This is a genomic window from Planococcus sp. SE5232, assembly GCF_050686535.1.
Taxonomy (GTDB): Bacteria; Bacillota; Bacilli; order Bacillales_A; family Planococcaceae; genus Planococcus.
In genome coordinates this window covers 170943-501574 of the sequence record NZ_JBOGCP010000002.1, presented here as the reverse complement: position 1 = coordinate 501574, position 330632 = coordinate 170943, and the positions used below count along the sequence as shown (strand labels likewise).

The 330632-nt window shown below is 47.0% G+C and carries 320 protein-coding genes, 1 tRNA gene, 1 other RNA gene, 2 riboswitches and 6 other annotated features (1 of these 330 only partly in view); of the genes, 283 read left to right on the top strand and 39 right to left on the bottom strand.

Annotation, left to right across the window (positions count from 1 at the left end):
• The 22 genes from citZ to ACRC6Q_RS11190 all read left to right on the top strand — a co-directional run.
• The coding region (citZ, locus tag ACRC6Q_RS11295) for a citrate synthase (RefSeq protein ID WP_431466303.1) at positions 1 to 1089 on the top strand (1089 nt) is incomplete at its 5' end.
• Between the two features lie 92 nt (positions 1090 to 1181).
• On the top strand, positions 1182 to 2450 hold the full coding sequence (gene icd / locus ACRC6Q_RS11290) for an NADP-dependent isocitrate dehydrogenase (RefSeq protein ID WP_223638456.1): 1269 nt from the start codon (positions 1182 to 1184) through the stop codon (positions 2448 to 2450).
• 700 nt (positions 2451 to 3150) lie between these two features.
• Complete coding sequence (mdh, locus tag ACRC6Q_RS11285) at positions 3151 to 4089, top strand: malate dehydrogenase (RefSeq protein WP_298830546.1); 939 nt, start codon at positions 3151 to 3153, stop codon at positions 4087 to 4089.
• Positions 4090 to 4251: 162 nt separating this feature from the next.
• Positions 4252 to 4728 (top strand): MaoC/PaaZ C-terminal domain-containing protein, encoded by a 477-nt coding sequence (locus tag ACRC6Q_RS11280; protein WP_223638450.1) that lies wholly within the window; start codon positions 4252 to 4254, stop codon positions 4726 to 4728.
• A 45-nt stretch (positions 4729 to 4773) separates the two neighbouring features.
• Positions 4774 to 5481 (top strand): response regulator transcription factor, encoded by a 708-nt coding sequence (locus ACRC6Q_RS11275; RefSeq protein ID WP_223638447.1) that lies wholly within the window; start codon positions 4774 to 4776, stop codon positions 5479 to 5481.
• Positions 5478 to 6875 carry a two-component system histidine kinase PnpS gene (gene pnpS / locus ACRC6Q_RS11270; protein WP_223638445.1) on the top strand — a complete coding sequence of 466 codons (1398 nt, stop codon included), beginning with the start codon at positions 5478 to 5480 and terminating at the stop codon, positions 6873 to 6875. Before ACRC6Q_RS11275 ends, pnpS begins: the two co-directional genes overlap by 4 nt.
• A gap of 14 nt (positions 6876 to 6889) precedes the next feature.
• A complete protein-coding gene (locus ACRC6Q_RS11265) occupies positions 6890 to 8107 on the top strand; it encodes a carboxylate--amine ligase (RefSeq protein ID WP_223638442.1) in 1218 nt (405 codons plus the stop codon).
• Between the two features lie 171 nt (positions 8108 to 8278).
• Positions 8279 to 9247 (top strand): FtsH protease activity modulator HflK, encoded by a 969-nt coding sequence (gene hflK, locus ACRC6Q_RS11260; RefSeq protein ID WP_431466549.1) that lies wholly within the window; start codon positions 8279 to 8281, stop codon positions 9245 to 9247.
• Positions 9247 to 10218 (top strand): protease modulator HflC, encoded by a 972-nt coding sequence (hflC, locus tag ACRC6Q_RS11255; protein WP_431466548.1) that lies wholly within the window; start codon positions 9247 to 9249, stop codon positions 10216 to 10218. Before hflK ends, hflC begins: the two co-directional genes overlap by 1 nt.
• Positions 10219 to 10284: 66 nt before the next feature.
• Positions 10285 to 12921, top strand: a complete 2637-nt coding sequence (gene polA / locus ACRC6Q_RS11250; protein WP_431466547.1) for a DNA polymerase I — start codon at positions 10285 to 10287, stop codon at positions 12919 to 12921.
• Positions 12922 to 12936: 15 nt separating this feature from the next.
• Positions 12937 to 13806 (top strand): bifunctional DNA-formamidopyrimidine glycosylase/DNA-(apurinic or apyrimidinic site) lyase, encoded by an 870-nt coding sequence (gene mutM, locus ACRC6Q_RS11245; RefSeq protein ID WP_223638434.1) that lies wholly within the window; start codon positions 12937 to 12939, stop codon positions 13804 to 13806.
• A 9-nt stretch (positions 13807 to 13815) separates the two neighbouring features.
• The gene (gene coaE, locus ACRC6Q_RS11240; protein WP_431466546.1) at positions 13816 to 14421 is read left to right on the top strand and encodes a dephospho-CoA kinase; all 606 of its coding nucleotides are present in this window, start codon (positions 13816 to 13818) and stop codon (positions 14419 to 14421) included.
• Positions 14422 to 14522: 101 nt separating this feature from the next.
• Entirely contained in the window at positions 14523 to 15542 is a 1020-nt protein-coding gene (locus ACRC6Q_RS11235; protein WP_223638432.1) for a glyceraldehyde-3-phosphate dehydrogenase, read from the top strand.
• Positions 15543 to 15858: 316 nt separating this feature from the next.
• On the top strand, positions 15859 to 16242 hold the full coding sequence (gene speD, locus ACRC6Q_RS11230; protein ID WP_191716028.1) for an adenosylmethionine decarboxylase: 384 nt from the start codon (positions 15859 to 15861) through the stop codon (positions 16240 to 16242).
• A 113-nt stretch (positions 16243 to 16355) separates the two neighbouring features.
• On the top strand, positions 16356 to 16832 hold the full coding sequence (gene nrdR, locus ACRC6Q_RS11225) for a transcriptional regulator NrdR (protein ID WP_215098881.1): 477 nt from the start codon (positions 16356 to 16358) through the stop codon (positions 16830 to 16832).
• A 10-nt stretch (positions 16833 to 16842) separates the two neighbouring features.
• Entirely contained in the window at positions 16843 to 18213 is a 1371-nt protein-coding gene (locus ACRC6Q_RS11220) for a replication initiation and membrane attachment family protein (protein WP_223638430.1), read from the top strand.
• Positions 18214 to 19149, top strand: a complete 936-nt coding sequence (gene dnaI / locus ACRC6Q_RS11215) for a primosomal protein DnaI (protein WP_223638428.1) — start codon at positions 18214 to 18216, stop codon at positions 19147 to 19149.
• Positions 19150 to 19700: 551 nt separating this feature from the next.
• A complete protein-coding gene (thrS, locus tag ACRC6Q_RS11210; RefSeq protein WP_431466545.1) occupies positions 19701 to 21629 on the top strand; it encodes a threonine--tRNA ligase in 1929 nt (642 codons plus the stop codon).
• Positions 21630 to 21686: 57 nt separating this feature from the next.
• Positions 21687 to 21827 (top strand) — a sequence feature (ribosomal protein L20 leader region).
• Between the two features lie 83 nt (positions 21828 to 21910).
• Positions 21911 to 22417: a translation initiation factor IF-3 gene (gene infC / locus ACRC6Q_RS11205; protein ID WP_191716076.1), complete on the top strand. Its 507-nt coding sequence runs from the start codon at positions 21911 to 21913 to the stop codon at positions 22415 to 22417.
• A 27-nt stretch (positions 22418 to 22444) separates the two neighbouring features.
• Positions 22445 to 22645 (top strand): 50S ribosomal protein L35, encoded by a 201-nt coding sequence (gene rpmI / locus ACRC6Q_RS11200; protein WP_006831131.1) that lies wholly within the window; start codon positions 22445 to 22447, stop codon positions 22643 to 22645.
• 171 nt (positions 22646 to 22816) lie between these two features.
• Entirely contained in the window at positions 22817 to 23176 is a 360-nt protein-coding gene (rplT, locus tag ACRC6Q_RS11195; RefSeq protein WP_146557605.1) for a 50S ribosomal protein L20, read from the top strand.
• 258 nt (positions 23177 to 23434) lie between these two features.
• On the top strand, positions 23435 to 23713 hold the full coding sequence (locus ACRC6Q_RS11190; RefSeq protein WP_223638422.1) for a DUF1294 domain-containing protein: 279 nt from the start codon (positions 23435 to 23437) through the stop codon (positions 23711 to 23713).
• 9 nt (positions 23714 to 23722) lie between these two features.
• Here ACRC6Q_RS11190 and ACRC6Q_RS11185 read toward each other — a convergent pair whose 3' ends face one another.
• On the bottom strand, positions 23723 to 24109 hold the full coding sequence (locus tag ACRC6Q_RS11185; RefSeq protein ID WP_223638419.1) for a sigma-w pathway protein ysdB: 387 nt from the start codon (positions 24107 to 24109) through the stop codon (positions 23723 to 23725).
• 96 nt (positions 24110 to 24205) lie between these two features.
• Here ACRC6Q_RS11185 and ACRC6Q_RS11180 point away from each other — a divergent pair, with 96 nt between their 5' ends.
• The 15 genes from ACRC6Q_RS11180 to ACRC6Q_RS11110 all read left to right on the top strand — a co-directional run bounded on the left by ACRC6Q_RS11180 (position 24206) and on the right by ACRC6Q_RS11110 (position 37504).
• Positions 24206 to 24691, top strand: a complete 486-nt coding sequence (locus ACRC6Q_RS11180) for a dUTP diphosphatase (protein ID WP_431466544.1) — start codon at positions 24206 to 24208, stop codon at positions 24689 to 24691.
• 76 nt (positions 24692 to 24767) lie between these two features.
• Positions 24768 to 25856, top strand: coding sequence for a M42 family metallopeptidase (locus ACRC6Q_RS11175; protein ID WP_431466543.1), 1089 nt, complete (start codon positions 24768 to 24770; stop codon positions 25854 to 25856).
• Positions 25857 to 26136: 280 nt separating this feature from the next.
• Positions 26137 to 27099 carry a nuclease-related domain-containing protein gene (locus ACRC6Q_RS11170; protein ID WP_431466542.1) on the top strand — a complete coding sequence of 321 codons (963 nt, stop codon included), beginning with the start codon at positions 26137 to 26139 and terminating at the stop codon, positions 27097 to 27099.
• A 264-nt stretch (positions 27100 to 27363) separates the two neighbouring features.
• The gene (locus ACRC6Q_RS11165) at positions 27364 to 27576 is read left to right on the top strand and encodes a helix-turn-helix transcriptional regulator (protein WP_223638410.1); all 213 of its coding nucleotides are present in this window, start codon (positions 27364 to 27366) and stop codon (positions 27574 to 27576) included.
• Positions 27566 to 28066: a hypothetical protein gene (locus ACRC6Q_RS11160; protein ID WP_431466541.1), complete on the top strand. Its 501-nt coding sequence runs from the start codon at positions 27566 to 27568 to the stop codon at positions 28064 to 28066. The genes ACRC6Q_RS11165 and ACRC6Q_RS11160 overlap by 11 nt, the downstream gene beginning before the upstream one ends.
• Positions 28063 to 28512 carry a small multi-drug export protein gene (locus ACRC6Q_RS11155; RefSeq protein ID WP_223638406.1) on the top strand — a complete coding sequence of 150 codons (450 nt, stop codon included), beginning with the start codon at positions 28063 to 28065 and terminating at the stop codon, positions 28510 to 28512. The genes ACRC6Q_RS11160 and ACRC6Q_RS11155 overlap by 4 nt, the downstream gene beginning before the upstream one ends.
• A 170-nt stretch (positions 28513 to 28682) precedes the next feature.
• Positions 28683 to 29450 (top strand): TrmH family RNA methyltransferase, encoded by a 768-nt coding sequence (locus tag ACRC6Q_RS11150; RefSeq protein ID WP_223638404.1) that lies wholly within the window; start codon positions 28683 to 28685, stop codon positions 29448 to 29450.
• A 47-nt stretch (positions 29451 to 29497) separates the two neighbouring features.
• Positions 29498 to 29725: a binding site (T-box leader), on the top strand.
• Positions 29726 to 29764: 39 nt separating this feature from the next.
• Complete coding sequence (pheS, locus tag ACRC6Q_RS11145; protein ID WP_223638402.1) at positions 29765 to 30802, top strand: phenylalanine--tRNA ligase subunit alpha; 1038 nt, start codon at positions 29765 to 29767, stop codon at positions 30800 to 30802.
• A 14-nt stretch (positions 30803 to 30816) separates the two neighbouring features.
• The gene (gene pheT / locus ACRC6Q_RS11140) at positions 30817 to 33216 is read left to right on the top strand and encodes a phenylalanine--tRNA ligase subunit beta (RefSeq protein WP_223638400.1); all 2400 of its coding nucleotides are present in this window, start codon (positions 30817 to 30819) and stop codon (positions 33214 to 33216) included.
• 168 nt (positions 33217 to 33384) lie between these two features.
• A complete protein-coding gene (locus ACRC6Q_RS11135) occupies positions 33385 to 33747 on the top strand; it encodes a type IV pilus modification PilV family protein (RefSeq protein WP_431466540.1) in 363 nt (120 codons plus the stop codon).
• On the top strand, positions 33744 to 34142 hold the full coding sequence (locus tag ACRC6Q_RS11130; RefSeq protein ID WP_431466539.1) for a PilW family protein: 399 nt from the start codon (positions 33744 to 33746) through the stop codon (positions 34140 to 34142). Before ACRC6Q_RS11135 ends, ACRC6Q_RS11130 begins: the two co-directional genes overlap by 4 nt.
• A gap of 11 nt (positions 34143 to 34153) precedes the next feature.
• Positions 34154 to 35302 (top strand): hypothetical protein, encoded by a 1149-nt coding sequence (locus ACRC6Q_RS11125; RefSeq protein ID WP_431466538.1) that lies wholly within the window; start codon positions 34154 to 34156, stop codon positions 35300 to 35302.
• A gap of 341 nt (positions 35303 to 35643) precedes the next feature.
• Complete coding sequence (locus tag ACRC6Q_RS11120) at positions 35644 to 36000, top strand: type IV pilus modification PilV family protein (protein ID WP_223638391.1); 357 nt, start codon at positions 35644 to 35646, stop codon at positions 35998 to 36000.
• Entirely contained in the window at positions 35987 to 36424 is a 438-nt protein-coding gene (locus tag ACRC6Q_RS11115; RefSeq protein WP_223638378.1) for a prepilin-type N-terminal cleavage/methylation domain-containing protein, read from the top strand. Before ACRC6Q_RS11120 ends, ACRC6Q_RS11115 begins: the two co-directional genes overlap by 14 nt.
• Before the next feature lie 9 nt (positions 36425 to 36433).
• Positions 36434 to 37504 (top strand): hypothetical protein, encoded by a 1071-nt coding sequence (locus tag ACRC6Q_RS11110; RefSeq protein WP_431466537.1) that lies wholly within the window; start codon positions 36434 to 36436, stop codon positions 37502 to 37504.
• A 41-nt stretch (positions 37505 to 37545) separates the two neighbouring features.
• On the opposite strand, the gene rnhC is transcribed toward ACRC6Q_RS11110, so the two are convergent.
• Positions 37546 to 38478, bottom strand: coding sequence for a ribonuclease HIII (gene rnhC, locus ACRC6Q_RS11105; RefSeq protein ID WP_431466536.1), 933 nt, complete (start codon positions 38476 to 38478; stop codon positions 37546 to 37548).
• Between the two features lie 82 nt (positions 38479 to 38560).
• Here rnhC and zapA point away from each other — a divergent pair, with 82 nt between their 5' ends.
• From zapA to ACRC6Q_RS10920, 37 genes are all read left to right on the top strand, one after another.
• On the top strand, positions 38561 to 38821 hold the full coding sequence (gene zapA, locus ACRC6Q_RS11100; RefSeq protein WP_065537053.1) for a cell division protein ZapA: 261 nt from the start codon (positions 38561 to 38563) through the stop codon (positions 38819 to 38821).
• 5 nt (positions 38822 to 38826) lie between these two features.
• Positions 38827 to 39363, top strand: coding sequence for a CvpA family protein (locus ACRC6Q_RS11095; protein ID WP_298830481.1), 537 nt, complete (start codon positions 38827 to 38829; stop codon positions 39361 to 39363).
• 56 nt (positions 39364 to 39419) lie between these two features.
• Entirely contained in the window at positions 39420 to 41129 is a 1710-nt protein-coding gene (polX, locus tag ACRC6Q_RS11090) for a DNA polymerase/3'-5' exonuclease PolX (RefSeq protein WP_431466535.1), read from the top strand.
• Positions 41130 to 41661: 532 nt separating this feature from the next.
• Positions 41662 to 44022 carry an endonuclease MutS2 gene (locus tag ACRC6Q_RS11085; RefSeq protein ID WP_431466534.1) on the top strand — a complete coding sequence of 787 codons (2361 nt, stop codon included), beginning with the start codon at positions 41662 to 41664 and terminating at the stop codon, positions 44020 to 44022.
• A gap of 23 nt (positions 44023 to 44045) precedes the next feature.
• Positions 44046 to 44459 (top strand): DUF350 domain-containing protein, encoded by a 414-nt coding sequence (locus ACRC6Q_RS11080; protein WP_223638360.1) that lies wholly within the window; start codon positions 44046 to 44048, stop codon positions 44457 to 44459.
• A 319-nt stretch (positions 44460 to 44778) separates the two neighbouring features.
• Positions 44779 to 46470: an AMP-binding protein gene (locus ACRC6Q_RS11075; protein ID WP_223638357.1), complete on the top strand. Its 1692-nt coding sequence runs from the start codon at positions 44779 to 44781 to the stop codon at positions 46468 to 46470.
• Positions 46471 to 46566: 96 nt separating this feature from the next.
• Positions 46567 to 47151: a TetR/AcrR family transcriptional regulator gene (locus tag ACRC6Q_RS11070; RefSeq protein WP_223638354.1), complete on the top strand. Its 585-nt coding sequence runs from the start codon at positions 46567 to 46569 to the stop codon at positions 47149 to 47151.
• A gap of 17 nt (positions 47152 to 47168) precedes the next feature.
• A complete protein-coding gene (locus tag ACRC6Q_RS11065) occupies positions 47169 to 47942 on the top strand; it encodes an enoyl-CoA hydratase (protein WP_223638351.1) in 774 nt (257 codons plus the stop codon).
• A gap of 20 nt (positions 47943 to 47962) precedes the next feature.
• The gene (locus ACRC6Q_RS11060) at positions 47963 to 48736 is read left to right on the top strand and encodes an electron transfer flavoprotein subunit beta/FixA family protein (protein ID WP_223638348.1); all 774 of its coding nucleotides are present in this window, start codon (positions 47963 to 47965) and stop codon (positions 48734 to 48736) included.
• 463 nt (positions 48737 to 49199) lie between these two features.
• A complete protein-coding gene (locus ACRC6Q_RS11055; RefSeq protein WP_431466533.1) occupies positions 49200 to 50165 on the top strand; it encodes an electron transfer flavoprotein subunit alpha/FixB family protein in 966 nt (321 codons plus the stop codon).
• 156 nt (positions 50166 to 50321) lie between these two features.
• A complete protein-coding gene (trxA, locus tag ACRC6Q_RS11050) occupies positions 50322 to 50636 on the top strand; it encodes a thioredoxin (RefSeq protein ID WP_008431421.1) in 315 nt (104 codons plus the stop codon).
• Between the two features lie 54 nt (positions 50637 to 50690).
• Positions 50691 to 52487 carry an excinuclease ABC subunit UvrC gene (gene uvrC, locus ACRC6Q_RS11045; RefSeq protein WP_223638337.1) on the top strand — a complete coding sequence of 599 codons (1797 nt, stop codon included), beginning with the start codon at positions 50691 to 50693 and terminating at the stop codon, positions 52485 to 52487.
• Between the two features lie 37 nt (positions 52488 to 52524).
• Positions 52525 to 52699, top strand: a riboswitch (Lysine riboswitch).
• Between the two features lie 123 nt (positions 52700 to 52822).
• Positions 52823 to 54049 (top strand): aspartate kinase, encoded by a 1227-nt coding sequence (locus ACRC6Q_RS11040; protein ID WP_431466532.1) that lies wholly within the window; start codon positions 52823 to 52825, stop codon positions 54047 to 54049.
• 410 nt (positions 54050 to 54459) lie between these two features.
• Positions 54460 to 55074, top strand: coding sequence for a succinate dehydrogenase cytochrome b558 subunit (locus tag ACRC6Q_RS11035; RefSeq protein WP_223638332.1), 615 nt, complete (start codon positions 54460 to 54462; stop codon positions 55072 to 55074).
• A 45-nt stretch (positions 55075 to 55119) separates the two neighbouring features.
• Positions 55120 to 56868, top strand: coding sequence for a succinate dehydrogenase flavoprotein subunit (gene sdhA, locus ACRC6Q_RS11030; RefSeq protein WP_223638329.1), 1749 nt, complete (start codon positions 55120 to 55122; stop codon positions 56866 to 56868).
• Between the two features lie 22 nt (positions 56869 to 56890).
• Complete coding sequence (gene sdhB, locus ACRC6Q_RS11025) at positions 56891 to 57661, top strand: succinate dehydrogenase iron-sulfur subunit (RefSeq protein ID WP_223638326.1); 771 nt, start codon at positions 56891 to 56893, stop codon at positions 57659 to 57661.
• A gap of 156 nt (positions 57662 to 57817) precedes the next feature.
• Positions 57818 to 58285 (top strand): acyl-CoA thioesterase, encoded by a 468-nt coding sequence (locus tag ACRC6Q_RS11020; protein ID WP_223638323.1) that lies wholly within the window; start codon positions 57818 to 57820, stop codon positions 58283 to 58285.
• A gap of 74 nt (positions 58286 to 58359) precedes the next feature.
• Positions 58360 to 58812: a MarR family winged helix-turn-helix transcriptional regulator gene (locus ACRC6Q_RS11015; protein ID WP_223638320.1), complete on the top strand. Its 453-nt coding sequence runs from the start codon at positions 58360 to 58362 to the stop codon at positions 58810 to 58812.
• Positions 58813 to 58828: 16 nt separating this feature from the next.
• The gene (gene racE, locus ACRC6Q_RS11010) at positions 58829 to 59632 is read left to right on the top strand and encodes a glutamate racemase (RefSeq protein ID WP_223638520.1); all 804 of its coding nucleotides are present in this window, start codon (positions 58829 to 58831) and stop codon (positions 59630 to 59632) included.
• Between the two features lie 78 nt (positions 59633 to 59710).
• The gene (gene rph / locus ACRC6Q_RS11005) at positions 59711 to 60460 is read left to right on the top strand and encodes a ribonuclease PH (protein WP_431466531.1); all 750 of its coding nucleotides are present in this window, start codon (positions 59711 to 59713) and stop codon (positions 60458 to 60460) included.
• Entirely contained in the window at positions 60457 to 61062 is a 606-nt protein-coding gene (locus ACRC6Q_RS11000) for an XTP/dITP diphosphatase (RefSeq protein ID WP_223638314.1), read from the top strand. The genes rph and ACRC6Q_RS11000 overlap by 4 nt, the downstream gene beginning before the upstream one ends.
• A 144-nt stretch (positions 61063 to 61206) precedes the next feature.
• Positions 61207 to 61280: transfer RNA gene (locus ACRC6Q_RS10995), tRNA-Arg, on the top strand.
• A 245-nt stretch (positions 61281 to 61525) separates the two neighbouring features.
• Positions 61526 to 63532, top strand: a complete 2007-nt coding sequence (locus ACRC6Q_RS10990; RefSeq protein WP_431466530.1) for an acyltransferase family protein — start codon at positions 61526 to 61528, stop codon at positions 63530 to 63532.
• Positions 63533 to 63710: 178 nt separating this feature from the next.
• Positions 63711 to 64010: a TIGR04104 family putative zinc finger protein gene (locus ACRC6Q_RS10985; RefSeq protein WP_223638309.1), complete on the top strand. Its 300-nt coding sequence runs from the start codon at positions 63711 to 63713 to the stop codon at positions 64008 to 64010.
• 86 nt (positions 64011 to 64096) lie between these two features.
• Positions 64097 to 65077, top strand: coding sequence for a tetratricopeptide repeat protein (locus tag ACRC6Q_RS10980; protein WP_223638306.1), 981 nt, complete (start codon positions 64097 to 64099; stop codon positions 65075 to 65077).
• A 102-nt stretch (positions 65078 to 65179) separates the two neighbouring features.
• Complete coding sequence (gene tig / locus ACRC6Q_RS10975) at positions 65180 to 66466, top strand: trigger factor (protein ID WP_223638303.1); 1287 nt, start codon at positions 65180 to 65182, stop codon at positions 66464 to 66466.
• Positions 66467 to 66640: 174 nt separating this feature from the next.
• Positions 66641 to 67912: an ATP-dependent protease ATP-binding subunit ClpX gene (gene clpX, locus ACRC6Q_RS10970; RefSeq protein ID WP_223638300.1), complete on the top strand. Its 1272-nt coding sequence runs from the start codon at positions 66641 to 66643 to the stop codon at positions 67910 to 67912.
• A 621-nt stretch (positions 67913 to 68533) separates the two neighbouring features.
• Positions 68534 to 70861 (top strand): endopeptidase La, encoded by a 2328-nt coding sequence (gene lon / locus ACRC6Q_RS10965; protein WP_223638297.1) that lies wholly within the window; start codon positions 68534 to 68536, stop codon positions 70859 to 70861.
• Positions 70858 to 71439: a ribosome biogenesis GTP-binding protein YihA/YsxC gene (gene yihA / locus ACRC6Q_RS10960; protein WP_223638294.1), complete on the top strand. Its 582-nt coding sequence runs from the start codon at positions 70858 to 70860 to the stop codon at positions 71437 to 71439. The genes lon and yihA overlap by 4 nt, the downstream gene beginning before the upstream one ends.
• A gap of 473 nt (positions 71440 to 71912) precedes the next feature.
• A complete protein-coding gene (gene hemA, locus ACRC6Q_RS10955) occupies positions 71913 to 73286 on the top strand; it encodes a glutamyl-tRNA reductase (RefSeq protein ID WP_223638292.1) in 1374 nt (457 codons plus the stop codon).
• Positions 73287 to 73370: 84 nt separating this feature from the next.
• Positions 73371 to 74201, top strand: a complete 831-nt coding sequence (ccsA, locus tag ACRC6Q_RS10950; RefSeq protein WP_431466529.1) for a cytochrome c biogenesis protein CcsA — start codon at positions 73371 to 73373, stop codon at positions 74199 to 74201.
• A 17-nt stretch (positions 74202 to 74218) separates the two neighbouring features.
• Entirely contained in the window at positions 74219 to 75148 is a 930-nt protein-coding gene (gene hemC, locus ACRC6Q_RS10945; RefSeq protein WP_431466528.1) for a hydroxymethylbilane synthase, read from the top strand.
• Complete coding sequence (locus ACRC6Q_RS10940) at positions 75141 to 75842, top strand: uroporphyrinogen-III synthase (protein ID WP_431466527.1); 702 nt, start codon at positions 75141 to 75143, stop codon at positions 75840 to 75842. Before hemC ends, ACRC6Q_RS10940 begins: the two co-directional genes overlap by 8 nt.
• Complete coding sequence (gene hemB / locus ACRC6Q_RS10935) at positions 75839 to 76822, top strand: porphobilinogen synthase (protein WP_223638280.1); 984 nt, start codon at positions 75839 to 75841, stop codon at positions 76820 to 76822. Before ACRC6Q_RS10940 ends, hemB begins: the two co-directional genes overlap by 4 nt.
• The gene (gene hemL, locus ACRC6Q_RS10930; protein ID WP_431466526.1) at positions 76819 to 78105 is read left to right on the top strand and encodes a glutamate-1-semialdehyde 2,1-aminomutase; all 1287 of its coding nucleotides are present in this window, start codon (positions 76819 to 76821) and stop codon (positions 78103 to 78105) included. The genes hemB and hemL overlap by 4 nt, the downstream gene beginning before the upstream one ends.
• 470 nt (positions 78106 to 78575) lie before the next feature.
• Positions 78576 to 79628: an AbrB family transcriptional regulator gene (locus tag ACRC6Q_RS10925; protein ID WP_431466525.1), complete on the top strand. Its 1053-nt coding sequence runs from the start codon at positions 78576 to 78578 to the stop codon at positions 79626 to 79628.
• A 21-nt stretch (positions 79629 to 79649) separates the two neighbouring features.
• Positions 79650 to 79871, top strand: a binding site (T-box leader).
• A 50-nt stretch (positions 79872 to 79921) separates the two neighbouring features.
• Positions 79922 to 82555 carry a valine--tRNA ligase gene (locus ACRC6Q_RS10920; RefSeq protein ID WP_431466524.1) on the top strand — a complete coding sequence of 878 codons (2634 nt, stop codon included), beginning with the start codon at positions 79922 to 79924 and terminating at the stop codon, positions 82553 to 82555.
• Between the two features lie 370 nt (positions 82556 to 82925).
• Here the strand turns inward: ACRC6Q_RS10920 and ACRC6Q_RS10915 are convergent, their stop codons facing one another.
• Entirely contained in the window at positions 82926 to 83723 is a 798-nt protein-coding gene (locus tag ACRC6Q_RS10915) for an ATP-grasp domain-containing protein (RefSeq protein WP_431466523.1), read from the bottom strand.
• The gene (locus ACRC6Q_RS10910; protein ID WP_431466522.1) at positions 83720 to 84583 is read right to left on the bottom strand and encodes an ATP-grasp domain-containing protein; all 864 of its coding nucleotides are present in this window, start codon (positions 84581 to 84583) and stop codon (positions 83720 to 83722) included. Before ACRC6Q_RS10910 ends, ACRC6Q_RS10915 begins: the two co-directional genes overlap by 4 nt.
• Positions 84584 to 84654: 71 nt before the next feature.
• Here ACRC6Q_RS10910 and ACRC6Q_RS10905 point away from each other — a divergent pair, with 71 nt between their 5' ends.
• The 30 genes from ACRC6Q_RS10905 to pheA all read left to right on the top strand — a co-directional run bounded on the left by ACRC6Q_RS10905 (position 84655) and on the right by pheA (position 112163).
• Complete coding sequence (locus tag ACRC6Q_RS10905) at positions 84655 to 85842, top strand: bifunctional folylpolyglutamate synthase/dihydrofolate synthase (RefSeq protein WP_431466521.1); 1188 nt, start codon at positions 84655 to 84657, stop codon at positions 85840 to 85842.
• A 51-nt stretch (positions 85843 to 85893) separates the two neighbouring features.
• Positions 85894 to 87597, top strand: a complete 1704-nt coding sequence (locus ACRC6Q_RS10900; protein ID WP_431466520.1) for a sensor domain-containing diguanylate cyclase — start codon at positions 85894 to 85896, stop codon at positions 87595 to 87597.
• Between the two features lie 218 nt (positions 87598 to 87815).
• Positions 87816 to 88415 (top strand): type IV pilus modification PilV family protein, encoded by a 600-nt coding sequence (locus tag ACRC6Q_RS10895; RefSeq protein WP_223638260.1) that lies wholly within the window; start codon positions 87816 to 87818, stop codon positions 88413 to 88415.
• A gap of 1 nt (position 88416) precedes the next feature.
• On the top strand, positions 88417 to 88890 hold the full coding sequence (locus ACRC6Q_RS10890; protein WP_431466519.1) for a PilW family protein: 474 nt from the start codon (positions 88417 to 88419) through the stop codon (positions 88888 to 88890).
• A 19-nt stretch (positions 88891 to 88909) separates the two neighbouring features.
• Positions 88910 to 90412: a hypothetical protein gene (locus ACRC6Q_RS10885; RefSeq protein WP_431466518.1), complete on the top strand. Its 1503-nt coding sequence runs from the start codon at positions 88910 to 88912 to the stop codon at positions 90410 to 90412.
• 33 nt (positions 90413 to 90445) lie between these two features.
• Positions 90446 to 90856, top strand: a complete 411-nt coding sequence (locus ACRC6Q_RS10880; protein WP_431466517.1) for a hypothetical protein — start codon at positions 90446 to 90448, stop codon at positions 90854 to 90856.
• On the top strand, positions 90846 to 92441 hold the full coding sequence (locus tag ACRC6Q_RS10875) for a VanW family protein (RefSeq protein WP_431466516.1): 1596 nt from the start codon (positions 90846 to 90848) through the stop codon (positions 92439 to 92441). Before ACRC6Q_RS10880 ends, ACRC6Q_RS10875 begins: the two co-directional genes overlap by 11 nt.
• A 22-nt stretch (positions 92442 to 92463) precedes the next feature.
• The gene (locus ACRC6Q_RS10870; protein WP_223638240.1) at positions 92464 to 94122 is read left to right on the top strand and encodes a GspE/PulE family protein; all 1659 of its coding nucleotides are present in this window, start codon (positions 92464 to 92466) and stop codon (positions 94120 to 94122) included.
• 1 nt (position 94123) lies between these two features.
• Complete coding sequence (locus tag ACRC6Q_RS10865) at positions 94124 to 95167, top strand: type IV pilus twitching motility protein PilT (protein ID WP_431466515.1); 1044 nt, start codon at positions 94124 to 94126, stop codon at positions 95165 to 95167.
• A gap of 1 nt (position 95168) precedes the next feature.
• Entirely contained in the window at positions 95169 to 96380 is a 1212-nt protein-coding gene (locus ACRC6Q_RS10860) for a type II secretion system F family protein (RefSeq protein WP_431466514.1), read from the top strand.
• A 133-nt stretch (positions 96381 to 96513) separates the two neighbouring features.
• A complete protein-coding gene (locus ACRC6Q_RS10855) occupies positions 96514 to 96996 on the top strand; it encodes a prepilin-type N-terminal cleavage/methylation domain-containing protein (protein WP_431466513.1) in 483 nt (160 codons plus the stop codon).
• A 24-nt stretch (positions 96997 to 97020) separates the two neighbouring features.
• Complete coding sequence (gene pilM, locus ACRC6Q_RS10850; RefSeq protein WP_431466512.1) at positions 97021 to 97959, top strand: type IV pilus biogenesis protein PilM; 939 nt, start codon at positions 97021 to 97023, stop codon at positions 97957 to 97959.
• Between the two features lie 6 nt (positions 97960 to 97965).
• A complete protein-coding gene (locus tag ACRC6Q_RS10845) occupies positions 97966 to 98742 on the top strand; it encodes a PilN domain-containing protein (protein ID WP_431466511.1) in 777 nt (258 codons plus the stop codon).
• A complete protein-coding gene (locus ACRC6Q_RS10840) occupies positions 98739 to 99500 on the top strand; it encodes a pilus assembly protein PilO (protein ID WP_431466510.1) in 762 nt (253 codons plus the stop codon). Before ACRC6Q_RS10845 ends, ACRC6Q_RS10840 begins: the two co-directional genes overlap by 4 nt.
• Before the next feature lie 758 nt (positions 99501 to 100258).
• A complete protein-coding gene (locus tag ACRC6Q_RS10835) occupies positions 100259 to 101014 on the top strand; it encodes a prepilin peptidase (protein WP_431466509.1) in 756 nt (251 codons plus the stop codon).
• Between the two features lie 249 nt (positions 101015 to 101263).
• Complete coding sequence (locus tag ACRC6Q_RS10830) at positions 101264 to 101878, top strand: Maf family protein (protein WP_431466508.1); 615 nt, start codon at positions 101264 to 101266, stop codon at positions 101876 to 101878.
• Positions 101872 to 102564 carry a RadC family protein gene (radC, locus tag ACRC6Q_RS10825; RefSeq protein ID WP_298830398.1) on the top strand — a complete coding sequence of 231 codons (693 nt, stop codon included), beginning with the start codon at positions 101872 to 101874 and terminating at the stop codon, positions 102562 to 102564. The genes ACRC6Q_RS10830 and radC overlap by 7 nt, the downstream gene beginning before the upstream one ends.
• Before the next feature lie 94 nt (positions 102565 to 102658).
• Positions 102659 to 103687 (top strand): rod shape-determining protein, encoded by a 1029-nt coding sequence (locus tag ACRC6Q_RS10820; RefSeq protein ID WP_431466507.1) that lies wholly within the window; start codon positions 102659 to 102661, stop codon positions 103685 to 103687.
• A 13-nt stretch (positions 103688 to 103700) separates the two neighbouring features.
• Positions 103701 to 104585: a rod shape-determining protein MreC gene (mreC, locus tag ACRC6Q_RS10815; protein ID WP_223638216.1), complete on the top strand. Its 885-nt coding sequence runs from the start codon at positions 103701 to 103703 to the stop codon at positions 104583 to 104585.
• A complete protein-coding gene (mreD, locus tag ACRC6Q_RS10810; RefSeq protein WP_223638214.1) occupies positions 104582 to 105112 on the top strand; it encodes a rod shape-determining protein MreD in 531 nt (176 codons plus the stop codon). Before mreC ends, mreD begins: the two co-directional genes overlap by 4 nt.
• Entirely contained in the window at positions 105112 to 105801 is a 690-nt protein-coding gene (gene minC, locus ACRC6Q_RS10805; protein ID WP_223638200.1) for a septum site-determining protein MinC, read from the top strand. The genes mreD and minC overlap by 1 nt, the downstream gene beginning before the upstream one ends.
• A 1-nt stretch (position 105802) precedes the next feature.
• Positions 105803 to 106603, top strand: a complete 801-nt coding sequence (minD, locus tag ACRC6Q_RS10800; protein ID WP_223638198.1) for a septum site-determining protein MinD — start codon at positions 105803 to 105805, stop codon at positions 106601 to 106603.
• A 44-nt stretch (positions 106604 to 106647) separates the two neighbouring features.
• The gene (locus ACRC6Q_RS10795) at positions 106648 to 107601 is read left to right on the top strand and encodes a nuclease-related domain-containing protein (protein ID WP_431466506.1); all 954 of its coding nucleotides are present in this window, start codon (positions 106648 to 106650) and stop codon (positions 107599 to 107601) included.
• Positions 107602 to 107821: 220 nt separating this feature from the next.
• Positions 107822 to 107903: a sequence feature (ribosomal protein L21 leader region), on the top strand.
• A gap of 14 nt (positions 107904 to 107917) precedes the next feature.
• On the top strand, positions 107918 to 108226 hold the full coding sequence (gene rplU / locus ACRC6Q_RS10790) for a 50S ribosomal protein L21 (protein ID WP_223638192.1): 309 nt from the start codon (positions 107918 to 107920) through the stop codon (positions 108224 to 108226).
• A 2-nt stretch (positions 108227 to 108228) separates the two neighbouring features.
• Positions 108229 to 108558 (top strand): ribosomal-processing cysteine protease Prp, encoded by a 330-nt coding sequence (locus ACRC6Q_RS10785; protein WP_431466505.1) that lies wholly within the window; start codon positions 108229 to 108231, stop codon positions 108556 to 108558.
• A 13-nt stretch (positions 108559 to 108571) separates the two neighbouring features.
• Complete coding sequence (gene rpmA, locus ACRC6Q_RS10780; RefSeq protein ID WP_006828764.1) at positions 108572 to 108862, top strand: 50S ribosomal protein L27; 291 nt, start codon at positions 108572 to 108574, stop codon at positions 108860 to 108862.
• Positions 108863 to 109008: 146 nt separating this feature from the next.
• Positions 109009 to 109524, top strand: a complete 516-nt coding sequence (locus ACRC6Q_RS10775) for a Spo0B domain-containing protein (protein WP_431466504.1) — start codon at positions 109009 to 109011, stop codon at positions 109522 to 109524.
• A gap of 1 nt (position 109525) precedes the next feature.
• Positions 109526 to 110815: a GTPase ObgE gene (obgE, locus tag ACRC6Q_RS10770; protein ID WP_223638186.1), complete on the top strand. Its 1290-nt coding sequence runs from the start codon at positions 109526 to 109528 to the stop codon at positions 110813 to 110815.
• Between the two features lie 16 nt (positions 110816 to 110831).
• On the top strand, positions 110832 to 111284 hold the full coding sequence (locus ACRC6Q_RS10765) for an ACT domain-containing protein (protein ID WP_263298639.1): 453 nt from the start codon (positions 110832 to 110834) through the stop codon (positions 111282 to 111284).
• Between the two features lie 15 nt (positions 111285 to 111299).
• Complete coding sequence (pheA, locus tag ACRC6Q_RS10760; protein ID WP_431466503.1) at positions 111300 to 112163, top strand: prephenate dehydratase; 864 nt, start codon at positions 111300 to 111302, stop codon at positions 112161 to 112163.
• Between the two features lie 229 nt (positions 112164 to 112392).
• Here the strand turns inward: pheA and ACRC6Q_RS10755 are convergent, their stop codons facing one another.
• Positions 112393 to 112926: a transcription repressor NadR gene (locus ACRC6Q_RS10755; RefSeq protein ID WP_431466502.1), complete on the bottom strand. Its 534-nt coding sequence runs from the start codon at positions 112924 to 112926 to the stop codon at positions 112393 to 112395.
• A 125-nt stretch (positions 112927 to 113051) separates the two neighbouring features.
• Between ACRC6Q_RS10755 and ruvA the strand changes: the two genes are divergently transcribed.
• The 14 genes from ruvA to dtd all read left to right on the top strand — a co-directional run bounded on the left by ruvA (position 113052) and on the right by dtd (position 128674).
• Entirely contained in the window at positions 113052 to 113648 is a 597-nt protein-coding gene (ruvA, locus tag ACRC6Q_RS10750) for a Holliday junction branch migration protein RuvA (protein ID WP_223638177.1), read from the top strand.
• A gap of 18 nt (positions 113649 to 113666) precedes the next feature.
• Positions 113667 to 114665 (top strand): Holliday junction branch migration DNA helicase RuvB, encoded by a 999-nt coding sequence (ruvB, locus tag ACRC6Q_RS10745; protein WP_223638174.1) that lies wholly within the window; start codon positions 113667 to 113669, stop codon positions 114663 to 114665.
• Positions 114662 to 115744: a tRNA preQ1(34) S-adenosylmethionine ribosyltransferase-isomerase QueA gene (queA, locus tag ACRC6Q_RS10740; RefSeq protein ID WP_431466501.1), complete on the top strand. Its 1083-nt coding sequence runs from the start codon at positions 114662 to 114664 to the stop codon at positions 115742 to 115744. The genes ruvB and queA overlap by 4 nt, the downstream gene beginning before the upstream one ends.
• Positions 115741 to 116883, top strand: a complete 1143-nt coding sequence (gene tgt / locus ACRC6Q_RS10735; RefSeq protein WP_223638168.1) for a tRNA guanosine(34) transglycosylase Tgt — start codon at positions 115741 to 115743, stop codon at positions 116881 to 116883. Before queA ends, tgt begins: the two co-directional genes overlap by 4 nt.
• A 42-nt stretch (positions 116884 to 116925) precedes the next feature.
• Complete coding sequence (gene yajC / locus ACRC6Q_RS10730; protein WP_223638151.1) at positions 116926 to 117201, top strand: preprotein translocase subunit YajC; 276 nt, start codon at positions 116926 to 116928, stop codon at positions 117199 to 117201.
• Positions 117202 to 117320: 119 nt separating this feature from the next.
• On the top strand, positions 117321 to 117632 hold the full coding sequence (locus tag ACRC6Q_RS10725; RefSeq protein WP_431466500.1) for a post-transcriptional regulator: 312 nt from the start codon (positions 117321 to 117323) through the stop codon (positions 117630 to 117632).
• A gap of 492 nt (positions 117633 to 118124) precedes the next feature.
• Positions 118125 to 120398 (top strand): protein translocase subunit SecDF, encoded by a 2274-nt coding sequence (secDF, locus tag ACRC6Q_RS10720; protein WP_431466499.1) that lies wholly within the window; start codon positions 118125 to 118127, stop codon positions 120396 to 120398.
• 79 nt (positions 120399 to 120477) lie between these two features.
• Positions 120478 to 120831 carry a LapA family protein gene (locus ACRC6Q_RS10715; RefSeq protein ID WP_223638145.1) on the top strand — a complete coding sequence of 118 codons (354 nt, stop codon included), beginning with the start codon at positions 120478 to 120480 and terminating at the stop codon, positions 120829 to 120831.
• An 83-nt stretch (positions 120832 to 120914) separates the two neighbouring features.
• Positions 120915 to 123257, top strand: a complete 2343-nt coding sequence (gene recJ, locus ACRC6Q_RS10710) for a single-stranded-DNA-specific exonuclease RecJ (protein ID WP_431466498.1) — start codon at positions 120915 to 120917, stop codon at positions 123255 to 123257.
• Positions 123248 to 123760 carry an adenine phosphoribosyltransferase gene (locus ACRC6Q_RS10705; protein ID WP_223638143.1) on the top strand — a complete coding sequence of 171 codons (513 nt, stop codon included), beginning with the start codon at positions 123248 to 123250 and terminating at the stop codon, positions 123758 to 123760. Before recJ ends, ACRC6Q_RS10705 begins: the two co-directional genes overlap by 10 nt.
• A 91-nt stretch (positions 123761 to 123851) precedes the next feature.
• On the top strand, positions 123852 to 125405 hold the full coding sequence (locus ACRC6Q_RS10700; protein WP_431466497.1) for a glycosyl hydrolase family 28-related protein: 1554 nt from the start codon (positions 123852 to 123854) through the stop codon (positions 125403 to 125405).
• Positions 125406 to 125426: 21 nt separating this feature from the next.
• Complete coding sequence (locus ACRC6Q_RS10695) at positions 125427 to 125951, top strand: type 1 glutamine amidotransferase domain-containing protein (RefSeq protein WP_223638141.1); 525 nt, start codon at positions 125427 to 125429, stop codon at positions 125949 to 125951.
• Positions 125952 to 126031: 80 nt separating this feature from the next.
• Positions 126032 to 128224: a RelA/SpoT family protein gene (locus ACRC6Q_RS10690; RefSeq protein WP_223638140.1), complete on the top strand. Its 2193-nt coding sequence runs from the start codon at positions 126032 to 126034 to the stop codon at positions 128222 to 128224.
• Between the two features lie 9 nt (positions 128225 to 128233).
• On the top strand, positions 128234 to 128674 hold the full coding sequence (gene dtd / locus ACRC6Q_RS10685; protein WP_298830359.1) for a D-aminoacyl-tRNA deacylase: 441 nt from the start codon (positions 128234 to 128236) through the stop codon (positions 128672 to 128674).
• A 239-nt stretch (positions 128675 to 128913) separates the two neighbouring features.
• On the opposite strand, the gene ACRC6Q_RS10680 is transcribed toward dtd, so the two are convergent.
• Entirely contained in the window at positions 128914 to 130485 is a 1572-nt protein-coding gene (locus ACRC6Q_RS10680) for an SH3 domain-containing protein (RefSeq protein ID WP_431466496.1), read from the bottom strand.
• Positions 130486 to 130597: 112 nt separating this feature from the next.
• Positions 130598 to 130837: a binding site (T-box leader), on the top strand.
• 55 nt (positions 130838 to 130892) lie between these two features.
• Between ACRC6Q_RS10680 and hisS the strand changes: the two genes are divergently transcribed.
• The 4 genes from hisS (at position 130893) to ACRC6Q_RS10660 (ending at position 135053) form a co-directional block, all read left to right on the top strand.
• Positions 130893 to 132173 (top strand): histidine--tRNA ligase, encoded by a 1281-nt coding sequence (gene hisS / locus ACRC6Q_RS10675; protein WP_431466495.1) that lies wholly within the window; start codon positions 130893 to 130895, stop codon positions 132171 to 132173.
• Positions 132174 to 132175: 2 nt separating this feature from the next.
• The gene (aspS, locus tag ACRC6Q_RS10670; RefSeq protein WP_431466494.1) at positions 132176 to 133960 is read left to right on the top strand and encodes an aspartate--tRNA ligase; all 1785 of its coding nucleotides are present in this window, start codon (positions 132176 to 132178) and stop codon (positions 133958 to 133960) included.
• 44 nt (positions 133961 to 134004) lie between these two features.
• Positions 134005 to 134187, top strand: a non-coding RNA gene (ssrS, locus tag ACRC6Q_RS10665) — 6S RNA.
• A 101-nt stretch (positions 134188 to 134288) separates the two neighbouring features.
• Positions 134289 to 135053, top strand: a complete 765-nt coding sequence (locus tag ACRC6Q_RS10660) for a tRNA threonylcarbamoyladenosine dehydratase (protein WP_223638130.1) — start codon at positions 134289 to 134291, stop codon at positions 135051 to 135053.
• A 547-nt stretch (positions 135054 to 135600) separates the two neighbouring features.
• Here the strand turns inward: ACRC6Q_RS10660 and ACRC6Q_RS10655 are convergent.
• Positions 135601 to 136890, bottom strand: coding sequence for a replication-associated recombination protein A (locus tag ACRC6Q_RS10655; RefSeq protein ID WP_431466493.1), 1290 nt, complete (start codon positions 136888 to 136890; stop codon positions 135601 to 135603).
• Between the two features lie 220 nt (positions 136891 to 137110).
• On the opposite strand from ACRC6Q_RS10655, the gene cymR reads away from it, so the two are divergent.
• The 15 genes from cymR to mtnN all read left to right on the top strand — a co-directional run bounded on the left by cymR (position 137111) and on the right by mtnN (position 152313).
• Positions 137111 to 137527 carry a cysteine metabolism transcriptional regulator CymR gene (gene cymR, locus ACRC6Q_RS10650; protein WP_223638501.1) on the top strand — a complete coding sequence of 139 codons (417 nt, stop codon included), beginning with the start codon at positions 137111 to 137113 and terminating at the stop codon, positions 137525 to 137527.
• A 15-nt stretch (positions 137528 to 137542) separates the two neighbouring features.
• Positions 137543 to 138676 (top strand): cysteine desulfurase family protein, encoded by a 1134-nt coding sequence (locus ACRC6Q_RS10645; RefSeq protein WP_431466492.1) that lies wholly within the window; start codon positions 137543 to 137545, stop codon positions 138674 to 138676.
• Positions 138677 to 138690: 14 nt separating this feature from the next.
• Positions 138691 to 139809 carry a tRNA 2-thiouridine(34) synthase MnmA gene (gene mnmA, locus ACRC6Q_RS10640; RefSeq protein WP_431466491.1) on the top strand — a complete coding sequence of 373 codons (1119 nt, stop codon included), beginning with the start codon at positions 138691 to 138693 and terminating at the stop codon, positions 139807 to 139809.
• Between the two features lie 14 nt (positions 139810 to 139823).
• Complete coding sequence (locus ACRC6Q_RS10635; protein WP_223638119.1) at positions 139824 to 140483, top strand: tetratricopeptide repeat protein; 660 nt, start codon at positions 139824 to 139826, stop codon at positions 140481 to 140483.
• 24 nt (positions 140484 to 140507) lie between these two features.
• Positions 140508 to 142925, top strand: coding sequence for an SF1B family DNA helicase RecD2 (gene recD2, locus ACRC6Q_RS10630; RefSeq protein WP_223638116.1), 2418 nt, complete (start codon positions 140508 to 140510; stop codon positions 142923 to 142925).
• A gap of 306 nt (positions 142926 to 143231) precedes the next feature.
• Positions 143232 to 143441: a binding site (T-box leader), on the top strand.
• Between the two features lie 41 nt (positions 143442 to 143482).
• Positions 143483 to 146107 carry an alanine--tRNA ligase gene (gene alaS / locus ACRC6Q_RS10625; protein WP_431466490.1) on the top strand — a complete coding sequence of 875 codons (2625 nt, stop codon included), beginning with the start codon at positions 143483 to 143485 and terminating at the stop codon, positions 146105 to 146107.
• Positions 146108 to 146196: 89 nt separating this feature from the next.
• Entirely contained in the window at positions 146197 to 146463 is a 267-nt protein-coding gene (locus ACRC6Q_RS10620; protein WP_223638110.1) for an IreB family regulatory phosphoprotein, read from the top strand.
• A gap of 7 nt (positions 146464 to 146470) precedes the next feature.
• Positions 146471 to 146887, top strand: coding sequence for a Holliday junction resolvase RuvX (ruvX, locus tag ACRC6Q_RS10615; RefSeq protein ID WP_146557809.1), 417 nt, complete (start codon positions 146471 to 146473; stop codon positions 146885 to 146887).
• A 13-nt stretch (positions 146888 to 146900) separates the two neighbouring features.
• A complete protein-coding gene (locus ACRC6Q_RS10610; RefSeq protein WP_223638108.1) occupies positions 146901 to 147209 on the top strand; it encodes a DUF1292 domain-containing protein in 309 nt (102 codons plus the stop codon).
• A 125-nt stretch (positions 147210 to 147334) separates the two neighbouring features.
• The gene (gene mltG, locus ACRC6Q_RS10605) at positions 147335 to 148459 is read left to right on the top strand and encodes an endolytic transglycosylase MltG (RefSeq protein WP_223638105.1); all 1125 of its coding nucleotides are present in this window, start codon (positions 147335 to 147337) and stop codon (positions 148457 to 148459) included.
• Between the two features lie 91 nt (positions 148460 to 148550).
• A complete protein-coding gene (locus ACRC6Q_RS10600) occupies positions 148551 to 149156 on the top strand; it encodes an O-methyltransferase (protein ID WP_223638102.1) in 606 nt (201 codons plus the stop codon).
• Between the two features lie 15 nt (positions 149157 to 149171).
• Entirely contained in the window at positions 149172 to 149816 is a 645-nt protein-coding gene (gene udk, locus ACRC6Q_RS10595; RefSeq protein WP_298830550.1) for a uridine kinase, read from the top strand.
• Between the two features lie 80 nt (positions 149817 to 149896).
• Complete coding sequence (gene greA, locus ACRC6Q_RS10590) at positions 149897 to 150373, top strand: transcription elongation factor GreA (RefSeq protein WP_215098774.1); 477 nt, start codon at positions 149897 to 149899, stop codon at positions 150371 to 150373.
• A gap of 132 nt (positions 150374 to 150505) precedes the next feature.
• Positions 150506 to 151246, top strand: a complete 741-nt coding sequence (locus ACRC6Q_RS10585) for a DUF1510 family protein (RefSeq protein ID WP_223638096.1) — start codon at positions 150506 to 150508, stop codon at positions 151244 to 151246.
• Positions 151247 to 151608: 362 nt separating this feature from the next.
• Entirely contained in the window at positions 151609 to 152313 is a 705-nt protein-coding gene (gene mtnN / locus ACRC6Q_RS10580; RefSeq protein WP_223638093.1) for a 5'-methylthioadenosine/S-adenosylhomocysteine nucleosidase, read from the top strand.
• 64 nt (positions 152314 to 152377) lie between these two features.
• Here mtnN and pssA read toward each other — a convergent pair whose 3' ends face one another.
• Positions 152378 to 152917, bottom strand: coding sequence for a CDP-diacylglycerol--serine O-phosphatidyltransferase (pssA, locus tag ACRC6Q_RS10575; RefSeq protein ID WP_223638090.1), 540 nt, complete (start codon positions 152915 to 152917; stop codon positions 152378 to 152380).
• Between the two features lie 95 nt (positions 152918 to 153012).
• Here pssA and ACRC6Q_RS10570 point away from each other — a divergent pair, with 95 nt between their 5' ends.
• From ACRC6Q_RS10570 to ACRC6Q_RS10515, 12 genes are all read left to right on the top strand, one after another.
• On the top strand, positions 153013 to 153786 hold the full coding sequence (locus ACRC6Q_RS10570; protein WP_431466489.1) for a phosphatidylserine decarboxylase: 774 nt from the start codon (positions 153013 to 153015) through the stop codon (positions 153784 to 153786).
• A 38-nt stretch (positions 153787 to 153824) separates the two neighbouring features.
• Complete coding sequence (locus ACRC6Q_RS10565) at positions 153825 to 154346, top strand: YqeG family HAD IIIA-type phosphatase (RefSeq protein WP_223638075.1); 522 nt, start codon at positions 153825 to 153827, stop codon at positions 154344 to 154346.
• Positions 154343 to 155446, top strand: a complete 1104-nt coding sequence (yqeH, locus tag ACRC6Q_RS10560; RefSeq protein WP_223638073.1) for a ribosome biogenesis GTPase YqeH — start codon at positions 154343 to 154345, stop codon at positions 155444 to 155446. The genes ACRC6Q_RS10565 and yqeH overlap by 4 nt, the downstream gene beginning before the upstream one ends.
• Positions 155447 to 155457: 11 nt before the next feature.
• The gene (gene aroE / locus ACRC6Q_RS10555) at positions 155458 to 156285 is read left to right on the top strand and encodes a shikimate dehydrogenase (protein ID WP_431466488.1); all 828 of its coding nucleotides are present in this window, start codon (positions 155458 to 155460) and stop codon (positions 156283 to 156285) included.
• Positions 156272 to 156571 (top strand): ribosome assembly RNA-binding protein YhbY, encoded by a 300-nt coding sequence (gene yhbY / locus ACRC6Q_RS10550; protein ID WP_142827770.1) that lies wholly within the window; start codon positions 156272 to 156274, stop codon positions 156569 to 156571. The genes aroE and yhbY overlap by 14 nt, the downstream gene beginning before the upstream one ends.
• On the top strand, positions 156568 to 157155 hold the full coding sequence (locus ACRC6Q_RS10545; protein ID WP_223638069.1) for a nicotinate-nucleotide adenylyltransferase: 588 nt from the start codon (positions 156568 to 156570) through the stop codon (positions 157153 to 157155). Before yhbY ends, ACRC6Q_RS10545 begins: the two co-directional genes overlap by 4 nt.
• The gene (yqeK, locus tag ACRC6Q_RS10540; protein ID WP_223638066.1) at positions 157124 to 157699 is read left to right on the top strand and encodes a bis(5'-nucleosyl)-tetraphosphatase (symmetrical) YqeK; all 576 of its coding nucleotides are present in this window, start codon (positions 157124 to 157126) and stop codon (positions 157697 to 157699) included. Before ACRC6Q_RS10545 ends, yqeK begins: the two co-directional genes overlap by 32 nt.
• A complete protein-coding gene (gene rsfS, locus ACRC6Q_RS10535) occupies positions 157696 to 158034 on the top strand; it encodes a ribosome silencing factor (RefSeq protein WP_223638063.1) in 339 nt (112 codons plus the stop codon). The genes yqeK and rsfS overlap by 4 nt, the downstream gene beginning before the upstream one ends.
• Entirely contained in the window at positions 158031 to 158753 is a 723-nt protein-coding gene (locus ACRC6Q_RS10530; RefSeq protein ID WP_431466487.1) for a class I SAM-dependent DNA methyltransferase, read from the top strand. The genes rsfS and ACRC6Q_RS10530 overlap by 4 nt, the downstream gene beginning before the upstream one ends.
• Positions 158754 to 158957: 204 nt before the next feature.
• The gene (locus ACRC6Q_RS10525) at positions 158958 to 159515 is read left to right on the top strand and encodes a helix-hairpin-helix domain-containing protein (protein WP_431466486.1); all 558 of its coding nucleotides are present in this window, start codon (positions 158958 to 158960) and stop codon (positions 159513 to 159515) included.
• A gap of 81 nt (positions 159516 to 159596) precedes the next feature.
• A complete protein-coding gene (locus tag ACRC6Q_RS10520; RefSeq protein WP_223638053.1) occupies positions 159597 to 160169 on the top strand; it encodes a ComE operon protein 2 in 573 nt (190 codons plus the stop codon).
• 104 nt (positions 160170 to 160273) lie between these two features.
• Positions 160274 to 162442, top strand: a complete 2169-nt coding sequence (locus ACRC6Q_RS10515) for a DNA internalization-related competence protein ComEC/Rec2 (protein WP_431466485.1) — start codon at positions 160274 to 160276, stop codon at positions 162440 to 162442.
• A 314-nt stretch (positions 162443 to 162756) separates the two neighbouring features.
• Here the strand turns inward: ACRC6Q_RS10515 and ACRC6Q_RS10510 are convergent, their stop codons facing one another.
• A complete protein-coding gene (locus ACRC6Q_RS10510; RefSeq protein WP_008431587.1) occupies positions 162757 to 162891 on the bottom strand; it encodes a YqzM family protein in 135 nt (44 codons plus the stop codon).
• A gap of 157 nt (positions 162892 to 163048) precedes the next feature.
• Between ACRC6Q_RS10510 and holA the strand changes: the two genes are divergently transcribed.
• Positions 163049 to 164077 (top strand): DNA polymerase III subunit delta, encoded by a 1029-nt coding sequence (holA, locus tag ACRC6Q_RS10505; RefSeq protein WP_223638047.1) that lies wholly within the window; start codon positions 163049 to 163051, stop codon positions 164075 to 164077.
• Between the two features lie 51 nt (positions 164078 to 164128).
• Here the strand turns inward: holA and rpsT are convergent, their stop codons facing one another.
• Positions 164129 to 164377 (bottom strand): 30S ribosomal protein S20, encoded by a 249-nt coding sequence (gene rpsT / locus ACRC6Q_RS10500; RefSeq protein ID WP_223638044.1) that lies wholly within the window; start codon positions 164375 to 164377, stop codon positions 164129 to 164131.
• Between the two features lie 216 nt (positions 164378 to 164593).
• Here rpsT and lepA point away from each other — a divergent pair, with 216 nt between their 5' ends.
• The 20 genes from lepA (at position 164594) to recO (ending at position 184976) form a co-directional block, all read left to right on the top strand.
• Complete coding sequence (gene lepA, locus ACRC6Q_RS10495) at positions 164594 to 166423, top strand: translation elongation factor 4 (protein WP_223638042.1); 1830 nt, start codon at positions 164594 to 164596, stop codon at positions 166421 to 166423.
• Positions 166424 to 166482: 59 nt separating this feature from the next.
• Positions 166483 to 167622, top strand: coding sequence for a radical SAM family heme chaperone HemW (gene hemW, locus ACRC6Q_RS10490; protein ID WP_431466484.1), 1140 nt, complete (start codon positions 166483 to 166485; stop codon positions 167620 to 167622).
• Positions 167623 to 167712: 90 nt separating this feature from the next.
• Positions 167713 to 168747, top strand: coding sequence for a heat-inducible transcriptional repressor HrcA (gene hrcA / locus ACRC6Q_RS10485; protein WP_223638037.1), 1035 nt, complete (start codon positions 167713 to 167715; stop codon positions 168745 to 168747).
• Positions 168748 to 168764: 17 nt separating this feature from the next.
• On the top strand, positions 168765 to 169376 hold the full coding sequence (gene grpE / locus ACRC6Q_RS10480; protein ID WP_431466483.1) for a nucleotide exchange factor GrpE: 612 nt from the start codon (positions 168765 to 168767) through the stop codon (positions 169374 to 169376).
• A gap of 21 nt (positions 169377 to 169397) precedes the next feature.
• Positions 169398 to 171224, top strand: a complete 1827-nt coding sequence (gene dnaK / locus ACRC6Q_RS10475) for a molecular chaperone DnaK (RefSeq protein WP_223638035.1) — start codon at positions 169398 to 169400, stop codon at positions 171222 to 171224.
• A 109-nt stretch (positions 171225 to 171333) separates the two neighbouring features.
• A complete protein-coding gene (gene dnaJ, locus ACRC6Q_RS10470; protein WP_223638033.1) occupies positions 171334 to 172452 on the top strand; it encodes a molecular chaperone DnaJ in 1119 nt (372 codons plus the stop codon).
• Positions 172453 to 172581: 129 nt separating this feature from the next.
• Complete coding sequence (prmA, locus tag ACRC6Q_RS10465) at positions 172582 to 173523, top strand: 50S ribosomal protein L11 methyltransferase (RefSeq protein WP_431466482.1); 942 nt, start codon at positions 172582 to 172584, stop codon at positions 173521 to 173523.
• 12 nt (positions 173524 to 173535) lie between these two features.
• Positions 173536 to 174276, top strand: a complete 741-nt coding sequence (locus ACRC6Q_RS10460; RefSeq protein ID WP_431466481.1) for a 16S rRNA (uracil(1498)-N(3))-methyltransferase — start codon at positions 173536 to 173538, stop codon at positions 174274 to 174276.
• Between the two features lie 123 nt (positions 174277 to 174399).
• Complete coding sequence (deoC, locus tag ACRC6Q_RS10455) at positions 174400 to 175068, top strand: deoxyribose-phosphate aldolase (protein ID WP_223638024.1); 669 nt, start codon at positions 174400 to 174402, stop codon at positions 175066 to 175068.
• Between the two features lie 95 nt (positions 175069 to 175163).
• Complete coding sequence (gene rpsU, locus ACRC6Q_RS10450) at positions 175164 to 175337, top strand: 30S ribosomal protein S21 (protein ID WP_006828698.1); 174 nt, start codon at positions 175164 to 175166, stop codon at positions 175335 to 175337.
• Positions 175338 to 175679: 342 nt separating this feature from the next.
• Positions 175680 to 177005, top strand: coding sequence for an NfeD family protein (locus ACRC6Q_RS10445; protein WP_223638022.1), 1326 nt, complete (start codon positions 175680 to 175682; stop codon positions 177003 to 177005).
• Between the two features lie 4 nt (positions 177006 to 177009).
• Complete coding sequence (floA, locus tag ACRC6Q_RS10440; RefSeq protein WP_223638019.1) at positions 177010 to 177996, top strand: flotillin-like protein FloA; 987 nt, start codon at positions 177010 to 177012, stop codon at positions 177994 to 177996.
• Between the two features lie 30 nt (positions 177997 to 178026).
• A complete protein-coding gene (locus ACRC6Q_RS10435; RefSeq protein ID WP_431466480.1) occupies positions 178027 to 178521 on the top strand; it encodes a hypothetical protein in 495 nt (164 codons plus the stop codon).
• Between the two features lie 233 nt (positions 178522 to 178754).
• Positions 178755 to 179714, top strand: a complete 960-nt coding sequence (locus tag ACRC6Q_RS10430) for a PhoH family protein (protein WP_431466479.1) — start codon at positions 178755 to 178757, stop codon at positions 179712 to 179714.
• 178 nt (positions 179715 to 179892) lie between these two features.
• A complete protein-coding gene (locus tag ACRC6Q_RS10425) occupies positions 179893 to 182013 on the top strand; it encodes an HD family phosphohydrolase (protein ID WP_223638010.1) in 2121 nt (706 codons plus the stop codon).
• A 14-nt stretch (positions 182014 to 182027) separates the two neighbouring features.
• On the top strand, positions 182028 to 182510 hold the full coding sequence (ybeY, locus tag ACRC6Q_RS10420) for an rRNA maturation RNase YbeY (protein ID WP_223638007.1): 483 nt from the start codon (positions 182028 to 182030) through the stop codon (positions 182508 to 182510).
• Positions 182497 to 182850: a diacylglycerol kinase family protein gene (locus ACRC6Q_RS10415; protein WP_223637992.1), complete on the top strand. Its 354-nt coding sequence runs from the start codon at positions 182497 to 182499 to the stop codon at positions 182848 to 182850. The genes ybeY and ACRC6Q_RS10415 overlap by 14 nt, the downstream gene beginning before the upstream one ends.
• A gap of 19 nt (positions 182851 to 182869) precedes the next feature.
• Entirely contained in the window at positions 182870 to 183280 is a 411-nt protein-coding gene (locus ACRC6Q_RS10410) for a cytidine deaminase (protein WP_223637990.1), read from the top strand.
• The gene (era, locus tag ACRC6Q_RS10405) at positions 183264 to 184181 is read left to right on the top strand and encodes a GTPase Era (RefSeq protein ID WP_223637988.1); all 918 of its coding nucleotides are present in this window, start codon (positions 183264 to 183266) and stop codon (positions 184179 to 184181) included. The genes ACRC6Q_RS10410 and era overlap by 17 nt, the downstream gene beginning before the upstream one ends.
• A 12-nt stretch (positions 184182 to 184193) precedes the next feature.
• Positions 184194 to 184976 (top strand): DNA repair protein RecO, encoded by a 783-nt coding sequence (recO, locus tag ACRC6Q_RS10400; RefSeq protein ID WP_431466478.1) that lies wholly within the window; start codon positions 184194 to 184196, stop codon positions 184974 to 184976.
• Positions 184977 to 185371: 395 nt separating this feature from the next.
• Here the strand turns inward: recO and ACRC6Q_RS10395 are convergent, their stop codons facing one another.
• Positions 185372 to 186748, bottom strand: a complete 1377-nt coding sequence (locus tag ACRC6Q_RS10395) for a glycine--tRNA ligase (protein WP_223637984.1) — start codon at positions 186746 to 186748, stop codon at positions 185372 to 185374.
• Positions 186749 to 187072: 324 nt separating this feature from the next.
• Between ACRC6Q_RS10395 and ACRC6Q_RS10390 the strand changes: the two genes are divergently transcribed.
• The 10 genes from ACRC6Q_RS10390 (at position 187073) to ACRC6Q_RS10345 (ending at position 198613) form a co-directional block, all read left to right on the top strand.
• The gene (locus ACRC6Q_RS10390; protein ID WP_223637982.1) at positions 187073 to 187711 is read left to right on the top strand and encodes a helix-turn-helix transcriptional regulator; all 639 of its coding nucleotides are present in this window, start codon (positions 187073 to 187075) and stop codon (positions 187709 to 187711) included.
• Positions 187712 to 187721: 10 nt separating this feature from the next.
• A complete protein-coding gene (locus tag ACRC6Q_RS10385) occupies positions 187722 to 188528 on the top strand; it encodes a pyruvate, water dikinase regulatory protein (protein ID WP_223637980.1) in 807 nt (268 codons plus the stop codon).
• 471 nt (positions 188529 to 188999) lie between these two features.
• On the top strand, positions 189000 to 190805 hold the full coding sequence (dnaG, locus tag ACRC6Q_RS10380) for a DNA primase (RefSeq protein WP_431466477.1): 1806 nt from the start codon (positions 189000 to 189002) through the stop codon (positions 190803 to 190805).
• A gap of 33 nt (positions 190806 to 190838) precedes the next feature.
• On the top strand, positions 190839 to 191993 hold the full coding sequence (gene rpoD, locus ACRC6Q_RS10375; RefSeq protein WP_142827801.1) for an RNA polymerase sigma factor RpoD: 1155 nt from the start codon (positions 190839 to 190841) through the stop codon (positions 191991 to 191993).
• A 154-nt stretch (positions 191994 to 192147) separates the two neighbouring features.
• Positions 192148 to 193287 (top strand): acyl-CoA dehydrogenase, encoded by a 1140-nt coding sequence (locus ACRC6Q_RS10370; protein WP_223637974.1) that lies wholly within the window; start codon positions 192148 to 192150, stop codon positions 193285 to 193287.
• 250 nt (positions 193288 to 193537) lie between these two features.
• Positions 193538 to 193927 (top strand): cytochrome c550, encoded by a 390-nt coding sequence (cccA, locus tag ACRC6Q_RS10365; protein ID WP_223637971.1) that lies wholly within the window; start codon positions 193538 to 193540, stop codon positions 193925 to 193927.
• Positions 193928 to 193989: 62 nt separating this feature from the next.
• Positions 193990 to 194703 carry a tRNA (adenine(22)-N(1))-methyltransferase gene (locus tag ACRC6Q_RS10360; RefSeq protein WP_431466476.1) on the top strand — a complete coding sequence of 238 codons (714 nt, stop codon included), beginning with the start codon at positions 193990 to 193992 and terminating at the stop codon, positions 194701 to 194703.
• Positions 194690 to 195802: a Nif3-like dinuclear metal center hexameric protein gene (locus ACRC6Q_RS10355; protein WP_431466475.1), complete on the top strand. Its 1113-nt coding sequence runs from the start codon at positions 194690 to 194692 to the stop codon at positions 195800 to 195802. Before ACRC6Q_RS10360 ends, ACRC6Q_RS10355 begins: the two co-directional genes overlap by 14 nt.
• A 343-nt stretch (positions 195803 to 196145) precedes the next feature.
• Positions 196146 to 197615 (top strand): glycoside hydrolase family 32 protein, encoded by a 1470-nt coding sequence (locus tag ACRC6Q_RS10350; RefSeq protein WP_431466474.1) that lies wholly within the window; start codon positions 196146 to 196148, stop codon positions 197613 to 197615.
• A gap of 32 nt (positions 197616 to 197647) precedes the next feature.
• Positions 197648 to 198613, top strand: a complete 966-nt coding sequence (locus tag ACRC6Q_RS10345; RefSeq protein WP_431466473.1) for a carbohydrate kinase family protein — start codon at positions 197648 to 197650, stop codon at positions 198611 to 198613.
• An 89-nt stretch (positions 198614 to 198702) separates the two neighbouring features.
• On the opposite strand, the gene ACRC6Q_RS10340 is transcribed toward ACRC6Q_RS10345, so the two are convergent.
• Complete coding sequence (locus tag ACRC6Q_RS10340) at positions 198703 to 199683, bottom strand: 4-hydroxy-3-methylbut-2-enyl diphosphate reductase (protein ID WP_223637940.1); 981 nt, start codon at positions 199681 to 199683, stop codon at positions 198703 to 198705.
• Between the two features lie 130 nt (positions 199684 to 199813).
• Here ACRC6Q_RS10340 and ACRC6Q_RS10335 point away from each other — a divergent pair, with 130 nt between their 5' ends.
• From ACRC6Q_RS10335 to ACRC6Q_RS10315, 5 genes are all read left to right on the top strand, one after another.
• Complete coding sequence (locus tag ACRC6Q_RS10335; protein ID WP_223637938.1) at positions 199814 to 201109, top strand: DEAD/DEAH box helicase; 1296 nt, start codon at positions 199814 to 199816, stop codon at positions 201107 to 201109.
• A 12-nt stretch (positions 201110 to 201121) separates the two neighbouring features.
• Positions 201122 to 202015 (top strand): deoxyribonuclease IV, encoded by an 894-nt coding sequence (locus ACRC6Q_RS10330; RefSeq protein WP_223637935.1) that lies wholly within the window; start codon positions 201122 to 201124, stop codon positions 202013 to 202015.
• 193 nt (positions 202016 to 202208) lie between these two features.
• Positions 202209 to 202976: a metal ABC transporter ATP-binding protein gene (locus tag ACRC6Q_RS10325; RefSeq protein WP_431466472.1), complete on the top strand. Its 768-nt coding sequence runs from the start codon at positions 202209 to 202211 to the stop codon at positions 202974 to 202976.
• Positions 202973 to 203827, top strand: coding sequence for a metal ABC transporter permease (locus ACRC6Q_RS10320; RefSeq protein ID WP_223637930.1), 855 nt, complete (start codon positions 202973 to 202975; stop codon positions 203825 to 203827). Before ACRC6Q_RS10325 ends, ACRC6Q_RS10320 begins: the two co-directional genes overlap by 4 nt.
• On the top strand, positions 203824 to 204234 hold the full coding sequence (locus tag ACRC6Q_RS10315; protein WP_223637927.1) for a Fur family transcriptional regulator: 411 nt from the start codon (positions 203824 to 203826) through the stop codon (positions 204232 to 204234). Before ACRC6Q_RS10320 ends, ACRC6Q_RS10315 begins: the two co-directional genes overlap by 4 nt.
• Positions 204235 to 204282: 48 nt before the next feature.
• Here ACRC6Q_RS10315 and ACRC6Q_RS10310 read toward each other — a convergent pair whose 3' ends face one another.
• From ACRC6Q_RS10310 to ACRC6Q_RS10300, 3 genes are all read right to left on the bottom strand, one after another.
• Positions 204283 to 204873, bottom strand: coding sequence for a hypothetical protein (locus tag ACRC6Q_RS10310; protein WP_223637924.1), 591 nt, complete (start codon positions 204871 to 204873; stop codon positions 204283 to 204285).
• Positions 204874 to 204886: 13 nt separating this feature from the next.
• On the bottom strand, positions 204887 to 206014 hold the full coding sequence (gene ispG, locus ACRC6Q_RS10305) for a flavodoxin-dependent (E)-4-hydroxy-3-methylbut-2-enyl-diphosphate synthase (RefSeq protein WP_317851921.1): 1128 nt from the start codon (positions 206012 to 206014) through the stop codon (positions 204887 to 204889).
• A 176-nt stretch (positions 206015 to 206190) separates the two neighbouring features.
• Entirely contained in the window at positions 206191 to 206715 is a 525-nt protein-coding gene (locus ACRC6Q_RS10300) for a DUF1189 family protein (RefSeq protein WP_223637921.1), read from the bottom strand.
• A gap of 167 nt (positions 206716 to 206882) precedes the next feature.
• Between ACRC6Q_RS10300 and ACRC6Q_RS10295 the strand changes: the two genes are divergently transcribed.
• From ACRC6Q_RS10295 to ACRC6Q_RS10235, 13 genes are all read left to right on the top strand, one after another.
• Positions 206883 to 208514 carry a Na/Pi cotransporter family protein gene (locus tag ACRC6Q_RS10295; RefSeq protein WP_223637916.1) on the top strand — a complete coding sequence of 544 codons (1632 nt, stop codon included), beginning with the start codon at positions 206883 to 206885 and terminating at the stop codon, positions 208512 to 208514.
• A 232-nt stretch (positions 208515 to 208746) separates the two neighbouring features.
• Positions 208747 to 209226, top strand: a complete 480-nt coding sequence (locus ACRC6Q_RS10290) for a DUF456 domain-containing protein (protein WP_223637914.1) — start codon at positions 208747 to 208749, stop codon at positions 209224 to 209226.
• Positions 209227 to 209372: 146 nt separating this feature from the next.
• Positions 209373 to 209981, top strand: coding sequence for a superoxide dismutase (locus ACRC6Q_RS10285; RefSeq protein WP_223637910.1), 609 nt, complete (start codon positions 209373 to 209375; stop codon positions 209979 to 209981).
• A gap of 112 nt (positions 209982 to 210093) precedes the next feature.
• The gene (locus ACRC6Q_RS10280; protein WP_431466471.1) at positions 210094 to 212271 is read left to right on the top strand and encodes a peptidoglycan D,D-transpeptidase FtsI family protein; all 2178 of its coding nucleotides are present in this window, start codon (positions 210094 to 210096) and stop codon (positions 212269 to 212271) included.
• Between the two features lie 160 nt (positions 212272 to 212431).
• On the top strand, positions 212432 to 213403 hold the full coding sequence (locus ACRC6Q_RS10275) for a PstS family phosphate ABC transporter substrate-binding protein (protein ID WP_223637904.1): 972 nt from the start codon (positions 212432 to 212434) through the stop codon (positions 213401 to 213403).
• Positions 213404 to 213478: 75 nt separating this feature from the next.
• Entirely contained in the window at positions 213479 to 214405 is a 927-nt protein-coding gene (gene pstC / locus ACRC6Q_RS10270) for a phosphate ABC transporter permease subunit PstC (protein WP_431466470.1), read from the top strand.
• A gap of 1 nt (position 214406) precedes the next feature.
• Positions 214407 to 215285, top strand: coding sequence for a phosphate ABC transporter permease PstA (gene pstA / locus ACRC6Q_RS10265; RefSeq protein ID WP_223637898.1), 879 nt, complete (start codon positions 214407 to 214409; stop codon positions 215283 to 215285).
• A gap of 28 nt (positions 215286 to 215313) precedes the next feature.
• Positions 215314 to 216126 carry a phosphate ABC transporter ATP-binding protein PstB gene (pstB, locus tag ACRC6Q_RS10260; RefSeq protein ID WP_223637895.1) on the top strand — a complete coding sequence of 271 codons (813 nt, stop codon included), beginning with the start codon at positions 215314 to 215316 and terminating at the stop codon, positions 216124 to 216126.
• A gap of 17 nt (positions 216127 to 216143) precedes the next feature.
• Positions 216144 to 216803 (top strand): phosphate signaling complex protein PhoU, encoded by a 660-nt coding sequence (gene phoU / locus ACRC6Q_RS10255; RefSeq protein WP_223637893.1) that lies wholly within the window; start codon positions 216144 to 216146, stop codon positions 216801 to 216803.
• Positions 216804 to 217035: 232 nt separating this feature from the next.
• Complete coding sequence (gene rpmG, locus ACRC6Q_RS10250) at positions 217036 to 217185, top strand: 50S ribosomal protein L33 (RefSeq protein WP_006830468.1); 150 nt, start codon at positions 217036 to 217038, stop codon at positions 217183 to 217185.
• A 64-nt stretch (positions 217186 to 217249) separates the two neighbouring features.
• The gene (locus tag ACRC6Q_RS10245) at positions 217250 to 217825 is read left to right on the top strand and encodes a 5-formyltetrahydrofolate cyclo-ligase (protein WP_223637891.1); all 576 of its coding nucleotides are present in this window, start codon (positions 217250 to 217252) and stop codon (positions 217823 to 217825) included.
• Positions 217822 to 218019, top strand: coding sequence for a YqgQ family protein (locus ACRC6Q_RS10240; protein WP_223637889.1), 198 nt, complete (start codon positions 217822 to 217824; stop codon positions 218017 to 218019). The genes ACRC6Q_RS10245 and ACRC6Q_RS10240 overlap by 4 nt, the downstream gene beginning before the upstream one ends.
• A 141-nt stretch (positions 218020 to 218160) precedes the next feature.
• On the top strand, positions 218161 to 220065 hold the full coding sequence (locus ACRC6Q_RS10235; protein ID WP_223637887.1) for an LTA synthase family protein: 1905 nt from the start codon (positions 218161 to 218163) through the stop codon (positions 220063 to 220065).
• A 79-nt stretch (positions 220066 to 220144) separates the two neighbouring features.
• Here ACRC6Q_RS10235 and ACRC6Q_RS10230 read toward each other — a convergent pair whose 3' ends face one another.
• On the bottom strand, positions 220145 to 220327 hold the full coding sequence (locus ACRC6Q_RS10230) for a DUF2759 domain-containing protein (protein ID WP_223637885.1): 183 nt from the start codon (positions 220325 to 220327) through the stop codon (positions 220145 to 220147).
• Between the two features lie 151 nt (positions 220328 to 220478).
• On the opposite strand from ACRC6Q_RS10230, the gene ACRC6Q_RS10225 reads away from it, so the two are divergent.
• Positions 220479 to 221117 (top strand): MBL fold metallo-hydrolase, encoded by a 639-nt coding sequence (locus ACRC6Q_RS10225; protein WP_223637883.1) that lies wholly within the window; start codon positions 220479 to 220481, stop codon positions 221115 to 221117.
• Between the two features lie 86 nt (positions 221118 to 221203).
• Here ACRC6Q_RS10225 and ACRC6Q_RS10220 read toward each other — a convergent pair whose 3' ends face one another.
• On the bottom strand, positions 221204 to 221446 hold the full coding sequence (locus tag ACRC6Q_RS10220) for a DUF2626 domain-containing protein (protein ID WP_006830462.1): 243 nt from the start codon (positions 221444 to 221446) through the stop codon (positions 221204 to 221206).
• Between the two features lie 315 nt (positions 221447 to 221761).
• Between ACRC6Q_RS10220 and comGA the strand changes: the two genes are divergently transcribed.
• The 10 genes from comGA (at position 221762) to gcvPB (ending at position 230345) form a co-directional block, all read left to right on the top strand.
• Positions 221762 to 222805 (top strand): competence type IV pilus ATPase ComGA, encoded by a 1044-nt coding sequence (comGA, locus tag ACRC6Q_RS10215; protein ID WP_223637881.1) that lies wholly within the window; start codon positions 221762 to 221764, stop codon positions 222803 to 222805.
• On the top strand, positions 222759 to 223802 hold the full coding sequence (gene comGB / locus ACRC6Q_RS10210; protein WP_431466469.1) for a competence type IV pilus assembly protein ComGB: 1044 nt from the start codon (positions 222759 to 222761) through the stop codon (positions 223800 to 223802). Before comGA ends, comGB begins: the two co-directional genes overlap by 47 nt.
• A gap of 11 nt (positions 223803 to 223813) precedes the next feature.
• On the top strand, positions 223814 to 224131 hold the full coding sequence (gene comGC / locus ACRC6Q_RS10205; protein WP_223637875.1) for a competence type IV pilus major pilin ComGC: 318 nt from the start codon (positions 223814 to 223816) through the stop codon (positions 224129 to 224131).
• Positions 224113 to 224556, top strand: coding sequence for a competence type IV pilus minor pilin ComGD (gene comGD, locus ACRC6Q_RS10200; RefSeq protein WP_317851923.1), 444 nt, complete (start codon positions 224113 to 224115; stop codon positions 224554 to 224556). Before comGC ends, comGD begins: the two co-directional genes overlap by 19 nt.
• 40 nt (positions 224557 to 224596) lie before the next feature.
• Positions 224597 to 224845, top strand: a complete 249-nt coding sequence (locus tag ACRC6Q_RS10195) for a hypothetical protein (RefSeq protein WP_223637872.1) — start codon at positions 224597 to 224599, stop codon at positions 224843 to 224845.
• Positions 224833 to 225273 carry a competence type IV pilus minor pilin ComGF gene (comGF, locus tag ACRC6Q_RS10190; RefSeq protein ID WP_223637856.1) on the top strand — a complete coding sequence of 147 codons (441 nt, stop codon included), beginning with the start codon at positions 224833 to 224835 and terminating at the stop codon, positions 225271 to 225273. The genes ACRC6Q_RS10195 and comGF overlap by 13 nt, the downstream gene beginning before the upstream one ends.
• Before the next feature lie 203 nt (positions 225274 to 225476).
• Positions 225477 to 225989 carry a shikimate kinase gene (locus tag ACRC6Q_RS10185; protein ID WP_223637853.1) on the top strand — a complete coding sequence of 171 codons (513 nt, stop codon included), beginning with the start codon at positions 225477 to 225479 and terminating at the stop codon, positions 225987 to 225989.
• 142 nt (positions 225990 to 226131) lie between these two features.
• Positions 226132 to 226223, top strand: a riboswitch (glycine riboswitch).
• 170 nt (positions 226224 to 226393) lie between these two features.
• A complete protein-coding gene (gcvT, locus tag ACRC6Q_RS10180; RefSeq protein WP_223637850.1) occupies positions 226394 to 227494 on the top strand; it encodes a glycine cleavage system aminomethyltransferase GcvT in 1101 nt (366 codons plus the stop codon).
• A 27-nt stretch (positions 227495 to 227521) separates the two neighbouring features.
• The gene (gene gcvPA, locus ACRC6Q_RS10175; protein ID WP_223637833.1) at positions 227522 to 228889 is read left to right on the top strand and encodes an aminomethyl-transferring glycine dehydrogenase subunit GcvPA; all 1368 of its coding nucleotides are present in this window, start codon (positions 227522 to 227524) and stop codon (positions 228887 to 228889) included.
• Positions 228882 to 230345, top strand: coding sequence for an aminomethyl-transferring glycine dehydrogenase subunit GcvPB (gene gcvPB, locus ACRC6Q_RS10170; protein WP_223637831.1), 1464 nt, complete (start codon positions 228882 to 228884; stop codon positions 230343 to 230345). The genes gcvPA and gcvPB overlap by 8 nt, the downstream gene beginning before the upstream one ends.
• A gap of 411 nt (positions 230346 to 230756) precedes the next feature.
• Here gcvPB and ACRC6Q_RS10165 read toward each other — a convergent pair whose 3' ends face one another.
• The gene (locus ACRC6Q_RS10165; protein ID WP_223637828.1) at positions 230757 to 231140 is read right to left on the bottom strand and encodes a rhodanese-like domain-containing protein; all 384 of its coding nucleotides are present in this window, start codon (positions 231138 to 231140) and stop codon (positions 230757 to 230759) included.
• Positions 231141 to 231296: 156 nt separating this feature from the next.
• On the opposite strand from ACRC6Q_RS10165, the gene ACRC6Q_RS10160 reads away from it, so the two are divergent.
• The 21 genes from ACRC6Q_RS10160 to ACRC6Q_RS10060 all read left to right on the top strand — a co-directional run bounded on the left by ACRC6Q_RS10160 (position 231297) and on the right by ACRC6Q_RS10060 (position 251873).
• On the top strand, positions 231297 to 232076 hold the full coding sequence (locus ACRC6Q_RS10160; RefSeq protein WP_263298645.1) for a lipoate--protein ligase family protein: 780 nt from the start codon (positions 231297 to 231299) through the stop codon (positions 232074 to 232076).
• A gap of 187 nt (positions 232077 to 232263) precedes the next feature.
• Complete coding sequence (locus ACRC6Q_RS10155) at positions 232264 to 234822, top strand: vitamin B12-dependent ribonucleotide reductase (protein ID WP_431466468.1); 2559 nt, start codon at positions 232264 to 232266, stop codon at positions 234820 to 234822.
• Between the two features lie 478 nt (positions 234823 to 235300).
• Entirely contained in the window at positions 235301 to 235741 is a 441-nt protein-coding gene (aroQ, locus tag ACRC6Q_RS10150) for a type II 3-dehydroquinate dehydratase (protein ID WP_223637819.1), read from the top strand.
• A complete protein-coding gene (locus ACRC6Q_RS10145; protein ID WP_317851920.1) occupies positions 235738 to 236805 on the top strand; it encodes a M24 family metallopeptidase in 1068 nt (355 codons plus the stop codon). The genes aroQ and ACRC6Q_RS10145 overlap by 4 nt, the downstream gene beginning before the upstream one ends.
• Positions 236806 to 236822: 17 nt before the next feature.
• The gene (efp, locus tag ACRC6Q_RS10140; RefSeq protein ID WP_223637816.1) at positions 236823 to 237383 is read left to right on the top strand and encodes an elongation factor P; all 561 of its coding nucleotides are present in this window, start codon (positions 236823 to 236825) and stop codon (positions 237381 to 237383) included.
• 130 nt (positions 237384 to 237513) lie between these two features.
• Positions 237514 to 238020, top strand: coding sequence for an acetyl-CoA carboxylase biotin carboxyl carrier protein (accB, locus tag ACRC6Q_RS10135; protein WP_223637813.1), 507 nt, complete (start codon positions 237514 to 237516; stop codon positions 238018 to 238020).
• A 26-nt stretch (positions 238021 to 238046) separates the two neighbouring features.
• Positions 238047 to 239396 (top strand): acetyl-CoA carboxylase biotin carboxylase subunit, encoded by a 1350-nt coding sequence (gene accC, locus ACRC6Q_RS10130; RefSeq protein WP_223638480.1) that lies wholly within the window; start codon positions 238047 to 238049, stop codon positions 239394 to 239396.
• A gap of 15 nt (positions 239397 to 239411) precedes the next feature.
• Complete coding sequence (locus ACRC6Q_RS10125) at positions 239412 to 239807, top strand: Asp23/Gls24 family envelope stress response protein (RefSeq protein WP_223637803.1); 396 nt, start codon at positions 239412 to 239414, stop codon at positions 239805 to 239807.
• Positions 239808 to 240013: 206 nt separating this feature from the next.
• Positions 240014 to 240403, top strand: a complete 390-nt coding sequence (gene nusB, locus ACRC6Q_RS10120) for a transcription antitermination factor NusB (protein WP_223637800.1) — start codon at positions 240014 to 240016, stop codon at positions 240401 to 240403.
• 14 nt (positions 240404 to 240417) lie between these two features.
• Positions 240418 to 241284 (top strand): bifunctional methylenetetrahydrofolate dehydrogenase/methenyltetrahydrofolate cyclohydrolase FolD, encoded by an 867-nt coding sequence (folD, locus tag ACRC6Q_RS10115; RefSeq protein ID WP_431466467.1) that lies wholly within the window; start codon positions 240418 to 240420, stop codon positions 241282 to 241284.
• 78 nt (positions 241285 to 241362) lie between these two features.
• Positions 241363 to 242724 carry an exodeoxyribonuclease VII large subunit gene (xseA, locus tag ACRC6Q_RS10110; protein WP_223637794.1) on the top strand — a complete coding sequence of 454 codons (1362 nt, stop codon included), beginning with the start codon at positions 241363 to 241365 and terminating at the stop codon, positions 242722 to 242724.
• On the top strand, positions 242717 to 242953 hold the full coding sequence (gene xseB / locus ACRC6Q_RS10105; RefSeq protein WP_142827851.1) for an exodeoxyribonuclease VII small subunit: 237 nt from the start codon (positions 242717 to 242719) through the stop codon (positions 242951 to 242953). The genes xseA and xseB overlap by 8 nt, the downstream gene beginning before the upstream one ends.
• Entirely contained in the window at positions 242950 to 243831 is an 882-nt protein-coding gene (locus tag ACRC6Q_RS10100; protein WP_431466466.1) for a polyprenyl synthetase family protein, read from the top strand. Before xseB ends, ACRC6Q_RS10100 begins: the two co-directional genes overlap by 4 nt.
• Before the next feature lie 95 nt (positions 243832 to 243926).
• The gene (gene dxs / locus ACRC6Q_RS10095) at positions 243927 to 245831 is read left to right on the top strand and encodes a 1-deoxy-D-xylulose-5-phosphate synthase (RefSeq protein ID WP_223638462.1); all 1905 of its coding nucleotides are present in this window, start codon (positions 243927 to 243929) and stop codon (positions 245829 to 245831) included.
• Positions 245828 to 246649 carry a TlyA family RNA methyltransferase gene (locus ACRC6Q_RS10090; RefSeq protein ID WP_431466465.1) on the top strand — a complete coding sequence of 274 codons (822 nt, stop codon included), beginning with the start codon at positions 245828 to 245830 and terminating at the stop codon, positions 246647 to 246649. Before dxs ends, ACRC6Q_RS10090 begins: the two co-directional genes overlap by 4 nt.
• 96 nt (positions 246650 to 246745) lie before the next feature.
• Positions 246746 to 247195 carry a transcriptional regulator AhrC/ArgR gene (gene ahrC / locus ACRC6Q_RS10085; protein ID WP_142827854.1) on the top strand — a complete coding sequence of 150 codons (450 nt, stop codon included), beginning with the start codon at positions 246746 to 246748 and terminating at the stop codon, positions 247193 to 247195.
• 16 nt (positions 247196 to 247211) lie between these two features.
• Entirely contained in the window at positions 247212 to 248909 is a 1698-nt protein-coding gene (recN, locus tag ACRC6Q_RS10080) for a DNA repair protein RecN (protein WP_223637785.1), read from the top strand.
• A gap of 88 nt (positions 248910 to 248997) precedes the next feature.
• Positions 248998 to 249771 carry a sporulation transcription factor Spo0A gene (spo0A, locus tag ACRC6Q_RS10075; protein ID WP_431466464.1) on the top strand — a complete coding sequence of 258 codons (774 nt, stop codon included), beginning with the start codon at positions 248998 to 249000 and terminating at the stop codon, positions 249769 to 249771.
• Between the two features lie 241 nt (positions 249772 to 250012).
• The gene (locus tag ACRC6Q_RS10070) at positions 250013 to 250144 is read left to right on the top strand and encodes a hypothetical protein (protein ID WP_263298637.1); all 132 of its coding nucleotides are present in this window, start codon (positions 250013 to 250015) and stop codon (positions 250142 to 250144) included.
• A gap of 231 nt (positions 250145 to 250375) precedes the next feature.
• A complete protein-coding gene (locus tag ACRC6Q_RS10065) occupies positions 250376 to 250888 on the top strand; it encodes a DUF6241 domain-containing protein (RefSeq protein WP_431466463.1) in 513 nt (170 codons plus the stop codon).
• A 259-nt stretch (positions 250889 to 251147) separates the two neighbouring features.
• The gene (locus ACRC6Q_RS10060) at positions 251148 to 251873 is read left to right on the top strand and encodes a glycerophosphodiester phosphodiesterase (protein WP_223637764.1); all 726 of its coding nucleotides are present in this window, start codon (positions 251148 to 251150) and stop codon (positions 251871 to 251873) included.
• An 11-nt stretch (positions 251874 to 251884) separates the two neighbouring features.
• Here ACRC6Q_RS10060 and ACRC6Q_RS10055 read toward each other — a convergent pair whose 3' ends face one another.
• On the bottom strand, positions 251885 to 252118 hold the full coding sequence (locus tag ACRC6Q_RS10055) for a DUF2627 domain-containing protein (RefSeq protein WP_223638459.1): 234 nt from the start codon (positions 252116 to 252118) through the stop codon (positions 251885 to 251887).
• 124 nt (positions 252119 to 252242) lie between these two features.
• Here ACRC6Q_RS10055 and ACRC6Q_RS10050 point away from each other — a divergent pair, with 124 nt between their 5' ends.
• From ACRC6Q_RS10050 to ACRC6Q_RS09990, 13 genes are all read left to right on the top strand, one after another.
• Positions 252243 to 254288, top strand: coding sequence for a sigma 54-interacting transcriptional regulator (locus ACRC6Q_RS10050; RefSeq protein ID WP_431466462.1), 2046 nt, complete (start codon positions 252243 to 252245; stop codon positions 254286 to 254288).
• Positions 254289 to 254421: 133 nt separating this feature from the next.
• Positions 254422 to 255354 (top strand): phosphate butyryltransferase, encoded by a 933-nt coding sequence (gene yqiS, locus ACRC6Q_RS10045; protein ID WP_431466461.1) that lies wholly within the window; start codon positions 254422 to 254424, stop codon positions 255352 to 255354.
• A gap of 2 nt (positions 255355 to 255356) precedes the next feature.
• A complete protein-coding gene (locus tag ACRC6Q_RS10040) occupies positions 255357 to 256451 on the top strand; it encodes a Leu/Phe/Val dehydrogenase (protein WP_223637746.1) in 1095 nt (364 codons plus the stop codon).
• Between the two features lie 125 nt (positions 256452 to 256576).
• Positions 256577 to 257659, top strand: coding sequence for a butyrate kinase (gene buk / locus ACRC6Q_RS10035; RefSeq protein WP_223637743.1), 1083 nt, complete (start codon positions 256577 to 256579; stop codon positions 257657 to 257659).
• 74 nt (positions 257660 to 257733) lie between these two features.
• The gene (gene lpdA / locus ACRC6Q_RS10030; RefSeq protein ID WP_431466460.1) at positions 257734 to 259161 is read left to right on the top strand and encodes a dihydrolipoyl dehydrogenase; all 1428 of its coding nucleotides are present in this window, start codon (positions 257734 to 257736) and stop codon (positions 259159 to 259161) included.
• A 14-nt stretch (positions 259162 to 259175) separates the two neighbouring features.
• The gene (locus tag ACRC6Q_RS10025) at positions 259176 to 260180 is read left to right on the top strand and encodes a thiamine pyrophosphate-dependent dehydrogenase E1 component subunit alpha (protein ID WP_223637739.1); all 1005 of its coding nucleotides are present in this window, start codon (positions 259176 to 259178) and stop codon (positions 260178 to 260180) included.
• Entirely contained in the window at positions 260180 to 261163 is a 984-nt protein-coding gene (locus tag ACRC6Q_RS10020) for an alpha-ketoacid dehydrogenase subunit beta (RefSeq protein WP_223637736.1), read from the top strand. Before ACRC6Q_RS10025 ends, ACRC6Q_RS10020 begins: the two co-directional genes overlap by 1 nt.
• A gap of 383 nt (positions 261164 to 261546) precedes the next feature.
• Positions 261547 to 262884, top strand: a complete 1338-nt coding sequence (locus tag ACRC6Q_RS10015; RefSeq protein WP_223637733.1) for a dihydrolipoamide acetyltransferase family protein — start codon at positions 261547 to 261549, stop codon at positions 262882 to 262884.
• Between the two features lie 99 nt (positions 262885 to 262983).
• Positions 262984 to 264678: a methylmalonyl-CoA mutase family protein gene (locus ACRC6Q_RS10010; protein ID WP_431466459.1), complete on the top strand. Its 1695-nt coding sequence runs from the start codon at positions 262984 to 262986 to the stop codon at positions 264676 to 264678.
• A complete protein-coding gene (gene scpA, locus ACRC6Q_RS10005) occupies positions 264679 to 266826 on the top strand; it encodes a methylmalonyl-CoA mutase (protein ID WP_223637726.1) in 2148 nt (715 codons plus the stop codon).
• Positions 266826 to 267893: a methylmalonyl Co-A mutase-associated GTPase MeaB gene (gene meaB, locus ACRC6Q_RS10000; protein ID WP_431466458.1), complete on the top strand. Its 1068-nt coding sequence runs from the start codon at positions 266826 to 266828 to the stop codon at positions 267891 to 267893. Before scpA ends, meaB begins: the two co-directional genes overlap by 1 nt.
• Positions 267894 to 267958: 65 nt before the next feature.
• Positions 267959 to 268399 carry a BrxA/BrxB family bacilliredoxin gene (locus ACRC6Q_RS09995; protein WP_223637719.1) on the top strand — a complete coding sequence of 147 codons (441 nt, stop codon included), beginning with the start codon at positions 267959 to 267961 and terminating at the stop codon, positions 268397 to 268399.
• Between the two features lie 54 nt (positions 268400 to 268453).
• Entirely contained in the window at positions 268454 to 269446 is a 993-nt protein-coding gene (locus ACRC6Q_RS09990) for an aromatic acid exporter family protein (protein ID WP_431466457.1), read from the top strand.
• A gap of 201 nt (positions 269447 to 269647) precedes the next feature.
• On the opposite strand, the gene prli42 is transcribed toward ACRC6Q_RS09990, so the two are convergent.
• The gene (prli42, locus tag ACRC6Q_RS09985) at positions 269648 to 269743 is read right to left on the bottom strand and encodes a stressosome-associated protein Prli42 (RefSeq protein ID WP_223639336.1); all 96 of its coding nucleotides are present in this window, start codon (positions 269741 to 269743) and stop codon (positions 269648 to 269650) included.
• Positions 269744 to 269911: 168 nt separating this feature from the next.
• Here prli42 and mce point away from each other — a divergent pair, with 168 nt between their 5' ends.
• From mce to rnz, 5 genes are all read left to right on the top strand, one after another.
• Positions 269912 to 270310 (top strand): methylmalonyl-CoA epimerase, encoded by a 399-nt coding sequence (mce, locus tag ACRC6Q_RS09980; protein WP_223639333.1) that lies wholly within the window; start codon positions 269912 to 269914, stop codon positions 270308 to 270310.
• Positions 270311 to 270324: 14 nt separating this feature from the next.
• Complete coding sequence (locus ACRC6Q_RS09975) at positions 270325 to 271866, top strand: acyl-CoA carboxylase subunit beta (protein ID WP_223639330.1); 1542 nt, start codon at positions 270325 to 270327, stop codon at positions 271864 to 271866.
• 20 nt (positions 271867 to 271886) lie between these two features.
• Positions 271887 to 273005 carry a M20/M25/M40 family metallo-hydrolase gene (locus ACRC6Q_RS09970; protein ID WP_223639327.1) on the top strand — a complete coding sequence of 373 codons (1119 nt, stop codon included), beginning with the start codon at positions 271887 to 271889 and terminating at the stop codon, positions 273003 to 273005.
• A gap of 90 nt (positions 273006 to 273095) precedes the next feature.
• Complete coding sequence (locus ACRC6Q_RS09965; protein WP_431466456.1) at positions 273096 to 274337, top strand: DNA polymerase IV; 1242 nt, start codon at positions 273096 to 273098, stop codon at positions 274335 to 274337.
• A gap of 7 nt (positions 274338 to 274344) precedes the next feature.
• A complete protein-coding gene (rnz, locus tag ACRC6Q_RS09960; protein ID WP_223639297.1) occupies positions 274345 to 275304 on the top strand; it encodes a ribonuclease Z in 960 nt (319 codons plus the stop codon).
• A 389-nt stretch (positions 275305 to 275693) separates the two neighbouring features.
• Here the strand turns inward: rnz and namA are convergent, their stop codons facing one another.
• Positions 275694 to 276710, bottom strand: coding sequence for an NADPH dehydrogenase NamA (namA, locus tag ACRC6Q_RS09955; protein WP_223639294.1), 1017 nt, complete (start codon positions 276708 to 276710; stop codon positions 275694 to 275696).
• A 45-nt stretch (positions 276711 to 276755) separates the two neighbouring features.
• Positions 276756 to 277559, bottom strand: a complete 804-nt coding sequence (proC, locus tag ACRC6Q_RS09950) for a pyrroline-5-carboxylate reductase (protein ID WP_223639291.1) — start codon at positions 277557 to 277559, stop codon at positions 276756 to 276758.
• A gap of 373 nt (positions 277560 to 277932) precedes the next feature.
• On the opposite strand from proC, the gene ACRC6Q_RS09945 reads away from it, so the two are divergent.
• The 9 genes from ACRC6Q_RS09945 (at position 277933) to ACRC6Q_RS09905 (ending at position 288207) form a co-directional block, all read left to right on the top strand.
• The gene (locus ACRC6Q_RS09945) at positions 277933 to 278880 is read left to right on the top strand and encodes an MBL fold metallo-hydrolase (protein WP_223639288.1); all 948 of its coding nucleotides are present in this window, start codon (positions 277933 to 277935) and stop codon (positions 278878 to 278880) included.
• 199 nt (positions 278881 to 279079) lie between these two features.
• Positions 279080 to 279640, top strand: coding sequence for a DUF3221 domain-containing protein (locus ACRC6Q_RS09940; protein ID WP_223639285.1), 561 nt, complete (start codon positions 279080 to 279082; stop codon positions 279638 to 279640).
• A 133-nt stretch (positions 279641 to 279773) separates the two neighbouring features.
• The gene (locus tag ACRC6Q_RS09935) at positions 279774 to 281009 is read left to right on the top strand and encodes an argininosuccinate synthase (RefSeq protein ID WP_431466555.1); all 1236 of its coding nucleotides are present in this window, start codon (positions 279774 to 279776) and stop codon (positions 281007 to 281009) included.
• Positions 281006 to 282379: an argininosuccinate lyase gene (gene argH / locus ACRC6Q_RS09930; protein WP_223639282.1), complete on the top strand. Its 1374-nt coding sequence runs from the start codon at positions 281006 to 281008 to the stop codon at positions 282377 to 282379. The genes ACRC6Q_RS09935 and argH overlap by 4 nt, the downstream gene beginning before the upstream one ends.
• Before the next feature lie 347 nt (positions 282380 to 282726).
• Positions 282727 to 284481 (top strand): ABC transporter ATP-binding protein, encoded by a 1755-nt coding sequence (locus ACRC6Q_RS09925; RefSeq protein ID WP_431466455.1) that lies wholly within the window; start codon positions 282727 to 282729, stop codon positions 284479 to 284481.
• On the top strand, positions 284481 to 286265 hold the full coding sequence (locus ACRC6Q_RS09920; RefSeq protein ID WP_431466454.1) for an ABC transporter ATP-binding protein: 1785 nt from the start codon (positions 284481 to 284483) through the stop codon (positions 286263 to 286265). The genes ACRC6Q_RS09925 and ACRC6Q_RS09920 overlap by 1 nt, the downstream gene beginning before the upstream one ends.
• A gap of 390 nt (positions 286266 to 286655) precedes the next feature.
• Positions 286656 to 287366, top strand: a complete 711-nt coding sequence (locus ACRC6Q_RS09915) for a cytochrome c biogenesis CcdA family protein (RefSeq protein WP_317851927.1) — start codon at positions 286656 to 286658, stop codon at positions 287364 to 287366.
• Positions 287367 to 287390: 24 nt separating this feature from the next.
• Positions 287391 to 287714 carry a thioredoxin family protein gene (locus ACRC6Q_RS09910; protein ID WP_223639253.1) on the top strand — a complete coding sequence of 108 codons (324 nt, stop codon included), beginning with the start codon at positions 287391 to 287393 and terminating at the stop codon, positions 287712 to 287714.
• Positions 287707 to 288207 carry a CcdC family protein gene (locus ACRC6Q_RS09905; protein WP_431466453.1) on the top strand — a complete coding sequence of 167 codons (501 nt, stop codon included), beginning with the start codon at positions 287707 to 287709 and terminating at the stop codon, positions 288205 to 288207. Before ACRC6Q_RS09910 ends, ACRC6Q_RS09905 begins: the two co-directional genes overlap by 8 nt.
• Before the next feature lie 14 nt (positions 288208 to 288221).
• Here the strand turns inward: ACRC6Q_RS09905 and ACRC6Q_RS09900 are convergent, their stop codons facing one another.
• Positions 288222 to 288656 carry a DUF2621 domain-containing protein gene (locus ACRC6Q_RS09900; protein ID WP_142827912.1) on the bottom strand — a complete coding sequence of 145 codons (435 nt, stop codon included), beginning with the start codon at positions 288654 to 288656 and terminating at the stop codon, positions 288222 to 288224.
• A 119-nt stretch (positions 288657 to 288775) separates the two neighbouring features.
• Here ACRC6Q_RS09900 and ACRC6Q_RS09895 point away from each other — a divergent pair, with 119 nt between their 5' ends.
• The 4 genes from ACRC6Q_RS09895 (at position 288776) to ACRC6Q_RS09880 (ending at position 290076) form a co-directional block, all read left to right on the top strand.
• The gene (locus ACRC6Q_RS09895; protein WP_223639232.1) at positions 288776 to 288994 is read left to right on the top strand and encodes a DUF1659 domain-containing protein; all 219 of its coding nucleotides are present in this window, start codon (positions 288776 to 288778) and stop codon (positions 288992 to 288994) included.
• Between the two features lie 22 nt (positions 288995 to 289016).
• Positions 289017 to 289232 carry a DUF2922 domain-containing protein gene (locus ACRC6Q_RS09890; protein ID WP_431466452.1) on the top strand — a complete coding sequence of 72 codons (216 nt, stop codon included), beginning with the start codon at positions 289017 to 289019 and terminating at the stop codon, positions 289230 to 289232.
• Between the two features lie 56 nt (positions 289233 to 289288).
• Positions 289289 to 289417 (top strand): YvrJ family protein, encoded by a 129-nt coding sequence (locus ACRC6Q_RS09885; protein WP_142827916.1) that lies wholly within the window; start codon positions 289289 to 289291, stop codon positions 289415 to 289417.
• 95 nt (positions 289418 to 289512) lie between these two features.
• Positions 289513 to 290076, top strand: coding sequence for an SCO family protein (locus tag ACRC6Q_RS09880; RefSeq protein WP_431466451.1), 564 nt, complete (start codon positions 289513 to 289515; stop codon positions 290074 to 290076).
• A 560-nt stretch (positions 290077 to 290636) separates the two neighbouring features.
• On the opposite strand, the gene mscL is transcribed toward ACRC6Q_RS09880, so the two are convergent.
• The gene (gene mscL, locus ACRC6Q_RS09875; protein WP_431466554.1) at positions 290637 to 291026 is read right to left on the bottom strand and encodes a large conductance mechanosensitive channel protein MscL; all 390 of its coding nucleotides are present in this window, start codon (positions 291024 to 291026) and stop codon (positions 290637 to 290639) included.
• A gap of 154 nt (positions 291027 to 291180) precedes the next feature.
• Here mscL and ACRC6Q_RS09870 point away from each other — a divergent pair, with 154 nt between their 5' ends.
• Positions 291181 to 291819, top strand: a complete 639-nt coding sequence (locus tag ACRC6Q_RS09870; RefSeq protein WP_223639207.1) for a lytic transglycosylase domain-containing protein — start codon at positions 291181 to 291183, stop codon at positions 291817 to 291819.
• Between the two features lie 38 nt (positions 291820 to 291857).
• Here the strand turns inward: ACRC6Q_RS09870 and ACRC6Q_RS09865 are convergent, their stop codons facing one another.
• The 3 genes from ACRC6Q_RS09865 to ACRC6Q_RS09855 form a co-directional block, all read right to left on the bottom strand.
• Positions 291858 to 292118, bottom strand: coding sequence for a GlsB/YeaQ/YmgE family stress response membrane protein (locus ACRC6Q_RS09865; RefSeq protein WP_298829186.1), 261 nt, complete (start codon positions 292116 to 292118; stop codon positions 291858 to 291860).
• Between the two features lie 92 nt (positions 292119 to 292210).
• A complete protein-coding gene (locus tag ACRC6Q_RS09860) occupies positions 292211 to 292753 on the bottom strand; it encodes a cysteine hydrolase family protein (protein ID WP_223639201.1) in 543 nt (180 codons plus the stop codon).
• A gap of 279 nt (positions 292754 to 293032) precedes the next feature.
• The gene (locus tag ACRC6Q_RS09855) at positions 293033 to 293893 is read right to left on the bottom strand and encodes a tyrosine-type recombinase/integrase (protein WP_223639198.1); all 861 of its coding nucleotides are present in this window, start codon (positions 293891 to 293893) and stop codon (positions 293033 to 293035) included.
• Between the two features lie 224 nt (positions 293894 to 294117).
• Between ACRC6Q_RS09855 and ACRC6Q_RS09850 the strand changes: the two genes are divergently transcribed.
• The 4 genes from ACRC6Q_RS09850 to ACRC6Q_RS09835 all read left to right on the top strand — a co-directional run bounded on the left by ACRC6Q_RS09850 (position 294118) and on the right by ACRC6Q_RS09835 (position 298379).
• The gene (locus tag ACRC6Q_RS09850) at positions 294118 to 294609 is read left to right on the top strand and encodes a DinB family protein (RefSeq protein WP_223639195.1); all 492 of its coding nucleotides are present in this window, start codon (positions 294118 to 294120) and stop codon (positions 294607 to 294609) included.
• A gap of 141 nt (positions 294610 to 294750) precedes the next feature.
• A complete protein-coding gene (gene acnA, locus ACRC6Q_RS09845) occupies positions 294751 to 297465 on the top strand; it encodes an aconitate hydratase AcnA (RefSeq protein WP_223639192.1) in 2715 nt (904 codons plus the stop codon).
• 181 nt (positions 297466 to 297646) lie between these two features.
• Positions 297647 to 298087 (top strand): acyl-CoA thioesterase, encoded by a 441-nt coding sequence (locus ACRC6Q_RS09840; protein WP_431466450.1) that lies wholly within the window; start codon positions 297647 to 297649, stop codon positions 298085 to 298087.
• A complete protein-coding gene (locus ACRC6Q_RS09835; RefSeq protein ID WP_223639189.1) occupies positions 298071 to 298379 on the top strand; it encodes a hypothetical protein in 309 nt (102 codons plus the stop codon). The genes ACRC6Q_RS09840 and ACRC6Q_RS09835 overlap by 17 nt, the downstream gene beginning before the upstream one ends.
• Before the next feature lie 15 nt (positions 298380 to 298394).
• Here ACRC6Q_RS09835 and ACRC6Q_RS09830 read toward each other — a convergent pair whose 3' ends face one another.
• Entirely contained in the window at positions 298395 to 298685 is a 291-nt protein-coding gene (locus ACRC6Q_RS09830) for a HesB/YadR/YfhF family protein (RefSeq protein ID WP_431466449.1), read from the bottom strand.
• Between the two features lie 22 nt (positions 298686 to 298707).
• Positions 298708 to 299298 (bottom strand): glycerol-3-phosphate 1-O-acyltransferase PlsY, encoded by a 591-nt coding sequence (gene plsY / locus ACRC6Q_RS09825; RefSeq protein ID WP_223639390.1) that lies wholly within the window; start codon positions 299296 to 299298, stop codon positions 298708 to 298710.
• 130 nt (positions 299299 to 299428) lie between these two features.
• On the opposite strand from plsY, the gene ACRC6Q_RS09820 reads away from it, so the two are divergent.
• The 6 genes from ACRC6Q_RS09820 (at position 299429) to ACRC6Q_RS09795 (ending at position 309148) form a co-directional block, all read left to right on the top strand.
• Positions 299429 to 299842, top strand: a complete 414-nt coding sequence (locus ACRC6Q_RS09820) for a CoA-binding protein (protein WP_223639183.1) — start codon at positions 299429 to 299431, stop codon at positions 299840 to 299842.
• A gap of 119 nt (positions 299843 to 299961) precedes the next feature.
• Positions 299962 to 301932 carry a DNA topoisomerase IV subunit B gene (gene parE / locus ACRC6Q_RS09815; protein WP_223639179.1) on the top strand — a complete coding sequence of 657 codons (1971 nt, stop codon included), beginning with the start codon at positions 299962 to 299964 and terminating at the stop codon, positions 301930 to 301932.
• Positions 301929 to 304355 carry a DNA topoisomerase IV subunit A gene (gene parC / locus ACRC6Q_RS09810; RefSeq protein ID WP_223639175.1) on the top strand — a complete coding sequence of 809 codons (2427 nt, stop codon included), beginning with the start codon at positions 301929 to 301931 and terminating at the stop codon, positions 304353 to 304355. The genes parE and parC overlap by 4 nt, the downstream gene beginning before the upstream one ends.
• Before the next feature lie 294 nt (positions 304356 to 304649).
• Positions 304650 to 305939, top strand: coding sequence for a threonine ammonia-lyase IlvA (ilvA, locus tag ACRC6Q_RS09805; RefSeq protein WP_431466448.1), 1290 nt, complete (start codon positions 304650 to 304652; stop codon positions 305937 to 305939).
• A 133-nt stretch (positions 305940 to 306072) separates the two neighbouring features.
• Entirely contained in the window at positions 306073 to 306636 is a 564-nt protein-coding gene (locus tag ACRC6Q_RS09800) for a DNA-3-methyladenine glycosylase I (protein ID WP_431466447.1), read from the top strand.
• 580 nt (positions 306637 to 307216) lie between these two features.
• Positions 307217 to 309148: a fructose-1,6-bisphosphatase gene (locus ACRC6Q_RS09795; RefSeq protein ID WP_223639387.1), complete on the top strand. Its 1932-nt coding sequence runs from the start codon at positions 307217 to 307219 to the stop codon at positions 309146 to 309148.
• 89 nt (positions 309149 to 309237) lie between these two features.
• On the opposite strand, the gene ACRC6Q_RS09790 is transcribed toward ACRC6Q_RS09795, so the two are convergent.
• From ACRC6Q_RS09790 to ACRC6Q_RS09780, 3 genes are read right to left on the bottom strand one after another with little or no spacing between them, the layout of a single operon-like run.
• Positions 309238 to 309738, bottom strand: coding sequence for a DMT family transporter (locus ACRC6Q_RS09790; protein ID WP_223639164.1), 501 nt, complete (start codon positions 309736 to 309738; stop codon positions 309238 to 309240).
• A gap of 10 nt (positions 309739 to 309748) precedes the next feature.
• A complete protein-coding gene (locus ACRC6Q_RS09785; RefSeq protein WP_431466446.1) occupies positions 309749 to 310414 on the bottom strand; it encodes a Crp/Fnr family transcriptional regulator in 666 nt (221 codons plus the stop codon).
• Between the two features lie 11 nt (positions 310415 to 310425).
• Entirely contained in the window at positions 310426 to 310851 is a 426-nt protein-coding gene (locus ACRC6Q_RS09780) for a DMT family transporter (RefSeq protein ID WP_223639158.1), read from the bottom strand.
• 468 nt (positions 310852 to 311319) lie between these two features.
• Here ACRC6Q_RS09780 and ACRC6Q_RS09775 point away from each other — a divergent pair, with 468 nt between their 5' ends.
• The gene (locus tag ACRC6Q_RS09775; RefSeq protein ID WP_431466553.1) at positions 311320 to 313374 is read left to right on the top strand and encodes a GAF domain-containing sensor histidine kinase; all 2055 of its coding nucleotides are present in this window, start codon (positions 311320 to 311322) and stop codon (positions 313372 to 313374) included.
• Between the two features lie 125 nt (positions 313375 to 313499).
• Here ACRC6Q_RS09775 and ACRC6Q_RS09770 read toward each other — a convergent pair whose 3' ends face one another.
• From ACRC6Q_RS09770 to ACRC6Q_RS09760, 3 genes are all read right to left on the bottom strand, one after another.
• Positions 313500 to 315197, bottom strand: coding sequence for a cbb3-type cytochrome c oxidase subunit I (locus ACRC6Q_RS09770; protein ID WP_223639140.1), 1698 nt, complete (start codon positions 315195 to 315197; stop codon positions 313500 to 313502).
• 67 nt (positions 315198 to 315264) lie between these two features.
• Positions 315265 to 315732, bottom strand: a complete 468-nt coding sequence (locus ACRC6Q_RS09765) for a cytochrome c oxidase subunit II (RefSeq protein WP_298829148.1) — start codon at positions 315730 to 315732, stop codon at positions 315265 to 315267.
• 41 nt (positions 315733 to 315773) lie between these two features.
• Positions 315774 to 315929, bottom strand: a complete 156-nt coding sequence (locus ACRC6Q_RS09760) for a cytochrome c oxidase subunit 2A (protein WP_223639134.1) — start codon at positions 315927 to 315929, stop codon at positions 315774 to 315776.
• A gap of 808 nt (positions 315930 to 316737) precedes the next feature.
• On the opposite strand from ACRC6Q_RS09760, the gene ACRC6Q_RS09755 reads away from it, so the two are divergent.
• Together ACRC6Q_RS09755 and ACRC6Q_RS09750 are read left to right on the top strand one after the other, a co-directional pair.
• Complete coding sequence (locus ACRC6Q_RS09755) at positions 316738 to 317268, top strand: NUDIX hydrolase (protein ID WP_431466445.1); 531 nt, start codon at positions 316738 to 316740, stop codon at positions 317266 to 317268.
• 21 nt (positions 317269 to 317289) lie between these two features.
• Positions 317290 to 317727, top strand: a complete 438-nt coding sequence (locus ACRC6Q_RS09750; RefSeq protein WP_223639381.1) for an NUDIX hydrolase — start codon at positions 317290 to 317292, stop codon at positions 317725 to 317727.
• An 81-nt stretch (positions 317728 to 317808) separates the two neighbouring features.
• Here the strand turns inward: ACRC6Q_RS09750 and ACRC6Q_RS09745 are convergent, their stop codons facing one another.
• Positions 317809 to 318261, bottom strand: a complete 453-nt coding sequence (locus ACRC6Q_RS09745) for a DUF305 domain-containing protein (protein ID WP_431466444.1) — start codon at positions 318259 to 318261, stop codon at positions 317809 to 317811.
• Between the two features lie 212 nt (positions 318262 to 318473).
• Between ACRC6Q_RS09745 and ACRC6Q_RS09740 the strand changes: the two genes are divergently transcribed.
• The 3 genes from ACRC6Q_RS09740 to ACRC6Q_RS09730 all read left to right on the top strand — a co-directional run bounded on the left by ACRC6Q_RS09740 (position 318474) and on the right by ACRC6Q_RS09730 (position 320989).
• Positions 318474 to 319394 carry an aminoglycoside phosphotransferase family protein gene (locus ACRC6Q_RS09740; protein WP_431466443.1) on the top strand — a complete coding sequence of 307 codons (921 nt, stop codon included), beginning with the start codon at positions 318474 to 318476 and terminating at the stop codon, positions 319392 to 319394.
• 17 nt (positions 319395 to 319411) lie between these two features.
• Positions 319412 to 320293 (top strand): DMT family transporter, encoded by an 882-nt coding sequence (locus tag ACRC6Q_RS09735; protein WP_431466442.1) that lies wholly within the window; start codon positions 319412 to 319414, stop codon positions 320291 to 320293.
• A 138-nt stretch (positions 320294 to 320431) separates the two neighbouring features.
• A complete protein-coding gene (locus ACRC6Q_RS09730; protein ID WP_431466441.1) occupies positions 320432 to 320989 on the top strand; it encodes a GNAT family N-acetyltransferase in 558 nt (185 codons plus the stop codon).
• A gap of 101 nt (positions 320990 to 321090) precedes the next feature.
• Here ACRC6Q_RS09730 and ACRC6Q_RS09725 read toward each other — a convergent pair whose 3' ends face one another.
• Together ACRC6Q_RS09725 and ACRC6Q_RS09720 are read right to left on the bottom strand one after the other, a co-directional pair.
• Positions 321091 to 321993, bottom strand: coding sequence for an S-layer homology domain-containing protein (locus tag ACRC6Q_RS09725; protein ID WP_223639119.1), 903 nt, complete (start codon positions 321991 to 321993; stop codon positions 321091 to 321093).
• 442 nt (positions 321994 to 322435) lie between these two features.
• Positions 322436 to 323476, bottom strand: a complete 1041-nt coding sequence (locus tag ACRC6Q_RS09720; protein ID WP_431466440.1) for a YeiH family protein — start codon at positions 323474 to 323476, stop codon at positions 322436 to 322438.
• Positions 323477 to 323579: 103 nt separating this feature from the next.
• Here ACRC6Q_RS09720 and ACRC6Q_RS09715 point away from each other — a divergent pair, with 103 nt between their 5' ends.
• Together ACRC6Q_RS09715 and ACRC6Q_RS09710 are read left to right on the top strand one after the other, a co-directional pair.
• Positions 323580 to 324485: a LysR substrate-binding domain-containing protein gene (locus ACRC6Q_RS09715; protein ID WP_431466439.1), complete on the top strand. Its 906-nt coding sequence runs from the start codon at positions 323580 to 323582 to the stop codon at positions 324483 to 324485.
• A 195-nt stretch (positions 324486 to 324680) separates the two neighbouring features.
• Complete coding sequence (locus ACRC6Q_RS09710; protein WP_431466438.1) at positions 324681 to 325148, top strand: hypothetical protein; 468 nt, start codon at positions 324681 to 324683, stop codon at positions 325146 to 325148.
• A gap of 105 nt (positions 325149 to 325253) precedes the next feature.
• On the opposite strand, the gene ACRC6Q_RS09705 is transcribed toward ACRC6Q_RS09710, so the two are convergent.
• Positions 325254 to 325772, bottom strand: a complete 519-nt coding sequence (locus ACRC6Q_RS09705) for a cysteine hydrolase family protein (RefSeq protein WP_431466437.1) — start codon at positions 325770 to 325772, stop codon at positions 325254 to 325256.
• Between the two features lie 257 nt (positions 325773 to 326029).
• Here ACRC6Q_RS09705 and ACRC6Q_RS09700 point away from each other — a divergent pair, with 257 nt between their 5' ends.
• The 3 genes from ACRC6Q_RS09700 to ACRC6Q_RS09690 form a co-directional block, all read left to right on the top strand.
• On the top strand, positions 326030 to 327169 hold the full coding sequence (locus tag ACRC6Q_RS09700) for a PstS family phosphate ABC transporter substrate-binding protein (RefSeq protein ID WP_431466436.1): 1140 nt from the start codon (positions 326030 to 326032) through the stop codon (positions 327167 to 327169).
• A 255-nt stretch (positions 327170 to 327424) separates the two neighbouring features.
• Positions 327425 to 330067, top strand: coding sequence for a phosphoenolpyruvate synthase (gene ppsA / locus ACRC6Q_RS09695; RefSeq protein WP_431466435.1), 2643 nt, complete (start codon positions 327425 to 327427; stop codon positions 330065 to 330067).
• Between the two features lie 154 nt (positions 330068 to 330221).
• Positions 330222 to 330632: the 5' portion of an MBL fold metallo-hydrolase gene (locus ACRC6Q_RS09690; protein WP_431466552.1), read on the top strand. Its footprint extends 672 nt past the window's final position; the window shows 411 of its 1083 coding nt (coding positions 1–411); its start codon is at positions 330222 to 330224; the stop codon falls past the right edge of the window.

Genomic DNA, 330632 nt, shown 5'->3' with positions numbered 1-330632 from the left:
GTAGTAGCAACCCAATCCGCCATCAGCTCGATCATTGATGACACACTTACATACGTCGGCTACGATATCGATGACTTGGCCGTTAACGCAAGCTTTGAAGAAGTGATCTACCTGCTTTGGCACCAGCGCCTGCCAAAAGCGGATGAACTGGCGGAACTGAAGCAGCAATTGGCGGACAACATGGCCGTGCCACAAGCTGTGCTGGATCATTTCAAGACATATGACATCAAGAACGTCCACCCGATGGCGGCTCTTCGCACCGCGGTGTCCATGCTCGGCTTGTTCGACGAACAGGCGGAAGTGATGGAACCGGAAGCGAATTACAACAAAGCCATCAAAATCCAGGCGAAGATTTCGACGCTGGTGACGGCCTTCGGCCGCATCCGCAACGGCCAGGAACCGGTCGCACCGAAAACGGACCTGAGCTTCGCAGCCAACTTCCTGTACATGCTGTCCGGCGAATTGCCGGAAGCGATCGAAGAGGAAGCCTTCAACAAAGCCCTTGTGCTCCACGCCGACCACGAATTGAACGCTTCGACGTTCACGGCGCGTGTCGCAGTGGCGACGCTGTCTGACGTCTATTCCGGCGTGACAGCGGCCATCGGCGCATTGAAAGGCCCGCTTCACGGCGGCGCCAACGAACAAGTGATGAAGATGCTCACGGAAATCGGCTCGGTCGACAACGTAGAGAAGGTCATCACCGAAAAATTGGCGAACAAAGAGAAAATCATGGGCTTCGGCCACCGCGTCTACCGCAAGGGCGACCCGCGTGCGAAGCATCTGCGTGAAATGTCCCAGAAACTGACGAAGATCCGCGGCGAAGAAAAATGGTACGACATGTCGGTGAAAATCGACGACATCGTCACAGGCCAGAAAAACCTTCCGCCGAACGTGGATTTCTACTCGGCTTCGGTCTACCACAGCCTGAACATCGAACATGACCTGTTCACGCCGATCTTTGCGGTTTCCCGCACATCCGGCTGGCTGGCGCATATCCTTGAGCAGTACGCAGACAACCGCCTGATCCGCCCGCGCGCGGAATACATCGGGCCTGGCATGCAGACGTATGTGCCGGTTGAAGAAAGATAAGAAGCGTTTTATCATCATGAAGAAAAAAATATAACTCATAGGGCTTGCACTCTGTGCAGCCCTATGACTTTGACCACAGGAGGAAATTAAACATGACTAACGGCGAAAAAATTTCAGTAGAAAACGGTGTCTTGAACGTTCCCAACAATGCAGTAATCCCATATATTATCGGTGACGGAACAGGACCTGACATCTGGTACGCAGCATCACGCGTTTTAGAAGAAGCGGTAACAAAAGCGTTCAACGGCGAAAAATCAATTGTCTGGAAAGAAGTTCTTGCAGGACAAAAAGCATTCGACGAAACTGGTGAATGGCTGCCTGAAGAAACTCTTGACGTGATCCGCGAGTACTTGATCGCAATCAAAGGACCTTTAACGACGCCAATCGGCGGCGGTATCCGTTCATTGAACGTAGCACTTCGCCAGGAACTTGATTTGTATACTTGCCTGCGTCCAGTCCGTTACTTCGAAGGCGTACCTTCACCGGTTAAACGCCCTGAAGATACAGATATGGTTATTTTCCGTGAGAACACTGAAGATATCTATGCTGGCATTGAATATTCTAACGGTTCGGATGAAGTGAAGAAATTGATTTCATTCCTACAAGATGAAATGGGCGTTAAAAACATCCGTTTCCCTGAGTCTTCAGGTATCGGCATCAAACCGATTTCAGAAGAGGGAACAAAACGCTTAGTGCGCGCTGCAATCAACTATGCAATTACTGAAGGCCGTGAGTCATTGACGCTTGTTCATAAAGGGAACATCATGAAGTTCACTGAAGGAGCTTTCAAAAACTGGGGCTACGAAGTAGCAGAGCAGGAATTCGGCGATAAAGTCTTCACATGGAACGAATACGATGCTATCAAAGATGAAAAAGGTACAGACGCTGCGAACAAAGCACAGGAAGAAGCTCTTGCTTCAGGCAAAATCCTTATCAAGGATTCAATCGCTGATATCTTCCTGCAACAGATCCTTACACGTCCAAGCGAGTTCGATGTTGTTGCGACAATGAACTTGAACGGCGATTACATCTCTGATGCTTTGGCTGCTCAAGTAGGCGGAATTGGTATCGCTCCTGGAGCGAACATCAACTACGATACTGGACATGCGATTTTCGAAGCAACTCACGGAACAGCACCTAAATACGCTGGCCTTGATAAAGTAAACCCTTCATCTCTAATCCTTTCAGGCGTCTTGATGCTTGAGCACCTAGGATGGGGAGAAGCTGCTAAAATGATCACAAACTCTATGGAGAAAACAATTGCTTCTAAAGTTGTAACTTATGACTTTGCACGTCTAATGGACGGCGCTACAGAAGTGAAATGCTCTGAGTTTGCTGATGAATTGATCAAAAACCTATAAGAGTTAAAGAAAAGGAGGGGGATTCCCCTCCTTTTTTTGTATCGACTATTTCAAATGGAAATGGGATAGCCAAAAATTAAACGATGGATTAATGGTTTTCGCTAGAGGCCATCTCTTATGGAGCAATGGTGCTCCTTTGGGAATCCGCACTGTTTTGGTCTATTTCCTTTAGGGTAAAGAAAGTAAACATACATCTTTCTAACTGTATAAGTTGAACTAAAGAAGTAACAGTTATAGGCCAATTCGACGGCTAGGGAAGAGAAGAGAACAATGATTCTCTGCAAGCTCTGTCGCAAAGGTGAACCAAATTCTTCAGGCGTATCTTAGTTCACACGATAAGCCGAGAAACACACTCATCTTAGTGCCCCCTCTCGTCCTGAGCCGCACCGGTGCTGAAGAACACTCATAGATATGGAGCAAAACAGCGAAGACTCCTGCGGCTTAGCGATTCGACCGATACACCGCAGGGAGCGCAGCGGACGAGGAGGATTGGGCGGGAGCCCGCTGGAAAGCGGAGCTGTTTTGCGGAGTATCAGCTAATATAAAACATTAGTTCAACTTATAAAACTGTTTTATAGCGCCGTTTGCCTTCAAGCTTGCGCAGGAGCAATTGTCTTTGCTTTATTCCGAAGCGGGCTAAGTGACTATAGAAAGTAGATGCAACACTTCCACTCAACTACTGTTAAAGGAGAGATAGTTCATGACATTCAAACGCAAAAAGATTTCAGTGATCGGTTCAGGTTTTACAGGGGCAACGACGGCATTCCTGTTGGCTCAAAAAGAATTGGGCGATGTTGTTTTGGTGGATATTCCGCCTATGGAAAATCCGGCAAAAGGCAAAGCATTGGATATGGCCGAAGCTGGTCCAGTTCAAGGGTTTGATGCCCGCGTATCGGGTACATCGAATTACGAAGACACCAAAGACTCAGACCTGGTGATCATCACTGCAGGAATTGCGCGTAAGCCGGGCATGAGCCGTGATGATCTGGTCCAAACCAACCAGAAAGTCATGAAAGCTGTTACAGCGGATATTGTGAAGTATTCTCCGGAGACGACTATCATTGTCCTGACGAATCCGGTTGATGCAATGACCTATACGGTTTTCCAAGCATCGGGTTTCCCAAAAGAACGTGTAATCGGACAATCTGGCGTACTTGACTCGGCCCGTTTCCGAACATTTGTCGCAGAAGAATTGAACGTGTCGGTTAAAGACGTCACAGGATTCGTATTGGGTGGTCACGGGGACGATATGGTGCCACTCGTCCGTTATTCCTACGCAGGCGGAATTCCATTGGAGACGATGATCGCCAAAGAGCGCTTGGATGAAATTGTGGAACGCACCAGAAAAGGCGGGGCGGAAATCGTCAACCTTCTTGGAAACGGTTCGGCTTATTACGCACCGGCCGCATCATTGGTTGAAATGGCAGAAGCGATCATCAAAGATCAGCGCCGCATCCTGCCCTCCATCGCCTATTTGGAAGGTGAGTATGGATTGGATGGCATTTACCTGGGTGTACCGACAATTTTGGGAGCAGCCGGGATTGAGAAAATCATTGAAATCGATTTGAATGAAGAAGAAAAAGCATTGTTGAACCAATCAGCGGATTCAGTGAAAGCGGTAATGAAAGTATTGGCATAATCCTTAAAGGCGGACAGGAAATTTTCCTGTCCGTTTTTTTGAGTACAGGCTTACTTTTCCGTTTTTCATTTATGCACACCCTATTCCTGCTACCTTAGGCGCTTGCACTTTCATTGGCTAAATTGATACTATAGAGATATCAAGAAAATGGAGGGATGTTGTTTGTTGCTTGGGAAAAAGCGGAAATTAGGCCGGCGAGTGGAAGACATCAAAATCGGCGAGAAATTGAAACTCACAGAAAAGATTGAGGACAAGGATCTACTTCTTTATCTGGGATTGACAAATGACAGCAATCCGCTGTATATTCAACACGATTTTGCGGCGCAGACCGCTTTCGAAAAGCCGGTGGTGCCGAATATCATGCTGACGGGCATCCTGACTTCTGCGGTCTCCAAATATATACCGGGTCCCGGTTCTTATATTACCGGCCAGCAGCTGAAGTTTTTGAAACCTGTCCATCATTATGCGACAATCGATTTTCTGTTGGAAGTTGTTGAAGTGGATATCAAACACAATGAGATAATTGTCCAAGTTGAAGGAATCGATGAAACTGGCGATATCGCGATACAAGGACAAATTACTGCTAATCCACCGCAAGTAGTGGAACAATTGACGACTCCTGCAACAGGCAATATCTAACGCGGTTTGAAATGGGGGTTTCAAACTGAGTGTGGAGGATGTAAAATGCTGAAGAAAATATTGATAATCGAAGATGAACATTCAATTGCGACCTTACTTTCCTATAACCTTGTTCAGGCGGGTTTTGAAACCATTATCGCCAATGACGGAAAACAGGGATATGAACTGGCCCTAAGCGAAAATCCTTCATTGATTGTTCTGGATCTTATGCTGCCGTCGATGGACGGGGTGGAAGTCTGCAAATCGCTGCGCCAGCAAAAAGTCAATACACCGATTATCATGCTGACGGCTAAAGGCGATGAGTTTGATAAAGTATTGGGCTTGGAACTGGGAGCGGATGATTATATGACCAAACCTTTCAGTCCTAGGGAAGTAGTGGCGCGCATCAAAGCGGTGTTGAGAAGAGCCAGTAACGTTCCGACGCCACAACAGGATTCCTCGGCACCGATTTCTCTCGGGAAGTTGGATGTTTATCCTGATCGATTTGAAGTTTTCCTCAATAAAGAACAATTGGAATTTACACCGAAGGAATTTGAGTTGCTGGTGTATTTAATGGAAAACAAAAATCGGGTATTGACGCGTGATCAGCTGCTGAGTGCTGTGTGGAAATACGATTTTGCGGGAGATACGCGCATCGTCGATGTCCATATCAGCCATTTGCGCGATAAAATAGAGGAAAACAGCCGAAAACCGACATTCATTAAGACGATTCGAGGGCTGGGCTATAAGTTCGAGGAGCCGAAAAGTTCATGAAATCCTTTCGGCATCGTCTGCTCGCCACCCTGCTGGTATGGATCGGAATGATGTTGGCCGGGTTGTTCATCGTCATGCTTCAAGTGCTGCCAATTTATGAAAGCGCCGAAGACAAGACCGATATTTGGATGATCCTATTTTTGACATTTGCAGTTGCTTTATTTTTTTCAGCTATTGTCGGAAGCCGGATCATCGAAGTGAACATTCAGCCGATTGAAAATGCCACTGAAACCGCAATGGAGTTGGTCAAAGGCAATTACCGGGCGCGTGCCTCGGAGTCCAATGCACTGGGCAGTGTCGAATTGAGCCGAACCATCAATGTGCTGGCCCGGAATCTTCAGGAAATCACTGCAATACGGGGCATGGAGCAGGAGCGCCTAAAAACACTGATTGAAAATATGGGCAGTGCATTGATTATGATCGACAAGCAAGGAGCCGTTTCCCTTGTCAATAAACCCTTTCTGGATGAATTTGGTTTATCTACTGAAAATACTTTGGGAAAATTCTACAAAGAAATACATGTCCCTTCTGAACTGGAGGATTTCATCGAAAATGTCTTCATGATGGAAACCCATTCTCGGGCTCAGATAGAATTTTTGTCAGGGCTTAAATTGAAGAACCTGAATGTCTACGGAGCCCCTGTTATTGGAGAGCACGAGCGCTGGCTGGGGATTGTCATCGTCTTTCATGATATTACGGAATTGAAGAGGCTGGAGCAGATCCGCAAAGACTTCGTGGCAAACGTCTCCCATGAACTTCGGACACCCGTAACCTCCATTAAAGGGTTTTCCGAAACCCTGCTGGATGGGGCTTACCAGGATACTGAGACTTTGTTGTCGTTTCTGGAGATTGTCCATTCGGAAAGCAATCGTTTGGAGATGCTCATCAATGATCTGCTCGATTTATCCAATGTAGAACAGAGTGGTTTTGAAGTTAATGCGCAGCCAACCGACATGAAGGCTGCGATAAATCGGGCAGTGGAAATGATTCAGCCGAAGCTCGACGAAAAGTCCATTCAGCTGAACCTGGAAGTGAAACCCGTGACTGTTTTAGGGGATGCAAACCGGTTAATCCAAGTGGTTATGAATCTTTTGATCAATGCAGTTACATATTCAAGCAATCATACCGAAATCACCATCCGGCTTTTCGTCAAAGACGAGCAAGCCGTCATTCAAGTGGAAGACCAAGGAATCGGAATAGAAAGCTCGGAAATCGGCCGGTTATTTGAGCGTTTTTACCGTGTCGACCGAGCCCGCAGCCGAAATTCAGGCGGCACCGGCCTTGGGCTGTCTATTGTTAAACACTTAATCGAGGCGCATCATGGAAAAGTGGAAGTCGACAGCCAAGTTGGGGTCGGCACGACATTTACTATCTATTTGCCTTTGGCTAGTTAATTTAGGAGGAAAGTATGGAAACTAAACACCCATTTTTACCGATTATCGTCGGAACAGACATGAACGCTTATAACATGGCCATTTCGTTTCACGAAGCATATGGCATCAAGCCGATTTTGATCGGTAAAGAACATTTATCATTCACTTCACTTAGCACCATTACCGAAACGATTGACTTGCATCCGGGATTGGCAGACGATTCCCAGTTCGCCGATATCCTGATCGATGTTGCGGATAAGTACAGAGCTCCCGGCAAAACCCTTTTGCTGATTGGAACGAACGATCTTTATGTACGCTTAATTATTGAAAATGCGAAAATTTTGCGCGAGCATTATGTCTTTAATTATATTAATGAAGATTTGATGAATCAGCTGCAGGTCAAAGCGAATTTCTATGAGCTTTGCAAAGCGCATGGCATTGAGACACCGACAACATTCTTCTATGACTGCAATTCGAAAGTCCCATTTGAAGAAGAAATGATGTTCCCGGTCATCATCAAGCCGAGCAATGGCATCGAGTACAGCAGAAACAAGTTTGCGGGCCAACAGAAAGTCTATAAAGTCGAAAGCCCGAAAGAAATGCACGAAGTGATCCAGCAGATCAAAGCAGGCGGGTACCGCGATGAATTGATCATCCAGGATTATATTCCTGGGGATGACACGTATATGTGGGATTCAGTCATCTATGCGAACTCCAAAGGGAAGACGCAGTTGGTGACTTTTGCGCAGGTGGTCTTGCAGGAGCATACAGTTACGGCCATCGGGAATTACACAGCGCTGATTACCCGTTTTGACAAAGACATGATGGTCAAGCTGCAGAATTTTCTGGAAGCCGTCGGTTACAATGGCTTTGCGAACTTCGATTTGAAATACGATGCACGCGATAACAAATTCAAAGTGTTCGAAGTGAATATTCGCCAAGGGCGCTCAAGCTATTACGTAACAGCGCTTGGACATAATATGGCTGAGTATTTTGTCGACGATTTAATTTATCAGACCGATAAACCCGTGACGTATTTGAATGAAGACTTCTTGTTCACTGTCGTACCGAAAGCGGTGCTGCGCAATTTCGTCGACAACAAAGCGGTGCAGAAAGACATTAAGCGTCTGATCAAAAAAGGCCAATATGGCAATCCGCTCTTCTATAAAAAAGATAAGCATTTGAAGCGTAAAGTCTATCTTCTAGCGCGCCAGGTGAATTATTACAAGAAGTATAAGAACAATCAATGGTAAGTTTACAGAAGCTTAACACCAGCTTCACAGTCGGGTGGTAAGGTTTAATAGAACCCCCTTCAACCGCATGATTTGAAAAAGAGTCCCTTCCCCGGGCTCTTTTTCTTTTTTTATGAAACTATTTCCATATCATTCCGTATTAATGGGTAACAAGAAAAAGGGGGACCCATCATGACGACAAAAAAATTGCTGGCAGTGATTGGTTTGTCTATTGCCGGAATTCTTCTGCTGATCGCAGTTTTCACTTCCTGGTATACAGTAGATGAATCGGAACAGGCGGTCATCATTACGTTTGGTGTAGCCAATGAAACCGTCACCGAAGCAGGATTGCATTTCAAGATGCCTTGGCCGATCCAAAAAGCAGAGATCCTGTCAAAAGAAACCTATAGCCTGCAATTCGGCTATAACCAAAACGAAGAAGGTGAGATCGTGGCTTTCGATAAGGAAACCAAGATGATCACAGGAGACGAAAATATCGTCCTGACGGATTTGGTGGTCCAATGGAAAATCACCGATCCAAAAAAATACCTGTTCAATGCGGAAGCGCCTCAGGACATTCTCCATGACGCAACATCTGCCTCGATCCGCTCCATTATCGGCAGCTCGCTGATCGATGATGCACTGACATCCGGTAAAGCGGAAATCGAAGCGGAAACACGCGATCTGCTTGCTTCATTAATTGAGAAATACGATATCGGCATTACAGTTCTGGCGGTCAAACTTCAAGACGTGGAGCTGCCGAACGAAGAAGTACGCGCAGCATTTACCAATGTAACAGATGCCCGTGAAACGATGAACACAAAAATCAATGAAGCGAGAAAATACGAAAACCAGAAACGCAATGAAGCGCTCGGAGAAAAAGCGGCCATCAATTCACGTGCAGAAGGACAGAAAGTCTCACGGATTCAGCAGGCGACTGGAGATGTGGCGCTTTTCGATAAACTGTTCGTGGAGTATGAAAGCAATCCGGAAGTCACCAAACAACGGATCATCATGGAAACTTTGGAGTCGGTCCTGCCGAACGCTAAATTGTACATCATGAACGATGAAGGCGGCACGATGAAATACTTGCCGCTTGATGGACTCCAGACTGCCGTTCCACCTGCGGCTGAGACAGAAGAAGAAGGGAGCGGCAACTGATGGAACCGAACAAACCCCTAACTGAAGTAAAGAAATACAATCCATACGAGAAACCAAAAAAGAAAAAAGAACCGAAAGATCCGATTGATTTCAAGAAATACTGGAAATTGATTGTCGGCCTGGTTGTAGCATTCGCTCTTCTTCTCATCGTCCTGACGAATGTGTATGTCGTAAAGGAAAATGAATACCGGGTCGTGCGCCAGTTTGGAGAAGTCGTGAAAATCCAGGAAGAACCGGGCATCAAGATGAAAGTTCCATTTATCCAAAGTGTCACAACCTTGCCGAACTACCAAATGACGTATGACGTTTCGGAAGCGGAAATCAATACGAAAGACAAAAAGCGCATCATCATCGACAATTACGCGGTGTGGCACGTGGTGAATCCGCTGGATTTGATTTCGAATGCCGGGACAATCGTCAATGCTGAAAGCCGGATGGAAGAATTTATCTATTCGGTGGTGCGAACAGAGCTCGGACAACTGAATTACGATGAAATCATCAACGATGAAAATTCTTCCCGCGGCAGTTTGAACGATAATGTTACAGCGAAAGTCAATGAATTGCTGGAAAAAGACCAATATGGCATCCAAGTGCTGGATGTTCGCATCAAACGGACGGATTTGCCGGAAGAAAACGAGCAATCGGTTTACACGCGGATGATCTCAGAACGTGATTCCACAGCTCAGGATTACTTATCCCAGGGAGATGCGAAAAAACGCGAGATCGAAGCACAGGCTGACCGTGAAGCGCAGGAAGTGATTGCGACTGCACGCAAGGAAGCCGCGCTGATCCAGTCGGAAGGTGAATCGGAAGCTGCTAAAATCTACAACGCATCCTTTTCGAAAGATCCGGAATTCTATGAACTCTACCGTTCACTGGAATCCTATAAGAAAACAATCGGTGATGATACGGTGATTATTCTGCCGTCGGATTCACCATACGCGGATATCCTATCGGGTAATTTCGAATAAGGCTGCGGCCGTCATTTCTCTTCTATTTGCCCGCGTGGTAAAATAAAGGGAATGACGGCTTTTTTTATGGAAAGGGGTAATTTTGTGGCAAAGAAAATACTTTTATTAGATGGGAACAGTTTGGCGTATCGTGCGTTTTTCGCCTTGCCGCTGTTGACCAATGAAAGCGGCATTCACACGAATGCGGTATATGGATTTACGATGATGCTCCAAAGAGTATTGGAGGAAGAAAAGCCAACACATATGATCGTGGCTTTCGACGCGGGGAAAACGACTTTCCGCCACAAGACCTTCAGTGAATACAAAGGCGGACGGCAAAAAACACCGCCTGAGCTGTCGGAACAATTTCCTTATTTGAAGAAATTGATCGACGCTTACCGGATCAAGCGCTACGAATTGGAAAATTACGAGGCGGACGATATCATCGGTACCTTGAGCCTGGAAGCGGAGCGGGAAGGCGACGAAGTGGTGGTCATTTCAGGAGACAAAGATTTGACGCAATTGGCTTCACCTTCCACAACGGTTTACATAACGCGGAAAGGCATCACCGATATCGAGAAGTACACGGTTGAGCATATCAAAGAGAAATACGGCCTTACGCCTAACCAGATTATTGATATGAAGGGCCTGATGGGCGATGCATCCGACAATATTCCCGGTGTCCCGGGTGTGGGCGAAAAAACAGCGCTGAAATTATTGGCGGCACATGGCTCAGTTGAAGGAGTATACGAAGCCATTGATCAGCAAAAAGGCAAGATGAAAGAAAAATTGGTTGCCAATGAAGACCTTGCCTACATCAGTAAACAGCTGGCGACAATCGAACGCAATGCACCGATCGACATCAAAATCGAGGAATTGAGCTATGCAGGACCCGACCAAGACGAACTGGTGAAGGTTTGGAATGAGCTGGCGTTTAAATCTTTATTGGAAAAAATGGAATACACAGCTGAAGAAACCGTCAAAGAAGAGCTGGAATTCGAGGTGCTGACCAGTATTGATCCAGTCATCTTGAAAGATGAGATGGCGGTACATCTGGAGCTTTACGACGAGCATTACCATAGCTGCGACCTGCTTGGTGTTTCGTTGTCCACAGAATCGGAAACCTATGTAATTCCGATGGATGTGGTTGAGCAGTCGAAGGAATTTCGTGCCTGGTTCAAAGACCCGTCGAAGAAAAAATTCATGGCGGATTCCAAAGCAGCGACGGCAGCGTTTCTGCGCTGCGGCATTGAATTGAAAGGCGTCGATTTCGACTTGATGTTGGGTGCTTATATTGTCAACCCATCGTTGACTTACACCGATATGGCGAGCATCGTCCAGGAATATGGCTATGCCGATGTCTCGACTAATGAACAAATTTATGGAAAAGGTGCAAAGAAGAAGGTGCCTGAAGCATCAATCCTCAACGAGCACATTGCCAGAAAAGCGCGCACCATCTGGAAAGTGCGCCCGCTGGTCATGGAAAAACTCGAAGAAAACGAGCAATTCGATTTATACGATAAATTGGAGCTTCCACTTGCGACGGTTTTGGGCCAAATGGAATCACTCGGCGTTATGGTCGACCGCAACCAATTATCTGAAATGGGCAAGGAGTTGTCCCATAAGCTGGAGAAAATTGAGTCGGATATCTACAGTTTGGCCGGACAGCAATTCAACATCAATTCCCCGAAACAATTAGGTGTGGTGCTGTTTGAAAACCTGGGATTGCCGGCATTGAAGAAAACTAAGACAGGCTACTCGACAGCAGCGGATGTCCTGGAAAAACTGGAAGGCCAGCATGAAATCATTTCGCATATTCTGCTGTACCGCCAATTGGGCAAACTGCTGTCTACTTATATAGAAGGTTTGTTGAAAGAGATTCATAAGGACGGCAAAGTCCATACGCGTTTCCAGCAAGCACTGACGACGACCGGCCGACTCAGCTCGACCAATCCGAACTTGCAGAACATCCCTGTGCGCCTTGAAGAAGGCCGTAAAATCCGTAAAGCTTTTGTACCTTCCGAACCGGGCTGGGTGATGGTTGCGGCTGATTATTCCCAGATCGAATTGCGTGTCCTCGCAGATATGTCGGAAGACGAGCGCTTGGTCCAAGCCTTTAAGGATGACCGCGATATCCATACAACAACCGCCAGTGATGTTTTCCATGTCCCTGAAGAAGAAGTGACCGGAGACATGCGGCGCGCAGCAAAAGCCGTCAATTTCGGGATTGTCTATGGCATCAGTGATTATGGCCTGTCCCAAAACCTGAATATCACCCGCAAAGAAGCAGCAGCATTCATTGAACGTTATTTTGCCAGCTTCCCAGGCGTCAAAAGCTATATGACCAACATAGTAGCGGATGCCAAGCGTGACGGGTTTGTCACGACCTTGATGAATCGCCGGCGTTATTTGCCGGACATCACCAGCTCTAATTTCAATTTGCGCAGCTTTGCAGAACGCACTGCGATGAATACGCCGATCCAGGGCAGTGCAGCCGACATCATCAAAAAAGCGATGATCGATATGGATGCCGCGTTGGAGCGTGAAGACATGCAGACGCGTATGCTGCTGCAAGTGCACGATGAATTGATATTCGAAGCGCCGCCGGAAGAACTGGACAAGCTGATGGAATTGGTTCCTCAAGTGATGGAGAATGCAGTGAAGCTGAGCGTTCCATTGAAAGTAGACATCGCGCATGGCGATACTTGGTACGATACTAAATGACAGGAGGGCAACGATATGCCTGAACTTCCGGAAGTGGAAGGTGTCGTTCGGCAGATCCGCCCTGTTTCCATTGGGAAAAAAATAGAGGCAGTCAGCGTTTCAGAGACCATCCGTGTTTCCAAAACGAACGGCAAAGAAGCGATCATCAAACGGATGGAAGCCGATCGTTTCATCGAAAGCTTGGTCGGGGCACAAATCATCCGTGTCGAACGACGGAGCAAGTATATTTATTTTACCTTAAGAAATGAAAACGAATTTTTATTGGTCAACCATTTAGGGATGTCCGGAGCCTGGTTCTATGTCGACCAGCTCCAGTCCATTTCGGAGGATAAATTCCGGCGACATGTCCATGTGGTGCTGACCTTGAGCGATGGAAACCTTCTGGCGTTTTCTGATATCCGCCGTTTTGGGGAAATGAGGGTATTGCAGGAAGAGGGAGATTTTCCGCCTTTGCTGCTGATGGCGCCGGAGCCTTTCGAAGCCGTAGCGCTGGATCATTTCCTGATCATGGCAGAAAGTCCGAAGTATAAGAACAAGGCCATCAAGGAAGTCATCATGGATGGACAGGTCATTTCGGGCTGCGGCAATATTTATGCTACTGAAGCACTTTTCAAGATGAAGATTCATCCGAAGCGTTCAGCCGGCCGCATCAGCAAGAAACGAAAAGTGGCGTTATTTGAAGCGATTGTCGCCATTTTGCTGGAAAGCATTGAAGCGGGGGGCAGTACGATTTCAGATTACCGGAATATCAACGGTGAATCGGGCAGTATGCAAAACCGTTTCGCTATGTACGGAAAAAAACAATGCATGGTTTGCGGTACGATGACGAAGACCTTAAAAATCGGAGGCCGGGCTTCAGTCTATTGCCCAGCATGCCAGAAATGAGGATGGATGATGATCATAGGATTGACAGGCAGTATTGCCAGTGGAAAAAGTACTGTATCAAACATGCTGAAAAATGCAGGTTATCCGATCATTGATGCCGATGTAGTCGCCCGTCTGGTCGTAGAACCGGGCTCCAACACCCTGGCGCAGATTGCCAAGGCGTTCGGCCCCAACGTGATCCAAGCAGACGGGACGATGGACCGGGCAAAAGTAGGGGAAATCATCTTCAACGATCCGGCCAGCCGGAAAATATTGAATGATCTTATCCATCCGGCAATCCGTCAGGAAATGTACCGGCAGCGCCAAGAATTTCTGGCGCAAGGCTACAAGACAATCGTTATGGACATTCCGTTACTGTTCGAAAGTCGCCTGCAGCACCTGGTAGACAAAATTCTGGTTGTCAGCGTGACGGAAGAAAATCAGTTCAGCCGATTAATGGAGCGGAATGGCTTTTCAGAAAAAGAAGCACGGGCACGCATCAGTTCCCAGCTGCCCATGTCCGTAAAAGAAGATGGAGCCGATGCTGTCATCTACAACAACGGAACACTGGATGAAACGAAATGGCAATTAAACAGAATTTTGGAGAATTGGCAGGCACGCCCTGAAAAAGAATAAAAGATCTGTTGTTTTAAGGTTCTCTAAATAGTTAATTGTGTTATACTATATAAGAAATTAAAAACATGAGTATAACTTAATTATAAACGGAGGACTCCTACATGACAGTTTCTATTGCAATTAACGGATTTGGCCGTATTGGCCGTATGGTTTTCAGACAGGCGATAATGATGGATGATGTCACGATTACGGCAGTTAACGCCACTTATCCCGCTGAGACCCTTGCGCATTTAATTAAGTATGACACAAATCACGGCACCTTCGCTGGTGACGTATCTTCAGAGGAAGATGCATTAATTGTTAACGGGAAACGAGTTCAATTGGTAAGTGAACGCGACCCATTGAATCTGCCATGGAAAGAAATGGGTATTGATATCGTCATCGAAGCAACCGGAAAGTTCAACGCTCGTGAAAAAGCTGCTCTTCATTTGGAGGCAGGAGCTAAAAAAGTGATTTTGACGGCTCCCGGGAAAAAAGAGGACATCACGATTGTCATGGGAGTCAACGACGACAAATTGGATATCGATAAGCATGACATCATTTCCAATGCGAGCTGCACGACCAACTGCCTGGCACCGGTCGTCAAAGTGCTTCATGACAAATTCGGTATTGAAAACGGCTTGATGACGACCATCCATTCCTATACGAATGACCAGCAGAACCTGGACAACCCTCACAAAGATCTTCGACGTGCACGTGCATGCGCGCAATCAATCATTCCTACTTCTACGGGTGCCGCGAAAGCGCTGTCACTGGTGATGCCGGAACTGCAGGGGAAACTGCATGGTATGGCGTTGCGGGTGCCAACTCCAAATGTCTCCCTTGTTGACCTGGTTGTCGACTTGGAGACAGATGTGACGATTGAGGAAATCAATCAGGCTTATGAAGAAGCCTCAGAAAATGGGTTGGAAGGAATCTTGAGCTTGACGATGGAGCCATTGGTTTCAGTGGATTTCAACAGCAATCCGAAATCGGCGATTGTTGATGGGTTGTCGACAATGGTCATCGGCAGCCGAAAAGTGAAAGTTCTGGCCTGGTATGACAACGAATGGGGATATTCAGCACGTGTCATCGATTTGACGAAAAAAGTCGCGAAGGCTTTAGTGCTAGTTTCTAAATAAGGCAAATCACCCCGGTACTCCGCTTTCAAATGGAGTACTGGGGTTTTTTATGGAAAATTTACTGAAAAAAATTCAGGATTAATAAGATATTATTATTGCATTTACAATTAATCCGTTTTATACTATGAATCGTAGTTGAAAAACGGCTACCACTTCTGAATTTCCACAATGCATCTCGGAATTAGGAGCGTAAGATTTTTTATTCACATGACTGCTTAAAGGGTTAGGACCTCTTTGGACTAACTTTCCCCCGTGGTAGTCAACTTTGAATATTTTGCGCAAAAACCAAAATGATATCAAAGGGGGAAAACGAACCATGGAAACAATGGGACGTCACGTAATTGCAGAACTTTGGCAGTGTGATTTTGACAAATTAAACGATATGGATTTTATCGAACAAACTTTTGTTGATGCAGCACTCAAATCTGGAGCTGAAGTAAGAGAGGTAGCTTTTCACAAATTCGCACCACAAGGTGTCAGCGGAGTTGTGATCATCTCTGAATCTCACTTAACCATCCACAGCTTCCCGGAACACGGCTACGCCAGTGTAGATGTTTACACTTGCGGTGACCTAGATCCTACAATTGCAGCAAAGTATATCGCAGAAGCGCTAGGGTCAACCTCAAGCGAGCTTGTCGAAATTCCGCGCGGTATGGGTCCAGTCAGTGTTGAGAAATCCAAAGTTTCAGTAACTGTATAATCCATTTAGCAAAAAAAAGTAAGCAGGGGATAAATTCCTCTGCTTTTTCTATTTTCCCAAAGAATTTTTGTTATACTAGATACACTAGATAGAGAATTTAGGGAGATGTCAAAATGAAATGTCCAGCTTGCCAACATAACGGCACACGTGTTGTCGATTCACGGCCAATAGATGAAATGAAGTCAATCAGAAGGCGCAGGGAATGTGAATCATGCGGATATCGCTTCACCACTTTTGAGAAAGTGGAAGAGATGCCGCTGATTGTCGTCAAAAAAGACGGCTCGCGTGAAGAGTTCAGCCGTGAAAAAGTCTTGCGTGGGTTAATTCGCGCATGTGAAAAGCGGCCTGTATCTTTGGAAGTATTGGAAGAAGTGGTCTTTACGATTGAGAAAGACCTCCGCCGGGCGGGCAATCCGGAAGTGAAATCCGAAGAGGTCGGGGAGTTGGTCATGAACCGGCTGGCAGCAATTGACGAGGTGGCTTACGTGCGCTTTGCTTCTGTGTATCGCCAATTCAAAGACATCACTGTTTTTATCGACGAACTGAAGGATTTGCTGAATAAAAGTCCGGAAGACAAGAAAATCGACTAGGCGGTGACTTATGACTGCATTTTATAAAGAACTCCAGCCTGCTGATCCGTATCGCATCCGGTTGCCTTATCCGTTTTCGAATTACGACCGACAGCTGCTGACTTTGCTGTATCAGCCTATGGTCGGCGCAGAAGCCATCGCTTTCTACTTGACGCTTTGGGCTGAAGGGGAAGCATCCAAGGATGAAACCACCCATTATACATTGATGAACACATTGGGAAATCCCATTTCAAAAATCTTCGAAGCAAGAATTCAGCTGGAAGCGATCGGATTGCTGAAAACCTACCGGAAAGACACTGGCGACCGCTGCTTCATTTATGAATTATGTCCGCCGCTCGATCCGAAAACCTTTTTTATGGATCCACTCTTATCGATGTTCCTGTTCAGTAAAATTGGCGAAACGTCTTACCGGCGGGTACGGGACCGTTTTGTGGTGCACAATGAAATTCCTTCTGATTTTAAAGAAGTATCACGGACCTTTACGGATATTTTCCAACCGGTTCATGCGAAAGCGGGTTATCCCGCTGAAAAGCAGGATTTGCAGGGACGGAAAAAAGGCGGCTATGAAGCCGATTCCGATTTTGATTTCGGACTTCTCCGGCAAGGGTTATCGGAGCAGCTTGTTCCGAAAAGAGTACTGACTGCAACCATCAGAGAGTTCATCCCCAAATTGGCTTACCTGTATGGATGGGGGCCGTTGGAAATGCAAAAGGTTATCTTGCTGGCCATTGAAGACGATTATACGTTGACGGTGGAAGGCCTGAAGAAATCGGCATCCGAATATTATAAGCTGACGGTTTCGACCACTGCACCTCAGCTCGTCCAAGTGCATAAAGAAGCGCCGAAGCTGACAGAAGAAACACCGAAAACAAAACAGGACGAATTGCTTGTTTATTTGGAGACAGCACCGCCGATCCAAGTCCTGCGCGATATTGCAGATGGCAGTGAACCGCTGCCTGCAGATGTCCAGCTTGCCAATCAATTGGTCGTCACCCATGGCATGGAGCCGGCTGTCGTCAATGTATTGCTTCAATATGTCCTGCTGCGCACTGATATGAAACTGACCAAGGCCTATGTGGAAAAAATCGCTTCTCATTGGCTGCGGAAGAACGTCACCACTGCTAAAGAAGCGATGGAGCTTGCGCGAGTTGAGCATACGCAGTATATGAAATGGAAGTCGGAAGGTTCGCCCACAACAGTGGCCAAACCGTTTACCGGCAATGGCAACCGAAAACCGGTGCGTGAAGAAAAGCTGCCGGAATGGTTCCATAAAAAAGATGAGGCGCCAGCCGCCAAGGCAGAGCCTAGAAACGAAAGCCTGGAAGTGGAGAAGCAAAAACTTCTTGCGAAACTTGCGCTTAAGAAAGGAAAAGGTGGTTAAATGGAACCGATTCGCGAAACCTTAAAACGTGTGGTCAATGCGCCTGCTTTCTCTGAGCGTTATAGTGAAATGCGCAAAGAAGTGCTGGAACACCCAGGTGTCCAAAAATTCCTGGAAGACCATGCAGAGGAAATTGACACAGCTACCATCGATAAAGGACTGGGGAAGCTATACGAGTATATCGACCAGTCCCATGATTGCAATAAATGCCCGAGCCTGGGCGCTTGCATCAACCATCTAAAAGGCTTTGAACCGAACCTGGTGTTGGAACGGGGAAATATCGGCATCTCCTACACCAAATGCCGCTTGAAAGACGTCAACGACAATAAACGCCATGCTTCTTCTTTGATCCACAGCATGTATATGCCGAAAGAAGTCATGCAGGCGACGCTATCCGGATTTGATTTGGATGATAGCCGCATGGAAGCATTCCGCGCAGTCGGTGATTTCCTGGATCAGGCGACTGGCCCTGACAACCTGCCTGAAAAAGGATTATACCTTTATGGGCAATTCGGCATCGGCAAATCGTATTTACTCAGTGCAGTAGCTAATGAACTGGCGGAGATCAATGTTAAATCCGTACTGGTCTTCGTTCCTGAATTCATGCGTGAAATGAAACAGGCGATCGGTGACCAGACCTTGCAGGAAAAAGTCGACTACGTCAAAAAAGCGGATGTCCTGATGCTTGATGATATCGGAGCAGAAGCGATGTCGAGCTGGACCCGTGATGAAGTTCTGGGGACGATCCTTCATTACCGGATGTCCGAAAAACTGCCGACTTTCATGTCTTCGAATTTCAGCTATTCCGAACTGGAATACCATCTGACCTATTCACAGCGCGGCGAAAAAGAAGATTTGAAAGCTGCGCGCATCATGGAGCGGATCCGTGCGTTGACCACACCGGTTAAGCTCGACGGCCGCAACCGACGAAATTAAGCTCCGGAACTATTGCGTTTTACGGCGTTTCGGTTTATAGTAAAAACAATCGAACCAAGATTTTACATGCCTAGACAAGGACATGAGCGGATTTGTACGACTTTCAGAGAGAGAAGCCCTTGGCTGCAAGCTTCTTAAGTACCGGCAATCCCGCTTACCCCCTTCGAGCAGCAGCTGTGAACAGTCTCCTCAGTAACAGCTGACGGAACCGGCCCGTTAGCCGATGCAGAGCTTCATTCCGAACGGATCTGTCCGTTTTGAATAGAAGAAGGGTGGAACCGCGAGCTAAAGCTTCGTCCCTTTTGGGATGGGGCTTTTTTGTGTGGAGAAAAAAGAAAAGCGGAAGCGGCCGTCAAGGTTCGACAGGCGTAAGACAGACCGGCAATGTGGCGTTCTTTGACACATAGTCGGGTTGGCTTATGACCCGAGAACCTGGCCGCTGGAGCTGGACAATGAAAAGCGGAAGCGGCCGCTTACGAAAAACGGAAATGCCCGGCCAGACCCTGTGGCAGAGGCATTTCCAACAGATCTAATTAAAAGGAGAGATTGGCATGGCAGACATGATTCAACTAAAATTCCCTGATGGGGCAGTAAAAGAGTTTGAACAAGGCACAACTACTGAAGAAATCGCACAATCCATCAGTCCGGGATTGCGCAAAAAAGCATTGGCCGGAAAAGTTGGCGACAATTTGGTCGACTTGCGTGCACCATTGAAGGAAGATGGGGAAATCGCCATCATCACACCTGAATCAGATGAGGCGCTGGAAGTTCTGCGCCACAGCACTGCGCATCTATTGGCACAGGCAATCAAGCGGATGTATCCGGATGCGAAGCTGGGTGTCGGTCCAGTTATCGAAAATGGCTTCTATTATGATATCGATACAGAGACTGCGATCACTTCAGAAGATTTGCCGTTGATTGAAAAAGAAATGAAGAAAATCATCAATGAAAATGTCGAAATCATCCGCCATGACGTGACTCGTGCAGAAGCACAAAAACGATTCGCGGCTATTGAGGATCCGTATAAATTGGAACTTCTTGAAGCGATTCCGGAAGATGACCAAGTGTCCATCTATGAACAGGGTGACTTTTTCGACCTTTGCCGAGGCATTCATGTGCCATCAACAGGCAAATTGAAAGAGTTTAAATTATTGAGCGTTGCTGGTGCCTATTGGAGAGGGAACAGCGACAACAAAATGCTTCAGCGCATCTACGGAACTGCCTTTTTCAAAAAAGAAGATTTGAAAGCTCATCTTGAAATGCTGGAGGAAGCGAAAGAACGCGACCACCGCAAAATCGGGAAAGAACTGGATTTATTCATGAACTCTCAAAAAGTCGGACAAGGTTTGCCGATGTGGCTTCCGAAAGGCGCGACAATCCGCCGCATCATCGAACGTTATATTGTCGATAAAGAAGAGCGTTTGGGCTATGACCACGTCTATACTCCAGTAATGGGCAGTGTGGAATTGTATAAAACAAGCGGACATTGGGATCATTACCAGGACGATATGTTCCCAGTCATGAAAATGGATAATGAGGAATTGGTGCTCCGCCCGATGAACTGCCCGCATCACATGATGATTTTCAAACAAGGCATCCATTCATATCGCCAGATGCCGGTCCGTATTGCGGAACTGGGATTGATGCACCGCTATGAAATGTCGGGTGCTTTGTCCGGATTGCAGCGCGTCCGCGGAATGACATTGAATGATGCTCACATCTTCGTCCGTCCAGACCAGATCAAAGAAGAATTCAAACGCGTCGTCAATCTGGTGGTTGACGTCTACAAGGATTTTGACATCAAAGATTATTCATTCCGTTTGTCTTACCGTGATCCAGCGGATAAAGAAAAATACTTTGACGATGATGCAATGTGGAACCGTGCACAAGCCATGCTGAAGGAAGCGATGGATGAGTTGGAAATCGATTATACAGAAGTTGAAGGCGAAGCCGCGTTCTACGGACCGAAAGTGGATGTTCAAGTGAAGACAGCTCTTGGCAAAGAAGAAACGTTGTCGACTGTCCAGCTTGATTTCCTTCTGCCGGAACGTTTTGATCTGTCGTATATCGGCGAGGACGGCAAACAGCATCGTCCGGTCGTTATCCACCGTGGAGTCGTTTCAACAATGGAGCGTTTTGTTGCATTCCTGATCGAAGAGTACAAAGGAGCATTCCCGACATGGCTTGCACCGGTACAGGTGGAGATGATTCCAGTATCGCTCGATGCACACAGTGCTTATACAAAAGAACTGCAGGAAAAATTGCAGAACCACAAAATTCGCGTGGATATCGACGAGCGTGACGAAAAGCTCGGCTATAAGATCCGTGAAGCACAGATGCAGAAAGTGCCTTATATGCTTGTCATCGGCGATAAAGAACTGGAAGATGGTTCTGTAAATGTCCGTAAATACGGCGAACAGAAATCCGAAAGCATGGCTTTTGATGACTTTGTAAAACTGGTTCAAAGCGAACTTCGCTAGAATGGTTGACAGGTCCTGAGGCACGTGATACTATAAATAAGGTTATAGAATACTTATATGTGCAAGCAGGAGCACCCGCTTCTCACCTGATCGACCGATTGTTGGCAGGTATACACGATTGACTTTTACACGCAGAAAGAAGCGTGTTGTCATATTTGCGGGTGGACCTCTGTGGTCCATCCGCTTTTGTTTTGATCGGAACCCTGTAAACCGGTTCGGCCGGTTCACACATTTAAGCTATTCGCGACACTATCCGGAGGTGGATTACTATTAGCAAAGACATTAATGTAAATGACGGTATTCGTGCACGTGAGTTGCGAGTTATTGATCAAAACGGTGAACAACTTGGCATCAAAACACGTAACGAAGCACTTGAAATTGCAGCTCGTGTCAACTTGGATCTTGTTCTTGTGGCTCCTCAAGCTAAGCCGCCGGTTGCTCGTATCATGGACCATGGTAAATTCAAGTTTGAGCAGCAGAAGAAAGATCGTGAAATCCGTAAAAATCAGAAAGTGATAGTCGTCAAAGAAGTACGCTTAAGCCCTTCAATTGACGATCACGATTTCAACACGAAACTTCGCAACGCGATCAAGTTCCTTGAAAAAGGCGACAAAGTGAAAGCTTCTATTCGTTTTAAAGGCCGTGCGATTACGCACAAAGAAATCGGACAACGTGTACTTGAACGTTTCGCAGAAGCGTGCAAAGAAGTTGCTACGGTTGAACAGCGCCCTAAAATGGATGGCCGCAGCATGTTCTTGATGCTTGCACCAGTCAACGAAAAAGAATAAGAGATCATTGTTTAGGAGGAATTCGAAATGCCGAAAATGAAAAGCCACAGCGGTGCGTCAAAACGTTTCAAAAAAACGGGTACTGGTAAAGTAAGACGCAACAGCTCACATACTAGCCACTTATTTGCAAACAAATCAACTAAGCAAAAGCGTAAACTTCGCAAAGGGAAATTAGTTTCTTCAGGCGACTTGAAGCGCATCAAATCATTAATCTATAACATGAAGTAAAAACGAAAAGCGAAAACGGCCGTTCAGCTCCGGCAGACTTAAGATGAACTTCCGAAGCGGCGTCTTTGCCGCACAGGAAGGGCAGCTTAAGACCGAGGAGTTGGCCCGTTGGAGTCTGGACAAGACCGAACAAAAATCGAATTTTATATATTCAGCAGGAGGTAATGTGATATGCCACGCGTAAAAGGTGGAACAGTGACGCGCCAGCGTCGTAAAAAGGTCATTAAATTAGCAAAAGGTTATTATGGTGCAAAGCACATCCTTTTCAAAGTAGCAAACCAACAGGTAATGAAGTCAGGTAACTATGCTTACCGTGACCGTCGCAACAAAAAACGTGATTTCCGTAAATTATGGATTACACGTATCAACGCAGCAGCTCGCATGAACGACATTTCATACAGCCGTCTTATGCACGGATTGAAAGTTGCGGGCATCGACATCAACCGCAAAATGCTAGCTGAAATCGCTGTATCTGATGCAGCTGCATTCACAGCATTGGTTGACCAAGCGAAGCAAGCAGTAGCTAAGTAATAAAAGCGTAAGCGCCTATCCAGGCCCGACAGGCTTAAGGTGGCCCATCGAAGCGGCGTTCTTTGCCGCATAGATGAGCTGACTTAAGACCCCGAGGGGCTAGGCGCTGAAGCTGGACCGTAATAAGAGCATAAGCGCCTGTCCAAAGCAGCCCATAGACCCTCACACAACTAGAAAGCTGCAATGCTCAGGCGTTTAGCGAAACAATAAAAAAGACTGACGAATCTTCGTCAGTCTTTTCTTATGGAGGAAAACACGATGTTTTTGATTATCTTTGGCTATTTTGCGATTTTAACGGTGATGGCATTTGTAATGATGAAGGTCGACAAACACCAGGCCCAACGCCGCGGCCAGCGGATTCCGGAAAAAAACCTGTGGACTGTGGCGATTTTCGGCGGCGGCATCGGCGCCTATTTGGGCATGATGGTATTTCGGCATAAAACGAAGCATACCAATTTCCGCATCGGCTTTTTAGTGCTGGCGATGCTGGATATTGCCATTCTCATCTGGAGCTACCAGAACTTTTTTACTGGGTAAGCGCTGAAGTCATTCTTCTTGCTTCATTAAACGTTCAATCGGATTTTTCCAATTAATGCGGGCTTCCGGATAGTTCATCAAGATTTCCTTTTCGAGAAATTGGAAATCTTCTTTCGTGAAGCCCTGCAATTTATCGGGGTTTTCCACCCATACAAAAATGGAAACCACTTCGAATGAATTTTCAGTAGTGCCCAAGTATTTTTCGCCTTCGAACAACACGCCGCGAAGCGCGATGAAAAAGTTTTTCTGCACATTTTTCACGTCATCAAGAAAATAATAGGTTCCGGATTCAAGAGCGGCATCCAATTTCCTTTTCGGATCTACGATATAGCGGATCAATCGGTAAAATAAGTAGATGATCAATGCCAGTACAATGAGGCGTATGAGAAAAGCCATTTGAATTACCTCCTAAGTTACATAGTCCTACTAGTTATTATACGAGTGAAAAGTAGTTTGGTTTCAAGATTTATTCTATTAAAAGGAGAGATTTTTATGAAATTGAAGGAATTGTTTACCATGCAGGAAGAACTGGATCGCTTTATTCAATCAAACCAGGAAATCAATGAAGATGTTTTTCGCAAAAAAGGCTTGGCTTTATTAGTGGAATTGGCGGAACTGGCGAATGAAACACGCTGCTTCAAGTTTTGGAGCACGAAAGGCCCTTCCGAGCGATCTGTCATTTTGGAGGAATACGTCGATTCAATCCACTTCCTTTTGTCGCTTGGAATCGAAAAAGATTTGAACACGCTGGAGGTTTGGCCGGACCCAGTGGCAGAAAAAGAGTTGACGGAGCTGTTCCTGCTGACGCAAAAAGCCATACAGGAATTTCTGGAGAATTATTCGATGTCCAACTTCAAGGAAATCTGGAGCTGCTATGGGGGATTGGCGCTGGCGCTGGAATTCACTTATGATGAAGTGCTGGAAGCTTATATCCAAAAGAACAAAACCAATTACGACCGCCAGCATAACGGCTATTGATCGAATGAATGTTTTGATAACTGTTCAGAATTGCACTATAATGGGTAAGCAATGAATTACTTAGGAGGTCGAAATAATGTCTAATTTGGATGAAACACAATTGATGTTAAAAGAATTGACGGATGCGAACGCCATTCCCGGAAATGAGCGCCAATCGCGTGAAGTCATGAAAAAATACATAGCGCCATTTGCCGACTCGATTGAAACAGACAATTTGGGAAGTTTGATTGCGAAAAAAGAAGGGCTGGCGGACGGACCCAAGATCATGGTCGCTGGCCATTTAGATGAAGTCGGATTCATGATTACTCAAATCGATGAAAAAGGCTTTTTGAAATTCCAACCCGTAGGCGGCTGGTGGTCACAGGTGATGCTGGCGCAGCGCGTCACCATCACGACTCGCAACGACAAGGAAATCACGGGTGTAATTGGTTCGAAACCGCCGCATATCCTAACTCCGGAAGCGCGTAAGAAGCCTGTCGAGATCAAAGATATGTTCATTGACATCGGTGCATCGACACGCGAAGAAGCGAAGGAATGGGGAGTCACTCCAGGAGACATGGTCACACCGTATTTCGAATTCACCGTGATGAACAATGAAAAATTGCTGATGGCGAAAGCCTGGGATAACCGCATCGGCTGTGCGATTGCGATTGATGTTCTGAAAGGCCTAAAAGGCGTAGACCATCCAAACGTCGTTTATGGAGTAGGTACGGTTCAGGAAGAAATCGGTCTGCGCGGCGCTAAAACAGCGACTGCTCAAATCCAACCGGATATCGGATTTGCTGTAGACGTCGGCATTGCCGGCGATACACCGGGAATCACCAGCAAGGAATCCAACAGCAAAATGGGCGAGGGCCCGCAATTATTGCTGTTCGACGCCTCAATGGTGTCCCATCGCGGATTGCGCGAGCTGGTTGTGGACACTGCTGAAGAAGCGGGCATCCCGTATCAGTTCGAAACGATTGCGGGCGGCGGAACAGATGCCGGATCCATCCATTTGACGGCAAACGGCGTACCCGCTTTGGCGATCGGCGTAGCGACACGCTATATCCACTCGCACGCAGGTATCCTGCACCGCGACGATTATGAAAATGCAGTGAAGCTGATCATCGAAGTGATCAAAAAGCTTGATAAAGAAACAGTAGCCCGTATTACATTCGAATAAATAAGTGGAACCCCTTCGCGTCGGTGAAGGGGTTTTTTTGTTGGTTGCGGCTGTTCTGCAAACAAACTAGCGTATACCGCAAACAAACACGTGTATTCCGCAAATAAACCCAATATAGCGCAAACAAAAGCTCGAACAGTCGCTTTTCGCTGGCGAAAAGCATCCATTCAAGTGTTTTGTTCTTATGAATTCCGGAAAGGTGATAGAAATCAGGGAAATCTATTAGGGAAAGAAGAATCGCTTAATGCTATACTTCAGGTATTCTGTGAGGAGGTGCTCAATGAACAAGAAAGAAGTCGTTTTGTTGTCGGAAGCGGAGTCGTTGGAAAGGCTGTTATACCGGTTGCCGGAAAACCATCCGCAACGACAATTCATTCAAATTGAACTATATAGGACAGCTGCAGGAAAACGGGGAGAGGACAGGCTCGAGCGCAAATTCATCGAATTCAGTCCGGAAGAAAATCATCGGTTTCTGCGAAATATCTGTTTAACTTTGGGTGAGTGGAAAATCCAGATGGACGGATTGTTGCTGACAGAACGCGGTGCAATCATCGTCGAATCCAAAAACATCAGCGGTCAGCTGTATTTTGATGACAACACGGGTGAATTCTCGCGAGTCGATTTGGATGGTGTACGAACCGTCATGGAAGATCCGACAATCCAATTGAATAAGCATATCCGTTTTTTAAATAAATTCTTCAAGCGGCATAAGATCAATTTTCCGATCGACGGCATCGTTGTTTTCACCTCAAAAAATTGTGAGTTCATGATTAAACCTGCGACGAACTATGTATGCAAAACTTATCAGCTGGTCGATTATTTGTTCAAGATCCTTCACACATTCCCTCAAGAAGCTACGCATCAAAATTTAGCGAAAATCGATATACTCCTTCAAAAATTCCACACTCCTTATAAACGACAACCTTTATGCCAACTATACTTTATTGATGCCGACGAATTGAAGTCAGGAATTCTGTGCAACAGCTGTAAAAAACATACGATGGTGCGCAAACGCAAAGCAGGATGGATATGTGGGCAATGCCGAACGGTGGATTCGCAAGCTCTTCAGCAAGCCGTTCAAGAATATTTTTCGTTGATGCACACTCAATTGAGCAACCACCAGCTCCGGAAATTCTGCAAGCTGGAGTCTCCTTATACGGCTTCCCGACTATTGGCGACTTTCGAACTCGAAACCGCCGGCGCATTGCGGAACCGGACGTATCAATTAAAGAAGGAACAGTAGCTTTTCGCCTCTGGTGAAAAGCTTTTTTATGTGTTCTGCAAACAAACTATCGGATTCCGCAAACAACAGCCGGTATACCGCAAACAAACTGCCGGATTGCGCAAGCAACTCACAACTTAGCGCAAACAACCGCCTTTATTCCGCAAACAAACAAATTTCTCCAGAAACAAGATCCTAAAAATGTACACTATACTTGACCGGATGTTAAGTATAGTGTACATTTTGTACTATATACCGAACATTTCATTGGGAAGGATGAAGCGGATGCTTAAGAACCGCGTAAAGGAGTTACGGGCTCGATACGGTTTCACGCAAAGTGATCTTGGCAAACAGGTGGACGTCACCCGCCAGACGATTGCGTTTATTGAGAAAGGGGAATTTTCCCCGTCGATCACGCTGTCGTTGAAGCTGGCAAAGGCGCTTCAAACAAACGTCAATGAATTATTTTGGCTGGAGGAGGATAGCAATGAAAAATGATTTTCGTATGCAGTATCCGTTGTGGATGATGGGTTTTATTGTGGTGCTGGGGATGTTCGCCTATGGCGTCAGTTCGCCCGCGACAGAAATAGTCAATACAGAAACGGTGCAGAGCCTTTCCATAGAGCTTGGACCCATCGCCGGATTTTTCGCTGTGGGGGCAGCCGCACTTTATATTTTATTGCTGGCAGGTTTCATCTTCCAGCTGACACGCCATAACAGAAAGAATCCGACGCAGAAAGTTTCTGCCTTCTCAATCCGGCCTCCTGAATACCTGGAACAGGACGAGGGAATGACGTATATTACACGAAAAGCATCTCAGAAAGTCTACACGTTCATGTCCTGGAGCCTGCCGATGCTGGCGGTGTTTGCCATATTTTCTCCATTGCCAAACCTGTTTACAGTTTGGGGAATTCTGCTGATTGCCCTAATCCAATACCTAATCTACTATCTGGAAATCCGTAAGCATTTTAAGGAGGAAACCGAATGATTTATGAATATTTGCTGGTCTTTTTGGGAGCCGCGATTCCCTGGTTCGAAATCGCTCTAGTAATTCCACTTGGCATCATCTGGGGCTTGTCGCCGTTTTGGGTGATGATAGTGGCGTTCGTGGGCAATATGCTGACGGTGTTGGCATTGATCATCGGTTTCGACCGCTTCCAGATCTGGTACAACAAACGCCAGGAAGCGAAAGGAAAAGCCAGTACGAAAAAAAGTGAACGCGCGAAACAAATTTGGAATCGGTACGGCTTGCCTGGCCTAGCCATGCTCGGACCTATTCTGATCGGTACCCATATCGCAGCATTCATCGGGATGACGCTGGGGGCAACGAAAAAGAACACAACCGTTTGGCTGACCATCAGCATTGCGGTCTGGACATTGGCGTTCGGCATTTTGACTGCTCTCGGCTTTGATTTCTTCACGAGGGAAATCTAAGCTGTGTCCAGACTCCAGCGCCCAGCCCCTCGAGTCGCTTCAGCCTTTCCAGCAATGGAAAAGGACGCCATTACCGTAAAGGCTTCAAGCGCTTGTCGGGGCTAGATGGGCGCTTCCGCTTTTCTGTATGCTATACTTGAACTACTCTGAAATAAAGGCGTGATCCTGTAATGAAAAGAATTGAATCGAACCAAAACTCACTCGTCAAGCATTGGAAAAAGCTCGGGACGACCCGCAAAGAGCGCGATAAATTTGCGGAATTCCTGGTGGAAGGCTTTCATTTGACGGAAGAGGCATTGAAGAAAAAAGACCTTATCAAGTCGTTGATTGTCCGTGAAGGTGTAGACATTCCAGCGGACTGGGATATTGAAGGCGTTGCGCATTACTCCGTGACAGCTGCTGTGGCGAAGGAAATATCGGAAACCGAGCATACGCAAGGCATTTTCGCGCATTGTGCGCAGCCTGAGTTTACGGAAGACGAACAGAAATCCTGGACCAAGCTCCTGATGATCGATGCTGTCCAGGACCCGGGCAACATCGGCACGATGATCCGCACTGCATCGGCGAGCGGCATCGATGCTGTGATTCTTGGAAAAGGCTGTGCAGATCCATTCAATCCGAAGACCGTCCGTTCGGCGCAAGGATCGCATTTCCAGATTCCCGTCGTCAAAGGGGAATTGATCGATTGGACCGCACAGGCCAAAGCCAACGGCATCAAAATCTTCGGGACGGCGCTGCAAAACTCAACGCCGGTTCACGAAGCGGAAACGCATGAACAGTTCGCGTTGATTGTCGGCAATGAAGGCAGCGGCGTCGATCAAGTATTGCTGCAACAGACAGACCAGAATTTGATGGTGCCGCTTTACGGCAGCGCAGAATCCCTGAATGTTGCAGTTGCTACAGGCATTCTTTTGTACAGCCTGGTGCCGAAAAACTAAGTTTGATAAAAATCGTGAACTTTCGTATAATGAAAGAGTAAATAGAAGTAAAAGCGAAGAACGGGAAAAGTACGTTGCGCCCTTACATCCCAGAGATTCCGCACCTTGACTGGAAGTGTGGATATGTAAACGCCTCAGAAGTTCACCCCGCGAGCTGCCCAACGGGACCAGTAGAGATGCTGTAAAGATGGGCCGGTGAAGAGCCGTTATGTAAATGAGTGATTGCTGTATGGCGATAACTAGGGTGGTACCGCGAATAATGCCTCGTCCCTTTTCTGGGACGGGGCTTTTTACTGTCTAAGGAGGAGAAAAGAATGGAAGCACAATTGCAGGAATTGAAAACACAGGCACTCGAAAAGATCGCCGAAGCTTCAAACGTTAAAGAATTGAATGACGTCCGTGTGGCGTATCTCGGGAAAAAAGGGCCGATTACAGATTTATTGAAAGGCATGGGGAAACTCCCAGCTGAAGAACGTCCGAAAATGGGCGCATTGGTCAATGTGGTTCGCGAAGAAGTGACAACTCAGCTGGAAGGCCGTATGGTCATTCTGGAAGAGGAAGCGATCAACCAGAAGCTGCAAAGCGAAACGATCGACATCACGTTGCCGGGACGTCCTGTCAAAACAGGCAACTCGCATCCGTTGACGCGTGTTGTGGAAGAAATTGAAGACCTGTTCATCTCCATGGGCTATGAAGTTGCAGAAGGCCCGGAAGTGGAAAAAGACTATTACAACTTTGAAGCCTTAAATTTGCCAAAAGGCCATCCCGCACGTGATATGCAGGATTCCTTCTATATAACAGAAGATATTTTACTGCGTACACACACATCACCGGTACAGGCGCGGACGATGGAAGCAAAAGGCGGCGAGCCGATCAAAATTATCTGTCCGGGCAAAGTGTACCGTCGCGACAGCGATGATGCGACGCATTCGCATCAGTTCACGCAAATCGAAGGATTGGTCATCGGGGAAGATATCCGCATGAGCGACCTGAAAGGGACGCTTTCCGTATTCGCCAAGAAAATGTTCGGAGACGACCGTGAAATCCGTCTTCGCCCGAGCTTCTTCCCGTTCACGGAGCCTTCAGTGGAAATGGATATTTCCTGCTTCAAATGCGGCGGCAGCGGCTGCAACGTCTGCAAGAAAACAGGTTGGATCGAAATTCTGGGCGCTGGAATGGTGCATCCGAATGTTCTTGAAATGGCCGGCTATGACTCGAAACGCCTGACTGGCTTCGCTTTCGGCATGGGTCCTGAGCGTATTGCCATGTTGAAATACGGCGTCGAGGATATCCGTCATTTCTATACGAACGATGTCCGCTTTTTATCCCAATTCCAACGTACAGAACTTTAAGGAGGAAATAAACCATGCTCGTATCCATTAACTGGTTAAAAGACTATGTAAATACACAACAATTGCCACCCGCCGAACTGGGTGAAAAAATAACGCGTTCCGGCATCGAAGTGGATGCAGTCATTGACCGTTCGCACGGCATGACAAATATTGTCGTCGGCTATGTCGAGTCTTGCGTCAAACATCCGGAAGCGGATAAACTATCGATCTGCCAAGTCAACGTCGGTGAAGAAATTGCACAGATCATCTGTGGTGCACCGAACATCGCTGCTGGCCAGAAAGTCATCGTGGCACGTCCTGGAGCAACACTTCCCGGCGATATCAAAATCAAAAAAGCGAAGCTTCGTGGAGAAGAATCGCATGGCATGATCTGTTCGTTGCAGGAGCTTGGCATTGAAGGCAAACTGGTGCCGAAAGCTTACGCTGAAGGAATTTACGTGTTGCCGGAAGACGCGGAAACCGGTTCTGACGTCATCACCAATTTCGATTTGGATGACACGGTGCTGGAACTAGGCTTAACGCCGAACCGCGCAGACGCGATGAGCATGCTAGGAGTCGCTTACGAAGTCGGTGCGATCCTTTCTGAAGAAGTGCAACTTCCTGAAATCAGCTACAAAGAAGCATCTGACACAGCAGCATCCATGCTGACATTGAATGTCGATGCACCTGAAGCCAATCCGCTCTACGTAGCGAAAGTGGTCCGCAACATCAAAGTGCAGGAGTCGCCGATGTGGCTACAGCAGCGTTTGATGGCAGCCGGCGTCCGTCCGCATAATAACGTGGTCGACGTCACCAACTATATTTTGATGGAATACGGCCAGCCGCTTCACGCATTCGATTACGATGCATTGGACAGCGGCAATATCACTGTTCGCCACGCTAAAGAAGGCGAAATGATAACGACGTTGGACGATGCTGAACGCAAATTGTCCGGTCATCATCTGGTCATCACCAACGGCGAAAAACCAGTGGCGATTGCCGGTGTCATGGGTGGTGCCAACTCGGAAGTCAGCGATTCGACGACAACTGTTGTCATCGAATCCGCTTATTTCGCATCAGGTTCTGTCCGTCAGACATCGAAAGACCACGGCCTTCGCAGTGATGCAAGCTCGCGTTATGAAAAAGGTGTGGATCCAAACCGCGTCATTCCAGCCGCAGAACGCGCAGCACAATTGCTGTCCGAACTTGCCGGCGGGGAAGTGCTAGCTGGATCAGTGGTATTCGACGAGTTGAATAAAGAAGAGAGAATCGTCAAAGTTTCACCGGATTTCATTAACAGCCGTCTTGGGATGAAAATCGCTTTTGAAGACATGCTGGATATTTTGAACCGCCTGAAATTCAACACAGCCGCAGTAAACGGGCAATTGGTTATTTCTGTGCCGACGCGCCGACAGGACATCCAGATTCCTGAAGATGTCGTGGAAGAAATCGCACGCCTGTATGGCTATGATGAAATTCCTGCAACGTTGCCGGAAGCGGAAACCACGCCGGGCGGATTGACGCCTTACCAGGCAAAACGCCGCATTGCCCGCAATTTGATGGAAGGCGCCGGTTTGCTGCAGGCGACGACGTATTCACTGACTTCCGAGAAGTCGGCGAAGCAATTTGCTTTGGAAGAAACGGAAACGACGCGCCTGTTGATGCCGATGAGCGAAGAGCGCAGCATCCTGCGCCAAAGTTTGCTTCCGCATCTGTTGGAATCTGTCACATACAACACGGCTAGAAGAATGGATTCAGTGGCTTTGTATGAAACCGGTTCGGTCTTCCTGAAAGGCGACGACGAATTATTGAACGAGCAGGAGCATCTGGCGGTTGCCATGACCGGCCTTTGGCTCGACAACAGCTGGCAGGGTGAGAAAAAGCCCGTCGACTTTTTCGTCCTGAAAGGGATCGTCGAAAGTCTTGGCAATAAACTCGGTGTCCAGTTAACATTCGAACGCGGCCAAATGGATGATCTGCATCCAGGCAGAACGGCATTCATCATGCTGGACGGCCAACGCATCGGCGTTATGGGCCAATTGCATCCAACCGAACAAAAAGCGCGCGACTTGAAAACAACGGTTGTCATGGAACTGAACCTGGCAACGCTGTTGAATCTGGAAACAGAAGCATTGGTGTACACGCCAGTGCCGCGCTACCCATCCATGTCACGCGATGTGGCATTGGTCCTTTCCAAAATCGTCGAAGCGGGTACGATTGAAACCGTCATCCGCAACGCAGGCGGCAAGCTATTGAAAGACGTCCGCGTATTCGACTTGTACGAAGGCGATAAAATGGAAGAAGGCAAAAAATCAGTCGCTTTCTCCTTGACCTACTTCGATCCTGAGAAGACCTTGACGGACGAAGAAGTCATCAATGCACATGAAAAAGTAATGGCAGCCTTGACGGAAGTCGGCGCTGAGCTTAGAAGCTAATCTGATTCGATAGTAATGAGTTAAAAGGATGAACCCACAGGGTTCATCCTTTTTTCTTTATTTAGTAAGTAAACTGGTTCATAAAATTTACTTTTTATAGGTCTTTTTAATTTAATAGAGGATAAAATGTGGTAGTATTTAACTATCATAATTAATGGAGGTTCTCTTGTGAAGAGGCTGATGCAAAACGAAAAAGGGTTGACGTTAGTTGAAATATTGGCAGCTTTAGTGATTCTGGGAATTGTGCTTGTCAGTGTGATGAGTTTTTTTACACAATCGGCGAAGTTTACGGCACATAATAATGAGAAATTGACGAATGTACAGATAGCGGAAGAAGTAGTTGCTGAAGTAAGAATTGGTACATACACTAATGACCAGGTTTTCAATCAGAAAAATCATCTAGTTGAAATAAATATTGAAGCTGGGCCAGGAGATTTAAAGTTAGCGGTTATTACAGTAAATTCTCCGGATGATGTTGGGATTGATGAGCCTGAATTTACAACACAGATGTACTTCAAGGTGTCGTCATGAAGAATGAAAAAGGAATCACATTAGTCGAACTGCTTGCTGCCTTAGCTATTCTGGGCATTATTGTCATAGTCATAGCTTCTGTCTTATCAACAGGAACAACAGCTTCAAATAAAACCGCCACAAAACAACAGCTGCAGCAGGAAGCAAATCTGGTTGTTGAAGTTCTTCGAAGCGAATATTTGAAATCAGATAATCAGGTATTTTTTTTAAGTGTGGAAGAGAGCAATGGGGAGCAAATCTTACTATTGGATTCAAGACCTATTTCACAAGGATACAGGTATAGGTTTACGGATACTGAAATAGATCCGAATTTCGATACTAAGTTTGAAATGACAATTTTGGATGCTGATGGCCAATATTACGAAATTGATACAACGTTCAGTAAATTGCGGTGAGGAGAGTAATTATGGATTTCTTAAAGAATCAGAAAGGTTATGCGCTATTGATGGTTATGCTGCTTGTAGTTCTTTTTACAATACTTGGTATGGGGTTACTAACAATGAACATAAATGCATCAAAGCAGTTTAACTTAAAAGAAGAGCAAGTAGAGGCTCGTCATCTTTCTGAAATGGGTATCCTTCATTATCATAACGTGTTGGAGACGGTAGTGAGTGCCAATACCACTGATTTGAAATGTACTAAAATTGAGCCTTTGTTACAAATTGTAAATGCTGATAGTAAAAGTGACTCTAAGTACGAAGTTGCGGAAAATGGGTATTCAGGCAATTCATGTATCGAGCGAGGCGGAACATTGGAAGTGAAAGTACAAAGCAAGAGTGAAGGAGACCTGGATACCGAAAAAATAATTACAGCTACTTACTTTGTTAAAAATAAGGGAACCCATATTCCTGGAAATGGAAGTAGTACCCCTTCATCTCCGATAGTACCTACTAAACCTATAACTAATGCAGATAAACTAACTACTTGGAACAAAAGTTGTGACAAATCAGGTCAAAAGAAATGTAAAGATGCCCATGAAACCATCCAAGAATTTACTGAAGTAACTATGATAGAAATGAAACAAAACAGCTTGCACTTTAAGGATAGCTTGGTAATGGATAATCTTGTTGTGAATGGGGGCAATGGAGCGACCTTGAAAGTGGATAAAAATATGTATGTGTCAAATGAAATCGATGTCCAAAACCACGCATGTATTGCTGTTGGGCAAAATCTCGTGGTTAAGCAGAACATGGAATCCGTAAATAAATTGTCTATGGTCGTTTATAGAGATACCTATTTACCTCAGGTCCTGGGAAGCACCAGTCCAAATAATGAAATGTATGTATTCGGCAATGTGTTCCTGCCAAGCGGCTTTTCATTGCCGCCAAAAATAGGGAAAATGAAAATCTATGTTAAAGGCAACGTATACAAAATAGCTGGAGAAACAATCACTAAAATAGCAAATCCCTTTGGATCTATGTCACAGAATCAAGCTAATATAGCAAATAGGCTGCCGTGTGCTAATCCAGGATTGGAGCAACCTATTACAACACCCACAGTTCCTAGCGCAGCATTTTGGGAACTGGAAGACGATCCTTTGATTGATTATAAATAAAATATCGAGTTTTAATACTTTTTACCTAACCATCTATATATATGCACCTTTTCATTTTTTCTTTATTGGGAAACATCTTGGATTAAAGAAATCAAACTCCTACAAAAATTATCAATTACGTCATCTGTTATAACAGAGATAGGAATTTTAAGAATCAGTAAATTATTTTCGTGAGTAGAATCTAATCGATTCTGCTCTTTTTTAATGGATTCATATATATAATAAAAATATTTGCTTTTAATAGAAAATATATACATTATTATACAAAACCTATGATAATATTAAAATGAAGTAGCCGATAATATTAAAATCAGTAAAAAATCTAAGCGGAGGCTTAAATTATGAAAATAGTTAGTCAAAAAGAAGAAGGATTGACCTTAGTTGAAATTTTGGCGGCTTTGGTGATTTTGGGGATCGTGCTGGTGAGTTTTATGAGTTTTTTCACACAATCAGCGAAGTTTACTACCTTCAATAATGAAAAATTAACTGCAGTTCAAGTTACCGAAGATGTAGTTGCAAGTGTTAGAGAAAATAATCTGGATTATAAAGATCTTTATCCTGAATATAAGATCGATGTAGTGAGATCTGACGGGCCTACTAAAAATTTAAAGCACGCCAAAATCACGGTGAAAGCAGTTGCTGGAACGAGAACAAATGAGCCAGGGTTTACTACGGAAATGTATTATGAGATGGAATAGCCAACGAGGCATTACATTAGTCGAGCTATTGGCAGTTCTAGCGATTATGGGAATTATTGTGGTTGGAATTATATCCGTGTTATCAACGGGAACGAATTCTGCAGATCGGACTTCCTCACGTCAGGAACTTCAACAGGAAGGCAACCTGATTGCAGAACGAATTCGAGGTCACTATTTGGAAAGCCCTTCACTCGTATCGGCAGTGCCTGCCATTAAATGCGGACCCGATCAACAGATTAAAATCACAGTAGCATCTAATAAAGCTCAATTAAAGATGGATGGTGTCATTATTTCAGAAGGCTATGAGTATGAGTTAACTGAAGGAGCGACGTTGTGTCGGGATAAAAGGTCTCCATTGAAGTTAACGATAAAAAAAGCCGATCAGAAGTTTGTCATCCAAACGGCATTCAGTAAATTGAATTAGGGGTGTAAGATGCAACGGTTAACTAATGAAAAAGGCTATGCTTTATTGTTTGTGATGCTCCTTGTTGTGCTTTTTACAATTTTAGGGCTGGGTTTGTTGCTGATGAATGCCAATGCTTCAAAACAATTTTCGTTAAAAGAAGATCAGGTACAGGCTCGTCATTATGCAGAAATGGGCTTGCTTCACTATCAAGCATTGGTTGAAGAAACTGTAGAACTTTATAAGTTTACGGCCACGCAAACAGGAGCAACTACAGCATTAGCCAAAAGTCGTCAAGAGCTTTGCACAAAAATCAAAAATATCGGCAGCATTCAAAAGAGTGGAGATGGAAGTACTTATAAAGTGCCGTTAGCGGGGCTTACTGGATGTTCCACGGGCGATTCCGGAAAGATTACCGTAACCATGAAGAGTACTGGAATAGCAGAAAGTGGCACCACAAAATTAGTGGAGGGAAGTATGGAAGTGACACCTCCTACAATTGTGGTAACTGAGGCGAATCCTGCAACAGGACCCGCTATTCCTGCTAAACCGATTAACACCACTGGTCAGGCACCGATTACTTCCTATCCTCCATCTGGAGATGTGAAAGGGTTTGTGGAAATAGATGGTCCTTTTCCAATTCAAAGAACCTCCTATCATTTTGAATCATTCATTATTAATTCTTTGCCATCTAACAATGCTTTACTTGCCGGAGGAGGAAATAGTGGGGATACTCTAAAGATTGAAAAAGACTTATATATCGGCGGCGGTGTCTATTCGAATAACTTTATTTGTATTTACGTTCAAGGTAACCTGACCATTTTAGGGAATGTTAACTTAGGACCTTATAGCCTAATCCTTGTATACGGGGATGCTTATATTAAAGGGTCCATAACAACTAATCCCAACGCTAAAATTCATGTGATCGGCAACACATATATCGGTGCTTCTAAAACATTGACTACAGCCTATAAAAGCTTTCCAGGGTATACCAAAAGCTGCGAAAGCATCGTCACTTGGCCAGACCCCGTAGAAGTCGCACAAACCGGTAAAGTATACAATTGGTCACTGAACAACAAGCTCAATACGATTTATCATTAAAATAATAACCCCTGGAGAAATTTTCTCCAGGGGTTATTCGTCTATCCACGCCGCTTCCCAGCCAACACCTTCGCCTTCCCTGTATTCGCAAAATGCACCTTCGTCAAGCTCTTCAGATACGCTTCGCCATGCTTCAGCAAAATCTTCGCTGCCGCTTCGTCGACAATTTTTCCAGCACCTTTCGGCAAGGTGACGCCGGCTTCAGCACTCATGCGATCCATTTCTTCGAGAAAAGCCACACGCGCAATGATGGAAGCACAGGCGACTGAAACGTGGAGACCTTCTGCTTTGGTGGAAAACAGGACGTTCTCGCGGATGATTTCGGGTTCTTCTTTGATGTGTTTGTAGTAAATGCCGCGCTCCGCAAATTGGTCGATCAGGATGGCGTCCGGTTTTTCCGGCGCGATCTTGCTCAGTACGTGTTTGAGAGCCTGGTTATGGAGCAATGCTTTTATTTTTCCTTGTGACCAACCTTGGCTCTGTACTTGATTGTATTTGTCGTTTTTCAAAGTCAGCACGCTGTGGGCGAAGGCTTCTCTCAGGTCGGGAGCCACTTGGCGCATCCACGCATCGGTGAGCTGCTTGGAATCTTTGACGCCGATTTCATGGGCAAGCTCTACTTTGTCTGTGGGTACGTAACAGGCGGCCACTGTGATCGGGCCGAAGAAATCGCCGGTGCCGGTTTCGTCGGATCCGAGAACGGATAATTTGGCGAAGCCGTCGGGCAGTTTGTCGCCTTTAGTGGATACGGTCTTTTCCGTCGCCGGCAATGCCGCACCCCATTTTGCTGCTTCCCGTTCGGCGCCATTTCCTTGGAACATGACTTTTCCTGAAGTGTAGACGGTCACGACCGTATCCGGCAGTTTGGCACTGAACCTGGCGTATGGGTTCTTGGTCTGGATGTTGTTTTTCTGGTAATGTGAAATCACTTGGAGAATACTTTCCTCCGGGAGTTTCAGAACTGTATTTGACATGGACGAGTCACCTTTCTTTGATTCACAATCGGCTTGTTTTCATGGTATGATGGTCTATAGAATTCCAAAGGGGGATATTGCATTGTCAGAGCAACATAAAATTCACACGGTCGTTGACATCTATGGCAACACCTATAAAATGGTCGGTACTGAAACTTCAGGACACATGCGTCTCGTTGCGTCGATCGTCGACAGCAAAATGCGCGAGATCAATGCCTTGAATCCATCGCTGGACCAGGCAAAGCTTGCCGTTTTGACTGCATCGAATGCGGTACATGACTATCTTAAACTGAAAGAGCAAGTTGAACAATTAGAAAATGAATTGAAAAAACTGAAGGGTTGACGTGAATGCTTGATATACTTTTAATCATCTTACTGATCGGTGGCATCATCGTGGGCGCCAAAAGAGGATTTGTCGTCCAGCTGATCCATATGGTCGGATTTGTTATTGCCTTGGTCGTGGCTTATAAATATTATAAACCCTTGTCCGAATACTTTGTGCTGTGGATTCCTTACCCAGCGATAAATGAAAATTCCCAGTTTACGCTTGTCGTAGACCAGTTGGACTTGGATCAGACTTTCTATCAATTATTGGCATTCGCTATAATTTTCTTTGTGGTGAAGTTTGCTTTGCAGTTGCTGGCGTCCATGTTCGATTTCCTGAAGTTTTTGCCGGTTCTTGGCTTTTTCAGCAAGATTTTGGGTGCGGTTTTAGGATTTGTTGAAGTTTACATACTGCTCTTTATTTTCATCTATGTGTTCGCACTGCTTCCTGTGGATGTCGTGCAGAACCAGTTGGAGAATTCAGGGATTGCCCAGTCTATGATTGAGCATACGCCTTATTTCTCTGAGAAAGTAAAAGAATGGTGGTATATTTATATGTAGTAGGAACTTCTCTCTTACGAGGGAAGTTTTTTTAATCGAAATGAGGAGGGCTCTTGGTGAATAAGAAGATTATCATCAGAACGCTTGAGAAAATTGCGTTATACATGGAACTTAAAGGGGAAAACCCGTTTAAAGTATCGGCTTTCCGAAAAGCCGCACAGGCGCTTGAACTGGATCAGCGCAGTCTGGACGAAATCGAAGATGTCACCAAGCTGAAAGGCATTGGCAAAGGAACAGGGGACGTCATTCTGGAACTGATCAACGACGGCAAGTCCACGGTGCTGGAAGAACTTCAGGAAGAAGTACCGAAAGGCCTTGTCCCGATGATGAAGCTTCAGGGAATGGGCGGCAAGAAGATTGCCAAACTTTACAAGGAACTGGGCATCGATTCGATGGAAGCCTTAAAGGCCGCTTGTTTGAATGGAGAAATCCAGAAACTACCGGGATTTGGCCCGAAATCCGAAGAGAAGATCCTGAAAGAATTGAATGACTTCGAAACCAAGCCGGACCGCCAGCCAATCTGGAAAACAGAAGAAACGGTGGCGTTCATCGAAGATGTTCTGATTACCATTGCAGAAGTCACCGAGTTTTCTGTTGCCGGAAGTTTCCGCCGCACAAAAGAAACCAGCAAAGATCTGGACTTCATCATCGCGACAGCTGAACCCGCACGCGTAAAAGAGCAATTGCTGGCAGCCTTGCCGGTACAGGAAACGATTGCGTCGGGAGACACGAAAGTTTCAGTGACCGTGGATGTGCTGGAGCCGATTGACGTCGATTTCCGTTTAGTGGCACCTGAAGAATTCGTCACCGCGCTGCATCATTTCACCGGATCGAAGGATCATAACGTGAGAATGCGGCAGCTGGCGAAATCGCAGAACAAGAAAATTTCCGAGTACGGCGTCGAGCAGGAAGATGGTACGGTCACGACATTTACATCCGAACCCGATTTCTTCGCACATTTCGGCCTGCCTTTCATTCCGCCATCGGTGCGTGAAGACGGACGGGAACTTGACCGATTGGAAGAATTGCCTGACCTTGTGACGATTGAAGACATCAAAGGCGATCTGCATATGCATACAACCTGGTCGGATGGAGCCAATTCATTGAAGGAAATGGTTGAAGCTTGCGTAGCGAAATCCTATCAATTTATGGTCATTACCGACCATTCACAGTATTTGAAGGTTGCAAACGGCCTGACGCCGGAACGGTTGACCGAGCAGCATGGACTGATCCGTGAAATTAATGGGCAATACCCGGCAATCGAAGTGCTGTCAGGTACCGAAATGGATATTTTGCCGGATGCCACATTGGATTTTGATGATGACATGTTGAAACAATTGGACTTTGTCATTGCCAGCATCCATTCAAGTTTCCAGCAACCGCAGGAACAGATCATGGATCGCATTTTGACGGCCATGAAAAATCCGCATGTCCACATGATTGCACATCCGACAGGCAGAATCGTCGGACAGCGCGAAGGCTATGATCCGGATGTCGAACAGCTACTGGATTGGGCAAAGGAGTACGGCAAAATTGTTGAATTGAACGCCAGTCCGTACCGCTTGGATCTTGCAGTACCGTATTTGGTCATGGCACAGGAAAAAGGTGTGCCTGTCGCCATCAATACGGATGCCCATGCGATCGAAGGCCTGGAAGTCATGGAAACCGGGGTCAAGCATGCCCAAAAAGCCTGGCTGAAAAAAGACACCATCGTCAATACATGGTCGCTGGAAAAATTCAAAGCATTTTTGAATAAGAAAAAATAAAAATATATAAGTTGGACTAATAATTTAAATAGAATCGTTTCTGTTTTGGATATTCCATAAACCAGCTCCGCTTTCCTACGAGCTTGCACCGAACTAACTCGGGCTAAACGCCCGAGTGGATTTCTTGTATGTCGTTGCACTGCTCCCGCGGGAGTCTCCGCTGGTTTGCTTCATATTCTGTTGATCTGTTAGTGAAGACGATTAGAAGAAAGGGTGCAAGGCGGTGAAGGGCAGAGATGTGCTCCTGCATCGCTGCGCTAGCTTCGTCGCAAAGACTTGGTCTCAGCAGGCTTCGACCAATGCCTTTCCTGCGGAAGAGCTGAGTGATGAGACCCCGCAGGAGCTTGCGACGAGGAGGCTCAGCGCTTCGTCTGCGGAAAGCATCAGCCTTGAGCACTTTCTTCGTTAATTCACTCTTATTAAGTTAAAAAGAAAATTCATAAGTTCAACTTATATCGCTTCGTCTAATTGAAGCAGAGTTATCTTTTGCAATATCATTATCAATTTATCTGAAACGTTAGGAGGTTCTTCAATGATCGCAGAGCGCGCATTAAGAACACTTGAATTTTATAAAATCCGCGATGAAGTGGCACGTTTCTGTACTTCGTCACTCGGAAAAGCCCATGTGGATAAGCTTTTGCCATCCACAGACATCAATGAAGTCAACCGGCTGCTCGAAGAGATGGACGAAGGCGCCCAAGTATTGCGTGTTAAAAACAATGTGCCGATGGGCGGGATCTTCGATATCCGCCTGCATGCACGAAGAGCACAAATCGGCGGAAGCCTAAGCCCAATGGAATTGATGGAAGTTTCATCGACCATCCGAGCGAGCCGCATCCTGCGCCAGTTTTTCGAAACTATTCAGGAAGAAGCGGTGATTCAGATTCCGCATTTTCTGGAGAAGAAAGAATCGATGCCGATTCTGACAGCTCTTGAACACGCCATCAATGTCTGTATTGATGACAATGGTGGGGTCTTGGACAGCGCCAGTTCAGAATTGCGCTCGATCCGCCAGCAATTGCGGACACAGGAAAGCCGTGTGCGTGAGCGTCTGGAAAGTTTGGTGCGCGGAAAAAACGCATCGAAAATGTTGTCGGATTCGATTGTTACGATACGCAATGACCGTTTCGTCATCCCGGTTAAACAGGAATACCGCAACCATTACGGCGGTATCGTGCATGACCAATCTTCTTCAGGGCAGACCTTGTTCATCGAACCGGATGCAGTTGTACAGGCAAACAATGAAGTGCGCCGCCTGAAGATGAAGGAAAAAGAAGAAATCGATCGGATCCTGCTCATGCTTTCAGCGCAAGTGCAGGAAGTTGCCCATGAATTATTCAATTTGGTTGAAGTGCTGGGTGAAATCGATTTGATCCTGGCAAAAGCAAAATACGGTGCAGCCCACAGAGGCACTAAGCCGACGATGAACACAGAAGGCTATATCAACTTGCGGAAAGCCCGCCATCCATTGATTCCGAAAGACGAAGTTGTGCCGAATGACATCGAATTCGGTGGAGATATTACCGCAATCGTCATAACGGGGCCGAATACAGGTGGGAAGACGGTAACCTTGAAGACTGTGGGACTGTCGACATTGATGGCTCAATCCGGACTTCCAGTACCTGCACTCGACGGTTCGGAGTTGGCGGTATTCGATCAGATTTTCGCAGATATCGGAGACGAACAGTCAATTGAGCAAAGCCTTAGTACTTTTTCTTCCCATATGGTCAACATCGTTGACATCCTGACCAAGTTCGATGAGAATTCACTGGTTATCTTCGATGAACTGGGAGCGGGAACGGATCCGCAGGAAGGTGCAGCGCTGGCCATTTCGTTATTGGATGAAGTCCATGGCAGAGGTGCACGCGTCATTGCGACGACGCATTATCCTGAATTGAAGGCATATGGCTTTAACCGGCCGGGCGTGGCGAATGCCAGCGTGGAATTTGATGTGGAGACATTGAGCCCGACCTATCGTCTATTGATCGGTGTTCCTGGCCGAAGCAATGCCTTCGAAATCTCCAAACGCCTCGGTTTGCCGGAGCATATCATCAAACATGCCAAGAGTTTTACGGGAACTGACAGCAAAGCCGTCGATTCGATGATCGCCTCGCTCGAGAAGAGCCGCCGTGAAGCAGAGCAGGACGCCGAGCGGACCAAAGAGGTTCTATCCCAATCGGAACAGCTGAAAAAAGAGCTGGCTCAGCAATTAGTAGAATATGAGCAGCAAAAAGAACGGCTGGAAGAAAAAGCGAAAGAAAAGGCGCGTAAAATTGTCGAAGAAGCCAGAGCAGAAGCAGAAGCTGTCATCTCGGATCTGCGTAAAATGCAGCTGAATCAAAGTTCTTCCGTAAAAGAACATGAACTGATCGACGCGAAGAAACGCCTCGAAAACGCCATGCCGGAAAACCGCATCCTGAAAAAAGCGGCGAAAGACAATGCGGCGAAGCCCTTGAAAGCCAATGACGAAGTCAAAGTGATTTCATTCGGCCAAAAAGGGACCTTGGTCGAGAAAGTTTCCAAAAATGAGTGGATTGTTCAAATCGGCATTTTGAAGATGAAATTGCCTGAATCCGACTTGTCTTATACCAAACCGGAAAAGCAGAAAGAAACGCGGACCATGGCGACATTGAAAGACCGGGACAGCCATGTGAAGATGGAACTCGATTTACGTGGTGAACGCTATGAAGATGCACTTGCACGTGTTGAAAAATACCTTGATGATGCGTTATTATCAAACTATCATCAAGTTTCGATCATTCATGGAAAAGGGACGGGTGCACTGCGCCAAGGCGTCCAGCAGTATTTGAAAAAACATCCACGAGTGAAAAATTATCGTTTTGGTGAAGCAGGTGAAGGCGGCTCGGGTGTGACCGTCGCCGAATTAAAGTAAGTTTCCGCAGAGGAGCATAAGAAATGACAGAGACTGGATTTTGGACACACCCGCTGGTGGAGTCAGCCGGCTATTTCAGTGTGGTGGTATTGTGCTTGATCGTCGCCATGGTGATTTTTGAAATGGTGACAAAATATAATAACTGGGAACAAATCAAAAAAGGGAATCTTGCAGTGGCGATGGCGACAGGCGGAAAGATTTTTGGCGTGACCAATATCTTCCGGTTTTCCATCGAACAGCATAACTCTTTGTTTGAAATGATCGGTTGGGGATTATTCGGTTTTACCTTACTGATTTTCGCCTATATTCTGTTTGAGTTCCTGACACCTAAATTTAAAGTGGATGATGAAATTGAACAGGATAACCGTTCTGTCGGTTTTATCTCAATGACCATCTCTGTCGGTTTGTCGTTTGTCATCGGAGCCAGTATTCAATAGGAGTTGGATGTCATGGAAAACCTTATTAAGATTCTTTTCGTCTTTTGTGCAATCTTTTTGATTGTGGGAGTCATCTTTCTGTTCATTTTCTAATGGACAGAGCCAGCCTTTGAGCTGGCTTTTTTGTTGGAGTAAATTTATATTCTTATCGATCGCCAGGAAATGAAAAGGAAAGTTCTTGAATTTAAGACACATACAATCCATCTTTTAAAATTTATATTCAACTTATAAAAATAAAGTTTGAAAGCGGTATCATTTAACTCTATAATTAAAAATAGGAATATTCGCACGATTCTAAAAAAATTAGGAGGTCTAAAGAATGACTGAAAAGCCTTGGCTTGCACATTATCCACCGGAAGTTCCGCATACGCTCGAATACCCAAGTATGCCTGTACAGGAATATTTAACAAAAGCTTATGAAAAATTTCCACAAAAAGTGGCGATCCATTTTATGGGGAAGGAACTTTCATATGAAGAACTTTATCAATCTTCCATGAAGTTCGCCAACTACCTTCAAAAACTGGGCATCAAGAAAGGCGATAGAGTTTCGATCATGCTGCCGAACTGTCCTCAGGCGGTTATCAGCTTTTACGGAATCCTTTATGCGGGAGGCGTTGTCGTCATGACAAACCCGTTATATACGGAGCGGGAGATCGCCTACCAGATGAAGGATTCAGGTGCAAAAGCTATTATCGGCTTGGACATTTTATTCCCTCGGATTTCGAAGGTATTGAAGGAAACGGATCTGGAAAATGTCATCGTCACGGGCATCAAGGATTACCTGACATTCCCGAAAAATCTGGTCTATCCATTCATTCAGAAAAAACAGTATGGCATGACCGTAAAAGTCGAGCACAGAGGCATTAATCACCTGTTCACTGAAATCATGAAAACTGCTCAACCGACTGTTAAGGAAACTCCATTTGACTTTGAAGAAGACTTGGCTTTGCTGCAATATACAGGAGGCACTACAGGCTCGCCGAAAGGCGTTATGCTGACGCATAAGAACATCATTTCAAATGCGACGATGTGCGACAGCTGGCTGTATAAAACCACAGACGGCGAAGAGACCATCATCGGGATCATCCCGTTATTCCATGTCTATGGTTTAACGACGGTGTTGATCCTATCCGTCATGCAAGGCAATAAGATGGTGCTGTTGCCGAAGTTCGATCCGGAAACGGCCTTGAAGACCATCAACAAACAAAAGCCGACTCTTTTCCCGGGAGCCCCAACTCTATATATCGGATTGATGAACCACCCCGATATCGGCAAATATGACTTGTCTTCAATTGAAGCATGCCTAAGCGGTTCGGCGCCTCTTCCAGCGGAAGTACAGGAAAAGTTCGAAAAGCTGACTGGTGGAAAACTGGTGGAAGGCTATGGATTAACGGAAACGTCTCCGGTTACCCATTCGAATTTGGTATGGGGAGAGCGGACGAAAGGTTCGATCGGCTTACCGTATCCGGATACCGACTGCAAGATTTTCCAGACAGGTACGACGAATCCCGTGCCGAACGGTGAAATCGGTGAAATTGCCATTAAAGGCCCTCAAGTGATGAAAGGCTATTGGAATAAACCCGAAGAAACCGCTGCTACAATTGTAGATGGCTGGTTGCTGACTGGTGACCTTGGCTATATGGATGATGAAGGCCATTTCTTTATCGTCGACCGCAAAAAAGATATGATCATCGCAGGTGGTTTCAATATTTATCCGCGCGAAATCGAAGAAGTGTTGTATGAGCACGAAGCCGTGCAGGAATGTGTAGTTGCCGGTATCCCGGATCCGTATCGCGGTGAAACAGTAAAAGCATACATTGTGTTGAAAGAAGGCTATAATGTAACAGAAGAAGAATTCAATACGTACTGCCGGGAGCATTTAGCTTCATTTAAAGTGCCGCGTATTTATGAGTTCCGCAAAGAACTGCCGAAAACTGCAGTCGGAAAAATCCTGCGCCGTTCGTTGGTGGATGAAGAGATCGCTAAGCAAGACGAAGCAATCACATCGTAATCGGATAAAAACTTGACACTTTAACGAATAATCTATAATATGAAAATATGAATGAATCGCCATTCATATTTTCATATTTTTTTGGGTGGTGACAACTTGGTAAAAAAAGATAAGCCGAAATATAAGCAAATCATTGATGCGGCAGTTATTGTCATCGCTGAAAATGGCTACCATCAGGCGCAGGTCTCGAAAATAGCCAAACAGGCAGGTGTGGCCGACGGAACGATCTATTTGTATTTCAAAAACAAAGAAGACATCCTGATCTCTGTATTTCAGGAAAAGATGGGCGTGTTCGTCAGTAAGCTGGAACAAATCATCTCCCGCGACCTGGATGCATCGACCAAGCTCGGCCTTATGATTGAAAGCCACTTTGAATTATTGGCCAGTGACATCCATCTGGCGATCGTCACACAGCTTGAATTACGGCAGTCAAATTACGAAATTCGTATGAAGATCAATAATGTACTGCGTGAATATTTGAAGTTGATGGACAAGATTCTGGTCAAAGGCATGGAAGATGGCGAATTTGATGCAGCAATGGATATTCGTTTAGCCAGACAGATGGTTTTTGGTACAATGGATGAGACCATCACTACATGGGTCATGAATGATCATAAATATGATTTAGTCGAACTCGCACCACAAGTTCAGCGTTTGCTGCTGAAAGGTATGCAGGCTTAAGGGAAGGGGCTCATTGGATGGAATTTATCAGTTGGAAAAAAGAAGATGGAGTAGCTGTCGCGACGATTAATCGTCCGCCGGCAAATGCACTGTCGCGTTCACTCATTTTGGAAGTCGATGAATTGTTGAACCAAGTGGAGAATGATGAAGAGGTTCGAGTCATCGTCCTGCACGGAGAAGGAAGGTTCTTTTCTGCAGGGGCTGACATCAAGGAGTTTACGCAAGTATCTTCAGGAGAAGAATTTTCAAAATTATCAGCGAGTGGCCAGGAAGTATTTGAACGAGTCGAAACTTTCCATAAGCCAGTCATCGCGGCGATCCATGGAGCGGCTTTAGGTGGCGGCTTGGAATTGGCAATGAGTTGCCACATGCGATTTGTTACTGAAAATGCTAAACTGGGATTACCGGAGCTTCAACTAGGGTTGATTCCCGGTTTTGCTGGAACACAGCGCCTGCCGAGATATGTAGGGGCAGCGAAGGCAGCAGAGATGCTGTTGACGAGCGATCCGATCTCCGGAACGGAAGCTGCTCAATATGGTTTGGCTAACCGTGCTTATGCAGAAGAAGACCTACTTTCGGAAACGCTTTCAATCGCGCGCAAGATTGCGAAGAAAAGTCCAGTTTCTGTGAAGGCGGCTATTCAGATGCTGCAGTACACAAAGCCTGCGTCTTATCATGAAGGTGTAGATGCTGAAGCTGCATCTTTTGGAACTGTTTTTGTTTCGGAGGATGCAAAAGAAGGAATCCAGGCATTTCTGGAAAAACGTGAAGCACAATTTAAAGGGAAATAATACTTGGGAGGTTTACGTTCATGAACATTTATGTATTGGTAAAACGTACGTTTGACACAGAAGAGAAAATTGTCGTTTCAGGTGGACAAATCCAGGAAGACGGCGCGGAATTCATCATCAATCCATACGATGAATACGCAATTGAAGAAGCAATCACAGTCCGTGATGCACACGGCGGCGAAGTGACAGTAGTCACAATCGGCAGCGACGAGGCTGAGAAGCAGCTTCGTACAGCTCTTGCAATGGGCGCTGACAAAGCGGTCTTGATCAACACGGAAGACGATATAGAAGAAATGGACCAGTTTACTTCTGCGTACATACTGGCTGAATATTTAAAAGACAAAGAAGCTGATTTGATTTTAGCGGGTAACGTAGCAATCGACGGCGGATCCGGCCAAGTCGGACCACGTGTTGCTGATTTGCTTGGCATCAACTATGTCACAACGATCACCAGCCTGAGCATTGAAGGCGAAACGGTTACCATCGTCCGCGATATTGAAGGGGATGCGGAAGAATTGGAAACATCATTGCCGCTTCTGGTAACAGCTCAGCAGGGCTTGAACGAGCCGCGTTATCCATCACTTCCAGGAATCATGAAAGCGAAGAAAAAGCCGCTTGAAGAATTGGAACTGGATGATTTGGATATCGAAGAAGACGATGTAGAAGCGAAAACAGAAACAATCGAAATCTACCTGCCACCGAAAAAAGCGGCTGGCCGTATTCTTGAAGGCGACATCTCCAACCAGGTAACAGAACTGGTAGGATTGCTGCGCAACGAAGCGAAGGTTATTTAAAGAAGTTTTAGTTTATTTATTTTTGCATAGGAGTCATAGGAAGAACTCGCTCCAGGCGGACGCTTTCCGCGGGCGGTCCGTGAGCCTCCTCAGGCTAGCGCCTTCCGGGGTCTCACCTGGACGCGCTTTCCCGCAGGAGTCGCCGCCTTCCACTCCTTCTTCTATGATGCTTTATAAATTAGAGCAATAAAAAATTAGATTGTTAAATTACTAGGATATGGAGCAAATCAGTGTAGACTCCCGCGGGATAGCGAAGTACCGAAATCCACTCGGGCCAGCCCGAGTTAGTTCGGTGCAAGCCCGCAGGAAAGCGGAGCTGGTTTGCGGAATATCCGTAATAAAATTTGAATTGAAAAAATATTAGTTCAGTATAAATATTAAGTAAACCTTCATGATTTCTAGGAGTTATCTAACCCGTAAAGGCGGGAACATTTTTCACATCTACTTAGGGGGTAAACGGACTATGGCGAAAAAAGTATTGGTTTTAGGAGAAACGCGCGAAGGCGCTTTGCGTAATGTCTCATTTGAAGCAATTGCAGCAGCTAAGAAAATTTCTGGCGGCGGAGAAGTAGTAGGTGTTCTGATCGGTGATTCGGTTGTAGATTTCGGCGCTGAACTGATTGCATACGGTGCTGACCGCGTCGTAACGGTTGAACATCCGCATTTGAAATCGTATACATCGGACGGCTACGGCCAAGCATTCATGGCAGTCGTTGAACAGGAAAATCCGGAAGGTCTTGTCTTCGGCCATACGGCAGTCGGCAAAGATTTGGCTCCGAAAATCGCTTCCAAATTACAGTCCGGATTGATTTCGGATGTAACGGACATTGAAGGCGAAGGCGATGAGGCCGTATTCATCCGCCCGATCTTCTCTGGTAAAGCATTTGAAAAAGTGAAGCTGAAAGAAGGCATCGTTTTCATCACCGTGCGTTCGAACAACATTGCACCGCTTGAAAGACAGGAACGTTCAGGCGATGTCAGTTCGTTGTCGGTTGATATTACAAACCTTCGCACAATCATCAAAAACGTTGTGCGCAAATCATCTGAAGGCGTCGATCTTTCGGAAGCGAAAGTCATCGTAGCCGGAGGCCGTGGAGTTAAGAGTGCTGATGGATTTGAGCCGTTGCAGGAATTGGCGAATCTTCTTGGCGGCGCTGTTGGGGCATCACGCGGAGCTTGTGACGCGGATTATTGCGATTACTCGCTTCAAATCGGTCAGACAGGCAAAGTGGTTACACCTGACCTGTATATCGCAGCTGGTATTTCTGGCGCAATCCAGCACATGGCCGGTATGTCCAACTCGAAAGTGATCGTGGCGATCAACAAAGATCCGGAAGCGAACATCTTCAAAGTAGCGGATTACGGCATTGTCGGAGACTTGTTCGAAGTCATCCCGATGCTGACAGAAGAATTCAAGAAAGTAATGTAATTTTGAATGGCGGCGGGTCCACTGGGCCAGCCGCCGTTTTCTGTTTAACGCCCTCAGTTGCCGGGTATTGGAAGAGTAGGCAAAAAAATAGCTAGTGTTTTTAGCACATGCTATACTCTGTATATAGTTTGGTTCAATCATAAGGAGGAATTATTCATGGCAATCGTACACGGAACAGATCAGAACTTTTCACAAGAAGTATCAGAAGGACTCGTTTTAGTAGATTTTTGGGCAACTTGGTGCGGACCATGTAAAATGATCGCTCCAGTGCTGGAAGAATTAGACGCTGAAATGAGCGATAAAGTTAAAATCGTAAAAGTTGATGTGGATCAAAACCAGGAAACAGCTGGAAACTACGGCATCATGTCCATTCCGACTTTGTTGTTGATGAAAGACGGAGAAACAGTTGACAAAGTGGTTGGTTTCAGACCGAAAGAAGCTTTAGCTGAATTGGTTGAAAAACACGCATAATTCTTAACCGGGTCCAGCGATGGTGCCCGGTTTTTTAATAGGGTGAGATAAAAGATGGCTAACGAATTGATTCAGCATAAATTGGCAGTATTGCCTGGTCAACCAGGCTGCTATTTGATGAAGGATCGCCAGAATACCGTCATTTATGTCGGTAAGGCGAAAGTTTTGAAAAACCGCGTGCGCTCGTATTTCACGGGCAGCCACGATGCAAAAACACAGCGTTTGGTCAATGAAATCGAGGATTTCGAATATATCGTCACTTCTTCAGATAAAGAAGCGTTGATTCTCGAATTGAATTTGATCAAAAAATATGACCCTAAATACAATATTATGCTGAAGGATGACAAAAGCTATCCGTACTTGAAAATCACGGGAGAGCGCCATCCGAAGCTGATTACAACCAGACAGGTGAAAAAAGACAAAGGAAAATACTTTGGCCCTTACCCGAATGCTTACGCGGCAGCGGAGACGAAAAAGCTGTTGGATCGTCTGTATCCATTGCGGAAATGCCATACCATGCCGGATCGGGTTTGTTTGTACTATCATTTAGGGCAATGTTTGGCTCCTTGCGTCAAGCCTGTCGAAAAGGAAACCTATCAGGAAATGATCGACGGCATCACCAGATTCCTGAACGGCGGATTCCGGGAAGTGAAGCAGCAATTGGTCGAGAAGATGTCCGAAGCTTCAGAGAACCTGGAATTTGAGCGTGCCAAGGAATACCGCGACCAAATTTCCATGATTGAAACCGTGATGGAAAAACAGAAGATGGCGATGAACGATTTCACCAATCGCGACGTCTTTGCCTATGCAGTCGATAAGGGCTGGATGTGCGTACAAGTCTTTTTTGTGCGTCAAGGCAAACTGATTGAACGCGACGTTTCGCTGTTTCCGCTCTATCGGGATCCAGAAGAAGAATTTTTGACGTTTCTGGGCCAATTTTATGAAAAGGCCAACCATGTCAAGCCGAGTGAAATTCTGTTGCCGGAAGCGGATGATCCGGAGATGTTGAAAGAATGGCTTGGAGTCCGGGTACTGGTTCCCCAGCGCGGCAAGAAAAAAGATTTGGTGGCGCTGGCTAAGAAAAATGCCGAAATTGCCATCAAAGAGAAATTCCAGCTGCTCGAGCGCCAGGAAGAACGGACAATCGGTGCCTGCGTAGACCTGGGAGAAGCAATGAACATCGAAACGCCATTACGCATCGAAGCATTCGACAACTCCCACATTCAAGGAGCCGATGCGGTATCTGCGATGATTACGTTCATCGACGGCAAGCCTTCCAAAAAGGATTACCGGAAATACAAAACACGCAATGCTTCCAAGCCCGATGATTATGCAGCAATGCGCGAAGTTATCCGCCGCCGCTATTCACGAGTCCTGAAAGACGGTCTGCCTTTGCCGGATCTGATCGTCATCGATGGAGGAAAAGGCCAGATGGAGTCGGCGCGCGAAATCCTGGAGGACGAACTCGGTTTATCGATACCGATTGCAGGACTGGCGAAAGATGCAAAGCATCAAACTTCCCAATTGCTGTATGGGTCACCTGCTGAAGTTGTGCCGCTCAAGCGGACCAGTGAAGCTTTCTATCTGATGCAGCGGATTCAAGATGAGGTCCACCGTTTTGTCATCACTTTCCACCGTCAGCTGCGCGGCAAGAATTCGATCCAGTCGGCGCTCGACGGTCTTGAAGGAGTCGGACCGAAACGCAAACAACAGCTGCTGAAGCATTTTGGATCTGTCAAGAAACTCAAAGAAGCCTCTGTCGAAGAAATCAAAGAGGCCGGAATGCCGGAAGCTCTGGCGTTGTCCATCAGTCAGCATTTTGGGGAAGACACATTGCCAAGCGAATCTTAACGTGTTATCGTAATAGAATAATTGAATCACTTGGAAAAGTGATGATAGAGGCGCGAACGTCAATAGTAAGCATTCGGAGATTTGCAGAATCTGAGATGAATGGTGAAAGGGGCGGTCGCCGAAGTGTGCGTGTTACTGCTGTTGCGCATGCTGGTTCTGCATTTAAGAAATGCAGAGCTGTCAGAGTCAATCTCTGGAGGGCTATCTCACATGGACGTTTTTCGTACATGATGAAAGAGGTAGTTTGCCGTGGTTGCGGTGAACTGCCTTTTTTTGTGGCCGGCTTTGCTGCCGGTCATAGTGAGGGCCACATACTAAATGTGGGAGTGGATGAAATGGAAACAATCGTCATGAAATTTGGAGGGACGTCTGTCGCAACTCCGGAAAAGATCATCGGAGTGGCTGAACGGGCCATCCGTGAAAAAGAAAAAGGCAAACGGGTTGTCATTGTCGTTTCGGCTATGGGCAAGACGACCGATACGCTGCTCGGGCTGGCCGGGGAAATTTCTTCTGAACCGCCAAAGCGGGAAATGGACATGCTGCTGGCCACTGGTGAGCAGATCACCATTTCGCTCTTGGCGATGGCCTTCAAAAAGCTGGGTCATGAAGCCTTATCTTTTACCGGTTGGCAGGCGGGAATCGAAACAGAATCCGTGCCCCGCAATGCACGCATTGAACAAATCCATACAGAGCGTCTTGAACGTGTATTGGAAAATGGCTATTTTTGTGTGGTGGCCGGTTTTCAAGGAGTCGATAAAATCGGCAATATCACCACGCTCGGCCGAGGTGGATCTGATACGACGGCTGTTGCACTGGCCGCAGCTTTAAAAGCGGAGAAATGCGAAATTTATACAGATGTCAACGGTGTCTATACATCGGATCCGCGGTTTGTCACAGGTGCACGCAAGCTGGAACAGATTTCCTATGACGAAATGCTGGAGCTCGCCAATTTGGGGGCAGGGGTCCTGCATCCACGCGCCGTCGAGTTCGCAAAAAACAATCATGTACCATTATCCGTCAGAGCAAGTTATTCAAATGAGCCTGGCACAATCATACAAGAGGTGATCACTGTGGAGAAAAACTTAATCGTCAGAGGTGTTGCATTTGAACCCGGAATCGCGCGTGTGACCGTCACTTATAAAAAACCATTCAACGGTTCCCTAGCCAATATATTTACAAAACTTGCTGAAAATCAGATTGATGTGGACATCATCGTCCAAAGCATCAGTGATGAATTTCCGCCATCGGTTTCATTTTCCATCTCTCAGGAAAGCCTGGAAGAAACGCGCCGTGTCCTCACAGACGCAAAAGATGAAATCGGCTTCCTGTCGCTGAACGTCGAGGTCGGTTTGTCGAAAGTGTCGATTGTGGGATCGGGAATGGTATCCAATCCGGGCGTAGCTGCACGGATGTTCGATATTTTAAGAAGCCAGGAGATTCCAGTGAAAATGGTCAGCACCTCCGAAATCAAAATTTCAGTAGTGGTGCCGGAATCAGATATGAGAAAATCGGCGAATGCTTTACATGATGCCTATGGTCTGTCTGAAGTCCAGTCTTCTTAATGCACAGCTCTTCAAGTAAAAAGGCAACATCCGCCAAATAATAATAGTAAGTGATAAAATTCACAATTTGTTCAAATTCTCAATAGCAATAGTGCAATAATGCTGTTATCACTACAATACGATGAATTAGGGTCAAAAAGCGATTCTCAATTAGAGAATCGCTTTTTGTCAGAATTCTATTAAAACGGTTACATTCCAAGCTGTTTTATTGCAGATAGGGCGTAATTCATCAATAAAATACTTAGTAACTATCTGTTCAAAAGAGTTTCGGTGCCTTGACGCTCCTAAAGGGGGAGAGTACAATAAATATGTCATATTAATGTATCATGATGGTGTGCGGCTTCAGGTGCTTTCGTAATATATCGTTAGCTTTGAAAGTTGCCAATCAATGTTTTGAGGGGGGTAAAATTTTGGATAACAATCGTGAATTTTTAATGCGCAGGCTGCACTCATTGTTGGGGATCATTCCTATCGGTTTATTCTTAACGCAGCACTTAATCGTCAACCATTTTGCTACACAAGGGGTAGAGGCATTCAATAATGCATCTCACTTCATGGCAAATCTTCCATTCGTTATTTTCCTGGAGATATTTGTCATTTATTTACCGCTCATGTATCACGCATTCTACGGTCTATACATAGCGTTTACTTCGAAGAACAATCCTGGGCATTATAGCTATATGCGCAACATTTTGTTTGTCGCACAACGTTATACAGGGGTCTTCCTGGTAGTCTTCATCGCTTGGCACGTCTTTGAAACAAGATTCCAAGTCGCGATCGGAGCAGCAGCAGAAGCTGATTTCAATATGATGGAAAACATTTTAAGCAATCCATTCATGTTGGCCTTCTACATCGTCGGTGTGTTGGCAGCAGTTTTCCATTTCTCGAACGGAATTTGGTCATTCCTTGTTACATGGGGAATTACACAGTCCGAAGCATCACAGCGAAACGCAACTTATTTCACGCTTCTAGTATTTATTGTATTATCGATCATTGGTATCAGAGCATTGTTTGCATTCGTTTAAGAATGTTTCAATCATTGGTGAACTAAAAGAGGAGTGAATACTAACATGGCGAAGGGCAAAATTTCTATCGTCGGTGGTGGCCTTGCCGGCTTGATGGCAGCAATTAAAGTTGCAGAGGCAGGTTCTCCCGTCGATTTATTTTCAATCGTTCCCGTTAAACGGTCCCACTCAGTATGTGCACAAGGCGGGATCAACGGAGCGGTCAATACAAAAGGTGAAGGGGATTCCCCGGATATTCACTTTGATGATACTGTTTACGGAGGCGACTTCCTTGCGAATCAGCGTCCCGTAAAAGCAATGGCGGATGCAGCACCCGGAATTATCCGCATGTTCGACCGTATGGGCGTAATGTTCAACCGTACACCGGAAGGCCTTTTGGATTTCCGTCGTTTCGGTGGAACGATGTACCATAGAACAGCATTTGCCGGCGCTACAACTGGGCAGCAATTGTTGTATGCATTGGACGAGCAGGTTCGCCGCTATGAAGTGAGCGGACTGATCACTAAATATGAAGGCTGGGAATTCCTTGGTCTTGTTCTTGATGAGCAGGGCGTCGGTAAAGGAATCACGGCTCAAAATATGACGACCATGGAAATTAATTCGTTCCGTGCGGATGCTGTCATCATGGCAACCGGTGGACCGGGAATCATTTTCGGGAAATCGACGAACTCCGTCATCAACACAGGTTCAGCGGCTTCCATCGTCTATCAACAAGGGGCATACTACGCAAACGGCGAATTTATCCAAATTCACCCGACAGCGATTCCGGGAGACGATAAACTGCGCTTAATGTCAGAATCGGCTCGTGGGGAAGGCGGACGTATTTGGACTTACAAAGACGGCAAGCCTTGGTATTTCCTTGAAGAAAAATATCCGGCATACGGAAACCTGGTTCCACGTGATATCGCAACACGTGAAATCTTCGATGTCTGCGTTAACCAGAAGCTCGGCATTAACGGCGAGAACATGGTTTACTTGGATCTTTCACACAAAGATCCAAAAGAGCTGGACATCAAATTAGGTGGAATCATCGAGATCTACGAGAAATTCACAGGTGATGACCCTCGTAAAGTACCGATGAAAATCTTCCCGGCTGTCCATTATTCAATGGGTGGATTATGGGTCGATGACCACCAAATGACAAGCATCCCTGGCGTTTTGGCAGCGGGTGAATGTGATTACTCTCAGCACGGTGGTAACCGTCTGGGCGCGAACTCATTGCTTTCAGCGATTTACGGCGGTATGGTCGCAGGACCGAACGCTCTTGAATATGTTAAAGGCCTTGAAGTATTGGCAGAAGACCTTCCTTCAGCTATTTTCGACAAAGCTGAAGCAGAAGAGCAACGCAAATGGGAAGAAATTCTGGCATTGGACGGCACAGAAAACGCTTACGTTCTTCACAAAGAATTAGGCGAATGGATGACCGACAATGTAACAGTGGTACGCTATAACGATCGTTTGCAGAAGACGGATGAAAAACTCCAGGAACTGCTTGAGCGCTTCAACCATATCAGCATCACCGATACTCAGCTTTGGAGCAACCAAGGCGCAATGTTCACACGTCAATTGCGAAATATGCTACATTTAGCACGAGTGATCACAATCGGGGCACTTAACCGTAACGAAAGCCGTGGCGCTCATTACAAACCCGATTTCCCGGAACGTAATGATGAAGAGTTCTTGAAAACAACGATGGCGAAATTTAATGGCTTTGATGCACCTATCTTCCATTATGAAGAAGTCGACACCTCGTTGATTCCGCCGCGTAAACGTGATTATTCAGCAAAAGCATAATATAGAAGGGAGCTAATTTACCATGGGTGAAGCAGCAAAAACGGTACTATTTGAAATCGAACGCAGAAACTCTACGGATGAAGATTCGTATTGGGAAAAGTTCGAATTGCCATATAAGGCGAATATGAATGTCATTTCGGCATTGATGGAAATTCGCCGTAACCCTGTCAACATGGAAGGGAAGAAAACCACTCCTGTAAACTGGGACATGAACTGTCTGGAAGAGGTTTGTGGCGCATGTTCAATGGTCATCAACGGCAAAGCGCGTCAATCGTGTACTGCTCTCGTCGACCAATTGGAACAGCCGATCCGTCTTCAGCCGATGAAAACATTCCCTGTTGTCCGTGACCTTGTCATTGACCGCAGCCGTATGTTCGACTCGTTGAAGAAAGTTAAAGCATGGGTGCCGATCGATGGTACGCATGACCTTGGAGATGGACCACGTATGCCTGAGCGCAAACGCCAGTGGGCTTACGAACTATCTAAATGTATGACTTGCGGCGTATGTCTTGAAGCATGCCCGAACGTCAACGATAAGTCCGATTTCATCGGAGCTGCACCACTTTCACAGGTTCGTTTGATGAACGCTCATCCGACTGGTTCTATGAACCGCGATGCACGTTTGAACGCGATCATGGGTGAAGGCGGATTAGCAAGCTGCGGTAACTCTCAAAACTGTGTAGAATCTTGTCCTAAAGGAATTCCTTTGACAACTTCAATCGCAGCCTTGAACCGCGACACTACTGTTCAAATGTTCCGCAACTTCTTCGGAAGCGACAGAATGGTTGACTAGTATTTAATGGAAACCCCGCTGCGGCGGGGTTTTTATTTTTGTCTATTGTTAGTGAGTAGGAAGAGCAGTGTAGTAAAGTCTACATAATTTCCTGCCCTTTCCTGAAGTTTTTGATATACTAAGAAAATGAAGAGTTTGAATTAGTGGAGGTTTCCTATGAAAGCGAGTTATATTGAGAATTTTGATCAATGGAGGCGGGAATTTACTTTTTCTGCTCCGGTGCAGGTGCGTTTCTCTGAAACGGACATGTTCGGGCATGTCAACAACACGGTGCCCATCGCTTATTTTGAGTTTGCGCGGATCGAGTTTATGAAAGAGATGGGCATGATGCAACGCTGGCTTGAGGAAGGTAACGAATTGTTTCCGGTCGTAGCCGATATGCAGGTGGATTTTGTCCAGCAAGTATTTTTTGATGAAAAACTGGATGTCCATGTCAAAATTGCGCGCGTCGGCACGTCTTCGGTTGATGTTCATTACTGGACGGTCAATGAAAAAGGGGAAACCTGCTTTACCGGAAGAGGGGCGATTGTCCAGATCTCAAAACAGACCGGCAAAGGGCATCCGTGGACAGAACAGGACATTGAAATGCTCCGGGCAGAGCAATTGGCTGCTGCAAAAAAGTAAGGGAGCTCTTGCTATATCAATAAAAAACCTTCACTATAGAAAGAAGAAGGTTTTTCAAGGAGTGGTAACTGGAAATGAATGATGACAAGCAAGGCTTCAGCCATGAATTAGAACGCATCGCCTTTATGGAAAAGGAACTGCGCTATATTTCTGGAATCATCAAGCAAAAAGGCCGGGAAATTTTGAATTCTTATACAATTACGCCGCCTCAATTCATCGCGCTGCAATGGCTGTTCGAACATGGAGACATGACCATCGGCGACCTGTCGAATAAAATGTATCTGGCGTTTAGCACCACAACCGATCTGGTTGACCGCATGGAGAAAAATGAGCTGGTTGTGCGCATCCGTGAAGAACAGGACCGCCGCGTCGTCCGGATCAAATTACTAAAAGAAGGCGAACGGGTTATCGAAGAAGTTATCCAAAAACGCCAGGAATACCTGCAGACCGTGTTAGCGGACTTTACAAAAGAAGAAGCGGAACAATTTGCAGCTTTACTTGAGAAATTGCATAAAAACATGAAATAGGATAGAGGCGATGACGTTGAATGCGCCAATTGGAGTAATTGATTCAGGAGTCGGTGGACTTACCGTCGCAAAAGAAATTATGAAACTATTGCCGAATGAGCAGATTTACTATATCGGTGATAATGCCAGATGCCCGTATGGACCGCGTCCGCTGTCGGAAGTGCGGACCTATACATGGCAAATGGCCGATGCATTGATGAAAAAGAATATTAAAATGCTGGTCATCGCCTGCAATACCGCAACAGCCGCAGCACTATACTCCCTGCAGAGAAATCTGCCGATCCCCGTGATCGGGGTTATTTTTCCAGGGGCACGGGCTGCGATCAAATCTTCAACGACGAAAAAAATCGCCGTTTTGGGCACACTGGGAACAGTGGAGAGTGGAGCATACGAAAAAGCCATCCTGTCATTGGTTTCTTCATCGCACGTCGTGCAGTTGGCATGCCCGCGCTTTGTCCCTTTGGTCGAGAGTGATGAATATGAAGGCGAGTTCGCTCACCGGATCGTTCAGGATACGCTTGCGACGATTGCCCATGAGGATTTCGATACAGCGATTCTGGGCTGTACGCATTACCCGTTGCTGCAGGGCTTCATCGAAGAAGTCTTAGGCGACACAGTACATGTGCTGTCATCTGCAGAAGAAACGGCAAAGGATGTAGAGCGTTACTTGAGCTATAAAAAACAATTCGCAGAATGGAAGCAGCCGCCGGTGCATCATTTCTATACATCGGGATCAACGCAGATTTTCGGCTCCATCATCCACAAATGGCTGGGGATCGATGAACCGATCATCCATTCGATTCGATTTCCAAAAACCTGAGGGCTCACAGCCCTCAGGTTTTTGTCGTTATCACTGAAATATGGTAAGCTATTTGAGCATATACGAGGAGGAAATTTTATGACACGCATAGATAATAGACAAACGAACGAACTGCGTCCCGTATCAGTGGACGTCGATTATTTGATTCACCCGGAAGGCTCGGTATTGATCACAGTAGGGCAGACGAAAGTCATCTGTACCGCTACCATTGAAGATAAAGTTCCAGGATTCCTTAGAGGGCAGGGCAAGGGCTGGATCACCGCAGAATATTCCATGCTGCCCCGTGCCACCAACAGCCGGAACCGCCGCGAGGCATCTGCCGGTAAAATCGGAGGACGCACAATGGAGATCCAGCGTTTGATCGGCCGCGCATTGCGTGCTGTGGTTGACCTGGAGAAGCTCGGTGAGCGTACTTTATGGATCGACTGCGACGTTATCCAGGCAGACGGCGGAACACGTACAGCATCGATTACAGGTGCATTCATCGCCATGACGATGGCTATCGGCAAATTAGATCTTCCGGCATTCCCGGTAACGGATTTTCTTGCGGCGACAAGTGTCGGTATATCTGCTGAAAACGGACCGATCCTCGACTTGAATTATGTCGAAGATTCAAGTGCGGAAGTGGATATGAACCTGGTCATGACAGGGGCAGGTCATTTTGTGGAATTGCAGGGAACAGGGGAAGAGTCGACTTTCACACGCGCTCAGCTTACTGAATTGCTGGACCTTGGGGAAGCGGGGATCAGCCAATTGATCGACATGCAGCGTGATGCCTTGGGCGATATTGCTGCTCGCGTTGGTGAAAAGGTGCCTGCACAACTATGAAAAGAATAGTAATTGCAACTCAAAACAAAGGCAAAGCCAAGGATTTCGAAACCTTGCTGGCACCTCTGGGTTATGAAGTGCTGACCCTTTTGGACGTGGCAGCGGATATGGATGTGGAGGAAACAGGTGTGACGTTTGAAGAGAACGCCATCCTGAAAGCGGAAGCGGTATCCAAAGCACTCGGCATTCCCGTCATCTCGGATGACAGCGGGCTGGAAATCGATGCCTTGAACGGCGAACCGGGTGTCTATTCAGCGCGCTATGCAGGCGCCGCTAAGAGCGACGATGCAAATATCGATAAAGCACTTGAAAAATTGAGTGGCGTGCCTGACAGCGAACGTACAGCGCGTTTCCGCTGTGTGCTCGCAGTAGCAGCTCCTGGACAAAAAACCGAAACCTTTTCCGGATCTTGTGAAGGGGCGATTCTTCACGAGCGCCGGGGCGACAATGGTTTTGGCTATGATCCGATTTTCTACGTGCCGGATCTGGACAAAGCAATGGCCGAACTCCAGCCTCACGAAAAAGCGGCAATCTCACACCGGGGGAATGCATTGCGCCAATTGAAAGAAAGCATGCCCGACTGGCTGAACGAACAGAAATAAATCAGCTGAAATTAATTTTAATGTTTTTTTAAAATAGCATTGACTTTTCTTTAAATCATTTCTATAATTAAAATTGTCTTTCGTTAGAAAAGCAAAGTCGTCCGCAACAGCAGGCGCCACCGTCTGGACTCTAAGAAAGCTTTGGTCTCAGTAGCTCAGCTGGATAGAGCAACGCCCTTCTAAGGCGTCGGTCGGGGGTTCGAATCCCTCCTGGGACATTATAGGAATGTACATATTACAAAGAGAACCCTCTCCATCGTTCAGTGAACGGCGGGGAGGGTTCTTTTTTCTTTTTACGAATAGAAGTGGATATTCGGGAGCAACTTGCTTCTTCATCCAAATTGGTTGGGAAGAAGTAATTCCGCTTTAAATAAATGCAATTTACAGAAAATAAAGCAGAAAATTATAAATATGATACCATTATATCTATGTGTTTATAAAAGGCAAGGAGTTGCAGAATTACATGGAAACTAAAAGGCGTATCCGACCCGAACTGGAAGGCTTGCGTACAATCGCAGCGATATTAGTGGCAATTTATCATATATGGTTTAATCGGGTATCGGGCGGAGTGGATGTTTTCTTCGTGGTATCAGGCTTTTTAATCACTACATCGTTACTGTCGATGTATCGGAAAAACGGAAAGGTCTTGTACTTTTCCTATATTGTAAAGTTGTTGAAGCGGCTTTTGCCAACGGCTTGGCTGATCGGTATAACGGTTTTAATCGCCAGTCTATACATAATGCCGGCTTTCACAAAACAGCAAAACTTGAATGAGTTTTTAGCTTCTGTATTTTATTTTCAGAACTGGCGGCTTGCGGTCGATTCGGTCGATTATTTGGCACAGAACAATACGGCCTCACCGTATCAGCATTTTTGGGCATTGAGTATTCAATTCCAGTTTTATTTAGTTTGGCTGTTGGTCTTTTTTGTGGCCATCAACTTATTGCGGATTTTCTCAGGTACTCACATAAAACGTATGCTGATCCTGGTGATTTCGGTAATTGCGGTCGTATCCTTCGGCTATTCAGTTTATCTGACCACGGTCAATCAGCCATTCGCTTACTATCATACCTTTACACGGGTATGGGAATTCGGGATTGGCGGCATTTTGGCATTGACGATCCATAGGTTAGTGATTTCCCCACGGCTTGCCTGGATTTTCGGCTGGCTTGGGTTGATTGGACTGATCAGCTGTGCCATTATCCTGCAGGTATCCCAGCTGTTCCCGGGCTACGCGGCGCTATGGCCGGTATTATCCGCTGTCCTGATCATTGTGGCAGGGAATTACTCCACGAACTTCAGCGCTTTCAATTTGCTCAGCTGGAAGCCTTTAGTAAAATTCGGAAGCATCTCCTATGCGTTTTATCTATGGCATTGGCCGCTCCTAATTTTCTATTACGCTTTGTTTGAAGCAGAAACGGTTTCGCTAGCTCACGGCTTGCTGATCATGCTGGTCGCGTCGATTTTTGCTTACCTGACAATTTACGGCTTCGAGTTGCCGATTCGAAAGATCCAGTTGTCCGTTTGGAAGACAGCCAGCATCATCGTCGTTTTTTCCGGCCTTATCTGGATTACAGCCACTATGTACGAAGAGCAGGCTTTGGCGCTGCCGGAAATCAATTCAGAGCTGTTAAGTGAGAGTGCTGACACGCATCCAGGGGCAGTCACATATATGCAGGACGGCCGCTTGACACCTCTTTCAGAATTTGATGAGCCGTACCTTCCGAGCTTAGAGGTAGCGGAAATAGACAGATCAGTGATTTATGAAGAACGCTGCATGGTGGGGAAAGTGACCACTAAGGCGAAGGTTTGTGAATACGGCAGCCTGACGGATTATGATTATACGGTGGCACTTGTCGGCGGATCCCATTCTGCCCACTGGCAGCCGATGCTTGATGAACTAGGGAAAACGCATAATTTGAAAATCGTCACTTACCTGAAGAGCAGCTGCCGCTTTACGGAGGAAGTGGATCCGGATTTCCCTGAATGTGAGGAATGGTTCGCAAACATGAAGGCCGAAATAGCGGAAAATAAACCCGATCTATTGTTTACTGTAGGGAATGTCGGAAGCCAACAGGAAGAATTTGATGAAGTATCTGATGGATTCATTGAAGCTTGGAAGTATTTTGAAGACCAGGACATTCCGTTATTTATTGTGCGGGATACGCCTTGGTATAAACAGCACGTTTTGACGTGCCTTAGTGAAAACGAAAACGAACCGGAAAATTGCAAAGCCAAGCAAGCAGATATCATGCGAGAGGTGAACCCGATATCCGAGGTGGACTATATGCCGGAAAATGCCACAACGATGGATGTGACGGATTATTTCTGTGATGGGGAATACTGTCATTATGTAGTCGGCAATGTCGTCACGCATTTTGACGCCAATCATATGACCGCTACATTTTCCCGGAGTTTTGCCCCCGTGTTCGAAAAGCCGATTCTCGAGGCGCTGAAAAATATAGAATAGTATTTTTTAGCTGAACCAATGACCTGAAGGGGTTTCTTGGTTCAGCTTTTTTTATTTTCGTGTAAAGGTGAGACCAGAGGCACTCGCAGCAGCCAATCCTCTCATCCGACAACGCTGATTCAAGAAACGCTGAAACTAAACGCCACCCGTTACGTACTATAACTAAGGAGGCGTTTCTATGCCAATATGCAAAAGCTGTGGAACCCGGTGGACCCGGAAGCAATCATTCAAAGCCTCGTGGAAAATCAGAGGAGCGATGCGCTGTCCCCATTGCGGAAGCGATCAATACGCTACTGCAAAATCAAGGCAGCGTCTGACTCTCTTGAACTGGATCATTTTATTGCCGTTGCCGTTCGCTGCAATCTTCGACCTTCCCATGGTTTACACAATCGGAATGATTCTTGTGCTGTTTGCTGTGGCAATGGCGCTCATCCCAAAATCCTTGGAGCTGAGCAACGAACATAAACCCATGTGGTGAGCGGAAACATTATCCATGCAATAAGGTTTTTATTTTAGGTCAAAAGGGAATATGTTATGATTATGAGATACAAAAGAGGTGGTAGGATGCGAAAGAAATACAGAGATTTGAAACGCAAGGGGAACGTGATTGTCTTTCCGACGACAGTGAATCGGCTGCTGGCTGAAGGAATGACTTTTCTGAAAGAAGAAAAGTACGAGGACGCGCGGGATAGCCTGTATCAGGTGCTGTCGTATGAACCTGAGCACGCAGCTGCTTTAGGCGGCTACACTTATTGTCTGTATGAACTTGGGGAATTTGAAGAAGCCCTGGAAGTATGCAGGGAGTTATTGAAGGTCGGTCCGATCCATTACCTGGAGACGATGGAGCTATACATAAGTATTTTAATGCAAGTCCGCGAATTTGAAGAAGCGGAAAAGATGATCGAGGTATTAATAGAAGAAAAAGTATTGCCGGAAGAACGGCTTGAGCAGTTCCAGCAATTGCGTGACTTGAACGAGCGCATCGCAGCGAATGCATCATCCGAGAAGGTGGATGCATCCCTTTATGCCATTGATACGTTTCTGGCGCTGCACCCGGCAGAACAGGAGCAGTTGATCCTGGATCTGCCAACGACTTCCTATCAAGCTTTAAAGAAGAGGCTTCTGGCGATCATCGAGCATCCGGAAGCCGATTTGTTGACGAAGACATACATATTATTCATGCTGTTTCAGGAAAAGATTGAAGCGGAAGTTAAGGTTCAGAAATTCCATTACACCGGCACGTTCAACATCAGTGAACTGCCGGATCCTGTCAATAACGTCCGCATCCGAAAAATAACGGCTATTATTGAAGATGCATTGGCGAAAGATCCGACGCGCCTGGAACTGGTGAAGGAATTGTTCGAACGCCATATTTACTTACTGTATCCGTTCATTTGGGATGATTACAGTGAAGCGGAAGTGGCACAGGGCTACATGGATTACACGGAAGGCCTGTTCAGTGGATTGACTTCATTTCATGAAGAAGAAAAGCTGCTGGAGTTGATCCAGCAGGCTGAACTATGGTTTGAAATGCGCAATGGGTAGAAATAGTTGAACCTGTGGACATGTGTGCTATAATATTGAAGTTGTCAAAATTCGTATAAAACGTAAAATGACTTTGTAGAAAATGTTTGGAGGGCTTATAATATGTCAGCAAAATGGGAAAAACAAGAAGGTAACACAGGGATTCTTACAATCGAAGTTCCTGCAGAAGAAGTAAACGCCGGTCTTGATAAAGCGTTTAAGAAAGTCGTTAAAGAAATCAACGTACCAGGATTCCGTAAAGGGAAAATGCCTCGTCAAATGTTCGAAAAACGTTTTGGCGTTGAATCACTTTACCAGGACGCTTTAGACTTCATCCTGCCTGACGCTTATGCGAATGCAGTTGAAGAAGCAGGGATCAACCCAGTTGACCGCCCTGAAATCGACATCGAAACAATCGAAAAAAATCAGCCGCTTGTATTTACAGCGAAAGTGATCGTAAAACCTGAAGTTGAGCTTGGCGAATACAAAGGTCTTGAAGCATCAAAACCTGATACTGATGTATCTGATGAAGATATCGAAAACCAGTTGAAAGAGCAGCAGGAACGTTTGGCTGAGTTGACTGTTAAAGAAGACGAAGCAATCGTTGAAGGCGATACAGCTGTTATCGATTTCGAAGGATTTGTAGATGGAGAAGCATTTGAAGGCGGACAAGGCAGTGACTACTCTCTTGAAATCGGTTCAAACTCATTCATCCCAGGATTCGAAGAACAATTGGTCGGCGTGAAATCTGGAGAAGAAAAAGACGTAGAAGTGACTTTCCCGGAAGAATACCACGCTGCTGAACTTGCAGGTAAAGCTGCAACGTTCAAAGTGAAAGTAAACGAAGTTAAAGGCAAGGAACTTCCAGAATTGAACGACGAGTTGGCTAAAGAAATCGACCCTGAAGTTGAAAGCCTGGAAGCACTTCGCACGAAGATGAAAGATAGCCTGATTGCTGAGAAGAAATCTGCTGCTGACGCAACACTTCGCGACGAATTGGTACAAAAAGCTGCTGAAAACGCAACAATCGACATTCCTCATGCAATGATCCATTCAGAAATGGACCGTATGATGAGCGATTTCGAACAGCGTTTGACTCAACAAGGGATGAACCTTGAATTGTACTTCCAGTTCTCTGGACAAGACGAAGCTGCACTTCGTGAGCAAATGCACGGTGATGCTGAAACACGCGTACGCGTTTCATTGACACTTGAAGCAATTGCTGAAGCTGAAAACATGCAAGTCACTTCAGAAGACATCGACAAAGAGCTTGAAAAAATGGCTGGTCAATTCAACATGGACATTGAACAGATCAAAACAGCTTTAGGTGGAACTGAAATGCTTGAAAATGATATCCGCATGCAGAACACAGTCGAATTCCTAGTGGAAAACGCTAAAATCTCTGAATAACACATAAGCAACATCATAACAAATAAGAAAACAAGGTGCGGAAACGCACCTTGTTTTCCACTACATAGAACATAGATTTTGGACCTACATTGCCGAAGAATTGACGGTGAATCTAATTAGTTGCTACAATTACGATAATCTTGTAAGATAATGGCTTGAATAGGGGTGAATACATTGTTCAAATTCAATGACGAGAAAGAGCATTTAAAATGTTCGTTTTGTGGCAAACCACAAGAGCAGGTTCGTAAACTGGTCGCAGGACCGGGTGTTTATATTTGTGACGAATGTATTGAGCTTTGTACGGAAATCGTAGAAGAAGAGCTTGGTACGGACGAAGAAGTAGAATTTAAAGAAGTGCCTAAGCCAAAAGAAATTCTGGACATTCTGAACGGTTATGTAATCGGTCAGGAAAAAGCCAAAAAATCATTGGCTGTAGCAGTTTATAACCACTACAAACGCGTCAACTCAAACAGCAAGATCGATGATGTTGAGTTGTCGAAATCCAATATCGTCCTAATCGGACCAACAGGAAGCGGTAAAACGTTACTTGCTCAAACTTTGGCCCGTATTCTGAACGTACCGTTTGCCATTGCAGACGCAACTTCATTGACGGAGGCCGGCTATGTCGGTGAAGACGTGGAGAACATCCTTTTGAAGCTGATCCAAGCTGCAGATTATGATGTGGAGCGCGCAGAAAAAGGAATTATCTATATTGATGAAATCGATAAAGTGGCTCGTAAATCCGAGAATCCATCGATTACACGTGATGTTTCCGGTGAAGGCGTACAGCAGGCCCTTCTGAAGATTTTGGAAGGCACTACTGCAAGCGTACCACCTCAGGGCGGACGCAAGCATCCTCATCAGGAATTCATCCAAATCGATACGACGAACGTTTTGTTCATCGTAGGTGGAGCTTTCGATGGAGTGGACCAAATCATTAAGCGCCGTCTCGGCAATAAAATCATCGGTTTTGGTGCAGATCCGAACAAAGAAGAATTGGACGACAAATCATTGCTTAGCCAATTGATTCCGGAAGATCTTCTGAAATTCGGTTTGATTCCAGAGTTCATCGGCCGTTTGCCTGTATTGGCAAGCCTTGAGCAATTGGATGAAAAGGCATTAGTCGAAATTTTGACTGAACCTAAAAATGCATTGATCAAGCAATACCAGAAGATGATGGAGCTTGATGGCGTCAAATTGACTTTCGAACCTGAGGCATTGGTTGAGATTGCAAAACTGGCAATCGAACGCAAAACTGGTGCCCGCGGACTGCGGTCAATCATCGAGAACACGATGCTAGAAGTCATGTTTGACTTGCCGTCACGTGAAGATATTGTTGAATGTGTCATTACAAAAGAAACCGTTGCGGATAGCGTGCAGCCGAAATTGATCTTAGAAGATGGCTCAGAATACGTTAAAGGCAATAATGAGAAAACATCCGCGTAAATGAGTGGAACTTCACCCAGTGGAAAAAATCTCACTGAGTGGCAGTTGAACCAATCAAAAGGATGATACGGGCTGACTCTGATCGTGCGCATCCGCGCGTTCTGGAGTTGGTCCGTTTTTATTAGAAAAGCGGAAGCGGCCTTTTAGCTCCGACAAGCGCTGGAAGCCTTGCCGGTAATGGCGTTCTTCAGCCATTGCTGGAAAGGCTGAAGCGACTCGAGGAGCTGGCCGCTGGAGCTGGACAAAAAGAAAAGCGGAAGCGGCCGTTTAGCTCCGACAGGTTTAAGACGATCTGGCGAAGCGGCGTTTCTTCAGCCGCACAGCCGGAGTGGCTTACATCCCGAGGAGCTGGTCGCTGCAGCTGGACAGAGAAAAGCGGAAGCGCCTGTTTAGAACCGACAGGCTTAAGGCAGTTTGTCGAAGCGGCGTTTCTTCAGCCGCACAGGCAAGCGGACTTAAGACCCCGAGGTTCTAGGCGCTAGAGCTGGACAAAGAAAAGCGAAAGCACCTGTCAAGGCTCGACAATTCAAGTGCGGAAGCGAAAAAAGCAGTGCTTAAGGTTATATACATAGCTGGGCGCTGCAGATTCATGTTGAAAATATTCCCGGAGGTGACTTCCATATGGCTAAGAAAAAAGTAACTAAAAATGTACCTTTATTACCGTTGAGAGGGCTTCTTGTATTTCCGACGATGGTGTTGCATATAGATGTCGGCCGTGAACGGTCCATCGCAGCGCTGGAACAGGCGTTGCTGGAAGACAATATTATCTTTTTGGCAACTCAAAAAGACATGAGCACAGAACAGCCGGAAAAAGGAGATCTCCATAAAATCGGTACCTTGGCCTACGTCAAACAGATGCTGAAATTGCCGAACGGCACAATCCGTGTACTGGTTGAAGGTTTGGAACGCGGACAAATGAACAACTATGAGGAAGCCGAAAACTTTACCGTTGTTGAAGTGACTTCATTCCCGGATGAAACAGAAAGAGACGCAGAACAGGATGCCCTGATGCGTCTATTGCTGGAGCATTTTGAGAATTATGGCAAGAGTTCGAAAAAAGTCAGCACGGAAACCTACAATACGGTGGCGGATATTGAAGAACCGGGCCGCTTGGCGGATATGGTCGCTTCCCATCTTTCCATGAAAGTGGCTGCCAAACAGGAAGTATTGGAAACTTTTGATATCAGCAAACGTTTAGAATTGCTGATTACGCGCCTGCACAGTGAACAGGAAGTAGTGGATCTGGAAAAACGGATCAACCAGCGTGTCAAAAAAGCAATGGAACAAACTCAAAAAGAATTTTATTTGCGCGAGCAGATGAAGGCGATTCAAACTGAACTTGGCGACAAAGACGGCAAATCAGCTGAAGTAGTCGATCTGAAAAAACGGATTGAAGATGCGAAAATGCCGGAGTCCACCCAAAAAGTGGCGTTCAAGGAATTGGAGCGTTACGAAAAATTGCCTTCGGCAGCTGCGGAAAGCGGCATTATCCGTAACTACATCGAGTGGCTAGTGACGATTCCGTGGTCAGAAGCGACAGAAGACCGCCTTGATATTAAATACGCTGAAGAAGTGTTGGACCGGGACCATGATGGACTGGAAAGCGTCAAAGAACGCGTGTTGGAATATCTGGCTGTTCAGCAGATGACTAACTCACTTCGCGGACCGATTCTTTGCCTTGTCGGACCTCCTGGTGTGGGTAAAACCTCTCTGGCGAAATCGATTGCTGAATCATTGGACCGCAATTTCGTCCGTGTTTCACTCGGCGGCGTCCGTGATGAATCGGAAATCCGCGGCCATCGCCGGACGTATGTCGGTGCGATGCCGGGCCGGATCATTCAAGGGATGAAAAAAGCGGGTACTGTGAATCCAGTTTTTCTGCTGGATGAAATCGACAAGATGTCGAATGATTTCCGCGGCGATCCATCTTCTGCGATGCTGGAAGTGTTGGACCCGGAACAGAATAATTCGTTCAGTGACCATTACATTGAAGAAACCTACGATCTCTCCAATGTGCTTTTCATCGCGACTGCCAATGATCTTGGGTCCATTCCAGGACCATTGCGCGACCGCATGGAAGTCATTTCGATTGCCGGCTATACCGAAGTCGAAAAACAGATGATCGCAAAAAATCATTTAGCACCGAAACAATTGAAAGAACATGGATTAACGGACGAGCAGCTGCAGTTCAACGACGAAGCTTTGCTTAATATCGTCCGTTACTACACGCGTGAAGCCGGTGTCCGTGGCCTTGAACGCCAAATCGCTTCCATCTGCCGCAAAGTGACCAAGCAGATCATCTCGAAAGAGAAAGAGCAGGTTCATGTCGGTGCAGCGGAAGTGGAAGAATATCTTGGCAAACGCAAATTCCGTTACGGCATGGCTGAAACGGAAAACCAGATCGGCGTCGCAACAGGACTCGCCTATACAACGGTCGGGGGAGATACGCTTCAAATCGAAGTGTCCCTATCAGCTGGTAAAGGCAAACTGCAATTGACCGGTAAATTGGGCGATGTCATGAAGGAATCTGCGCAGACGGCTTTATCGTTTGTCCGCGCCCGTGCCGAATCTCTTGGAATCGATCCGAATTTCCATGAGTCGCACGATATTCACATCCATGTCCCTGAAGGCGCAGTTCCAAAAGACGGCCCTTCAGCGGGGATCACCATTGCTACAGCGCTGGTATCTGCCTTGACGAAACGCCCGATCCGCCGCGAAGTCGGCATGACCGGTGAAATTACGCTGCGCGGACGCGTTCTGCCAATCGGGGGAATTAAAGAAAAAACCTTGAGTGCCCACCGTGCAGGCCTCAAGACCATCATCCTGCCGCTTGATAACGAGCGTGACCTGGAAGATATCCCAGAAACAATCCGCGAAGAGTTGACCTTTAAACTGGTCTCTCAAGCAGATGAGGCATTGGAAATTGCCTTAGAAGGAGAAATTGAATGAAGGTTAACAATGTAGAACTAGTAATCAGTGCCGTCCGTCCGGATCAATATCCGGAAGACGGCCTGCCGGAATTCGCTTTAGCCGGACGCTCGAACGTCGGTAAATCGTCTTTCATCAACAAAATGATCGGCCGCAAAAGCATGGCCCGCATTTCATCCAAACCCGGCAAGACACAGACCTTGAACTTCTATAAAATCGAAGAAAAGCTGTTCTATGTCGATGTTCCAGGATACGGCTATGCCAAAGTATCGAAAAGCGAACGTGAAGCATGGGGCAAGATGATCGAACGCTACATTACAGACCGCGAACCCTTGCGTGCTGTCATCCAAATCGTCGACTTGCGTCACCCGCCAAGCAGAGACGATATCGCCATGTATGATTTCATGAAGCATTTTGAAATCCCGTGCATCATCATCGCCACCAAAGCGGATAAAATTCCTAAAGGCAAGTGGGACAAGCACAAGAAAATTGTCCGTACTGCGCTCGATATGGACAAATCCGATCCATTGATCATCTTCTCATCCGAAACCGGACTGGGCAAAGACGAAGCATGGAAAGAAATCGAAAGCAGAATGTAACGAAACAAAGCGCAGCCTCCGGGCTGTGCTTTTTTGTAAGATATATTAATTTGATATGATATACTCCGCAAACTAACTTTTGAAAAACATATTTGTTCATCAATGCATTAGCTTCGTGAAGTGGCTGTTGGAGATTGCCATGCTGCTTTTGCGGGAGTCTCCGCTGATTTGCTCCAGATGCTTAGCGTACCAACGAGAAAGAGAATGGCTAATGATAGAAAAGCGTCCGCCTGGAGCGAATTTTTCCCGCTAAACAAAAGAATTCCCCATCATTAATCCTCTGAGTTAACAGGTAATTCCGACTAAGAGCGTTATACTTGTAGACAACAAAAGCCTTTGCTACTATTAGTTTATAATAATTATAAATAAGCCCTATATTCATGCCTTGTTCACAATTTCAAAAGCATAATAAACAAAATAAGTGGTATACTAAATTTATAGGAAATATTGAACGTGAAAGGTGTTTTGTACCCATGCATACATTAGTAGTCGGGGTGAATTATCGCTCTGCACCCGTGGAGATCCGCGAAAAGCTTTCATTCATAGAACATGAGCTGCCACAGGCGATGCAGGCGCTAAAAGAACAAAAAAGCATATTGGAGAACGTGATCGTTTCCACCTGTAACCGGACGGAAATCTATGCGGTCGTGGACCAGCTTCACACAGGAAAGTATTATGTGAAGCAATTTCTTGCTGATTATTTTGGCCTGCCCCAAGAAGCCATTTCTCAGTATTTATTTGTCTATGAACAGGACGAAGCGGTTGAACATTTGTTCCGTGTAACGGCTGGTATCGACTCAATGGTATTGGGCGAAACGCAGATTCTTGGGCAAGTGAAAAGCAGTTTCCTTGCTGGCCAAGAATATGGCACGACAGGAACCGTGTTTAACCAACTGTTCAAACAGGCCGTAACGTTGGCGAAAAAAGCGCATTCTGAGACAGCCATTGGCGAAAATGCAGTTTCTGTATCTTACGCGGCGGTTGAACTCGGCAAGAAGATTTTTGGCACGCTTAAAAACAAACATGTTGTTATTTTAGGCGCCGGAAAAATGGGCGAATTGGCCATCAAGAACCTTCAGGGAAGCGGGGCTGACCGCGTAACGGTCATCAACCGGACATTCGAGAAGGCAGAATTGCTTGCCGGCAAATTCGGCGGCAAAGCGAAGCCCTTGAACCAATTGCAATGTGCCTTGCTCGAAGCGGATATCCTGATTTCCTCAACGGGATCAGCAGACTTTGTCATCGACCTTGAGTTGATGCAGTTTGTAGAGAAGCTTCGCAAAGGCAAACCGTTATTCATGGTGGATATCGCAGTTCCACGTGATATGGATCCCCGCATCGGCGAATTGCCGAATGTGTTCCTGTATGATATCGATGACATGCAGGGGATTGTGGAAGCGAATCTGGCAGAGCGTGAACGCGCAGCTGGCCAAATTATGACCATGATCGATCAGGAAGCTCTTCAGTTCAATGACTGGCTGACAACGCTTGGCGTCGTACCGGTAATTTCTGCGCTTCGTCAAAAAGCACTTGGCATACAGGCTGAGACAATGGCGAGCATTGAAAACAAAATGCCGGATTTGACTGACCGTGAAAAGAAAATTCTCAACAAACATACCAAATCGATCATCAATCAGTTGTTGAAAGATCCGATTCTGCAGGCGAAGGAAATGGGTGGTGCGCCTAAATCACGTGAGCAATTGGAATTATTCATGCAAATTTTCGGTATTGAAGATGAAGTGGAGCAAGAGATAGAAAAACAATCGAAAGCACCACAAAAGAAAACGGATAAAGCCGTTCTTCAAACCCAGCAATCAACAACTGAAACTCCCAAATATTCATTTTAAGCTTTCTAAAAGAGGCGTTTTCGGATCTATATGTTAAAATGTAGAGACGGAACGCCTTTAACTATGGAAACGAAGGGGAATGGGATGGCTGATATAACAATGGCAAGGCTGCACGAAGCTATGGTTATACTATATGCTGTCAGCCTTGTTTTTTATTTTATAGACTACTTATATAAAGAGAAGAGAGCCAGCCGGATCGCCATGAGCTTGCTCGGCATTGTCTGGGTACTGCAAACGATCTTCCTGGGTTTGTATATCTTCGAGACCCAGCGATTCCCGATATTGACTTTGTTTGAAGGCATTTACTTTTATGCCTGGCTCTTAGTGACGCTGTCGCTCGTTCTGAGGATTTTCTACCGCTTTGATTTTGCTGTATTTTTCATCAATATCATCGGGTTCATCTTCATGACGATCCATACGTTCGCACCGGTCCAGATTGAACGGTCGCCTGTAGGGGAAGCATTGGTATCGGAATTATTGTTCATCCACATCAGCTTCGCGATTCTTTCCTATGTGGCTTTCTCCCTGTCGTTCGTTTTTTCGGCGCTTCACATGATTCTTTATAGAATGCTGAAGCAGAAAAAATGGACCAGGCAATGGGCAAATTTGCCATCACTTGGCCAAACGCAGCAATTCATGACGATTTCAATCCTCGTCGGAATTTCGCTGCTGTTCGTGTCGTTGGTGCTGGGGCTGCAATGGGCATTTATTTCGCTTGCTACGTTCTCCATATTCGACATGAAGATCGTCGGATCATTCATCTTGCTGGTGGTCTACAGCTTCGTGCTGTGGTGGCACCGCAAAGGTTCATTGAATGGGATGAATTACGCGCTGGCCCATACGTATGCATTTTTACTGCTGCTGATCAATTTCTTTTTAGGCAGCCGATTATCTGAATTTCATTTTTGGTATTAAAGAAGGGTAGGATTCATTTGAGAAAAATTATTGTAGGTTCAAGAAGAAGCAAGCTGGCGTTGACACAAACCAACCAGTTTATCGATAAGTTAAAAGCGGCGGGATCGCCATTTGAATTTGAAATCAAGGAAATCGTCACGAAAGGTGATCGCATTGTTGATGTTATGCTGTCAAAAGTCGGCGGCAAAGGTCTTTTCGTCAAAGAAATTGAACAGGCACTGTTCAATAAAGAAATCGATTTTGCTGTCCACAGCATGAAGGATATGCCTTCTGTATTGCCGGAAACGCTAACGATAGGATGTATTCCAGAACGCGAAGATCCGCGCGACGCGTACATCGCCAACGACCATGTGAAATTATTGGACCTTCCGATTGGAGCAGTTGTCGGAACAAGCAGCCTGCGCCGCAGTTCACAGCTTTTGCTGTTGCGTCCGGACCTTGATATCCAATGGATCCGCGGCAACATCGATACACGTCTTGCAAAATTGAAGGCGGGCGATTTTGACGCCATCATTTTAGCAGCAGCCGGTTTGAAGCGGATGGGCTGGAAAGATGATTTAGTGACGGAATTCCTGGAAGTCGACGAGTGCCTGCCAGCTATTGGTCAAGGCGCGTTAGGGATTGAATGCCGCGAAGACGACAAAGAACTGTTGGCGGAACTTGCTAAACTTAATCATGAAGTAACAGCTTTGGCGGTTAATGCAGAACGCAAATTCCTGCGTGACATGGATGGCAGCTGCCAAGTGCCGATTGCTGGATATGGAACGGTGAAAGATGGAGAAATTACATTTACAGGATTGATTTCTTCACCCGAAGCGGATCAGGTGTTCAAGGAAACAGCGATCAGCCGTGACCCGATCGAAGCCGGCCGTGAAGTGGCTGAGAAAATCAGTGCACAAGGCGGCTACGATTTGATTCAACGCGTTAAAGCTGAGAGCAATGTCTGAGAAAGCTCTTTTGCTTCAAGGCGAAACCATCGTTTTCACCGGCTCCAGAGAACCGGAGGAAGCGGTTCACCTTGCACAATCACTGGGAGCGGAGACGCTTTATGTACCGCTCGTCACCACTGAAGTCCGCCAGTTGGACAAGCCGGACCTCAGTGGCTACGATTGGTTGATTTTCACGAGCCGGACCAGTGCACAGGCATTTTGCCAGCTCGATGAAAACGTGACGGCAAAAATTGCGGCTGTCGGGGACCAGACGGCTGCCGTACTGCAGCAACATGGCTACACCGTTGACTTTATACCGCGGGTTTTTAGTGCCGACCATTTCATCCAGGAGTTTCCGGTTGTATCCGGTAAAGTCAACTGCCTGTTCATCAAAGGCAATTTAGCGAAAAACACCATTGCTTCGATGCACATGCAAGTGGATGAGTGGACGGTTTACGATACCGTGCTGGATTTGAACAATGCAAAAAAACTGGCGAACCTGAAAAATGTCACCATCCTATTCGCCAGTCCCTCTGCCGTGTCGGCATACCGGCAGGCAGGAGGAGACTGGTCGGATATCCGCACCGCTGCCATTGGACACGTCACAAAACAAGCCATTGAGGCAAACGGCGGAACTGTGGATTTCACACCTAAAAAATATACCTATTTGGAAGTCATCAATGAAATAGCGAAAGGAAGTTTACCGAAATGAAAGAATTGAATTTTAACCGTCACCGCCGTTTACGCGGTTCTGCCAATATCCGGTCGATGGTCCGCGAAACGAGCTTACATAAAGAGGATTTCATTTATCCGATTTTTGTCGTTGAAGGCGAGAACATCAAACATGAGATTTCATCAATGCCAGGTGTTTACCATTATTCACTGGATAAATTGGGTGAAGAACTGGATGAAGTCGTGGATCTTGGAATTCCTTCTGTCATTCTTTTCGGCGTACCGAACGAAAAAGACGCAGTCGGCACACAAGCTTATCACGATCACGGCATCACGCAGGAAGCGATCCGTTTTGCAAAAAATCGCCATCCGGAACTTGTGGTCATCGCTGATACGTGCCTATGCCAATACACCGATCACGGCCATTGCGGCGTCATCGAAAACGGCGTTATCCTGAACGACGAATCTTTGGATCTGTTGGCGCGTACTGCAGTCTCTCAGGCAAAAGCAGGAGCCGACATCATCGCCCCGTCGAATATGATGGACGGGTTTGTTGCAGCGATCCGCTACGGCTTGGACCAGGCAGGCTTTGAAAATACGCCGATTATGTCTTATGGCGTCAAATATTCTTCCGCTTATTACGGACCTTTCCGTGAAGCGGCTCATTCAACGCCTCAATTCGGCGACCGCAAAACCTACCAGATGGATCCGGCAAACCGCATGGAAGCATTGCGTGAAGCAACTTCTGACGTTCAAGAAGGCGCAGATTTCATGATCGTCAAACCGGCATTGTCTTATTTGGACATCATCCGCGAAGTCCGCGATAATTTCGATATTCCGATTGTCGCTTATAATGTTTCAGGCGAATACGCCATGGTCAAAGCAGCAGCGGCGAACGGCTGGATCGATGAAGAGAAGATTGTTTTGGAAACCTTATTGAGCATGAAGCGCGCAGGAGCGGATATCGTAATGACCTATCACGCAAAAGATGCAGCACGCTGGTTGGAGGGAACTAAATGACATACGAAAAATCATTGGCAGCATTCACAGAAGCGAAGAAACTAATGCCGGGCGGCGTCAACAGCCCGGTCCGTGCGTTTAAATCGGTCAATATGGATCCGATCTTCATGCAATCCGGCAGCGGAGCGACCATCACGGACATCGATGGCAATACGTATATCGATTACGTCCTGTCATGGGGGCCGCTGATTCTGGGCCATGCCCATCCGGAAGTCGTCAAAGCGATTCAGGAAACGGCAGCGCTTGGAACATCATTCGGCGCACCGACTGAACTTGAAAACACCATGGCGAAATTGGTCATGGAACGCGTTCCTTCGATTGAAATGGTCCGCATGGTATCTTCCGGCACGGAAGCGACGATGAGCGCATTGCGCGTAGCACGTGGCTATACCGGCCGCGATAAGATTTTGAAATTTGAAGGCTGCTACCACGGCCACGGCGACAGCTTGCTGATCAAAGCAGGTTCAGGCGTCGCGACGTTGGGCTTGCCGGATTCACCGGGTGTTCCCGCATCGATCGCTAAAAACACCATCACGGTTCCATACAACGACCTTGAAAGTGTCCGTTTAGCTTTCCAGGAATACGGCGACGATTTGGCTGCCGTTATTGTAGAACCGGTTGCCGGCAATATGGGCGTTGTGCCGCCAAATGAAGGCTTCTTGACGGAGCTTCGCAATTTGACGCACGAAAACGGCACGATTTTGATTTTTGATGAAGTCATGACCGGTTTCCGTGTCGGCTTCAATTGCGCACAAGGCTATTTCGGCGTAACGCCGGACATGACTTGCCTCGGCAAAGTCATCGGCGGCGGATTGCCGGTCGGTGCGTTCGGCGGCAAACGTGAAATCATGCAGCAGGTTGCACCAAGCGGATCGATCTATCAGGCTGGCACCTTGTCAGGTAACCCATTGGCGATGCGTGCAGGCTTTGAAACCTTGTCCCGTCTGACGGAAGAAAGTTACGACGTGTTCATCGAACGCGGCGACCAGCTTGAAAAAGGTTTCCGTGAAGCGGCGACGAAATACAATATCCCGCATACCGTCAACCGTGCAGGTTCGATGATCGGGTTCTTCTTCACAAACGAAGAGGTAGTCGATTTCGAAACAGCAAAAACTTCGGACACCGAGTTGTTCGCGGACTATTACCGCTTGATGGCGGAAGAAGGCATTTTCCTGCCGCCGTCCCAGTTTGAAGGCATGTTCCTTTCGACTGCCCACACGGAAGAGCATATTGCAAAAACCGTGGAAGCATTCCATACCGTATTTGCTAAGTTGGCACGTTAATAAAGTTTGATGGTAGTTTTGTTTGAGGATATTCCGCAACACAGTTCCTAAAAACCCGGTGCTCCTGCATCGCTGCGCTAGCTTCGTCGCAAAGATACGGCCCGAATTCCTTTCGGCCGTATCTTTCCTACGGGCTTGCGCCGAACTAACTCGGGCTAAACGCCCGAGTGGATTTCGGCACGTCGCTATTCCGCGGGAGTCTCCGCTGTGTTGCTTCATATCCTTTAGGTAGAAGTAATATAAGATGTGCTGGCTTTACAGAATAGTTTATGGTTTGTGGACATTAGGTAAGTTCGTTAATTAAAAATAGTTAAGAGCGCTGAAGTATCTGGATGACCCAGACGCTTCAGCGCTTTTTTTCGGTTATCGATAAATAGAAAGACTATATGCGGAAAACATCTACTGACCACGAATAGCGAACTTTCGTGTAACATAGAAAGAACTAACAGCGCTTGGAAAAAGGAGGGATGATGGTGAGGGCATTTGGAGTGACCGCACTCATTGCGACGGCAGCGGGAGCGGTGTTTGAAGCGGTCGGGATGTTTCTGCCTTGGCTGCTCGGGCCGATGTTCGCCTTGCTGCTGGTCAATCAATTTACGAAAATCCCTTTATACTGGCCAAAAATTCTGCGGACAGCGGGTCTGGTGATGCTCGGCGTGCAGATCGGTTCCTCGTTTACGCGGGATGCGGTGCTGTTGATGGTAGTGGATTTGCCGTACATGGCGTTCATGACGGTTTCGGTCGTGGCGCTGTCGATTGGGCTCGGCTTGTTGTTCAAGCGCATGGTCCGCGAAAGCCTGGCGACCAGTTTGCTTGGTTCGATTCCCGGCGGCTTGGCGCAGATGGTGGTTATTGCAGAAGATGTCAAATCAGCAAACATCACCGTCGTGACGATGATGCAGACGATCCGGATTTTCATGGTGGTGACCCTTGTGCCGTTCCTGACGATTTTCCTGAACGGCAGAGGTGCCGGAGAAATGGAACAGCAGCTTTTTGCGTTTTCACCGCTGTTATTCGTTATGGCGTTCGTTGTTGGATGGGCACTTTACGCCGGCATGAAAAAAATCGGCTTTCCGGCTGCTGAACTGCTGGCGCCAATTCTCACGATGGCCGTCGTACAGACGGTTTCAGGCGATGTCCTGATCGATATGCCGTACTGGTTGATTGCGATCGCGCAAGTGTGTATCGGAGCGAATCTCGGTTTGCAGATGGAAGGGATCGGCGATAAGCTGACGTTCCGTTTGGGTGCTGCGATTGTTTTGAATAATATCCTGCTGATCGGCTTTACGATCTTGATAGCATTCGTGTTAACGGCTTGGCTGCCGGAATACATATTCCTCGACTTTTTCCTTAGCGCAGCACCCGGCGGCATCGCCGAAATGGCGATCACGGCGCTCGCCGTTGGAGGAGATGTGGCACTCATCACCGGCTTCCAGCTGTTCCGTTTGTTCTTCATCCTGCTGGTGGCGGCGCCGCTTGTGTCTTACATTGTAAAAAAACTTGACGCTAAAAGCGGATATTGAGTACAATAAGGGTAATTAGATAATCATGCGTTGAAGAGGATAGTAGAATGTGCGTGCATTTCAGAGAGAAGGCCGATTGGTGAGAGGCTTTCATGGACACATATTTGAATGTCACCTCGGAGCAGTTGCCGTGAACTGAGTAGCGGGAACCGGACTTAACATCCGTTATGAAACTTGAGAGCCAGGTCTGCAAATGGACCTGTGTATAAAGGTGGTACCGCGAAAAACTCCTTCGTCCTTTACAGACGACAGGAGTTTTTTGCGTTGTGCCAGAAATTAGAGGAGGAATTCCAATGACTGAACAGATGTCGACTAAGTATGATCCGCAATCGATTGAAAAAGGGCGTTATGATTGGTGGGTCAACAACAAATTCTTCGAAGCGAAACCGGAAAGCGGCAAAACGCCGTATACCATTGTGATTCCCCCGCCGAACGTTACCGGAAAGCTGCATTTAGGGCATGCCTGGGATACAACTTTGCAGGATATCATGACGCGTATGAAACGCATGCAGGGCTTTGACGCACTGTGGCTTCCAGGAATGGACCACGCCGGCATCGCGACGCAGGCGAAAGTGGAAGGCAAACTGAAAGAAGAAGGGCGTTCACGCTACGATTTGGGCCGTGAAGCATTTCTTGAAGAATCATGGAAATGGAAAGACCAGTACGCTGGCCATATCCGTGAGCAATGGTCAAAACTGGGCCTAGGCCTCGATTATTCCCGTGAGCGCTTCACATTGGATGATGGTTTGTCAAAAGCAGTACGCGAAGTGTTCGTGAAATTATACGAGAAAAAACTGATCTACCGCGGCAAGTACATCATCAACTGGGATCCGGCGACGAAAACCGCCATTTCGGATATTGAAGTTATCTACAAAGACGTACAAGGTGCGTTCTATCATATGCGTTATCCGCTAGCAGACGGCAGCGGCCACATTGAAATCGCGACTACCCGTCCGGAAACGATGCTTGGCGATACAGCGGTAGCGGTTCACCCGAAAGACGAGCGCTACCAGCATTTAATCGGCAAAAAAGTCATTCTTCCGATCATCGGCCGTGAAATGGAAATTGTTGCGGACGATTATGTAGACATGGAATTCGGAAGCGGCGCTGTTAAAATTACGCCTGCCCACGACCCGAATGACTTTGAAATCGGCAATCGCCACAATTTGGAACGCGTCCTGATCATGCACGAAGACGGTTCGATGAATGAAAACGCCGGGAAATACGAAGGGCTTGACCGTTTCGAATGCCGCAAGCAGATCATCAAAGACCTGCAGGACCTGGATGTTCTATTCAAAATCGAAGAGCACCTGCATTCAGTTGGCCATTCAGAACGCAGCGGGGCTGTTGTCGAGCCTTACCTGTCGACACAATGGTTCGTTGACATGCAGCCTTTAGCTGCGGCTTCGGTGGAAGCGCAGAAAACAGATGCGGGCGTCAACTTCGTACCGGATCGTTTCGAGAAGACGTACCTGCACTGGATGGAAAACATCCGCGACTGGTGTATTTCGCGCCAACTTTGGTGGGGACATCAGATTCCAGCCTGGTACCATAACGAAACAGGCGAAATCTACGTAGGTCATGAAGCACCAGCTGACGCTGAAAACTGGACGCAGGATGAAGACGTTCTGGATACGTGGTTCTCATCTGCCCTATGGCCGTTCTCGACACTCGGCTGGCCGGAAGAAAACGATGATTTGAGCCGCTACTATCCGACCGATGCGTTGGTTACGGGTTACGATATCATCAATTTCTGGGTATCCCGCATGATTTTCCAGGCGCTTGAATTCACTGGTGAAAAACCGTTTAAAGACGTGTTGATCCATGGTCTCGTACGTGACGCGGAAGGACGCAAAATGTCCAAATCGCTCGGCAACGGCGTCGATCCGATGGATGTCATTTCGGAATACGGAGCGGATTCGCTGCGCTACTTCCTGGCGACCGCATCATCTCCTGGCCAGGATCTACGCTACTCGAACGACAAAGTCGAGTCCGTTTGGAACTTTGCCAATAAAATCTGGAATGCTTCCCGTTTCGCATTGATGAACATGGAAGGCATGACGTACGACCAAATCGATTTGTCCGGCAAGAAATCCGTAGCCGATTCATGGATCCTGACCCGTTTGAATGAAACCATCGAACAGGTGACGGAACTTGCAGAACGCTACGAATTCGGTGAAGTGGGACGCTCGCTTTACAACTTCATCTGGGACGATTTCTGTGACTGGTACATCGAAATGTCGAAACTGCCATTATACGGTGAAGACGAAGAAGCGAAGAACATGACGCGTTCGGTTCTTGCCTATGTATTGGACAACACGATGCGCCTATTGCATCCGTTCATGCCGTTCATTACAGAAGAAATCTGGCAGAACCTGCCGCATCAGGGCGAATCGATCACGATCGCCGCATGGCCGACAGTGGATGATTCCCTGACGGACCAAAGCCAGTCTTCAAGCATGAAGCTGTTGATGGATGTCATCCGTTCAGTGCGGACGATCCGCGCAGAAGTGCAGTCGCCGATGAGCAAGAAAGTGCCATTGACGATTTCAGCGAAAGACGCAAATACACATGCCGTGCTTGAAGCGAACGCAGCGTACATCGAACGTTTCTGCAACCCGGAAACCTTGACGATCGGCCAAAACATCGAAGCTCCTGAAAAGTCGATGTCAGCTGTCGTGTCCGGTGCTGAGTTGTTCATGCCGCTTGAAGGCTTGATCGATATCGATGCAGAGCTTGCGCGTCTGAACAAGGAACTGGAAAAATGGGCGAAAGAAGTGAAACTCGTCAGCGGTAAGTTGTCGAATGAACGCTTTGTTTCCAAAGCACCTGAAGCCGTGGTCGCAGAGGAACGTGCGAAGCAAGCCGATTACGTGGAAAAACACGCAACGGTTGAAAAACGCATTGTAGAATTGCAGAACCTGTAACAGATGAAAAAACCGCTTTCCCAAATGGGAGAGCGGTTTTTGCGGTTTAGCGGCATTTTACAAACTATGATGTTGAAGTTATGGAGCGAAATTTTATACACCGCTTCGGACGTTTTGGGCATAGCTCCCGCAAAAAGCCAGGTAAAAAACGCCAGTCTTTTTGCTTCGCTTAGCCCTGGGACGCGCCGGCGCTAAAATACAATAAGAAAAATGTGAGCCTAATTCTTTTGCTGTTTTATTATAGGATATGGAGCAACACAGCGGAGACTCCCGCGGGCAAGCTAGCGCAGCGATACAGGAGCACCGGGCTTTTAGGAGCTGTGTTGCGGAATATCTAAAGGTGAAAAAACGAGTACGATTTATACAGCTACTACTTCGGCCGATCTTCCCGCCGGAAAGGTGCATACTTTTCAAGTTTCCGCATATGCTCCACTAATAGCTCGGCGATGTTTTCGTCATGTGTTTCGTAAAAGGAACGGGCACCGACGGGATCTTCGATTTCATTGAACAGGTGCCGACCATCCTCGAGCAGCAGAAAGTCGATGCCGATATAATCGCTGTTCAAAGCGCGGGCGATCCGCAGAACATCTTTTTCCTGCGCGGCGCTAAGGACGGTTTTCTCGATGCTCCCACCAAGTGAGTAATTGGCCTTGAAGGAACTCTTGGCACTGCGTTTGACGGCACCGACGACTTCTGTGCCAATGACATAGGCACGGACATCAGCCTGGTGCTCAACGACTGGCTGAAAAATAAGTGGGGAAGCGGCAGTTGGAATGTCTTCAGCCTTATCAACGAGCCATACCTCCGAACCGCCATGACCGTCAGCTGTTTTGGCGATGCACGGAAATTCCGTCGCTTCCCGGTAGGTCGGAACTGACGGTACACCAAGCAACAGGAACAATTGGTAGCTTTGCCATTTGTCGTTGGCGATGCGGTTGACTTCGGCCCGGTTCACCAGGTGGATGCCTTGGTCTTCCAGAAACCGGGCAGCTTCAGGGTGCCGAGCGCGAAACAGGACAGTTTCACCCTGCAACTTATCCACAAGCATTGCTTGGCCTTTTTCGCTCCAGTCGTCCCATTGGACCAGCCCGAAATCGCCAAAGCGCTGCAATTCTTCGATAAATCCATAGTTGCGTTCAGCATCCGCTGTTTCGTAGAGAAGTTTCATGTTAAGTCCTCCAGTATATAAGCAATCATGGCATCTGCGACATTGACTCCCGTGACATTTAGGATATTGCGGATATGGGCGGCAGCATTCACTTCACATACCAAGGGCTCTTCATCTTCGCCGAACAGCAAATCGACTCCAGCGAAAGTTGCACCGACTGCCTGAGCGGCTGCGAGTGCGAGTTCCTGCTGGGCTGCGGTCAGTTCGATGGGTGAAGCTACGCCGCCATTGGTGATGTTGGCGCGGAAATCGGTGTCCGAATGGCGATACATGGCAGCGACAATCCTTCCGCCGACAATATTGACGCGGATGTCACGGCCGCGGCTCGTAGCGATGAACTCCTGAAATACAAAATCGATTCCTCGAAGACTGTCGACTTTTTCGTAGAACTGCTCTTCGGTTTCGATCAAGTAGACCTTCATGCCGAATGAGCCATGGCCTTCCTTGATGATCATCGGCAGCTTCAGCCGGTCGATGATCTCTTCGAAATAACCGGAATCCATAATGGAGAAATTCGGGTAGACTTTTGGCGCGACAATCGTTCGTGGCATCGGCAAGCCTTCTGCAGCCAGCTGGACGTATTGTGTGGCTTTATTATCACATAAATCGATGACGGCAGGGTCGTTATAGACCGGTACGCCTCGACTCTTCAAAAAATATCCAAGCAAGATATCTTTATCCAATAATATTGCAAAATCAGGTATACTGAAGTTAACTGATAAATCCATCACGGTTTCGTAGTTTTTCTTGATCGTTACGGCGATGCCGGCTTTTTCTGCAGCTTCGGCGACAAGCCTGGCTTGGTCTGCAAACTTATCGGAAACCAGGCTTCCGTTGTAAATAACCCAACAACTCGTCATATCCATTCCACCTTCGTGCTATAATCATACTCAAAAAGTGTATCATGTTTACCGCGGAAAAGAGGCTTCTTATGATAATTGGACTTGAACAATACAAAAGCAAATGGAATATACATACAGCTTCGGCGATCCATCCGGGACTGGAGGCCATAACGGCTGCGCTGGAAGAGCTGGGGAATCCCCACCAGAGCGGCAGGTTCATTCATTTGGCAGGAACCAATGGAAAAGGATCAACAGCTACGTTCCTGTCAGCCATCCTCCAAGCGCATGGCTATCGCGTCGGCAATTTCTATTCGCCCTGCATTGAAGATCTTCACGATCAAATCCAGATCAACGGGGAACCCGTCAGTCCGGCTGAACTTAGCCAAGTCATGGAACGCTTAAGCCGCTTACAAACGCCTTTGACGGATTTTGAGCTGTTGACAGCTGCGGCTTTCGTCGTTTTCCAGGAACAATCGCCTGATTTTGCGATCATTGAAGCCGGCATGGGTGGAGCGCTTGACAGCACCAATGTCATCGATTCCGAAATTGCCATTATTCCATCGATTGCTATCGACCATACCCGTTTTCTGGGGGATACAATAGAAAAAATTTCCCGCCATAAAGCAGGAATCATTAAGAAATGGAAGCCTGTCGTCATCGGCGAGCTGCCGGATCCGGCTATGAAAATCGTTCAGGAAACGGCTGACCGCCTGCACGCCGAAGTAATATGCCCTAACCAGAATATTGCTGTTCCATTGAAGCTAAAAGGGCCGCATCAGCAAAAGAACGCCTCATTGGCAATGGAAGCGGCTAAAGAACTGCTTGGACTGGATTTCAATGAAGACAAAGCGTTGCTCGGCCTCGAATCCGCAACACTTGCATACCGGTTTGAAGAAGTCTATCCAGGAGTCATTTTTGACGGCGCCCACAACAAGGCGAGCATCGATGCATTGGTTGCGACGATAAATGATACATTTCCAGGGCGGCCGGTCCACATCGTCATGGGGATATTCAAAGACAAGGATTATGTAAGTGTCCTGCGCAAACTGGAAACGGTCAGCGATCATTTCACCTTTATTGATTTTGATAATGAACGTGCGTTGCCAGCCGAAATATTATTTGATGAAAGTAAAAGTAAAAGAAAGACAATTACAAATTTATGTGATATATTACCTGTGTGCTATAAAGAAGAAGTGACTATAGTCACAGGTTCACTGCATCTTCTCGTTTTATTGCGCAATACCGCGAAATCCTTTTTTCAGCATTATCAAGCATAGTCTTTGAATAGCGTGAACATCATTTAATTCGTTTCAGAAAGGGAAGATGGTATGGGGAGTAATTTTACACGTAAAAAAATTCTTTGGTGCCTATGGGCTTTAATTGTTCCAGCTGGCCTTGTGCTTGTTTATCATTTCTTCCCGCCATCTGTAGCCGACCCGTGGAATTTACTGGCGTATGTGCTGTTTTTTGTATTGATGAGCTTGATGCCGATGAACATCAACGGCGCATCGACTTTTTTGGTGCAATGGGTGACGGTGGCCTTGTTCCTGAAGTATGGCCTTTTTATCGAAATGCTGGTGTCCCAAGCCTCGATGCTGATTGTGCTGTACCGAATCCGGACGAATGAAGAACAATCGCTTCGGATTCCATTCAACTCATTGATGTTCTTCCTGGTTTCCCTCATCGCTGGACTCGCTTATATCGGTGCTGGCGGTCAAATCGGATCCCTGGAATTGTCGCATGTCATTGTCTACGGCTTGATATTCCAAGTGGTTTCCGTTGTCAGCAATCAAGTCATCTATAAGTTATATGATTATACGACCGGCAATCGCAGCAAATTCTTTTCTATCGATGCCATCTGGGATTTTGCTTTGATGCTGGTAATTTTCCCATTTGCGGTTTCTTTGTACATTTTTGAATCGCATATTGGGGTTCCGGCACTTGTTTTACTGGGCGTTCCATTTTTTATCATGGCCGCTGTCATGAAGCGCTACACCAGCTCCGAACAAGTGAATATTGATTTGAAAAGAGCCGGAGCCATTGGCCATCAGCTTGCTGACCGCTTGGAAACCGATGAAGTGCTCGACCAGTTTGTCGTGCAGGTGGCTAAGATGTTTAAAGTTGAATACGCTTATGTCATCGATTACCGGGATGGCCAGCAACAGATGCTGCGGATTTATGAAAACAATCAGCTGCAGCCGCGTAAAATTGCTTCGATTCCTTATAATAAAGGAATTGCCGGCAGAGTTATCATCACCAATGAGGCTTATATTTATGACGAAAAAAGCCAGTGGCGGGACCTGAACACCGGAAACCTTCCGAAAGATACGGAAAGCTTGATGGCTACGCCGATTGCCCGTAATAACAAAACAGAAGGCGTACTGGTATTGGCATCGAAAAAGAGATACGCTTTTACTAAGCATCAGCTGCAGATTTTGGAAATCCTGAGTACGTATTTTGCCGTATCGCTGGAAAAAACCAGCTATATGCAAAAAGTCATCGCAAAAAGCGAACGTTGTGGACTGACTAAATTATACAATTACCGCTATTTGGATGAAAGTCTGGAAAGCTGTATCGCAGATATGCATAAAGGCAATCTGGAGCAGCTGTCGCTGATCATGATGGACATCGATCATTTCAAGAGCATCAATGATCGCTACGGCCACCAAAGCGGCAATGATATTTTGGTTCAACTGGCTGCTATCCTTACAGAGGAAATCGGCGAAGAAGGAACCATCGCTCGTTACGGTGGTGAAGAATTTGTAGTATTGCTCGCGGACTACAGCAAGGACCTGGCCATGCTGCTCGCTGAAAACTTGCGCAGACGCATCGAAAAACATGAATTCCTCATTGAGAGTGATCTGGGAGATGACCGGGGCAAACAGATTGTCCACATCACTTTAAGCATCGGGGTATCCACTGCGCCGGAAGACAGCGATGAAGGCATGTCGCTAATCCGGAATGCAGATAGAGCCTTGTATATTGGAGCCAAACAAGCCGGCCGCAATAAAGTAGCGGCCTATTCAAAATAAGACTACAGCAGGAGAGATTTCCTGCTGTAGTCTTTTTTCCTATTTTGAAAAGAGTTTTATTGTTATTTTTAACAATAAATTTTGAAGTTCATGATAAAACACTGTTCAATGGGGCGGAAAGAATGTAATAATGTAGCTAAGTTAATATTTAGATAAAAAGTTTCTTTTAATAGGAATAAAAAGGTATATATTCATGTACGTTTGAGGAGGTGAAGCCGATGAGTATGAATGATAAAGGATTAACCTTAGTCGAAGTATTGGCAGCGGTGGTCATATTAGGCATCCTGTTCGTCGGCATTATGTCCATCTTCCCTCAAATGACCTTATTTAACGCGAAAACAGAAACCAAACTGGATACCATGAACCTGGCGAGGCAGGAGATGGCTTCTTCTATAACATCGTCTAAGTGGGAAAAAATTTTAGTCACTAGTCCGACCGATCCAACATCACTGGAACCTCAGTTTCTTTCTAAAGAAAAAATAAAAACAGAGATGCAAGCTTTAGGGTACATCGAAGATAGTGAAAATTCGGTTGTTGCAACACCGTATACCATGGCCTCCTTTATTCGTTATAAGAAAGAAGGTGAGTATCGCTACGAAATGGATGTTTACCTCCAGTGCGAACCTTTTTTATTTAAAGATCCAGCTGCAAGTGGAGTGGGAAGCAAAATTCCATGTGCAAAAGGTGATCGCACTAAATTGCACAAAATTCATTTAAAAGTTTTTAGTAACAAAAGTTCCCTTAATGGAAGTTATCACATGAGTAGTGAGACTTATTCTTATATCCGGTATGTGGCTAAAAAGCCGGGAGGTGGATAAGTTGAAGTTGAATCAAAAAGGAGTCACCTTAGTCGAATTGCTTGCTGGGCTAGTACTGGTCTCTATCATAGCGTCCATTGCCTGGACTACACTGTCAATTGCTTTTAAACACTCAGCGGTAGAAACCAGCAAAACACAGCTGCAGCAAGAAGCAAACCTTGTAGTAACCAAACTCACCAATAAACACCGGAAAAATGACTATTATTATTTGAGAACAAGCGGCGCTATACCTGAAATAAAGACTTGCAATGATTCTGGAGCAGCTATTGTATGTGAAGGGTTCATGAACTTGACAGATACTAACTACCTTTACAGTGGAACAATTAATGGCATAGAGTTTGCAAATTGGGATTCGTCAACGAAAATCGATCCAAAGAACAAACATGTAGATTTGGTTTTAAAAGTTGCCGACCCTATCAAATCTACAAGGTCGGTTGAAGTCAAAACGACTCTAACAAGGATTTTGACCAATTAGGGCTAAAGGGGAGCGAGCGATGAAGTACAAGGGAAATGAAAAGGGCTACGCATTAGTTATCGTTTTATTGCTAGTCGTTTTGGTAATGGGTATCTCTGTAGCTTTTATATCTGGTTCTCTTAATAACGCTAAACAAGAAAAGACAGTTGATCTTTCCAATCAATCGGTAGCCGCTGCTGAGATGGGTATCCTCTACTATTCAACCGATTTCGAACGATCACTTGATTTGATCGAGCAAGAAGTATTAAACCAGACTCGCTTGGAGCTGGATAAAATTGTCGCTTGTTTGTATTCGAGCAATAAAACGGCCTGTGATACCTCAGCTGAACGAAAAGCGTGGGAACAAAATATCGACCTTCAAATGAAGCGGCTATATGTGGAAAAAATTCTGGTTAAAGTCAATGAATTAATCAAAATCAACGGAGTACCTACGGAACCGTTCACTTCGACCCAAACCAAATACACTCCAGAAACATGGAAGTTGATGAACGTCACTTATACAGATAATGAACTTAGATTGCTTAGCAACGTGTTAATCGATCGCATAGTGAGCAAGGGCAAACTAGAAGTGGAAATGGAAGTGGAAGGGACGTCACTGAGTTCTCCTAAAACCTTAAACTCTTTATTTACTGTAACTATTCCGGTTTCATTTTTGAATCCGGGTGAAGTTTACAATGTAGATCAAGAAATCATTTCAGGCAATGAAAACGCTACTTATCAGGATATTTTCAAATTGACTCCGCCTACTCAATCCTGTGATACCTTGCTGGCAAGCGTCATTGCAAATAAAGCGATTGCACCATATGAATGCAAAATGACCGGCGACGAAAAACTATCCGCGTTTATTGCAAAAGTTACGGCAGCTGGAAAAAATCCAGTTGACTTTTGGGTACACGTAGATGATTTTCAGAAGAATGTCTGTACATCCAACTGCAACTCTATTGATTTTTTAGGAACTAATGTTGTAGTAAAAGCAAGTGATACGGGGGCAACATCCAATATGAACAACTTGGTGAATGGAAACCTGATCATCAGCGGTACGTTAACCACAGAGCAGAACATGAACAACTTAGGGAAAAATATGTCTAAACAAACGATTGTTTTAAAAGAAATGAATGTTGGAGGTAACATCAAAAACTTGTACTATACCAATTTGATGGTCCTCGGAAATGATGCAGGCAGTGATTCACGTTTGTATGTAGGCGGACAATTTCAAATCGACAACTACTCAAGGCTCTGTATGGATATAGACAGAATTCGTCAAGCGGATTTGGATCGATTGGCTTCTACTATTGAAGTGACGAACAGCGGAATGATTATTTATTATTCTGCGGTTCCTGAAAAGACATTTAAACTTACAGGATTGGATGCGGAAAAACGGACCGCTTTGTTCGTGAAAAGAAATACCAATTATGCTACGTTCCTGGAGAATTGTGGCATCTCCATCAAAAGCACCCAAACCGTTCCGATCTCGTCACCTATAGTTGTCGATACAAATTTTGATTTTGAAGTCGATTATTAATACGAAAAACAACAAGGCATTAGGAGGACTTTTATGATACGCATACTGATTTTCATCATTCTGGCGGCAGTGGTTTTGCCGCTTACTTACCTACTTTTCAAACAGGTGCCGCTCGCTAAGCGGATGACCATTGCCGGAGGCGGACTTGCCGCTGCCGGGATTGCGATACTGATGCAGGGAGCGTATGCCTGGTACATCGTGGCTTTGGCTTTGCTGGGTGTGTCGTTTCTGGCCGCTTTCATCTTCATGAAGCTGGTCGAAAAAGAGCAAAACGAAAAGCAGCGCCTGATGGAAGAGCGCCGCGAGCAAAAGCAGAAAAACACCAAAACCTATTTGGCGACAAAAGAAGAAACGCCTGTTGCTGAAGCACCAATAGAAAAGCCGAAACCGTTCGGTATGCAGTCGATTGATGCCGATCGAGAGGAGATTACCCGTGGACAATAAATTATTTGGATTGACTTTTGCAGCCGTTTTCGGCTTAGCGCTATTCGTATTCGGAGCGACCAATGCGGGCGCATATGCTGTGGATAACTGGCTGTTTCCGACAGAGGAATTCGGCGACAACACGTATATCGGCACGACCGATGTTTCCAATATGGAAGTGGCCTCAGCGAAAATGCTATTTGCCGGCCAGTCAGAAACTTGGCGCGCAGATGCTGAACTGCATGTCACTTACCAGGATGCAACAGAACAGTACCCACTGGAAAATGCGCAGATTTTACTCGATGAAACAGTGGGCAGTGCAGAGACCGGTTCGCAGAACGGCTTTGTTTTCCAGCTGTCGCCGGATACAACCGGGGCGTTCTTAGCCGAGCATTTCCCCGTCGCCGCTTTTTCGGAAGCAGACGTAGAAGCCATTAATGAGAAGCTGGAAACAGCACTCCAGGTAGGGCAGACAAAAACGAATGTAGCAATCAGCGATGACAGCCTCAGCTTATCCCGTGAAAAAGTGTCGGATGTGGTATTTCCGGCAAGTTTCTCAAGCCTCAACAGTTCAACGGTCATCGATGCCTTAGACGGCATCCAATTAGCACCGGGAACACAGTTTTCATTTCTTGGATTTATTGCGGAGCTTCCGCTGACAGATATCAGTGATGGGGAGTTGACGCAAATCGCTTCAGCTATTTACGGCGCATTGCTGCAGACCAATTTCCAAATAGATGAACGCAGCATCGGTTCACAAGTTCCTGCTTCCATTCCACTTGGACAGGAAGCGGCGATCAACCGCCAGCTTGCAATCGACTTTGTCTTCACCAATCCGAATGACAGTTCGTTCACGTTGAATCTGTCGAAATCCAGCAATTCAGTGAACGCATCCATCAGCGGTTATCCGTTCGTCTATTCCTACGCGATCGGCATTACGGAAGAAACGGATATCCAGCCGCGCTTGATCAAACAATACAGTGCATTTGTCACGAGTGGCAATAAAGTCGAAGAAACAGGATTGTCCGGCAAACGGCTGAATGTCATCCGGACGATTCTGGAAGATGATGAACCGTTGGAAGTGGAGACGGTATCGAATGATTTCTATCCGCCAGTCCACCGTGTGGAAGTCTATCCACTCACGCAGCCTGCAGCACCGGAAGCTACAGTGCCAGTCGCCGGTGAACCTGGATTCATCGATGCCAATGGAGACGGCATCCATGACGGGACCACGACGACGCCTATAGCGGGCCAACCAGGCTTTGTGGATGCGAATGGCGATGGGATCCATGATGGTCCGACAACACCGCCGACTTCCGGGCAACCCGGATTTGTCGATGCCGATGGAGACGGTGTCCATGACGGAACAACCGCACCGCCGACCGTTCCAACAGTCGGCCAACCAGGCTTTATTGATGAAAATGGCGATGGTGTCCACGACGGCACCGTTACTCCGGAAGTTCCGACAACCGGCCAGCCGGGCTTTATCGATAGGAACGGAGACGGCGAACACGATGTGCCGGCACCAACTGACCCGGCAACCGATCCGGATAAACCCGATAAAAAACCGGTCTATGATAAAGGCGGCAAGATCGTAACAGAGTAAGTGCAAGGAAGGAGAGATCGAAATGGCGATTGTCAGAAGAAGGTTAGGCGACATCTTAGTCGAACAAGGGTTATTGACACAAGCGGATTTGCAGGAAACGCTGAACGGCAAACAGAATGATCAGAAGCTGGGTGATGCCTTGCTCCAGCGCGGCATCATCACCGAGCAGCAATTGATCGAAACACTGGAAGTACAGCTCGGCATTCCACATGTCTCACTGTTCCGCTATCCGTTCGATCCGATGCTGTTCAATGTGGTGCCGAAGGAGTTCGCCAAGCGCAAACTGCTGGTGCCGCTTAAAACCGAAGGCGACCGGCTGTTTATTGCCATGAACGACCCGACGGATTTCATCACGATTGATGATCTTCGGCTGACGACCGGCTTCCAGATCGAACCGACGATCGCTTCAAAAGAAGACATCGTCAAAACCATTGCGAAATACTACGATGAAGAATCGTATGATGAACTGTTGGAAGAATTGCCGCAGATGGCAGAAGAGCAGCAAAGTGAATTGAACGACCTGGATGCGCCGATTGTCCGGCTGGTCAACCAGATCCTGTCGAACGCCGTTTCGCAAAAAGCCAGCGACGTCCATTTTGACCCGCAGGAAAACCGCATCCTGGTGCGTTACCGGATCGACGGCACCCTCCGCACCGAGCGGATCCTGCCGAAGACCATGCAGCAGATGATCACGGCACGCATCAAGATTTTGGCGAACCTGGACATCACGGAAAACCGCATTCCGCAGGATGGCCGGATCAAGACCACGGTCGATTTCCGTGCCATCGATTTGCGCGTATCGTCCCTGCCGACCGTTTTCGGCGAAAAGATCGTCATGCGGATTTTGGACTTGAGCCAAAACCTAACGGATATTTCGAAGCTTGGCTTTAACGATGTGAACATGGAACGCTTTATGCGCGAGATCGACAAACCGAACGGCATCATCCTCATTTCCGGTCCGACGGGTTCAGGGAAATCGTCGACCTTGTATGCGGCGCTGAATAAGCTGAATTCCGAGGAAGTCAACATCATCACTGTCGAAGACCCCGTCGAGTACCAGCTGGAAGGCATCAACCAGATCCAAGTGAACGCCAATGTCGGCTTGACGTTCGCGGCAGGGTTACGGTCGATTTTGCGCCAGGATCCCGACATCGTCATGGTCGGGGAAATCCGCGACAAGGAAACAGCTGACATTTCCATACGGGCTTCACTAACTGGGCATTTGGTGCTGAGCACGATCCATACCAACGATTCGATCGCGTCGATCACCCGCCTGATGGATATGGGCATCGAGCCGTTTCTTGTGACAGCTTCCTTGAATGCGGTTGTGGCGCAGCGCCTGATACGCCGCGTGTGCCGTGACTGCCGTGAAACACAGGAAGCGACGGTTCGCGAAAAAGAGATTTTCGCCAAGCGCGGCATCCAGATCGATACCATCGCACGCGGCAAAGGCTGTCCGCAATGCAATATGAGCGGCTATAAAGGCCGTATGGCGATCCACGAAGTGCTGGTGGTGGACGAAGCCATCAAAGACGTCATCAACCGCGGCGGCACCGCAGCGGAAATCCGTGAAATCGCCATAAGAAATAAAACCATCTTCCTCATCGACGACGGCTTATTAAAAGTAAAGGAGGGCATGACAACGACGGAAGAAGTACTTCGCGTTGCCATGACAGACTAATATGACTACGACAACTTTCATCGACCATGTATTGACTGAAGCCAAAGAGCGGAATGTTTCCGATATCCATATGACCACCGGTATTCCTCCGATTTTCCGGATGAACGGCACCTTGATCCAGTTCGGTGACAAAAAACTGATGCCTGACGATACCATGGCGATCGCCAAAGCATTGATGCCGGAATCCTTATGGGACACCTTCCTGGAAAAAGGCGAGATGGATTACTCCTACTCCATCGCCGGCGTGGCGCGTTACCGCGTCAACTCGTTCCATCAGCGCGGTTCCATTTCCCATGCGTTCCGGACCATTCCGTCGCGGATTCCGACAATCGATGACTTGCAGATGCCGGATACCTTGAAAAAGCTCGCTGATACACATCAAGGCCTAATTCTGGTGACCGGTCCGACGGGTTCGGGTAAATCGACGACACTTGCCGCCATGATCCGTTACATGAATGAACATATGACCAAACACATCATCACGTTGGAAGATCCAATCGAGTATATGCACAAACACGGCACCTCGGTCATTGACCAGCGCGAAGTCGGCTTTGATACGAATTCATTTGCCAATGGCCTGCGTGCTGCACTTCGGCAAGATCCAGATGTCATCCTGGTCGGTGAAATGCGGGATCTGGAAACGATCACCACCGCGATCACCGCTGCTGAAACCGGCCACTTGGTCATGGGGACGCTTCATACGTCGAGCGCCGCATCGACCATCGAACGGATCATCGACGTTTTCCCGCACGAACAGCATGCACAGATCCGGACGCAGCTCGGTGGCATCATCAAAGCGGTCATTTCCCAGCGCCTGCTGCCGACTTCTGACGGCAAAGGACGCGTGGCCGCAACCGAAATCATGATCTCCAATCCGGCCATCGCCAACTTGATCCGCTCCGAGAAAGTCCACCAGATCCCGAACGTCATCCTGACGAACCGGGCGTCCGGCATGCACATGATGGAAACGTCTGTCCAGGAGCTGTTGAAAAAAGGCAAAATCACGCGGGAAATCGCCCAGCCATACTTGAAAGGAGCGGAATAACGTGGCCCGTTACAAATACGAAGGCCGCGACCGCAAGAAGATCCGCACCGGCATCGCAGTCGCCAACAGCCGGAAAGAAGCCGTCGCAAAACTGCGCGATGAAGGCATACGCGTCATCGAAATCCGCGAAATGCCGGCGACCGCGCTGCAAAAAGACATCGTCATCGGCAATCCCGTCAAACGCGACCAGTTCATCATGTTCCTGCGCCAGTTCTCGACCTTGATGCGCGCGGGCGTGACCATCGTCGATTCGATCCACATCCTGTCCCAGCAAGTCGAATCCAAAGCGCTGCGAAAAGCCTTGTCGGAAATCGCTGAAGAGCTTCGAAAAGGGAATTCCTTGTCCGACTCGCTGGCGAAATACCCGAAAATCTTCGAACCGCTGACGATCAACTTGGTCAAAGCGGGGGAGATGTCCGGGAATATTGATGATTCGCTGGAAAGTCTGGCTACGCATTACGACAAAGCCTACCAGACCAAACAAAAAGTCGTTTCGGCGATGTCCTATCCGGTCGTCGTGGGCATCCTGGCGATCGGCGTCGTGATTTTCCTGTTGTCTTCGATCGTGCCGATGTTTGCGGACATGTTTGAAGGCTTCGGAGGCGAACTGCCGATGATCACGCAAATCGTCATGGGCGCGTCTGACTTTGTCATGGGCTATTGGTATTTGCTGTTGCTTGGCGGATTCGGAATTGCTGCAGTCATTTGGCTGATGCGCAAGGATCCAAGAGGCAATATGATTCTCGACACCATGCTGTTGAAGATTCCGATTTTTGGCAAAATCCTGCAGAAATCAGCATTAGCCCGTTTGACCAGAACCTTGAGCTCGCTGTTCTCCAGTTCGGTGCCGATTCTGCAATGTTTGACGATGACCGAAAAAGTCGTCGGCAACGCTGTCATGTCGAAAGTCATCTTATCATCGCGTGATTCACTCGAACGCGGCGGCTCGTTGACCGAGCCTATGCGCAAGCATTGGGCCTTCCCACCGCTCATTCCGCATATGATCGCCATCGGAGAACAGACCGGTTCACTCGATCACATGCTCAGTAAAGTAGCGGAGTTTTACGAAAAAGAAGTGGACGCCGAGACCGATCGCCTGAAGGCATTGATCGAGCCGTTGATGATTGTGTTCCTTGCTGCATTAGTCGGGACTATAGTACTGGCTATTATGATGCCAATGTTTGAAATGTTCCAGAACGTAGACAATTTGTAGGTTATTTATGTCTATTCGCTTTAAAATATTTTGTAAATAAACAAGAAAAGGCTATTGCTATAATTGGTACTATTGTTATAATTGAGCTGTACTCAAAGTAGTATATAAAAGTAAAAAAATAGGGGGAAAAGAAATGAAAAAATACTTGCAGAAGAAACTGAACAACGAAAAAGGGATGACGCTGATCGAGCTTTTGGCAGTTATCGTTATTATTGCGATTATCGCGGCGATTGCTATTCCGGCGATTGGGAATGTAATCGAAAATAGTAAATATAGTGCAGCGAAGTCTGATGCACTAAACACATTAAGTGCCGCAAATATTTATTTTGCTGAGAATCCTACGAAAACTACTGTCACAACTGCTACCCTTAAAGCAGGTTATTTAGATAATGCTGGGAAAATCCCAGTTACATTAGTTGGTACAGAAGCGGTGCCCACAAGTAATTTTATTGCAAAAAATACTGCTGGTGAATTAGAAATCACTACAAATGCTTTTGTGTACTCTGGTACTAAGACTTTAGCTTTTTCTGGTGCAACAGTTGCTGAAATTAATTCGGATGCAGATGTTCAAAAAGGTAGCGATGCCAACAATAAAACCGTCCCAAAAACTAATTAATAAAATGAAGTAGGAGCTGAAAAAATGGCCTTATCGTTTTTATCGAGAAAAGCACGCGTCGTCACCATTACAATAGAAGAAGACGCGATCCGTCATGTCGACTTGAAATCCTCTCTGCCGATTGAGCTGAATTGCGCGGAAGAACATCTTCTTCCTGCGGGCATCATCGAAGAGGGGAAGATTGTCGACGCGGAAGCGCTTGCCTCGGTACTCGATAAGGCTGTCAATCAGTGGGGTCTCTCTAAGAAGTCAGTCCGCTTCCTCGCCCCTGACGAATTCGTTATCATCCGCAAAGTACCTTACCCCGAAGATGTCGAAGCCGATGAATTGAAAGGCCATTTCTTCATCGAAATCGGTTCGACGCTTTACCTGCCCTTTGAAGATCCCGTCTTTGATGTGGTGCCGTACCATCCGGAAGAAGAACAGCCGGAAGCGATCATCATCGCTTCCAAGGAATCGGTCATGCAGTCCTATGAGGATGTGTTTGACCAGGTGAAATTAAAAGCGGTCGTGGCTGATATCACGCCACTTGCCCTTTACCGTTTGGGTTACCTGCAGCATGATTTCCAGGAAGATGAGCACATCATGCTCATCGACCTGCAGTCGAAAAAGATGACCGTGTCGATATTCCATGAACATTTCCCGATGTTCATGCGTCCGGTCGATCTGGAAGTCGAAAATCCAGACTCGGCAGACCGTACTGCGGTCATGGAGACGATTGAAATCGAAGCCGAAAAACTGGCGAATTTCTACCGTTACAATATGAACAGCGGTGAAATCGGCATTTCAAAAATCATCTGCAACGGTGAATTCTACGATTGGGAATCTTTCCAGCAAAGCCTGGAAATGCGTTTTCAAATTCCTGTTTTGCCGCTCGTCATTGACGTCATTCCGTGCGGCGACGAAAAAGATGTTCCAAGACGCTTTAACCGGGCCATCGGTCTCGCGCTGAAAGAGGTGTAACAGTTTATGTTGGTTGATATTAACCTATTGCCGCAAAAGGAACGGGACCGTCCCGCTTTCCTGATTGCGGCGATTTCGATTTTATTATTAGCCGTCATCGTTTGGGCGGTCTTGGCGTTTCTGGCCGGCTCCCACGAACGGGAACAGGCAGTCCTCGCTGCGCAATCCGTGCAGGTCGCTTCTGAACAAGAGGCGATTCGCGCCCAATTGGAAGCGGCGCAGGGCATGAATGAAGAACAGCAATTGAAAGCGACCGTCGACTGGGCGGAAAGCTATCAATTCGATACGGTTCCGCTGCTGAAGGAATTGGTCTCCATCCTGCCGGCACGCGGCTTTTTCGAAAGCTTTTCCTATACCGGTCTGGATCAGGCGATTTTGTCGGTCCAGTTCGATACCGCACGCGAAGCCGCCTATTATTTGGCGCAGCTGAAAGCGTCGGAACTGATCGAGTCAGCAACTTTGGACAGTGTCGCGCAAAATGAAATTGACACGGCTGAAACAACTGAAGAAGGCGTCGTGATTGAAAAAGCGATTATTGAAGAAATGCCCCGTTATGTTGCAAGCTATACATTGATTTTTGTCGATGAGCGAATTCCCACAGACGATACCGCTGTTCCCGTTGAAGGCGAAGCCGCAGTCGAAGAACCGGCAGAAGAGGTAGTAGAAGAACCTGCCGAAGACGTGGAGGTCGACGTTGAAGTCAATACCGAAACGGAAGCACCCGCCGAACCAGTCGAACCGGCTGAAACCGCTCCAGCAGAAACAGGAGGGGATGGCCAATGAGCAGTTTATCGAAAAGCCAAAAAGAAAAAGGCCTGATCGTCTTATCTATCGTCTTCCTGTTGGCGCTCGCAGCGTATTCCTACTTCACTCTGTACGCACCAGCCAAAGAATCCAGGCTGCAGGCGGAACAGACATTGAGCTCAGAACGCGACGTCTTGATCGCGCTGCAGACCCAGCTGAAGGAATTGCCGGAAGGCGAGAAGATCAGCACCAGCGACCTGCAGCAGAAAGTGTCCGTCGAGTCCTTGACCGAGCAAATCGTCCTTCAGATCGAGCAGGCTGAATTGATTTCCGGGACTTTGATCGACAACATCGGCATCACAGAAGGCCTGGTTGAATTGCCAGTGCCGGTCGAAGGCCTTGAAAACCTTCAGGAAGTGCTGACGACTGTCACCATCAAAGCGGATGACTATAAAGAAATCACCACGTTCATCACGGAAGTCGAAGCGATGGAGCGCATCATGATTGTCGAAGCCGTCGATTTCGGCTCCAATGAAGAAATCACTTCGGCCGATCAAGTTGGCGAGCCGCTCGATGTCAACCTGACCTTCTCGGCGTATTTCCGCCCGGACTTGATCGCACTCGCAGACACCGTGCCGAAAGTCGACGCCCCGGCGCCGGCAGGCAAAGTCAATCCCTTGCCGCAAAATGACGGCACGGCTTTAGCTGAAGAGGAAGAATCCGAAGAAGATGCAGACATCGACGTGGATATTGAAGTCAATGTCGATGAAAACGCGGCAGCTTCAGACGAAGAATAGAAGGAAGAGAGAAATCATTGTGATTTCTCTCTTTTTGATAGAGTCGGGCCGTTCTGCAAACAAACCGGTGTATAGCGCAAACAAACGACGATTTAGCGCAAACAAACTTAGTATTCCGCAAACAAACTCGAGTATTCCGCAAACAAACTCGAGTATTCCGCAAATAAAACCGTTATACCACAAACAAAAGCTCTGTCCTCCGCTTTTCGCATGCGAAAAGCATCCGTTCAGTTCTTTTTCTTCTGCATTGTGTCGGGGTTGGAGGCGCCGACGTTGAGATAGTCGTATAACTTGAACAATAGTAGAGTTTTTCGGCTATCACCTAAGAAATAATTTTTCTCACTACATAAAAAAAGAACAGAGGATGCCGAAAACCATCTGCTCCTGCGTCGCGAAGAGATGAACCAAACTGCGTTTGGCCCGTCTCTTGTAAAACCATCCATTCAGTCCTGTTTTTCGAGCAATGTGTCGTGGGTTGGACGCGGTGGCGCTAGAATACTTGTTGGATCAGCTCAAGAATTTTCTTTCAATAAAAAACGAGTAAGTATTTGTTTTTCTAACTTCATAAAAAATAGAAGAAAGAGCGAAAGGTGGCGACTGTTTTCTAAGCAGGCAAATTGGTGAAACACTGCTCCTGCATCGCTACGCTAGCTTCGTCGCAAAGAGATGGACCAAACTCCCTTTGGTCCATCTCTTGGAAAGCGTCCGCCTGCAGCGATTTCTTCAACCACAAAAAAACTATAGCAAAGAGGGTTTCTATGGTACTTACTTATTCTTTCTTCTTCTCGCTGTTCGGGCTCGTTTTCGGCTCGTTCTTCAACGTCGTCGGCTTGCGCGTGCCGAAAAAGGAATCCATCGCGTATCCGCCTTCACATTGCACTAATTGCGAGCGGCGCTTGACCGCACTCGACTTGGTGCCGGTGTTCTCTTACTTGTTCCTGAAAGGCCAATGCCGGACATGCGGCTCGAAAATCCACTGGGTCTATCCGCTGATGGAGGCGGTCACAGCGGTTTTATTCGTGGCTTCGTATTTGGTGTTCGGCTTTACGCCCGAGCTGATCGTCTCGATCCTGTTCGTTTCGCTGCTGGTCATCATCACCGTATCGGACATCGCCTATATGCTGATTCCCGACAAAGTGCTCCTGCCGTTCGCGGTGGTGCTGCTCGGTTTGCGCATCGCGATTCCGCTTGACCCGTGGTGGGACAGCCTGCTCGGCGCGGCGATTGGATTTTCCTTGTTGTTCCTGATTGCCGTCGTCTCTAAAGGCGGCATGGGCGGGGGGGACATCAAATTGTTCTTCGTCATCGGACTGGTGCTTGGTACGGCCGGCACTTTGATGACCCTGTTCTTCGCATCGTTCATCGGTGCCATCGTCGGCATCATCCAACTGCGCGTCACAAAAAAAGGGCGCAAGACGCCGATTCCGTTCGGCCCGTCGATTGCGGCCGCAGCCGTTATCGTCTATTTCTGGGGAGACGGTATGCTCGCTTGGTATATGAATTTTCTGGGGTGAAGCTGCGGCTTCATCTTTTTTTATTGTAAAATTCGCATCCTGCGAGTCCGAAAGTATAGCTGTATTCGGAATGCCAACCCGAACTATTGCAAATCAGCATTACAAATAGCTCTATGCAGCGCTTTGCAGGGATGGAACCAGCCAAATCTCATTTTTTGATCCCTCATATCTTGGCAAAAATCATTTATTGTCATTTGTTAACGACTTTCTGCAAATGGTATGATTCTTGAAAAAGGAGAGATACCATACATGAAATTCAAATCCGATTTCCCCATCGTTTTAGCTTCACAGTCGCCGCGCCGCCAGGAACTGCTTGGCATGCTTGGCGTCAGCTTCCAAGTCATTCCGAGCACCACGGATGAACCCGATCCAAAAGGATTCGAAACGGCACTTGGCTATGTGCTGGCATGCGCCGCGCAAAAAGCGCAGGAAGTGGCAGCTGGACAGAAAGAAGCTGTCGTCATCGGCTCCGATACCATCGTCGTTTTGGATGGCGAGATTTTGCTCAAGCCCAAAAATAAAGAACAGGCCAAAAGCTACCTGCAGAAACTGTCGGGCAATACGCACGAAGTGATCACGGCGGTGACGGTCGTGCAAGGGCAAGGCAACAGTGAGCTGTCGTTTCACGAAGCAGTCAAAGTGACGTTCTATGAGTTGCCGGAAGCGTGGATTGATGCCTATGTTGAAACGGAAGATCCGTATGACAAAGCGGGTGCTTATGGAATCCAGACGGTATCCGGACTGTTCGTCAAAGAGATCCAGGGCGATTACAACGCGGTGGTCGGCTTGCCGGTTGCGGCGTTGACGCAAAAACTTGCGGCTGCCGGTTTTATTTCCCTGGAAGGGAGCGGTGTCCGATGCTGAACGAAACGCCGTTGATGATCCGTGATGTCCATATTGCCGACCGCCCCCGTGAACGCCTGATCAACCAAGGGGCTGCGGCTTTGTCCAACCAGGAGCTGATTGCGATCCTGCTGCGGACCGGAAGCCGGCAGGAATCGGTGCTGCATTTGGCGAACCGCGTGCTGACCCATTTCGAGCAAATTCAGGAAATGAAGAATGCCACCATCGAAGAGATGGTGGCGATCAATGGCATCGGCCAGGCAAAAGCGGTTCAGCTGCTTGCTGCGGTCGAGCTGGGACGAAGGTTGTCCTCGAAACAGACCGATGCGAAATTCACCATCCGTTCCCCGAAAGACGCGGCTTCCTATTTAATGGCCGATATGACTTCCCTCAAGCAGGAGCATTTTGTGGTGCTGTTCCTCAATATCAAAAATCAGGTGATGCACCGGCAGACCATTTTCGTCGGCAGCCTGAATGCCTCCATCGTCCATCCCCGTGAGATTTTCCGTGAAGCTGTGCGGCGTTCTTCCGCTTCGATCGTCTGTGCCCATAATCATCCGTCAGGCAACCCGGCACCTTCGCCGGAAGACATCGATGTCACGAAACGGCTTGTGGAAGCCGGCAGCATCATCGGCATCGAACTGCTCGACCATGTCATCATCGGAGACCACCAATTCATTTCCCTGAAAGAAAAGGGGTTCATGTAGCACTGTTTATTTTTTTTCTTTTCGTCTATAATGAGTGGTATTGTGTCAACGCAATTGCCGAAATACCGGCTTGTTACAGAAAGGAAGAAAACCTGTGCTTGGATTTGGTTCGAAAGATGTAGGAATTGACTTAGGTACTGCGAATACATTGGTGTATATCAAAGGCAAAGGAATCGTTCTTCGCGAGCCTTCCGTTGTCGTTAAAAATAAAAAGACCGGCGAAATCGTCGCAGTCGGCAGCCAGGCCAAGAACATGATGGGCCGGACGGCGGCGTCGATCGTCGCCATCCGTCCGATGCGTGACGGCGTCATCGCCGATTACGACACGACCCTTACGATGATCCGCCATTATCTTGTCGAGGCGTCAAAAGCAGTCGGCAGCAAATGGAAGACCGGCAACGTCATGATCTGCGTCCCTTATGGCATCACTTCTGTCGAACAGCGGGCCGTTCTGGACGCTGCCCGCGGAGCCGGCGCGCGTGAAGCGTTTACGATCGAAGAGCCTTTCGCGGCGGCGATCGGAGCAGATTTGCCGGTTTGGGAACCTATGGGCAGTATGGTCGTCGATATTGGTGGCGGAACGACAGAAGTTGCAGTAATTTCACTGGGCGGCATCGTTTCAAGCGAATCGATCCGCGTCGCTGGTGACGCACTGGATACGGAAATCACCCAGTATATCCGCAAAACCTATAATGTGTTAATTGGCGAACGGACAGCTGAAGCCTTGAAAGTCGGAGTCGGATCTGCCCGTATTATGGAAGAATCCGAAAGAGACGTTTCCATGGAAATCCGCGGGCGCGACTTGCTGACAGGATTCCCGAAAACCTTGCAGGTCACTGCCGGCGAAATTGCGGAAGCCTTGAGTGAATCGGTTGAAGCCATTGTCGCAGGCGTCAAAGCGACGCTGGAAAAGACACCGCCTGAGTTAAGTGCGGATGTCATGGAAAACGGCATCGTTTTGACCGGTGGAGGGGCTTTGCTGAAGAACCTCGACCGCGTCATTTCAGCTGAAACGTCCATGCCGGTGTTCATCGCCGAAAATCCATTGGACTGTGTCGCACTCGGCACGGGCAAGGCGTTGGAGAACATGGACCAATTCCGCCGCCAGTTATCAATAAAATAAGGAGGATGGCGATATGCCACAGCTTTTAACGAACAAGCGGCTGATTTTGCTGCTGTTGGGAGTCATCCTGCTCGTTGCCTTAATTTCTTTTTCGCTCCGTGACCGCGGCAATGTGTCGCTGCCGGAACAAATCATAAAAGATGCAGTTGGAGCCGGGCAGTCGGTATTTTCACGCCCTGCTCATTTTGTCACTGGAATTTTTGATAATGTCGATTCGTTATTGAACACATTTGAGGAAAACCAGCATCTGAAAACGCGCTTAGAAGAATTTGCGGGCGTGCAGGCTGAAGTCAAGGACTTGCGTTCTGAAAACACAGAACTGAAACAAATCGTCGGGAAAGAAGAAGACCTGCGCGATTACAATCCGATCCAGGCGACCGTCATTGCACGGAATCCGGATCAATGGGAAGAAAAAATCATTTTGAACCGCGGCTCCAATGAGGGAGTGGCGGAGAACATGGCAGTCATGACCGCCAGCGGCCTGATCGGCAAAGTCACCTTGACGACACCGACCACATCCACGGTGGAATTGATTTCCACGCTCAACCCCAATTACCGCGTTTCGGCGATGGTCGTCGGCGGGGCGAAGGATGTCTACGGCCTGATCGAAGGTTATGATGCCGAGCGCCGTGAGCTGCTTTTGAAACGGATTGACGCTGATATCGAGCTGAAAGAAGGCGAACAGGTCATCTCCAGCGGACTGGGCGGCATTTTCCCGAAAGGCATCCTGATCGGCACCATCACCGAAATCACCATCGATGAATTCGGTCTGACGAAGCTTGCCTATGTCAAACCGGCAGCCGACTTTTCCTTATTGGACCACGTCATCATCGCGGACCGGGTCATGCCGGAAGTGGACGGTGAAGACAATGGCGTGACAGGAGACGATGAATCATGATCCGTTTCCTCATCCCGTTGATCTGTCTCGTCCTGTTTTTCATGGAACCGGTTTTCGGCCTTTTTTCACCGCTCAATATCGGCGGCGAACTGAATTACATCGTGCCGCGTTTCCTCATTATGTTCCTGATTTTCCTGACGCTTTATTATGACCTGAAGCATGCCATGTTCTATGGATTATTTTTCGGGCTCTTGTATGATGTCTTTTACATTGATATTATTGGATTATATTCTTTCTTGTATCCAGCCATTTGTCTGGCGGCAGCATTCGTCTTCAAACGGATTCCCCGGAATCTGTTGACGTCGACGCTGCTGACACTCGCTTTATTGGCGATATTCGAATTTGTGCTTTACCAGTTTTTCCTGCTGATTTCATTGACGGGAATGCCGCTCGGCACATTTTTATCGACGCGGCTTTGGCCGACGATGGTCGCCAACTCCATTTTCCTGGTGATGCTCGGCTGGGTGTTCAAGTCGGTGATGGTCACGCAATTATCGGAGCGTGACAATAAGATAGGGTTATATTAATGAAAGCGCAGGTGACACATTTTTTGAAGAATCTCGTTACGATTAAAGGGAAAAATAAAGGGCTTGTGCTGTATCTCGATGACCAATGTGCCTACACGGATCTATTGGCCGAGTTGAAGGCGAAGGTGTCGGATCCTGCGCTGGACAGTGATACCGAAGTGACGGTGCATCTGAATAATCGCTATTGCACCGACAGCCAGATCCAGGAATTGAGCGAAGTCGTCGGCACCAATCCTCACCTGAAAGTGGTCGCGACGACGAGCGACATCCTGACCGTCGAAAAAAGCGATCAGCTGATCCGCGAAAGCCAGTCGGAAACGTATGTCGGCATCGTGCGCTCCGGACAGGTCATCAAAGCTGAAGGCGACTTGGTCGTCATCGGCGACGTCAACCCGAACGGCCGCGTGGAAGCAGGCGGCAGCGTTTACGTGCTGGGCCGGCTGAAAGGTGCGGCGCATGCCGGAACCAAAGGCAACCGCGACGCCGTCATTGCCGCATCATGGCTGGAAGCGACGCAATTGAAGATCGACAACGAATTGGAAACCATGACAGACGAATTGTCCAGTCTTTCGGAACAACCGGAAATGGAATGTGCTTATTTACATACAAACGGCACCATCATCATTGACCGTTTGCAGGAATTGCGGTTTATCCGTCCGCAAATTTCAACGTTTAAAGGAGGAAGCTAGTGTGGGAGAAGCTATCGTAATTACATCAGGCAAGGGAGGCGTCGGTAAAACGACGACAACCGCCAACCTCGGCACTGCATTGGCTCTTCAAGGGAAAAAAGTATGCTTGATCGACACCGACATCGGATTGCGCAACCTCGACGTCATCCTGGGGTTGGAGAACCGCATCATCTATGATTTGATCGACGTATTGGAAGGCCGCTGCAAAGTGCATCAGGCACTCGTCAAAGACAAGCGCTTTGAAGACATGCTGTACCTTTTGCCGGCTGCGCAAACGGCCGATAAAAACGACGTCAATCCGGAACAGATGAAGGAACTCGTGACGGAACTGAAGAAAGACTATGATTTCGTCATCATCGATTGCCCGGCCGGAATCGAGCAGGGCTACAAAAATGCCGTCGCTGGAGCAGACCACGCGATCGTCGTGACGACACCGGAAATTTCGGCTGTCCGTGACGCGGACCGCATCATCGGATTGCTTGAATTGGAAGAGAACATCGACGCTCCACGTCTGATCATCAACCGGATCCGTCCGCATTTGATGAAAGCGGGAGAGGCACTGGATATCAATGAAATCACGACCCACTTGTCGATCGATCTGCTGGGCATCATCGCGGACGACGAACGCGTCATCTCGAGCTCAAACAAAGGCGAACCGATCGTCATGGATCCATCCAACACCGCTGCACTCGGCTACCGCAATATTGCGCGCCGCCTGCTTGGTGAATCGGTTCCACTGATGAGCATGGAAAAAGCACCGCCAAGTTTGTTCACTAAAATCAAAGCTGTTTTCACGAAATAAGAATTTTTAGCCTCCGCTGTCGAAGCGGGGGCTTTTTTAAAACTTTGGGGAGGTGTTGTATGAACGATTTCTTATTGGCGGGGATGATTGCAGCGGAACGCTTGCCGGCAGCGCATGAAGCGAAGTCGGCCGTTTTATCGGAATTAAGGAATGCACTGGCGGGTGCCAGCGGCGAGCAACGCACGGCCGCTTTGTTGAAACGGGAATTGGATCTGCCGGGGGACACGGCATTTTTGCATGATGTGCACGTCCCCTATAAAGATGGCACGGCACAAATCGATCTGCTGCTGGTTCATGCAGAAGTTGTCTGCGTGCTGGAGGTGAAGAATATGATCGGGGAGTTTTATTTTGACTCTGTGAATTCCCAGTTTCACCGTGTGGTCGATGGCCGCAGGGAAGGGATGCGCAATCCGGAAGCGCAGCTGCACCGGGCAGTGCGTGCGGTCAGCGGCTTTCTCGGCGTCCCAGTGCAGGGCGTCATCGTCCTCGCGAGCCGCTCCGGAAAAGTGGTCGAAGCGCCCAAGCAATATCCGGTCATCTCACTTGACTACTTGCCGTTTCACCTTGAGCAGTTGGCGAAGGGTTCGAAACTTTTCGACTCGGCGGCGCTCGCTGCCAAACTGGAAGGGCTGCCTGCGCGCAATTCGAGCCGCCACTGGCTCGAGCGCCACAACATCACCTTCGATTCATTGCGCCACGGTGTGACCTGTCCAACTTGCCGCAGTTGTCCATTGGTGTGGCAGGAGCGCAAATGGAATTGCAGCGTCTGTGGATTTACTTCGCGGAATGCGCATGAAGTCGCGCTCCAGGAATATGCCGTGCTGTTCGGCAGCGAACTCGATACGGGGCTTGCTTACCGTTTGCTCGGGGTGGAAGATAAATACATCCTGTACCGGCTGTTGGAGAAGACGGCTCCGCGGGGCGACAAGCGCGGAAAGCGCCGGATTGTCGAGAACCGGGAGCTGCTGCATGCGTATTTCGGCCGCGTTTATCGCTGACCGCACCTCAAATGGGCTTAACCGCACCTCGCGAGGCAATAACCGCACCTCAAACACGAAAGACCGCACCTCGCACCACGAGTACCGCACCTCACAAGCCTAACGCCGCACCTCACAATAAATCCACAAGCCGCCAGCAAGCAATTTTCCGAAACCTTACATTTTCTATTGACGCCACGGGTTCTCCCGTGGTATTATTCTAATGTTATGTTTGTAGCGTACCGTGCTGCAACCGCTCGAATCAGGTTGCTTTAAGAATTCGCTCCGGCGAGTCACCTGAATAGGCGAGTCTTAATCTAAGAGGAGGTGCAAGGATATGTACGCGATTATTGAAACTGGTGGAAAACAAATCAAAGTTGAAGCAGGCCAAGAGATCTACGTTGAGAAATTGAACGGAGAAGCTGGGGATGTCATCACATTTGACAAAGTTCTATTTGTAGGTGGAGAAAATACTAAAGTGGGTGTTCCTTTTGTTGAAGGAGCTACTGTTACGGCTAAAGTTGTAAAAAACGGCAAACAGAAAAAAATCACAGTATTCACATACAAAGCTAAAAAGAACTATCACAAAAAACAAGGTCACCGTCAGCCATACACGAAATTGACTGTCGATGCGATCAACCTGTAAGAATGATACGAGTAACTGTAAAAGAAACCTCAAAACGCATTTCGTCATTTGAAATGTCAGGCCATGCGGATTATGCTGGACACGGGCAAGACCTCGTATGTGCTGGAGCGTCCGCTGTCTCATTTGGAGCGGTGAACGCCATCATGGAGCTGACGGGAATCGAACCTGACATTCAGCAGGCAAACAGTGGCTTTTTAAAAGTCGGTTTTCCGGAGAACCTGGATGAGAAGACGGACGAGCAGGTTCAACTGCTTGTGCGCGCAATGATTGTTTCATTGAAAACGATTGAACAAGACTATGAAGAATATATTAAAATAACCTTCACAGCTTAGGAGGTGGGACAGAATGTTAAGATTAGATCTTCAGTTTTTTGCATCCAAAAAAGGTGTAGGTTCAACGAGAAACGGACGTGACTCTGAATCTAAACGCCTTGGCGCAAAACGTGCAGACGGCCAAGAAGTTACTGGTGGTTCAATTTTATACCGTCAACGCGGGACTAAAATTTATCCAGGTGAGAACGTTGGACGCGGCGGAGACGATACACTTTTCTCTAAAATCGACGGAGTTGTACGTTTCGAACGTTACGGACGTGATAAGAAAAAAGTTAGCGTATATCCAGTTGCACAAGAAGCTTAATACAAAACGAAAAGGGCTGCTTTCGCAGTCCTTTTTCTTTTGAAATTTATAAGCGCGGATCCGAGAACAGGCTCTACGCATTATTTTAGGAATTTACTCCAAACTCTTGGTATACTGGAATAAGAAGCTGAACCGGGACGTGACTTATGGAAAAGACAATCACAGTGGCACAATCGCTTCGGCATGCGCGCCATGATTTTTTAAATGAATTGCAATTGATCAAAATGAATTTGGACCTTGGCCGTCTCCAGGAGGCACAGGCGATTATTCGTTCGCATGCCGAAGCGGCTATGCATGCCAGCCGGCTGGCTGATATCGGGCTGCCGCTGACAGAAGAATGGCTGTTGACTGCAAATTGGCGCTTTCCCGGCTTTAATTTTCGAGTGGAGTGCCCGGCGTTGAAAGCACCTGTGCAGTTGGATGCAGACTTTCGGCGTTTTCTGGAGGCTTTCGTTGAATCCGCCAAAGGGCGCCTGTCACCCTATCAGGCTTTTTATGGCGTGATTACATTGACTTCGAGTGCGGCATCTTTTGAAATGAAAATTGAGTGTCCGGGAAATTGGCTGGATTTGGACGTTTTGGAAACACCGGGATTTATGGTACGAAAAGAGTGCAGCGAAGACAGCACAATGATAGCTGTTCGTGCACAGATGGAGGGATAATATGTTTGTCGATCACGTAAAAGTTTATGTTAGAGGTGGCGACGGCGGGGATGGTATGGTTGCATTCCGCCGCGAAAAATATGTACCGGACGGCGGACCTGCCGGCGGTGACGGCGGTAAAGGCGGAAATATCATCTTTATCGTTGAAGAAGGATTACGGACGCTGATGGATTTCCGCTACAAGCGGATCTTTAAAGCCGAACGCGGAACACATGGCATGAGCGCCAATAAACACGGTGCCAAAGCTGAAGATACATTCATCAAAGTTCCACCGGGCACAGTCGTAAAAGACGTCGAAACTGGCGAAACGATTGCCGATTTGGTGGAGCATGGCCAAACAGCAATCATCGCTAAAGGCGGACGCGGAGGCCGAGGAAACTCACGTTTTGCGACGCCTGCAAACCCAGCACCGGAGCTGTCTGAAAAAGGCGAACCGGGCTTTGAACGCAATGTCATCCTGGAATTGAAAGTGTTGGCGGATGCCGGACTTGTCGGTTTCCCAAGTGTCGGAAAATCGACGTTGTTATCGGTCGTTTCCGCTGCCAAACCAAAAATCGCTGAATACCATTTCACGACAATCGTCCCGAATCTCGGCATGGTTGAAACGGAAGACGATCGCAGCTTTGTCATGGCCGATCTTCCAGGCTTGATCCAAGGCGCCCACGAAGGAATCGGCCTTGGCCATCAATTCCTCCGCCATATCGAACGGACGCGTGTCATCATCCACGTCATCGATATGTCAGGTCTTGAAGGACGCGACCCTTACGAGGATTACGTCACCATCAATGAAGAATTGAAGCAATACAATATGCGTTTGACGGAACGTCCGCAATTGATCGTTGCAAACAAAATGGATATGCCGGATTCTGAAGAGAATCTAGCGAAATTCCGTGAAAAGTTGCCGGAAGATGCCCGCATTTTTCCGATCTCAGCATTATCACGCAAAGGCCTGAGCAATCTGTTGTTCGCCATTGCCGATGTGATTGAAGTGACGCCGGAATTCCCATTGATCGACGAGGCCGAAGAAGATTCAGAAAGCACGGTTCTCTACAAACACGAATCCGATGCAGATGGCTTCAACATTACGCGTGAGTCTGACGGCGCATTCGTATTGTCCGGTTATGCGATTGAACGGATGTTCAAGATGACCGACTTCTCGCGTGAAGATTCGATTCGCCGATTTGCCCGCCAGATGCGCGGTATGGGAATCGACGATGCGCTTCGTGAACGCGGAGCGGAAAATGGCGACACGGTTCGCCTGCTCGAATTCGAATTTGAATTTATGGATTGATGCGGAGGTAGCTTGAATGAAGGATATTTCGGAACAACGGTATTATTTAGTGCGTGAAGACGTTTTGACGGAAGCGATGCAAAAAACGCTCGAAGTGAAAAAAATGCTGCAGAATGACCGCATTTCCATTATGGACGCGGTCAACAAGACAGGTCTTTCGCGCTCTGCGTTTTATAAATATCGGGACGCTGTATTTCCGTTCCATTCGATTGTCAAAGAACGGATCCTGACGGTTTTCCTTCAATTGGAGGACCGTTCAGGGACGCTCGCGACACTTCTGCAGACAGTCGCTGAAAACGGCTGCAATATTTTGACCATCCACCAGACCATTCCGATCCAGGGGCGGGCGAATGTTACCTTGTCACTGGACGTAACGGCGATGGAAGGGGATTTGGACCTGTTTTTACAGCAGCTGAAAAAGCTCGATTTTGTCGAGTCGGCTGATGTGGTATCAAGTGGATCATCTTAATGGAGGAATGTTTAAATGACTGGACAATCTGTTGATAAACGAATCTCATATTTAGGGCCGGAAGCATCATTTACACACCTTGCGGCAAAAAAAGTTTTCCCTGAAGGTACCCTGGTGCCATTTACAACCATCCCCGAATGCATAGAAGCAGTGGCAGAGGGCAGCGTGGATTACGCTGTCGTGCCGCTGGAAAATGCGTTGGAAGGATCTGTTCCACTGACAGTGGATTATTTATTCCATGAAGCGCAATTGTATGTGACGGCTGAAGTCTTATCGCCGATCGAACAGCATTTGCTGGTACACCCTGAAAACCGCAACGCGGAAGCATTCGAAGCGATCTATTCGCATCCACATGCATTGGCGCAATGCCATAAATACCTTTTTTATACATATAAGAACACGCCTTTGGAGCAGTACAGCTCGACAGCTGCTGCGGCTAAAATGGTTTCCGAATTGCCGGAACGCAATATCGCGGCCATCGGCAATGAATTCTCCGCCCATAAATACGGGCTGGATATTCTGCAGCGCGATATCCACGATTTCCATTTTAACCACACACGCTTTTTCGTGCTGTCGAAATCCGACCACAAGCTGACCGACCCGACGCATGACAATCAAGTCAAAACAACGTTGATGATCACGCCGCCGGACGACGACCGCTCGGGTGTCCTGCACCAGATATTGTCCGTCTTTGCTTGGAGACGCTTGAACTTGAGTAAAATCGAGTCGCGTCCTTTGAAGACCGGCCTCGGCGATTATTTCTTCATCGCAGATGTGCTGGCAGACGAAGGGGACGCCATGATGCGCGGTGCCTTCGAAGAACTCTCAGCACTTGGCTGCACAGTGAAAACTTTAGGTTCGTATTATACGTATAAATAAAACATGGAAGCCCTGCAGCGAAAACGCTGCGGGGCTTTAAGTTTGTAGAAGGAAAAGTGATTTATAAACTCTATAGCGAATCCTGCTCTCCAGGCGTAGCTATGCCCTATGCGACCGAAGCGTTTTGTAAAAGCTGACTCCGTAGTTCAACTTGCCTTTCCTACACGTAAACATTCAAAACAAAAACCCACAACCCCGCAAAATGCGGAATCATGGGTTCAATCAAATCCTATTCAGTTTCCTCCAGCAAAAATCCGTTATCCCGCATCACGCTGACCGCTTTTTCAAGCGTTGCGTGATCTGCTGCGGTGATGGTGTGGAGGTGTGTGCCGTCTGTCAGTTCCAGCAGATAGCTGGCGCCGGTGTCGTGGACGCGCTTCATGAAGGCTTCGACTTCCTGGGCGCTCGCGACATGGATCCCGGCTGTCAGTTCGCCGTATACGGGATGCTCGATCGAGACGTCTTTGACCGTGACGCCTGACTCGACCAGCAGCTTCAGTTCACGTTCGGTATCTTCGGGCTGGTGGCGGCAGGCGATGCGCCGGCTGGCTTCTTGTATGGCGCGGTCAGCGAGATACAGATAGCCCTGGCTGGTGGCGAGGATCGGTTCGCCTTTTGCCTTCAGCAGGGTCATGTCGCCGACGATGACCTGGCGTGACACACTCGTAAGCGCAGCAAGTTCGCTGCCGGTCATCGGTTGTGCCGAAGCTTTGATTTTTTCCAGCAGGAATTGGCGCCGCTGTTCGCCGAATAATTTTTTCATGTGGATCCCTCGCTTATCGACTCGTTATCTTTATCTTAACATGTGCCGAATAGCAACGGGTTTATTTCGTCTAAAGCAGCCGAATATGGTATAATCGTTAAGTTGAATTAAAGGAGAGACTGTCCATGTACGATTACATAAAAGGCAAGGTTACACGCATAACGCCTGAATATTTAGTGATAGAACAGCAGGGCATCGGCTGGCAGATTTTTGCGCCGAATCCGTACTCGTTCGGCTCGGACGAACTGCAGGTATTCCTGCATCATCATGTCCGGGAAGATGCGCAGCTATTGTTCGGATTTCCGACACTTGAGCAACGGGAATTGTTCCGCAAGCTGATTTCGGTGTCAGGCATCGGCCCAAAAGGCGCGCTGGCGATCCTGGCAAGCGGACAGCCGCAGCATGTCATCGAAGCGATCGAACGGGAAGATGAATCCTATCTGGTGAAATTCCCGGGCGTCGGCAAGAAGACGGCCCGCCAGATGATTCTGGATCTGAAAGGCAAGCTGACCGAGTTTTTCGGCGATCCTTTCGATCCGGAAGAAACGAACACACTCTTGTCGAACGACCAGGGAGAACTGGAAGAAGCGATGCTGGCACTGGGAGCACTGGGCTATTCGGAACGCGAAATCACCAAAGTCAAACCGCAGCTGCGGGATTTGGATCTGGATACAGAAGGCTTCATGAAAAAAGCCTTGCAGCTGCTGCTTAAACAAAACTGATGAAAGGAGGCGAACGGCATGGAAGAACGCATCATAGACAGTGAGGTATCGGAGTTCGATGAACGCTTTGAGCAATCGCTCCGCCCTCAATTGCTGGGCCAGTATATCGGCCAGCATACAGTCAAACACAATCTGCAGATCTTCATCGAGGCCGCGAAAATGCGCCAGGAAAGTTTGGACCATGTGCTGTTGTACGGGCCTCCTGGACTCGGGAAAACCACACTCGCTGCTGTTATCGCCAATGAAATGGAAGTCAACATCAAAATGACCAGTGGACCGGCCATCGAGCGCCCGGGTGATCTGGCGGCGATCGTGTCGTCATTGGAGCCTGGAGACGTGCTGTTCATCGATGAAATCCATCGCTTGAACCGTTCGATTGAGGAAGTGCTGTATCCGGCGATGGAGGATTTCTGCCTGGACATCGTCGTCGGCAAAGGGCCGACCGCACGCTCTGTCCGGCTGGATCTGCCGCCCTTCACTTTGATCGGGGCAACGACGCGTGCAGGTGCTTTATCTGCGCCGCTGCGCGACCGTTTCGGCGTCTTGTCCCGCCTCGATTATTACGACACGGAAGCTTTGACGGATATCGTCATGCGCAGCTCGAAACTATTCGAAGCGGACATCCATCCCAACGCCGCTGTCGAAATCGCCCGCCGTTCCCGCGGGACTCCGCGTATCGCCAACCGTTTACTCAAACGCGTACGCGATTATGCGCAAGTGCGCGGAACCGGCTCCATCACCATGGAGATGGCGGAGCAGGCACTGGAAATGCTGCAGGTCGATCCGCTTGGATTGGACCATATCGACCATAAATTATTGACGGGCATGATTGAGCGCTTCCGCGGCGGTCCGGTTGGCCTGGATACCATTGCTGCGAGCATCGGGGAAGAGTCGACGACGATCGAAGACGTCTACGAACCGTATTTGCTGCAGATCGGATTTATCCAGCGCACACCGAGAGGCCGCACCGTAACGCAGCTTGCCTACGAACACTTTAAAATGGAGATGCCTGAATGACTAAATTGAACACACCACCCACAACCTTAACTGTACAGGATTTTGATTTTGAACTTCCGGAGGAATTGATTGCCCAAACGCCGTTGCTTGACCGTACGTCGAGCCGTCTGTTGGTCATGAATAAAACAACCGGTGACATTGAACACCGCCATTTCCATGATATCACGGAACATCTGCATGAAGGCGACACGTTGATCCTCAATGATACACGCGTGCTTCCCGCCCGCTTGATGGGTGTCAAGGAAGACACAGGCGCCAACATTGAACTATTGCTGTTGAAGCAGATCGAAGACGATGTCTGGGAGACCTTGGTTAAACCGGCGAAGAAAGTGAAAGTCGGTACGGTCGTTTCTTTTGGCGAAGGCTTGCTGCGTGCAGAATGCACCGGCATTCTCGACCACGGCGGCCGTCATTTCAAAATGATCTACGATGGTATTTTCTACGAGATTCTGGACCAACTGGGCGAAATGCCCCTGCCGCCTTATATCCGTGAAAAACTGGAAGATCAGGATCGCTACCAGACTGTTTTCGCAAAAGAGCGGGGAAGTGCTGCAGCACCGACAGCCGGGCTTCATTTCACCGATGAGCTGTTGGAGGAGATCCGTGCCAAAGGCGTCAATATTGCATTTATCACACTGCATGTTGGACTCGGAACATTTCGTCCCGTATCGGTCGATTCGATCGAAGACCACGAAATGCATTCGGAGTTTTACCGCATCACCCAGGAAACAGCCGATTTGATCAATCAAACCAGACAACAGGGAGGCCGCATCGTATCCGTCGGGACGACATCGACGCGCACCTTGGAATCGGTTGCCCAGAAGTTCGGTGGGGAGCTGCAGGAAGACAGCGGCTGGACCGATATCTTCATTTTCCCGGGCTACGAATTCAAAGCCATCGACGGCTTGATCACCAATTTCCATTTGCCGAAATCGACTTTAGTCATGCTGGTCAGCGCTCTTTCGAACCGTGACCACATTTTGAACGCCTATCAACAAGCCGTTGATGAACGCTACCGTTTCTTCAGTTTCGGGGATGCGATGTTCATCGAACCACAGAAAAAGGAGAATCACCAATGACAGCAGCAGTAACGTATGAACACATCAAGACCTGTAAACAAACCGGCGCGCGCCTGGGTATCGTCCATACGCCGCACGGTTCGTTCGAAACGCCGGCATTCATGCCCGTAGGGACGCAAGCGACGGTCAAGACCATGTCACCTGAAGAATTGAAAGCCATGAACGCCGGCATCATCCTCAGCAACACTTACCATTTATGGCTGCGCCCCGGCAACGACATCATCAAAGAAGCGGGCGGCCTGCATAAATTCATGAACTGGGATCGTCCGATCCTTACCGATTCCGGTGGATTCCAAGTGTTTTCGTTGAGTGAATTCCGTAACATCAAAGAAGAAGGCGTCCATTTCCGCAACCATATGAACGGCGATAAGCTGTTTTTAAGCCCGGAAAAAGCGATGCAGATCCAGAACGACCTGGGCTCTGACATCATGATGGCCTTTGACGAATGCCCGCCATTCCCGGCGACGCACGAATACATGAAATCCAGCGTTGAGCGGACTTCGCGCTGGGCGGAACGCTGCCTGGAAGCGCATGAACGTAAATCGGACCAAGCTCTGTTCGGCATCATCCAGGGTGGCGAGTTCGAAGACCTGCGCAAGCAAAGTGCCCAGGACCTCGTTTCGCTCGATTTCCCCGGTTATGCAATCGGCGGTCTGTCCGTCGGCGAACCGAAAGACGTCATGAACCGTGCACTTGAATACACGACGCCGTTGATGCCTGCCGACAAACCGCGTTACCTGATGGGCGTCGGTTCACCCGATTCCTTGATCGACGGCGCAATCCGCGGCATCGACATGTTCGATTGTGTCCTGCCGACACGTATTGCCCGCAACGGCACATTGATGACGAGCACAGGCCGATTGAACATCAAGAATGCTGCTTTCAAGCGTGATTTCGGCCCGATCGACGACAAATGCGATTGCTATACATGCAAAAATTATTCGCGTGCTTATGTCCATCACTTGATTCGTGCAGATGAAACGTTCGGAATTAGGCTTACTAGTTATCATAACCTGCAATTTCTGTTAAACTTAATGGAACAGGTGCGTCAAGCGATTCGCGAAGACCGTCTGGGAGATTTCCGCGAAGAATTTTTTGAAGCTTACGGTTTCAATAAACCCAATGCTAAAAATTTCTGAGTCTGTACGAGAATAGAGAAAGTGAAAGGGGGAAAATGAATAATGGAAACTTTAATTGCGTTATCACCTTTACTATTAATGTTCTTGCTAATGTGGTTTTTCATCATCCGTCCTGCCCAAAAACGTCAAAAGGCAACAGCAAACATGCAGTCTGAATTGAGACGCGGCGACCGCGTTGTAACAATCGGCGGATTGCACGGCCTTGTTGATGCAGTGGACGATGCAACTGTCTACATCACTGTAGCTGATGGCACACGCTTGCAGTTCGAGCGTCAAGCAATCGCTAAAGTAGTTGAATCAGCAAAATCGATGATCTAAAATGTAAAAGCTCGCCTTCGAACCTGAAGGCGTTTTTTTTAACTAAAAATAATGTCCTTATTCTAAATTTTCCAGTTACAGGGTACAATGGATACAGTACAAGGGAAAGGAGAACACGCATGACGAGTTATCCAGATCATTTTGAACTCGTATTGCCGGCGCTTCAAAGCAAATGCAGCGAATTTCATTATTTCCAATACGATACTTTCACCGAAGAAGACCTATGGGATTTTTGTATCAAGAAAAAATGGCGAAAAAAAGATATAAGCAATATGCACTTATATGAAATGATCAACGACATCATGGACATGACCGCTTCCGACTTCCTGGCTTACCACCAAGTCGAAGCGTTGAAGAAGGCGCGCTGGAACGACGACAGCACACTCGAAAACATCGAGCACCTCCTGCGTCCATCTCCGAAAAAATCGTAGTAGGTTGAATGTGGGCATTTAGGAGTTTAGCTTTTACCCGCCGCTTCGGACGCTTAGGGCAGAGCTCACACCAGGAACCGAGAAGAACACCCGTCTCCTGGCTCCGCACAGCCCGTGGACGCGCCGGCGCTAAGATATTTAGTGGATTTGAAACGAGCCTTTTTGTTTGGGATAGTCGTCCGATAATATGCTCTAAATTCTTACCAAATAATTGATTTGTAACGCAATGATCTCTGGAAGAAAGAGTGGAAGGCGGCACATGCTCCAGTAAAGCGAGTTGCGATAATACTGCTCCTGCATCGCTGCGCTAGCTTCGTCGCAAAGGCATTGTCCGAACTGCCTTCGCCCAATGCCTTGTCCGCCTGGAGCGAATTCTCCATACAATGAAAACTGTTTTTTTATTCAACTCACCAAGTTCAATTTGACAGCAATCAGCGGCTGTTTCATAATGATAGTGCTTATGTTTTACACACCCGAGGAGGAAGTTTACATATGAAAGCAAGAGGTCGCATCATTGCCTTTTTCTTACTGGTTATTGTACTGATAGGAATCATTGGCACCACGAGTTTACCCATCGCAAAAGACATACGGTTAGGGCTTGACCTGCAGGGCGGCTTTGAAGTGCTCTACGAAGTGGAAACCTTAGATGGCAAGGAAGTTACAGAAAGTGTGCTGACGGATACGACGGACGCGTTGATGAACCGGATCAACGTTCTTGGCGTCAGTGAACCGGTCATCCAGATTGAAGGGGAGGACCGGATCCGGGTCCAGTTGGCGGGAGTCGAGGACCAGTCGTCGGCGCGTGAATTGCTGTCGACGGAAGCGAATCTGACTTTCCGTGACGCGGAAGACAATCTGCTGCTTTCCGGAAATGATTTGAAGCAAGGCGGCGCAACCGGAACTTTCGACCAGAACGGCAATCCGATTGTCACGCTGGAATTGAATGATCCCGGCAAATTCGCCGAAGTGACAGAAGAAGTTTCCCAGATGCCGGCGCCGGACAATGTCTTGGTCATCTGGCTGGATTTTGAAGAAGGCGTGGATTCCTTTGCGGAAGAACGCATGAAGGCGGATCCGAAATTCGTCTCGGCACCGAGTGTACAGCAGCGGATTTCGTCACCATCCGTTGAAATCTCGGGATCGTTCACTGTGGAAGAAACACAGAACCTGGCAGGCATCCTGAATGCCGGTGCCTTGCCGGTGAGCCTGGAAGAAATCTATTCGACTTCTGTCGGCGCCCAGTTCGGTGAACAGGCGCTTGACCAGACCATGGTCGCTGCAGCTGTCGGTATTGCGTTAGTGCTGGTGTTCATGCTGGTTTATTACCGCTTGCCGGGTATGGTCGCAGTCGTTACGTTATCGGCGTATGTGTACTTGATCCTGCTGGTGTTCGAATGGATCGGCGGCGTTCTGACGCTTCCGGGAATCGCGGCGATCATGCTGGGTGTCGGAATGGCGGTAGATGCCAACATCATCACCTATGAGCGGATCCGTGAAGAGATGCGTGTCGGGAAATCAGTTCAAGAAGCGTTTAAAGTCGGCGCACGTTCTTCGTTCTCCGCAATCATCGATGCCAATATCACGACATTGCTCGCGGCTGTCGTGCTGTTCTATTACGGGACAAGCTCGGTTAAAGGATTTGCGACATTATTGATCATTTCGATTTTGGCCAGCTTCCTGACAGCTGTTTGGGGATCTCGCCTGCTGCTTGGCCTATGGGTCAACAGCGGCGCGCTGGACAATAAATTTGGTTTGTTCGGTTTGAAGAAATCGGCCATCCACGCAAGAGAAGAAGAGTTGGAAATCACGGATCTTTCAACCCGCTTTGATCGTTTTGATTTTGCGGGCAACCGTAACAAGTTCTTTTTGGCTTCGATCGTCCTGATTGTTGCGGGAATGGCTGTTATTGGCGTGTTCCGCTTGAATCTCGGCATTGACTTCTCGAGTGGTACCCGTGTTGAAATCACTTCAGAAGCGGCATTGACGAAGGAAGAAGTACAAAGCTTCCTGGGCGGCGCCGGCTTTGAAACGGAAGATATCGTCATTTCAGGCGATGCGTCCAATATCGGGGTAGCCCGTTATAACGAAGAGTTCAGCCAGGAAGACATCAACAGCCTGAAATCGGTAGCGACAGAAGAGTTCGGTGCAGAGCCAAACGTTTCGACTGTGTCGCCGACAGTCGGCCAGGAGCTCGCGAAAAACGCGTTGTATGCCTTGTCGATTGCAGCAATCGGCATCATCATCTATGTAGCCTTCCGTTTTGAATGGCGTATGGGTGTGGCTTCCGTCGTCGCCTTGATCCATGATGCATTCTTCATCGTTGCCATCTTCAGCCTTCTGCGTCTGGAGGTGGACATCACCTTCATCGCGGCTGTTCTGACGATTGTCGGGTATTCGATCAATGACACCATCGTGACATTTGACCGGATCCGTGAAAACATGAAGCGCATGAAGAAAATCGATTCTGTCGAACAATTGGAGAAAGTGGTCAATGTATCGCTTCGCCAAACGCTCGGCCGTTCCGTCAACACGGTATTGACCGTGCTGCTGGTGGTCATCGCCTTGTTGATCTTCGGCGCACCATCGATCACCAACTTCTCCATCGCATTGCTTATCGGGTTGATTGCCGGTACGTATTCTTCGATCTTTATCGCTGCCCAGCTATGGCTGGTTTTGAAGAAAGGCGAGCTGAAGAAAAAAGGGCCGATCGACATCGAGAAGAAAGAGCAAGAAAGCAAATGGGGTTCTGACGAGCCTGTCGTATAAGTTTAGGTTGGAATTGGAACAGGGTATAGTTATTATGACCTTGTTCCATTTTTTTATTAGTTTGAAAGGAGACTATACGATGAAATTACAATGGCTTATTTTAATTGGACTTGTTTTTGCAGTCATCATTGCGGTGTTTGCCGTTGTCAATGTGGATGAAGTGCCTGTCAACTATGTATTCGGCGAAGCTGAATGGCCGTTGATCCTGGTGATTCTGGCTTCTGCGCTTCTCGGGTTTCTGCTCAGCGGTGTGCTGGCGATCCTTCGCAACTACCAGATGCAGCGCAAAATAAAATCGCTGCAGAAAGAGATGGCGGTCAAAGAAAACCTGATCGCGACCCAACAGAACGAAATCGGCGAATACCAGAAAGCTGGTGTGGTGCCGGACGCTCAAGTCGTCACCAGCGAAGAGCGGACAAAAGAGGAAATCTGAAAAATGAACCTTTCGGTGCAGTTGTCGAAAGGTTTTTGTCTGCGATTTTTTACTGTATAATGAACCGGTGAGGAAGTGATACGATGATTGAATCCAAAAAAAGATGGCGTTTGACGACGCCGGACGAACAGGCAGTACAGGAAATCCAAAAGGAATTGAAGATTTCATCCGTATTGGCCAAGATTTTGGTGACGCGCGGTTTGGATACTGTGGAAGCAGCCCGCGTGTTTATGGAAATGGACGTCAGCGGCATACATAATCCCTATTTGATGAAGGATATGGATGTAGCAGTGGAACGCATTCGCGCAGCCATCGACCGCCAGGAGAAAATTGTAGTTTATGGCGATTATGATGCAGATGGTGTGACAAGCACCACGGTCATGATGACTGTTTTGCAGGATTTAGGGGCAGATGTGTCCTTTATGATACCGAACCGCTTTAAGCATGGGTACGGACCGAACACGGAATTGTTTCAACAGGCTTTCGATAATGGCACAAAATTGATCGTCACGGTGGATAATGGCATTTCAGGCATCGAACAGGTCGATTTCGCCAATGGGTTGGGGATGGATGTCATTATCAGCGACCACCACGACATCGGAGAAACCTTGCCGAATGCGTTGGCGGTTGTCCATCCGCGCCATCCTGAAGGGAATTATCCGTTCGGGGAACTGGCCGGAGTCGGTGTAGCTTTTAAAATGGCACATGCCCTTTATGAAGAAATGCCGGATCACCTGATCGAACTGACGGCGATCGGTACCGTTGCCGATTTGGTTCCGCTTCACGGCGAAAACCGTATATTCGTCAAAGAAGGACTGGCGGCGCTGATCGATTCGCCGAGCCCGGCGATTGCGGCGCTATGCGAAGTGGCGGGCGTCAAGCAGCAGGACATTACGGAAGAGACGATCGGCTTCATGTTCGGTCCGCGCATCAATGCAATCGGACGGCTTCAAGACGCCGATCCTGCGGTTCAGATGTTCTTGACGGAAGACCCGGCGGAAGCGCGTTCACTGGCTTCCGGACTGGACGTCTTGAACAAAGAACGCCAGGCCATCGTCAAGCAGATTGCAGAAGAAGCGATGCAGCAGGTGGAACAGCGTTATCCGGACGGGTCTCCGCGCGTGATCGTGGTCGCTCAGGAAGGCTGGAATCCGGGAGTTGTCGGCATTGTCGCGTCGAAACTGACTGAGAAATTCTACCGCCCGTCGATCGTCCTGTCGCTGAACCCGGATACCGGAAAAGCGAAAGGCTCTGCCCGCAGCATTGAAGGCTTCCATCTGTATAACGAACTGGCTAAGAACCGGGACATCCTTCCGCATTTCGGCGGACACCCGATGGCAGCCGGCATGACGCTCGAAGCATCTGATGTCGATGATCTGCGTGACCGTCTCAACAAACAGGCGGAAACCAGTTTAACGGAAGAAGACCTCTTGCCGGTCGTGGAAATCGACATCCCGCTTCGCCTGGATGAAATCGACATCACGGCCATTGAATCAATGCGTCTTTTGGCCCCTTTCGGCATGGGATTTGCCAAGCCGAAGTTCTATTTGGAAGGCGTCAAAGTGGCGTCGATCCGCAAAATCGGTGCAGCGCAGAACCATTTGAAGATGGAACTGACGCAGCATGCAGCTTCGCTGGACGCTGTCGGTTTCGGCATCGGACCAGTCGGTGATGAGCTGACGCCGGACGTTAAAATAGACGTCATCGGCGATCTGCAGATCAATGAGTGGAATGGCCGCAAAAAGCCGCAGCTGATGGTGGAGGATGTCCGCACAGATCAATGGCAATTATTTGATATCCGCGGCATTCGCCAAGTATCGCGCTGGTCCAAGCTCATTCCTCAGGAAAACCAGGTATATCTGGCTTTCAAAGAAGAGACGCCTTCTATCTTCCAGTCGTTTCTGTCACAGCCGATCTGCATGGCTGACAAATTGGATTCATTGGCAGGCAACAAGCATCACTTGGTGCTGTTGGACCTTCCGGAATCGGAAGAGCAGTTGGCCTCGGTTCTCGAGACATTGAAACCGCAGCGGATCTATGCGCATTTCCATGCCAAGGATTCGCAGTATTTTGAGCAGATCCCGACGCGTGAGCAGTTTAAATGGCTGTTCGCTTTCCTGAAGAAACGCGGTACTTTTGATTTCAATAAACATTGCGACGAGCTGGCAAAACATAAAGGCTGGACGCGTGAATCATTATTTTTCATGCTGCAGGTGTTTTTTGAACTCGGTTTTGTTACACTTAACAATGGCATTACCGAGATTGCACAATCGCCGAGCAAAAAGGATTTGTCGGAAGCGCCGATCTACAAGAAGCGCGAGCAGCAGATTGCACTGGAGCAGAAGCTTTTGTATGCATCTTATAAAGATTTAAAAGAGTGGTTCGATGCGAAAGTGTCTGCCAAGGAGGAAGAAATATGGATTTGAAGAAGTACATCACTATTGTTGAAGATTGGCCGAAACCAGGCATCCAGTTTAAGGACATCACTTCGTTGATGGACGACGGAACTGCCTATAAGTATGCGACGGATCAAATCGTTGAATACGCAAAAACAGTGAATGCTGAAATTATCGTAGGACCGGAAGCGCGCGGTTTCATCATCGGGTGTCCGGTTGCCTATGCGCTTGAACTTGGCTTTGCCCCAGTCCGTAAAGAAGGAAAATTGCCGCGCGAAGTAATCCGTGCCCAATATGGCCTTGAATATGGAACTGACGTATTGACGATGCACAAAGACGCCATCAAACCGGGTCAGCGCGTTTTGATCACCGATGACTTGCTTGCGACAGGCGGCACGATCGGTGCGACCATCAATTTGGTTGAGCAAATGGGCGGCATTGTAGTCGGCTGTGCATTTTTGATCGAATTGACTTATTTGGACGGCCGCAAGAATTTGGACGGCTATGATGTAACGACATTAATGCAGTATTAATAGTGAATCTCTTCGCCTTTTCGGGTGGAGGGATTTTTTTCTTGGATCAAGGGTATGGACACAGTAAAGACGAATAGGAGGTGGCCGGAATATGAAGTTGGAAAAAGAGCACAACCCCCGATTAAATGCTGCATGGATTGACCACTACCTGGACAATCGTACACCTCTAGAGAAAATCACCCGCGAGACCGAACAATACTTCAACGCCATCAAAAAAGATTTTGCCGTCAGCAAACACGCCCGGCGGAAATCCAGCCTCACTGAGAAACTATGGTCTTTATTCGCAGAAGAATTCATTCCCGAAGACGAACATGGCTTTGGGACCCGTGTGTCCGGACAGCAGCTTTATCCGGAATGGAAAGAACGGCTGGACAGTGAATACCGCAAATTGGATTCAACCATCCAGCGCCGCGTCAACGTCCGGGATTATGGCGCCTTGGGCGACGGGGAAACAGACTGCACCGAAGCTTTTAAAAAAGCTTTCGGCAAAGGTGCGGTCGAAGTGAAGGTGCCGGCAGGCGTTTATGTGGTAGAAGGCCTTCGGCTGCCGTCGTGGACCCGCCTGATTGGAGCGGGAAAAGGCCGTACCACCATAAAGTTGCATCCGAAAGCGCCGCGGAAGGCAAGGCTTTTGACCAATAGCCATCACCTGTCGGGCAACCGCAATATTTCCGTGGAGAAGCTGACGCTTGACTGGCATATCGAACGCCTCGGCGAAGTCGAGAACACCAGCGCAGGCGGCAATCATTCCAGTTGCCTGACCTATGCGCACGTCACCTATGGCTGGGTCAAGGACGTGGACGCACTCAATCCAGGCTTGCATTGCTTCGATATCACGGCACCTCTGTATAATTACGCCGGAGACGGGCTGCGGGGCAAAGGCGGCAGCCGGTTTGTCTGGCTCGATGGCGTCACCGGCTCCGGTTTTGGCGATGATGGTTTGACGACGCATCACAGCGATTATATTTTCGTCTCCAATTCGCATTTCAGCGACCCGAGCGGCCGGGCGCATCAAGCTGGCTTTTCCAACTCCAATGGCTTTGAAGTGGATGACGGCTCCCGCCACGTTTGGCTAGTCGACAATTCCAGCACCCGCTGTTTCGGAGGCATCGAGATCAAAGCCCACGCCAATTCCTCGGCAGCATCAGGGGTCTATATTTCGGGGCATCTATCGGTCCACGACAACCGGTCGTTCAATTTCCGCCATATCGGCCATCATAAAAAAGACGATCCGGAATCGCGGTCAGCGTTCAATATAAAAGCGCAGCGGCTGGTATCCATCGAACCTATTGAAACATCCCTCTACGAAGGGTCGCCACCGCGAAGTTTGGTGGTGTCCGGCTATCGGAATGTCGCCATCAACCGCTTTTTGTTTGTGGGAGACCCCGATACTGATTATAAAAAGCAGCCCGCTGCCGCGATTCAATACCGCGCCGCATGCGTGTCGTTGACCAATGGCGTCATCCGGGATTTCACGACGGCAAGCGCTGACGTGTCGATCGCCGGTGGCGAACAAAGCGCGCGGAGTGTGCGGGTGGAAAACTTGATCTGCCTGGGTTCTGCCGAACAGGCGGTGGCTGTCGGAAAAGGCAGCGAACTGGTCCGTTTGGAGAGTGTCAGAAAACGCAGCAGCCATTTACTTTAAACTATACGAGGAGGCAATAATATGAGATTGACTGGAAAGAAAGTGTTGAGTTTCATTCACCATGAATTCGAGGATCTGGAACTTTGGTATCCGATTTTAAGATTGCGTGAAGAAGGGGCAGAAGTGGACATCGCAGGAGAGGAGGCAGGTGTCGATTATATCGGCAAATACGGCGTTCCGGCAAAATCGGATATGACTTATGGCGAAGCGCTCGCCAAGGAATACGACGCGATTCTTGTTCCAGGCGGCTGGGCACCCGACAAAATCCGCCGCTTTCCGGAAGTTTTGGAGATGGTCTGCCATATGGATGACCAGAAAAAGCCGATCGGGCAAATTTGCCACGCCGGGTGGGTGCTTATTTCCGCCAATATTTTAAATGGCCGAAAAGTCACCAGCACGCCAGGCATAAAAGATGATATGGTCAATGCCGGCGCGGAGTGGCTGGATGAAGCCGTGGTGGTGGATGGGCACTTGGTGTCAAGCCGCCGGCCACCGGATCTGCCGGATTATCTCCGTGAATTCATTAAAGTGATGGAGAAGGGCTAACAAAGCTTTACATTTAACCACTTTGTTTTTTATAATAGAAAGATATACTTTTGGAAAAATTTAAAGCAAGGTGGGCAATTATGGCGAAGGATCAAGTGAGAACAGCTGAAGATGTATTCGAGATGGTTGCGTCTTATATGAATGCCGATCATGTGAAAACGATTAAGAAGGCGTATCAAGTTGCGTACGATGCCCACATGGGACAGTTCCGGAAATCCGGAGAACCGTATATTGTGCATCCGGTGCAGGTGGCCGGGATCCTGGCAGAGCTGCAGATGGATCCAGCCACTGTGGCAGCGGGCTTTTTGCATGATGTCGTGGAAGATACGGAAGTCAGCCGGGAAGACATCGTCCGTGATTTCGATGAAGAAGTGGCGATGCTGGTCGACGGCGTGACCAAGTTGAGCAAGATCAAGTATTTGTCCAAAGAAGAGCAGCAGGCGGAAAACCACCGCAAGATGTTTGTGGCGATGGCACAGGACATCCGTGTCATCCTCATCAAACTGGCTGACCGTCTGCACAATCTCCGGACCCTGAAATACCAGTCTGTTGAAAAGCAGCGCATCAAAGCCAATGAAACCTTGGAAATCTTTGCCCCGATTGCGCACCGGCTTGGGATCAATACCATCAAGTGGGAACTGGAAGATACGGCATTGCGCTATTTGAACCCGCAGCAGTATTACCGGATCGTCAATTTGATGAAAAAGAAACGGACCGAACGGGAAGAATATTTAAATAAAGTTATGGGTGAGATCCGCACACAGCTCGACGAAGTCGACATCAAGGCGGATCTTTTCGGCCGGCCGAAACACATCTACAGCATTTACCGGAAGATGGCCATCCAAAATAAACAGTTCAACGAAATCTATGATTTATTGGCAGTCCGCATCACCGTGGAAAGCATCAAGGACTGTTATGCGGTACTGGGCATCATCCATTCCACATGGAAGCCGATGCCGGGCCGCTTCAAGGATTACATCGCGATGCCGAAACAGAACCTATACCAGTCGCTGCACACGACCGTAATCGGTCCACAAGGCGATCCGCTGGAAGTGCAGATCCGCACCGAAGAAATGCACCGCATCGCCGAATATGGGGTAGCGGCGCATTGGGCCTATAAAGAAGGCAAAACCATCGACAAGCCGAAAAGCTCGGTCGATTCACGCCTGTCGTGGTTCCGTGAAATCCTTGATTTCCAGAACGAATCCGACAACGCGGAAGAATTCATGGAATCATTGAAATATGATCTGTTTTCCGATATGGTCTACGTCTTCTCGCCAAAAGGCGACGTCATCGAAATGCCGGCAGGCTCCTGTCCAATCGATTTCGCCTACCGTGTCCACTCGGAAATCGGCAATAAAACCATCGGCGCCAAAATAAACGGCAAGATGGCACCGCTCGATACGGAGTTGCATACGGGAGACATCGTGGAAATTTTGACGTCGAAGCAATCTTTCGGACCAAGCCGCGACTGGCTGAAAATCGCCAAATCGACGCAGACGAAAAACAAGATCAAGCAATTCTTCAAAAAGCAATTGCGTGAAGACAATGTCCAAAAAGGCCGGGACTTGATCGAAAAAGAGATCAAATCCCAGGAGTTCCCGATCAAAGAAGTGCTGACGAACGAAAATATCAAGCGCGTCTGCGATAAATTCAATTTTGCAGGCGAAGACGATATGTACGCAGCGGTCGGCTTTACCGGAATTACGGCTCAACAGGTCGTCAACCGCCTGGCAGAAAAAATGCGCAAAAAACGTGAGCAGGAAGAAGCACTTGAAAAAATCACCGTTGAAATGAAATCCAATGTACCGAAAAAGCAGACGGAATCAGGCGTCATCGTCCGAGGCATCGACAACATGATGATCCGCCTGTCGAAATGCTGCAACCCGGTGCCGGGTGACGACATCATCGGCTTTATCACTAAAGGCCGAGGCGTTTCCGTCCACCGCACCGATTGTCCGAACATCCACTCCGAAGAAAACGACCGTCTGATACCGGTTGAATGGGAGAATGAGGGGTCGCCGGACAATAAATCGTACCAGATCGACATTGAAGTGCAGGCATACGACCGCACCGGTTTGATCAATGAAGTCATGCACATGGTCAGCGAAACGAAGACGACCATCACCGCCGTGAGCGGCCGTGCGGATAAAGACAAGATCGCGACGATCAATCTGTCGATCATGATTCCGCATATCTCGCACCTGAACCGCGTCGTCGAACGGATCAAATCGATTCCCGATGTCTACTCGGTCCAGCGTGTGACGAATTAAGGAGGCAGCATGAGAGTAGTTCTGCAACGATCCAAAGGAGCATCGGTGACGGTCGAAGGCGACATAACCGGCGCCATCAGCTCCGGCTATGTGCTGCTTGTCGGCATCACCCATGAAGATACAGAGAAGGATGCCGATTATCTGGCCGGCAAGATTGCTCAGCTTCGCCTGTTCGAAGACGAAGAAGGCAAGATGAACCGGTCGATTCTCGACAACGGGGGCGAGATCCTGTCGATCTCCCAATTCACGCTTTACGGCGATGTCAAAAAAGGGCGTCGGCCAAGCTTCATCTCGGCGGCGCGGCCGGAAACGGCAGAACCGCTTTGGCAGGCCTTTAACGAGGCGCTGCGAAGTCATGGCCTGGTTGTCGAAACCGGCATCTTCGGCGCCATGATGGACGTCCAGCTGGTCAATGACGGCCCCGTGACGATCCTGGTGGAATCTAAATAGAAATTTGAGGAGAAGTGCAGGCGAGTTAGCCTGTGCTTCTTTTTGGTTTGTCCAGCTTATCCCTACTTCCCGCACGATACGCACGTTCGCGGCCAGATACGCACGCTTTTGTCAAAATACGCACGTTCACAGGAAAATACGCACGCTCAGCAGATATTGCGCACGTTCGGAAAGAAATATGCACGAAACACAAAAATCCACACAAAAAAAGCACGGAGAATATTTTCTCCGTGCTTTTTTTATTCACCCAGCTGGGCATCAAAGTAGTTGATGATGCCGGTGTAGAGGCCGAGCGCCGCCTGTTCGCGGAATTGCTTAGTGGTCAGGACGCGTTCCTCGTTGAAATTGCTGAGGAAGCCAAGTTCGACGAGCACGGCCGGCTGCTGATTTTCACGGAGCACGAGGTAATTGCCGTGCTGGACGCCGCGGTCATGCAGGGTCAATTTGTCGCCGAGTCCCGAGTTGAGGTATTCGGCTAATTCTTTTTGGTAATCGTGCTGGTAATAGGATGTGAATCCAGATATGCTGCTGTCGTCGGTGGAATCGTAGTGGATGCTGACAAAGGCGTCGGCTCCAGCCTGCTGGCTGCTGGCAACGCGCTTGCGCAGATCGACATAGGTGTCGGACTGCCGGGTCATGACGACTTCAGCTCCAGCTGCGTTCAGATGATGGGACAGGGTTTCTGCAGTCTTCAAGGTCAATTCTTTTTCTTCTGTTTTGCGGACGCCGACGGTACCGCCGTCATTGCCGCCATGGCCCGGATCGAGCACGATGGTGATGCCGTTCAAGGTGCCTTTCTTGCGGTCAGGCATCTCTGTCTGCTCTTCTTCTACAATCGCGTCTTCTGAAGACACGACCCATTCAGCAACAAAGGCGGCCTGGCCATCCGGTAATGAAACCTGATACCATTCGCCTTGCTTATCGAGGACCGGCAAGTTATCTCCGGCATCTGCGCGGCTGGCAACTTCAGATGCAGTTGTCGCTTCGGTCCGCAGGTTTGTGCCGTCGGTCAGGATGGTGACGGACTCTTGCGTATCGTTCGAGCGCGTTTCGGCTGTCTCGTCGGATAATTGGCCGTGGAATGCATATGCCCAGCCGCTTTTGCCTTCAGCCAATTGGATTTCCACCCAATTTCCTTTCATGGACACGACAGGGAAGACCTGTCCTTGGTTGACTGTCTGTTGGATCTTCGAGCTGAGATCAGGTTTTGAGCGGACATTCAATGCGCTGACGGCAATTTCGAAAGAAGAGACTTTGGAAAGCGCCTCTTTCTTTTCCTCTGTTTTCTCGGCGTCAGCCGGCTGATCTGTTTCGGGTGCTCCATCAGCCACGCTTATGTATTGCTTGGAGACAAATCCCCGGGTATTGCGGAAATTGATTTCCAGCCAGTCTCCTGCTGCGCTGATCACTTCAGCCTCGTCTCCGGCTTTCATCTTCGTCAGCACAGCTGCTGAGAGATCGGGTTGTGCACGGACGTTCAGGCCGTTGACCGAAGATACGGCTGTTTGGCCGGATGCCGTTTGTTCTTCATCCTTGGATGTCGTCAGCCAGGAAGCGATCCAGCCTTCCTTGTCATCCACACGGACTTCCAGCCAGTCGCCTTCTTTGGAAATGACGGAAGCCGTCTGTCCCTGCTCCAAGTCGCCGGTTACGCTATATGACAATCCAGGGCCGCTTCTGACATTGACCGTAGTGCCGGAAATTTCGACGCTGCCGGTATCGGCTGATGCATGATCTTTATCGAGCAGCGGCAAGCTGCCGGCTATGAATAAAAAGAATAAAATAAGTACGATGAACCATTTGCGTTTCATGCCATTCCCCCTAAAGAAACTTCTCTCCCATAGTATCAAAAAACGGGCGCCTTGTGTCAAAAAGGTTGACAAGCTATCGGGGAGTTATTAAGATTGATTTATTATACTTATATATTTGCTGACGACGGAGAAAGTAATTGCATGATTTGGCTGAAAAGAGAGGGAAAGTCTCAGGCTGTAAACTTTCCTGCAGACAACTGCGACGAAAAACACTTTCGAGGCTTTTTTCTGAAAAGCGTAAGCCGCTTATTAGGAAAAAACGGAACCGGCCGTTACCCGGAATGAGAGGATGCATCTTTTTGCATCAACTAGGGTGGAACCGCGGAAGCTTATACAGGCTCTCGTCCCTTGCGTAAAGCAAGGGGCGGGAGCTTTTTTGTATGGAAAAATAGAGGAGTGAAGAGAGTATGAACATTCAAGCACCACGCGGCACGTATGACGTGCTGCCCGACCAATCCGCCAAATGGCAGGAAGTCGAACAAAAAATCAACGACTTGTGCAGGCTCTACCAATACAAGGAAATCCGCACGCCTATTTTCGAACACACGGAATTATTCCAGCGCAGTGTCGGTGACACGACGGATATCGTCCAAAAGGAAATGTATACATTCCAGGACCGCGGCGACCGTTCACTGACGCTGCGTCCGGAAGGCACAGCGTCCGTTGTCCGATCTTATGTAGAAAATAAATTATTCGGCATGCCGGACCAGCCGGTGAAATTATTCTATACCGGCCCGATGTTCCGCTATGAACGTCCGCAGGCAGGCCGCATGCGCCAGTTTGTGCAGTTCGGTGTCGAAGCAATCGGTTCCAAGGATCCGGCAATCGACGCAGAAGTGATTTCACTTGCTATGGACCTATACCGTTCTGTCGGCCTGAAACAATTGCGTCTGGTCATCAATTCACTCGGCGACACGGAAAGCCGTGTGGCGCATAAAGAAGCACTGATCAAACATTTCGAGCCAAGCATCGATGAATTCTGCAGCGACTGCCAGATCCGGCTCAAGAAAAATCCATTGCGCATCCTGGATTGCAAAGTGGACCGCAACCATCCGTTGATGGCAACTGCGCCGTCCCTTACTGATTATTTGAACGAAGAATCACAGGCTTATTTTGATGAAGTGCAAGCGTACCTTTCGAGCATGGACATCGACTTTGTCGTGGATCCGAATCTGGTCCGCGGACTTGATTATTATAACCACACCGCTTTTGAAATCATGAGCGAAGCGGAAGGCTTCGGCGCCATCACAACTTTGGCCGGCGGCGGACGCTATAACGGCCTCGTCGAAGATCTCGGCGGTCCGGAATCTCCGGGAATCGGCTTTGCGATGAGCATCGAGCGCTTATTGTTGGCGCTTGAGATGGAAAAAGTCGAAATCGGCCAATCGAACAACCTGGAGGTTTACGTGGTGGCGATGGACGAGTCGAGCAAGAAAAAAGCATTTTCGGTCGTACGCGATCTACGTTTGAACGGCATTTCAGCGGATATGGATTTCAACGGCCGCAAAGTGAAAGCGCAGATGAAATCCGCTGACCGCAAAGGCGCCGGCTTCGTCATCGTCATCGGCGAAACGGAATTGGCAAGCGGAAAAGTGGCATTGAAGGAAATGGCGACGGGTGAGCAGCAGGAAATGGCATTCGAAGAAATCGCCCAAACCATATTGAAAAAGAAATCACTGGAGGAATAATTATGTCTAGAACGCATTATTGTGGGGAAGTCAACGAAACTGCCATTGGGCAGCGTGTTACATTAAAAGGCTGGGTACAAAAACGCCGGGACCTTGGCGGCTTGATCTTTGTCGATGTCCGTGACCGTTCAGGAATTGTCCAAGTGGTCTTCAATCCGGAAATTTCAACAGAAGCCGCCGCGATCGGTGAGTCGCTGCGCAATGAATTTGTGGTTCATATCGATGGTCTGGTTGTAGAACGAACTGAAGGACAAGTAAATGCGGCCATGAAAACCGGGAAAATCGAAGTGCAGGTGGATCATGCCTCCATTATCAATGCAGCGAAAAATCCGCCATTCGCGATCGAAGACAATACCGATGTCAATGAAGACCTGCGCCTGAAATACCGTTACCTGGACCTGCGCCGTCCGGCAATGTACGAAACATTCAAAATGCGTTCAGACGTCACCAAATCCATCCGCCGCTTTTTGGATGAAGAAGGTTTCATTGAAGTGGAAACACCAATTTTGACGAAATCAACTCCTGAAGGCGCACGCGATTATTTGGTGCCAAGCCGTGTCCATGACGGAGAATTCTATGCCTTGCCGCAGTCTCCGCAGCTCTTCAAGCAGATGCTGATGGTGTCCGGCTTCGATAAATATTACCAGATTGCCCGCTGCTTCCGTGATGAAGATCTCCGTGCAGACCGCCAGCCGGAATTCACGCAAATCGATATGGAAATGAGCTTCCAGACGATGGAAGACATTATCGGGATGAATGAACGTTTGATGGTCCAAATGATGAAAGACGTCAAGAAAATCGACATCGAGCCGACGTTCCAGCGCATGAGCTATACAGAAGCGATGGACCGTTTCGGTTCGGATAAACCGGATGTGCGCTTCGGCCTGGAATTGGTCGACGTCTCGGATCTAGTGAAAGATTCAGCATTCAAAGTCTTCACCGGCGCCATCGAAAACGGCGGCCAGGTTAAACTGATCAACGTCAAAGGCCAGGCTGCCAATTATTCACGCAAGGACATTGACGCACTTGGTGCTTTCGCTGCCGTTTACGGCGCAAAAGGACTTGCGTGGCTGAAAGTCGAAGAAGAAGGCGTAAAAGGGCCGATCGCCAAATTCTTTGAAGGCGAAGCGGCAACTGCTTTGACCGAACGTGCAGAAGCGGAAGCTGGAGATTTACTGTTGTTCGTGGCAGACAAGCGTACGGTTGTAGCCGATGCACTTGGCGCACTTCGGTTGAAATTCGGCAAAGAGCTTGGCTTGATCGACAACTCAATCTATAAATTCCTGTGGATCACGGACTGGCCACTGCTTGAGTATGATGACAAGGAAGGCCGCTATTATGCTGCCCACCATCCTTTCACCATGCCGTTTGAAGAAGACCTGGACAAATTGGCGACAGAACCGCAGAATGTCCGTGCACAAGCTTATGACCTCGTCTTGAACGGCTATGAGCTGGGTGGGGGATCTTCCCGTATCTACCGCCGCGAAATCCAGGAGCAGATGTTTGAAGTGCTGGGCTTCAGCAAAGAAGAAGCCAATGAGCAGTTCGGTTTCCTGATGGAAGCATTCGAATACGGAACGCCTCCACACGGCGGAATCGCTTTCGGCTTGGATCGTCTGGTGATGCTGCTGGCAGGCCGCACGAATCTGCGCGACACCATCGCATTCCCGAAAACGGCCAGTGCCAGCGACCTGCTGACAGATGCGCCGAGCCCGGTTTCCGGCGCGCAGCTTGAAGAATTGAGCCTATCGCTGAACATTCAGAATAATAAAAAAGTATCAGAGTAAAAAGCTTGTCTAAATAAAAAAGGTATGCTAACATACGGGTATAGAGAATCCTGATGTGTTCGTTTTAAGCAATTCGATTTTGACCCAACATTATGTCGTCGGGAGATCGGATTTCACCATGGCTAACATGCCTTAACGGGAAGTTATAAGTGGTGAAGAGGTCACCCACCTGCTTTCAGCGGGTTCAAACGATGCGCACCAACAAAGACGGCACGATTGGGATTCCTAATAAAAAATCATTTTTATCCCTTCGACAATTATTTGTCGGAGGGATTTTTAATGTGTATAATCCCTATTATGCGTATCAATATTGAAAGGCAGTGGCTTAATGTTACACCAATTCTCGAGAAATGAATTAGCAGTAGGTAAAGAAGGAATCGATTTATTGAAAAATGCAACGGTTGCCATTCTGGGCATCGGAGGCGTGGGGTCATTTGCGGCGGAAGCGTGTGCCAGAAGCGGCGTCGGCACCATCATTTTGGTGGACAAAGACAATGTTGACATCACCAATATCAACCGCCAGCTGGTTGCCAACCTGTCAACAGTGGGGCAGTCCAAAGCAGGCGTCATGAAAGACCGCATTGCTGATATCAATACAGAGTGCAAGGTGATTTCCCTGCATATGTTCTATACGGAAGAAACGTACGAAGAATTCTTCAGCTATAACCCGGATTACGTCATCGATGCTTCCGACACCATGATCTACAAAGTCCATTTGATGGAGGAATGCTATAAGCGCGGAACCAAGATTATCGCGAGCATGGGAGCGGCCAACAAGACCGATCCGACCCGCTTTAAGATTGCGGATATCTCCAAAACGCATACCGATCCACTGGCGAAAATCATCCGCAAGAAATTGCGCCAGGCCGGAATCTACAAAGGCATTCCTGTCGTCTTCTCAGACGAAAGCCCAATCATCGTCCGTGAAGACGTGGTCGGAAATGTCGGCAAGCCCGATGCAACCATCCGCAAAGCACAGATGCCGCCGTCCTCGAATGCCTTCGTGCCTTCCTCAGTCGGCTTGATTGCTGCCAGCTGGGTGGTCAATGACATCACCAAGTCCATTCCAATTACACGTGTCCGCATGAATTAAACGAAAGCCGGCTCTTTTCATGAGCCGGTTTTGGCTTTTAGCCAAAAGATTATTAGTTAGAAGTATGAACGAGTAATCAGTGGGTTCTATATTAGATCCTTCACTACAGGCGGACGCTTTCCTACGGGCTTGCGCCGAACTAACTCGGGCTTTGCGCCCGAGTGGATTTCGGCACTTCGCTATCCCGCAGGAGTCGCCGCCTTGCGTTCCGGATTCTGGAATGCATATGTTAAAATTTGGTTTTTTCTTTTCTAGCTAGTTAAGGAATAGAAAAAACGGATTGGATTCGTCACCCTCATTAAGCGTGATATCAATAACGAGACTGGGTGTGAGTCTCATGTAGTGTGGAATCAATTCGGGCTGAATATACCTGTGAGAAGAAGTTATCAGGGCAAATACCTGTTTCTGCCTACTCATTTTCCGTAGACTTTATCTGCAACCAGCTGCTGGCTCTTTTCATGAGCCGGCTTTTCTGTGCTGTTTTCAATAAATTCGTGCATTAAAAAAGCCACCTCCGTTTAAGGAAATGGCGTTGCTTAGAACATATTTATTTTTTATTTTTACGGAAGCTCTTCAGCTTTTCGTAGATTCCGGCGAATTTCTTCTCTTCGCCGGCGACAACCGGTTTGTAGAACTCGGTCGATTTCACTTCTTTCGGCAGATAATCCTGATCAGCCCAGCCGCCGAATGATCCGATCGGCGTGTCATGCGGGTAGCGGTAGCCCCCATGTCCGAGGTCAGCGCTGCCGGCGTAATGGGTATCCCGCAAATGCATCGGGATATCGCCGACGTCGCCTTTGTTGATGGAAGCGATGGCTGCATCGATGGCTTTGTAAGCCGAATTGGATTTTTCGGACAGGCACATTTCTGCGACGGCCTGAGCGAGCGGGATGCGGGCTTCCGGCAAGCCGAGGCGATCCGCTGCCTGGCATGCCGCGAGTACATGGCCGCCGACAGCTGGGTTGGCAAGGCCGATGTCTTCATAGGCCATCACCAGCAAGCGGCGCGTCACTGCGGTCAAGTCGCCATTTTCCAGCAAGTGCGCCAAATAATACATAGCCGCGTTGACATCGCTGCCGCGTACCGATTTTTGCAGCGCTGACAGCAAGTTGAAGAAATGCGATCCTTTTTTGTCGCCGAAGACGCCGACGCGCTTGATCATCTGTTCGACCATCTGATCTTCGACGATGAATTTGCCGTCGCGTTCGTCAGAGGCAATGACAATCGACTCGAGCATCGTCAACGCTTTTCGGGCGTCGCCGTTGGTGCCTTCTGCGATGCGTTCAACCTGCTTCTCTGAAATATCGATCTGCTCGCTGCCGAGGCCGCGTTTCGGATCGGCCAATGCGGAATTCAAGAGCTGGACAATATCTTCATGCGACAGCCGTTTCAGCTGCTTGATTTCACCGCAGCGCGAGCGGATGGCCGGGTTGACATCGTGGAACGGGTTTTCCGTCGTCGCGCCGATGAGGACGATCGAACCGCTTTCGACATGCGGCAGCAGGGCGTCCTGTTGGAGTTTATTGAAACGGTGGATTTCGTCTAGGAACAACAGGACTTTTCCGGTCATGCGTGATTCCGTCACCACTTCTTCAACATCTTTCTTGCCGGAAGTGGTGGCGTTCAAGGCGATGAATGGCAAATTGGACGTGCCGGCGATGGCGTGTGCGATGGACGTCTTGCCGATTCCCGGCTCGCCGTACAACAGCATGGACGGTACGTGGCCGTTGCTGATCATTTTATATAGAGCCGTATGCGGACCGATGACATCTTTTTGTCCGACGACTTCATCGATCGTCCGTGGCCGCATACGGAAAGCTAAAGGTTCGTTGTGCATAAGAAAACTCCTTCCGTACATTCGTTCTATCAGTATAGCGTTTGAAGTTTCAAAAGTCATTGCAAGTCCATTCGGCTCAAATTATGCTATACTGTTTTGAAGAATATTGGTATTTATTTGGAGTGAATCACTTATTTATTATTAGCATTATTCTGCTAATGATGTTCGGTTTTCAACAGAAAGATCTTTCGTTCAATTTATCAAACTTAGAGGTGTAATGATGAAAATATCAACCAAAGGCCGTTACGGTCTGACCATAATGATCGAATTAGGAAAACTGTACGGGGAAGGCCCTGTACCGCTGCGGAAGATTGCGGCGGAAAATGAGTTGTCTGAAGCGTACCTGGAGCAGCTGGTGGGACCACTCCGCAACTCCGGGCTTGTTAAAAGTGTCCGCGGCGCATACGGCGGCTATATGCTGACGCGCCACCCGAAAGAGATTTCCGCTGGAGACGTCATCCGCGTCTTGGAAGGCCCGATCCAGCCGGTTGAAGGCATCGAAGATGAAAAGCAGCCTCAACGCGAGTTGTGGGTGCGCATCCGTGATGCTGTGAAGAATGTTCTCGACACCACCACGATCGAAGATTTGGCGAATGCCAATAACGGTGAAACTGAAAATTATATGTATTATATATAAGGGAGTTAACAGATCATGAATCGAATTTATCTAGACCATGCGGCGACTTCGCCGATGCATCCGGAAGTTGTCACGACTTTTTCCGAAGCACTCGGAACGGTCTACGGCAACCCGTCAAGTATCCATGGGACCGGAAGAGCTGCACGTAAGGCACTGGACGATGCGCGTAAATTACTGGCTGAAAGCATCCACGCTGAGGACAATGAAATCATTTTCACCAGCGGCGGAACGGAAGCGGATAATTTCGCGATCTTCGGAACGGCCGCTAAAAAGAGCGGCAAACATATCATCACGACAGCAATTGAACACCATGCCGTTTTGCATGCCTGCGAGAAGCTGGAGCGGGAAGGCTATGACGTGACGTATTTGCCGGTTGGTGAAAATGGGCGTGTGCGAGCAGAAGACGTGAAAAATGCGCTGCGTGACGATACAATTCTAGTATCGGTCATGCTGGGCAACAACGAAGTCGGCACCCTGCAGCCCATCGCTGAAATCGGCGAATTGCTGAAAGGGACGGAGGTCACTTTCCACACGGATGCTGTCCAGGCATACGGGGTGTTGCCGATCGATGTCGATAGCCTGAATGTCGATTTATTGTCTGTGTCCGCACATAAGCTCAATGGCCCGAAAGGCGTCGGTTTCCTGTACCAACGCAAAGGAACGGCATTGACGCCGCTCCTCTACGGCGGAGAGCAGGAACGCAAACGCCGCGCGGGCACGGAAAACGTGCCGGCGATTGCTGCATTTGCCAAAGCTGTAGAGATTTCTTTGGCGACAATGGAAGAAAAAACAGCGGCTTACGAGCAATACAAAACCATCTTCAGATCTGCTTTAGATCAGCAAGGCATCGACTATAAAGAAAACGGCAGCAACCAAATGCCGCATATTTTAAATCTCAGCATTCCGGGCATTGAAATCGAGTCGTTTCTGGTCAATCTGGATTTAGCGGGAATTTCTGCCTCCAGCGGGTCAGCCTGTACGGCGGGATCGATCGATCCTTCCCATGTGCTGGTTGCGATGTACGGGGAACAGGCGGTAGAGAGCCGCAATTCCATCCGCTTCAGTTTCGGCATCGGTTTGACGCCTCGGGATATTGAACAAGCTGCCGAAAAGACAGCTCAAATCAGCCAGCGTTTGGCGTTAAAATGAAAAGGTGAGAAAAAATGACTGCAAAAGCACCACAAGATACACGCGTTGTTGTCGGCATGTCCGGAGGGGTGGACTCTTCGGTTGCCGCTTATTTATTGAAAGAACAAGGTTATGATGTCATCGGCATCTTCATGAAAAACTGGGATGATACGGACGAGAACGGTGTCTGTACGGCAACAGAGGATTACGAAGACGTGATCCGGGTCTGCAACCAGATCGGCATTCCGTATTATGCCGTCAATTTCGAAAAACAGTATTGGGATAAAGTCTTCACCTATTTCCTGGAAGAATACAAAGCGGGACGCACTCCGAACCCGGATGTCATGTGCAATAAGGAAATCAAATTCAAAGCTTTCCTTGAGCACGCGTTGAGCCTGGGCGCGGATTATTTGGCGACCGGCCATTACGCACAAGTCGAGCACGCTAAAAACGGCGAAACGAAAATGCTGCGCGGCAAAGACAACAACAAGGACCAGACCTATTTCCTGAACCAATTGGATCAAGGCCAGTTGTCCAAAGTGATGTTCCCCATCGGCCATATGGAAAAGAAAAAAGTCCGTGAAATCGCATTGGAAGCTGGGCTTGCCACAGCGACGAAAAAAGATTCCACCGGCATCTGCTTTATTGGCGAACGCAATTTCAAGGAATTCCTTGGGCAATATTTGCCTGCACAGCCTGGCACGATGGAAACCTTGGAAGGCGTCAAAATGGGCGCGCACGACGGCTTGATGTACTACACGATCGGCCAACGCCAGGGACTTGGCATCGGCGGTGCCGGCGACCCGTGGTTCGTCATCGGCAAAGACCTGAAAAAGAATGTGTTATACGTCGGGCAAAATATCCATCACGATGCTCTTTTCTCGGATAGCCTGACGGCGGTAAACTTAAGCTTCACGTCAAATACAGCACCAACCGGAACGTTGGAATGCACAGCGAAATTCCGCTACCGCCAACAGGACGTTGGCGTATCAGTAGAATTCAAAGGTGAAGAAGCCATTGTGACATTTGCAGAGCCGGTCCGTGCTATTACGCCTGGCCAGGCAGTCGTTTTCTATGACGGCGAAGAATGCCTCGGCGGCGGAACCATCGACCGCGTCTTTAAAAACGGTGCGCGTTTGGAATATGTAGGCTAATGGGAGAGACAGCGATGAATTACAACGAAATCGGCATTCAGGCATTACAGGAAGGCAACACGGAAGAAGCGATCAAAGCTTTTACACAAGCGATCGAAGAGCAGCCGGACAATCCGCTTGGCTATATCAATTTTGGCCATGTGCTGACTTCCATGGATGAAATCGACCGCGCAGAGCGGTTTTTCCAAAAAGCGATCGTGCTGGATGAAACATCGGCGACGGCTTATTATGGCCTCGCCAATCTGTATTTCAACTCGGAACGTTACGAGGAAGCGTTGAAATTATACGAAAAAGCCCTCCAATACGAACTGGAAGGCGCGGATGCGCATTTCATGATCGGCAAATGCTTCGAAAAACTGGAGCAGCCAAAATTGGCGCTGCCCTATCTGCAGCGCGCAGTGGAGCTGGATGAAACCGATGTCCAGTCCCGTTTGAGCTTCGGCATCACGTTGGCATCATTGGAATTGTTCGAACTGGCAGAGCCGCAATTTTTGCAGGTGCTCGAACAGGATCCGAACCATTCGGACGCCCATTATAATTTGGGTGTTCTTTATGCGGTTTCCACAAACCGCAAAGAAGATGCCATGAACCACCTGAAACAAGCCTATACGCTTGATGAACGAAACGAAATGGCGCGATACGCCTACGATATGATTGCAACGACACTGGAATAGCCACGTGAAAGGGAGACGACAGAAATGACCGGACAAATCGATTTATTCCAAGAAGAAAAACAGTTTGTATTAGGGCGTCCTGTCGTCTCGATATTTCACAATCCCCAAAATTTATTCTCCATTGCGAAAGTGAAGATCCAGGAAACCAACACCCCGTATACCGAAAAGGAAATTATCGTGTCGGGTTATTTTCCAATGCTGTCCCTTGAAGAGCAATACCGTTTTACCGGCGCCGTGAAAAACCATCCGCGCTACGGCGTTCAGTTCCAGGTAGAAACTTTCACCAAGGAAGTGCCGGAAACCGAACAAGGAATTATCCATTATTTGTCAAGTGACATGTTCAACGGCATCGGCCGGAAAACAGCGGAAACGATCGTCAAAAAACTTGGCAAGGATGCCATCAAAAAGATTTTGGAAGACCCGGATGCACTGGACAAAGTGCCGCGTCTGTCCGACGAAAAAAAGGACACGATCCGTGCAACGCTGCAGATGAATCTCGGGCTTGAGCGTGTCATGATCCAGCTCAACGACTGGGGCTTTGGCCCGCAAGTTGGCATGCGGATCTACCAGGCCTACCGCGAGGAAACCATCGACATCCTGACGAAAAACCCGTTTCAGCTGATCGAGGAAATCGAAGGAATCGGTTTCCAGCGCGCTGATGAACTGGGCATGAAGCTCGGCATCACAGGCAGCCACCCGGACCGCATCAAAGCATCGATCCTGCATATCCTCAACCAGGCCTCGCTGTCTGAAGGCCACGTCTATGTGGATGCCAAGGCTTTGATTCCCATGGTCAAAGAGATGCTGGAATCACGCCAACAAGAAGAGATTCCGATCGATGCGATTTCCAAAGCGGCGATTGAGCTGAATGAAGAAGGCAAAGTCGCTGGAGAAGAAACGCGGCTTTATTTGCCATCGCTGTATTATTCGGAAGTCGGCATTGCGACAAAATTGGAAACGCTGCTTGCAGAACAGGAAACCCGGACGAAGTTTCCGAGTTCTGAAGTGCGGAAGGCACTCGGCGAAGCGGAAGAGCGGCTGGGTGTCAGCTATGCCGAAACGCAGGTCGATGCGATCGAAAACAGCATCAATTCATCCGTCATGATCTTAACCGGCGGACCGGGTACCGGCAAGACCACCGTCGTCCGAGGTTTGGTAGAGATCTATGCAGAGCTGCACGGGCTGTCGCTGGACCCAAAAGAGTACGCCAAGAAAAAAGAGCCGTTTCCGATCATCCTGGCAGCACCGACAGGACGTGCAGCGAAGCGGTTAAGTGAATCAACGGATTTGCCGGCCATGACCATCCACCGTCTGCTCGGCTTTAACGGGCAGGAAAAAGACGAAGAAACCGAAAAGGAAATCGAAGGCAAATTGATCATCATCGATGAAATGTCGATGGTCGATACATGGCTCGCGCACCAGCTCTTAAAAGCGGTGCCGGAAGATGCCCAATTGATTTTTGTCGGGGACCAGGACCAATTGCCGCCGGTCGGACCGGGGCAGGTGCTGCGGGATCTGCTCGAATCAAAACGGATTCCCACTGTGGAATTGACCGAAATCTATCGGCAGTCGTCGGGCTCATCAATCATCGAGCTGGCCCACCAAATGAAAAAAGGCCAATTGCCGGATGACATCACCGCAAAAACGGCCGACCGTTCATTCATCAAAGCGGGCATCGACCAGATTCCGTCTGTTGTTGAAAAAGTCGTCAAGAGCGCTTTATCAAAAGGCCATTCAATCAAAGACATCCAGGTGCTGGCGCCGATGTACAAAGGACCGGCAGGAATTGATGCCTTGAACCGCATGATCCAGGAAATGGTCAACCCGAATCCGGATGGCAAACGAAAAGAACTGGTATTCGGCGACATCACCTACCGCATCGGCGACAAGATTCTGCAGCTCGTCAACCAGCCGGAAAGCAATGTCTTCAACGGCGATATGGGGGAAGTTGTGGCAATCCTAAAAGCGAAAGAGACCGTCGAAAAGCAGGACATGCTGGTGGCGTCGTTCGACGGCATTGAAGTGACCTATGAACGCAGCGACTTGAACCAGTTGACGCTGGCCTATTGCTGCTCGATCCATAAATCACAGGGCTCCGAATTCCCGACCGTCATCATGCCCGTGGTCCGCGGCTATATGAAAATGCTGCGGCGCAATTTGCTGTACACCGGCATCACCCGAAGCAAAGATTTCCTCATCCTCTGCGGCGACCCGAGCGTTTTCCGCTACGGCGTCGAACGCACAGACGACGCGCAGCGGATGACGACTTTAAAGAATCGCTTAGCAGTCGCAGCGGAAGAACCGAAAACCGAACAGCAAACACAGCAAAAAGCTGAAGCCAAACAAAGCGGACCCGTCAGCCTGACCAACGAAAACGTCCACGCCATCCACCCGATGATCGGCATGGAAGGCATCACGCCACAGAAGTTTATGGAAGCTTGATGTGAAAAGTTGAAAAGGTAGATTGGGCTTCGATATTCCACAAAATAGCTTTGCTTTTTCCTATACCGGTTGCTTGGAGTGCAGGTGCTCGACTCCTGCGGAATAGTGAGACGACCGAGACCCCGCAGGGAGCGAAGCGACTGAGGAGGCTTGGGCGCGAACCCGTGGAAAGCGAGCGCCGGAACGGAAAGCAGCCATTTCAATGAAAAGATGCTTGATTAATATTGAGAAGCGCATGGAGCGATTTCTTAACCCTTCTATTGACATCACCCAAAGCTTTTTCTATAATTCAAATTAGACTGATAGACAAACACATTGATGGAGACAGTATAAAATCGCATCCGGACAGAAACGGGACCCCTGGCTGAAAGGCCCCGACGAGATCTGATTTTAGAAAGCTACTCCGGAGTGCAGCTAATCCCTGCCGTTGAACCGCGTTAAGGTGTTCGAGAGACACGGAGCTTCATGGTCCGTGTAACTAGGGTGGTACCGCGAAATAAAGCCTTCGTCCCTTTTTTGGGATGGGGGCTTTTTATTATGCTGAGGAGGAAAAACAGATGAAAAATTTGAAAGCTGAAGACATCAGACAATTGTATCTCGACTTCTTTAAAGAAAAAGGCCATGACCAGGAGCCGAGCGCACCGCTCGTGCCTTTTGAAGATCCGTCCCTTTTATGGATCAACAGCGGCGTGGCGACCTTGAAGAAATATTTTGACGGCCGTGTCATTCCTGAAAACCCACGGATCGTCAATGCACAAAAATCGATCCGTACGAACGATATTGAAAATGTCGGCAAAACGGCACGCCACCATACGTTTTTTGAAATGCTTGGCAACTTCTCCATCGGTGAATACTTCAAAACTGAAGCGATCCACTGGGCTTGGGAATTTCTGACTGACGAAAAATGGATCGGCTTCGATGCCGAGAAATTATCGGTGACGATCCATCCGGAAGACGAAGAGGCTTATGGCATCTGGTTGAACGAAGTCGGGGTGCCGGCTGAGCGCATCATCCGGCTGGAAGGGAACTTCTGGGATATCGGAGAAGGCCCAAGTGGACCGAACTCTGAAATTTTCTATGACCGCGGCGAAAGCTACGGCAATGACATGAACGACCCTGAATTGTATCCAGGCGGCGAAAACGACCGTTACCTGGAAATCTGGAACCTGGTCTTTTCTCAGTTCAACCACAATCCGGACCATACCTATACGCCGCTTCCGAAGCAGAATATCGATACAGGAATGGGTTTGGAACGTATGGCTTCTGTTGTACAGGATGTACCGACCAACTTCGATACGGATCTGTTCATCCCGATCATCCGGAAAACCGAAGAGATTTCAGGCAAGAAATATGGTGAAGATGCCGATATGGACATGGCTTTCAAAGTGATCGCCGACCATATCCGCACCGTGGCATTTGCAATCGGTGACGGAGCGCTACCGTCGAATGAAGGCCGCGGCTATGTATTGCGCCGCCTGTTGCGCCGGGCTGTCCGTTACGCGAAGAAACTGGGCGTCGAGAAACCGTTCCTGTTTGAATTGGTACCGGTTGTCGGCGACATCATGAAAAACTTCTACCCGGAAGTGAACGACAAGCAAGACTTTATCATCCGTGTCATGAAACTCGAGGAAGAACGTTTCCACGAAACGCTTCACGATGGCTTGGCAATTTTGTCGTCAGTAGTAGAAAAAGAAAAAGCTGCCGGACTTACGGAAGTCCCAGGCGAAGATGCATTCCGCTTGTATGATACGTATGGCTTCCCGGTGGAGTTGACAGAAGAATACGCAGAAGAAGAAGGCATGACAATCGACCATGCAGGCTTTGAAGCCGCAATGCAAGCACAGCGTGACCGTGCGAGAAATGCACGCCAGAATGTCAATTCGATGCAGACACAATCCGAAGTGTTGGGCGATATTAAAGAAGCAAGCGAGTTTATCGGTTACAGCCAGACAGTATCCGATGCCAACATTCTGTTCATCATCAAAGACGGTGAACTGGCAGACAGCGCACACGAAGGTGAAGAAGTGCAGGTCATCCTGGATGAGACGCCATTCTACGCTGAAAGCGGTGGGCAGATTGCGGATCACGGGACCTTGCGCAACGACTTGGCAAGCGTAGCTGTGCTCGATGTCAAAAAAGCGCCAAATGGCCAGAACCTGCATTCCGTGCGCGTAGAAACCGGTGAATTGACGAAATCGGCTGTGCATGCGCAAGTGGATGCATCCGAACGTCGCCATACGGTGAAAAACCATACGGCGACACACCTCTTGCACCAGGCGCTCAAAGATGTTTTGGGGACGCACGTCAACCAGGCAGGATCTTATGTAGGGCCGGACCGTCTGCGTTTCGATTTCTCGCATTTCGGCCAGGTGACGAAAGAGGAATTGGAAACAATCGAGCAAATCGTCAACGAAAAGGTTTGGGAAGGCATTGCGGTCCAGACCGGCTACCATAACCTGCAGGAAGCAAAAGAAATGGGTGCTATGGCTTTGTTCGGCGAGAAATACGGCGACGTTGTCCGTGTCGTGGAAATCGGCGGCTATTCGCTGGAGCTTTGCGGTGGTGTCCACGTGGCCAATACGTCTGAAATCGGATTGTTCAAAATCGTTTCAGAAGGCGGCATCGGAGCCGGTATCCGGAGAATTGAAGCGGTAACCGGCAAAGGCGCATATGAAAGCCTGAAAGACAGCGAACAGATTTTGGAGCAGGCCGCAGGACTTCTGAAAGCCAATCCAAAAGACATGGTCCAAAAAGTTCAGTCTGTCCAAGCCGAAATCAAATCATTGCAGCGTGAAAATGAATCGCTGCTTGCGAAGGTATCAAATGCACAATCCGCTGGTATACTGGATCACGCGCAAAAAGTCGGCGATATCACCGTATTGTCTGTCAAAGTAGAGGCCAAAGACAACAACCAATTGCGCCAGATGCTGGATGATTTGAAAACGAAAATCGACAAGGCGGTCATCGTTTTAGGTGCAACAGACGGAGACAAAGTCATGCTGGCTGCAGGTGTTACGAAAGATTTGGCAGGCGGCGATTACCATGCTGGGCAAATCGTCAAACATGTGGCAGAGCTATGCGGAGGAAAAGGCGGCGGCCGTCCGGATATGGCGATGGCGGGTGCAAAAGATGCCGGGAAATTGGAATCGGCGCTCGAATCCGTTTACAGCTTAGTGAAATAGGTTTAATAAATCCAAGCTATCGGTTATAATGGTAATCAGACAGCAGGAGCAATTATTCCTATTTAAAATCCGAAAGCGAGGTGCTTGTCGTGAGTTCATTTGATCGAACTATGAAATTCGATTCTTCTGATGAGTCGATGGAGCAGGAAGTGAAGCAAGTGATGCTTCAGGTCCATTCTGCACTTGAAGAAAAAGGCTATAACCCGATCAATCAGATTGTCGGATATTTGTTATCAGGTGATCCGGCTTATATTCCTCGCCATCAGGATGCGCGAAATATGATTCGCAAACTGGAACGGGATGAAATTCTGGAAGAGCTTGTAAAGTTCTATATTAAGAAGAATAACGGGGAATAATGAAATGATGCGTATAATGGGACTTGATGTCGGTTCGAAAACGATCGGAGTCGCAATCAGCGATCCGATGGGCTGGACAGCCCAAGGAATCGAAACCGTCAAAATAAATGAAGCGATCGAAGAATTTGGAATGGACCGCCTCGGTGAACTGATCAAGCAATATGAAGTGACCGAAGCGGTTGTCGGCTACCCGAAAAACATGAACAATTCAATCGGGCCGCGCGCTGAAGCATCCGAAAGATTTGCAGCTTTGCTGAAAGAAGCGTATAGTATACCGGTGGTCCTATGGGATGAACGGCTTACGACGTCGGCAGCAGAGAAGATGTTGATCTCCGCAGATGTCAGCCGCAAAAACCGCAAAAAAGTGATCGACAAGATGGCGGCAGTCATGATTTTGCAAGGCTATCTTGATTTTAAAAAATAATGAGGTGACACAAATGGAACACGGACAAGAGCACATTACAGTCGTTGATGAAAACGGCAACGAACAATTATTTGAAGTATTGTTTACATTTGAATCAGCAGACTTCGGAAAATCATACGTTTTGTATTTCCCGGTAGGCGCTGAAGAAGATGAAGAAGGCGAAATCGAAATTCATGCATCTTCCTTCACTGAAAACCCTGACTCGGACGAAACTGTAGGCGGCGGAGAACTTCGCCCGGTTGAAACGGATGCTGAATGGGACATGATCGAAGAAATGTTGAATACCTTCCTTGACGAAGAAGAAGAAAACGAAGAGCTTTAAAAATGGAGGACGGAATTGATTGCTGATTCCGTCTTTTTCTTTTGTGCGTTTTTCTTGTATACTTAAAGAAGTTGAACAGCTAAGGTCCAACTTTTGCAGAAGAGAAAAGCTGGGGGGGGGAACCCGTGGAGAAACAGTCAAAAAAAGACATCATGTTTGAACGCATGAAAGAAAAAAAGAAGGAAGTGAGAGTCGTCCGACGCATCGTATTAATAGTCGCGCTGATCCTATTGGTCATTATCGGGATCGCAGGCTTTCAAGCCTATAATTACATCAGCAGCGCCCTTGCGCCGGTAGATCCGGATTCAGAGGAAGTGGTGACCGTTGAAGTCCCGATCGGTTCAAGTCTGGACAGCATTGCGGCATTGCTTGAAGAAAACGGAGTCATTGAAGATGCACGCATCTACAAATACTATGTGAAATTCAATAATGAATCCGAGTTTCAAGCTGGAACTTATGATTTGCTGCCGTCCATGACATTGGATGAAATTACGGAAAGCCTAAAAAGCGGTAAAGTCTATCGCGAGCCGCTGTTTACGATCAACGTTCCAGAAGGCTTGACGGTGGAAGAGATTGCCGAAAACGTCATTGCGGAAAAAACTTCGCATACGGCTGAAGAATTTTTAGCGAAAATCGAAGATCCGGCTTATATTGAAGAGCTGATGATCAAGTATCCGGAGTTATTGACAGATGAGATATTGGGCGATAATATCCGTTATGCACTTGAAGGCTATCTGTTCCCGGCCACTTACGCCATTTACGAAGAAGATCCTTCACTGACATTGCTCATTGAACAGATGCTTGATACGACTCAAGCCAATGTTCTGCAGTATCAAGCCGTTTTGGAAGAAAGCGGAAGATCGCCGCATTGGTTGTTGACCTTCGCTTCGCTGTTGGAAGAAGAAGCGACAGCGCAGTCTGATCGCCAAACCATTGCCAGCGTCTTCTATAACCGTTTGGATGATGATATGCCGTTGCAGACGGATCCAACCGTCATCTACGCAATGGGTGAGCATAAAGACCGCTTGTTCAATACGGATTACGAATTTGAACATCCATACAGCACTTACCAGAACAAAGGGCTGCCGCCTGGTCCGATCGCGAATGCCGGAGGATCTTCAATTGAAGCAGTGCTCGATCCTGCTGATACTGACTACTTCTACTTCCTGGCTGATTCGGAAGGTACGAATCATTTTGCCAAAACTTATGAAGAACATTTGGCGAACCGCGATGAATATATCGGGAATTAACACCTTCGAGAAGGAAGCGTCCTCGCTTTCCTTCTCTTTTTATGGTAATATTTGAAGTAATTTTTGCTTAGTCGAAAAGGAGCTTTCCAGTATGGTGAACAATCAATTAGCAACGACGCTTGAAGAGATGCGAACATATGCAGCTACGCATCATGTGCCGATCATGGAAGATCAGGGAATCCGGGAACTGCTGGATCTGCTGAAACAGCAGCAGCCCGAACGGATTTTGGAAATTGGTTCGGCCATCGGCTTTTCGGCGATAAAAATGGCAGAAGCCTTGCCCGCTTGCACAGTGGACACCGTTGAACGCGACGATTCCCGTTATCGGAAAGCGGTCGAATTTATTGCGCAATCAGGTTTAGGGAACCAGATCCGAATATTCCATGCAGATGCATTGGAGCTCGAACTGGCAATTCTGAAACCGCAATATGATGCTATTTTCATCGATGCAGCAAAAGGGCAATATGAGCGCTTTTTCGACAAGTATGAACCTTTATTGCCAAAAGGCGGAATCATATATTGCGATAACATGGCCATGCATGGACTTTCAGATATCCCGTTATCTGAAGTGCCCAGAAGAAAGCGCACGATGATCCGCAATCTGGCGGCCTTTAAAGAACATATGCTCAGTCACTCCGGTTACGACACGGAATTATTGTCTTCGGGAGACGGCATTATGATCTGCAAAAAAAGATGAATACACTAAAAAGAGATTTGCAAGGAGCTAAACAACATGTCGAAGAAACGGCCGGTCGTTATTGGGATCGCAGGGGGTTCGGGCTCGGGGAAAACGAGTGTAACGAACTCCATCTATGAAGTATTTAAAGAAAACTCGGTGGTGGTGATCGAGCAGGATTATTATTACAAAGATCAAAGCCATTTGGCTTTTGAAGAACGCCTGGAAACGAATTACGACCATCCATTGGCATTTGATACAGACCTGCTGATCGAGCACATCAACGAATTGCTGGAGCGCCGCCCAATCGAAAAACCGGTATATAATTATGCGCTACATACGCGTGCTGAAGAAACGGTCGTAATCGAACCGAAAGATGTCATTATCCTGGAAGGGATTTTGGTGCTGGAAGATGTCCGGTTGCGTGAATTGATGGATATCAAATTATTCGTCGACACGGATGGCGACTTGCGCATCATACGCCGTCTGCTGCGTGACATCAACGAACGTGGCCGGACCATCGACTCGGTCATCGAACAATACTTGACCGTCGTACGTCCGATGCATAACCAATTTATCGAACCGACCAAACGGTATGCAGACGTCATTATTCCAGAAGGCGGACAAAACGAAGTGGCGATTGATTTAATGGTCACAAAAATCAAAACTATTCTTGAATAGATTGTCAATCTATAATATGATGAGACCAGACTGACGGTTGCACACGTGCATCCAGGTCAGCAGTTGAAGGAGTGGAAACAATGGCTAACGAAAAACAATTTCCAATGACAGCTGCAGGAAAGCAGAAGTTGGAAGATGAACTGGACTTTCTAAAAACGATTAAACGCAAAGAAGTGGTTGAACGAATTAAGATCGCGCGTGATTTCGGTGATTTATCCGAGAATGCTGAATATGATTCTGCGAAAGAAGATCAGGCATTTGTAGAGGGCCGTATCTCAACACTCGAATCGATGATCCGCAACGCGGTTATCATAAATGAAAATGAATCGAACAAAGACATCGTCCGCTTAGGGACGACCGTTACATTTATAGAAGTTCCAGATGGCGATAAAGAATCCTACACAATCGTCGGGTCAGCTGAAGCGGATCCTTTGGAAGGCCGTATTTCAAACGATTCTCCAATTGCAAAAAGCATGATCGGCCGCACAATCGGTGAAAATGTCAAAGTACTGACACCTGGCGGAGAAATGGAAATCAAGATTCTTTCAATCACGTAATGGAGACGGCCGTTCTGTAAAAGGGATGGCCGTTTCTCATTATTTTGACTTTTACTGAAACGAAATTATCGCTGAAACGTCAAATTTGTCATACTGGATTTATGGTAAACTATTAAGAAAGGGGGACATCCAATGACTAACGAAGAAAAACCTTATCCCTCTCGTTTGAAGAAAAAGAAAAACCGGTCAAATTCCATTTTGAATATAATGATCGGCTTGGTATTTGCATTGATTCTCATTATCGGGGTTTCCATGCTGTTTAGTGGAGGGGACGATCAGGCTCAAGATCTTGAAGCGGTGACGATTTCACCTGAAACCGAAGACCAAACGAGTGGCACTGGAGACAGTGAAGAAGGAAGCGCAGGCACCGATGAAGATGCTGAAGCCTCTGAAGAAGAAAAAGAAGCAGCTAAAAAGGCTGAAGAAGAAAAAGCTAAAGAAGAAGCTGAAGCTAAAAAAGCTGAAGAAGAAAAAGCTAAAGAAGAAAAAGCCAAAGAAGAAGAAGGATCTGTCACAAAAGGCGGAACCATCACACGAGAAGATTCCAGTGACCCGATAGTGGAAGAAACAGTCATCAATACGAGCTGGGAGCCGGTAGGCACTAAGCAAAAAGGTGATCATGTCTCTGTGTACCAGAAGGATTCTGTGGATTGGAACGAAAAAGTCAATGCGGTAGCTTATGCGACTGGCCTTGATGCCAACAATATGTATGTCATGATGATTAAAAACGGCGGCGGTCCTCAGAAGTCGATTGCGACTGTTCAGTCCAAAGACGAATCTGAAAAATATCGTGTCCATATGGAATGGGTAGACGGCGAAGGCTGGAAACCAGTGAAAATGGACGTGCTGAAAACATTGGAAGGCGCCTATTGATAAAGGCGTCTTTTTCTTTGGTATAATATAAGTTGAACTAAAGAAACCGTCTTTTACACAACGCTTCGGACGCTTTGAGTAGGGTTCCTAAAGTAAGAGTTGTAAAACCTCTGCTTCTGCATCGCTCCGCTACCTTCGAAGCAAAGAAAATAACCTAAACTTCCTTTGGTTTATTTTCTTGCCTAGCCCTTGGGCGCGCCGGCGCTAAGAGATGTAGTGAATTTGAAGCGAGCCTCTGTGTTACCACTGTATCCATAATAGATTTGCGGAATATCAGCAGGCGAAGATTCTTTGTACAACTTATATATAAAAGGGTATTGAAACAGGAAAGATAAATTGACGCTGGAATGGGGAATAGCAAAATGAAAATCGGTGTAATTGGTGCGATGGAAGAAGAAGTTCAACTATTGAGAAGCGGTCTGGAAGATTCCCGGACAGAAGAAATTGCCAAATGTGAATTTACTTTGGGTACATACGAAGGGCAGGAAATCGTCTTGCTGAAAAGCGGCATCGGCAAGGTCAATGCCGCCATGTCAACAACAATCCTTTTACAGCAGTACCAGCCGGATATTGTCATCAATATCGGTTCGGCAGGCGGCTTTGATGAAGAACTCGAAGTTGGCGCGGTAGTCATCTCTGATGAAGTCCGTCACCACGATGTGGATGTTACAGTCTTCGGCTATGAAATGGGGCAGGTGCCTCAAATGCCGGCAGCATTCACTTCCAACGAAGAATTGATTGAACTGGCAATCAAGGCAGTCAAGGAAATGGGGCAGCATGATTACGCAGTCGGCTTGATTGCGACAGGCGATTCCTTTATGAATGATCCCGAACGTGTGGCAAAAGTCCGTGAATATTTTCCAACGATGAAAGCAGCTGAAATGGAAGCGGCTGCGGTTGCGCAGGTCTGCTATCAGTTCGACGTGGCATTCGTAGTCATTCGGGCACTGTCTGATATCGCCGGAAAAGAATCTTCTGTATCATTTGATGAATTTTTGCCTGTGGCAGCCAAGCATTCAACGGAAATCGTCTTCAATGTAATCAGCCGGTTGGCAGCGCGCATCTAACTTGAACTATGGAATTGCCCAAAATAAAAAGCTGAGGACGTTTTCTCAACGTCACTCAGCTTTTTTACACTTTTCTTAAAGAGAAGGTACTGACCATCAATAAAGAACAAAGGATGAACAGGAACATATAGGCGACTGGCGAAACCATCGTCAGACCAAAATAGGATAATGTAATGACCGTACCGGCCGCTGTAATCGGCAAACCGGTGAAATAACCGGTGGCATCCGAAATATTGAAACGCGCCAAACGAAAACCACCACAAGAAATATAGATGACTGTAAAAACCATTCCGATAAAACCGAAGTCCGACAAGACAAGCTGGTACATTAAAATTGCAGGGGCAACACCAAAGGATAATATGTCGCTCATCGAATCGAGCTGCTTACCGAGTTCAGATTCCTGATTGAACTTTCTTGCCACCATACCGTCAAAGCGGTCCAAAAAAGCCGCAATAAATATAAATAGCACGCTATAGCTATAAGATCCATTTAAAGTGGCCATAAGTGAGGCACCGCCAAACAGCATATTGCCGATTGTGATGGTGTTAGCGGTCTGTGACCTCAGCTTTTTTATGGTGTGATCCATTCTTTCTGTAATTAACAATGGAAAACACTCCTTCTTTTTTGTAAACTTGTTCACTCTATTATACTGTGAAAGGTAAAAAAATGGTAGACTATTTTAGCAACGGAGGCATCTCTATGAAAAAATATCTATACCAGCGTTCAATTGAACTTACAAACGGAGCTTTTACTTCCAATCTGATCCGCCAATTCTCTCAATCCAAAAACAGCCGAAGGTTTATTCCTGGCTATATCAAAGCCTATCAGATCTTAGTGGATGATGTCGAAGAGCCTGTGGATTCCTTTCCGACACTCCATGATTTCTTTGTCCGTAAACTGACGGCATCGAGCCGTCCGATCGCCAGTGCCCCTGTGGTTTCTCCAGTCGATGGCAAAATAGAAATTGCCGGAGATATGCAGGAAGGCATCACGTTCCTGGTGAAAGGCCAGCAGTATTCTTTGGCTGATCTCCTCGGGGATAACGCCTTGGCTGACCGCTATCAGAACGGAAAATATGCAGTGCTGTATTTATCGCCTGCCGATTATCACCGGATCCACAGTCCGGCTGATGGCAAAGTAGAGAAGCAATACGTACTCGGAAAAAAATCATACCCAGTCAACGCAGCTGGGTTGCACTACGGCAAAACGCCGATCAGCGGCAACTACCGCATGATCACCGAGCTGGAAACGGCGTTCGGCAGGATGCTGGTTGTCAAAGTCGGCGCCATGTTCGTCAATTCCATCAAGCTGACGGAAACCGGCAGTGAATGGCAAAAAGGCAGTGAAGTGGGCTATTTCAGTTTCGGATCCACAGTTGTGCTGTTCTTTGAGGAGAATTCCATCAAATTTGTCGAAGATATGTCGGATGGACAACGGATCAAGGTGGGAGAAGCGCTAGGAATTATGGTATAATCAATAGCATTAAGTTCGGAAAACAGGAGTGGGTTGCAGTGTATCAGAATTTTGTACCAAGCCAATACGTGAAAGACGTATTTGACATCAAGCCGGAAACATTGATTGAAAAGAATATTAAAGGCATCATTACGGATTTGGATAATACGCTTGTGGAATGGGATCGACCGGATGCGACACCGAAATTGATCGAGTGGCTGAAATCGATGAAGGACGCCGGCATCCAGGTAGTCATCGTTTCCAACAACAAGGAATTGCGCGTCAAGTCATTTGCGGATCCTTTAGGGATTCCGTTTATTTACCAGGCACGCAAACCGATGGGCCGCGCCTTCCGCAAAGCGCTCCGGATCATGGAAGCGAAGCGCGACCAGGTGGTGGTGATCGGAGATCAGATGCTGACGGATATTTTCGGCGGCAACTTGAATAAGATGCATACGATCTTGGTATTGCCAGTGGCTCAGTCCGATGGCTTTTTTACGCGTTTCAACCGGAGAGTCGAACGCAGAATCATGAAGAGATTGAAAGATAAAGGACAATTGATGTGGGAGGAAGAAAATTGAGTGAAATGCCAACTTGCATCGGATGCGGTGTACAGATTCAAACAGAAAACAAGGAAGAGGTAGGATATGCTCCGCCGTCTTCATTGGAAAAAGAAGAAATTATTTGCCAGCGTTGTTTCCGCCTGAAGAATTACAATGAACTTCAACCGGTTTCTTTGACGGATGATGATTTTCTGCGTATTTTAAACGGCTTAGGGGAACGCGATGGCCTAATTGTGAAGATTGTCGACATTTTCGACTTTAATGGCAGCTGGCTTCCGGGCCTTCACCGCTTTGTCGGAAATAACGATATCTTGTTGATTGCTAATAAAGCGGACTTGCTGCCGAAATCAGTCAAACAGCATAAACTGATCCATTGGATGAAACAGGAGGCCCGCAAGCTGGGCTTGCAGCCAATCGATGTGTTGACTGTCAGTGCCCATAGAGGGACTGGAGTTCCGGAAGCGATGGAAGCCATCGAAAAATACCGCAAAGGCAAAGATGTCTATGTGGTCGGCTGTACGAATGTGGGGAAATCGACGTTCATCAATCGCGTCATCAAACAGGCGACAGGACAAGCTGATGTCATTACAACTTCCCATTTCCCGGGAACCACGTTGGATATGATCGAAATCCCACTGGATGACAAACGTTCATTATTCGATACGCCAGGCATCATCAACCATCATCAATTGGCGCACCATCTTCAAACGGCAGATCTTAAGCAGATCATGCCTAAAAAAGAGATCAAGCCGCGCGTCTTCCAATTGAATGCGGAACAGACGTTATTTGTTGGCGGATTAGCCCGTTTCGACTTTATCCAAGGTGAACGCTCGTCTTTCACTGTCCATATCGCAAATGATCTGCCGATTCACCGGACCAAACTGGAAAACGCAGATGCTTTATATGAACAGCATTTGGGTGATATGCTGGCACCGCCATCGGCCGAATACAAAGATGATTTTCCGGAATTGGTGCGCCATGAGTTCAGCGTCAAGGAAGCGAAGACCGATATCGTCTTTTCGGGGCTTGGCTGGATTACCATTCAACACGGCAATGCTGTCATTGCTGCCCATGCACCTAAAGGTGTAGAAGTTCTATTGCGCCCATCGTTGATCTAGGAGGTTTTTAGATGAAGAAATGGTACGCGGTGATCGGTGATCCGATCTCCCATTCCTTATCCCCATTCATGCACGATACATGGTTTAGTGAACATGGCATTGAGGCAGCCTATATTCCGGTTCATGTGGAACCGTCACAGCTGGAAAAATCATTCGAAGCCATGAAAACGCTGGGAGTCAGCGGTTTTAATATCACGCTTCCGCATAAACAGTCGATTGTTCCGTTTCTGGGCAAACTGGAAGAAAGTGCCATGCAGATGAATGCCGTGAATACGGTGAATTTCGATGGGAAACAGTATGTCGGTTCCAATACGGATGGTGATGGCTTTGTCCAATCCTTGCTTGTTCATCCTGTCGATAAAGCATCTAAAGTCTTGCTGATCGGAGCGGGTGGTGCAGCAAGAGGCATCGCTTTCGCGTTGAAGCGCGCCGGGTTCAGTGAAGTCACGATCACCAATCGGACTTTCCGCCGGGCGGAGGAGCTGGCTGCTGAAACTGGCGGTTCCGCTATAACGCTTAAGGAATCCGAGGAACAATTGGCGGAATTTGCGATTCTGATCCAAACGACATCTGTCGGTTTGGCGACGGGCGAAGCTTTGCCGATTTCCCTGGAGCAGGTCAAGGCGGGAACTTTGGTGGCGGATATCATCTATGTTCCACTAGAGACACCTTTTTTAAAGAAAGCCGAAGAAAAAAATTGCGTTATATTGAATGGTGTCGGCATGTTTGTCTATCAGGGTGCAATTGCATTCGAAAAGTGGACAGGCGTACAGCCGGATACTGAAAAAATGATCAAATTGATCACAGAAAAACTAGGAGGCACTTATGTTAACAACTAAACAAAAAAGCTTTTTGAGAAGCGAAGCACATCATCTTGATCCGATTTTCCAGGTAGGCAAAGGCGGAGTCAACGAAGCCATGCTCGTTCAAATCAAAGAAGCATTGGAAAAGCGTGAATTGGTGAAAATCAGCATTCTTCAAAACAATGAAGATGGCAAAGATGAAGTGGCGAAAGCTCTTGCCAAAGGCACAAAATCACAATTGGTTCAATTGATCGGCCACACAGTGATTCTTTATAAACAATCGGTCAACAACAAAAAGATCGAGCTGCCGGTTAAAAGATGAAAAAAGTCGGGATTCTGGGCGGAACGTTCAATCCACCTCATCTCGGCCATCTGATTATGGCCAATGAAGCGTATCATTCAGCCGGATTGGACGAAGTGCGCTTCATGCCCAACTATATTGCACCACACAAGGATGTGGCGGGAGCCAGTGCGCACCAGCGTTTGGAGATGACGGGACTGGCCATTTCAGGCCGTCCGCAATTCCGGCTGGAAGCTTTTGAAATCGACAGCGGCGGGGTTTCCTATTCGTTTGACACACTGACGCGGCTGACTGAAAAAGAACCTGATAAGGAGTTCTACTTCATCATCGGAGGCGATATGGTGGAAGGTTTGCCTTCCTGGTATCGCATCGACGAATTGGTGAAGTTGATTCGCTTTATCGGAGTCAAGCGTCCGGGTTATAATATAGAAACACCTTATCCTGTCATGATGATTGATTCACCCGAATTGCTGCTGTCATCCACGATGTTGAGAGAGCGTGCCGCTAAAGGCGGACCCCTCACTTTTTTGGTGCCTGATAAAGTAGAAGCGTTTATCCGAGAGGAGGGCTTATATGGATTCCAGCGAAATGCTGCAGAAAGTTAAGGAACGACTGCCTGAAAAACGCTTTACGCATGTGCTGGGCGTGGTGAAAACAGCAAGAGAACTCGCCAAGGAATTTGATGTATCCGAGTCTAAGGCGGAAACTGCCGCGATTTTGCATGACGCAGCAAAATTTTCAGATCGGGAGTGGATGAAGTCCATTATCGTCTCTGAGAAGCTGGATCCCCTATTGCTCGATTATCATGCGGAACTTTGGCATGCACCTGTGGGCGCGTATATGGCGAAAACTGAATTTGGCGTGGAAGATGAAGATGTTCTGAATGCTATCCGTTACCATACAACCGGACGCGCGGAGATGTCTGATTTGGAAAAAGTCGTCTATATTGCCGATCTGATCGAACCGAACCGCAAATTTTCAGGTGTTGAAGAATTGCGACAATTAAAAGAACAGGGATTGGATGTTATGATGGAAGCCTCGGTCAAACATTCCATCGAATTTTTAGTATCGAAAAATCAACCGGTATTTCCGGATTCACTGAAGTGCTACAACTACTTCGTGCAACAGAAAGGGAAAGTGAAAGAATGACTAAAGAAACTTTACTACAAGTAGCTTATAATGCTGCAGAAGATAAAAAAGCGGAAGACATTGTTGTCTTGAATATGGAGGGGATTTCGCTTTTGGCTGATTTCTTCGTCATCTGCACAGGAAATTCCGATCGCCAAGTTCAGTCGATTGCAAGAGAAATCATGGATAAAGCACATGAAGAAGGCCATGAAGTGAAAAGCATCGAAGGATTCGATTCAGCGCGCTGGATCCTTGTCGATCTTGGCGATGTCGTGGCACATGTCTTCCACAAAGACGAACGCTCATACTATAATTTGGAACGCCTGTGGAGAGAAGCTCCGCAAATGGAAATATGAAATACGGAAAATTTGCCGCAGTCTATGATGGACTGATGGAGGATATTCCTTATGAAAAGTATGTGGAGTGGGTCGCTTCCCATGCTCCGTCCGGCAAATTGCTGGATGTGGCGTGCGGAACCGGCACATTGTCACAGCTTTTTGCTGAAATGGGCTATGACGTGACTGCCAGCGACTTGTCGGAAGACATGCTGACGGTCGCCAATCAACGTTTCCAGGAAGCAAACCAGTCGATTCCGGTACTTCAATTGTCCATGGACAACCTGGAGGGCCTGGACGGCTTTGATCTTGTCACGATTGCGATCGATTCCTTGAATTATCTGCAGACGGAACAACAGGTCCAGCAGACGTTCAAGGAAATCTATGCTTCATTGAATCCGGGCGGCCATTTTTTCTTTGATGTGCATTCCATCTTTAAAGTGGATGGAGTCTACATGGACAGCCCGTTTGTCTACGACGCGGAGGAAATCGCTTATATCTGGCATACAGAGCCTGGTGAAGCAGAACATAGCGTGATTCACGATATGACATTCTTTGTCCGCCAGAATGGGTTGTTTGAGCGTTTTGAAGAAACGCATGAGCAGCGCACCTTTTCCGTTGATGTGTACACGAAATGGCTGGAAGCGGCAGGGTTTTCTGTAGAGTCGGTCACCGCCGATTTTTCAGATCAGGCTCCGGACGAAGAAAGTGAACGCATTTTCTTTCATGCCAAAAAATAAAAAAAGCAATTCAGCCATCTGCATTTTGCAGGTGGTTTTTTGCTTGTCCGAAAAGGATGGACAGCAGCCGGTGAATTAATATATAATTCAAACAGCTTCCATTTAATTGCCTTCTGAAGAAATGAGGAATGCCAGCTGAAACCTTCCCAGCTTCAGAAAAACTCCGCATGGCTGTTGATCCCCGCTGCCGCCATTGCGTTATTGATGATCTACTTCTTCTTTCCACAAGAAAAGGCGGAAACAACACCCGCCGCTTCTCTCGAATTGATCAGCGCTGAATCCCCTCAGCAGACAGAAACCCCTGAAAACGAAAATCCCGTAATCGAATCCACATTAATGATAGATATGAAAGGCCAGGTGGTCAGTCCCGGCGTTTATGAGCTTCCGGCAGGATCGCGTATGCAGGATGCCATAGATGCTGCCGGCGGATTTACGCCTGAAGCCGACAGCCGCTCCATAAATCTGGCATTGATTGTTGTTGATGAAACCAGTCTGTATGTTCCAGCGGCGGGTGAAGAAATCATCTTGCCGGCAGCCCAGCAGACAGCCCCAGGCAGTAGTGGGAGCACCCTCATCAACATCAATCTGGCAACAGAAACCGAATTGATGGAACTGCCGGGAATCGGTCCTTCCAAAGCTGCTGCTATACTAGCTTACCGGGAAGAAGCCGGAAGCTTCAAAACGCCGGGAGAATTGACGGAAGTCACCGGGATCGGCGATAAAACCTTTGAACAATTAAAAGAGTTGATCATCGTTAAATAATCGCGATGTGCAACAAAGGCGGTTGACGAAACCGTCGCCTCTGCTACACTTATTTTAACTACACAAGCAGGAGGCAATTAAATGAAGCGAATAACTTGGGACCAATTTTTCATGGCGCAAAGCCATTTGCTCGCACTCAGAAGCACATGTACACGACTGGCTGTCGGCGCCACCATTGTACGCGACCGCAGAATTATGGCTGGGGGGTACAATGGATCGATTTCAGGCGGCGACCATTGCATCGATAAAGGGTGTTACGTTGTCGATGGCCATTGTGTCCGGACCATCCATGCAGAAATGAATGCGTTGCTGCAATGCGCAAAGTATGGCGTCAGCGTCAATGGCGCCGATATGTATGTCAGCCATTTCCCTTGCCTGCAATGCACCAAGTCGATTATCCAGTCAGGAATTTCCCGTTTGTATTATGCCACCGACTACAAAAATCATGAATACGCTATTGAATTATTGGAACAGGCTGGCGTTGAAGTGGTGCAGGTAGTATTCGATGAGCGGAAAATCGATTTTTTGAGTGTGGAAAAATCAGCTCTATATATTGAGCTTCTGGAGAAATTGCGTGAAAAAGGCGGAAGTGAAGAAGAATTGGCCCATTACAGTGAACGGGTGAATCAATTATTCGGAGAAGTCGAAGTCTAAACACCACGATCTTTCTTTACCTGGCAACAGCGACAGCTCTTGCCACATATGCAGCGCATGAAACAGCGGTTCAGCTCGTGTTCATGGCGCTGCTTTTTTGTTGGATGGCTTGGAAAAAGGAAACTTTGTCCGTCATCCTCAGTATCCTGTTGTTTGCCTGCACCGTTTACCTGGTACAAGATATTCGCAGCCAGGATACGTTTGGTTATTCCGGGAGGTACTCAGGAGAACTGACATTCAAGCCAGGAGCAGTCATCGATGGCGACAGCCTCAGAGGGTTTGCGTTGATAAGAGAGGATACCGTCGTTTACGCCCGGTACCGTGTGGACTCAGAAGAGGAAAAGCATCTTATGGAGAAGTTAGTGGATGGATCGGTATTTCAGGTGTCCGGCGTTTTCGAAGCAGCTTCAGCACCATCGCACCGCTATTCGTTCAATATGGCCGATTACTTGAAACACAATGGAGCCGCATCTCTCTTGACGATCCAGTCGATGGACGGGGCTCGGACGAATGCTACATGGGCTAATCGGTTACTTGGGAGAAGAGATGCCCTCAAAAATCATATCCGTGCGCATTTCCCGGAAAGTTTGGCTGCGGAAGCGGAAGCGCTATTGATCGGTGAACGTGAAAACATGGATCCTGACGATCAGCGGGTGCATCAAACACTCGGCATCTCTCATTTATTCGCCATTTCGGGACTGCATGTCGGGATAGCGTCCGGCCTTTTGTATGTGATTCTGGTCCGCCTGCACGTCCGAAAAGAGACGGCTTTCCTAATATTGCTGATTGTCCTGCCGCTGTATGCGGTGATAGCAGGGAGTGCGCCTTCGGTATGGCGGGCGGTAAGCATGGTATCGGTGGTGCTGGCTGGAAAACTGCTAGGATTCAAGATTCCTATTGCAAGTATTATGTTAACAAGTATGGTGCTCTTCCTGCTGTGGAATCCATACGCGTTGTATAAAATCGGTTTTCAACTTTCTTATGGAGCGACGTTCGGTATCATCTATTCATTGAAGTTTTTGGGTGGAATCCAATCATCCCTGAAAACGGGGTTTGTCATCACGTTCATCTCTCAGATGACCCTGTATCCATTGCTGCTGTTCCACTTTTATGAACTATCGCTGTCAGCATTTGTGGTCAACAGCTTGTTTGTTCCGCTGTTCACCTTGCTTATCCTGCCGGCCAATTTTCTGCTGCTCTTTCTGACATCGGTATTTCAGCCGGCTGCCGACTTTGTTTTTTACTTTTATGAGCCGCTGCGCAGTGAAGTCGATCGTTTTATGGTTTGGCTGGCGGATTTGCCTTATCAGCTGTGGAATCCAGGAAAACCTGGAGTTTTTACCGTATTTTTGCTGATGGGCAGCGTCTATCTCTTTTATTGTACGGCTGAGCGGAAATTCCGTTTTCGGCAATTACTGATCTTATTGGTACCGGCTCTGCTGTTCACGGCCTTGCCTTATCTCGATCCGCGCTTGAAGGTGACTTTTCTTGATGTCGGACAAGGAGACAGTGCGCTGGTCGAACTGCCTTACCGGCAGGCAGTCTATTTGATTGATAGCGGCGGGCTGCTGCGTTTTGATACAGAGGCTTTCAAAGAGAAAAAAAGGCCGTATGAAATCGGCAGGCAAGTAGTGGCGCCTTATCTGAAAGGGAATGGGATTTCGTCGATCGACACCTTTATCATTTCGCATCCGGATGCAGACCACGCTGAAGGGGCGGAAGAAATTTTCCGGCTTTTCCCGGTCGATGAGCTGCATCTGACTCCGGGTTCCGCATCGAACGCATTGATGGTGCAGCTGGCACCGGATACGGCAGAAGCGAAAGTGGTGTTTCCGGGAGCGGGATCGAATTGGACAGTGGGTGAGACGCAATTCACCTATTTATCGCCAAAGGATGCGGAGTACGAAGGCAACAACGATTCGCTGGTGTTGTTAATGAAGACCGGGGACTACCGGGTTTTATTTACCGGAGACCTGGAAGCGGGAGGCGAGAAGGATCTATTGGAGTCTTATGGGAACGAACTCGCCGGATTGACGGTATTGAAAGTGGGCCATCACGGCAGCAAGACGTCCAGCAGCGAGGAATTCCTGGCCGCACTCAAACCGGCATTGTCGATCTTTTCAACGGGTGCAGACAATCGCTACGGCCATCCGAGCCCCGAAGTGGTGGAACGCTTTACCGAATTGAAGCTCGATACGCTGAACACTGCAGAAAACGGCACCATCCGATTGCTTTATGAAAACGGAGAATTGGAGCTTGAGACGATGCGATGACTAGTGAAAAGCGCAGGCAGCCATGGAGCTCTGACAGGCATAAGACAGTCCAACGAAGCGGCGTTCTTTGCCGTATAGTTGGGTTGGCTTATGACCCAAAGAGCTGGCTGCCGGAGTCTGGACTATAAGAAAAGCGCAGGCAGCCATGGAGCTCTGACGGGCATAAGACAGACCAACGAAGCGGCGTTCTTTGCCGTATAGTTGGGTTGGCTTATGACCCAAAGAGCTGGCTGCCGGAGTCTGGACAATGAGAAAAGCGCAGACCAACAAAAAAAGGTTCCGGGTCAGATGACCTGGAACCTTTTTTGATTTAATTACCGTGCTGCAAACTGTACAAGTCCAGCGATGATAAAGATAAGGGCGAAAAATCCAAAGGATACGACGAAGCCCATACCCGCGTCGATTGCATCGTTACGTTTGGACTGTACATTCTGTTCAAATTCATTCATTGAAATCCCTCCTAATTCCTTCTAATTATAAGCGAAGACAACGCAAAAATCTAGATTGAAGTGGACATAAAGAGATGAAATTGTGCGTTGACACATAACTGTCAAATACCCAAAGCGGCAAAAATCCGATATAGTAGAGAGAGGGGAGGCTGATAAGATGATTACTTCCGTGTGGAAATCCATACGCAGCGGACAAATAGACCCTGTTTATCTCATTGTAGGAACAGAAAGCTATTTTATCGAAAAAACTTTGGATTTATTAAAAGATAAATTAACGGGTGGCGGCGAATTGGAGCTGACTTTTTTCGATTTGGATGAAGTACCTGTCGAACATGTCATCGATGAGGCAGATACCATTCCATTCTTCAGTGACCGCAAACTGATCATTGCGCGGAACGCATCGTTCCTGAAAGCGGCAGAACGCGGCAAAGAAAAAATCAATCATGACCTGAAGGCATTGGAAGCCTGGTTGGAACATCCGCCAGGCAGCTCGGTCACAATTTTCGTGGCGCCTTATGAAAAATTGGACGAACGGAAAAAAGTGACCAAGCTGATGAAGCAACACACCGTTTTGGTGGAAGCGAAATCGCTGCAGACGAATGACCTCGAAAGTTGGCTGATGCACGAAGCGAAAAGTTTCGGCAAGGGCATCGATTTGAAGGCCGCCCAAAAACTGATGGAGATGGCCGGCACGAATCTGACGCTGTTGTCTTCGGAAATCGAAAAGATGTCCCTTTACCTCGGCGCAGCTGAAGGAAATATCACAGTGGAGCTTGTAGAGGGGATGACGGCACGGACCCTCGAACAGGATGCCTTCAAAATGCTGCAGTCCTATTTGGATGGCGACGTCAGCGGGGCGCTCAGCGTCTATTACGATTTGCTGCGGCAAAAGGAAGAGCCCGTCGCGCTGACGGCTTTGCTGGCTTCGCAGATCCGATTTATGATCCAAGTCTATTATCTGCAGAAAAAGGGCTATCATGCCCAGCAGATTTCCAAGCAATTGAAAGCCCATCCTTACCGGGTCAAGCTGCTGGTGGAAAAACGTCAGCAGATTTCCGAACAACGGCTATTGCAGGTGCTCGGTGATTTGGCGGCGATCGACTTGCAGCTGAAAACAGTCAGCGGCAACCGTGACCGCATCCTCGAATTCTTTATCATGAAGCGTGCGGGACAGATGAAACGCTGAAAAGAATAGAAAAAAGCCGGTTCCTCTAAAGGAACCGGCTTTTTTAAGGTTTTACGCTTGTTTCATCAAGCGAGCTTTTTTACGGGATGCAGTGTTTCTGTGGATCAAGCCTTTAGAAGCAGCTTTTTCTACCTGTCTAATCGCCGCTTTAACAGAATCGCTAGCGTTATCGTCTTTGTTAGTCAAAGCAGTTTCAGCTTTCTTAACAGATGAACGCATTGCTGATTTCACATGTGAGTTTTGAGCGTTTTTCGTTTCGTTCGTGCGCACACGTTTGATTGCAGATTTAATGTTTGGCATATCTTTCACCTCCTAGACAAATAAGAAAGAGAGGAAATTATCCCAACTCTTTAATGTCTCTATACAACATGAGTTATTTTATCAAATCGACGGAAAGAATGCAATAGATACATGCAAAGAAGTTTTCCTTGACAGTGAAATGAATTCGGGAGCTTTCATTGCTCAATGGCCATGGTACTGCTATAATTCATAGTAGTTTGTATAGGAGTGTGGACCATGAACCAAGAACAGAGATTAGCGCGTCAAAGCAAAATACGTAATTTTTCGATCATCGCCCATATCGATCACGGGAAATCTACGCTTGCCGACCGTATACTGGAAAGAACAAACGCCCTTACCTCTAGGGAAATGAAAGAGCAGCTGCTTGATTCTATGGATTTGGAACGTGAACGCGGCATCACAATCAAATTAAACGCTGTCCAATTAAATTACACAGCAAAAGACGGCGAAACGTATATCATGCATTTGATAGACACACCCGGGCACGTCGATTTCACTTACGAAGTCTCACGCAGCCTTGCTGCCTGTGAAGGCGCCGTTTTGGTCGTTGATGCTGCACAAGGCATAGAAGCCCAAACGTTGGCGAATGTTTATTTAGCCTTGGATAATGACCTTGAAATTTTACCGGTCATCAATAAAATCGATTTGCCTGCTGCAGATCCTGAGCGTGTACGGCAGGAAGTGGAAGAAGTTATCGGACTCGATGCCTCTGAAGCCGTTCTTGCTTCGGCGAAAGCGGGTATTGGAATCGAAGAGATCCTTGAACAAATCGTTGAAAAAATACCAGCACCTACAGGTGACCCGAGTGCGCCGTTAAAAGCGATGATTTTCGACTCGCTTTATGATCCGTATCGTGGAATCGTTTCGTATATCCGTATTGTTGAAGGAACGGTCAAGCCTGGCGACACAATCAAAATGATGTCCAGCGATAAAGAGTTTGAAGTTATCGAAGCAGGAGTGTTCACACCGAGAGCCACGCTCCGGGAGGAATTGACGGTTGGAGATGTAGGATTCCTGACGGCTGCCATCAAAAATGTGGGTGATGCACCGGTGGGTGATACCATCACTCATGCAAGAAAACCGGCATCGGAAGCATTGCCAGGATACCGCCGTTTGAATCCGATGGTTTATTGCGGACTTTATCCGATTGATACGTCAAAATACAATGACTTGCGTGATGCACTCGAAAAATTGGAATTGAATGATGCGGCACTTCAGTTTGAACCGGAATCTTCCCAAGCGCTGGGCTTCGGCTATCGCTGTGGTTTCCTTGGTTTATTGCATATGGAAATTATTCAGGAGCGGATTGAACGCGAGTTTAATATCGACCTGATCACCACTGCACCAAGTGTTATCTACAATGTCCATATGACGGATGAAGAAGTTCTTAAAATCGATAACCCGGCCATGATGCCTGATGCACAAAAAATCGATTATGTAGAAGAACCTTATGTCAAAGCAACGATCATGGTACCGAATGATTATGTCGGTGCTGTTATGGAAATATGCCAGAAAAAACGCGGAAATTTCCTGACGATGGATTATCTGGATAATTCACGTGTCAGCATCATTTATGAGTTGCCGCTGGCGGAGATTGTCTACGATTTCTTCGATCAATTAAAATCCGGCACAAAAGGATACGCCTCTTTCGATTATGAGTTGATCGGCTATAAAGAGTCGAAACTCGTGAAGATGGATATTCTGCTTAATTCGGAGCAGGTCGATGCTCTCAGTTTCATCGTTCACCGTGACTTCGCCTATGAACGCGGCAAAGTCATCGTCGATAAATTGAAGAACTTGATTCCGCGCCAGCAGTTTGAAGTGCCGATCCAAGCCGCTATCGGCCAGAAGATCGTTGCGCGCCAGACTATCAGCGCCATGCGTAAAAACGTCCTTGCTAAATGTTACGGGGGAGACATTTCCCGTAAGCGGAAACTTCTTGATAAGCAAAAAGAAGGTAAGAAGCGCATGAAGCAGGTCGGATCTGTTGAAGTTCCCCAAGAAGCCTTCATGGCGATCCTGAAAATGGACGACCAATCAAAATAAACGAAAAAAAGGAGGCGGGAATTTCAGCCTCCTTTTCTTATTAGAAAAGAGGAAATAAAATGGTAAAAGGATTGTACATCCATATTCCATTCTGCCACCAAATCTGTTTTTACTGCGATTTCAATAAAGTCTTTTTCAAAGACCAGCCAGTGGATGCCTACATCGATTCAGTAGGCAAAGAATTGGCTTTATGGAAACAACAGGGAGCACTCGATCAGCCGCTGGAAACGATTTTCCTTGGAGGGGGCACGCCGACGTCCCTGACGCCTGCCCAATTGGAGAAGCTGCTTGGCTATATCCATCGCTATGTGCCGATGGCTGCCGACCTGGAATGGACCTCAGAAGCCAATCCCGATGAACTGACCAAAGAGAAGATGCAGGTGTTGTTTGACGGAGGCGTCAATCGCTTAAGCATGGGCGTCCAATCATTTGATGAAGACCTGTTGAAACGGCTTGGCCGGACCCACAGCAATTCAGACGTCAAACGCGCGGTCGATTCAGCCCGTTTGGTCGGCTTCGAGAATTTGAGCTTTGATTTGATGTATGGCTTGCCTGGGCAAAGCATGCAGCAATGGGACGACACGCTCGAGCAGGCATTCGCTTTCGACTTGCCGCATTTCTCTGCGTATTCGCTGATCATTGAACCGAAGACCGTTTTCTATAATTTGATGACCAAGGGCAAACTCAATACCGTAACGGAAGATCTGGAAGCCGATATGTATGAAAAGCTGATGAATGAAATGGACAGACGGGGATTGAAGCAATACGAAATCTCCAACTTTGCGCGTCCAGGCCATGAGTCGCACCATAATTTATTGTATTGGGACAATGTCGAATACATCGGCGTCGGTGCCGGTGCCCATGGCTATGTGGATGGCGTCCGTTATTCGAATGCCGGTCCGTTGAAGAAATACATGGAACCGCTGGATAGAGGCGAACGGCCAATCCTCAATACCCATGAAGTTCCGGTCCATGAAAAGATGGAAGAAGAGATGTTTTTGGGTCTCCGGAAAACGTCCGGTGTGTCTTTGCTGCATTTCCAGGAAAAATTCGAAAAACCGATACAGGACGTATATGGCGCTATATTGGAAAAAGAAATCGCCAAGAAGAATCTGGAGATTGCCGGTGACTTTGTCCGTCTGACCAGAAAAGGCCGCTTCGTCGGCAATGAAGTTTTTGAACAATTTTTATTGGCATAAAGCTCTTCCGTTGACATCGCTCATTATATTTGTTAATTTTAATGTAGTATTAGCACTCGGGTACTTAGAGTGCTAACAGAGGTGATGATCATGTTAACAGAACGGCAACTGCTCATCTTAAAGGTGACAGTGGATGATTACATTCAATCAGCTCAGCCGGTGGGATCGAACCAACTCTCCAAGAAACCCGAAATCCCTTTCAGTCCGGCGACGATCCGCAATGAAATGGCGGATTTGGAAGGGATGGGATTTTTGGAAAAAACACATACGTCTTCCGGACGCATTCCTTCCGAAAAAGGGTACCGCTATTACGTCGACCATCTGTTGACGCCAAGGCCGCTGCCGCAGCAGGACATCGTGCAATTGCGCTCAATTTTCGAAGAAAAACTGACAGAGACTGAAGAAGTCATTAAACGCTCTGCAATGATCCTTTCGGAATTGACCAATTACACGTCCATTTTACTGGGTCCTGATGTGCGCAGGCATATCGTCAAGAAGTTGTCGATCGTGCCGTTGACGCAGGACGCGGCGGTTGCGATTATCGTAACCGATTCGGGTCATGTGGAAAATCGGGTATTTTCCATTCCGCCGGGGCTCAACCCGTCGGATATAGAAAAAATGGCGAATATCCTCAACGAACGGCTGGTCGGGGTGTCGCTGAACAATCTGCATCTGCGGCTCGAACAAGAGACTTTGACGATTTTAAAGCAGCATGTAGAACGCTATGGCGAACTGTTCCATACGTTCAGGCAAGCGGTCTTACTGCCGCATGATGATGAAAACATCTATTACGGCGGAAAGCTCAATATCCTGAAACAACCGGATTTCCACGATCTTCAAAAGATCAGGGATTTGATGGATGTTATGGAAGAAGCCAAGCACATTCCGATGATCCTGCCAGTAGGAAGCCAAGGCCTCCACATTCGAATCGGCTCGGAAAACACGCTGTCGGCAATGGAAGACTGCAGTGTCATTACGGTGTCGTATGATATCGGAGAAGAACAGACAGGGTCGATCGCCATAGTCGGTCCGAAACGGATGGATTATAAACGCATCGTGTCCATATTGGATCTATTGAGCGGCGATTTATCGAAAGAGCTGACCCGTATATTCAAAGGAACGTGAACAAAGGAGGAATAGATTTGTCTAAAAAAAAGGAACCATTAAAAACCGAAGAACAAGAAGCAGCTGAAGATATGGCTGCAAAAGAGCCTGTCCCTGAAACGGTTACGGAAGAGCAAGCGGAATTCGCTGACTCGGAAACTCCGGAAATCGACCTTTCTGCTGATCAGGAAGAAGAAACAGTTGATGAAACTGAAGAACTTCGCAAACAGCTGGAAGCAGAGCAAAACAAATATTTGCGCCTATTGGCCGATTATGATAATTTCAAACGGCGTACTCAAATAGACAAAGAAATGGCCAATAAGTTCCGCTCGCAATCCTTGCTGTCGGATATCCTGCCGGTACTGGATAATTTCGAGCGCGCATTATCGCTCCAAACCACCAGTGAAGAATCCGCTTCCCTATTAAAAGGCGTCGAGATGGTACAAAAATCCCTGATCGAAGCAGTAAACCGGGAAGGCCTGGAAGAAATCAAAGCTGTGGGCGAACCATTCGATCCGAATTTCCATCAGGCGGTCATGCAGGAAAAAGATGATTCAGCTGAAGAAGGAACTGTTCTGCAGGAATTGCAAAAAGGCTATGTCCTAAAAGGACGAGTACTTCGTCCGGCAATGGTAAAAGTAAACGAATAAAAATTATTGGAGGAATTCTTAATGAGCAAAATTATCGGTATTGACTTAGGTACAACAAACTCAGCAGTCGCAATTCTAGAAGGCGGCGAACCAAAAATCATTCCAAACCCAGAGGGCAACCGTACAACACCTTCTGTTGTAGCTTTCAAAAACGGTGAACGCCAAGTCGGCGAAGTGGCAAAACGCCAGTCGATCACGAACCCGAACACCATCCAGTCTGTAAAACGATTGATGGGTACACAGGAAAAAGTGACAGCTGAAGGCAAGGAATACACGCCTCAGGAAGTATCTGCAATGATTCTTCAGTACATTAAAGGATACGCTGAAGAATATCTAGGCGAAAAAGTAACAAAAGCGGTTATCACAGTTCCTGCTTATTTCAACGACGCAGCGCGCCAGGCTACGAAAGACGCTGGACGCATCGCAGGCCTTGAAGTGGAACGGATCATCAACGAGCCGACTGCAGCAGCACTTGCATACGGCTTGGATAAAATGGACAAAGATGAAACGGTTCTTGTCTATGATCTTGGCGGCGGTACGTTCGACGTATCGATCCTTGAGCTTGGCGATGGCGTTTTCGAAGTAAAATCCACTGCCGGCGACAACCGTCTGGGCGGCGATGATTTCGATAAATTGATCATCGATTATTTGGTGCAGGAATTCAAGAAAGAAAACGGCATCGATTTGTCGAAAGACAAAATGGCTACTCAGCGCTTGAAAGATGCTGCTGAAAAAGCGAAAAAAGACCTTTCAGGTGTTTCTTCAACTCAAATCTCATTACCGTTCATCACTGCAGGAGAAGCCGGACCGCTTCACCTGGAAGTTACAATGAGTCGTGCTAAATTCGATGAATTGACTTCTTCATTGGTCGAACGCACAATGGGGCCAACTCGCCAGGCATTGAAAGATGCAGGAGTTTCAGCTTCTGAACTTGACCGTGTCATCCTTGTCGGTGGATCTACTCGTATCCCGGCTGTACAGGAAGCTGTCAAGAAAGAAACAGGAAAAGATCCGCATAAAGGCGTTAACCCGGATGAAGTGGTAGCAATGGGTGCTGCGGTTCAGGGCGGCGTTTTGACTGGTGATGTTAAAGATGTTGTACTATTGGACGTGACACCATTATCACTTGGTATTGAAACAATGGGTGGCGTGTTCACAAAATTGATCGAGCGCAACACAACGATCCCGACTTCAAAATCACAGACATTCTCAACTGCCGCTGACAACCAGCCGGCTGTAGATATCCATGTATTGCAAGGGGAGCGCCCGATGGCAGCAGCCAACAAAACGCTTGGCCGTTTCCAATTGGCTGATATCCCGCCAGCACCACGCGGCGTGCCACAAATCGAAGTAAGCTTCGATATCGACAAAAACGGTATCGTCAGCGTTAAAGCGAAAGATCTTGGAACGCAAAAAGAGCAGACCATCACGATTCAATCCAACACTTCATTGACTGACGACGAGATCGAACGCATGATCAAAGAAGCGGAAGAAAATGCAGAAGCGGATGCGAAAGTGAAAGAAGAAGTGGAACTTCGCAACGAAGCGGACCAAGCTGTCTTCACAACTGACAAAACAATCACTGATCTTGGTGAAGTTGTTTCTGAAGAAGAGAAAAAACAAGCAGAAGATGCACGCGACGAACTGAAAGCGGCATTGGAGTCGGACAATAGTGAAGACATCCGTGAGAAGAAAGACAAACTTCAGGAAATTCTGCAAGGCCTTTCGATGAAAGCTTATGAGCAGGCAGCAGCAGCTCAGCAAGCAGGACAAGAAGAAGGCGCAGCCCCAGGCAACGACGATGTAGTTGACGCTGAATTCGAAGAAGTAAATGATGATAAAAAGTAAGACCTTGAAAAGTCAAAGCAAAGCAACATGCTTTGGCTTTTTCAATGTTTTTGCAACAGTGATTTAAACCGTGTACAATTACAGTTGATTGCTAGAGGGAGAGTGACTTATGAATAAGCGAGATTATTATGAAGTACTTGGCGTATCCAAGTCCGCTTCTAAAGAAGAGATCAGAAAAGCTTACCGGACTTTATCAAAAAAATTCCATCCGGATATCAATAAAGAAGCCAATGCTTCCGAGAAATTCCAGGAAGTAAAAGAAGCCTATGAGGTATTGAGCGATGAGCAGAAACGTGCACAGTACGATCAATACGGCCATCAGGATCCGAATCAGGGCTTTGGCGGCGGATTCAGCGGCGCCGATGGTTTCGGTTTCGACGATATCTTCAGCACCTTCTTTGGCGGCGGTTCGAGACGCCGTGACCCGAATGCTCCACGCAAAGGCGATGATCTGCAATACTCGATGACCATCGATTTCATGGATGCCGTATTCGGCAAAGAATCGGAAGTTGAAATTCCGAAAGATGAGACATGTGACACTTGTGACGGTTCTGGTGCTAAACCTGGAACCAAGAAGAAAACATGTCCGTATTGTGAAGGCTCCGGCCAGATGAATGTTACGCAGGACACGCCTTTTGGCCGTATGGTCAACCGCCGCGCCTGCCAGCATTGCGAAGGAACCGGTCAGATCATCGAAGAGAAATGTACGACTTGCCATGGCGAAGGAAAAGTGCGCAAAGTCAAAAAAATCAAAGTCACCATTCCAGCGGGTGTTGACGATGGCCAGCAATTGCGTGTTACAGGCCAAGGCGCGCCGGGTGTCAACGGGGGACCTGCCGGAGACCTGTATGTCGTTTTCCGCGTAAGACCGCATAAACAATTCCAGCGGGAGGGCGATGACATTTACCTGGATATTTCGATCACCTATCCACAGGCTGCTTTGGGTGACGAAATTGAAGTGCCGACCATTTCCGGCAAAGTGAAATTGAAGATTCCAGCTGGTACACAAAGTGGAGCGCGTTTCCGCTTAAAAGGCAAAGGCGTCAAAAATGTCCATGGCTACGGAACCGGCGATCAACACGTCATTGTCCGCATCAAAACACAGACAAAACTGAGCGAAAAACAAAAGCAGCTGCTGCGTGAATTCGCTGAAATCAGCGGTGATATCCCTGAAGAACACAGCAGCTCTCTTTTTGCAAAAATCAAACGCACCATCAAAGGTGAATGATTCGAGCTGTTAAGGATGAAGAGTTCATTGTTCGTGGTGAATTAAAGCAATTCAAATTTTACAAACAGAAGACTCTTGCGTAAAGCAGGGGTCTTACTGACTGTAGAAGCGAAAAGGAGCTGGGCAGAATTGAAATGGTCAGAACTGGCGATCCATACGACAAATGAAGCGATTGAAGCGGTTTCCAATATTATGCATGAAGCAGGAGCAAGTGGTGTAGTCATTGAGGATTCAGAAGACTTGACGAAAGAAAGAGAAGATCGCTTCGGCGAAATCTATTCGCTGGATCCGGAAGACTTTCCAGTGGATGGAGTTGTTCTGAAAGCTTATTTGCCGGTCAACAGCTTCCTGGGCGAGACGATAGAAGCTATTAAGTCGGCGATCAACAACCTCGTTGCATTCGACATCAACTTGGGCAAAAACGAAGTGACCATCAGCGAAGTGAACGAAGAGGAATGGGCAACATCCTGGAAGAAATACTACCATCCCGTGAAAATTTCCAAACGTTTCACGATTGTTCCCACATGGGAGACATATAATCCGGTATCGAGCGATGAATTGATCATCGAATTGGATCCGGGAATGGCGTTCGGGACAGGAACCCATCCGACCACTGTCATGAGCCTCCAGGCGTTGGAGAAGATTGTGCAGCCGGACGACCGTGTCATCGATATCGGTACGGGATCAGGGGTATTGGCGATCGGAGCAGCATTGTTGTCCGCCAAAGAAGTTTATGCGCTGGATTTGGATGAAATTGCTGTGAAAGCAGCAGGCATCAATGTCAAGCTGAATAAAGTTCAGGACATTGTGACGGTGGAAGAAGGCAATCTGGTCGATAAAATAGATCAGCCGGGTGATGTGGTCGTCGCCAACATTCTGGCGGAAGTCATCATGTCATTTACCGATGACGCATTCGGCATCGTTAAACCGGGTGGCCGCTACATCACATCAGGCATCATAGCAGCGAAAAAGAATGATGTAAAAAAGGCTCTTGAAGCTTCCGGATTCGTCATTGAAGACGTCATGATGATGGAAGACTGGGTAACCATCATTTCAAAAAAACCTGAATAACGGGGTGCCACAATGCAGCGATATTTTATAGAAGGCAAGATTCCTGAAAATCGAATAGTGGCGATAACCGGCGATGATGCAAAGCATATCGCCAAAGTTATGCGCCAAACGGCCGGAGACTACTTGATTGCGGTCATGGAAGGCAAGGCTTATCTTGCAAAGATACTGGCTGCTGACTTTGATGTGGAAGTAGAGTTGGGTGAAATACTGGAAATCCAGGTGGAGCTGCCGAAAAAAGTGACGATTGCTTGTGGATTGCCGAAAGGCGACAAACTGGATTTAATCACCCAGAAAGCCACCGAACTCGGGATGTATGCCCTGCTGCCATTTTCTGCAGAGCGTTCCATCGTAAAATGGGATAGTTCCAAAAGCGAGAAAAAAATCGGACGGCTCCAGAAGATCGCCAAGGAAGCAGCGGAGCAGTCGCACCGGACACATGTCCCTGAAATACATGGTGTCCATAGCTTCAAGCAATTGCTGGCCAAAGCTTCTTCTTCCTATGACACAATTATCGTGGCTTATGAAGAAGAAGCGCGGGAAGGCGACAGAACGCGGTTTGCTGAAATTTTGAAATCATTGTATGATAAAGATTCAGTCCTGATCATTTTTGGTCCGGAAGGTGGAATTTCTGAAAAGGAAGTGGCCGCACTGAAAAGCACTGGAGCCATCTTCACTTCTCTCGGCCCCCGTATTCTGCGGACAGAAACGGCGCCTTTGTATGCATTGGCCGCCATTTCCTGTGAATTCGAATAGAGCTGAGAGTTTGTTCCGGACATCATCAAAATTACTGGGCACTGAGCTGCAGTGACATTTCCCGGTTGGGGGAAATTGCCTGATAGACAAAATGACTTTTTAATAGAATGGGGATTTTAAATCATGACGAACATTGCATCATATATTGACCATACTTTACTGAAACCCGAGTCGACAGAAAGCCAGGTCGTTCAATTGTGCAAAGAAGCAGCTGAATACAAGTTCGCGTCTGTATGTGTCAATCCGACATGGGTTGAAACTGCAGCAGCTGAGCTTGCCGGCAGCGGAGTGAAAGTATGCACCGTCATCGGATTCCCGTTAGGGGCATCAACTCCTGAAACAAAAGCTTTTGAAACGACTGACGCCATTTCAAAAGGCGCCGGTGAAATTGATATGGTCCTGAACGTCGGCGCATTGAAAAGCGGCAATACCGACCATGTGAAAAAAGATATCGAAGCAGTCGTCAATGCGGCAAAAGGCAAAGCGATCGTAAAAGTGATCCTTGAAACCTGCCTGCTGACTGACGACGAAAAAGCCACTGCTTCGCGCTTGTCCAAAGAAGCGGGAGCTGACTTTGTTAAAACTTCTACTGGCTTCTCAACTGGTGGAGCAACTGTAGAGGACGTCAAATTGATGCGCCAGACAGTCGGTCCTGATTTGGGAGTGAAAGCTTCCGGCGGCGTACGCAGCCTGGAAGATGTTGAAGCGATGATCGAAGCGGGAGCTACACGCATCGGAGCAAGCTCTGGCGTGAAAATCATGCAGGGACTAACTTCAGATTCCGATTATTAACTATTGACCTTTTTTAGGGGATACGGTATAATTTCTGAGTATATAACACTTGTTGTTCTTCGCTTCAACGTGTGTTCGGAGGGAGGGAAAAAGAGATGTCAAAAACTACAGTTCGTAAAAACGAATCGATTGAAGATGCTCTTCGCCGCTTCAAACGCACTGTTTCTAAATCTGGAACAATGCAAGAGGTAAGAAAGCGCGAGTATTATGATAAGCCGAGCGTGAAACGTAAATTAAAATCAGAAGCTGCGCGTAAACGTAAATTTTAATTGACTTTAAGAAGTATAATCGACTTTTAAAAAATATGAACGACCAGCTTAAACCATCGACACGTTGAACGTGTCGGTGGTTTTTCTATTTGTCACATTTGTAAGCGCATTCTTTCGTTATTCCAGATACTTTCCTTTATAATGGGATTATATAGGGTGAGTGGAATTGTGCATGCATTTCTCAAGCAGGCACTCACTAAACCCACCACGACTAAAGTGCCATGACAGCTTCCTCGTCAAGTTGTTAGGCTCCATTCATCTGGAACAGAAAGTTGAAACCTAATTCCTGTTCATCCGTATATATACAAACAGTAAATTTGTAATGCGAAAGGAGAGATCCAATTGAGCAGAGTCAAAGTCTTTATTGGTTTTGGACTTTTACTGTTATCGTTTCTGCTCATGCTCCCGGCTATCCAGGCTGACACTTCGACAGTGTATGTCATACCGATCGAAGATGAAGTTGAAAGAGGACTGCAGGCTTTTATCGAACGGGGCATTGAAGAAGCGGAAGACGCTGGAGCCGAAGCCATCATATTTGAAATAGATACACCGGGGGGATTTGTGGACGCGGCAGATGGCATTGCCCGTCAGTTAAACAAAACTTCACTGGAGACATTGGCTTTCATCAATCAGGATGCTCTTTCTGCAGGTGCATTCCTGGCCTTGCACAATGATGAAATTTACATGCATCCCAACGGCCGCATTGGAGCCGCACAGGTGATTGACATGTCCGGAAATGCAGCTGCCGATAAAGCGAACAGTGCTTGGTTGGCTTCTATGAGAAGCGCAGCTGAGACAGCAGACCGTAATCCGGAGTATGCGTTGGCTATGGCAGATGCCTCAATCAGTCTGCCTGAACTCGGCTTAGCCGAAGGGGAGCTATTGACTCTCGGTGCAACAGAAGCCGAACAGGTGGGTTACTCGGAAGGAACTGTATCTTCCTTGGATGAACTGCTTGTTTTAAAGGGCTTTGAAGATGCCGCTGTAGTGACGATCGATGAGACTTTTTCGGAAAGTCTGGCCCGTTTTCTGACCAATCCGATCGTCGTGCCGATTCTCCTATCTTTTGCGGGGTTAGGCTTGCTGCTGGAATTGTTTACACCGGGAGTCGGAATTCCGGGACTCATTGGCCTGTCCTTTTTGCTGCTGTTCTTTTATGGACATCTGGTGGCGGGCTTAGCTGGCTACGAATCCATCATTCTATTGGTTATCGGATTCGGGCTTTTGGTGGCTGAGTTCATCATCCCGGGCGGTGTCGCCGGATTCTTGGGAGTAGCTGCCATTCTCGGCAGCATTCTTTTGGCGGGAGGGGACCTGAAAACCACCGCCATAGCAGTACTAATTGCAATGATAGTAGCAACAGTGGGGATGGTGATTGTAGTGAAATTCTTTGGTAAACGGCTTGATTTGTTCAAACGGATTATCTTGACTGATGCCACCGATACGGAACATGGTTACGTATCGACTACAAATCGCCCGGAACTTGTCGGTAAGATTGCTCATTCAGTGACGGCACTTCGTCCATCCGGTACCATCCGGCTGGATGACGAACGCATCGACGCCGTCTCTGAAGGCAGGTTTATCGACAATGGAAAGGATGTTAAGATAATCAAGGTAGAAGGTTCACGAATTGTTGTTCGCGAACTTGAAAAACAAGAGGAGGAATAAGAGAATGGGACTTGAAACAATTGGTTTAGGTGCAGCAATAATAGGGATTATCATCATTTTGGCAATTTTCTTCACTTTCGTGCCAATCACTTTATGGATTTCAGCATTAGCGGCAGGGGTAAAAATCAGCATCTTTACACTGATCGGGATGAGATTGCGCCGAGTTATTCCATCACGGATTGTAAACCCGCTGATCAAAGCGTCAAAAGCAGGGTTGACTGTAAGCATCAATCAATTGGAAAGCCATTACTTAGCCGGCGGTAACGTTGACCGCGTCGTCAATGCATTGATTGCGGCTCATCGCGCCAATATCGAATTGCCATTTGAACGTGCTGCAGCCATCGACCTTGCAGGGCGTGATGTATTGGAAGCAGTTCAAATGTCCGTTAACCCGAAAGTTATCGAAACACCATTTATTGCAGGTGTGGCGATGGATGGAATCGAAGTTAAGGCAAAAGCCAGAATTACAGTTCGTGCCAATATTGACCGTTTAGTCGGTGGTGCAGGTGAAGAAACAATCGTTGCCCGTGTGGGTGAAGGTATCGTTTCGACACTCGGTTCCAGTACGAGCCACAAAAAAGTTCTTGAAAACCCGGACTTGATTTCCCAGACAGTCCTATCGAAAGGTTTGGACTCTGGTACGGCATTTGAAATCCTATCGATTGATATCGCAGACGTTGATATCGGCAAAAACATCGGAGCGGAATTGCAGACAGAACAAGCTGAAGCAGATAAGAAAATTGCACAGGCTAAAGCTGAAGAGCGCCGCGCAATGGCCGTAGCAAGCGAACAGGAAATGAAAGCGAAAGTTGTGGAAATGAGAGCGAAAGTTGTGGAAGCGGAAGCAGAAGTGCCGCTTGCAATGTCCGAAGCGCTTCGCACAGGAAATATCGGCGTTATGGATTATGTCAATTATAAGAATGTCCAAGCGGATACAGGTATGCGAGAGTCCATTTCGAAAACAGGCATGGATAAATCCGACGATAAATAATGGGCGTTGACCATAAGGGAGGTTTGTCGTATGGAAGCTCTCATATTTGGACTTGTCATCATGGCGATAAGCGCTTTTTTCAGTAAAGGGAAAAAGGAGTCAGCTGATGATGCTCCGGCAAGGCCGGTCTCGACACCAAAATCGACTGGTAGGGACAACCGTTCCGGACAAAGAACGTTCAAACGAGTAGAAGATTATGCGAAAGAAATTTATGGAGAACTTCAGAATCAAAAAACTCAACAGCCTGAGCGAACAGAACAGGTCAAGAGAAAAGCTGAAGAAGCTGTTAAACGGACTCCGGTTCGGGAAGCGCGCAAGGAAGTGCAGCGTCGTGTGACTTCCCGAAACAAACAAAGTGAAATACAGGATCTTATTTCCGCATCGGAAGCGCGGGTTTTACAAAATGAGCCAGCTGTAACGCAGGCTGTAAAAAACACTGATGAACTTTTGCCATTAAGTGGTGAAGACGTCCGAAGAGGCATTATCATGGCGGAAATTTTAATGCCGCCAAAGTCTAAAAGGTAACAGCAGTCGTCCAGTGGAAACTGGGCGACTTTTATTTATATAAATAATATTATTATGTAAACAAATCGTATGATTTAATTTAGGTGTCGATGTTCAATCGTTATTCTGGGGAGCAGGGACATGGCTGAGAAAATCTTTTGTTCTGGCCATTATCAGACAAATGTTTTACAAGTGATTATCTTTAATGATAGAGTGAAAACAGTAGTAAATACTCGATTCCAAGGAGCGTCCACATGACAGAAAATAACCTACTCGAATTACATGTGAAAGACCCAAATGAAGCGGTTCAGCTGCTCGGGATATCAGACAATCATTTAACATTAATCGAAGAAGCTTTCGACATTCAAATCATCACCCGTGGTGAAGTCATCAAATTATCCGGTTCCGAAGAAGGCAGGCAGACGGGGAGATTATTAATAGAACAGTTATTGAAGGTAATTCGAAAAAACATCAATATCGATCAGCGTGATATTGTTTCCGCTATCGAAATGGCCAAAAATGGCACGATTGAATATTTTGCAGAACTATATGACGAAGAAGTGGCACGCAATGCCAACGGCAAATCCATCCGTGCTAAAACGATTGGCCAACGCCATTATATCCACGCAGTGCGAAGCAAAGACCTGGTATTTGGAATTGGACCTGCCGGCACAGGAAAAACCTATCTGGCAGTTGTCATGGCCGTGCAGGCATTGAAAAACGGCCAAGTGAAGAAAATTATTTTGACACGTCCTGCCGTAGAAGCGGGAGAAAGTCTCGGCTTTTTGCCGGGTGATCTGAAAGAGAAGGTGGACCCATACCTGCGTCCACTGTATGATTCCCTGCACGATGTACTGGGGCTGGAGCAGACCAATCGCTTGATCGAACGCGGCACCATAGAAATTGCCCCTCTCGCTTACATGAGAGGGCGCACTTTAGACGAAGCATTTGTCATTCTTGATGAAGCACAGAATACCACCAAAGCGCAGATGAAAATGTTCTTGACGCGCCTTGGCTTCGGTTCGAAAATGATCATCACCGGAGATAAAACGCAGATCGATTTGCCAAAGGGAGCAGAATCTGGATTGATTGCGGCTGAGACGATTCTAAAAGGTGTCCGCAACATCCATTTCCAGTATCTTGAAAGCGGCGATGTGGTTCGTCACCCACTAGTTGCAAAAATCATAGAAGCCTATGAAAATCAGCCTACCTAAAAAGGATGAGGAAAGATGCAGGGAGCGTTCCCTGCATCTTTTTCTTTCGTTGAATTCGATCTTGCCTAGATTGTTTAAACCCATAAATATGGAGATAATTTCAAATTTTTAGAAATACACGGTGAAATCCATTTCTTTAGTTGTTATGATGGAAATAAGAAATGCGGGGTGTATGGGCATGCGTCAACGAGCACAAAAAATCTTCGAAAAAATGGGTTACCGAAAATTGATAGCGATAGGCGTCTTATTGACCGGCATGATGCTCTATGCTTTTTTGATGGACTCCGTTCAGGGAGATACATATGATATCCGGTTATTCCAATTATCACCCGAAACCATCCGCTCTGAAAAAACAGTAGAAGATCCGATTAAAACTGAGTTGGAAAGACAACGGCTAGCGGAAGAAGTGGCACCGAGCTATCAATTCATGGATGAAATTGCGGCTAACCAATCCGCTGTAATCGAATCTCTTTTCGGCTATATACTCGATGCGAAAGCTCCAACTGAAGAAGAGCAGGAAGAACTTTCCCGAGAAGCGATGATTGCAGAGCTTAGGGAAGAATTGCGCTTGATGGAAACCAGCGAAAATGGCCTCCGTTTAACAGAAGACATGTTGAATTCTTTAGTGTCTCTGCCGACTGAAAGACTCGTTGAAGTCCAAGAAGAATTAGACCGGCTGCTTCAATCTTATTTGAGCGAACCGGTACGCGTTGAGGAAGTCGCGCGAATCCGCACGGAAATTGAACAGGATATCCGGCGCAATGAACAGATTCCGGCTGACGTGGTCCAAGCGGCAGTGGCTGTGGGCCGTTTCGGCATCATCCCGAACGAACTGGTCAATGAGGAACTGACAGCTAGCCAGGTGGAGCAGGTGCGAAGCAGTGTAGAGCCAACGCGCATACTCCAGGGACAGGTCCTTGTCCAGGAAGGGCAGATTGTGGACAGGGAAGTCTATCGACAGCTGGAACTGGCTGGAATGACAGAAGAGCAGCTGAACTATAAACCGTTGCTCGGGCTATTGATTTTTGTCTTGATCGCTATGGGACTCTTACTGACGGTAATCTCCCGTTCACAAAAAGATGACAGAAATAAAACGACTGAACTGTTGGTCATGATTGTAGCAATCGCCATTTCGCTTTCGCTTATGAAATTATTGTATGCGGTCAGTGGAAATTTTGATCTTGTTATTGCCTTTCTTTTCCCAACGGCGCTTGCAGGTATGCTTGTCCGCCTGCTGGTCAATGAGCGGGCGGCTGTCTTTGTGACGATCCTGCTCAGTGCAGCAGCTGGAATCATGCTGCAAAGCGGCTATTCGGCCTCTTTGCAGGTGGACGTCGCCCTTTATATCCTGTTCGGTGGATTGACTGCTATTTACTTGATTGATCGGGATGGCGGCCGAGGACGCCTGCTGCAGATCAGCTTGGCGGTGGCAGGGGCCAACGTACTGTTTGTCGCTTTTTACCTGCTGATCGGACAGGCGCAATACAGCTGGTCGGAAATCGGGTTTTATTTTACAGCTGCTGTTGTATCGGGCTTATTGTCCGGTGCATTGGCAATTGGTTTGCTGCCGTTTTTCGAGTCGGCATTCGGGATGCTGTCGGCCATGCGGTTGATCGAGCTGTCCAATCCGAATCATCCATTATTGAAAAAAATCTTGATGGAAACGCCGGGCACCTATCACCATAGCCTGATGGTCGCCAATTTGGCGGACGCTTCCTGTGAAGCGATTGGTGCCAACGGCCTGCTGGCCAGAGTCGGCTGCTATTACCACGACATCGGAAAAACCAAACAGCCGCAGTTCTTCATTGAAAATCAAGTGAATATCGAAAATCCGCATGACCGTCTGCCGCCGGAAAAAAGTCGGGACATCATCCTCGCACACGGTGTGCAAGGAGCCCGGATGCTTAAAAAATACAAGATGCCCAAGGAAATTGTGGATGTGGCGGCGCAGCACCACGGCACCAGCTTATTGAAGTTCTTCTATTACAAAGCGAAAGAAACGGATCCAGATACCAAAGAGGAGTCTTACCGCTACGTAGGGCCAAAGCCGCAAACCAAGGAAATCGCCATCATCTGTATTGCGGACAGCCTGGAAGCGGCCGTGCGTTCGATGAAGGAACCAACATCAGAAAAAATAAAAAAATTGGTGGAATCGATTGTAGAAGATAAACTGAAGGATGGGCAATTCGAGGAATGTGATATATCCTTGAAAGAGCTGAAGAAAGTAAAAGCGGTTATGTGCGAAACCTTGAATGGCATCTTCCATTCCCGCATCGAATATCCGAAAGAAACCAATTGACAGGAGGAACTGCTATGATTGCAATCGATTTTATGGATGAAACGGAAAGCCTGAAACAGCAGGAACTGGATTTTGTGCAAAAAATACTGGAGCATGCAGCAAAAGAAGAGGGATTGGGGCAGTCGGAAGTATCAGTGACTTTTGTCACCAATGAAATGATCCGTGACATCAACCGCGAATACCGCGGCAAAGATCAGCCGACAGATGTCATTTCGTTTGCCATGGAAGAATTAGGAGAAGGGGAAACAGCCATCATCGGTTCACCTGAGCCGAGGATGCTCGGGGACATCATCATTTCGCTGGACCGCACAAAAGAGCAGGCCGCCGATTACGGCCATTCGTTCGAGCGTGAACTGGGCTTTCTGGCTGTCCACGGCTTTTTGCATCTGCTGGGGTACGACCATATGACAGAAGAAGACGAAAAGAAAATGTTTTCCCGTCAAGAGGAGATCCTGGTTTCACTCGGCATCACGCGTGATAAGCATGACGGCGCGTAGATTTTTCCGCTCTTTCCAATTTGCAGCTCAAGGCATCGGGACCGCCTTAAAGCGTGAACAAAACATTCGCTTTCATTTTCTGGCTGCTGTAATTGTCGTGCTCGCCGGATGGTTGACGGGGCTGTCTTATTTGGAATGGCTGATGGTCATCCTGTTGATCGGCGGCATGATTGCGCTGGAGATGGTCAACTCGGCCATCGAACGGGTTGTCGACCTGGCGACAGCAGAACTGCATCCGCTTGCCAAACAGGCCAAGGATATGGCGGCAGGTGCCGTTTTGGTATTTGCGGCAGCAAGTGCTATAATTGGATTACTGATATTTCTACCCAAATGGTTTTAAATTCGCAGAGGTGATAAACATGGAAAAAGAACAATTGATGAAGCAAGCGATAGCGGCACGCAGCAATGCATATGTGCCTTATTCGAAATTTCCTGTCGGTGCAGCCTTGCTGACAGCTGACGGCAAAGTATACATGGGCTGCAATATTGAAAACGCTGGCTATTCCATGACGAATTGTGCAGAGCGCACAGCGGTGTTCAAAGCTGTTTCTGAAGGCGATAAGACGTTTGTGGCACTCGCTGTGTCTGCAGACACTCCGGGGCCTGTATCGCCTTGTGGTGCATGCAGACAGGTGCTGGCCGAGTTTTGCTCGCCGGACATGCCGGTTTACTTAACAAATTTAAAAGGTGACGTCCAGGAAACAACTATCAGTGAATTGCTTCCCGGCGCATTTTCAACGGAGGATTTAAAATATGCAGCCAGAGAATAACGGATTCAAATCAGGGTTCATTTCAATCATCGGTCGTCCGAATGTCGGCAAATCGACATTCCTAAACCGAGTAGTGGGCCAGAAGATTGCCATTATGAGTGACAAGCCCCAAACCACACGCAACAAAGTACAAGGCGTCGTGACCACCAATGAAAGCCAAATGATTTTCATTGATACACCTGGCATCAACGAACCCCGCCATAAATTGGGTGACTTTATGCTGAAGGTTGCGAAAAACACGTTCCGTGAAGTGGATGTGCTATTGTTTGTCGCAAGCGGCGTCGACCGTGTCGGCAAAGAGGACCGCTATGTGCTGGATATGCTGAAAGGCATCGATGTGCCGGTATTTCTGGTCATCAACAAGATCGACCAGGTGCATCCGGATAATTTGCCGAAAATCATCGAATCGTACCGCAAGGAATTCGATTTTGCAGAAGCGATCCCGATTTCAGCATTGCAAGGAAATAACGTCGAGAACCTATTGGCCAAAATCAGCGAGCGCCTTCCCGAAGGCCCACAATACTACCCGGCTGACCAAATCACCGACCACCCGGAACGCTTCATCATTTCCGAGTTGATCCGTGAAAAGGCCCTGCATTTGACGCGCGAAGAAATTCCGCATTCCATTGCAGTGGTTATTGAAAAAATTGCGCCGGATTCCGAAAACAAGGACATGATCCGTGTCCAAGCGACCATCATGGTCGAGCGCGACTCCCAAAAGGGCATCGTCATCGGCAAAAAAGGGGCGCTCCTTAAGGAGATTGGGACCCGTGCACGCCAAGACATCGAGAACCTGCTTGGCTCGAAAGTGTATTTGGAACTTTGGGTCAAAGTGCAAAAGGACTGGCGCAATAAAGCGATGCATCTGCGCGATTTCGGCTTCAGAGACGACGAATACTAAGGAGTCCTTCCCATGCAAAGTCAAGTAGAGGGAATTGTCATTCGTACGATGCCTTACGGCGAAACGAATAAGATCGTCACCCTGTTTACGAAAGAAGCGGGGAAGATCACCTGCATGGCGAGAGGGGCGAAAAAGCCCGCGAGCCGATTGGCTGCCATCACCCAGGTTTTTACCCATGGAACGTTTTCCATCTACAAAGGAAGAGGCATGGGAACCTTGCAGGCAGGTGACCCATTGGAGTCCTTGCGGCATATTCGGGAAGACATCATGTCGACCGCCTATGCCAGTTATGTCACCGAACTGATTGACCGGCTGACCGAGCAGGATGAACCGCAACCCGTCATTTTTGACATGCTGTATCAGGCACTCCATGCTATTGACGAAGGCTATGATCCGGAAGCGATCACTTTGTTTGTGGAGTGGAAGATGCTGCAGGCGGCAGGCCTTGCGCCTACACTGCATCAATGCGCAAACTGTGGAGCGACGGAAGGGGAATTCGCCTTTTCGTTTCAGGAATTGGGTTTTCTCTGCCACCGCTGCTTCCAGATCGACCGTTACATCATCCGCTTGAGCCCGGCTTTAGTGAAACTGATCCGCACCTTCTATTTTGTGCCGATTGAGCGGGTAGGTTCCTTGACTTTGAAAAAAGAATCCAAGAGCCTGCTCAAACAAATCGTCCGCACAATTTATGAAGAAAAAGCAGGAATCCGCCTGAAGTCCAGGAAGTTCCTCGAGCAGTTGGAGCGGACGCCGGAATTTTTACCGAAAAAAGAAGAGTTGCCGAAAGACGAATAGTCTTTCGGCAACTCTTTTTGTTTTGCTTTTAGATAATGAAGGAGTTGGGAAATCGCTTTATGTCTGCCCGAACTGACCAGGCACTTCCGCATTTCGGTGTCCAGACTCCAGCGCCCAACTCTTTGGGTCATAAGCCAACCCGGCTATGCGGCAAAGAACGCCGCTTCACCGGTCTGTCTTATGCCCGTCAGAGCTAGATGGGCACTTTCGCATTTCGGTGTCCAGACTCCAGCGCCCAGCTCTTTGGGTCATGAGCCAACCCGGCTATGCGGCAAAAAACGCCGCTTCACCGGTCTGTCTTATGCTCGTTCGATTGCCTGTGCGGCTGAAAATACGCTGCTTCGGCAAACTACCTTAAGCCTGTCGGTTCTAAACAGGTGCTTCCGCTTTTCTAATTAAAACTGAATATGCTTTTCGATATAAGCCTGTACTTCAGCGATCGGCATGCGTGTCTGCTCCATGGAATCACGGTGGCGCACGGTTACCTGGCCATCTTCGACAGAATCGAAGTCGTAGGTAATGCAGAACGGTGTACCGATTTCATCCTGGCGGCGGTAGCGTTTGCCGATGGATTGGGATTCGTCATACTCAACCATGAAATGCTTGGCAAGGTCGGAGAAGACTTCTGTTGCACCTTCAGCCAACTTCTTAGACAATGGCAAAACAGCAGCTTTGTAAGGAGCCAATGCCGGATGGAAGCGTAAAACAGTGCGTTTTTCGTCATTTTCAAGTTCTTCTTCACTGAATGCATCCACAAGGAATGCCAATGTAACACGGTCAGCACCTAGGGAAGGTTCGATGCAATACGGCACGTAACGTTCGTTTGTTGCTGGATCGATGTAATTGAAATCTTCTCCGGAATGCTCCATATGGCGTTTCAGGTCAAAGTCGGTGCGGTCAGCAATGCCCCAAAGCTCGCCCCAGCCGAATGGGAATTTGTATTCGATATCCACAGTGGCGTTCGAGTAATGCGAAAGTTCATCTTCCTCATGCTCGCGCAGGCGGATATTGTCTTCGGTAATGTTCAAATCCAATAACCATTTTTTGCAGAAATCGCGCCAGTAAGCGTACCATTCCAAGTCTTCACCAGGCTTGCAGAAGAACTCAAGTTCCATTTGTTCGAATTCACGCGTCCGGAAAGTGAAGTTGCCCGGTGTGATTTCATTGCGGAAACTTTTGCCGATTTGGGCAATCCCGAATGGCATTTTCTTGCGCATTGAACGCTGTACGTTCTTATAGTTGACGAAAATTCCCTGAGCCGTTTCGGGACGCAGGAAGATCTCATTGGTTGAAGCCTCTGTAACGCCTTGGAACGTCTTGAACATCAAGTTGAACTGGCGAACTTCTGTGAAGTCCTGTTTGCCGCATGTCGGGCATTTTACTTCATGTTCCTGGATCAGTTCCGCCATCCGTTCAAAAGACAAGCCGTCGACAATCATTTCGATGCCTTTGGCGTCTAATGCATCTTCGATCAATTTATCCGCGCGGTGGCGGGTTTTACAGCTCTTACAGTCGATCATTGGGTCGTTGAAGTTGCCGACATGTCCTGAAGCGACCCAAGTTTTAGGATTCATCAGGATAGCTGCGTCCAACCCTACATTATAAGGAGATTCCTGAACGAATTTTTTCCACCATGCTTTTTTGATATTGTTTTTCAATTCAACGCCAAGTGGGCCATAATCCCACGTATTCGCCAATCCTCCATAAATTTCAGAGCCGGGGAATACAAATCCTCTGTGTTTCGCTAATGCTACTACATCTTCCATTGACATAAAATTACCTCCATAAAATAAAAAAATCGTACCCATCCACGGACATGTCATCATGTCCGAGGACGAGTACGTTAAGACCCGCGGTTCCACCTCGATTGACTGCAAAATGCAGCCCGCTTAAAATAAAAAATGGCTCTGGATCACCTTTTCCTGTAGTTGCAGGCTTTCACCATCCCTGCTCGCTTCTGTTACAGTACTTATCTATCCGTCATTGCCTCTGTTAAGTTCCTTCATATTGTACCATGGCGAAGTTTTCTTCGCAATATCGTGTTGATTAGTATATAATAATTGGTATTGAGTATAACATATATATATTTTGAGGCGGTGAGTCCAATCGAACTCAATAAACGGCAAGAAGAAATATTACAGATCGTCAAAGGCAATGGTCCGATTACTGGCGAACAGATTGCGGATCGACTAAACTTAACAAGATCAACGCTACGACCTGACTTAGCCATCCTGACAATGGCAGGCTTTTTAGATGCCCGTCCACGTGTTGGCTATTTTTATTCGGGCAAAAAACCGGGCCAGGATGTTACGGACACCATGAATAACATGAAGGTCAAAGACTTTCAGTCGATTCCGGTCGTCGTCAGGGAAGATGTCAGTGTATACGACGCTATCAGCCAGATGTTTTTGGATGATGTCGGCACGCTTTTTGTCGTGGACAAAAAATCGCATCTGACCGGGGTGCTTTCAAGAAAAGACTTGCTCCGTGCCAGTCTGGGCAGCCAGAACCTGACAGGCATTCCTGTACATATCATCATGACGCGCATGCCGAACATCACGTACTGCGCGAAAAACGAATCCCTGATACAGGCAGCGCATCGCCTGATCAATCAGCAAATCGATGCCTTGCCAGTGGTGGAAGAACAGCCGGATGGCTTCAAAGTCGTCGGCAGATTAACAAAAACGAATATTACTCGTGCGTTTTTATCGCTATCGGAAAACCACGATTTGTGAGGTGCCAACTATGAATTCACTCCGTTTGTTCATTGTCTCCGATTCGGTCGGAGAAACAGGGGAACTGGTCGCAAAGGCGGCCATCAGCCAATATCTTAATAATGATCAAAATGCTATACTGAAACGCTTTCCATATATCGATTCCATCGACCATCTGCAGGAGATCATTAAATTGGCTGTTGCTCAAAAAGCCTTCATCGTCTATACGCTGGTCTCCCAGGAACTGCGTAATTATATGGAGGCTGAAACCGCTAAGTTTTCCGTGGCTGCAGTGGATCTGATGGGCCCTCTTTTGGATGCATTGGAAAAAGAACTCGATGCACCTCCGCTGCAGGAAGCAGGCCTAGTCCGTAAATTGGATGATGACTATTTTAAAAAAGTGGAAGCCATCGAATTTGCCGTCAAATACGACGACGGACGGGATCCACGCGGCATACTGATGGCCGATATCGTCTTGGTCGGAATTTCAAGAACATCCAAGACGCCTTTATCCCAGTACTTGGCACATAAACGCTTGAAGGTCGCGAACGTTCCGCTGGTGCCGGAAGTTGATCCGCCGGATGAGCTATACCATGTAGATCCAAAAAAATGCTTTGGATTGGTGATTTCACCGGACAAGCTCAATAGCATCCGCAAAGAGCGGTTGATTGCACTCGGATTGAACGATGATGCCAATTATGCGAAGTTGGACCGCATCCACGAAGAAATCGGCCATTTCCATAAAGTGGTGGATCGTATCGGTTGCGAAATCCTTGATGTGACAAATCGCGCTGTAGAAGAAACCGCCAACCTGATATTAAGCAAACTTCAAAAGTGATTTCGGGAAAACCACCTGTACTGGCGGTTTTTCTTTCTTTTTGGTGGATTTTTTCATAAAAACGTTTTATAATGAAGAATTGTGGCTAAAGCTTATTATATAAGTTAAATTGAATAGTGTTTGAAGAGGGATATTCTGATAGGGGTATCTAGATCCAACTCCGCTTTCTCACTTATCTTCATGGATGAGAAGCAGGCCCGGCCTGCCGTCGTGCCTGCATTCAAGGGCTTGTGCCGAACTGACTCAGGCTCGATGTCCGAGTAGAGATATCGGCATTTTGTTGTTTAGTGAGGAGCGGCGGTATGGAGCAATTTCTTCAACTCCTTTCCTCTTACCTATTTTGGAATACGTATTCATTTTTTAGCTTAGAATGTGTCAGAAATAGTTTGCTTATCTTTTTGTCGAAAAATGAAGGATTTTGTCTTTGTATCACGAATTAAATAAGTTAAGCAAACAAAGATGGTGAAAATAATGTCCAATCGAGTTCCAGAAGAAGTGATCGAGAAAATCCGTTCCAGCACAGATATTGTGGATGTCGTGGGTGAGTATGTTCAGTTAACAAAAAGGGGCCGCAATTGGTTCGGCCTTTGCCCTTTTCATGGAGAAAGCACGCCGTCTTTTTCGGTCACTGCCGATAAGCAGATTTTTCATTGCTTTGGCTGTGGAGCTGGTGGCAATGTCATCACTTTTCTGATGGATATTGAAAACATAACATTTCAGGATGCTTTATCGAGACTCGGAAGCCGTTCAGGCATAGATGTCGATATACAGGCCCCTGCCGATTCCGGTCCGGTGCAATCAAAAAGTGATCATCAACTGATTTTGATGCACGAGTTTGCTGCGGACATGTACCACCATATTCTATTGAATACGGAAGAAGGCCAAGTGGCATTGGACTATTTGGAAAATAGGGGCTTTACCCGGGAAATCATCGAGAAAAATAAAATCGGGTGGTCGCTTCCGGAATGGAATTATATGGCGTCGGCGCTGAAGCGAAAAGGCTTTAGCGAAGAAGAACTCGAAACAAGCGGATTAGCGATTGCCCGTGAGCAGTCAAGCGGCTATTTTGATCGATTTCGTGGGAGGATCATGTTTCCGATCATGAATGAAAACGGCAAAGTCATCGCCTTTTCAGGAAGGGTCCTAGAGCAGACTAAACAGGAAGCCAAATATATGAACAGCCCGGAATCTCCGATTTTCCAAAAAAGCCAAGTGCTCTATAATGTACATCATGCCAGAAGCGCTATACGAAAAAATCGGAAAATCATCTTGTTTGAAGGGTTTATGGATGTCATTGCAGCGGGTAAAGCAGGAGTTGACAATGCTTTAGCAACGATGGGTACATCACTAACTGCTCAGCATATCCGCCAAATGAAGCGTTTCGCCCAGGAAGTCGTTATCTGCTTCGATGGCGATGATGCAGGTTGGGAAGCCGCTAAACGCGCTGCAATCGCCCTCAATGAAGATAATTTCAAAGTGGAAGTGGCAGTCCTGCCAGGCAAAATGGACCCGGATGACTTTGTCCGCGAAAAAGGGGCGGAAGCCTTTAAGGAACAGATCATCGGCAAACCGCATGCATTTATTGCATTTGCCATGATGCACGCCCGCAGGAACAAGAATTTCCAGTATGAAAACGACCTGCTGCAATATATTCAGGAAGTGCTGCAACTTCTGGCCGGTAGATCCTCGCCTTTAGAGCGGGATTTATATATAAAGCAATTATCAGAGGAAACCGGATTATCTCAAGAAGCGATCTTACAGCATTATCGGAAATTGGAAAACAAGACGATCGAACGGAACCGTCCTGAACCACAAGCACCTGCAGCGAAGATGGCAAAAAAAGAGCCAAAACGGGTCACTTCACTGCATAGGGCGGAACGGATACTTTTATCGCATGCCCTGGCAGATCCGTCAGTTATGGATAAATTAGCGGTTGAAGACAATGGCATACCCTTTGTCAGTGAGGAATTCCAGGCGCTGTACGTTCAATTGCTCGGTTTCTATGAAGAATGGGATAAAGCTGATTTCCATAAATTCCTGGAGACCTTGCAGGATGCAGAACTCCGCAAGCTTGTCATGGAAACTGCATTATCCGAACGCGATCCGGAACATGCGGATGAAGAAATTTCCGATTGTTTAAAGCATCTGCAAAAACATCGGGTCGAACAGCAAATCAATCTAAAAATCCAGCAATCAAAAGAAGCGGAAAAACAGCATGACCTTAAGCGCGCTTTACTTCTCGCACAAGAAGTGATTGCTTTACGGAAATCATTGTAAGTTAATTCCGGTTTTTTTAAAGGAGGAAGTCACATGGCTGAGAAATCTGAACGCCAAACTGAAGTTGAAGCTAGCAATGTACCATTGACTACTGAAGGTCCGGAAGCAACTGTCGAAGAAGCGAAAAAACAGCTCATCGAAACAGGTAAAAAAACCGGAGAGCTCAATTACGAACAAATTGCCGATAAATTAGCGGTTTTCGAAATGGAATCCGATGCAGTGGAAGAGTTTATCGATCAACTGGAAGGCCACGGCATCGAATTGGAGCGGAAATCCGATGATGAAGAACATTTGGATCGCTTGATGAAACCGACTGAAGATAAATTCGACTTGAATGATTTAAGTGTACCGCCTGGCGTCAAAATTAATGACCCTGTCCGGATGTACCTGAAAGAAATCGGCCGTGTCGACCTGCTTAAAGCGGAAGAAGAAGTCCGCTTGGCTAAATTGATCGAACAAGGTGATGAAGAAGCGAAAAAACGTCTTGCTGAAGCCAACCTGCGTTTGGTCGTCAGTATCGCTAAGCGATATGTCGGCCGCGGGATGCTGTTCCTGGATTTGATCCAGGAAGGGAATATGGGCTTGATTAAAGCCGTCGAGAAGTTCGACTACTCAAAAGGATTCAAGTTCAGTACTTATGCAACGTGGTGGATTCGGCAAGCTATTACACGTGCTATCGCTGACCAGGCGCGGACAATTCGTATCCCTGTCCATATGGTTGAAACCATCAATAAACTGATCCGTGTACAGCGCCAGCTGCTTCAGGATCTTGGCCGTGAGCCTTCTCCGGAAGAAATCGGGGAAGAGATGGACCTATTGCCTGAAAAAGTGCGGGAAATCCTGAAAATCGCTCAAGAGCCTGTTTCATTGGAAACGCCGATCGGTGAAGAAGATGATTCGCATTTGGGTGACTTTATCGAGGATTCGGATGCGCAATCGCCATCTGATCATGCTGCCTATGAATTGTTGAAAGAGCAATTGGAAGATGTGCTGGACACTTTGACCGACCGTGAAGAAAACGTGCTGCGCCTTCGTTTCGGCTTGGACGATGGCCGTACGCGGACATTGGAAGAAGTGGGCAAAGTGTTTGGTGTTACGCGCGAGCGGATTCGCCAGATTGAAGCGAAAGCTTTGCGAAAACTGCGTCATCCTTCCCGTAGCAAACGCCTGAAAGATTTCCTTGAATAGAAAAAAAGACTTGAGCCGCTGCCGGATTTTCCGGAAAGCGGCTCTTTTTTATGAATCAGACAAAAAGGAATTCCAGTTAAAGCTTGAGTTTGTCTTAATTTTCCCTATATAATGAAAGTTGTAAGCGTATTCATGACAAAGGGGATGTACACAAATGGATTTCGATTTGACACAAGAACAACAAATGATCAAAAAGACCATCAAGGAATTTGCCGATAAGGTGGTGGCACCAGGTGCCATTGACCGCGACCGTTCCAAAGCATTTCCGACTGAAATCTTTAAACAGCTGTCCAACATGGGGATGATGGGCTTGCCGTTTGATGAAAAGTATGGCGGAGCGGGATCGGACACCACCAGTTTTGCTATTGTGACAGAAGAATTGAGCCGTGCCTGTGCATCTACAGGCATCACCTATTCTGCGCATATTTCACTTGGCGGGGCGCCGCTGAATTTATTCGGGACTGAAGAACAAAAAGAAAAATACCTGGCGCCGATCTGTACCGGCGAATCATTCGGTGCTTTCGGATTGACGGAACCCAATGCCGGATCGGATGCTGGAGGAACTGAAACCCGCGCGGTGGAAGATGGCGACGATTGGGTCATCAATGGTTCGAAGGTCTATATCACGAATGCCAGCTATGCCAAACATTTGGCGATTACTGCGATTACCGGTATGAACGATGGCAAGAAGGAAATCAGCGCCATCATCGTACCGACGGATGCTGAAGGCTTTACCATCATCGACAATTACGAAAAAATGGGACTGCATTCATCCAATACGACGGAATTGGTGTTGGACAATGTCCGGGTGCCGAAAGAAAACCTGTTAGGCAAACGTGGTGACGGCTTTAAGCAGTTCCTGGTGACGCTTGACGGCGGGCGTATCGGCATTGCCGCTATGGCTGTAGGCATCGCCCAGGCGGCGTTTAACAAAGCGCTGGCTTATTCAAAAGAACGCAAGCAGTTCGGCAAGCCTCTATCCGAGTTCCAGGTGACTCAATTCAAGCTGGCGGATATGGCCATGAAGATTGAATTGGCACGCAATATGGTCTATAAAGCTGCTTGGCTGAAAGATCAGGGACGTCCGTTCACGAAAGAGGCTTCAATGGCGAAGCTTTATGCTTCTGAAATCTCCATGGAAGTGGCCGACGAAGCCATTCAGATCCATGGGGGATACGGCTATATGAAGGAATATGAAGTAGAGCGCTATATGCGTGATGCAAAATTATTGGAAATCGGTGAGGGCACTTCTGAAATTCAGCGTATGGTCATCGCACGCCAGATCGGCTGCTGAGAATTTTAAAAGCCCCGCTGCATGCGGGGCTTTTATCGTTGCAGAAATTTTTGTTGGATATTTCTTTTATCAGGAAAGTATCGTGGAAAAGCTATGCCAGCCTGTGACGAATAAAAATTAAATTACCGTTTTTGTCACAAAGAAGGAAAAGTTGCCTGATAAGACTTTTCGTTTCATGGATAATACAGTACAATAATGAATGATACGAATAATATCATAAAGCAGAACTTAGTAGAGGGAGGGGTAACGGATGCAAAAAAATGCAATTGTACCTTATATCTTAATCATGGCGTTCGGTATTGGTTTAATTTTCTTCTTATCAATAGAAGGAGTTAACAACGAAGCTGAAATCGCAGAAGAACATGCAACAGAAGAAGGCGGCGGAGAAGCTGCTGAAGGTGAAGAAGGCGGAGAAACAGCTGAAGGGGATTTCGATCCTGAAGCACACGCACAGGCAAACTGTATTTCTTGTCACGGTTCAAGCTATGAAGGCGGAGTAGGTCCATCATTAGTTGGCACTGAACTTCCACAAGAAGATATCGAAGAAATTTTGATCAACGGTAAAGGCACGATGCCAGGCGGGCTTGTTCCAGAAGAGAACGTAGCAGCAATGGCTGAGTGGGTATTATCACTCGAATAGCATCTAAAAACCCTTAGTTCTTCTGGAGCTAAGGGTTTTTCTGTCAAATTAGGAGGATTTCAATGAATGCTCAACAATTATCACACCGGTTGACAAGAGTGGCCTATCACGTGCCTAAAGGCGCGGTGGTCGCAGATATCGGCAGCGATCACGCTTATCTGCCTTGTTACCTGGTATTGAACGGAGTAGCGGACAAGGCAGTTGCTGGAGAAGTTGTCAAAGGCCCTTTTGAATCGGCCCGGAAACAAGTACAGCAGGAAGGCCTTACCGGACAGATTGATGTCCGGCTGGCAAGCGGACTTGATGCCATCCAGCCTGAAGACGGCATTACTGCTGTCACCATTGCAGGTATGGGCGGTCCGTTGATCTGCTCGATTTTGGAGCAGGGGAAAGAACGGCTTGATGGGGTGGAACGGTTGATTCTGCAGCCGAATGTCCATGCCAAATCCATCCGTGATTGGGCTGGTGCGAACGACTGGATCATCAGAGAAGAAGAAATATTAAAGGAAAATGAAAAGATTTATGAAATTTTGGTGCTTGAAAAAACGTTGTCATCTGTTTTTTTGACTCAACAGCAATTATTGATGGGGCCGGAACTGCTGAAAGAAAAGACGGCGATTTTCCGGGAAAAATGGATCCGCGAAAGCGAACAATGGAAAAATATTGTCGCTTCCATGGAAGCGACAGCCCAGACGATGGAAATCATCGAGAAAAAACAGGAATTGATTGAAAAAATTCAATTGGTGGAAGAGGTGCTGCAGCGTGAAAATTCCTAATGGCCAGCAAATCATTGAAGAGTTCGAGAAATGGTCGCCTAAGTATCTGGCAATGGAAGGCGATCCAATCGGTTTGCATGTAGGATCGTTGAATAAGAAAATCGAACGGGTCTTGGTGACACTGGATGTCAACGAAGAAGTCGTCGATGAAGCGATTGCCAAAGGCGCGGGATTGATCATTGCGCATCATCCCCCGATTTTTCGTCCGTTAAAAAATCTGCAGACCGATTTTCCGCAGGGACGCTTGATGGAAAAAATCATCAAGTCCGATATTGCCGTCTATGCCGCACACACGAACTTGGATGTGGCAACTGGAGGAGTCAATGACTTGTTGGCGGATGCCCTGGGATTGAAAAACACCAGCGTTCTGGTTCCGACCTATGAAGCGGAATTGGTGAAAATTGCGGTCTTCGTTCCGGAAAGCCATGAAGAAGCCGTTCGTGAAGCCTTCGGCAAAGCGGGAGCCGGAGCGATCGGCGATTACGAATACTGCAGCTATACCTTATCCGGTACCGGCCGTTTCCGCCCGACTTTTAAAGCGGATCCCTATATCGGAGAAGCCGGAAAAATGGAAGTGACGGCTGAATCGAAAGTGGAAGTTGTCGTCCGCACGAACGAAAAAGACCGCGTCATCAAAGCGATGATCGCGGCGCATCCCTACGAAGAAGTAGCATATGATGTCTTTACCTTAGAAAACAAAGAAATTGCGATGGGGCTGGGACGCGTCGGAACATTGGAGACCCCGATGGCATTGAGTGAATTTGCCGATTGGACAAAACAGCAATTGGATGTTCCATCCCTGCGCATGGTTGGTGATCCCAATGCCACCATCAAAAAAGTGGCTGTACTCGGAGGCGATGGCAATAAATACATCCAGCAGGCCAAGCGCGCGGGAGCGGACGTCTATGTCACAGGCGATTTGTATTTCCATGTCGCACAGGATGCAGAGGCGATGGGGCTTCATGTCATCGATCCAGGACATCATGTGGAAAAAGTGATGATCCAGGGCGTTGTGGACCATATGTCCAAGCAGCAGCCGACTTGGCAATGCGAATTCCTGCCGTCACAGACAAATACAGAACCTTTCCGGTTCATTTAAAAGAAGAGGCTGTGGCCTCTTCTTTTTTGCATTCATATATTGATTAACTAGCTTGTTTTCCAGGTTATCTGATAAGCTGATTGGGGTTTTTTATGGTATAATAAGGTAGAAATTAAAACGAAGTTGCGTTGCCACGAACGAATATCATCCTCATTTCAAACATCACCGAACAAAATCGTTCTTATCGATCCATTCGAGTTATCTTTATTTAACAACTGCAGATGCCAGGAAGAAAGGTGAATTTTGAAAATCCTTTATGGAAGCGCTTCCATAAAGGATTTTCAGCGGGGGAAAGGGTTTCATCGAAAGATTTTGCTTTTACTAAAAGGAGAATAAACAAGAGATGGAATTACAACGAGAGAAAAAATACATCCGACTCGATCAGGTGAGCCAAAAAGAGATAGACATGCTGATTTTAAGGGTCAATGGCTGCTCGTGGCGGCAAACGTTCCATATTCAACCAGTTTCAGGGCTTCTCAATGATCCGAATGGTTTCTGTTACTATAACGGGGAATACCATCTGTTTTATCAATGGCATCCGTTAGGTCCTTTTCATGGGTTGAAATATTGGTACCATACCAAATCCACAGATCTTGTAAACTGGAAGAATGTCGGAATAGCCATCCAACCAGACGATTATTTTGACAGCCATGGAGCCTATTCCGGAAGTGCCATTGAGCATAACGGAAATATCTATTTATTGTATACGGGCAATACGCGGGATGAGAATTTTGAGAGACATCCACATCAATGCATAGCCATTATGGATGCACAAGAAAACATCATCAAATTGGAAAAATCAGTTCTCGATAAAGTTCCGGTGGGATATACAGAGCATTTCCGTGATCCGAAATTATGGAAAGAGGGAGAAAGGTTTTATGCGGTGATTGGAGCGCAAAGGACCGATAAAACCGGATGTGTCTGTCTATTAAGTTCATCGGACTTGCTGGAATGGAATTTTGAAGGAGAACTTGCTACCGCATTGGATTTATTTGGTTTTATGTGGGAATGTCCGGATTATTTTGAGATAGAAAATCAAGGTGTTCTGATTTTCTCTCCGCAAGGGCTGGAACCGGAAGGGGATCTGTATCAAAATATTTACCAGGCGGGTTACGTGCTGGGCAAGAAGATAAATCTGCAACTACAGGAATTGGCTCATGGAAACTTTGTAGAACTCGACAGGGGTTTTGATTTTTATGCGCCTCATACCATGGAAGATCCAGAGGGCAGACGTCTTATGGTCGCCTGGATGGGATTGCCTGAAATCGAGTATCCCAGCGATATAAATGGATGGGCACACTGTTTGACCCTTCCAAGAGAATTAGTGGTTCAAGATGGAAAGATCATACAAAAACCTGTTCAGGAACTTCAGTCACTTCGTAAAACGAAAGTCGAAGCAACGGATAGAATTTCACATGAAAAGAAAGCGTATGATGGATTTTCTGGCGTCACTTACGAACTTATATGTGAGTTTGAACAAGGGGATGCCTTAGAATACGGAATAGAATTCCGTGCGGGAGAAGAAGAAAAAACGGTGATCAAATATGATGTGATGCAAGGGAAAGTTATACTGGATCGTACACTGTCAGGCCAAGTAATCGGCAGCACGTTTGGAACTGAAAGAAAATGCGGAATGACTGAAACCGTATACAAGTTCCATTTGTTCGTTGATGCTTCATCTGTCGAAATTTTTGTGAACGATGGAGCAGAAGTATTCACTTCCCGTATTTTCCCGGATAGAAAAAGCAAGGAAATTCGTTTTTTTGCAACGGGTGGAACCGCAGCGTTTAAAGCAGTGAAATGGGACTATTGATAGCGTGGCGATTAAAGAGGGAGAGGTGCTGAATGGGAAAATTATTTTCGATTGGTGAAATCTTAATCGACTTTATCCCCCACGAAAAAGGATCCGCATTAAAAGACGTCGTTTCTTTTACGCGGGTTCCTGGTGGTGCCCCAGCAAATGTAGCTGTTGCGGTAGCAAAGTTTGGCGGAACTGCTTCGCTGATCACCAAATTAGGGGAAGATGCCTTCGGTGATTACCTATTGGAACAATTGATAAAGTTCGGTGTCGAAACAGATAAGATTTCAAGAACAAAGGAGGCGAATACCGGTCTTGCCTTTGTGTCATTGCGCGAAGATGGAGAGCGCGACTTTTCGTTTTATAGAAATCCTTCGGCAGATCTGCTTCTTGAAGATTCAGAAATAGATGCCGACTGGTTCAACCAAGGGGATTTTTTGCACTTTTGTTCTGTAGACTTAGTCAAGAGTCCGATGAAACAAGCACATATCAAGGCGATTCAAGCAGCCAAAATGCGTGGCGGAATCATTAGTTTCGATCCAAACGTGCGTCTGGCTCTTTGGGAAGATCCACAGGAATGCCGGAAGACAATTTTGGGATTTCTCCCGATGGCGCATATTGTTAAAATCTCCGACGAAGAACTGGAGTTTGTTACAGGCATAGCGGATGAACAAAAAGCTGTCCGGTCTTTGTTTACAGGGGATGTACTAGCAGTAGTCTTGACTAAAGGGGCGGAAGGAGCAGATATTCACGTACAACACAAAAAATATTCATCTATGGGATATTCTGTGGAAGTAGAGGACACCACTGGTGCAGGAGATGCATTCATTGGCGGTTTCTTGTACCAGCTTTTGGATCTGCATGCACAACAAGCTGATGTAGAGTTTTTAATAAGTGAGCACCATAAAGAAATACTGGCATTTGCAAATGCGAGCGGAGCTTTAGCTACTACAGGTAAAGGGGCACTCTCTTCATTGCCCACTAAAGAACAGGTCTTGCAATTAATGAAATGAAAAATTTCCTAACATATCGATCATACAGAACCTAAAGAAAAGGCTGCCTCCAAAAGTCAGGAAACTAACTTTTAGGGCAGCCTTATGTTTTATTCGTTTATCGGATACGGCTCGATGCGATCCGATGGTTTCGGATGCTTGATTTTCGGAAGAATTTTATTGAGCGGCACAGACCGTGTCAGTGCATGGGTGCTCGGGTCAGCCGGGTCATAAAGATCCAGGAACTTCATCACTTCTTTGACGATCGGTGTCGGCGTGGAAGCGCCTGCTGTAATGCCGACGGTTTCAACGCCTTCCAGCCAGTCCAATTTCAGTTCGGATAGATCCGAAATACGGTAGGCAGGAGTTCCAGCGATGTCTTGAGACACCTGGGCCAATCGGTTCGAGTTATTGCTCATCGGATCACCGATGACGATCAATAGATCCGCTTCGCCGGCCTGCTGCGCAACAGCTTCCTGGCGCACCTGGGTAGCCAGGCAAATTTCCTTATGAACTTCGGAATGCGGGAATTTCTCCTTCAGGCGTTTCATCATGTCGACAACGTCCCACTGGCTCATTGTCGTTTGGTTGGTGACGATAATTTTTTCAGCATCGATTTCCAGACGGTTGACGTCTTCTACAGATTCCACTAAATGGACCATGTCCGGCGCGACGCCGATTGCACCTTCCGGTTCCGGATGTCCACTTTTGCCGATATAGACGATCTGATAGCCATCAGCTGTCTTCTCGCGGATCAAGTCGTGCGTCACGGTGACGTCAGGGCAGGTGGCATCAATTGACACCAGACCTTTGCGCCGTGCCAGTTCTCGGACTTGCGGAGAGACACCGTGGGCTGTGAAAATCACAGTACCGGTTTCGACTTTTTCTAAAATTTCCAAGCGGTTTGTGCCGTCCAATGTGATGATGCCGTCTTCTTCAAACGCATCTGTCACATGTTTATTGTGGACAATCATTCCTAGTATATAAATGGGGCGTGGCAAAGTTTCGTCCATCGCAGCATTCTTTGCGATGACCATGGCATCGACCACTCCGTAGCAATATCCTCTTGGCGATATTTTCATAACCTTCATCAAGTACCGCGCTCCTTTCAAAATCATACATTCATTATAACGGAGACGGCATAGCTTTACAAAAGTTGCATCGCGTAATGTCCCTATTTTATGCTATAATGTCTAGAGCGTAAGGAGGGAATTTAATCCCATGACAAAATTCAACGAATATCCATTCAAACCGTTTCTATTGGAAGCGGTAGAAAAACTCGGGTTTACAGAACCGACACCGATCCAAAAGGAAATGATGCCCCATATATTGAAAGGCTCAAGTGCAATTGGCCAATCCCATACTGGGACTGGAAAAACGCATAGTTTCATTATTCCGATCGTAGAACGCATCGACGTCAGCAAACAGGAAGTGCAGGCGGTAATCGCAGCACCGACACGTGAACTTGGAACGCAGATCTTCAACGAGTTGCAGAAACTGGTTGTCGGATCCGGCATTGAAGTGAAATCGTTTATCGGTGGAACAGACAAGCAACGTTCAATCAATAAATTGAAAACACAGCCTCATATCGTTATCGGAACACCTGGGCGCCTGAGAGACCTCGTCAAAGAAAATGCTCTTTTGGTGCACACTGGCAAAATTCTTGTAGTGGATGAAGCGGACCTTGCTTTCGACCTTGGATTTATCGAGGAAATCGATCAAGTAGCAGGCAAAATGCAGGAAAAATTGGAGATGTACGTTTTTTCAGCGACTATTCCAGAAAAATTGAAACCTTTCCTGAAAAAATACATGGAGTCGCCAATCCATGTGAAAATCGGCGATAAGCGTCCGACTGCAGACGGACTGGACTTTTATTTGGTTCCTGTCCGCAGCAAAAAGAAAATGGAGCGCCTGCAGGATGTTATGAAAGTCATCAATCCTTATTTGGCCATCATTTTCGTCAATACCCGCACGAATGCGGATTATGTTGCTGACCAATTGGCGAAAGAAGGCATCCGTGTCGGCCGTGTCCATGGCGACTTGGCTCCACGTGAACGCGTTAAGATGATGCGGCAGATCCGTGATCTTGAATATCAATACATCGTTGCGACAGACCTTGCAGCTCGTGGAATCGATATTCAGGGCGTCAGCCATGTCATCAACTATGAGTTGCCGGAAGACCTGGAGTTCTTTATCCATCGTGTTGGCCGTACGGCTCGCGCAGGGATGAAAGGGGTAGCCATAACGTTATTCAAACCAGAAGACGACGACGCAATCGTCCGGATTGAAAAAATGGGCATTCCTTTCCAGCAAAAAGATATCGTCAAAGGCGAATTCGTCGATTTGAAAGAGCGCCATAGCCGTACGACCCGTACAAGAACAACGAATGAAGCGGACGCGAAAGCAAAAACCATGGTGCATAAACCAAAAGCGGTAAAACCGATGTACAAGAAGAAAATGAAGTGGAAAATGGACGAAATCAAAAAAATGGAACGACGCAAAAATCGCAAAAAGTAAGGAGATAGTTTCATGCTATTAGGATCTCACGTATCAATGAGCGGCAAAGGAATGCTGCTTGCAGCAAGCGAAGAAGCCGCTTCCTACGGAGCGTCGACTTTCATGATCTATACCGGTGCCCCGCAAAACACGCGCCGCAAACCGATTGAAGAATTGAATATCGATGCAGGGCTTGCCCATATGGCCGCCAATAATTTAACGAATATTGTCGTCCATGCGCCGTACATCATCAATTTAGGCAATACCCAAAAACCTGAAACCTTCGCTCATGGGGTAGAATTTCTTCAAAAGGAAATCGAGCGGACAGCGGCTCTCGGAGCAAAACAAATCGTTCTGCATCCAGGTGCCCATGTCGGAGCTGGAGCAGATGCGGGAATCGCAAAAATCATCGAGGGTTTGAACGAAGTGCTGACGCAGGATTATCCGGTCAACATCGCACTTGAAACCATGGCTGGAAAAGGCACGGAATGTGGCCGCAGTTTTGAGGAAATCGCCGCGATCATTAATGGCGTGACGCATAACGAGCGCTTATCCGTGTGCTTTGACACTTGCCATACGCATGATGCAGGCTATAACATCAAAGAAGATTTCAATGGCGTGCTGGAAGAGTTCGATCGCATTGTCGGTATCGAGCGGCTTCAAGTACTTCACATCAACGACAGCAAAAATGTTCGCGGAGCTGGCAAGGACCGCCACGAAAATATCGGCTTTGGTGAAATCGGCTTTGATGCCTTGAATGGAATTGTCCATCATCCGGATCTTATGCATGTACCGAAAATCCTCGAGACGCCTTATGTCGGACTGGATGCCAAAAATAAGAAACCACCGTATGCATTTGAAATCGAAATGTTCAAAGCGGGCATCTTTTCACCAGGTGCCATCGAAGAGTTAAAATCGCCACTATAGGATGTAAGATATTGAAGCTGGAGACTGGCCCGATTTTAAGGGGCTGCCTTCAGCTTCTTATTTTATGGATTACAGAAAAGAGATCACGGGCTGCGAAGTTATTTAAGCTCAATCTATTTACAATACCGGTGAACTCTACTATACTTTCTTAAGGTAAATCGTAATCATTATTAATTAGAAAAGAGGCGACACAATGGTCGCGCCATTGATTGACATTAAAGACATCAGCTTTGAATATGAACAAACAAAAGCACTTGATAACATTTCCATGAAAGTGGAGGAAGGCGATTTTCTGGCAATTTTGGGTCCGAACGGCTCCGGGAAATCGACTTTGCTGAAAATAATGCTGGGGCTCATGAAACCGAGCAAAGGGAAAATTGAGCTTTTCGGCGTAGACGCGAAAAATTTCAAGAACCGCGAATGGATCGGCTATGTCTCCCAAAAATCCAATTCGTTCAACTCAGGATTTCCCGCGACAGTTGAAGAAGTTGTAGCAGGCGGTCTGGCTAAGAAAACCGGGTTGTTCCATCGTTTGCCGAAATCTGCCCATCAAGAGGTAGCAGAAGCACTGGAAGCGGTTGGCATGCAGGACTTTATGGGCCGGAGCGTCAGTGAGCTGTCGGGGGGCCAACAGCAACGGATTTTCATCGCCCGCGCATTGGTTGCTAAACCGAAGATCCTGATTCTTGATGAACCGACTGTCGGTGTCGACCATCAGAATGTCCAGGCATTCTATGACATGCTGGCTTCACTGAATCGTGACAAGAATATCACACTGGTATTGGTGACGCACGATGTCGATACAGTGACAGACCGGATCACGCATGTGGCCTGTTTAAACCAGACCATTCATTTCCACGGATTCAAAGAACAGCTTCACACGATGAGCGATGAACAGCGTGAAGCGTGGTACGGCCATTCTGTCCGGAAAATTCACCATATCGGAGGAAGCCACGCATGATCGAAGCTATATTATCCTACGAATTTTTACAGAACGCCTTTGCGGCCGGATTGATCATCGGGGTCATTGCGCCGCTTCTCGGCGTCTTTATCGTTGTCCGCAGGCTTTCGTTGATTGCAGACGCTTTAAGCCATGTAACGCTTGCAGGGATAGCAGGGAGCCTCTATTTAAGCCAAAGCGTTGCTTCACTGGCATTATTGAACCCGCTGTTTCTTGGGATTGCGGCGTCAGTAGCCGGTTCGGTACTGATTGAGCGATTGAGAAGCCTGTACAAGCATTACGAAGAACTGGCGATTCCAATCATTTTATCAGCCGGCATCGGCTTCGGGGCAATCTTCATTTCCCTGGCGGAAGGTTTTTCAAATGACTTGTTCGGATATTTGTTCGGCTCGGTTTCAGCTGTCAGCAGGGAAGACTTGTTGATTGTTGCCGCAATAGCAGTAGTAGTATTGGCATTCATCTATTTCTTTTTCAAAGAATTATTTGTGTTGTCTTTTGATGACGAATACGCGAGAGCATCCGGCCTGCCTGCAAAATGGATTCACTTTATCTTCATGATCGTTACGGCATTGGTCATTGCCGGGTCTATGCGCATTGTCGGCATTCTTTTGGTGTCTTCGTTGATGACGATTCCGGTGGCAACTGCCATGCGGGTGACTAAAAGCTTTAAACAGACAATTATCCTGTCTATCGTCTTCGGTGAGATTTCGGTCATCACGGGGCTTGTCACTGCCTTTTATTTTGATTTGGCACCGGGCGGCACAATTGTCGTCACTTCTATATTCCTGTTGCTTTTGGTCATTGCCTATAAAAAGATCATGGTTTCACTTAAAAAAGGAGCGATCGCATGAATTTAACCAATGCATGGAATATCCTGAAGGAAAACGGTTTTAAGGAAACATCAAAACGCAATCAGATTCTGGAGTTGTTCGCCAATGACGAACGTTATTTAACGGCGAGGGATTTGCTGGATGTCATGCAAAAGGATTATCCAAGCATGAGCTATGACACGGTGTACCGCAATTTGGCGACTTTTGTATCGCTTGGCATATTGGAAGAAACGGAATTGTCAGGTGAGCGCCATTTCCGCATGCAATGTGAAAGTGATCACCATCATCACCATTTCATCTGCATGGATTGCGGCAAGATAAAAGAAATTCCGGTGTGTCCGATGGATATGCTCGGAGCCGCCTTGCCGGCATACGAAATCGCCAACCATAAGTTTGAAATATACGGAAAATGTCCGGAATGCAAATAAAAGCGAGAGTGGGAAAAACCCACTCTCGCTTTTTGTTGGTATCAACTGCTATTTGCCGCTCAATGTCTTCTGGATGCTGAATTCATTTTTGACCCATTCATTCGCTTCGAGCCAATCGTAAACGCGTATGACGTTGTCAGGTACCGGCTGCCGGTTATAAGGGGTGTCGAACAGGACAACTGGGATATCCAGCTCTTCTGCGATCTCCACGGCATTATCATGTTTGTCCTCGAAGAACAAATGGACATTGTGACGCTTCGCTGTTTCGATTTTCTTATGGGAGCCGATCAACTCGATATGGTCATAGGCGATGGCATGTTCTGCGAACCAATCGAAAGTGACGTCGCGGACATTGTCACCTCTGGCTGAAATGTAATACAGTTCATATTGGTCTTTCCAGTTGTTCAGGATGTTCTTGGCATTTTCCGAAACCGGTGAAGCCGCGTAAATCTGCGGCTCGGAATCCCGGAACCAGGAATAGAATTCACCCTGAGCCAGATGGGGAAGGGCAGCGGTCAAATCATATTCCTTGATATCATCCAATGTCAATTCACTCTTGAACTTTTCATTTATGTGAGGGATGAGCGACGTTGGTGAAGTCACAGTCCCATCAATATCAATTCCAAAACGGTATCTCAATGTGCTCACAACCTTATACTTGTTGTTGTTCCATTTCTTTTTCTTTTTTCTCTGCAGCTTGCTTCGCGAAATACTCTTCCGCCAATTTATCGATTTCGACCTTCAATTCGTCGACCATGGTTTCTTCCGGAACTTTCCGGACGGTTTTGCCGTGCATGAACAGCAAGCCTTCGCCGCGTGCACCGGCGATGCCGATATCCGCTTCACGTGCTTCACCCGGTCCGTTGACTGCACAGCCGAGAACAGCCACTTTCAATGGCGCTTTGATGTGGGAGATGTATTCTTCCACTTCGTTGGCGATTGCAATCAAGTCGATTTCGATGCGTCCGCAAGTCGGGCATGAAATCAGGGTTGCTGCGTTAGAGGAAAGGCCGAAAATCTTCAGCATTTCACGCGCCACTTTAACTTCCTCGACTGGATCAGCACTCAATGAAACCCGAAGTGTGTTGCCAATGCCTTTGGCGAATAACGCTCCAAGGCCGGCAGCACTTTTCACTGTGCCGGAAAACAAGGTACCAGATTCCGTGATTCCGAGATGCAAGGGATAATCGAACGCTTTTGAAGCTAACTCATAGGCCTCGACAGCCAGGCTGACATCTGATGCTTTCAATGAAACGATGATGTCATGGAAATCAAGATCTTCCAGGATCTTAATGTGGTGAAGGGCACTTTCAACCATGCCTTCAGCTGTTGGATAGCCGTATTTCTCAAGGATTTTGCGTTCCAATGAACCAGCGTTGACGCCGATACGGATCGGAATGCCTTTTGCTTTTGCGGCATTGACAACAGCTTCCACTTTTTCGCGGCGTCCGATGTTGCCTGGGTTGATGCGGATTTTGTCTGCACCTTGTTCAATAGCGATCAAAGCCAATTTATAATCAAAATGGATATCCACTACGAGTGGAATATTAATGCGTTCTTTGATGGCGCCGATCGAATACGCAGCTCGCTCATCCGGGCAGGCTACACGGACTATCTGGCATCCTGCTTCTTCCAGACGCAGAATTTCAGCCACAGTCGCTTCTACATCGTGCGTTTTGGTGGTTGCCATACTCTGTATAAATAATTCATTGCTGCCGCCGATCGTCAAATCTCCGACTCTTACGGGGCGTGTCTTTGAACGGTGTGTCATTTCGCTCATGAAAAAATCTCTCCTTTTTGATGGTGGCCTGTTCTATCGGCTCACATATCTTTGTCCAGCAACTGTCGGATTTCCCAAAAGTTGTCGGCTCTATTCCGTTACCTATAGCCATTTTAGCAGTGTAGCGCTCAAAAAGACAAGAAAGACGGCTGATTATCACCGTTCTTTACAATAATTTAACGTACTGTTTGTGTCTTTTGCATCGGTGGTTTTTTTGGATAATAACCGACAGCCAAATACAAATACAGGATGGTCAGCAGGCTGGTGGCAAGTGAAACGCCCAAGCCGAAATCAAAAAAGCTTAAAATAAATGCCAGCAATGTCGGAACTGTGACACTGAGAGCGGCCGTTCTCCATAAGTGTCGGTATTCACCGCGGCGTTTTCTGGCGTTTAATATCCACAAGCCAATCAGCGCGAACAAACTGATCTTGATGAAATGATAAAGAGTAGTGGAAACAAATAAAAAAATCAAAGCAAAGGGGTAAAGCAGCCATTCAATATCCTCCACAAATTCAATGAGGCCGTCTATACTGCTGGTCGTATCACCTAAACCGAGGGTCCATTCAACAAAAGAGGCGACTGTCAAAAGAGCCACAAAAACAAAAATAAACTGCATAATTTTGCCGATGGTCATAATACGGACGGCTGCCTGTCTTTTAGGTTCCATCAAACTCGCTTTGAATAATTGATATATATTCACGATCATCTTCCTTTCATCTATATAATAATCGTACCATGTCGGAAGAAGAAAAAAATCCTGCTTTGTTACGGGAATGTAAATTTTAAATAAAGGTGTTTACAAATTCTAAGTAAACTATTCATAATAGGTTAGGTGTGAATATGAAATTTAGGAGTTGAATAAGTATCGTGGAAATGAACTGGCAAGAAATCCTCTTTTCCTTTTTTGGCGGATTAGGGATTTTCCTATTTTCGATTAAGTTTATGGGTGATGCTTTGCAGAAAGCAGCAGGCGATAAACTTCGCGACATCCTGGACCGCTTTACGACAAATCCATTCATGGGTGTCCTGGTCGGGATAATCGTAACCATCTTAATTCAATCAAGTTCAGGTACGACCGTAATCGTTGTTGGATTGGTTAGTGCCGGGTTTATGACATTGAGACAGGCAATTGGTGTCATCATGGGTGCGAATATCGGTACTACTGTCACAGCCTTCATCATCGGGCTGGATGTCGGAGCTTACGCTTTACCGATCATGGCAGTCGGAGCCGCAATGATTTTCTTCTTAAAGAAAAATCAGATTCAAAACATCGGACAGGTCATTTTCGGTTTTGGTGGACTTTTCTACGGTATGGAACTAATGAGCGGGGGCATGAAGCCGCTTCGTGAATTGCCGGCCTTCATCGATATGACGATCAGTCTAAGTGAATTCCCGATTCTTGGCGTTGTCGTCGGTACAGTATTTACGCTGATTGTTCAGAGCTCCAGTGGTACAGTCGCAATTCTGCAAGGGCTTTACGATGAGAACATCCTGACGCTTGCAGCTTCCTTGCCGGTTCTGTTCGGAGATAACATCGGAACGACCATTACAGCCGTCCTTGCAGCGTTAGGGACGTCAATTGCGGCGCGCCGTGCTGCAGCAGTGCACGTGCTGTTCAATATCGTCGGTTCGGTCATTTTCTTGATTTTATTGATTCCATTTACCGCTTACGTAGAATGGATATCCGGAGTACTGGCATTAGAACCGAAAATGCAGATTGCCTTTGCCCACGGATCCTTTAACGTAGCGAATACAATTATTCAATTTCCATTAATAGGTGCCTGGGCATATTTGGTCACAAAAGCCATCCCGGGTGAAGAAGTATTGGTTGAATTTAAACCAAAACATCTCGATATCCATTTCATCGAACAATCACCATCAATTGCACTTGGACAGGCAAAAGAAGAAATCCTGCGCATGGGCGAGTATTCAGTCCAAGGATTGCAGGAAACTTATTCCTATTTGATGACCAAAAGCAAAAAGAACGCGGAAATGGGTTATCAGCTGGAGGATGCCATCAATAATCTCGACAGCAAAATCACAGATTACCTGGTGCTCATTTCAGCTGAATCCATTTCAGCAGCTGATTCCACTCGCCATACGATGTTGATGGAAACCGTCCGGGATATTGAACGGATCGGAGACCATTTTGAAAACATCATTGAACTGGTCGATTATCAGGAAAACAACAAAGTGAAAATCACCGAAGATGCAATGGAAGATTTAACGGAAATGTTTACATTGACTATTGCAACGGTCCAAAAAGCATTGAATGCATTAAATACGACCAGCCATGAGCTGGCTCGTGAAGTGGCCGAACAGGAAGACCTGATCGACAAAATGGAGCGCAAATTCCGTAAAAAGCACATCCTGCGCTTGAACGAAGGCGCATGTACAGCACAAGCTGGAATCGTCTTTGTCGACATCGTCAGCAACCTGGAACGCATCGGTGACCACGCAGTAAATATCGCAGAAGCGATCTTGGGTAACAGAGCTTAATGAGAAAAGCGGAAGCGCCCGTTTAGCTCTGCCGGGCATAAGACGATCTGGCGAAGCGGCGTTCTTTGCCGCATAGCCGGAGTGGCTTATGACACTAGAATCTGGGCGCTTCAAGCACAAAGCAAAAGCAATAACAAAAAACACAAAAAGCTCTTTTTCATCACGCTTTACATTTTAAAAAATGTAGGGCACGATGGAAGAGAGCTTTTTTATATATAGGGAGGAATACAAGATGGAGGTAATCGGCTGGATTGTCATCCTGCTTTGTTTCGTAATCGGTTTTATCGGTTTGGTTTACCCGATCATACCGGCAGTGCTGTTCATTTTCGGCGGCTTTGTCATGTATGGGCTGTTTTTCAGCTTCAGCGATCTGCCCTGGTGGTTCTGGGCGATCCAAAGCCTGTTCGTCATTCTGCTGTTCGGAGCGGATGCCATCGCCAATGCCTTTGGCGTCAAAAAGTTCGGCGGTTCCAGAGCCGGCTTATGGGGCAGTACAATCGGCTTGATCATCGGACCTTTTGTCATCCCCATCATCGGCATCCTGATCGGTCCATTTGTCGGCGCCATCATTGCAGAAATCCTGTTCAATAAATCTTCTTTGAAAAAGTCGTTTCTTTCCGGAATCGGCTCTGTCGTCGGATTCATCACGTCCGTCTTCACCAAAGGAATCATTCAGGTAGTCATGGTCGTTATTTTCTTTTTCACCATTTGAACCGGTCCAATCCCACAGACTGCTAAATCAGGTTAAATCAGTCAAAGGTCTGAATAAAAGGATTTGCCGTGCATTATGTTTGTGTAGGTCAGAAAATTTTGATAGGCTAAGAGAGTAGACCAATAGACTCAAGGAGGAATTTTATCATGGCATATGAATTACCGGAATTACCTTACGCGTACGACGCACTTGAACCGCACATCGACAAAGAAACAATGAACATTCACCACACAAAACACCACAACACGTACATTACGAACGTAAATGCGGCTTTAGAAGGCCACGAAGATCTAGCTTCAAAATCTGTGGAAGAATTGATTTCTGATTTGAACGCAGTACCTGAATCAATTCGTACTGCAGTTCGCAACAACGGCGGCGGACATGCCAACCACTCGTTATTCTGGAAGCTATTGTCTCCAAACGGCGGCGGCAACCCGACTGGCGCTCTTGGCGAAGCAATCAACAGCAAATTCGGAAGCTTTGACGAATTTAAAGAAAAATTCGCAGCTGCCGGCAAAACTCGCTTCGGTTCAGGCTGGGCTTGGCTTGTTCTTTCTAACGGCGAATTGGAAGTAACGTCAACTCCTAACCAGGATTCACCATTGATGGAAGGCAAAACGCCATTGCTTGGCCTTGATGTTTGGGAGCATGCTTACTACTTGAAGTACCAAAACAAACGTCCGGATTACATCAATGCATTCTGGAACGTAGTGAATTGGGAAGAAGTATCCAACCGTTACGAAACATCGAAATAATTGTCACTAATTGAAACTTTGCACACACTTTTTCGTCTGAAAAAGTGTGTGCTTTTTTTTGTGTGATGATATACTGAGAAGTGGATATTTTTGCGAAAGGAGCAAACGCCTCATGAAACCGCCTCAAAAAAGACGCGTATCCCTTGCGAGAGTGAAACTGCAGTCCAATACCGTCTTTCGGATGAATATCCTCTTTTTCACCATTTTCTTGTTGTTTTCCGTACTGATCCTCCGGTTAGGGTTTCTCCAGATCGTTAAAGGAGAAGACTACGCGCGTGCAATAGCGAGGACTGAAGAAGTCCCTGTCAACACCAGCGTGCCAAGAGGCCGCATCTTTGATAGCGAAGGGCGGATTCAAGTCGACAACACACCGGTCAATGCGATCACTTATACAGCGATGCAAACGACCAAAAGAGAAGAAATGCTGATTGTGGCAAAAGAATTGGCGAATTTGATCGAAAAAGACGATGACAAAGTGACACTCCGGGATAAACAGGATTTTTATATACAATTGAACACCGAAAATGCCAACAAAAAAGTCACGGATGAAGAAAAAGCGGCAATCGCCGCTGAAGACATCACCGAAAAGGAAAAGCAGCGTAAGCTGGATTCCTTAGTCAGAGACAAGATCACTGACGAAGAACTGGCGAGTTTAACTGCTGAAGACTTGGAGATTCTTGCCATCTATCGGGAAATGACTTCCGGCTATGCACTGGCTCCCCAAATGATCAAAAATGAGGGCGTCACAGATGAAGAGTTTGCGCGTGTCTCGGAGCGGCTGACTGACCCAAAACTCAAGGGCGTCAATACCGTCACGGATTGGAAACGCGTCAAATCAACTGATTTGACGATACTTGGGAGCACGACGACGCCAGAAACCGGAATTCCTGCCAATAAACTGGATTATTACCTGGCACGCGATTACTCGCGCAACGACCGCGTCGGCATCAGCTTTTTGGAACAGCAGTATGAAGACGTGCTGCAGGGGCAAAAGTCGGTCGTCAAAAATATCACAGATGGTCGAGGAAGCGTCATCGAAACACTCCCTGTAGATGAAGGGGAAGCGGGTAAAGACCTCGTTCTTTCTATCGACAGCGAATTGCAGAGCGAACTTGAAAAAATTGTCGAAGATAAATTGCTCCAGTTGAAAGCAGGTCCGAGTTCTAAATTGGTGAAAGATGCTTACTTGGTGATGATGAATCCGCAGACTGGAGAAGTCCTTTCAATGGTAGGAAAGCGTCTCGGGAAAGATGAAAACGGCAAGCAGGTTATCAACGATTACGCGTTCGGCAGTTTTACAGCCGCTCATGAAATGGGATCGACCGTCAAAGGTGCGACGCTATTGACCGGTTATTCGCAGGATGTAGTTGATTTGAATGAAGTCCAGATTGATGAACCGCTGAAATTTGCGAGTACACCTCAAAAGAACTCCATTTTCAATACGCAGTTGTTCAACCGCATTCCCATGACGGATCTGATGGCCATCGAGCGTTCTTCCAACGTCTATATGTTTAAAATTGCGCTGAAGATTGCAGAAGCCGAATATCAATATAATCGAGGTTTGTATGTGGATCCAAAAAGCTTCGAAGTCATGCGGAATTCATTCGCACAATTTGGACTTGGCGTAAAAACGGGCATTGATCTGCCGAATGAAGCGCCAGGTTTTATTGGTGGAACTTCTCCTGGCCCTAAACTTCTCGATTTAGCCATTGGGCAGTTCGACACGTATACACCGCTGCAATTGGCGCAGTATATTTCAACCATCGCCAATGATGGATTCCGGATGGAGCCGCATGTTGTCAAAGAAATCCGCAAAGCTTCCAGAGACGGTGAAACACTGGGGCCGATCGAAACCATTATTGAACCTAAAATCTTGAATCGCATCAATAATACGCAGGAAGAAATCGATCAGGTTCAAACCGGTATGCGCAATGTGTATATAGGAAGTTCCGGCTCGGCTCGAGCCCAGTTCGCTGATGCACCTTATACGGCAGCCGGGAAAACCGGAACAGCCGAAGTGTGGTTCTATGAAAAGGATCATGAAATGAACGGAGCCTATGCCATCAATATTGCGCACGTCGGCTACGCACCATTTGAAAATCCGGAAATCGCCTATGCAGTAGTGATTCCGTTTGTCACGACCGATCCGAAGAATGTGCCAAAAGCCAACAATGAAATCGCCCGCGCAGCGGCTGATAAATACTTTGAACTAAAAAATAAAGAAGCAGGATCCGCCTCTAATCTAATTAAACCGCCTTACAGCGATTCAGTTATAGTGGAAGGCGAGTAAAGCAAAAACCAGGGAAGTTCTCTTGAATGAGAACTTCCCTGGTTTTTTATTGAGAAAAAATCAATTTACAATTTCTTAACATAGCCTTTATATGTCCTCAACAAATGCTGTTTATAGTGGAGAATGTAAACAAACATAATCAATAGGGGGAAACAACTCAATGAGAAACTGGAAATTCGCGATGGCTTCAACAATTCTTGGATCGGCTTTAATTCTGGGTGCATGCGGCAGTACAGAAGAGTCTGGTGATACCGGTACACAATCAGAACAAACCAGCTCTGATACAGCTGGAGAAGAAGCAGCTGTTGAAGGAACTGTAGCTGGCGACGGTTCTTCGACCGTGGCACCGATCATGGAAGGCATAGTGGAAGAATATGCAGGTGCGCAACCAGATGTCCGAGTGACCGTGGGTGTTTCAGGTACAGGCGGCGGATTTGAAAAATTCATTCAAGGCGAAACCGATTTCTCTAACGCTTCACGTCCGATAAAAGAAGAAGAAGCTGCGAGCCTAGAAGAAGCGGGTGTCGAGTACACTGAATTCCAATTGGCCTTCGACGGTTTGTCAGTGGTCGTCAGCCAGGAAAATGACTGGGTGGAAGACTTGACAGTTGAAGACCTGAAAAAACTTTGGGTAGAAGATGGTTCCACTAAAAAATGGTCGGACATTAATCCGGAATGGCCAGATGAAGAAGTGGTTTTCTATGCACCGGGAACAGATTCAGGGACGTTCGATTACTTTAACGAAGTTATTCTTGAAGAAGAGGATCTTGTCAGCTCAGCAACACTTTCTGAAGACGACAATACATTGGTTCAAGGAATTCAATCAGATCCAAATGCCATTGGATTCTTCGGCTATGCGTATTACGTTGCCAATCAGGATACATTGAAAGTCGTGACAATTGATGGGGTTGAACCAACTAATGAAACGATTGAATCAGGAGAATATTCACCATTGTCACGCCCGTTGTTCACTTATGCAAGCAACAAAGCATTGGCTGAAAACGAAGCGGCCTACGATTTCATGAAGTACACGCTTGAAAATGCAGGCGCTATGGCAGAGGCTGTCGGTTATGTTGCTTTGCCACAGGAAAAGTATGACGAAGGTCTAGCTGCTTTAGAAGCTTTGAAATAAAAATACGTACCAGTCTAGTTTAGTCTGAGGGTGAGCAGCCACTGCTCACCTTTTGCGGTTGAAAGGGGATTCTATATGCGACCATCTGTACAGGAAATGATCGCGAAGTCGAACGGCAAGAAAAACAAGAAAGTGCTCGAAAAGATCATTCCAATCATTCTTTTCCTGATTGCTTCTGTTTCAGTTTTGACATCCATCGGGATTGTTTTGACATTGATATTTGAAACCATCACCTTCTTTACACGTGTTCCAATTTTTGATTTTATTTTTGGCACTACCTGGCTGCCGTTTTCCAATAACGAAGCACAATTCGGCATTTGGCCCTTGATTATCGGTACGCTGAAAGTGACCTTAATTGCGATCATCGTAGCAGTGCCTATTGGGATATCAGCAGCAATTTACTTGAGCGAATACGCCAGCGAAAATGTTCGCCGTGTTGTAAAACCTGTGCTCGAGGTATTGGCAGGTGTCCCGACGATTGTCTATGGATTCTTCGCATTGACATTCGTGACACCAGTGCTTCAGGCAATCTATCCGGAAATCAAAATCTTCAACGCGATATCTCCCGGAATTGTCGTGGGCATCATGATCATTCCCATGATTGCCTCATTATCGGAAGACGCTATGTCATCTGTGCCAAAAAGCATTCGCGAAGGGGCATTGGCGATGGGATCAACCAAGTTTGAAGTAGCTTGGAAGATCACCATACCAGCAGCGCTTTCAGGAATTGTGGCATCAATCGTTTTGGCAGTATCCAGAGCGATCGGTGAAACCATGATCGTTTCACTTGCTGCCGGGTCAACACCACGATTCGACGGTGATTTTACCGACTCGATTCAGACGATGACCGCTTATATTGTGCAGGTATCAAAAGGGGACGCCGGATACGGAACAACAATTTATTATTCCATTTACGCGGTGGGATTCACGCTTTTCCTTTTCACCATGGCCATGAACATCCTTGCGGGCTACGTCTCGAAGCGTTTCAGGGAGGAATATTGATATGAGATACATCGAACAGCAAACAGTAGTCAAACGAATGAATGGCAGATTGATTGCCAATGCCATCTTCAAATACATTTTCCTTGCAGCAACCTTATTGGCTTTATTGGCATTAGTCATTTTGCTTTTCCGCATTGTTACGCAAGGAGCGGGAAATCTATCGATTGATTTCTTGACTAATTTCGCTTCTCGCTTCCCGGACCAGGCAGGAATCAAAGCCGCATTGGTTGGCTCTTTATGGCTAATGATGGTTGTCGCACCGACTTCAATCATCCTGGGAGTCGGATCAGCAATCTACTTGGAAGAATACGCAAAGCAAAACCGCATTACAAACTTTATCCGAATGAACATTTCCAATCTGGCAGGCGTCCCATCAGTCGTTTTCGGATTGCTTGGACTGACTATATTTGTTCGTGCTATGGCACTGGGAAACAGTATTTTAGCTGCAGGATTTACAATGAGTTTATTGATTCTCCCTGTTATTATTGTTGCTTCACAGGAAGCGATCCGCGCAGTTCCGGGTGAATTGCGTGACGCGTCCTACGGTATGGGTGCCACTAAATGGCAGACCATTTTGAAAATCATACTGCCAGCAGCTATTCCGGGAATTCTGACCGGCAGCATCCTGGCACTGTCGCGCGCCATCGGAGAAACGGCACCGTTAATCGTCATCGGGGTGCCAGTCATCATCCAGTTTTTGCCGTCCGGTGTCATGGACACCTTCACGGCGCTGCCGATGCAGATCTATGACTGGGCAAGCCGCCCTCAGCAGGAATTCCAAGCGGTGGCAGCAGCCGGAATCATCGTTTTGATGGCTGTATTGCTGTTCATGAATTCCATTGCCGTTATCATCCGCAATAAATTCGACAAACGTTATTAACGCAAATTATGTGGAAGGGGTTCTGCAAATGACCACCATTGTTACAAAGAAACCAGCAAAAGAGACAGCATCAATCCAGCCTCAAAAAAAGGCGGTTTATGAAACCAAACAGCTCAATCTTTGGTATGGCAACAACCATGCATTAAAGAATATCGATCTTGAAATTATGGAAAATGAAGTCACGGCGATCATCGGACCTTCAGGATGTGGAAAGTCGACGTACATCAAGACCTTGAATCGAATGGTCGAATTGGTGACGTCCGTTAAAACTTCAGGTGAAATCCTGTATCGCGGACGCAATATCTTTGATCAGGATTATGGAGTAGAGGAACTTCGGACGCGCGTCGGCATGGTTTTCCAAAAACCCAATCCGTTTCCAAAATCCATTTATGATAATGTGGCATATGGGCCACGGATCCATGGCATCAAAAACAAGAAAATCCTTGATGAAATCGTCGAAAAAAGTTTGCGGGGAGCTGCTATATGGGATGAAGTGAAAGATCGCCTGAACGAAAATGCCTACAGCATTTCCGGCGGACAGCAGCAGCGGATCTGTATCGCCCGCGCATTAGCGATCGAACCGGATGTCATTTTGATGGATGAGCCGACTTCGGCACTCGATCCGATCTCAACCTTGAAAGTGGAAGAATTGGTCCAGGAGTTGAAAAAGGATTACAGCATCATCATCGTGACGCATAATATGCAGCAGGCTGCGCGCATTTCAGATAAGACCGCATTCTTTTTAAATGGGGAAGTGGTGGAGTTTGACCATACAGATACAATTTTTTCAAATCCATCCGATAAGCGGACGGAAGACTATATTTCAGGCCGATTCGGCTAAAGAAGGAGGCGGAGTTTTTGTCAGTACGTGAAAAATTCGACTTTGAATTGAATTCTGCTCAGGAGGAATTGATTTCACTGAGCACCATGGCGGTCAACGCCTTGAATAAATCAATGGAGGCCTTGATTTCGCAAGATGTGGATGCAGCGTTGGAAGTGATTGAGGACGATAAAGATATCAATCAGCTGGAAGAGTATATCAATGACCGGGTCATTTTGTTGATCGCCAAGCAATCCCCAGTGGCGACTGACTTAAGGCGTTTGATCGTCACGATAAAAGTAGCGTCGGATATGGAGCGTGTGGGAGATTATGCGGTCAATATCGCAAAAGAGACTATACGCATCGGCAACCAGGAACTATTGCCGCAGATCGGACAGATCCAGCAAATGCAGAAACTTGCTGTAGCTATGCTTCGCCAGGTAATCGACGCATTTGTCGAAGAGGACGTCGTGAAAGCAAAGGAAATTGCTGAACTGGATGACCAGGTAGACGAGTTATATGGGGATGTCATCCGCAAACTGATGCGTGCGGGAGGAGAAAATCCGGACAGGCTCAGCCAAATCACCCAATTGGCATTCATCAGCCGTTATATGGAACGCTCTGCCGACCATGCGACCAACATTGCCGAACAATTGTTTTATATGGTCCGCGGACAGCATTATGATCTGAACAAATAAAAAAGTGCAAGGCCATGTTTTTGCCTCCTGGATTGTCGGAGCGTCATCGACAATTTATGTCAGAATAAATGAGTACCGGGAGCGAAAAAGCTGCCGGTCTTCTTTTTATTTTGAAAGGTTCAAATTAATGGGTTTTTACAGTAGACTTTATTCCGGAATATGCTATAATAATTAAGTCGTATAGATCACGCTTATTTACAAATGATCTTTGAAAGAATTAGGAGGGATACCGATGCGTGTTAACATCACTTTAGCTTGTACAGAATGTAGCGAACGTAACTACAGCACTGTTAAAAATAAGCGCAACAACCCTGAGCGTCTTGAAATGAAAAAATATTGCTCACGTGAAAAGAAAATGACAGTACACCGTGAAACGAAGTAATTCATTGATTGCCAAAACCTTTTAGGGTTTTGGCTTTTTTCTTTGTAAAGGAGCGGGTGTTGATATGGATAAAAGTACACAGCGAAAAGAAGTGCTGGCTTCACTAAACAATATGGCGATAGAAGAATATAAAAAGAAGTCGGAACAAGTGATCAGCCGCTTGATGGAAGACCCTGCATTTTTGGCAGCGGAAACCATCGGCATGACCATTTCCGCATTTCCCGAAGTGGATACTTTCGATTTGATGGAAAAATGCTGGGCTGCGGGCAAAAAAGTAGCCGCACCGAAATGCCTGCCGGCGAGCCGGGGCATGGATTTTCGGATGATCGAGCATAGGGATCAATTGGAAGTGGTCTATATGAAATTGCAGGAACCGATTGTTGCGAAAACTTTATACATAAAACCGGGTGACATCGACCTATTGATTGTGCCGGGTGTGGTTTTTTCCAAGCAAGGCTATCGAATCGGCTTTGGCGGTGGCTATTACGACCGGTTTTTGGCAGGTTACCAGGGTGTCACACGTTCTTTGGCTTTCGATTGCCAGATAGCGGAGTCGATTCCGGTGGAAGCCCATGATCTGCCGGTACAAGGGATCTATACGGAAAGCGGCTTTATCAATGCAGAGGCGGTGAGTGAATGAAGAATTTATTTGATGTCATGCAATTACTGAAACGCTATGGCACAATCATCTATACAGCTGATTACAAGGCCGATCTTGAATTGATGGAAGATGAAGTCAAGGAGCTGTATCGACTGCAATTTATTTCTGCAAAAGAATACGCTTCTGCAATCCTTATTCTCCGCCAAAAGAAATTGGAATATGACAAGAAATAAATTCGTCCCACGAAACTTTCTCCGATTTTCTTCGTCTAGAATAAGGCTAATTACTTCATTTGACTGCAAATTTCTTCTATACTGTACTATTATGATGTAATTGTTAAAAAGAATTCGAACGAATTAGGAGGATGTCTGCGGATGTTGAAAAAAGAATGGCCGAAACATTCCATACTGGCAATTGCCATCATCACGACATGGCTAAAAACATATATTGTTTATAAGACCAGTTTTTCAATCACAATTGAGAATTTATTGCAGGAATTTATATTATTCATTAACCCTTTAAGCATGCTGTTATTCATTTACGGAATATCACTGTTCTTCAAGAGCGAGAAAGCCAAGAACCGATATATGGTATCGATTGCCGTCATTACATCGATTGTGCTATACGGAAACGTCGCCTTTTACCGCTTTTTCAGTGATTTCATCACGTTGCCTGTTCTGTTCCAGACCGAGAACTTCGGCGATCTGGGATCGAGTGCGGCAGCCAGTGTCTTCTGGACGGATCTTTTCTACTTTTCAGATGTACTGGTTATTCTGCTGGCAATCAAATTCATCAACGTAAAACAGGATAAAGTGGTTTCTTCTTCCGTACAGCGCAAGACCTATTACGTTTTGGCACTTGCGGTCCTGTTCTTCAATCTGGGGCTTGCTGAAGCGGAGCGTCCACAATTGCTGACCCGCAGTTTTGACCGCGAGATGCTGGTGAAAAACTTGGGCATGTACAATTATCATCTCTATGATATCTATGTCCAGTCCAAATCACAGGCACAGCGTGCGTTGGCTGATGGCTCTGAGCTTGTTGAAGCCAACAACTATGTGCGGGCAAACCAAATAGAACCTTCGGAAGATATGAAGGGAATAGCGGAAGGCCGAAACTTGATCGTCGTCACCTTGGAATCACTGCAAAGCTTCGCGATCAACAGTGAAATGAACGGACAGACGATCACACCGTTCCTGAATTCTTTGACGGAAGATGAAGATACGATCTATTTCGAGAATTTTTATCACCAAACAGGCTTGGGCAAAACCTCGGATTCGGAGTTTTTGCTCGAGAATTCACTTTATCCGTTAAGCGGTGGAGCGGTGTTCTTTACCCATAGCGGAAATACCTACAATTCCATGGCTGAAAGCCTCGGCGAAAACGGCTACTCGACAAATGTCCAGCACGCCAACACAAAGAGCTTCTGGAACCGCGATATCATGTACGAATCGATGAACATCGATGAATTCTATGATATTGAAAGCTTTGAAGTCGGTGAAGGCGAAGCCGTCAACTGGGGCATGAAGGATATTCCTTTCCACGAGCAATCAGTCGAACATATGACTGAGATGCAGCAGCCATTTTACAGCCGTTTGCTGACATTGACCAATCATCATCCGTTTACGTTGGATGAAGAAGATAAATTGATTGATGAATACGATTCAAATTCAGGAACATTGAACCGTTATTTCCAGACATCGCGTTATCTGGATGAGTCGATAGAAGTTCTTTTTGACGAACTGAAAGAAAAAGGGTTGTATGAAAACTCGATCATTGTCATGTATGGCGATCATTACGGAATTTCCGATAATCATAACGAAGCCATGACACAATATCTGGGTGAAGAAGTGACGGATTTCACTTCTGCTGAATTGCAGAAAGTTCCTTTCTTTGTTCATATTCCAGGATACGGGGAAGGCTACGTCGACGATGAAGTGGGCGGGCAAATTGATATGCGTCCGACCATCATGAATATGATGGGGATTGATACGTCAAAAGATATTCAGTTTGGCGGGGATCTTTTCTCAGAAGAGCATGAGGAATTTGTTGTTTTCCGCGATGGTCGATTCGTCACAGATGAAGTGGTTTATGCGGGAAATGTCTGCTATGACAAAGAAACCGGTGAACCGACAGAACAGGAACTGTGTGCGCCGTATATAGAGCAGGCATTTACAGAACTTGAATATTCCGAGTCGATCATCAATGGAGACCTGCTGCGTTTCTACGATGAGGAAGATGGCCAGTTGACCACGATTCCAGATGTGGAACTGGAACGATAAAAAGAGAGCGCGCACTGCGCCCTCTCTTTTTTTTGCATGAAAAAAGCCGATGCGTTTGACGGCATCAGCTTTTTCTTGATTAATGAAGTGCTGGTGGATAACCTTGCGTGATAAGTGTAGCAATAGTGAAGCCGCCAAAAATTACAAACGTCCCAAAGTTAAAAAGAAAACCGAGGATTTCTTTGTTTTTAAGCGTTTGTACGGTGCCGACAGCTGCAAGAATTGCAATAAGTCCAAAAATAACCATTAAAATCCAACTCATCGATGACACTCCCTTCAACTTAAACAGCCAGTGCCGCTTTGTTCTCTTTATATTGTAAAGATAATCCGCTGTTTTGTCGAGGACAAAAAGTGTCATTATCTTGACAGTCCTGCAATATGCGGCGTGTTATAATCGTAGGGAGGTGAAGAAGATGTTGAAAATCGACCAATTGGAGCTGGGACCTGTCCAGACCAACTGTTACATTATCTCGGACGATCAGAAGGAATGCCTGATTTTCGATCCCGGGGAAGAAAGTGCCAGAATCCATGCGCTGTTGAAAAAGAAGAACCTGAAGCCTGTAGCGATTCTGTTGACGCATGCCCATTTCGATCATATCGGAGCAGTCGATGAGATAAGGGAGCGTTATTCGATTCCGGTTTATTTGCACCATCTGGAGAAGGACTGGCTGGGCAAGCCTAATTTAAATGGCTCAGGAAAGTATGCCGCATTGCCCGATTACCGGATTAAAGACGCAGATGTCCTGCTGACAAATGAGAAGCACCTGCAGATCGGTTCTTTCCAGATGGATATTTTCCATACTCCTGGGCATTCCCCTGGCAGTGTAAGCTTTTCATTCGGCAATGAAGGATTCGCCATTGTCGGCGATACGCTGTTCCGCGGAAGCATCGGGCGAACGGATCTGATAGATGGTTCCGAGAAAAAGCTGCTGAAGTCCATCCACGACTCGTTGCTGACACTACCTGAACACATGATCCTCTATCCAGGGCACGGCCCGGAAACGACCCCACAGCAGGAAATGAACAGCAACCCGTTCCTTACCGGTTTTTAAGCCATTAGTTAACCGTCAAGAAGCAAACAAATAAAAGGTCTGTCGGATTTCTCCGACAGACCTTTTATTTGTTAATTTCATTTTGATTAATGTCCAGCACCAGGAACGTGGATGAACGTAGAGTAATAAGTGAAGCCTACGAAAAATACTGTTAGATAGGCGCCAAAAATATACAAGTACATACGTTCAGAAATATTTAAGAATCCAAGAAGAACAAAAAATCCGGTGTTAGCGACCATTAATAATGATACTTCAACCATATCGCCTACATAAAAGAGAACTGCAAATATACCAGTCCACCATCCCATTAATTTAAACATATTATTCATGGGTAATCCCTCCTTTGCCACAACACAATAATCTCTTATTTATTATATAGGAAATAGAGTGAGTGTGTAAACAGCGAGTTCATCTTTCTTTGTGACAAACAGGTGGACGGCTGCAGCCGACAGATCGTTTCCGCGAAAAAGGCACAGATCCATTCTTCAGAAGCCAAAGTCAACGGACACCAAAAATAAGATTTGGCGCGTATCCGGGGTTCAAATTTTTATTTTGGCGAATAATATTCCTTTCTCAAAAAGAGCCGGTTATACTATGTGGGAGCAGAGAAGCAGCCTTTGTTCAAACCGAAACAGGAGGTGGATATGCAATCGATAATCGAACGCCGCTGTGTTGAACTTTTGCACGACGCGGCGAAAAATGGCACGACAGACATCCACATCAAACCCGAACCATCCTGCTACACCGTTTCTTACCGTTCGTTCCAAAACCTGCGGCAAGTAACACAACTCCCCTTTGACTTGGGTGATCGCATGATCGCTTATTTCAAATACCTATCCCTTTTAGACATGAGTGAACGAAGAAAACCCCAAACCGGTTCATTTCAACTTCCCATCGATCAGCTCTCCCATTATTTTCGAATTTCGACCTTGCCTTCCGTATTGACCAAGGAAAGCATCGTCATCCGGATCATGCCCGACGCTAACACACAATCCATCCATCAACTGGCAGCTTTCCGTGACTCAGCGCGCCTGCTGGAAAAATTGTCCGAAGCGTCCCAGGGACTTATTTTGTTTACGGGCCCAACAGGTTGCGGAAAATCGACCACTTTATATTCGTTGTTGAAACATTGTGCGGAACAGCTGAACCGGAATATCATCACCCTTGAGGATCCGGTGGAACGCAAAAACCAGTCCATTCTGCAGATCCAGGTGAACGAGAAAGCCGGCCTCAGCTATTCTGCAGGCTTAAAAGCGATTCTCCGGCACGACCCGGACATTATCATGATCGGAGAGATACGAGACGCTGAAACAGCCCAAATTGCGGTTCGTGCGGCCTTGACGGGGCATTTAGTCTTTTCGACCATCCATGCGAGGCATTCGGTCGGCTGTCTGCACAGATTGCGTGATCTCGGTGTGTCGTTTGAAGACATGGCCCAAACGCTGATTGCGGTGTCGGCCCAAAAGATCATTCCGATGTTTTCGGACATTGGGCAATCAGAGCCTTGCCACCGTGCCCTCTATGAAATCCTTGATGGCGAGCGGCTCGAGGAGGCGCTGCAGTCTGCGGTTTTGAAACAATCCTATACATTGCCGAGTTATTTGACGTTTGATGGGCAAGTCCGGGAAGGGGTGAAGATCGGTGCGATTCAAGCTTCCTATGCACTCAGACAAGATCCGTCTTCGTGACCGCGAGCAATTCCTGACACGTCTGGCTATCCTGATGAAAGAAGGCTACCTGCTGCCGGTAGCGCTCAGCCTGTTGCTGCCGATGCATACCACAAAGCTGCAGGAAACTTTGGATGGCATTACCGATATCTTAAAAGGCGGAGGCAATGCGGCAGAAATCCTGAAATTCTTAGGATTTAAAGACCATGTGCTATTTCCGGTTGAAATTGCGGAATACCATGGGCGCTTGCCGGAATCGATAGACAGCATTGCAAAAAGTTTTGCGCGAACCGAACAGGTGCAGAAAAAGTTGAAGAACATTTTAATCTATCCGGTATCCCTGCTGATTTTCACTTCTGTGCTGTTCCTGTTTTTCCGGACCAGCTATGTGCCGAATCTAACCGAGATGATGGAGTCGCTTCAATCAGGAGAGGAAGGTTCCGGCGTTCCGGCCTATTTGCTGAGTCTGCCTGACTTTTTCATTGGGATTTTTGCGGCCGTGGCCATTTCGGTATCTGCCTTCAGGATGCTTTTGAAGCGGCAGGCGATTCAAAAACAAATCGACTGGCTGCTTGCCATCCCGGTCCTTCGAAGCTTCATGAAGCTGTACTGGTCGCATTTGCTGGCGCGTGAACTTGGGACTTTGCTGCATAGCGGCATTTCCATGCAGGAGTCGCTCGACCTGCTGCAGCGTCAAAACTATCATAAAATCATCCAGTTCATGACACGGCTATCTCATGAAGAATTGATGATGGGTCAGACATTCTCCACATCACTTGCGCATTTTTCATTTGTGTCCAGAGATATGCCCGCTTTTGTCCAGCATGGTGAAATGACGGGCTATTTGGGGAAAGAATTGATTCTATACAGCGAAGTGCTGATGGAGCGGATCGAGCAACAGACGCAAGCCTTGCTGCGTATTATCCAACCGAGCTTTTTTATTATGATTGCCGTCTGTATCGTAGGCGCCTATCTGGCGATTCTGATGCCGATGTATAACCTGGTCCATACCATTTGAGGAGGAAGAATATGCGCTTATTAAAAAACCAAAAAGGATTTACGTTAATTGAAATGTTGATTGTTATGCTGATCATCACTGTACTGATTGCAATTGCAATTCCGAACGTCACGAAACAATCATCGGCAGTTGATGAAAAAGGTTGCAAAGCATTTGTCCAGATGGTCCAGGGGCAGGTCGAGTCCTACCGGATGGATCTGAAAGTGGTTCCGACTTTAACAGATCTGGTTTCGGAAGGGTATTTGAAAACAGGGGAAACAGATTGCCCGAACGGTGATGTTGTGAATATTTCGGTTGATGGAGTGGTGACATCTACAAAATCATCCTAAAAGAACAGGGCTTCACGCTGTTGGAGATGCTGCTGGTGCTCGCTGTGCTGATGGCAATTGTCGCAATCTCGATTCCGGGTTATCAAAACCGAATGGTCCAAAAAGAAGAACAGCGTTTTTTTGAGGTCCTGCAGCAGGATGTCTATTTCGCACAGAGCCAGAGCTACGCTTCAAAACAGACCGCAAAAATCATTTTCAGGGAACCTAAAGGAAGCTACGAAATATTCACAGATCTGCAATCAGTTGCTGTATCCAGAAAACTTCCCGCTACTGTGACGTTAAAGAAGACCAGCAACCTCAACGAAATCTATTTCAATTCAAACGGTTCAGTCGTCCAGTCCGGAACTTTCCGTTTTGCGACGAACAGCGGAGAAAAGACAGTAGTCGTCCATCTCGGGAGAGGGAGAGTGGTTTTTTCTGAATGACAAAGGAATTTCCTGGGCAGAAACCATGGTCAGCCTGTTCATGGTTTTCATCATTTTCGGCAGTTTGCTTCCGATTATGCTCAGCATGCAGCAGAGCCTGCAAGAGAAAAAAGAACGCGTCAGCGCATTTGAAACTTTGCATGAAGCGGCCAGGGAGATAAATTCGACTGGTGCATCAAATGGACAGCGGACCGTCAACGGCATCGTCTACAGCTGGGTGATGGCTGGTGAGCTTTGTGTCGATTATGCAGATTACAAAGGGCAACGGGAGCGGCTATGCGCCGAATAAACCGGTTGGACGACAAAGGCTTTTCATTTATCACGTCGATATTCGATATGCTGGTGCTGCTGACGGTGCTGCCGCTGATCGTGTTGTTCTACAGTTTCGCGCTCAGTTTTACGGAAGACCTGGATCCGCACCGGGTGGAGTGGCAATTGTTCGCGGTCGATCTGCAAAGTTACGTGAACAACAGCGATTCACTTGAAATCATCGATGGAGGAAGCGGAATCCGTGTTGTCCAGATGGAGGAGGAGTTTGACATTGAACTGTATACCAATATGATCCGCAAACAAAAAGAGAGAAAAGGCCACGAAGTCATGTTGACCCGTGTACGGTCCTGCCATTTCTCATTGGATGGGAATACGCTGAAGGTCCGTACTGAGTTCACCACAGGCAGTCTGGAAGAGGCGGAGTATGTTTTTACGCAGCCTCAATAACGAGAAAGGTGCCGTCTATCCCATAGCAGTCGTCTTTTTCCTGTCGGCCCTGATGCTGTTATCCCACACCCTGATGCTCTATTCCATCCAATATAAAACGTATGATGGTTTGGAAAATATGCATAGACATGCTACGATACAACTACTAATGGAAAATGAGCAAAAAAAAATACCTGAGTAGAGGTAAGTATCGGGTGGGTAGGATGAACAGAATATATTTGATTGGATTCATGGGCTGCGGGAAAAGCGCGGTCGGCAGGAGGCTGAGCTTCCTGTTAAAACTGCCCTTCTACGATATGGACAAAGAAATCGTCCGACAGACAGGGAAAACGATTCCGGAAATTTTCGAGCAGCATGGCGAAGAATATTTTCGGGAACTGGAAACGCAGTTTTTGCAAAATTTTAAAAACGATTATTGCATCATCTCCACGGGCGGCGGCGTCACCATGCGGAAAGAAAACCAGAAAATCATGAGGAATACGGGTTTGGTGTTATTTTTGGATGCGCCGTTCCGCGAAATCTGGCGACGGATTCACCGGGATCCGAATCGTCCGATTGTCCGCCAATCCACTCGTGACGAAATCGAAGCGTTGCATAAAGCGCGCTACCGGGATTATAAACAAACTGCGCATATCACCATCCGGACAGAATACCGGACCTTGCGCCAGATTACACAATACGCTGCTTTTCAAGTAAAACGTTTAAAAGGCGAATGATTTGATTTCAATAAATCAAATCATTCGCCTTTTGGCCTTCTAAAGAAAAAAGTTTGCGCTTTCTCTCTTTCAATGTTAGGATATATTCAAAGTTATACTATTCTGTATAACGGTTTGGACCAATCAATTTTGATTTGGGCGGATGATTGTATGGGGAGAGAACGCACATGCGTCGCCGAAGGAGCAAGTAACAGAAGTTATGAATCTCTCAGGCAAAAAGACTCGTACAGGACGCATCTCTGGAGAATGCTGCATGTCAGCTACCAACGAGGAAAGCCATTATGGTAAACTTTCAGGTTCCAGGACAGAGATTTCCCTTTAAAGGGAAATCTCTGTCCTTTTTTCGTGTCCAGGCTCGTAGTGAAGCTGGCCGGAAGGGTTTTGAAAAATGAGGAGGAAAATCATTGGCACAGTTAAAGCGTACACCTCTGTTTGAAATGTATTCGAAATATGGTGGCAAAACAATTGATTTTGGTGGTTGGGAACTGCCTGTGCAATTTTCGAGCATCAAAGAAGAACATGAAGCGGTCAGAACAAAAGCAGGACTTTTTGATGTATCGCATATGGGTGAGATCTTCGTAACAGGAGCAGACAGTTTAGACTATCTCCAGCATCTCGTAACCAATGATGTGTCCAAAATCCAGGATGGCCAGGCGCAGTACACAGCGATGTGCTACGAAGATGGCGGTACCGTGGACGATCTATTGGTTTACAAGTTGGCCGACGAGCATTATCTATTAGTCGTTAACGCGTCCAATATCGAAAAGGATTTCGCTTGGATGGAACAGGCCAAAACAGGCGACGTGGCATTGGACAACGCTTCTGAACGCTACGGTTTATTGGCATTGCAGGGTCCTTTGGCTGAAGCGGTGCTTCAGCGCCTGACAGAGGAAGACCTTTCGGCAATCAAACCTTTCCGCTTTAAACAGGATGTGGAAGTGGCTGGACAACAGGTCATTTTATCCCGGACCGGCTATACCGGGGAAAATGGCTTTGAAATTTATGCAGCACCTGAAGCACTGGCCGTTCTATGGGAAAACATCCTGTCTGAAGGACAGCCGGAAGGTGTTGTGCCGGTAGGTCTTGGCGCCCGTGATACCTTGCGTTTTGAAGCGTGCCTTGCTTTATACGGCCAAGAATTGTCGAAAGACATTACACCTCTTGAAGCCGGCATCAACTTTGTGGTGAAATTGAAGAAAGAACAGGATTTCATCGGCAAACAAGCATTGGCCGAGCAAAAAGAAGCAGGAGTCCCGCGTAAATTGGTGGGCATTGAAATGATCGACAAAGGCATTCCACGCCATGGTTATGCGGTTTACGCAGGAGACAAAAAAATCGGAGAAGTGACTACAGGCACTCAATCGCCGACCTTGAAAAAAAACATCGGGCTGGCTTTGGTTTCAAGTGAATGGGCTGAAGTGGGAATCGAACTGGAAGTTGAAATTCGCAACAAACGATTAAAAGCGAAGACAGTGGAAACACCATTTTACAAACGATCCAACTAATCTAACTTGAAAAGGGGACAGCACTCGATGAAACATCGCTATTTACCAATGACTTCTCAAGACGAAAAAGAAATGCTGGAAACGATCGGCATCGAATCCATCGATGAATTGTTTTCGGATATCCCGGAAAAAGTTCGTTTTAAAGGCGAATATAATATCAAAGCAGCCAAATCAGAGTCTTCATTGACAAAGGAATTGGCTCAACTCGCGGCAAAAAATGCCGACACCAACCGTTACGCTTCTTTCCTGGGAGCTGGCGTCTACGACCATTACAAGCCGATCATCGTGGATCATGTGATTTCGCGTTCTGAATTCTATACAGCTTATACGCCTTACCAGCCTGAGATCTCTCAGGGTGAGTTGCAGGCTATTTTCGAATTCCAGACGATGATCAGTGAATTGACGGGCATGGATATCGCCAACTCTTCCATGTATGACGGTGGAACGGCACTCGCCGAAGCTGGAATGCTCGCTGCGGGACACACGAAACGCAAAAAAATTCTGGTATCGAATGCAGTCCATCCGGAGTCGCGTGCTGTTGTCCGCAGCTATGCACTTGGCCAGTCGATCGAGGTTGTGGAAATTCCATTGAAGGACGGCCATACCGACCTGGATGCATTAAAAGAGATGATCGATGAAAACGTCGCAACCGTGATGATCCAATACCCGAACTTCTTCGGACAGGTTGAAAACCTGAAGGAAATCGAACCGATCGTCCATGAAGCCGGCGCGTTATTGTCCGTTTCTTCCAATCCGTTGGCGCTAGGCGCATTGACTGCTCCTGGCCAACTCGGAGCAGATATCACAGTGGGCGATGCACAGCCTTTCGGTATTCCGGAAGCATTCGGCGGGCCTCATTGCGGTTATTTCGCCGTCACAAAAAAATTGATGCGCAAAGTACCGGGCCGTTTGGTCGGCGAAACGACGGATGAAGAAGGCCGCCGTGGATTTGTGTTGACCCTGCAGGCGCGTGAACAGCACATCCGCCGCGACAAAGCGACGTCCAATATCTGCTCGAACCAAGCCTTGAATGCATTGGCTGCATCGGTTGCCATGACGGCACTCGGCAAAGTCGGCACACAGGAAATCGCCAAACAAAATATCGTGAAAACCCATTATATGAAGCAGCAATTGAAGAAAGCGGGTCTTGAAATTGCGTTTGAAGGCGCCCACTTCAATGAAATCGTCGTGAAAACAAAAGAGCCTGTCAAACAGTTAAACGACCGCTTGTTTGAAAGCGACATGATCGGCGGCTATGATCTTGGATTGAGCTATGAAGAGTTTACTGGCCATATGCTGGTTGCAGTCACTGAACAGCGGACAAAAGAAGAAATCGATGCATTTGTGCAGGAAGTTGCTGCAAAAGTGCAGGAAGTGGGGGCTACTCATGCATAAGGACAACCAAGCGCTAATTTTTGAATTGACCAAAGAAGGCCGCGTTGGCTACAGCCTGCCGACGCTTGACGTACCGGAAGTCGACTTGAGTGAGCTCTTGCCGGCTGATTTGATCCGTACGGAGGCAGCTGAACTGCCTGAAGTATCGGAACTAGACATTATGCGCCATTACACAGCCTTGTCCAACCGTAACCACGGCGTGGATTCAGGTTTCTATCCACTGGGCTCCTGCACCATGAAATACAATCCGAAAATCAACGAAACCGTTGCGCGTTTCCCTGGATTCGCAAACATCCATCCATTGCAGGATGAAAAAACGGTTCAAGGAGCTCTTGCTTTGATGTTCGATCTGCAGGAGCATCTGAAAGAAATCACCGGCATGGATGAAGTCACGCTGCAGCCAGCTGCGGGTGCACACGGGGAATGGACCGGATTGATGATGATCCGTGCCTACCATGAAGCGCGGGGCGACTTGAAACGAACGAAAGTTATCGTTCCCGATTCGGCACATGGCACCAATCCGGCGTCAGCGACCGTTGCTGGATTCGAAACCGTGACAGTTAAGTCAAGCGATCAGGGACTTGTAGATCTCGAAGACCTGAAGCGTGTAGTCGGAGACGATACGGCAGCATTGATGCTGACAAATCCGAATACGCTTGGCCTGTTTGAAGAGCAGATCCTTGAAATGGCAGCCATCATTCACGAGGTCGGCGGCAAGTTGTATTATGACGGCGCCAACTTGAACGCGGTAATGTCAAAAGCACGTCCGGGAGACATGGGCTTTGATGTGGTTCACTTGAACTTGCATAAGACCTTCACTGGACCTCACGGCGGCGGCGGACCTGGATCTGGCCCAGTCGGCGTGAAAAATGACTTGCTTCCATATTTACCGAAACCGGTATTGGTGAAAAAAGACGATGCCTATACGTTCGACTACGACCGCCCGGATTCCATCGGCCGCGTCAAGCCTTTCTACGGCAACTTCGGCATCAACGTACGTGCCTATACGTATATCCGTTCCATGGGGCCGGATGGCCTGAAGGCAGTGACGGAATATGCAGTATTGAATGCCAACTATATGATGCGCAGACTGCAGCCTCATTTCGATTTGCCGTACGACCGCCATTGCAAGCATGAGTTCGTATTGAGCGGCCGACGCCAGAAAAAATTGGGTGTCCGTACATTGGATATGGCAAAACGCCTGCTTGACTTCGGCTACCATCCGCCAACGATCTACTTCCCATTGAATGTGGAGGAAGGCATGATGATCGAACCGACGGAAACTGAGTCCAAAGAAACGTTGGATGCCTTCATCGATGCGATGATCCAGATTTCCAAAGAAGTGGAAGAAAATCCGGAAATCGTCCAAAATGCACCACATACCACGGTTATCAACCGTTTGGACGAAACGAAAGCTGCGCGCAAGCCCGTGCTTCGTTACTATAAAGACGAATAATATCTTTAAAAAGGCGTGGAAGCTGTTCAGCCTCCGCGCCTTTTTCTTATGTGCAGCAATAAAACCGATGAGCCAAATTGGAGCGTCCCGGTTATTTTTTTGTGTGTCGACTTTCGTCCTGTGGTTTTCCCGTGCATTGTGCCTGGCTGAAATTGTCGTCAAATCAAACGGATAGCTGTTTAAATGGTGATGGGCAGTTGTTGTCTCCCCAATAGTCCAGAACCCGTCAGAAACGACAGCGGACGGGTTTAGGGCGAGTTCGGAGCCTGTGCCGATGGCCAAATGATGAGGAAGCATTTCCCGTATCGTTTTATCGCGAAGAAAAAGCTTGGAAGGTTTCACATGATTTCTTCAACGCAATCAAAGTGAGATAGAAAAGAACCCTTCCATTTCTGGAAGAGTTCTTGAAGTTTAAGCTTTGGATTTGATTTTTCCGGTCCATTGCTTGAAACCGCCCTGCAATTGGAACAAGTGGTTATAGCCTTTCTTCTTCAGGAAAATTGCGACGCGGCCGCTGCGTGCCCCGTTCTGGTCATATAAATAAACCGGCTTGTCCGAGCGGATTTCCTTATAGCGCTGACGCAATTGCGATTGGGGAATATTGCGTGCTCCCAGGATGTGGCCAGCCGCAAAATCTTTCGGCTCACGGACGTCGATCAACTGGGCTTTGCGATAGCCTTCGATAAATTGTTCCTGTGTCAGGTTAGTGACCGCTTTTTTGATGCGGAAATAAGAAATTACCGCGTAAATGATGATTGCCAGCAGTATGGCGATTGCGATATACAGAAATTCCAATGTTCTTGCCCCTTTCTCATCTTCTTTTATTATAAAAGAAGAGATGACGGATATTCAATGCCAATGTTACACTAATTAGCGGAAATAGGAGGCGATCTTGTGAAATATCCAAAATGGGTTTTTATAAATTCAGGTGCGAGCAGCCCTTCGTTCAATATGGCTCTTGATGAAGCCTTATTGAACTGGCACAGTGAAGGATTGATTCCGCCGGTCATCCGCTTTTACAGCTGGCAGCCTGCTGCCCTATCAATCGGTTATTTTCAAAAAGTGGAAAAGGAAATTGACATGGAAGCCGTCAACCGGCTCGGCCTTGGATTTGTCCGCCGGCCGACAGGAGGCAGAGGGGTTCTCCATGAGCATGAACTTACATACAGCATCATCGTCAGTGAAGATTACCCGGATATGCCGGAAACGGTTACGGAAGCGTATCGTGTATTAAGTGAAGGTTTATTGGAAGGCTTCAAGAACTTGGGACTGGATGCTTATTTCTCTGTACCGGATACAGATGAGAAGCGGGCGGATCTGAAAAAACCGAAATCAGCTGTTTGTTTTGATGCGCCAAGCTGGTATGAAATGGTCGTCGAAGGAAAAAAAGTCGCAGGCAGTGCGCAGACACGCCAAAAAGGTGTCATTTTGCAGCATGGTGCTATACTGATAGATCTGGATGCTGAAAAGCTCCTATCGGTTTTCAAATTTTCAAGCGAACAGGCTAAAGAGCGGATGCGCGCAAAAATCCCTGAAAAAGCGGTGTCGATCAACTCCCTGCGCGAGGAGCCCGCTACAGCTGAAGAATGCGTCCGGGCATTCAAGTCCGGATTTGAGCAGGCGCTGTCCATCGATCTGCAAGCTTATCATTTGTCTGAGCAGCAACTGGCAGATGTCAAGGCTTTGGAAGAAAAAAAATACGCCAATGCTGAGTGGAATTTCCGGGCGTGAGAGTCTTTTGGCTCATTTTAGAGATTTCCAAAGATGGAAACGCTGGTAAATAAAGCTTTCCATCACATGAGAAATTTCCATCAGAAAATTGTTATTGAAAAGAAGTTTCAACATGTAGTATGCTGGGAATTGAAGTAATACTATATATAGTATCTAACTCCATATAACACGAAGGAGGAATTGTCAAATGGTTTCCGCCACACAATCCCAGTATTCATTAAATTCAAGAGCGTTAAACGAAGATATCGAAACGTTCCCGCAAGTGCACGCAATTACTCCGGATATGAAATTGACGCATAAAGGTGTATCCCGCCTCGTGATGATCGACCGTTATTCTTTTAAGGATACGGAGAAAAAGACACTTAAGGCAGGCGATTTCGTTGTCTTGACTGTCAAAGAAGATCCGAAATTTCCAGCTCGTGGACTCGGCTATATCGTTTCCATCGATAAGGAGTCCAATAAAGCGCAGGTCTGGATCGAGGAAGATTATAGAAGCGCAATCGACAAACCGGAAGAGCAGCAGGCAGGCATCGTCAATCGTCCGATTGAAGTGATTGAGAAGCCGCTGGAAGTGTTTTACGAGCAGATTGCGAAACGGAATGCAACAGGCCTTGCGTCAGTCGAGAAAACTTCGGAAAAGCGTCAGGAGTGGTTCGAAAAATTCTACCAGCAATTGGTTGGATTGAAATTCATTCCCGCTGGCCGTGTCCTGTATGGAGCAGGGGCAGATACCGACGTGACGTATTTCAACTGTTACGTTATGCCGTTTGTAGCTGATTCACGCGAAGGCATTTCCGATCACCGCAAACAGGTGATGGAAATCATGAGCCGCGGCGGCGGTGTCGGCACCAACGGTTCGACACTTCGTCCGCGCAACACATTGGCTCGCGGAGTCAACGGTAAATCGTCTGGTTCTGTCTCGTGGTTGGACGATATCGCGAAACTGACGCATCTTGTCGAGCAGGGTGGTTCACGCCGCGGAGCACAGATGATCATGCTTGCCGACTGGCATCCGGATATTGCGGAATTCATCATCTCGAAAATGCAGAATCCACGCATTTTGCGTTATTTGATCGAAAATACCGAAGATGAGACCATCAAGAAATTGGCTCATGATAAACTGAAATTCAAGCCTTTGACAGAGCAGGAAGATGCGATGTATCAAGGGATCCTGAATTACCGTGCGATTCCTGGAATGGGCGGATTCAACGAGAAAATCATGCGCGACGCGGAAACGAAATTGCGGGATGGCGGAACTTATACAGTCCATAACGAAGAATTTTTGACAGGTGCCAATATTTCTGTCACGTTGACAAGCGACTTCATGACAGCAGTCGAAAACGATGCGGATTTCGACCTTCGCTTCCCGGCTGTGGAATCTTATTCGAAAGAAGAGATGGCTATCTACAATGAACAGTGGCAGGAAGTTGGCGATGTTCGTGAATGGGAACGCATGGGCCACGGTGTACGTGTTTACCGTACAATGAAAGCGCGCGAGCTATGGAACCTGATCAATATCTGTGCGACCTACTCAGCGGAGCCAGGCATTTTCTTTATCGATAACGCTAATGAAAAAACAAATGCTGCCGCTTACGGACAAAAAGTCGTTGCGACGAACCCTTGTGGCGAACAGCCTTTGGCACCGTATTCTGTCTGCAACCTGGCTGCGGTCAACTTGGCTCAGTTTGCAGATTCGAAGACGAAGCAAGTTGATTTTGAAGCTTTGAAGGAAACGGTGCGTGTCGGTGTTCGTATGCAGGACAATGTTATCGATGCAACTCCATACTTCCTTGAAGAAAACGAAGTACAGGCACTTGGAGAACGCCGTGTTGGGCTTGGCGTAATGGGCCTTGCCGATCTGTTGATTTATTGCGACAAGGAATATGGCTCTCCGGAAGGCAATGAGCTAGTGGATGAGATTTTCAAGACAATCGCTACCGCAGCTTATGAAGTTTCGACTGACTTGGCAGCAGAACGCGGCAGTTTCCCATTCCTTGTCGGCAAAACCGATGATGAAACAGCGGCACTCCGCAAAGCTTTCACAGAAACCGGATTTATGCAGGACATGCCGGAACACGTCCGTGAAGCGATCCTGGAAAAAGGCATCCGTAATTCACATCTATTGACAGTGGCGCCAACCGGGTCTACCGGAACAATGGTCGGCGTTTCAACCGGACTGGAACCTTATTATTCTTTCACCTACTACCGCAGCGGCCGCCTTGGGAAATTCATCGAGGTCAAAGCTGACATCGTCCGTGAATACTTGAAGAACAATCCGGAAGCGGATGAAGAGAACTTGCCGAAGGCATTCGTTACATCCATGGATTTAGCGCCAGAAGCACACGCGGATGTTCAATGCATAATCCAGCGCTGGATCGATTCCTCGATTTCGAAAACCGTCAATGCACCACGCGGCTACACGGTCGAACAGGTGGAAGGCGTCTATGAGCGTCTGTACAAAGGCGGAGCAAAAGGCGGTACAGTATATGTCGACGGCAGCCGGGACTCACAGGTCCTGACACTGAAAGCTGAAGACAATACCTTTGAAGAAGAGGATCAGCCGGAAGAAACTAGCAAGCGTCCGATCGTCCTGATCGACACGATCCAGGATCTCCGTTCAACCAATGTGAGTATCGGTTCTGAAGTGGGCGATACATGCCCAGTCTGCCGTAAAGGTACAGTGGAAGAAATGGGCGGCTGCAATACCTGCACCAACTGCAACGCTCAATTGAAATGCGGATTATAAGATGAACAGCGCGATGGCCGAGCAGCCATCGCGCTTTTTTTATGCATTGATTTAATGGAGCTGCCTTAAGGTTTGGGTCCAGTAAGCGTGTGGCGGGAAGTTGTGGTTTTAGGTCGGGTTCAGCTGTTAGACGCTTCCGTATTTCTGTTGTCCAGCTGCAGCGCCTAGAACCTCGGGGTCTTAAGTCGCTTCGCCTGTGCGGCAAAAAAACGCCGCTTCGGCAAACCGCGCCATTACCGGTGAGCCTTCCAGCGCTTGTCGGGGCTAAACGGTTGCTTCCGCTTTTCTTAGTGTCCAGCTCCAACGGCCAACTCCTCGGGTCATAAGCCACTCTGGCTGTGCGGCAAAGTACGCCGCTTCGCCAGATTGGCTTATGCCTTTCGGAGCTTAACGGCCGTTTCCGCTTTTCGTAATATTTGCTCGATTGTTCCGATATGTTAAAATAATGAAGAATGTGTCAGGGGAAGGAGAAGGTTGAATGCGAGTGCTGGTCTTGAACGGCCCTAATTTAAATCGTCTGGGCAAACGGGAGAAAGAAGCCTATGGAACGTTTACACTGGAAGAACTGGAACAGGATCTGGTGGAATTTTCCTATCATCACAATATCGAATTGATTTGCCGGCAGTCGAACCATGAAGGGGAATTGATCGACTGGATTCACGGAGCCGGCGATGAAGCACTATCCGGCATCGTCATGAATGCGGGGGCTTATACGCACACCAGCATCGCTATCCGGGATGCCATTGCCGCTATCGAGGTTCCTGTAATCGAAGTACATATATCGAATGTCCATAAACGGGAAGAATTCCGCCATCATTCCTACATTTCTCCAGTTACGATCGGGCAGATTGTGGGATTCGGGCAGGATGTTTACAAACTGGCGCTGCATGCGCTGCTTTTAAGACAAGAGAGAGGATGAATCGATTGAAACTTCAAAAATTACGCACTGAAATGAAACGTCGGGATGTGGAGGCGATCCTCGTCACCAGCCCTTTTAATCTGCGCTATATAACTGAATTTACCGGCACAGCCGGACTGGCGCTTGTCACTCAGGACAAAGCAGTCTTCATTACGGATTTCCGCTATACCGAACAGGCCAGTGTCCAGGTCAAAGAGTTTGAAGTGGTCCAAGCCAAAAAAAATCTGATGGACGAAGCGGTGCAGGCCATCGACTCCTTAAGCATCAAAACGCTTGCTTTTGAACAGGATTATATGACATATGCCACAGCCTTGCAGTATAAAGAGAAAGTGGAAGTGGAGATGGAACCCATCAGCAATTTGATCGAAAAGATCCGGATGGTCAAAACACCCGAAGAAGTCGCTGTTCTAAAAGCCGCCGCTAAAATTGCGGATGACGCCTTCGAACATATTTGCGGATTTATCCGTCCAGGGCTGACTGAACTTGAGGTCTCCAATGAATTGGAATTTTTCATGAGAAAACAGGGAGCCACGTCTTCAAGTTTTGATGTCATTGTGGCTTCGGGTCTCCGTTCGGCACTGCCCCATGGTGTTGCCACGGATAAAGTTATTGAAGATGGCGATATGATCACATTGGATTTTGGCGCCCTCTATAATGGCTATATCTCGGACATCACCCGTACGGTCGCAGTCGGCGAACCTTCTGCGCAGATGAAAGAAATATATGATATTGTATTGAAGGCGCAGGAATTAGGCGTTGAAAAAATCGGTCCGGGCATGAGTGGTATAGAAGCGGATGCGATTGCGCGCGATTTTATCAAGTCAAAAGGCTATGGCGAGGCATTTGGACACTCTACAGGCCATGGCATCGGTTTGGAAGTCCACGAAAGCCCCGGCTTGTCATTCAGATCGGAAACGATTCTGGAGCCAGGGATGGCTGTAACGGTGGAACCCGGCATTTATCTGCCAGGAGTTGGCGGAGTTCGCATTGAAGATGATATACTGATAACCGAGTCAGGAAATGAACGGTTGACTAACTCCACAAAAGAGCTTCGCATTTTATAACAAACGGAGGAACTATTATGATTTCAGTAAACGATTTTAAAACAGGTGTCACAATTGAAGTGGATGGCGGAATTTGGCGCGTTATGGAATTCCAGCACGTAAAACCCGGCAAAGGCGCGGCATTCGTGCGTTCCAAGCTTCGCAACCTGCGTACGGGAAGTGTCACAGAAAAAACATTCCGTGCAGGTGAAAAGGTAGCAAAAGCACAGATCGACAACAACAAGATGCAATATTTGTATGCAAATGGCGATATGCATGCTTTCATGGATACAGAAACTTACGACCAGATCGAATTGCCTGAAAAGAACATTGAATACGAATTGAAGTTTCTTCAGGAAAACATGGAAGTTCAAGTGATTCAATTCCAGGGAGAAGTTCTTGGTGTTGAATTGCCGAATACAGTGGTCCTTGAAGTGGTTGAAACGGATCCGGGCATTAAAGGCGATACAGCAAGCGGCGGATCGAAACCGGCGAAATTATCGACAGGATTGACGGTTCAGGTACCGTTCTTCATTAATGAAGGCGACCATCTGATCATCAATACCACTGATTCTTCGTATGTTTCAAGAGCTCAATAAGCAAAAATAAAAGGCCTCTTTTTAAGAGGCCTTTTTTTAAAAAATCAGATTTAGTGTTTCAAAATAGACTAAATAAGTCTAAAATGGAATAGGAATCAGTAAAATACATAATTAGGGGAGTAGGATGAATATGAAAATTCAAGAAATCCGTGAAATTATCAAATTGGTCGATGGGTCATCTATCGAAGAGTTCTCTTATGAATTTGAAGGCGTCAAAGTCAAGATGAAAAAGAGTGGTTCAGGCACAGTTCAACCAAACGCCAGCTCATCCATCCAGACACCCCAGGCACCAAAAGCTGTAGAATCGCCAAGTGCTCCTGCACCGGTAAAAGAACCGAAGGCTGAAGAACTGGTTTCTCAGGAAGCACCAGAAATACCAGCTGACAACGATTCGGAATACCACAAAATCCTGTCTCCAATGGTCGGTACCTTCTATGAATCTCCATCACCGGATGAACCTGCTTATGTACAGGCAGGAACTAAAGTAAGTGCGGACCAAGTTGTCTGCATCGTCGAAGCGATGAAATTATTCAACGAAATTGAAGCGGAAGTGGATGGAGAAATTGCTGAAATTCTTGTAAAAGACGGACAGCTAGTGGAATACGGCCAACCTTTATTCCTCGTGAAAGCAAACTGAGGAAAGGGGAGATGGCGATGAAGACGATGAAAAAAGTATTGATTGCAAACCGTGGCGAAATTGCGGTCCGGATCATCCGTGCCTGCAAAGAGATGGATATCGAGACGGTTGCTGTATACTCAGAAGCCGATAAAGAAGCACTTCATGTCGAATTGGCAGACGAAGCGTATTGCATCGGCCCAAAATTATCGAAAGACAGCTATCTGAACTTTTCCAATATCATGTCGGTTGCCAAACTGACAAATTGCGACGGCATTCATCCGGGATACGGATTTTTAGCTGAAAACGCCAGCTTCGCGGAACTATGCGAAGCTTGCGACATCATGTTCATCGGCCCGACAGCGGATGCGATTTCGCGTATGGGTACGAAGGATGTGGCACGTGAAACGATGCGCAAAGCAGGAGTGCCTGTTGTACCAGGTTCTACCGGCATCGTAGCCAGTGAAGAAGATGGCTTGCGCATTGCAGATGAACTCGGATTCCCGGTCATCATCAAAGCAACGGCTGGAGGCGGCGGAAAAGGAATCCGCGTAGCCCGTACACGTGAAGATTTCATCACCGGCCTGAACATGACGCAGAAAGAAGCGGCAGCAGCTTTCGGCAATCCAGGCGTTTATATCGAGAAATTCATCGAGGATTTCCGCCACATCGAAATCCAGGTGCTTGCCGATTCCCATGGCAATGCCATTCATTTAGGCGAGCGTGATTGTTCTATCCAGCGCCGCATGCAGAAATTGGTTGAAGAAGCGCCATCACCGGCTTTGTCGCCCGAGTTGCGCGCGGAAATGGGCGAAGCGGCGGTCAAGGCAGCTTTGGCGGTCAACTACCGCGGAGCGGGAACCGTGGAATTCATCTTTGACGCTGTCAACCAGAAATTCTATTTCATGGAAATGAACACGCGTATCCAGGTAGAGCATCCGGTGACGGAGATGATTACCGGGATTGACCTGATCCAACAGCAATTGCGGGTTGCTTCAGGCGAAACATTGGCCTACTCTCAGGAAGACGTAACCTTTAAAGGTTGGTCGATCGAATGCCGCATCAATGCGGAAAATCCAGCTAAGAACTTTATGCCATCAGCGGGAAAAATCGATATGTACCTTCCGCCGGGCGGCATGGGTGTAAGAATCGATTCTGCAATGTACTCGGGATATACCATTCCGCCGTATTATGATTCCATGGTGGCGAAATTGATCACATTCGCCGATACACGTGAAGAAGCGGTAGCGAAAATGAAACGCGCGTTGGACGAATTCGTCATCGAAGGTGTGTTTACGACGATTCCATTCCATTTGAAACTGATGGATCACGAAGTATTCAAATCAGGAGATTTCAATACGAAATTCCTTGAAAAATACGATGTGCTGGGATCTTAAGGAGGAGCTTTTCAAATGGCAGAAAAAATAGCACCTTATGTACGCATGAAATCTCATGGAGCACAGGATTTGGGCAATATCGAAGTGGCTCCTGAAGTTCTGGAAATCATTGCAAGCATCGCTGCGACGGATATTGAGGGAGTCGCCAGTATGCGCGGCAATTTCGCGTCCGGCGTCGTCGAACGTTTAGGAAAAAAAGTCCACGGCAAAGGCATCAAAACCGATTTGTCTGAAGAAGGCTTGGCCATTGATGTCTATTGTGTCATCAATTATGGTGTATCGATTCCGAAGACGGCTTTAAAGATTCAAGAGCAGGTCCGGCAGACATTGGAAAACATGACTTCACTTCAAACGCAAGAAGTGAATGTCCATATTACCGGTGTCAATTTCGAACCCCAAGCAGCAGAATAAGCAGCTAGGCTGCTCCAAGGCCCTTACAATGGCTTTGGGGCAGCCTTCTCTTTGTTTTTGCCGGCTAAACCCAAAATATTCCTCCCACAAACCGGATTTTCAAAGGCGAAGATGAACTATTGACCGAACATTTCAAACATGGAAGTTCAGCCGGAATACCTGTATAATGAGGGATAATTAGCTGTGAAAAGGAGATCGGATACAATATGAAACGACACGAAGCACGCGAAAAAGCGCTTCAGACCTTATTTCAATTAGAGGGCACTGAATTGACCATCGATGAGGCCATGGACCATGTGATGGCTGGAGAAAACGATAATTTCTATAATTTATTGGTGCAGGGCACCCATGCCAATATGGCGGAAATCGATGAAAAGCTTGTCGGCCATCTGGAAAACTGGTCATTGGAACGGCTGCCGAAGATTGAACGGACGATTCTTCGCATGGCTATCTTTGAACTGGGCTATATGGAAGACGCTCCATCACGGGTTATTATGAACGAAGCGATTGAACTGAGCAAAACTTTCGGGGACGATAAATCAAGTCGATTTGTTAATGGCGTCCTGTCGAAGTTCACTGACGAAACAGCAAATTAATTGGAGGAGTTTACATGACTGCAAAATTGATTGATGGAAAAGCAGTAAGCCAGAAAATTAAAGTCCAGGTAAAAGAACGCGTAGAAAAATTAGCGCAACAGGGCATCATCCCTGGACTTGCCGTTGTGTTGGTTGGAGAAAACTCCGCCTCCCTTACATATGTAAAAAACAAGAAAAAGACCTGCGAGGCACTTGGCATGCGTTCAGACCTTCACCAGTTTCCGGATACCTTGACCGAGCAGGAATTGCTTTCAAAAATAGATGACTTGAACCGGGATCCGGAAATCCATGGCATCCTTGTCCAATTGCCGCTGCCGCAGCAAATCGACGAATTCAAGGTCATTTCGGCAATCAGTCCCGAAAAAGATGTGGATGGCTTTCACCCGATTTCTGTCGGCAATATGATGATCGGCAAAGAGGCCTTTCTGCCATGCACCCCGCACGGCATCATGGAATTGTTGTCGCATTATGGCATTGACCCTGCAGGCAAACACGCTGTAGTGATCGGCCGCAGTAATATCGTCGGCAAACCGATCGGCCAGTTGCTGCTGCAGAAAGATGCGACTGTGACCTATTGCCATTCAAAAACCAAGGATTTGGCACAATTCACGGCTCAGGCGGATATTCTGATTGCGGCGATTGGCAGAGCTAAATTCATCGACCATAGTTTCATCAAACCGGGCGCAGTCATTATCGATGTCGGCATGAACCGGGATGAAAACGGCAAATTATGTGGAGATGTCGATTTCGAAGATGTCCAGGAAGCCGCCAGCTTCGTGACACCGGTTCCAGGCGGCGTCGGACCGATGACCATCGCGATGCTGATGGGAAATACATTGGAGTCCGCTGAAAAAGGGTTATCAAAGACAAAACAGGCATAAGCATGTAAAATAAAGAGCAATAGGGCTGTTTTTCGAAAGAAAGACAGCTTTTTAAATTCACAGACAGGGGTTGAAAGTGTGTCAACCGACCCATACTTGAGTGTCAAAGCGTTAACCAAATACATAAAAAAGAAATTCGATGCAGATCCCCATTTACGCGATGTTTATGTAAAAGGGGAGCTGTCGAATGTTAAAATCCATACAAGCGGCCATATTTATTTCACTTTAAAGGACAATGCCGCCCGTTTGCCGGGCGTCATGTTTTCTGCAAGCGCCAAGTCCGTGAAATTCAAACCGGAAAGTGGCATGACGGTGCTGATCCGCGGGGATGTCTCGGTCTATGAGGCATCCGGCCAGTATCAATTGTATGCCCAGTCGATGCAGGCTGACGGTATCGGTGATTATTACTTGGCATTTGAACAATTAAAAGAGAAGTTGGCTAAAGAAGGCCTGTTCCAAGCTTCCCATAAACAGGCATTGCCGCGTTTTCCAAAACGGATCGCGGTGGTGACTGCCCAGACAGGTGCTGCCGTGCGTGACATCATCATCACGCTGCACCGCCGCTATCCGCTGGCGGATGTCGTGCTGTATCCGACACTTGTCCAAGGGGCAGGCGCGACACAATCGATCGTCCAGTCCATCCAATCCGCCAATAAAGGCGATTTTGATGTATTGATCGTTGGACGAGGCGGTGGGTCCATTGAAGATTTATGGGCATTCAACGAAGAAGCGGTAGCACGGGTCATTTTTGACTCGCGTATACCTGTCATTTCTGCCATCGGCCATGAAACGGATACGACCATCGCCGATTTCGTATCGGATCTTCGGGCGCCGACACCTACAGCTGCTGCAGAGCTGGCTGTACCCAGCCAGGCAGAGCTGCTGGAACGTGTGACAAGTTACCGCAGCCAGATGTACCGGACTGTTTCAGGAGCCGTCAACCAGCAAAAGCAAGCCTTGAACCGAATGACTTCATCTTTTCCACTGGCTTATCCGGAGCGCTTGTACCGGCCGTTCATCGAGCGCGTCGAACGCGCCACCGATTCACTGCAGCGGGAATCCCTACAGCAGTTGAACCGTTCAAAAGAACGCTACCGGACGCTGGATCAGCAATTGAAATCACGTGTGCCGCTCCAACGTATCCGGCAGTCCGAGACAGATGTGACGGAACTTGCAAGAAGGCTTGATTACCAAATGAACCAATTGCTGAAGAACCGCTCACAGCAGCTGTCTTCTGCAATCCGCACATTAGATGCGCTGAGTCCGCTGAAAATTATGGATCGCGGCTATTCAATTCCTTATATAGAAGGAGCCGTCGTCAAAAGTGTATCGCAGGTGAAAGTGGGCGACCGCTTGACCATGGCGATGCAGGATGGCACTATCCTGACGACTGTCGATGAGATAAATCCAGCAAACGAAGGAGACCGAAACGATGGCTGAAAAGAAAATCATGTTCAATGATGCAATGGAACAACTTGAAGAAATCGTCCGCCAGCTCGAGCAGGGGGATGTACCGCTTGAACAGGCATTGACACTTTACCAAAAAGGCATGGAGCTTTCGAAAGTCTGCCACGATAAATTACAGAACGCGGAAAGCCAATTGGTGACCATGATGAAAGACGGCAAAGAAGTGCCGGCTGACATAGAAATGGACGGGAATGCCAAATGAACTTAACCGAATTCCGCACCCATTACGAACCGCTCATCCAACAGGAAATGGCTGAGCAGATTCTGTCTCTGTCGATTCCGGATTCACTGAAGGAATCGATGCATTATTCGTTGCAGGCCGGTGGAAAACGGATTCGTCCGATTCTGCTGTTGGCAGTACTTCATGAACTGAATGGACAGGAACATCCGGATGCGCTGAAAGTGGCGGCTGCGATTGAAATGATCCATACCTATTCACTGATCCATGATGATTTGCCGAGCATGGACGATGACGACCTGCGCCGGGGCATGCCGACCAACCACAAAGTGTTCGGTGAAGCCATCGCCATTCTTGCCGGTGATGCATTGTTGACCTACAGCTTCGGCATCGTCGCACGGCTGCAAAATGTTTCAAGCGACGATAAAATACGCTTGATCGATTTGATGAGTGTTTCTTCAGGAGCTGAAGGAATGGTAGGCGGCCAAGTGCTGGACATTGAAGGCGAAGAAAAGAAATTGACGCTTGAAGAGTTGGAACAGGTACACCGCTTGAAAACGGGGGCTTTGCTGACCTATAGCATTCTGGCCGGTGGTATTTTAGCTCAAGCGACCAATGAAGAGATTATGGCACTCAGCCGTTTCGGGGAGCATCTAGGACTTGCTTTCCAGATCCAGGATGATATTTTGGATGTTACTGGAACTTCCCAGGAACTGGGAAAAACAGCCGGGAAAGACGAATCCAGCGAAAAGAGCACCTATCCGGGGATATTGACATTGCCGAAAGCAAAAGAAAAGCTGGACTTTCATGCTTCTGAAGCCATCAATGCACTGGGGGAATTGAGCGGTGAAAAATCATTGCTTCTGCAATTGACTCAATTGATCGTCGAAAGAAAAAGCTGATTTTAAAGGCTCTGATTTGTACATTCCCAATGTATTGATATAATATGAACAGACAGTCTGAAGGAAAAATTTCTATAAAAAGGTGCGTGATGGCAATGGATCTTCATTCGATTACTGGTCCATCTTTCTTAAAAGAGCTGACTACCAAGCAGCTTGAAGTATTAAGTGAAGATATTCGACGGTTTCTAATAGAGAACTTATCAAGAACAGGCGGGCATATCGGTCCGAATCTTGGAGTGGTGGAACTGACAGTTGCACTGCATAAAGTATTCGACAGCCCGTCGGACAAATTTATCTGGGATGTGGGACATCAATCTTATGTCCACAAAATCCTGACGGGAAGAGCTGGACAATTCGACACATTACGCCAATTTAAAGGCCTTTGTGGCTTTCCGAAACGCAATGAAAGCGACCATGATGTCTGGGAAACCGGACACAGCTCGACTTCATTGTCGGCAGCGATGGGAATGGCAGCAGCCCGCGACATCAAAAAAGACAGCAATCACGTCATCCCGATCATCGGTGATGGAGCTTTGACCGGCGGTATGGCTTTTGAAGCACTGAACCATATCGGACATGCGCAGACAGACATGGTCGTCATTTTAAATGACAACGAAATGTCCATCGCCCCGAATGTCGGTGCCATGCACAGCATGCTCGGCCGTATGCGGACTGCAGGAAAATACAATAAAGTCAAAGATGATTTGGAATACCTATTGAAGAAAGTACCGGCAGTCGGCGGCAGACTTGCGTCTACAGCTGAACGCGTCAAGGATTCCTTGAAATACCTGGTGGTTTCCGGAATGTTCTTCGAAGAAATGGGCTTTACCTATCTCGGGCCGATCGACGGCCACGACCTGGAAGAGCTGGAAGACAATCTGCGTTATGCCAAGAAAACAAAAGGTCCGGTCCTGCTTCATGTCGTTACGAAAAAAGGCAAAGGCTTTTTGCCTGCTGAACAGGATACAATCGGCACATGGCATGGAATCGGACCCTATAAGATGGAGACAGGCGACTTAGTGAAGTCTTCTTCAAAAGCACCTTCATGGAGCGGCCTTGTGGCGGAAACCGTCCGCAAATTGGCACGTACGGATGAGCGCATTGTGGCTATTACGCCCGCTATGCCGGTCGGATCGAAATTGGAAGGATTTGCTTCTGAATTTCCTGACCGCATGTTTGATGTCGGGATTGCCGAACAGCATGCAACCACGATGGCTGCAGGACTTGCGACTCAGGACATGAAACCATTCCTGGCTATCTATTCGACTTTCCTGCAGCGTGCTTATGATCAGGTGGTCCACGATATTTGCCGCCAGAATTTGAATGTCTTTATCGGGATCGATCGTTCCGGCCTAGTTGGAGCAGACGGAGAAACGCATCAAGGCGTGTTCGATATCGCTTTCCTGCGCCATTTGCCGAATATGGTCATCATGATGCCGAAAGATGAAAACGAAGGACAACATATGGTCAAAACAGCAATTGATTACAATGGCGGACCGATTGCGCTCCGTTATCCAAGAGGCAACGGCCTGGGCGTACCGATGGACGAAGAGCTTCAGGCATTGCCGATCGGCTCATGGGAAGTATTGAACGAAGGGACCGATGCGGTAATCCTGACATTCGGTACGACCATTCCAATGGCGATGCATGCGGCAGAACAATTGCTTGAGCAAGGCATTTCAGCACAAGTGGTCAATGCCCGTTTCATCAAGCCGATGGACGAAGCGATGCTTCACAGCATTTTCGAACTTAAAGTTCCGGTTGTAACGATTGAAGAAGCCGTTCTTCAAGGCGGGTTCGGGAGCGCTGTTCTGGAATTTGCACAAGATAATAATTATCGTGAGTCGGTTATTGACCGTCTGGGGATTCCCGATCAATTCATCGAACACGGCGACGTCTCTGAATTGATGGATGAAATCCATCTGAACAGCGATGAAGTTGTCCGTGTCGTCAAGAAATGGACGCAATCCAAAACGCAGGCAGGTTCGACTATTCTATGAACAAACCTAAAAAAGAGCGTGTAGATGTCCTGTTAGTCGAGCGGGGCATCTGTGAAACACGTGAAAAAGCAAAGCGTGCCATTATGGCTGGAATCATCTATTCAGGATCTGAACGGATGAACAAACCAGGCGAAAAAATCCTGGAGGATGCTCCGCTGCAGATGAAAGGCAATGATTTGAAATACGTCAGCCGCGGTGGCTTAAAGCTTGAAAAGGCCTTACAGGAGTTCGATTTATCGGTTGACGGAAAACTGATGCTCGATATCGGTTCTTCGACGGGCGGATTTACGGATTGCGCCCTTCAAAACGGGGCAAAGCATTGCTACGCGCTTGATGTCGGCTATAACCAATTGGCCTGGAAAATCAGGCAGGATGAACGCGTGACCGTAATGGAGCGTGTCAACTTCCGCCATTCCAAACCCGAAGATTTCAATCAAGGGCTTCCGGAGTTTGTTACGATCGATGTTTCGTTTATTTCTTTGCGCATTATTTTTCCAGTCTTGAAGCAGGTTCTGGTGCCTGGTGGCGATGTTATTGCATTGGTGAAACCCCAATTTGAAGCCGGTAGGGAAAATGTAGGGAAAAAAGGCATCATCCGCGATTCGAAAATACACCGCGATGTATTGAACAAAGTCGGTAAATTCGCAGTTGATTCCGGATTTCATGTAAAAAACATGTCGTTTTCACCGATCACCGGCGGAGAAGGCAATATTGAGTTTTTATTCCATCTTCAATCCAGTGCTGAAGGCAGTGAAATCGCCGAAGTTTCTGAATCGTTGGTTGACGAAACAGTCAAGAAAGCACATGAATTGTTGTAAACACATTCCAAAAGGGATGTGTTTTCTTGTCTAATGTATGGTATAACTGTAGAATATTAAGTATATGGAATAATTATTCATCCAAGGGGGAACACCATGAACAAGGGACAGCGCCACATTAAAATTCGGGATCTTATTTCAAATCGCGAAATCGAAACTCAGGACGAGCTCGTGGACCTGTTGAAGTCAGCCGGCTATGAAGTGACTCAAGCCACCGTATCGCGTGATATAAAAGAATTGCATTTAGTGAAAGTCCCATTGCAGGACGGCCGCTACAAATACAGCTTGCCTGCGGATCAGCGCTTTAATCCGATGCAGAAACTTCATCGTGCATTGACGGATGCGTTTGTCAGCATCGACGGAGCCAGCCATTTTCTGGTCATGAAGACCTTGCCGGGGAATGCCCATGCCATCGGCTCATTGATCGATCACTTGGACTGGGAAGAGATTCTAGGAACCATTTGTGGCGATGACACATGCCTGATCATCTGCAGAGACACCGAACATCGTGAAATTTTAAAACAGCGTTTAATCGAAATGCTTTAAGAAGAGGTGAACGGATATGCTTCGGGAATTAGATATACGCAATTTTGCCATTATCGACGCCCTGACCGTCAGTTTTTCTGAAGGGCTGACTGTTTTGACAGGGGAAACCGGTGCCGGTAAATCCATTATCATAGATGCAGTCCATCTTTTGGCTGGTGGACGGGGCAGCCAGGAGTTTATTCGGCATGGTGCAAAAAAAGCTGAAATCGAAGGCTTGTTTTCATTGGAAGACGACCAGCATCCGGTGTTTCGCAGATTAGAGGAATTCGGCATCTCCTGGAGTGATGGCGATATCTTGCTGCGCCGGGAATTGAATGACAAAGGGAAAAATGTCTGCCGCATCAACGGCAAGTTGGTGACCATCTCCATCTTGCGTGAAGTTGGCGCATCACTGATTGACATTCACGGCCAGCATGAAACACAGGAATTGATGGATGAAAAACAGCATCTTTACCTGTTGGACCAATTTGCCGGAAAAAGCTTGGCCAAGTCCAGGGAGAGCTATAGCCAAACATTCGATCGATACACAAAATTAAAGCGGGAATTTTCCTCTTATACAGAAAACGAACAGCAGATTGCCCAGCGCATCGATTTGCTGACTTTCCAGCTGCAGGAAATTGAAGCAGCGGAATTGGTGATAGGCGAAGAAGAAGAATTGGTATCAGAGCGCAAAAAACTGCAAAATTTCAATAAAATATACGAATCCATTTCAGCTGCGCATGAAGCGATCCAAGGTGAAAGCAAAGGTTTGGACTGGATCGGCTCTGCCATGTCTGAACTTGAACATGCGGCGGCGGTGGATGAAACCTTCAGCGGGTCTTCGGAAACGCTGTCGAGCGCTTTTTACCTCATTCAAGACACCGGCACTGAAATCAAGCGGATTTTGGATGATATGGAATTTGATCCAGCGCGTTTAAATGAGATTGAGCAACGTTTAGCGGTCATTCAATCCTTAAAAAGAAAATATGGTGCTTCCGTTGAAGATATTTTGCTGTATCATGAAAAGCAGACAGATGAATTGGATAAATTGGTTAACCGCGATCAGCGTTACCAGCTGGATCAGGAAAAGTTGAAAGAGTTGACCGAAGATTTGCGTGTGGAAGCGGAAGAACTTACAATTCTCCGCAAAAAAGCCGCGAAGAGTTTGGGCAAGGCCATAATGGAGCAATTGAAAGAGTTACATATGGCGAAAGCTTCGTTTGAAGTGAATTTTTCTGTGTTGCCGAACGGCCGCTTTGATCGGAATGGCCATGACGCAATTTCCTTCTATATTTCGACAAATCTTGGGGAACCGTTGAAACCTCTTACCAAAGTGGCTTCAGGCGGGGAATTATCCCGAATGATGTTGGCTTTAAAAACTATTTTTTCCAAACATCAGGGCATCACTTCCATCATTTTCGATGAAGTGGATACGGGCGTAAGCGGCCGGGTGGCACAGGCGATTGCTGAAAAGATTGCTGCCATTTCAGTCCATTCCCAGGTCTTGTGCATATCGCATTTGCCTCAAGTCGCGGCAATGGCCGATCAGCATCTATTCATTGAGAAGAAAGTCGACAACCAGCGCACGACCACTGCAGTCACAGAGCTGGATGGACGCGAACGGACAGAAGAAATGAGCCGGATGCTGTCCGGAGCCGAAATAACAGATTTGACGCTACAGCATGCGGAAGAACTGTTGTCACTCGCAGCAGATCGTAAGTTAATGATGAAATAAGCTTTGGCAGTGGGAAGAAAATTGATCGACCCGTTGACTGAAGGCTGTACCGGAAACTGCTAGAGTCAGTCACCAAGGAGAGAGTCGAATGGACAAAATAAAAATCGCAATTGCAGATGATAATCGCGAATTGGTTGGACTGATGCAAGATTATTTAAATGCGCAACTCAATATGGAAGTGGTGGATGTTGCCTATAATGGCAAGACCTGCATCGAAATGCTCCATAGACAGACAGTCGATATTTTGCTGCTGGACATCATCATGCCTTATTTGGACGGTATTGCTGTGCTGGATGCGATCAAGGAAAATGGCGATCTGCAGGGGATCGATGTGATTATGCTGTCTGCTTTTGGGCAGGAATCGATTATGAGCCAGGCTGCTGAGTACGGAGCATCCTATTTCATCATGAAACCTTTTGAAGCCGATCGTCTGGCCGTGCAGATCAATCATATTATGAAAGCAAGGAGCGCGACGCCAGGGCAGTCTGAGAGCAGATTGACGAAAGAGGACCGAATCACCAATATCGTTAAAGATATCGGCATTCCTCCTCATCTGAAAGGCTATAATTACTTGAAGGAAGCAGTCTCCTTAGTATTAGAGCAACCTGAAATCCTGAACAAAGTTACTAAAGTGCTGTATCCAGGAATCGCCTCCAAGTTTGATACGACTTCGACACGGGTTGAACGGTCGATTCGCCATGCAATTGAACAAGTGTGGAATCGCCATGAAACCGTAGAGCACATTTCTAAAATCTTTGGCTACAGCGTAGCGCATTTAGAATCGAAACCGACCAACTCGGAGTTCATCGCAATGGTCGCAGATAGTCTGCGGCTGGAAATGCGGAATGAGCCACACAATTAAAGACGGTTTTAAAATCTTCTGCGGATCAGCAGGAGATTTTTTTTTATTTTTACCCGTTGCAGCAGCACCTTGCATCATTCGGCTTTTCTAGAATCAATCCAACTTTAGAGGACAAAAAGGGTTTAAGAAAAACAGAATAGAGGAAAAGATTAAGACGCCGTTTTTCTGGATAGGGAAAAACAGACATGCAGAGTGAAGCGAAAACCGGCAAATCCAGCAGAATGAAAAGAGGCGAGCGCAATTGCAATTGATCAGGCAAATTGATGACTACTTTTTGGGGAATGGCGAAGGGACCGTCGTCGACCGGCTGTATTTTTACGGTGTCTATTGCGTCAGCATACTGATTGCGTTCTTTACAATGCTGTCCTTATGATAAAATCCAAGCGTAACCAATAGATTTCCAAACCAATGAAGCTTCAGTTCATTGGTTTTTTTGTATGCTGTTGTTCTTGGAAATATCCGCAATGAAAATTCATTGATTCGACTCACTGAAAGGAAAATAGAGAGAAAAGCGTAGATAGAAGGTCATACTTTTGTTATAGTGGTACTTAATATCCTAATACTAGGATAAACTATGAGGAAATTTGATTGAAGGAGTTTGATGATGAAAAAAACAATAGTCTATCTAACAGCCGCATTTATGGCACTTGGCATTATCGCATTGGGGGCACTCAAAGTGTCGGATAATCAAGGAGATGCCGAAAGCTCAAAATCAGCGCAAGTATCGGATGAAAAAGCAATGGAGGAAAGCACACAGAAAATGGAAGGGCTGGAATTTGTTCAATCAGTACCGAAAGATGCATCTGAAAATGCTCTATGGGCGATGATGCATAAAATGACCCATCAAAAAGTCATAGCTTCTGAAAAGTGGGGCTTGATCCGCATGAATGACGAATCCATCGCCAAAGCAGAAGAGATTTTGATAGCTTCCGACTTCAAGTCAAAGGAAGATTTGCTGCAAATAATCGAACGTTGGAAAAATGGCCAGTTTGACCAAGTGGATGATGAACATAATTTCATTTGGGGGATGCAGGGCGGCAGCATCGGAGAGGCTAGAGGCATTTTAACTGAGGAACAGGAAAAGGAATTTATTGAGAATAATTTTACCGGCGAATAGCGTTTTGAAATCCAGTCTTTGACTGGATTTTGTTGTTTTCAGCTTCCAATGTAAGATTTTACATAAGGTTCTTGTTCAAAATTCAAATCCGTAATAAGAAATCATAAGCAGCCTTAAACCTGAATAACCGGCAAGGCTTTTAGTCTCTTGTCAACAATGTTAAAATGGGGGAGAAACTAAGTTCAAGAGGAAAGTAAAGTTTGGGTAGTACCGACTTTACTGATCGAGTCGATTTCAGAAATGGAAGAGGATGATTTTATTGTCTGAAGTCAAAGTGTATGCACACCGAGGCGCTTCAGGATATGCATTGGAAAACACATGGAATGCTTTTTTTAAGGCTTGTGAATTTGGTGTCGGCATCGAACTTGATGTGCAGATCACCAAAGATGGAGTAGTGGTGGTCTACCACGATGACAACCTGCGTCGCCTCACCGGTATCAATGCTGGTATTCATACGCTCGCGTATGAAGAGATAAAGGAACTGCGGATAGGCAGGAAATGGATGCGGAATTTCTCGCATCATCAAATGCCGCTGGCTTATGAAGTATTCCAATGGGCGAAGAAAAAGAAGATCCCTTTGAATGTCGAACTGAAGGAATCTTTTGCAAAAAATTCAAAAGGGCCACAGATTCTCGCGGCTATGCTGGAAGGAATGGAAGATGTCCATCTATCTTCTTTCAACCCACAATTATTGAAGCAAATGAAGAAATTGATGCCTTCAACGGAAATGGCATGGATCATCAAAAAGAACACGCAGCTGTCTCGCATTAAAGACATGGATTGGGTGGACAGCATTCATCTCCACAAAAGGCTGATTGCCAAATCTTTTTGTGACGAAATTCTGAAGCTGGACAAGAAAGTTCGGTTATACGGAATTCTCGGATCAGAGTCGCTGATGGATCGCTTGGATCCACAAATGGTCGGAATCATCACCAATTACCCGGACCGGGTCAAAAGAAAAATTGCGTCTCCCCTTATGGGGTAGACGCAATTTTTTTACTTCTGGAATCTTTTTGAGACGGTCCCTTTTTTGCGGTCGCGGTTCAGGAGAAAGCCTGCGAAAAAACCGATGCCGAGAACGACAAAAACGGTGCCGAGTGTAAATTGAAGCCAAAGAGCCGGGTAAGGCTCAAGCAATTTATTGAACAAGGTATCACGCATCAGCTTTATGCCATACGCCGCCATGATTCCAGGGATCAGCAAGATGATAAATGCCACTAGACGACCCATATTTCCACATCCTTCTGCATCTATTGTTTCCAATTCCGTCAAAGTTGTCAAGAAAACCTTCCTGATGTACGCTTAAAACATTCTTGCAATTACTTGCAAAACAGAAGAGAAAGGTTGAATCAATTTGCAAACTGTATTAATTATAGGCGGGGGCGTTGGAGGCTCAGCCATTTTGAACACTCTTTTGGAAACTGATTACTTGCGTGTGCGCGGCGTTGTCGATTTGAACCCTGAGGCTGGAGCCATGTTGACTGCAAAGACACATGGTATTCCGGTCGCAGAAGATTATCGGAAGTTCGATAAGACGGATATCGACATTGTCTTTAATGTTACAGGAAGCAATTCACTCTATGAGGAGCTGCAAGGGCATTTTTTAAAAAATACCGTTATCATCCCTGGTAGCCTTGCGAATGTGTTTGTCCGTCTGCTGGAGGAGAAACAACATTTCATCAACCGCCTCAGCAAGGAGAGCCACCGGGAGAAAATCATCTTTAACTCGATAGAAGAAGGCATGATCGGCATCGACAAAACGAGCCACATCAATTTTATGAACAAAAGTGCGGCACGAATGCTTGAAGTGGCAGCGGATGAAACGATTGGACGGCATATCCACGAATTTATTTCGTTGAGTGAACTGCCAAGGATTTATGAAACAGGGCGCATCGAATTGAACAGGGAGCTGCAGCTGAAAAACGGCTCTAAAATTGTCACTTCCCGTTTTCCGATGATCGACGATAACGGAGAAACGATCGGTGCATTTGCGGTATTCAAGGATATTACTGAAGTCGTTTCACTGGCGGAGGAAATCACGGACCTGAAAGAAATTCAGACGATGTTGGAAGCCATCATCCAATCGAGCGACGATGCCATTTCGGTCGTGGATGAAAAAGGTTATGGCCTGCTCGTCAATCCGGCCTATACACGCATCACCGGCCTGCAGGTGGAGGATGTCATCGGGCAGCCCGCATCGGCGGATATATCTGAAGGGGAAAGCATGCATCTCAAAGCCTTGCAGACGCGCAAACCTGTGCGGGGGGTCAATTTAAAGGTCGGGCCATCGAATAGGGAAGTCATTGTCAATGTCGCACCGATTATCGTGGACAATAAATTGAAAGGCAGCGTAGGCGTCATCCACGATACGACAGAAATCCGTTCTTTGATGAAAGAATTGGACCGTGCCCGAAGCATCATCCGGACATTGGAGTCCAAATATACCTTCGATGACATCATCGGCCTGTCCTCAGAGATGCAATTATCGCTGCAACAGGCGAAACTGGCGGCACAAACGCTGGTGACTGTGCTTTTGCGTGGTGAATCAGGTACCGGCAAAGAACTTTTTGCTCATGCAATACACAGTGCGAGTGAACGGAAATACAATAAATTCGTGCGTGTCAATTGCGCTGCCTTGTCCGAAGAATTGCTCGAAAGTGAGCTTTTCGGCTACGAGGAGGGGGCAATTCCTGGCATCAAAACTGGAGAAAAGCGCGGCTTGTTTGAAGAAGCGAACAACGGCAGTATTTTCCTCGATGAAATCGGTGAACTGTCATCTGCATTGCAAAGCAAGTTGCTGCGTGTGCTGCAGGAGCATGAAACCTTGCGCCTCGGCGGGACCAAACCGATATCTGTCAATGTGCGGGTCATCGCCTCGACAAACGCCAATATGGAAAAAGCATTATTAGAAGGCAAATTTCGTGAAGATCTGTACTACCGCCTAAACCGTATGCCAATCCTCATGCCACCGCTTCGCAACCGCAAGCAGGACATCCCGAGAATCGTCGAACGGCTGCTCCTGAAGTTGAACCAGGAATATGGCCGCAGCGTCGAATCCATCTCTGACAAAGCCTTGCAGTATTTGCGCGTCTACGATTGGCCAGGCAATGTTAGGGAGCTTGAAAATGTGCTGAGCCGCTCAATGATTTTCATGCAGATGAACGACCGCATGTTAACCGAAGAACATATTCCGCTCAATATGCTGCGGGTCGCCGAAGCGAAAAACGAGGTGGTGATCCAATCATCAGTATCGCTGCAGGAACAGTTGGACACGGTAGAGCGCGGAATTCTTCATCACGCACTAACTCAATTTAATGGCAATAAATCCAAGACGGCAAAACAATTGGAGATTTCCCTTCGAACCTTGTATTACAAATTAGAGAAATATGGTTTGATGTAAGCTTTTTGCAAACTCTTGCAGGGTTTTGCAAGTATTTGCAAAGTATTGGGGGGAGAAACGCAAATAAAACGCTTTCATCCCTTATAAATCGCCATTCATTCTGTTTTAATTAAGAAGAATGAGGTGAGCAAGAATGGCCACATTAAATTATTTACTCGAAAATGCGCCAAACGGTTTCGGCCACACGGTGGCAGTAGCCGCTGCTGCTGACAGGGCTGTTTTGGAGGCGGTCAATATGGCTGTCGACCGAAAGATGGCACATTTTCGGCTATACGATGATGAATTGGCGGCAACAGCAATGATGCGGGAATATTTCCCTCGGCTGCTCAACCATCCCCATGTTCAGCTCCATCATGTCAGCTCAGTGGAAATGGCTGCAGAAGAAGCGGTGAAATCAGTATTCAGGAATGATTCCGATATCCTGATGAAAGGCCAGATTGCTACGGCAGTGCTATTGAAAGCCGTACTGAATCCAGATTATGGCCTGAGGACAGGATCGGTCATGTCCCATATTGCCGCTTTTGAAGTTGCTGGTTTCGACAGGTTGATTTTTGTGACGGATGCGGGCATGAACATCCATCCTGATTTATCTCAAAAAGTACAAATTATTCAAAACGCTGTTCAGATAGCGCGCGCAGTCGGTGTTGAAATGCCGATCGTCGCACCACTCGCGGGTTTGGAAGTAATCAATCCGAATATGGAAGCTACGCTAGATGCCGCGGCATTGACTGCAATGAACCAGCGCGGCCAAATCAAGAATTGCATTGTAGACGGACCATTCGCCCTCGATAATGCAATATCCGTCGATGCAGCCAAACATAAACGAATAGCAGGCGACAATGCCGGCAAAGCCGATATCCTGCTTGTTCCAACTATTGAATCCGGCAATATCCTGTATAAATCACTGGTCTTTTTTTCGAAGGCGAAAGTCGGCAGTATAGTAGCGGGTGCAAAGGCACCGATTGTTTTGTCATCTCGAGCCGACAGTGCCGAAAGCAAATTATATTCATTGGTTTTGGCCATTTGCTCATCATCAACTTCAGGAACAACTATTAGGAGGAATTGACAATGGAAATTTTCAAAAGAATGGAACAGGGCGATTACGAACAATTGGTTTTCTGCCAGGATAAAAACTCAGGACTTAAAGCGATCATCTGCATTCATGACACAACTCTCGGGCCGGCTCTTGGCGGAACGCGCATGTGGAATTATGCAACAGAAGAAGAAGCGATTGAAGACGCAATCCGCCTTGGCCGCGGAATGACATATAAAAATGCTGCAGCCGGATTGAACCTGGGCGGCGGTAAAACGGTAATTATCGGCGATCCGTTGAAAGACAAGAACGAAGAGATGTTCCGTGCATTCGGACGTTTCATCCAAGGGTTGAACGGCCGCTACATAACTGCTGAAGACGTTGGTACAACAGTTGCGGATATGGATTTGATCCATGAAGAAACGGATTACGTAACAGGCATTTCGCCAGCTTTCGGTTCTTCAGGAAATCCGTCTCCAGTTACTGCCTACGGCGCATACATCGGCATGAAAGCCGCTGCTCTCGAAGCATTCGGCGATGATTCATTGGAAGGCAAGACAGTTGCAGTACAAGGTGTCGGCAACGTTGCTTACCCGCTTTGCGAATACCTTCACAAAGAAGGCGCGAAATTGATCGTTACGGATATCAATAAAGAAGCGGTGCAGCGTGCTGTTGCTGCATTTGGCGCAACAGCAGTCGCGCCAAATGACATCTACTCACAAGAAGCGGATATTTTCGCTCCATGTGCAATGGGAGCCATCATCAATGACGATACGATCCCTCAATTGAAAGTGAAAGTGGTTGCCGGTTCTGCCAACAACCAACTGAAAGAAGAACGCCACGGTGACGAACTTGAAGCTCGCGGCATCGTTTACGCACCTGATTTCGTCATCAACTCCGGCGGTGTCATCAATGTTGCGGATGAATTATACGGATACAACAACGAACGTGCGATGAAGCGCGTCGAGACCATCTACGACAGCATCACGAAAATCTTCGCGATTTCCAAGCGTGATAATGTTCCTAGCTATATCGCTGCAGACCGTATGGCTGAAGAGCGCATTGACCGTGTCCGTAATTCAAGAACTCAATTCCTAAGAAACGAACACAACATTTTAAGCAGAAGATAAATAACGTCCAGCAGGTGAGCCAGTCATTTTCACCTGCTGTTTTTCTCTCAACTATTCCGATTCAAATCAATTCAAACAACTATGACTAATTTTACGAAGCAAAAAAGTAGAAATGGGGGATCGATGTGCAAAAACAGCTGAATCGCATTCTAGTCATTAACCCTGCCCCCACTTCGACTAAGATCGGCGTTTTTGACAACGATATCCTGATTATGGAAAAGATGATCAGCCATTCGGGTGAAGATATCGGAGGATTCCCAAGCATCTCGGACCAGCATCTTTTCAGGAAAAACACCATTCTCGAAGCGCTGGATGAAGAAGGTATGAACGTCTCCAACCTGTCGGCAGTATGTGGAAGAGGCGGTTTGCTCCGCCCCATTCAAGGCGGGACCTATGCAGTCAGCGATGGAATGATAAAAGATCTTCGAGAAGGATATTCAGGGCAGCATGCCTCCAATCTAGGCGGCATCATCGCTTTTGAAATTGCGGATGCCCTCAATATTCCGTCATTTATCGTCGATCCGGTAGTTGTTGACGAATTGGAGCCGATTGCGCGGGTATCCGGATTTTCCTCCATCGAACGAAAGTCCATTTTCCATGCGCTCAACCACAAAGCGGTGGCGCGGAGATACGCTCATAAAGTTGGCCGCTCCTATGAGGAGATGCGATTGATTGTTGCCCACATGGGACGCGGCATCACGGTCGGAGTCCATCAGGATGGGCGCGTCATCGACGTCAACAATGGTTTGCATGGTGATGGTCCGTTCAGTCCGGAACGGGCGGGAACGGTACCCGCAGGTGATTTAGTGGAATTATGCTTTTCCGGACAGTACAGCCGCCATGAAATCATGAAGAAATTGGTGAGGCAAGGAGGATTGTTCGGCTATCTGGATACCAATGATGTGGTGAAGGTGGAGAAACGGATTTTAAAAGGTGATGAAAAAGCAGAGTTGTTCTATCAGGCGATGGCTTATCAAATTGCCAAAGAAATTGGCTCTGCCAGTGCTGTCTTAAAGGGGCAGGTCGATGCCATCATCCTGACAGGCGGCCTGGCTTACGGAAAATCCTTTGTCGAATCGATTTCCGAAAGAGTCAGCTGGATTGCGGACGTCGAGGTCCAGGCAGGTGAAAATGAACTTCAAGCATTGGCAGAAGGTGCAGCAAGGGTATTGAATGGAGAAGAACGTGTAAAGATCTATCCGTATTAATCGACGGAGAACCTTCATTCAGCAGAATAAACAGATATGAACGTTGATTAAAGCGTATAAAGGAGGATATATCCATGGCTCAAAATTATGATGTTGTCATTTTAGGCGGCGGAACAGGCGGTTATGTAGCGGCGATACGCTCTGCACAACTCGGATTGAAAACAGCAATCGTCGAAAAAGGCGAATTGGGTGGCACTTGCTTGCACAGAGGCTGTATACCAAGCAAAGCATTGCTCCGCAGTGCGGAAGTATACTCAACTACCAAAAACCACGCAGCGGATTTTGGTGTTCAGACTGGTGAAGTCACACTTGATTTTGGACGTGTCCAGCAACGCAAACAAGGAATTGTCGACCAATTGCACGCAGGTGTTCAAGGCTTGATGAAAAAAGGGAAGATTGATGTCTACGAAGGCATCGGCCGAATCCTGGGACCTTCTATTTTTTCACCGAACGCAGGAACCATTTCTGTAGAGATGAAAAATGGGGAAGAAAACGAAATGTTGATTCCAAACAATGTCATTATCGCTACCGGCTCACGCCCACGCACGTTGCCGGGTCTGACCATTGACGGCGAGTTTGTCATGAGTTCTGATGAGGCATTGACAATGGAAAGCCTGCCGCAATCGATCCTGATTGTCGGCGGCGGAGTCATCGGAATCGAATGGGCTTCCATGCTCAATGATTTTGGTGTTGACGTAACGGTCATCGAATATGCGGACCGCATCATCCCGACAGAGGACAAAGACATTTCCAAGGAAATGCTGAAGTTATTGAAGAAAAAAGGCATCAAGTTTGCGACAAACGCAAAAGTGATGGCGGATACCTTGGAAACAGGCGAGAATGGCGTAACGATCCAAGCGGAAATCAACGGTGAAAACGAAAGTTTCTCTGCCGAAAAAATGCTGGTTTCTGTTGGTCGCCAAGCGAATATTGAAAACATCGGCATCGAAAATACGGACATCATCGTCGAAAAAGGGTTTGTTCAAGTGAAAAAATCCTTCCAGACAAAAGAGTCCCATATCTATGCAATTGGTGATGTGATCGGCGGCCTGCAATTGGCGCATGTCGCTTCCCATGAAGGCATCACTGCCATTGAACACATTAAAGGCAATGACCCGCATGCCATCGATTACGACCTGGTATCACGCTGCATCTATTCCAATCCGGAAGCAGCAAGCGTCGGCATTACAGAAGATCAGGCAAAAGAAAAAGGGCATGATGTCAAAGTCGGCAAATTTTCTTTTAAAGCCATCGGCAAAGCGCTGGTATATGGTGAGACTGATGGGTTTGTCAAAATTATTGCTGATAAAGAGACAAACGATATTCTCGGCGTCCATATGATCGGTCCGCATGTTACGGATATGATTTCAGAAGCTGGCCTGGCGATGGTATTGGATGCAACACCATGGGAAATTGCTGAAACGATCCATCCGCACCCTACACTTTCAGAGGTTATGGGCGAAGCGGCATTGGCAGTTGACGGCAAAGCAATTCATAGTTGAAGGAGGAACAAACAATGGCTTCTAAACATGAAGAGATCGGTTTGACGAACGATGACTTATTGAAAATGTATGAAACGATGTTGATGGCACGCCGTGTGGATGAACGCATGTGGCTTTTGAACCGCGCAGGTAAAATTCCTTTCGTGATTTCATGTCAGGGACAGGAGGCAGCGCAAGTTGGCGCGGCTTTCGCCCTTGATAACACAAAGGATTATATCGCTCCTTATTACCGTGATATCGGCGTGGTCCTTCACTTCGGCATGACGCCGAAAGACCTGATGCTGTCAGCTTTTGCGAAAGCAGAAGACCCGAACTCCGGCGGACGCCAGATGCCTGGCCATTTTGGACAGAAAAGCAACCGCATCCTGACTGGATCTTCACCGGTTACGACACAATTACCGCACGCAGTGGGTGTCGCTTTAGCGGGCAAAATGAAGAAAAAAGATTTCATTACATTCACGACGCTTGGTGAAGGTTCTTCCAACCAAGGTGATTTCCACGAAGGCATGAACTTTGCCGGCGTCCATAAATTACCGGTGGTCATCATGGTCGAAAACAATAAATATGCGATTTCAGTACCGGTTGAGCGCCAATTGGCCAGCAAAAACGTCTCAGACCGTGCAATCGGCTATGGCATGCCAGGTGTGACAATTGACGGCAATGATCCAATCGAAGTCTATAAGCACGTCAAAGAGGCTGCCGACCGTGCACGCCGCGGCGAAGGCCCGAGCCTTGTCGAAACCGTTTCTGAACGGATGACAGCCCACTCTTCAGATGATGATCATCGTCAGTACCGTTCAGCAGACGAATTAGCTGCACAAAAATCGACGGATCCAATCCTGACGTTCGGTGCCTATTTAAAAGAACACGGCATCATGAATGACGAGATTGAAAAAGAAATCAATGACCGCATTATGGCAACAGTCAATGAAGCGACAGATTACGCAGAAAATGCAGCATATGCAGAACCGGAACATGCGATGAAATATGTCTATGCCGAAGAAGGAGGAGACGAATAATGGCTATTATGTCTTATATCGATGCCATCACGCTTGCCATGAAAGAAGAAATGGAACGTGACGAAAACGTCTTTGTTCTCGGAGAAGATGTTGGTAAAAAAGGCGGGGTCTTCAAAGCGACACAAGGTCTTTACGATCAATTCGGCGAAGACCGTGTCCTGGATACGCCTCTTGCGGAATCGGCGATTGCCGGAGTCGGAATTGGTGCAGCGATGTATGGATTGCGGCCAATTGCAGAAATGCAATTCGCGGATTTCATCATGCCTGCCGTCAACCAGATTATTTCTGAAGCATCCCGTATCCGCTACCGTTCAAATAACGATTGGTCATGTCCGATTGTATTTCGTGCACCATTCGGCGGCGGCGTCCACGGCGCACTTTACCATTCGCAGTCGGTGGAAGCGATATTTGCGAACCAGCCTGGTTTGAAAATTGTTATTCCGTCCACTCCATATGACGCTAAAGGCCTTTTGAAGGCGGCGATCCGCGATGAAGATCCTGTTATGTTCTTCGAGCACAAACGCGCTTACCGTTTGATTAAAGGCGAAGTGCCGGAAGAAGATTATACAATTGAAATCGGTAAGGCGGATGTGAAACGCGAAGGCGAAGACATCACCGTCATCACTTACGGACTCGCTGTCCACTTTGCACTGCAGGCAGCAGAACGTTTGGCGGAAGACGGAATCTCCGCGCACGTCCTTGATTTGCGGACGATCTACCCACTGGACAAAGATGGCATCATCGAAGCCGCGAAGAAAACCGGCAAAGTCCTGCTCGTCACAGAAGACAATAAAGAAGGAAGCATCATCGGAGAAGTAGCGGCGATCATCGCTGAAAACTGCCTATTCGACTTGGATGCTCCAATCAAACGTCTCGCAGGACCGGATATCCCGGCAATGGCCTACGCGCCGACCATGGAGAAATTCTTCATGATCAATCCGGATAAAGTGGAAAAAGCGATGAGAGAATTGGCGGAGTTTTAAAAAGAAAAGCGGAAACAGCCGGTTAGTCCCGACAAGCGCTGGAAGCTTTCCTGGTAATGGCGTTCTTTGCCATTGCCGGGAAAGCTGAAGCGACTCGAGGGACTGGCTGTTGGAGCTGGACAGTGAGAAAAGCATAGGTGCCCGTGTAGCTCTGCCGGGCATAAGACAGACCGGCGAAGCGGCGCTTTTTGCCGCACAGCCGGGATGGCTTATGACCCAAAGAGCTGGGCAAAAAGAAAAGCGAAAGCGCCTAATAAAGAAACGTAAGCTAAAAGCGCGACTTCCTGTCGCAACGCTTACATGACCCGCATCCTGTGGGCCTCCGACAGGCATAAAACGTTCAAACAGAAAAATAGACACCATCAAGTAAAGGAGGAACTCTCTTGGCTATTGAAAACATCAAAATGCCTCAGCTGGGCGAAAGTGTTACAGAAGGCACCATTGAAAAATGGCTCGTCCAGCCGGGTGATCATGTGAATAAATACGATCCGCTTGCGGAAGTCAATACAGACAAAGTAACTGCGGAAGTCCCATCCTCGTTCACGGGTACAGTCAAAGAATTGATTGCTGCAGAAGGTGAAACCTTGGCGGTCGGCGAAATCGTCTGCACAATTGAAACAGAAGGCGGCGGCGCGGCTCCTGTTGAGGAAGCGAAACCGGCAAGCGGCGAAAAGGCGACAGAAATGCCGGCAGCCGGCGCCAAGCCGACTACGGAGCTTGAAGGGACGAAAGGCTCTTCCCAGCCCGCGAAACCATCGGGATCGAAAGGCCGTTACTCACCCGCAGTACTTCGTCTAGCACAGGATAACGACATCGATTTGGGTCAAGTGGAGGGCTCAGGAAACGAAGGGCGCATCACCCGCAAAGATTTGATGGCCTTGATTGACAGCGGCAATATTCCGAAAGCGGGAGACGCTCCTGCAGCTGAGAAACAAGCTCCGCAAACCGAACAGCCAGCTGCTCAACAACCGGCACCGGAAGCGCCGAAACCAGCCGCTGCACCGATTGAAAGTGCACCTGGAGATATTGAAATTCCGGTCACAGGCGTGCGCAAGGCAATTGCTGCCAACATGCTGAAGAGCAAGCACGAAGCGCCGCATGCATGGATGATGATCGAAGTGGATGTCACAAATCTGGTTCAATACCGTGATTCCATCAAAGGAGAATTCAAGAAAAAAGAAGGGTTCAATATCACCTATTTCGCCTTCTTTGTTAAAGCCGTTTCACAGGCTTTGAAAGAATTCCCGATGATGAATTCCATGTGGGCTGGAGATAAAATCATCCAGAAAAAAGATATCAATATTTCCATCGCTGTCGCGTCAGACAATGCTTTGTTTGTTCCGGTCATCAAGAATTCTGATGAAAAATCGGTTAAAGGCATCGGCAAGGAAGTGAATGAACTGGCGCTCAAAGCACGTTCAGGAAAATTGAAATCCGCTGACATGCAGGGTGGAACATTTACTGTCAATAACACCGGATCATTTGGTTCTGTCCAGTCAATGGGCATCATCAATCATCCTCAAGCAGCCATTATGCAAGTGGAGTCGATCGTTAAGCGTCCGGTCATCATGGACAATGGAATGATAGCGGCCCGTGACATGGTCAACCTGTGCCTATCGCTTGATCACCGTGTACTTGATGGCCTCGTATGTGGTCAATTCCTGGCACGCGTCAAAGAAATATTAGAGAATATGTCAAAAGAAAATACGTCTGTTTATTAAGAAAAGCTGGAGTCTTCGGACTTCCAGCTTTTTTTCCCCTTTAATGTCAGCGTTCAGTCGGGTAAAATGAAAGCAGATAGCCTTTGAGGAGGGAATAGTTTGACAATCGAATCGATGAAAAGAACACAATTTCCAACGCATACATACAGTGAATGGCAACAAGCAGCTGAAAAAGCGATTAAGGGCAAGCCTTTTGATGAAACGTTGAAAACACCAACTATTGAAGATGTAACACTGGAACCGTTATACACTAAAGAAATGCTTGATCAATTGGGCCGTTACGTACCGGCTCAAGTAGCTGCTATTCAACGCGGCAAGCATCAGCCAAGCTGGATTGTTTCCCAAGAAGTGACGGCAGATTCAGCCCAGGAATACCTGGCGTTGATGAAAGAGGATATTCTCCGCGGAAATGAATCGGTTGTCTATACGGGATTCCGTAAGTTTGACTGGACGGATGAACAATTGACTGAATTGGCAGAAATGATTGTCCAGTATCCTATTTATTTTAAATTAACGGGTGACGACCAGAATATTCTGCGGGTTTTCGATTTTGTATCTCCAGACCAGCTTTCGCAGGTTCAAGGTGTCATCTTTTCCGAAGAGGCCGTTGTGGCACCTGAAAACATCCGTACCCAATTAGTAGATACCATTCCGATCCACCATGCCGGAGGAACGGCAGTACACGAACTGGGCGTTGCGCTCAGTATCCTTTCTGAGCGCATGGAAGAGGCCGAGTTTGCAGAAACCGCAAAAAAAACGTGGATCCGTTTCGCGGTGGATACTCAATTTTTCCAGGAAATTGCTAAGTTGCGCGCATTCCGTGTGTTATGGCAGGCTTTCAGTTCCGCTTACGGAGAAGAAGCGCCGACGATTCCGTTGTTTACCGAAACTTCTGTCCGTTCTTATTCGAAACTGGATCCTTACGTGAATTTACTGCGGGCGGGAAATTCAACTTTTGCCGCAGTCCTTGGCGGCACGGATGCGCATACTGTCCATCCGCATGACTTCTTGACGGAACCTGACCTGTCGAGCCGGCGTATCGCCCGCAATGTGCAGCTGGTCATCAAAGAAGAAGCACATGTTTCCCATGTAATCGATCCGGCCGCAGGCTCTTATTTTATTGAAACTTTGACAAAAGAATACGTAGAAGCCGCCTGGAATTATTTCCTGGAGATCGAAGAGGCAGGAGGATATGCCGAAGTCATCAAGTCGGGCTGGCTGACAGACGATATTCAGGCGAAATGGATTGAGCGGGAAAAAAATGTAGCGACACGCAAACAATCGCTGATCGGTACCAATATTTATGCGAATCCACAGGAACCGGTAAAAGACGCCAAAATCGACGATGGGCATTTGGAGTACATGACAGCAAAACGCCTGGCTACGCCTTTTGAAAATATTCGTGCACAAAGCAGGGTGACCAGCCTGAAATCGGCAATCGTTTTGGTCGAACCATTGAAGAAGATCAAGGCCCAAGCTGATTTCGTATCGGGTTTTCTTGCAGTTGGCGGAATTGAACCCCTGGTTAGCCCTCATTTGGCGTCTGCTGAAGAGATCAATCAATTCCTGGCTGATGAACACATTGATTATGCCGTACTATGTGGATCGAAAGAAGCTGTTGCAGCCGTAGTTCCTGGCTTAAACACGCAATCCAGCATCGATTTGGCCGGTAAATACCCAAAAGAACAACTTTCGGAATGGGCAAGCTTTGGCATCGATGACACCCTATATTCCGGTAAACATATCACGTCAAAACTCGAGAAAATTCTTGCTCTAGGAAAGGAGGCGCTCTAAATGGCTAAACCCGATTTTTCCAAAGTCACACTCGGTGAGCTAGATGTTGCTTCTCAGAAGGTTACACAGCAAAGCGCCTTTACTACAAATGAAGGCATTGACATTAAACCAACCTATACAGAGAAAGACATTGAATTTCTGGAAGAAAGCCTGCCAGGATTTGCGCCCAATGTGCGCGGACCCTACCCGACGATGTACGTGTCACGTCCATGGACTGTACGCCAGTATGCTGGATTCTCGACAGCGGAAGAAAGCAATGCCTTTTACCGACGCAATTTAGCGATGGGCCAAAAAGGCTTATCTGTTGCCTTTGACCTTGCAACGCACCGCGGCTACGATTCCGATCACAAACGTGTAGTCGGAGATGTCGGCAAGGCCGGCGTTGCCATCGACAGTGTCGAAGACATGAAAATCCTGTTTGACGGCATCCCGTTGGATCAGATGTCTGTTTCCATGACGATGAATGGTGCAGTAGTGCCGATCATGGCATTCTTTATTGTAGCGGCTGAAGAGCAGGGTGTTTCTCCTGACCAATTGGCGGGAACGATCCAAAACGATATTTTAAAAGAGTATATGGTCCGCAATACATATATTTATCCGCCGGCTATGTCGATGCAGATCATTGCGGATATCTTTAAGTATACGTCCGATCATATGCCGAAATTCAATTCGATTTCGATTTCCGGCTACCATATCCAGGAAGCTGGAGCGACAGCGGATCTTGAATTGGCCTACACCTTGGCAGACGGACTTGAATATGTCCGTACGGGACTTGCTGCAGGCATTGATATCGATCATTTTGCACCGCGTCTGTCCTTTTTCTGGGGCATCGGCCTGAACTATTTCATGGAAGTCGCCAAAATGCGCGCCGGCCGTGAAATATGGGCAAAAATGATGAAAAGCTTCAATCCGAAAAATGACAAAGCCTTGGCGCTGCGGACACATTCCCAGACATCCGGCTGGAGTTTGACCGAGCAGGATCCATTCAATAACGTTACCCGCACCTTGATTGAAGCGAATGCAGCGGCAATGGGACATACACAGTCACTCCATACCAATGCGCTGGATGAAGCCATTGCGTTGCCGACGGATTTTTCGGCACGCATTGCCCGCAACACCCAATTATTCCTTCAGGAAGAGACCATGATGACCAATGTCATCGATCCATGGGGTGGTTCATATTATGTAGAATCGTTGACCAAGGAATTGATGGACAAAGCATGGGAATTGATTGAAGAAGTCGAAGAGCTGGGCGGAATGGCAAAAGCCATCGAAACGGGCTTGCCGAAGATGCGCATCGAGGAAGCGGCTGCGAAAAAGCAGGCGCAAATCGATTCCAATGAAGAAGTGATCATTGGGGTTAACCGCTACCGCCTTGATCAGGAGGATCCGATCGATATCCTGAACATCGATAATACGATGGTCCGTAAAACACAGATTGAACGCTTGGACCGCATGAAAGCCGAGCGCGACAGCGATAAAGTGGCAGCGGCTCTGGAAGCCTTGACGAAAGCGGCGCAAAGCGGCGAAGAAAACATTCTGGCCTGCGCTGTAGAAGCGGCACGGCACCGGGCATCACTTGGTGAAATCTCCGATGCGATCGAGAAAGCATCCGGAAGACATAAGGCGGTGATTCGTTCAGTGAGCGGAGTCTATAGTTCGAATTTCTCTAACCAGCAGGAAATGGAAGTCGTCAAGGAAATGACGGAAGATTTCATTGAAAACGAAGGGCGCCGTCCTCGTATCCTGATTGCTAAGATGGGGCAGGATGGACATGATCGTGGAGCGAAGGTCATTGCGACAGCATTTGCCGACTTGGGCTTCGATGTCGATATCGGACCGTTGTTCCAGACGCCTGCAGAAACGGCTCAACAGGCAGCGGAAAATGATGTCCATGTCATTGGCGTAAGCTCGCTTGCAGCAGGGCATATGACTTTGGTTCCGGATTTGAAAGCGGAACTGGCGAAAATTGGCCGTGAAGATATTCTGATTGTGGTCGGCGGAGTTATACCTGCGCAGGATTATGAATTCCTCCGCAATAACGGAGCCAGTGCGATTTTTGGACCGGGTACAGTCATACCGGTGGCAGCACAGAAAGTCATTGAGGAAATCTATGTGCGCCTTGGATATGAGGAAGTGGCAGACTGATGAGCCGCAAAAAGAATTCCAGGCGTGTCATGGAAGGCGTCCACGAGGCACATGATGGCATGAAGGCCTTGCCACGGAAAAAGTTCAAGAAGCCGGCAGACGAGATCTTGGATATCCAGGCGATGGCAGATGGGGTCCGGAGCGGTTCGCGTCTATACTTAGGCAAAGCGATCACCTTGCTGGAAAGCTCAAATCCCGAACATAAAAAGAATGGACAGGAATTGCTCAATCAATTGCTGCCGTTCACCGGAGGTAGCATCCGCATCGGCATAACGGGCGTTCCAGGAGCAGGCAAAAGCACATTCATCGAAACGTTCGGCGAAATGCTGACTGAGCTTGGACACCGGGTTGCTGTACTGGCGATCGATCCCAGTTCTTCTCTCACAGGAGGCAGTATTCTTGGAGACAAGACGCGGATGGAACAGCTGGCTCGAAATCCACAAGCGTTTATCCGGCCTTCCCCTACAGCAGGGACGCTTGGCGGCGTCCATAAAAAGACACGAGAAACGATGCTGCTGTGTGAAGCAGGGGGATACGATGTCATATTAGTGGAAACGGTCGGTGTCGGCCAAAGCGAAACACTGGTACGGGGAATGGTCGATATGTTCCTGTTATTGGTGCTGACAGGTGCCGGAGACGAACTGCAGGGCATGAAAAAGGGCATACTGGAATTGGCGGATGCCATCATCGTCCATAAAGCGGACGGGGAAAACGCGCAGCTGGCGAAAAAAACCGTTTCAGAATACAAACAGATGATGCACTTTCTGCAACCCGCTACGGATAGTTGGAAAACGCGTTCGCTCGCCGTTTCATCGGTGGAAGAAACCGGTATCCCGGAAGTCTGGAAAATGGTCAAAGAATTCGAAGACACGGTGAAAGTCAGCGGCTATTGGAAAAAGCGCCGCCAGGAACAGACCAAGGATTGGTTCCGCTCAATGATTACGGATGAGCTGCACAGCCGCTTTTTTGACAATGCAGAACGGCGCCAATTGGTCAGAAAACTGGAAACACAGGTCCTGAACGACGAATTGACTGTGTCCCAAGCGATTATGCAATTATTTGAGTAAGCTTTTTTGCAAGTCCATTGAACACCTGCTATGATAAAAGAAGCAATGATAAGGAGTGATATTTGATGAGCATGGATTTTAACTTCCTAATGAATGATATAGCTACACAAGCCCGTCAGGAATTGATTGATGGAGGATATACACAGCTCGAATCGGCTGAAGCTGTAAACGAAGCATTTTCACAAAAAGGAACAAGCCTTGTCATGGTCAACTCTGTATGCGGATGTGCAGGCGGCATTGCGCGCCCGGCTGCTTTACATTCCATCCACTATGACAAACGACCGGATAACCTGTACACAGTTTTCGCTGGACAGGACAAAGAAGCAACTGCTCAGGCACGCGCGATTTTCGGTGACGATCATTTGCCATCTTCGCCTTCTTTTGTCTTTATGAAAGACGGGAAAATGGTTGATGAAATTGGCCGTCATGAAATTGAAGGCCATGACCCAATGTCTGTTATTACGCATATTCAAGCAATATTCGAACAGCATTGCGACGAAGTTTAAGAAAGGATGCCTCTTATGGGGGCATTTTTTTCATGCCAAAATTTGGAGGATAAAATGAAGCTGAATTTGAGGCCATATTCAATTGGTTACCGAACGATGAAAACCGCTTTGGGCGTAGCGATCGCCATTACTTTAGCGCAATGGTTGCAGCTCGATTATTATGTCTCTGCCGGCATCTTGACGATTCTGTGCATCCAACCGACCAAAAAGAAATCGATAAGGGCAGCTTTTTCCCGATTTATCGCCAGTCTGATCGGCATATTATACGCCTTCATCTTTTTTGAAGGAATTGCCTATCATCCAGTTATGCTCGGCATCCTGATTGTGCTCTTTATCCCCCTATTGGTGACACTTCGGTTCCAGGATGGCTTTGTATCAAGTTCTGTCATTCTGCTCCATCTCTATGATGCGAAAAACCTGAATTTCGATCTATTGACTAATGAATTGATTTTAATGCTGGTCGGTTTCGGGACGGCACTTGCCGTCAATATGTATATGCCGAGCATTGAAAAAAAGCTGGACAGTTACCGGCACGAGATTGAAAATATTTACGCTTCCATTTTCCGCGAAATAGTCGTCTATTTGCGCGAAGGGGAATCCGGCTGGAGCGGCAAAGAATTGATGGAAGCCAGAAAACTGCTGGAAAAAGCGAAGGCATTGGCTTATCAGGATGTTGAAAACCACATAACCCGCCACGAAAATAAGTATTATCATTATTTCGAAATGCGCGAACAACAACTGGAAATCATCGAACGCATCTTGCCGAAAATCACGGCGTTGCCGATGATTGTGGATCAAACAGATCTGGTTGCAGATTTCCTGGAAGATTTAGCTGAACACGTCCATTCCGGCAATACGGCGTACCGTTATATTACGAAGTTGGATAAAGTCAAAGAGAATTTTGCCGCTTTGCCATTGCCCGACCGCCACGAAAAATTCCTGGCAATGGCCGAACTGTATCAAGTGATCCACGAAATGGAAACCTACTTAGAAATCAAGCAATCGTATAAGGGATTTCATACCCGAAAAGCGGAAGCGCCTGTATAGAACCGACAGGCTTAAGGCAGTTTGCCGAAGCGGCGTTCCTTCAGCCGCACAGGCAAGCGGACTTAAGACCCCGAGGTTCTAGGCGCAGGAGCTGGACAATGAGAAAAGCCGAAGCGCCCTATCTAGCATTCGCAGGTACTAAAACTTTCTCAAACTAAAAAAGACAGCAGGAGCACTAAGGCTCCTGCTGTCTTTTGGTATTTAAATTACAAAGCTTAAGCCCATCAGTAAACTTGACAGCACCATGATGCCGATCATGGTATAGACGATAAACTTGCGGAAAGCTGCGTTTCTCATTAATGGAAAACTCCTTTATCAATCAAATCATTTTGTAAATCATAACATATTTCTGCTCCAAGTTGAAGAGGGGCGCCTATTGAATTCACAATATTCGCTAACAGCCTAGAGTTTTTGATGCTGAATCTGTACAATAAGAGAGAAGTCAAAAAAGGAAGTGAAAATAGGATGAAAAAAGTAGATCATATCGGAATCGCTGTGAAGGATCTGAATGCCGTCCTTCCTTACTACACAGACACACTTGGACTCCCGCTGCTGAAAATCGAGGAAGTGGAATCTCAGAAAGTGAGAGTTGCATTCATCGATGCCGGCAATGTCAAACTGGAATTGCTGGAACCAATGGATGAGCACGGTGCGATTTTTAAATTTTTGGAGAAAAAAGGCGAAGGCATCCATCATATCGCATTTGGAGTTGTCGACATCGAACAACGAATGGCAGAACTGCGTGAAAATGGGGTGCGTTTGTTGAGCGATAAGCCGAATCCTGGAGCAGGCGGAGCCATGGTTGCATTCTTGCATCCAAAATCATCGAACGGAGTATTATACGAACTTTGTGAAAAAGAGTGATTGGGAGTGGGAAAATGGATATTTACGAAAGAATAAATGAATTGTATGACCGCAAGCGCGAAATTGAACTTGGCGGTGGCGAAGAACGTATCGCCAAGCAGCATGAAAAAGGGAAATTGACCGCACGTGAACGAATTGATTTATTGCTTGATGAAGGGACATTTGTTGAACTGAGCCCATTTGTTGAACACCGCACCACAGATTTCGGCATGGCCAAAGGTCCTGGCGAAGGCGTTGTCACAGGATACGGAAAAGTGAACGGCCGCCCTATTTACTTGTTTTCACAGGATTTTACGGTTTTCGGTGGAGCTTTAGGTGAGATGCATGCCAAAAAAATTGCCAATGTCATGGATTTGGCGGCACGTAATGGTGCCCCATTCATCGGATTGAATGATTCAGGCGGTGCCCGTATCCAGGAAGGCGTTTTATCGCTAGATGGTTACGGCCAGATTTTTTACCGGAACTCCATTTATTCAGGCGTAATTCCGCAGATTTCCGTCATCATGGGACCTTCTGCAGGCGGCGCGGTTTATTCGCCGGCCATTACTGATTTTGTTTTCATGGTCGACAAGACGAGCCAAATGTTCATTACGGGACCCAAGGTTATTGAAACAGTAACAGGTGAAAAGATTTCCTCCGAAGATCTTGGGGGATCAAGAGTACATACAGCAATCAGTGGAAACGCCCATTTCCGTGGTGATTCAGAACAAAAAGTGCTTGAAATGGTGCGCCAGCTGATCAGCTACCTGCCACAGAACAACCAGGAAATGCCGCCGCGCCTGGAAAATGGAGGAGAAGACGATTACCGCCCTGATTTGGCGGATGTCGTACCTTATGAAGCGATCCGTCCTTATGATGTACGGAAAGTGGTTGAGCAAGTAGTCGATCAAGACAGTTTTATGGAAGTGCAGCCGGAATTCGCCCGCAATATCGTTGTCGGACTCGGCCGCATCAAAGGCGAAACAGTGGGCCTTGTCTGCAACCAGCCGAAAGTGATGGCAGGCGGACTTGACATTGATTCTTCCGATAAGGCTGCGCGTTTTATCCGCTTCTGTGATTCATTCAATATTCCATTGATCACTTTTGAGGATGTTACCGGCTTCTTCCCAGGCATCAAGCAAGAGCACGGCGGCATCATCCGTCACGGAGCAAAAATCTTATATGCTTATTCGGAAGCAACTGTGCCTAAAATGACTGTCATTTTAAGAAAAGCTTACGGTGGTGCCTATGTGGCATTGAACTCCAAATCCATCGGTGCTGATCTGGTGTATTCATGGCCAAATGCGGAAATTGCGGTAATGGGACCAAATGGAGCAGCCAATATCATTTTCGCCCGCGAAATCGCTGCAAGCGATAATCCGGAAGAAACACGGGCAGCTAAAATAGAGGAATACCGCGTGAAATTCGCTAACCCTTATGTGGCTGCAGCCCGCGGCATGGTCGATGACGTCATCGATCCGCGCGAAACCCGCATCAAACTGATTCAGGCATTGGAAATGATGCGCAACAAAAAAGATACACGGCCTGCAAAAAAACACGGCAATATGCCGCTTTAAGTATAGAAGAGGTGCTTTAAATGAATAACGAAAGACTGATGAACGAATTTCTGGAATTGCTGCAAATCGATTCCGAGACCAAAAATGAAGGCGAAATCGCCGCTGCTTTACAGACCAAATTGGAAGCGATGGGTTTCCATGTCGTGATTGATGAGTCGGCTGCAGTTACAGGGCACGGAGCGGGCAATATCATCGCGACGCTGCGTGGCAGCCTGAGCGAAATTCCTGCCATTTATTTCACTGTCCACATGGATACCGTCACTCCGGGAGTCGGCGTCAAGCCTGAAATCCGTGATGGCTATGTCTATTCAGATGGTACGACGATTCTCGGTGCTGACGACAAAGCGGGAATTGCCGCTTTGTTCGAAATGATCCGGGTGCTTCAAGAGCAGCAAATCGACCATGGGGATATTCAATTGGTGATTACTGCTGGAGAAGAAAGTGGATTGGTCGGAGCCAAGGAACTGGATTCCTCCCTGTTGATCGCGAAGTACGGCTATGCGGTAGACAGCGACGGCAAAGTGGGCGGAATCGTAACTGCCGCTCCGAACCAGGCGAAATTATGGACTACCATCCATGGGAAAACCGCGCATGCAGGTGTAGCGCCAGAAAAAGGCATTTCTGCCATCACTATCGCTGCAAAAGCCATCGCTAAAATGACGCTTGGCCGCATCGATGAAGAAACTACGGCCAATATCGGACATTTTGAAGGTGGAGGAGCCACCAACATCGTGTGTGACGAAGTCAATATTTTGTCGGAAGCGCGTTCGATCAGCGAAGACAAACTAGCGGCACAAACGACTCATATGGAGTCTGTTTTTGAACAGATTGCAGAAAGCCTCGGAGGACGTGCTGAAACAGAAGTCAAGTTGATGTACCCAGGCTTCCATTTTGATGATATGGATCCCGTCGTGGAAATCGCACAAAAGGCTGCTGCCAAAATCGGCCGTCCTTCACCGATCCTGACAAGCGGTGGCGGCAGTGATGCCAATATCTTCAATGGATTTGGCATTCCGACTGTCAATCTTTGTGTCGGATATGAAGAAATCCATACGAAAAATGAACGCATGCCGATCGAGGAACTGGAAAAGTTGACCGAATTGCTGGTTGAAATTGTCAAAGAATCAACTCGAAACTGAATAGGGAAGCATCTCAAAAAAGAGAGAACAGGATGTATGTTCTCTCTTTTTTTGATACACTGAAAGAAAACGGAAAGTAGAGCGATTGTCATGGCGAGCCGAGTTATTTTTCATATTGATATGAATAGTTTTTATGCCTCTGTCGAACAATCGCATAACCCCGAATTGAAAGGGAAAGCGATTGCCATAGCCGGAAATCCGAAGGAACGCAAAGGCATCATCGTCACTTGTTCCTACGAAGCCCGGGCGCACGGCATCTATACGACGATGCAGGTGCACGAAGCCAAGCGGAAATATCCCGAGCTCCTGCTCTTGCCTCCAAATTTCGAACGTTACCGGGCAGCCTCGAAGGCGATGTTTGAAATTTTGCGTTCCTACACGGATCAAGTGGAGCCGGTATCGATTGATGAAGGCTATGTAGATGTTACGGAACTTATGGAACAGCGGCATGCACTCCAGATTGCAGACGAAATCCAGCAGCGGCTGCTCGCTGAATTGGATCTTCCTTGTTCGATTGGCATCGCCCCCAATAAATTCCTTGCAAAAACAGCCTCCGATATGAAAAAACCGATGGGCGTAACCGTTCTACGAAAACGTGACATCCAGGCTTTGCTGTGGCCGAAACCGGTGATCGAGATGCACGGCATCGGCGAAAGTACGGCAGCCAGGCTGAAAAGCTTGAAAATTGACACCATCGGAGATTTGGCGACAGCAAACGAGGGCCTGATCAAGGAAAAAATGGGCAAAAATGGGGTCCGTCTGCAGGCGCGCGCCAATGGCATGGATGACCGCCTAGTGGATCCTGATTCCATCTACGACACAAAGAGTGTGGGTACGTCCACCACACTGCCGGTGGATGAAACGGATGAGCAGCAATTGAAGGTTTTATTTCGCCAGCTTAGTGAAAAAGTGGCCAACCGGTTGGAAGCGAAAGAACTGGCGGGTCCGACAGTCAGCATCCAGACCCGCAGCTCTGACTGGAAAAACAGGACCCGCAGTGTCACCTTGAACAATACAGTCTGGAAAGCGGAAGATATTCATCGGAATGCCTGGCAATTATTTATACGGCATTGGAACGGGGAGCCTCTTCGGCTGATCGGTGTGACCATCTCGAATGTTTCCGGTAAAGGTGACATGACGGAACAACTGTCAATCTTCAACTTCCAGGAACATGCCAAAGAAGAACCGATTCTTGATTTGATGGCCAAACTGGAGACGCGTTTCGGCAAAAGTGTTTTATCACGGGGGACTAAAATTAAAAAAACCAATTACGATTCCAAAACAAGCTTCAGCAAAGATTTTCTGGACGATCATGACCACGAGAGAAAGTAGGGAAAGCATGCAGTTATTATTTCTTGGCACCGGTGCCGGTATGCCGTCGAAACAACGCAATACATCGGCACTGGTATTGAAATTGCTCGAAGAGCGGGGGACTGTATGGTTATTTGATTGCGGGGAAGCAACGCAGCATCAGATCCTCCATACGACGGTAAAACCACGAAAAATCGAAAAGATCTTCATTACGCATATGCATGGTGACCATATTTTCGGTTTGCCGGGTCTTCTTGGCTCCCGTTCATTTCAAGGAGGGGATGAGCCTCTCGAAATTTACGGTCCTAAAGGGATCGAAGAATACATCGAAATGACTTTATCGCTCAGCCGCACCCATTTGACGTATTCGATCGTCTATCACGAACTGACAGAAGGAATATTGGTTGAAGACGATTCGATGACAGTCGAGACGCGGTTGCTGAATCATGTGATTCCATCGTATGGCTTCCGCATCATCCAAAAGCCGTTGCCTCCAAAATTGCTGATCAATAAGGCGCTGGCGCTCGGTGTTCCGAAAGGTCCGCTGCTTGCGAAGCTGAAGAACGGGGAAGATGTAGAAAACGAAACGGGTCAATTGGTCCGCAGCAAAGATGTCACAGAACCCGAAGAGCCGGGATTCATCGTCACGATATTAGGCGACACCCGTTTTTGTGAGGCGGCTATAGAATTAGGGCGCGGCGCAGATGTACTGGTACACGAAGCGACATTTGATGGAACCGCTAAAAAAATGGCGGCAGAATATGGCCATTCTACGGTCTATGAAGCGGCGGAGACAGCTCGTCTAGCTGGTGCCAAAACGTTGATCATGAATCATATCAGTGCGCGTTTTCTGCCGGAGGACGACAAGCTGCTGCTGAAGCAGATGAAGGGAATTCACCCCCGCGGATTTATTGCGCATGATTTCTCGGAGTTCGAATGGTTGCAGCACGACAAAAAAATCAGGAAAAAACAGGTAAGCCATCCTTAAAAGATGGCTTTTTTTAGTAAATGTTAAAATTATTTATGGAAATAATAGAACATATGTTCCTTTTGTGATAAAATAAAGGTACAGCTGTATGAGGGCGGTTTGGCCATTCCCCAGGAAAGGGGGTGGTGACATGACCATTGCAGAATCATTCGGTCTCGTTTTTACGAGCATCGGGTTAACGATCAGCGCATTGACACTAGTCGTTTCCATGATTTTGGTCGTAAACAAAAAAAAATAACCGTCCCATGTGGCGTGGAATGACGGTTATTTTTTAAGCCTGTATTCCAGCCAACCGCTCTCGCGGCGGCATACAGCTGGCCGAATGCTCACGCATTCGGTTTTTTTACGTTACCTTTAGTATACTAAATCTGAAGCATTTTGCAACCGCCTTATATCCACCCGCGTTTATAAGGTGCTGGAGCCGTTATATCAGCCTTAAGCTCTTTTGCTGCTGAATATGCCCAATAAGGATCCCGAAGCAATTCACGGGCAAGGAAGACCAAATCCGCACGGTCATTTTGGAGAATTTCCTCTGCCTGTAAGGGGCTGGTGATCAATCCGACCGCGCCAGTCGCTATCGGGGTCTGATGTTTGATGGTTTCGGCAAAAGGCACCTGATACCCAGGGAATACAGGGATCTTTGCAGGGACGACAGCACCGGAGCTGACATCGATCAAATCAACGCCTTGCTGTTTCATCCACCGGCACATTTCCACATAAAGTTCAGGTGTCATGCCGCCTTCACTATAATCATGTGCAGAGATTCTGACAAAGAGCGGACCTTCCCAAACTTTATTTACTGCCTCGATGATTTGGCTCAAAAAGCGGTACCGGTTTTCGGAACTGCCGCCGTATTCATCGCTGCGCTGATTCGTTAATGGTGAAAGGAATTGGTTGATCAAATAGCCATGCGCCGCATGAATTTCGATTACATCGAATCCAGCTTTTTTGGCGCGCCGGGCACCATTTTTAAACGCCTCGACAGTTTCTTCAATCTCTTTCGAAGTCATTTCTTTGGGGGTTTTATAATTATCATCGAATGCGATGGCACTCGAGGATTGGATCTCGCCTTCGATTGTGGCTTTTCTTCCGGCATGGGCCAGCTGAATGCCGGTTTTGGCGCCATTCTGTTTCATCAGACGGACAATTTCCGTTTGACCACCGATGTGGCTGTCATTCCAGATGCCGAGGTCTCTTGTTGAAATACGGCCTTGAGGCTGAACAGCTGTCGCTTCAGTGATGATGAGGCCGACGCCGCCTACTGCCCGGGTCGGGTAGTGGATGCGATGCCAGTCAGTTACTTTACCGTCTTCGTGATCACTTTGGTACATGCACATTGGTGCCATGACGATGCGGTTCTTAAAAGTAGTTCCTTTAATCACATAAGGTTCAAATAGCTTTGCCATTGGACTTCCTCCTCCTATATACAACTAAAGATTATACAGAAGAACTTATTTGAATTCTTTTCCAAGCTCTTGCGAACGTTTGGAAGCTTCCGATACACACTCTCCAATGATTTCCTTGAAGTGATTTTTTTCCAACGAGTTAAGGCCGGCAGCGGTAGTGCCATTCGGGCTCGTCACTTTAATCCGCAATTCAGCAAAATCCTCCTGCTGCAACATCTCTGCTGCACCTGCGAAGGTTTGGCGCACCAATTTCTTGGCATCCGCTTTGGACAGGCCATTGGCGATTGCGGCTTCTGTCATCGCTTCTGCAAAATAATAGATATAAGCCGGACCACTTCCTGCAACGCCGGTAACAGCATGCAATTGTTCTTCTTCTACAACTGTTACACTGCCGATTGAAGATAAGAGATTCCGCAGTTCATGTTGTTGCTCCTTCGATACATGTTTGCTCCAGGCAACGCCTGTTGCCGACTTGCCAATTTTTGCAGATGTATTCGGCATCGCACGGGCTACCGGGAAATTCCCGACATGCCTTTGGATGGTATCAATCGATACGCCCGCAGCGACCGATACGATTACAGTATTGCCGGTCAGCTTGTCTTTGATGCCGCTGAGTGCAGCTTCGACATCTTTCGGTTTCATCGCCAGCAGGATAAAATTAGCGTCTTTCAGCTCGGTTTTTTCCTGGCAGACGATATTGACACCGTATTCATCACTTAAAAACTCCAATCGATCTTGATCCGATCGGTTCATCACTGAAATTTCTTCAGGCTTCATGATTCGTTTATTGATCCAGCCATGGATCATGGACTCGGCCATCGATCCGGCCCCTACACAGACTATTTTCATATAACTCACTCTCTTTCCTCAAAATAAAAAGCGCAATCATCCCTGTTTTTACAAGGACGAAAACGCTTTGTTTCCGCGGTACCACCTAAGTTTGCCGAAAAGGCACTACTCGATATCCATAACGCGGACAAACGGCCGTGTTTTCACGGCAGCTCAAAAGCAGGTTCCACCAAGGAGAGGGGGTGCGCATTTCAGCTAAAGCTGCACTCTCTTTACACCATCACTTCGTGTACTGATCTTTATCTTCGCTCACATATGTTAGTGAATTATAGCGGATAGACACCACTTTTGTCAAACGGCCTAAAGGAGTGACGGCATCCCGTTTTCCATGTATGATAGGTGAATAGTGATTCATTTAAAGGAGATGACTGAATTGACTTTACATAAGATTATTATTCCGACACCTTTTGCTGTTGGAGATGTCAACTCTTATTTAATCAAAGGCGATATGCTGACTTTGATCGATGCCGGTCCCAAAACACCTGAAGCTTGGCTGGCTCTCAAGGCAGGGCTCAAAGAGTTTGGTGCAGAACCGGGAGATGTAGAGCAGGTTGTGTTGACACACCATCATCCCGATCATGCTGGCTGGGTGGACGGCTTCGAAAACGCAAGATTATACGGACATCCGTATAACGATCCCTGGCTGCGCCGTGATCAGAATTTCTTCGATTACCACGATGCGTTCTATTTGGAGCGGTTAAAGGAAGAGGGAGTACCGGGAGACTTGGAATTTTGGGTCAAAAAGATGAAACGTCCCTTGAACCTGATGGGCAGCCGTCCTCTCGACATGTCCATCAATGAAGGTGATACGCTGCCAGGCCATCCCGAATGGGAAGTTCTCGAAACGCTGGGGCATGCACAAAGTCATTTGTCTTTTTGGAATAAAGAAACGCGTGAAATGATCGGTGGCGACCACGTCATTGCCGCGGTATCATCCAATCCACTGATTGAGCCGCCGCTCGATCGGGCGCAGGGACGTCCGAAATCGCTGCTTCAATACAATGCTTCACTCGGCCGTTTATTGAAAATGCCGGTGGACGTGATCTACAGCGGACATGGAGAAGAAGTCCGCAATGTCGATGAGTTGATTACAGCACGGCTTGCCAAACAGCACCAGCGGGCCATGAAAGCACTTGGCATAATCAGCGAAGAAGAATGTACAGTTTATGAACTGACAAAAGAATTGTTTGCTCATGCCTACGAAAAGGAACTGGGCCTGACCTTGTCGGAAACAATCGGCCAAATTGACTATCTGCTGGAGGATGGCCTAATCATTGAACGAATGGGTGAAGAAGGCATCTTCTACTATAGTAAGGTGTAAAAGAAGCTTCATTTAAAGAGAGGATCATTTCCAGTGAAGACCTAGAAGAAAAAAGGCGTTGCCGCTTTCTGCGGACACGCCTTTTTGATGCTCCGATCCAAGCTTCAAGGCTGATAATTGCAACTATTCTTTATAACAGGTAAAATTGTAACATCAATGTTTACACATCACGAATCTACAGGAAAAGGAATGGGTCGTTTTGAAAAAATGGAGTTTATTTTTAGCCGGTATCCTGCTGCTTGCAGCGTGTTCTAATGAAGAAACTGAACCTGCTGAATCAGAGAAAGAGGATAAGACCGAGATGGCGGTCGAACAGAAGAGCATGACAGAAGAAGGATTCATCACACAAGTCAGTGGAGAAGACATTCTGGTCAACAATATTTACTTCACCATTCCTGAAGATGTCGACGTGCAATTCAGCGACGGCGCAGAAACGACCGACGGGGTGGTCCGCGACATCCGTACAGGCATGAAAGTCAGCATGGATTACCAGGGGCCGCTTGCTGAATCTTTTCCGATGCAAGGAGAAGCGGAAACCATCACGATCCTGACAGATGAGGATTCCGTCAAACAATCAGAGGCACTTGAAGCATTCATCAATCAAGAGCAATTATCAAGGTTGATCATGATGGGACAGCCGATTATCCGTGATAACGAAATCGGTTTCCTGTTCAGCAACATGGAAACAGGGGAAATGTCCGAAGTTCGGATTGACCTTGATACTCATGAATATACAATTGGCGGGGAACAAAGCGAATGATGAAAAGGAAAAGCGGCTATAGCTGCTTTTTTTCATGAAAAATTATAGTTGTATCTCTTGCACTCGGCAAAAATCCATGATATAGTTTGTATATTCATTTCAAACATTGCATAAAAATACATTGGAGGTTTTCATATTGAATAAAAAGATTGTACTCGCATACTCAGGTGGATTAGATACATCGGTGGCCATTCCGTGGCTGAAAGGACAAGGCTACGACGTCGTTGCTGTATGCCTGGATATCGGGGAAGGCAAGGATTTGGACTTCATCAAACAAAAAGCGCTTCAAGTTGGAGCGGTTGAAAGTTATATGATCGATGCAAGAGACGAATTTGCGGATGAATATGCATTGATTTCACTGCAGGCGCATACTTTATATGAAGGCAAATATCCATTGGTATCCGCCTTGTCTCGTCCATTGATTTCGAAAAAACTGGTTGAAATCGCTGAAGCGACCAACTCTACTGCTGTAGCACACGGCTGCACAGGAAAAGGCAACGACCAGGTGCGTTTTGAAGTTTCCATCAAATCATTGAATCCGAACCTAGAAGTGGTAGCGCCGGTGCGTGCTTGGGCTTGGTCACGTGATGAGGAAATCGCTTATGCGAAAGAACATAATATTCCAATTCCTGTGAATTTGGACAGCCCGTTCTCCATCGACCAAAACTTATGGGGCCGTGCAAACGAGTGTGGCGTTCTGGAAGATCCATGGGCTACACCGCCGGAAGAAGCGTATGATATTACGGCTGCGCTTGAAGATACTCCGAATACTCCGGATGTTGTTGAAATCGAGTTCGTCAATGGTGTTCCAGCTCAATTGAATGGTGTTTCGTACTCATTCTCTAAATTGATCCTTGAATTGAATGAAATCGCCGGCAAACACGGTGTGGGAAGAATTGACCATATCGAAAACAGACTGGTCGGCATCAAATCACGTGAAATCTATGAAGCTCCTGCGGCAATGACGTTGATTGCAGCGCATAAAGAATTGGAAGATATCACATTGGTTAAAGAAATGGCCCATTTCAAGCCGGTCATCGAAAAGAAATTGACAGAATTGATCTATGAAGGTCTTTGGTTCTCTCCATTGCGTGTAGCACTGGAAGCTTTCCTGAAAGAAACACAGGCTTTCGTCAATGGAACCGTACGTGTAAAACTGTTTAAAGGACATGCCATCATTGAAGGGCGTAAGTCACCAAACTCACTTTACAGCGAGCAATTGGCCACTTATTCTACGGATGATACGTTCAACCACGAATCTGCAGTCGGCTTTATCGAATTATGGGGCCTTCCGACAGTCGTCAACTCAATGGTCAACAAGAAAGAAGTTGCAGTTCCAGAAGACTTGAAAGAGAAGGTGAAATCATGACCAAACTGTGGGGCGGCCGTTTTCAAAAATCGGCCGAACAGTGGGTCGATGAATTCGGTGCTTCAATTTCCTACGATCAAAAATTGGTGATGGAGGATCTGGAAGGCAGCTCAGCGCATGTAAAAATGCTGGCGGCCTGCCAGATTCTTTCTGAAGAAGATGCGGAGCTGATCCTATCCGGTCTTGCGACGCTGAAACAGAAAGCACAAGACGGCGATTTGAAGTTCAGTGTATCGAATGAAGACATCCACTTAAACTTGGAAAAGCATTTAATCGATGAAATCGGTCCTGTCGGCGGCAAACTGCATACAGCCAGAAGCCGTAATGACCAGGTAGCGACCGATATGCATCTGTATCTGAAAAACCGTGTCCAGGAGATCATCGAAGCCATCACGGCTTTCCAGGACGCCATCGTCACACAGGCGGAATCGCATGTGGAAACGATTGTTCCTGGCTATACGCATCTGCAGCGTGCCCAGCCCATTTCATTCGGCCATCATTTGATGACGTATTTCTGGATGCTGCAGCGCGACAAGGAACGATTGACGGAATCGGTAAAACGCATCGATATCTCCCCGCTTGGAGCGGGAGCGATGTCGGGTACGACCTTTCCGATCGACCGTGAAATGTCAGCTGAGCTGTTAGGCTTTTCAGCTGTCTATCAAAATAGCCTGGATGCTGTCAGCGACCGTGATTTCATCCTTGAATTTCTCAGCAATTCGTCCATGTTGATGATGCACCTTTCCCGTTTTGCCGAAGAAATCATCCTTTGGTCGAGCGAAGAGTTCCGTTTCATCGAACTGGATGATACCTTCTCAACTGGTTCAAGCATCATGCCGCAGAAAAAAAATCCGGATATGGCAGAATTGATCCGTGGCAAGACCGGACGTGTCTATGGCAATCTATTCGGCTTGCTGACGACATTGAAAGGCCTTCCGTTGGCCTACAATAAGGATATGCAGGAAGACAAGGAAGGGATGTTCGATACGGTCCATACATTGATGGGCTCCTTGCCGATCTTCGAAGGTATGATCCGCACCATGAATGTTCGCACGGATTCCATGGAAAAAGCCGTACATTCGGATTTCTCCAATGCGACGGAATTAGCGGATTATCTGGCTGCCAAAGGCATGCCGTTCCGCGAAGCTCATGATGTGACGGGAAAACTGGTTTTTACCTGCATCCAACGCGGTTATTTCCTGAAAGACTTACCGCTCGCTGATTTAAAGGAAGCGAGTCCACTGATCGATGAAGACATTTACAATACGTTGATGCCGAGAACGGCAGTAGAGAGAAGAAACTCACTGGGCGGCACAGGTTTTGAACAAGTACATCATCAATTGGGACTTGCCAAGCAACTCATCGGGTAAAAAGTCCATCTCTATAAAGCCGTCGGCGGTTGGTACCCGCTTTCGGTCAATAAAAGCCAATTTTCCTAGTCCCCTATGGAAAATTGGTTTTTATTTTTTTGTCTTTTTTTGAGAATGAGACCGCTGCGGTGATTCTGAATTTACCCTTCATGGCGATTTCAGCCGTAAGACTGATTTATTTTACAAATCGAACTATTGTCTTTCCAATAGTTGGCAGGTTTTGCTAAAATAAATTGAGATGAATCGGACACGCCAGAAGATAAAAAAAGATTTAGTATTTTAACACTCATACGTGCAGTGCGGAAAGCAAGAAGGCAAAAACTTAAATCAGCAAGGGGTAAGATGCAATGCGTGTATTTTGGGAATTGGGCTGGTTTTTTAAGGAACGGAAAAAGCAATATGCCATAGGGATTTTTTTATTGCTCATTGTGGCATTTTTAGGGGTTTTGCCTCCGCGCATCATTGGATTTGTAGTGGACCGCATCAGCCAAGGTACTTTGACACCAGCCTACCTGCTGCAATGGCTGGTAATTTTAGCTGGGGCCGCTTTAGCGATGTATGCCCTTAGATACATGTGGCGGCTGCTGATATTCGGTTCATCCATTATTTTGGCGCGGAATCTGAGAGAGCGGCTGTTTCAGCATTTCACCCAAATGTCCCCGGCTTTCTATCAAAAACGGCGTGTCGGGGGTTTGATGGCCCATGCGACCAATGATCTGCAGGCGGTTCAGCAAACGGCCGGGGCAGGTGTATTGACGTTGGTCGATTCGATTGCGACGGGAGGATTTGTCATCGCAGCCATGGCCATCACCATCGATTGGAAATTGACGTTGATCGTGCTGTTGCCGATGCCCTTGATGGCCTTTCTGACTAATTATTACGGGAAATTGATGCACCAGCGTTTTCATGGAGCACAACAGGCTTTTTCCGGACTGAACGACAAGACGCAGGAAAGCATTTCAGGAATGAAGGTCATCAAGACGTTCGGCCAGGAACAGCAGGATATTGAGGATTTCACTAGGCTTTCAGAACGTGTTGTCGATGAAAATATCCGGGTGGCGCGCGTCGATTCGCTGTTTGATCCGACGATTTCCGCAATCATCGGGATCTGCTATTTCCTGACCATCAGCTTTGGTTCTTATTTTGTGGTGAACGGTGATATGACTATCGGCGATCTGGTCGCTTTTACTGCCTATCTTGGCCTTTTGGTTTGGCCGATGCTGGCGTTCGGCTGGCTCTTCAATATCGTGGAACGCGGCCGGGCTTCCTATGACCGCATCCGTGCGCTGTTGGCGGAACCGATCGACATCGATGACCGTGAAGATGCCATCGATGAGGATCCGGCTGGCGATCTGATCTTTTCGTTGGAGCAATTCAAATTTACAGGTGATGACCGGGCAGCACTTCGGCACGTTCATTTTACGCTTAGACAGGGTGAAACATTGGGCATTGCCGGCAAGACGGGTTCTGGAAAATCAACCATACTGCGTTTGCTGCTGCGCGAGTTCGAAAACTATAGCGGATCCATTGTATTTGGCGGCCATTCCATCGATGCCTATAAAAAGCAGCGTTTGCGGCAGGCGATCGGCTATGTGCCTCAGGATCATTTTTTGTTTTCAACAAGCATTGCCGGCAATATCGCCTTTGCACGGCCGGATGCACAATTGCATGAAGTCGAGAATGCGGCTCTATTGGCACATATCCACGAAGACATCAGCAACTTTACCGAAGGCTATGCCACGGTAGTTGGAGAGCGCGGCGTCTCCTTGTCCGGAGGCCAGAAGCAGCGGATTTCGATTGCGCGGGCATTGATGACAGATCCTGAATTGCTGATTTTGGATGATTCTCTGTCTGCAGTGGATGCCAAGACGGAAGAAGCCATACTGAAATCGTTGAAACAGACGCGGGCAGGGAAATCCACCATCATCACCTCGCACCGGTTGAGTGCCATCCAGCATGCGCATCAGATACTGGTGATGGATGAGGGGACGGTTGCGGAAATCGGTTCGCATGAAGAACTGATGCGGAAAAAAGGACGTTATTACGAAATGTATGAGCTGCAGCAACTGGAAGCGCTTGTCGAACAAGGAGGCGAGGTGTAATGCTGGCCAAAGAAACCGAAAAACAACAGGAGCTGACCGGCCGGGATCAATGGATCGTCTTCAAGCGCCTATTAAAATACTTGGCACCGCATAAAAAAATGCTGGCATTGGCTATGGGGCTGCTGATTTTGACTGTACTCGGGGATGTACTGGGACCATTGCTCATAAAAATTTTCATCGATGACTACTTGACTCCTGGAACCTTTCCCACTGGACCGATTGTTGGATTAGCAGCCGCTTACTTATTTATTCAAACTTCCAATGTCATCATCAGTTATTTTCAGATGCTGAAGTTTCAGGAAGCCGCATTGAAGATCATCCAGCAGCTGCGGATCGATGTTTTTACAAAAGTGCACGGACTCGGCATGCGCTATTTCGATAAGACCCCTGCAGGAGGCATCGTGTCGCGAGTCACCAATGACACCGAAGCGATCAAGGAAATGTTCGTCACCGTCCTGATCGGCTTTATCCAAAGTGCATTCCTGATCGTCGGCGTCTATATCGCCATGTTCTTCCTCAATGTCCGGCTGGCGCTCATCACGTTGGCCTTGCTGCCGATACTTGGGTGGATCATCTATCTTTACCGCAAATACAGCTCGGTATTTTACCAGGATCTGCGGGAGCGCCTTGGGCAGCTGAACGCCAAATTATCCGAATCGGTCCAGGGCATGGGCATGATCCAGGCTTTTGGCCAGGAAACGCGCCTCAAGGATGAGTTTAATAAAATCAATGACAAGCATTGGCAAGCCGGCAAGCGCAACATCAAAATCGACGGCTTGCTGCTGCGTCCCGCAATCGATCTTGTCTATGCGTTGGCGCTGATTATGTTGTTGAGCTATTTTGGCATCACTTCGTTTTCGAATACCGTGGAAGTCGGCGTCATTTATGTATTCGTCACTTATATCGACCGCTTTTTTGAGCCGATCAATCAAGTGATGCAGCGGCTGTCGATATTTCAACAGGCCATTGTCGCTGCATCGCGCGTTTTCCTGCTCTTGGATGAACAAGAGAAAACACCAAGGCAGGAAGAGGCGGCGTTAAAGATCAAAGATGGGAAAATCGAGTTTCGGAATGTCAGTTTTTCCTATGATGGTCATGCCGATGTCTTAAAGAATATATCCTTTACGGCGTTGCCGGGACAGACTGTAGCACTTGTCGGCCACACTGGCAGCGGAAAAAGTTCCATCATCAATTTATTGATGCGCTTCTATGAATTCAACAGAGGCGAAATCCTGATAGATGACGTGTCGGTGAAACAATATCGAACTGCCGAATTGCGCAGGAAAATGGGGTTGGTGCTGCAGGATCCATTCCTGTTTTATGGAACGATTGAGAGCAACATCCGGCTTTACGATCAGTCAATTACGGAGATGGAAATACGGGAAGCGGCGGAATTTGTGCAAGCGAATCGTTTCATCGAAGCTTTGCCGGAAGGCTATAGCCAGAAAGTCACTGAACGGGGATCGACTTTTTCAAGCGGACAGCGCCAATTGGTGGCATTCGCTCGTACGATGGCGACGGATCCGAAGATTTTGGTGCTTGATGAAGCCACGGCAAACATCGATACAGAAACGGAAGTGGCGATCCAAGGGAGCCTCGAACGTATGCGGCGCGGAAGGACGACCATAGCGATCGCGCACAGGCTCAGTACGATTCAAGATGCTGAACTGATACTTGTGCTGCATCAAGGCGAAATCGTCGAGCGCGGATCGCATCAACAATTGCTTCAGCAGCGCGGGTTATACCATAAAATGTATCTTTTGCAAAACAGTATTGTGGAATAAAAACAATGGACGGCTCTGGCCGTTCTTTTTTTATGGAAAAAGAATCGTTAAAAAGAGGGAAACGCTTGTTTTCACTTACTATGTAGTAAACTACAAAAGGTTTTCGGATAAAAATCAAAACCGTCAACAAGAAAAATCAATACTAGCTAAAAGAAGTAAGAAAAATTCCCTAATTAAATGCAAGATTTTTGAGGGAGCAGATAGGCAGGGCTATTATTTCAAGGAACAGAAAAGAGTTGAGAGCAGCAAAAAGAAGATGGAAACTGCCGGTCCAATCAGTTCAGCAATCAAACGGCTGTTATTTTGTCCACAAAGATTTCACAGGCGCAGAGGCAGTGTTTCCACTGGAAATTTGGTAAGATGGGAAGAGCACAGGAAGGAGAATACCCAGTGGGATCTGATATTAATTTATTTTTAGCTTTTGGAGCAGGCTTTTTAAGTTTTATTTCGCCATGTACACTGCCTTTGTATCCTGCATTTTTATCTTATATAACAGGCATGACTATGGATGAGATCAAGAACGATAAAAAAGTCATGCAACGACGGGGCATGTTCCATACATTATTTTTCTTATTAGGATTTTCAACTATATTTATCGCACTCGGTTTCAGTACATCGTTCTTTTATGAGTGGTTCATCCGCTATGATGAATTGATCCGCCAAGTGGGCGCGATTTTTATCGTGTTATTCGGATTGATGATCGTTGGGGTCTTCTCACCTAAATTACTGATGCAAGACCGCAAGTTCTCGTTCAAGAACCGTCCGTCCGGCTTTTTAGGGACATTTATCATCGGTTTGGCGTTCGCAGCTGGTTGGACACCTTGTACAGGTCCGATTACTGCCGCTATTTACGCTCTTGCTGCGACCAATCCTGGGTCTGGTGTCTGGTATATGCTGGCCTATGTACTCGGTTTCGCCATTCCATTTTTCGTTCTGTCCTTCTTCGTGACACGGATGGGCTGGCTGCGCAAGCATAACCGCAAGATCATGAATATCGGCGGTTATGTTATGATTGGAGTCGGCATCCTGCTGTTTTTCGATGGCATGACGTATTTAATCCGGATTCTGAGCCCGTTCTTCGGTGATTTTCAAGGATTTTAAAATGATAGTAAGTAGGTGACAAAGATGGAAACCATTTCAGCGATAGAAGAATACCAAGCTAAAATTGGTCAAGAGCAGTCGTTTCTGCTTTTTGTCAAAACGGATAACTGCTCAGTCTGTGAAGGTTTGCGTCCCCAGGTCGAAGCATTCGAAAATGACTACAAACTGCCATTCCACTTGGTCAATGCCGCAGAGGTACCAGAGCTGGCAGGCCAGCTGATGCTGTTTACAGCACCTGTTGTCCTGTTGTACCGGCAAGGCAAGGAAATCCATCGATTTGCCCGGTTCGTACCGATCGAAGAGTTGCGCCGCAGATTGGATGAGTTGGAGGGGAGTTTAAATGCTTGATCAAATCCCCACTGAAGTGTATTTAATCATCACTACCATTGGTGCATTGGCGATGGGGTTGTTCGCAATGTTTGTCCGTTCGAAATCTGCAAAAAAACCGGCCTCAGTCAAGAAAATCATTCTTCCACCGTTTTTCATGTCAACTGGTGCATTAATGTTCATCTTTCCGTTTTTCCGTGTTGCGCCTCTGCAGATCTTTGAAGCATTGGCGGTCGGCATCCTATTTTCAACTGTTTTGATTTGGACTTCCAAGTTCGAAGTCCGTGACGGCGATATTTATTTGAAGCAATCGAAAGCATTTGTTTTTATTTTGTTCGGGCTTCTGCTGGTTCGAGTAGTTGGAAAAGTGGTGTTAAGTTCAAGCATTGATATCGGAGAACTGGGCGGCATGTTCTGGATACTGGCATTCGGAATGCTTTGGCCATGGCGGCTCACCATGCTGTGGCAATACAAAAAAATCGCTTCAAAGGATAAAAGCGCCATTCCCATTTAAGGGAATGGCGCTTTTTACTGTTCGAAATATTGTTCGTACGGACGGACATCAATCTCCATCTCGGCCAATTTTTTTCTTAAGAATTTATGGTCACGTTTCGGAGTTGCCAGGATGTAGCCGCGGATGATGTGTTCAAGCTTCATCTTTTTGACTTTTTCTTCAAGCATCACTTGTCCGATTCGGCCAGCGATTTTTTGCTTAGCCACCGGGCGGAATAAATCAGGAACCGGCTGCACCAACTCATTTAACATCGCTTTTTCTTCATCGCCCCATAAATGAATGGTTTTATCGACGTAATATTCTTCCCAGTTCAGATCCGAAAGACCATCTTCCTTCGGCATGGACTTGAGGAACTTTCTGAACATGAAATATCCCCCGATTGCGAAAAGCCCTACCAGCACGACTACCCAAAATAGGATAAACCATAAAAACCAGCCACTTAGTTCCATATTGTTTCACCTCATTTTTCCATTACTTCTATTATAGAAGGCTTTGTAAAGAAATTCATTAAAAATGTATCTCTTTTTCTGAACTATGTCTATATAGCGAATGAAAGGAGGTGAGAAAGATGGCTTTTAGTGAATTTAAAAACGCCAGCATTCGCTGCACATACGACAACGGGTTGGATGCCAATGGCAAAGTGAAACGCAAATTCAAGTCGTACCACAACGTCAAAGAAACAGCAGCTGCAGAAGGAATCTTCGAAACGGCAGCCGTATTGACGAACTTCGGAACCAAGACATTGATGGATATTGAGAAACAATCCGCAACGTCGATCTACCAATAATCAGCATAAGGGGGAATAGGAAATGGCTAAAACATTGGAATTGATTTTTACGAATACTGAAGGGAAAGACGTGACGTTGACCGTGGATGAGCCGCGTGCCAATGTCACAGATGCGGAATTGGCAGTTGGAATGCAGGCAATCATTGCCCAGGATATCTTTGAGGTGGAAGGTTCACCACTCGGTACGATAAAAGGTGCACGAATCGTCGAACGGAATATTGTGGAGTACGAAGTATAAGCAAAAAGCTCTCCTGATTCGGGAGAGCTTTTTTTAGTTAGAAAGGAGTGAAAACAATGGCTGAGTGGATGCAATGGATTCAGGAACTCGGATTCCCCATTTTTGTATCTTTTTATTTGATGCATCGTGTGGAGACGAAATTGGTCGCCATTCATGATGCATTGCTTACATTGAAACTGTCCTGACTTCACAAAATCGTGACAATGGCAGTGGAACGTGTATTGTGAAGATTCTACACTTTCGCTATGATAAGAATGATGAAAGAGTGGAGGCAATTTTTATGCGATATATTTCTTTGTCAGTTTTGCTGAGTTTGGCTCTATTGTTATCGGCATGCGGCAATTCTGCGATAGACGATTTTTCCTTTACAGACCACAGGGGAGAACCGGTTACTTTAGAGGATCTGGAAGGTACACCTTGGCTCGCAACTTTTGTTTTCACAAATTGCGAAACGGTTTGTCCGCCAATGACGTTCAATTTAAGTGGGATCCAGGAAGAGCTGGAAGCAGAAGGTTTGCAGGACTATAAAATCGTAGCATTCAGTGTGGACCCGAGTGTGGATACACCGGAAACGATGCAGACGTATTTAGCCCAGTATTCGGTGCCGGATGAATCGAAATGGCATTTGCTTACCGGCTATACACAACCGGAGATAGCGGAGTTTGCGAAAGATAATTTCAAATCCTTTGTCCGCAATGATCCCGAAAGCGACCAGGTCATACATGGAACAAGTTTTTATCTAGTGGACCAAGAAGGGGTGGTCGTCAATAATTACGATGGCTTCGAAAATGTTCCAGTGGAAGATATTAAAGCTGATTTACGCAATTTGATTGAAGACAAGTAAAAACCGGTCATAGACCGGTTTGAGCTTGTAGACAAAAGAATATTGATGTCATTTAAAGAATGAATACACATTTCATCCTGTTTATACCGGATCCTGCGCTTCAGGCGGACGCTTTCCACGGGCTCGCGCCGAAATCCACTCGGGCGCCAGTCCGAGTGGATTTCGGCACTTCGTCGCTTCGCTACTCCCGCAGGAGTCGCCGCCTTGTGCTCCGGATCCTTGAGTGAAGGGTTTTCTAGATTTGTTAGGACTATTTTTTCTAGAACAGACTAGCAAGCTTCTCTCTTTGATTGAAGCAACATGCCCCCAACCGGGCTGGCCACGAAGACTCCTGTGGGAGCAGCGCAGCGATGAAAGCTGAAGACCCCGCAGGAAAGGCATTGGCCGAGACTTATGAGGCCAAGCCTTTGCGACGAAGCTAGCGCAGCGATGCAGGAGCATGGGTTTTCCAGTGACGAGGAGGCTGAAGCTGAGCCCACGGAAAGCGAAGTGGCCGGACCGGTTGGGGATTATGCACCGCTATACATGTTGGTCAGACTTTGTCTACAGTCTGAAACCGGTCATAGACCGGTTTTTTCTTTGCCTAAAAGGTCTCTGATTTCGAGGAGGATCTCCTGGGTTTTGTCCAGTACTTCCGGCTCTTCGTCGGCAGGTATGTCTTTTTTGCGTTTCATCTTGGTAAAGATGCGAATAACCATGAAAATCGAGAAAGCAATGATGAAAAAGTCGATAATGGATTGGATAAATAGGCCGTAGTTCAAAACAACATCATTGAACGTATAACTCCAATTTTCAACACTGATTCCACCGACCAAAATTCCGACAAGCGGCATAATGATATCTTCCACTAAAGAAGAGACTACTTTTCCGAAAGCAGCGCCAATGACTACTGCTACAGCAAGGTCAAGGACATTGCCCTTCAACGCGAATTTTTTAAAGTCTTCCCAGATATAATTCACCTCCTGCTTTCAACTAGTTAATCATATCAGAAGAAATTTAATATACTAGATGAATCGGATTTTAGATTGCCGGCTATTTATCAGGAAACGGCAATAAAATAAAGTTTATGCTACACTTAAACAAATAAAAAATAGGTGTGGAGAAATGAAAAAGAAAAAATTACCAATTAGGTGGAAGCGTAAGATTGGTTGCCTGATTCTTTTTGTACCGGCGGCTATAGTCACGATGACAATCGGAATCCTTGTTTTCGCGATGGTCAATTCCGCTTCGGTATTCGATACCATCAAAGAAGCACCCAGCCACTTAGTGGAGCTGGAAGTTCCGGAAGAATACATTCCGCTCTATAAAGAAGCGTCAGATGCCTACAGCATTCCCTGGACTTTACTCGCTGCCCATCACCGGGTTGAAACAAGGTTTTCGAGAATGGATCCATTGTTGTCTCCAGTGGGAGCAGAAGGGCATCTTCAGTTTATGCCCTGCACTTTTGTGGGGTGGAGCCATCCGACCTGCTCGGGAAAAGGCCAAGGGGAAATCAGTGAAGAAGATAAGACAAACCTTGATGTGATTGCCTATTATGGAGGTTATGGAGTCGACGGCAACGGAGATGGCATTGCGGATCCCTATAATTTAACGGATGCCTTGTACAGCGCTGCGAATTACCTGTCACAGAATGGTGCCGCCGAAGGGGACTTGGAAAGCGCAATTTTCCAGTATAATCATAGTGAAGAGTATGTCGCTGACGTGTTGCATTATTACAATGTGTATGAAGAAGAATACAATTGAACGCAAAAAAAAGAGTGGACATTGTCCACTCTTTTTTATTAGGCTCTCCGGCCTTTTCTCATAGATCCCATAATCAGGCTAAGAACGAATACAAAGATCAAAGCACCGATTAATGCTGGGATAATAGCTACGCCCCAAACGACTGGACCTAGGTCTCCAAGAATCAATCCACCTAACCAAGCACCTACGATACCTGCAATGATGTTCCCGATAATGCCGCCAGGTACATCTTTACCAAGAATCATACCCGCGATCCAACCGATGATACCACCCATAATCAAATATAAAATAAAACCCATTTTTTCCAGCTCCTTTTCGAATGTAATGAATAATTGCTACACTCTAGGTATAACCAGATTCAGGACATTTGAAACATAAACGGGCAAAAAAATTATAAAACTTGTGCGCCTAAGGTTGTAGTGAAGTGCCGCAGAGCCCAGTCGTGGCCTGCCTGATCGAAGCTGGCAACGCCTTTTTCATGGATGAAAATTTTGTAACCTTTGTTGTAGGCATCGACTGCCGTATGCAGTACGCAGATGTCCGTACAGACGCCAACAATGTGCAATTCCTTAATATTCCGTTCACTCAACAGCAGCTCCAGGTTGGTGCCGGCAAATGCGCTGTACCTCGTTTTGTCCATCCAGATGATGTGGTCAGCATTCGCTTTATAGACTTCCGCAAGGCGGCCGTAAAGCTCTCTTCCAGCAGTCCCTCTTATATTATGAGGAGGAAAAAGTTTTGCCTCCGGATGGAATGCATTGGTTTTTTCATGCAGATCGACCGGCATTACCACCAGTTCTTTCTCGGTTAGAAATTCCTCTGTCAGTCTGCAAATCGTTTCTTCAATCGCCTGTCCAGGCTTTCCACAAGTCAGTGCTCCGTCATCCGCAACAAAATCCACAGTGTAATCGACAACCAACAATGCTTTTTTCATGTAATCCACTCCAATCCTTTTCTTGATTATAAACCTAAATCATTCCTTACTGAAAGCAACAATCCTTGCCATAGGACTTAGTTTTCAGTATAATCAGACTATTATATAAAGAAGGGGTGGTCCTGATGCAATATGAAAACGTAGAGAAACTAGATCGGCAAGCAATGATTTTTGTGGTGATCCATACTTTGCTCATTTTCAATTTTGCTTTGGATTTCGGTTTTTTCTTATGACCGGAAACCAAAAACAGCCTGTCCCGATATTCCGGGACAGGCTGTTTTAATGTGAACCTCTTTTCAGGCGAACCAAGGAATCCTTAAGAATACGTGATGCCGAGTCGAGCGAGACACCCAGAATTTCCTGGATTTCCTCAAGATTTTTGTGCTCAACAGAATAGAGGTAGTGGACATAAGCGAAACGGATATCACCGGATCGCATCGGCATGCCGACAAAAGCGGAAAGCGCTTCAGTGTAATCAGACAATGATCCCATCTGGAACATCGTGTATTCGTTTTTCACTTTGGACGACAGCAAATATGGCGTGCCACGGAATACGGCGCGTTCAATCCCGTCAAGCATGACAGGAATCTCCTTGTCCGAAAATTTCAGGAGACATTGATAACCGTCTTTCTTTTCGACCACCAATGCCAGTTTTCCATTGCGATCATCAAAATTATCCACATCGATGGCCACCATATCGCGCAGGCGAAGTCCGCGCAGATAAAGGATGTAGAGAATCTTGGCATTCAATGATAAATGATCCGCCTCAAGTACGGCGTCTTTTTTCTTCAATAAGTCTTCATAGTCCAAATAGATATCGGAAGGTGTCAAATCAAGTTTTTCGCTGAATTTAAATTTGGGCATGAAATCGTTCGGAATGCGCCCAATCTGCCACATATAATCAAACCATCTTCTGATATAGATCAGTTTTCGGTTCAAGGTGCTGTCTTTAATGCCGGATGCATGCTGATCCTGCAAGAACTGCTGGATATCGGAAGGGCGGATGTCATGCGGCTCCACCGGTTTTTTATAGGTATGCCGAAGAAAAGCGAAGAGCGAGCGGATCAATTGGACTTCATGGACAACCGTGTTCGGGCTTATGCCGTTGTCCAACCGGAATTTCTCATAACCGTAAGGCATCGTGCGTCACCTCTTCTAAGGAATTTCCTTAAATTATACCATTAATTCAGTCAAATAGAACGTATTTTCCCTTATTAGGCAAGACCGGAGAAAACTGCCGATTCTGGCTATCGGAAAGCTGTAGTGACAAGACAGAATGTGTTGTCTTTCATGTATATAATTCGGATAGATTAGGGTATGTTAATAGAGATAGGCATTTAGATGAAATGAAGGTGGATATTGAGATGTTCAAAGAAGACAACGCAAAAATCAGAAACCAGATTCTTCAGGCAGTAGAGGGGTTGAGTGACGAAAAACTGAACCAAAAACCGTCAGCTGAAGAATGGTCGCCAATTCAAATTCTGGATCATCTTCAATTAATGGAAAAAACCATTGCGAGGGGGGTGTCCCACGAACTCACGAAAGAAGACAGCCACAAATCGATCAAAAAACCGATTGGGTTGACTGTCAGCCGGTCGTTCAAAGTGAAGGCACCGAAACATGTGGTGCCGACTGAAGAATTCGTTACGCTCGAAGAGATGAAAGAGCGTTTGAACGCTTCACATAATTTATTGTATGAAGTGTATGCAAGCGCCAGCTCTGAACAGTTAAAACAGAAATCGATGGATCATCCGGTGTTTGGAAAAGTGCCGCTCTTTCAATGGTTTCCATTTGTCGGATTGCATGAAAAGCGGCATTTCAAGCAGCTGGAAAAGACATTAAGCAAACTCGATTGATTCGCAGAATAGTCATTCGAAAAACTTATCACAATGTATAATTTTAATGTAATTTACTTATGCTCCCACTTTCGGTATGATGGAAGAGGAGAAAAGCGCTGTCACGAGCCTTTTCAGAAGATTCAAAGGAGGAACACACAAATGGCAAAGAGCAGTTTGCACAACAGCCGCACTTCTTTTGAGCTAAATGGCAAAACGTATAACTATTATCGTTTAGCAGCATTAGAAGAAGCAGGAGTCGCTAAAGTATCACGCCTCCCTTATTCAATTAAAGTTCTATTGGAATCCGTATTGCGTCAGCATGACGGATATGTGATCAAAGACGAGCACGTTGAAGAATTAGCAAAATGGGGCAAAGATGCCAACAAAGAGGCAGAAGTTCCATTCAAGCCTTCACGTGTTATCCTTCAGGATTTCACTGGCGTACCAGTAGTCGTCGATTTGGCTGCACTTCGTTCAGCAATGGCTGAAATGGGTGGAGACCCGAACAAAATCAACCCTGAAATTCCAGTGGATCTTGTAATTGACCACTCTGTACAGGTTGATAACTATGGAACAGAAGATGCACTTCGCATCAATATGGAACTTGAATTCGATCGTAACGCTGAGCGTTACCAGTTCCTTAGCTGGGCTCAAAAAGCTTATGATAACTACCGTGCGGTTCCACCTGCAACCGGTATCGTTCACCAGGTAAACCTTGAATACTTGGCAAACGTTGTCCATGCAGTTGAAAATGCAGACGGTACATTCGAAACATTCCCTGATACATTGGTCGGAACAGATTCACATACGACAATGATCAACGGAATCGGTGTTCTTGGATGGGGCGTTGGCGGCATCGAAGCTGAAGCTGGCATGCTCGGACAGCCTTCTTACTTCCCAATTCCAGAAGTTATCGGAGTTAAAATGACTGGCGAACTTCCAAACGGTGCAACTGCTACCGATTTGGCGTTAAAAGTCACTCAAACATTGCGTAAAAAAGGTGTAGTTGGTAAATTCGTTGAGTTCTTCGGCCCTGGCGTTACAACATTGCCGCTTGCTGACCGTGCAACAATTGCCAACATGGCTCCAGAATACGGCGCAACTTGCGGATTCTTCCCAGTTGACGACGAAGCACTTGATTACATGCGTTTGACTGCACGTGATGCAGAACAAATCGCTGTAACCAAGAAGTATTTGCAGGAAAACGATATGTTCTTCACTGTTGAGAACGAAGATCCGATCTACACAGACCTTGTGGAAATCGACCTTTCTGAAATCGAACCAAACCTTGCAGGACCGAAACGTCCACAGGATTTGATTCCTTTATCTCAAATGAAACCTGAGTTCAACAAAGCTGTAACTGGCGAAGAAGGACCACACGGTTTTGCACTTGATGCAGCTGAAATCGAAAAAACTGCAACAGTTAACTTCAAAGACGGCAGAAATGTTGATATGAAGACTGGTGCTTTGGCGATTGCAGCAATCACATCTTGTACAAACACTTCCAACCCATACGTAATGCTTGGTGCTGGATTAGTAGCGAAAAAAGCAGTTGAAAGAGGATTGACTCCACCTGCTTACGTGAAAACTTCATTGGCTCCGGGATCTAAAGTTGTTACGGGTTATTTGAACGATTCAGGTTTGTTGGATTACATGAACCAAATCGGCTTTAACCTTGTCGGCTACGGCTGTACAACATGTATCGGTAACTCCGGTCCATTGCTTCCTGAAATCGAAGAAGCGATTCTGGACAACGATTTGCTGGTTTCATCTGTATTGTCAGGTAACCGTAACTTTGAAGGACGCATCCACCCGCTTGTAAAAGCTAACTACTTGGCATCTCCAATGCTGGTTGTTGCTTATGCACTTGCTGGTACAGTGGATATCGACTTCGCAGTTGAGCCGATCGGCACAGACAAAGACGGCAAAGACGTCTTCTTTAAAGACATCTGGCCATCAACCGAAGAAATCAAACAAGTCGTTAAAGACACAGTCACTCCAGAATTGTTCCGCAAAGAATACGAGCACGTATTCAATGAGAACGAAGCATGGAACGCGATTGAAACGAACGACGATTCTTTGTATGAGTTCGATGCGACATCAACTTATATCCAGAACCCGCCATTCTTTGAAGGTCTATCAAAAGAGCCGGCTCCGATCCAACCGTTGGCTGACCTTCGCGTAGTTGCGAAATTCGCAGACTCGATCACGACTGACCACATTTCACCAGCTGGTGCCATCGGCAAAGATACGCCAGCCGGACTATACCTTCGTGAAAACGGCGTAGAGCCACGTAACTTCAACTCTTACGGATCTCGTCGCGGTAACCACGAAGTCATGATGCGCGGAACATTCGCCAACATTCGTATCCGTAACCAGGTAGCTCCAGGAACAACTGGCGGTTACACGACTTACTGGCCAACTGGCGAAACAATGGCAATTTACGATGCTGCCATGAAGTATCAGGAACAAGGCACAGGACTTGTGGTCTTGACTGGTAAAGACTACGGCATGGGCTCTTCACGTGATTGGGCTGCTAAAGGTACATTCCTTCTAGGCATCAAAACAGTCATCGCTGAAAGCTATGAGCGTATTCACCGTTCAAACCTTGTAATGATGGGCGTTCTGCCATTGCAATTCGTTAACGGCGAAAGCGCAGATTCTCTTGGATTGACTGGACACGAAACCATCAGCGTCAACTTGTCTGATGACGTGAAACCACGCGACGTCCTTACTGTTACAGCTACTGCTGAAGACGGTAAAGTGACTGAGTTCAAAGTATTGGCACGTTTCGATTCCGAAGTGGAAGTGGATTATTTCCGCCACGGCGGCATCCTGCAAATGGTGCTACGCAACAAATTGTTAGAAGTATAAGAAAAGCGTAAGCTCCCATCGAATCTGGGCGCTGGAGTCTTTACAATAAGTCTCCAGCTGAAAGTTATATTTTCATAATGTAGAAAATCTACACAAAAAGGCTGCCGGGAAATTTCCCGGTAGCCTTTTCTGTTATATAAAGAAGAAATATCTTGTATACTGGTAAAGAGGTGAAATGGACATGTACATAAGCGAAAAAGAAATAGAAATCCGTTACGCGGAAACCGATCAAATGGGGGTTGTCTATCATGCCAACTATATTATTTGGCTGGAAATCGGCCGCACCAAACTGATCGAAGACTTGGGATTCACGTATGCGGGCATGGAGAAAGATGGCTACTTGTCTCCTGTGACCGATATTTCCATTCAATATAAAGCGGCTCTCCGTTATGGACAGAAAGCCTATGTCCGAACCTGGGTGGAGGAACACGGACGCCTGCGGACCAAATACGGCTACGAAATCGTCCATGAAGACGGTGCGATTGCCGCAACCGCAACATCCGAGCATGTAGTAGTCAAAAAAGAGTCGTTCCGTCCGGTTTCCATCAAGAAAATCTATCCGGAATGGCATGAGAAATACGAAGAGATCAAAAAGCAGGCTGCCGATGGCGTTCGGAATTAAGCGGGACGAGCTGGAGCGCTGGAAACAGGGAGTCGCCAACGGACAGATTTCATTTTTGACCCATTACTGGGTGGATGAGCGCTTTCCGGGATGCAGTACGGTCACCAAAGTCGGTTGCTGCGACTTGGATAAGCTGGAGACATGGGGCAAGCAGTACGGTCTGCACCGTGAGTGGATGGATTTGCGCGGCAATTACCCCCATTTTGACTTGTTCGGCGATCGCCAAAAAGCAATCCTGCAAAATGAAGGCCAACTGGAGCAACTGAATAAACTGCAAAATAAAAAAGCATGAATTATTCATGCTTTTTTATTTTGTATATGAATAATCAAGTTCGTGTAAGTCATCATTGACGCTGACCTGTAGATTGTGGCCATCAAAATACCAGACATCGGTTTGTTCAATAAAGTAGGTGACTTGGTCCTGTTCCACCTGGACAGCCATTTCATACGGCTGATCTTTGGTTACACCCAATGAAAATCCAGGCTGCAGCTTGCTGGAACCGCCGTAGCGGACGAAAAAGCGAACTGCTTCTCCCGGAGCCACTTCCATTTCTTCTTTAAACCAATCGAGTGCGTCTTGACTGATGTTAATCTGCATATCACACGTCCTTCCACTGGGTTTACCAGTTGATTTTTGGCTCAGTTCCGGCTCGGATCCGGGAAATATTGGCACGATGGCGGAAAATGATGAACAAAGCCAGAATGTAGATGACAATCATAAACAGGTAATCTCCCGTGTAGATCCCATAAAAAGTCGTATAGATGATGAAAACGACAGCCAGGATAATAGACGACAACGACACCATTTTCGTGATCTTCAAAGCGATGAGCAGCACTGCCACCGCCATGATAAACAATGGCCATTGATAGCCAAGAAGGATACCGCCTGATGTCGCAACTGCTTTGCCGCCTTTGAATTTAGCGAACACCGGATAGATGTGGCCAATGACTGCAAGAACTCCAAGCAGCAGCGGATGAATGTCAGTTGCGATATAGAGGGGAATCAGCGTTGCAGCCGTTCCTTTCAGGATATCCAGCAGCGTGACAGCAATTCCGGCTTTCTTCCCGAGGGTCCGGAATGTGTTGGTAGCGCCTAAATTTCCGCTTCCTTGTGTGCGGATGTCCGTGTTGTAAAATAGTTTCCCGACCCATAAGGCAGACGGAATCGAGCCGAGCAGGTAAGCGAGTAGAATGGGAAGCAGTATAGTCATCATGAACTCCTTTAAAACAACCTTATTTTGTAGTATCAGTTTACCATGACTGAAGTTCTTTGAACAATAGATGGCAAATTATTCAACAGGCAGGACGAATTCGTGTATGATAGAATAAAAAGGACAGGTGATGATCTTGAACAATCCTAGCCGTGAAGAAATCAAAAACGTACTCGACAATGCGAAAACAATTGCTGTAATTGGCCTCAGTCCGAATCCGAGCCGAACTTCCCATATCGTCTCGCAATCCATGCAACGTGCCGGTTACCGCATCATCCCAGTCAATCCGCAAGCAGATACTGTGCTGGGTGAAAAAAGTTACGCTTCTTTGAGTGAGATTCCAGAAAAAGTGGATATCGTCAATGTTTTCCGGCGAAGTGAGTTTCTAGAAGATATCGCTGAAGAGTTCATGAAAATCGATTGTCCAGTGTTCTGGACACAATTAAATGTAGTTGATGAAGACGTATTCAATCGCTTGGCTGATGCAGGTTACACAGTCATTATGGACCGTTGCATCAAAGTGGAACACGCCATTCTGAAATAAGGCATTACTGCTAAAGGGCGCTCAGCGCTCTTTTTCTATGAAGTTTGACAGATGCCTACAAAATAGAATACGATTAAGAGAGATTATTATGCGAACAAATGTTTGTTGGAGGGAATTAGATGGCTAAAATTCAAAATACGGCATACAACGAAGAAGCAATTCAGGTACTCGAAGGCTTAGATGCCGTTAGAAAGCGTCCGGGGATGTATATCGGTTCGACGGATACACGCGGGCTTCACCACTTGGTCTATGAGATTGTCGATAACTCGGTCGATGAAGCGCTTGCAGGATACGGGGACAGAATTACTGTAACCATCCATGAAGACAACAGCATCAGTGTCCGGGATTATGGACGCGGCATGCCTACAGGAATGCACCGAAGCGGAAAACCCACTCCAGAAGTGATTCTGACGGTTCTCCATGCCGGAGGAAAATTCGGCCAGGGCGGCTATAAGACAAGCGGAGGCCTTCATGGCGTCGGTGCATCGGTCGTCAATGCTTTATCCGAATTTCTGGAAGTGACGATTTACCGTGACGGCAAGAAGTACCGCCAACGATTTGAAAACGGCGGCAAGCCGGCCACGACTCTGGAAGAAATCGGTTCGACAAAAGAAAGTGGCACCATGATCCACTTTTTGCCGGATGAAACTATTTTCTCCGTGTCCAAATACAATTACGAAACTCTTTCCGAACGTCTGCGCGAGTCTGCTTTCCTGTTGAAAGGATTGAAGATCGAATTGTTCGATCAACGGACAGAAGCAAAGGACATTTTTCATTACGAAACCGGCATTGAAGCGTTTGTATCTTACCTGAACGAGGAAAAAGACGTGCTTCATCCAGTAGCCTACATCGAAGGGCAGCAGGACGAAATGGAGATCGAATTTTCGTTCCAGTTCAACGATGGCTATTCCGAAACGATCCTGTCGTTCGTCAACAACGTACGGACCCGCGATGGCGGTACCCACGAAACCGGTGCAAAAGCAGCCATGACACGCGTCTTCAACGACTATGCCAGAAAAATCAACTTGCTGAAGGAAAAAGACAAAAACCTTGAAGGCTCCGACATCCGCGAAGGATTGGCAGCCATCGTTTCCGTCCGCATCCCCGAAGGCATGCTGCAATTTGAAGGGCAGACGAAAAGCAAGCTTGGAACCAGTGAAGCAAGAAGCATCGTCGATTCAGTCGTGTCCCAAAAATTGATGTATTTCTTGGAAGAAAATGCTGATCTCAGCGCTTCTTTGGTGCGAAAAGCAATTCGTGCATCACAGGCTCGAGTGGCCGCCAGAAAAGCGCGCGAAGACGCGCGAAACGGCAAAAAGCGCAAGAAATCGGACGCGTTGTTGTCCGGTAAATTGACGCCTGCCCAATCCCGCAACGCCTCGAAGAACGAATTATACCTGGTGGAAGGAGATTCGGCCGGCGGTTCTGCCAAACAAGGGCGCGACCGGACCTTCCAAGCCATCCTGCCGCTGCGCGGGAAAGTCGTCAACACGGAAAAAGCGAAACTCGAAGAAATCATGAAGAATGAAGAGATTTCAACCATCATCCACGCCATTGGCGGAGGGGTATCTTCCGATTTTTCAATCGACGACATCGCCTACAATAAAATCATCATCATGACTGATGCAGATACGGATGGAGCGCATATTCAAGTGCTGTTGCTGACATTCTTCTTTCGGTATATGAAACCATTGATCGAGGCTGGAAAAGTGTTTATTGCGCTTCCGCCGCTATACAAGGTTTCCAAAGGCATCGGCAAAAAAGAAGTGGTCGACTACGCCTGGACAGAATCGGATCTGGATGCATCGATTCAAAAAGTCGGTAAAGGCTATACACTGCAGCGCTATAAAGGTTTAGGTGAGATGAACGCAGACCAGTTATGGGAAACGACTATGAACCCAGAATCCCGTACGTTGATCCGGGTTACGATTGAAGACAGTGCACGTGCAGAACGCGGCATCACTACCTTGATGGGTGATAAAGTGGAACCGCGGCGCAGATGGATTGAAAACAACGTCGACTTCGGACTTGAAGAAGACAGCAATATTCTTGAAAATGATTTGATTCACGCTGAGGAGGAACTTGTATGACACAAACCGAAAGATTTCAGGATTTGCCACTGGAAGAAGTAATCGGCGATCGGTTTGGCCGTTACAGTAAATACATTATCCAGGACCGGGCATTGCCGGACGCCCGTGACGGGTTGAAACCTGTTCAGCGCCGTATTTTATATGCCATGCACCATGAAGGCAACACCAACGATAAAGCGTTCCGTAAATCGGCCAAAACCGTCGGTAACGTCATCGGTAACTACCATCCACATGGAGACAGCTCTGTTTACGAGGCGATGGTGCGCTTGAGCCAGGATTGGAAAATCCGACATATGCTCGTTGAAATGCACGGCAATAACGGCTCGATGGACGGCGATTCGCCTGCTGCGATGCGTTATACTGAAGCCCGTCTATCTGCTATTTCTTCTGAACTGCTGCGGGACATCAACAAAGGCACCGTGGATTTCATCCCGAACTTTGATGATTCTGATATGGAACCGACTGTTTTGCCGGCTCGATTCCCGAACCTTCTGGTCAACGGATCGACCGGTATTTCTGCCGGCTATGCCACCGATATCCCACCGCACGCCCTTCATGAAGTACTCGATGCGGTATTGATGCGCATGGACAACCCGCAAGCGACGGTCGCAGAACTGATGACTGTCATTAAAGGACCGGATTTCCCGACCGGGGGCATCATCCAGGGAGTGGATGGCATCCGTAAAGCTTATGAAACCGGCAAAGGCAAAATCATTGTCCGTTCAAAAGCACGAGTGGAACCGTTAAAAGGCGGGAAAGAGCAGATCGTCATTACGGAAATCCCGTTTGAAGTCAATAAAGCCAATATGATCAAAAAAATTGATGACCACCGGTTCGACCGCAAGCTTGAAGGCATCTCCGAAGTGCGGGATGAATCGGACAGAAGCGGGTTGCGGATTGTCATTGAATTGAAGAAAGATGTCCAGGCAAACGGAATTTTGAGCTATCTGTATAAAAATACCGATCTGCAGGTCAGCTACAACTTCAATATGGTGGCCATCTACAAACGCCGTCCAACAATGATGACTTTACAGACGATGCTTGATGCCTATATCGAACATCAGAAAGAAGTCATCACCAAGCGCTCTGAGTTCGATCTCCAAAAAGCTAGCGATCGTATGCATATTGTAGAAGGCTTGATGAAAGCTCTATCGATTCTGGACAAAGTGATCAAGACCATCCGTTCTTCAAAAGATAAACGCGATGCCAAAAATAACCTGATTGAGTCATTCGATTTCTCGGAAGCACAGTCGGAAGCGATTGTTTCCCTGCAATTATACCGTTTGACCAATACAGACATTACGGAACTGCAAAAAGAAGAAAACGATCTGAAAAAATTGATCGCTGAATTGACAGGGATTCTGACCAGTTCAACAAAATTAAAAAATGTCATCAAGAAAGAATTGGCAAACATACGCAAGCAATTTGCAGAACCGCGCCGATCCGTCATTGAAGATAAAATAGAAGAAATTACCATTACACGCGAAATCATGATTCCAAGCGAAGAAGTGGTAGTGACCGTAACCAAAGAAGGGTATGTCAAGCGGACCAGTACACGTTCGCATGCCGCTTCAAACGGCAAGGACTTTGCGATGAAAGAAACGGATTATCTGCTGTTCGAAGGCAACTTGAATACGCAGCATACCATTCTGATATTCACCACTGCAGGAAACTTTGTTTACCAGCCGATCAATGAACTGCCTGACATCAAATGGAAAGACCTTGGCCAGCATTTATCCAGCATTGTTCAATTGGATGCCAATGAATCCATCCTTGCAGTGTATCCGTTTGAAAACTTCGATGCAGATGCCAGCATCCTGACGGTGTCTAAATTAGGGCAGGTCAAACGTTCAGCGTTGAAGGATTATCATATTCAGCGTTATTCACGTGCGATTAAGACGATGAACCTGAAGTCGGGTGATGCGATGATCTATGCAGGATTGGTGACGAAGGAAACTGAGTTGTTCATTGGGACTAAGCAAGCCTATGGTCTACGTTTCCCACTGGAGGAAGTTCCGCTCACCGGCCTTCGTACCGGGGGCGTCAAAGGCGTCAATCTGAAAGATGGGGATGAAGCAGTTTCCGCTGTTATGATCGACCCGGAAGTGAAGCAGGAATTGGTGTTGATCACCCACCGCGGTGCGGCGAAGAAAATGAAGCTGCAGGAGTTTGAGAGCGGCAGCCGGGCGAAGCGCGGGGTCGTTATGCTCCGTGAGTTGAAATCGAATGCTCACCGTGTGGTTGCTGTAGTCGCTGCAACCGGAAAAGAAGAAATCATACTAGAAACCGACAAAGGCGCACGCATTTCACTGATTGCGAATTCGTTAAAGAATGTGGACCGTTATTCAAACGGTTCCTTCATCGCGGATGAAGCGGCGGATGGAAAAGTGATTTCCGCCTACCGTGTCGAGCTAAAAGAGTAATACGAATAACCCCACCCTTTATTCAGAGGGGTGGGGCTTTTTTTATTCAAGGTATTCATTTTTTAACTGAGTTATATTTATTATTCATAAATATTCAATAAATAATATGGAGGGTGAACTATTTGTAAAAATGAATAATCAACAATCTTCAATTCAAATATTTTGCAACTGCTTTTAAGTTCGATAAAGACAAGATGGAAGAAACTTTTCATTGAATTGTCGCAATTTTCTTACCAAGTAAACGCTCTGATGTGGTAGAGTAGTGAGATAAATAAAAATAAGAAGGTGACATCTATGGCTAAGAGCAACATCACAGAGCTTGACAGGGAAGTAAAGCTATCTAGAGTATCGGTGGAAGAGATTATGGTGGCCAACCAGGCGCTCAAGGATGTCGTCAATAAAACTCCGTTGCAGAAAAACGAATTATTGTCCGCACGATATGAATGCAATGTCTATTTGAAACGTGAGGATCTGCAAGTGGTTCGTTCCTTTAAACTGCGTGGAGCCTATAACTTCATCCGCAGCCTAAGTGCAGCTGACCGTGCTAAAGGCGTCGTCTGTGCCAGCGCCGGCAACCACGCACAAGGTGTGGCCTACTCGTGCTTCGCACTCGGCATTGAAGGGAAGATTTTCATGCCATTGACGACTCCGCGTCAAAAAGTATCGCAGGTCAAGCGATTTGGCGGAGACAAAGTATCGGTAGTATTGACGGGCGATACGTTTGACGATTCTTTCACTGCGGCGATGGACTACTGCACGGTGGAAGAAAAGGTGTTTGTCCATCCATTCAACGACAGCCGTATCATCGCTGGACAAGGGACAGTTGCGGTAGAAGTGCTGAATGATATACAGGAGCGCGTCGATTATATGTTCTGCGCAATCGGCGGCGGCGGATTGGCATCCGGTGTCGGGTCTTATTTGAAAGGAATCAGCCCTTCGACAAAACTGATCGGTGTGGAACCGGCCGGAGCTGCAGGGATGAAAGCTTCTCTCGCCAATGGACAGGTGACGCGTCTGGATACCATCGACACATTCGTCGACGGCGCTGCAGTCAAACAGGTTGGCGATTTGTCCATGGCCATCTGTTCGGATGTACTGGATGACATCGCTCTGGTGCCCGAAGGTAAAGTCTGCACGACGATTTTGCAGCTGTATAACGAAAATGCCATCGTCGCAGAACCCGCTGGCGCATTATCCGTTGCAGCCCTTGATTTCTATAAAGATGACATCAAAGGAAAAAACGTGGTTTGCGTCATCAGTGGGGGCAATAATGACATTGAGCGGATGCAGGAAATCAAAGAAAAATCCCTGATCTACGAGGGATTGAAGCATTATTTCATCGTCACTTTCCCACAGCGTGCTGGAGCGCTCCGTAAATTTATGGAGCAGGTTCTTGGAGAAAATGATGACATCACCCATTTCGAATACACGAAACGGACAAATCGTGAAGAAGGACCGGTCTTGGTCGGAATCGAACTGAAATGCCAGGAGGACTACGAGCCGCTTGTCAAACGCATGACAGAAAACGGTTTTCCATATAAAGACCTCAATAATGATTCTCTGCTGTTCAATTTATTGATCTAATGGCAGGTTTGACCTATACGAAAGGGCGTTCACGATTAGTGGACGTCCTTTTCAGTATTCCGAAAAAGTCTATAAAGTGGAGACTTCTCTTCAGTGGTATAGTGGAATCAACTACAGGAACGAGGTGGACTAAGTGGGAAATCGATGTTTATGGGCTCAGAGCAATGCCATGATGCAAGCCTATCATGATGAAGAATGGTGCAGGCCCAGCCGGGATGACCGCTATCTTTTCGAAATGTTGATTCTGGAAGGTGCACAGGCCGGATTATCGTGGAATATTGTGTTATCAAAGCGTAATGCCTATCAGGAAGCTTTCCATCAATTCGACGTTGATTATTGTGCGGAGCTGTCGGATGCAGAGCTTGTGTCCATCAAAGAGAATTATACTGTAGTCAAGCACGGCGCAAAAATCCAGTCTGTCCGTACCAACGCCCAGGCGGTACAAAGCATTCAAAAAGAGTGGGGAAGTTTTGCTGATTTCCTATGGAGCTTTACAGATGGCATACCGGTCCACAATAATTGGGAGACCGATGCACAGATTCCTGCGCAATCGCCGCTTTCTGTCCAGCTCAGCAAAGAATTGAAAAAGCGCGGCTTTAAATTCGTGGGACCGGTGACGACCTATTCGTTTATGCAGGCCATCGGGATGGTCCATGACCACATCAATAGCTGTGACTACCGAATAGTGAAACAATAAACAACCGCCAGTGGCGGTTGTCGGTTAAGGTGAATCTTCAGTTTGGTGCTGGTTCTTTGAATTCCAGCAGGTTTCCGAAGTTTAAACAAGGTAAAAAGCGAGAAAGTGCAGTGATCACTTCCTCGCTTTTTTTGACTTAAAGGAATTGCCATATAAAAGCAGAATAAGATACAGACAGCTTTCCAAATGAATTAATGAACTAGACAATCTCTATGTATTATCGACGGGTTTCAGCCCGTTTTTAAGCTGCTTCTTTACAGTTCAGACGGCTTCTCTTTTTTCCACTAGAGCTTATAGGGTTTCTGCGGTAAACTGAGTAATAGAAAGACTATTTTTCTCCTTTTTGTTTATTGGTATCTCTAATACTAAGAGAAGGCTTCCATTTCTCTCTTTTGCAGGCGAAGAAGAGCTGTATAGTGAGTCTTATATCCAAATAAAACCATTTAATTGAGCGCATGTAAATGTTTAGTTTATGCAAAGTTAACGACATTCTGAATAACGAGTGGTCTTTACAGTAGCCGTCTTATTTTTTGCCAAACGGCAGAAGAATAAAACGAGTCGCGAAAGGAGATGTAGTATGTTGAACTTAAAATATTTGGATCTATTGGCGCAAAAATACGATAGTGAAGAAAAAGTTGCGACTGAAATCATCAATCTTGAGTCAATCCTTGATTTGCCTAAAGGAACCGAGCATTTTGTAAGCGATTTACACGGGGAATTCCAAGCTTTCCAGCATGTTCTGCGAAACGGTTCGGGAAATGTGAAAGTGAAGATCAAGGACTTGTTCAAAGATGAAATGAGCCAGAAAGAGCTCAACGAATTTGCGACATTGGTCTATTACCCGGAAGAAAAACTGCAATTGATCAAAAGCACTTTCAGCAATAAAGCGGAATTGCAGGAATGGTACATAGAGGTCATTGAACGGATGCTGAAGCTCGTGTCCTATGCATCGTCCAAATACACACGTTCGAAGCTCCGCAAAGCCTTGCCGAAACAGTTTGTCTATATCATCGAAGAGCTGCTCTACAAAACGGACGAGTTCAAAAATAAAAAAGAGTACTACGCCAAAATGGTGGATCAGATTATTTCACTCGGACAAGCCGATAAGCTGATTATCGGGTTGGCTTACACGACACAGCGATTGGTCGTGGACCATCTGCATGTGGTGGGCGATATCTATGACCGGGGACCGGATCCGCATAAGATTGTGGATACACTCATCGATTATCATTCAGTTGATATTCAATGGGGAAATCATGACGTACTTTGGATCGGCGCCTTTGCCGGCTCTAAAGTGTGCCTAGCGAATATCCTTCGCATATGCGCGCGCTACAATAATTTGGATATTATCGAAGATGTCTACGGCATCAACCTGAGACCGCTGTTGAATTTGGCGGAAAAATATTATGAGGACAATCCGGCTTTCCGTCCGAAAAGAATTGCGGATGAACAACTGACAGAGCAGGAACAGCTGCAGATCACTAAAATCCATCAGGCGATTTCCATCATTCAGTTTAAATTGGAAAGTCCGATCATCAAAAGACGTCCCTGCTTTGCGATGGAAGACCGGCTGCTGCTTGAAAAAGTCGATTATGAAAAAAATGAAGCAACAATCCACGGAAAAACTTATCCACTGGAAAATGGCTGTTTTGCGACCGTCAATCCGGAAAAACCTGATGAATTGCTGGAAGAAGAACAGCAGGTCATCGATAAGCTGCTGTTCTCTCTTCAACATTCGGAAAAATTGGCAAGACATATGAATTTCCTGATGAAAAAAGGCAGCCTTTATTTGAAGTACAACGGCAATCTGTTGATCCATGGCTGTATACCGCTGGATGAAGAAGGCAATATGGAGAAGATGGAGATTGAAGGGAAAGACTATGCCGGCCGGGATCTATTGGACCTTTTCGAGCGGTATCTCCGGCATTCATTCGTCCATCCCGAGGAAACCGATGACTTTGCGACCGATATGGTCTGGTACTTGTGGACAGGGGAATATTCATCCCTTTTCGGCAAACGCGAGATGACGACATTTGAGCGCTATTTCATCAAAGATAAAGAGACGCATAAAGAGCGGAAGAATCCATATTATTATTTGCGTGAAGATGAGGAAATGTGCCGTAAGATGCTGGAGGAGTTTGACTTGAATCCAGATTACGGACGCATCATCAATGGCCATACGCCGGTCAAGGAACGCGATGGGGAAAACCCGATCAAAGCGAACGGCAAGATGCTGGTGATCGATGGCGGATTCTCAAAAGCCTACCAATCAACCACAGGAATTGCCGGCTATACGCTGTTATACAACTCCTATGGCATGCAGCTGGTGGCGCATCAGCTGTTCAACTCCAAAGAAGAGGTATTGCAGAACGGTACGGATGTATTGTCCGCAAAACGGCTGGTTGATGAAGAGCTGGAGCGGAAAAAAGTCAGGGAAACGAATATTGGAGAAGGATTAATGCAGGAAATCTTCAATTTAAACAGCTTGAGGGAATACCGTTACATGAAGTGACAGCAGTTGAATCGAATGAAGAAAGGAAGAGCCGCAACTCTGTGGCTCTTCCTTTTCTGTTTAACATCCCACTCATTTGCCGACGGGTTCTATAAAGGGCGCCTTGCAGAGCCATCCATCCCGACGGATTTTCTTTTTAAAGCGTTGTGCTGTTCCAGTCTTGGACCCAGCTGAAACAACAGGACACCGCCGCTGATCAACAGAACGCCGAGCAGGGACTGCCATGTGAAAGCGACTTTTTCCAAGCCGAACCATCCGAGCGTATCCCACATCAAGCCAAAGAAAATCTGCGACACCATGATCAGGGAAATGGCGCGGCTGGGTCCGAGAATCTGGACGCCCTGTGTCACGCAGGCCACGACGCCGACGCCAAGTATGCCGCTGAACCAAAACCAGGGCTGTGCCTGGAATTCGAATAGCCGGCTGCCTTCAAAAGCGAGACCTGCGGCCAGTGAAGCCAGAAATCCGAGAAGCAGGACAAGGGCCGTAGTGGACCAGACGCTGACATGTTTTTTAACGTTGGCGTTGAAAGTGTTTTGAAGACAGACAAACGCGCCTCCGAGTAATGCCAATAAGATGCCGATTGCCATATAGATTCTCCTATTCGTAAATATTTTGACCGGCTTGAGTGAGCAGGGAAGAACGGTCAAGAATGGTGATTTTTCCACGTTTTTTAATGATCCATCCAGCTTGTTCGAATTGCTTAAGCACACGATTCAAATGCCGATAGCTGGTGCCGATCAAGTCAGCCATATCGACGAGGGAAGTGGAGTCGAGTTTCGGTTGTGTTGGTGTCATGGACAACAGGTAGCTCGCCAGCCGAACATCCACTGGATAAAGCAGGTTGAAGTTCATGGCATGCGATTTCATCTTGAATTTCTGGGTTACGGTTTCGAGGAGGAAATTAAGCCACACGGGATTGTCTGCCATCTCTTTTTGCAAGACTTCGTATGGAATCCGGATGACCCGTGTCGTTGTGACGGCTTCTACGGTATTGATCAGCGAACACTGCTGGATGAATTCGATATCGCCCACCAAATCAAAAGGATTTTTAAACGCTAAAATTAAACGCTTTCCTTCGGGAGACAGCATGGATATCTTCAGTTTTCCTTTAACTAACAGGTAGAGTGTGCCGGAATCATCTCCTTGAGACAGCAAACGGTCTCCACCTGCTAAACTTTCCAGCTGCATCACCTGTTGGACACGCTCCGGAAACAAATCCGCCAGTCCGTATTGGGATAGATAATCCTTGCTTGTCAATTCCATTTCCACCCTCCTCACCATTTCAGAACAATGACTCCTGCAATCATCAGCAACAGACCGGCAATCTGTGTCCGCCCGATCCGTTGCTTGGCCATGTCGAACCAGCCTTTACTGTCGATCATGACTGCCGCAACCAACTGGGCAATCAGGAAGATGCCGATGGTCAGCGTCACGCCCATCCGGTGGACCGCTGTCATGTTGCTGTAAAGGACGACCGCTGCCAGCATTCCACCGGATGCGTAAAGAGGCGGTACTGTTTTTAAATTGAGGTACGAACGGTCCCCCAGCATAACAACAATCAACAGCGCCAGCACAAAGCCGGTGAACTGTGTCATCGTCGCTGCCTGCCAGGTACCGATGCCAGTACTGATTGTGGCATTTGCAACACTCTGGAAGGTCAGGAAAAAGCCGCCTGCCAGGGCAAAAAAGATTCCTCTCATCCAGATCACACACCTTTCTTTCATTTTACAGTAAGAGAAGATTAAAAAACCGAAAAGGACATATGTCCCATATCGAAAAGGCTTTAAGTAAACCTAGGCGGAAATTACCTGAACTGTATAAAATAATTGAATGTGCCGAAGAAACCGGTTCTTTTGTTTATAATGAAATAAAAGTAGCTTCCAATTAAAGCAGGCAGGTGAGACTACCAATGGGGCAAGGGAGTACTGATCGGGAGATTTTCCCACGTTATTTTGCCAGCGTAAATCAACATAAGGACCCTAAATCCTTCTCTCGTCAACTTCAGCATATTGTTTCCGGAAAAAGATAAGCAAAGCCGCTAAGTGAAAAATTTCAGCCAAAGCAAAATAAATTATGGTAAGCTACTGACATCATATCCTCATGAAATAAAAAAAATCTCCAAAATCATCGTTACTATTTCGTAAGGATCAAGAGCGGAGCGTATGACTATGTTAAAAGAACAAAGTAGATATTCAAGACTGGCAGAACTGACGAAAATCATCAATACGAAGTTGGAACTGCATGAAGTATTAAAGCATGTCACGGTTGCAATCTCCGAAGAGATCGTTCAATGCGATTCTGTCGGCATCTATCTGCCTGATGAAGATGGCCATTTCAGGGCGGTAGCCGGAAAACCTGATTTCATTAACGGGCACGCCATCTCTTCCCAGAAAATCAATAGTGATACAGATCGCTTCGCTAAAGACATCTTAACTACGAAGCAGACGATTTATATTCCCGATACATCGAGGGATAAACGACCCGACCCGTCAGCTGTCGCTGCATTCAATATCCATTCACTGCTCGGGCTCCCAATCATTTATGAGGAGCATCTCTTTGGACTGGTCTTTCTATTCGATTGTGGAAAACCCATGGACATTACAGAAATGCAGATACAAAGTGTAGAAGCATATGTCAATATGGCAGCGGTCGCTATTCAAAACGCCAATAACTTAAAGCAGAAAGAGCATTTGCTTGCAGAAAAGCAGCTGTTGCTCGATGCCAACCGCGAATTGTCCATGTGCTCAACCATCCAGGAAACCTTGGATACTTGTTTTTATTATTTGGGCAAAACCGTGGACTGCACGAATGTTGCTGCCTTTCTCAGTGATCCGAAGAAAGAAAATGTCCTCAGTTTTAAAGGAATGAGCAAGGAGTCTGAATGGACAGAAGATGAATGGAAGAATGCACTGAAGGATATCCAGGCGAATCAAAGCACTGAAAACATTATCCATGAAGTGATGGTCAACAGAACAGTCAAGTTTATACCGAGTGAGGAAAGATGCCGGCTGCTGCTGATTCCGATGATTTCGAAAGGAGAAGTTTTCGGGTTTATTGCCATTGCCTGTTTAATGGAGACTCTTCAGGCGGACGAAAGATCCCAGGTCCACCTGGCGCATTCCATTGTTGATGCGACAGCCCTCAGCTATTCAAATTTAACGTATATGGATCAACTGGAATTGCGTGTGAAAAGACGTACAAATGAATTGGCGACTGCCAACGACAAAGTCACCAGCGTCATCGAAAGCATAACGGATGGTTTCTTCGCGCTGAACAAGAACTGGGAATTCATCTACATCAACCAGCATCAGTATCTACCAAAAGGAAAAGTATCCGAGAACGTGTTGGGGCAAAGCATATGGGATGTGTATTCGGATACACTCAATCCCGTTCTGCATGGTGAGCTTTACCGGGCGATGTCGGAGCGGGTTCCTGTGCATTTTGAAGTTTCATCAGCGGAGGGCTGTTGCTTTGAAGTGGTCGCCTATCCTTTTGACGATGGCATCTGTTGCCTTTGCAAAAACACCACAGAAAAAAAGAACTATGAAAATGAACTGAAACGCTTATCGAATCTTGAATTGATCGGCCAGATGGCTGCGGGAATCAGCCATGAAATCCGTAATCCAATGACCACGGTCCGGGGCTTCCTTCAATTGCTTACAAATGATCAGGGATTGAAGAAATACGCTACTTACTTCGAGCTCATGATTGATGAATTGGATCGCGCCAACTCCATCATTTCAGAATTTCTCTCGATGGGAAATACGCGTTCATCGGAATTGAAGATGCAGGATTTAAATGCCATCATCTATGATATCGCACCTCTATTGGAAATCGATACCTTCAACCAAAACAAAATCATCGAGTTCGAGACGCAGGAGATACCCGAAATGTTCTTGAACCGGGATGAAATCCGTCAATTGCTCATCAACCTGTGCAGAAATGGCCTGGAAGCGATGCAGCCGGGCAAGATGCTGTCGATTCGCACCTATATTGAAGAGAAAGACACTGTCGTACTGGAAATCCGCGATCAAGGCGCAGGGATGGACACAGAAGTCCTGAAGAAAATCGGCACTCCTTTCTATACCACGAAAGATAATGGCACCGGCCTGGGGCTGGGCGTCTCTTATGCAATTGCCGCTCGCCATCATGCTAAAATCAATGTACAGTCGAATGAAGAAGGTACCGTGTTTTTCGTTAAATTCTGTTGTCCGGGATGTTGAAAAGCCGCCCTTTTATCCGCTTCAGGTTTGAACCCGTACGAATTGAATTTTCGCAGCAATAGGAAAGAGGGCGATAGAAGTCTGTATTCATCAGACTTCTATCGCCCTCTTTCTAATTTGAAACGTTATGGCATCAAAAATGGTGGAGATCCCGGTGAATGTCCCGAAGCAAAGTCCAGTAACGGGATCACGTAGGCGATGGCGATGGAAAGTGTCGCCAGAGCAACCCAGATTGCCCAACGGTCCATGAACAACGGGGATGCATCTTTTTTGTTGTAATCTTCGCCAATCGGAAAATCCGTGTCTCCTTTTGGTGCGATAAAGGCAAGTTGGATCCAGATGTATACCAGCAAGAGGATGCCGATAAACAGGATGACTCCACCCATAGCCATCAACATTTCATACAGCGCCCAATCCGATGCGGCACTGTGTCCGTTATATGTTGTGTTTGCCGTCCGGCGCGGGCTTCCAAGCAGTCCATTAAAATGCATCGCACCGGACATCAGAAGCATTCCGCTTGCCCAGACAACTGTTTGGGCAAGAGCTAAACGATTGATGGTTTTCGTCATTTTTCTTCCAGATAGATAAGGAATCAGCCAGTAGGAAATTCCGAAAAACGTCAGCATAACCGTCGTCCCCACAGTCAAATGCAGGTGTCCGGTGACCCAGATCGAGTTGTGGACAACTTGATTGACCTGATTGCTGGCATTGATGATTCCGCCCAGTCCAGCCGGAATGTATGCCAACATGGCGACAATCAAAGCGAAGAAACGAGCATCGGACCAAGGGAGGATTTTCCACCAGCCCAATAAACTTGTGACTCCTTTTGTTCTGCCGGCACGCTCCATTGTAGCAAGCATCGCAAAGGCTGTCATAAGGGATGGGAAGATGATCATGAACGTTTGGATGACATGCAGGAATTTCAATTCCACGGACAATCCTGGATCAAGAATCTGGTGATGGAAGCCACCGGGTACGTTGGCGACCACCAGAATGACCACGGCGACTCGGGCAAGCGAATCACTGAACACCTTCCCACCGATAATTTTTGGCATTGAGACATACCAGGCGGAAATGGAAGTCAGCATCCAAATATTAACGAGCGTATGGCCGAAAGCCCAAAACATGGTGCGCCCGATCATGGGATCGATTGTCGGGACCCAGCCAAACGCCCAAGGGATAACCATCCCCACCACAAACACAGCGATGAAGAGGGACGCAAAGACCCAAAGAACAAAAACGGCATTGGAGAAAAATGCAAAAAGCGGCGTCAATTCACCGGGATTCCGCTTTCTCCAGCTCTGGTAGGTGATGAACATACCCACACAATTTAGCAGGATTCCAACAACCAGCAAGGCCAGGCCTACATAAAACCAAGGATTTGCCTGCATGGGTGTATAGAATGTGTAGAGCACATTGGCATCTCCCGAAAGGATGAAAAATGCGGCAATTACAGTTCCGGCTGTCATCAATCCAAAGCCAGCCCATCCGAAAGCCACTGTTTTATCTGCGAGGCCACCCAGTACCCGCGATGTTCCAGCATATAGATAGCCAATACTGAAGAAAGAGCTTAACACCAGCACCAGCAAGACGCCGTGAGCTGTCAGCAAAGCATAATAGCTGATCCAGGAAGGGAGTTCCAAAAAACCGCTTCGGACAAAGCCCTGCAACAAACCGGCAGCACCGCCGATGACTAAGGCGATAAAGGCAATCGATAAATTGGCGATGGACAAGCGGGAATCCCTTTTTGAAATCCCAGCGATGGCACCTGCCGTAACTGCTTTCCCTTTATGGCGGATTGGTACGTCAGTTATGTGCGTCATTTTTTTCCCTACTTTCTATTCGTATGATTATGGTGAAAATAGCGGCTGGTGCTGATCAGCCAGCAGCTCAATTGACGGTAATGGTATTTGCCATGAACTCGTGTCCCAGTCCGCAGTATTCATTGCACAAAATCAAGTATTCTCCCGCTTCGTCGAAGGTATGGCTGACTTTCGAGATATGTCCCGGAACGACCATGACATTGACGTTAGTGTCGGTGATTTTAAAGCCATGGGTCACGTCAGGAGAAGCCAATGTGAAGTGGACAGTTGCACCGGCTGGGATTTCCAGATCTCCGGGCTGAAAAGCAAACATTTCGGCAACGATGGCGATTTCGTATTCGTTATCGCCAATTTCTGTCAGTTCGGCATCTGCGAAGAGTTCAGATTCCCGTACCTCTTGTGGATCCATCATCTCAGCATGGCTTGGCGGCCCCATTTCGAGATAAAAGGTTTGGATTGCTAAAATTGCCAGGAAGACTACGAGAATGAGAGAACCGATAATCAACCAAAGTTTTTCATAACGATGAATATGCATGAATGACAAACCCCTTTCTGATTTCTTTGCTGGAAATGCTTTTAATTGCGTTCTAAAAATAAAAGGAAAACACTGAACCAGGAGAGAATCATGAAGACAGCTATGATCATGACGGAAACAAACGTGCCACTCAAAGAAGTTTCATCATATTTTTTGCGGCCTTTGTGGTTCTTATTTGTGGAAGCCGTATTCTTCATATTAAAATCCTCCTTTCCTTGTTTTTCATAACGAATTTTTCATAAGCTGGAAAATAGGCTTTTTGTTGCTAAAAACTATACAAAACATAATTATCTTTATGGTAACAAATATTCAGATAATTTAGAAGACTTATCGGCGTATTTCCCGATAGACGATTGCTAGCCCACTTTCTAATTGGCTGAAGATCTTTCTAGTTCTTTATCGTAACGGAACTGAATGTGAAAATCCTTGAGCTGCATCAAGGAAAAAAACCTGCAGCTGGATAAATGTCCAGCAAAAAAAAACAATCTTTCAAGTTAGAAAAAGACACGGATTTCTCTGTTGGCTTGACAGTTTTTTCTTTTATTTAAAATTCTTGATGCAGGTCAAGAATCTGCAGGCCAAAATGGTCTATAATGAAGGTGTGAATAGTACGGACAATTCAGTTAATGTATCCTGCATTTGACGGAAGCTGGATTGGATGGTAAAAATCAGGTTCTGTTGATGCTGGCTCCAAGAGCAGGGACAGAAAATAACTCAGTCTGGAGGAGATTCTCATGCTGGTAATTATGTCTTTAGTGCTTATCGTAACGGCAATCCTGACTCTTATCATATCTATTGAAGTGAGCGAGACCGATGAGGGAAATTAAAGCGTTGCCGATGGACTCTTGAAGATCGGGAATTGAAACGTCCGCAAGAACCTGTAAAAACTAATGCATAAAAAAGAGAGAGGCGGTTGCCGGTGCAGCTCAATCTCTTCTTTTTGTCGCCAATGCACTACCGGAATCGAGGTTCCTGGACAGTAATAGAGATAAGGAGATTGACTGAATGGAAGTTTGGGATGTATTCGCTCGAACAAGAACCCCCCTTGGCAAACAACATATACGAGGTCAGGCGGTGCTGCCAGGCGAATACCACCTAGTGGTGGAAATCTTCACTTTCAACGAAGATGGCAAACTATTGATTACGCAAAGAGATCGGGTCAAGACCCCCCCTTTGCTGTGGGAGTGTACAGGCGGATCGGTGACCGCTGGAGAAACCAGTCTTGTTGGAGCGGTCCGGGAGCTTAAAGAGGAAACCGGACTCTGTGCAAATCCCCAGGAACTGCATCTTCTCGGGAGCTTAAAGAAAAATGCTTATTTCTTGGACAGTTATCTGTGGAAAAGTCCGAAGAACTTCGAACTGGCGGATTTAAGATTGCAGGCAGGAGAAGTATGCGGCGCGAAATTCGTTACACTGGCAGAATGGGAAGAAATGAATGAAAAAAAGTTGGTTGTCCCGGTAGTATGGGAGCGCTTTAGTCTCTATAAAAATGCAGTAAGAGAATTGATTGGGAAAATGGAACAGTATGGAAGCTGAAATAAGGGAGTGGTTTTTTTGATGCCGCAACACCAAAAAACATATCCAGCTCCTTCACCTCCAAAGCACATCCTTTCTGCGGCAGCTATTGTCCTCAACGATCAAGGTGAAATTTTGCTGATTAAAGGTCCGCGCAGAGGATGGGAAATGCCAGGAGGACAAGTGGAGGAAGGGGAATCTTTGAAAGAGGCTGCAGTGCGGGAAGTAAAAGAAGAAACAGGTATAGAGATTGAAGTAGTGAAATTTTGTGGGGTTTTTCAAAATGTCGAAGATTCCATCTGCAATACGCTCTTTTTGGCGAAACCTATCGGAGGCATCGAAACGACGTCTGCTGAAAGCTTGGAAGTTGCCTATTTTCCAGTGGCACTAGCATTGGAACTGGTGACCTGGAAGAATTTCCGGCAAAGAATTGAATATTGTCTGAATGATATGGCCCATCCGTTTTACATAGAATTTTAACGAATGCATGAGAAAAATTATCTGCACAAAAAAGTCAGGAGCATCCTTGCCCCTGACTTTTTTTGTTCTCATCAACTGAAGTTACTCCTCATCTTCAAGATCTTCAATCAGCCTTTTCATTTCGGCGATTTCCTCCCGTTGCGCTTCGATAATCTGATCTGCTAGTTCGCGTACACGGGGATCTGAAATATCCGCTCTTTCACTTGTCAGAATGGCAATCGAATGATGTGGGATCATCGCTTTCATCCAACCCGTGTCTTCAATCAGCACCTGGCTGCGGACAAGCCACAAAGAAAGGGCGAAAACGACCGCGCTTCCTGCGAGAATCGCAGTGTTGATTTTTTTGTTTTTGTACATGGGCCACATGAATAACATCATGACGACCGCCATGATGGATCCCATGATCAAGGCCATGTAGACTCTCGTCTCACTAGACGTCACGTGATCAACTTGAAAAACATTCAAATACATCAACCAGTACATCAAAAATGTGGAAGTTCCGATCATAATGCCAAATTTCAAATAAGGATTCATCAGGTGTTTTCCTTCTTTTCCAGATTATTTACATATAAATGGGTTCTTTCTATCTGTATACCATCGATAAAGCACAATAAACTTCATAGAAACTGCACATTTTGTCTTTCACTGTCAGCAGGGTACAGCGATGAATAAATGAATTAGTGCAAATTGAAAGCAGGAGATAATGGTATAATTATTCCAATTAGGAAATCGACTGGAGGCTCGTAATGGAAATTTCTACAATATTGGCCTATTTGAGAGAAGAAAAAATCCTTCCTTCTGCCGACTGGAAATGCACAGCTATGAGCGGCGGGACAATGAGTGAAGTCTATCTTTTGCGGTTGGAAATAGGCATGCCGGTCGTTGTCAAAATAAATGAAGAAAAAGTAACCAAATCAGAAGCGGAATTTCTTTCGTTTTATCCTTTCCTTTCACTTTTGCCGCGACTTGTGGCAGTTGATCCCGTATATCGATTCATAGCCTATACCTATATTCCAGGTTCCACGGACAATGGGTCTGGCGGTAATAAAAAAGAGCTTCTCCAAGCGCTTGTCAGCGGATTGATCAATCAGTATCTGCCTGTATATTCGGGTAAAGGCTGGGGAAGGCAGGATGCGCCCGTGAGATCCTGGCAACAATTCTTGATGGAAAGAGTGAAGGCTTCTGAAGAAGTTCTGAACGCCTACCTAAAAAAGAAAGATTTGAGTATTGTATCACCATCGACAAGAGACCTAACGCAAAATTCGCCTAAATCTATTCCTTATTTAATCCACGGCGATTGCGGTGTCCATAACTTCATCCTTCATGAAAAAAGGCTCGCAGGTGTCATCGATCCGACGCCGGTACTTGGGTGGCCGCATGATGATTTGATCTATGCATTCTTTTCGACGCCGCATGAACTGACAAAAGAAGCGCTGGACGCTGCTTTCGAAGTTTTCACCTTGCCACTGCCCGACAGGCAGCAGCTATACATGGAAGTACTGATCGGCTTGTACCAGCGCTTAGCGATTTGTGTGAAACACCATCCAGAGAACTTCCATGCATATCTTCAGGCTTGGAAATATTGGGAGGGAATTGTTGGAAGAGAGCCGCTTTCTGTCAACAAAACAGAGAAAAACAGCAGTCCGATAAGTTCAGAGAAGCTATAGGTAAAGGAGAGTGGCAAATGAAGGAGAAACTGATTTTCTCATTTTTGGTCATATTGACGACCGGCTTGATGGGGTCTTCCTTTGTGGTGGCTAAAATGGGGTTAGTTTACATATCGCCGTTGTTGTTAGCAGGATTGCGCTTCGTAATTGCCGGGAGCATCATGTTGTTTTTCGTCCGAATGTTCAAAAGGAAGCAGCCCGCCCACCGAGGCGAATGGGGGAAAGTGATACTGATTGGCGCTGTTCAAACGGCTGGCGTCATGGGAGCGATTTTTTTAAGCTTGCGTACCATTACGTCCGGCGAATCGGCCATTTTAACTTTCATGAATCCTTTGCTGGTCGTAATTTTTGGGACATTGGTGATGGGGGTCCGCTACCGGATGGTCCAGTGGACGGGGGTGCTGATCGGCTTTATCGGTGTTTTCATTGCGATGGGAAGCCATTTGGCGATTGAAATCGGCACGTTTCTGGGATTTTTGAGCGCCGTTTTTTGGGCTGCCGGAACGCTTTTGATCAAAAAATGGGGCAAGTTGTTCGATATATGGGTGCTGACTGCTTACCAGATGTTTTTCGGTGGCCTCATTTTGCTTGTCGGCTCGGCTTTACTTGAAACTTCCCGTCTTGTCATCAATTCCAACTCCATTTCGATTCTTTTATGGCTATCCATCCCTGCCTCTATCATCCAATTTACCGTGTGGTTCTATTTGCTGCAAAAAGGCGATTCTGGAAAGGTCAGCGCTTTTCTGTTTTTGGCTCCTTTGTTCGGGATCCTATCAGGTTGGTTGGTGCTAGGAGAGCAGCTCGGCTTGCCTTTACTGGTCGGCGGCAGTTTAATCTTCGCTGGCATTTTTCTGGTGAACTGGCCAGAAAAGCAGGTGCCGGTAAAAGTCACTGTTTAAATCCAGCAGAAATAAGTTTTCAATAATGTCTTATTGGAATACCCGGACAATAATTCTGTTGCACGATTTGAATTGATTGCCTTGAAGAAACGGCTTGAAACAGAGGTAGAAAGCGATTAGGAAGGGAAGCAGCTCATCATGGTTAACATCATTGGAGATAAGATTAGATTGACACAAGCATCAACGGCCCAGCTGGACGAACTTTATTATTGGCGCTTTGAGGAAAAGCGGCAGGAAGCAAAAAAATGGAACGGACCCTATATTCCGGAAACGCGGCTAAACAAAGAACAGCACCGGGAAAAATGGCTGGAAGAGGAGTCGATCGCAAGCGGAGTGCCCGCGTCACTCATCATAACAGCTGATGAAAAAACTATCGGTTACGTCGGCGCTTATTGGGTGGACCAAAACACAAACTGGCTTGAAACAGGCATCGTCATTTATGACACTGCGTACTGGAATGGGGGATATGGAACAGAAGCATACCGGCTATGGATTGATTTTCTGTTTGAATTCACCGATCTGCATCGGCTTGGCATGTCCACTTGGTCGGGAAATGACCGGATGATGAAAGTCGCTCAAAGGCTCGGAATGAAAGAAGAAGCCCGCATCCGAAAAGCGCGTATGGTAGAAGGTGAATATTATGATGCCATTAAGATGGGGATATTGCGTGAAGAATGGATAGTGCAGTGTAAATGAGCAGAACGTACTGGACATAAGTAAATTAGAAAACCCTGAATGGGATCACTGTTGCGTGAAAACCATTCAGGGTTTTTGATTGAAAATCCTATACTCTGCAATTATTTGAAGTTAAATGCTGACTTGACCATTGTCTCATAATCATCAACAATAAAGTTGCCTGCTTTACCAGTTAAGTTTTGTTTGGTATGTTCGATCGTCAGTAATTGGCGGTCCGGTGACAATTTGAACGAAGTAGGTTTTACTGGAATTTCAGTACCGTCTTCCAACTCAACCATGAAGCTGAAGAAATCAGCTATTTCTGTCGCATTGTAATCAGCCAAAGCGGGTTCTGTCAATGTAATTGCAGTAGAAGTGGCTGAAACCACTTTTACACTTGAAGCTTCCGGGTAATAGAACCAATCTGTTGTTGTATCGATTGTTTTGTACAACAGGTTGGCATATTCTCCGCGTGTAATATTGGTATAGGTTCCATATGAAGTAGGCGTTTTACCTGAAGTGATCCCTGCGCCATATAATGCTTCGATATACGGTTTGAAGACTCCGCCAACATCAGAAAATGGAGTCGTTTGCTGATACTCTTCCAATTCAAATGCCACTGACAGGAATTTCGCCATTGCACCACGGCTTAATGGAGCGCCCGGCTGGAACTCAGTTTTTGTTACGCCTGAAACTATGCCGACTTCAGCAAGAGCATTTACAGATCCACGAACACGGGTATTCAAATCTTTGAAGCCTGCATCTTTAGCGGTATCGGTATCCAAAAATAACGTATTCGCTAAAATGACCGCAGCATCGCCGCGTGTTAATGGCTCATTTGTACCGAACTTTGTTGTGGTTTTCCCATTTATAAGTTCTGTGATATAGAAGAACTCTACTGCTTCTTCGTAACGGTCTCCGACATCAGTAAAAGGGTGGAGAGAAGAAGCGGATGCAGGTGAAGCGATGGTCATGGCTGCAACTACTACAGCAGCTGCTGTATAAAAGAATTTTTTGATTGTCAATGAAGTATCCCCGATCTAAATATAATGAGTGCTGTTTTTTGATAAACTTTGAATAATAAAACGACTTGGATAATTGTTCCTTTCTTTCAATTTCTATTCACTAAGCTGAAATTATTATAGCGGATTACTATTCTATTTGTATAGTAATTTTTTCAATTAATTGCTAGTTATTTGTGAATATTTGTTGTTTAGTAAGATAAAGTCTAAATACCTATTAATAATAGGTTGAATAGATATACTTATCCATTCGATTAACGCAAGTCCCTTTCCGAGCTTTGTAGCATTAAATCTAATGGTAAAAGAGAAGATATAGACTGGAAAAAACTTAATGAATGAGATTTATTGGTGAACGGTATGTACATAGTATCTAACTACAAAAGACGAAAAACCGTGTGTACATGCAAACGGTTTTTCGTCTTTTGATATCATAAAGCAACTAAATCTAAACCGCGAAATACGCAATGACTGACAGCAGAATGGAAGTGATCGTCATCGCAGCAAGCGGCAACATGGCGCGTTCGCGCAAATCCCGCAAGCTGACAGTCAAGCCGAGTCCGACCATCGCAGCCGTCAGGAGCCACGTAGTCAATGTCGAAACAAAGTCACGCCAGGCATCCGGAAATGGAACTGAGTGGCCGAAGACATAGCTGCCCAACACACTCAACAAGATAAAACCTGCAAGAAACCACGGGAATTCAATTGCAGTTTCTGTTTTCTGATCTTTGTTTTTACGCTTCATCAGAAAAATGAAGATAAAGCAAAGTGGAACAAGCAGAGAGACGCGGCCCAATTTCCCTAACAAGGCCATTGCCAGGCCGTCTTCTCCAGCCGGTGCTCCGGCTAACGCCACATGGGCGATTTCATGGAGACTGATGCCGACCCACATGCCGTATTCGATGTCGTCAAGCGGCAAAAACGGGCGAAGAATAGTGTAGGAGATGGCGAAGACCGTTCCAACCAGGGCGATGATGCCGACGCCGATGGCTGTGTCTTCGTCTTTTGCTTTGATGATCGGGGCGATTGCGGCAATCGCTGCCGCTCCGCATACCCCAGTCCCGACACCGAGCAGGAGAGAGATGGTCTTATCAGCTTTAAAGCGTTTCGCCAGCCACACCGTCAGCAGGATAGCGAAGGCGATGACGACCATGTCCCGCAGCAATAACCCCAGTCCGTCACTTAAGACGGTATCGATATTCAATTTCAGTCCGTAAAGAATGATGGCGACCCGCAACAGACGCTTTGAGGAAAAGGTGATGCCCGAGCGGACGGCATTTGGATAGCCGAAAATCTGCCGGTAAAAAACCGCGAGGATGATGGCACAGGCAAGTTGCCCGACCTGGTCGAAGCCAGGCACCTGAGCTAACAGGTAGCCAAGAAAAGCCAATAGAAATGTAAAAAGAACGCCGCCGATCCAAGCTGTGGCCGGTGAAGTCCATTTGGAATTGGAATTGGAATGGGTAGGTTTATGGGTATTTGCAGACATGGGAAGACCTCCTGCAATAAGTATAGAAAAATGCTATACATTAGTAAAATAAGTATCTAATATAGTTATGATAAGTAAAAGCATATACAGAAGGAGGATGAAAATGGATCAGCGCTTGGAAGTATTTCTGAAAGTAATCGAAAAAAAGAACTTTTCTAAAGCCGCCGAAGAACTTCATATGACACAACCTGCCGTCAGCCAGTATATCCGTTCTTTGGAAGAAAGCACGGGTGTCAAATTACTGGAGCGGACCAATAAATACGTGCGCTTGAACAAAGCAGGGGAAATTGTCTATCACCATGCTATTGAAATCAAAGAACTTTACACAAAAATGAACCACCTTCTCGATGACCTGACCAATAAAGCGAGCGGTTCGATCGCCATCGGAGCAAGCTACACATTCGGGGAGTACCTGCTGCCGCAAATAATCGCAGAAGCGAAAGAGCAATTTCCGGACATCAAAACGACTGTCACGATCGGCAACACCACCACCATTGCCGGCCTTGTGCTCAGTCACCAATTGGATGTCGGCATCGTGGAAGGACATTTTAAAGGTGTGCAGGAATTGAAGACCGAGCCGTTCGCAGAAGACAGAATGGTCGTAGTCGCATCCGCCGACCATCCATTGGTTCAACGCGTCAAGCCCATAAAAGTGGAAGAGCTGATTGAAGAAACCTGGATATTGAGGGAACTTGGCTCCGGCACAAGGGAGGCGTCAGAAAATGTCTTTAAGCAATTTTCAATAGAACCCAAGTCCCTGATGCATTTCAGCAGTACACAACCGATCAAAGCCATGGTCGAGGCGGGTATGGGCATCAGCCTGGTATCGGAATGGGCGATAAAAAAAGAACTGCACTACGGAGACTTAAAGGTAGTGGATGTAGAAGGATTGCCTTATACAAGAGACTTTTCAATTGTGACAAGATCTCCGTTCCGAACAAAAGCCCTTTCTGCCTTTCTGGATTTGTTGAAGGGCCATAAGGAACTGATGGATTTTAAGATTTTATAAAATCATTCAGCGTATTGTTGTTCGTATAGAATTATTTTATGAACGGTTATATTCTGATGATCTTTCTTCGATTATATTTTCCAGCTTTATTATATGGTATTATTGGTAAAAAATTAAAAATAAATAAGCAGATAATACCATTTCAACAGAGGAGGGCTATATAATGGCTGAATTTTAAAAAGGGAGAGTATGAAAATGAAAGATATGATTGGCGTTATATTTGTTCTCCTGTCATTTTGGGGTTTGAGTGGATGTGATTCTGGATCTTCTGAAGTGGTGGGGCCCAAAAATAATGAATCGGTCAATCAAAAAGAAAACTTCCGTCTCGAAATTTTACATGCTGAAAATAGTAATGCTTCAATTACTTACACCGGAGAAGAAAAAGAAATCGATGTAAACCATGCGGGAACTCACTTCATCTACTTCAACTATTATAAAGACGGTGAAATGTTGACCACGGGGACAAGAATCGATATGAGAAGCAGGGCTACTCTTATACGAAACGAACCATTAGTAATAGATTTCGATGAAAGTGAATTAGCAGAATTTGAACCCGGTGAATTTGAAATAGAAGCGGTAGCGGAATTTGGAGTTGGGGAAGATTTAACAGAGGAAGTTAAATATGAACTTTTTGTTTCACGTACGTTATCGCTTCTCGATTAGTCAGACTGTCAAATACAGTTTTTCTATTTCATCAAAGAAAAACTCCTTCCAAAAATTCAGTTCTGGAAAGAGTATCTTTAAAACTCCTACTCTATTCGTTTGGTCTTATTCAACAAACTCAATTTCGTTCGTCTCCTGCAACGTGGCAAAATTGCTCAGTAGGCCATTATGATGATCGATGATTTGCCCAGCGCTCATCTTTTCAGAATCCCAGGTGCCGTGTGCGTCTTTGGCAAGAGTCACGTGAAATCCTAGGTTGCTGGCGCTGCGTGTCGTTGCATCTATACAATACTCAGTTTGGTTGCCTGCGATTACAAGGTTCTGGATGTCTTTATTTTTCAATATCTCCAGTAGCTTTGTCTCATGAAAGGAATCGGGCGTCCATTTCTGGACAACGGCATCTTCTTCTTCGGGAGTGATTGATGGATGGATTTGCCAGAAGTCGGTGCCTTTTACAAGGCCAGGGTCGTTATGCTGTACATAAATTACGGGAACGTCGGCTGAACGCGCTTTTTTGATCAGTGACTGGAGATTCTCGAGCAATTGTCCGCTTTGATGGACAGGATTCGATTGGTCGAACATTTCGTTTTGTGCATCAATGATTAGTAAAGCCGTCTTAGACATTGGACAGTCTCCTCTTCATTTATTCGTTTTCCTTATTTTATAGAGGATACAATAACTTGTATAGTGGCTGTCGTTAAATATGAAAACAGACTGATTGCTGCAACTTCGGTCAGCTGTCTTAACCAGTCATTCCATAGCAAGGCAGTAAGGTTAAAGATAACTTTTATTAGTTACATAAACTGGTATATTTAAAGAATAACCGAACCTTAAGTTCGAAGTTAATCTGAGTTAAATAACGCATTATTGGAGGAAGCAAGATGAATGGATTTGGGAAAACAATAGTAGGGATGCTGATCATCGCTGGCATTCTTTTTGTATTTTTTGGTGGAGCGCTTCATATTTTAAATACAGGAGATGTTCATTTGTTTGGCTTCTTTGGTGCAATCATCATTGCGCTGATAATTTTCTTTGTTTTTATTATAGAAAACAGAAGCGGCAAAAAAACGGCTGTTTGGATTTCTTTAGTTTTAGTGGGTGGAGCAGCCTTCGCAGTTCCTCATTACTACAAAGAAAGTTTCGAGAAAGTGAATGATACAGAAGTGGACCTCTTTGCCTATGAGCCATTTAAAGAAAGTGAAGACCTGGCGAGATTGGAAGGGGATGCTTCTTTCCAAATAGAAGGGGAAGTGCCGATACTGGATGGGGCAACGGCTTTATATCCGTTATTTGCAGCATTTGCGGAAGCAACTTATCCGGTAGGTGTATATGAACCTTATAAAGGGCCGGTCGCTACTACGACAACTCCATCTGCCTATAGCCGTCTCATTGAAGGGAACGTCGATTTAATCTTTGCTGCAGAGCCTTCCAGCGGCCAAATACAGGCGGCTGAAAAAGCTGGCGTTGAACTGCAAATGACGCCAATAGGACGTGAAGCCTTTGTGTTTTTCGTCAATGCCCGCAATCCCGTAGATAATTTATCGAGTGAAGATATTCGGAAAATCTATTCAGGGGAACAGGGGAATTGGAAAGCGCTTGGCGGGAAAGATGATGAAATCCGTCCTTTCCAGCGGCCTGAAGACAGCGGCAGCCAGACCATGTTCATTAAATTCATGGGAGATACCAAAATCACTGAACCAGAAACTGAAGAAATAGCTGAAGGGATGGGCGGGATGATAGAGGAAGTGGCGAGCTACCGGAACTATAAAAATGCAATTGGCTATACTTTTCGCTACTATTCCACCGAGATGGTCGGCAATGAGAAAATTAAGTTGATTTCCATTGATGGCATTGAACCGAGCATCAAAAATATCCGTTCAGGCAGCTATCCGCTGGCTTCTGAATTTTATGCTATTACCGCGGGAACAGAAAATCCCAACGTACAGCCATTCATTGACTGGATCCTTTCTGAAGAAGGGCAACTATTAGTGGAGGATACAGGGTTTGTGCCAGTCCGGTAGAATTCCGATAAAAGAGAAATGGGTCTGGTACCGGCCGGGATAAAAATATATCGAAAAGGTTCACAAACTATTAATTGACAGGCTATTTTGATAAAATTAATTCAACACAAACAACTCCTTTTTTATTGGTTTTTGCGTCAAATCAACCATACAAAAAAGTTCGAGTTGTTTGTTTTTTTGTCTTAAAACTACTTTATAAGCTGTAAAGCGGAGTTAAATCGGGACCGATGGCAAAATGCAAAGGAGATGATCATTTTGCAAAAATACGTGATGGAATTTCAAGAAGTGGAAGAAAATGATTTGCTGCTGGTGGGTGGGAAAGGCTTGAATTTAGCAAAGTTGGCGCAAGTTCCGGGCATTCGGGTGCCGGCAGGATTTTGCATTACGACTGCCGCTTACAAGCGCATGGTCAACGGCAATCCAAAAACTGCAGAATTAATGGAGCGTTTGGCAGCGCTTGAATCCTCAGATGCAGACGAAATCCGATTGATCAGCGAAAAGTTAAGAAAAGCCATCGAAAGCACGGAAATTCCGGCGGAAATAGAACAGGAAATCGCCGACTCTTTTGAACAGCTGGGAAGCAAGTTCACCTATGCGGTCCGGTCAAGTGCGACGGCGGAGGATTTGCCGACGGCGTCTTTTGCAGGACAGCAGGATTCGTATTTGAACATTCACGGGAAAGAGCAGCTCTTGCGGCATATCCGAAAATGCTGGGCTTCCTTATTTACGGAACGGGCAGTCGTTTACCGCATCCAAAACGATTTTGACCACCAGAAGGTCCATTTATCGGTTGTCGTCCAGCAAATGGTTTTTCCTCAAGCTTCGGGAATACTGTTTACGGCTGACCCAGTCACTTCCAACCGCAAAGTGGTATCGATTGATGCAAGTTTCGGTTTGGGTGAAGCACTCGTCTCAGGCATTGTCTCCGCAGACAATTACAAAGTCCGGGAAAGGCAAATCATCCAAAAGACGGTTTCCGTGAAGAAGCTTGCCGTTTATCCGTCGGACAGCGGTGGAACGGAACAACGGGAGGTTCCTCTCGAACAACGTGAACAGCAAGCGCTATCGGATGAACAGATTCTGGCGCTTGAGGGCATAGGTCGGAAAATCGAAGCGCATTTCGGACAGCCTCAGGACATCGAATGGTGCCTGGTAGACGAGTCGATCTATATTGTGCAAAGCCGGCCGATCACCACTTTGTACCCGTTGCCGGAAACGAGTGACGGAAAGTATCGCCTCTATCTGTCCGTCGGGCACCAGCAGATGATGACCGAGCCGATCAATCCGCTTGGCATGTCGTTTTTTGTTTTTCTTTCCAATTACAATTTGACACAAGCTGGCGGACGGCTATTCATGGATTTGTCGCCTGAGCTTGCTTCAGTTACTGGGCGGGCGATTATCGTGTCGTCGCTTGGAAGCAACGATCCGCTGATGAAAGATGCATTGACCAATTTCATGAAGCGAAAACCGCCGTTCTCGAAAGGAAAGCGCATGTATAAATTGGGGAACGAACTCTTTACGTGGAGATTTCCGGTGGAACTGCTGAAATTGTATCGGAAAAATGACCGCAGGCTGGCCAGTCAGCTCATCAATTATAATGAGGCTTCTATCCGCTCACTCGAATGGCGCATTCAAACGGTTTCAGGAGATAGATTGTTCGAGTTTATTGAAGAAGACCAAGAACAATTGAAAAAAGAAATTTACAATCAGGAAAGCTTTGGCGCCATTATGGTTGGCATCTATGCGGTCAACTGGCTCAATAAACAAATGGAAAAATGGCTGGGGGAAAAGAATGTCGCAGACACCCTTAGTCAATCGGTGGCCCATAACGTGACGTCCGAAATGGGGCTTGAACTTCTGGACGTAGCGGATGTGGTGCGAAATTATCCCGAGGTACAAGCATATTTTGAACACCCCCGAAAAGAAACGTTTTTTGAAGACTTGGAAAAAATGCATGGCGGAGCGGCGGTCAGTGCAGCTCTGAAGGAGTATCTTGAGAAATATGGCATGCGCTGTGCGGGTGAAATCGACATTACGAAAACGCGGTGGAGCGAGGATCCGACAATTCTGGTTCCTGTTATCTTGGGCAATATCAAAAACTTCGAGCCGCAAGCGCATGCAGCCAAAGTGGCAGAAGGCAAACGGAAAGCCAAGCAGAAAGAACAGGAATTGCTGGAGCGCTTGGCCAAGCTTCCGTGGGGCGAGAGAAAAATAAAACAAACCAAGCACATGATTGGTTTGCTGCAAAACTTCCTCGGGTACCGTGAATATCCGAAATTCAATTTTATCAAACGCTATTTTCTTTATAAGCAAGCATTGATGAAAGAAGCTGTTCTGCTCTGTGAAAAAGGGGGCATCCAAACGCCGCAGGATGTTTATTATTTATCATTTGAGGAATTCCGGGATGCCGTCAACGGCAAGAACATAGACCAACAGGTGATTGAAAAGCGGAAAGCGGACTACCGCTATTACGAGAAATTAAAAGCGCCACGACTGATGACTTCAGAAGGAGAAGAGATTTTCGGAAGCTATCAAATGGATAAGTTGCCAAGCGGCGCAATTCCAGGCATCGCGGTCTCTTCCGGCATCGTTGAAGGGCGGGCGAGGGTCATCTTGAAAATGGAGGACGCCCACATCGAACGGGGGGATATACTCGTAACGGCTTTTACAGACCCCAGTTGGACTCCGCTATTCATTTCACTATCAGGGTTGGTGACGGAAGTGGGCGGCCGGATGACACACGGGGCGGTCATAGCCCGGGAATATGGCCTGCCGGCTGTGGTCGGGGTGATGGACGCCACGAAGACCATTAAAGACGGACAGAAGATTCGCATTAACGGTTCTGAAGGCTATGTGGAAGTGCTGGAAAAGCAGGCGAAAAAAAGTCCTATTCAATAAAGTACAACCATATGGTAAAACGCTTAAGCGAAATACAAGCTGTAAGGCGGGAGATATAATGACGAATTCTGAAGATTATCCAACATCCAATAAAAGAGATGGACAGCTTGTATCCAAAAGCAAAAAAGGAAAGATCAAAAAAGTCCTGTTGTATATGTTGGTGCTGATCGGCACATTGGGAGGGATCTTAATTTTGTTTATCAACATTCATCCCGGTTTTGGCAGCAATCCGAGCAAAGAACAAAAAGACGTATACAAGACCTTTGATAACTATGAAGATGGCAAGTTTGTCTATCAGCCTTCAACTATGGAAACTGTCAGCGTAGAGATTCCTTCCACATCTGCGGAACCCGATACAACGGATAAAGAAAAGCAGCCGGCTGGACAACTGCCTGTCTCTGAAATTGATTGGGATAAAATCAATGGCAGTGAAGATAGTCTGACTTGGCTTGGCCATTCAGCCTTTATCCTGAGCCTGGATGATAAAAAAATTCTGGTTGATCCCATGCTGGGTCCCACCGCATCCCCTGTTTCCTTTATAGGGCCAAAACGCTACAGTGAAGAT

Bases quoted from the DNA above. Each gene is read 5' to 3' on its own strand.
- icd (WP_223638456.1), top strand. From the start codon at position 1,182: ATGACTAACGGCGAAAAAATTTCAGTAGAAAACGGTGTCTTGAACGTT.
- mdh (WP_298830546.1), top strand. From the start codon at position 3,151: ATGACATTCAAACGCAAAAAGATTTCAGTGATCGGTTCAGGTTTTACA.
- ACRC6Q_RS11275 (WP_223638447.1), top strand. From the start codon at position 4,774: ATGCTGAAGAAAATATTGATAATCGAAGATGAACATTCAATTGCGACC.
- pnpS (WP_223638445.1), top strand. From the start codon at position 5,478: ATGAAATCCTTTCGGCATCGTCTGCTCGCCACCCTGCTGGTATGGATC.
- ACRC6Q_RS11265 (WP_223638442.1), top strand. From the start codon at position 6,890: ATGGAAACTAAACACCCATTTTTACCGATTATCGTCGGAACAGACATG.
- hflK (WP_431466549.1), top strand. From the start codon at position 8,279: ATGACGACAAAAAAATTGCTGGCAGTGATTGGTTTGTCTATTGCCGGA.
- hflC (WP_431466548.1), top strand. From the start codon at position 9,247: ATGGAACCGAACAAACCCCTAACTGAAGTAAAGAAATACAATCCATAC.
- polA (WP_431466547.1), top strand. From the start codon at position 10,285: ATGGAAAGGGGTAATTTTGTGGCAAAGAAAATACTTTTATTAGATGGG.
- mutM (WP_223638434.1), top strand. From the start codon at position 12,937: ATGCCTGAACTTCCGGAAGTGGAAGGTGTCGTTCGGCAGATCCGCCCT.
- coaE (WP_431466546.1), top strand. From the start codon at position 13,816: ATGATCATAGGATTGACAGGCAGTATTGCCAGTGGAAAAAGTACTGTA.
- ACRC6Q_RS11235 (WP_223638432.1), top strand. From the start codon at position 14,523: ATGACAGTTTCTATTGCAATTAACGGATTTGGCCGTATTGGCCGTATG.
- speD (WP_191716028.1), top strand. From the start codon at position 15,859: ATGGAAACAATGGGACGTCACGTAATTGCAGAACTTTGGCAGTGTGAT.
- nrdR (WP_215098881.1), top strand. From the start codon at position 16,356: ATGAAATGTCCAGCTTGCCAACATAACGGCACACGTGTTGTCGATTCA.
- ACRC6Q_RS11220 (WP_223638430.1), top strand. From the start codon at position 16,843: ATGACTGCATTTTATAAAGAACTCCAGCCTGCTGATCCGTATCGCATC.
- dnaI (WP_223638428.1), top strand. From the start codon at position 18,214: ATGGAACCGATTCGCGAAACCTTAAAACGTGTGGTCAATGCGCCTGCT.
- thrS (WP_431466545.1), top strand. From the start codon at position 19,701: ATGGCAGACATGATTCAACTAAAATTCCCTGATGGGGCAGTAAAAGAG.
- rpmI (WP_006831131.1), top strand. From the start codon at position 22,445: ATGCCGAAAATGAAAAGCCACAGCGGTGCGTCAAAACGTTTCAAAAAA.
- rplT (WP_146557605.1), top strand. From the start codon at position 22,817: ATGCCACGCGTAAAAGGTGGAACAGTGACGCGCCAGCGTCGTAAAAAG.
- ACRC6Q_RS11190 (WP_223638422.1), top strand. From the start codon at position 23,435: ATGTTTTTGATTATCTTTGGCTATTTTGCGATTTTAACGGTGATGGCA.
- ACRC6Q_RS11185 (WP_223638419.1), bottom strand. From the start codon at position 24,109: ATGGCTTTTCTCATACGCCTCATTGTACTGGCATTGATCATCTACTTA.
- ACRC6Q_RS11180 (WP_431466544.1), top strand. From the start codon at position 24,206: ATGAAATTGAAGGAATTGTTTACCATGCAGGAAGAACTGGATCGCTTT.
- ACRC6Q_RS11175 (WP_431466543.1), top strand. From the start codon at position 24,768: ATGTCTAATTTGGATGAAACACAATTGATGTTAAAAGAATTGACGGAT.
- ACRC6Q_RS11170 (WP_431466542.1), top strand. From the start codon at position 26,137: ATGAACAAGAAAGAAGTCGTTTTGTTGTCGGAAGCGGAGTCGTTGGAA.
- ACRC6Q_RS11165 (WP_223638410.1), top strand. From the start codon at position 27,364: ATGCTTAAGAACCGCGTAAAGGAGTTACGGGCTCGATACGGTTTCACG.
- ACRC6Q_RS11160 (WP_431466541.1), top strand. From the start codon at position 27,566: ATGAAAAATGATTTTCGTATGCAGTATCCGTTGTGGATGATGGGTTTT.
- ACRC6Q_RS11155 (WP_223638406.1), top strand. From the start codon at position 28,063: ATGATTTATGAATATTTGCTGGTCTTTTTGGGAGCCGCGATTCCCTGG.
- ACRC6Q_RS11150 (WP_223638404.1), top strand. From the start codon at position 28,683: ATGAAAAGAATTGAATCGAACCAAAACTCACTCGTCAAGCATTGGAAA.
- pheS (WP_223638402.1), top strand. From the start codon at position 29,765: ATGGAAGCACAATTGCAGGAATTGAAAACACAGGCACTCGAAAAGATC.
- pheT (WP_223638400.1), top strand. From the start codon at position 30,817: ATGCTCGTATCCATTAACTGGTTAAAAGACTATGTAAATACACAACAA.
- ACRC6Q_RS11130 (WP_431466539.1), top strand. From the start codon at position 33,744: ATGAAGAATGAAAAAGGAATCACATTAGTCGAACTGCTTGCTGCCTTA.
- ACRC6Q_RS11125 (WP_431466538.1), top strand. From the start codon at position 34,154: ATGGATTTCTTAAAGAATCAGAAAGGTTATGCGCTATTGATGGTTATG.
- ACRC6Q_RS11120 (WP_223638391.1), top strand. From the start codon at position 35,644: ATGAAAATAGTTAGTCAAAAAGAAGAAGGATTGACCTTAGTTGAAATT.
- ACRC6Q_RS11115 (WP_223638378.1), top strand. From the start codon at position 35,987: ATGAGATGGAATAGCCAACGAGGCATTACATTAGTCGAGCTATTGGCA.
- ACRC6Q_RS11110 (WP_431466537.1), top strand. From the start codon at position 36,434: ATGCAACGGTTAACTAATGAAAAAGGCTATGCTTTATTGTTTGTGATG.
- rnhC (WP_431466536.1), bottom strand. From the start codon at position 38,478: ATGTCAAATACAGTTCTGAAACTCCCGGAGGAAAGTATTCTCCAAGTG.
- ACRC6Q_RS11095 (WP_298830481.1), top strand. From the start codon at position 38,827: ATGCTTGATATACTTTTAATCATCTTACTGATCGGTGGCATCATCGTG.
- ACRC6Q_RS11085 (WP_431466534.1), top strand. From the start codon at position 41,662: ATGATCGCAGAGCGCGCATTAAGAACACTTGAATTTTATAAAATCCGC.
- ACRC6Q_RS11080 (WP_223638360.1), top strand. From the start codon at position 44,046: ATGACAGAGACTGGATTTTGGACACACCCGCTGGTGGAGTCAGCCGGC.
- ACRC6Q_RS11075 (WP_223638357.1), top strand. From the start codon at position 44,779: ATGACTGAAAAGCCTTGGCTTGCACATTATCCACCGGAAGTTCCGCAT.
- ACRC6Q_RS11065 (WP_223638351.1), top strand. From the start codon at position 47,169: ATGGAATTTATCAGTTGGAAAAAAGAAGATGGAGTAGCTGTCGCGACG.
- ACRC6Q_RS11060 (WP_223638348.1), top strand. From the start codon at position 47,963: ATGAACATTTATGTATTGGTAAAACGTACGTTTGACACAGAAGAGAAA.
- ACRC6Q_RS11055 (WP_431466533.1), top strand. From the start codon at position 49,200: ATGGCGAAAAAAGTATTGGTTTTAGGAGAAACGCGCGAAGGCGCTTTG.
- trxA (WP_008431421.1), top strand. From the start codon at position 50,322: ATGGCAATCGTACACGGAACAGATCAGAACTTTTCACAAGAAGTATCA.
- uvrC (WP_223638337.1), top strand. From the start codon at position 50,691: ATGGCTAACGAATTGATTCAGCATAAATTGGCAGTATTGCCTGGTCAA.
- ACRC6Q_RS11040 (WP_431466532.1), top strand. From the start codon at position 52,823: ATGGAAACAATCGTCATGAAATTTGGAGGGACGTCTGTCGCAACTCCG.
- sdhA (WP_223638329.1), top strand. From the start codon at position 55,120: ATGGCGAAGGGCAAAATTTCTATCGTCGGTGGTGGCCTTGCCGGCTTG.
- sdhB (WP_223638326.1), top strand. From the start codon at position 56,891: ATGGGTGAAGCAGCAAAAACGGTACTATTTGAAATCGAACGCAGAAAC.
- ACRC6Q_RS11020 (WP_223638323.1), top strand. From the start codon at position 57,818: ATGAAAGCGAGTTATATTGAGAATTTTGATCAATGGAGGCGGGAATTT.
- ACRC6Q_RS11015 (WP_223638320.1), top strand. From the start codon at position 58,360: ATGAATGATGACAAGCAAGGCTTCAGCCATGAATTAGAACGCATCGCC.
- rph (WP_431466531.1), top strand. From the start codon at position 59,711: ATGACACGCATAGATAATAGACAAACGAACGAACTGCGTCCCGTATCA.
- ACRC6Q_RS11000 (WP_223638314.1), top strand. From the start codon at position 60,457: ATGAAAAGAATAGTAATTGCAACTCAAAACAAAGGCAAAGCCAAGGAT.
- ACRC6Q_RS10990 (WP_431466530.1), top strand. From the start codon at position 61,526: ATGGAAACTAAAAGGCGTATCCGACCCGAACTGGAAGGCTTGCGTACA.
- ACRC6Q_RS10985 (WP_223638309.1), top strand. From the start codon at position 63,711: ATGCCAATATGCAAAAGCTGTGGAACCCGGTGGACCCGGAAGCAATCA.
- ACRC6Q_RS10980 (WP_223638306.1), top strand. From the start codon at position 64,097: ATGCGAAAGAAATACAGAGATTTGAAACGCAAGGGGAACGTGATTGTC.
- tig (WP_223638303.1), top strand. From the start codon at position 65,180: ATGTCAGCAAAATGGGAAAAACAAGAAGGTAACACAGGGATTCTTACA.
- lon (WP_223638297.1), top strand. From the start codon at position 68,534: ATGGCTAAGAAAAAAGTAACTAAAAATGTACCTTTATTACCGTTGAGA.
- yihA (WP_223638294.1), top strand. From the start codon at position 70,858: ATGAAGGTTAACAATGTAGAACTAGTAATCAGTGCCGTCCGTCCGGAT.
- hemA (WP_223638292.1), top strand. From the start codon at position 71,913: ATGCATACATTAGTAGTCGGGGTGAATTATCGCTCTGCACCCGTGGAG.
- ccsA (WP_431466529.1), top strand. From the start codon at position 73,371: ATGGCTGATATAACAATGGCAAGGCTGCACGAAGCTATGGTTATACTA.
- ACRC6Q_RS10940 (WP_431466527.1), top strand. From the start codon at position 75,141: ATGTCTGAGAAAGCTCTTTTGCTTCAAGGCGAAACCATCGTTTTCACC.
- hemB (WP_223638280.1), top strand. From the start codon at position 75,839: ATGAAAGAATTGAATTTTAACCGTCACCGCCGTTTACGCGGTTCTGCC.
- hemL (WP_431466526.1), top strand. From the start codon at position 76,819: ATGACATACGAAAAATCATTGGCAGCATTCACAGAAGCGAAGAAACTA.
- ACRC6Q_RS10925 (WP_431466525.1), top strand. From the start codon at position 78,576: ATGGTGAGGGCATTTGGAGTGACCGCACTCATTGCGACGGCAGCGGGA.
- ACRC6Q_RS10920 (WP_431466524.1), top strand. From the start codon at position 79,922: ATGACTGAACAGATGTCGACTAAGTATGATCCGCAATCGATTGAAAAA.
- ACRC6Q_RS10915 (WP_431466523.1), bottom strand. From the start codon at position 83,723: ATGAAACTTCTCTACGAAACAGCGGATGCTGAACGCAACTATGGATTT.
- ACRC6Q_RS10910 (WP_431466522.1), bottom strand. From the start codon at position 84,583: ATGACGAGTTGTTGGGTTATTTACAACGGAAGCCTGGTTTCCGATAAG.
- ACRC6Q_RS10905 (WP_431466521.1), top strand. From the start codon at position 84,655: ATGATAATTGGACTTGAACAATACAAAAGCAAATGGAATATACATACA.
- ACRC6Q_RS10900 (WP_431466520.1), top strand. From the start codon at position 85,894: ATGGGGAGTAATTTTACACGTAAAAAAATTCTTTGGTGCCTATGGGCT.
- ACRC6Q_RS10895 (WP_223638260.1), top strand. From the start codon at position 87,816: ATGAGTATGAATGATAAAGGATTAACCTTAGTCGAAGTATTGGCAGCG.
- ACRC6Q_RS10885 (WP_431466518.1), top strand. From the start codon at position 88,910: ATGAAGTACAAGGGAAATGAAAAGGGCTACGCATTAGTTATCGTTTTA.
- ACRC6Q_RS10880 (WP_431466517.1), top strand. From the start codon at position 90,446: ATGATACGCATACTGATTTTCATCATTCTGGCGGCAGTGGTTTTGCCG.
- ACRC6Q_RS10870 (WP_223638240.1), top strand. From the start codon at position 92,464: ATGGCGATTGTCAGAAGAAGGTTAGGCGACATCTTAGTCGAACAAGGG.
- ACRC6Q_RS10865 (WP_431466515.1), top strand. From the start codon at position 94,124: ATGACTACGACAACTTTCATCGACCATGTATTGACTGAAGCCAAAGAG.
- ACRC6Q_RS10855 (WP_431466513.1), top strand. From the start codon at position 96,514: ATGAAAAAATACTTGCAGAAGAAACTGAACAACGAAAAAGGGATGACG.
- pilM (WP_431466512.1), top strand. From the start codon at position 97,021: ATGGCCTTATCGTTTTTATCGAGAAAAGCACGCGTCGTCACCATTACA.
- ACRC6Q_RS10845 (WP_431466511.1), top strand. From the start codon at position 97,966: ATGTTGGTTGATATTAACCTATTGCCGCAAAAGGAACGGGACCGTCCC.
- ACRC6Q_RS10840 (WP_431466510.1), top strand. From the start codon at position 98,739: ATGAGCAGTTTATCGAAAAGCCAAAAAGAAAAAGGCCTGATCGTCTTA.
- ACRC6Q_RS10835 (WP_431466509.1), top strand. From the start codon at position 100,259: ATGGTACTTACTTATTCTTTCTTCTTCTCGCTGTTCGGGCTCGTTTTC.
- ACRC6Q_RS10830 (WP_431466508.1), top strand. From the start codon at position 101,264: ATGAAATTCAAATCCGATTTCCCCATCGTTTTAGCTTCACAGTCGCCG.
- radC (WP_298830398.1), top strand. From the start codon at position 101,872: ATGCTGAACGAAACGCCGTTGATGATCCGTGATGTCCATATTGCCGAC.
- mreC (WP_223638216.1), top strand. From the start codon at position 103,701: ATGCCACAGCTTTTAACGAACAAGCGGCTGATTTTGCTGCTGTTGGGA.
- mreD (WP_223638214.1), top strand. From the start codon at position 104,582: ATGATCCGTTTCCTCATCCCGTTGATCTGTCTCGTCCTGTTTTTCATG.
- minC (WP_223638200.1), top strand. From the start codon at position 105,112: ATGAAAGCGCAGGTGACACATTTTTTGAAGAATCTCGTTACGATTAAA.
- rplU (WP_223638192.1), top strand. From the start codon at position 107,918: ATGTACGCGATTATTGAAACTGGTGGAAAACAAATCAAAGTTGAAGCA.
- ACRC6Q_RS10785 (WP_431466505.1), top strand. From the start codon at position 108,229: ATGATACGAGTAACTGTAAAAGAAACCTCAAAACGCATTTCGTCATTT.
- rpmA (WP_006828764.1), top strand. From the start codon at position 108,572: ATGTTAAGATTAGATCTTCAGTTTTTTGCATCCAAAAAAGGTGTAGGT.
- ACRC6Q_RS10775 (WP_431466504.1), top strand. From the start codon at position 109,009: ATGGAAAAGACAATCACAGTGGCACAATCGCTTCGGCATGCGCGCCAT.
- obgE (WP_223638186.1), top strand. From the start codon at position 109,526: ATGTTTGTCGATCACGTAAAAGTTTATGTTAGAGGTGGCGACGGCGGG.
- ACRC6Q_RS10765 (WP_263298639.1), top strand. From the start codon at position 110,832: ATGAAGGATATTTCGGAACAACGGTATTATTTAGTGCGTGAAGACGTT.
- pheA (WP_431466503.1), top strand. From the start codon at position 111,300: ATGACTGGACAATCTGTTGATAAACGAATCTCATATTTAGGGCCGGAA.
- ACRC6Q_RS10755 (WP_431466502.1), bottom strand. From the start codon at position 112,926: ATGAAAAAATTATTCGGCGAACAGCGGCGCCAATTCCTGCTGGAAAAA.
- ruvA (WP_223638177.1), top strand. From the start codon at position 113,052: ATGTACGATTACATAAAAGGCAAGGTTACACGCATAACGCCTGAATAT.
- ruvB (WP_223638174.1), top strand. From the start codon at position 113,667: ATGGAAGAACGCATCATAGACAGTGAGGTATCGGAGTTCGATGAACGC.
- queA (WP_431466501.1), top strand. From the start codon at position 114,662: ATGACTAAATTGAACACACCACCCACAACCTTAACTGTACAGGATTTT.
- tgt (WP_223638168.1), top strand. From the start codon at position 115,741: ATGACAGCAGCAGTAACGTATGAACACATCAAGACCTGTAAACAAACC.
- yajC (WP_223638151.1), top strand. From the start codon at position 116,926: ATGGAAACTTTAATTGCGTTATCACCTTTACTATTAATGTTCTTGCTA.
- ACRC6Q_RS10725 (WP_431466500.1), top strand. From the start codon at position 117,321: ATGACGAGTTATCCAGATCATTTTGAACTCGTATTGCCGGCGCTTCAA.
- secDF (WP_431466499.1), top strand. From the start codon at position 118,125: ATGAAAGCAAGAGGTCGCATCATTGCCTTTTTCTTACTGGTTATTGTA.
- ACRC6Q_RS10715 (WP_223638145.1), top strand. From the start codon at position 120,478: ATGAAATTACAATGGCTTATTTTAATTGGACTTGTTTTTGCAGTCATC.
- recJ (WP_431466498.1), top strand. From the start codon at position 120,915: ATGATTGAATCCAAAAAAAGATGGCGTTTGACGACGCCGGACGAACAG.
- ACRC6Q_RS10705 (WP_223638143.1), top strand. From the start codon at position 123,248: ATGGATTTGAAGAAGTACATCACTATTGTTGAAGATTGGCCGAAACCA.
- ACRC6Q_RS10700 (WP_431466497.1), top strand. From the start codon at position 123,852: ATGAAGTTGGAAAAAGAGCACAACCCCCGATTAAATGCTGCATGGATT.
- ACRC6Q_RS10695 (WP_223638141.1), top strand. From the start codon at position 125,427: ATGAGATTGACTGGAAAGAAAGTGTTGAGTTTCATTCACCATGAATTC.
- ACRC6Q_RS10690 (WP_223638140.1), top strand. From the start codon at position 126,032: ATGGCGAAGGATCAAGTGAGAACAGCTGAAGATGTATTCGAGATGGTT.
- dtd (WP_298830359.1), top strand. From the start codon at position 128,234: ATGAGAGTAGTTCTGCAACGATCCAAAGGAGCATCGGTGACGGTCGAA.
- ACRC6Q_RS10680 (WP_431466496.1), bottom strand. From the start codon at position 130,485: ATGAAACGCAAATGGTTCATCGTACTTATTTTATTCTTTTTATTCATA.
- hisS (WP_431466495.1), top strand. From the start codon at position 130,893: ATGAACATTCAAGCACCACGCGGCACGTATGACGTGCTGCCCGACCAA.
- aspS (WP_431466494.1), top strand. From the start codon at position 132,176: ATGTCTAGAACGCATTATTGTGGGGAAGTCAACGAAACTGCCATTGGG.
- ACRC6Q_RS10660 (WP_223638130.1), top strand. From the start codon at position 134,289: ATGTTACACCAATTCTCGAGAAATGAATTAGCAGTAGGTAAAGAAGGA.
- ACRC6Q_RS10655 (WP_431466493.1), bottom strand. From the start codon at position 136,890: ATGCACAACGAACCTTTAGCTTTCCGTATGCGGCCACGGACGATCGAT.
- cymR (WP_223638501.1), top strand. From the start codon at position 137,111: ATGAAAATATCAACCAAAGGCCGTTACGGTCTGACCATAATGATCGAA.
- ACRC6Q_RS10645 (WP_431466492.1), top strand. From the start codon at position 137,543: ATGAATCGAATTTATCTAGACCATGCGGCGACTTCGCCGATGCATCCG.
- mnmA (WP_431466491.1), top strand. From the start codon at position 138,691: ATGACTGCAAAAGCACCACAAGATACACGCGTTGTTGTCGGCATGTCC.
- ACRC6Q_RS10635 (WP_223638119.1), top strand. From the start codon at position 139,824: ATGAATTACAACGAAATCGGCATTCAGGCATTACAGGAAGGCAACACG.
- recD2 (WP_223638116.1), top strand. From the start codon at position 140,508: ATGACCGGACAAATCGATTTATTCCAAGAAGAAAAACAGTTTGTATTA.
- alaS (WP_431466490.1), top strand. From the start codon at position 143,483: ATGAAAAATTTGAAAGCTGAAGACATCAGACAATTGTATCTCGACTTC.
- ruvX (WP_146557809.1), top strand. From the start codon at position 146,471: ATGCGTATAATGGGACTTGATGTCGGTTCGAAAACGATCGGAGTCGCA.
- ACRC6Q_RS10610 (WP_223638108.1), top strand. From the start codon at position 146,901: ATGGAACACGGACAAGAGCACATTACAGTCGTTGATGAAAACGGCAAC.
- ACRC6Q_RS10600 (WP_223638102.1), top strand. From the start codon at position 148,551: ATGGTGAACAATCAATTAGCAACGACGCTTGAAGAGATGCGAACATAT.
- greA (WP_215098774.1), top strand. From the start codon at position 149,897: ATGGCTAACGAAAAACAATTTCCAATGACAGCTGCAGGAAAGCAGAAG.
- ACRC6Q_RS10585 (WP_223638096.1), top strand. From the start codon at position 150,506: ATGACTAACGAAGAAAAACCTTATCCCTCTCGTTTGAAGAAAAAGAAA.
- mtnN (WP_223638093.1), top strand. From the start codon at position 151,609: ATGAAAATCGGTGTAATTGGTGCGATGGAAGAAGAAGTTCAACTATTG.
- ACRC6Q_RS10570 (WP_431466489.1), top strand. From the start codon at position 153,013: ATGAAAAAATATCTATACCAGCGTTCAATTGAACTTACAAACGGAGCT.
- aroE (WP_431466488.1), top strand. From the start codon at position 155,458: ATGAAGAAATGGTACGCGGTGATCGGTGATCCGATCTCCCATTCCTTA.
- yhbY (WP_142827770.1), top strand. From the start codon at position 156,272: ATGTTAACAACTAAACAAAAAAGCTTTTTGAGAAGCGAAGCACATCAT.
- ACRC6Q_RS10545 (WP_223638069.1), top strand. From the start codon at position 156,568: ATGAAAAAAGTCGGGATTCTGGGCGGAACGTTCAATCCACCTCATCTC.
- yqeK (WP_223638066.1), top strand. From the start codon at position 157,124: ATGGATTCCAGCGAAATGCTGCAGAAAGTTAAGGAACGACTGCCTGAA.
- rsfS (WP_223638063.1), top strand. From the start codon at position 157,696: ATGACTAAAGAAACTTTACTACAAGTAGCTTATAATGCTGCAGAAGAT.
- ACRC6Q_RS10530 (WP_431466487.1), top strand. From the start codon at position 158,031: ATGAAATACGGAAAATTTGCCGCAGTCTATGATGGACTGATGGAGGAT.
- ACRC6Q_RS10525 (WP_431466486.1), top strand. From the start codon at position 158,958: ATGATCTACTTCTTCTTTCCACAAGAAAAGGCGGAAACAACACCCGCC.
- ACRC6Q_RS10520 (WP_223638053.1), top strand. From the start codon at position 159,597: ATGAAGCGAATAACTTGGGACCAATTTTTCATGGCGCAAAGCCATTTG.
- ACRC6Q_RS10515 (WP_431466485.1), top strand. From the start codon at position 160,274: ATGGCTTGGAAAAAGGAAACTTTGTCCGTCATCCTCAGTATCCTGTTG.
- ACRC6Q_RS10510 (WP_008431587.1), bottom strand. From the start codon at position 162,891: ATGAATGAATTTGAACAGAATGTACAGTCCAAACGTAACGATGCAATC.
- holA (WP_223638047.1), top strand. From the start codon at position 163,049: ATGATTACTTCCGTGTGGAAATCCATACGCAGCGGACAAATAGACCCT.
- rpsT (WP_223638044.1), bottom strand. From the start codon at position 164,377: ATGCCAAACATTAAATCTGCAATCAAACGTGTGCGCACGAACGAAACG.
- lepA (WP_223638042.1), top strand. From the start codon at position 164,594: ATGAACCAAGAACAGAGATTAGCGCGTCAAAGCAAAATACGTAATTTT.
- hemW (WP_431466484.1), top strand. From the start codon at position 166,483: ATGGTAAAAGGATTGTACATCCATATTCCATTCTGCCACCAAATCTGT.
- hrcA (WP_223638037.1), top strand. From the start codon at position 167,713: ATGTTAACAGAACGGCAACTGCTCATCTTAAAGGTGACAGTGGATGAT.
- dnaK (WP_223638035.1), top strand. From the start codon at position 169,398: ATGAGCAAAATTATCGGTATTGACTTAGGTACAACAAACTCAGCAGTC.
- dnaJ (WP_223638033.1), top strand. From the start codon at position 171,334: ATGAATAAGCGAGATTATTATGAAGTACTTGGCGTATCCAAGTCCGCT.
- ACRC6Q_RS10460 (WP_431466481.1), top strand. From the start codon at position 173,536: ATGCAGCGATATTTTATAGAAGGCAAGATTCCTGAAAATCGAATAGTG.
- deoC (WP_223638024.1), top strand. From the start codon at position 174,400: ATGACGAACATTGCATCATATATTGACCATACTTTACTGAAACCCGAG.
- rpsU (WP_006828698.1), top strand. From the start codon at position 175,164: ATGTCAAAAACTACAGTTCGTAAAAACGAATCGATTGAAGATGCTCTT.
- floA (WP_223638019.1), top strand. From the start codon at position 177,010: ATGGGACTTGAAACAATTGGTTTAGGTGCAGCAATAATAGGGATTATC.
- ACRC6Q_RS10435 (WP_431466480.1), top strand. From the start codon at position 178,027: ATGGAAGCTCTCATATTTGGACTTGTCATCATGGCGATAAGCGCTTTT.
- ACRC6Q_RS10430 (WP_431466479.1), top strand. From the start codon at position 178,755: ATGACAGAAAATAACCTACTCGAATTACATGTGAAAGACCCAAATGAA.
- ACRC6Q_RS10425 (WP_223638010.1), top strand. From the start codon at position 179,893: ATGCGTCAACGAGCACAAAAAATCTTCGAAAAAATGGGTTACCGAAAA.
- ybeY (WP_223638007.1), top strand. From the start codon at position 182,028: ATGATTGCAATCGATTTTATGGATGAAACGGAAAGCCTGAAACAGCAG.
- ACRC6Q_RS10415 (WP_223637992.1), top strand. From the start codon at position 182,497: ATGACGGCGCGTAGATTTTTCCGCTCTTTCCAATTTGCAGCTCAAGGC.
- ACRC6Q_RS10410 (WP_223637990.1), top strand. From the start codon at position 182,870: ATGGAAAAAGAACAATTGATGAAGCAAGCGATAGCGGCACGCAGCAAT.
- era (WP_223637988.1), top strand. From the start codon at position 183,264: ATGCAGCCAGAGAATAACGGATTCAAATCAGGGTTCATTTCAATCATC.
- recO (WP_431466478.1), top strand. From the start codon at position 184,194: ATGCAAAGTCAAGTAGAGGGAATTGTCATTCGTACGATGCCTTACGGC.
- ACRC6Q_RS10395 (WP_223637984.1), bottom strand. From the start codon at position 186,748: ATGTCAATGGAAGATGTAGTAGCATTAGCGAAACACAGAGGATTTGTA.
- ACRC6Q_RS10385 (WP_223637980.1), top strand. From the start codon at position 187,722: ATGAATTCACTCCGTTTGTTCATTGTCTCCGATTCGGTCGGAGAAACA.
- dnaG (WP_431466477.1), top strand. From the start codon at position 189,000: ATGTCCAATCGAGTTCCAGAAGAAGTGATCGAGAAAATCCGTTCCAGC.
- rpoD (WP_142827801.1), top strand. From the start codon at position 190,839: ATGGCTGAGAAATCTGAACGCCAAACTGAAGTTGAAGCTAGCAATGTA.
- ACRC6Q_RS10370 (WP_223637974.1), top strand. From the start codon at position 192,148: ATGGATTTCGATTTGACACAAGAACAACAAATGATCAAAAAGACCATC.
- cccA (WP_223637971.1), top strand. From the start codon at position 193,538: ATGCAAAAAAATGCAATTGTACCTTATATCTTAATCATGGCGTTCGGT.
- ACRC6Q_RS10360 (WP_431466476.1), top strand. From the start codon at position 193,990: ATGAATGCTCAACAATTATCACACCGGTTGACAAGAGTGGCCTATCAC.
- ACRC6Q_RS10350 (WP_431466474.1), top strand. From the start codon at position 196,146: ATGGAATTACAACGAGAGAAAAAATACATCCGACTCGATCAGGTGAGC.
- ACRC6Q_RS10345 (WP_431466473.1), top strand. From the start codon at position 197,648: ATGGGAAAATTATTTTCGATTGGTGAAATCTTAATCGACTTTATCCCC.
- ACRC6Q_RS10340 (WP_223637940.1), bottom strand. From the start codon at position 199,683: ATGAAGGTTATGAAAATATCGCCAAGAGGATATTGCTACGGAGTGGTC.
- ACRC6Q_RS10335 (WP_223637938.1), top strand. From the start codon at position 199,814: ATGACAAAATTCAACGAATATCCATTCAAACCGTTTCTATTGGAAGCG.
- ACRC6Q_RS10330 (WP_223637935.1), top strand. From the start codon at position 201,122: ATGCTATTAGGATCTCACGTATCAATGAGCGGCAAAGGAATGCTGCTT.
- ACRC6Q_RS10325 (WP_431466472.1), top strand. From the start codon at position 202,209: ATGGTCGCGCCATTGATTGACATTAAAGACATCAGCTTTGAATATGAA.
- ACRC6Q_RS10320 (WP_223637930.1), top strand. From the start codon at position 202,973: ATGATCGAAGCTATATTATCCTACGAATTTTTACAGAACGCCTTTGCG.
- ACRC6Q_RS10315 (WP_223637927.1), top strand. From the start codon at position 203,824: ATGAATTTAACCAATGCATGGAATATCCTGAAGGAAAACGGTTTTAAG.
- ispG (WP_317851921.1), bottom strand. From the start codon at position 206,014: ATGAGCGAAATGACACACCGTTCAAAGACACGCCCCGTAAGAGTCGGA.
- ACRC6Q_RS10290 (WP_223637914.1), top strand. From the start codon at position 208,747: ATGGAGGTAATCGGCTGGATTGTCATCCTGCTTTGTTTCGTAATCGGT.
- ACRC6Q_RS10285 (WP_223637910.1), top strand. From the start codon at position 209,373: ATGGCATATGAATTACCGGAATTACCTTACGCGTACGACGCACTTGAA.
- ACRC6Q_RS10280 (WP_431466471.1), top strand. From the start codon at position 210,094: ATGAAACCGCCTCAAAAAAGACGCGTATCCCTTGCGAGAGTGAAACTG.
- ACRC6Q_RS10275 (WP_223637904.1), top strand. From the start codon at position 212,432: ATGAGAAACTGGAAATTCGCGATGGCTTCAACAATTCTTGGATCGGCT.
- pstC (WP_431466470.1), top strand. From the start codon at position 213,479: ATGCGACCATCTGTACAGGAAATGATCGCGAAGTCGAACGGCAAGAAA.
- pstA (WP_223637898.1), top strand. From the start codon at position 214,407: ATGAGATACATCGAACAGCAAACAGTAGTCAAACGAATGAATGGCAGA.
- pstB (WP_223637895.1), top strand. From the start codon at position 215,314: ATGACCACCATTGTTACAAAGAAACCAGCAAAAGAGACAGCATCAATC.
- rpmG (WP_006830468.1), top strand. From the start codon at position 217,036: ATGCGTGTTAACATCACTTTAGCTTGTACAGAATGTAGCGAACGTAAC.
- ACRC6Q_RS10245 (WP_223637891.1), top strand. From the start codon at position 217,250: ATGGATAAAAGTACACAGCGAAAAGAAGTGCTGGCTTCACTAAACAAT.
- ACRC6Q_RS10240 (WP_223637889.1), top strand. From the start codon at position 217,822: ATGAAGAATTTATTTGATGTCATGCAATTACTGAAACGCTATGGCACA.
- ACRC6Q_RS10235 (WP_223637887.1), top strand. From the start codon at position 218,161: ATGTTGAAAAAAGAATGGCCGAAACATTCCATACTGGCAATTGCCATC.
- ACRC6Q_RS10230 (WP_223637885.1), bottom strand. From the start codon at position 220,327: ATGAGTTGGATTTTAATGGTTATTTTTGGACTTATTGCAATTCTTGCA.
- ACRC6Q_RS10225 (WP_223637883.1), top strand. From the start codon at position 220,479: ATGTTGAAAATCGACCAATTGGAGCTGGGACCTGTCCAGACCAACTGT.
- ACRC6Q_RS10220 (WP_006830462.1), bottom strand. From the start codon at position 221,446: ATGAATAATATGTTTAAATTAATGGGATGGTGGACTGGTATATTTGCA.
- comGA (WP_223637881.1), top strand. From the start codon at position 221,762: ATGCAATCGATAATCGAACGCCGCTGTGTTGAACTTTTGCACGACGCG.
- comGC (WP_223637875.1), top strand. From the start codon at position 223,814: ATGCGCTTATTAAAAAACCAAAAAGGATTTACGTTAATTGAAATGTTG.
- ACRC6Q_RS10195 (WP_223637872.1), top strand. From the start codon at position 224,597: ATGGTTTTCATCATTTTCGGCAGTTTGCTTCCGATTATGCTCAGCATG.
- comGF (WP_223637856.1), top strand. From the start codon at position 224,833: ATGCGCCGAATAAACCGGTTGGACGACAAAGGCTTTTCATTTATCACG.
- ACRC6Q_RS10185 (WP_223637853.1), top strand. From the start codon at position 225,477: ATGAACAGAATATATTTGATTGGATTCATGGGCTGCGGGAAAAGCGCG.
- gcvPA (WP_223637833.1), top strand. From the start codon at position 227,522: ATGAAACATCGCTATTTACCAATGACTTCTCAAGACGAAAAAGAAATG.
- gcvPB (WP_223637831.1), top strand. From the start codon at position 228,882: ATGCATAAGGACAACCAAGCGCTAATTTTTGAATTGACCAAAGAAGGC.
- ACRC6Q_RS10160 (WP_263298645.1), top strand. From the start codon at position 231,297: ATGGCTCTTGATGAAGCCTTATTGAACTGGCACAGTGAAGGATTGATT.
- ACRC6Q_RS10155 (WP_431466468.1), top strand. From the start codon at position 232,264: ATGGTTTCCGCCACACAATCCCAGTATTCATTAAATTCAAGAGCGTTA.
- aroQ (WP_223637819.1), top strand. From the start codon at position 235,301: ATGCGAGTGCTGGTCTTGAACGGCCCTAATTTAAATCGTCTGGGCAAA.
- ACRC6Q_RS10145 (WP_317851920.1), top strand. From the start codon at position 235,738: ATGAATCGATTGAAACTTCAAAAATTACGCACTGAAATGAAACGTCGG.
- efp (WP_223637816.1), top strand. From the start codon at position 236,823: ATGATTTCAGTAAACGATTTTAAAACAGGTGTCACAATTGAAGTGGAT.
- accB (WP_223637813.1), top strand. From the start codon at position 237,514: ATGAAAATTCAAGAAATCCGTGAAATTATCAAATTGGTCGATGGGTCA.
- accC (WP_223638480.1), top strand. From the start codon at position 238,047: ATGAAAAAAGTATTGATTGCAAACCGTGGCGAAATTGCGGTCCGGATC.
- ACRC6Q_RS10125 (WP_223637803.1), top strand. From the start codon at position 239,412: ATGGCAGAAAAAATAGCACCTTATGTACGCATGAAATCTCATGGAGCA.
- nusB (WP_223637800.1), top strand. From the start codon at position 240,014: ATGAAACGACACGAAGCACGCGAAAAAGCGCTTCAGACCTTATTTCAA.
- folD (WP_431466467.1), top strand. From the start codon at position 240,418: ATGACTGCAAAATTGATTGATGGAAAAGCAGTAAGCCAGAAAATTAAA.
- xseB (WP_142827851.1), top strand. From the start codon at position 242,717: ATGGCTGAAAAGAAAATCATGTTCAATGATGCAATGGAACAACTTGAA.
- ACRC6Q_RS10100 (WP_431466466.1), top strand. From the start codon at position 242,950: ATGAACTTAACCGAATTCCGCACCCATTACGAACCGCTCATCCAACAG.
- dxs (WP_223638462.1), top strand. From the start codon at position 243,927: ATGGATCTTCATTCGATTACTGGTCCATCTTTCTTAAAAGAGCTGACT.
- ACRC6Q_RS10090 (WP_431466465.1), top strand. From the start codon at position 245,828: ATGAACAAACCTAAAAAAGAGCGTGTAGATGTCCTGTTAGTCGAGCGG.
- ahrC (WP_142827854.1), top strand. From the start codon at position 246,746: ATGAACAAGGGACAGCGCCACATTAAAATTCGGGATCTTATTTCAAAT.
- recN (WP_223637785.1), top strand. From the start codon at position 247,212: ATGCTTCGGGAATTAGATATACGCAATTTTGCCATTATCGACGCCCTG.
- spo0A (WP_431466464.1), top strand. From the start codon at position 248,998: ATGGACAAAATAAAAATCGCAATTGCAGATGATAATCGCGAATTGGTT.
- ACRC6Q_RS10065 (WP_431466463.1), top strand. From the start codon at position 250,376: ATGAAAAAAACAATAGTCTATCTAACAGCCGCATTTATGGCACTTGGC.
- ACRC6Q_RS10055 (WP_223638459.1), bottom strand. From the start codon at position 252,118: ATGGGTCGTCTAGTGGCATTTATCATCTTGCTGATCCCTGGAATCATG.
- yqiS (WP_431466461.1), top strand. From the start codon at position 254,422: ATGGCCACATTAAATTATTTACTCGAAAATGCGCCAAACGGTTTCGGC.
- ACRC6Q_RS10040 (WP_223637746.1), top strand. From the start codon at position 255,357: ATGGAAATTTTCAAAAGAATGGAACAGGGCGATTACGAACAATTGGTT.
- lpdA (WP_431466460.1), top strand. From the start codon at position 257,734: ATGGCTCAAAATTATGATGTTGTCATTTTAGGCGGCGGAACAGGCGGT.
- ACRC6Q_RS10025 (WP_223637739.1), top strand. From the start codon at position 259,176: ATGGCTTCTAAACATGAAGAGATCGGTTTGACGAACGATGACTTATTG.
- ACRC6Q_RS10020 (WP_223637736.1), top strand. From the start codon at position 260,180: ATGGCTATTATGTCTTATATCGATGCCATCACGCTTGCCATGAAAGAA.
- scpA (WP_223637726.1), top strand. From the start codon at position 264,679: ATGGCTAAACCCGATTTTTCCAAAGTCACACTCGGTGAGCTAGATGTT.
- meaB (WP_431466458.1), top strand. From the start codon at position 266,826: ATGAGCCGCAAAAAGAATTCCAGGCGTGTCATGGAAGGCGTCCACGAG.
- ACRC6Q_RS09995 (WP_223637719.1), top strand. From the start codon at position 267,959: ATGAGCATGGATTTTAACTTCCTAATGAATGATATAGCTACACAAGCC.
- ACRC6Q_RS09990 (WP_431466457.1), top strand. From the start codon at position 268,454: ATGAAGCTGAATTTGAGGCCATATTCAATTGGTTACCGAACGATGAAA.
- prli42 (WP_223639336.1), bottom strand. From the start codon at position 269,743: ATGAGAAACGCAGCTTTCCGCAAGTTTATCGTCTATACCATGATCGGC.
- mce (WP_223639333.1), top strand. From the start codon at position 269,912: ATGAAAAAAGTAGATCATATCGGAATCGCTGTGAAGGATCTGAATGCC.
- ACRC6Q_RS09975 (WP_223639330.1), top strand. From the start codon at position 270,325: ATGGATATTTACGAAAGAATAAATGAATTGTATGACCGCAAGCGCGAA.
- ACRC6Q_RS09970 (WP_223639327.1), top strand. From the start codon at position 271,887: ATGAATAACGAAAGACTGATGAACGAATTTCTGGAATTGCTGCAAATC.
- ACRC6Q_RS09965 (WP_431466456.1), top strand. From the start codon at position 273,096: ATGGCGAGCCGAGTTATTTTTCATATTGATATGAATAGTTTTTATGCC.
- rnz (WP_223639297.1), top strand. From the start codon at position 274,345: ATGCAGTTATTATTTCTTGGCACCGGTGCCGGTATGCCGTCGAAACAA.
- namA (WP_223639294.1), bottom strand. From the start codon at position 276,710: ATGGCAAAGCTATTTGAACCTTATGTGATTAAAGGAACTACTTTTAAG.
- proC (WP_223639291.1), bottom strand. From the start codon at position 277,559: ATGAAAATAGTCTGTGTAGGGGCCGGATCGATGGCCGAGTCCATGATC.
- argH (WP_223639282.1), top strand. From the start codon at position 281,006: ATGACCAAACTGTGGGGCGGCCGTTTTCAAAAATCGGCCGAACAGTGG.
- ACRC6Q_RS09925 (WP_431466455.1), top strand. From the start codon at position 282,727: ATGCGTGTATTTTGGGAATTGGGCTGGTTTTTTAAGGAACGGAAAAAG.
- ACRC6Q_RS09920 (WP_431466454.1), top strand. From the start codon at position 284,481: ATGCTGGCCAAAGAAACCGAAAAACAACAGGAGCTGACCGGCCGGGAT.
- ACRC6Q_RS09910 (WP_223639253.1), top strand. From the start codon at position 287,391: ATGGAAACCATTTCAGCGATAGAAGAATACCAAGCTAAAATTGGTCAA.
- ACRC6Q_RS09905 (WP_431466453.1), top strand. From the start codon at position 287,707: ATGCTTGATCAAATCCCCACTGAAGTGTATTTAATCATCACTACCATT.
- ACRC6Q_RS09900 (WP_142827912.1), bottom strand. From the start codon at position 288,656: ATGGAACTAAGTGGCTGGTTTTTATGGTTTATCCTATTTTGGGTAGTC.
- ACRC6Q_RS09895 (WP_223639232.1), top strand. From the start codon at position 288,776: ATGGCTTTTAGTGAATTTAAAAACGCCAGCATTCGCTGCACATACGAC.
- ACRC6Q_RS09890 (WP_431466452.1), top strand. From the start codon at position 289,017: ATGGCTAAAACATTGGAATTGATTTTTACGAATACTGAAGGGAAAGAC.
- ACRC6Q_RS09885 (WP_142827916.1), top strand. From the start codon at position 289,289: ATGGCTGAGTGGATGCAATGGATTCAGGAACTCGGATTCCCCATTTTT.
- ACRC6Q_RS09880 (WP_431466451.1), top strand. From the start codon at position 289,513: ATGCGATATATTTCTTTGTCAGTTTTGCTGAGTTTGGCTCTATTGTTA.
- ACRC6Q_RS09870 (WP_223639207.1), top strand. From the start codon at position 291,181: ATGAAAAAGAAAAAATTACCAATTAGGTGGAAGCGTAAGATTGGTTGC.
- ACRC6Q_RS09865 (WP_298829186.1), bottom strand. From the start codon at position 292,118: ATGGGTTTTATTTTATATTTGATTATGGGTGGTATCATCGGTTGGATC.
- ACRC6Q_RS09860 (WP_223639201.1), bottom strand. From the start codon at position 292,753: ATGAAAAAAGCATTGTTGGTTGTCGATTACACTGTGGATTTTGTTGCG.
- ACRC6Q_RS09855 (WP_223639198.1), bottom strand. From the start codon at position 293,893: ATGCCTTACGGTTATGAGAAATTCCGGTTGGACAACGGCATAAGCCCG.
- ACRC6Q_RS09850 (WP_223639195.1), top strand. From the start codon at position 294,118: ATGTTCAAAGAAGACAACGCAAAAATCAGAAACCAGATTCTTCAGGCA.
- acnA (WP_223639192.1), top strand. From the start codon at position 294,751: ATGGCAAAGAGCAGTTTGCACAACAGCCGCACTTCTTTTGAGCTAAAT.
- ACRC6Q_RS09840 (WP_431466450.1), top strand. From the start codon at position 297,647: ATGTACATAAGCGAAAAAGAAATAGAAATCCGTTACGCGGAAACCGAT.
- ACRC6Q_RS09835 (WP_223639189.1), top strand. From the start codon at position 298,071: ATGGCGTTCGGAATTAAGCGGGACGAGCTGGAGCGCTGGAAACAGGGA.
- ACRC6Q_RS09830 (WP_431466449.1), bottom strand. From the start codon at position 298,685: ATGCAGATTAACATCAGTCAAGACGCACTCGATTGGTTTAAAGAAGAA.
- plsY (WP_223639390.1), bottom strand. From the start codon at position 299,298: ATGACTATACTGCTTCCCATTCTACTCGCTTACCTGCTCGGCTCGATT.
- ACRC6Q_RS09820 (WP_223639183.1), top strand. From the start codon at position 299,429: ATGATCTTGAACAATCCTAGCCGTGAAGAAATCAAAAACGTACTCGAC.
- parE (WP_223639179.1), top strand. From the start codon at position 299,962: ATGGCTAAAATTCAAAATACGGCATACAACGAAGAAGCAATTCAGGTA.
- parC (WP_223639175.1), top strand. From the start codon at position 301,929: ATGACACAAACCGAAAGATTTCAGGATTTGCCACTGGAAGAAGTAATC.
- ilvA (WP_431466448.1), top strand. From the start codon at position 304,650: ATGGCTAAGAGCAACATCACAGAGCTTGACAGGGAAGTAAAGCTATCT.
- ACRC6Q_RS09790 (WP_223639164.1), bottom strand. From the start codon at position 309,738: ATGGCAATCGGCATCTTATTGGCATTACTCGGAGGCGCGTTTGTCTGT.
- ACRC6Q_RS09785 (WP_431466446.1), bottom strand. From the start codon at position 310,414: ATGGAATTGACAAGCAAGGATTATCTATCCCAATACGGACTGGCGGAT.
- ACRC6Q_RS09780 (WP_223639158.1), bottom strand. From the start codon at position 310,851: ATGAGAGGAATCTTTTTTGCCCTGGCAGGCGGCTTTTTCCTGACCTTC.
- ACRC6Q_RS09775 (WP_431466553.1), top strand. From the start codon at position 311,320: ATGTTAAAAGAACAAAGTAGATATTCAAGACTGGCAGAACTGACGAAA.
- ACRC6Q_RS09770 (WP_223639140.1), bottom strand. From the start codon at position 315,197: ATGACGCACATAACTGACGTACCAATCCGCCATAAAGGGAAAGCAGTT.
- ACRC6Q_RS09765 (WP_298829148.1), bottom strand. From the start codon at position 315,732: ATGCATATTCATCGTTATGAAAAACTTTGGTTGATTATCGGTTCTCTC.
- ACRC6Q_RS09760 (WP_223639134.1), bottom strand. From the start codon at position 315,929: ATGAAGAATACGGCTTCCACAAATAAGAACCACAAAGGCCGCAAAAAA.
- ACRC6Q_RS09755 (WP_431466445.1), top strand. From the start codon at position 316,738: ATGGAAGTTTGGGATGTATTCGCTCGAACAAGAACCCCCCTTGGCAAA.
- ACRC6Q_RS09750 (WP_223639381.1), top strand. From the start codon at position 317,290: ATGCCGCAACACCAAAAAACATATCCAGCTCCTTCACCTCCAAAGCAC.
- ACRC6Q_RS09745 (WP_431466444.1), bottom strand. From the start codon at position 318,261: ATGAATCCTTATTTGAAATTTGGCATTATGATCGGAACTTCCACATTT.
- ACRC6Q_RS09740 (WP_431466443.1), top strand. From the start codon at position 318,474: ATGGAAATTTCTACAATATTGGCCTATTTGAGAGAAGAAAAAATCCTT.
- ACRC6Q_RS09735 (WP_431466442.1), top strand. From the start codon at position 319,412: ATGAAGGAGAAACTGATTTTCTCATTTTTGGTCATATTGACGACCGGC.
- ACRC6Q_RS09730 (WP_431466441.1), top strand. From the start codon at position 320,432: ATGGTTAACATCATTGGAGATAAGATTAGATTGACACAAGCATCAACG.
- ACRC6Q_RS09720 (WP_431466440.1), bottom strand. From the start codon at position 323,476: ATGTCTGCAAATACCCATAAACCTACCCATTCCAATTCCAATTCCAAA.
- ACRC6Q_RS09715 (WP_431466439.1), top strand. From the start codon at position 323,580: ATGGATCAGCGCTTGGAAGTATTTCTGAAAGTAATCGAAAAAAAGAAC.
- ACRC6Q_RS09710 (WP_431466438.1), top strand. From the start codon at position 324,681: ATGAAAGATATGATTGGCGTTATATTTGTTCTCCTGTCATTTTGGGGT.
- ACRC6Q_RS09705 (WP_431466437.1), bottom strand. From the start codon at position 325,772: ATGTCTAAGACGGCTTTACTAATCATTGATGCACAAAACGAAATGTTC.
- ACRC6Q_RS09700 (WP_431466436.1), top strand. From the start codon at position 326,030: ATGAATGGATTTGGGAAAACAATAGTAGGGATGCTGATCATCGCTGGC.